General features: G+C 41.9%; 471 protein-coding genes, 1 tRNA gene, 1 other RNA gene, 4 pseudogenes, 3 riboswitches and 9 other annotated features (2 of these 489 running past the window's edge). Of the genes and pseudogenes, 372 read left to right on the top strand and 105 right to left on the bottom strand.

Features of this window, described 5'->3' with window-relative positions; translation table 11 throughout:
- The 3 genes from menB to menC all read left to right on the top strand — a co-directional run.
- Positions 1-356, top strand: partial view of a 1,4-dihydroxy-2-naphthoyl-CoA synthase gene (gene menB, locus C6Y01_RS09475; protein WP_034665273.1) — the 3' portion only. It extends 463 nt beyond the left edge of the window; 356 of the gene's 819 nt are visible here — the last part of the coding sequence; the start codon falls outside the window, past its left edge; the stop codon is at positions 354-356.
- Between the two features lie 71 nt (positions 357-427).
- Entirely contained in the window at positions 428-1,888 is a 1,461-nt protein-coding gene (locus C6Y01_RS09470; protein ID WP_034665278.1) for an o-succinylbenzoate--CoA ligase, read from the top strand.
- A complete protein-coding gene (gene menC / locus C6Y01_RS09465) occupies positions 1,875-2,999 on the top strand; it encodes an o-succinylbenzoate synthase (RefSeq protein ID WP_106038094.1) in 1,125 nt (374 codons plus the stop codon). The genes C6Y01_RS09470 and menC overlap by 14 nt, the downstream gene beginning before the upstream one ends.
- 106 nt (positions 3,000-3,105) lie before the next feature.
- Here menC and C6Y01_RS09460 read toward each other — a convergent pair whose 3' ends face one another.
- The 4 genes from C6Y01_RS09460 to C6Y01_RS09445 all read right to left on the bottom strand — a co-directional run bounded on the left by C6Y01_RS09460 (position 3,106) and on the right by C6Y01_RS09445 (position 5,949).
- A complete protein-coding gene (locus C6Y01_RS09460) occupies positions 3,106-3,297 on the bottom strand; it encodes a hypothetical protein (protein WP_034665287.1) in 192 nt (63 codons plus the stop codon).
- Positions 3,298-3,322: 25 nt separating this feature from the next.
- A complete protein-coding gene (locus C6Y01_RS09455; RefSeq protein WP_008360682.1) occupies positions 3,323-3,481 on the bottom strand; it encodes a DUF1540 domain-containing protein in 159 nt (52 codons plus the stop codon).
- A 68-nt stretch (positions 3,482-3,549) separates the two neighbouring features.
- Entirely contained in the window at positions 3,550-4,596 is a 1,047-nt protein-coding gene (locus tag C6Y01_RS09450; protein ID WP_181185487.1) for a cytochrome d ubiquinol oxidase subunit II, read from the bottom strand.
- Positions 4,597-4,617: 21 nt separating this feature from the next.
- Positions 4,618-5,949 carry a cytochrome ubiquinol oxidase subunit I gene (locus C6Y01_RS09445; RefSeq protein WP_034665295.1) on the bottom strand — a complete coding sequence of 444 codons (1,332 nt, stop codon included), beginning with the start codon at positions 5,947-5,949 and terminating at the stop codon, positions 4,618-4,620.
- Between the two features lie 175 nt (positions 5,950-6,124).
- Between C6Y01_RS09445 and C6Y01_RS09435 the strand changes: the two genes are divergently transcribed.
- A complete protein-coding gene (locus tag C6Y01_RS09435; protein ID WP_034665302.1) occupies positions 6,125-6,367 on the top strand; it encodes a type B 50S ribosomal protein L31 in 243 nt (80 codons plus the stop codon).
- Positions 6,368-6,440: 73 nt separating this feature from the next.
- Here C6Y01_RS09435 and C6Y01_RS09430 read toward each other — a convergent pair whose 3' ends face one another.
- Positions 6,441-7,430, bottom strand: a complete 990-nt coding sequence (locus tag C6Y01_RS09430; RefSeq protein ID WP_106038093.1) for a metal ABC transporter solute-binding protein, Zn/Mn family — start codon at positions 7,428-7,430, stop codon at positions 6,441-6,443.
- 212 nt (positions 7,431-7,642) lie between these two features.
- Between C6Y01_RS09430 and C6Y01_RS09425 the strand changes: the two genes are divergently transcribed.
- A complete protein-coding gene (locus C6Y01_RS09425) occupies positions 7,643-8,209 on the top strand; it encodes a beta-class carbonic anhydrase (protein ID WP_034665310.1) in 567 nt (188 codons plus the stop codon).
- 1 nt (position 8,210) lies between these two features.
- Here the strand turns inward: C6Y01_RS09425 and yidD are convergent, their stop codons facing one another.
- Positions 8,211-8,435 (bottom strand): membrane protein insertion efficiency factor YidD, encoded by a 225-nt coding sequence (gene yidD / locus C6Y01_RS09420; protein WP_003217666.1) that lies wholly within the window; start codon positions 8,433-8,435, stop codon positions 8,211-8,213.
- Positions 8,436-8,561: 126 nt separating this feature from the next.
- On the opposite strand from yidD, the gene C6Y01_RS09415 reads away from it, so the two are divergent.
- Positions 8,562-9,035, top strand: coding sequence for an S-ribosylhomocysteine lyase (locus C6Y01_RS09415; protein ID WP_003217624.1), 474 nt, complete (start codon positions 8,562-8,564; stop codon positions 9,033-9,035).
- A 114-nt stretch (positions 9,036-9,149) separates the two neighbouring features.
- Positions 9,150-9,584, top strand: a complete 435-nt coding sequence (locus C6Y01_RS09410; RefSeq protein WP_106038092.1) for a FixH family protein — start codon at positions 9,150-9,152, stop codon at positions 9,582-9,584.
- Between the two features lie 7 nt (positions 9,585-9,591).
- Here the strand turns inward: C6Y01_RS09410 and ytzI are convergent, their stop codons facing one another.
- Positions 9,592-9,738 carry a YtzI protein gene (gene ytzI, locus C6Y01_RS09405; RefSeq protein WP_034665318.1) on the bottom strand — a complete coding sequence of 49 codons (147 nt, stop codon included), beginning with the start codon at positions 9,736-9,738 and terminating at the stop codon, positions 9,592-9,594.
- 131 nt (positions 9,739-9,869) lie between these two features.
- Here ytzI and C6Y01_RS09400 point away from each other — a divergent pair, with 131 nt between their 5' ends.
- The 4 genes from C6Y01_RS09400 to C6Y01_RS09385 all read left to right on the top strand — a co-directional run bounded on the left by C6Y01_RS09400 (position 9,870) and on the right by C6Y01_RS09385 (position 11,533).
- The gene (locus tag C6Y01_RS09400) at positions 9,870-10,307 is read left to right on the top strand and encodes a Dps family protein (protein ID WP_003217576.1); all 438 of its coding nucleotides are present in this window, start codon (positions 9,870-9,872) and stop codon (positions 10,305-10,307) included.
- Between the two features lie 121 nt (positions 10,308-10,428).
- On the top strand, positions 10,429-10,620 hold the full coding sequence (locus C6Y01_RS09395; RefSeq protein ID WP_034665322.1) for a hypothetical protein: 192 nt from the start codon (positions 10,429-10,431) through the stop codon (positions 10,618-10,620).
- Positions 10,621-10,776: 156 nt separating this feature from the next.
- Positions 10,777-11,181, top strand: coding sequence for a phage holin family protein (locus C6Y01_RS09390; protein WP_034665325.1), 405 nt, complete (start codon positions 10,777-10,779; stop codon positions 11,179-11,181).
- A 43-nt stretch (positions 11,182-11,224) separates the two neighbouring features.
- A complete protein-coding gene (locus C6Y01_RS09385; RefSeq protein ID WP_034665329.1) occupies positions 11,225-11,533 on the top strand; it encodes a hypothetical protein in 309 nt (102 codons plus the stop codon).
- A gap of 29 nt (positions 11,534-11,562) precedes the next feature.
- Here the strand turns inward: C6Y01_RS09385 and C6Y01_RS09380 are convergent, their stop codons facing one another.
- Positions 11,563-12,354: an AIM24 family protein gene (locus C6Y01_RS09380; protein WP_106038091.1), complete on the bottom strand. Its 792-nt coding sequence runs from the start codon at positions 12,352-12,354 to the stop codon at positions 11,563-11,565.
- 22 nt (positions 12,355-12,376) lie between these two features.
- Positions 12,377-13,030 (bottom strand): TerD family protein, encoded by a 654-nt coding sequence (locus C6Y01_RS09375; RefSeq protein WP_106038090.1) that lies wholly within the window; start codon positions 13,028-13,030, stop codon positions 12,377-12,379.
- A gap of 249 nt (positions 13,031-13,279) precedes the next feature.
- On the opposite strand from C6Y01_RS09375, the gene ytkD reads away from it, so the two are divergent.
- Positions 13,280-13,756, top strand: a complete 477-nt coding sequence (ytkD, locus tag C6Y01_RS09370; RefSeq protein WP_034665337.1) for an RNA deprotection pyrophosphohydrolase — start codon at positions 13,280-13,282, stop codon at positions 13,754-13,756.
- A 33-nt stretch (positions 13,757-13,789) separates the two neighbouring features.
- On the opposite strand, the gene C6Y01_RS09365 is transcribed toward ytkD, so the two are convergent.
- From C6Y01_RS09365 to C6Y01_RS09355, 3 genes are read right to left on the bottom strand one after another with little or no spacing between them, the layout of a single operon-like run.
- Positions 13,790-14,536 carry an ABC transporter permease gene (locus tag C6Y01_RS09365; protein WP_370876318.1) on the bottom strand — a complete coding sequence of 249 codons (747 nt, stop codon included), beginning with the start codon at positions 14,534-14,536 and terminating at the stop codon, positions 13,790-13,792.
- 34 nt (positions 14,537-14,570) lie between these two features.
- The gene (locus C6Y01_RS09360) at positions 14,571-15,341 is read right to left on the bottom strand and encodes an ABC transporter ATP-binding protein (RefSeq protein ID WP_034665342.1); all 771 of its coding nucleotides are present in this window, start codon (positions 15,339-15,341) and stop codon (positions 14,571-14,573) included.
- A gap of 15 nt (positions 15,342-15,356) precedes the next feature.
- Complete coding sequence (locus tag C6Y01_RS09355; RefSeq protein WP_106038089.1) at positions 15,357-16,358, bottom strand: ABC transporter substrate-binding protein; 1,002 nt, start codon at positions 16,356-16,358, stop codon at positions 15,357-15,359.
- A 173-nt stretch (positions 16,359-16,531) separates the two neighbouring features.
- Between C6Y01_RS09355 and C6Y01_RS09350 the strand changes: the two genes are divergently transcribed.
- Genes C6Y01_RS09350 through C6Y01_RS09325 form a run of 6 tightly spaced genes read left to right on the top strand, consistent with a single transcriptional unit; the run spans position 16,532 to position 21,668 of the window.
- Complete coding sequence (locus C6Y01_RS09350; protein WP_106038088.1) at positions 16,532-17,260, top strand: carotenoid biosynthesis protein; 729 nt, start codon at positions 16,532-16,534, stop codon at positions 17,258-17,260.
- A complete protein-coding gene (locus tag C6Y01_RS09345) occupies positions 17,229-17,975 on the top strand; it encodes a lysophospholipid acyltransferase family protein (RefSeq protein ID WP_106038087.1) in 747 nt (248 codons plus the stop codon). Before C6Y01_RS09350 ends, C6Y01_RS09345 begins: the two co-directional genes overlap by 32 nt.
- Entirely contained in the window at positions 17,960-19,087 is a 1,128-nt protein-coding gene (locus tag C6Y01_RS09340; RefSeq protein ID WP_034665351.1) for a glycosyltransferase family 2 protein, read from the top strand. The genes C6Y01_RS09345 and C6Y01_RS09340 overlap by 16 nt, the downstream gene beginning before the upstream one ends.
- Positions 19,084-20,565, top strand: a complete 1,482-nt coding sequence (locus C6Y01_RS09335) for a phytoene desaturase family protein (RefSeq protein ID WP_095286125.1) — start codon at positions 19,084-19,086, stop codon at positions 20,563-20,565. The genes C6Y01_RS09340 and C6Y01_RS09335 overlap by 4 nt, the downstream gene beginning before the upstream one ends.
- 26 nt (positions 20,566-20,591) lie before the next feature.
- On the top strand, positions 20,592-21,386 hold the full coding sequence (locus C6Y01_RS09330; RefSeq protein ID WP_034665354.1) for an alpha/beta hydrolase family protein: 795 nt from the start codon (positions 20,592-20,594) through the stop codon (positions 21,384-21,386).
- Positions 21,387-21,425: 39 nt separating this feature from the next.
- Positions 21,426-21,668, top strand: coding sequence for a DUF2584 domain-containing protein (locus tag C6Y01_RS09325; RefSeq protein WP_003217584.1), 243 nt, complete (start codon positions 21,426-21,428; stop codon positions 21,666-21,668).
- 45 nt (positions 21,669-21,713) lie between these two features.
- Here C6Y01_RS09325 and pckA read toward each other — a convergent pair whose 3' ends face one another.
- A complete protein-coding gene (pckA, locus tag C6Y01_RS09320) occupies positions 21,714-23,300 on the bottom strand; it encodes a phosphoenolpyruvate carboxykinase (ATP) (RefSeq protein ID WP_012010978.1) in 1,587 nt (528 codons plus the stop codon).
- 228 nt (positions 23,301-23,528) lie between these two features.
- Positions 23,529-23,663: riboswitch (SAM riboswitch) on the top strand.
- Positions 23,664-23,858: 195 nt separating this feature from the next.
- Here pckA and metK point away from each other — a divergent pair.
- Both metK and asnB read left to right on the top strand, forming a co-directional pair.
- On the top strand, positions 23,859-25,061 hold the full coding sequence (gene metK / locus C6Y01_RS09315; RefSeq protein WP_034665356.1) for a methionine adenosyltransferase: 1,203 nt from the start codon (positions 23,859-23,861) through the stop codon (positions 25,059-25,061).
- Positions 25,062-25,209: 148 nt separating this feature from the next.
- Positions 25,210-27,108 carry an asparagine synthase (glutamine-hydrolyzing) gene (gene asnB, locus C6Y01_RS09310; protein ID WP_066030514.1) on the top strand — a complete coding sequence of 633 codons (1,899 nt, stop codon included), beginning with the start codon at positions 25,210-25,212 and terminating at the stop codon, positions 27,106-27,108.
- A 142-nt stretch (positions 27,109-27,250) separates the two neighbouring features.
- Here asnB and C6Y01_RS09305 read toward each other — a convergent pair whose 3' ends face one another.
- A complete protein-coding gene (locus C6Y01_RS09305) occupies positions 27,251-27,766 on the bottom strand; it encodes a gamma carbonic anhydrase (RefSeq protein WP_034665361.1) in 516 nt (171 codons plus the stop codon).
- Between the two features lie 45 nt (positions 27,767-27,811).
- Here C6Y01_RS09305 and C6Y01_RS09300 point away from each other — a divergent pair, with 45 nt between their 5' ends.
- Both C6Y01_RS09300 and C6Y01_RS09295 read left to right on the top strand, forming a co-directional pair.
- Positions 27,812-28,591 carry an alpha/beta hydrolase gene (locus tag C6Y01_RS09300; protein ID WP_106038086.1) on the top strand — a complete coding sequence of 260 codons (780 nt, stop codon included), beginning with the start codon at positions 27,812-27,814 and terminating at the stop codon, positions 28,589-28,591.
- Positions 28,592-28,621: 30 nt separating this feature from the next.
- Positions 28,622-29,701 carry a tetraprenyl-beta-curcumene synthase family protein gene (locus C6Y01_RS09295; RefSeq protein ID WP_034665369.1) on the top strand — a complete coding sequence of 360 codons (1,080 nt, stop codon included), beginning with the start codon at positions 28,622-28,624 and terminating at the stop codon, positions 29,699-29,701.
- A 215-nt stretch (positions 29,702-29,916) separates the two neighbouring features.
- Here C6Y01_RS09295 and mnmM read toward each other — a convergent pair whose 3' ends face one another.
- The gene (gene mnmM / locus C6Y01_RS09290; protein WP_106038085.1) at positions 29,917-30,492 is read right to left on the bottom strand and encodes a tRNA 5-(aminomethyl)-2-thiouridylate-methyltransferase MnmM; all 576 of its coding nucleotides are present in this window, start codon (positions 30,490-30,492) and stop codon (positions 29,917-29,919) included.
- The gene (mnmL, locus tag C6Y01_RS09285; protein WP_003217704.1) at positions 30,489-31,454 is read right to left on the bottom strand and encodes a tRNA modification radical SAM protein MnmL/YtqA; all 966 of its coding nucleotides are present in this window, start codon (positions 31,452-31,454) and stop codon (positions 30,489-30,491) included. Before mnmL ends, mnmM begins: the two co-directional genes overlap by 4 nt.
- Before the next feature lie 152 nt (positions 31,455-31,606).
- Between mnmL and C6Y01_RS09280 the strand changes: the two genes are divergently transcribed.
- From C6Y01_RS09280 to C6Y01_RS09250, 7 genes are all read left to right on the top strand, one after another.
- Entirely contained in the window at positions 31,607-31,882 is a 276-nt protein-coding gene (locus C6Y01_RS09280; protein ID WP_106038084.1) for a YtzC family protein, read from the top strand.
- 142 nt (positions 31,883-32,024) lie between these two features.
- Positions 32,025-32,204, top strand: coding sequence for a hypothetical protein (locus tag C6Y01_RS09275; protein WP_034665379.1), 180 nt, complete (start codon positions 32,025-32,027; stop codon positions 32,202-32,204).
- A gap of 17 nt (positions 32,205-32,221) precedes the next feature.
- Positions 32,222-32,614 (top strand): GntR family transcriptional regulator, encoded by a 393-nt coding sequence (locus tag C6Y01_RS09270; protein WP_034665384.1) that lies wholly within the window; start codon positions 32,222-32,224, stop codon positions 32,612-32,614.
- Positions 32,607-33,485, top strand: coding sequence for an ATP-binding cassette domain-containing protein (locus tag C6Y01_RS09265; protein ID WP_003217564.1), 879 nt, complete (start codon positions 32,607-32,609; stop codon positions 33,483-33,485). The genes C6Y01_RS09270 and C6Y01_RS09265 overlap by 8 nt, the downstream gene beginning before the upstream one ends.
- Positions 33,479-34,462, top strand: coding sequence for an ABC-2 transporter permease (locus C6Y01_RS09260; protein ID WP_034665391.1), 984 nt, complete (start codon positions 33,479-33,481; stop codon positions 34,460-34,462). The genes C6Y01_RS09265 and C6Y01_RS09260 overlap by 7 nt, the downstream gene beginning before the upstream one ends.
- A 21-nt stretch (positions 34,463-34,483) precedes the next feature.
- Positions 34,484-35,182: an ABC transporter ATP-binding protein gene (locus C6Y01_RS09255; RefSeq protein ID WP_066030519.1), complete on the top strand. Its 699-nt coding sequence runs from the start codon at positions 34,484-34,486 to the stop codon at positions 35,180-35,182.
- A complete protein-coding gene (locus tag C6Y01_RS09250; protein ID WP_034665395.1) occupies positions 35,172-36,482 on the top strand; it encodes an ABC transporter permease in 1,311 nt (436 codons plus the stop codon). Before C6Y01_RS09255 ends, C6Y01_RS09250 begins: the two co-directional genes overlap by 11 nt.
- A 62-nt stretch (positions 36,483-36,544) precedes the next feature.
- On the opposite strand, the gene C6Y01_RS09245 is transcribed toward C6Y01_RS09250, so the two are convergent.
- Together C6Y01_RS09245 and ytvA are read right to left on the bottom strand one after the other, a co-directional pair.
- Entirely contained in the window at positions 36,545-37,246 is a 702-nt protein-coding gene (locus C6Y01_RS09245) for a coiled-coil domain-containing protein (protein ID WP_106038083.1), read from the bottom strand.
- A gap of 84 nt (positions 37,247-37,330) precedes the next feature.
- Positions 37,331-38,134: a YtvA family blue-light photoreceptor gene (gene ytvA, locus C6Y01_RS09240; RefSeq protein WP_034665400.1), complete on the bottom strand. Its 804-nt coding sequence runs from the start codon at positions 38,132-38,134 to the stop codon at positions 37,331-37,333.
- A gap of 426 nt (positions 38,135-38,560) precedes the next feature.
- Between ytvA and C6Y01_RS09235 the strand changes: the two genes are divergently transcribed.
- The 6 genes from C6Y01_RS09235 to C6Y01_RS09210 all read left to right on the top strand — a co-directional run bounded on the left by C6Y01_RS09235 (position 38,561) and on the right by C6Y01_RS09210 (position 46,164).
- A complete protein-coding gene (locus C6Y01_RS09235) occupies positions 38,561-38,890 on the top strand; it encodes a DUF4257 domain-containing protein (protein WP_223249904.1) in 330 nt (109 codons plus the stop codon).
- 103 nt (positions 38,891-38,993) lie between these two features.
- Positions 38,994-39,215 (top strand) — a binding site (T-box leader).
- Between the two features lie 97 nt (positions 39,216-39,312).
- On the top strand, positions 39,313-41,727 hold the full coding sequence (gene leuS / locus C6Y01_RS09230; protein WP_034665405.1) for a leucine--tRNA ligase: 2,415 nt from the start codon (positions 39,313-39,315) through the stop codon (positions 41,725-41,727).
- Between the two features lie 130 nt (positions 41,728-41,857).
- Positions 41,858-42,760 carry a dienelactone hydrolase family protein gene (locus C6Y01_RS09225; protein WP_034665408.1) on the top strand — a complete coding sequence of 301 codons (903 nt, stop codon included), beginning with the start codon at positions 41,858-41,860 and terminating at the stop codon, positions 42,758-42,760.
- 46 nt (positions 42,761-42,806) lie between these two features.
- A complete protein-coding gene (locus C6Y01_RS09220) occupies positions 42,807-43,559 on the top strand; it encodes an NAD-dependent epimerase/dehydratase family protein (RefSeq protein ID WP_034665411.1) in 753 nt (250 codons plus the stop codon).
- Between the two features lie 219 nt (positions 43,560-43,778).
- Positions 43,779-44,639 (top strand): carbohydrate ABC transporter permease, encoded by an 861-nt coding sequence (locus tag C6Y01_RS09215; RefSeq protein ID WP_087976618.1) that lies wholly within the window; start codon positions 43,779-43,781, stop codon positions 44,637-44,639.
- A 25-nt stretch (positions 44,640-44,664) separates the two neighbouring features.
- Positions 44,665-46,164 (top strand): extracellular solute-binding protein, encoded by a 1,500-nt coding sequence (locus C6Y01_RS09210; RefSeq protein ID WP_106031931.1) that lies wholly within the window; start codon positions 44,665-44,667, stop codon positions 46,162-46,164.
- A 45-nt stretch (positions 46,165-46,209) separates the two neighbouring features.
- Here the strand turns inward: C6Y01_RS09210 and C6Y01_RS09205 are convergent, their stop codons facing one another.
- A complete protein-coding gene (locus C6Y01_RS09205) occupies positions 46,210-47,049 on the bottom strand; it encodes an aldo/keto reductase (protein ID WP_106038082.1) in 840 nt (279 codons plus the stop codon).
- A gap of 13 nt (positions 47,050-47,062) precedes the next feature.
- Complete coding sequence (locus C6Y01_RS09200; RefSeq protein ID WP_034665544.1) at positions 47,063-48,250, bottom strand: MFS transporter; 1,188 nt, start codon at positions 48,248-48,250, stop codon at positions 47,063-47,065.
- A 157-nt stretch (positions 48,251-48,407) separates the two neighbouring features.
- On the opposite strand from C6Y01_RS09200, the gene C6Y01_RS09195 reads away from it, so the two are divergent.
- Positions 48,408-48,779, top strand: coding sequence for a winged helix-turn-helix transcriptional regulator (locus C6Y01_RS09195; protein ID WP_003217763.1), 372 nt, complete (start codon positions 48,408-48,410; stop codon positions 48,777-48,779).
- 37 nt (positions 48,780-48,816) lie between these two features.
- Here C6Y01_RS09195 and C6Y01_RS09190 read toward each other — a convergent pair whose 3' ends face one another.
- The gene (locus tag C6Y01_RS09190; RefSeq protein WP_106038081.1) at positions 48,817-51,117 is read right to left on the bottom strand and encodes a helix-turn-helix domain-containing protein; all 2,301 of its coding nucleotides are present in this window, start codon (positions 51,115-51,117) and stop codon (positions 48,817-48,819) included.
- A gap of 235 nt (positions 51,118-51,352) precedes the next feature.
- Here C6Y01_RS09190 and C6Y01_RS09185 point away from each other — a divergent pair, with 235 nt between their 5' ends.
- The 7 genes from C6Y01_RS09185 (at position 51,353) to C6Y01_RS09155 (ending at position 56,637) form a co-directional block, all read left to right on the top strand.
- Positions 51,353-52,318, top strand: a complete 966-nt coding sequence (locus C6Y01_RS09185) for an ABC transporter permease (protein WP_034665423.1) — start codon at positions 51,353-51,355, stop codon at positions 52,316-52,318.
- 18 nt (positions 52,319-52,336) lie between these two features.
- Entirely contained in the window at positions 52,337-53,449 is a 1,113-nt protein-coding gene (locus C6Y01_RS09180; RefSeq protein WP_106038080.1) for a glycoside hydrolase family 88/105 protein, read from the top strand.
- Positions 53,446-53,970 carry a hypothetical protein gene (locus C6Y01_RS09175; RefSeq protein WP_034665428.1) on the top strand — a complete coding sequence of 175 codons (525 nt, stop codon included), beginning with the start codon at positions 53,446-53,448 and terminating at the stop codon, positions 53,968-53,970. The genes C6Y01_RS09180 and C6Y01_RS09175 overlap by 4 nt, the downstream gene beginning before the upstream one ends.
- 17 nt (positions 53,971-53,987) lie before the next feature.
- The gene (locus tag C6Y01_RS09170) at positions 53,988-55,280 is read left to right on the top strand and encodes a Gfo/Idh/MocA family protein (protein WP_095286131.1); all 1,293 of its coding nucleotides are present in this window, start codon (positions 53,988-53,990) and stop codon (positions 55,278-55,280) included.
- Between the two features lie 21 nt (positions 55,281-55,301).
- Positions 55,302-55,985 (top strand): YesL family protein, encoded by a 684-nt coding sequence (locus tag C6Y01_RS09165; RefSeq protein ID WP_106038079.1) that lies wholly within the window; start codon positions 55,302-55,304, stop codon positions 55,983-55,985.
- 54 nt (positions 55,986-56,039) lie between these two features.
- Positions 56,040-56,351 (top strand): rhodanese-like domain-containing protein, encoded by a 312-nt coding sequence (locus C6Y01_RS09160; RefSeq protein ID WP_003217560.1) that lies wholly within the window; start codon positions 56,040-56,042, stop codon positions 56,349-56,351.
- A gap of 103 nt (positions 56,352-56,454) precedes the next feature.
- The gene (locus C6Y01_RS09155; RefSeq protein ID WP_034665546.1) at positions 56,455-56,637 is read left to right on the top strand and encodes a sporulation protein Cse60; all 183 of its coding nucleotides are present in this window, start codon (positions 56,455-56,457) and stop codon (positions 56,635-56,637) included.
- 44 nt (positions 56,638-56,681) lie between these two features.
- On the opposite strand, the gene C6Y01_RS09150 is transcribed toward C6Y01_RS09155, so the two are convergent.
- The 4 genes from C6Y01_RS09150 to C6Y01_RS09135 form a co-directional block, all read right to left on the bottom strand.
- Positions 56,682-57,206 (bottom strand): CbrC family protein, encoded by a 525-nt coding sequence (locus tag C6Y01_RS09150; protein WP_106038078.1) that lies wholly within the window; start codon positions 57,204-57,206, stop codon positions 56,682-56,684.
- A 124-nt stretch (positions 57,207-57,330) separates the two neighbouring features.
- The gene (gene opuD, locus C6Y01_RS09145; protein WP_106038077.1) at positions 57,331-58,863 is read right to left on the bottom strand and encodes a glycine betaine transporter OpuD; all 1,533 of its coding nucleotides are present in this window, start codon (positions 58,861-58,863) and stop codon (positions 57,331-57,333) included.
- Positions 58,864-59,003: 140 nt separating this feature from the next.
- Positions 59,004-59,201, bottom strand: a complete 198-nt coding sequence (locus C6Y01_RS09140; RefSeq protein WP_034665444.1) for a hypothetical protein — start codon at positions 59,199-59,201, stop codon at positions 59,004-59,006.
- Positions 59,198-60,469 carry a BaiN/RdsA family NAD(P)/FAD-dependent oxidoreductase gene (locus tag C6Y01_RS09135; protein WP_034665446.1) on the bottom strand — a complete coding sequence of 424 codons (1,272 nt, stop codon included), beginning with the start codon at positions 60,467-60,469 and terminating at the stop codon, positions 59,198-59,200. The genes C6Y01_RS09140 and C6Y01_RS09135 overlap by 4 nt, the downstream gene beginning before the upstream one ends.
- 175 nt (positions 60,470-60,644) lie before the next feature.
- On the opposite strand from C6Y01_RS09135, the gene C6Y01_RS09130 reads away from it, so the two are divergent.
- On the top strand, positions 60,645-62,267 hold the full coding sequence (locus C6Y01_RS09130; RefSeq protein ID WP_034665449.1) for a putative polysaccharide biosynthesis protein: 1,623 nt from the start codon (positions 60,645-60,647) through the stop codon (positions 62,265-62,267).
- Positions 62,268-62,283: 16 nt separating this feature from the next.
- Positions 62,284-63,000 (top strand): pseudouridine synthase, encoded by a 717-nt coding sequence (locus C6Y01_RS09125; RefSeq protein ID WP_034665452.1) that lies wholly within the window; start codon positions 62,284-62,286, stop codon positions 62,998-63,000.
- 270 nt (positions 63,001-63,270) lie between these two features.
- Here the strand turns inward: C6Y01_RS09125 and C6Y01_RS09120 are convergent, their stop codons facing one another.
- Entirely contained in the window at positions 63,271-63,492 is a 222-nt protein-coding gene (locus C6Y01_RS09120; protein WP_008356419.1) for a DeoR family transcriptional regulator, read from the bottom strand.
- Positions 63,493-63,863: 371 nt separating this feature from the next.
- Positions 63,864-65,162, bottom strand: a complete 1,299-nt coding sequence (locus C6Y01_RS09115) for an NCS2 family permease (protein ID WP_034665455.1) — start codon at positions 65,160-65,162, stop codon at positions 63,864-63,866.
- Between the two features lie 94 nt (positions 65,163-65,256).
- On the opposite strand from C6Y01_RS09115, the gene pepV reads away from it, so the two are divergent.
- Positions 65,257-66,657: a dipeptidase PepV gene (pepV, locus tag C6Y01_RS09110; protein WP_034665458.1), complete on the top strand. Its 1,401-nt coding sequence runs from the start codon at positions 65,257-65,259 to the stop codon at positions 66,655-66,657.
- Positions 66,658-66,680: 23 nt separating this feature from the next.
- Entirely contained in the window at positions 66,681-67,307 is a 627-nt protein-coding gene (locus C6Y01_RS09105; protein ID WP_034665461.1) for a Type 1 glutamine amidotransferase-like domain-containing protein, read from the top strand.
- Between the two features lie 48 nt (positions 67,308-67,355).
- Here the strand turns inward: C6Y01_RS09105 and cysK are convergent, their stop codons facing one another.
- Positions 67,356-68,285, bottom strand: a complete 930-nt coding sequence (cysK, locus tag C6Y01_RS09100; protein WP_034665463.1) for a cysteine synthase A — start codon at positions 68,283-68,285, stop codon at positions 67,356-67,358.
- Positions 68,286-68,379: 94 nt separating this feature from the next.
- On the opposite strand from cysK, the gene thpR reads away from it, so the two are divergent.
- The 4 genes from thpR (at position 68,380) to C6Y01_RS09080 (ending at position 71,955) form a co-directional block, all read left to right on the top strand.
- A complete protein-coding gene (thpR, locus tag C6Y01_RS09095) occupies positions 68,380-68,931 on the top strand; it encodes an RNA 2',3'-cyclic phosphodiesterase (protein WP_034665466.1) in 552 nt (183 codons plus the stop codon).
- A 25-nt stretch (positions 68,932-68,956) separates the two neighbouring features.
- Positions 68,957-69,892, top strand: coding sequence for a hypothetical protein (locus tag C6Y01_RS09090; RefSeq protein ID WP_106038076.1), 936 nt, complete (start codon positions 68,957-68,959; stop codon positions 69,890-69,892).
- A 48-nt stretch (positions 69,893-69,940) separates the two neighbouring features.
- Positions 69,941-70,870, top strand: coding sequence for a YegS/Rv2252/BmrU family lipid kinase (locus C6Y01_RS09085; protein WP_106038075.1), 930 nt, complete (start codon positions 69,941-69,943; stop codon positions 70,868-70,870).
- A gap of 284 nt (positions 70,871-71,154) precedes the next feature.
- Positions 71,155-71,955, top strand: a complete 801-nt coding sequence (locus C6Y01_RS09080; protein ID WP_189318689.1) for a phosphotransferase family protein — start codon at positions 71,155-71,157, stop codon at positions 71,953-71,955.
- Here the strand turns inward: C6Y01_RS09080 and C6Y01_RS09075 are convergent.
- Positions 71,952-72,227: a YtzH-like family protein gene (locus C6Y01_RS09075; RefSeq protein ID WP_034665477.1), complete on the bottom strand. Its 276-nt coding sequence runs from the start codon at positions 72,225-72,227 to the stop codon at positions 71,952-71,954. The genes C6Y01_RS09080 and C6Y01_RS09075 overlap by 4 nt on opposite strands.
- A gap of 188 nt (positions 72,228-72,415) precedes the next feature.
- Between C6Y01_RS09075 and trmB the strand changes: the two genes are divergently transcribed.
- The 3 genes from trmB to C6Y01_RS09060 all read left to right on the top strand — a co-directional run bounded on the left by trmB (position 72,416) and on the right by C6Y01_RS09060 (position 75,793).
- The gene (trmB, locus tag C6Y01_RS09070) at positions 72,416-73,057 is read left to right on the top strand and encodes a tRNA (guanosine(46)-N7)-methyltransferase TrmB (protein WP_060597029.1); all 642 of its coding nucleotides are present in this window, start codon (positions 72,416-72,418) and stop codon (positions 73,055-73,057) included.
- Positions 73,058-73,173: 116 nt separating this feature from the next.
- On the top strand, positions 73,174-74,022 hold the full coding sequence (locus tag C6Y01_RS09065; protein ID WP_034665483.1) for a YtnP family quorum-quenching lactonase: 849 nt from the start codon (positions 73,174-73,176) through the stop codon (positions 74,020-74,022).
- Between the two features lie 73 nt (positions 74,023-74,095).
- Positions 74,096-75,793, top strand: coding sequence for an NAD-dependent malic enzyme (locus C6Y01_RS09060; protein WP_106038073.1), 1,698 nt, complete (start codon positions 74,096-74,098; stop codon positions 75,791-75,793).
- 43 nt (positions 75,794-75,836) lie between these two features.
- Here C6Y01_RS09060 and C6Y01_RS09055 read toward each other — a convergent pair whose 3' ends face one another.
- On the bottom strand, positions 75,837-76,151 hold the full coding sequence (locus C6Y01_RS09055; protein WP_003217759.1) for a PepSY domain-containing protein: 315 nt from the start codon (positions 76,149-76,151) through the stop codon (positions 75,837-75,839).
- 199 nt (positions 76,152-76,350) lie between these two features.
- Between C6Y01_RS09055 and C6Y01_RS09050 the strand changes: the two genes are divergently transcribed.
- A complete protein-coding gene (locus tag C6Y01_RS09050) occupies positions 76,351-77,424 on the top strand; it encodes a M42 family metallopeptidase (protein ID WP_034665489.1) in 1,074 nt (357 codons plus the stop codon).
- A 129-nt stretch (positions 77,425-77,553) separates the two neighbouring features.
- Here C6Y01_RS09050 and C6Y01_RS09045 read toward each other — a convergent pair whose 3' ends face one another.
- Positions 77,554-78,000, bottom strand: a complete 447-nt coding sequence (locus tag C6Y01_RS09045; protein WP_034665492.1) for a YtoQ family protein — start codon at positions 77,998-78,000, stop codon at positions 77,554-77,556.
- A 200-nt stretch (positions 78,001-78,200) separates the two neighbouring features.
- On the opposite strand from C6Y01_RS09045, the gene C6Y01_RS09040 reads away from it, so the two are divergent.
- The 11 genes from C6Y01_RS09040 (at position 78,201) to ccpA (ending at position 89,782) form a co-directional block, all read left to right on the top strand.
- The gene (locus C6Y01_RS09040) at positions 78,201-79,229 is read left to right on the top strand and encodes a PTS sugar transporter subunit IIC (protein ID WP_034665493.1); all 1,029 of its coding nucleotides are present in this window, start codon (positions 78,201-78,203) and stop codon (positions 79,227-79,229) included.
- The gene (locus tag C6Y01_RS09035; RefSeq protein WP_034665496.1) at positions 79,216-79,536 is read left to right on the top strand and encodes a thioredoxin family protein; all 321 of its coding nucleotides are present in this window, start codon (positions 79,216-79,218) and stop codon (positions 79,534-79,536) included. The genes C6Y01_RS09040 and C6Y01_RS09035 overlap by 14 nt, the downstream gene beginning before the upstream one ends.
- A 19-nt stretch (positions 79,537-79,555) precedes the next feature.
- Positions 79,556-80,368: a DUF1444 domain-containing protein gene (locus tag C6Y01_RS09030; protein WP_080869489.1), complete on the top strand. Its 813-nt coding sequence runs from the start codon at positions 79,556-79,558 to the stop codon at positions 80,366-80,368.
- 16 nt (positions 80,369-80,384) lie between these two features.
- Complete coding sequence (ytpR, locus tag C6Y01_RS09025; protein WP_034665498.1) at positions 80,385-80,990, top strand: YtpR family tRNA-binding protein; 606 nt, start codon at positions 80,385-80,387, stop codon at positions 80,988-80,990.
- Positions 80,991-81,186: 196 nt separating this feature from the next.
- Positions 81,187-83,934 (top strand): DNA translocase FtsK, encoded by a 2,748-nt coding sequence (locus tag C6Y01_RS09020; protein ID WP_106038072.1) that lies wholly within the window; start codon positions 81,187-81,189, stop codon positions 83,932-83,934.
- A 303-nt stretch (positions 83,935-84,237) separates the two neighbouring features.
- Positions 84,238-85,536, top strand: a complete 1,299-nt coding sequence (gene murC, locus C6Y01_RS09015; RefSeq protein WP_034665503.1) for a UDP-N-acetylmuramate--L-alanine ligase — start codon at positions 84,238-84,240, stop codon at positions 85,534-85,536.
- 225 nt (positions 85,537-85,761) lie between these two features.
- Positions 85,762-86,181 carry a DUF948 domain-containing protein gene (locus C6Y01_RS09010; protein WP_003217556.1) on the top strand — a complete coding sequence of 140 codons (420 nt, stop codon included), beginning with the start codon at positions 85,762-85,764 and terminating at the stop codon, positions 86,179-86,181.
- Between the two features lie 26 nt (positions 86,182-86,207).
- Positions 86,208-86,678 (top strand): YtxH domain-containing protein, encoded by a 471-nt coding sequence (locus tag C6Y01_RS09005; RefSeq protein WP_106038071.1) that lies wholly within the window; start codon positions 86,208-86,210, stop codon positions 86,676-86,678.
- A gap of 33 nt (positions 86,679-86,711) precedes the next feature.
- The gene (gene ytxJ, locus C6Y01_RS09000) at positions 86,712-87,035 is read left to right on the top strand and encodes a bacillithiol system redox-active protein YtxJ (protein WP_034665511.1); all 324 of its coding nucleotides are present in this window, start codon (positions 86,712-86,714) and stop codon (positions 87,033-87,035) included.
- 217 nt (positions 87,036-87,252) lie between these two features.
- Entirely contained in the window at positions 87,253-88,329 is a 1,077-nt protein-coding gene (locus C6Y01_RS08995; RefSeq protein WP_003217626.1) for a bifunctional 3-deoxy-7-phosphoheptulonate synthase/chorismate mutase, read from the top strand.
- 451 nt (positions 88,330-88,780) lie between these two features.
- Positions 88,781-89,782 carry a catabolite control protein A gene (ccpA, locus tag C6Y01_RS08990; protein WP_034665514.1) on the top strand — a complete coding sequence of 334 codons (1,002 nt, stop codon included), beginning with the start codon at positions 88,781-88,783 and terminating at the stop codon, positions 89,780-89,782.
- A 42-nt stretch (positions 89,783-89,824) separates the two neighbouring features.
- On the opposite strand, the gene C6Y01_RS08985 is transcribed toward ccpA, so the two are convergent.
- Genes C6Y01_RS08985 through C6Y01_RS08975 form a run of 3 tightly spaced genes read right to left on the bottom strand, consistent with a single transcriptional unit; the run spans position 89,825 to position 92,295 of the window.
- The gene (locus tag C6Y01_RS08985) at positions 89,825-90,985 is read right to left on the bottom strand and encodes an acetoin utilization protein AcuC (protein ID WP_106038070.1); all 1,161 of its coding nucleotides are present in this window, start codon (positions 90,983-90,985) and stop codon (positions 89,825-89,827) included.
- Entirely contained in the window at positions 90,982-91,623 is a 642-nt protein-coding gene (locus C6Y01_RS08980) for a CBS and ACT domain-containing protein (RefSeq protein ID WP_034665520.1), read from the bottom strand. The genes C6Y01_RS08985 and C6Y01_RS08980 overlap by 4 nt, the downstream gene beginning before the upstream one ends.
- Positions 91,624-91,662: 39 nt before the next feature.
- A complete protein-coding gene (locus tag C6Y01_RS08975; RefSeq protein WP_095286141.1) occupies positions 91,663-92,295 on the bottom strand; it encodes a GNAT family N-acetyltransferase in 633 nt (210 codons plus the stop codon).
- A gap of 155 nt (positions 92,296-92,450) precedes the next feature.
- Between C6Y01_RS08975 and acsA the strand changes: the two genes are divergently transcribed.
- The 5 genes from acsA (at position 92,451) to C6Y01_RS08945 (ending at position 99,527) form a co-directional block, all read left to right on the top strand.
- Complete coding sequence (gene acsA, locus C6Y01_RS08970) at positions 92,451-94,175, top strand: acetate--CoA ligase (RefSeq protein WP_034665526.1); 1,725 nt, start codon at positions 92,451-92,453, stop codon at positions 94,173-94,175.
- A 59-nt stretch (positions 94,176-94,234) separates the two neighbouring features.
- Positions 94,235-94,473: a binding site (T-box leader), on the top strand.
- Positions 94,474-94,526: 53 nt separating this feature from the next.
- Positions 94,527-95,795 carry a tyrosine--tRNA ligase gene (gene tyrS, locus C6Y01_RS08965; RefSeq protein WP_034665529.1) on the top strand — a complete coding sequence of 423 codons (1,269 nt, stop codon included), beginning with the start codon at positions 94,527-94,529 and terminating at the stop codon, positions 95,793-95,795.
- A gap of 310 nt (positions 95,796-96,105) precedes the next feature.
- Positions 96,106-96,693: a lipase EstA gene (gene estA / locus C6Y01_RS08960; RefSeq protein ID WP_370876317.1), complete on the top strand. Its 588-nt coding sequence runs from the start codon at positions 96,106-96,108 to the stop codon at positions 96,691-96,693.
- A gap of 380 nt (positions 96,694-97,073) precedes the next feature.
- Positions 97,074-97,637, top strand: a complete 564-nt coding sequence (locus C6Y01_RS08950) for a cysteine hydrolase family protein (RefSeq protein ID WP_106038069.1) — start codon at positions 97,074-97,076, stop codon at positions 97,635-97,637.
- 300 nt (positions 97,638-97,937) lie between these two features.
- Positions 97,938-99,527, top strand: a complete 1,590-nt coding sequence (locus C6Y01_RS08945) for a BclA C-terminal domain-containing protein (RefSeq protein WP_106038068.1) — start codon at positions 97,938-97,940, stop codon at positions 99,525-99,527.
- 234 nt (positions 99,528-99,761) lie between these two features.
- On the opposite strand, the gene rpsD is transcribed toward C6Y01_RS08945, so the two are convergent.
- On the bottom strand, positions 99,762-100,364 hold the full coding sequence (rpsD, locus tag C6Y01_RS08940; RefSeq protein WP_034661940.1) for a 30S ribosomal protein S4: 603 nt from the start codon (positions 100,362-100,364) through the stop codon (positions 99,762-99,764).
- Between the two features lie 299 nt (positions 100,365-100,663).
- Positions 100,664-101,161 carry a GAF domain-containing protein gene (locus C6Y01_RS08935; RefSeq protein ID WP_095285580.1) on the bottom strand — a complete coding sequence of 166 codons (498 nt, stop codon included), beginning with the start codon at positions 101,159-101,161 and terminating at the stop codon, positions 100,664-100,666.
- A 126-nt stretch (positions 101,162-101,287) separates the two neighbouring features.
- Here C6Y01_RS08935 and refZ point away from each other — a divergent pair, with 126 nt between their 5' ends.
- Positions 101,288-101,953 (top strand): forespore capture DNA-binding protein RefZ, encoded by a 666-nt coding sequence (gene refZ, locus C6Y01_RS08930; protein ID WP_034661934.1) that lies wholly within the window; start codon positions 101,288-101,290, stop codon positions 101,951-101,953.
- On the opposite strand, the gene hisJ is transcribed toward refZ, so the two are convergent.
- Positions 101,923-102,738, bottom strand: a complete 816-nt coding sequence (hisJ, locus tag C6Y01_RS08925; protein ID WP_034661931.1) for a histidinol-phosphatase HisJ — start codon at positions 102,736-102,738, stop codon at positions 101,923-101,925. The genes refZ and hisJ overlap by 31 nt on opposite strands.
- A gap of 340 nt (positions 102,739-103,078) precedes the next feature.
- Here hisJ and ezrA point away from each other — a divergent pair, with 340 nt between their 5' ends.
- Positions 103,079-104,782, top strand: a complete 1,704-nt coding sequence (gene ezrA, locus C6Y01_RS08920; protein ID WP_034661928.1) for a septation ring formation regulator EzrA — start codon at positions 103,079-103,081, stop codon at positions 104,780-104,782.
- Between the two features lie 40 nt (positions 104,783-104,822).
- Here ezrA and brnQ (C6Y01_RS08915) read toward each other — a convergent pair whose 3' ends face one another.
- Entirely contained in the window at positions 104,823-106,166 is a 1,344-nt protein-coding gene (gene brnQ / locus C6Y01_RS08915; RefSeq protein WP_106038067.1) for a branched-chain amino acid transport system II carrier protein, read from the bottom strand.
- Positions 106,167-106,376: 210 nt separating this feature from the next.
- Positions 106,377-107,720: a branched-chain amino acid transport system II carrier protein gene (gene brnQ / locus C6Y01_RS08910; RefSeq protein WP_034661923.1), complete on the bottom strand. Its 1,344-nt coding sequence runs from the start codon at positions 107,718-107,720 to the stop codon at positions 106,377-106,379.
- Between the two features lie 200 nt (positions 107,721-107,920).
- On the opposite strand from brnQ (C6Y01_RS08910), the gene C6Y01_RS08905 reads away from it, so the two are divergent.
- From C6Y01_RS08905 to C6Y01_RS18920, 7 genes and pseudogenes are all read left to right on the top strand, one after another.
- The gene (locus tag C6Y01_RS08905; protein WP_106038066.1) at positions 107,921-109,063 is read left to right on the top strand and encodes a cysteine desulfurase family protein; all 1,143 of its coding nucleotides are present in this window, start codon (positions 107,921-107,923) and stop codon (positions 109,061-109,063) included.
- A gap of 4 nt (positions 109,064-109,067) precedes the next feature.
- A complete protein-coding gene (gene thiI / locus C6Y01_RS08900; protein WP_034661917.1) occupies positions 109,068-110,273 on the top strand; it encodes a tRNA uracil 4-sulfurtransferase ThiI in 1,206 nt (401 codons plus the stop codon).
- Between the two features lie 89 nt (positions 110,274-110,362).
- A complete protein-coding gene (locus C6Y01_RS08895; protein WP_024424829.1) occupies positions 110,363-110,575 on the top strand; it encodes an alpha/beta-type small acid-soluble spore protein in 213 nt (70 codons plus the stop codon).
- Between the two features lie 225 nt (positions 110,576-110,800).
- Positions 110,801-112,381, top strand: coding sequence for an acyl-CoA synthetase MbcS (gene mbcS / locus C6Y01_RS08890; RefSeq protein WP_034661915.1), 1,581 nt, complete (start codon positions 110,801-110,803; stop codon positions 112,379-112,381).
- Positions 112,382-112,512: 131 nt separating this feature from the next.
- Positions 112,513-113,134: pseudogene (locus tag C6Y01_RS08885) on the top strand (LysE/ArgO family amino acid transporter).
- A 253-nt stretch (positions 113,135-113,387) separates the two neighbouring features.
- Positions 113,388-114,140, top strand: coding sequence for a hypothetical protein (locus C6Y01_RS08880; protein WP_095285575.1), 753 nt, complete (start codon positions 113,388-113,390; stop codon positions 114,138-114,140).
- 16 nt (positions 114,141-114,156) lie between these two features.
- Positions 114,157-114,333, top strand: a complete 177-nt coding sequence (locus tag C6Y01_RS18920) for a hypothetical protein (RefSeq protein WP_162839365.1) — start codon at positions 114,157-114,159, stop codon at positions 114,331-114,333.
- Positions 114,334-114,366: 33 nt separating this feature from the next.
- On the opposite strand, the gene C6Y01_RS08875 is transcribed toward C6Y01_RS18920, so the two are convergent.
- On the bottom strand, positions 114,367-114,813 hold the full coding sequence (locus C6Y01_RS08875; RefSeq protein ID WP_034661910.1) for a MarR family winged helix-turn-helix transcriptional regulator: 447 nt from the start codon (positions 114,811-114,813) through the stop codon (positions 114,367-114,369).
- A gap of 117 nt (positions 114,814-114,930) precedes the next feature.
- Between C6Y01_RS08875 and C6Y01_RS08870 the strand changes: the two genes are divergently transcribed.
- Entirely contained in the window at positions 114,931-115,518 is a 588-nt protein-coding gene (locus C6Y01_RS08870) for an NAD(P)H-dependent oxidoreductase (RefSeq protein WP_034661908.1), read from the top strand.
- Between the two features lie 104 nt (positions 115,519-115,622).
- Positions 115,623-116,975: an amidohydrolase family protein gene (locus C6Y01_RS08865; RefSeq protein WP_106038065.1), complete on the top strand. Its 1,353-nt coding sequence runs from the start codon at positions 115,623-115,625 to the stop codon at positions 116,973-116,975.
- Positions 116,976-117,015: 40 nt separating this feature from the next.
- Here C6Y01_RS08865 and C6Y01_RS08860 read toward each other — a convergent pair whose 3' ends face one another.
- From C6Y01_RS08860 to C6Y01_RS08815, 10 genes are all read right to left on the bottom strand, one after another.
- Positions 117,016-118,953 carry an ABC transporter permease gene (locus C6Y01_RS08860; protein WP_034661903.1) on the bottom strand — a complete coding sequence of 646 codons (1,938 nt, stop codon included), beginning with the start codon at positions 118,951-118,953 and terminating at the stop codon, positions 117,016-117,018.
- Positions 118,943-119,704, bottom strand: coding sequence for an ABC transporter ATP-binding protein (locus C6Y01_RS08855; protein ID WP_012010889.1), 762 nt, complete (start codon positions 119,702-119,704; stop codon positions 118,943-118,945). The genes C6Y01_RS08860 and C6Y01_RS08855 overlap by 11 nt, the downstream gene beginning before the upstream one ends.
- 106 nt (positions 119,705-119,810) lie before the next feature.
- Positions 119,811-120,815 carry a sensor histidine kinase gene (locus C6Y01_RS08850; protein ID WP_095285573.1) on the bottom strand — a complete coding sequence of 335 codons (1,005 nt, stop codon included), beginning with the start codon at positions 120,813-120,815 and terminating at the stop codon, positions 119,811-119,813.
- Positions 120,815-121,504 carry a response regulator transcription factor gene (locus tag C6Y01_RS08845; RefSeq protein ID WP_148666395.1) on the bottom strand — a complete coding sequence of 230 codons (690 nt, stop codon included), beginning with the start codon at positions 121,502-121,504 and terminating at the stop codon, positions 120,815-120,817. The genes C6Y01_RS08850 and C6Y01_RS08845 overlap by 1 nt, the downstream gene beginning before the upstream one ends.
- 110 nt (positions 121,505-121,614) lie before the next feature.
- Positions 121,615-122,535, bottom strand: coding sequence for an iron-hydroxamate ABC transporter substrate-binding protein (locus C6Y01_RS08840; protein WP_034661895.1), 921 nt, complete (start codon positions 122,533-122,535; stop codon positions 121,615-121,617).
- Positions 122,536-122,732: 197 nt separating this feature from the next.
- Complete coding sequence (locus C6Y01_RS08835) at positions 122,733-123,332, bottom strand: response regulator transcription factor (protein ID WP_034661892.1); 600 nt, start codon at positions 123,330-123,332, stop codon at positions 122,733-122,735.
- Positions 123,329-124,465, bottom strand: a complete 1,137-nt coding sequence (locus C6Y01_RS08830) for a sensor histidine kinase (RefSeq protein WP_060762666.1) — start codon at positions 124,463-124,465, stop codon at positions 123,329-123,331. The genes C6Y01_RS08835 and C6Y01_RS08830 overlap by 4 nt, the downstream gene beginning before the upstream one ends.
- Positions 124,466-124,583: 118 nt before the next feature.
- Entirely contained in the window at positions 124,584-125,633 is a 1,050-nt protein-coding gene (gene desA, locus C6Y01_RS08825) for a Delta(5) desaturase DesA (RefSeq protein WP_034661887.1), read from the bottom strand.
- Positions 125,634-125,822: 189 nt separating this feature from the next.
- Positions 125,823-127,265, bottom strand: a complete 1,443-nt coding sequence (locus tag C6Y01_RS08820; RefSeq protein ID WP_034661884.1) for a DEAD/DEAH box helicase — start codon at positions 127,263-127,265, stop codon at positions 125,823-125,825.
- Positions 127,266-127,364: 99 nt separating this feature from the next.
- Entirely contained in the window at positions 127,365-128,168 is an 804-nt protein-coding gene (locus C6Y01_RS08815) for an NAD kinase (RefSeq protein WP_003216672.1), read from the bottom strand.
- A gap of 445 nt (positions 128,169-128,613) precedes the next feature.
- Between C6Y01_RS08815 and sppA the strand changes: the two genes are divergently transcribed.
- From sppA to C6Y01_RS08750, 13 genes are all read left to right on the top strand, one after another.
- Positions 128,614-129,615 (top strand): signal peptide peptidase SppA, encoded by a 1,002-nt coding sequence (sppA, locus tag C6Y01_RS08810; RefSeq protein ID WP_106038064.1) that lies wholly within the window; start codon positions 128,614-128,616, stop codon positions 129,613-129,615.
- A 14-nt stretch (positions 129,616-129,629) separates the two neighbouring features.
- Complete coding sequence (locus C6Y01_RS08805) at positions 129,630-130,151, top strand: RDD family protein (protein ID WP_095285568.1); 522 nt, start codon at positions 129,630-129,632, stop codon at positions 130,149-130,151.
- A 115-nt stretch (positions 130,152-130,266) separates the two neighbouring features.
- Positions 130,267-130,956 carry a DUF2953 domain-containing protein gene (locus C6Y01_RS08800; protein ID WP_223249898.1) on the top strand — a complete coding sequence of 230 codons (690 nt, stop codon included), beginning with the start codon at positions 130,267-130,269 and terminating at the stop codon, positions 130,954-130,956.
- Between the two features lie 14 nt (positions 130,957-130,970).
- On the top strand, positions 130,971-131,423 hold the full coding sequence (gene ytfJ / locus C6Y01_RS08795; RefSeq protein WP_003216488.1) for a GerW family sporulation protein: 453 nt from the start codon (positions 130,971-130,973) through the stop codon (positions 131,421-131,423).
- A 112-nt stretch (positions 131,424-131,535) separates the two neighbouring features.
- A complete protein-coding gene (tpx, locus tag C6Y01_RS08790) occupies positions 131,536-132,036 on the top strand; it encodes a thiol peroxidase (RefSeq protein WP_034321005.1) in 501 nt (166 codons plus the stop codon).
- A gap of 88 nt (positions 132,037-132,124) precedes the next feature.
- Positions 132,125-133,099 (top strand): class I SAM-dependent methyltransferase, encoded by a 975-nt coding sequence (locus tag C6Y01_RS08785; protein ID WP_034661875.1) that lies wholly within the window; start codon positions 132,125-132,127, stop codon positions 133,097-133,099.
- Positions 133,100-133,328: 229 nt separating this feature from the next.
- Entirely contained in the window at positions 133,329-134,513 is a 1,185-nt protein-coding gene (locus C6Y01_RS08780) for an acetate kinase (RefSeq protein WP_034661872.1), read from the top strand.
- A 106-nt stretch (positions 134,514-134,619) separates the two neighbouring features.
- On the top strand, positions 134,620-135,135 hold the full coding sequence (locus tag C6Y01_RS08775) for a MogA/MoaB family molybdenum cofactor biosynthesis protein (protein ID WP_034661870.1): 516 nt from the start codon (positions 134,620-134,622) through the stop codon (positions 135,133-135,135).
- 173 nt (positions 135,136-135,308) lie between these two features.
- Positions 135,309-136,520 (top strand): argininosuccinate synthase, encoded by a 1,212-nt coding sequence (locus C6Y01_RS08770; RefSeq protein ID WP_106038063.1) that lies wholly within the window; start codon positions 135,309-135,311, stop codon positions 136,518-136,520.
- Positions 136,517-137,890, top strand: a complete 1,374-nt coding sequence (gene argH / locus C6Y01_RS08765) for an argininosuccinate lyase (protein ID WP_106038062.1) — start codon at positions 136,517-136,519, stop codon at positions 137,888-137,890. The genes C6Y01_RS08770 and argH overlap by 4 nt, the downstream gene beginning before the upstream one ends.
- A 177-nt stretch (positions 137,891-138,067) precedes the next feature.
- A complete protein-coding gene (locus tag C6Y01_RS08760; protein ID WP_008343153.1) occupies positions 138,068-138,823 on the top strand; it encodes an SDR family oxidoreductase in 756 nt (251 codons plus the stop codon).
- A 66-nt stretch (positions 138,824-138,889) separates the two neighbouring features.
- Positions 138,890-139,573, top strand: a complete 684-nt coding sequence (locus C6Y01_RS08755; protein WP_095285565.1) for a metal-dependent hydrolase — start codon at positions 138,890-138,892, stop codon at positions 139,571-139,573.
- A gap of 145 nt (positions 139,574-139,718) precedes the next feature.
- Entirely contained in the window at positions 139,719-141,041 is a 1,323-nt protein-coding gene (locus C6Y01_RS08750; protein ID WP_034661859.1) for a CBS domain-containing protein, read from the top strand.
- A gap of 67 nt (positions 141,042-141,108) precedes the next feature.
- Here the strand turns inward: C6Y01_RS08750 and C6Y01_RS08745 are convergent, their stop codons facing one another.
- Positions 141,109-141,411 (bottom strand): YtpI family protein, encoded by a 303-nt coding sequence (locus tag C6Y01_RS08745; protein ID WP_003216665.1) that lies wholly within the window; start codon positions 141,409-141,411, stop codon positions 141,109-141,111.
- Between the two features lie 147 nt (positions 141,412-141,558).
- Between C6Y01_RS08745 and C6Y01_RS08740 the strand changes: the two genes are divergently transcribed.
- Positions 141,559-142,500: a DHH family phosphoesterase gene (locus C6Y01_RS08740; RefSeq protein WP_034661858.1), complete on the top strand. Its 942-nt coding sequence runs from the start codon at positions 141,559-141,561 to the stop codon at positions 142,498-142,500.
- 51 nt (positions 142,501-142,551) lie between these two features.
- On the opposite strand, the gene C6Y01_RS08735 is transcribed toward C6Y01_RS08740, so the two are convergent.
- From C6Y01_RS08735 to ytrH, 3 genes are all read right to left on the bottom strand, one after another.
- Positions 142,552-142,737 carry a YtzJ family protein gene (locus tag C6Y01_RS08735; protein ID WP_003216400.1) on the bottom strand — a complete coding sequence of 62 codons (186 nt, stop codon included), beginning with the start codon at positions 142,735-142,737 and terminating at the stop codon, positions 142,552-142,554.
- A gap of 109 nt (positions 142,738-142,846) precedes the next feature.
- Positions 142,847-143,350: a sporulation membrane protein YtrI gene (gene ytrI, locus C6Y01_RS08730; RefSeq protein ID WP_034661857.1), complete on the bottom strand. Its 504-nt coding sequence runs from the start codon at positions 143,348-143,350 to the stop codon at positions 142,847-142,849.
- On the bottom strand, positions 143,347-143,688 hold the full coding sequence (gene ytrH, locus C6Y01_RS08725; protein ID WP_034661856.1) for a sporulation membrane protein YtrH: 342 nt from the start codon (positions 143,686-143,688) through the stop codon (positions 143,347-143,349). Before ytrH ends, ytrI begins: the two co-directional genes overlap by 4 nt.
- Before the next feature lie 137 nt (positions 143,689-143,825).
- Here ytrH and dnaE point away from each other — a divergent pair, with 137 nt between their 5' ends.
- The 7 genes from dnaE to C6Y01_RS08690 all read left to right on the top strand — a co-directional run bounded on the left by dnaE (position 143,826) and on the right by C6Y01_RS08690 (position 154,258).
- A complete protein-coding gene (gene dnaE, locus C6Y01_RS08720; RefSeq protein WP_106038061.1) occupies positions 143,826-147,161 on the top strand; it encodes a DNA polymerase III subunit alpha in 3,336 nt (1,111 codons plus the stop codon).
- A 141-nt stretch (positions 147,162-147,302) separates the two neighbouring features.
- Positions 147,303-148,535, top strand: a complete 1,233-nt coding sequence (ystJ, locus tag C6Y01_RS08715) for an NADP-dependent malic enzyme (protein ID WP_034661854.1) — start codon at positions 147,303-147,305, stop codon at positions 148,533-148,535.
- 304 nt (positions 148,536-148,839) lie between these two features.
- A complete protein-coding gene (gene accD, locus C6Y01_RS08710) occupies positions 148,840-149,715 on the top strand; it encodes an acetyl-CoA carboxylase, carboxyltransferase subunit beta (RefSeq protein WP_034661853.1) in 876 nt (291 codons plus the stop codon).
- Positions 149,700-150,677, top strand: a complete 978-nt coding sequence (gene accA, locus C6Y01_RS08705) for an acetyl-CoA carboxylase carboxyl transferase subunit alpha (protein WP_034661852.1) — start codon at positions 149,700-149,702, stop codon at positions 150,675-150,677. The genes accD and accA overlap by 16 nt, the downstream gene beginning before the upstream one ends.
- A gap of 341 nt (positions 150,678-151,018) precedes the next feature.
- Positions 151,019-151,978: a 6-phosphofructokinase gene (gene pfkA / locus C6Y01_RS08700; RefSeq protein ID WP_012010865.1), complete on the top strand. Its 960-nt coding sequence runs from the start codon at positions 151,019-151,021 to the stop codon at positions 151,976-151,978.
- A gap of 27 nt (positions 151,979-152,005) precedes the next feature.
- Positions 152,006-153,766, top strand: coding sequence for a pyruvate kinase (gene pyk / locus C6Y01_RS08695; protein WP_034661851.1), 1,761 nt, complete (start codon positions 152,006-152,008; stop codon positions 153,764-153,766).
- Between the two features lie 102 nt (positions 153,767-153,868).
- Positions 153,869-154,258 (top strand): FxsA family protein, encoded by a 390-nt coding sequence (locus tag C6Y01_RS08690; RefSeq protein WP_034661850.1) that lies wholly within the window; start codon positions 153,869-153,871, stop codon positions 154,256-154,258.
- Between the two features lie 25 nt (positions 154,259-154,283).
- On the opposite strand, the gene ytvI is transcribed toward C6Y01_RS08690, so the two are convergent.
- On the bottom strand, positions 154,284-155,402 hold the full coding sequence (gene ytvI / locus C6Y01_RS08685) for a sporulation integral membrane protein YtvI (protein ID WP_034661849.1): 1,119 nt from the start codon (positions 155,400-155,402) through the stop codon (positions 154,284-154,286).
- Positions 155,403-155,502: 100 nt separating this feature from the next.
- Here ytvI and C6Y01_RS08680 point away from each other — a divergent pair, with 100 nt between their 5' ends.
- The 20 genes and pseudogenes from C6Y01_RS08680 to C6Y01_RS19300 all read left to right on the top strand — a co-directional run.
- Positions 155,503-155,967, top strand: coding sequence for a DUF441 domain-containing protein (locus C6Y01_RS08680; RefSeq protein ID WP_007501699.1), 465 nt, complete (start codon positions 155,503-155,505; stop codon positions 155,965-155,967).
- A 375-nt stretch (positions 155,968-156,342) separates the two neighbouring features.
- Complete coding sequence (gene citZ, locus C6Y01_RS08675; protein WP_034661848.1) at positions 156,343-157,461, top strand: citrate synthase; 1,119 nt, start codon at positions 156,343-156,345, stop codon at positions 157,459-157,461.
- Between the two features lie 149 nt (positions 157,462-157,610).
- Positions 157,611-158,882 (top strand): NADP-dependent isocitrate dehydrogenase, encoded by a 1,272-nt coding sequence (gene icd / locus C6Y01_RS08670; RefSeq protein WP_008346060.1) that lies wholly within the window; start codon positions 157,611-157,613, stop codon positions 158,880-158,882.
- Positions 158,883-158,916: 34 nt separating this feature from the next.
- The gene (mdh, locus tag C6Y01_RS08665; RefSeq protein ID WP_034661844.1) at positions 158,917-159,855 is read left to right on the top strand and encodes a malate dehydrogenase; all 939 of its coding nucleotides are present in this window, start codon (positions 158,917-158,919) and stop codon (positions 159,853-159,855) included.
- A 186-nt stretch (positions 159,856-160,041) separates the two neighbouring features.
- On the top strand, positions 160,042-160,770 hold the full coding sequence (locus tag C6Y01_RS08660) for a response regulator transcription factor (protein ID WP_066030564.1): 729 nt from the start codon (positions 160,042-160,044) through the stop codon (positions 160,768-160,770).
- Positions 160,763-162,505, top strand: a complete 1,743-nt coding sequence (gene pnpS, locus C6Y01_RS08655) for a two-component system histidine kinase PnpS (protein WP_106038060.1) — start codon at positions 160,763-160,765, stop codon at positions 162,503-162,505. The genes C6Y01_RS08660 and pnpS overlap by 8 nt, the downstream gene beginning before the upstream one ends.
- A gap of 255 nt (positions 162,506-162,760) precedes the next feature.
- Positions 162,761-165,400 carry a DNA polymerase I gene (polA, locus tag C6Y01_RS08650; RefSeq protein WP_095285560.1) on the top strand — a complete coding sequence of 880 codons (2,640 nt, stop codon included), beginning with the start codon at positions 162,761-162,763 and terminating at the stop codon, positions 165,398-165,400.
- A gap of 28 nt (positions 165,401-165,428) precedes the next feature.
- Positions 165,429-166,262, top strand: coding sequence for a DNA-formamidopyrimidine glycosylase (mutM, locus tag C6Y01_RS08645; RefSeq protein WP_034661834.1), 834 nt, complete (start codon positions 165,429-165,431; stop codon positions 166,260-166,262).
- Positions 166,263-166,436: 174 nt separating this feature from the next.
- Positions 166,437-167,069 (top strand): sporulation membrane protein YtaF, encoded by a 633-nt coding sequence (gene ytaF / locus C6Y01_RS08640; protein WP_106038059.1) that lies wholly within the window; start codon positions 166,437-166,439, stop codon positions 167,067-167,069.
- Positions 167,070-167,083: 14 nt separating this feature from the next.
- Positions 167,084-167,689: a dephospho-CoA kinase gene (gene coaE, locus C6Y01_RS08635; protein ID WP_106038058.1), complete on the top strand. Its 606-nt coding sequence runs from the start codon at positions 167,084-167,086 to the stop codon at positions 167,687-167,689.
- Between the two features lie 172 nt (positions 167,690-167,861).
- Positions 167,862-168,884: a glyceraldehyde-3-phosphate dehydrogenase gene (locus C6Y01_RS08630; RefSeq protein ID WP_106038057.1), complete on the top strand. Its 1,023-nt coding sequence runs from the start codon at positions 167,862-167,864 to the stop codon at positions 168,882-168,884.
- Positions 168,885-169,118: 234 nt separating this feature from the next.
- Positions 169,119-169,499, top strand: a complete 381-nt coding sequence (speD, locus tag C6Y01_RS08625) for an adenosylmethionine decarboxylase (RefSeq protein WP_003216492.1) — start codon at positions 169,119-169,121, stop codon at positions 169,497-169,499.
- A gap of 185 nt (positions 169,500-169,684) precedes the next feature.
- Positions 169,685-170,071 carry a hypothetical protein gene (locus C6Y01_RS08620; RefSeq protein WP_034661829.1) on the top strand — a complete coding sequence of 129 codons (387 nt, stop codon included), beginning with the start codon at positions 169,685-169,687 and terminating at the stop codon, positions 170,069-170,071.
- A 4-nt stretch (positions 170,072-170,075) separates the two neighbouring features.
- On the top strand, positions 170,076-170,534 hold the full coding sequence (gene nrdR / locus C6Y01_RS08615) for a transcriptional regulator NrdR (protein ID WP_003216720.1): 459 nt from the start codon (positions 170,076-170,078) through the stop codon (positions 170,532-170,534).
- 102 nt (positions 170,535-170,636) lie between these two features.
- Positions 170,637-172,061: a replicative helicase loading/DNA remodeling protein DnaB gene (gene dnaB / locus C6Y01_RS08610; RefSeq protein ID WP_106038056.1), complete on the top strand. Its 1,425-nt coding sequence runs from the start codon at positions 170,637-170,639 to the stop codon at positions 172,059-172,061.
- 17 nt (positions 172,062-172,078) lie between these two features.
- Positions 172,079-173,008 (top strand): primosomal protein DnaI, encoded by a 930-nt coding sequence (dnaI, locus tag C6Y01_RS08605; RefSeq protein ID WP_034662053.1) that lies wholly within the window; start codon positions 172,079-172,081, stop codon positions 173,006-173,008.
- 33 nt (positions 173,009-173,041) lie between these two features.
- Complete coding sequence (locus C6Y01_RS08600) at positions 173,042-173,680, top strand: TVP38/TMEM64 family protein (protein ID WP_034661822.1); 639 nt, start codon at positions 173,042-173,044, stop codon at positions 173,678-173,680.
- Between the two features lie 60 nt (positions 173,681-173,740).
- Positions 173,741-174,610 (top strand): putative sporulation protein YtxC, encoded by an 870-nt coding sequence (gene ytxC / locus C6Y01_RS08595; protein WP_034661819.1) that lies wholly within the window; start codon positions 173,741-173,743, stop codon positions 174,608-174,610.
- A gap of 43 nt (positions 174,611-174,653) precedes the next feature.
- Positions 174,654-174,901 (top strand) — a binding site (T-box leader).
- Between the two features lie 45 nt (positions 174,902-174,946).
- Positions 174,947-176,887: a threonine--tRNA ligase gene (gene thrS / locus C6Y01_RS08585; protein WP_106038055.1), complete on the top strand. Its 1,941-nt coding sequence runs from the start codon at positions 174,947-174,949 to the stop codon at positions 176,885-176,887.
- A gap of 121 nt (positions 176,888-177,008) precedes the next feature.
- A pseudogene (locus C6Y01_RS19300) lies at positions 177,009-177,156 on the top strand (methyl-accepting chemotaxis protein); the annotation flags it as partial.
- Positions 177,157-177,212: 56 nt separating this feature from the next.
- Here C6Y01_RS19300 and C6Y01_RS08575 read toward each other — a convergent pair.
- Positions 177,213-177,992, bottom strand: a complete 780-nt coding sequence (locus tag C6Y01_RS08575; protein ID WP_034661814.1) for an HAD family hydrolase — start codon at positions 177,990-177,992, stop codon at positions 177,213-177,215.
- Between the two features lie 175 nt (positions 177,993-178,167).
- Between C6Y01_RS08575 and C6Y01_RS08570 the strand changes: the two genes are divergently transcribed.
- From C6Y01_RS08570 to C6Y01_RS08535, 8 genes are all read left to right on the top strand, one after another.
- Positions 178,168-179,925: a sensor histidine kinase gene (locus tag C6Y01_RS08570; RefSeq protein WP_034661812.1), complete on the top strand. Its 1,758-nt coding sequence runs from the start codon at positions 178,168-178,170 to the stop codon at positions 179,923-179,925.
- Positions 179,922-180,659 (top strand): LytR/AlgR family response regulator transcription factor, encoded by a 738-nt coding sequence (locus C6Y01_RS08565; RefSeq protein ID WP_034661809.1) that lies wholly within the window; start codon positions 179,922-179,924, stop codon positions 180,657-180,659. The genes C6Y01_RS08570 and C6Y01_RS08565 overlap by 4 nt, the downstream gene beginning before the upstream one ends.
- Before the next feature lie 138 nt (positions 180,660-180,797).
- Entirely contained in the window at positions 180,798-181,241 is a 444-nt protein-coding gene (lrgA, locus tag C6Y01_RS08560) for an antiholin-like murein hydrolase modulator LrgA (protein ID WP_034661806.1), read from the top strand.
- A gap of 14 nt (positions 181,242-181,255) precedes the next feature.
- Positions 181,256-181,951 carry an antiholin-like protein LrgB gene (lrgB, locus tag C6Y01_RS08555; RefSeq protein WP_106038054.1) on the top strand — a complete coding sequence of 232 codons (696 nt, stop codon included), beginning with the start codon at positions 181,256-181,258 and terminating at the stop codon, positions 181,949-181,951.
- 128 nt (positions 181,952-182,079) lie between these two features.
- Positions 182,080-182,211 (top strand) — a sequence feature (ribosomal protein L20 leader region).
- A gap of 71 nt (positions 182,212-182,282) precedes the next feature.
- On the top strand, positions 182,283-182,798 hold the full coding sequence (gene infC, locus C6Y01_RS08550; RefSeq protein ID WP_024425720.1) for a translation initiation factor IF-3: 516 nt from the start codon (positions 182,283-182,285) through the stop codon (positions 182,796-182,798).
- 24 nt (positions 182,799-182,822) lie between these two features.
- The gene (gene rpmI / locus C6Y01_RS08545; RefSeq protein ID WP_003216324.1) at positions 182,823-183,023 is read left to right on the top strand and encodes a 50S ribosomal protein L35; all 201 of its coding nucleotides are present in this window, start codon (positions 182,823-182,825) and stop codon (positions 183,021-183,023) included.
- A 31-nt stretch (positions 183,024-183,054) separates the two neighbouring features.
- Positions 183,055-183,414: a 50S ribosomal protein L20 gene (gene rplT, locus C6Y01_RS08540; RefSeq protein WP_003216409.1), complete on the top strand. Its 360-nt coding sequence runs from the start codon at positions 183,055-183,057 to the stop codon at positions 183,412-183,414.
- A gap of 63 nt (positions 183,415-183,477) precedes the next feature.
- Positions 183,478-183,744: a DUF1294 domain-containing protein gene (locus tag C6Y01_RS08535; protein WP_034661803.1), complete on the top strand. Its 267-nt coding sequence runs from the start codon at positions 183,478-183,480 to the stop codon at positions 183,742-183,744.
- A gap of 17 nt (positions 183,745-183,761) precedes the next feature.
- Here C6Y01_RS08535 and C6Y01_RS08530 read toward each other — a convergent pair whose 3' ends face one another.
- The gene (locus C6Y01_RS08530; RefSeq protein ID WP_003216690.1) at positions 183,762-184,166 is read right to left on the bottom strand and encodes a hypothetical protein; all 405 of its coding nucleotides are present in this window, start codon (positions 184,164-184,166) and stop codon (positions 183,762-183,764) included.
- 181 nt (positions 184,167-184,347) lie between these two features.
- Between C6Y01_RS08530 and C6Y01_RS08525 the strand changes: the two genes are divergently transcribed.
- Together C6Y01_RS08525 and cstA are read left to right on the top strand one after the other, a co-directional pair.
- Complete coding sequence (locus tag C6Y01_RS08525; RefSeq protein ID WP_034661800.1) at positions 184,348-185,436, top strand: M42 family metallopeptidase; 1,089 nt, start codon at positions 184,348-184,350, stop codon at positions 185,434-185,436.
- A 350-nt stretch (positions 185,437-185,786) separates the two neighbouring features.
- Positions 185,787-187,583, top strand: a complete 1,797-nt coding sequence (cstA, locus tag C6Y01_RS08520) for a carbon starvation protein CstA (RefSeq protein ID WP_034661799.1) — start codon at positions 185,787-185,789, stop codon at positions 187,581-187,583.
- A gap of 41 nt (positions 187,584-187,624) precedes the next feature.
- On the opposite strand, the gene sspI is transcribed toward cstA, so the two are convergent.
- Positions 187,625-187,846: a small acid-soluble spore protein SspI gene (gene sspI, locus C6Y01_RS08515; protein WP_003216243.1), complete on the bottom strand. Its 222-nt coding sequence runs from the start codon at positions 187,844-187,846 to the stop codon at positions 187,625-187,627.
- Between the two features lie 113 nt (positions 187,847-187,959).
- Here sspI and C6Y01_RS08510 point away from each other — a divergent pair, with 113 nt between their 5' ends.
- From C6Y01_RS08510 to pheT, 3 genes are all read left to right on the top strand, one after another.
- A complete protein-coding gene (locus tag C6Y01_RS08510; protein ID WP_034661796.1) occupies positions 187,960-188,703 on the top strand; it encodes a TrmH family RNA methyltransferase in 744 nt (247 codons plus the stop codon).
- Between the two features lie 376 nt (positions 188,704-189,079).
- Complete coding sequence (pheS, locus tag C6Y01_RS08505; RefSeq protein ID WP_106038053.1) at positions 189,080-190,114, top strand: phenylalanine--tRNA ligase subunit alpha; 1,035 nt, start codon at positions 189,080-189,082, stop codon at positions 190,112-190,114.
- Positions 190,115-190,129: 15 nt separating this feature from the next.
- A complete protein-coding gene (gene pheT, locus C6Y01_RS08500; protein WP_106038052.1) occupies positions 190,130-192,544 on the top strand; it encodes a phenylalanine--tRNA ligase subunit beta in 2,415 nt (804 codons plus the stop codon).
- Positions 192,545-192,583: 39 nt separating this feature from the next.
- On the opposite strand, the gene rnhC is transcribed toward pheT, so the two are convergent.
- Positions 192,584-193,462: a ribonuclease HIII gene (gene rnhC, locus C6Y01_RS08495; protein WP_045210067.1), complete on the bottom strand. Its 879-nt coding sequence runs from the start codon at positions 193,460-193,462 to the stop codon at positions 192,584-192,586.
- 179 nt (positions 193,463-193,641) lie between these two features.
- On the opposite strand from rnhC, the gene zapA reads away from it, so the two are divergent.
- From zapA to C6Y01_RS08420, 15 genes are all read left to right on the top strand, one after another.
- The gene (gene zapA, locus C6Y01_RS08490; protein WP_012010831.1) at positions 193,642-193,899 is read left to right on the top strand and encodes a cell division protein ZapA; all 258 of its coding nucleotides are present in this window, start codon (positions 193,642-193,644) and stop codon (positions 193,897-193,899) included.
- A 7-nt stretch (positions 193,900-193,906) separates the two neighbouring features.
- Positions 193,907-194,440, top strand: a complete 534-nt coding sequence (locus C6Y01_RS08485; RefSeq protein ID WP_034661786.1) for a CvpA family protein — start codon at positions 193,907-193,909, stop codon at positions 194,438-194,440.
- Between the two features lie 114 nt (positions 194,441-194,554).
- Positions 194,555-196,267 carry a DNA polymerase/3'-5' exonuclease PolX gene (polX, locus tag C6Y01_RS08480; protein WP_066030574.1) on the top strand — a complete coding sequence of 571 codons (1,713 nt, stop codon included), beginning with the start codon at positions 194,555-194,557 and terminating at the stop codon, positions 196,265-196,267.
- Between the two features lie 21 nt (positions 196,268-196,288).
- Complete coding sequence (locus tag C6Y01_RS08475; protein WP_106038101.1) at positions 196,289-198,646, top strand: endonuclease MutS2; 2,358 nt, start codon at positions 196,289-196,291, stop codon at positions 198,644-198,646.
- Between the two features lie 14 nt (positions 198,647-198,660).
- The gene (locus tag C6Y01_RS08470; protein WP_007501637.1) at positions 198,661-199,065 is read left to right on the top strand and encodes a DUF350 domain-containing protein; all 405 of its coding nucleotides are present in this window, start codon (positions 198,661-198,663) and stop codon (positions 199,063-199,065) included.
- Positions 199,066-199,227: 162 nt separating this feature from the next.
- Complete coding sequence (locus C6Y01_RS08465) at positions 199,228-199,683, top strand: immunity 63 family protein (RefSeq protein ID WP_106038051.1); 456 nt, start codon at positions 199,228-199,230, stop codon at positions 199,681-199,683.
- Positions 199,684-199,784: 101 nt separating this feature from the next.
- The gene (locus tag C6Y01_RS08460; RefSeq protein WP_106038050.1) at positions 199,785-201,506 is read left to right on the top strand and encodes an AMP-binding protein; all 1,722 of its coding nucleotides are present in this window, start codon (positions 199,785-199,787) and stop codon (positions 201,504-201,506) included.
- 168 nt (positions 201,507-201,674) lie between these two features.
- Positions 201,675-202,259 (top strand): fatty acid metabolism transcriptional regulator FadR, encoded by a 585-nt coding sequence (gene fadR / locus C6Y01_RS08455; RefSeq protein ID WP_003216590.1) that lies wholly within the window; start codon positions 201,675-201,677, stop codon positions 202,257-202,259.
- Between the two features lie 26 nt (positions 202,260-202,285).
- Positions 202,286-203,065, top strand: a complete 780-nt coding sequence (locus C6Y01_RS08450) for an enoyl-CoA hydratase (RefSeq protein ID WP_106038049.1) — start codon at positions 202,286-202,288, stop codon at positions 203,063-203,065.
- Positions 203,066-203,096: 31 nt separating this feature from the next.
- Positions 203,097-203,870 (top strand): electron transfer flavoprotein subunit beta/FixA family protein, encoded by a 774-nt coding sequence (locus C6Y01_RS08445; RefSeq protein WP_060596961.1) that lies wholly within the window; start codon positions 203,097-203,099, stop codon positions 203,868-203,870.
- A gap of 44 nt (positions 203,871-203,914) precedes the next feature.
- Entirely contained in the window at positions 203,915-204,892 is a 978-nt protein-coding gene (locus tag C6Y01_RS08440; protein ID WP_106038048.1) for an electron transfer flavoprotein subunit alpha/FixB family protein, read from the top strand.
- A gap of 75 nt (positions 204,893-204,967) precedes the next feature.
- A complete protein-coding gene (locus tag C6Y01_RS08435; RefSeq protein WP_034661770.1) occupies positions 204,968-206,446 on the top strand; it encodes an alpha-N-arabinofuranosidase in 1,479 nt (492 codons plus the stop codon).
- 230 nt (positions 206,447-206,676) lie between these two features.
- Complete coding sequence (gene trxA, locus C6Y01_RS08430; RefSeq protein ID WP_007501629.1) at positions 206,677-206,991, top strand: thioredoxin; 315 nt, start codon at positions 206,677-206,679, stop codon at positions 206,989-206,991.
- Between the two features lie 139 nt (positions 206,992-207,130).
- Positions 207,131-208,903, top strand: coding sequence for an excinuclease ABC subunit UvrC (uvrC, locus tag C6Y01_RS08425; protein ID WP_106038047.1), 1,773 nt, complete (start codon positions 207,131-207,133; stop codon positions 208,901-208,903).
- A gap of 63 nt (positions 208,904-208,966) precedes the next feature.
- Positions 208,967-209,144, top strand: a riboswitch (Lysine riboswitch).
- A gap of 140 nt (positions 209,145-209,284) precedes the next feature.
- Positions 209,285-210,520, top strand: a complete 1,236-nt coding sequence (locus C6Y01_RS08420) for an aspartate kinase (protein ID WP_034661766.1) — start codon at positions 209,285-209,287, stop codon at positions 210,518-210,520.
- Positions 210,521-210,683: 163 nt separating this feature from the next.
- On the opposite strand, the gene C6Y01_RS08415 is transcribed toward C6Y01_RS08420, so the two are convergent.
- Positions 210,684-211,127, bottom strand: coding sequence for a YslB family protein (locus C6Y01_RS08415; RefSeq protein WP_034661763.1), 444 nt, complete (start codon positions 211,125-211,127; stop codon positions 210,684-210,686).
- Between the two features lie 280 nt (positions 211,128-211,407).
- On the opposite strand from C6Y01_RS08415, the gene C6Y01_RS08410 reads away from it, so the two are divergent.
- From C6Y01_RS08410 to C6Y01_RS08390, 5 genes are all read left to right on the top strand, one after another.
- On the top strand, positions 211,408-212,016 hold the full coding sequence (locus tag C6Y01_RS08410; protein WP_106038046.1) for a succinate dehydrogenase cytochrome b558 subunit: 609 nt from the start codon (positions 211,408-211,410) through the stop codon (positions 212,014-212,016).
- Between the two features lie 37 nt (positions 212,017-212,053).
- The gene (gene sdhA, locus C6Y01_RS08405) at positions 212,054-213,814 is read left to right on the top strand and encodes a succinate dehydrogenase flavoprotein subunit (RefSeq protein WP_012010817.1); all 1,761 of its coding nucleotides are present in this window, start codon (positions 212,054-212,056) and stop codon (positions 213,812-213,814) included.
- Between the two features lies 1 nt (position 213,815).
- Positions 213,816-214,580: a succinate dehydrogenase iron-sulfur subunit gene (sdhB, locus tag C6Y01_RS08400; protein WP_046311996.1), complete on the top strand. Its 765-nt coding sequence runs from the start codon at positions 213,816-213,818 to the stop codon at positions 214,578-214,580.
- Between the two features lie 121 nt (positions 214,581-214,701).
- Positions 214,702-215,163 carry an acyl-CoA thioesterase gene (locus tag C6Y01_RS08395; RefSeq protein ID WP_106038045.1) on the top strand — a complete coding sequence of 154 codons (462 nt, stop codon included), beginning with the start codon at positions 214,702-214,704 and terminating at the stop codon, positions 215,161-215,163.
- A gap of 78 nt (positions 215,164-215,241) precedes the next feature.
- Complete coding sequence (locus C6Y01_RS08390) at positions 215,242-215,961, top strand: biotin--[acetyl-CoA-carboxylase] ligase (protein WP_034661753.1); 720 nt, start codon at positions 215,242-215,244, stop codon at positions 215,959-215,961.
- A gap of 27 nt (positions 215,962-215,988) precedes the next feature.
- Here C6Y01_RS08390 and C6Y01_RS08385 read toward each other — a convergent pair whose 3' ends face one another.
- A complete protein-coding gene (locus tag C6Y01_RS08385) occupies positions 215,989-217,119 on the bottom strand; it encodes a 2-methylaconitate cis-trans isomerase PrpF family protein (protein ID WP_106038044.1) in 1,131 nt (376 codons plus the stop codon).
- 136 nt (positions 217,120-217,255) lie between these two features.
- Between C6Y01_RS08385 and C6Y01_RS08380 the strand changes: the two genes are divergently transcribed.
- From C6Y01_RS08380 to C6Y01_RS08315, 13 genes and pseudogenes are all read left to right on the top strand, one after another.
- On the top strand, positions 217,256-218,116 hold the full coding sequence (locus tag C6Y01_RS08380; protein ID WP_095285545.1) for a LysR family transcriptional regulator: 861 nt from the start codon (positions 217,256-217,258) through the stop codon (positions 218,114-218,116).
- Positions 218,117-218,267: 151 nt separating this feature from the next.
- The gene (locus tag C6Y01_RS08375; protein ID WP_034661743.1) at positions 218,268-219,584 is read left to right on the top strand and encodes a CitMHS family transporter; all 1,317 of its coding nucleotides are present in this window, start codon (positions 218,268-218,270) and stop codon (positions 219,582-219,584) included.
- A gap of 205 nt (positions 219,585-219,789) precedes the next feature.
- Complete coding sequence (gene gerE / locus C6Y01_RS08370; RefSeq protein ID WP_003184172.1) at positions 219,790-220,014, top strand: spore germination transcription factor GerE; 225 nt, start codon at positions 219,790-219,792, stop codon at positions 220,012-220,014.
- A gap of 149 nt (positions 220,015-220,163) precedes the next feature.
- Positions 220,164-220,604: a MarR family winged helix-turn-helix transcriptional regulator gene (locus tag C6Y01_RS08365; protein ID WP_003216546.1), complete on the top strand. Its 441-nt coding sequence runs from the start codon at positions 220,164-220,166 to the stop codon at positions 220,602-220,604.
- A gap of 7 nt (positions 220,605-220,611) precedes the next feature.
- Complete coding sequence (gene racE, locus C6Y01_RS08360) at positions 220,612-221,430, top strand: glutamate racemase (RefSeq protein WP_106038043.1); 819 nt, start codon at positions 220,612-220,614, stop codon at positions 221,428-221,430.
- A gap of 101 nt (positions 221,431-221,531) precedes the next feature.
- Entirely contained in the window at positions 221,532-222,593 is a 1,062-nt protein-coding gene (locus C6Y01_RS08355; RefSeq protein ID WP_034661739.1) for a GerMN domain-containing protein, read from the top strand.
- A 151-nt stretch (positions 222,594-222,744) separates the two neighbouring features.
- On the top strand, positions 222,745-223,473 hold the full coding sequence (gene rph, locus C6Y01_RS08350) for a ribonuclease PH (RefSeq protein ID WP_060596912.1): 729 nt from the start codon (positions 222,745-222,747) through the stop codon (positions 223,471-223,473).
- Between the two features lie 10 nt (positions 223,474-223,483).
- Entirely contained in the window at positions 223,484-224,086 is a 603-nt protein-coding gene (locus C6Y01_RS08345) for an XTP/dITP diphosphatase (RefSeq protein ID WP_162839366.1), read from the top strand.
- A 14-nt stretch (positions 224,087-224,100) separates the two neighbouring features.
- Positions 224,101-224,625 (top strand): YfcE family phosphodiesterase, encoded by a 525-nt coding sequence (locus tag C6Y01_RS08340; protein WP_106038042.1) that lies wholly within the window; start codon positions 224,101-224,103, stop codon positions 224,623-224,625.
- Positions 224,626-224,746: 121 nt separating this feature from the next.
- A tRNA-Arg gene (locus tag C6Y01_RS08335) sits at positions 224,747-224,820 on the top strand.
- A 159-nt stretch (positions 224,821-224,979) separates the two neighbouring features.
- Positions 224,980-225,387: a hypothetical protein gene (locus C6Y01_RS19080; protein WP_223249897.1), complete on the top strand. Its 408-nt coding sequence runs from the start codon at positions 224,980-224,982 to the stop codon at positions 225,385-225,387.
- A complete protein-coding gene (locus tag C6Y01_RS19075) occupies positions 225,356-226,660 on the top strand; it encodes a site-specific integrase (protein WP_223249896.1) in 1,305 nt (434 codons plus the stop codon). The genes C6Y01_RS19080 and C6Y01_RS19075 overlap by 32 nt, the downstream gene beginning before the upstream one ends.
- A gap of 175 nt (positions 226,661-226,835) precedes the next feature.
- A pseudogene (locus tag C6Y01_RS08315) lies at positions 226,836-228,125 on the top strand (PIN-like domain-containing protein).
- Between the two features lie 676 nt (positions 228,126-228,801).
- On the opposite strand, the gene C6Y01_RS08300 reads toward C6Y01_RS08315, so the two are convergent.
- The 3 genes from C6Y01_RS08300 to C6Y01_RS08290 all read right to left on the bottom strand — a co-directional run bounded on the left by C6Y01_RS08300 (position 228,802) and on the right by C6Y01_RS08290 (position 231,183).
- On the bottom strand, positions 228,802-229,146 hold the full coding sequence (locus C6Y01_RS08300; RefSeq protein ID WP_106038039.1) for a hypothetical protein: 345 nt from the start codon (positions 229,144-229,146) through the stop codon (positions 228,802-228,804).
- Positions 229,147-229,162: 16 nt separating this feature from the next.
- Entirely contained in the window at positions 229,163-230,719 is a 1,557-nt protein-coding gene (locus C6Y01_RS08295) for a T7SS effector LXG polymorphic toxin (protein ID WP_106038038.1), read from the bottom strand.
- A 275-nt stretch (positions 230,720-230,994) separates the two neighbouring features.
- Complete coding sequence (locus tag C6Y01_RS08290) at positions 230,995-231,183, bottom strand: hypothetical protein (protein ID WP_106038037.1); 189 nt, start codon at positions 231,181-231,183, stop codon at positions 230,995-230,997.
- Positions 231,184-231,371: 188 nt separating this feature from the next.
- Between C6Y01_RS08290 and C6Y01_RS08285 the strand changes: the two genes are divergently transcribed.
- The 11 genes from C6Y01_RS08285 (at position 231,372) to C6Y01_RS08235 (ending at position 238,594) form a co-directional block, all read left to right on the top strand.
- A complete protein-coding gene (locus C6Y01_RS08285) occupies positions 231,372-231,551 on the top strand; it encodes a hypothetical protein (protein ID WP_060596909.1) in 180 nt (59 codons plus the stop codon).
- Positions 231,552-231,887: 336 nt separating this feature from the next.
- A complete protein-coding gene (locus C6Y01_RS08280) occupies positions 231,888-232,340 on the top strand; it encodes a DUF4241 domain-containing protein (protein ID WP_060596908.1) in 453 nt (150 codons plus the stop codon).
- Positions 232,321-232,530 carry a DUF4241 domain-containing protein gene (locus C6Y01_RS19370; RefSeq protein ID WP_060596907.1) on the top strand — a complete coding sequence of 70 codons (210 nt, stop codon included), beginning with the start codon at positions 232,321-232,323 and terminating at the stop codon, positions 232,528-232,530. Before C6Y01_RS08280 ends, C6Y01_RS19370 begins: the two co-directional genes overlap by 20 nt.
- A gap of 173 nt (positions 232,531-232,703) precedes the next feature.
- The gene (locus tag C6Y01_RS08270; RefSeq protein ID WP_106038036.1) at positions 232,704-233,171 is read left to right on the top strand and encodes a hypothetical protein; all 468 of its coding nucleotides are present in this window, start codon (positions 232,704-232,706) and stop codon (positions 233,169-233,171) included.
- Between the two features lie 18 nt (positions 233,172-233,189).
- Complete coding sequence (locus C6Y01_RS08265) at positions 233,190-233,525, top strand: DUF4288 domain-containing protein (RefSeq protein ID WP_060596905.1); 336 nt, start codon at positions 233,190-233,192, stop codon at positions 233,523-233,525.
- Between the two features lie 276 nt (positions 233,526-233,801).
- Positions 233,802-233,951 (top strand): teichoic acid D-Ala incorporation-associated protein DltX, encoded by a 150-nt coding sequence (locus C6Y01_RS08260; RefSeq protein WP_024427820.1) that lies wholly within the window; start codon positions 233,802-233,804, stop codon positions 233,949-233,951.
- A gap of 14 nt (positions 233,952-233,965) precedes the next feature.
- Positions 233,966-235,471 carry a D-alanine--poly(phosphoribitol) ligase subunit DltA gene (dltA, locus tag C6Y01_RS08255; protein ID WP_106038035.1) on the top strand — a complete coding sequence of 502 codons (1,506 nt, stop codon included), beginning with the start codon at positions 233,966-233,968 and terminating at the stop codon, positions 235,469-235,471.
- Entirely contained in the window at positions 235,468-236,652 is a 1,185-nt protein-coding gene (gene dltB, locus C6Y01_RS08250; protein WP_106031219.1) for a D-alanyl-lipoteichoic acid biosynthesis protein DltB, read from the top strand. Before dltA ends, dltB begins: the two co-directional genes overlap by 4 nt.
- A gap of 21 nt (positions 236,653-236,673) precedes the next feature.
- Positions 236,674-236,910: a D-alanine--poly(phosphoribitol) ligase subunit 2 gene (gene dltC / locus C6Y01_RS08245; protein WP_024423191.1), complete on the top strand. Its 237-nt coding sequence runs from the start codon at positions 236,674-236,676 to the stop codon at positions 236,908-236,910.
- Positions 236,910-238,076 carry a D-alanyl-lipoteichoic acid biosynthesis protein DltD gene (gene dltD, locus C6Y01_RS08240; protein WP_034661713.1) on the top strand — a complete coding sequence of 389 codons (1,167 nt, stop codon included), beginning with the start codon at positions 236,910-236,912 and terminating at the stop codon, positions 238,074-238,076. The genes dltC and dltD overlap by 1 nt, the downstream gene beginning before the upstream one ends.
- A gap of 95 nt (positions 238,077-238,171) precedes the next feature.
- On the top strand, positions 238,172-238,594 hold the full coding sequence (locus C6Y01_RS08235) for a YkvA family protein (RefSeq protein WP_106038034.1): 423 nt from the start codon (positions 238,172-238,174) through the stop codon (positions 238,592-238,594).
- Between the two features lie 79 nt (positions 238,595-238,673).
- Here C6Y01_RS08235 and C6Y01_RS08230 read toward each other — a convergent pair whose 3' ends face one another.
- The gene (locus C6Y01_RS08230) at positions 238,674-239,717 is read right to left on the bottom strand and encodes a lactonase family protein (protein ID WP_106031222.1); all 1,044 of its coding nucleotides are present in this window, start codon (positions 239,715-239,717) and stop codon (positions 238,674-238,676) included.
- 432 nt (positions 239,718-240,149) lie between these two features.
- Here C6Y01_RS08230 and ilvE point away from each other — a divergent pair, with 432 nt between their 5' ends.
- From ilvE to yihA, 14 genes are all read left to right on the top strand, one after another.
- On the top strand, positions 240,150-241,064 hold the full coding sequence (ilvE, locus tag C6Y01_RS08225; RefSeq protein WP_003216381.1) for a branched-chain-amino-acid transaminase: 915 nt from the start codon (positions 240,150-240,152) through the stop codon (positions 241,062-241,064).
- Between the two features lie 8 nt (positions 241,065-241,072).
- Positions 241,073-241,319: a binding site (T-box leader), on the top strand.
- Positions 241,320-241,441: 122 nt separating this feature from the next.
- Positions 241,442-243,166, top strand: coding sequence for an acetolactate synthase large subunit (gene ilvB / locus C6Y01_RS08220; RefSeq protein WP_106038033.1), 1,725 nt, complete (start codon positions 241,442-241,444; stop codon positions 243,164-243,166).
- The gene (gene ilvN, locus C6Y01_RS08215) at positions 243,163-243,681 is read left to right on the top strand and encodes an acetolactate synthase small subunit (RefSeq protein WP_034661705.1); all 519 of its coding nucleotides are present in this window, start codon (positions 243,163-243,165) and stop codon (positions 243,679-243,681) included. Before ilvB ends, ilvN begins: the two co-directional genes overlap by 4 nt.
- 18 nt (positions 243,682-243,699) lie before the next feature.
- Complete coding sequence (gene ilvC / locus C6Y01_RS08210) at positions 243,700-244,728, top strand: ketol-acid reductoisomerase (RefSeq protein WP_034661704.1); 1,029 nt, start codon at positions 243,700-243,702, stop codon at positions 244,726-244,728.
- Complete coding sequence (locus C6Y01_RS08205) at positions 244,715-246,268, top strand: 2-isopropylmalate synthase (protein WP_034661703.1); 1,554 nt, start codon at positions 244,715-244,717, stop codon at positions 246,266-246,268. The genes ilvC and C6Y01_RS08205 overlap by 14 nt, the downstream gene beginning before the upstream one ends.
- An 18-nt stretch (positions 246,269-246,286) precedes the next feature.
- Positions 246,287-247,384, top strand: coding sequence for a 3-isopropylmalate dehydrogenase (gene leuB, locus C6Y01_RS08200; RefSeq protein WP_095285533.1), 1,098 nt, complete (start codon positions 246,287-246,289; stop codon positions 247,382-247,384).
- Between the two features lie 40 nt (positions 247,385-247,424).
- Positions 247,425-248,840 carry a 3-isopropylmalate dehydratase large subunit gene (leuC, locus tag C6Y01_RS08195; RefSeq protein ID WP_034661700.1) on the top strand — a complete coding sequence of 472 codons (1,416 nt, stop codon included), beginning with the start codon at positions 247,425-247,427 and terminating at the stop codon, positions 248,838-248,840.
- A 13-nt stretch (positions 248,841-248,853) separates the two neighbouring features.
- On the top strand, positions 248,854-249,453 hold the full coding sequence (gene leuD, locus C6Y01_RS08190) for a 3-isopropylmalate dehydratase small subunit (RefSeq protein WP_095285531.1): 600 nt from the start codon (positions 248,854-248,856) through the stop codon (positions 249,451-249,453).
- 125 nt (positions 249,454-249,578) lie between these two features.
- Positions 249,579-250,586: a DNA damage checkpoint antagonist DdcA gene (gene ddcA / locus C6Y01_RS08185; RefSeq protein ID WP_034661697.1), complete on the top strand. Its 1,008-nt coding sequence runs from the start codon at positions 249,579-249,581 to the stop codon at positions 250,584-250,586.
- Between the two features lie 239 nt (positions 250,587-250,825).
- Positions 250,826-252,100 carry a trigger factor gene (tig, locus tag C6Y01_RS08180; RefSeq protein ID WP_034661695.1) on the top strand — a complete coding sequence of 425 codons (1,275 nt, stop codon included), beginning with the start codon at positions 250,826-250,828 and terminating at the stop codon, positions 252,098-252,100.
- 251 nt (positions 252,101-252,351) lie between these two features.
- Positions 252,352-253,617: an ATP-dependent protease ATP-binding subunit ClpX gene (gene clpX / locus C6Y01_RS08175; RefSeq protein ID WP_012010785.1), complete on the top strand. Its 1,266-nt coding sequence runs from the start codon at positions 252,352-252,354 to the stop codon at positions 253,615-253,617.
- Between the two features lie 136 nt (positions 253,618-253,753).
- Positions 253,754-255,415 (top strand): ATP-dependent protease LonB, encoded by a 1,662-nt coding sequence (lonB, locus tag C6Y01_RS08170; protein ID WP_012010784.1) that lies wholly within the window; start codon positions 253,754-253,756, stop codon positions 255,413-255,415.
- A gap of 171 nt (positions 255,416-255,586) precedes the next feature.
- The gene (gene lon, locus C6Y01_RS08165) at positions 255,587-257,911 is read left to right on the top strand and encodes an endopeptidase La (protein WP_106038032.1); all 2,325 of its coding nucleotides are present in this window, start codon (positions 255,587-255,589) and stop codon (positions 257,909-257,911) included.
- Positions 257,908-258,495: a ribosome biogenesis GTP-binding protein YihA/YsxC gene (gene yihA / locus C6Y01_RS08160; RefSeq protein WP_034661689.1), complete on the top strand. Its 588-nt coding sequence runs from the start codon at positions 257,908-257,910 to the stop codon at positions 258,493-258,495. Before lon ends, yihA begins: the two co-directional genes overlap by 4 nt.
- A gap of 45 nt (positions 258,496-258,540) precedes the next feature.
- Here yihA and C6Y01_RS08155 read toward each other — a convergent pair whose 3' ends face one another.
- A complete protein-coding gene (locus tag C6Y01_RS08155) occupies positions 258,541-259,026 on the bottom strand; it encodes a hypothetical protein (protein WP_034661687.1) in 486 nt (161 codons plus the stop codon).
- A gap of 242 nt (positions 259,027-259,268) precedes the next feature.
- Between C6Y01_RS08155 and hemA the strand changes: the two genes are divergently transcribed.
- From hemA to ysxE, 8 genes are all read left to right on the top strand, one after another.
- Positions 259,269-260,636, top strand: a complete 1,368-nt coding sequence (gene hemA / locus C6Y01_RS08150; RefSeq protein ID WP_106038031.1) for a glutamyl-tRNA reductase — start codon at positions 259,269-259,271, stop codon at positions 260,634-260,636.
- Positions 260,637-260,643: 7 nt separating this feature from the next.
- Positions 260,644-261,474, top strand: coding sequence for a cytochrome c biogenesis protein (locus tag C6Y01_RS08145; RefSeq protein WP_034661681.1), 831 nt, complete (start codon positions 260,644-260,646; stop codon positions 261,472-261,474).
- Positions 261,475-261,515: 41 nt separating this feature from the next.
- Complete coding sequence (gene hemC, locus C6Y01_RS08140) at positions 261,516-262,451, top strand: hydroxymethylbilane synthase (protein ID WP_034661679.1); 936 nt, start codon at positions 261,516-261,518, stop codon at positions 262,449-262,451.
- Positions 262,448-263,239: a uroporphyrinogen-III synthase gene (locus tag C6Y01_RS08135; RefSeq protein ID WP_034661676.1), complete on the top strand. Its 792-nt coding sequence runs from the start codon at positions 262,448-262,450 to the stop codon at positions 263,237-263,239. Before hemC ends, C6Y01_RS08135 begins: the two co-directional genes overlap by 4 nt.
- Positions 263,236-264,207 carry a porphobilinogen synthase gene (hemB, locus tag C6Y01_RS08130; protein WP_034661673.1) on the top strand — a complete coding sequence of 324 codons (972 nt, stop codon included), beginning with the start codon at positions 263,236-263,238 and terminating at the stop codon, positions 264,205-264,207. Before C6Y01_RS08135 ends, hemB begins: the two co-directional genes overlap by 4 nt.
- Positions 264,208-264,234: 27 nt before the next feature.
- Positions 264,235-265,527: a glutamate-1-semialdehyde 2,1-aminomutase gene (gene hemL / locus C6Y01_RS08125; RefSeq protein ID WP_106038030.1), complete on the top strand. Its 1,293-nt coding sequence runs from the start codon at positions 264,235-264,237 to the stop codon at positions 265,525-265,527.
- A gap of 133 nt (positions 265,528-265,660) precedes the next feature.
- Entirely contained in the window at positions 265,661-267,118 is a 1,458-nt protein-coding gene (locus C6Y01_RS08120) for a LysM peptidoglycan-binding domain-containing protein (RefSeq protein ID WP_095285525.1), read from the top strand.
- Positions 267,119-267,155: 37 nt separating this feature from the next.
- Positions 267,156-268,187, top strand: coding sequence for a spore coat protein YsxE (gene ysxE / locus C6Y01_RS08115; protein ID WP_095285524.1), 1,032 nt, complete (start codon positions 267,156-267,158; stop codon positions 268,185-268,187).
- A gap of 44 nt (positions 268,188-268,231) precedes the next feature.
- Here ysxE and C6Y01_RS08110 read toward each other — a convergent pair whose 3' ends face one another.
- Positions 268,232-268,420, bottom strand: a complete 189-nt coding sequence (locus C6Y01_RS08110) for a hypothetical protein (RefSeq protein ID WP_003216497.1) — start codon at positions 268,418-268,420, stop codon at positions 268,232-268,234.
- 168 nt (positions 268,421-268,588) lie between these two features.
- Positions 268,589-268,818 (top strand) — a binding site (T-box leader).
- A 59-nt stretch (positions 268,819-268,877) separates the two neighbouring features.
- On the opposite strand from C6Y01_RS08110, the gene C6Y01_RS08105 reads away from it, so the two are divergent.
- From C6Y01_RS08105 to pheA, 20 genes are all read left to right on the top strand, one after another.
- Positions 268,878-271,520: a valine--tRNA ligase gene (locus C6Y01_RS08105; RefSeq protein WP_106038029.1), complete on the top strand. Its 2,643-nt coding sequence runs from the start codon at positions 268,878-268,880 to the stop codon at positions 271,518-271,520.
- 65 nt (positions 271,521-271,585) lie between these two features.
- Entirely contained in the window at positions 271,586-272,890 is a 1,305-nt protein-coding gene (locus tag C6Y01_RS08100; RefSeq protein WP_106038028.1) for a bifunctional folylpolyglutamate synthase/dihydrofolate synthase, read from the top strand.
- Between the two features lie 147 nt (positions 272,891-273,037).
- Positions 273,038-273,757: a prepilin peptidase gene (locus tag C6Y01_RS08095; RefSeq protein ID WP_034661658.1), complete on the top strand. Its 720-nt coding sequence runs from the start codon at positions 273,038-273,040 to the stop codon at positions 273,755-273,757.
- A gap of 168 nt (positions 273,758-273,925) precedes the next feature.
- The gene (locus tag C6Y01_RS08090; protein WP_034661655.1) at positions 273,926-274,945 is read left to right on the top strand and encodes an SPOR domain-containing protein; all 1,020 of its coding nucleotides are present in this window, start codon (positions 273,926-273,928) and stop codon (positions 274,943-274,945) included.
- 177 nt (positions 274,946-275,122) lie between these two features.
- Positions 275,123-275,692 carry a Maf family protein gene (locus tag C6Y01_RS08085; protein ID WP_034661651.1) on the top strand — a complete coding sequence of 190 codons (570 nt, stop codon included), beginning with the start codon at positions 275,123-275,125 and terminating at the stop codon, positions 275,690-275,692.
- Positions 275,693-275,740: 48 nt separating this feature from the next.
- Complete coding sequence (gene radC, locus C6Y01_RS08080) at positions 275,741-276,415, top strand: RadC family protein (RefSeq protein WP_034662037.1); 675 nt, start codon at positions 275,741-275,743, stop codon at positions 276,413-276,415.
- 90 nt (positions 276,416-276,505) lie between these two features.
- On the top strand, positions 276,506-277,525 hold the full coding sequence (locus tag C6Y01_RS08075; protein ID WP_012010766.1) for a rod shape-determining protein: 1,020 nt from the start codon (positions 276,506-276,508) through the stop codon (positions 277,523-277,525).
- A 27-nt stretch (positions 277,526-277,552) separates the two neighbouring features.
- A complete protein-coding gene (gene mreC / locus C6Y01_RS08070; protein WP_003216396.1) occupies positions 277,553-278,452 on the top strand; it encodes a rod shape-determining protein MreC in 900 nt (299 codons plus the stop codon).
- Positions 278,449-278,967, top strand: a complete 519-nt coding sequence (gene mreD, locus C6Y01_RS08065; protein WP_034661648.1) for a rod shape-determining protein MreD — start codon at positions 278,449-278,451, stop codon at positions 278,965-278,967. The genes mreC and mreD overlap by 4 nt, the downstream gene beginning before the upstream one ends.
- A 54-nt stretch (positions 278,968-279,021) precedes the next feature.
- A complete protein-coding gene (gene minC, locus C6Y01_RS08060) occupies positions 279,022-279,705 on the top strand; it encodes a septum site-determining protein MinC (protein WP_034661644.1) in 684 nt (227 codons plus the stop codon).
- Positions 279,706-279,707: 2 nt separating this feature from the next.
- The gene (gene minD, locus C6Y01_RS08055) at positions 279,708-280,511 is read left to right on the top strand and encodes a septum site-determining protein MinD (RefSeq protein ID WP_003216504.1); all 804 of its coding nucleotides are present in this window, start codon (positions 279,708-279,710) and stop codon (positions 280,509-280,511) included.
- Between the two features lie 109 nt (positions 280,512-280,620).
- Positions 280,621-281,412 carry a M23 family metallopeptidase gene (locus tag C6Y01_RS08050; RefSeq protein ID WP_034661641.1) on the top strand — a complete coding sequence of 264 codons (792 nt, stop codon included), beginning with the start codon at positions 280,621-280,623 and terminating at the stop codon, positions 281,410-281,412.
- Positions 281,405-282,274, top strand: a complete 870-nt coding sequence (locus tag C6Y01_RS08045; RefSeq protein ID WP_106038027.1) for a M50 family metallopeptidase — start codon at positions 281,405-281,407, stop codon at positions 282,272-282,274. Before C6Y01_RS08050 ends, C6Y01_RS08045 begins: the two co-directional genes overlap by 8 nt.
- A gap of 66 nt (positions 282,275-282,340) precedes the next feature.
- Positions 282,341-282,413 (top strand) — a sequence feature (ribosomal protein L21 leader region).
- A gap of 12 nt (positions 282,414-282,425) precedes the next feature.
- Positions 282,426-282,734, top strand: coding sequence for a 50S ribosomal protein L21 (gene rplU, locus C6Y01_RS08040; RefSeq protein ID WP_003216781.1), 309 nt, complete (start codon positions 282,426-282,428; stop codon positions 282,732-282,734).
- Positions 282,735-282,748: 14 nt separating this feature from the next.
- A complete protein-coding gene (locus tag C6Y01_RS08035; protein ID WP_034661634.1) occupies positions 282,749-283,087 on the top strand; it encodes a ribosomal-processing cysteine protease Prp in 339 nt (112 codons plus the stop codon).
- 12 nt (positions 283,088-283,099) lie between these two features.
- Positions 283,100-283,384 carry a 50S ribosomal protein L27 gene (gene rpmA / locus C6Y01_RS08030; protein WP_003216586.1) on the top strand — a complete coding sequence of 95 codons (285 nt, stop codon included), beginning with the start codon at positions 283,100-283,102 and terminating at the stop codon, positions 283,382-283,384.
- Between the two features lie 256 nt (positions 283,385-283,640).
- Positions 283,641-284,234, top strand: a complete 594-nt coding sequence (locus tag C6Y01_RS08025; protein WP_034661629.1) for a sporulation initiation phosphotransferase B — start codon at positions 283,641-283,643, stop codon at positions 284,232-284,234.
- Between the two features lie 21 nt (positions 284,235-284,255).
- Positions 284,256-285,542, top strand: a complete 1,287-nt coding sequence (gene obgE, locus C6Y01_RS08020; protein ID WP_034661626.1) for a GTPase ObgE — start codon at positions 284,256-284,258, stop codon at positions 285,540-285,542.
- Positions 285,543-285,597: 55 nt separating this feature from the next.
- Positions 285,598-286,041, top strand: a complete 444-nt coding sequence (locus C6Y01_RS08015; protein WP_003216269.1) for an ACT domain-containing protein — start codon at positions 285,598-285,600, stop codon at positions 286,039-286,041.
- 18 nt (positions 286,042-286,059) lie between these two features.
- Positions 286,060-286,938, top strand: a complete 879-nt coding sequence (gene pheA / locus C6Y01_RS08010; RefSeq protein ID WP_034661622.1) for a prephenate dehydratase — start codon at positions 286,060-286,062, stop codon at positions 286,936-286,938.
- Positions 286,939-286,960: 22 nt separating this feature from the next.
- Here pheA and C6Y01_RS08005 read toward each other — a convergent pair whose 3' ends face one another.
- Both C6Y01_RS08005 and C6Y01_RS08000 read right to left on the bottom strand, forming a co-directional pair.
- Positions 286,961-287,503 carry a transcription repressor NadR gene (locus C6Y01_RS08005; RefSeq protein WP_034661619.1) on the bottom strand — a complete coding sequence of 181 codons (543 nt, stop codon included), beginning with the start codon at positions 287,501-287,503 and terminating at the stop codon, positions 286,961-286,963.
- A gap of 3 nt (positions 287,504-287,506) precedes the next feature.
- Entirely contained in the window at positions 287,507-288,649 is a 1,143-nt protein-coding gene (locus C6Y01_RS08000; RefSeq protein WP_170938408.1) for an IscS subfamily cysteine desulfurase, read from the bottom strand.
- Between the two features lie 97 nt (positions 288,650-288,746).
- Between C6Y01_RS08000 and nadB the strand changes: the two genes are divergently transcribed.
- The 5 genes from nadB to C6Y01_RS07975 all read left to right on the top strand — a co-directional run bounded on the left by nadB (position 288,747) and on the right by C6Y01_RS07975 (position 294,649).
- Entirely contained in the window at positions 288,747-290,318 is a 1,572-nt protein-coding gene (gene nadB, locus C6Y01_RS07995) for an L-aspartate oxidase (RefSeq protein ID WP_106038026.1), read from the top strand.
- Positions 290,300-291,163 carry a carboxylating nicotinate-nucleotide diphosphorylase gene (nadC, locus tag C6Y01_RS07990; RefSeq protein ID WP_034661605.1) on the top strand — a complete coding sequence of 288 codons (864 nt, stop codon included), beginning with the start codon at positions 290,300-290,302 and terminating at the stop codon, positions 291,161-291,163. Before nadB ends, nadC begins: the two co-directional genes overlap by 19 nt.
- A complete protein-coding gene (gene nadA / locus C6Y01_RS07985) occupies positions 291,150-292,259 on the top strand; it encodes a quinolinate synthase NadA (RefSeq protein ID WP_034661601.1) in 1,110 nt (369 codons plus the stop codon). Before nadC ends, nadA begins: the two co-directional genes overlap by 14 nt.
- A gap of 131 nt (positions 292,260-292,390) precedes the next feature.
- Positions 292,391-293,707: a SafA/ExsA family spore coat assembly protein gene (safA, locus tag C6Y01_RS19295; RefSeq protein WP_106038025.1), complete on the top strand. Its 1,317-nt coding sequence runs from the start codon at positions 292,391-292,393 to the stop codon at positions 293,705-293,707.
- A 324-nt stretch (positions 293,708-294,031) separates the two neighbouring features.
- Complete coding sequence (locus C6Y01_RS07975) at positions 294,032-294,649, top strand: YhcN/YlaJ family sporulation lipoprotein (RefSeq protein ID WP_034661594.1); 618 nt, start codon at positions 294,032-294,034, stop codon at positions 294,647-294,649.
- A gap of 48 nt (positions 294,650-294,697) precedes the next feature.
- On the opposite strand, the pseudogene C6Y01_RS07970 reads toward C6Y01_RS07975, so the two are convergent.
- Positions 294,698-295,213: pseudogene (locus tag C6Y01_RS07970) on the bottom strand (lysine transporter LysE).
- A 240-nt stretch (positions 295,214-295,453) separates the two neighbouring features.
- A riboswitch (TPP riboswitch) is annotated at positions 295,454-295,562 on the top strand.
- 126 nt (positions 295,563-295,688) lie between these two features.
- Between C6Y01_RS07970 and thiC the strand changes: the two are divergent.
- Positions 295,689-297,449: a phosphomethylpyrimidine synthase ThiC gene (gene thiC, locus C6Y01_RS07965; protein WP_106038024.1), complete on the top strand. Its 1,761-nt coding sequence runs from the start codon at positions 295,689-295,691 to the stop codon at positions 297,447-297,449.
- Between the two features lie 36 nt (positions 297,450-297,485).
- Here the strand turns inward: thiC and C6Y01_RS18915 are convergent, their stop codons facing one another.
- Positions 297,486-297,632, bottom strand: coding sequence for a hypothetical protein (locus tag C6Y01_RS18915; RefSeq protein WP_162839368.1), 147 nt, complete (start codon positions 297,630-297,632; stop codon positions 297,486-297,488).
- A gap of 191 nt (positions 297,633-297,823) precedes the next feature.
- Between C6Y01_RS18915 and C6Y01_RS07960 the strand changes: the two genes are divergently transcribed.
- On the top strand, positions 297,824-298,006 hold the full coding sequence (locus tag C6Y01_RS07960; RefSeq protein ID WP_003216799.1) for a hypothetical protein: 183 nt from the start codon (positions 297,824-297,826) through the stop codon (positions 298,004-298,006).
- A gap of 32 nt (positions 298,007-298,038) precedes the next feature.
- Here C6Y01_RS07960 and C6Y01_RS07955 read toward each other — a convergent pair whose 3' ends face one another.
- Positions 298,039-298,683, bottom strand: a complete 645-nt coding sequence (locus C6Y01_RS07955; RefSeq protein ID WP_034661587.1) for a serine/threonine protein kinase — start codon at positions 298,681-298,683, stop codon at positions 298,039-298,041.
- A gap of 237 nt (positions 298,684-298,920) precedes the next feature.
- On the opposite strand from C6Y01_RS07955, the gene C6Y01_RS07950 reads away from it, so the two are divergent.
- The 7 genes from C6Y01_RS07950 to yajC all read left to right on the top strand — a co-directional run bounded on the left by C6Y01_RS07950 (position 298,921) and on the right by yajC (position 303,938).
- The gene (locus C6Y01_RS07950; protein ID WP_181185478.1) at positions 298,921-299,421 is read left to right on the top strand and encodes an intercompartmental signaling factor BofC; all 501 of its coding nucleotides are present in this window, start codon (positions 298,921-298,923) and stop codon (positions 299,419-299,421) included.
- Between the two features lie 148 nt (positions 299,422-299,569).
- Positions 299,570-300,175 (top strand): Holliday junction branch migration protein RuvA, encoded by a 606-nt coding sequence (gene ruvA, locus C6Y01_RS07945; RefSeq protein WP_034661580.1) that lies wholly within the window; start codon positions 299,570-299,572, stop codon positions 300,173-300,175.
- An 11-nt stretch (positions 300,176-300,186) separates the two neighbouring features.
- Positions 300,187-301,191: a Holliday junction branch migration DNA helicase RuvB gene (gene ruvB, locus C6Y01_RS07940; RefSeq protein ID WP_106038023.1), complete on the top strand. Its 1,005-nt coding sequence runs from the start codon at positions 300,187-300,189 to the stop codon at positions 301,189-301,191.
- The gene (locus C6Y01_RS07935; protein WP_106038022.1) at positions 301,184-301,384 is read left to right on the top strand and encodes a DUF2905 domain-containing protein; all 201 of its coding nucleotides are present in this window, start codon (positions 301,184-301,186) and stop codon (positions 301,382-301,384) included. Before ruvB ends, C6Y01_RS07935 begins: the two co-directional genes overlap by 8 nt.
- Before the next feature lie 34 nt (positions 301,385-301,418).
- A complete protein-coding gene (queA, locus tag C6Y01_RS07930) occupies positions 301,419-302,447 on the top strand; it encodes a tRNA preQ1(34) S-adenosylmethionine ribosyltransferase-isomerase QueA (RefSeq protein WP_106038021.1) in 1,029 nt (342 codons plus the stop codon).
- Positions 302,448-302,478: 31 nt separating this feature from the next.
- Positions 302,479-303,624, top strand: coding sequence for a tRNA guanosine(34) transglycosylase Tgt (tgt, locus tag C6Y01_RS07925; protein WP_034661568.1), 1,146 nt, complete (start codon positions 302,479-302,481; stop codon positions 303,622-303,624).
- A gap of 47 nt (positions 303,625-303,671) precedes the next feature.
- The gene (yajC, locus tag C6Y01_RS07920) at positions 303,672-303,938 is read left to right on the top strand and encodes a preprotein translocase subunit YajC (protein WP_003216659.1); all 267 of its coding nucleotides are present in this window, start codon (positions 303,672-303,674) and stop codon (positions 303,936-303,938) included.
- 49 nt (positions 303,939-303,987) lie between these two features.
- On the opposite strand, the gene C6Y01_RS07915 is transcribed toward yajC, so the two are convergent.
- Positions 303,988-304,365 (bottom strand): TIGR04086 family membrane protein, encoded by a 378-nt coding sequence (locus C6Y01_RS07915; RefSeq protein WP_034661565.1) that lies wholly within the window; start codon positions 304,363-304,365, stop codon positions 303,988-303,990.
- A gap of 165 nt (positions 304,366-304,530) precedes the next feature.
- Between C6Y01_RS07915 and C6Y01_RS07910 the strand changes: the two genes are divergently transcribed.
- The gene (locus tag C6Y01_RS07910; protein WP_034661562.1) at positions 304,531-305,193 is read left to right on the top strand and encodes a DUF421 domain-containing protein; all 663 of its coding nucleotides are present in this window, start codon (positions 304,531-304,533) and stop codon (positions 305,191-305,193) included.
- Position 305,194: 1 nt separating this feature from the next.
- Here C6Y01_RS07910 and spoVB read toward each other — a convergent pair whose 3' ends face one another.
- The gene (gene spoVB, locus C6Y01_RS07905; protein WP_034661559.1) at positions 305,195-306,745 is read right to left on the bottom strand and encodes a stage V sporulation protein B; all 1,551 of its coding nucleotides are present in this window, start codon (positions 306,743-306,745) and stop codon (positions 305,195-305,197) included.
- Positions 306,746-306,860: 115 nt separating this feature from the next.
- Here spoVB and C6Y01_RS07900 point away from each other — a divergent pair, with 115 nt between their 5' ends.
- The 8 genes from C6Y01_RS07900 to dtd all read left to right on the top strand — a co-directional run bounded on the left by C6Y01_RS07900 (position 306,861) and on the right by dtd (position 316,315).
- Positions 306,861-307,157, top strand: coding sequence for a post-transcriptional regulator (locus tag C6Y01_RS07900; RefSeq protein ID WP_003216788.1), 297 nt, complete (start codon positions 306,861-306,863; stop codon positions 307,155-307,157).
- Positions 307,158-307,198: 41 nt separating this feature from the next.
- Complete coding sequence (gene secDF / locus C6Y01_RS07895; protein WP_034661556.1) at positions 307,199-309,427, top strand: protein translocase subunit SecDF; 2,229 nt, start codon at positions 307,199-307,201, stop codon at positions 309,425-309,427.
- A gap of 187 nt (positions 309,428-309,614) precedes the next feature.
- Positions 309,615-310,103, top strand: coding sequence for a cation:proton antiporter regulatory subunit (locus C6Y01_RS07890; protein WP_034661552.1), 489 nt, complete (start codon positions 309,615-309,617; stop codon positions 310,101-310,103).
- 101 nt (positions 310,104-310,204) lie between these two features.
- Positions 310,205-310,558 (top strand): LapA family protein, encoded by a 354-nt coding sequence (locus tag C6Y01_RS07885; RefSeq protein ID WP_095285506.1) that lies wholly within the window; start codon positions 310,205-310,207, stop codon positions 310,556-310,558.
- 81 nt (positions 310,559-310,639) lie between these two features.
- On the top strand, positions 310,640-312,964 hold the full coding sequence (gene recJ, locus C6Y01_RS07880) for a single-stranded-DNA-specific exonuclease RecJ (protein ID WP_106038020.1): 2,325 nt from the start codon (positions 310,640-310,642) through the stop codon (positions 312,962-312,964).
- A 23-nt stretch (positions 312,965-312,987) separates the two neighbouring features.
- Positions 312,988-313,500 (top strand): adenine phosphoribosyltransferase, encoded by a 513-nt coding sequence (locus C6Y01_RS07875; RefSeq protein WP_034661543.1) that lies wholly within the window; start codon positions 312,988-312,990, stop codon positions 313,498-313,500.
- 142 nt (positions 313,501-313,642) lie between these two features.
- Positions 313,643-315,853, top strand: coding sequence for a RelA/SpoT family protein (locus C6Y01_RS07870; protein WP_034661540.1), 2,211 nt, complete (start codon positions 313,643-313,645; stop codon positions 315,851-315,853).
- An 18-nt stretch (positions 315,854-315,871) separates the two neighbouring features.
- A complete protein-coding gene (gene dtd, locus C6Y01_RS07865; protein WP_034661537.1) occupies positions 315,872-316,315 on the top strand; it encodes a D-aminoacyl-tRNA deacylase in 444 nt (147 codons plus the stop codon).
- A gap of 97 nt (positions 316,316-316,412) precedes the next feature.
- On the opposite strand, the gene C6Y01_RS07860 is transcribed toward dtd, so the two are convergent.
- Positions 316,413-317,969, bottom strand: coding sequence for an N-acetylmuramoyl-L-alanine amidase family protein (locus C6Y01_RS07860; protein WP_486187539.1), 1,557 nt, complete (start codon positions 317,967-317,969; stop codon positions 316,413-316,415).
- Positions 317,970-318,130: 161 nt separating this feature from the next.
- On the opposite strand from C6Y01_RS07860, the gene C6Y01_RS18910 reads away from it, so the two are divergent.
- The 5 genes from C6Y01_RS18910 (at position 318,131) to C6Y01_RS07840 (ending at position 322,859) form a co-directional block, all read left to right on the top strand.
- On the top strand, positions 318,131-318,301 hold the full coding sequence (locus tag C6Y01_RS18910; RefSeq protein ID WP_003216250.1) for a YrzK family protein: 171 nt from the start codon (positions 318,131-318,133) through the stop codon (positions 318,299-318,301).
- A gap of 58 nt (positions 318,302-318,359) precedes the next feature.
- Positions 318,360-318,599 (top strand) — a binding site (T-box leader).
- 73 nt (positions 318,600-318,672) lie between these two features.
- Positions 318,673-319,947 (top strand): histidine--tRNA ligase, encoded by a 1,275-nt coding sequence (gene hisS / locus C6Y01_RS07855; protein WP_034661532.1) that lies wholly within the window; start codon positions 318,673-318,675, stop codon positions 319,945-319,947.
- A gap of 18 nt (positions 319,948-319,965) precedes the next feature.
- Positions 319,966-321,744 carry an aspartate--tRNA ligase gene (gene aspS / locus C6Y01_RS07850; protein WP_106037007.1) on the top strand — a complete coding sequence of 593 codons (1,779 nt, stop codon included), beginning with the start codon at positions 319,966-319,968 and terminating at the stop codon, positions 321,742-321,744.
- Positions 321,745-321,821: 77 nt separating this feature from the next.
- Positions 321,822-322,002, top strand: a non-coding RNA gene (gene ssrS / locus C6Y01_RS07845) — 6S RNA.
- A gap of 92 nt (positions 322,003-322,094) precedes the next feature.
- On the top strand, positions 322,095-322,859 hold the full coding sequence (locus tag C6Y01_RS07840) for a tRNA threonylcarbamoyladenosine dehydratase (protein WP_034321354.1): 765 nt from the start codon (positions 322,095-322,097) through the stop codon (positions 322,857-322,859).
- Between the two features lie 33 nt (positions 322,860-322,892).
- Here the strand turns inward: C6Y01_RS07840 and C6Y01_RS07835 are convergent, their stop codons facing one another.
- A complete protein-coding gene (locus tag C6Y01_RS07835) occupies positions 322,893-324,158 on the bottom strand; it encodes a replication-associated recombination protein A (protein WP_034661526.1) in 1,266 nt (421 codons plus the stop codon).
- 208 nt (positions 324,159-324,366) lie between these two features.
- On the opposite strand from C6Y01_RS07835, the gene cymR reads away from it, so the two are divergent.
- The 8 genes from cymR to C6Y01_RS07795 all read left to right on the top strand — a co-directional run bounded on the left by cymR (position 324,367) and on the right by C6Y01_RS07795 (position 331,229).
- A complete protein-coding gene (gene cymR / locus C6Y01_RS07830) occupies positions 324,367-324,786 on the top strand; it encodes a cysteine metabolism transcriptional regulator CymR (RefSeq protein ID WP_012010726.1) in 420 nt (139 codons plus the stop codon).
- 18 nt (positions 324,787-324,804) lie between these two features.
- Positions 324,805-325,947, top strand: a complete 1,143-nt coding sequence (locus C6Y01_RS07825; RefSeq protein ID WP_034661522.1) for a cysteine desulfurase family protein — start codon at positions 324,805-324,807, stop codon at positions 325,945-325,947.
- A 95-nt stretch (positions 325,948-326,042) separates the two neighbouring features.
- Positions 326,043-327,161 (top strand): tRNA 2-thiouridine(34) synthase MnmA, encoded by a 1,119-nt coding sequence (gene mnmA, locus C6Y01_RS07820; protein WP_034661519.1) that lies wholly within the window; start codon positions 326,043-326,045, stop codon positions 327,159-327,161.
- A 60-nt stretch (positions 327,162-327,221) separates the two neighbouring features.
- Positions 327,222-327,875 carry a tetratricopeptide repeat protein gene (locus C6Y01_RS07815; RefSeq protein ID WP_034661516.1) on the top strand — a complete coding sequence of 218 codons (654 nt, stop codon included), beginning with the start codon at positions 327,222-327,224 and terminating at the stop codon, positions 327,873-327,875.
- 19 nt (positions 327,876-327,894) lie between these two features.
- Entirely contained in the window at positions 327,895-330,279 is a 2,385-nt protein-coding gene (recD2, locus tag C6Y01_RS07810) for an SF1B family DNA helicase RecD2 (protein WP_060596861.1), read from the top strand.
- Positions 330,280-330,353: 74 nt separating this feature from the next.
- Positions 330,354-330,872 carry a PRC-barrel domain-containing protein gene (locus C6Y01_RS07805; protein ID WP_045209900.1) on the top strand — a complete coding sequence of 173 codons (519 nt, stop codon included), beginning with the start codon at positions 330,354-330,356 and terminating at the stop codon, positions 330,870-330,872.
- 13 nt (positions 330,873-330,885) lie between these two features.
- Positions 330,886-331,077 carry a hypothetical protein gene (locus tag C6Y01_RS07800; RefSeq protein ID WP_003216308.1) on the top strand — a complete coding sequence of 64 codons (192 nt, stop codon included), beginning with the start codon at positions 330,886-330,888 and terminating at the stop codon, positions 331,075-331,077.
- Between the two features lie 20 nt (positions 331,078-331,097).
- A complete protein-coding gene (locus C6Y01_RS07795; RefSeq protein WP_003216198.1) occupies positions 331,098-331,229 on the top strand; it encodes a YrzQ family protein in 132 nt (43 codons plus the stop codon).
- Between the two features lie 35 nt (positions 331,230-331,264).
- Here C6Y01_RS07795 and C6Y01_RS07790 read toward each other — a convergent pair whose 3' ends face one another.
- The 4 genes from C6Y01_RS07790 to C6Y01_RS07775 all read right to left on the bottom strand — a co-directional run bounded on the left by C6Y01_RS07790 (position 331,265) and on the right by C6Y01_RS07775 (position 334,216).
- Entirely contained in the window at positions 331,265-331,915 is a 651-nt protein-coding gene (locus C6Y01_RS07790) for an amino acid ABC transporter permease (protein ID WP_034661511.1), read from the bottom strand.
- Positions 331,916-331,930: 15 nt separating this feature from the next.
- The gene (locus tag C6Y01_RS07785) at positions 331,931-332,584 is read right to left on the bottom strand and encodes an amino acid ABC transporter permease (RefSeq protein ID WP_034661510.1); all 654 of its coding nucleotides are present in this window, start codon (positions 332,582-332,584) and stop codon (positions 331,931-331,933) included.
- Between the two features lie 80 nt (positions 332,585-332,664).
- Entirely contained in the window at positions 332,665-333,474 is an 810-nt protein-coding gene (locus tag C6Y01_RS07780; RefSeq protein ID WP_106038018.1) for a transporter substrate-binding domain-containing protein, read from the bottom strand.
- A 13-nt stretch (positions 333,475-333,487) separates the two neighbouring features.
- Entirely contained in the window at positions 333,488-334,216 is a 729-nt protein-coding gene (locus C6Y01_RS07775) for an amino acid ABC transporter ATP-binding protein (RefSeq protein WP_034661507.1), read from the bottom strand.
- Positions 334,217-334,383: 167 nt separating this feature from the next.
- On the opposite strand from C6Y01_RS07775, the gene C6Y01_RS07770 reads away from it, so the two are divergent.
- The 16 genes from C6Y01_RS07770 (at position 334,384) to C6Y01_RS07695 (ending at position 351,289) form a co-directional block, all read left to right on the top strand.
- A complete protein-coding gene (locus C6Y01_RS07770; protein ID WP_034661506.1) occupies positions 334,384-335,448 on the top strand; it encodes an AI-2E family transporter in 1,065 nt (354 codons plus the stop codon).
- A 43-nt stretch (positions 335,449-335,491) separates the two neighbouring features.
- Positions 335,492-335,700 (top strand) — a binding site (T-box leader).
- A gap of 80 nt (positions 335,701-335,780) precedes the next feature.
- Complete coding sequence (gene alaS / locus C6Y01_RS07765) at positions 335,781-338,417, top strand: alanine--tRNA ligase (protein ID WP_106038017.1); 2,637 nt, start codon at positions 335,781-335,783, stop codon at positions 338,415-338,417.
- 89 nt (positions 338,418-338,506) lie between these two features.
- Positions 338,507-338,773: an IreB family regulatory phosphoprotein gene (locus tag C6Y01_RS07760; RefSeq protein ID WP_024718370.1), complete on the top strand. Its 267-nt coding sequence runs from the start codon at positions 338,507-338,509 to the stop codon at positions 338,771-338,773.
- A 3-nt stretch (positions 338,774-338,776) separates the two neighbouring features.
- Positions 338,777-339,193: a Holliday junction resolvase RuvX gene (ruvX, locus tag C6Y01_RS07755; protein ID WP_034661502.1), complete on the top strand. Its 417-nt coding sequence runs from the start codon at positions 338,777-338,779 to the stop codon at positions 339,191-339,193.
- A gap of 15 nt (positions 339,194-339,208) precedes the next feature.
- Positions 339,209-339,493: a DUF1292 domain-containing protein gene (locus C6Y01_RS07750; RefSeq protein ID WP_034321391.1), complete on the top strand. Its 285-nt coding sequence runs from the start codon at positions 339,209-339,211 to the stop codon at positions 339,491-339,493.
- A 154-nt stretch (positions 339,494-339,647) separates the two neighbouring features.
- Entirely contained in the window at positions 339,648-340,214 is a 567-nt protein-coding gene (locus tag C6Y01_RS07745; RefSeq protein WP_034661500.1) for a biotin transporter BioY, read from the top strand.
- A 35-nt stretch (positions 340,215-340,249) separates the two neighbouring features.
- Positions 340,250-341,674, top strand: a complete 1,425-nt coding sequence (locus C6Y01_RS07740; RefSeq protein ID WP_045210070.1) for an acyl-CoA synthetase — start codon at positions 340,250-340,252, stop codon at positions 341,672-341,674.
- The gene (locus C6Y01_RS07735; protein WP_034661496.1) at positions 341,662-342,750 is read left to right on the top strand and encodes an acetyl-CoA C-acyltransferase; all 1,089 of its coding nucleotides are present in this window, start codon (positions 341,662-341,664) and stop codon (positions 342,748-342,750) included. Before C6Y01_RS07740 ends, C6Y01_RS07735 begins: the two co-directional genes overlap by 13 nt.
- A gap of 73 nt (positions 342,751-342,823) precedes the next feature.
- A complete protein-coding gene (mltG, locus tag C6Y01_RS07730; protein ID WP_095285497.1) occupies positions 342,824-343,906 on the top strand; it encodes an endolytic transglycosylase MltG in 1,083 nt (360 codons plus the stop codon).
- 211 nt (positions 343,907-344,117) lie between these two features.
- Complete coding sequence (locus C6Y01_RS07725; protein ID WP_034661491.1) at positions 344,118-344,783, top strand: O-methyltransferase; 666 nt, start codon at positions 344,118-344,120, stop codon at positions 344,781-344,783.
- Positions 344,780-345,709, top strand: coding sequence for a peptidase U32 family protein (locus tag C6Y01_RS07720; RefSeq protein WP_106038016.1), 930 nt, complete (start codon positions 344,780-344,782; stop codon positions 345,707-345,709). The genes C6Y01_RS07725 and C6Y01_RS07720 overlap by 4 nt, the downstream gene beginning before the upstream one ends.
- Positions 345,710-345,729: 20 nt before the next feature.
- Positions 345,730-346,998, top strand: coding sequence for a peptidase U32 family protein (locus tag C6Y01_RS07715; protein WP_095285496.1), 1,269 nt, complete (start codon positions 345,730-345,732; stop codon positions 346,996-346,998).
- 7 nt (positions 346,999-347,005) lie between these two features.
- The gene (gene udk, locus C6Y01_RS07710; RefSeq protein ID WP_024423106.1) at positions 347,006-347,638 is read left to right on the top strand and encodes a uridine kinase; all 633 of its coding nucleotides are present in this window, start codon (positions 347,006-347,008) and stop codon (positions 347,636-347,638) included.
- Between the two features lie 652 nt (positions 347,639-348,290).
- Positions 348,291-348,764 (top strand): transcription elongation factor GreA, encoded by a 474-nt coding sequence (greA, locus tag C6Y01_RS07705; RefSeq protein ID WP_007501433.1) that lies wholly within the window; start codon positions 348,291-348,293, stop codon positions 348,762-348,764.
- Positions 348,765-348,814: 50 nt separating this feature from the next.
- On the top strand, positions 348,815-350,557 hold the full coding sequence (locus C6Y01_RS07700) for a peptidoglycan D,D-transpeptidase FtsI family protein (protein WP_095285495.1): 1,743 nt from the start codon (positions 348,815-348,817) through the stop codon (positions 350,555-350,557).
- A 66-nt stretch (positions 350,558-350,623) separates the two neighbouring features.
- Positions 350,624-351,289: a YrrS family protein gene (locus tag C6Y01_RS07695; RefSeq protein WP_106038015.1), complete on the top strand. Its 666-nt coding sequence runs from the start codon at positions 350,624-350,626 to the stop codon at positions 351,287-351,289.
- A gap of 38 nt (positions 351,290-351,327) precedes the next feature.
- Here the strand turns inward: C6Y01_RS07695 and C6Y01_RS07690 are convergent, their stop codons facing one another.
- Complete coding sequence (locus tag C6Y01_RS07690; protein WP_034620637.1) at positions 351,328-351,531, bottom strand: YrzA family protein; 204 nt, start codon at positions 351,529-351,531, stop codon at positions 351,328-351,330.
- Between the two features lie 186 nt (positions 351,532-351,717).
- Between C6Y01_RS07690 and C6Y01_RS07685 the strand changes: the two genes are divergently transcribed.
- The 7 genes from C6Y01_RS07685 (at position 351,718) to C6Y01_RS18905 (ending at position 356,401) form a co-directional block, all read left to right on the top strand.
- Positions 351,718-352,359 carry a class I SAM-dependent DNA methyltransferase gene (locus tag C6Y01_RS07685; protein ID WP_034661480.1) on the top strand — a complete coding sequence of 214 codons (642 nt, stop codon included), beginning with the start codon at positions 351,718-351,720 and terminating at the stop codon, positions 352,357-352,359.
- 15 nt (positions 352,360-352,374) lie between these two features.
- Positions 352,375-353,070, top strand: coding sequence for a 5'-methylthioadenosine/S-adenosylhomocysteine nucleosidase (gene mtnN, locus C6Y01_RS07680; RefSeq protein WP_034661478.1), 696 nt, complete (start codon positions 352,375-352,377; stop codon positions 353,068-353,070).
- A gap of 46 nt (positions 353,071-353,116) precedes the next feature.
- The gene (locus tag C6Y01_RS07675) at positions 353,117-354,040 is read left to right on the top strand and encodes a PLP-dependent cysteine synthase family protein (RefSeq protein WP_060596846.1); all 924 of its coding nucleotides are present in this window, start codon (positions 353,117-353,119) and stop codon (positions 354,038-354,040) included.
- 1 nt (position 354,041) lies between these two features.
- Positions 354,042-355,190, top strand: coding sequence for a bifunctional cystathionine gamma-lyase/homocysteine desulfhydrase (locus C6Y01_RS07670; protein WP_095285494.1), 1,149 nt, complete (start codon positions 354,042-354,044; stop codon positions 355,188-355,190).
- Positions 355,191-355,262: 72 nt separating this feature from the next.
- Positions 355,263-355,493 (top strand): YrhC family protein, encoded by a 231-nt coding sequence (locus C6Y01_RS07665; RefSeq protein ID WP_041815772.1) that lies wholly within the window; start codon positions 355,263-355,265, stop codon positions 355,491-355,493.
- Positions 355,494-355,938: 445 nt separating this feature from the next.
- The gene (locus C6Y01_RS07660) at positions 355,939-356,073 is read left to right on the top strand and encodes a YrzI family small protein (RefSeq protein ID WP_008342648.1); all 135 of its coding nucleotides are present in this window, start codon (positions 355,939-355,941) and stop codon (positions 356,071-356,073) included.
- Positions 356,074-356,239: 166 nt separating this feature from the next.
- On the top strand, positions 356,240-356,401 hold the full coding sequence (locus C6Y01_RS18905; RefSeq protein ID WP_212040727.1) for a hypothetical protein: 162 nt from the start codon (positions 356,240-356,242) through the stop codon (positions 356,399-356,401).
- Between the two features lie 42 nt (positions 356,402-356,443).
- On the opposite strand, the gene C6Y01_RS19365 is transcribed toward C6Y01_RS18905, so the two are convergent.
- Positions 356,444-356,569: a YjcZ family sporulation protein gene (locus C6Y01_RS19365; RefSeq protein WP_080869492.1), complete on the bottom strand. Its 126-nt coding sequence runs from the start codon at positions 356,567-356,569 to the stop codon at positions 356,444-356,446.
- A gap of 267 nt (positions 356,570-356,836) precedes the next feature.
- Between C6Y01_RS19365 and C6Y01_RS07650 the strand changes: the two genes are divergently transcribed.
- The 7 genes from C6Y01_RS07650 (at position 356,837) to C6Y01_RS07620 (ending at position 364,147) form a co-directional block, all read left to right on the top strand.
- Entirely contained in the window at positions 356,837-357,439 is a 603-nt protein-coding gene (locus C6Y01_RS07650; RefSeq protein ID WP_065098495.1) for a class I SAM-dependent methyltransferase, read from the top strand.
- Positions 357,440-357,865: 426 nt separating this feature from the next.
- Entirely contained in the window at positions 357,866-359,080 is a 1,215-nt protein-coding gene (gene fdhA / locus C6Y01_RS07645; RefSeq protein WP_095285493.1) for a formaldehyde dehydrogenase, glutathione-independent, read from the top strand.
- Between the two features lie 46 nt (positions 359,081-359,126).
- A complete protein-coding gene (locus C6Y01_RS07640; protein ID WP_095285492.1) occupies positions 359,127-359,693 on the top strand; it encodes a class I SAM-dependent methyltransferase in 567 nt (188 codons plus the stop codon).
- Between the two features lie 42 nt (positions 359,694-359,735).
- On the top strand, positions 359,736-360,485 hold the full coding sequence (locus C6Y01_RS07635) for a glucose 1-dehydrogenase (RefSeq protein WP_034662020.1): 750 nt from the start codon (positions 359,736-359,738) through the stop codon (positions 360,483-360,485).
- A 371-nt stretch (positions 360,486-360,856) separates the two neighbouring features.
- Positions 360,857-362,077, top strand: a complete 1,221-nt coding sequence (locus C6Y01_RS07630; protein WP_106038014.1) for an MFS transporter — start codon at positions 360,857-360,859, stop codon at positions 362,075-362,077.
- 70 nt (positions 362,078-362,147) lie between these two features.
- Complete coding sequence (locus tag C6Y01_RS07625) at positions 362,148-363,188, top strand: 2,3-butanediol dehydrogenase (RefSeq protein ID WP_034661461.1); 1,041 nt, start codon at positions 362,148-362,150, stop codon at positions 363,186-363,188.
- A 128-nt stretch (positions 363,189-363,316) separates the two neighbouring features.
- Entirely contained in the window at positions 363,317-364,147 is an 831-nt protein-coding gene (locus C6Y01_RS07620) for a manganese catalase (RefSeq protein ID WP_095285490.1), read from the top strand.
- A gap of 37 nt (positions 364,148-364,184) precedes the next feature.
- On the opposite strand, the gene C6Y01_RS07615 is transcribed toward C6Y01_RS07620, so the two are convergent.
- Genes C6Y01_RS07615 through C6Y01_RS07600 form a run of 4 tightly spaced genes read right to left on the bottom strand, consistent with a single transcriptional unit; the run spans position 364,185 to position 367,227 of the window.
- A complete protein-coding gene (locus C6Y01_RS07615; RefSeq protein ID WP_106038013.1) occupies positions 364,185-364,898 on the bottom strand; it encodes an amino acid ABC transporter permease in 714 nt (237 codons plus the stop codon).
- A gap of 12 nt (positions 364,899-364,910) precedes the next feature.
- Positions 364,911-365,609, bottom strand: coding sequence for an amino acid ABC transporter permease (locus C6Y01_RS07610; RefSeq protein ID WP_106038012.1), 699 nt, complete (start codon positions 365,607-365,609; stop codon positions 364,911-364,913).
- Positions 365,606-366,466, bottom strand: coding sequence for an amino acid ABC transporter substrate-binding protein (locus C6Y01_RS07605; RefSeq protein WP_095285487.1), 861 nt, complete (start codon positions 366,464-366,466; stop codon positions 365,606-365,608). Before C6Y01_RS07605 ends, C6Y01_RS07610 begins: the two co-directional genes overlap by 4 nt.
- Complete coding sequence (locus C6Y01_RS07600) at positions 366,463-367,227, bottom strand: amino acid ABC transporter ATP-binding protein (protein WP_170938403.1); 765 nt, start codon at positions 367,225-367,227, stop codon at positions 366,463-366,465. Before C6Y01_RS07600 ends, C6Y01_RS07605 begins: the two co-directional genes overlap by 4 nt.
- A gap of 144 nt (positions 367,228-367,371) precedes the next feature.
- Here C6Y01_RS07600 and C6Y01_RS07595 point away from each other — a divergent pair, with 144 nt between their 5' ends.
- The gene (locus tag C6Y01_RS07595) at positions 367,372-368,535 is read left to right on the top strand and encodes an acyl-CoA dehydrogenase family protein (RefSeq protein ID WP_106038011.1); all 1,164 of its coding nucleotides are present in this window, start codon (positions 367,372-367,374) and stop codon (positions 368,533-368,535) included.
- A 123-nt stretch (positions 368,536-368,658) separates the two neighbouring features.
- Positions 368,659-369,447: a BPU family class D beta-lactamase gene (gene blaBPU, locus C6Y01_RS07590; protein WP_095285514.1), complete on the top strand. Its 789-nt coding sequence runs from the start codon at positions 368,659-368,661 to the stop codon at positions 369,445-369,447.
- A gap of 55 nt (positions 369,448-369,502) precedes the next feature.
- On the opposite strand, the gene cyoE is transcribed toward blaBPU, so the two are convergent.
- Positions 369,503-370,399, bottom strand: a complete 897-nt coding sequence (cyoE, locus tag C6Y01_RS07585; RefSeq protein ID WP_370876314.1) for a heme o synthase — start codon at positions 370,397-370,399, stop codon at positions 369,503-369,505.
- Between the two features lie 108 nt (positions 370,400-370,507).
- Here cyoE and C6Y01_RS07580 point away from each other — a divergent pair, with 108 nt between their 5' ends.
- The 8 genes from C6Y01_RS07580 (at position 370,508) to C6Y01_RS07545 (ending at position 376,068) form a co-directional block, all read left to right on the top strand.
- Positions 370,508-371,110, top strand: coding sequence for a TetR/AcrR family transcriptional regulator (locus C6Y01_RS07580; RefSeq protein ID WP_034661446.1), 603 nt, complete (start codon positions 370,508-370,510; stop codon positions 371,108-371,110).
- A gap of 239 nt (positions 371,111-371,349) precedes the next feature.
- Positions 371,350-371,790 (top strand): hypothetical protein, encoded by a 441-nt coding sequence (locus tag C6Y01_RS07575; protein WP_223249894.1) that lies wholly within the window; start codon positions 371,350-371,352, stop codon positions 371,788-371,790.
- A gap of 304 nt (positions 371,791-372,094) precedes the next feature.
- Positions 372,095-372,472: a hypothetical protein gene (locus C6Y01_RS07570; RefSeq protein ID WP_106038010.1), complete on the top strand. Its 378-nt coding sequence runs from the start codon at positions 372,095-372,097 to the stop codon at positions 372,470-372,472.
- 53 nt (positions 372,473-372,525) lie between these two features.
- Positions 372,526-373,395, top strand: coding sequence for an alpha/beta hydrolase (locus C6Y01_RS07565; RefSeq protein WP_106038009.1), 870 nt, complete (start codon positions 372,526-372,528; stop codon positions 373,393-373,395).
- A 76-nt stretch (positions 373,396-373,471) separates the two neighbouring features.
- Positions 373,472-373,828 carry a transcriptional activator HxlR gene (gene hxlR, locus C6Y01_RS07560; RefSeq protein WP_012010675.1) on the top strand — a complete coding sequence of 119 codons (357 nt, stop codon included), beginning with the start codon at positions 373,472-373,474 and terminating at the stop codon, positions 373,826-373,828.
- A gap of 186 nt (positions 373,829-374,014) precedes the next feature.
- Positions 374,015-374,647, top strand: a complete 633-nt coding sequence (gene hxlA, locus C6Y01_RS07555; RefSeq protein ID WP_034661437.1) for a 3-hexulose-6-phosphate synthase — start codon at positions 374,015-374,017, stop codon at positions 374,645-374,647.
- Entirely contained in the window at positions 374,644-375,201 is a 558-nt protein-coding gene (gene hxlB, locus C6Y01_RS07550) for a 6-phospho-3-hexuloisomerase (protein ID WP_034661434.1), read from the top strand. Before hxlA ends, hxlB begins: the two co-directional genes overlap by 4 nt.
- 141 nt (positions 375,202-375,342) lie before the next feature.
- The gene (locus tag C6Y01_RS07545) at positions 375,343-376,068 is read left to right on the top strand and encodes a DsbA family oxidoreductase (RefSeq protein WP_106038008.1); all 726 of its coding nucleotides are present in this window, start codon (positions 375,343-375,345) and stop codon (positions 376,066-376,068) included.
- Between the two features lie 33 nt (positions 376,069-376,101).
- Here the strand turns inward: C6Y01_RS07545 and C6Y01_RS07540 are convergent, their stop codons facing one another.
- Positions 376,102-377,202 (bottom strand): GntR family transcriptional regulator, encoded by a 1,101-nt coding sequence (locus tag C6Y01_RS07540; RefSeq protein ID WP_106038007.1) that lies wholly within the window; start codon positions 377,200-377,202, stop codon positions 376,102-376,104.
- A 273-nt stretch (positions 377,203-377,475) separates the two neighbouring features.
- Here C6Y01_RS07540 and C6Y01_RS07535 point away from each other — a divergent pair, with 273 nt between their 5' ends.
- The 4 genes from C6Y01_RS07535 to C6Y01_RS07520 all read left to right on the top strand — a co-directional run bounded on the left by C6Y01_RS07535 (position 377,476) and on the right by C6Y01_RS07520 (position 382,660).
- On the top strand, positions 377,476-379,101 hold the full coding sequence (locus tag C6Y01_RS07535; protein WP_106038006.1) for a xylulokinase: 1,626 nt from the start codon (positions 377,476-377,478) through the stop codon (positions 379,099-379,101).
- The gene (locus C6Y01_RS07530) at positions 379,095-379,799 is read left to right on the top strand and encodes an L-ribulose-5-phosphate 4-epimerase (RefSeq protein WP_034661424.1); all 705 of its coding nucleotides are present in this window, start codon (positions 379,095-379,097) and stop codon (positions 379,797-379,799) included. Before C6Y01_RS07535 ends, C6Y01_RS07530 begins: the two co-directional genes overlap by 7 nt.
- A gap of 17 nt (positions 379,800-379,816) precedes the next feature.
- Positions 379,817-381,238 (top strand): L-arabinose isomerase, encoded by a 1,422-nt coding sequence (gene araA / locus C6Y01_RS07525; protein WP_106038005.1) that lies wholly within the window; start codon positions 379,817-379,819, stop codon positions 381,236-381,238.
- Positions 381,239-381,319: 81 nt separating this feature from the next.
- Positions 381,320-382,660, top strand: coding sequence for a sugar porter family MFS transporter (locus C6Y01_RS07520; RefSeq protein WP_034661417.1), 1,341 nt, complete (start codon positions 381,320-381,322; stop codon positions 382,658-382,660).
- 36 nt (positions 382,661-382,696) lie between these two features.
- On the opposite strand, the gene C6Y01_RS07515 is transcribed toward C6Y01_RS07520, so the two are convergent.
- Complete coding sequence (locus tag C6Y01_RS07515) at positions 382,697-382,909, bottom strand: hypothetical protein (protein WP_034661414.1); 213 nt, start codon at positions 382,907-382,909, stop codon at positions 382,697-382,699.
- A gap of 219 nt (positions 382,910-383,128) precedes the next feature.
- Between C6Y01_RS07515 and C6Y01_RS07510 the strand changes: the two genes are divergently transcribed.
- Positions 383,129-383,422, top strand: coding sequence for a spore coat protein (locus C6Y01_RS07510; RefSeq protein ID WP_034661411.1), 294 nt, complete (start codon positions 383,129-383,131; stop codon positions 383,420-383,422).
- Positions 383,423-383,475: 53 nt separating this feature from the next.
- On the opposite strand, the gene C6Y01_RS07505 is transcribed toward C6Y01_RS07510, so the two are convergent.
- The 5 genes from C6Y01_RS07505 to C6Y01_RS07485 form a co-directional block, all read right to left on the bottom strand.
- Entirely contained in the window at positions 383,476-384,144 is a 669-nt protein-coding gene (locus tag C6Y01_RS07505; RefSeq protein ID WP_034661409.1) for an ATP-binding cassette domain-containing protein, read from the bottom strand.
- Positions 384,137-384,682, bottom strand: coding sequence for a hypothetical protein (locus C6Y01_RS07500; RefSeq protein WP_034661406.1), 546 nt, complete (start codon positions 384,680-384,682; stop codon positions 384,137-384,139). The genes C6Y01_RS07505 and C6Y01_RS07500 overlap by 8 nt, the downstream gene beginning before the upstream one ends.
- A gap of 21 nt (positions 384,683-384,703) precedes the next feature.
- Positions 384,704-385,243 (bottom strand): stage II sporulation protein M, encoded by a 540-nt coding sequence (locus tag C6Y01_RS07495; RefSeq protein ID WP_223249893.1) that lies wholly within the window; start codon positions 385,241-385,243, stop codon positions 384,704-384,706.
- Positions 385,206-386,348 (bottom strand): hypothetical protein, encoded by a 1,143-nt coding sequence (locus C6Y01_RS19060; RefSeq protein WP_223249892.1) that lies wholly within the window; start codon positions 386,346-386,348, stop codon positions 385,206-385,208. Before C6Y01_RS19060 ends, C6Y01_RS07495 begins: the two co-directional genes overlap by 38 nt.
- Before the next feature lie 696 nt (positions 386,349-387,044).
- Positions 387,045-387,371 carry an uberolysin/carnocyclin family circular bacteriocin gene (locus C6Y01_RS07485; protein ID WP_106038004.1) on the bottom strand — a complete coding sequence of 109 codons (327 nt, stop codon included), beginning with the start codon at positions 387,369-387,371 and terminating at the stop codon, positions 387,045-387,047.
- 319 nt (positions 387,372-387,690) lie between these two features.
- Here C6Y01_RS07485 and C6Y01_RS19055 point away from each other — a divergent pair, with 319 nt between their 5' ends.
- From C6Y01_RS19055 to C6Y01_RS07465, 4 genes are all read left to right on the top strand, one after another.
- Positions 387,691-388,002 (top strand): GNAT family N-acetyltransferase, encoded by a 312-nt coding sequence (locus C6Y01_RS19055; protein WP_223249891.1) that lies wholly within the window; start codon positions 387,691-387,693, stop codon positions 388,000-388,002.
- 137 nt (positions 388,003-388,139) lie between these two features.
- Entirely contained in the window at positions 388,140-388,694 is a 555-nt protein-coding gene (locus tag C6Y01_RS07475) for a hypothetical protein (protein WP_034661402.1), read from the top strand.
- Positions 388,695-388,852: 158 nt separating this feature from the next.
- Positions 388,853-390,265: a polysaccharide deacetylase family protein gene (locus C6Y01_RS07470; protein ID WP_095285474.1), complete on the top strand. Its 1,413-nt coding sequence runs from the start codon at positions 388,853-388,855 to the stop codon at positions 390,263-390,265.
- Between the two features lie 101 nt (positions 390,266-390,366).
- On the top strand, positions 390,367-390,558 hold the full coding sequence (locus C6Y01_RS07465; protein ID WP_003217441.1) for a hypothetical protein: 192 nt from the start codon (positions 390,367-390,369) through the stop codon (positions 390,556-390,558).
- A 46-nt stretch (positions 390,559-390,604) separates the two neighbouring features.
- Here C6Y01_RS07465 and C6Y01_RS19260 read toward each other — a convergent pair whose 3' ends face one another.
- Positions 390,605-390,736, bottom strand: a complete 132-nt coding sequence (locus C6Y01_RS19260; RefSeq protein ID WP_003217310.1) for a hypothetical protein — start codon at positions 390,734-390,736, stop codon at positions 390,605-390,607.
- Positions 390,737-390,886: 150 nt separating this feature from the next.
- Here C6Y01_RS19260 and C6Y01_RS19050 point away from each other — a divergent pair, with 150 nt between their 5' ends.
- Positions 390,887-391,087 carry an NUDIX hydrolase gene (locus C6Y01_RS19050; RefSeq protein WP_003217377.1) on the top strand — a complete coding sequence of 67 codons (201 nt, stop codon included), beginning with the start codon at positions 390,887-390,889 and terminating at the stop codon, positions 391,085-391,087.
- Positions 391,088-391,260: 173 nt separating this feature from the next.
- Here the strand turns inward: C6Y01_RS19050 and fabF are convergent, their stop codons facing one another.
- On the bottom strand, positions 391,261-392,493 hold the full coding sequence (gene fabF / locus C6Y01_RS07455) for a beta-ketoacyl-ACP synthase II (RefSeq protein WP_003217365.1): 1,233 nt from the start codon (positions 392,491-392,493) through the stop codon (positions 391,261-391,263).
- A 104-nt stretch (positions 392,494-392,597) separates the two neighbouring features.
- Here fabF and C6Y01_RS07450 point away from each other — a divergent pair, with 104 nt between their 5' ends.
- The 7 genes from C6Y01_RS07450 to C6Y01_RS07415 all read left to right on the top strand — a co-directional run bounded on the left by C6Y01_RS07450 (position 392,598) and on the right by C6Y01_RS07415 (position 399,964).
- On the top strand, positions 392,598-393,434 hold the full coding sequence (locus C6Y01_RS07450) for a helix-turn-helix transcriptional regulator (protein ID WP_106038003.1): 837 nt from the start codon (positions 392,598-392,600) through the stop codon (positions 393,432-393,434).
- Between the two features lie 472 nt (positions 393,435-393,906).
- Positions 393,907-394,482 (top strand): TetR/AcrR family transcriptional regulator, encoded by a 576-nt coding sequence (locus C6Y01_RS07440; protein ID WP_003217451.1) that lies wholly within the window; start codon positions 393,907-393,909, stop codon positions 394,480-394,482.
- 109 nt (positions 394,483-394,591) lie between these two features.
- Positions 394,592-395,440 carry an alpha/beta fold hydrolase gene (locus C6Y01_RS07435; protein ID WP_106038002.1) on the top strand — a complete coding sequence of 283 codons (849 nt, stop codon included), beginning with the start codon at positions 394,592-394,594 and terminating at the stop codon, positions 395,438-395,440.
- Between the two features lie 16 nt (positions 395,441-395,456).
- Positions 395,457-396,515: an alkene reductase gene (locus C6Y01_RS07430; protein WP_106038001.1), complete on the top strand. Its 1,059-nt coding sequence runs from the start codon at positions 395,457-395,459 to the stop codon at positions 396,513-396,515.
- Positions 396,516-396,853: 338 nt separating this feature from the next.
- The gene (locus C6Y01_RS07425) at positions 396,854-397,639 is read left to right on the top strand and encodes an SDR family NAD(P)-dependent oxidoreductase (RefSeq protein WP_003217300.1); all 786 of its coding nucleotides are present in this window, start codon (positions 396,854-396,856) and stop codon (positions 397,637-397,639) included.
- A 185-nt stretch (positions 397,640-397,824) separates the two neighbouring features.
- Complete coding sequence (locus C6Y01_RS07420; protein WP_106031284.1) at positions 397,825-398,577, top strand: SDR family NAD(P)-dependent oxidoreductase; 753 nt, start codon at positions 397,825-397,827, stop codon at positions 398,575-398,577.
- 373 nt (positions 398,578-398,950) lie between these two features.
- A complete protein-coding gene (locus tag C6Y01_RS07415; RefSeq protein ID WP_003217281.1) occupies positions 398,951-399,964 on the top strand; it encodes an NADP-dependent oxidoreductase in 1,014 nt (337 codons plus the stop codon).
- Positions 399,965-400,414: 450 nt separating this feature from the next.
- Here C6Y01_RS07415 and sigK read toward each other — a convergent pair whose 3' ends face one another.
- Positions 400,415-401,140 (bottom strand): RNA polymerase sporulation sigma factor SigK, encoded by a 726-nt coding sequence (gene sigK / locus C6Y01_RS07410; protein ID WP_034620857.1) that lies wholly within the window; start codon positions 401,138-401,140, stop codon positions 400,415-400,417.
- Between the two features lie 234 nt (positions 401,141-401,374).
- On the opposite strand from sigK, the gene C6Y01_RS07405 reads away from it, so the two are divergent.
- The 4 genes from C6Y01_RS07405 (at position 401,375) to C6Y01_RS18900 (ending at position 404,455) form a co-directional block, all read left to right on the top strand.
- Complete coding sequence (locus C6Y01_RS07405) at positions 401,375-402,496, top strand: Rap family tetratricopeptide repeat protein (RefSeq protein ID WP_034661385.1); 1,122 nt, start codon at positions 401,375-401,377, stop codon at positions 402,494-402,496.
- A gap of 177 nt (positions 402,497-402,673) precedes the next feature.
- Positions 402,674-403,414 carry a polysaccharide deacetylase family protein gene (locus C6Y01_RS07400; protein ID WP_106038000.1) on the top strand — a complete coding sequence of 247 codons (741 nt, stop codon included), beginning with the start codon at positions 402,674-402,676 and terminating at the stop codon, positions 403,412-403,414.
- An 84-nt stretch (positions 403,415-403,498) separates the two neighbouring features.
- Positions 403,499-404,227, top strand: coding sequence for an SGNH/GDSL hydrolase family protein (locus tag C6Y01_RS07395; RefSeq protein WP_223249890.1), 729 nt, complete (start codon positions 403,499-403,501; stop codon positions 404,225-404,227).
- A 78-nt stretch (positions 404,228-404,305) separates the two neighbouring features.
- The gene (locus C6Y01_RS18900) at positions 404,306-404,455 is read left to right on the top strand and encodes a hypothetical protein (protein ID WP_003217499.1); all 150 of its coding nucleotides are present in this window, start codon (positions 404,306-404,308) and stop codon (positions 404,453-404,455) included.
- Positions 404,456-404,590: 135 nt separating this feature from the next.
- On the opposite strand, the gene C6Y01_RS07390 is transcribed toward C6Y01_RS18900, so the two are convergent.
- Positions 404,591-404,731 carry a sporulation histidine kinase inhibitor Sda gene (locus tag C6Y01_RS07390; RefSeq protein WP_003217327.1) on the bottom strand — a complete coding sequence of 47 codons (141 nt, stop codon included), beginning with the start codon at positions 404,729-404,731 and terminating at the stop codon, positions 404,591-404,593.
- Positions 404,732-405,093: 362 nt separating this feature from the next.
- On the opposite strand from C6Y01_RS07390, the gene C6Y01_RS07385 reads away from it, so the two are divergent.
- From C6Y01_RS07385 to C6Y01_RS07350, 8 genes are read left to right on the top strand one after another with little or no spacing between them, the layout of a single operon-like run.
- A complete protein-coding gene (locus C6Y01_RS07385; protein ID WP_034662006.1) occupies positions 405,094-405,615 on the top strand; it encodes a YqeG family HAD IIIA-type phosphatase in 522 nt (173 codons plus the stop codon).
- Positions 405,616-405,617: 2 nt separating this feature from the next.
- Positions 405,618-406,718: a ribosome biogenesis GTPase YqeH gene (yqeH, locus tag C6Y01_RS07380; protein WP_034661381.1), complete on the top strand. Its 1,101-nt coding sequence runs from the start codon at positions 405,618-405,620 to the stop codon at positions 406,716-406,718.
- Between the two features lie 21 nt (positions 406,719-406,739).
- Entirely contained in the window at positions 406,740-407,582 is an 843-nt protein-coding gene (gene aroE, locus C6Y01_RS07375) for a shikimate dehydrogenase (RefSeq protein WP_034661380.1), read from the top strand.
- A complete protein-coding gene (gene yhbY, locus C6Y01_RS07370) occupies positions 407,576-407,866 on the top strand; it encodes a ribosome assembly RNA-binding protein YhbY (protein WP_034661378.1) in 291 nt (96 codons plus the stop codon). The genes aroE and yhbY overlap by 7 nt, the downstream gene beginning before the upstream one ends.
- Positions 407,867-407,879: 13 nt before the next feature.
- The gene (locus C6Y01_RS07365) at positions 407,880-408,449 is read left to right on the top strand and encodes a nicotinate-nucleotide adenylyltransferase (protein ID WP_060596641.1); all 570 of its coding nucleotides are present in this window, start codon (positions 407,880-407,882) and stop codon (positions 408,447-408,449) included.
- Positions 408,439-409,002, top strand: a complete 564-nt coding sequence (yqeK, locus tag C6Y01_RS07360) for a bis(5'-nucleosyl)-tetraphosphatase (symmetrical) YqeK (protein ID WP_034661375.1) — start codon at positions 408,439-408,441, stop codon at positions 409,000-409,002. Before C6Y01_RS07365 ends, yqeK begins: the two co-directional genes overlap by 11 nt.
- Positions 409,003-409,014: 12 nt before the next feature.
- The gene (rsfS, locus tag C6Y01_RS07355; RefSeq protein ID WP_003217467.1) at positions 409,015-409,371 is read left to right on the top strand and encodes a ribosome silencing factor; all 357 of its coding nucleotides are present in this window, start codon (positions 409,015-409,017) and stop codon (positions 409,369-409,371) included.
- Entirely contained in the window at positions 409,368-410,111 is a 744-nt protein-coding gene (locus tag C6Y01_RS07350) for a class I SAM-dependent DNA methyltransferase (protein WP_034661374.1), read from the top strand. Before rsfS ends, C6Y01_RS07350 begins: the two co-directional genes overlap by 4 nt.
- 48 nt (positions 410,112-410,159) lie before the next feature.
- On the opposite strand, the gene comER is transcribed toward C6Y01_RS07350, so the two are convergent.
- On the bottom strand, positions 410,160-411,008 hold the full coding sequence (comER, locus tag C6Y01_RS07345) for a late competence protein ComER (RefSeq protein ID WP_034661373.1): 849 nt from the start codon (positions 411,006-411,008) through the stop codon (positions 410,160-410,162).
- A gap of 90 nt (positions 411,009-411,098) precedes the next feature.
- On the opposite strand from comER, the gene C6Y01_RS07340 reads away from it, so the two are divergent.
- The 3 genes from C6Y01_RS07340 (at position 411,099) to C6Y01_RS07330 (ending at position 414,683) form a co-directional block, all read left to right on the top strand.
- Positions 411,099-411,728 carry a helix-hairpin-helix domain-containing protein gene (locus tag C6Y01_RS07340; RefSeq protein WP_095285407.1) on the top strand — a complete coding sequence of 210 codons (630 nt, stop codon included), beginning with the start codon at positions 411,099-411,101 and terminating at the stop codon, positions 411,726-411,728.
- Positions 411,729-411,793: 65 nt separating this feature from the next.
- Entirely contained in the window at positions 411,794-412,363 is a 570-nt protein-coding gene (locus C6Y01_RS07335) for a ComE operon protein 2 (RefSeq protein WP_034661371.1), read from the top strand.
- Complete coding sequence (locus tag C6Y01_RS07330) at positions 412,356-414,683, top strand: DNA internalization-related competence protein ComEC/Rec2 (RefSeq protein ID WP_106037999.1); 2,328 nt, start codon at positions 412,356-412,358, stop codon at positions 414,681-414,683. Before C6Y01_RS07335 ends, C6Y01_RS07330 begins: the two co-directional genes overlap by 8 nt.
- A gap of 39 nt (positions 414,684-414,722) precedes the next feature.
- Here the strand turns inward: C6Y01_RS07330 and C6Y01_RS07325 are convergent, their stop codons facing one another.
- On the bottom strand, positions 414,723-414,857 hold the full coding sequence (locus C6Y01_RS07325; protein WP_012010638.1) for a YqzM family protein: 135 nt from the start codon (positions 414,855-414,857) through the stop codon (positions 414,723-414,725).
- 237 nt (positions 414,858-415,094) lie between these two features.
- Here C6Y01_RS07325 and holA point away from each other — a divergent pair, with 237 nt between their 5' ends.
- The gene (gene holA / locus C6Y01_RS07320; RefSeq protein ID WP_034661369.1) at positions 415,095-416,114 is read left to right on the top strand and encodes a DNA polymerase III subunit delta; all 1,020 of its coding nucleotides are present in this window, start codon (positions 415,095-415,097) and stop codon (positions 416,112-416,114) included.
- A gap of 134 nt (positions 416,115-416,248) precedes the next feature.
- Here the strand turns inward: holA and rpsT are convergent, their stop codons facing one another.
- A complete protein-coding gene (gene rpsT, locus C6Y01_RS07315; RefSeq protein ID WP_008342485.1) occupies positions 416,249-416,515 on the bottom strand; it encodes a 30S ribosomal protein S20 in 267 nt (88 codons plus the stop codon).
- A gap of 198 nt (positions 416,516-416,713) precedes the next feature.
- On the opposite strand from rpsT, the gene gpr reads away from it, so the two are divergent.
- The 12 genes from gpr (at position 416,714) to mtaB (ending at position 430,684) form a co-directional block, all read left to right on the top strand.
- Positions 416,714-417,829 (top strand): GPR endopeptidase, encoded by a 1,116-nt coding sequence (gpr, locus tag C6Y01_RS07310; RefSeq protein WP_106037998.1) that lies wholly within the window; start codon positions 416,714-416,716, stop codon positions 417,827-417,829.
- 66 nt (positions 417,830-417,895) lie between these two features.
- Positions 417,896-419,104 (top strand): stage II sporulation protein P, encoded by a 1,209-nt coding sequence (locus tag C6Y01_RS07305; RefSeq protein ID WP_034661367.1) that lies wholly within the window; start codon positions 417,896-417,898, stop codon positions 419,102-419,104.
- 14 nt (positions 419,105-419,118) lie between these two features.
- On the top strand, positions 419,119-419,451 hold the full coding sequence (locus C6Y01_RS07300) for a YqxA family protein (protein WP_034661365.1): 333 nt from the start codon (positions 419,119-419,121) through the stop codon (positions 419,449-419,451).
- Positions 419,452-419,582: 131 nt separating this feature from the next.
- On the top strand, positions 419,583-421,421 hold the full coding sequence (lepA, locus tag C6Y01_RS07295) for a translation elongation factor 4 (RefSeq protein ID WP_024423038.1): 1,839 nt from the start codon (positions 419,583-419,585) through the stop codon (positions 421,419-421,421).
- Positions 421,422-421,535: 114 nt separating this feature from the next.
- Positions 421,536-422,675: a radical SAM family heme chaperone HemW gene (hemW, locus tag C6Y01_RS07290; RefSeq protein WP_106037997.1), complete on the top strand. Its 1,140-nt coding sequence runs from the start codon at positions 421,536-421,538 to the stop codon at positions 422,673-422,675.
- A gap of 81 nt (positions 422,676-422,756) precedes the next feature.
- Entirely contained in the window at positions 422,757-423,788 is a 1,032-nt protein-coding gene (gene hrcA / locus C6Y01_RS07285; RefSeq protein WP_034661363.1) for a heat-inducible transcriptional repressor HrcA, read from the top strand.
- A gap of 63 nt (positions 423,789-423,851) precedes the next feature.
- Positions 423,852-424,409 carry a nucleotide exchange factor GrpE gene (gene grpE / locus C6Y01_RS07280; RefSeq protein WP_034661362.1) on the top strand — a complete coding sequence of 186 codons (558 nt, stop codon included), beginning with the start codon at positions 423,852-423,854 and terminating at the stop codon, positions 424,407-424,409.
- A gap of 24 nt (positions 424,410-424,433) precedes the next feature.
- Positions 424,434-426,275 carry a molecular chaperone DnaK gene (gene dnaK / locus C6Y01_RS07275; protein WP_034661361.1) on the top strand — a complete coding sequence of 614 codons (1,842 nt, stop codon included), beginning with the start codon at positions 424,434-424,436 and terminating at the stop codon, positions 426,273-426,275.
- Positions 426,276-426,440: 165 nt separating this feature from the next.
- Positions 426,441-427,574, top strand: coding sequence for a molecular chaperone DnaJ (gene dnaJ, locus C6Y01_RS07270; protein WP_003217525.1), 1,134 nt, complete (start codon positions 426,441-426,443; stop codon positions 427,572-427,574).
- A gap of 22 nt (positions 427,575-427,596) precedes the next feature.
- The gene (gene prmA, locus C6Y01_RS07265; protein ID WP_003217481.1) at positions 427,597-428,532 is read left to right on the top strand and encodes a 50S ribosomal protein L11 methyltransferase; all 936 of its coding nucleotides are present in this window, start codon (positions 427,597-427,599) and stop codon (positions 428,530-428,532) included.
- A gap of 23 nt (positions 428,533-428,555) precedes the next feature.
- A complete protein-coding gene (locus tag C6Y01_RS07260) occupies positions 428,556-429,326 on the top strand; it encodes a 16S rRNA (uracil(1498)-N(3))-methyltransferase (RefSeq protein ID WP_034661360.1) in 771 nt (256 codons plus the stop codon).
- Entirely contained in the window at positions 429,326-430,684 is a 1,359-nt protein-coding gene (gene mtaB, locus C6Y01_RS07255; RefSeq protein WP_106037996.1) for a tRNA (N(6)-L-threonylcarbamoyladenosine(37)-C(2))-methylthiotransferase MtaB, read from the top strand. The genes C6Y01_RS07260 and mtaB overlap by 1 nt, the downstream gene beginning before the upstream one ends.
- 41 nt (positions 430,685-430,725) lie before the next feature.
- Here mtaB and C6Y01_RS07250 read toward each other — a convergent pair whose 3' ends face one another.
- Positions 430,726-431,655: a Na/Pi symporter gene (locus tag C6Y01_RS07250; RefSeq protein ID WP_106037995.1), complete on the bottom strand. Its 930-nt coding sequence runs from the start codon at positions 431,653-431,655 to the stop codon at positions 430,726-430,728.
- 182 nt (positions 431,656-431,837) lie between these two features.
- Here C6Y01_RS07250 and rpsU point away from each other — a divergent pair, with 182 nt between their 5' ends.
- From rpsU to C6Y01_RS07125, 25 genes are all read left to right on the top strand, one after another.
- Entirely contained in the window at positions 431,838-432,011 is a 174-nt protein-coding gene (gene rpsU / locus C6Y01_RS07245) for a 30S ribosomal protein S21 (protein ID WP_003152957.1), read from the top strand.
- Between the two features lie 14 nt (positions 432,012-432,025).
- Positions 432,026-432,475 (top strand): GatB/YqeY domain-containing protein, encoded by a 450-nt coding sequence (locus tag C6Y01_RS07240; protein WP_003217508.1) that lies wholly within the window; start codon positions 432,026-432,028, stop codon positions 432,473-432,475.
- Positions 432,476-432,616: 141 nt separating this feature from the next.
- The gene (locus tag C6Y01_RS07235) at positions 432,617-433,930 is read left to right on the top strand and encodes an NfeD family protein (protein WP_044139420.1); all 1,314 of its coding nucleotides are present in this window, start codon (positions 432,617-432,619) and stop codon (positions 433,928-433,930) included.
- 26 nt (positions 433,931-433,956) lie between these two features.
- On the top strand, positions 433,957-434,949 hold the full coding sequence (floA, locus tag C6Y01_RS07230; protein ID WP_044139418.1) for a flotillin-like protein FloA: 993 nt from the start codon (positions 433,957-433,959) through the stop codon (positions 434,947-434,949).
- Positions 434,950-434,980: 31 nt separating this feature from the next.
- Complete coding sequence (locus C6Y01_RS07225) at positions 434,981-435,478, top strand: hypothetical protein (RefSeq protein ID WP_106032755.1); 498 nt, start codon at positions 434,981-434,983, stop codon at positions 435,476-435,478.
- A 206-nt stretch (positions 435,479-435,684) separates the two neighbouring features.
- Positions 435,685-435,966 (top strand): sporulation protein YqfC, encoded by a 282-nt coding sequence (gene yqfC, locus C6Y01_RS07220; RefSeq protein WP_012010618.1) that lies wholly within the window; start codon positions 435,685-435,687, stop codon positions 435,964-435,966.
- A gap of 18 nt (positions 435,967-435,984) precedes the next feature.
- The gene (yqfD, locus tag C6Y01_RS07215; RefSeq protein WP_106037994.1) at positions 435,985-437,175 is read left to right on the top strand and encodes a sporulation protein YqfD; all 1,191 of its coding nucleotides are present in this window, start codon (positions 435,985-435,987) and stop codon (positions 437,173-437,175) included.
- A gap of 3 nt (positions 437,176-437,178) precedes the next feature.
- A complete protein-coding gene (locus C6Y01_RS07210; protein WP_044139415.1) occupies positions 437,179-438,138 on the top strand; it encodes a PhoH family protein in 960 nt (319 codons plus the stop codon).
- 114 nt (positions 438,139-438,252) lie between these two features.
- Positions 438,253-440,364 carry an HD family phosphohydrolase gene (locus C6Y01_RS07205; protein WP_370876313.1) on the top strand — a complete coding sequence of 704 codons (2,112 nt, stop codon included), beginning with the start codon at positions 438,253-438,255 and terminating at the stop codon, positions 440,362-440,364.
- Positions 440,365-440,844, top strand: coding sequence for an rRNA maturation RNase YbeY (ybeY, locus tag C6Y01_RS07200; RefSeq protein WP_012010615.1), 480 nt, complete (start codon positions 440,365-440,367; stop codon positions 440,842-440,844).
- A complete protein-coding gene (locus tag C6Y01_RS07195; RefSeq protein ID WP_106037993.1) occupies positions 440,822-441,208 on the top strand; it encodes a diacylglycerol kinase family protein in 387 nt (128 codons plus the stop codon). Before ybeY ends, C6Y01_RS07195 begins: the two co-directional genes overlap by 23 nt.
- Positions 441,209-441,321: 113 nt before the next feature.
- Positions 441,322-441,720 (top strand): cytidine deaminase, encoded by a 399-nt coding sequence (locus C6Y01_RS07190; protein ID WP_034661347.1) that lies wholly within the window; start codon positions 441,322-441,324, stop codon positions 441,718-441,720.
- The gene (gene era / locus C6Y01_RS07185) at positions 441,713-442,618 is read left to right on the top strand and encodes a GTPase Era (RefSeq protein WP_099726610.1); all 906 of its coding nucleotides are present in this window, start codon (positions 441,713-441,715) and stop codon (positions 442,616-442,618) included. Before C6Y01_RS07190 ends, era begins: the two co-directional genes overlap by 8 nt.
- A gap of 148 nt (positions 442,619-442,766) precedes the next feature.
- On the top strand, positions 442,767-442,910 hold the full coding sequence (locus C6Y01_RS07180; protein WP_003217288.1) for a YqzL family protein: 144 nt from the start codon (positions 442,767-442,769) through the stop codon (positions 442,908-442,910).
- A 35-nt stretch (positions 442,911-442,945) separates the two neighbouring features.
- Positions 442,946-443,716: a DNA repair protein RecO gene (gene recO / locus C6Y01_RS07175; RefSeq protein ID WP_106037992.1), complete on the top strand. Its 771-nt coding sequence runs from the start codon at positions 442,946-442,948 to the stop codon at positions 443,714-443,716.
- A 332-nt stretch (positions 443,717-444,048) separates the two neighbouring features.
- On the top strand, positions 444,049-444,936 hold the full coding sequence (glyQ, locus tag C6Y01_RS07170) for a glycine--tRNA ligase subunit alpha (RefSeq protein WP_012010611.1): 888 nt from the start codon (positions 444,049-444,051) through the stop codon (positions 444,934-444,936).
- Entirely contained in the window at positions 444,929-446,974 is a 2,046-nt protein-coding gene (glyS, locus tag C6Y01_RS07165) for a glycine--tRNA ligase subunit beta (RefSeq protein WP_034661343.1), read from the top strand. Before glyQ ends, glyS begins: the two co-directional genes overlap by 8 nt.
- 166 nt (positions 446,975-447,140) lie before the next feature.
- The gene (ccpN, locus tag C6Y01_RS07160) at positions 447,141-447,779 is read left to right on the top strand and encodes a transcriptional regulator CcpN (RefSeq protein ID WP_024423017.1); all 639 of its coding nucleotides are present in this window, start codon (positions 447,141-447,143) and stop codon (positions 447,777-447,779) included.
- Between the two features lie 25 nt (positions 447,780-447,804).
- Complete coding sequence (locus tag C6Y01_RS07155; protein WP_008342399.1) at positions 447,805-448,626, top strand: pyruvate, water dikinase regulatory protein; 822 nt, start codon at positions 447,805-447,807, stop codon at positions 448,624-448,626.
- 261 nt (positions 448,627-448,887) lie between these two features.
- Positions 448,888-449,388, top strand: a complete 501-nt coding sequence (locus tag C6Y01_RS07150; RefSeq protein WP_034661340.1) for a YaiI/YqxD family protein — start codon at positions 448,888-448,890, stop codon at positions 449,386-449,388.
- A 32-nt stretch (positions 449,389-449,420) separates the two neighbouring features.
- Positions 449,421-451,250, top strand: coding sequence for a DNA primase (gene dnaG, locus C6Y01_RS07145; RefSeq protein ID WP_034661338.1), 1,830 nt, complete (start codon positions 449,421-449,423; stop codon positions 451,248-451,250).
- A 201-nt stretch (positions 451,251-451,451) separates the two neighbouring features.
- Positions 451,452-452,573: an RNA polymerase sigma factor RpoD gene (gene rpoD / locus C6Y01_RS07140; protein ID WP_008342392.1), complete on the top strand. Its 1,122-nt coding sequence runs from the start codon at positions 451,452-451,454 to the stop codon at positions 452,571-452,573.
- A 302-nt stretch (positions 452,574-452,875) separates the two neighbouring features.
- Positions 452,876-453,235 carry a cytochrome c550 gene (gene cccA / locus C6Y01_RS07135; protein ID WP_003217503.1) on the top strand — a complete coding sequence of 120 codons (360 nt, stop codon included), beginning with the start codon at positions 452,876-452,878 and terminating at the stop codon, positions 453,233-453,235.
- 120 nt (positions 453,236-453,355) lie between these two features.
- Entirely contained in the window at positions 453,356-454,072 is a 717-nt protein-coding gene (locus tag C6Y01_RS07130) for a tRNA (adenine(22)-N(1))-methyltransferase (protein ID WP_095285397.1), read from the top strand.
- Complete coding sequence (locus C6Y01_RS07125; protein WP_060596667.1) at positions 454,065-455,186, top strand: Nif3-like dinuclear metal center hexameric protein; 1,122 nt, start codon at positions 454,065-454,067, stop codon at positions 455,184-455,186. The genes C6Y01_RS07130 and C6Y01_RS07125 overlap by 8 nt, the downstream gene beginning before the upstream one ends.
- A gap of 39 nt (positions 455,187-455,225) precedes the next feature.
- Here C6Y01_RS07125 and C6Y01_RS07120 read toward each other — a convergent pair whose 3' ends face one another.
- Both C6Y01_RS07120 and vrrA read right to left on the bottom strand, forming a co-directional pair.
- Positions 455,226-456,170, bottom strand: coding sequence for a 4-hydroxy-3-methylbut-2-enyl diphosphate reductase (locus C6Y01_RS07120; RefSeq protein WP_034661333.1), 945 nt, complete (start codon positions 456,168-456,170; stop codon positions 455,226-455,228).
- A gap of 157 nt (positions 456,171-456,327) precedes the next feature.
- The gene (gene vrrA, locus C6Y01_RS07115) at positions 456,328-457,026 is read right to left on the bottom strand and encodes a VrrA/YqfQ family protein (protein WP_034661332.1); all 699 of its coding nucleotides are present in this window, start codon (positions 457,024-457,026) and stop codon (positions 456,328-456,330) included.
- A 155-nt stretch (positions 457,027-457,181) separates the two neighbouring features.
- On the opposite strand from vrrA, the gene C6Y01_RS07110 reads away from it, so the two are divergent.
- Together C6Y01_RS07110 and C6Y01_RS07105 are read left to right on the top strand one after the other, a co-directional pair.
- Positions 457,182-458,501 (top strand): DEAD/DEAH box helicase, encoded by a 1,320-nt coding sequence (locus C6Y01_RS07110; protein ID WP_034661331.1) that lies wholly within the window; start codon positions 457,182-457,184, stop codon positions 458,499-458,501.
- A 9-nt stretch (positions 458,502-458,510) separates the two neighbouring features.
- A complete protein-coding gene (locus tag C6Y01_RS07105; protein WP_034661328.1) occupies positions 458,511-459,404 on the top strand; it encodes a deoxyribonuclease IV in 894 nt (297 codons plus the stop codon).
- A gap of 48 nt (positions 459,405-459,452) precedes the next feature.
- On the opposite strand, the gene C6Y01_RS07100 is transcribed toward C6Y01_RS07105, so the two are convergent.
- Positions 459,453-459,707, bottom strand: coding sequence for a DUF2624 domain-containing protein (locus C6Y01_RS07100; protein WP_034661327.1), 255 nt, complete (start codon positions 459,705-459,707; stop codon positions 459,453-459,455).
- Between the two features lie 140 nt (positions 459,708-459,847).
- On the opposite strand from C6Y01_RS07100, the gene C6Y01_RS07095 reads away from it, so the two are divergent.
- Together C6Y01_RS07095 and C6Y01_RS07090 are read left to right on the top strand one after the other, a co-directional pair.
- On the top strand, positions 459,848-460,729 hold the full coding sequence (locus C6Y01_RS07095; RefSeq protein ID WP_034661326.1) for a YitT family protein: 882 nt from the start codon (positions 459,848-459,850) through the stop codon (positions 460,727-460,729).
- A gap of 135 nt (positions 460,730-460,864) precedes the next feature.
- Positions 460,865-461,373: the 5' portion of a metal ABC transporter ATP-binding protein gene (locus C6Y01_RS07090; RefSeq protein ID WP_034661324.1), read on the top strand. It continues 268 nt past the right edge of the window; the window shows 509 of its 777 coding nt (coding positions 1-509); its start codon is at positions 460,865-460,867; its stop codon lies beyond the right edge, outside the window.

Here is a 461,373-nt window from a genome sequence, read left to right as displayed (position 1 = left end):
CAGGCTACCTTGCACGTATTGTTGGTCATAAGAAAGCGAGAGAAATCTGGTACTTATGCCGTCAATACAATGCACAAGAAGCGCTTGATATGGGACTTGTCAATACAGTTGTACCATTAGAGCAGCTTGAAGAAGAAACTGTGAAGTGGTGTGAGGAAATGCTAGAAAAGAGCCCGACTGCTTTACGATTCTTGAAGGCTGCATTTAATGCAGATACGGATGGATTAGCTGGAATTCAACAATTTGCAGGAGATGCGACACTTCTTTATTACACAACAGATGAAGCAAAAGAAGGACGCGATTCCTTTAAGGAAAAACGCAAGCCGGACTTCGGTCAGTTCCCGCGTTTCCCTTGATTCAATCATATCGATGAAAAACAGCTTAGTGCATCAGACTAAGCTGTTTTCTTTTAAGAAGAGGAGGTGTCATGATGAAGCAACCTAATTGGCTGCTGTACCGTGCTTATTTAACGCCAGAAAGAATCGCGCTCATTTATCAGGATAAAAAGTGGACATTTCGCGATTTAGCTGATGAAGTAAATGAGCTTTCTAATAGACTTGCAGATGCATCATTGAAAAAAGGGGAAACGGTTGGGCTTTTGATGAACAATCAGCCTCAAATGGTGATGCTTGTTCATGCTTGTTTTTCATTAGGATTAAAAATCGTGCTATTGAACAATAAGTTAACAAAAGCTGAGAGGCGCTATCAGCTTGAAGATGCAAAAGCATCCGCTTTATTAACTGAACCTGTTTATGCCAGTGATCATAAAGGTGATCTCCCCGTTTATACAATGGAGACTTTACCTGAAGCAGGTCAAGATAATGAAAAGAAAATCGAGAGCGAATTTGATTTGAATGAAACAGCGACCATCATGTATACATCTGGCACAACAGGACGCCCAAAAGGCGTGGAGCAAACGTTTGGCAATCATTTTCATAGTGCTGTTTCCTCTGCACTAAATATGGGCATCAGAGAGGATGACCGCTGGCTTATTGCACTTCCTCTTTTTCATATTAGCGGGTTATCCGCTTTATTTAAGTCTGTGATCTATGGGATGACTGTCGTACTTCATGAGAAGTTTGATGTCGATGAAGTAAAGGATTCTATTGAACAGCATCGTGTGACGATGATATCTGTTGTTCAAACGATGTTATCCCGTTTATTAAGCAGACTGGAAGAATGCCCGTCTTCTTTGCGCTGTCTTTTATTAGGCGGAGGACCTGCGCCTTTTGCGATGCTTCAAGAAAGCAAAGAGAAAGGCTTCCCTGTGTTTCAATCGTACGGTATGACGGAAACCTGTTCACAAATTGTGACCCTTGCGCCTGAATTTAGTGTAGAGAAGCTTGGATCAGCGGGAAAACCCCTTTTTGGGTGTGAGCTGAAAATTCAAGATGGTACACGCACTTGTCGTCCTTTTGAGCATGGCGAAATTATGGTGAAAGGGGCAAATGTCATGAAAGGGTACCTTTACCGTGAAGAAGCAACCGCAGCTGCCTTTGATCAAGGCTGGCTGAAAACGGGTGATATTGGCTATGTGGATGAGGAAGGGTTCTTATTTGTGCTTGACCGCCGTTCAGATTTAATTATTTCTGGCGGTGAGAATATTTATCCTGCTGAAATTGAAGCGGTTCTGTTAACACATCCGCATGTAAAGGAAGCCGGAGTGGCGGGTATGTATGATGATAGATGGGGAGAGGTACCGGCTGCCTTTCTTGTCACAGACCATAAGATACCGGAGAATGAGCTCTATGCATTATGTGAGTCGCATTTAGCAAAATATAAATGGCCCGCCGCTTTTCACTTTGTGGACGAGCTGCCAAGAAATGCGTCGAATAAATTGCAGAGGCACAGACTCAAATCAAAGGGGTTTTTAGATGATTCAAATTGAACGAGTGATTTTATATCATGTCACGATGAAGCTCAAGCAGCCATTTACAACAAGTCTTGGAACCATCTCAGAGCGTGAGTTTATTATTGTCGAGGTAAAAGATCAAACAGGATTGACTGGATGGGGAGAGGTGTCAGCCTTTTCTTCTCCATGGTATACAGAAGAAACCATTGAGACTTGCTATCATATGCTGAGAGCTTTCTTTATACCGAATGTACTGACACGCACCTTTACACACCCTTCAGAAATACCAGACAGCCTGTACCAATTTAAAGGTAATAGGATGGCGAAAGCGGGAATCGAATCGGCTGTTTGGGATATTTATGCGAAGCGTGAGAATAAGTCATTACGTGATGTATTAGGCGGCACCAAAGAGAGAATACCTTCTGGTGTTGTGGCGGGGTTAGGACCCATTGACGACATGCTGAAGCAAATTCAGCAATATGTTGACCAAGGCTATCAGCGTGTGAAGGTGAAAATTAAGCCGGGACAGGATATTGGACTTCTTAAAAAAATTAGAGAGTCTTTCCCTAACCTTCCATTAATGGCGGATGCAAACTCTGCTTATGAATTAAAGGATATTAGCAAGCTCAAGCAGCTCGATGACATTCGTTTATTAATGATTGAACAGCCATTAGCTGCAGATGATATCGTGGATCATCGCCATTTGCAAAAGCATTTAAAAACACCGATATGTTTGGATGAAAGTATTTGTTCTTTAGATGATGCTAGAAAAGCTGTAGAGCTTGGCAGCTGTCAAATTATTAATGTGAAGCCTTCACGAGTTGGGGGGCTGACAGAAGCCCTTAAAATCCATACATTCAGTAAGGAGCATCAAATTCCATTATGGTGCGGAGGGATGATTGAAACAGGCATTTCCCGCGCGCAGAACGTGGCACTTGCTTCCCTTCCTCAATTTACAATCCCAGGTGATATTTCAGCTTCATCAAAATATTGGGAGCAAGATATCATTTTTCCTGAAATCAAGGTTGAGAATGGTTTTATTGAGGTACCTCGTTCCCCAGGAATGGGCGTAGAAGTGGACTATCAAGCGCTTCGTTCTTTTTCAGATAAAATTGACGTGTTTACAAAACATGATTTTGTGATGTGAAAACGAGTGAATCACCTTTTGCACATCCAATAAAATCTATGTATAGTGAGAGAAAGTTTTTCCTTCCTGTCTCATTAAGAAAGAAAGAGCGGTGATCCGCTCTTTCTTACTCTTCTACAAGCTCGCTGTCGTAAGCAAGCTGTCCGATATAGTGATTCATTTCATTGGGCATGTCTGCTGCATGGCCATATTCATAATCCCAAAGGTTTAAAAAGGAGTGAGCAGCCTGATAAAATGCGGCTTCGTCCGCGTCATGAATTTCGTCAAAAAACGTTTGAAGCAGCCGATCGTGTTTCAATGTGAAGCGCCTCCTTTAATGAGACTTAAAGATCTTGTGGTTTAAACGTTTTACAATCCGTTTCTTCACTTTTTTCAGCCGTATTTCCTGTGTGGCTGACGACATAGATTGCATCTGCCCCACAGCGGTTTCCAGCATTCCAATAGGAACAGTTATTGACTTCACAAAGGATTTTTTGACTCATACAGATGACCTCCTTTTGAGTATGTCTTTCTTCTATAATGTAACCGAAATGAACCTCGTCCATTCATGTTAATCTTCCTGACGAATATAGCGCTTATCCTTCATAAACAATTTCCAGAAGAAATAGAACCCAGGGAATAAGATGATAAAACCTACAATATAGGTGATAAACAATGCTCTAAATGTGACAGGGTCTGTAAATCCAGACATGATTGTAATATCTGGATAGGCCATATAAGGCAAATGGGCACGTCCGTACACGTAGCTTGCTAAAAAATATTGAATGGTGATCGCAATGACAGCTAAACGGGGCCGGCCTTTCCGCTGCTTAAACCGGCTGTTTGGTAAAAATAGAGCCAGTCCTGCTAGCAAAAACATCAGGAGTGATACAAGAAGAATAGGAATGTTCTGCATCATTTTTGTGAACAGCCAATTGGCCTCGCTTCTTAATGTCAGCATGATAAAAAAGGCCATCAAGAGTGAAAGCGGACCCGTAATGAGAGCCCCTCTTCTATAAATGCTGTAAGCTTCATCTTCATCAGCCACATTCGAGAAATCAGCTAAAAGCAAAGACGAAAGAAAAAGGGTGCTGAAAATGGCAAAGCCGACAAAAGAATAGACATTTGCACTCGTAAAGACCAGTCCAAGATCTAATGAGTAGACGTTGTTCTCCTGAAAGATAAATCCACCATGAGTAATCGGAAGAACCATGATCAGGATGGACGGAATGATAAAGCCGCTTATCCCTGAAATGTAAGTAACCGCTTTTCGGTATTTTTTAGGGAGTGAATGAGAAAACACGAGAAACCCGCTTCGCAGTGCAAGTAGTAACAATATGATGCTGCCGGGTATTAATAAAACGGTACCAAGTACAAAGGTCGCACCTGGAAACAAGCTAAACAATGCAACAACAATCGCCACAATGAAGACGTTTGTTACTTCCCATGTTGGAGAAAGATATTTATTTGCAATATTAGCGGCCTTTGTTTGTTCTCTATTCATATAAATCATCGACCAAAATCCTGCGCCGAAATCCATTGATGCCATCACTGCATAGATAAAAACGAATCCCCATAAGATGGTGATTGCAATGAGCGCATCAGTTGTAACATCCATTTGCATCTAGATCGCTCCTTTTTAAGATTCTGTTAACCGTAGGTCTTCTTCAATCGAATGTTTTCTAAAGTAGTACGTCAGTACAATAACGGTTGCTATGCCTAAGATGAGATAGACAATGGCAAAAAGGATAAAGAGCGTACCGATTGAACCGGATGATGTGACGACCTCTGAGGTTTTGAGCATTCGATAAATGACCCATGGCTGACGGCCTGTACATGCAAAGATCCAGCCGAACTCAATGGCCAAAAGACTAAGGGGCCCGCCGAATAAGTAAAGAAAAAGGAGCCACTTCGGATAATGTTCGCGTTTTAAAATTTTACGGTAAAGCAGTGCTAACACTGCAAACAAAATGAGGACTGAGCCAATGATAACCATGCCGTTAAATAATGTGTGAATAAATAAAGGCGGCCACTCGTCACGAGGGAAATCATTTAAGCCTTTGACCACCGTATCAAAGCTATTTCCTGCCAGAAAACTAAGCGCCCAAGGGATTTCAATTGCTCCTTTAATTTCCTGTGAATCGGCATCAGTAAAACCACCTATTGCAAGAGGCGCATGTGATTGTGTTTCAAATAAACCTTCAGCACCGGCTAACTTTTCAGGCTGATATTCATACAGAAGCTGAGCAGACTCATGACCATTTAAGGCCGTAAGAAATGAGAAAAGGCCTCCTACAATAAGTCCAAGAAAAAGGGCTTTTCGATGAAAAGTATAGAGTTTCTCATTCTTTCTTGTTTTGAGCATTTTAAAAGCGGCCACCGAAGCAATCACAAAAGCACCTGTTGTAAAAGCAGACAGCACGACATGTGTCGCAGTCACCACAAAGCTTGGATTGAAAAAGGCCTTCCAAGGCTCGATATTTGTAATCTCTCCATTGACCATTTGAAAGCCAGCAGGTGTTCCTTCAAACGCATGTACGTTTGTGATCAGAATCGCTGAAGCGGCTGCGCCAATCACGACAAAAATAACGGTAATGATGCGCATAGCAGGTGATAGGCGATCCGCTGCGTACACATAAATAGACATAAATAATGCTTCAATAAAGAACGCATAAATTTCAATCTGAAATGGCAGTGACATGACCTTTCCGATGACCTCCATAAAACCTGGCCATAGAAGAGCGAGCTGAGTACCAGCAATCGTGCCTGTTGGAATGGCGACACCTAACAAGACAGCCTGCGCTTTCGTCCACCGTTTGGCCATGACAGCATAGTGAGGGTCCTTCGTTTTTTGGAAGATGAGTTCAGCTAACAAAATCATTAGCGGGATGCCGACGCCAAGCGAGGCATAAATAATATGAAAGCCCATGGTTGTGCCGAACAGGCTTCTAGCTAAAACGAGATCAGTCAATTTTTTCTCCGCCTTTCTTATCGCTTCTCTTTTTCATGATGTTATTATTCTCCACCATTTTTAGATTATTCTTCCTGACTAAGAAAGCTTGATTTTTGACAAGTTGTAAAAGAGGGAGTAGAATATAAATATAAAGCGTAATCATTACGTTTTGATAACGAAAGGAGTTTTGACATTGAAAAGAGATATTCATCCAACCTCACATGAAGTTGTATTTATGGATGTAAACAGCGGTTACCGCTTCTTGAGTAAATCGACAAAGACATCCAATGAGACAGTAGAATGGGAAGATGGGAAAACGTATCCTGTGATTAAAGTAGAAACAAGCTCTGATACGCATCCTTTTTATACAGGACGACAAAAATTCGGAGAAAAAGGCGGAAGAGCCGAGTTGTTTAAGAAAAAATATCAAATGTAATAAAAAGCACACCCTGAATTGGTGTGCTTTTTTGCAGCAAAAAACCCCGGATGATCACCCGGGGTTCTAGTAATTAATCATTTAAAGCGGTTTTTAAGGTCTTTAGATTTTGTTTCATTAAGCTGATGTAGCTTTCGCCATTTTTGGCATCATCTTCAGTAATAGATTCTAGATTTTTAAGTGTGAGGCTTTTTGCCCCAATTTCACTGCGGATTGTATCTGATACTTTGCTGCTGACGTTGTTTTCAAAAATCACATATTGAATGTGATGCTTTTCAGCTTTTTGTACAATGCTTTCGAGCTGCTTTTGTGAAGGCTCTTCAGAAGCGGATAACCCTAATACACTGATTTGCTCAATACCGTAGCGCTTTTCCCAATAACCGTAGGCTGCGTGAGAAACAAGGATTTCTTTATGTTTTGCTTTAGATAACGTTGTGTTGAACTCTTGATCTAGCGATTGCAAATCCTTTTTTAGTTTTTCATAGTTTTTTGTGTATTCGTCTTTATGATCTGGATCTAATGAAACGAGCGTGTCCTTAATGTTTTTCGCCATTTGCTTTGCATAAACCGGGTCTAACCATGCGTGAGGATCTTTATCTCCATGGTCGTGTTTATCATGGTCATGAGCTTCACTTTCATGGTCGTGATCATGGTCTTCGCCTTCTTCATGTGAATGCTCTTCTTTTGTCGATAACAATTTGATGCCTTCGGCTGCTTTGACTGTTTTCACGCCTTGGTCTTTTAACGTAGAAGCGGTTTTGTCAGCGAATGCTTCAGCTCCTGTACCGCTGTAGATGAAGGCGTCACCTTCAGCCATTTCAACCATCGTTTTTGAACTTGGTTCAAAGCTGTGTGCATCTGCATTGGCCGGGTACACACTTTGCGCATGAACGTGAGAACCGCCAATTTTTTCAGTGAAATCTTGGATCGGGAAGATCGTGGTGTAAATGGTTAGTTTCCCGTCTGCCTTTCCTTTTGAAGCATTTGTCCCCGTACTGCTTGAGCAAGCGGCAAGACCGATCGCAAATAAAGCAGCTGTTAAAATATAAAAGATTTTTTTCATGTAGAAATGTCTCCTCTCAATCTATTAGATAGAAATGATTACGATTTAATGTCCTGAGTAATTGTATCGTAATAATTACGATTTGAAAAGAGGAAAATAAAAAAATTTCATCAGCAGATGTTTCCTTTAAAAAAATGCGCTGCAAAACGTGACGAAATTTCTCACATTGTGCTATATTTATTTTTAAAAAAGATAAAGGAATGGGCAAACGTATGAAACTTTTAGATGAAATCATCGAATATAATCAACAGTTTATTGAAGAGAAGAAATACGAAGAATTTACAACAACGAAGTTTCCACAGAAAAAAGCTGTCATTCTGTCATGTATGGATACAAGACTTGTCGAGCTGCTTCCGCGTGCAATGAACATGAAAAATGGAGATATCAAGATCGTTAAAAGTGCTGGTGCTCTTGTTTCTCATCCATTTGGAAGTATTATGCGAAGCATTTTAGTGGCTGTTTACGAATTAAATGCTGACGAGGTTTATGTCATTGGGCATCATGATTGTGGTATGAGCAAAATAGACAGTCAAACACTTTTAAACAAAGCCATTGAGCGTGGTATTCCAGAAAAGCGTATTGAAGTACTGGAATACTCAGGAATCGACTTTAAACAGTGGCTCAAAAGCTTTAGTTCTGTTGAAGAGAGCGTGAAGGACAGTGTGTCCGTTGTAAAAAATCACCCGCTTCTTCCATCAGATGTGCCTGTGCACGGTCTTGTCATTGATCCTGGAACAGGCAAGCTTGACTTAGTCGTCAACGGATATGAAGAAAAATAAGTTATTTTTCCTTTTTCGGCGGGACAGGATCGATGCCGCCAGGATGGAGTGGATGACATTTTAAAATCCGTTTGATGGTGAGCCAGCCGCCTTTTAAAGCGCCATGCGTTTTGATCGCCTCTAGCCCATAGTTTGAGCATGTTGGATAAAACCGGCAGCTAGGCGGTGTAAGAGGGGAAATACATTTTTGATAAAAGCGTATGATGCCGATAAAAATTTGTTTCATAGAGGTTCCTCCTTGTCTGTCTTTCACAGTATAAGAAAAAAGGACAAGGAAGGAAAGTTTTATAAACTAAGCTGGTCGGAGAAATATGTTATAATATAGGAAATTGCAATTATAGGAGTGGTGATTATGCCTTCAGTTGAAAGCTTTGAACTTGATCATAATGCTGTAAAAGCGCCATACGTTCGTCATTGCGGCGTTCATAAAGTGGGATCAGATGGGGAAGTAAATAAATTTGATATTCGTTTTTGTCAGCCTAACAAGCAGGCGATGAAACCTGATACGATTCATACATTAGAGCATTTACTTGCGTTTAACATTAGAACACACTCAGAGAAATACGATCATTTTGATATCATTGATATTTCTCCAATGGGCTGCCAGACAGGCTACTATTTAGTGGTCAGTGGTGCACCTACTCCAAAAGAGATCGTTGAACTTCTTGATGCAACATTCAAGGATGCAGTTGAGGTAACAGAGATTCCTGCTGCAAACGAAGAGCAATGCGGTCAAGCGAAGCTTCATGACCTTGAAGGGGCAAAACGTTTGATGCGTTTCTGGCTTTCTCAAGATCAAGAAGAGCTTCTAAAAGTATTTGGTTAATAGATCATAAACCGGACAAGTTGATGTCCGGTTTTTTGAATTCGATCATGAGATGTCAAAATAGGGGATATTTGTTAAAATGGACATGTCAGTAAAAGAAGGGGGAAACTCGGGATGCGAAAAATGTTAAGAATGATTTTGATGCTCATGTTACTAAGTGCATGTGGGAACTCTGCAGCAAATAGCGGCAAAGGGGAGGTGCCTGAGCTATTAGAAGTGAAGCTTACAGGACCTGAGCAAGTGGAGAAAAATGAAAGCGTTATAGTAAAAGCAGCTGTCACATATGGTGATACCCCTGTTGATGATGCAGACGATGTTCAATTTGAAGTGTGGAAAGATGGTGACAAAGATAACAGCAAGATGATTCAGCCAAAGAAAGAGAACAAAGGTGTATATGAATTGCATACAGCCTTTAAAAAAGATGGCCTTTATATCATACAAGTCCATGTGACAGCTAAACAGCAGCATAATATGCCGAAGACGAACATCCACGTAGGTGATGTGAAAAAAGAGAGTTCGTCTACTGAAGCAGAAACCTCACATCATTAAGTGCGATTTATTTTGGGTTAGGACGTTGGTTTGGTTCAGCATCCTGTGGTGAATCGATTTTATGCTTATATTCATAAGCCTTCGATGTTGTCCACAGTGATAAAAAGACAACGATTGAGATAATGATAAAGCTGATAATCCCAAGTAACAGCATCTAACTCCCTCCTTATTTCCATATTAACATATATTTCATGCAGTCAAAATAGAAGAAATTCATGGCAGGTTTCAGTATAATAGGAAAAGGGTATTCTCATACTAAACGCAATTACATAAGGAGGAATGAACATGTCTGAAAAATTATTAAACGTCGTCAATAAACAAGTAGCTGATTGGACTGTGCTTTACGTGAAATTACATAACTATCATTGGTACGTAAAGGGAAAAGACTTCTTTACACTCCATGAGAAATTTGAGGAACTTTATACAGAAACAGCGACATACATTGATGATTTGGCTGAGCGTATGCTTGCGTTAAATGGACAGCCTGTTGCGACAATGAAAGAATGCTTAGAAATTTCTAGCATTCAAGAAGCTGAAGGCAATGAATCAGCGGAGCAAATGGTGAAAAATCTATATGATGATTTCTCCAATATCGCAGAGGAATTAAAGCAAGGAATGGAGCTGGCTGGAGAAGTTGGCGATGAAACAACAGGTGATATGCTGCTTGCGATACATCAATCTATTGAGAAACACAACTGGATGCTTAAAGCATTTTTAGGATAATACGAATGTGAAAGGAATGTCGATCATAAGATCGGCATTCTTTTTTGATGGATTTGTGACAGACAGCCCATTGAAATCATAGGGCTTTCAGCCGAAGAGAAAAGAGAAGGGAGGGGAGAAGATGTCTTCCATTGCAGGAATGATGAGTCAGCAAGTCGCGAGCATTCAAAGAACACTCAATATTAGTTTGTTGAATTCACAGCTTGCTACGAATACAGCACAAGCCATGGTCATGCTGGATCAAGTTCAGCAGCAGCCTCAAGCTGTTCAGCCAAAGGATTCAGACGCTCGCTTTATTGATGTCAGAGTCTAAGAATGGAAGCCGCCGCACAAGGCGGCTTTTTTTCTTGTCATCACTCTGTCCGATTTAAAAGACGACGCCTTTATTTTTTGTCGTCCAAGCTATTGCGAGGATCCGGCATATACTATTGAGGTAAGGAGTTCCACTATGAAAGGATGTTGATGCCAAGTGAGCAAGGATTTAGGCATCTTTTCGTTGTTTACAGTCAGTTTGTCAGCGATGAGCTTTCTGTTTGGTGGAGCAGGATATTTACTGATGATATTAGTAACATTGATGGCCATTGAATTAATTTGTTCAAGCCTAAGAGAATCTTTGACTGGGCAGCTCACAATGAAACGTTTTTTTACACGGCTTGTTCGAAAGATTGTGACGGTCTCCTTAATATCGATGGCGCATTTCTTCGATGTCATGCTGAAGACAAATGGGATGATTAAGGATTTAGCGATCATCTTTTATATTATTTATGAATCTTACCAAATCGTCTCGACAGCCAATGCCCTCGGAATTCCCATTCCACAGTTGTTTATTGATGTGTTGGACATGTTGAAAAATAAATTGCGCAAAAAGCCGTAATTTTTTCATATCTGGTCATACTAAAGGAAAAAGGATGAATCAGATGGCGAGACACACATATTATGTATCTGTACAGGATGGGTCGATATCGCAGCATAGAGATGCGGCGGCTTGGCAATTTCAAATAGAAGCAGATGATGATCAAATTTTGCAGCTGAGAGACTATTTCGATGAACAGTATATGACAGATTGGAAAGGATTCTTTCGAGCGCATGTTCCGTTTCTTGAATATCATTATGACAGTCCGAATGATGAAATGGATCGAAAAAGACAAGAGATTTACTCAATGATTTATGAGCTCGGGAATGAAGAGACAAAGAACTTTATTGAAACAAATGGATTAATGAATTGAAAAAGCATGTAGAGATTTTCTACATGCTTTTATTTTCGCGGTTGTAAGATGCCTCCGATCAGATCACTAAGCCCGCCTTTATTCTCTTGCTGTGATGTCTGTGAATTAGTGAAATCATGAGAAGAGCTCTGGATTTGAGGCTTGTAGCGGTTATCATCTAAACCAACCCGTAAGCCAGATGTGCGCTCAGATGGCTGGATAATGACAATTTGGTCTTGTTCTTGAAACTCAAATAAGTAGGATTCACCAGATGTTTGTCCAATGAAGGTTTTCCAGTTCACATCTAATTTGACCTTCGGTGCTTTGCCTGTCCAAGCGACAATGGCGTCAGGATCTACACGGCAGGGGGCTTTTAAAATGAGCGGGTTTCCATTCGTTTTAATGGCGACCTGCGCTCCGTGGCCTTGATAGGAGAGCTTTGATGTAAACAGTCCTTTCTGTGATAAAATACCAACGCCTACTGGTGTCACGCCGTAATGACACTCCTCAGTAAAGGCAAGTAGATCTTCACTTTCTACACTTACATGCTGCCAAGGACCGCTCGGCTCAAGATTAATCACTGTCACGTGCTCGCTGGAATCAGCTAAATAACAAGTACCTTGTCCACTCACTTCCATCACCTCAAGGTTTTCACCTGTCAATTTTCTGCTGATGTGGTTAAATACTTGACTGACCATATTTCCTTTATTTGTCCCGAGTAGTCGTTTGCGGTATTGAAACGTTCCTTGATCGGCAATCATTGCGCCTTTTTTCGCAAAAAAGATTCCGCTGCCTTCTGCTTGTAAAGTGAGTTCTTCTATCGTGTTGAAATGAAATCCCATTGGTGCCGGCTCCTTTCCTGCGTCAAGCTGTGAATCCGTAGATGCGGCATAAGTCATTTAAATCTAGCGTAGTTCCTTGCCCAGTCGCGATAATTTCCCATTCGTCCTCATCTCTTATGAGTTCAGCGCAAATGATGGAGGTACAATACGAATAATCTTCTGTTAATTGAAAGGTACAAATCTCTTGTTGCGAGATTTGATCAGTAAGATGCACGTAGGCGTTGGTCACTTGTCCAAAATGATGCTTGCGCTCGTGTGCATCATGTATCGTGGCTGTTACGACGATTTTATGAATATCAGGTGAGACTCTGCTTAATTGCATAATGATCATTTCATTGTCTCGATACCCACCGCCAAATTGATGATCACCAAGATGACGAACAGCCCCGTCTAAGCTTTGCTGCTGATGATAATAGATCAGATGGCTTGGAGACAACAGCTTGTCCTCTTCATTTAAGAGAAACACTTGCGTATCTAAATCAATTGGCTGGCCAGCCAGATCCCAGCCAAGCCCGATATGAATTTGGTCGATATTTGGATTGTCTTTTGTTAAATCTAGCTTTTGTCCTTTGATGAGGTGTTTCTTGATCACCTCATGAGGTGCGTCTTCTTTCTCATTTTTCCTGAGCGGAAGCGCTTGATCTTTCTCTTGTTTTGACCCATTTGTTATACTCATGCTGTTTTCCTCCTCGTCGTGATAGGACAAACCCTTATTGATTTACGTCATCAAGGGATAAAAGGTTTCATGATTAAAATTGGATGAAGTTGGAGATGATAAAAAGGTTTTAGCAACAATAACCTCATTTTAAATACAGACGAGATGAAACCACTCGTTTGTTTCACTTTTGATAAAAATTCTTCAGAGAAATGTGATCTGTGGTATGATGTTTTACAAGAAGCAAGGACAGGATATGAGGGATTTCACATGCATGTATTTAAAGACTATTATCATAATACGGTCAAGCTCTCCTTTGAAGAGAAGCCTTTTTCAAGTCATCCAAAGCATGTTTGGGCCATCTGCCGCTACCAGGGAAAATGGCTGCTCACTGAACATGAGGATCGGGGCTATGAGTTTCCAGGAGGGAAAGTTGAGCCAAATGAAGAAGCAGACCAAGCCGCTATACGTGAGATTCAAGAAGAGACGGGTGCTGTTGTTCGTGAATTAACGTATATTGGCCAATATCAGGTGCTAGGCAGAGAAAAGGTCATCGTAAAGAATATTTATTTCGCTGATATTGAAAGGCTAGTGAAGCAGGACACGTATTTTGAAACGAAAGGACCTGTTCTTTTCGCAGACTTGCCAAGATCCATCGCAAAAAATAAGAATTTCAGTTTTATTATGAAAGATGATGTGCTAAGACAAAGTCTTGCTTATTTAGAAAAGAACGGTTTGATTCGTTAAAAAAAGCGCAGGGAGACCATCCCTGTGCTTTTTTTATTTTTGGAGAAAACGGCGCTCAAGCCATTCCACAAGCTGGTACATGATGGTAGCAAACACAGCAATAATGAAAAGACTTAAGAACACGAGTGTAAAGTTGAAGACTTGAAAGCCGTAAATGATCATGTAGCCGAGCCCTTTTGAGGATACAAGAAATTCCCCTACAATGACCCCAACCCAAGAAAGACCGACATTGACTTTGATGGCAGAAATCATCGTTGGAATACTGGCTGGCAACATGACCTCACGAAAGACGACGCCTTTTTTCGCGCCAAAGGTTTTCATCACCTTTAAATAATTCTCATCGACCTCTTGAAAGGCAGTGTAAATGACGATCGTTGTAATAATCACACTAATGATCGCACCCATCGCAACGATGCTGATCATACCAGGCCCAAGGGCAACAATTAAAATGGGGGCAAGGGCAACTTTCGGCATGGCATTTAAAATGACTAAATAAGGATCAAGAACGTTTGCTAATCGGGTGGACCACCATAAGGCGGCAGCGAGCAAAATGCCGCAAAAGGTACCAAGTAGAAAACCGAGCACCGTTTCAAATAACGTAATACTCATATGATTTACTAAAGAACCATCTGATATTTTTTGCACAAATAATTGGCAGACCGCAGATGGTGAACTGAAAATCAGCGGATCGATGAGCCTGAAATGACTGGCAAGCTCCCAAAGCGAAAAGAAGCTGGCGAATATGATGAACTGATAGATACGTGTGATACGTTTTTCCATTCGGTATTTTTTGCGATAGGCTTCATGTAAAAGGTCACTGTGTTTCAACTGTTTTCAGCTCCTTCCAAATCGTTTGAAAGAGCTCTTGGAAACGCGGGGTCTGTCTCGCTTCGAAAGGAGAGAGAGCCCTTATATCGTCTGGTACGGTAAAGATTCGCTGGATAGAGCCTGGATGCTTTGAGAATAAGAAAATGCGGTCACTCATCGCAATGGCTTCGCCGATGTCATGTGTCACAAGGACTGCTGTTTTTTGATAGTTTTTTAATGTGTGAAAGACGAGATCTTCTAATGTCAGTTTGGTTTGGTAGTCTAGCGCTGAAAATGGCTCATCTAGTAAAAGCAGACCGGGATCAACTGCAAGCGTTCGGGCGAGAGCAGCACGCTGCCTCATTCCGCCAGACAGCTCCTTCGGATATTTTTCCTCTACTTCATGCAGTCCAAACTTTGGCAGTAAGTCAAGGGCAGCTGAGGTGGCCTCATGTGAATCTTGTTTCGCAATTTTTAACCCGAGAATCACATTTTCCTTGATGGTTTTCCAAGGAAACAAATAATCTTGCTGGAGCATATAGCCGATTTGATGCTCCTTTTGATTTGGTTCTTTTCCTTCGATTAAAATTCGACCTTCAGAGGGCGGCGTAATGCCTGCGATGATAGACAGCAAGGTGGTTTTTCCGCAGCCGCTGGGACCAATAAATGAGATGAATTCACCTTGGTCTATCTCCATATTGATGTGCTGTATAGCCGTTGTTTTTTCTTTTAAAGAGAAGTACGTGTGGGTCACATGGTCAATTTGAAGGAAAGACATGTGCTACCTCCTATTCTATTTGTGATCTGTGACCTTCTTTGCAATGGATGAATCGACAAGTTGTTTGTACGGGATAAATTCCGGCAATTCACCGCTCTCCTTCATGATTTCCTGCAATTTGTTCCATTCCTCTTCATTCAGAAGGGGATCTGTTGCATAGGAATCTTGCTGTTTGTAGCGTTTGATGGCAGTTGATAAGACATCAAGATCTGTATCAGGAAAATGAGATTGAATGGCCTTTGCGATCTCCTCCGGCTGCTTGGCTTTTACCCATTTCTGCGCTTTGTAAATGGCACGGGTGAAGGCTTCAGCTGTCTCTTTGTTTTCCTCTAAGTAACTCTTCTTTGCCATGAAGGTAGTATATGGCACCTTGCCAGAAGCTTCTCCAAAGGAGGCGGTAATGTACCCTTTACCTTCTTTTTCAAGTAAGGAAGCGGTCGGTTCGAATAACTGCACAAAATCGCCAGTTCCAGAGGAGAACGCACCTGAAATGTTGGCAAAATCAATATTTTGAATCATGCGAAGATCCTTTTTTAAATCAATGCCTTCCTTTTTCAAGACATAATCACCGACCATTTGCGGCATGCCGCCTTTCCGCTGTCCTAAGAAGTCTTTCCCTTTTAATTGATCCCAAGAGAATTGGTTTATTTCCTCCCTTGAAACAAGAAATGTGCCGTCTGTTTGTGTCAGCTGTGCAAAGTTCATGACAGAGTCCTTTGTGTCTTGAGCCTCTACATAGATAGAGGATTCAGACCCGGTCAGGGCGATATCAGCACCGCCTGATAAGAGAGCTGTCATCGTTTTATCACCGCCCCAAGTGGTTTTCAGTTCAACCTCCAAGCCTTCTTCTTTGAAGAAATCCTCTGATAAGGCGACATATAGCGGAGCATAAAAGACCGAATGGGTCACCTCGGCTACTTGTACGGTCTGCTCTTGTTCTTTTTTACAGGCGACAAATGGAATAAAGAGCAGGACCACGACGATGAATGCCAGTCTGACTTTGATGGAACGATTCAAGAGTAATTCGCCTCCTTTGTTCTAGATCACTATTAAAGTATGTGAAAAGGGATTTTTGGTGAGTGCCTAGATGAAAATAAGAAGCGCATTGTTTATTTATAGAACGCGTCTTTTTTTCTATACTAGGGGAATGAATGCTTTCTTGAATTTGGCAGAAATAAAGGAGCGGTTTCGTGTATAAAGTGAGTTGGGTATTTGTTGGATGGTATTTAGTAGGTCTTATCTTAATGGTCTTTTTTGAAGTGCCAGCATGGCTTCAGTTTGCAAATGGAATCTTTCTTGTGCTGTATGCCTGCTGCGTCATAGAGATTGGGCGGCATATTTATGGCTCATGGGGGCTTGTGATCAAAAGGGCAGCCATTGTTGGGGTGCTTACATTTACGGTTGAGTGGGTAGGTATCGCAACGGGGTTTCCATTCGGGGCCTATGACTATTATCCGACATTAGGTTTTCTAGTGGCAGGGGTGCCCTTAACCATTGCGTTTGCATGGGTTGGCGTGTTTTTAAACAGCCTTTTTTTATCCAGTCAGCAGTCAAAGTGGAGACGAGCCGTCGAAACGGGGATATGGATTGTCTTGCTTGACCTCATATTAGATCCAGTATCAGCTGAGCGGAAGTTTTGGGTGTGGTATGACGGCGGTGGGTTTTTCGGTATTCCTTTTGAGAATTTTGTGAGCTGGGGTATGATTGGAGCAGGACTTTCATTTCTTTTCCCGCTTGTTTCAATTGATCAAAAGGCACTCAGCTGGACGAGCCGTATTTATCAGGCGATGGTGTTCTTTTTTGGTCTTTTGGCATTAAAGGGCGGACTCGATGTCATTTTTTATTTAGCACTGATCATTGTCATTTTGTGTGAAGGAAGGGTTCGATTTGAAAGAAAGCGACAAAAGCCGATCGTTTAGACGTATATTTTTACTTTATCTTGAGCGGTATTTACTCCATAAGCATTTCCGCTGTGTGATGATGAAAGGCTTGGTGGACCCGAAGGAGAAGCTGCCTGTTCTTTATCTCGCCAATCATAGCTCATGGTGGGATGGACTGATCATTTTTCTTTTAACAGAAAAAGCGTCTGAACTTGATCACTACATGATGATGGAAGAGAAGCAGCTGAAGCAATATGCTTTTTTCCGTAAGCTTGGAGCGTTTCCGGTTCATAAAGAGAACCTGAAAAGTGTCAAACAAGCATTGATGACAGCAAGAGAGAACATGCAGGCTGGCGGGGCTGTATGGCTTTTTCCACAGGGGGAAATTATGCATCAGGATATGCGGCCGCTTGAACTGGAAGGAGGAGCTTCTTTTTTAGTGAGGCAATTTGAGCAGGTCGTGGTGAAGCCTGTGACCTTGCAGTATACATTTAATCAATTTCAAAAGCCGACAGTTTCTGTTGTGTTCGGCGAAGATGCCTTAGTATCTGGCGGGGCACTACGAAGCAAGGACGTGACGCGTATGCTTGGAGATCTGCTTGAAACGCAGTTAAACCGACATCAAGCGCAGGTCATCGCTGATCCTGATTTTTCATTAAACGAAGAATTTAAACAGATGACAAGGACAAGTCAGTCAACAAGTGATGCGTTTGATTCTTTTAAAAAGTGGGTGAAAACATGGCGCTCTTCTTAACCGTGATCAGTGTGCTGCTGCTTTGTCAGTTTATGTTCACCATATGGAATATGAAGCAGTTTCCCGTGATAAAGTCCGCTTCTTTTTCGCCAGATGAACCCATTTCGTTATCGATACTGATTCCGGCTAGAAATGAGGAGAAGCGAATAGAAGCCTGTCTTCAGTCGATCGTTGATCAACGCCTTTATCCGAAAGAGCTTATTGTACTTGATGATCATTCGACAGATCAGACAAGAGCGATTGTGGAGCGCTTTGCAGAAGCGTATCCGTGGATTCGTGTCCAGTCAGGCCAGGCGTTAAAGCAAGGCTGGCTAGGTAAATCATTTGCCTGTTCTCAGCTCGCTGAGGCAGCAGCTTCTGATTGGCTGCTATTTTTAGATGCGGATGTCCGGTTAAAAAGAGGGGCAATTGAAGCAGTGTATCAGCAGGTATGCACGCAAAATACGGGCATGCTGTCAGGCTTCCCAGAACAAAAAACAGGTACATTCTTTGAGCATCTTGTGGTTCCCATGATGATGTTTACCATAGGCTGTCATCTGCCAGTGAAGTGGGTAAGGAATTCAAGGAACCCCGCTTTTGCCGCAGCACATGGAGGCTTTATTGCCATTGAAAAGAATTGCTACCACGACATTGGCGGGCATGAAGCGATTAAGGATTCGCTAGTGGATGATATGGCCTTGGCTAGACGGGTGAAGGAAAAAGGCTTTCCGTTCACACTTGCAAGCATTCATCCATTTGTGTATATGAGAATGTATGAGAGTGGACAAGAGGTTTGGAAAGGCTACCGGAAAAATTTATTCCCAGGTGTCAATCGAAGCATTGCTTTGTTAAGCAGTGTCTTTTGTTTATACACTCTGCTTTATTTGGCTCCTGTCATTTGTTTGATGATGGCTTTGCTGCAGCTGGATGTGCTCAGTATATGCTTAGCCATTCTTTGCTACGGGCTGGGTGTGTCGATCAAAGCGGCAATTGATATCGAGAACGGGAGAACATCTGCAATGGCCTTTTTATTGCCGGTCAGCATATTAAGTTTGATCGCCATTGGCTTTGCTTCTATGAAAATCGGGCTGAAAAAAGAAGGGTATGAATGGAAAGGGAGAAGGTACGAATGAAAAAAGTGATCATCATCGGAGGCGGGCTTGGCGGATTATCAGCAGCGATCCGCTTACAGTCACGCGGGGTTCAGGTCACCATATTAGAAAAAGAAGCGGCTTTAGGCGGGAAATTGCAGCGCCATCAGGGAGCTGGCTACTCTTTTGATCTAGGACCGAGTACCATTACAATGAAGTCATACTTCGAGGAAGTGTTTGCTTCCTGTCATAGACGGATGGAGGATTATGTCACATTTTATCCGATTTCTCCTCTGACCAAAAACGTTTTTTCAGATGGACATACGGTCGAATTTACGCCCAATTTTGAGCAAATGGAATCTCAAATTGCAGCATTCAGTCCTGAAGATGCGAAGCAATACCGTGCATTTTTACATGAATCAAAGATGTTTTTTCAAAAGGCTGAGGAGCAGTTTTTAAATCGTTTGTTATTGACGTGGAAGGATAAGGCGGATGTAAAGCTCATGAAAGCACTTCTCTCTGTCAAACCGTTTACAACCGTTCAACGCCTGCTGCGTCAATATTTCCGTCATCCGCATACATTGGCGATGTTTGGACGGTATGCTACATACATCGGCTCTTCTCCCTATGAGGCACCGGCTATATTTAATATGATGGCGTATTTAGAAGGGGAGAAAGGGATTTATGGAATAAAGGGCGGTACATATCGTTTAGTTGAAGCATTTGAGACTTTGGCAAAGGAATTAGGCGTACAGATTCACCTCAATGAACAAGTCAACAAGATTCATGTGAAGGACCGGCGAATCAAAGGAGTAGAGACGGCTCACCAGATGTATGAAGCAGATCAAGTCATTGCAGGGGCGGACGCGCTGACTGTCTACCGCCATCTCATAGATGAAAAAGACCGCCCAAGCTTTTTAAATCAAAAGCTGGCTAATATTGAACCGTCATTATCTGGCTTTGTTCTCTTATTAGGTGTACCTAAAGTCTATGAACAGCTGTCCCATCACAATGTGTTTTTCCCAGAGAATTATGAGCAAGAATTCAAAGATATTTTTCAGAAAAAACAACTGTCTCAGGATCCAACGCTTTACATATGTTATTCAGGTCATTCAGAACCAGCTTTAAGCGGAGGACCGGGAAGAAGCAACCTTTTTGTACTGGCGAATGCGCCTTATGTGACAAAAGAGCAAGATTGGGACATGCTAAAGGAGACGTATCGGCAGCATTTGAAAACAAAATTAAAGGAAAAGGGTCTCTTTGATATGGATGAGGTTGCCGAATATGAAGCGGTTCAAACTCCGCTTGATCTGCAGCAGAAAACAGGAGCATATCATGGCGCCATTTATGGCATGTCTTCCAACTCGTTCAAGCAGGCGTTCTTCCGAATCAATAATCAGTCAAAGGACATTGAAGGGCTTTGGTTTGTTGGAGGAACAAGTCATCCAGGCGGCGGCACGCCGATAGTGACAAAATCAGGCCAGCTCGTCGCAGAAGCGATCATGAAGCATTTGATGTAAGAACAGATGAAAAGGAGAGAAATCAAGTGATTGTGGAAAAAAGAAGGTTTCCGTCCCCCCATCCGCATATTCACTTATTTACAGTGACCTATGAGGCAGATGGGCTTCGGATCAAAGGACTGCTCGCTGAACCGGCCGGAGAAGGTCTCTATGACGGCTTTTTGTATTTACGAGGCGGCATTAAAAATGTGGGGATGGTGAGACCAGGCCGGATTGTGCAATTTGCAGCGCAGGGCTTTGTCGTATTTGCTCCCTTTTACCGAGGAAATCAGGGAGGCGAAGGGAACGAAGATTTTGCCGGAGAGGACCGGAAAGATGCTTTTGCTGCCTTTCAATTGTTAAAGCACCACAAAAAGGTGAAGCAGGATCGTATTCATATCTTTGGTTTTTCGCGCGGAGGGATTATGGGCATTTGGACCGCTGTTGAAATGAAACAAGAGGCGGCTTCCTTTGTGACATGGGGAGGCGTCAGTGATATGAAGCTCACCTACGAAGAGCGTGTGGATATGAGAAGAATGATGAAGCGTGTGATTGGCGGTCCCCCGCACAAGGTGCCAGAGGCCTATGAGGACAGAACGCCTTTAAATGATGTGGACAAAATTGAAGCGCCTGTTCTCATCATCCACGGAGAAGAGGATCAGAATGTATCGATTGAGCATGCGTATTTACTAGAAGATGCGCTGCGCCAGCACGGAAAGTCAGTGGAGACTTGGTATTTTCACGGATACAACCATTATTTCCCGCCGCAGCATAATCGGGAAATTGTCAGAAGGCTGACGACGTGGATGCACAGCCGGAAAAGCGGAAATGTGGTAAAATAAGCAGTATAACGAAATTTAGAAAGTAGGGGGATTTTCAATATGGGAATGCCTGTTGAATTTAATACAATGATTGTCACGAAGGGAAAAGAGACAAGAATTGAAGAGAATGTATTTGAGCTCATGAAGGAAGGGTACCGCATTTATCCATTAAATATTCCGCTTGAGGTACGTAAAACGAAAGACGGAGAAAAAACAGGGACAGCACACGTTGAAAAACTGGAGCTGACAGACAATGTGACAAAGGTAACTTACCGTCTCGTGTCATTACATTCAACGAACTAACAAAAAAAGCTGAGGGAATGATTCCCCTCAGCTTTTGTCATTTGATTATACGAGTGGTCCGCCTTTGGCTTCAATGTCACTTGCTGCGTGGCTGAATTTTTGGAAGTTCTTTTTAAATTCATTGGCAAGGAAGTGTGCTTTTTCTTGATAAGCCTCTTGGTCATCCCATGTTTTAGAAGGTTGAAGCACTTCATCTGGTACGCCAGGAATATGAAGCGGGATGTGTAATCCAAAGATGTCGTCAGTGATCATTTCGGCGTTGTCGAGATCGCCTTCGATCGCTGCTTGCACCATTGCTCTTGTATGCGCTAGGTTCATGCGTTTGCCTGTACCATAGCCTCCGCCAGTCCAGCCTGTATTCACAAGGAATACTTTTGCGCCGTGCTCATCAATTTTCTTGCCAAGCATTTCAGCATAGACGTGAGCTGGAAGCGGCAAGAACGGTGAACCGAAGCAAGTAGAGAATGTCGTTTCTGGTGATGTGACACCGCGTTCAGTTCCTGCTAATTTACTTGTGTAACCGCTCAAGAAATGGTACATCGCCTGTTCTTTTGTTAAACGGCTGATTGGAGGTAAAACGCCAAATGCATCAGCTGTTAAGAAGACAATGGCAGATGGGTGTCCTGCGATACTTGGCTTCACGATGTTATCAATCATTTCGATTGGGTAAGCAGCGCGTGTGTTTTCAGTGAAGAATGTGTCATCATAATCCGCTTCACGTGTTTCTTCATCAAGCACAACATTTTCAAGAACTGATCCGAAGCTGATGGCTTTGTAGATTTGCGGTTCTTTTTCTTCGCTTAAGTTCACACATTTCGCATAGCATCCGCCCTCAATATTGAAGACTCCTGAGCCAGACCAGCCGTGTTCATCGTCACCGATCAGCTTGCGGCTTGCACTTGCAGAAAGCGTCGTTTTCCCAGTACCTGAAAGGCCGAAGAATAATGCGACATCGCCTTCTTGACCGACGTTTGCTGAGCAGTGCATGGATAAAATATCTTGCTCAGGAAGCAGGTAATTCATGACAGAGAAAATGGACTTTTTCATCTCTCCTGCATATTCTGTACCACCGATCAGAATGGTGCGTTTTTCAAAAGAAACGATAATAAACGTTTCAGAGTTTGTGCCATCTGTTTCAGGATCTGCTTTAAAATGCGGTGCAGATAAGATGGTGAATGGTTTTTCGTTTGAAGAAGGTGTTGATCCGTCAGGTCTGATGAATAGCTGCTTTGCAAAGAGATTGTGCCATGCAAATTCGTTTACCACTGTAATTGGCATACGGTATCTTTCATCAGCGCCGGCAAATCCTTCAAAGACGAATAGTTCATCACGTTCTTTTAAGTATGACACAACCTTTGTATATAAACGGTCAAATGCTTCTTTAGAGATCGGCTGGTTGACTTGACCCCAATCAATTTTATGTTCAGAGCTTTCTTCTTTGACGATAAATTTATCTTTAGGTGAACGTCCTGTGTAGGCACCAGTTGTAGCGCGGACAGCTCCTGTTGATGTTAAAACGCCTTCATCACGTGCCAAAATCTTTTCAACAAGTTTCGGAACAGATAAATTTTGGTGCGTATTTTCTAATGAGAGCAATGACTGCAAATCTTCTTTTAAATCCACTGAGTTCATAAAAAAAACCCTTCCTTTACCGTTGAATTTGTTTGTTTTGATTAGTATAACACATTCATAATAATAGTCTATACTATTTAAATGTTTTTGTGTGTGTTTTTTCATTTCTGCTATGAAAATATGCTTTTTGGTGATGCTAAGTGTGAGGTGAAAAAAGAGGGGAGATAATTCTGATGAAGCATTGACATGATGCAAGGGTTTGAGATAAGATATCTTATTGAACGGATACTCTTATCCCGAGTTGGTGGAGGGACAGGCCCGATGAAGCCCAGCAACCGGTTTCTTGTGAAAAAGGCATGAATATGCTGAGAAACCAAGGTGCTAACCTGATGCAAGGTACAAGAACACCTTGAGCGATAAGAGTGAAAGGCATGCGATCTCAGACCCTTTCCTCGCAATGAAGGAAATGGTTTTTTTATTTTTGGGATATCATATGAACAAATTGCCAATAACATCTCTAATAGAAACGTTTTCAAATATAAGAGGGAACGAGTTCCGTATCATATTGGAGGCCTCATCTTGGGATGATGTGGTCTTGTACAGGAGGAAATAGCCATTATGAGTCAAAATCGTCGTTTATTTACTTCAGAATCAGTAACAGAAGGACATCCGGATAAAATCTGTGATCAAATTTCAGACAGCATTTTGGATGAAATTTTAAAGAAAGATCCAAATGCACGTGTTGCCTGTGAAACTTCTGTTACAACGGGTCTCGTATTAGTAAGCGGTGAAATTACAACGTCTACTTATGTCGATATTCCAAAGACGGTGCGTGACACGATTAAGGAAATTGGCTACACACGTGCGAAATATGGTTTTGATGCGGAAACATGTGCAGTGCTCACATCCATTGATGAACAGTCTGCTGATATTGCGCAAGGTGTAGACAAAGCGCTTGAAGCACGTGAAGGAACAATGACTGAAGAAGAAATTGATGCGATCGGTGCAGGTGACCAAGGATTGATGTTTGGTTTTGCCAACAACGAAACCGAAGAGCTCATGCCGCTGCCGATTTCACTAGCGCATAAATTATCTCTGCGTTTAACAGAAGTGCGCAAGGATCAAACACTTGCCTATCTTCGTCCAGACGGAAAAACACAAGTAACAGTAGAATATGATGAGCAAAATAAACCTGTTCGTATTGACACAGTGGTTATTTCTACGCAGCATGCACCAGAAGTGACGCTTGAACAAATTCAAAGCGACTTAAAAGAGCATGTCATCCGCCCTGTGGTTCCAAGCGAACTCATTGACGAAGAGACAAAATACTTTATTAACCCAACAGGCCGTTTCGTCATCGGCGGACCTCAAGGAGATGCTGGTTTAACTGGACGTAAAATCATCGTTGATACGTATGGCGGGTACGCTCGTCATGGCGGCGGTGCTTTCTCTGGGAAGGACGCAACAAAGGTTGACCGTTCTGCGGCATACGCTGCTCGTTACGTAGCGAAAAACATTGTAGCTGCCGGTCTTGCAGATTCTTGTGAAGTACAACTTGCTTATGCAATTGGTGTTGCGCAGCCTGTATCGATTTCAATTGATACATTCGGAACAGGAAAAGCTTCTGAAGAAAAATTAATTGAAGTGGTTCGTGCGAACTTTGATCTTCGTCCAGCTGGCATTATTAAAATGCTTGACCTGCGTCGTCCGATCTATAAACAAACAGCTGCATACGGACATTTCGGCCGTCATGATTTAGATCTTCCGTGGGAAAAAACGGATAAAGCCGATACACTTCGTAAAGAAGCATTAGGACAATAACAACATAGAAAACCGCTTATTTTAAGCGGTTTTCCTTTTGATTAAAAAAAATTCTACAAAAAGTGAAAAAATGTGAAACAAAATCGGACAAAATACTGTCTAATTATAGGTCTACTTTTAAGAAATAACATAACGTGGAGGCAATAATATGTGTGGGTTTGTTGGTGTATTTAATCACCGTCCATTGTCCGAAACTACTGAGCAGGAAGAGTTAATTAAACAAATGAATCGTCTCATCGTTCACCGTGGTCCCGATGATGAGGGTTACTTTCATGACGAGCATGTAGGATTTGGATTTAGACGTTTAAGTATTATAGATGTTGAGCACGGAAAGCAGCCGCTTTCTTATGAAGATGAAAAGTATTGGATTATTTTCAACGGAGAAATTTATAACTATGTGGAGCTGAAGGAAGAGCTTGTGAAAAAGGGCTATACGTTCAGCACAGATTCTGATACGGAAGTACTGCTTGCCACATACCGTCATTATAAAGAAGAGGCGGCTTCTAAACTTCGCGGCATGTTTGCATTTTTAATTTGGGATAAAGAAGCGCAGCAATTATATGGCGCGAGAGATCCTTTTGGCATCAAACCGCTTTATTTTACACAAATGGATGAGCAAGTGTACTTTGCGTCTGAACGCAAAAGCTTGATGGCTGTGAACGAGAACATTTTATTTGATGAGACTTCATTGCAGCAGTACATGTCGTTCCAGTTTGTTCCTGAGCCAAATACACTTGATCAAAAGGTGCACAAAGTTGAGCCTGGTCATCAGTTTATTTTACGCCCAGGACAGGAGATCGAATTTAAGACATACTGGAAGGTTCAATTCAAGCCTGAACAAACACAAGAACAGAAATTAATAGAAGAAGTACGCGATGCAATCTATGATTCTGTGAAAGTTCACATGAGAAGTGATGTACCTGTTGGTTCATTCCTATCAGGTGGTATTGATTCTTCCTTCATCGTGTCTGTCGCAAAGGAATTACACCCTGAGCTGAAGACATTCTCTGTTGGCTTCCAGCAGGATGGCTTTAGTGAAGTCGATGTCGCGAAGGAAACAGCTGATAAGCTAGGCTTACAAAACTTCAGTGCCGTCATTTCTCCAGAGGAATATATGAACGAGCTTCCGAAGATTGTCTGGCATTTAGACGATCCTTTAGCTGATCCGGCGGCGATTCCATTGTATTTTGTGGCAAAAGAAGCGAAGAAACAAGTGACGGTTGTTCTTTCAGGTGAGGGAGCGGACGAGCTGTTCGGCGGATATAATATTTACCGTGAGCCTCTTTCTCTTAAACCATTTGAATCTGTACCATCTATGCTGAAAAAGCTTCTTCTTCGTCTGGCGCGATTAATGCCAGAAGGAATGAAAGGGAAGAGCTTTATCGTTCGCGGCTGTACGCCATTAGAGGAACGTTATATCGGTAATGCGAAAATCTTTGAAGAGCCAGTGAAGAAAAACCTCTTAAAACATTATGATCCAAGCATCACGTATCGTGACGTAACGAAGACATACTTCGAGGAAAGCGCAGGCTATAGTGATATTAACAAAATGCAATATGTTGATATTCATACGTGGATGCGCGGAGACATCTTACTGAAAGCAGACAAGATGACGATGGCGAATTCTCTTGAGCTTCGTGTTCCATTCCTTGATAAGGTCGTTTTTGAAGCGGCTTCTAAAATTCCAGAAGAGTTGAAAACAAAAGATGGCACAACGAAATATTTATTGCGTAAAGCAGCAGAAGGCATTGTGCCTGACCATGTGTTAAACCGTAAAAAGCTTGGTTTCCCTGTGCCAATTCGTCATTGGCTGAAAAATGAGATGAATGCTTGGGCGAAAGACATCATCAAAAACAGTCAAACAGATGAATACATTAACAAAGAGTATGTGCTTGATTTATTAAATGAGCATTGTGCTGGCAAAGCAGATCATAGCCGTAAGATTTGGACCGTCCTCATCTTTATGATCTGGCACAGCATTTATGTGGAGCGCAGCATTGATCCAGAGCAGTTGAATCATCAACCGAAAGAAGTCATCTTTAGTTAATGAAAAAAGGTTTTCAGCTTTGTGCTGAAAACCTTTTTTGTCATGATAGAAAGCAGTGGAAAAGGGTAAAATAACAAGCGGTTCATAGTTATTGCTTAATATCCTGAAAAAAACATGATAAAGTGAAGATACACGTATGATGTTAACGGGATAAAAGGGAACGATAGTATTGTCCTTTTTCTACATATTCTCTACGGATTCTGTCCATGTCTTGGATATCTTCATCTGTTAACTGACGGACGACCTTGGCTGGACGGCCAAAAGCGAGTGATCCTTTTGGAATAACCTTTCCTTGAGGGACAAGACTACCTGCACCGATAAAGGCACCTTCGCCAATTTCTGCACCATCGAGAATGATGGACCCCATACCAATGAGGGCATTTTTTCGAATGATTGAGCTATGTAATGTGACTTGGTGTCCAATGGTAGCACCATCTTCTATAAGAAGTGTTTTTCCAGGACTTTGATGCAGACAGGATAAATCTTGAATATTGACGTTTTTTCCAATTCTCACAGGAGCGACATCGCCTCTGATGACGGTTTGAAACCACACGCTCGAATATTCTCCAATCGTGACATTACCAGTAATGGTGACGTTATCTGCGACAAAGACCGATTCATGAATCTCAGGTGTAAACTGATGATATGGATAAATCACTTTTTCGACTTCCTTTCTTAATACAACATTTGTGAGGTGTTTACTTTGTGGACTTGGCATGCTGAAAGACCAGTTGGTACAATTGTAATTGTACATGGTGCGAGTGAATATCACGGCCGATATAAATGGCTGATCGAAATGTGGCGAAATGCAGGCTATCACGTCGTTATGGGTGACCTCCCTGGGCAAGGGACATCGACACGTGCGCGCGGCCACATTCGCTCGTTTCAGGAATACATTGATACAATAGATGAATGGATCGAACATGCGAAATCATTCAGGCTTCCTACTTTTTTACTTGGACACAGTATGGGTGGACTCATTTCAATTGAGTGGATCAAGCAGTATACCCATACGAAGATTGATGGCCTTATTTTATCATCACCTTGTTTAGGTCTGCAATTTAAACCGAAGAAGATAATGGATTTTGCATCAAAAGGTCTAAATGTGCTGGCACCGTCCTTTAAAGTCGAGTCAGGGCTGTCGATTGAACTAGCCACACGGAATCAGGCTGTGATTGAGGCAGACTCAAATGATTCTCTTTACGTAACAAAGGTGTCGGTTCGCTGGTACCGAGAGCTGATCAAAAATATTGATGCGGCCATGCAGCCAACGAATGTCTTTAAATCGATTCCGCTCCTTTTAATGCAGGCGGGCGATGATAAGATCGTGGATAAAACGAGGGTGATCAAATGGTTCAATGGCATTGAATCAACCAATAAATCATACCGTGAATGGGAAGAACTGTATCACGAAATTTTTAATGAACCGGAAAGAGAAGATGTGTTTAAGGCAGCAAGAGCCTTTACAGATCAATATATTTGATGGTGAGCTTTAAGTTGGGGGTGGATTGATTTGTCAGTACCAGAGCGTCCTTTTGCACTGATGACAAAGGTGTATAAAGATATTTTTCCGCTTGTTCATCAGGAGCTGAAAAAGTGGCGGGCTCATGCAGAAATGATTGAAAATGAAGAACTGCGAACGCAGGCACTAGCGAGCATATCGAGTAAAACCTTTCACTGTGAAGGCGGAGGCATTTTATCTCTCCTAGCAGGTGAGGCGAAAGAAACGTGTATTGAATTCATTGTGGCGTATCAAACCATCAGTGATTACTTAGATAACCTATGTGACCGCAGCACGTCGCTGGATCCAAAAGATTTTCATATGCTGCATCAAGCGATGAGAGATGCGCTTGATATTCATGCTGAGCTCAAGCCTTACTATCAATTCCGTGATGATCAAGAGGATCATGGGTATTTACATGCGCTTGTCCGCACATGCCAAGACGTGCTTACGCGCCTTAAGCATTATCCGATCATTCAGCCATATTTACACACGCTGTGTGATTACTACAGTGATTTGCAAGTACATAAACATGTCGTTCCTCATGAACGGGTCCCGCGTCTAGAATCGTGGTTTCGCCAATATGAAAAGGATTTGCCTAAGATGGAATGGTATGAATTTTCAGCTTGTGCAGGATCAACGTTAGGGATTTTCTGTCTTGTGGCGTATGCGCTGCAGCCGGATTTTACAGAAAAGCAGGCGAAGCAAATTTACGAAAGCTATTTCCCTTATATCCAAGGTCTGCACATTTTACTTGATTATTTAATTGACCAAGAAGAAGACCGGCTTGGGGGAGATCTGAACTTTTGCTCCTACTATGCCTCTCATCATGAGATGATGGATAGACTTCAGCACTTTATTGAAAAAGCGGATGAGCAGCTGAAAGGCATTCCACACGAAAACTTTCACAAATTGATTAACAGAGGGTTACTGGCAGTCTATTTGTCCGATGAAAAAGTGACAGCCCAAAAAGAGATGAATAAGCTGGCAAAACGGCTGATCAAATCAAGCGGGAAAACATCATTCTTTTTCTATATCAACGGAAGAGCCTACCGGACCTATCAGAAAATGCCTTGGATGAAATCCTCATAAAAAAGCTCAAATCCATTAGGATTTGAGCTTCAGCGCGCAGACAAACCCTCGCATTCTTTGTCAGTCCTGCGTGCCGGTACTCACGAATGTCAAATTCGCTCCGTTCCGGTGCTCGTTCTTCCTAGACTGCAAAGGTTTTCTATCACGCTGAAAGAAGACAAAGGGCTAAAATAAAAATCATTTTAGCCCTTTGTCAATAATCTGAGCTCAGATCATTAGGATTTGAGCTTTTTTTCAATGGCGACCACAAAAGGCGGGTCGTTTTGAATATTCATGTATTGATATGATAAAACTTGTACCTCTTCATGAGGAAGTGATCTGCAATAGTCGAGAAGTACTTCTTTTTCTCTTTTTCCTTCGGAGTGTCCATGGTAAATCACAAGGACGATCAGACCGCCGGGTTTAAGCCAGTCGAGGAGCTGCTCGATGGCTTCGATGGTTGTATGAGACTGAGTGGTGACGGCTTTATCGCCTCCGGGCAGGTACCCAAGGTTAAACACCGCACCAGAAATATGTCCATAAACATCCTTTGGCAGGTGATGAGCCAGTTTTTCATGCCCATCGTGGATCAGATGAACGTAAGGATATCCCTCGCCAAGCCTTTTTCTCGTCTGCTGTAGGGCTTCCTCTTGTACGTCGAATGCGAAAACTTGTCCATCATTTCCTACAAGATCAGCTAAATAGCGTGTATCGTGGCCATTTCCCATCGTTGCATCAATGACGATGTCGCCTTTTTGACAAGCCCGTTCTAACAGCTCTTTACTAAAAGGGAGCATGCGTTTCAAAATCATTTGGCTGCTTCTTCCAATCTGACGAAACGTTTGCCTTGGTAGCTGTTACGTCTTTCGAGCTCAGCATTAATGGCATTTAGTACTTCCCACTTGTTTACACTCCACATCGGACCAACCATTAATTCAATTGGGCCATCCCCTGTAATGCGGTGAATAATCATTTCTGGCGGCAGGATCTCCAGTTGATCACAAACAAGCTGAACATATTCTTCCTGGCTTAGAAACTCCAATTTGCCTTTTTCGTATTGCTTGACCATTGGGGTTCCTTTTAAAAGGTGAAGTAAATGAATTTTAATTCCTTGCACATCTAAATCTGCGACAGCTTTTGCTGTTTCCATCATCATGTCCCGGTTTTCTAGAGGCAGTCCGTTGATGATATGCGAGCAGACACGAATTCCGTGTTTTCGCAGTTTTTCTACACCTTCTACGTAGCATTCATAATCATGGGCACGGTTAATGAGCATTGCTGTCCGTTCATGAACCGTTTGAAGACCAAGCTCTACCCAGAGATAAGTGCGCTCATTTAATTCGGCTAAATACTCCACCACGTCATCTGGCAGGCAGTCAGGTCTTGTCGCAATAGATAAACCAACCACACCATCCAAATTCATAACGGTTTCAAATTTTTCCTTTAAAACAGGAAGCGGGGCGTGTGTGTTTGTATACGCTTGAAAATACGCCATATATTTTCCGTCTTTCCATTTTGTGTGCATCCGGTCTTTGATTTCGTTAAATTGAGTGATGAGATCATCAGCCCGGTTTCCTGCAAAATCACCAGACCCAGCTGCACTGCAAAATGTACAGCCTCCGTGGGCTACAGTACCATCACGGTTTGGGCAGTCAAAGCCGCCGTCTAAGGCCACTTTAAATACTTTATGACCAAAGTGCTCTCGCAAATGATAGTTCCATGTGTGATAGCGTTTTTCGCTGTTTGAATATAAAAAAGGGTTATGCTGATCCAAGTCAGTAACCTCCTTGCGTAATAATAGGCATCCTTAAAGTTTAACAAAAATCATGAAGGAGGACAATTGAATCTGTCCAACATTTTCTTTAGTGAAAAAGCTTTACGTGGGCAAAATAGGCGGGAACAATGATGAAATGGAGGGAATGCAAGATGGCAACAAGGCAGTCGATCGATGAATTTATCCAAAAAAGTACTGAAACCCTTGAGTTTGCAAATGAGCAATTTGATTTGAACTTACGCCAAGAGCATTATAATGAGGACGAATTTTCTAAGGCGCAGCTTATGCTTGAAGATGCGGTGAACGAATTAGAAAAATTAAAAGATGTCGCCAATGACCAGCAAAGAGAGCAATTAGACAGGGCGCGTGTTCAAATTCAAAGCTTGCAAAATCAAATGATTTTAGGTATTTCTTACGACAACGAATGATGAACAGATCCTTTTTTTAAGGATCTGTTTTTTATTTTTTAAAAGGCTATTGACTTTTTGGCTGAGTGTATTTATTGTGTTAAGTGTACTACAACAACTAATACACTAAAGACACTTAAAAAGTGAAGAAAGGTGTTCAACCATGAAAAAAGAAAAAAAACCAATCAATTTGAAGTGGATGGTGCTGGCTGTTGCGTTAGCATGTACATTTTTTTTCGTTCTCGTTTTCATTGGTTTTGAAGTTCAAAAAGATTTGATACCTAATTCAATCCCTTTAATGCAAGGGCATGAACAAGCGATAGGACTGCAAAAGCATGAATGAGGAAAGAGGGAGCCATCATGATTCAAATAGATCCACGAAGCGCTGCGCCATTATATGAACAAATCATTGAGCAACTCAAAATTTTATGTCTAAAAGGTGTAATGAAACCTGGTGACAAACTGCCCTCTGTCAGAGAGCTCGCCACCATTATCATCGCCAACCCAAACACCGTCAGTAAAGCATATAAAGAGCTTGAGCGGGAAGGGATTATTGAAACACTAAGAGGCCGCGGTACGTATGTAACAGAAGGGGCTCAGTTAAAGCTGAATGAAGGGAAGGTGTTGGAGATGAAGGAGCAATTAAAACAACTCATCATAGAAGCTCATTATGCCGGTATTGATATTCAACAACTGAAGGAATGGATAGAAGAGATCGGCTCAAGTCTTGAGGGAGGAAAACAAGTTGATTGAGGTTAGAAATGTATCAAAGACATTAAATGGACGTGAAGTACTCAGTAACGTTTCCTTCAAAATAGGCGAAGGTGAGATCTTCGGTCTGCTTGGCAGGAATGGCTCAGGAAAAACAACACTTCTCCGCTTGATTCAGCAAATTCTTCTTCCAGATGAAGGAGAGATTTATTTTAAAGACGTGCTTGTGAAAGACCACCCGTTAGTGAAGCAAAATATTGTGTATATGCCAGTCGTAAATCCCTACTTTGACAGATACAATTACGGACAGCTTGTCCAGCTGTTAAAGCATATTTATCCGAAGTTTGACGTGACATATGCCAATGAGCTTGTGAACCGCTATGAAATTCCGGAAAAAGTGAAATATCGTGAACTATCGACAGGGTTAAAAAAACAGCTGTCATTAATTCTAAGCTTTGCGATCAAGCCAGCGGTGATTTTGTTAGATGAACCGACAGATGGAATTGATGCCGTCACAAGAAATGATGTTCTTCAGCTCATGATCGACGAGGTAGCGGAACGTGAAACATCGATTCTCATTACATCGCACCGATTAGAGGATATTGAGCGTATGTGTAACCGAATCGGGTTTTTAGAAGGAAATCAGCTTACAAGTGTCATGGATCTAGATGAGTTAAAGAATGATTATGTCAAAATACAGATGGCTTTTGAAGAAGATATGAACTTGAGTATACGGAAAAATGGCGTTGCTATATTAGATCAAGCGGGCATTTTTTATACAGCGCTTGTTCTTAAAACCGATGTAGAGGCTAAAGAGTACTTGAAGTCGCTGCAGCCAAAAGTATGGCATGAACTGCCTGTGAATTTAGAAGAAGTATTCATTGCAAAGTTTGGAGGGAAACGGAGATGGTAAAGCGGCAATTATTATATAAGGAGTGGAAGCAATCAGAGCTGACATTTATTTTAGTGATGCTGGTTGCGGCGCTTGCGACGCCCTTATCCCTCCTAATGGGATATTCATCCTTTCAAACATGTTTAAAGGATCCCACATGTATTTTGGATACATCACATTTTTCCTATAGTTTTAAGAAAGATGCTTTTCTCGCTCTTTCATGGTTAATGGGAATCCTTTTTGCCATAATTCAGCTTGGCTTTGAGAGAAATAAAGGGCAAATGGATTTCACCTTAGCCTTGCCTTTTAGTAGAAGTACCATCTATCAGACAAAATTTTTCTTGGGTGCCGGGATCATTGCACTCATTCATGCATTCTCATATGCCTTAACTTACTTACTTATATTAGGCATCAAACCTGTTGAGACACCTGGATTTAACAGTATGTATTTATATGCTTTGGTGTCATCCTTGATGATATATGCCCTGTTTTTTGCAGCAGGCACTTTAACAGGAAGTGCAATTGCCCAAGCAATCGTTGCATTCAGTACAGCCATTTTACCTTTTTTACTAATTGGTCTACCATTGGTTCATTTAGAATTTATATTGAGAACAAATGGGGAGTGGGTTGATCAGTGGCTTAATCATATTATCTTGGCAATTTCTCCAATCACTTATATAGCTGAATTTAATCAGTATGAATATACGATTTGGTTCAGCGGTGAAGAATTCATCGTACCAATTGTCATGATGATTTTATTTTATTTCATTGGTTTGTTTAGCTTCATCAAACATCCAATTGAACGAAGTGGCCGTTTTTTCCTTTACCCAAAAATGGATCGGCCTATTCAAATTATGGTCATTGCTTTTGGTGTTTTAGGTTTTGGCTGGGGTGGATTCTCCTCAGACAATTCCATGTTTGGTTATATCGCTGGCATGATAATCGGCGGTGCTGTAGGCGCACTAACGAGTTATTTCTTAATATATCGAAAAAGATAAACAGAGAGTAGGGGAGTAGAGATGATTCAGGTTCAAGCGTTAGATCATGTGTTTAAAATTGGTAAAAAGGGCAGAGAGAATGAAATTCCTGTGCTGAAAGGGATTGACCTATCCATCAAAAGAGGCGACATTGCTTGTATTGTGGGACGAAGTGGTTCGGGGAAATCTACCTTATTGAACTTAATTTCAGGATATATTACGCCAACGAGCGGACAAATTGTCATTGATGGTACCGATGTGACCGGCTTTAATGAAAAAGAATGGGCGGACTTCCGCTTAGATCACTTTGGCTTTATCTTTCAAAGCTTTCAATTGATCGGGAGCTTAACGACGTATGAAAATGTTGAACTTCCGCTCACTTTAAAAGGTGTAAAGCCGTCTGAACGAAAGACGAAAGTAAAAGAAATGCTGAAACGAGTAGGTCTAGAACATCATGCAGGGCATTACCCGAATGAGTTGTCCGGCGGGCAGCAGCAGCGTGTGAGTATTGCAAGAGCCTTGATTTTAAATCCATCTATTATTTTAGCGGATGAACCAACAGGCAGTCTAGATTCAGAAACCGAAGGAGAAATCTTAGCATTTATCCAGCAGCTCAATCGTGAAAAAGGAATCACGTTTGTCATCATTACACATGACGATGAAGTCGCTTCAATCGCAGATACAACGTTCCAGCTTCATGATGGTGTATTAAAGAAAGGGGAACAGACCATTGAAATTTAGAGATCAGGTCAAATTCATTAGAAGAAACATGAAGAAAAATAGATTGCGTGTGTTTATGACCATTCTTGCGACGACAATGGCATGCTCTTTCTTAATCGTTCTAGCATCTGTCGGTTTTGGTTTGCAAAAATCGGCGCAAGATGAAATCATGAAACAGCAAATCATCACAGAAGTGAAAGTGTTAGGCAAGGAAAAAGGTGCCGTCAAGGTAGATGATTTAAAGAAATATGATCATGTGAAATCTGTCGTCTCAAGAACGTCTCTCGTTCCATCGGTAAACGTCGAGCTCGATGACCGCTCAAGTGAAACGCAGGCTGCTCTGACCGATATGAAAGAGGAAAAAGAAGCAGGGCTTGAACTAGACAGAGGGAAAGTCCCAACATCAGCAAACGAAATTGTGGTTGGGTACCATATGGCAGAACAACTGTGGACAAAAAAAGAGCGCAAAGCCTATGAAAAAGAATTAAATCAAACGTCAAACGGTGAAGAAGAACCAAAAGAGCCAAAAGGCTACACGAAAGATATTTTAAATAAAGTGATTCAAATCAAGGTACCAAAACTCAACGAAGAAAATGAAGTCGTCAAAGAAAAAACATTTGATTTCCGTGTAGTAGGAGTCATGAAAAAGCCAAATTTGGAGTGGCAGCAGGATCATAAAATTCTCATTCCGAATGCGTATGAAAAGGAATTTGGTCAAATACTTGATCTATCTCCTGAAGCAGGAAATGTCGAGAAAATGACCTCTGTCTATGCAGATAAATTCGACAATGTCGGTGCACTCACGAATAAGCTGACAGATGAGGGCTACCAAGTCATCTCTGTGACGAATCAGCTCGAAGGTATGGATATGTTCTTTACTGTCTTCAAAATTGGACTCATTTTTGTCGGCTGTATCGCAGTCATTATTTCTGCAATTGGTATTTTTAATACGATGACAATGGCAGTAACAGAGCGAACACAAGAGATTGGGATTATGAAAGCCATTGGTGCTAATCCATCGATTATCAAGCGAATGTTCCTCATGGAAAGTGCTTATATTGGGGTGATTGGGTCGATCATCGGTATTATCATCTCATATATCATTAGTTTCGCCGTCAATTTAATCATTCCAGCCATTTTGTCGTCCATGTCAGAGGGAGGGTCAAGCGATCAATTCTCGATCACCTTCTCCTATATTCCGCTCAGCCTTGTGATCACAGCAACAGTGATTAGCGCAGGGGTAGCGATCCTTTCAGGGCTTAACCCAGCACGTAAAGCAACAAAAACGAATGTATTAGCAGCATTAAGAAGAGAAATCTAAAAAAAGAACCTCCTAAGACACCCGATTGGGCTGACAGGAGGTTCTTTTTTTGTGACACATGGCTATTGCTTAGGTGCCCGGTACCCTGCACGTTCTGCCTCTTCTACGGAGCAAAACAATTTGGTTACATTTTTGGTTCTAGAGTAGTATCTGCTGCTCGGTGTGTGATAAATACCGTTGACACTTCCTTTGATGTTACAGGCAGCTGATTCTTTTTTTGTTTCCTTCTGCGATTCATGACCGCCTGTACTTTTTCCTTCATCTTTAGGAGCGGAGCGCTGAACAGTGGAAGACTTCGTATCGCTGCTGCTTTTCTTGTTCTCTTTTTTGAGTGTTTCGTTGCTCGAGGCAAGCTTGTCTATTTTCTCTTCAAGCGCTTGAATGGTCTTTTCTTGCTTTTTGACTGTTTCTTTTTCTGAGGTGATGGTTTCTAGCTTTTTAGTTAGTTTTTCTCTATCCTTTGTTGCGTCCTCTAAAGAGGCGGTAAGCTCCTCTTTATCAGCTTTTAAGCGCGTTATGTCAGATGTGAGCTGCTTTTGATCCTTTAACAGCTGTTCTGAAGATGGATCTGCTTGTGCCTTCGGTGCATCTGTGGCAGCAAACGGTAATGACATAATGGAAAAGACGAGACCGAAGATCAAAAAAGGATAAAATAGTTTCTTTGAAAAGATATGCTCGTTCTGGTGTTTGAGTAATAAGAAATTGACGGCATATCCTATGGCGAAACAAACACATAAAAGACCTATGATGAGTAACATCATCATCTAGAAGCCCCCCTAAATCTTTATTTACTCCTATCATACCTCATTTTTCCATTTTTAGGGTCGGTTTAACTAAAAAAACCCTGTTTACACAGGGTTTTCAGCTAATGTTAATCCTTTGATTGCTTCCTTAACCGTCAAATATGTGATCGTATCCTGGAAATCTGTATCCAAGTCTTTCATTTTCATCGCAAGCTGCGGTTTGATCCCTGTGATGATCAGTTCGGTTCCAGTTAAACTGAGAAGATGATGCAGCTTGAAAATGCGTCCTGCAACGGAATCATCGACATCGATTAAGCCAGAAAGATCGACAATTAAATAATCATCCTTTGAATCATCTAATATACAAGTTAACTTCGCAACAATGGCATCAAAGCGTTCTTCAGATAGTTTTCCAATGAGTGGTAGAGCAGATACACCATTTTTGATTGGGACGATTGGCGTCGAAAGAGAGGTGACTTCCTGTAAGGAATCTTCTAGGAGTTGTTCATATTCTTTCTGTTTCGTAATATCCTTTTGAAAGCCAATGAAAAATGTTTTATCATCTTGTTCAATGTATAGAGGATCTATATTGAGTTCATTCCAAAAAAAAGTACCGTCTTTTTTATAATTTTTTAGCTGTGTGGTAATAGGTATTTTATTCTGTATTCCATGACGTATTAAATCAAGCTGCTCTTGATCTGTGTCTTTTCCTTGAAGGAATCGACAATTACGCCCAAGAATCTCATCTGGTTTGTATCCAGTCATGTGTGTAAAGCCATGGTTCACATAAATGATAGGGTTATCCTCTAAAGAAGGGTCTGTAATGACAACTCCGATCCGCGCATGATCTAGCGCTTTTTTTATGAGTTCAAGCTGTTTTTGCAAGCCGAAGATGTTCGAGCTGACCATATTACCCTCCTTTGCTGCTACTAGCAGACATATCAAATGGCTGTTTTTTCAACCAAAGGTATTCCTTACTAAAGTAACATAACATATGTTCTGTTTCAATGATTGCAATGGCTTTGTTAAATTTGTCATCATAGTTTGTCCTCCATTAGAATATAGTAAGTAAGGAGACTTTTCTTTAGAAAAAGAAGGAATCAATTGCTCATAATTCATAAAATGACAAAAATAGTTAATATGGATTAGGCAAAAATGATTCCAATGCATCAAGATTGTTTTTGGGTCATTCACATATAATGGAAGAAACAAGCTTTTTTTCTTCGTTAGAGAGAATAGACCTTTTACATGGATTATGACGGAACAGCAGAATGGCATTACAGGGGGCTGGACAGCCTGAAGTCGCTTTACTATTCTAAGGGCTTTAGGAAGGTGATGAAAATGCTGCAACAAGTCATTATTGCTTGCGCCATTGGAGGGGTCATGGGCATTCTCGGTCACGTAAAGAAAAAAGGCAGGCTAGAGAAGCCCAGAATGACAAAAAAGTTTATTTATTTAGGGTTTATTGAAGATTGGCTCGTTGGGATGATTGCCGCTACACTGCTTGTCTTATCCTCAAATCCCGATTCTAGTCTGCACTTGGTCATCTTATCAATTATTTCAGGTTACGGAGGAGAAGCAGTTCTGCGAAGCTTTGATTTTGTAAGAGAACAGCGTTCACAGGATGCAGACTCCAACCGTCATAACCGATCTCCACACGAATAATATCCTCTACTTTACCCTGATCTAGGGTACATTCCCATTGTATACAAACCTGCTTGCACTTATGATCATAATTCTATAAAATACTACTTAGATGACGGTTACGATAAGAACAGTGAAGAGGAGTAGTAGGAAAGCAGTATTTGTCTTTAGAGAATTGACGGCTGGTGAAAGTCAATCAAATCTGCTTCTGAACTCGCCTCAGAGTTGCAGTTGCGTTAAAGCTTCTGTCGCATGTCTGCGTTAAAGATATTAAGTGAGCGTACAAACAGAAAGTGACGCTAACAAGGGTGGTACCGCGGGAACCAAAAAATCTCTCGTCCCTTTCCAGGGATGAGGGTTTTTTGTTGATTTTAGAAAAATCTGAATTCTTGCAGTGGTCATCTGAGCAGATACAGCCGTACATATTAAAGGAGGTTTTCACATTGAGTTTTCAGCATCGGGAAATTGAAAAGAAGTGGCAGGATTATTGGCTGACACATAAAACATTCGCCACATCTGACTCGGAAGATAAACCAAAGTTCTATGCGCTTGATATGTTTCCATACCCATCAGGAGCAGGGCTTCATGTCGGGCACCCTGAGGGCTACACAGCAACGGATATTTTATCACGCATGAAACGTATGCAGGGATATGATGTTCTTCATCCAATGGGATGGGACGCATTTGGTCTTCCAGCAGAACAGTATGCACTAGATACAGGGAATGATCCAGCGGTCTTTACAGAAGAGAACATCAATAACTTCCGCCGCCAAATTCAATCACTAGGATTCTCATATGATTGGGATCGAGAAATCAACACGACTGATCCGAATTATTATAAATGGACACAATGGATTTTCTTGAAATTGTACGAAAAGGGATTGGCGTATATCGATGAAGTACCAGTGAACTGGTGCCCGGCGCTCGGTACAGTTCTTGCAAATGAAGAAGTCATTGATGGAAAAAGTGAACGCGGAGGGCATCCAGTTGAAAGACGTCCGATGAAGCAATGGATGCTGAAGATTACGGCATATGCGGACAGGCTGTTAGAAGATTTAGAAGACATTGATTGGCCTGAAAGCATCAAAGATATGCAGCGTAACTGGATCGGACGTTCAGAAGGTGCACACGTTCATTTCGAAGTAGAAGGACATGACGAACAGTTTACTGTTTTCACAACGCGTCCGGATACATTATTTGGTGCAACATATGCGGTACTTGCACCAGAACATGCACTTGTTGAAAAAATTACAACAGCTGCTCAAAAAGAAGCGGTCGAAGCATATATCAAAGAAATTCAATCAAAGAGCGACTTAGAGCGGACAGATCTTGCAAAAACGAAGACGGGTATTTTCACAGGCGCTTATGCCATCAATCCATTAAATGGTGAAAAGATGCCGATCTGGATTGCAGATTACGTGCTGGCTACTTATGGAACAGGCGCGATTATGGCGGTACCTGCCCATGATGAGCGTGACTATGAATTCGCCAAAACATTTGATCTTCCAATCAAGGAAGTTGTAGAAGGCGGAGACATTGAAAAAGAAGCTTACACAGGTGATGGAAAACACATTAACTCTGATTTCCTCAATGGATTAGGAAAAGAAGAAGCGATTGAAAAAGCCATTGCATGGCTTGAAGAACATCAAAAAGGCGAAAAGAAAGTCACCTATCGTTTAAGAGACTGGCTATTTAGCCGCCAGCGTTACTGGGGTGAGCCAATTCCAATTATTCATTGGGAGGACGGAACTTCTTCAGCCGTTTCAGAGGAAGAGCTTCCACTGATTTTGCCTAAAACCACTGAGATTAAGCCAAGTGGTACAGGTGAATCACCTTTAGCCAATATCAAAGAGTGGGTTGAGGTTGTAGATCCTGTAACAGGTAAAAAAGGACGCCGTGAAACCAATACAATGCCGCAATGGGCAGGCAGCTGCTGGTATTTCTTACGTTATATTGACCCGCATAACTCAGAAAAGCTTGCATCTCCTGAGAAGCTAAAGAAATGGCTTCCTGTTGATGTATATATCGGCGGAGCAGAACATGCTGTACTGCATCTTCTATATGCGCGCTTCTGGCATAAGTTCTTGTATGATATTGGTGTTGTTCCTACAAAAGAACCTTTCATGAAATTGTTCAACCAAGGAATGATTCTTGGAGAAAATAATGAAAAAATGAGTAAATCAAAAGGGAACGTTGTCAATCCAGATGATATCGTAGAATCTCATGGTGCGGATACATTACGACTTTATGAAATGTTCATGGGACCTTTAGATGCATCAATCGCTTGGTCTGAAACAGGACTTGATGGTGCTCGCCGTTTCCTTGATCGTGTATGGCGTCTATTCACAAATGAAGATGGCACAATCAGTGATAAAGTGACGGAGCAAACTGGAGGCGCATTAGAACGCAGCTATCATGAAACCGTGATGAAGGTAACGGACCATTATGAAGGCCTGCGCTTCAATACAGGGATCTCACAATTAATGGTGTTTATCAATGATGCCTACAAGGCTGATACACTGCCGAAAGAATATGCAGAAGGCTTTGTGAAACTTCTTTCTCCAATTGCACCGCATTTAGCGGAAGAGCTTTGGAATAAACTTGGTCATGAAGGGTCTATTTCTTATGAAGCATGGCCGCAATATGACGAGTCAAAGCTTGTCGACGATGAAGTAGAAATTGTCGTACAGTTGAATGGAAAAGTGAAAGCAAAATTAACCGTTCCTGCTGATGCAACAAAAGAACAGTTAGAAGAGCTTGCGAAAAATGATGCACGCGTAAAAGAACAGCTTGAAGGGAAAACCATTCGCAAAGTGATTGCGGTTCCTGGGAAGCTTGTCAATATTGTTGCGAACTAATGATGACACCCATCGGTATGAACCGGTGGGTGTTCTTTATTTCCCGGGACATAATTTTGTCGAAAACAAGGTGATTACTTCATCGACCTCGTATTTTAACAGGTGATCAAGAAAATGAGGAGTGACGTCAATGGAAAAGGAAAGCAAACGTGAACAACTGCTCAGTCTGTTAGGAGAAATGCCAGAACGCCATCGCGTGGAGGCATATACGTTAAAGATCGAGGAACGTGAATCGTATGTAGTCGAAACACTCATTCTTTCGATTCATGGTGTAGAGGAAGTGCCCGCTTATTTTGTAAAGCCAAAGGATACGGTGAAAAAAAGACCTGTTGTGCTGTTCCAGCACTCTCATGGCGGGAACTACGTGGATGGGAAGGAAGAGCTGATCAAAGGTGCTCATTATTTGCAAGCGCCTTCATATGCGAAAGAGTTCACATCAAAAGGCTATAGTGTCCTGGCTATCGATCATGCAGGGTTTGGTGAGAGAAGAGGAAGAACAGAAAGTGAAATTTTTAAGGAGATGCTTTTAACAGGAAAAGTGATGTGGGGCATGATGCTGTATGAAAGCATGTGTGCGATTGATTATGTGCTGTCTCGATCTGATGTGCTGCCGGACCGGTTAGCTGTTTTTGGAATGTCAATGGGAGGGCTTCTTTCCTGGTGGACTGCTGCGCTTGATGAGAGGGTCAGTGTGTGTATTGATCTTTGCGCACAGGTCGATCACCACACATTAATTGAAACGAACAATTTAGACAGGCATGGCTATTATTACTATGTACCAAGCTTAGCAAAGCACTTTACAGCAGCTGAAATTCAGGAAATGATTTTTCCAAGGCCGCATTTAAGCTTAGTGGGAAAACTTGATCCACTCACGCCTGCTGAAGGCGTCGCACGCATTCAAAAGGGATTGAGCCAAACCTATCAAACTGCTTCATTGAAAGAACGGTATCAGCTTGTTGGTCTTCATGCAGGTCATTTTGAAACAGCCGCTATGCGTCACGAGGCCACTCGATTTTTGAAAAAATGGCTGTAACCCATAAAGGCTTGGACATACTACGTCAATAGAAAGGAGGAAACAGATGAAAAAGATCACGATCATTGGCGGATGCGGTGTGATAGGCCGTATATTAACAAAAGCGCTCTCTTCTGAGTACGAGATCACCATCATTGATCAAACGAGTTGTGTAAAAGGAGCCATTTTAGCAGATGCAGCGAATGAACAGGAATTATATGAGGCGATTCCGAGAGATACAGATGTCATCATGCACCTTTTAAACATGGATATGACGCATGATGTGATGAATCTTGAGGAGTTTGAAAAAATGAATGATATTTTTTGGAGGAGCTCCTATTATATGTTTCGGTCAGCTGCACGTCTCGGCATACGAAAAGTCATTTTTGCAAGCAGCAATCATGTGACCGATCGTTATGAAGAGGATGGCCGCTCCTTACTAGGGCGAAATATTACAACAGACGATGTGCCAGCGACTAAAAATGTCTATGGTATTTTAAAATTTGCTTCAGAACAGCTAGGCCGTTTGTTCCACGATCAAACGGGGATGTCTGTTATCAATTTACGGATTGGAACGGTTGTAACGGATGAGATGGAGGCATTACACAAGAAACGAAGAACGAAACGAACACTTCTGTCACATGAAGATCTTATAGGGATGACAAAGGCAGCGATTGAAACGACCGTCCCCTTTGGGACATATTATGCCGTATCAGAAAACGAAGAAAAGCCCTGGTCTACGGAAAAAATAAAGCAGGAGTTAGGCTACAGACCTGATGTGAATACGACGGAAATCCTAGAAGAAAATGATCAGGCATAGGGCATAATCATGTCATTAGCTGATGATCTTATTCTTTTGTTTCATGAGCATAAAAGCACGATTGACATGATCCATCCAGTTGGTCTGTCAAGATGATTATAGACGCTTTCTTCCCCCGTTTGTTACATTTTAATCACGATATCGTCACAGGCTGCAGCTTATTTTCGGACGAAATGATAACGCTTTCAAAGAAAGGGCGTGATGAACATAGATCGTTCTATTAAAGGCCGATTGTTCAACTTATTTAATTACTCTTTTCTACTCATGTTCGCATTAATATGTGTGCTTCCGTTCATCCATGTCATTGCAGCCTCTTTTGCTACAGTAGAAGAGGTCATCACGAAGAAGTTTATCTTGTTCCCGACCACGTTTTCTTTAGAGGCCTATCGATATATTTTCTCTACGGATATTGTGTATCGTAGCCTCATTGTGTCCATTCTTGTGACGCTCGTTGGAACAGCTGTCAGCATGTTTTTGTCCTCACTCATGGCATATGGGCTGTCTCGTCAGGAGCTAAAAGGCCGGAGAACATTGATGTTTCTCGTTGTCTTCACGATGTTGTTTAGTGGAGGTATGATTCCGACGTTTATTGTGGTGAAAACACTTGGTCTGCTTGATACCTATTGGTCACTTATTCTACCGGTTGCGATCAATGCGTTCAATTTGATCATTTTGAAAAACTTCTTTCAAAACATCCCGGCAAGCCTTGAGGAATCAGCGAAGATGGATGGCTGTAACGATTTAGGGATTTTCTTTAAAATTGTGCTGCCACTTTCTTTGCCAGCTATTGCGACCATTTCACTTTTTTATGCCGTGACGTATTGGAATACGTACATGACCGCCATCCTGTATTTAAATGATTCAGTGAAATGGCCGATTCAGGTGCTGCTAAGGCAGATTGTCATTGTCTCAAGCGGAATGCAGGGAGATATGTCGGATATGGGATCATCCACACCACCGCCAGACCAAACGATTAAAATGGCTGTCATTGTGGTAGCGACCATTCCAGTTCTGCTTGTCTATCCATTTATTCAAAAGCATTTTAACAAAGGGGCATTACTAGGTTCTGTAAAAGGTTAAAAAGATGGAACAACGGAGGGATCTTATGGGGAGAAAGAAATTATGGTTGATTGCGTTTGTCCTGTTATTTGCAGCAAGCGGTATTCTATCCGCATGTTCAAGCAAAGGCACAAGTTCATCAGATGAAAAGGTTGATTTAGATAAAAAGGTAAAGCTGACCTGGATGGCTATTTTGTATCATCAGCAGCCGCCGAAGGATTCCGTCATAAAAGAGATTGAGAAGCTCACAAATACAGAGCTTGATATTACATGGGTGCCTGATGCCGTGAAGGAAGACCGTTTAAATTCCGCACTTGCCGCAGGGAATCTGCCGCAGATTGTCACGATTCAAGACATTAAGAATTCGTCTGCTATTAATGCGTTCAGATCAGGCATGTTCTGGGAAGTCGGTCCGTATTTAAAGGATTATCCAAATTTAAGTAAGATGAACGAACTGATTAATAAAAACGCCTCTATAGACGGTAAGCTTTATGGCATTTATAGAGAGAGACCACTTTCAAGACAAGGAATTGTCATTCGAAAGGATTGGCTTGAAAATTTAAATTTGGATACACCAAAAACATTGGATGATCTTTATGAGGTAGCTAAAGCTTTTACTGAAAAAGATCCGAATCAAAACGGAAAAGCGGATACAATTGGCTTTACGGATCGGAACGATTTGATTTATGGGGCATTTAAAACACTCGGTTCATATGAGGGAATGCCGACAGACTGGAAAGAAGAAAACGGCAAATTCACGCCAGACTTCATGACAGATGAGTACATGAATACAATGAAATACATGAAGAAACTGCGTGACAATGGCTATATCAACAAAGACTTCCCTGTTACAAGCAAAACACAGCAGCAGGAATTATTCTCACAAGGAAAAGCAGGGATCTATGTTGGGAATATGGTAGACGCAGTGAACTTGAGAGATGACGCGACAGATAAAAACATGGAAGTAGATATCATCAACCGAATCAAAGGCCCAGATGGTAAAGAACGTGTGTGGGCATCAGGTGGTCATAATGGCATCTTTGCATTCCCTAAAACAAGCGTGAAATCAGAGGCAGAATTAAAACGGATTTTGGCCTTCTTTGACCGCATTGCAGAAGAAGATGTATATGGTCTCATGACGTACGGTATTGATGGCGAGCATTATAAGAAAGAAGAAGGGAATACATTTGTCAGAGAAGAAAGCCAAGTGAAAAGCTGGCAGACAGACGTACAGCCGCTTGTCAGTCTAGTAGGAATTGATAAACGTTACTTGAAAAATAAAGGAGATGCGGTTCGTACAAAATATGAAGAGCTAGAAGAAGACAATCAAAACATCATCGTCGCCAATCCTGCTGAAAGCCTGTATTCAGAAACAGCCTCAGAGCGAGGAAACGAATTGAAAAAAATCATCGATGATGCGACCTATAAGTTCATTCTTGGAGACATCAGTGAAGATCAATTTAAGAAAGATGTAGAGAAGTGGAAATCAAACGGTGGTCATAAAATCATAGAAGAATATGAAGCTTCCTTTAAAAAATCAAAATGATCAACATAAACACCCCCGCACAGTTAAAAAGCGGGGGTGTTTTTATTAAAAGTCAAAGTTGTCTGGGTCTGGACCGATACGTTTGTTTTCATTTAAGTCAGAAAGGCGCTTCATATCCTCATCAGATAAGGCAAAATCAAATATGTCTGCATTTTCTTTTAAACGATGGGCTTTCGTTGATTTTGGAATGGTGATGACGCCTTTTTGCACATCCCAGCGCAAAATAATTTGAGCAGGTGTTTTGCCGTATGTGTCCGAGAGCTCTTTGATCACCGGATGATGAAGCAGTTCCCCCTGCATTAGCGGTGACCAAGCTTCCATTTGAATGCCATGTGTGTTCAAATACGTAAAGAGTGTTTCCTGCGTCAGTTTTGGGTGAAACTCCACTTGATTAATAGCTGGTATGATGTCTGCATCTTTTAATAGTTCGTCTAGATGATGCGGCTGGAAGTTGCTCACACCAATGGCTCTGACCTTTCCTTCACGATACAAGGTTTCAAGCGCACGCCAAGCGTCTTTATATTTTCCTTCAACCGGCCAATGGATTAAATATAGATCAAGGTAGTCAAGCTGAAGTTTTTTCAAGCTTTCCTCATATGCTTGTAGGGTGGATTCATATCCTAAATCGGCATTCCACACTTTTGATGTCACAAAGAGGTCTTCGCGGCGAAGTCCTGTTTCTGCTAGACTAATTTGTATGCCTCGTCCAACCTCTTCCTCATTGCCATAAATAGCCGCTGTATCAATACTGCGATAGCCTAATTGAATGGCTGTTTTGACGGCGTCTATTAATTCTGCGCCATCTTCAACCTTGAATACACCAAGACCAAATCCTGGCATGTGGATCCCATTGTTTAATGTTTTTGTACTTTGTAAATGGTTCATATTGAAAACTCCTTTAGATGGTTTGATTTTGTTCTTGTTGTTCCATTCGAAAACTAATCATCGTGAGAATTGCTGCGATAAGGACCATGATGCCGCCGACCCAGCCTGTATGCACAAGCCCAAGAGTATCTGTCACGATGCCGCCTAAAAATGAGCCGATGGCGATACCGGCATTAAAGGCAGCGATATTCATAGCGGAAGCGACGTCGACTGCTCCTGGTGTGTATCTTTCTGCAAAGTCAACGACAGCTACTTGCAATCCAGGAACATTCATGAAAGCAAACAGTCCCATCAGCATGACGGTTCCAATGCCTAGCACCGTGAATCCAGCAGTCAAGCTAAGGGTAAACAAAATGATGCTTTGGATGATAAACATGTAAATCAGTGCTTTCATTGGCTGCTCATTAGCAGCCTTTCCGCCAATGACATTTCCGGCTGCGATCGTGATCCCGTATAAAAGCAGGATCAAGGCCACCGCCCCAGGCGCAAGACCTGTCACATGCTGTAAGAGAGGGGATAAATACGTAAAGACGACAAAGGTTCCTCCGTATCCTGTTGCTGTAATGACAAATAGAAGCAAGATTCTTTTTGTTTTTAATAAGACAGCTTGATCCTTAAATGATGTTTTCACGCCTTGCTTTAATTGAGATGGAACAAGAAAATAGTTGGATATCAGTGCGATCAGACCAATGATGACAATCACACCAAATGACGTCCGCCAGCCGAGCTCATGGCCAAGAAATGTCCCAAATGGCACGCCCGTCACAGTAGCAACTGTTAATCCAGTGAACATAAAGGCAATCGCACTTGCCCGTTTTTCTTTCACTACAAGGCTTGCAGCAATCGTAGAGCCGATGGACATAAAGATTCCATGGGATAAGGCTGAAATGACCCGTCCGATTAATAGCACTGAAAAAGTCGGAGCAATCGTGGCTAGTGTATTTCCAATCAAAAAGACGAGCATAATGAGCAATAGCAATGTCTTTCTTTTCATCGTTGAAGTCAGAGAAGTCAAAATAGGCGCGCCGAATGTCACACCAAGTGCATATAAAGAGACGGTCCAGCCCGCCTGGCTGACGCTCACTCCAAAGTCCTCTGAAATCATCGGCAAAAGACCGACACTAATGAACTCAGTGGTTCCTATAGCAAAAGCACTAATGGCTAGTGCGAGAAGGGCAAAGTGGTTTTGCTTTTTCTTCATGAATAAGTGTTCACATCCTTCTATGATGACATTTTGATAGACGAAGCCGATCGGCAAGAGTTATTATCTAACATAGATGACGAAAAAAAAAGTACGTACTTTTTTGTAATATAGGTACTAAAAAGTGCCTGTTCGCACAAAGAGGAGTGAGGATTTGATGGAAAAGAAAAAATATAATATCTCAGTGGAAGCGACCCTTGAGGTCATTGGCGGGAAGTGGAAGTGCGTGATTTTATGTCATTTAACACATGGAAAAAAACGCACGAGTGAATTGAAGCGGCTCATGCCAAACATCACACAAAAAATGCTTACACAACAGCTGAGAGAGCTTGAAAGTGATGGGGTGATTAACCGAATTGTGTATGAGCAAGTACCGCCTAAAGTGGAATATGAATTAAGTGAATACGGACAGTCGCTCGAAAGAATTCTGAATGCGCTTTGTGATTGGGGAGCAGCTCATATTGAACGTGTGTACGGAGAGCCGCTTTCAGTGCTGGAAGACAGCATTTTAAATGAACAATTTAAATAAAAAAGTCCCGCTTCCTGTGCGAGCGGGACTTTTTGTCTTATGTGCCTTTTTTGTGGTCGCGGTATTTGCCAGGGGTCGTGCCTTCTAGTTTTTTGAAGGAACGGATGAAGTTTTGCGGATTTTTATATTTCAGTTTTTCCGAAATTTCTTTGACGGACATATCGGTTTCCACGAGCCAGTTTTTGGCGACATGGTGTCTGTAGGACGAGAGATATTCACTAAAGGAGATATCCATTTCCTTTCTAAAAATACTGCTTAAATAATTGGGGTTGTAATGCAGGCGTGTGGCGATTTCATCCAATGTAAGATCTGAGTCGAATTCTTGATGAATGATATGAATGATTTTCTCTGAGATGTTTTTGTATTGTGAGTCCTCACGTGCACCTAGCTGGTCAATAATCGGCCGAATGATCTCATGTTTCAGCCATGCTTCGGTATCTTCAAAGGTTTTAAATTCAAAAATCGTATCATACAGCATTTTGTTGTCTTCGACCTCAAATAATTCAATGCCAAGCAAATGCATCAGCTCAATCAAATTGTTTAAAAAACGGGCGAGAGCGATATGGTATTCATGCGGTCCTGCATTTTTAGAGAAAATGGATTGCAGGAGCACATGTAAATAATGATCCGCCTTGCCTTGATCACCTGCTTTCATCGCATCGAATAAATCATGCTGCAGCTGTTTTGGAAAATGGGTTTTAAACGTTTTTCCTTGCTGAATATGTTCATATAAGATAATGGATTTTTTCTCTGCTTTGAGCCTGTATTTTAAGGCTTCTTTTCCTTCAATGTAAGCCTGTTTCGCCATCGTGAGCTCCTTAAACTGGCGGCTGATCCCGATGCTGATCGATAAACCAAGCTCTTCCTCGATGCGCTGCTGAATAGTTTCCGCTAATTGATTTAAATATTCAGTAAACTCTTCATCTGACTTTGAGTGATTCAGGATAATCGTCGTTTGATGCTGATTGACAACCGTTGGCTGAAGGTGCTCATCTTGCGGAATCATCTGCTCGATCAGTCCATTGATGGCAAATAACAGCAAGTCAGCATCCTTTTTTTCATAAGGTGTTCCTTTTAACGTATCGATTTGGGCCACAAGCATGGATAAATGAGACCAGCCCTGAGGGAATCCCAAACTTTGGAACCGGTTGTTAATCTCTTCTTCTGTCAGCTTACCGAGCAATAGCCGCACCATAAAGTATTGCTGAAGGTGCGTGACTTGCTGCTCAATACGTTCCTCTAAATCATTGTTTTGATCCTTCATTTGTTTAATACTCGACTCAATCAACTCAAATTCATTTTGAAAAGGCTGTTTTTGCAAAAAGGATTCATTGCGTGCAAAGGACTCATATAACAAGCGGATTGGTTTATAAAAATGTCTGGACCCAAACCATGAAAATAGTAATGAAAGCGCTAACAAAATAAAGCAGATAATAAAAGTGATCCACCCAATTGATTTCGTTTGTGCCTTGAGTTCTGGAATGGAAACAAAGGATAGGTACGTCCATTCGTTATAGTCTGATTTTTGAAACGTAATTTGATAGTCTAGTTCCTCGATCTTCATGTTAAATTGACCTGATCGTTCTTCACGTGATAGGACATGCTTGACGAGCTCTTGATTCTTCAAGGATTCACCAATTTGTTCTTTGCGGTTATGTAGTAGCACTTTTCCGTTTGTATCAATGACAAACATACTGTCAGATTGAGAGAAGTCAGGCATATTGTCAGCAATCGTGCAGCTCGGAATGCTGGCGACAGCGATCCCTTTTTTCTGGACACTGTTCATAGGGAGTTGTTTGATTAAGTTCACATTGTATTTGCAAAAGGAGGCCTTTCCTTCTTTTGTCGCAACAAGTGGATTATTCTCTTCAAGTGCCCAGCTGGAATGACTCGGTATATTGAGGTAAGAGGTGAGCGCTTTCTCTTGGTCTCCGCTTGTGACATGATAAAGTCCCGAATTGTTCATGTACCAGTCTTCCATTTTACTCACGAGTGTAATATTGGAAAGAGCGGTGTCAAAGGTTTGCAGGTAGTTTAGTTCCTGCTGTACTTGATTATAAAGCTGGAATTGGTCTGGATTTAAAGGTTCTGCCAGTGTTTGAAGGAGAGGCGGCGAACTGACATAGTGAGTGAGAGAATGATCCACTGTTTTTAAAATATGCTCAATATTGGATTGCGTTTGTTTGACGCTGTCCAGCTTTTCATTTGAGATATTTTCGAGTGCGGTTTTTTGCGAATGCTGATAAGAAAAAATACCGACAATGATGACAGGAATTGTACTAAGCATGAAAAAAAACGTCACAAGCTTGTAATAAAATTTATACTGCCTTCTTTTCATAAAACCCCCCATTTCAAACGGAACAATCTTTTCCCCTTAATTTATTAATCCAAAAATTTGGTAGGTTTGTCAATAATCATTTTCTGAGATTAGGATCATTTTCTTATGTTTTATGTAACGTTTTGAGTAGCTTCCCCTAAGTAAATATGATCTGATGATATGATTGTAGACGGATTTTTCATCCTTAAGATACAGTTAACACATGCATCAATCAGCATGAGGGGAGGCTTTATCTATGAAAACAGAGGATGTCACTGCCAAGGGTATGCCTGCGGCAGCTTTGAAAAAAGAAAAGAGAAAGCGCTTACTTAATCAATTGCTTAGTCAAAAGTTTTTGTATGTAATGATTTTGCCAGGGCTCATTTATTTTCTTGTCTTTAAATATGTGCCGATGTGGGGGCTTATCATTGCCTTTCAAGATTACCAGCCGTTTCTCGGTATTCTTGGGAGTGAGTGGGTTGGCTTCAAACACTTTATTCGATTGTTTACAGAACCAACATTTTTCATCTTATTAAAAAATACACTGATTTTATTTGCCATGAATGTCGTGATTTTCTTTCCGATTCCGATCTTATTGGCCCTGCTTTTAAACGAGGTCAGATTGGCATTGTTTAAGAAATTTGTCCAGACGATGATATACATTCCTCACTTCATGTCATGGGTGATTGTCGTGTCCTTATCTTTTGTTTTGTTAACAGTAGATGGCGGGTTAATCAATGAATTGATTGCTTTCTTTGGAGGGGAAAAGATTAACTTCCTCCTTAGTCAGGAATGGTTCAGACCCATGTACATTTTACAGGTGATCTGGCGGGAAGCAGGCTGGTCGACGATCATTTACCTTGCGGCGATTACAGCGGTAGATCCGCAGCTATATGAAGCAGCAAAAATGGATGGAGCCGGCAGACTGAGACAAATGTGGCACATCACTCTTCCTGCCATTAAAAGTGTGATTGTCGTTCTGCTTATTTTGAAAATTGGTGACACATTAGAGCTTGGCTTTGAGCATGTCTACTTATTACTCAATGCAACGAACCGGGAAGTAGCAGAAATCTTTGATACGTACGTCTATACAGCTGGTCTTAAGCAAGGACAATTCAGCTATAGTACCGCTGTTGGTCTATTTAAAGCAGCCGTTGGACTCATTTTGGTCATGCTGGCGAACCGTTTAGCGAAGAAATTCGGGGAAGAAGGTATTTACTAAAAAGGGAGATGAAGAAGAATGACATTATCGACTGAAAAGGGATCACCACTTGAGCATGCAGAGAAATTAGCACAAACAATTATGAAAGCGCATACACCAATTGAGCTGCCTCCAGCTGGAAGATGGCATTATCATCAAGGCGTTTTTCTTTGCGGTGTGATGAAGCTATATGAGGCAACGAAGAACGAGACGTATTTCAATTATGTGAAAAGCTACGCAGATTCGCTCATTGATGAGTATGGAAACCTGTTATTTCGCAGAGATGAGCTTGATGCGATCCAAGCAGGGCTCATTTTATTCCCTCTTTACGAACGGACGGGAGAGAAGCGGTATGTGCTGGCAGCGGAGAAGCTTCGGGGACTTTACCGTACATTGAATCGCACATCTGAGGGCGGGTTTTGGCATAAAGACAATTATGCCTATCAAATGTGGTTGGATGGTCTCTACATGGGAGGACCTTTTGCCTTAAAGTATGCAAAGCTGAGAGGTGAAGAGGAACTGGTGGATATGGTGATCCATCAAGAGCATCTCATGAGAAAGCATACAAAAGATGAAAAAACAGGTCTGTACTATCACGCGTGGGACGAACGAAAAGTGATGCCATGGGCTGATCAAAAGACTGGCTGTTCCCCTGAGTTTTGGGCAAGATCGTTTGGCTGGTATGTCCTTGCATTAGCAGATATGATCGAGGATCTGCCAGAAGAGCATGAGGGACGAAAGGTTTGGAAGGAAACGCTGACAGACATGCTGGAAAGTGTATCCAAGTACCAGGATCAAGACACAGGTCTCTGGCATCAAATCATTGATAAAGGTACTCATAGCGACAATTGGCTTGAAAGCTCAGGATCGTGTTTATTCATGTATGCCATGTCAAAAGCCATGAATGAAGGGTATGTCAGCCTCCGTTATGTCGATCATGTGGTGAAAGCATACCGAGGCTTAATTCATCATAAGACGGCTGAGACAGAAAACGGTGATTTTACCATCAATGATATTTGTATCGGAACATCTGCTGGATTTTATGATTACTACGTTGAAAGAGAGCGAAGCACAAATGACTTGCACGGGGCAGGCGCTTTTATTATGGCGTTAACTGAGCTAGAGAAGCTGTCTGTTTTTCAGAAGGCATGAAGAGGCGAAAAAGTGGTGCGGTATGGCTCCTCAGCTTCATCGCTGCCCTTTGTTTGTCAGCCTGCCAAGGGAAAACAAACGGTATTGATGTTCTGATTTTTTCTGACATGTCAAAGGGGATGAAGGATCAATTAGTCGAGAAGGCTTTTCAGACGGAACATGAAACTTATAGCGTCCACATCTTTCCGGCGATTCCTGAAAAGCTTCTTGTTGAAATTACCGCAAAAGAGGGGGACATCATGCTTGTCCCAGAAGAAATGTTTAGAACATATGATGATCCTGAAAGCTTTCAGCTGCTTGAAGAAATGGGCATAGATGATCAAGCGGCAGGGCCATATACGGTCGAGGACAAAAAGACAGGGAAAACGGTCGATTATGCGGTTCAAGTCAATAAAGGCACGAAAAAGCTAAATGGCTATACCTTTCAATTACACCGAGATATGGTCGCTTTTATTCCCGTGTATGCTGACAAGTCCAATGAGGCGCTGTCTCTCATGAAACAACTTCGTGAAAATCGATAGAAAAAGGGGTGGAGCCTGTGAAACGGGTCGTGGTTTGCGGACTCAGTCATCGTGCGTTCAATATGTTTATTAAACCGCTCACAGAGGATTTCAATGAGCATTACAAGATTACAGGGCTTCTAGATATAGATCATCATCGGTATACACTTTGTCAGGAGCGTTTTCCATCACTGCGAGGCGTCTCGTTTTTTCATGAAGAGGCATTTGATCAAATGGTGAAGGAAGCAAAGCCAGATATCGTCATTGTGGCAGGCCGGGATGACACACATGTCACATATATTTTGCAAGCACTTGACCATGATCTCGATGTCATCACTGAAAAGCCAATGGTCACAACAGCAAAAGACGCCAAAAAAGTGATGGAAAAAGAAAAGAAAAGTAAAGGGAAGGTCACAGTCACTTTTAATTATCGCTACAATCCATTTCATCGAAAGGTCAAAGAACTCATTTTAGAAGGAAAGATTGGAAGGGTCACATCTGTTGAACTGAGCTGGCTCATTGATACGTATCATGGTGCTAGTTACTTCAAAAGGTGGAACCGAACGAGGCAATTCTCTGGCGGACTATCCATTCATAAATCGACGCATCATTTTGATTTGGTCAATTGGTGGATCAATCAAAAGCCGAAGCAAGTATTTGCCTATGGGGCACTGAACTATTACGGAGATAAAAGTCCTTGGAATCCCTTGCAGGGGGGGAGAAACAGATATTGCGGAACATGTCATGTGAAGGATACATGTCATTATGAAGCAAGGTGGAATCCGCGGGTAGAACGCTCAAAGGTCGAGGACGACCATATCGAATCCAGTAAGGAGCAGTCTCAGCAGTACTCAAATTATCGCCCAGACGCCTGTATTTTTGATCAGGAAATTGACATTGAGGATACATATGTGGCATCAGTGGCATATGACCAAGGGGCTCTGCTCAGCTATTCAATTCAATTCTCAGCACCATATGAAGGATACCGGCTTGCCATTAATGGGACAAAGGGACGTATTGAAACAAATGAGTTTCATGTGCCATCAAGAATTCCTTTTCAATTCCCAGAACAGACGATTTCTTATTATCCGATGTTTGGGGCAAAAGAGACAATTGAAGTCGTGAAACAGCCAGGGGGACATGGCGGCGGAGACCCTCTGCTTCTGGCCGATTTATTTATAGGAAAAGATCCTTTAATTCACTATGACATATCAGCAGGAGCAGAGGCTGGTGCTTATTCGATTGCACTTGGGGAAGGCATGTGGCGGTCTGTTTCAGAGAAACGTCCAATTGACATAGAAGAGTTGCTTCATAAAGAGACGGTGTTATAAGAAAGAGAGGAGGGGAAAGAGATGGATCATGATGGTTCAATGAGCAGAATGCTTCGAATGTGTGAGTGGGTGATGAGACTTGCCTATACGAATTTGCTGTGGCTGCTGTTCACCATGCTGGGGCTTGGGATCTTTGGATTGATGCCTGCGACCACTGCGTTATTTTCGGTGATGAGAAAGTGGATACAAGGGCATGAGCAAGTCAGCGTTTTCCGCACTTTTTGGAAGGTGTACCGTGAGGAGTTTGTACGCTCTAACTTGATTGGAGTGACGTTATTTATCATAGGGACGATTATATATGTAGACCTTGCGTATATTTATCCAACGAGCTGGTTTTTGCATGTGCTTCGTTTTGCCATTTATATCTTTGGTTTTCTATTTGTTGTAAGCTTGTTTTATATTTTTCCGCTGCTGGCTCATTATGATTGGAAAAAACGTCTCTATCTGAAATTCTCTCTATTGCTTGGTATCTCATATTTGCAATATACACTCTGTATGCTCGTTTTCTCGGCTGTGCTGTTTGTTCTCTTTGCTTATTTGCCGGGAATCGTGCCGTTCTTTAGTGTGAGCGTACTCGCCTATGGCCACATGTGGCTGGCCTATCAAGTATTCAAAAAGGTAGAGTTTGAAAGTGAGCAGCAGACAGCCGAAGTGAAGAAACAGCTGCCGTCTTTCCTTCAATCGAAGCGGTTGAATACACAGTGATGTGAATCATTTGCTATAATGGTGTCACCGTGATTAAAAGGAGAGATGAGCGTCGTGTCAGTAAAAGAAATCTCAATAGAAGAATTAAAACAAAAGCTAGAGCAAGAAGAAGCCATTCAGCTTGTTGATGTGCGTGAGGACGAGGAAGTTGCAGAAGGAATGATTCCAGAAGCTGTCCACATTCGAATGGGAGATATTCCTGAGAAACTGGATGCATTCGATCAAACGCAGGAATATTATATTATTTGCCGCTCCGGAAAACGTAGTGAAAATGTCTGCTATTTCCTAGAAGACCAAGGCTATCAAGCGACCAATGTCGTTGGCGGAATGCTTGCTTGGACAGGAGAAACAAAACCGAAGCTGTAAAAGAAGTCCGACCTTTCATCTTTGAGATGAAAGGCTTTTTTGTTCATATGCCCGCCCTTATATGCATAAAGATAGAGTAGCGAGAGAAGGGAGAGTGGCATATGTGCTAAAGGTAGCTGTATTTGATGAAGAACACGAAAAAGATTTGCAGAGCGAAATCAATCTTTTTTTAAAAGGAATGGATGACGACCAAATTATTGATATCAAGTACGATGTAGCGGTGATCTGTGAGCAGGGAGGAGAACAGCTCTACTGTTTTTCTGCACTCATTTTATATAAAAAATAGACGGCATCAAAAAAGGACCTGTTTGAAGGGCCCTTTTTGTTTGATTAGCTAGCGTCAATATATAAACGATGCTTTTTGCAGTGAACACATTGAAAGAGGTAGCCCTGCAAGTCTCCTCCGTTGACGAGCCATTGTTTTAGGTTCTCTTTCGTTAATCCCCCGCCGCTGCAAATGTCTTCGATATCTTCTGTGAGTTCTTCCTCTAAATGTTCTATCTCTTTCCATCCGACATACTGGACGATTGCGCAAAAATCTCCGCAATGGCTTAACCAATATTCCTGCTGCCAGCCGCGATAGCCTGGTGTTCTATAGATCAGTTCATCTATAAATTCCTCTTGATCGACGTCATCACAGCTTACATCGTCTTGAAAGATGCCATCGTATTTTTTAGCGGCTGATCCATCTTTAATGCACCAAGGGCAAATTCCTTTCACATCTTCAACAGTATAAAATGGACCATGATACACGTAATCTCTTTCTTTCTCACAAACAGGACATGTCGTATGCTCTTTTTTGATCACGTTTAACGAAACTGGATCTGGGTTGTACTTGAATGTAGGCAGCGTCATATAAAACTCCATTATGTAGAAATGATTTCATCATTATTTTACAGGAATCCTCATGCTTGCAACAATCTTAAATTGTATATAGAAAAAAGCCGTTCTTATGAGGAACGGCTTTTTTCGCTTGAGATTATGCTTTTTTTACTCTTGGACTTCGTGGTTTACTGACTTTATTGGCTTGCTTGATGGCTCTTCGTTCATCATTCAGTGACTTGTACAGTGAGACAATCATCAAAATAATGACAACGGAAAACGGCAAGGCTGCGAGCTTGGCTGTATTTTGCAGGGCTTCAAGTCCCCCTGAAAATAAAAGCACGGCAGCAACAGAAGATTGGATGATACCCCAGCTAACTTTGACACCGCCAGAAGGGTTCAATGATCCGTAGGTTGTCTGCATTCCAAGCACAAATGTAGCTGAATCAGCCGATGTAATAAAGAATATAGCGATTAAAATAAGTGCTAGAATCGATGTGATCATCGCCAGCGGATATTCATTTAGTACACCGAAAAGCATTGTTTCTGTTGAAAGACCTGCAACATCGACAATATTCTTTTGCTGTAAATCCATCGCAGATACACCGAAAATCGAGAACCATAGGAATACCAGGATAGAAGGAGCCACTAAGACACCTACTAAAAATTCTCGAATCGTTCGTCCGCGTGACACCCTTGCAATAAAGATTCCGACAAATGGTGCCCAAGATATCCACCATGCCCAATAAAAGATTGTCCATCCATTAATCCATTCTCTCTTCTCAGGATCATTTGGAGATAGACGGAAGCTCATTTGAACGATGTTAGATAAGTATTGCCCAATCGAGTCAGTAAATGAATTTAAGATAAAAACAGTTGGACCTACCAAAAGTAAGAAAAACATCAGAACAGCTGCCAATACCATGTTGATATTACTTAAATATTTAATGCCTTTTCCAATCCCGCTTAGAGCAGATGCAAGGAAAAGCACTGTCACAATCATGATAATGATCAATTGTGTGCTAAAAGCATTCGGAATTTGAAACAGGTAATTCAATCCACCGTTTATTTGTGCCGCACCTAATCCTAGGCTTGTCGCAACACCAACTACAGTTGCAAATACCGCAATACAATCGATGGTTTTTCCGATCCATCCATTCGTTTTATTTCCTAAAACTGGATGCAACGTTGCACTGATTAAGCCAGGTGCATCTTTTCTAAATTTAAAGTAAGCAATACAAAGTGCAACAATGGCATAAATAGCCCATGCATGAAGCCCCCAATGGAAAAATGTATATCGAAGGGAATCTCGGAAGGCCTGCGCCGTTTCAGTCTCACCTGTTGGTGACTGTATGGCATAGTGGCTGATCGGTTCAGCTGCTCCGTAAAAAACAAGACCAATTCCCATACCGGCACTAAATAGCATCGCAAACCAAGAAAATAGGCCGAATTCAGGCTCTTCCCCTGGTTTTCCTAGTGTAATCTTACCGATTGGGCTAAAGATAAAGAATAGACAAAAGCCGACGAGCAGTGACACCACTAACAAGTAATACCAGCCAAAGTCATTTGTAATGTATGTTTGAATTTGATCAGTGACATTTTGCAGTGTTTCTGGAGAAAAAGCTCCCCATATAACGGCAACAAATGTGATCGCAATCACAATCCAAAATACACTTGATACGTTTTTCACACCATCTCACTCTCCTGTTGTTCTACACGTTTAAGCAGAGGATTTTGCTTAATATCCCCTAACTCAACTAATTTCAAACAAAAAGAGGCGAGCTTCTCACTCGACCTCTACTTTACCGTAACATGTTTTGCTTCCATTAATCAACTATCGATATGTGAAGATGATTTTTCTTCAATTCGTTTACGAAGACGGTAGACGTATTCTTTTAAACAAACAGCGAAGATGGTAAACGCCAAAACAATGGCGACTTTTAACGGGGTAATTGATAGCTTCAAGAAAACAGCGGCTGTCAAACTAATCACAACCGCTAGGATAATTGGAAGTGCACGTCTCATCATGAAAATCTCTCCTTTGCTTCGAGTGCAGCATTCATACCGGCAAGCCTGCCTGTCACAAGTGCTGACGTGATATTGTATCCGCCTGTATAACCGTGAATGTCTAAAATTTCTCCGCAGAAATAAAGACCGGGCATTTTTTTAGACGCCATTTTCTTCGGTTCAATTTCTTTCACAGAAACGCCGCCTCCTGTGACAAACGCTTTGTCTAAGGAAAGAGTGCCGTTCGCATGAACGATAAAGTGTTTGCAATCATTTACGAATGCGCGCAGTTTGTCCTTAGCAAGACCAGAAAATGTTTCTTGCGGATCTATGCCGTTCCGTTCTAACAGAAACAATAAATAGCGTTCTTGCATCCAAGACTTCAGGACATTTTTTATGGCTTTTTTGGGTTCATCTTTTAGGTCTCGATGAAGCTTTTGAAACAGCTCCTCGTCATTAAGCTTCGGATATAAGTCTATTTGCAGACGAACAGTCGGCTGTTTTTTCAATTCTTTCACAACAAATCCGCTGCATCTAAGAACAGCTGGGCCGGATAAGCCAAAGTGAGTAAAAATCATATCCATGACATGTGTGACGACGGGTTTCCCCTTTTTATTTAAAACACTGACAGCCACACTTCTTAAAGAAAGACCTTGTAGCACTTTTTCTTTAATAAAGCGCTCATCTGATGTGACCGGTACTTCTGTTGGGAAGAGCTCTGTAATCGTATGACCAGCGGCTTCTGCCCATGCATAGCCGTCACCAGTAGAACCAGTATGCGGCACACTTTTTCCGCCAACAGCAATGACAACGGCGTTACTTGAAATTTTTTCATCATTATTTGTAACAATTCCAGCTGCTTGTCCGTCTTGATACAGAACTGTTTTAATCTTTTCATTCGTTCGAATGGTGACATTGAGGTTGCGGAGCCTGTCTAAAAGGGCATCCACAACAGATTGTGCTTTGTTTGAGACAGGGAACATACGTCCATGGTCTTCTTCTTTAAGTTCAATGCCGAGGTTTTCAAAAAACGAAATAATATCCTCGTTATTGAACTCAGAAAATGCACTATATAAAAAACGGCCGTTTCCGGGAATATGCTTGATGATTTCTTCTACTGGAAGGCGGTTGGTGACGTTACAGCGTCCACCGCCAGAAATGGCGAGCTTCCTGCCAAGTTTATTTCCTTTGTCAATTAACAGAACAGTCGCTCCGTGCTCTGCTGATGCAATCGCGGCCATCAGTCCAGAAGGTCCACCGCCAATGACAATGACATCATAATGTTTCATGTTACATTCCTCTTTCTACTTTCAGTCATTCATCTATTATAACGAAAATTGGGGAAGGCTGAAATATGAATTGATTGGTTTTGTGCCTTCTGTATTGGATTTGTTACCTGTGCGTCGAAATGATGTGGTAAAATAGTTAAGTTGAATATTCATTAGAAAAATGGTGGTTAAGCGCATGTCTAATAAACTGCTTCGTGGTACGTTGGTTTTAACGATAGGGACTTATCTCTCTCGTATTCTTGGTATGATTTACTTAATTCCATTTAGCGCAATGGTTGGAGCTACTGGTGGAGCGCTATTTCAATATGGATACAATCAGTATACGATCTTTTTAAGTATTGCTACGCTTGGTTTTCCAACAGCGGTATCAAAATTTGTTTCTAAATATAATGCAATCGGCGATTATGAGACAACAAGGAAAATGTTCAGGGCGGGTATGTCGGTCATGCTTGTCACCGGGATTATCGCCTTTTCTATTTTATATTTGACCGCACCGATTTTTGCCAAGATTCAGCTTGGCGGATCGAATGAAACAGGCGGTTTGACTGTCGATCAAGTGGTATATGTGATTCGGATGGTCAGTTTAGGTCTTTTGGTTGTACCTATTATGAGTCTTGTGCGGGGGTTCTTCCAAGGACATTCCATGATGGGACCGACAGCTGTTTCCCAAGTGATTGAGCAGCTTGTCAGAATCATCTTCCTATTAACTGCAACGTTTATTATTTTAAAAGTGCTTGACGGCGGGCTTGTCATCGCTGTCGGATATGCCACATTTGCAGCACTTATCGGCGCATTTGGGGGTTTATTCACGCTTTATTTATATTGGCTGAAGCGCAAGGACCGGCTCTTATCCATGCAGCCGAATACAGGTGCTTCCTCTGACTTATCTTATAAACAAATGTTTACAGAGCTGTTTAGCTATGCGGCACCGTATGTGTTTGTTGGACTTGCGATTCCAATTTATTCTTATATTGATACAAACACCATTAACAGAGCTATGATTGCATCAGGACATCAGGATATTAGTACAGCGGTATTGTCTATCGTGACGTTATATTTACCGAAGCTCGTGATGATTCCTGTGTCGCTTGCAACAGCGTTTGGCTTAACCTTAATCCCGACGATTACGGAATCATTTACAGCTCGTAACTACAAGCTTCTCAATAGACAAATTGATCAGACGATGCAGGTCATTTTATTTTTCGTACTGCCTGCTTCATTTGGTATCTCGGCATTGGCTGGACCGGTTTATTGGTTTTTCTATCCGTCCGTTCATCCTGAGATTGGGATGTCAATTTTGTTCTGGTATGCACCTGTTGCGTTATTGTTTTCCTTATTCACCATTAATGCAGCAATTTTGCAGGGAATTAACAAACAAAAATTCGCCATTGTCAGTCTGTTGTTAGGGATCATTATTAAAACGGTTCTGAACATTCCGCTAATCAGCTGGCTGCAAGGAAATGGTTCTGTGCTTGCGACTGCGTTAGGCTATAGCGCGTCCATCTTGTATATGTTTATCATGATTAAGCGCCATGCCGGCTACTCGTTCCGCAGGATTTTCAAACGATTTATTCTCATTGGTATTTTAACGGCGATTATGGCTGTTGTGGCGTATGTGACTTGTCAGCTTGTGAGCCAAGTGATTTCGTATGAGGGTGGAATTGTACAAGCGGGTATCGTCATTTTGATTTCAATGATCACTGGCGGCGGTGTGTATCTGTTCTTGTCTTATAAGGTAGGATTACTTGAGCGTGTACTCGGCAGCCGTATGCCGAAATTTTTAAGAAAAAAGAGTTAAGAAGAGGTGGATATTCATGAGGCTTGATAAATTGCTTGCTAGCAGCGGCTTTGGTTCAAGAAAAGATGTGAAGAAGCTGGTCAAGGCACGGGCGGTCACAGTGAATGGAGAAGTGGCGAAGCAGGTGAAAGATCATGTTGATCCATCGAATGATGAAGTGCTCGTACACGGAGAGCGTGTAGAGTATAAAGAATTCATTTACTTAATGATGAACAAACCGGACGGGGTCATCTCAGCAACTGAAGATCTGCGGGATGAAACGGTCGTCGATTTACTAGAGCCGGAGGATATCGCAAGGGAGCCATTTCCTGTGGGGAGACTGGATAAGGATACAGTCGGTCTTCTCCTCCTCACAAATGATGGACAGCTTGCTCATCAATTACTTTCTCCAAAAAAGCATGTGCCAAAAACGTACGAAGTTCATTTGAAATACCCATTAGGAGATCAAGACATCAAGCGTCTTGAAGAGGGCGTTGTCATTTTAGATGATTACCGCACGAAGCCGGCGAAGGTTGAAGTAGATGCGAATGAAAACGAAGATACACGCATCCGTTTAACGATTACTGAAGGAAAGTACCATCAAGTGAAGCTGATGGCGCAAGCAGTGGGAAATGAAGTCATTTTTTTAAAAAGACTCTCGATGGGGGCTGTCTCTTTAGATGAAGATCTAGCGCCTGGGGAGTACCGTGAATTGACGGATGAAGAATTAGACAGCTTAATCAATCGACCATAAATGTAGAATAAAAGAAAAGAACCGGCATATCGCCGGTTCTTTCAGCGTGTAGACAAACCCTCGCATTCGGTGTCAGGTCTGCGCTCCGGTGCTCAAGAATGTCAAATTCGCTCCGCTCCGGTACTCGTCCTTCCTAGACTGCAAAGGTTTTCTATCACGCTGAAAAGAAGACAAAAGGCTAAAATGAAGATCATTTTAGCCCTTTGTCAACAATCTGAAGAACCGGCATATCGCCGGTTCTTTTTGTTATATGGACAGTTCATTATAAGCTTAAGATGATATTTTCACTTTTTTTCTCGTTGTTTCCCATTTGCCTCTGCTTGGACTATGAACAAGATCGTTATAGGCAAGCACGTTTAAGTCTCTTTGAATGGTTCTAGGTGTGATCCCGAATTCATCAACCAGCTCTTGTGTCGTCACAAGACCTTTCTCTTGAATGAACATATAAACTGATTTAATTCGAGTCATCATACGGTTTGTTGAAGGTTTCAAAAAACCACTCCCTATCAATAAGATCGGATGGACTTGACTAACCACAACTTACTACACTAAAACTGCAAAATAAGGACATGCAACAATGGTAAATGTTCGTGTTTCTTAATGTTTTATTCTATTATACACGTTATTATGCATCTAGTTCCACCAAAAAGTCAACTTTACGTGTTTTTTAACTTGTCTTCATGAATCGAAACATGGTATATACCATGTTTTGAATTCGGTTACAACCCAATAGGCGTAAGGGGTATGGAGCATACCGTCACATTCAAACATCCAAAAAATAAACACAGAAAATTTACAAAATAAAAAATTCACTCATCTCAAAAAGACACATCCCTTGTTAGAATGTGCCTTTTTTGTTTCTGTTATCCTTCTAAGAAAAAGAGCTGAATGAAAAATAAAATGGCAAAGATGAGAACAAGTACATGTACTTCTCTCCATTTCCCTTTTGCCAGTTTTACAAGGGGATATGAGATAAATCCAAGTGAAATTCCTGTAGAAATACTAGATGTCAGCGGCATGGAAAGGATCACAAGAAAAGCAGGGAATGCTTCGTCTAGCTCGTTCCAGCGAATGCGTGACACTGAGTTCATCATCAAGCACCCGACAATGATGAGAACAGGTGATGTGATGGATGGTAAAGAAGAAATGGCTTGAACGAGCGGGCCGAAAAACAATGCCACAATAAACAGTGCAGCGACCGTTAAAGACGTTAGTCCAGTTCTTCCGCCAGCAGCAACCCCAGATGATGATTCAATATAAGCTGTTGTTGGGCTTGTCCCAAACATAGAACCTATCGTCGTTGCAGCAGAGTCAGCGAGCAGGGCTCTGCGTACCTTTGGCAGCTGGCCTTTTTTCATGAGTCCTGCTTGTTCAGCCACTCCGATCATTGTGCCCGTTGTATCAAAAATCGTCACTAGTAAGAAGGAGAAGACGACAGCATATAAATGATGAGAGAATACATCGCCAAAAGCAGCGAATGGATTTGTAATCAGCATGCCTTCGGGTAGTGCAGGGATGTCCATCAGCATTTTAGGGAAATGAAGCTGGCCTGTTACGAGCGCAATCAGTGTCGTCGCTAACATGCCGATAAACAGAGCGCCATTTATTTGAAGAACCATTAAAATAACAGAGATCATTAAGCCGACAAGCGTTAATATGACAACAGGCGAGTTTAAGTTGCCAAGCTTCACTAGATTTTCAGGGTCAGCTGCGATAATCCCAGACTGACGGAGGCCGATAAATGCAATGAAAAGCCCGATTCCTGCTGTAATGCCGTACTTTAAATTATCTGGAATGGCTTGAATCAGTTGTTTTCTAAGGGATGTTAACGATAAAATAATAAAGAGTATACCAGCAACAAATACCGCACTGAACGCTGTTTGATAGCTGATGCCGCCACCACCGACAACTGTAAAGGTGAAATAGACATTCAGCCCCATGCCTGGTGCAATAGCAATCGGATAGTTTGCAAATAGTGCCATCCAGAGCGTACCGACGACAGCAGCGATAATTGTTGCAGTAAAGACTTGGTCAAAAGGAATGCCTGCTTTTGAAAGAATTCCTGGGTTAACGGCAACAATATATACCATGGTAAAGAATGTCGTCATACCAGCGATTAATTCTCTCTTTATGTTGGTTTGGTTTTCTTTTAACTGAAACATAAAATCCTCCATTTACGAACATTATTACAAAACAATTAATATAATATTCGTTTTAAGGATGGATTGCAACCTTTTTTCAAGGAGGAATGGAAAAATGAATTGGGAAGCTGAAGTGATACGAAAAAAAGACGACTTAATTAAGGACACACAATCTTTTTTGCAAATTGAAAGCGTCCTTGATGAAGAAGGTGGAAAAAAAGGAAAGCCATTTGGTGAAAAAGTCGATCAGGCCCTTCAGTATATGCTGAAAAAAGGGGAAGACGAAGGATTCACAGTCAAGAATGTCGATGGCTATGCAGGTCATATTGAATATGGAGAAGGCGAAGACATTGTAGGTGTGCTATGCCATGTGGACGTTGTGCCTGCTGGTGACGGCTGGACAACCCCGCCATTTTCAGCGGACATAAGAGAAAATAAAATATTTGCACGAGGGGCCATTGATGATAAAGGTCCAACCATGGCGGCTTTCTACGCGCTAAAGATGATAAAAGATACAGGGATGAAGCTGTCAAAAAAGATTCGAATGATCATTGGAACGGATGAAGAAAGTGATTGGCGCTGTGTGGACCATTATTTCAAGCATGAGGCGATGCCGCAAATTGGATTTGCGCCAGATGCCGATTTTCCGATTATTCATGCTGAAAAAGGGATCATTGATGCCATCGTGTCATTTACATATCAACATACAGAAAATCATCAGCGCTATACGCTCAAGCAATTCACATCGGGTATGCGGCTGAATATGGTGCCGGATGAGGCAGCTGCCACTGTGACAGCTGCACAAGATCACGATGATGAATCATTAAAAACAGCTTTTGAAGCTTATCTTGCTCACAATCATTTATCAGGTGAGGTAAAGAATGCAGCGGACGGACTGCATCTCACATTAAAAGGTGAATCAGTTCATGCCATGGAGCCGGCGCATGGCATCAATGCGGGCATTCATATGGCCAATTTCCTATGTGGACAAGAGTTAGATGAAGACGGGCTTGCTTTTACCTCCCAAATCAACGCTTTATTTGATCAGGATACAAGAGGGAAAAAGCTGGGGATTGCTTGTAAAGATGAGATTAGCGGAGATTTGACTTTAAATGTTGGAACGATCCGCTATAAACAAAACGAGGAAGCGAAGCTAGGATTAAATGTCCGCTATCCAGTGACAGCAGACGGCAAGGACGTTAAAAAAGGGATCGAAGGCATCAAAGGGGCCACCCTTCTGAAATTTGACGACAGTCCTCCGCATCACGTCTCAAAAGATCATCCGCTTGTGAAAACATTGCAGCGGGTATATGAGGAACAAACGGGAGATCCAGCTAATCTGATTGCGATTGGTGGAGGAACGTATGCGAGATCTTTAGAAGCGGGCGTTGCCTTTGGTCCTCTATTCCCTGGCAGACCAGATTGCGCACACCAGAAGGATGAATATATCGAAATCGATGATCTACTAAGAGCAACCGCTCTATATGCACAAGCCATGTATGAATTGGCAAAATAGAAAAAGAGAAGAGGGGATTCACAGTGAAAAAAATGTTCTTATGCTCTTCATTCAAAGACAGCTATTCTCTCTTATCTGACTTTGCGGGTGAATCATTAAAAGGAAAACGCGTGACATTTTTTCCAACAGCCAGTGCTGTGGAAGAAGTCACGCACTATGTGGAGGCAGCGAAAGAAGCCTTTCATCAACTAGGTATGCATCTAGAGACCGTTCAGATAGCTGAGCAGTCTACTGAAGAAATTACAAAGATGATTGAACAAAATGATGTGATGTACGTATCAGGAGGCAACACCTTCTATTTGCTGCAGGAATTAAGAAAGCATCGTCTTGATGACGTGCTGAAAGAAGAAATCAATAAAGGCAAGCTGTACATCGGAGAGTCCGCAGGGAGTATCATCATGGCACCAAGCATTGAATATATCTCCGTGATGGATGATCGGCAGAAGGCAGCAGAACTTTCATCATGTCAAGGATTCAATGAGATAAGCTACTATCCGGTACCGCATATGTACAATACCTATTTAGGCGAGGCTGCGCAGCAAATCATGGAACAGTTTGAGCAGACGCTTGATTTATGCCCGCTTACTGATGAGCAGGCTTTACTCATTACAGGGGAGCAGGCTGAGGTGAAGTCCGACAAATCGTCCTAACCTTGAAACGAAGAAAAAGGAACAGGGATTCATGACCCTGTTCCTTTTTTAATCTTGAAAAACATCACTTGATAAGTATCGTTCGCCTGTATCTGCTGTCATACAGATCACGATTTGTTCTGCCGGCAGTTGCTTGGCTGTTTCAATCGCAGCATAGCAGGCTGCACCAGATGATGGACCAACTAAAATTCCTTCAAGCCGGGCAAGCTGACGTGTGAGGGTGTACGCATCCTCATCGCTTACTTGCACGATCTCATCATAGACATGCTCGTTTAAAATATGGGGAATAAATCCTGGGCTTGTGCCAACAAGTTTATGTTTGCCAGGTTTCCCGCCAGATAAGACTGGAGATCCCTTTGGCTCTGCCACACGTATGGTCAAATGAGGGAATGCCTTCTTTAATTCCTCTCCGGTGCCTGTAATGGTTCCGCCAGTTCCTGCTGTTGCGACAAAGGCTCCAAGGGGCTTTCCAAGTTGTTTTACAGCTTCCATGATTTCAACAGCCGTTGTGCCTCTATGTGCATCTGGGTTCGCCCCATTATCAAATTGCATCGGGATAAAGCTATGAGGAATTTGAGACGCCAGTTCCTCTGCCTTGCGAATACAGCCTGGCATTTTTTCTTCTCCTGGGGTTAAAACGACCTGCGCCCCATAAGCCTTCAAAATATTGATTCTTTCCTTTGTCATCGTATCTGGCATGACAAGGATGGCTTTATAGCCTCTTGCTGCTGCGTTCATGGCTAAACCAATCCCTGTATTCCCACTCGTTGGTTCAATAATGGTCGCTCCTTTTGTAAGCTTTCCTTGCCTTTCAGCCTCGACGATCATATTGTAAGCAGCGCGGTCCTTCACACTGCCGCTAGGATTAAATGATTCCAGCTTTAAATAAACAGCTGCCGCATTGCCTGGCTGAAGCCGCTGTAATTTAACAAGTGGTGTATCGCCAATCAGCTCAGCTATATTTTGTGCAACCTTCATCATGTGACACCCTTTCTTCTCATTCTGCATTTCTTTAGTTATACTATCATCAATGGGGATTCGTAAAGTTTGTTAAAAAAGGACAGGTGATATTGTGGCAGAAAACCGTCATTATTTTATAGGGATTCACATCCCTGAACAACTTGCGCATCAAATCAAAAAAGACATGGATCTAAGGAGCGGACTATCCTTTCAAAAGTGGACAGCACCAGATGATTATCATGTGACCCTGATCTTTTTAGGTGCCATTCCAGATGAGCGTTTAAAAAAGATCATCGAGCTGCTTGATATCCTTTCAAATGAAGCCGCTGCATTTTCACTAGAGCTGAATGAGGTAGGACAGTTTGGCATGAAGGAGCGCCCGAGAGTCTTTTTTGCAAAACCTAATGAAAGTGAACCGCTCATGCAATTAAGAGAAAAGGTGAAAGAAGCCGTATTGTCAGCAGGACATCCTGTTGAAAAGAGACCGTTTCATCCGCATATGACGATTGCGCGAAAATGGAACGCGGATCACTCTTTTGCAGAACAAGCGCCTTTACGCAAAGAGCCATACGTGATAGAGGTTTCTTGTATGACTCTATTTGAAATACGTCCGAAAGAAACCCCGCGTTATCACGCAATCAAACAATTTGCACTACATAAATGATTCTAAAAGTTGGAGTGAGCAGCAGATGGCGCAAATTATCAAAATTCAAGATTATATATCACGATATGAACAAGACCCGCATCACTACATCAATCAATTCATTCGATTGAAAAAGCAAAGGTGGGACGAGTTAAAAAAGGCTTCAAAACAGGAGGCGCAGCATTCATTTGACCAAATCTCTGAACAAGTGCCTGAACAAGAGGAAGAAAAGAGAAAGAAATTCTCCTTAAAAAGAAAGCAAAAAGAAGCCGATATGAAAAAGGAACGGGACCTGAGTCTTTTTAACGAGCCGACAGATATAGAGCAAGGTGTCTTTACAAACGTTCCTACCGATGAAACGAAGCTCATTCATTTTTTTAAGGATCATCTATACGATGTTCAATTAAAATGGGCGAGCTCGACGATTTCCCACATTTCAACCGTCTCCCATCATATTCGGTATGATGAAAAGCTGCGTATGCTTGCTAGGCAGCTTCCGGATTCATATTTTGTGATGTTTAAGCCGGTGCTGCTCATTCAAAAAGCAGAGATGGAATTATGTTCAGTACTTATTACGCCGCTGGAAGTGATTTGTTTATTCTTCTTAGAGGCAGAGCCTGACAGCGTATATATCGGAACGAAGGAACGTTTTTGGGAAAAGCGGGCGAATGGGAAAGCTGTTCAGTCCGTTTTGAATCCTTGCTCAAGCCTTCTGCGCTCTGGCACCGTCGTGTCAAAGATCTTACAGCAAAGCGGTGTCGATCTTCCTGTGAAAAAAATCCTGATCAGCAGAACCTCTTATATTGACTTACTGGAAGTTCCATACGGGATGGAGGTTGTCGATAAGAAGAAGGCGGAAGATTGGTTTGAAAAGCAGCGGAAAAATACCGCGCCGACAAAGCATCAGCAATTTAAGGCGACAAAGGCATTGCTTGCTTATGGTGAATCAGACAGCAAAAGAAGGCAGGAATGGCTCGATTAAAGGCATAATGGAAGGTCACGAAAAATGAGACCTGAGTGGAGCTAATATATGAATGAATGGTACTTTATCGTTAATCCAGCAGCAGGACATGGAAAAGGACTTCGTACATGGAGGAGCATAGAGAAAGAATTACAAAAGGTGGAGATCTCTTATCGATCGTTTCTCACCCAGCATGAAGGTCATGCAGAAGTATTGGCAAGACAAATTAGCGCCATGCAAGATGACAGGCTGAAGCGCCTGATTGTCATTGGCGGTGACGGCACCATTCATGAAGTCCTGAATGGCTTAAAGGAAATGGATCATGTGCAGTTAAGCTTTGTTCCCGCCGGTCATTGGAATGATGCGGCGAAGGGCCTCGGCATCCATCGTCAAGATGTCCTAAAAGAAGTGAGAAAGCAAAAGAGAATGCTCACCAAAACATTTTCTCTCGGCTCCTTTCAAGATCATGCAGAAAGCCCGCAATCCGTTCTCTTTCTCAATCATATCGGTGCTGGGTTTGATGCGCATGTGCTAAGGAAAACAGTGCATTTCAGAGGAAAAAAGTGGCTGAAACGGCTGAGGCTTGGGTTTATCATCTACCCGCTGTCATTTCTCCATTCTTTATGGTCCTTTAAGCCGTTTGACCTTGCGCTGTTTATTGAAAATGAGAAGAAGGTCTTTCGCCAAGTGTGGTTTGTGATTGTATGCAATCACCCCTATTACGGAGGCGGGCTGGAAGCAGCGCCGGAAGTGAGCGCGAGGCAGCCAGGCTTTCAAACGATCGTTGTCACAGATTTGAATCCATTCAAAGTGCTCTTGTTTTTAAGTGCGATGGTGTTTCGAAAGCATCTTGGAATGAAGGGCGTTACCCTGTATCAGCACGAGGAAGCGTACTTGGAGGCAGATGCAAAAATCTTATTTCATGCAGATGGAGAAGTGATCGGTGCAACGCCTGTCTTTGTGAAGGCGAGTGAGCGCTCCTTAAAATTACGTGCTTAAATGGCTTCTCGTGAATGCCCTAGTCAAAGAACCATGAAAAAAGCCTTCCTTTTCATAAGGTTCTTGTCCTGATTTTCTAGTTTTGCTTGACGAGTATAAGAAGGTAACGATAAAATCTATAGGACGGCTATTGTTTAGCATCTCATTCTCAATAGCTGTCCTTTTTGTTTTTATGATCATATAAATAAAAAAGAAACAGCCAATTGATCTTCAATCGGCTGAATTTTGTCGACTAAAAAAGCAAGATTTAAAATATTTTAAGAAATGATGGGTTGAAAATTGATATGAACTGGTTGGGACAAATATTAGGTAGCGAATGGCACATCTCTCCTGCTGGAGGCGCTACGGGAGATGCGTACTTCGCAACACACAATGACCAAAAGCTATTTTTAAAACGCAATACGTCACCGTTTCTTGCGGTTTTGTCAGCTGAAGGCATTGTGCCGAAGCTTGTCTGGACAAAACGAATGGAAAATGGGGATGTCATCACTGCGCAGCACTGGCTGAGCGGCAGAGAGCTGAAGCCAAAGGACATGAATGACCGTCCTGTAGCAGAGCAGCTAAGAAAAATTCATACATCTAAAGAATTGCTTGATATGCTGAAAAGATTAGAGAAGCACGCTCTACACCCAGAATCCATTCTGAAGCATTTAAAACAGTCCATATTAAAAGAGCAAATCGATTCACAAGACATTACACGTGCCATCCAGTACTTAGAGAAGCATGTAGAGGCAGTCCAATTTGAGGACAAGGTTGTGTGTCATTGTGACCTCAATCATAATAATTGGCTGCTGACAGATGAAAATCAGCTTTACTTGATCGATTGGGATGGGGCGATGATTGCTGACCCAGCCATTGATCTTGGACCACTTTTATACCATTATATTGAAGAAGAGAACTGGGAAAGCTGGCTCTCGATGTACGGTGCCCCGCTGACGGACAATTTGCGAAAACGCATGGATTGGTACGTCCTCGCTGAAACCGTATCGTTTGTCGTGTGGCATAAAAGAAAAGGAAATGAAAAAGCGCAGCAAGAAGTGCAAGCGGAGCTGAGCGCACTCTTAAAGCAGTTAAACATCCATTAAGACATAGGAATATTCTCGACCCACTCTGACAAATGCGATTGATGCTCCTCGATATGTGCATCAATTGAATGGACAGAAGTGCCCTTTTGGCTGTAATCATAAATATCTGTTAATAATTGACGAATGTCGGCATCAAGGTCTTCTTTTGCCAGCATTAATTGAATCACACGTCCCACCTGTTCATATTCTGCAACAGTCCCGCAGCAATCCAACTGGTGATCGGTTAAAATATCTTTGATTAATTGAAGCTGATGTTGACGGTTTAATCCCATACGTATGCTCCTTTTCTGCGTGTCATTTATGTGGTTAAACTGTGCATTCAGCGCCCAATTTATACATGCGGCAGACCAGCTCAAGCGAAGGGCTGGTCTTTTTCATATGCGCATAAAGATGCTGTCTTGCGGGTCTTTATGTTTCATGGTATCTTGATAAAATGTAAAGAAAATAGAGGTGTATCAAATTGAGAATGCGACATAAACCATGGGCTGATGATTACTTAGCTGAAAATGCTCATATTGCCTTAGCTAGCCCCGAGCAATATAAAGGGAAATGGCATGAGCTGTTTGGAAATGATCATCCAATCCATATCGAAGTTGGGACAGGAAAAGGGAGCTTTATCGCTGGAATGGGCAAGCTTCATCCTGATATCAACTATATTGGCATTGAATTATTTAAAAGTGTCATTGTGACAGCAGTAGATAAAATCAAAGAGACAGATGTTGAAAATGTAAAGCTTTTGAACATTAATGCTGAAACGCTGACAGATGTGTTTGCGGAAAATGAAATTGACCGGGTGTATTTGAATTTCTCTGATCCGTGGCCAAAAGCAAGGCATGAAAAGCGCAGATTAACGTTTAAGGCCTTTTTAGAGCGATATGAACATATTCTCCGTCCAGGTGGTGAATTGCATTTCAAAACAGATAACCGCGGATTATTTGAATATTCCTTAAAGAGTTTTTCTGCATATGGCCTTCTTTTAACGTATGTAAGCTTAGATTTACATAAGGACGGATTAGAAGGAAATGTGATGACTGAATACGAAGAAAAATTCTCGTCTATGGGACAACCCATCTATCGATCAGAAGTAAAATTTCCAGATTAACAAGTGACATCAAGCTGGCTGCAAAGAAAAATTGCAGTCAGCTTTTTTCATGAAAAGATTGATGCATGCGATTTTCAGCTGTATTTGCTACGATAGAAAAAGGAGGGATGACAGCAATGGAGACAATGAAAATAGGTGACATGGAACTGTTCTGGTTAAATGGGGGAGATACACACATGGACGGCGGTGCGATGTTCGGTGTAGTGCCAAAGCCGTTATGGTCAAAAAAATACCCGGTGAACGATCGCAATCAAATTGAACTGCGGTGTGATCCGATCCTCATTCGGTGGAATGGTCTTCATTTATTAGTGGATTCCGGCATCGGATCAGGGAAGCTGACAGATAAACAAAAACGCAATTACGGCGTAACAGAAGAGACGAAATTGGAACAATCGCTAGCGGCACTCGGCCTGCAACCAGCTGATATTGATTACGTTTTAATGACACACCTTCACTTCGATCATGCAAGCGGGCTGACAAAACGTGAGGGAGAAGAGCTCGTGTCTGTTTTTCCGCAGGCAAAAATCATCACATCCAAAATCGAATGGGATGAAATGAGGGCGCCTAACATCCGCTCAAGAAATACATATTGGAAAGAAAACTGGGAGCCTATAGCAAATCAAGTGGTGCCATTTGAAGAAAGCATCGAAGTAACAAAAGGCATTGGGCTGCATCATACAGGCGGTCATAGCAATGGCCATAGCATCTTAACGCTCACAAGTCAGGGCGAAACAGCGATTCATTTGGCTGATATCATGCCAACACACGCTCATAAAAATCCATTATGGGTCTTGGCTTATGATGATTACCCAATGACTTCGATTCCAGCTAAGCAAAAATGGCAGGCATTTGCAGAAGAAAAAAATGCGTGGTACTTGTTTTATCATGATGCGATTTACCGCGCTGTAAAGTGGGATGAAGACGGGCAAATCACACATGAAGTTAAAAGAGAAACAGGAAGATAAAAGATCATCTGCATGTTTTTTCGCCTTTCACACAAAATAACGACAAAATGAACTTGTGAAAGGAAGAGTGCAGGTGAACCAATTTTATCGTGTACATGGTGATGTCATTGAAACACCATTAAGAGGGATGGAAGTCATGTCCGTCCCTTATTTAAACAAAGGGGTTGCATTTACTAAGGAAGAGCGGGAAGAGCTTGGTTTAAAGGGATTTCTACCGCCTAAGGTTTTAACATTAGAGGATCAGGCAAAGCGTGCATATGAGCAGTTCAAGGCACAGCCGGATGAACTGGGGAAAAATGTGTATTTAACATCACTTCATGACAGAAACGAAGTGCTTTTTTACAAATTACTAAATGAGCACTTGGCGGAGATGCTGCCGATTGTCTACACGCCGACTGTTGGAACAGCCATTCAGCGTTATAGCCACGAGTATCGAAAGCCAAGGGGGCTTTATTTATCGATTGATGATTTGGAAGGCATGGAAGAGATTTTTGCCTCTTACGGTGTTGATGAATCAATTGACTTAATCGTTGCGACAGATGCAGAAGGCATTTTAGGTATTGGAGACTGGGGTGTTGGCGGTATTGCCATTTCAGTCGGGAAACTTGCTGTTTATACAGCCGCAGCAGGCATTGATCCTAGCCGCGTGCTGGCCGTTGTGCTTGATGCCGGGACGAACCAGGAAAGTCTCTTGAATGATCCGCTTTATGTTGGAAATCAGCATTCTCGCGTTCGAGGAGAACGTTATGATCAGTTCATTGATCAATATGTAGAGCTTGCCCGCGCAACCTTTCCAAATGCACTCCTTCACTGGGAAGACTTTGGGACAAAAAATGCCCGAGCCATATTGGAAAAATATAAGGAACGTATTTGTACATTTAATGATGACATTCAAGGTACTGGAGCTGTTTCACTTGCTGCGGTTCTGGCATGTGCAAAAGCTTCGAAGGTTCCGCTGAAAGATCACCGAATCGTCATTTTCGGAGCGGGTACGGCAGGGATTGGCATAGCGGAGCAGATCCGTGATGCTCTCGTAAGAGACGGTGTCAAAGAAGAGGATTCATATGATCATTTCTGGTGTATTGATAAAAGAGGATTGCTTACAGATGATTCGCCTGACATTCAGCCATTTCAAAAGCCATATGCAAGACGTTCTGACGAAGTAAAGGATTATGCTCGTAACGGTCCTAAGCATTCCATTGATTTATTAGAGGTCGTCAAACAGGCGAAACCAACCATCTTAATTGGCACCTCGACGGTAGGAGGAGCATTTACAGAGGAAATTGTGAAAGAAATGGCGTCACACGTGGAGCGCCCAGCCATTTTACCGATGTCGAACCCAACACCTCTTTCAGAAGCAAAGCCTGAAGATCTCATCGAGTGGACAGAAGGACGCGCCCTTGTGACAACGGGAAGCCCATTTGATCCTGTCGAATATGGCGGCGTGACATATGAAATTGGTCAGGCGAATAATGCACTTGTGTTCCCAGGGCTTGGTCTTGGAACGATTGTGTCTAAAGCCCGCCTTATAACAGACAGCATGTTTGTTGCGAGTGCTGAAGCGATTGCCAGCATGGTCAATGTCGGAAAGCCGGGTGCAGCGATGCTGCCAAGTGTGGATCAGCTTCGAACTGTTTCAGCGACAGTGGCTGTCCGTGTGGCGCAAGCAGCGATCGATGAAGGAATTGCAGAGGAAACGCCTGAGGATCTCATTCAGGCTGTACAGGACGCCATGTGGCATCCTGTGTACAAAAAAATCAAAGCCATATAAAAAAGAAGCTTCGCAAGGACACGCCTTTGCGAAGCTTTCTTTATCAAGCCACAGAATCAATGACATCAACGATCATGCCTGTTTTGGCATCAATCATGACTTCGTACTGTTCAAGCTCGCCAAAGGCTGAGCGAGTAATGCCAGATTTGTACACATCAATCGTTTCACCATTTACGGTATACGGTTCTGGTACAGTATAAATCCAAGAGCCATCAATCGGGCCGCGCTGTTTAAAAGCAGATTTCACAATTTTTAATGCTTTTTCAGACGAGATATACGTAGGGAAAAATACTTTCTTTGCAACAATTGCAGCGGCTACGCCAATACTCGCACCAATCAGAACATGTTTTAACTTCAACGTGCTGCACCTCCGTATTGCTGTTTTTTCCATTATACAAAACTTGTCCATTGATGTTAAGGAATCCGAATACTTGAAAGCATATTCAAAATTTCTGGAGAGATACTTGGAAAACCGAAAGAATTCTTATAGTATAAAGTGAGTGTTATTTTTATAGGAATATATATGGTCATTACATAGAAACGAGGTAAACCGTAGAATGAATGAAGAAACATTGTCGCTTTTCCGAAATTTAACAGAATTACAGGGAACTCCAGGTAATGAGCACCATGTGCGTGCTTTTATGAAAAAGGAACTTGAGAAATATTCTGATGAACTCATTCAGGATCGTCTTGGCGGTGTGTTTGGCGTACGCAAGGGGCCGGAGAACGCACCTAAAATTATGGTGGCTGGTCATATGGATGAAGTGGGATTCATGGTTTCATCCATCACGAAAAATGGGATGATTCGTTTCCAAACACTCGGCGGCTGGTGGAGTCAAGTCATGCTGGCGCAGCGTGTGGACGTTCATACCGATCACGGGCCAATTCCTGGTGTCGTCTCTAGTACACCACCTCATCTTCTCACGCCAGAACAAAAAAGCAAACCTGTGAAACCATCAGACATGCTGATTGATATTGGTGCAGACAGTGAAGAAGAGGCAAAAGAGCTTGGCGTTCGCCCAGGACAGCAAATCGTGCCTGCAACAGTCTTTACCCCAATGGCGAATCCCAAAAAGATTTTAGCGAAGGCTTGGGATAACCGCTATGGCTGCGGACTTGCGATTGAGTTATTAAAAGAAATAAAAGACGAACCCCTTTCATGTCACCTGTATTCAGGTGCAACGGTTCAAGAAGAAGTAGGGCTTAGAGGGGCAGAGGTAGCTGCCAATATGATTCAGCCGGATCTGTTCTTTGCTTTAGATGCAAGTCCTGCAAACGATGTGACAGGTGACAAAACCCAATTCGGCCAGCTTGGGAAAGGTGCACTTCTGCGTATTTTTGATCGAACAATGATTACGCACCGCGGGATGAGAGAATTTGTGCTCGATACTGCTGAGTCAAACAGCATTCCATACCAATACTTCGTATCACCGGGTGGTACGGACGCTGGGCGTGTGCATGTGTCAAACCAAGGCGTGCCTTCTGCTGTCATTGGGGTTTGCGCTCGCTACATTCATACAAGTCATTCAGTATTGCATGTGGATGATTACGCAGCGGCAAAAGAATTAATTGTCCGCCTTGTGAAAAACTGTGATCAAAGTACAGTGGATTCTATTTATCAACAGGTGTAAATGTAATAGAAAAGGCTGCCTCTTTCATGAGAGCAGCCTTTAGTGTGTATATGTAGACAAAACCTCGCATTCATTGCCAGGTCTGCAAAGGTTTCGAAAAGAGGAAAAAAGGTTGCAGTTTCACCTTTTTTATTGCTGTTCAAACACGTAAGATAACGACTTGATCGCTTGGTTCACGGTTTCTACAGTGATATTCGCTTTGTTTGATAGTTCCTTTAACGGATGGTGCAGTTCTTTTGGGCGGATCAAAATGAGAGGTTTTCCTTTTGCGATGGCAGCAGATGCATCCATTGCCGTGTTCCACTGTTTATATTTCTCACCAAAGCGGGCAATGACGACGTCTGCCTTGTTTAATAAGATCTCAGTACGGAAATTGTTCAAATCAGAAGCCGCATCATCTTTGAAAATGGCATTCGGCTGCTCACCTAAAATGTCCTCACCAATGTGATCTGAGCGGTCATGATTCTCCATTGGACCAACAAACGTCACCGGCAGTTTCAACGATTGGCTTTTCTCCTTGATTTCATCACGCCACTGGCTATGAATTTCTCCTGCTAAATAGACGGTTAATTGCATAACGATCTCCTCCTTTTGTACAAACTTAGTAAAGGTTTGCCCTGTTTCTTTTCATGTTACACAAGAAGTGCTTGATAAAGCAAAAAAAATATGATTATGATATTCATGGTAGAGACTATTTTTCATCGTAAGAATACTACATATAATGGGAAGGACAGGCCTCTTCGTCTTTCCTATGAGAAAGCAGGAAGACGACGTTGATGACTTATTTGAAAAGAAAGGGGATCTCCCTTTCGCCAAAAGTGTATTTCATTGATGCACTCTCTTATATGGCTTTAGGTCTATTTGCTACATTAGTGGTAGGGCTGATTTTAAAAACAGCAGGCGGTCTGTTATCACTTCCGCTCATCATCAAAATGGGAACACTTGCGATGGGGCTCATGGGACCAGCAATCGGTGTAGCCGTTGCGTATCGCTTACATGCATCTCCTTTGATCATTTTTGCAAGTGTTGTCTCAGGTGCTGCAGGAGCAGAGCTTGGTGGACCTGCTGGAAGCTTTGTCACAGCATTAATTGGTGTGGAACTCGGCAAGCTGGTCAGTGGTGAGACAAGAATTGATATTATTTTAACGCCGCTTGTCACCATTATTACTGGCTTTTTCACCGCCGCTTTGATCGGTCCTGGGATTGAAGCCATGATGACAGGGCTTGGCAGACTCATCATGTGGGGGACTGACCAAAGTCCGCTCATCATGGGCATGCTAGTAGCGACCATTGTTGGACTTGCCCTCAGCTCACCGATTTCAAGTGCGGCGCTTGCGCTCATGCTTGACTTAAGCGGAACAGCGGCTGGTGCTGCAACGATTGGCTGCTGCGCTCAAATGGTCGGCTTTGCCGCTGCAGGCTTTAGAGAAAATCGTTTTGGCGGTCTTGCTGCTGTCGGCATTGGCACGTCAAAATTGCAGCTGCCGAACATTGTGAAAAATCCCCTTATCCTTATTCCGCCGACGATTGCGGGCCTCATTCTCGCGCCAATTGGTATTATTGGCTTTGGGATGGTCAATAATGCGGCAGGGGCAGGTATGGGAACGAGCGGCCTCGTTGGACAGCTCATGACACTGACCGTTATGGGATTTCATCCATCCGTTTTTCTGGCGATCGCTCTTTTGCATATCGTTGGCCCGGCAGTGATTAGTTTGGTAGTATCAGAATGGATGAGAAAGAAAGGCTATATACAATTCGGAGATTTAACCATACAAACTGGAGGAATGAAACATGAAAAAAATTGAATCAAACGAAGAATTACAAAAAGTGATTCAAGAAGACTTAACAGTATTGCTATTTTCAGCTGACTGGTGCCCGGACTGCACCTTTATCGAACCATTCTTGCCAGAGCTTGAAGCAAACTACCCAGAATTTGAGTACTTCTATGTGGATAGAGATCAGTTCATTGACACTTGCGCAGAGTGGGAAATTTACGGCATTCCAAGCTTTTTAGTTTTTAAAAATGGACAAGAGGTTAACCGCTTTGTCAGCAAGGATCGTAAGACGAAGGAAGAGATTGAAGCATTTTTAACAGATTCTCTTTCTAAATAATGAAAGGAGAGTCTAAATCATGACAAAAATGACATCAAGACAGCTTGCGAACGAACTCAAAAGCCGTCTGACAAATGACAGCTGGTCACACCAGTTTGACCGAGAAAAAGATACGCTTCGTATTGAAGATAAACAAACAAGTAAAGGTATTACACTAGAGCTCCCGCCAATCATTGCAAAGTGGGAAGTAAAGCCTGATGAAACATTAGATGAGATCGTTTACTATGTGAAAGAGGCGCTAAGTGCCATGAAAGGCGAAGCGCAGCACATCTCAGGAAAAGAAAAGCAGATCTATCCTGTCATTCGTTCCACTTCCTTTCCTGAGGCATCAAGTGATGGCATTCCCCTCGTTTTTGATGAGCATACAGCTGAAACGAGAATCTTCTACGCACTTGACCTTGGAAGCACCTACAGATTAATTGATGAGAAAATGCTTCAAAAGGAAAACTGGACAAAAGAGCGAATTAGGGAAACTGCAAGCTTCAATGTCCGCTCACTTGAAACTGTGGTGAAAATGGATGAAGTTGCAGGCAATCGGTTTTATTTCTTCCGTGCGAATGACGGATATGATGCCAGCAGACTTTTAAATGAATCGATTTTACAAGAATACGCGCAAAAAATAGAAGGACAGATGGCCATTTCTGTTCCCCATCAAGATGTATTCATCATTGCAGATGTTCGCAATGAATCAGGCTATGATATTTTAGGACAGATGTCGATGAGTTTCTTCGCCAGCGGCACGGTTCCGATTACCGCATTGTCATTTTTATATGACGAGGGCAAGCTTGAACCGATCTTTATTCTTGCTAAAAGCAGACCAAAACAGCAGTAGAAGGGAATTTTGAAGAATGAACGTTTTTTATAATGCAGAAGGTGTAGGCGACACACTCCTTATTTCATTGAAAGATGTGACGAGAGAAGAAGTAGGTCATGAGACGTTTGGAGATGTCGTAAGAATCTTCAATCAAGAAACAAAAGAAACAACAGGTTTTAATATCTTCAACGCATCCACTTACATGAAAATTGAAGAAAACGGATCTGTACCGCTATCTGAAACACTTGTTCAAGATATCAACGAAATTTTAAACCGCAACGGTGTAAGTGAAACGTTGACTGTAGATCTATCACCAAAATTTGTTGTCGGTTATGTGAAGGAAAAAGAAAAGCATCCGAATGCAGATAAATTAAACATTTGCCAAGTAGATGTTGGCGATGAAACATTACAAATCGTGTGTGGTGCACCAAATGTTGATCAAGGGCAATATGTCGTGGTTGCGAAGGTTGGTGCGGTGATGCCAAGCGGTTTGGTCATTAAAGATGCTGAGCTAAGAGGTGTTCCATCAAGCGGAATGATTTGTTCAGCAAAAGAACTAGATCTTCCAGACGCGCCTGCTGAAAAAGGGATTCTTGTTCTAGAGGGAAGCCACCAAGCTGGCGAACCCTTTAAAGCGTAACCTCCCATAAACGGGCATATAGGAGCGAAGAATGTGTTATACCAAAAGTCACTAAGTACGTACTTAGTGACTTTTTTTCATCTACAGACAGCACAAATAGCAAAGAGCAGCACTTTTCTCGCTTTTCTGCATGAAAAAGCAATGGTATACTAAAAATCGCCCAAGAAAACGTAAGGGGAGTTAAAGTGAGTGATAAATGATGAGTTGGTTAGATAAATTTTTTAGTGTATTTTTAGGAGAAGAAAAGAAAGAAGAAAAAGCTGTGAGACCTGAGGAAGGTCCAGCTGCACGAGCGCAGCCAGTTTTTGAACAGCATAAAGAATATAAGAAAATTGAAGATACAAAAGTCTATTATGAATATCCGAAAGGCAACTTCCGCTTTCCGCTCGTTCCAGATGAACCTCTGCGTGACGGAGTGAAGCAGGAAAGAAGACGCGCAAAGCCAAGCAAGCCAAAGGCTAAGCAGAAGACCTATGAGCCAAAACAAACGGTGCAGCCTGACATCAATAAAAAGCCATTCAAAACAGAGCAAATTCCATCACCGATCTATGGCTATCATCAGGATATGCGTCCAAAACGAACAGAAGCGAAAGAAGAATCATCTCCTGTTCAAATGAAAGCAGCAGAAACAGCGCAGCGTGTCACCCTGTTATCAGAAGAGGCAGAGCGTGTACGAAATGTCAGACAGCAAATGAACATTCCGTCAATACGGAAAGAAAATCGTATGGAAGAAACGGTTTCAACCCCAGCAGAAGAAAAAGTGGACATGCAAACAGACGTGACCCCGCTCACTTTGCAAGAGGAACTCGCTTATCAGGATCACGTTCAATCGACGATGGAGCGTTTAAATGACGAGCCTTTCATTCAAACAGAGGAAAAAGAGCCAGCCTTTTCTGAGCCTCAAGACCATATTGAAGCTGACTTACATAATCAGGAGGCCGAAGCTTATCAAGAACAGCCGGTAGAGGCTGAGCCGGAACAGGATGTCTCAAGCGATGACGAAGAAATAAAAGGCGAGCCGGTACATCAGTTTGTAGATCATACGGAGGAAATAGAACCGTTGACATTCGAAACAGCAGAAGACACACATCCCGCAATTGAAATGGAAGTAGATATGCCGGCAGAAGAAGTTGAGGTAACAGAAGACATCACAGCAGAACCGGTCGCGGAAATAGAAGCTGATTCCATAGAAGATCATCAAGAAGAAGTGCCAGCGGCAGCATTGGAAGAAGCTGAGCCAGTCGCCAAGCATGATCTGCAAGAAGACCAATTGTTGGAAGAAGCTGAAATAGTAGAAGATCAAATGATGCCAATAGAACAAGTAGCAGACGATGAGACCGCTACTGAACCAGCAGAACCTGTCATAGAGCAGCAAGAAAAGCAAGAACAAGTGCATGAAGTGATGGAAGAAAAACCGAAACAAGCAGCTCCGCAGACGCAACGTACAAGCGGACAAACCTCAACGGTACCTTTTAACGTCATGATGTTAAAAAGTGATCAGCGTGTGCAAGGGCAAAAGAAAGCAGCAGATGCCCAAGGGTATGTTTTTCCAAGTCTCGCCCTTTTAGACGTACCTCCAGCTCAAAAAGAAGAGGACGGGACATGGGTGAAAGAGCGGGCAGAGCTGCTCAATGCCACGCTGAAAAATTTCAATGTCAGAGCAAGTGTGGTTCATGTCACGCAAGGCCCTTCTGTGACAAGGTTTGAAGTACATCCAGAACCAGGTGTCAAAGTGAACAAAATCACGAACCTATCAGATGATATTAAACTCAGTTTGTCCGCAAAAGATATTCGAATCGAAGCACCGATTCCAGGTAAGAACACGATCGGGATCGAAGTGCCGAACCTTCACAGTAAAATGGTTTTCTTACGAGAGATGATCAGAAGCAGTGCATTTAGAGAAAATCCATCACCTTTAACAGCAGCACTCGGATTAGATATATCTGGCCAGCCTGTTGTGGTTGATCTGCAAAAAATGCCGCATGGCTTAATTGCTGGAGCAACAGGGTCAGGAAAAAGTGTCTGTATCAATACCATTTTAGTGAGCTTAATGTTTAAAGCGTCACCAGATGAAGTAAAAATGCTCTTAATCGACCCTAAAATGGTTGAATTAGCGCCATATAATCACATTCCGCATCTCGTGAGTCCTGTCATCACCGATGCCAAGACAGCGACAGCCGCTCTGAAATGGGTAGTGGATGAAATGGAAAGGCGCTACGAACTGTTTGCGCACTCTGGCGTGAGAGAAATTAAACGATTCAATGAGCTTGTCAAAGAAAAACAAATGGGTGAAAAACTGCCTTATCTTGTCGTTGTGATCGATGAGCTCGCTGATTTAATGATGGTCGCACCAAATGAAGTCGAAGAAAGCATTTGCCGAATCGCACAAAAAGCAAGAGCATGCGGCATTCATTTATTGATTGCGACACAAAGACCTTCTGTTGATGTCATCACAGGTCTCATTAAAGCCAATATCCCAACAAGAATTGCTTTCTCTGTCTCAAGTCAGGTAGATTCTAGAACGATCATTGACATGGCAGGTGCAGAAAAGCTTCTCGGAAAAGGAGACATGCTTTTCTTAGAAAATGGCTCCGGCAAGCCGACGAGGCTGCAAGGGAACTTTGTATCAGACCGTGAGATTGATCAAGTAGTGGCACATGTAAGAAAACAGCGTAAGCCAGTGTTCCTTTTCGAACAGGAGGAATTAATGCTCCAAGGCTCTGCGATTACAGATGAAGACGAATTGTTTATGGATGCCTGCCGTTTTGCGATTGAGCAGAATAGCGCTAGTACATCGAGTTTGCAGCGAAGATTTAGAATTGGCTACAATCGTGCAGCCAGATTGATCGACATGATGGAACGCGAGGGCATGATCTCTGGTGCAAAAGGCAGTAAGCCAAGGGAAGTCCTCATGACACTGAGTGACTTAGAACAGCTGATCTAAACAAACCACTTCATTTTTTTTATAAACATGGTATGATAGCACATAGGTGCAATTTTGTAATTGGACGCTTTTCGTATGCCTGTCAGAACGCTTTTTTATGTAAAATGAGCGAAAGCAGGTGTTAGAAATAGGAAAGTTGTCGGATACTAATCATAGTTAATATTGATTAGAATAGGAAGATCGGAAAAAAATCTTTATTTGGAGCTGCGATCTGTGAGCCGCTAGAGGCGAAAATCACAAGTTGCAAATTGAAATGAGCGTCATATACTGTAAGTCAGATAGACGTTTGTTGGAGGTACAATTATGACTGTTTATCATTTTGTTGGAATAAAAGGGACAGGTATGAGTCCACTGGCCCAAATTCTTCATGATACTGGGTATACTGTCCAAGGATCGGATATCGAAAAACATATCTTTACACAAAAAGCATTAGAAGAACGAAATATTAAAATTCTTCCATTTGACCCAGATAATATTCAGCCAGGGATGACCGTGATTGCAGGTAATGCATTTCCTGATACGCACCCTGAGATTGAACGTGCCCTTTCTGAAGGGATTCCTGTCATTCGTTACCATAAATTCCTTGGAGAATACATGGATTCATTCACAAACGTTGCGATTACTGGTGCTCATGGTAAAACGTCGACAACAGGACTGCTTGCCCATGTGATGCAATCAGCGAAACCAACTTCATACTTAATCGGTGATGGATCTGGTATGGGGAAAGAAAACAGCGAGTATTTTGTATTTGAAGCATGCGAATACCGCAGACACTTCCTCAGCTATCATCCAGACTATGCGATCATGACCAATATTGATTTTGATCATCCTGATTATTTCTCGGACATTGACGACGTGTTTGATGCATTTCAAAACATGGCGCTTCAAGTGAAAAAAGCCATTATCGCTTGCGGTGATGATGAGCATCTGCCCAAGATTCAAGCGAAGGTACCTGTTGTGTACTACGGTTTCAATGAAGAAAATGATTTCCAAGCACGCAATGTTGTGAAAAACACGGAAGGCACTACATTTGATGTATTTGTACGCAATACGTTTTATGATACCTTCTACATTCCTGCCTACGGAAATCATAATGTCCTCAATTCATTAGCTGTGATTGCATTATGTCACTATGAAGCCATTGATGTAGAGCTCATCAAAGGGGCACTAATGACATTTGGCGGGGTGAAACGCCGCTTTAATGAAAAAGTGGTCGGTGAGCAGGTTTTAATTGACGACTATGCCCATCACCCAACGGAGATTGAAGTCACCATTGAAGCAGCACGTCAAAAATATCCAGACCGTGATATTGTCGCTGTCTTCCAGCCGCATACCTTCACACGTACACAGCAATTCTTAAGTGAATTTGCTGACAGTCTGAAAAAAGCGGACTATGTATACCTATGCGATATTTTCGGTTCAGCCCGTGAAAACATTGGGAAGCTGAGTATCGAAGATTTACGAGAAAAAATCCCGCAGGCCCAATTGATTGCGGAAGAAGATACATCTGTGCTGAAAGCGCACGAAGATGGGATTCTGATCTTTATGGGAGCAGGAGACATTCAAAAATATCTGCGTGCTTATGAGAAAGTCGCTGTATAAATGCTTAAAGGAAAAGTGCCGTTTTGATCGGCACTTTTTTTATTTTGAATAAAATGTGACAAAGGGGCTAAATGTGTCAACATCTGCCGCTTTTTTTCGTTCGCTGTGGACAGGAATCAGCGAATAAGTGTAGAATTATTATTCAATCGGTCATTCTAGGCGATGTTTGAATGATACAACGAGAGGGTAATGAATTGCATATGCCCGCAGCAAAGGAGGTATCAGATGATTATTATTCTATATCTAAGCGTTGCACTGATCGCAATTGCTTTCCTCATTCTTGTCATCTATTTGTCCAAAACATTAAAATCCTTACAGCTGACATTAAAGAATGTTGCATCAACTTTAGAAGGTCTTGAAGGTCAGATGCAAGGGATCACCACAGAGACGACACAGTTGCTACATAAGACGAATCAGCTTGCTGAAGATATTCAAGACAAATCGGCAAAACTCAACACAGTTGTGGATGCGGTGCAGGGAATTGGCGGCTCGATCAACCAATTTAATACAAGCATAAAGCAGGCAGCTGGTGCGGTTTCTTCATCCGTTGAACGAAATCAAGAAAAAGTCACGGATGTGGTAAGCTGGAGTAACGCAGCACTTGAAATTTATAAAAAATGGAAACAACGAAAACACCAAAAATAAACCATTTTCGCATAGGAGGAATAATCATGAGCAAAGACGGAATCAATAGCAAAGACTTTTTGATCGGAACACTTATTGGTGGCATAGTTGGTGCAACAACAGCATTATTCTTAGCGCCGAAGTCAGGGAAAGAGCTTCGCGATGATTTGAACAACCAAGCGAATGCTTTAAAAGACAAAACAGATCAACTCACAACAGATGCAAAGGAAAAAGGCACTGAATATGTGACGATTGCGAAAGATAAAACGTCTGAATTATCTCAGCTGGTGGCAGAGCAGTCAAACCAAATTTTAGACAAAGTGAAAGACATAAAAGAACGTGCAGCTGGAAAAGCTAATCATGTGAAAAGTGAAGCAGAAGATGCGGCAGCTGATCTTGCGAGCGAAGCGTCAGATGTAGCAAATGAAGCCAAAGTAAGAGCACAAGAAGCGAAATCAGAAATTGAAGATGGCATCAAAGATGTCAAAGAAAAAGTAGAACAATCGACTAAAGGCTAACTCTCACTGCTCGGAGTGAAGAAGGAGAACATCATGTCAAAACAACTCATTGAAACAGAAGAACAGTTTGATCAACTAACGAATCAAGATGGGACGTTTGTCTTTTTTAAGCACAGTTTGACATGTCCGATCAGTCAAGCGGCTTTTCAAGAGTTTGAAGCATTTGCGTCTGCACATGAAGACGTGCCTACTTATTTCTTGCAAATCCAAAACACAAGAGAGCTTTCATCCTATGTGACTGAAAAGTCGGGGGTAAAGCATGAAAGTCCCCAGGCACTCGTCTTTAGCGGTGGAAAAGTGAAGTGGCATGCATCTCACTCAAGCATTACAAAAGAAGCGCTTGAACATAATCTGTAGAAGAAACGTCAGCAATTGCTGACGTTTTTTTATAAAAAAAGGTTTACTTCAACCAAAAGTATGCTATAATCTTACACATAATACTTTATCGCTTAAAAGCGTTTGGGTAATAAAGAAAATTTTCGTGACAATTCCGAAATCTTTGTTTATAATAAACCCTATCATGAGAGAATGAAAAAATAAAAAGCGAGAACAGGCAGAGGAAAGGATGACAAAAATGAGCAACAATGAACTAGAACAATTGAGACAGCAGGCAGATGAACTAAATCTTCAAATCTTAAAACTGATCAATGAAAGAGGAAGCATTGTAAAAGAAATTGGAAAGGCGAAAGAAGCGCAAGGTGTCAACCGTTATGATCCTGTCAGAGAGCGCACAATGCTGAACCAAATTCTTGAAGCAAATGATGGACCGTTCGAAAACTCAACGATTCAGCATATTTTCAAAGAGATTTTCAAAGCAGGTCTAGAGCTTCAAGAAGATGACCACAGCAAAGCACTTCTTGTTTCTCGTAAGAAAAAATCGGAAAATACAATCGTGAACATCAATGGAGAAGCGATCGGTGATGGGAAACAGCGCTTCATCGTTGGACCATGTGCTGTTGAAAGCTACGAGCAAGTCGCAGAAGTTGCGGCAGCAGCGAAACAGCAAGGACTAAAACTACTTCGCGGAGGTGCATTTAAACCTCGCACAAGTCCATACGATTTCCAAGGACTTGGTGTAGACGGTCTAAAAATTCTAAAGCGTGTAGCGGATGAATACGGTCTTGCTGTCATTAGTGAAATCGTCAATCCTGCTCATATTGAAGAAGCGATTGAGCATATCGATGTCATCCAAATTGGTGCACGAAACATGCAAAACTTTGAGCTATTAAAAGCAGCCGGATCTGTGAAGAAACCAGTTCTTTTAAAGCGTGGTCTTGCAGCGACAATTTCAGAATTCATCAATGCAGCTGAATACATCATCGCCCAAGGAAATGACCAAATCATCCTTTGCGAGCGCGGTATCCGCACATACGAAACAGCGACAAGAAATACACTAGATATCTCTGCTGTGCCAATCTTGAAACAAGAGACACATTTACCAGTCTTCGTTGATGTGACGCACTCAACTGGACGTAGAGATCTTCTCCTTCCAACAGCGAAAGCAGCTCTTGCGATTGGAGCAGACGGTGTTATGGCAGAAGTGCACCCAGATCCATCTGTTGCTCTATCTGACTCAGCGCAGCAAATGGACATTCCTCAATTCGAAAAATGGTTAGATGCGTTAAGACCACTTGTTAACATTCACGCGTAATCATAGATAGAAAAGCCGCCGGATAACTGCCCGGCGGTTTTTCTATGGATAAAATATGATGGAGATTGGGAATGAAAGGAAAAGAGCACATTACAAGCCTCAAAAGTGCTTGTTCACAATGTTTTCATTTTTAAAATTCGATAGAATCTGCTAAGATCATTGTCATAGCTGACGTTCTCGACGATTTTTCATGAAATATGATTCAATTTACAGGTAACAAGCTCATTAAAGTTTGTTTAATTTAGTTATAAAAAGAAAGGGAACGTTTTCATATGGTGAAAAAACGTGTATAATTTCATAAAAGAATGTCATTTTGATGTAGATTGAAAAATTATGTGTCTCTTTTCATCGTTTTAATGACAAATAGGATATTATTTTCCTCGTATCTGACATGTCTCTATCCAATTGGTGAATGCTATAGATATGAAGTGTATTTGAAGGAGTGATTTATGTGAATAATGTTACAATATATGATGTAGCAAGAGAAGCAAATGTAAGTATGGCAACGGTATCACGCGTAGTGAATGGTAATCCGAATGTAAAACCAACAACAAGAAAAAAGGTACTTGAAGCGATTGATCGTCTTGGCTACCGTCCGAATGCTGTGGCACGAGGCCTTGCAAGTAAAAAAACTACAACAGTTGGGGTGATCATCCCTGATATTTCTAGTATCTTCTATTCGGAGCTTGCTCGCGGAATTGAAGATATCGCCACGATGTATAAGTACAACATCATTTTAAGCAACTCAGATCAAAATACCGATAAAGAGCTTCATCTATTAAATACAATGCTAGGTAAACAAGTAGATGGGATTGTCTTTATGGGCGGAAACATCACAGATGTGCTTGTTGAAGAATTTAAGCGCTCTCCTGTGCCAATTGTTCTTGCAGCATCTGTTGAAGAGCAGGCTCAAACACCATCTGTCAATATCAACTACGAGCAAGCGATTTATGATTCAGTTCAGCTTTTAGTTGAGAAAGGACATAAGCGAATTGCCTTCGTATCTGGCCCAATGTCAGAACCGATTAACTCTATGAGAAAGCTTGCAGGCTATAAGCGTGCGCTTGAAGAAGCGGGCATCGCATTTGACGATGCGCTCGTCGCTGAAGGCGATTATTCGTATGATTCTGGAATTGAATCACTTGCTCACTTGCTTGAGCAGTCTGACAAGCCGACAGCTGTTATTGCGGCTACGGATGAAATGGCGCTAGGTGTCATTCATGGAGCACAAGATAGAGGCGTATCCATTCCTGAGGATTTAGAAGTGATTGGTTTTGATAACACGAGACTTTCTCTCATGGTGCGTCCTCAGCTGACAACTGTTGTTCAGCCGACGTATGATATTGGTGCTGTCGCAATGAGACTGCTGACAAAGCTGATGAACAAAGAGCAAGTGGATGACCAAATTGTGGAACTTCCACACAGAATTGAAGAAAGACAATCAACAAAATAAAACGAAAAAGCAGGCTTACACATCAGTGAATGCCTGCTTTTCTTATGCATTTTTCTTTTCTCGTCTAACGGGCATCAGTGCTTTTTCTACAGTTTGAGCATTTTTTTCTGTGATTTCTGCTTTTCTTGGGATCGGTGGATATAAATCGTCAGGATCTCCCCATGTCGATGGCAGGGTGACAGGCGATTGTTTATGCCAAGCCTGAACCCAGTCCTGAGGCAGTTCAGCCGGCGGTGTGATGCCTTTCATCTCAAGCCAAATCCGGCTCCATGCCCTTGGAACGACACGCCAAATATCATATCCCCCTCCGCCAACAGCAATCCATTTGCCATCACAATATTGATGCGCTAACTCATGGGCAAGTCTAGGAATTTCCTCATATATTTTCATGGTGGCAGATAAATGGGTTAACGGATCATAGTAGTGTGCATCCGCGCCGTTTTGCGTCAAAATCACATCTGGTTTAAAAAAAGCAGCAATTTCAGTCACTGCTGTTCGGTATGCTTCGAGGAACGATTCGTCTTCTGTAAATGCATCAAGCGGAATATTATAGGCGTAGCCATAGCCTTTATCGTGACCTCTTTCCTGTACTTGTCCAGTTCCAGGGAACAAGTAGCGCCCCGTTTCATGAATAGAGACCGTACAGACCTCTGGGTCGTCATAGAAGCTGAATTGTACACCATCTCCATGATGGGCATCTGTATCAATATATAAAATTCTTGCACCATATGTCTTTTGAATATATTGAATGGCCACGGAGCTGTCATTATATACACAAAAGCCAGATGCACGTCCTTTAAACCCGTGGTGAAGTCCGCCGCCAAGATTGAGTGCATGCTGCGAGTGTCCCATCATTACTTGGTCAACGGCTGTTAATGTCCCGCCAACAAGGAGAGAAGCTGCCTCATGCATACCTGCAAACATCGGTGTATCCTCCGTGCCAAGGCCGTAGCGTTCACCTTCTGCTGTAGAGAGCTTTCCTTCACTAGCCCGCTGCACAGCTTGAATATAATCGGCTGTATGGACGAGCTTTAATTCCTCCAGTGTCGCCATACGCGGTGCGACGATCTCATCATCTGTTAACGCCTTCATTTTTTGAAGAAGATCATATGTTAAGTAGACACGAAGCTGATTGAAGGGATGGTCTTGGTGAAATTGGTACGTTTGAAAAGAGGGTGAAAAAACAAAGGTCGCTTCCTTCATTTGATCGTCTGCTCCATTGGCCACAGCACCTTATAGCCTTTTGCACGAATCAGCTTCGTCACATGATCTGCATGAATGGTTTGAAGGCGGAATACGAGCACTTTAGAGGCTTCATTTGCATGCGGATACACGAGCACACTCAGCATTTGAATATGCTGCTCCTTTAAAATGGCCGTAATGTCTGCGAGGCCTTCTGTCATCTGGTCCACTTCAACCTCTAAGTGTGACCCAGGCTGATCTGCACCTGTCAGTCTGACAAACGTACGAAGCAAATCAGTCTTTGTGATAATGCCTACGAGCTTGCCTCGTCTCACCACTGGAAGGCAGCCAATTCCGTGTTCAAAAAAGACACTTGAAATCTCTTCAACGAAATCAAGCGGATGAGCAGTGATCGTCTCTAATACCATGATCTCTTCAACAGGACGCTGAATAAAGAGCTGCCTTTTTTCTGTTTCAAATATACTTGGACTGGCATTTTTAATATCCCGGTCTGTCACCATCCCAATGACAGAACCTTGATCAGATACGATCGGAATATGCCGAATGTGATGTGCACTCATTTTTTGAATGGCTTCTTCAATCGTATCGGTTTTTCGCAGCGTGATCACATCACGCTCCATAATTTGTTCAATCATCATTGTTTACCAATCCCCTTTGCCAAAAAAACGAATTGAACGTTAATACATAAAGCGTTGATGGAAGCGAAGACGATCGAAACGCTCAATCGAATCAGGATTCACATTTTTCCCGATTCTGGCCATTAAACAATTGGCTGGATGTGAGCTGATCTCTGGCTCGTCTGTTGCAAACCAGACAAGACCGCCTGCGTTCATCATTTTCTCCATCATTTTGCGGTACTCCCACACGTTTTTCTTTGTCCCCTTTAAATCCCAATGCCAGTAATATTCAGTTGTAATGATGATATAATTCTCCATTTGCTCATCCATCATGCTCACATCAAGTAAATGCTTGCCAAGTGAGCAGCCTCTAAATGGAGGAGCGACCTCAATCGCGCCAAGCTCGATTAAATTGTCCATGTTACCCTCTGACCAGCGCTCAAGCGGATCAGGATACAAATACGTGACATAGCCTACGACAAGCTCATCCATTCTTGCAATGATAATACGTCCTTCTGGAAGGTCTGCTATTTCAACAAGTGCTTGTTTCTGTTCCTCAGGCGTGCGAAATGCCGTCAGTCCTTCATGAAAGGTATAGTTCGCAAGCTCTGGTGCAGGTACCGGACCTTCAATAAGGATGGAACCTGTTTCTTGCTCAATGGTTTTTGAATAATAAGTTTTAGGATGCTCCACGTATCCACCGCCTCAAATTCTAGTGAGTCGTCTCTATTTTATCTTAAAACTTGCAAGAATTAAAACGGTTTCACCATAAGTTTTTTAAAAATTGAGAAAAAAAGTCATCTATACTATAATGGTCATTGTAAACGTATGCAAAGGGGGACTGTTTGATGAAATTGGAAACGCTGCCATCAGTAAAAGGGGACTATCATTTAAATGATTATGAGCAGGCATACAAAGAATTTTCATGGGAGGAAGCAAGAAAAAACTTCTCGTGGTATGAAACAGGAAACATAAATGCAGCCTATGAAGCGATTGACAGACATGCGGACTCGTTTCGTAAGAACAAGGTGGCGCTTCACTACAAAGATTCACAGCGTGATGAAAAGTATACGTTCAGGGATATGAAAATCAACACAAATAAAGCGGGAAATCTATTCAGAGAAAAGGCGCATGTGCAAAAAGGGGATCGCGTATTTATCTTTATGCCAAGATCACCTGAGCTCTATTTTCTTCTGCTTGGCGCAGTCAAAATTGGTGCGATCGTTGGTCCGTTATTTGAGGCATTTATGGAAGGAGCGGTCAAAGACCGTTTAGAAAATAGTGAGGCGAAGGTCATTGTGACAACGCCGGATCTGCTTGAACGCATTCCGTTTGCAGAGCTTCCGAAGCTTGAATCCGTCATCATTGTCGGCGGTGAAAAGGAAGACGTCGATGGCGTTCGGACAATCCATTACGAAGAGGCGTTTGAGCAGGCAGCAAAGGACCTTGAGATTGAATGGATGGATGAAAAAGACGGCTTTCTGCTTCATTACACGTCAGGGTCCACAGGTACGCCAAAAGGTGTGCTGCATGTCCATGGCGCAATGGTGCAGCAAGACCAGACCGGTAAATGGGTGCTTGATCTGAAAGAAGACGACGTCTACTGGTGTACAGCTGACCCAGGCTGGGTAACAGGCACAGTGTACGGCATTTTTTCACCGTGGTTAAATGGGGCGACGAATGTCATTTTAGGCGGCAGGTTTAACCCTGATACGTGGTATGAAACCATTGAATCACTAGGTGTGACCGTTTGGTACAGTGCTCCGACTGCCTTTAGAATGCTGATGGGAGCAGGAGATGACCTCATTCAAAAATATGATCTCAGCTCGCTCCGTCATGTGTTAAGTGTAGGTGAGCCTCTAAATCCAGAAGTCATCCGATGGGGAGACGCTGTATTTGGCAAACGAATTCATGACACTTGGTGGATGACTGAAACCGGTGCACAGCTGATTTGTAATTATCCATGCATGGACATCAAACCAGGTTCAATGGGGAAACCGATTCCAGGCGTAGAAGCTGCGATTGTCGATAATGCCGGAAATGAACTCCCGCCATACCGGATGGGCAACCTCGCCATCAAAAAAGGCTGGCCGTCTATGATGCATACGATCTGGAACAATCCTGAAAAATATGAATCTTACTTTATGCCGGGAGATTGGTATGTTTCAGGAGATTCAGCTTATATGGACGAAGACGGATACTTTTGGTTCCAGGGACGTGTCGATGATGTGATCATGACATCAGGAGAGCGGGTTGGTCCTTTTGAGGTGGAAAGTAAGCTGGTCGAACATCCGGCCATTGCAGAGGCTGGTGTCATTGGAAAACCAGATCCAGTCCGCGGTGAAATTATTAAAGCATTCATTGCGCTCAGAAGCGGTTATGAGCCGACAGATGAGCTGAAAGAAGAAATTCGTACGTTTGTGAAAAAAGGACTCGCTGCACATGCGGCACCGAGAGAAATCGAGTTTAAAGACAAACTACCTAAAACGCGAAGCGGAAAAATTATGAGACGTGTGCTAAAGGCGTGGGAACTGAATTTACCGGCTGGCGACCTATCGACAATGGAAGATTAATTTTTTTCATCAGTTGACTTGATACCAAAAGTATGTTTAAAATGACATTAGTTGAATATGTAAAGGTTTTGACTGAGATTCAGTAGAATTATCTTTCCCTGTCCAAGAGAGCTGACGGCTGGTGCGAGTCAGTACAAAGAGATATTCGAATTACCCTCACGAACCGCTTTTACGAAAAGGAGCATGCATGCTGTCCTGATTAGTGAAAGAACGGATCTGTCCGTTATCAGTGTAAGTGAAAAGACGTGATTTGTTGTCTTTTAAGCAGGGTGGTACCGCGATATATATCGTCCCTTCGTTCATTCGAAGGGGCGTTTTTTATGTTGAATTGTAAAAAAAGGAGAATTGGATATGAGTCAATTGATGGAAGAGTTATCGTTCAGAGGATTAATTCAGCAGCAAACAGATGAAGAAGGTTTAACAAAATTATTAGCAGAAGAAAAAATCAAGCTTTACTCCGGCTTTGATCCGACAGCTGACAGCTTGCACATTGGTCATCTATTGCCAATTTTAACATTACGCAGATTCCAGGAAGCGGGCCATCACCCGATTGCTCTTGTTGGCGGCGCGACTGGACTGATCGGCGATCCTAGCTTCAAAAAAGCAGAACGTTCACTAAACCCAGCAGAAATCGTAGAGCAGTGGTCAGATAAAATCAAAGGACAGCTGTCGCAATTTCTTGATTTTGAAGCAGACGAGAACCCAGCCGTAATCGTGAATAACTACGACTGGATCAGCCAGATGAATGTCATTACGTTCCTTCGTGATATTGGAAAGAACTTCGGTGTGAACTTCATGCTGGCAAAAGATATCGTCAGCTCGCGTATCGAGACAGGAATTTCGTACACAGAGTTCAGCTACGTCATCCTGCAATCTTTAGACTTCTTAAACCTTTACAGAAATGAAAACTGTAAGCTGCAAATTGGCGGAAGTGACCAGTGGGGAAATATCACATCTGGACTTGAGCTGATTCGTAAGTCTGAAGCAGAAGGGGCAAAAGCATTCGGTCTAACGATGCCGCTTGTCACTAAAGCAGATGGCACGAAGTTCGGTAAAACAGAAGGCGGCGCCATCTGGTTAGATAAAGAAAAAACGTCTCCATATGAGTTCTACCAATTCTGGATCAACACAGATGACCGTGACGTCGTGAAATACTTAAAATACTTTACGTTCTTATCGAAAGAAGAGATCGCATCGTACGAAGAAAAAGTACAAACAGCACCTGAAAAGCGTGAAGCACAGCGCCGTCTAGCAGAGGAAGTCACAACACTTGTACATGGACGTGAATCACTAGAACAGGCTGTCAACATCTCAAATGCGCTATTCAAAGGCGAGATCAAATCTCTTTCAGCCGAAGAAGTCAAAGTAGGCTTTAAAGATGTTCCATCAATGGAGAAAAGCAGCACAGAAGAATTAACACTTGTCGATGTCCTTGTTGAATCAAAGCTGTCTCCATCAAAACGTCAAGCACGTGAAGACATCACAAATGGTGCAGTTTCCATCAACGGAGAGAGACAAACCGATAAAGACTACGTCCTTTCAGCTGAAGATCGAATTGAAAACCAATTTACCGTCTTAAGAAGAGGGAAAAAGAAATACTTCCTTGTGAATTACAAATAAGAACGATGTGCAGCCGGCTGCGATAACCGGCTGCTTTTTTTATGCAAAATGAGAGATGAGTTCTCTTTGAAGAGTCTAATAGACTGTTCAAAGAGACTTTGTCTAGTCTTTTAGCATTGGCGTTGAGAGAGTCAAAGGTGCTTTTTCATTATTTATTTTCTATAAATTGATTGAACAAACAGTGCCTTGTTCACTTTTTTTACATATTTTTCTTGTATAAAATAGAGTCGAATAAGATGAATAAGGGGGAATGAAAGTGATTCGTTTTAAGAAAAGGAGTTTGCAAATTCTTGTTGTGCTTGCATTGGTGATGGGTTCAATGGCCTTCATCCAGCCAAAAGAGATCAGAGCGGCTGAGCATAATCCGGTTGTGATGGTACATGGCATGGGCGGTGCGTCTTATAACTTTGCTTCGATTAAAAGTTACTTGGTATCACAAGGATGGGATCGAAACCAATTATTTGCTATCGATTTCATAGACAAAACAGGTAATAACCGCAACAATGGTCCGCGTCTATCCAGATTCGTCAAAGATGTGCTAGCCAAAACAGGTGCCAAAAAAGTTGATATTGTGGCTCATAGTATGGGCGGAGCGAACACGTTATACTATATTAAGAATCTAGACGGCGGCGATAAAATAGAAAACGTCGTTACACTTGGTGGAGCGAACGGACTCGTTTCACTCAGAGCATTACCAGGCACCGATCCAAATCAAAAAATCCTTTACACCTCTGTCTATAGCTCAGCCGATCTTATCGTCGTCAACAGCCTCTCGCGTTTAATTGGCGCAAGAAACGTCCTCATTCACGGCGTTGGTCACATCGGTCTATTAGCTTCAAGCCAAGTCAAAGGCTATATCAAAGAAGGACTGAATGGCGGGGGACAGAATACGAATTAAAAAATGAAAAAAGACAGCGACTTGTGCTGTCTTTTTTTGATGTCATCGGACATATGACAGCTGCTAGATGATGAAAGAAGGTTATAATGGAGGTAAAATGATGACACAAAAACTCAAGCAATATTTTTTAGGATATTTCCTCTATTATCCGTGCTCATTTCTCCTCATCTATTTCATCTGGATGAAGTTTGTTAAATCAGTTCAAATAGGCGAGGTGATGTCCAACTGTACATCAATCATTGGTATCTATTACATCGTTGCTAGTGTGTGGTTTTTTTTTTGATGCAAAAACAGGCAAAACATCATTAAAAGCATGTACAAATGGATCACCATTCCTTACACTACATGTAGTAAATGAGAATCTACGGAGGTGGGCGTTTGTGCAAAAGAATCAAAAGGCTTTGCTCATTGTGGATATACAGAAGGCGTTCGAGCATGAAAAATGGGGAGAACGAAATAATCTAGATGCAGAGAAAAATATCAGTCGTTTATTGACGTTTTGGAGAGAGAAAGGCTGGACAGTGATTCATATTCAGCATACATCTGACAAGCCGGACTCCTTATTTCATCCGGCAAATGAAGGGCATCTCTTCAAAGATATCGCCAAACCGCTAGAGGAAGAAACGGTGATACGAAAGAAAGTCAACAGCAGCTTTATTGGCACAAATTTGGAGGAACAACTAAGATCAAACGAGATCGACACTGTTGTAATCGCAGGATTAACAACACCGCACTGCGTATCTACAACAACAAGAATGAGCGGCAATCTAGGCTTTGATACATATCTCATTTCTGATGCATCTGCTGCCTTTGGACTAACAGATCAAAACGGTACATATTATGATCCCGAAATGATTCATCGGCTATCACTTGCTACATTGCATGATGAATTTGCTACTGTCATGACAACAGATCAATTGATTAGTAATTGGATGGTAAAATAAAAGATATCGCTATACGCTTAATAATACTTGAGTGAACCATGGAACAAAAAAATCCTCTGGAATTCTAGGGGATTTTTTTCATGATAGATTATATAGTTTTGGATAGCTTCTTGAGACAGGCTAGTCATCATGAAAAAGTTTAGCGCAAAATACAATCAAATTTTCACAACCAAAAGACTTTTGGAATACTATAGAAATTTATATTTATTCTACGCTTATCTTTATTCTTTGTACGTTTTACTTATCTGCACCTATTTACAGATGTAACATATGAATAATGATAAAGGAGATGAACAACTGATGGGTTGTGATAAGTATAAAAAATGCCCTTATTGTAAACAGAAACTATCAAAATCAAACTGTTGCATCATTTGTGAAACAAAAGTAATTGTAGGGCGACGAGGATTACGGGGATTACGAGGGATTCGAGGAGCTACAGGAGCTACAGGAGTTACAGGAGCCACTGGACCTACAGGGGCCGCAGAAGCCACCGGAGCTACAGGAGCCACTGGAGCCACTGGTCCAACAGGAGCCACAGGAGATACCGGAGCAATCGGTCCAACAGGGGCTACAGGAGATACCGGAGCGATTGGTCCAACAGGAGCCACGGGAGATATCGGAGCCACTGGTCCAACAGGAGCCACGGGAGATATCGGAGCCACGGGAGCAACGGGAGCCACGGGAGATATCGGAGCCACGGGAGCAACGGGTGCCACGGGAGATATCGGAGCCACTGGTCCAACAGGAGCCACAGGAGATACCGGAGCAATCGGTCCAACAGGTGCTACAGGAGATACCGGAGCGATTGGTCCAACAGGAGCCACGGGAGATATCGGAGCCACTGGTCCAACAGGAGCCACGGGAGATATCGGAGCCACTGGAGCAACGGGTGCCACGGGAGATATCGGAGCCACTGGTCCAACAGGAGCCACAGGAAATACCGGAGCAATCGGTCCAACAGGGGCTACAGGAGATATCGGAGCGACGGGAGCGATCGGTCCAACGGGTGCCACGGGAGATATCGGAGCCACTGGTCCGACAGGAGCCACGGGAGATATCGGAGCCACTGGTCCAACGGGTGTCACCGGAGATATCGGAGCCACTGGTCCAACAGGAGCCACCGGAGATACCGGAGCGACGGGAGCGATCGGTCCAACAGGAGCCACCGGAGCCACTGGTCCAACAGGAGCCACGGGAGATATCGGAGCCACTGGTCCGACAGGGGCTACAGGAGATACGGGAGCGATCGGTCCAACAGGAGCAACGGGAGCCACGGGAGATATCGGAGCCACTGGTCCGACAGGGGCTACAGGAGATACGGGAGCAATCGGTCCAACAGGAGCAACGGGAGCCACGGGAGATATCGGAGCCACTGGTCCAACGGGAGCCACGGGAGATATCGGAGCCACTGGTCCGACAGGGGCTACAGGAGATACCGGAGCGACCGGTCCAACAGGAGCCACGGGAGTCACAGGTGCAGGGCTAGCTGAATTTGCATATGTATACAATCTAAGTGCTCAAACAGTAGCTTTAGAAGCCCCGGTGATTTTTGACTCAACTGGAATTACTACTCCTGGTATTACACATGCCCCTGGAACTTCTCAAATTATAGTGACCAATCCAGGAAACTATGAGGTTACTTTTTCAGTTTCTGGCGTAGAGCCAAATCAATTCACCCTATTTGTAAATGGAGCTCCTGTGACGAACACAGTTTATGGGTCAGGAGCTGGTACTCAACAGAATAACGGCCAGGCAATCCTCGCTCTAGCAGCGGGTGACACGCTTACTCTTGTAAACCATACTTCCGCAGCAGCAGTTACTCTTCAAACCCTAGCAGGAGGGACTCAAACAAACGTGAACGCTTCTATTGTTATTAAAAAATTAGACTAACTTAAATGTTTAGAGATGCTTATAGAAGCACTCAAAAGGACCTTTTCATTTGAATATCTTTTTCAGCCGTTTCTTGGAAGTCTTGCCCGGTGCTCGTCTTGTGCATAGTCTGTTTCCCATTATATGTTTTAAATTCATTTGTTCATACGAGAATACAAACAAAAAACCCTAGACCACCTTGAACAATCAAGGTCTCTAGGGTTTGTTTGATTTCTCTTTAAGAGAGTAATGAAATTAACGAGAGTAGAACTCAACGATTAGTTGTTCGCTGATTTCAGGCGCTAATTCAGAACGCTCTGGAAGACGAGTGAAAGTTCCTTCAAGCTTTTCAGCATCGAAAGAAAGATATTCAGGAACGAAGTTGTTTACTTCAACTGATTCTTTCACAACTGCAAGGTTTTGAGATTTCTCACGAAGAGCAATCGTTTGACCTGGTTTCACAGAGAAAGATGGGATGTCTACACGGCTTCCATCAACAAGGATGTGACCATGGTTGACTAGCTGACGAGCTTGGCGGCGAGTACGAGCAAGGCCAAGACGGTATACTAGGTTGTCAAGGCGAGTTTCAAGAAGAATCATGAAGTTTTCACCTTGTTTACCAGGAAGTTTAGCAGCTTTGTCAAATAGTGTACGGAATTGACGTTCATTGACACCGTACATGTGACGAAGCTTTTGCTTCTCTTGTAATTGTAAACCGTATTCAGATAGTTTTTTGCGTTGTCCTGGACCATGTGGGCCTGGAGCGTAAGGGCGTTTTTCAAGTTCCTTACCTGTTCCGCTTAATGAAATGCCTAAACGGCGGGAAATCTTCCAACTTGGACCTGTATAGCGAGCCATAATGTGACTCCTCCTTATTTGTTTTTATTTGTGAAAAATAAAAACCGTCTGTTCTTTGTCTTTTCCGTCATTATGTTTTCATGCATCCTCGCTCCAGCAGCAGGGAGTTACAAGATGCACCTTCAAATAGAAGGAACAAAATGATACAAAAAAGCCGAACAAAAAGGCTGCCATATTTCACACAAATTCTATTATATGACGCTGGATAGGAGAAGTCAACCTATTTAGAGGCAGACGTGACGCTTCACGTCATGCGAAGAAAATAAAAAAGCAGACAATGTGCCTGCTTTTTTGCAAGATTACGCATCTGTAGAGATGGATAACGCCTTTTGGAGCACCTCGGTAAATTGAATTAAGTAGGTTTCATCTATTTCACTGAAACGGTCTTTCACGGGGCTGTCAATGTCGAGTACCCCAATGATCTGTCCATTTACCTTGAGCGGAACGACAATTTCAGATTGCGATGCTGCATCACATGCGATATGTCCAGGGAATGCATGCACATCAGCGATACGCTGGACTTCACCTGTTGCAAACGCAGTACCGCAAACGCCTTTTCCAGACGGGATTCGCACACATGCAGGCAGTCCGTTAAACGGTCCGAGCACAAGCTCGCCCCCTTTAGCCAAATAAAATCCAGCCCAATTGACCTCTGGGAGTGAATGGTACAATAGCGCCGCAGCATTTGCCAAATTGGCAATCAGATCAGGCTCACCATCTGTAATGGCTTCAACCTGTTTAACAAGCAATTGATAGTCTTTTGATGGATCGCCAGACTGTTTTTCGACATGAAACATGAAAATCTCCTACTTTCTATCTCAAAAATACATAACTTGCGTCTCGCATGTGGGATTTGTCGAGCAATTGTAAAAGGAACTTCCGCCTTCATCTTGAAGTATGTACACATGAAGAGGGGTGAGCGGATGAAAACATCAACAACCGTGCAAACAAAAGACCGTATTATTGAAGCTTCCATCAGACTTTTTAACCAAAAAGGATTTTCTGGAACCTCTGTCCGTGAGATTGCGAAGGAAGCAAACGTCAACGTTGCCCACATATCTTATTACTTTCAAGGAAAAGGAGGGCTGCTTGAGCAGCTTGTATCCGATTTTTATGAAGGCTATATTCACATGATTGAATCACATATCCATCACATGGAAACTCGTCACGCAAAAGAATGTTTACTTCATGTGGTTTTTGATATTTTATCTTATCAGCACGAACACCGTCAATTAACCCGTTTTGTTTATCGAGAGGTGACGATTGATTCGACGCTCATTAGAGAAATTATGTCGACCTATTTAACAAAAGAAAAATATTTGTTTCAGCTCATCATTGAAAAAGGGAAAAACACCCATGTGATTTGTGAGCAGCTCTCACTCTCATCGTTTATGATTCAACTGAAATCACTACTCATGATGCCCTATTTACAGCCGCAATATTTAACAGAGGTGCTTTATTTGAATCCAAATGAGCCATATTTCTATCAAATGTATTTTAAGGAACTAAGCCGCTCGCTTCATCATTTACTAGAACCAAAAAAGCCGGCATTAGATTCTCACTTAAAACTCATGATGTCTTCGAATTGATCATAAGCATATCCGAGATCTTCCGCTTGATGGGCATCAGACCCGAATATGAGCGGAATTTTTTTCTGTTTTGCAAGATCAATCATCCATTGATCTAAATAGATACTTCTGGCATATGTTTTACGAAGACCTGATGTATTAAAATCTAAGGACATGCCTTTTTTTGCCGTTTCTTCAAGACAAAGGGTGACCTTTTGACAAAGTTCAGGTGTCATCTCAAATGGGAAAAGCTGTTTGAATTTCTGCACAAGGGTGATATGACCGATTCTCTTTGGCTTATAGCGACCTAAAGATGATAGAATAGAAGAATGAATTTGGTCATAGTAGCTTTGATAGACCTGTTCGATGCTGCCATAGGCGCTTATTAGCTGCTTGAAGGCATGCTCGTCAAAATCAAGGCAAATATAATCATCGCCAGCAGGAAGAAAGTGAACAGATAAAATGCTATCGTCTAGTTCTGGACCGTAGCAGTCTAAAAAGGCACTTGTTTCCTCTTCATACTCTTTGATATAGTCAACCTCAAGCCCAGTTTTTACTATTAATTGGCCTTTGTATTCCTGTTTCAGCTGATCCAATTTCGTTATATACGAGTCAAGTTCTTGGAGCTTCATGGCACTATCCTGCTCTGGTGTTGGATCTCGAAACGATGGAGGCAGAGGGGCATGCTCGGTAAAGGTTATGGAATCAAATCCCTTTTTGATGGCTTTTTCAATATAAGAATGAAATGAATCAAGCGAGCCGTGCGGGCAAAACGGTGTATGTAGATGTGCATCCTGCTTCAGCATGTCGTCACCTCTTGTCGATATTTTGAAAAACGTGATGTTTATCAGCGAAAATAATGAAAAATCATGACCAAAAATGCTGGTTACATGGTATCATAATAACAATGAAAACGACAGCTTCCGCATACATAAAAGCAGGTCACATGGATACGTGTGATCAAATGATAGAAAGCGCTCAAATACTTTCTTGAAAAACATACATAAAACCGTGAATGGATGGTATTGGAAAACATACGATCCTGTTTATAAAAAGACAAATGCAAAGCGGACACGAAAGGGTTCTCAGGTCTACTCGGGACACTTTTACCCTGACATCACTTAGATCACAACAAGGGGGCTCATTATGGAGTTTATCATCGGTTTAATTGTCATTTTGCTTGCTTTGTTTTCAGTCGGTTATTTCCTGCGAAAAAATATATATAAAGAGATTGACCGATTGGAAGCATGGAAAATTGAAATTTTAAACAGATCAATTGTAGAAGAAATTTCAAAAATCAAACATTTAAAAATGACCGGAGAAACAGAGCAATTTTTTGAAAGATGGCGTGCAGAGTGGGACGATATCGTCACAGCCCATCTTCCAAAGGTAGAGGAGCTATTATATGATGCAGAAGAGTATTCTGATAAATATCGATTCTCCAAAGCCAAGCAGGTTCTTACGCATATTGAGGACTTGCTGAGTGCTGCTGATTCGAACATTGAAGACATTTTAAAAGAAATTGCAGACCTTGTCACAAGCGAGGAGCAAAATCGCAAGGACATTGAAAAGGTCAAAGAGCAATATCAAACGGTTCGAAAAAATCTGCTTGCGTACAGCCATTTATATGGCACCCTATATGACAAAATGGAGCAGGACTTAGATGAGGCCTGGGAAGGGATCAAGCAGTACGAGGAAGAAACAGAAAACGGAAACTACATGAAAGCAAGAAAGATTTTGCTTGAGCAAGACCGCAGACTCGACCAGCTTCAGCTATATATCAATGATGTACCAAAGCTTATTGCAGACTGCAAACAGACCGTACCAGGTCAGCTGACGAAGCTGAAAGACGGATATCAAGAAATGACAGAAAAAGGCTACAAGCTGGAGCATATCCAGATCACGAAAGAGCTGGAGACTTTAAACAAACAGCTTGCGAGAGCGGAAAAATTGCTCATTGATGAACTCAATTTAGAAGAGGCATCAAGCATTCTGCAAATGATCAATGATGCGATTGAGACGCTGTATGATCAGCTGGAGGCGGAAGTAGAAGCAGGTCAGGAAATCAAAAGCAAAATGCCTGAGCTCACAGAAGCATTCGAGAAGATCGAACAAGATCACACACAAACAAAGGCAGAAACGGCTCTTGTGAAAGAAAGCTACAAGCTGACAGCAGGAGAGCTCGATCAACAGAAAGCATTCGAAAAACGTTTAGAAGAAATTGAAAAGCTGATGAAACAAATCCGCGAGAAGCTTGATCGTGACCACGTGGCATATTCATTATTAATGGATGAAATCAATCAGCTGGAGACGTTTATCGATGATGCAAAAGCATTGCATGACACATTTAAAGGTCATCTACAATCATTAAGAAAAGAAGAATTACAAGCGAGAGAAACACTGGCTGAGCTCAAAACCATGCTGACAGATACAGTCCGCCAGCTGCATAAAAGCAATATCCCAGGTGTACCTGCTGAGATGAAAGAGCGGGCTGAAAAAGCGCAGGAGATGATCCAGCAAGTGCATGAGCAGCTGGAAAACCTGCCGCTCAACATGCCGGCAGTGAATCAACAATTAAAAGAAGCCTCTGACACAGTCAGAAATGTTGTGGATGAGACAGAAGAAATGCTCAGTAAAGTGGATCAAATTGAACGAATCATTCAATACGGCAATCGTTTTAGAAGCCAAAACCACATTCTTTCAGAACAACTAAAAGAGGCGGAACGAAGATTTTACGCTTACGATTACAACGGATCATTTGATATAGCAGCTGCGGCTGTTGAAAAAACATCACCCGGAGCTGTCCAAAAGCTGTTAGCTCAGCAAGAAAAAGAGTATCAGCACCAATAAAAAAGCTGAAGTCCATTTACAGGACTTCAGCTTTTTTCTGTTAAGATGCTTGTTTCTCCCGCTTTTGGGAAGCAGAAGAAGTGAAAAGAGAAAGAACGAACCCAATGACCACTCCGAAAATAGCAGGAACAACCCAGCCAATACCAAGGTCATATAAAGGTAATATCGTTTGAAAGAGTTCCTCCACTGGTCCAATCGGGAGTTTCGCTGCTACTAAGCCGTCAAACAAACTGACGCAGCCAGTTAAAATCAGAGTAAGGACATAAACAGGTCTTCTTTGACCAAGCCATTTATCTGCCAGCGATAACACAATGATGACAATCGCTAGCGGGTAAATGGCAGTTAAAACTGGTACAGAGAAAGCGATAATATGAGCAAGTCCAAAATTTGAAATGATAAAACTGAATAATGTCACTAGTGTAACGACCATTTTATAAGAAAGTTTAGGTAATAAATTTGAGAAATACTCTCCGCATGATGTAACGAGACCGATACTTGTTGTTAAACAAGCAACCGTAATCGCGGCACCCAACACAATATTTCCTAAACTGCCAAATAGGAATTGAGAAGACTGAGCCAAGATTTTACTGCCATCTCCAACAAAACCAATGGCGTGTGTACTTGAAGCGCCTAAATAAGCAAGAGATAGATAAACAAATGTTAATCCGCAAGCTGCAATCAGACCCGCTTTGATACAAGCAGAAGTCAGTGCCTTTTTACTTGTCACACCGCGTCCTTTAATGGCGTTGATGACAACAACCCCAAACACAATAGAAGCAAGAGCATCCATTGTTTTATAGCCCTCTAGAAATCCTTTGAAAAATGATCCGCTGCTATAGGATACATCAGGTGTGCCAACGGCGCCCATCGGCGTTAAAATGGCTTTGACAATAATAATAAAAATAATCGTAAATTTAATTGGTGTTAACACTTTTCCTACACGATCCACAATCTTCGTTGGATTTAGAGCAAGATAATATGTAATACCAAAAAAGACAAGTGTGAATAAAAGAAGTGAGAGCCAAGCTGGTACACCTGCTAAAAAGGGTAATGCACCAATTTCATATGAAACCGTTCCTGTACGAGGAATAGCGAAAAGCGGCCCAATAGATAAATATAAAATGACGGTAAACGCTGTTCCAAAAGCTGGGTGAGCTTTATCAGCTAATCCTTTCGCATCTCGACCTGTTAAAGCGATCGCAATAATCCCTAGAAGAGGTAAACCGACACCTGTTAATAAAAATCCGCCCATTGCTTTCCACACATTTTGCCCAGCATATTGCCCAAGCTCTGGTGGATAAATCATATTTCCGGCGCCGAAGAATAGAGCAAATAACATAAAACCGATAATAACTGTATCTTTCGTCGACAAAGTTGCTTTCATTGCATTTAAAGCCTCCATTGTTATGTTGAAATATTCTGTTAATTAGTTGCTAAGTAACCGTTCATCATTAACATTCACTAATTATAAAGGATGTACGCCTGATGTCAACATGTGTTTTCGTACAAAAGTCATGAATTTTTCTATTTTAGTATATGGAGAACAATAAAAAACATCCCCTTCCAATGAAGAAGGGGATGTTTCGGTTTATGTCTATGAGGCGAGCTGTTTGGGCGGGCTGGTAAACATCGAAATAAGTAAACCAACCACAGCACCGATAATGGCTGGTACGATCCAGCCAATGCCTAAATTGTAAAACGGTACGATTGAACCCAAGATGTCAGGCAAGTCACCGAGATTCATTTTGGCAGCTAATAATCCATCAATGATGGCAAAGAAACCAGTAAAGATGAGGGATACGATATAAATGACTCGTCTGCCGTTAATCCAGCGATCAAGGAATGACAATAAAATAATAACAATTGCCAGTGGATAGATTGTCACAAGAACTGGAACAGATAGAGAGATAATTTGTGCCAAACCAAGGTTTGCAACCAGTGTACTAAATAAAGAAACAATTAGAACGACTGTGCGATAAGAAAGGCTAGGGAAGAGCTTTGAAAAATATTCCCCACAGGATGAAATAAGTCCAACACTTGTCGTTAAACAAGCGAATAAAATGGCTGCGCCAAGTACAATGTTTCCAGCAGAACCGAATAAAAAGTTGGCAGAAAGTGAAAGCAGTTTGCCGCCGTCATTTGCTCCAACCATTCCCGTCGCATCGGGGCTTGAAGCACCCACATAAGCAAGTGAAATGTACACCAATGCCAGCCCAACAGCTGCCACGAGTCCTGCTTTAATACAAGCCGCTGCAAGAGATTTACGCTCCGTGATGCCTCTTTCCTTAACAGCTGTCACCACGACGATCCCAAATACGATAGAAGCAAGAGCATCCATTGTTTTATAGCCTTCTAAAAATCCAGTGAAGAGCGGGTTTGCTTCATATGTTGCATCAGGAGCACCGATCATTCCCATTGGCGTAGCAATGGCTTTAATGACAATAATGGCAATAACAGTTAATAAGATCGGTGTCAAAATTTTACCAATTCGATCAACCAGCTTTGAAGGATTTAAAGCAAGCAGGTATGAAATAGTGAAAAACATAACGGTAAAGATGAATAGTGGTACCCATGAAGTGGACTGTGCCCCTGACAGAAATGGAGCTAATCCTATCTCGTATGAAACCGTACCAGTTCGCGGAATAGCGAAAAATGGTCCGATGGATAAATACAGAATAACGGTGAAGATGGTCCCGAATTTTGGGTGCGCTTTATCCGCAAGGCCTTTTGCACCGGTACCTGTAAGGGCGACTGCAATCACCCCTAGAAGTGGAAGACCTACTCCTGTGAGTAAAAATCCACCGATGGCAAGCCATACATTCTCACCCGCATATTGTCCAAGAACAGGTGGGAAAATCATATTTCCTGCGCCAAAGAATAATGCAAAAAGCATTAGACCAATGGCTAGCGTCTCTTTTATACTTAAACTATTTTTCAAAATAGTTCCTCCTTAATCAGTGTAGTGTGTCAAATTAAAATATTCTGACAATTCGGATGGTCGTGTGACAATTGCACTATGGATGATATAGTGAAAATGAAAAGTTGTCAACTGCCATTTTCAGAAAATTCTCTGTCTGACTTCATTATGGTAACATATAAATGCATTTATTTTTTAAGCTTTTTGTAAGGAGTTACAATATGATCTATCTTGATAATAGTGCAACAACCAAGCCTTATCCAGAGGTTTTACAAGTATATCAGCAAGTGAGTGAGCGTTTTTTTGGTAATCCGTCTTCGCTTCATCAGCTCGGAATTGATGCCAGCCGGCTGCTAAGTGAAACGAGAAAACAAATGCTTCACTATACAGGATTGAAACAATATGAGATTATTTTCACTTCTGGCGCAACAGAAGCAAATAACATTGCCATTAAAGGAGCAGCTCTAGCCAAAATGAACCGGGGGAAACATATTGTGGCAACAGCAATTGAACACCCCTCTGTCATCGAATCGTTTGAACAGCTGAAGGCTTTATTTGGTTTTGATATCTCCTATATTCAAGTAAATGAGCATGGCCATGCTGATATGAATCATTTAAAAGAAGTGCTACGCCCTGATACGGTACTGGTCAGCATGATGCATGTCAATAACGAAACGGGTGCCATCCAGCCGATTGAAGAAGCTGCTGGCATCATTCGTGAGCATGCCGAAAATGCCCTTTTTCATGTCGACGGGGTCCAGGGAATGTGCAGAGTAGCACTTAATAAACAGCTGGATGTGGATCTTTTGACGATATCTGGCCACAAAATTCATGGCTTAAAAGGGACAGGAGCGCTCTTTTTAAAAAAAGATGTTGTGCTTGCCCCTTTCATCACAGGAGGAGAGCAGGAATTAGGACTACGGTCAGGTACTGAAGACCCTGCTGGTGCTGTCAGCTTAGCAAAAGCCATGAAACAATCATTTGAACAGCTTGAAAAGCACCATGATGAAATGCTGAATTTAAAAACGCAGCTGCAAAAACAGCTTGGAGAAATAGAAGGTATTGTCATCAACACACCGCTGACACAAAGTGCGCCGCACATTGTGAATTTTTCAGTGCCAGGTATTCAAATCGAGGTTCTTCTCCATATGCTTGAAAAAGAAGGCATGTATGTCTCGACAACCTCTGCCTGCTCAGCCAAGAAAAAAGAGCCAAGCCGTGTTCTGCTAGCGATGGGGAAACCGGAAGAAGCGGCCAAAAGCAGTATGAGAATCAGTTTGACATATGGCCAAGGACCAGAGCTAGCGCCGCATATCATCACAACGATCGCACAAAGTGTGAAAAAATTAAAAGGAATGAGATAACAACATGAAATATGATCATATTTTAGTCCGTTTTGGTGAGATCTCAACAAAAGGGAAGAATAGAAAGAAATTTATTGAAAAACTAAGACAGCATATCCGATTTGTATTAAAAGATTTTGATGCATTAAAGTACGCATCTGACAGAGACCGCATCACGATCATGCTGAACGGAGAAGACCCTGAACCGATTTCAGAACAGCTTAAAGGTGTATTTGGCATTCAAAGCTTTAGTCTTGCGGTGAAATGTGAGACAAATCTCGATGCCATCAAAGAAGCGTCACTCACAGCGGTACAGGAAGTATATGAACAAGGAAATACATTTAAGGTCTCAACGAAACGCTCTTATAAACAGTTTGAACTTGATTCAAATGAAATGAACCGCGAAATTGGCGGGCATGTGCTGAAGAATACGGAAAACTTAACGGTCAATGTCAAACAGCCGGATGTACATTTGCGCATTGAAATAAGAGAACATGCGACGTATATTACATTTAAAGATGTCAAGGGTGCAGGCGGCCTGCCGGTTGGTTCAAGCGGAAGAGCGATGCTCATGCTTTCAGGCGGCTTTGACAGCCCAGTTGCCGGCTATCAAGCGATGAAACGCGGGATTCAAATTGAGGCTGTACATTTCTTTAGTCCCCCATATACAAGTGAACGTGCCAAGCAAAAGGTCATTGATCTTACAGAATGCTTAGCAGCATACGGAGGCGAAGTGAAGCTTCACATCGTTCCTTTTACAAAAATTCAAGAGCTGATTCACAAACAAGTACCTGAAAACTATACGATGACATCAACAAGAAGAATGATGCTGAAAATAGCTGATAAAATAAGAGCGAAGCGTGATGCTCTTGCGATTATTACGGGTGAAAGCCTTGGACAAGTCGCAAGTCAGACACTGGAAAGCATGTATGCGATTAACCATGTGACCAATACACCAATCATTCGACCGCTCATTGCTGTTGATAAAAATGACATTATTGATGAAGCGAGACGAATTGGCACTTACGAGACAAGTATTCAGCCTTTCGAGGATTGCTGCACGATCTTTACGCCGCCATCTCCTAAAACAAAACCAAAGCTTGAGAAAGTAGAACGCTACGAAAGCTTTGCTGATTTCGAGCCGATGCTCGACGAGGCAGTGGATCAAATGGAAACGATCATCGTCACAAATGAGAAGAAAGCGGCAGACGAATTCGCTGATTTATTCTAAAACAAAAATTTCATAATAATTACCATAAAATCAACCGCATGAAGTCATGTGTTTCTACACATTCTATATTCACAAGGAGGTGAGAACACATGGCTCAACAAAACAGACAAAGCAGTTCTAACCAATTACTAGTACCAGGCGCTGCACAAGCAATCGACCAAATGAAGTACGAAATCGCTTCTGAATTCGGTGTAAACCTTGGTGCAGAAACAACATCTCGCGCTAACGGATCAGTTGGTGGAGAAATCACTAAGCGTCTTGTATCTTACGCTCAACAACATATGGGTGGCGGATCTTTCTAAGACACACAATTAAAAAGTTATGGCTTAGGAGCGGGATCATTCCCGCTCTTTTCTTTTTGTACATAAAAATAGTTTGAATATTTCTAAAAAAGAAGACGAATGAAAAAAATTATGGCATAATACTAGGAGTAGGTCCTAATTCAAGCATTTTTCAGTTATGAGTGTTAGAATAGGTAAATTGAAACATGTTTCGTTTCATAGAAAGAGGCTAAAAGGAGCTGTACCATGAAAAGAGAAGACTTAATTGCACCAGAACAATATAACTTAGTCAGTGAGATTGAAGCGTTCAGTCATGACAAGGAGAAAATGGCCCTGCACTGGCAGGATGGAAATGGCCACGAAGCGCATGTGACGTATGCAGCTTTAGTGGAAGAAGCAAATAAAATTGGTCATGTATTATTAAATGCAGGCTTTAAAAAAGGCGATAAAATCATTGTGATGGTGCCGCGCATGCTAGAGGCATACAGCATTTATTTAGCAATTTTGAAAACAGGAATGGTCGTCATTCCTTGTTCAGAAATGCTGCGTGCAAAAGATTTAGATTACCGAATTGAACATGCAGAAGCAAAGGGAGCGATTGTTTACTCTTCATTCATTCAATCGTTCGACGGAACCAATCAGCCAAACGAATTTAAAACATTCTCAATCGGTGAAAACGATTATGGCTGGACAAATATTCTAGCGCAAAAGGATCAACAATCAAGTGAGCTGCAAATGGCTCCAACAACACGTACAGACATGGCGTTCTTATCCTATACATCTGGTACGACAGGTCATCCAAAAGGGGTTGTTCATACACACGGATGGGCGTATGCACATTTACGCACAGCTGCCAAAGCATGGCTCTCTATTAATGAGGGAGATAAAGTATGGGCGACAGCAGGACCAGGCTGGCAAAAATGGGTGTGGAGCCCTCTCTTATCAGTGTTAGGAAGTGGAGCAGAAGGCTTTGTATACGGAGGGAAATTCAATCCAAATACGTATTTAGAGCTGCTTCAAAAAAATGAAATCAATGTCCTATGCTGTACCCCGACAGAATATCGTTTTATGGCGAAAGTAGATGACTTGAGTCAGTACGAGCTGCCAAAGCTGCATAGTGCCGTTTCTGCGGGAGAGCCGTTGAACCGTGAAGTCATTGATACATTCAAAAAGCATTTCGATATAGAAGTACGAGATGGCTATGGCCAAACAGAAAGCACACTGCTCGTAGGGGTGCTAAAAGGAATGGACATCAAGCCAGGCAGTATGGGAAAACCAACACCTGGCAACGAAGTCGAGATCATTGATGAGGACGGCAGCGTATGCGCTCCTGGAGAAGTTGGTGACATTGCGGTCCATCTCGAAACGCCGGCGCTATTTAAGGAATACTACAAAGATGAAGAGCGTACAAAAGCGCAGCGCCGCGGAAATTACTTTATTACCGGTGACCGCGCGAAAAAAGACGAAGATGGGTACTTCTGGTTTGAAAGCCGCAGAGATGATATCATCGTCAGCTCAGGCTATACCATTGGGCCGTTTGAAGTAGAAGATGCACTGATTAAACACCCAGCAGTCAAAGAATGTGCGGTTGTGGCTAGTCCAGATGAAATCAGAGGATCAATTGTGAAGGCATATGTCGTCCTGCGTGATGGATCAGCACAAAGTGATGAGCTGATCAAAGAGCTGCAGACACATGTGAAAAACACAACAGCACCTTACAAATACCCAAGAGAAATTGAATTCATTGACGAACTGCCAAAAACACCGTCAGCGAAAATCCGCCGTGTCGAGCTGAGAGAAAGAGAGCTTGCACGAAAAGGATCATGATGAATAAACGAAAAGCGTTTGGATGGAAGCATCCAGCGCTTTTTTTTACGGAAAATCAAATCCGCTGGAAGCGGTCATGATGTTCTATGATAAAATGTGTAAGAATTGCTGGAAAAGGAGAATGTTAGAAGATGTTCATTGCCATCATTCATGGAATTGTGCTTGCCTTTGGTCTCATTTTACCATTGGGCGCACAAAATGTATTTGTGTTTCAGCAAGGAGCGCTTCAGCCGCGATTATATCCTATATCAGGCCTTACCTGTCGTTATCACTGCTGCTCTTTGTGACACACTATTAATTGCATTAGCTGTCATTGGGGTTTCTGTTGTGGTGTTCACCATTCCTGTACTGCAAATCGGTCTTTATATCATTGGATTTTGTTTTTTAGTTTATATGGGATGGTCCGTGTGGAACACAAGCTCATCAACAGATGCTAAAGAGAAGCAGGAATTTATGCCTGCGAGAAAACAAATTCTCTTTGCCTGTTCAGTTTCACTTTTAAATCCCCACGCCATTCTTGATACAATTGGTGTGATTGGAACAAATTCGCTTCAATATAGCGGGGCAGAAAAACTGGCATTTACACTCGCCTGTATCATCGTGTCCTGGTTATGGTTTATTGGGCTCGCTTTTTTAGGGAAGATGCTAGGGAAGTTAGATACAAACGGCGAGTGGATGAACCGTATCAATAAAGCTTCAGCGGTCATGATCTGGCTTGTCGCGTTATACATTGCGTATCAATTGATTGTATAAAATACATAGAGGATAAAGCAAAGAAGCGCTTGGAAGGTAAGGTCCGGCGCTTTTTTTGTGTATTGGAAAGGCTCCTCAGCCAGTGTCACTATCATCGCAAGAGGAAGATCACATTCAATTGCCTATAGGAAATGATAAGAAATAGGATATATGATACATTACCACTAGTGGGTTTTATTGGCAAAAATGTTTATTACATTATTTTCCTTTAGAGGTTATAATTTTTATGAAATTTGCTAAAGGAGGATATATGATGAAGTTAAGAAAAATGTTTTGTGTGCTATTGTTTATAGCACTTTTATTCGGACAATTTCCTGTAGGAAAAGCTATTACCATAAAGGAGGAGGAGCCTTTTAAAAAGATACAAAATGTTAAAACAGAAGAAAAACTCATAAAAAAGGCAAAAAAAAGCTCTCAATTTTTAAAGGCAAAAGAATTAGCCCAAAAGAAAGGTTATCTATTAAATGGAGAAAGTGCAGCGGTTCATCTGAACGCTGCTGAAACGGATGTTGTTTACTTTTATCTTAAAAAGAAGAAGTCAGATAATCAGCTGTTAGACAATGTTTCCTTCATTTCAGTTTCATTGAGCCAAATAAAAGCTTACTATATTCAACTTGCAGAATACGATGAGAAAGGAAATTTGCACTCATATTTCTTCCAAAATGGAAAATTGAAAAATAAGTTCCATATCAACCAAAAAGGGGAGTTTTTAAAAGGATCTTTTACCTATGGTGAAAATGGTGCAAAGCAAGATATGATGGAATTAAATAAAAAAATTTTCCAGGCAGATGATTCAGAAATTCAAACGAGTTTTAGTTGGAACAAGTTTTGGAACTGCTTAAAAAAGCAAAGCGGCCCGAATGAATCTCTTCCGCTACGTTCAATGGTTTTAGGAGCGTGTTATTATATTTGTTTAACGGGACCTGCTAGCTGTATAGCATGCGCAGTGATTAATGGAGGAATATCTGCAGGATTAGCCGGTTATTGTGTGAAAAAAGTTTGGTAAATGGGGGGTTTTTAGAATGGCTCATAAAGAACAGCGCAAGGGAATAGTTCTTGCTGTTTTTGATACGTTGACATTTGGTATACCAGTGTTGCTATGGAATTTATATAAGAATACCAGTACCACATTGAAATTCATGATCCCGATCATTCCCATTGTCGGTCTCATTACGTATTTTTTAGCATCTCTTGATTAATAAAATAAAAAATCCTTTGCATGAGCGATACGCTCATGCTTTTTTAGGTCCTTTTTTGAAAATCGTTTGATTTAATAGGCGGAGAGCTTGTACGATGTCATCCATTTGTTCTGTATCTGTGGAAGATAGGCTGTCTAATAGCATCCCTTCGATATGCTGGAAGACTTCGTTCATACAAGCACGGCCTTTGTCAGACAGCTTAATGACATGTTTTCGTTTGTCATCACGGTCTTCTTCTCTAGCAATGAATTGTTTCTCGTGCAGTTTTTTTAGTTCTCTGCTGACATTTGGAAGAGACATGTGCTGACAGTCGGCAATTTCACTAGGCGTAAGCGGTTCGCTGACAGCTAGCTGCTCTAGAATTAAGTATTGTAAGGTCGTTAGGTCAACTGGTTTGACTTTGCTCATCAGGGCGTGCTTCAGCTCTGAAAAAGTAGAAGCAAATGCTACGAATTCCTTGAAGAAATGGGGATGCTTCATGTTTATCACCTCCTATGTAACATACCAAAATTATTATCAAAAAACAATTATCATTTGACAACTAATTAAGAGGGGTATATCATTTAGTTATCAAATGATAACAAAAGGAGGCAACACATGAATCTACTCATTATTTATACTCACCCTCATCACAATAGTTTAAATGGTGCTTTTTTAAAAGAAATAATGAAAGGCAGTGAAGAAAATTCACTTGTTCATGAAGTGGAAATCATCGATTTATACAAAGAAGAATTTGATCCTGTGCTGATTTTTAATGAAGAGAAAAAAAGGCGTGATATGCATAAGGACCCTGACATTCGGGTGTATCAGGAAAAGATCAAATGGGCAGATAAAATCGTGTTCGTTTATCCCATTTGGTGGGGGCGGCCGCCAGCCATGCTGCTTGGCTTTATTGACCGCATGTTTGCTGCGAATTTTGCTTACCGTCAAACAGGCGGGCTGCTTCCAGAAGGACTGTTAAAAGGAAAAAGTGCTGTTTGTGTATCGACAATGCAAGGGCCAACCAACTACCCTTTATTCTTTTTGCAAAATGCACACAAGATGTTAATGAAAAGAGCCCTCTTACAATATGTCGGAATCAAACCTGTGAAGTTTTTTGAGTTCGGCATGATGGAAAGCCCAAAAGGGAAACATGAGGCCAAATTAAAACGTATCTACAACTATTTCAAAAAAATCAGCTCATAAAACAGTTGGTGAAGTCACTTTTCTTCTAATTGGATCCTTTTATGTTTTAAAATGACAGTGAGGGTGGGGGAACTCTTCCTCGTCATTTGAAAAGGGGGATATGGATGAAGAAAACATTGTTTAAAGATGCAGCGATTTTAACACTTGATCCAACTTTAGGTTTTTTAGAAAAGGGAGATTTATTAATTGAAGGGACACACATTTTAGAGGTCGGACCTTTAATTGAAGCAAATGATGCTGACATTGTCGATGCGTCCGATATGGTGATCATGCCAGGGCTTGTGGATACACATCGTCATGTGTGGCAGTCTGTCATCAGAGGCATAGGCACAGATTGGTCTTTGCAGACATATTTGAGCAAAATCTATTATGGTAACTATGGTGCGATGAGACGCCCATCCGATGATCGAATCGCAAATTATTTAGGGGCATTAGAGGCGTTAGATGCAGGAGTGACCACATTTTTAGACTGGACGATGATCAATTCAATGGATCATACAGAAGAGCTGATCGGAGGATTAAAAGATGCGGGCATTCGAGCTGTTTTTGCTTTTGGCTCTTCTGGAGATGCTGAGTATTGGGATAGGGAGAGCACGCTCACCAATATGGAGGACGCAGCACGCGTGAAAAAAGCGCATTTTCAATCATCAGATCAGCTCTTGACGATGGGGCTTGCGATTCGTGGACCAGAGTTTTCCTCATGGGAGACTTCAGTATTTGAAATTGAAACAGCCCGGTCTCTAGATGCTTTATGCAGTATGCACATTGGCTTTGGGAATTGGGGAGCGGAGGATCGTTCGATTGAGCGGCTTCACAAAGCAGGGTTACTCGGACCTGACCTCAACATGGTGCATATCAATGCAATCGATGCGGATCAAATGAAGATGCTGGCAGACAGCGGAAGCTCCATATCTATTACACCTGAAATTGAGATGATGATGGGTCACGGTTATCCTGTAACAGGACTTGCGATTGAACAAGGTGTTCTTCCAACGCTCGGTGTAGATGTGGTAACAGCGACAGGCGGAGATTTGTTTGCTCAAATGAAATTCGGACTTCAGGCAGAGCGCGCGCTTCAAAATCAATCATTGCTGATGGAGGGAATCATGCCAGGACCTGAACTTGGGATTTCTGCTCATCAAATGCTTGAAGCTGCAACGATCAATGGGGCTCGTGCATTACAGCTTGATCATAAAATTGGCTCACTCACACCTGGAAAAGAAGCTGATTTCATCCTGATCGACTGGACAAGCATGAATCTTCTGCCGATGACAGATCCGGCTGGAGCGGTTGTCCAAACGGCACATCCTTCAAATGTTGATTCTGTCTATGTGGCTGGAAAAGCAGTGAAACGAAGCGGAAAGCTTGTTGGTGTGAACCTAGAAGAGGTCAAACGCAAAGCTTATGCGGCAAGAGATCATATTCTATCGCACAAGTTTGAATCAACTCCATCATAAACAAACATATCCCCATAGGCAGCGGCCTATGGGGAATTCATTACAAGGATTCTTTAATGACCTTTTTGTAATACTGGACAGATAGGAATCCGAAGACAGAATATAAAACCGTATAAATCGACATGACGATGAGCATTGGTGTCCACAGTTCACCGCCGAATAAAAACCAGCCAGACTGAACTGCAAAGTAGCTGTGCAGCAATCCGATGATGAGCGGAATCCCAAAGTTAAATAGCTGTTTGAGTCGAATGCCTTTTAATAGATCTTTCTCTGTAAAGCCAAGCTTACGTAAGATCGTGTACGAGCTTTGTTCTTCTTCACTTTCATTCATCTGTTTGAAGTATAAAATACAGCCTGATGTCACAAGGAAGCTTAGACCTAAAAATCCAACCACAAACATCATCAGTCCCATTGTTTGCTTTTGCTGCTGAGCTGAAGCTAATTGAGACATGCTGTCGTCACCTAGTTTTAAAGATGTAAACACATCATTGGCTTGTTCAAGGTTTTTATCATCTTTTATATTGACCGCGTTATATTGATTATTCTCAAGCTGCAGTTTAGGATCTTTCTGCTGGTCAAGCTTCTCAAAGACATTTTGACTGACGACGGCAACAGGCAGACCGCCAAAAGTGAATTTGTAAGAGATGATGTAATCTTTCTTCATATCAATGACTTTTAAATCAAGCGGCTTCTTGATGAGAAGTTTTACATCACCTGAGCTTTGAATCGGCATGAATTTCTTCAATAAATCACTGTAGCCGCTTAAGATGACTTCGTTGTTTTCTACATGAATATTAGGTGCATTTTTCTCACTGATCACAGGCAGTGTCAAGACTCTTGGATTCTTATTCAAACTTTCTAATTCCGAATCCATGATCTTATGTGCATCAAAATCCGCTTGAATGACCTTGAACTGCTTTTTTTCATACGCAATATGTTTGTCAGAAAGTGCACGAGTGAAGGTATCGGCTTCTTTCTCTGAGCCCATGACAAAATGTGAGGGAATCTGTTGTTCAGCCGTTTTTTCTGCTGAGTAATAGGAAATGTAGCTTAAAGATAACAACCCGATGGCAAGTGCAGATACGGTTGTAATAATCGTTAAAAGCAGTGCATTTGATTTTAATCGAAACATAATAGATGACAAAGACAGGACTTCATGAATGGCGAGATAGCCATTTTTTCTTTTACGTACAATATTGGCAATGAAAGAAACAGAGCCTTTATAAAAGAGAAAGGTACCGATAATGACAGAGGCTAGAATATAAATCATGGCTGAAAATAACTCAAGCATGGACGTATATGAGCCGCTAAAAAGCTGAGAAGAAATATAATAGCCTGAGCTGATCAAGACAATACCGAAAACCCCAACGATGATTTCAAACACAGAGATCTTTTTCACACGCTGCTCTGTAGAAGACGTGGTTCTAAACAAAGATAAAATTGTCTGTTTACTAATAAACCGTCTATTTCTTAGCATAATTAATCCATAGATGATGAAAAAGACAATGAGCGTTTGCAGAAGGGCCATGCCTGAAAAATGCAGATGGGCGATGGCATTAACGCCTGTTACTTTAAATAGCACCATCAGCATGAGCTTTGAACCGATAAATCCAGCTATGATACCAACAGCCATTGAGAACACATATAGGATGAAATTTTCTGCATTGAGCAGTTTGGCAATTTTTTGTTTCGTCATGCCAATGAGCTGCAGGAGACCTATTTCTTTCCCTCGGCGTTTAATAAAAATGCTGTTCGCATATAACAGGAAGATCCCAACAATGGCAATGAGCAGTACCGAAGCGGCTTTAATCGACGCACCGCCTTTAATGGACCCTTTTACATCATCAAGTGCTGGTGAGTACTGCAAGGTGACAAAAGAAAAGTAGAGCGCCACACTAAACACGAGAGCAAACACATATAAATAGTAATTCTTCAAATTTTTCTTCAGGTTACGGAAGACGAGCTGATTAATGTTCATGCTTCACACCGCCTAAGACACCTTGCGTTTTCATAATATCCTCGAAAAACATCTTTCTCTCTAAAGCACCTTTATTCAACTGAGTATAGATCTGTCCGTCCTTGATAAAAATGACACGTCTTGAATAGCTGGCTGCGACAGGATCATGTGTCACCATGACTATGGTCGCTTTTCGTTTGCGATTGAAATCTTGCAGCTTATTGAGTAGATCAGATGCAGATTTGGAATCAAGCGCTCCGGTAGGTTCATCCGCGAAAATAAGACTCGGCTCATGAATGAAGGCGCGAACCGCTGATGTCCGCTGCTTTTGCCCACCAGAGAGTTCATTCGGATATTTGTCTCTTAGTTCATAGATGCCCATGTCCTCCGCGAGCTGTTGAAAACGTTCAAAAGCTTCTTTTTTCGGCGTTTTGGAGATGGATAATGGCAAGAGGATGTTCTCTTTGACCGTGAGTGTATCAAGTAAGTTATAATCCTGAAAAACAAAGCCAAGCTGCTTTTTTCTGAATTCTGCGAGCTGCTGATCCTTCATCTGTGTCATCTCAGCATCTGCGATACGAATCGATCCGCTGGATACATGATCGATAGAGGACAATACGTTTAGAAGGGTTGTTTTCCCCGAGCCTGATGGCCCCATAATGCTGACAAATTCTCCGGCTTCAATGGTCAAATCAATGCCGCTCAGCACCTCTTGTTTGTTGAATTTATTTCCGTAGCTTTTATATATTTTGCGAGCTTCTAAAATGTTCATTTGTCGATCCCCTTTTTCTATTTAATTGATACCTCTAGTATAAAAAGAAGCCCGCCGGATTTCCTTCGATTTGGCGAACAAAACAGACGAGCATGTGACATTGTTGTCACATGCTCGCAATATGCACAAAATCATTCTTTTTCGGAAAAATAAAGGTGAAGGTTGTGCCTTGATCTATCGTGGAGTTGACCTCGATCTTGATATGAAGAGCGTCTGCTCCTTTTTTCGTTAAATAAAGCCCCATTCCTGTTGAGGCGGTGTCATTGTGATGTCTTGTTGAGGTAAAACCCTTTTCAAAAATACGCGGCAGGTCTCTTGGGTCTATCCCTCTGCCTTGATCTGAGATCGTCAGCATCACTTGGTCATTCATTCGCTTGCTTTCAATGGCAATATCGGACGAATGACTGTACTTAACTGCATTTGTGAGCACCTGTCTGATCATAAAGGATAACCATTTTGTATCACTTAATACGTGACGTTCTTCTAGCGTGAGTTCAAAGCCGATTCCTTTTTGCATGCACCATGATTGGAGCGCTTTGATTTCCTTCGCTAAGATGCTTTGCAGGTCAAGCTGTTCAATAAATAAATCATTTTCGATATGACGTATTCTGCTTTGGTGCAGCTGGGCATCGAGTAATAAATGAATTCTGAGCCATTCATACGTCATATTCGATTTCAGCGGCTGCTCTGTTAAGCGGTCAATCATTAAGTGCATCGCTGTGAGAGGTGTTTTCACTTCATGTATCCATGAGAGCAATTCATCCTTCTCTTCTTCAAGGGCGATTTGCTGTTCTGCTGCCATTTGCCGATAGCGGGCAATTTGCTCTGACGTCGCATCATGTACAAGCTGTTCAAATGGGGAAGATGGAGTGAGCCGCATTTGATGATCAATATGATCATCCCATTCTTTCAGCCGCTCATAATACGCCGTTTCTTTACGATATCGGAAAAAGAGAAAGACGATCATGAAAAACGTAGATAATAACACAATATAAAAAAGAGACGCCATTGGAATGGTCGTATCCAAATAAGCAACAAACAGAATGAGGAGCTGCAAACTAAGAAAGAACAGGATCCAGCTTCTTCGTTCTTTTAAAAATGCTTGCAGCATCAGTGATCATCCTTTTCCTTTGCAAGATAGCCTTGACCCACTTTTGTCTCAATGTAGGTGCCAAGGGAGATCTCATCTAGTTTTTTTCTTAGGCGATTGACGTTTACGGTCAGTGTGTTGTCACTGACAAACCGTTCATCCTCCCACAATGCTTGAATGAGTGATTCACGGCTGACAATATGATTTTTATGCTGAATCAATTCCTTAAGAATAAATAGTTCATTTTTCGTTAATTCCACTTCACCATGGTCATTTGTGACGGTGTTTTTTTCTAGATCAATCGTAGCGCCACACCATACCTTTAGGCTGGCAGGTTCTGCATTATAATCATGCACTCTGCGAAGAACGGCACTGACTTTGGCAATGAGCACGTCAAAGTGAAAGGGCTTTTGTACAAAATCATCGGCACCGAGCTGCATCGACATGACCATATCAGCAGGGTGGTCACGAGAGGAGAGGAAGATAATAGGTACATTTGAATGATGCCGAATCATCCGGCACCAATGAAAGCCATCGTATTTTGGGAGCTGTATATCAATAATGACGAGATCAGGCTGAACAGAAGTGAATTCCTGCATGACCTGTTGAAAATCGTGAATCCCATAAACATCATAGGACCAGTTAACTAGACGTTCTTTGATTTCTTGGAAGAGGGTTGTATCGTCCTCAATCAGTAAAATTTTAAACAAAACCAGCACCACACTTTTTGTATTCGCTTGTATGTAATTGTAGCGGAAAAAAAGCGCTGCCGCTAGAAGCAGACAAGAAAAAAGCAAGGGAAGGGTTCCCTTGCTTCAGTTTATTTACCTAAAAAGTGCTTTTTAAAGAATGATAGTTGATAGTCGAGCGTGAGCGGATCATTAAAATAGAATTCTTCTGCATTTGCCTCATACACACGATGTTTTTTCACAGCAGGGATGGACTTGTAGATTTCACTGTTTTGATAGGAATTGTCCATTTCGCTGTTTTTACTTATGATCATATAGTCTCCAGCAAATTCAGGAATCACTTCTTGTGAAACCGCATAGTAGCCAGCTTTTAATGCTTTTTCTTTCACTTTTTCAGGCATTTTTAGTTTCATTTCTTGGTAGAGGATTTCTGTGCCGCGGCCCCATGCATCTCCAAACACGTAAAGATCTTTTGTGCCGCTTTCAAACACAGAAACCGTCGCATCCTCACCGATTTTCGCTTTGATTTCTTTCCCAGCTTCAGCTGCGCGTTCTTTAAAATCTTTTACCCATGCTTTGGCTTCTTTTTCTTTGTTTAATACTTTTCCAATTTCAATATGCTGCTGAAGGTAATCGACTTTGTTATACGTAAACAAGACTGTTGGCGCGATTTTTTTTAGTTTTTCTACATTTTTTGTATTGCTTAAGCCAATGATGACATCGGGCTTTAGCTTCATGATTTTTTCGACATTGGCATCCGACACTTCTTCCACATCTTTCAATTCCTTTTGGAAGCGAGGGTTCTTTTTTGACCAAGAGTCGACGCCGACTAGGTTCACACCTAGTGACATGACATTACCCGTGTAAGAACCGAGTACAACGACACGTTTTGGATGCGCTGGCAGTTTCACAGGGCCATTTTCAGATTGATATGTAATCTTGTCTGATGATGTTGATTGATTTCCTTTATTTGAGGAAGAGCTGCTGCTATTGCCACATGCGCTCAACGCAAGTACAAAGATGAGCATCAGAGGGAACAATATTTTCTTCATGAATGTAGACTCCTTTGAAATCGGCACATAAGCCGGGTATTTGATTGTACGAGTGATAATGATAATTATTATCACTCGGATATCATATCATAGGAGTGCGGTCTGTTGTCAATTGCATTTTGATAGTTGGTGATAAAAATAGAGGGGGATTTTTGGTAGAAAAAAAGATCAAGGCACATGTGTCCTGATCTTTTTTCTTATTTAAACCAGCCTTTTTCTTTTGAGCGTGTAATGGCTTCAATGCGGTTTTTCACTTCTAGCTTATCTAAAATAATGGAAATGTAGTTCCGGACAGTGCCGCTTTTAATGCTGAGTTCCTTAGCAATTTCTTTTGTGTTTTTGCCGTCTGCGACGAGTTCTAGGACCGATTTCTCTCGTTCTGTTAAAGGATTTTCGTCACTATATAAGTCTTCCATTAATTCAGGGGCGTACACCTTTTTCCCTTTCATCACGCTCCGAATGGCACTTGCCAGATCTTCGCTTGGGCTGTCTTTAAGCATATAGCCGCTGACGCCAGCTTTGAGCGCTCTTTGGAAATAACCAGAGCGGGCAAAGGTCGTTAAAATGATGATTTTCACATCTGTCCCTTTGAGCTCTTCTGCTGCATCAAGTCCGGATTTCCCTGGCATTTCAATATCCATTAAGCAAATATCAACAGGGTGCTTTTGGGCAAAATCGATGGCATCCTGGCCATTCGTTCCTTTCCCAACTACCTTCATATCGTCTTCTAAATCAAGAAGTGAACCGAGCGCACCAAGCAGCATTTGCTGATCCTCTGCGATAAAGATATTGATCATTTCATTCCCTCCTTTTCTTTTGCTGCTGAATCATTTGGAATGCTCATGATCAGCTTCGTCCCATCTTTTGTCTCAAGGTGAAGGCGTCCATTTGCAAATTCCAATCGTTCTCTAATCCCTAAAAGGCCATGTCCCTTCGTTTGAGAGGAGGGATGATCTCCTTTAAATGTCCCATCATCTTCAACCGTGATGACCGCTTCTTTTGACTTTTGATGAATGGTTATTTTACAGACTGTGGCATCACTATGTTTGACGATATTGGTGACCGCTTCTTTTATACACATGCTCACAATGTTTTCGTTGAGAAGAGAGATGTGTTTCGGTGCTTCCTTTTCATCATAGATCAATTCTATCCCGGCCGCTTCGAGAATTTGCTCTATGTTCACCATTTCATCCTTGATCCGAATACCTTTCATGGAGGAAACAATTTTCCGAACTTCATTGAGAGACGTTCTGGCTGTTTGCTGGACACTTTTCAGTTCGGCACGTGCCTGCTCTGGGTCTTTATAAACCAGTTTTCGGGCAAGATCACTCTTTAAACCGATGAGGGAAAGCTTTTGTCCAAGGGTATCATGCAGATCACGTGCAATTCGCTGCCTTTCTTCAATTTTTACAAGGTCAGCGATACGTTCATTGGCATCTTCTAATTTCTCTTCGAGCCGTTCACGTTCCTTCCTGCTTCGAATGCTAAGGGGGAGGAGAATGGCACTAATGAGTGTAATGAGAACCAAGGGAATTTGCGTGAGAAACCAGCCCTTTTTTAAGATCAGACTGAAATTCACCGCAATGGCGGCGCTTCCGACATGAATATAGTATAAGATATAGAAAGGTACTTTTCTTTTAATATGCCCATTGAAATAGGCAATGCAAAAAGCGAAATAAATGTAGCTGTAGAGCATGACATAGCCAGTAGAAATCGCAATCAAGAGAAGGCCTAATACATATAAAGACCAGCCTTTTGCGATAAAGGCAAAACGATAGACAGCGAAAAAGACAACGTTCAAAATAATGCCTATCACAATGCCTAAAGTCGAAGGAGCCTTAATGATAAAATAAAAGGGAAGGATGAAAAAAATGGCCCATATATAGGGAGAAATCCCATGCAATTTTTGAATTTTAAGTTGTTTTTTCATCCGTGAATCACCTTTTCCATTTTTTCATTCTTTTTCACTACTTTATCAAATTGAACACGTTATCGCATCCTGCAAATACCAACAAGCTCCTTCTATTGTAAGAAAGAGCTTGCGTCGTTTACGCATTCTTCTTGAGAATGTCTCCTTTGATGACAGGTGTGCTTCTAGTCTGACGTGCTTCTTTAAAGGTAACAAATGCTTTGGTTTCTTCATCCCAAAGTCTAAATTTCATTGACTCGATACTTGTTTTTAAAGTGATGGTTGGAACATTTTGAAGCGGCTCACTATGCTCATGTGCATGCTCCAAATGATAATTCGGTACCCTCGGGCTTAAATGATGGACATGGTGATAACCGATATTGCCTGTTAACCACTGAAGGAGTTTTGGCAATTTGTAAAAAGAACTGCCTTCTACTGCTGCCTGCACATAATTCCAATGTTCATCTGCTTCAAAGTAAGAATCCTCAAACGTATGCTGCACATAAAACAGCCATACACCGATTGATCCAGAAATCAGGAAGATTGGACCTTGGACAAGTAACAAACCTTGCCAGCCAAAAAGGAGATAGGTCGCTCCTGCCAATAAAACAATTGATATGTTTGTGAAATACGTATTCCAGCGCTCTTTTTTACGAGCATTTTTGACGTTGAAACGGTTTTTAAACAGGAAAACAAAGATCGGTCCCAAAATAAACATCACAAAAGGATTACGATAAAATCTGTAGCGAAATTTCGTCCATACTGATGCTTCTTGATATTCTTTGACTGTCAGGAGCCAAATATCACCAGTACCTCGTTTGTCTAAATTACTGCTTGTGGCATGGTGAATCGAATGATCTCTTTGCCATTGAAGATAAGGGAAAAGGGTGAGTACACCTGTTAAGAAACCGAACAAGTGATTCATCTGCTTCTGTTTGAAAAAGGATTGGTGGCAGCAGTCGTGAAAAATAATAAAGACACGTACTAAAAAACCAGCTGCAATAACCGCAAAGAAGAGGGTTAAAAGGTAGGAGATGTTCAGGCTATAATAGGCAAGAAACCAAAGCCCCAAAAATGGAATAAATGTATTAAAGAGCTGCATGATACTTTTTTTAGAATTAGCACCAGAGAATTGGCCAACTTGTTTTCTTAAAGTGGCTTGCTGCTGTGTGTTTGTTGAAGTCGTCATGAACGTTCAAGTCCTTTCCGTTTCTTTCTACTTCAAAGTATAGAAGGAAAGGTGTCATGCTCATAGTAGCACCCATCATGTATTCGATATGACATTTGTCATGTTGGACGCCGGAAAGGCTGACGGTATCAGGGTTTGTAAGCTTATTTTATTTTAAATAAAAAAGTAAAGGCGCTTAGCCTTCACTTTTTATGAACGTGCTTCATGAACTTTTAACTGCTTACCTTTAATGGTTGTATGGCGCATGGCATTCAGCACAAGAGGGCCTTTGCCGTTTAAAATATCGACATATGTTTTCGTGTCTTGAATGGTAATAATCCCAATGTCATCGAAGGCAACGCCTTCTATTTTGGCAATGGTCCCAACGAAATCAACAGCCCGCAGTTTCTTTTTCTTCCCGCCGTTAAAATAAAGCTTCATAATATCCTTCTCAACGCCTGCCTGTTTATTTTCCTTTTGAATCGGTGTTTCAATCTTTTCTTCAAAGCTTTCTACATGCTGCTCTGCGTCTTCCTTTGTTGGATAAGGCTGCGTCTGGAAATCAATACCTGCTTCCTGCTTTAATTCATCAATCAGAGGCTTTGCGTTTTTGGTCATAAACGCAATGGTTTTCCCGCTTTTCCCCGCTCTGCCAGTTCTTCCTGTTCGGTGAATATAGCGCTCTTTTTCATAGGGCAGATCGTAATGAATCACATGTGTCATATCACTGACATCAATGCCCCGGGCTGCTATATCGGTTGCGATCAAATAACGGAACTCACCGTTTTTGAATTCATCCATGACAGCGAAGCGGTCTTCCTGTCTCATGCCTCCATGAATTTTGTCACAAGGCACATCCCATTCGTCCAGCTTCATTGTGAGTTCATTCACTCGGTCCTGTGTATTACAGAAAATAATGCAGCTATCTGGATTTTCAATGACGATCGTACGCTGAAGAAGGGAGAATTTTGCTTCTTCTTCCGTTTCAATCACGGTGTGGGTGATTTGTTGTACAGACGTTTCCGCACGTGCGATTTCAATCACTTTTGGTGATTGTAAAAACTGATCGCTCAATTTCTTCATCTCATCAGACATGGTCGCTGAAAACAGCATTGACATGCGCTTTGGCGGCAGATACTGAATAATAGAAGAGACTTGATCAATAAATCCCATGTTCAGCATTTCATCCGCTTCATCTAACACGAAAAATTTGAGGTTTTCTAATGAAAGAGTACCTTTCTCAAGGTGATCCAAGACTCGTCCTGGTGTTCCGCACACAATATGGTTTTTTTGTGCAAGCTCTACTTTTTGGGCTTGAAAAGGGGCTTTTCCATAAATGGCTGCGGCTTTGATTCGTTTCAATCGTCCAAGGCTTGTGAGATCCTGTTTGACCTGCATGGCGAGTTCTCGTGTTGGAACGAGGATGAGGGCTTGAGGTTTATTTTCAGCCCAATCGACCATTTCACAAATCGGCAAACCATAGGCTGCGGTCTTGCCGCTGCCAGTTTGAGATTTGACGATCAGATCCTGCTTTGAAAAAGCAACGGATAATGTCTCGTGCTGAACAGGTGTAGGTGTATGGAAGTGAAGTGCTTTTAGCGCTTGTTTTAATTCATTGCTTAATGGATATTGATCAAATTGTTGTAATGTCATCGTGTTCTCCTTTTCGTACATTCATACTTGTGACATCATACCATAACCATGACCGTGAATGAAAAGACATGAAAAAAAGCCCCATAAAGGAGCTTTTGATTAAAGGAATCTGCGTTTTACTTTTTCCCAGTAGGAGTTGTCTTTTAATTTCACTGTTTTAATGACTTTTCCTGAAAGGCCGATGTCAATTTGTTTGACGTGTTTCGTGCCAAGCGCTTCGTTATCAAGCCCGATAATTGGATGGTCGTTTCCGTCCTGCACAACCTTCAGCGTTAGCTTGCGGTCACTGCTTAAGATGAAAGGAGCACCCAGTGTACGGTACGAGTTGTTGTTTAGCGATGCAAGCTCTGTGACTTGCATACAAGGGAGCATCGGATCAACCACGGCGCCGTTTACCGATTTATTGTAGGCTGTTGAGCCGGTCGGAGTAGAAATAATCATTCCGTCTCCTCTAAATGTTTCAAAGTGGAAATCATCTATATACACATCGATCACAAATGTTTTAATAATGCTTGAGCGGATCGACAGTTCATTTAAGCAATGGAACTGATTGGTACTGTCAACGCTTACATCGATGATCGGATATTTTCTCACTTCAATCTGTTCAGTGTTCATGGCATCAATCATTTTATCAAAATGCTCTAATGAAAAATCGCAGTATAGATGCGAATTCTCTGTTTTTGATACCCCTACATACAAGCAGTCATCCCGGAAATTCGTTTTGCGGACTGCTTGAAGAAATGTGCCATCCCCGCCAATTGAAGCAATAATATGGGCATCCTCTGCACGCTTGACGACTTGAAAGCCTTGATCGGTAGCGAGCTTCTCCAGAGAAGAAATGTGTCCATCCAATTCATGATCTTTTTTGTAAAAGAAAAATACATTGCGACGATTGTCTGTCATTGACGTTCTCCCCTTTGTTGTCAAAAATAGTTTTCCAATAATAAAGGGCTTACATGTGAACCCTTGCTCACATTTTACACTTTTTTCATATGAAAGTAAAAACATTAGAAAAACCTGCATGATGATGGCATTCGTTTTTAGAAATGAGCCAATGTAAGGGATTCGAAAAGGGCAGGATTTGAGCATAATTGAATAGCTTCTTTCTCATGAAAGAGTGGTTTAGGTGTTTCGTTGTGGTGTAGAACTAGCCTATTAGGTGCAGAGGGAGGATAAAAAAGCCAATTTTTCGTCATGCGCATCTCAAAGGAGACGATGTAAAGTTGATCGTGAATGAAAAGAGGTGCTATCATATGATGAAATGAAATGTAAAAAAACCACAATTCCTGTGAAACATTTCATGTGAATATTCGTATCAATGAAGAGAGACAAAAAGGAGGAGAAAAAGATGAATGCGAAAAGATGGGTAGCGTTAATCATTGCACTAGGTGTTTTCGGATTTTCAATTGTGATAAGTGTCACGATGGCCTTGTTCGAAAACTTCAATGACAATAAAATGAGCTATCAATTTGGGGATGAAATAGAAGAAAAGGTACTAGAGGATGGAAGCGGTGCTGAAAAAATTGCGGTTCTTGAGATTAATGGAACCATTCAAGATAATGGCGGCGCATCAAGTCTGTTAGGCGGAGAAGGTTATGATCATCGTGCATTCCTCAAGGAACTAGAAAAAGCGAAAGATGATGCTTCAGTAAAAGGTGTACTGCTGCGCGTCAACTCTCCTGGCGGCGGTGTCTATGAAAGTGCGGAAATACATAAAAAATTAGAAGAAGTGAAAAAAGCGAAGAAGCCGATTTACGTCTCCATGGGCTCAATGGCAGCTTCTGGCGGTTACTACGTATCAACTCCAGCCAAGAAAATCTTTGCTTCACCTGAAACATTAACAGGATCGTTAGGTGTGATCATGCAAAGCTTGAACTATTCAAAGCTGGCAGATAATTTAGGTATTAAATACGAAACAATTAAGAGCGGAAAATTTAAAGACATCATGTCACCAAATCGTGATATGACAAAAGATGAGCGCGACATCATGCAAAGCATGGTTGATAACTCGTATGAAGGGTTTGTCAAAGTCATCTCTGAAGGACGCGGCATGTCAAAACAGGACGTCAAGAAAATTGCTGACGGCCGGGTCTATGACGGAACGCAGGCGAAATCGAACGGATTAGTCGATGAGCTAGGATATTATGAAGATGCAATCAAAGCAATGAAGAAAAATGAAAAAGGGTTAAAAGGAGCGACAGTGATCAGCTATTCTCAAAGCTTTGGCTGGAACTCTCTCTTCAATATGAGCGCAAGCAAACTCTTTAAAAGTGAAATTGATTTTCTCAATCTAAAAGAAACACTGGCTGGCTCAAACGGGTCTAAACCGATGTATCTCTATTCAAAATAAAGGAGGGATCATAGATGGATTCTACATTCGATGAAGTAACCGAAAGCCGCAGCCAAGAAGAATCGAATCCGGCTCTTGCGAAACGTGCAGTGATTGAAGCACAGGCGTTTGCAGGCTTTTGGATTAGGTTTTGGGCGTTTATTCTTGATTGGCTCGTCGTCTGGGGTGTCAACCATTTGACGGTTTCTCCAATCTTTAGTCTGTTTGGCTGGTCCAAAGGAGGAGGATGGTTTTCTCCATTCTCCGTCACAACGACGATTGTATTTCTGCTTTATTTCGCCATCATGACGAAAATCTTTCAACAAACGCTTGGGAAAATGGTGTTTGGGATAAAAGTGGTCTCACTTCAGCCTGAGAAGAAACTGGCATGGGATGTCATTTTCTTTAGAGAGATTGTGGGACGCTATATTAATACGCTTTTTGTTCTCTATGCTATTGTTGGGTTCACACCGAAAAAGCAAGGGGTTCATGATTACTTTGCCGATACGGTGGTCGTCCATGAACACCTATATGAAAAAACAGAAGCAAACGTATAATCAGAGGAGTTTGGCCGGGTACCGGTCAAACTCTTTTTTCATGATTGGGTATAAAATCCAGATTGAGAGCCATAATCGTAGAGAAGCATCATTTGTTATGGAGGAAGTGAGCACAGTGCTTTACGTTTGGATCGCAGCTTTTTTGTTCCTTGGGATCTTATTGATCTTCATGAAAGTGACCATTTCACTGGATTATTCACATGCAAATGACAATGACCACCTTGCACTGAAGATCATCACCTTATATGGAATCATCAGACTCAAAAAAGACATTCCGATGGTGAGGGTCAATCCAGAAGATCAAACGATTGATATACGTGAAAAGAAGATGGCGAGCGCCAAAACCCCTAGTCACGAAAAAGAATCCATACATCAAAAAGTGGGAAAACGTGATATGAAGCAAATCCTTCATCAAATGGAGCGCATCACAAAAGAGATCGTCGATTTAAACCGGATCATGCGTAAATTCTTCATTCACATCAGAATTGTATCGTTTCACTGGTCAACATGGATCGGCTTTCATGACGCCGCTTTAACAGGTGTAGCAGCCGGCGGTGTGTGGTCAGTCAAAGGAGCACTGCTTGCCTTTATGCAGGAGCATCTCACCTTTAAGCATAAACCGGTATATGAAGTCATTCCTGCCTTTCAGCATAATGTGTCACAGACCCAGTTTACATGTATAGCTTATTTTCGTATTGGACATGCTATGCTTGCAGCCATTCGTTTACTTGTCCATTGGTTAAAAGGAAGAAAGGCGAGAAAAAATGCCTCTCTTCAAGCAACGAAGAATGAATCATCTGTTTAAGGAGGAACCCGAAAATGGCAGATCATCCAATCCAAGGTCTTATGAAGACAGCGATGGAAAACTTAAAAGAAATGATAGACGTGAATACGATCATCGGCGATCCAGTCGAAACCCCTGACGGCAGTGTCATTCTTACTGTGTCGAAGGTTGGTTTTGGATTTGCAGCCGGCGGCAGTGAATTTAACGGGAACCAAAAGAAAGAAAAACGTTCTGATGATCAAGAACGAAAAGAACCGAGACTCCCATTTGGCGGAGGAAGCGGCGGAGGTGTGTCTATTACACCAATCGCCTTCTTAATTGTCGGAACAAACGGCGTTCGAATGCTTCATTTGGATGAACATACACATCTGCTTGATAAAATATTGGATTCTGCTCCTCAAGCAATTGAACGTCTTCAGCACATGTTTAAGAAGGATGAACGGGAAAACCGTCATAAAGAACGAAAACTAGATGACATAGACCTTTAAAAAGTTAGCTGCGCTGCAGTTAACTTTTTTTTCAAAAGTGACGATTAGGCTTTGCAGTTTTTTGCTTTCTCTACTATGATAGAACCATACATTTGATAAGGGAGGAATTGTTTTGGCATCGATCACATTTAAAGGGAGTTCTGTCACGCTTGTAGGAAATGAAGTGAAAGTAGGCGAGCAGGCTCCAGATTTCACGGTATTAACGAACTCACTAGGGGAAGTTTCACTTTCAGATTTAACAGGAAAAGTGACGATCATCTCAGTGATTCCTTCTATTGATACAGGTGTGTGTGACGCACAAACAAGACGTTTCAATGAAGAGGCAGCCGGTTTAGGTCCGGTCAATATCTATACAATTAGTGCAGACCTTCCATTTGCACAAGCACGCTGGTGCGGAGCAAACGGAATTGAAAATGTCGAAACATTATCTGATCATAGAGATATGTCATTTGGTGAAGCATTCGGAGTATATATGAAAGAATTGCGTTTATTGGCGCGCGCAGTCTTCGTATTAGACCCGAGCGGAAAAGTGGTTTACACTGAATACGTAAGTGAAGCAACGAATCACCCAAATTATGAAAAAGCCATTGAAGCTGCAAAATCACTGTTATAAAAGCAGCATCGACAAGAGCTCCGGCTTCATCCTGGGGCTCTTTTCAATGAGGAGATATAGCTTTTAACAAAGCGAGGAGAGAAAAGCATTGCAGAAAGATCAAGTAAGTACGATTTTCGAGCTGCTCGATACAGCTTCTATTCGATTAAAAAAGGACCAAAGCATTTCCTATATTGAAGCATTGGCAGAAGCAGGAGAAGCCTTTTTCCAAGCAAATGATCGAGACGGTTTACTAAAGGATTTAATAGAGAAAGCAGATTTTGCTTCTTATGATCATGAGCAGATTCGTAAAGCGTTTCAGCTCGCCGTATTGAAAGGACAAAAGGATATTTCCCATCCAAATCGTCAGATGACCCCAGATACGATCGGGCTGTTTGTCAGCTATTTGGTGAATAAATTTTTAGAAGGACAAAAAGAGCTTGTTGTCTTTGATCCAGCAGCGGGAACAGGGAACTTACTGCTTGCTGTCTTAAACAATCTCACTGCAGAAACAAAGCGCGGCTTTGCGTCTGAAATTGATGATGTACTCATTAAAATTGCATGGGCACAGGCAAACTTGGAAGAGAAGGAAGTCGAGCTTTTCCATCAAGACAGCCTTGAGCCGCTTTTGATCTCACCAGTAGATGTCACTGTATGCAGTCTGCCAGTCGGTTATTACCCAAATGATGAGCGTGCAGCAGACTATGATTTGAAGGCAAAAGAAGGACATGCCTTTGCCCATTATTTATTCATTGAACAAAGCCTTCGTTATACGAAAGAAGGCGGCTTCTTATTCTTCATCATTCCAAACGATTTGTTTGAAGGAAAAGAAAGCGTGCAATTAAAGGATTTTATCAAAGATCATGCATATATGAATGCGTTAATTCAGCTCCCGGTCTCCATGTTCAAGGACAAAAAGCACGCCAAAAGCTTGTTTGTGATGCAAAAGAAAAAGGAAGGCTTGGAAGCACCAAAACGGATGCTCTTTGCCAATCTGCCGTCTTTTTCACAGAAGGAAGCCATGGTGGGTGTGATGAGAAAATTAGATCAATGGTTTATTGAAGAAAAAGAAACGAAAGAATAGCCAGAGTGATGTCTGGCTATTTTATTATTCAGAAAATAACGACTTATCGATGTAAGCGGTAACAGTTTGAAGGTGCACTTGAAATGCAAAGTTTTCAATGTTTAAATGAAAAAGTCAGATATTTTTCGGACTTATCGTTAAACTATAAAAGACCCGTCAAACAGGTTGAATATAGCACCGGAAAAAACGTGAAACCTTATATAACAACTGAGTAAAAGGAGCGACAGGAATGTCTAAAATTATTGCAATCAACGCAGGAAGCTCATCTCTTAAATTCCAATTGTTCGACATGCCAGAAGAAACCGTTTTAACAAAAGGCCTTGTTGAAAGAATCGGAATGGACAACAGTATCTTCACGATTTCTGTAGATGGAGAAAAGAAAACAGAAATCACAGATATTCCAGATCATGCAGTAGCGGTCAAAATGCTGCTTGAAAAACTAATTGAATTTAACATCATCAAAGACTTTAATGAAATTGATGGCGTAGGACACCGCGTTGTTCACGGCGGAGAGAAATTCAGCGACTCTGTTCTTTTAACTGATGAAGTCATCAATGACATTGATCAGCTTTCAGAGCTAGCACCACTGCACAACCCTGCAAACGTTGTAGGAATCAAAGCATTCAAACAAATTCTGCCTGACGTACCAGCGATTGCTGTGTTCGATACAGCCTTCCACCAAACAATGCCAGAGCAGTCTTACCTATACAGCCTTCCATACGACTACTACAAAAACTTTGGTATTCGTAAATACGGATTCCACGGGACAAGCCATAAGTTCGTAACAGAGCGTGCAGCAGAGCTATTAGGCCGTCCTCTTGAAGAGCTTCGTTTGATCTCTTGCCACCTTGGAAATGGTGCAAGTATCGCAGCAGTTGAAGGCGGAAAATCAATCGATACTTCAATGGGCTTCACACCGCTTGCGGGTGTTGCAATGGGTACACGTTCAGGTAACATTGACCCTGCCCTTATTCCATTTATTATGGAGAAAACAGGACATACAGCTGAAGAAGTACTTTCTACTTTGAATAAGAAGAGTGGTCTTTTAGGTGTGTCTGGTCTATCAAGTGACCTTCGTGATATCGAAGAAGCAACAGAAGAAGGAAACGACCGTGCAGAAGTAGCTCTTGATATTTTTGCAAGCCGTATTCATAAATATATCGGTTCTTATGCAGCGAGAATGAATGGTGTAGATGCGATCATCTTCACAGCTGGAATCGGTGAAAACAGTTCAGAAGTAAGAGCTCGTGTACTTCGTGGTCTAGAATTCATGGGCGTTTACTGGGATCCTTCTCTTAACAACATGAGAGGCGAAGAAGCATTCATCAGCTACCCGCACTCTCCTGTAAAAGTGATCGTCATCCCAACGAACGAAGAAGTAATGATTGCAAGAGACGTTATGCGCTTAGCGTAATCAAAAATGAAGAAGCTCTTTTCCAATAAGGAAAAGAGCTTCTTTCTGTTAAAAGCAGCATGCTATAATGTTGTCCAATACGAAGCAAAAGGGAGCGGTGTGAAAAATGAGCGTGACAGAACATAAACGTGAGGCGAAAGAGAGGCTTTATGTAAAAGTCATTACAGTCAGTGATACAAGAACGAAAGAAACAGATAAAAGCGGCCGCCTGATGATTGATTTGCTTAGAGAACAGGGACATCTCATTCTTGCATACGATATTGTAAAAGATGACATTGGAGCGATCCAAGACGCTGTGCTAGAGGGAACAAGCGAACCGAAAATAGATGCCGTCTTATTAAACGGGGGGACAGGGATTGCCGCAAGGGATGTCACCATTGAAGCGATCACCCCACTTTTCTCCAAGGAGCTGCCTGGCTTTGGCGAAATCTTCCGCATGCTGAGCTATACAGAAGACATCGGTTCAGCCGCTATCTTGTCCCGGGCAACGGCAGGGGTCGTCAACCAGAAAGCCGTCTTTGCCACACCAGGCTCTACTGGAGCTGTTCGTTTAGCCATGACAAAACTCATGATTCCAGAGCTTCCTCACGTCTTACGAGAGCTTGAAAAGGATCAAAAATAGCCCAAAATGACTCGGCCAAGAAAATTTGGCGGAGTTTTTTTCATAAAGGGGTTGAAAAAACAATTTTTCCTTGTTACAGTGTATACATACTAAATGCATTTTTATAAATAAAAACTTATTTTTATGCAAAAAACATTCACAGAATCAAAACAAGCGAGAGGAGCTTTTCAATCATGTCACAAAATAAAAAAGTCGTATTAGCATATTCCGGAGGTCTTGATACCTCTGTTGCAGTTAAATGGTTACAAGAGCAAGGGTACGAAGTCGTTGCTTGCTGCCTGGATGTAGGTGAAGGAAAAGACTTAGTATTCGTTCAACAAAAAGCACTTCAAGTCGGAGCGGTTCAATCTTACATGATTGACGCAAAAGAAGAATTCGCAGAGGAATTTGCACTGACTGCATTACAAGCACACACCATGTATGAGGGAAAATATCCGCTTGTATCTGCACTATCTCGTCCACTTATTGCAAAAAAATTGGTGGAAGTCGCAGAGAAAGAAAATGCAGTAGCGGTTGCTCACGGATGTACTGGAAAAGGAAACGACCAAGTCCGTTTTGAAGTATCCATTAAAGCGTTGAATCCAGACCTAGAAGTTCTTGCACCAGTGCGTGAGTGGAAATGGTCCCGTGATGAAGAAATCGATTATGCACAAAAGCACGGTATTCCAATTCCGATTAACTTAGACAGCCCATATTCAATCGACCAAAACCTTTGGGGCAGAAGTAACGAGTGCGGCATTTTAGAAGATCCTTGGGCTGCACCGCCAGAAGGAGCATATGATCTAACGACTCCACTTGAAAAAACACCTGACACACCTAAGACCATCGAAATCACGTTTGAAAAAGGAAAACCAACAGCCATTGATGGTATTCAGTATTCATTATCTGATCTCATCCTTCATTTAAATGAAATCGCTGGTCAGCATGGGGTTGGCAGAATCGATCACGTTGAAAACCGTCTTGTTGGCATCAAATCTCGTGAAGTGTACGAGTGCCCAGGTGCTGTCACACTTCTAAAAGCGCATAAAGAGCTTGAAGATTTAACACTAGTGAAAGAAGTCGCACACTTTAAGCCAATCATTGAACAAAAAATGGCTGAATTAATATACAACGGATTATGGTTCTCACCGCTTAAAGAAGCATTAGATGCTTTCTTACAAGAAACACAACAGAACGTAACAGGTGTTGTACGTGTGAAACTATTTAAAGGCCATGCCATTGTAGAAGGACGTAAATCACCATATTCACTTTATGATGAAAATCTAGCAACATACACAAAAGCAGATGAATTCGATCATGATGCTGCGGTAGGATTTATTAATCTTTGGGGCTTACCAACAAAAGTAAACAGCATCGTGAATAAAAAGGAGCAGGTTAAAGCATGAAAAAGCTTTGGGGAGGCCGATTTCAAAAAACACCAGAAAAATGGGTCGATGAGTTTGGCGCGTCCATTCATTTCGACAAACAATTAGTCAAAGAAGATCTGACCGGCTCCCTTGCTCATGCAAGTATGCTGAATACATGCGGTATCCTGGGCGATGACGAGGCCGCTGCCATCAAAGATGGACTGAATACGCTCATGAAAAAGGCAGAGGCAGATGAATTGGAATTCTCAGTAGATTATGAGGACATCCATTTAAACCTTGAAAAAATGCTCATTGATGAGATTGGTCCGCTTGGCGGCAAATTGCACACAGCGAGAAGCCGGAATGATCAGGTCGCAACCGATATGCATTTATATTTGAATAACCAAGTAGAGCATATCATTGAACTGATCTCTTCCTTTCAAACAGTGCTTGTGGAAAAAGCAGAACAGCACGTTGAAACGATTTTTCCAGGATATACGCACTTGCAGCGTGCACAGCCTATTTCCTTTGCTCATCATATGCTCGCCTATTTCTGGATGCTTGAGCGTGACAAAGCGCGTTTTCAAGATTCGTTGAAGCGAATTAACGTGTCTCCACTTGGATGCGGAGCGCTAGCAGGAACGACATTTCCGATTGATCGTGAATATACAGCAGAGCTGCTTGGCTTTGATCATATTTACGAAAACAGCCTTGATGGCGTGAGTGATCGGGATTTCATTTTAGAGTTTTTGTCAAACAGCAGCCTTGTGATGATGCATCTCTCACGTCTTTGTGAGGAAATCATTTTATGGTGCTCTCAAGAATTCAAATTCATTGAACTTGATGACACATATGCAACAGGCAGCAGCATGATGCCGCAAAAGAAAAACCCGGATATGGCAGAATTGATCCGCGGGAAAACAGGCCGTGTGTATGGCAATCTGATGGGACTTCTCACCATTATGAAAGGTTTGCCGCTTACGTATAACAAAGACCTGCAAGAAGATAAAGAAGGCATGTTTGATACAGTAAAAACCATTGCTGGCAGCCTGCAAATCTTCACAGGCATGATTCAAACCATGACGGTGAACGAGGATGTCATGAAAAAGGCAACAAAAGAAGATTTCTCAAATGCGACCGAAGTGGCAGACTACCTAGCGAAAAAAGGCATGCCATTCCGTGAAGCACACGAAATCGTTGGCAAGCTTGTGTATACGTGCATTCAAAAAGGCATCTACTTAAGTGATCTTCCGTTTGAAACATTTACAGAAGCAAGCGATCTCTTTGAACAAGACATTTACACCGTTCTTGATCCGTATGTTGCTGTTGAAAAAAGAACAAGTGCAGGTGGAACTGGATTTAAACAAATTCAGCTCGCTTTAGAAAAAGCAAAAGCCTGCCTAGCGTAACAAGTCAAAAAACCATTCGTATGATGCGGATGGTTTTTTTGCTGTCAGAAAGGAGAATCCTCTTCCTTGGAGAACCTGATAGCAGAAAGGGTTCATAAGTGCGCCAGATGCTGGTTTGTAGTAAAGTAAAGATAAGAAACATGTGAACTTGCAACCTTTGCTTTAGGAGGAGATTGTGTGCGACACGCATTAATAACAGCGGGTTCTAAAGGACTTGGCAGGAAAGTCACCGAGTCTTTACTGAATATGGGGTATTCTGTGACAGTGAATTATCGAAGTGATGATGAAGCTGTCCGGCAGATGAAAGAAGAATTGCAGGAATACGAAGAAAAGCTTCAATTTGTCCAAGGAGATGTGACAAACAAAGAAGATTTAAAAAACATGGTAGAGCTGGCAGCAGAGCGATTTGGGCGGATCGATGCCTTGATTAACAATGCTGGACCTTATATTTTTGAACGTAAGAAACTAGCGGATTACTCTGAAGATGAATGGTATCAAATGATGGAAGGCAACCTATCCGCAGTGTTCCATTTGTTCCGAATGGTCATCCCCATGATGAGAAAACAAGGCTTTGGCCGCATTATCACGTATGGCTTCCAAGGAGCAGACCATGCACCAGGCTGGATGCACAGATCAGCCTTCGGAGCGGCAAAAGTGGGGCTTGCGTCATTGACGAAAACCATTGCGATTGAAGAAGCCGAAAACGGCATCACAGCCAATATGGTTTGCCCAGGCAAAATCGTTGGAGACATGAAAGAATCCACAATAGAAGAAGCACGCCAGATCAAAGACGATGAAACGCCTATTGGCAGGTCTGGTACTGGAGAGGATATAGGGCGCATCATTTCATTTTTATGCGATGACCGCTCAGACCTGATTACAGGGACCGTTATTGAAGCAACAGGTGGTCTTAACGTCATTCACAGACATTAAGTTTTCCAGCTTTTTATACAGGGAATAGATGAAGTGAGATCAAATTCGAAAGGTGGATATACTCACATGAAAGCTACATATCACGGACATTCAGTCGTACACATTGAAACAAACGGATACCATATTTGGATTGATCCATTTTTAAATGGAAATAAGCACACAGATATCAAGCCGCAAGATGTCAAAGCGGATGTTATTTTACTGACACATGGGCATGGAGATCACCTCGGTGACACCATTGAAATCGCTAAAAACAATGACGCGCTCGTTGTCGCGCCAAACGAACTTGCCGTTTATTTAAGCTGGCAAGGGGTGAAAACGCACCCGCTTCATATCGGCGGCGGACGTGAGTTTGAATTTGGTAAAGTCAAGCTCACGCAAGCGTTCCATGGTTCAGCTGTCATTGATGAAGATGCAAAAACGATTACGTATACAGGCATGCCATCAGGTATTTTATTTACCGCAGAGGGCAAAACGATTTATCATGCTGGAGACACTGCGCTCTTTTCAGATATGAAGCTGATCGGTGAGCTGAATCATATTGAGCTTGCATTCCTTCCGATCGGTGATAACTTCACGATGGGGCCGGACGATGCAAGAATCGCAGCCGAATGGCTTCGGGCGAAGCAGGTCGTGCCGATTCACTACAGCACATTCCCGCCGATTGAACAGGACCCGCATGCATTTGCAGACAGCCTGCATGGCGGCGTTGGTCATGTGTTAAACAGCGGAGAATCAATTGAGATTTAAGCATCATATCAAAAAGCCGGCATTCCAATGCCGGCTTTTTTTGTTTACGTGTATCGTGCTGAAAAAGACAAATTGCTATTAAAAGCCTCCTGCCCTTATAATGAAACATAGATGAAAACGCTGAAAACAAAAAGGGTGAACGGGATTGGCGACAAAGCATGAACAAATTTTATCGTATATTGATTCATTAGATGTTGGAGAGAAAATTTCTGTCCGGCGTATTGCGAAAGAAATGAAAGTGAGTGAAGGGACCGCTTACCGGGCCATCAAGGATGCTGAAAATAAAGGATTCGTCAGTACCATTGAACGAGTTGGTACCATTCGGATTGAACAGAAGAAAAAAGAAAATATTGAAAAACTGACATATGCGGAAGTGGTCAATGTCATTGACGGACAGGTGCTTGGAGGACGAACGGGCTTACATAAAACATTAAACAAATTTGTCATCGGAGCGATGGAGCTTGATGCGATGATGCGCTACACGGCAGCTGGAAACCTGCTGATTGTCGGAAACCGGATCAATGCACACAGACAAGCATTAGAGGCAGGAGCAGCTGTGCTGGTCACGGGCGGCTTCTCAACAGATGATGAAATCATTCAGCTCGCAGATGAGCTTGAGCTGCCGATCTTATCGACAAGCTACGATACATTTACCGTAGCAGCTCTCATAAACCGAGCCATTTATGACCAACTAATAAAAAAAGAGATTGTGCTTGTGGAAGATATTTTAACGCCGATCGAACGAACGGTGTATTTATCACCAGAGGATAAGCTTGAAAAATGGTATGAAAAGAATTATGAAACTGGCCATGGCCGTTTTCCGGTCGCAGACGACCAAATGAAAATTCACGGAATCCTCACCTCAAAGGATATCGCGGGGCATGACCGCTCTACACCGATTGAAAAGGTGATGACGAAAAATCCACTGACAGTCATTGGAAAAACCTCTGTCGCCTCTGCTGCTCAAATGATGGTATGGGAAGGCATTGAGGTGCTGCCAGTCGTAGATGATTATGCGAAACTAATTGGGATGATCAGTCGTCAGGATGTGCTGAAGGCGCTTCAAATGATTCAAAAGCAGCCGCAGGTCGGCGAAAAACTGGATGATGTTGTCTCAAGAGGGTTTAAAGATACCGATACAGATAAGCCAAAGGCAAATGCGGTGTATCAATATGAGGTCACACCCCAAATGACAAACCAGCTCGGAAACATTTCATATGGAGTGTTCACGCAAATTTTAATTGAATCCGCCAACCGCTTCTTAAAGTCTCATAAAAAAGGGGAGCTGATTGTCGAAAGTCTCTCTGTCTACTTCTTAAAACCGGTTCAAATGGAATCCACGATACAGATCAAGCCGAATATTTTAGAAGTAGGCCGCAAGTTTGGAAAGCTGGAAGTGGAGGTATATCATCAATCGAATATCGTAGGGAAAGCGATGCTGATGGTGCAGCTGATGGAGAGAGGATAATCGTAAAAGGGCGATGACGAAAATGACAAAGGGCTAAAATAAACATCATTTTAGCCCTTCTCTCTTATTATGCGTGATCTTTTTCGCCTTCCTTTAAAAAGAGCGGAAGGTAATGCTTGTAGGCTTTATATCCAGCCCACGTACTGCCGATACCGACAGCAACAAAAATAAATCCAATGACAAATGCGAGTGACGAGCGGTTTAAAAATAATTGATTCACACCGAAGAGCAGGACAAAGCAGCCAAGTGCCATACTGGATTTAGCCGACCAGAATTTCTTTTCGACTGGGCGGTTCGTACGGACATTCTTTGCTTTGTAGTATAAATAAAACATGGCAGAACAAATAATAAACACAATCAAAACAAGCATGTGCCAAGCCTCCATTGTAAGTGGTTACAACCCTATTTTAAACGTAAATAGGCTTGCTTACTAGAATAAATTGTCTATTCCTCACTTTTCCGTCAGGATAGATTATGATTTAATAATAAAAAGAGTATCGGATAAGAAGGAGTTTTTATGAAAAAAGAACTGATTAGAACCATATCATTATATGACACCATCATCATTCATAGACATGTAAGACCAGATCCTGATGCGTATGGATCGCAGTGCGGCCTTACGGAAATCTTGCGTGCCACCTATCCAGAAAAAAATATTTATGCGACAGGAACCCCGGAGCCATCCCTTTCATTTTTGTATGAACTTGATGAGGTTCCGGATGACGTGTACAAAGATGCCCTTGTCATTGTCTGTGATACAGCCAATCAAGCAAGAATTGACGATCAGCGCTATTCAATGGGCGATAAGCTGATGAAAATTGACCATCATCCAAATGAAGATCCGTATGGTGATTTGCTTTGGGTGGATACAGAGGCAAGCTCTGTGAGCGAAATGATTTATGAATTGTATTTAGAGGGGAAAGAAGAAGGATATCAGCTGAATACAAAGGCGGCTGAACTCATTTATGCCGGCATTGTAGGAGACACAGGCCGCTTCCTTTTCCCAAACACGACGAAAAAGACGCTCAAATATGCTGGAGAGCTTATTGAATATCCATTTTCATCTTCAGACCTTTTCAATCAATTGTATGAGACGGACTTGAATGTCGTGAAATTAAATGGCTATATTTTTCAACATATTTCTTTGTCAGAGAATGGGGTCGCCTCTGTTTTCATTAAGCGCGATATTTTGGAATCGTTCCAAACAACAGCGCAGCAAGCCTCACAGCTTGTTGGGACACTAGGCAATATTGCAGGGATTAAGGCATGGGTCTTTTTTGTGGAAGAAAACGATCAGATTCGTGTCAGATTCCGTTCTAAAGGGGTCGTCATTAATACCATTGCGAAAAAATATCATGGCGGCGGCCACCCGCTTGCAGCTGGTGCGTCTATTTATGATTGGGCCGTGGCAGATGAGATTTTGCGTGATTTAGAAGAAGTATGTAAATCATCATCATGAGAGAGGGGGGCTTCAAGTCCCCTCTCTCTTTTTTTGTCAGGGAGAAAAGGGTTACTTGCATACAGGGATAAACCAGCAGCCGATGTCAGTTGAATCTTCATAGGCTTGGAGATTTTGATGCTTTAATTCTTTTTTAATTAAATGAGCCATCATTTCTGTCTCAGCATAAGCGCACATACCGTCCTTGATCCGGCTTGCTTTGTCTCGTGCCATTTGACGATAGCTGTAAACCTCCATTGTCCTCACCTCTTTCTGTTTTAGATCTCGTTCTACTTTTAGTGTATAAAAATAATGAGGGAAAAGCGATCATTGAGGGCAGAAATTCATAAAAATTCCACATGATCATTTATTCAGCAAATGAAATGCGCACTTCAAGTGAAAGCTTCGTATAAATCGTCAGCTCTGTCACTTTGGCGCGGTATGCCTTTTCCCGAATGGTATATTCTTTGTTTTCCACTGTCCGTTTTAATAATTCCTTTGTTTTATAGACACTTTCAATATCCTTTGTAATGACCTCTGAGATATCCTCTTTGACCTGATCTTCAAATTTCAGCGTATCTGGCTCTGGGATTTTATATTGCTCACGATTGACGAGATGGACATCTACGCTTTGGATCAGCAGCCGCTGTTTATTATCCTCATTTAACTTATGCAAATCTTCCCGATAGAGTGTGATTTGTTCTTTCAGACTGTCCATATGGTGCTGCTGGCTTCTAAGCTGTGTCACCTGCTTTTCCTGAAAGGTTCCGTATGTAAAGAGGAAAATGAGCCAGCTCACAATCGCGCCAAACATCATCCCTGCAAAAAAACGCTGCCAGCCTGGACGTTTGTACAGCTCCGGCACCCTCATGATGACACATGCTCCTGTGTGAGCCACGTAATAATGAGATAACCTGTTTGCGCACCGCCCATGGCAGAGACAATTAATAAAATCTGCTTGAAAATATCACGCGTGTTCCCTTCGAAAATGCCTCTTTCAAAGCTATAAACGGCATCAAAAGTTCCACCGATAGCTGCGACAAGCGCCCAAATCTTTAAACGGTTGGCAAGACTCGTAATAATGGATAAAGGCGGCTGACCAGATAAATAAGCACCAACACCACCTATGATGGCACCGCCCAAAATGACCCCAAGAGCAATAAAATAACAGCTAATAAAATTCGGAATAAAAGCTTCCTTCACATCCATTGTGTCCACCTCACTCTATTCAATATATGGTGTGTGCGGGACAAGTATGAACGGACAGAAAAGAAAGAACATTTGTTTCTCACCGCATCGCGTTTTATAATGAAAGAATGACTTTAGACGAAAGGAGTGGATTAAGCATGTCTTATGTTCATCTTCAGGTCCACAGTGGATACAGCTTATTAAGCAGTGCGGCAAAAGTAAAGGAGCTCGTGCTGAAAGCGAAAGAACTTGGCTGCAAGGCGCTCGCTCTTACCGATGACCATGTGATGTATGGAACGGTTGAATTTTATAAGGAATGTAAAAAACATGGCATCAAGCCGGTCATCGGTTTAACAGCTTCTGTCTTCATAGATGAACAAGAGACAGAGGCTTATCCCTTGGTACTCCTTGCCAAAAACAATGAAGGCTATCAAAACTTGATCAAAATCAGCAGTGTGCTGAAATCAAAATCAAAAGCTGGACTGAAAGAAAAATGGCTGAAAAGCTATCACCGCGGGCTCATTGCCATTACGCCAGGCGCTTCCGGCTACATTGAAACGCTGCTTCAGCATGATCAGATAGAAGAAGCGCATGATGCGGCGAAACAATTGAAAGATATTTTCGGTGAGGGACATGTGTACATCGCACTTCAGCCATTTCAGCAAGACGAATCGCTTGCCGGTAAACTCAGGGACGTCTCAAAAAGTGCGGAGATTCCTCTTGTTGCGACGGGAGATGTCCACTATATCAATCGAGAAGACAAAACCGCCTATACGTGTTTAAAAGCCATTAAAGCAGGGCAGCAGCTGTCAGAGATTGAGGAAGACCGAGGAGAAAAGCATTTCAGAACCCTTGAAGAAATGAAGGAATGGTATGCGCAAGATGAGGAGCTGCTGACAAGAACGGTGGAGATCGCAGACCGCTGTGAAGTCGATTTAAATCTTGGGCAGACAAAACTCCCTTCCTATCCGACTCCTGATCAATCAACAGCAGATCAGTTTTTACGCAGAGTGTGCGCAGAAGGGATGAAGCAAAGAAAGATTGCTTCAAATGATACGTATGTGAAAAGACTTGAGTACGAACTGAGCATTATCCAAAAAATGAATTTCAGTGATTATTTTCTCATCGTGTGGGATTTTATGAAGTATGCCCATGATCAAGGCATTGTCACAGGGCCAGGACGTGGATCGGCAGCAGGGTCACTTGTTGCGTATGTATTGTTTATTACAGATGTTGATCCGCTCCGTCACGGTCTGTTGTTTGAGCGTTTCTTAAATCCTGAGCGAATCAGTATGCCAGATATTGATATTGATTTCCCCGATACGAGAAGAGATGAAATCATTTCTTATGTAAAAGACAAATACGGAGACATGCATGTGGCACAAATTGTCACGTTTGGAACACTTGCAGCAAAGGCGGCCTTAAGAGATGTTGGACGTGTAATGGGGATTGATTCAAAGGCAGCGGACCGTCTTGCAAAGCTGATTCCGTCAAAGCCAGGAACGACGCTGAAAGAAGCGGTGACTGCATCCCCTGAATTAAAAACGATGCTCCAGCAATCCGAGGAGCTTCGAAAGGTCTTTCAAACCGCTTTAAAGGTTGAAGGCTTGCCAAGACATACCTCGACACATGCAGCCGGCGTTGTGCTGAGCGAGGAGCCGCTGACAGAGGTCGTTCCAATTCAAGACGGCCATGATGGTGTGTATTTAACGCAGTATGCGATGAATTATTTAGAAGATCTCGGACTTTTAAAGATGGATTTCTTAGGACTAAGAAACTTAACCTTAATTGAATCCATTAAAAACCAGATTGAAAGACAGGAAAACGTCCACATTAACTTTAGTGACATTTCATATGAAGATCAGAAAACATTTGAATTGTTATCAGCGGGAGATACAACTGGGATTTTCCAGCTTGAATCACAAGGAATGCGTCAGGTGCTGAGACGCCTGAAGCCCTCTAGTTTAGAAGACATCGTGGCGGTCAATGCCCTCTACCGTCCAGGTCCAATGGAGAATATCCCGCTCTTTATCGACCGAAAGCACGGCAGAGTCAAGGTCTCTTATCCGCATCCTGATTTGTATGACATTTTAAAGGACACATATGGGGTCATCGTCTATCAGGAGCAAATTATGCTGATTGCGGCGAAGATGGCAGGCTTTCAGCTGGGCGAGGCAGATCTATTAAGAAGAGCAGTTTCGAAGAAGGATAAAAAGGTCCTTGATGAAGAGCGAAGCCATTTTGTTGAAGGATGCCTAAAAAAGGAGTATCCTGTTAACATTGCAAATGACGTTTATGACTTAATCGTCAAATTTGCAAACTATGGTTTTAATAGAAGCCATGCTGTTGCATATAGCATGATTGGCTTTCAGCTTGCTTACTTAAAAGCGCATTATCCGTTATATTTTATGTGCGGACTTTTAACGAGTGTGATTGGAAATGAAGACAAAGTCGCTCAATATTTCTATGAGGCAAAGGAAAAAGGGATATCTGTGTTGAAGCCTTCTATTAATAAGAGTGAATTTCCATTTACGGTTGAAAAAGGGGAGATCCGCTACAGCTTAAGAGCGATCAAAAATGTCGGAGTGTCAGCTGTAAAGGATATATACAGGGCAAGACAGGAAAAGCCGTTTGAAGATTTATTTGATTTTTGCGCAAGAGTATCAGCAAAGAGTGTCAACCGAAAAACGATTGAAGCGCTCATTTTTTCAGGGGCGATGGATGAGCTTTATCCAAATCGTGCTTCGTTATTGGCATCAATAGATATTGCATTAGACCACGTGTCATTTTTAAATCCAGATGATCAACTGGACTTTCTGGGGGATACAACCTTCTCCATTAAGCCAAAATATGCGGAGATAGAAGAACTGCCGCTTGTCGATCTCCTGCAATTTGAAAAGGAGGCACTTGGGTTATATTTATCAAATCATCCTGTACAAACGTACCGAGATCGCTTAAGAGAGAATGGTGCAGTGGAAATCATCAGACTTTCTTCCTATATAAAGCGAAAGGTCTCAATGGGTGGTCTTTTGACAAAAGTGAAATCGATTCGGACAAAAAATGGACAATCGATGGCATTTGTCACATTTGGGGATGAAACGGGAGAAATGGAAGGCGTCGTCTTTCCAGAGCAATTTAGAAAGCTGTCCCCCTTACTTGAGGAGGGCGCCATGCTTTATGTTGAAGGCAGAATAGATGTCAGAAATGACAGCAGCCAAATCATCGTGCAAGAAGCCGTTCTGCTTGAAGAGATGGGCACACAAAGAAAAGAGTCTGTCTACATTCGGGTGAAAGAAGAAAACCATACGCAGGAACTGCTAGAGCAAGTAAAGCGGGTGATCTCGATGCACAGCGGAGAAGCAGATGTCTATTTGTATTATGAGAAGCAAAAAAAGACAGTGAGACTTCCAGATGCATACAAGGTTCATGCAGATCATGCTGTGATTTTCCAGTTAAAAGAGCTGCTTGGTGAACAAAACGTTGTGATTAAATGATGACAAATCACCTGAATATGTTTTACAAATTCACCTATTGTGTTATCATTTTAAAGATTCTGTGTATTTAAAACTGCCAGTATGTGCTTATCAACTTAGCAATTCATTAAATCATTTTCCACTTGAAGGAGTGTTCATCACATGTCATTAAGAGAAGAAGCATTACATATGCACAAAGAGAATCAAGGCAAACTCGAATCAAAATCAAAAGTACAAGTGAAAAATGCAAAAGACTTGAGCTTGGCTTACTCACCTGGTGTTGCAGAACCATGTAAAGATATTTATGACGACACAAGCAAAGTGTATGATTATACAATGAAAGGCAATATGGTCGCTGTTGTCACAGACGGAAGCGCTGTTTTAGGGCTTGGTAATATTGGGGCAGAAGCATCTCTACCAGTAATGGAAGGAAAAGCTGTATTATTCAAAAGCTTCGCGGGCGTTGATGCCTTCCCAATCGCGCTTGCGACAAACGATGTAGACAAAATCGTTGAAACAGTAAAGCTTCTTGAGCCAACGTTTGGCGGTGTCAACCTTGAAGATATTGCAGCTCCAAACTGCTTCATTATCGAAGAGCGCTTGAAAAAAGAGACAAACATTCCAGTGTTCCACGATGATCAGCACGGAACAGCGATTGTCACAGTAGCAGGACTTGTAAATGCCCTGAAACTGTCTGGAAAATCAATGTCCTCCATCAAAGTGGTGGCAAACGGCGCTGGAGCAGCGGGAATTGCGATTATCAAGCTTCTATATCATTTCGGTGTACGTGATATCATCATGTGCGATACAAAAGGCGCAATTTACGAAGGCCGCCCGAACGGTATGAATACAGTGAAAAATGAAGTCGCTAAATTCACGAACCAAGACCGTAAAGAAGGTTCATTAGAAGAAGTCATTGAAGGCGCAGACGTCTTTATCGGGGTTTCAGTGGCAGGCGCTTTAACAAAAGAAATGGTTGGAAAAATGGCAAAAGATCCTGTCATCTTCGCTATGGCGAATCCAAATCCAGAGATCATGCCAGAAGATGCACATGCAGCAGGTGCAAGTGTTGTAGGAACTGGCCGTTCTGACTTCCCGAACCAAGTGAACAACGTACTGGCATTCCCAGGAATTTTCCGCGGAGCATTAGATGTACGTGCAACTCACATTAACGAAGAAATGAAAATTGCAGCCGTTGAAGCGATTGCTTCTCTTGTTTCAGATGAGAAATTGTCAGCTGAATACGTCATCCCTGAACCATTTGATGCACGTGTAGCACCAGCGGTAGCAAAAGCGGTAGCAAAAGCAGCAATGGAAACTGGCGTTGCAAGAATCAAAGTCGATCCAGAAGCAGTCGCTGAAAAAACAAGAAAATTAACGATTATCGGCGAATAATCAATTGGAAAAGTGTGCACGTTCTTTCTGAAATTGGAGGAAAGACGTGCACCATTTCCTCTCTTACGCGAAAATTTTTTCATCCGGAATGATATTTTTTTGTAGACGTTCACAATTCACATATATCAACTGCTCAGCGCCCCAAACACATACTCATTTCTCATCAATTCCCCATTGAAAAAATTGAATGAAGGATGACAGCGTTTGACAAAAAAAGTACAATAGTTTCGGTACAGTTATGACATGTCCTATAATAGTGGATGTGCGTGTAAAGAAAAAACCCTTCAAAAAGGGAGGTAGTCATTTGTCAATCAAAAATATTTTCAGTAAAAAGAAAAAATATGCATCTGTACCCTCTGAACAGGCAAGCCAAGATGTGCCTGAAGGCATCATGACCAAATGTCCGCAATGTAAAAAAATAATGCTCACCAAAGAATTAGATAAAAATTTACGTGTTTGCATGAATTGCGGCAGACATTTGCAAATGAATGCAAAGCAGCGTATTGATAGCCTTGTAGACGAAGGCACATTTGAAGAATTTAACGGGCATCTGATCTCAGAAAACCCGCTCGGATTCCCAGGCTACGAAGAAAAGCTTGAGAAAGACAGAGAAAAAACGTCTTTGAATGAAGCCATTGTCACAGGTCAAGGTGAAATTGAAGGCCAGCGTGCTGTGATCGCTGTCATGGATGCCACGTTCCGTATGGGCAGCATGGGCTCGGTTGTTGGTGAGAAGATCACACTGGCGATTGAGAAAGCAAAAGCGGACAAGGTGCCATTTATCATCTTTACTGCATCGGGCGGAGCGAGAATGCAAGAGGGGATCCTCAGTCTCATGCAGATGGCAAAAACAAGCTCAGCATTAAAACTGTTCAGCGAGGACCAAGGTTTGATTATCTCTGTGATGACCAACCCGACAACTGGCGGTGTATCAGCTAGTTTCGCGTCTCTTGGTGATTACAACTTTGCAGAACCTGGTGCTTTAATTGGATTTGCAGGCCGTAGAATCATTGAACAAACAATCCGTGAAGACCTGCCAGAGGACTTCCAAACGGCTGAATTTTTAATGAAGCATGGACAGCTGGATGCTGTCATTCATCGTGCAGAGATGAAAGAAACACTAGGCCGAATCTTAGCATTACACAGCACAGGAGGTGAACGAGAGTGGCTGGAGAACTAGAATTTGAAAAACCTGTCATTGAACTTCGAGCGAAAATTGATGAACTGAAAAAGTTCACACAAAACTCAGAAATGGATTTAAGTGCAGAAATTGAGCGCCTTGAAACACGTCTGAGCAAGCTTGAAGCAGACATTTATACAAATTTAAAGCCGTGGGACAGAGTGCAAATTGCTCGTCATGCGATGCGTCCAACAACTCTCGATTACATTCAAGAGCTGTTTGACAACTTTTTCGAATGTCATGGTGACCGTTTCTATGGTGATGATGAAGCCATTGTTGGAGGAATCGCCACGTTTAAAGGGCTTCCTGTCACAGTCATTGGCCATCAGCGCGGAAAAGACACAAAAGAAAACTTGCGCCGTAATTTCGGAATGCCTCATCCAGAAGGCTACCGTAAAGCGCTGCGCTTGATGAAACAAGCAGATAAATTTAATCGCCCGATCATTTGCTTTATTGATACAAAAGGAGCTTATCCTGGGAAAGCAGCTGAAGAACGCGGACAAAGTGAAGCAATTGCGAAAAACCTATTCGAAATGGCAGGACTTCGTGTACCGGTTGTCTGTATTGTCATCGGAGAAGGCGGAAGTGGCGGCGCACTAGGCTTAGGCGTAGGAAACCACCTATACATGCTAGAGAATTCAACGTATTCAGTGATTTCACCTGAAGGTGCAGCAGCACTGCTCTGGAAGGACTCATCACTTGCGAAAAAAGCTGCAGAGACAATGAAAATTACCGCTCCAGACCTAAAAGAATTAGATATTATAGATGATGTTATTAAAGAAGTGCAAGGTGGAGCACATCGAGACGTGAAACAACAAGCAGCCTACATTAAAAAAACATTAAAACAGTCACTTACATCTTTGCTCAAACTAACACCTGAAGAACTAGTCGAACAAAGATATCAAAAATACAAAGCAATCGGGAAAGTATCGGTTGAAAATCAATATATTGGGGTAAACTAAATAAACGTACAGCCTTTTTGGCTGGCGTTTATTTTTTTCATCCTTTTTCATGAAAACCGTCCTCATGTAAGCGCTATTTGAAAATAATTTTCTTTTGTTTTCATAAAATTTGAAACGTCTGAAAACCTTGATATGATAAGCTTTAGAAGGATCGATCTTCCTCGTTTTTGAAAGAATTGCTTTCATGACTTTCTTAACTTTTGTTTAAAAACGGTTTATTTAATTGTATAATAAGTACGGTTTTAGAAATACGTATTGAAAACATCCGGTTTTGCTCATGATTGTTTTCAAGCAGTGGAAATGGTATGTTTAATTCATATATGGTCTCTGAGGTGAAAAAGATGAAGCGTATAGGAGTTTTAACGAGCGGTGGGGATTCCCCAGGAATGAATGCAGCTGTGCGCGCAGTTGTAAGGAAAGCGATTTACCATAATGTTGAAGTTTACGGTATTTATAATGGATATTCAGGTCTAATTAACGGTAAAATTGAGAAACTTGAAATAGGTTCAGTTGGCGATATCATTCATCGTGGAGGAACAAAACTTTACACGGCAAGATGCCCTGAATTCAAGACAGTTGAAGGTCGTGAAAAAGGCATTGAGAACTTAAAAAAATTCGGTATTGAAGGACTTGTTGTGATCGGCGGAGACGGTTCATTCATGGGAGCGAAGAAATTAACTGAGCTCGGTTTTCCATGTGTAGGTGTCCCGGGTACAATCGACAACGATATCCCAGGTACTGATTTCACTATTGGCTTTGATACAGCACTGAATACAGTCATTGACGCCATTGATAAAATTCGTGATACAGCCACATCTCATGAACGTACATACGTAGTGGAAGTAATGGGAAGACATGCTGGTGATATTGCTCTTTGGTCAGGTCTTGCAGGCGGAGCCGAATCTATTTTGATTCCTGAAGCAGACTATGACATGGATGAAATTATTGCGAGGTTAAGAAGAGGGCACGAGCGCGGCAAGAAGCACAGTATCATTATCGTCGCAGAAGGCGTAGGCAGCGGTGTTGAATTTGGTAAGCGGATTGAAGAGGAGACAAGCCTTGAAACCCGTGTATCTGTCTTAGGACATATTCAGCGCGGAGGTTCTCCAAGCGCATTTGACCGAGTACTGGCAAGCCGTTTAGGAGCATACGCAGTAGAACTTCTTCTTGAAGGAAAAGGCGGTCGCTGTGTGGGCATTCAAAGCAACGAACTCGTTCATCACGATATTTTAGATATCTTAGATAAAAAACATACAGTCGATCAAAATATGTACCGACTTTCACAAGAGCTCTCTATATAAAACGAGAAGACCTTAGGAGGAACAGTAATGAGAAAGACAAAAATCGTTTGTACAATCGGTCCAGCAAGTGAAACCATTGAAAAGCTGACTGAATTGATTGAAGCAGGAATGAATGTAGCCAGACTAAACTTCTCTCATGGAGATTTTGAAGAGCATGGTGCACGCATTGAAAACATTCGTAAAGCAGGTAAAACATTAGGCAAGGACATTGCGATCCTTCTTGATACAAAAGGTCCAGAGATCCGTACACGTACAGTTGAAAACGGCTCAATTGAGCTAGTCGCTGGTGCAGATCTTATCGTGAGTATGGAAGACATTGTTGGAAATACGGAAAAAATTAGTGTGACGTATGAAGATTTAATTGATGATGTAGAAGTGGGCTCAACGATTCTATTAGATGATGGTCTTATTGGTTTAGAAGTGAAAGAAATTAACATGGACCGCAAAGAAATCGTCACAAAGGTCATGAATACAGGCACGCTCAAAAACAAAAAAGGTGTAAACGTACCAGGTGTAAGTGTGAACCTGCCAGGTATTACAGAAAAGGATGCCAATGATATTCTGTTCGGAATTGAACAAGGCGTCGATTTCATCGCTGCTTCTTTTGTTAGACGAGCTTCTGATGTGCTTGAAATTCGTGAGCTTCTTGAAAAGAATAATGCGGCTGACATTCAAATCATTCCTAAGATTGAAAACCAAGAGGGTGTTGATAACATCGATGAAATCCTTGAGGTATCAGATGGTTTGATGGTTGCGCGTGGAGATCTTGGTGTAGAGATCCCGGCAGAAGAAGTACCGCTTGTTCAAAAAATGCTGATCAAAAAATGCAATCGTTTAGGCAAACCTGTCATCACAGCTACCCAAATGCTTGATAGCATGCAGCGTAATCCTCGTCCAACTCGTGCGGAAGCAAGTGACGTGGCAAATGCCATTTTTGATGGCACAGATGCGATTATGCTTTCTGGTGAAACAGCAGCAGGAACATATCCAGTGGAAGCTGTACAAACGATGCATAACATTGCATCACGTTCAGAAGATGCACTCAACTATAAAGCAATTCTTTCTCGCAGAAGCGAAGAAGTAGAAGTCAGCATTACAGATGCCATCGGTCAATCTGTTGCACATACAGCGATGAAGCTTGACGTGGCAGCGATTGTGACACCTACGGAAAGCGGTCATACTGCGAGAATGATTTCAAAATATAGACCAAAAGCACCAATCGTAGCGGTCACAGCAAACGAATCAGTAGCAAGAAAGCTGTCTCTCGTATTCGGTGTATTTGCAAAGAGCGGATCAAAAACGACGTCTACTGATGAAATGCTTGAGAATGCAGTCGAGAAGTCGATTGAAACGGGCTATGTGAGACATGGCGATTTAATCGTCATTACAGCTGGTGTGCCAGTTGGTGAAACAGGTACAACGAACTTAATGAAAGTATATGTTGTTGGTGACATCATTGCGAAAGGTCAAGGAATTGGCCGTAAATCTGCATTTGGACCGGTTGTCATTGCACAAAGCGGAAAAGAAGCAGACGAAAAAATGTACGATGGGGCGATTCTTGTCGCAAACTGTACAGACCGTGATATGATGGGTGCTTTAGAAAAAGCATCTGCCTTGATCACTGAAGAAGGCGGCTTAACAAGCCATGCAGCAGTCGTTGGACTCAGCCTTGGTATTCCAGTGATTGTGGGTCTTGACAGCGCAACAACACTGCTAAAAGAAGGCGAAGAGATCACAGTAGATCCGGCACGCGGAGCGATCTACAAAGGCCGTGCAAGCGTCCTTTAAATCATACACACGAGGGGAGTTATCTGACTCCTCTCTTTTTTTATGTTACACTAAAAAAAGTAAAACAGCTTTCGATGAAAGATACCCCATGAGGTGATATGGTTGAAAAAATATTTGCTACTATTATTGATTCTGTTCCCTGCATTGGAAATCAGTTTATTTTTAATATCAAGTAAAATCATTGGCATTTTGCCAACGATGCTGATGATCGTACTCACGAGTGCACTAGGTGCTTATTTTGCAAGAAAGCAAGGAATCGAAGCTTTTCAAAAAGTGCAGAGAGATTTACAATATGGCAAAATGCCAGGGGTAACGATTGTCGATGGTTTTTGCATTCTGATTGGCGGTCTGCTGCTGCTCATTCCCGGCTTCTTATCGGATATCATTGGTGCGCTGCTACTCATTCCGATGACGAGAAAGCAAATCAAGCCGCTCTTTGAACGCTGGCTTAGAAACATGTCTAATCGCAATCGCTATACGATTATTCGCTAAAGAGACCTTGAGCTCAAGGTCTCTTTTACTTTTGCATGCCGTACCGAATGTATTGATAGATATCTCTAAAAACACCTGCATTACGAAATGCCTGCCACACGACAAGGGAAGCAGGACCAATGACAAGTCCAAGAAAACCAAAGCATTTTAACCCGACAAATAATGCCACAAGCGTTGCTAAAGGATTAAGCCCAATGGACTTGCTTAAGACTTTTGGCTCTGAAATTTGTCTTTGAATGAGCACGACAATATACAAAATGCCGAGCCCGATAGCGAGTGAAAGGTTTCCTGTCATAGCGGAGTAAATGATCCAAGGCAGAAAAACAGTACCGCTCCCGATATAAGGAAGTAAATCGACAAACCCAATACATAAAGCAATGACAAAGGCATGCTCGACTTTTAAGATGATCAGCCCAATGACGACGAGGCCGATGGTCATAGCAACAAGCAGAAGCTGCGCCTTCATAAAACCGGTAATGGCTTTTTTGATTTCAGATAAAATGGCGCGTGTATGCTGCCTCCATTTTGCGGGAAAGATACGAGAGCCATATTTTTTTAACGTAAACCAATCTTTCGTGATAAAAAAAGTCGCCAGTGCAGAAAACAAAAGGGTTGCGGCTGCATCAGGCAAAAGACCTAAAAAAGCCGGGATAAGCTCGAGCGTTTTTGAAAGAAAAGTCCCTATTTTTGCGGCAGCTTCATCGCCTAGCGCTTGGATTTGTCCTAAAATCGATTCCTTTTGACCTGCTTGAAGCGTATTAAATTGGGCGGTGACATCATGGTACAAAGGCAGAATCTTATCTGTAAAAAACCGTTCGACAATACCAATCATTTGATCAAGGTGTCCAGGCAGAACCTTTGCTAAATAAGCACTTCCTGAAATAATTTCTGCTACTAAGAGTGTGATGAAACCGGCTGCTGCCACTAAAAAGAGCAATAGTACAATGACTACTACAATTCCTCTCGGCATTCCGGTGATCTCTTCTATTTTGCATACGGCAGGATGAATCAGGCAGGATACAATAAGTGCAATCCAAAAAGGATATAAAAAAGGAAAAGACTGATATAAAAAGACAACCGCAAATACAGCAATGCTGATCATCATCAAACTTCGCAGAAAAATGGCCATATAGGTGTGATTCACACAATCCCCTCCAAAAAACAAGCATGTCCGATACTTCATTTTATTCAAAAAGATTAGTAATATGAAAAGGTCGCAATAAAAAGAAAGGAAGGGGCGGCGTATGTTTACTCAAGCAAATTTATTTTTGGTTCTTTTACTCGTTATTGCACTTATTGCAAAGAACAATTCATTAATTTTAGCGGTTTCTGTGCTGATTGCGATTAAGCTGATTGGTTTGGATCAAAAAATTTTCCCGGTTCTCCAATCAAAAGGCATCAATTGGGGTGTCACCGTCATTACAATTGCTGTGCTTGTTCCTATTGCAACAGGTGACATTGGATTTAAGCAGCTTGGAGAAGCCATGAAATCTTCTTATGCTTGGATTGCACTTGGGGCGGGTATATTAGTAGCATTAATCGCAAAAAACGGTATTGTGCTACTCGAAAATGATCCGCATATCACGGCAGCGCTTGTGTTCGGGACAATTTTGGCAGTCAGCTTATTTAAAGGTGTAGCTGTCGGTCCGCTGATCGGAGCAGGAATTGCTTATTTGGCGATGCAGGCTGTGAAATTTTTCAGCGGTTGAAAAGAGAGTGGTTCATGCCACTTTCTTTTTTATTTTTTTCTTGCGTGAGCTTTTGCAAAAAAACATAATTAAATATAATAAAAGAAGCAAAATCCCTTTATTCCATGCCTTATATGGAAGACTGGAAAAAAAAATATCAAAAAAAATTATAGTTAAACATTTAACAAATGTCTGATTATTGTTTATAATGGGAATAGGCTTAATTTTGAACTCATTGATCACACAAGAGATATGAGGCTAAAAGCGCTCTAACCGTATAGGTAAATGTAAGCATTTTCTTTTCTGAACCTGCCGTCTTATTCGGATTGGATAGCGCTTTCAAAAAGCGAGAATTCTGCAACGAAGGGGAATCTTTTTAAAAAGGGGAGATTGAACATGACAGCAACAAGAGGTCTTGAAGGTATTGTGGCAACAACTTCATCCGTAAGCTCAATTATTGATGATACTCTTACTTATGTAGGGTACAATATCGATGATTTAACTGAAAAAGCTACATTCGAAGAAATTGTCTACCTGTTATGGCACTTAAAGCTGCCGAATGAGCAAGAGCTGAGTGAGTTAAAACAGCAGCTCAATGAAAATGCTCACATTCCGCAAGAAATCATTGAGCACTTTAAATCGTATTCGCTGGACGGGGTTCATCCAATGTCTGCGATTCGTACAGCGGTATCCTTACTAGGTTTACTCGATGACGAATCAGAGATTATGGACAAAGAAGCGAATTACAGAAAAGCCATTCGTTTACAGGCGAAAATTTCTGGACTAGTCGCTACGTTTTCACGCATTCGAAAGGGACTTGAGCCTGTACAGCCAAAAGAAGAATACAGCTATGCTGCGAACTTCTTGTATATGCTAAATGGCGAAGAGCCGTCACCAGTAGAAATTGAGGCAATTGATAAGGCACTCATTCTACATGCGGATCATGAATTAAACGCATCGACATTTACAGCACGTGTATGTGTTGCTACACTATCAGATATCTACTCTGGTGTAACAGCGGCTATCGGTGCGCTGAAAGGGCCACTTCATGGCGGAGCCAACGAAGGCGTGATGAAGATGCTTTCAGAAATTGGCGAAGTTGAAAACGTAGATTCCTATATTCATGGTAAGCTAGAGAAGAAAGAAAAAATTATGGGCTTTGGCCACCGCGTATACCGTCAAGGTGACCCGCGTGCAAAGCATCTAAAAGAAATGAGCCAGCGTTTAACAAACCTCACTGGCGAGCCGAAATGGTATGAAATGTCTGTTCGCGCAGAGGAAATCGTGACATCAGAGAAAAATCTTCCACCAAATGTTGATTTTTATTCTGCATCTGTATATCACAGTCTTGGGATTGATCATGACTTATTTACACCAATTTTCGTGATCAGCCGATTCTCTGGATGGATTGCTCACATTCTAGAGCAGTATGACAACAACCGTCTCATCCGTCCAAGAGCTGACTACATTGGACCTGATCTTCAAACCTTTGTTCCGATCAGTGAAAGAGACTAATGTTTATAGAATAAGCGGGGGCTGATCCTCAGGAAGGCCAATCAGCCTCTATATCAACAAAAAACGAATCACGTGAAAAACTTCTTCGCTTGCAGACATCAAGCCAAGAAGTTTCAAATATTCACTACATAACCTGGGAGGTAATATCATTGTCACAAGGCGAAAAAATTACAGTTACTGGCGGCGTATTGAATGTACCAAATAATCCAATTATCCCGTTTATCGAAGGGGACGGAATCGGTCCTGACATTTGGAAAGCAGCATCAAGAGTACTTGAAGCAGCTGTAGAAAAAGCATATAAAGGTGAAAAGCAAATCACTTGGAAAGAAGTATATGCAGGTGAGAAAGCTTACAATAAAACTGGAGAATGGCTTCCTGAGCAAACACTTGAAGACATTCGTGAATACTTAATCGCGATCAAAGGACCACTGACAACACCAATCGGCGGAGGAATCCGTTCATTAAACGTGGCACTTAGACAAGAGCTTGATCTATTCACATGCTTACGTCCAGTTCGCTGGTTCCAAGGCGTACCGTCTCCTGTGAAACGTCCAGAAGACACAGATATGGTCATCTTCCGTGAGAACACAGAAGATATCTATGCTGGCATCGAGTATGCAAAAGGATCAGACGAAGTGAAGAAGTTAATTGACTTCTTGAAAAATGAATTAGGTGTAAACAAAATCCGTTTCCCAGAAACGTCAGGTATCGGAATCAAGCCAGTTTCTGAAGAAGGAACTTCTCGCCTTGTCAGAGCGGCTATCCAATATGCAATCGACCAAGGCCGTAAGTCTGTGACGCTTGTTCACAAAGGAAACATCATGAAATTTACAGAAGGTGCCTTCAAAAACTGGGGCTACGAAGTGGCTGAAAAAGAGTTTGGCGACAAGGTCTTTACATGGGCACAATATGATCGTATTGTAGAACAAGATGGAAAAGATGCGGCAAACAAAGCGCAAAGTGAAGCAGAAGCTGCTGGCAAAATTATTGTCAAAGACAGCATTGCAGATATTTTCCTTCAACAAATCCTAACTCGTCCAGCTGAGTTCGATGTTGTGGCAACAATGAACTTAAACGGAGATTACATCTCTGATGCTCTTGCAGCACAAGTTGGTGGAATTGGTATCGCACCAGGTGCGAACATCAACTACGAAACAGGACACGCTATTTTTGAAGCGACTCACGGAACAGCACCTAAATATGCTGGTCTTGATAAAGTGAATCCATCTTCTGTTCTTCTATCAGGCGTGCTTTTACTTGAGCACCTTGGCTGGCAGGAAGCAGCTGATCTAGTGATTCAATCTGTTGAAAAAACAATTGCATCAAAAGTCGTCACTTACGATTTTGCTAGATTAATGGATGGCGCAACAGAAGTGAAATGTTCTGAGTTTGCTGACGAGCTCATCAAAAACTTGTCTTGATTCTTAAACTTTAAAGTTAAAGGGGAAAAAGGAAATGGCAAACAAGCGTAAAAAAGTATCTGTCATCGGAGCAGGCTTTACTGGAGCAACTACAGCATTTCTAACGGCTCAAAAAGAATTAGCGGACGTCGTATTAGTCGATATCCCGCAGCTTGAGAACCCAACAAAAGGGAAAGCACTTGATATGCTGGAAGCAAGTCCTGTTCAAGGCTTCGATGCAAACATTACAGGAACTTCTAACTACGAAGATACAGCCGGTTCTGATGTCGTGGTCATTACGGCGGGAATTGCAAGAAAGCCGGGAATGAGCCGTGACGATCTCGTGTCAACAAATGAAAAAATCATGCGCAGTGTGACACGCGAAATCGTTAAATATTCTCCAGAAGCCATCATTGTTGTGTTAACAAACCCTGTTGATGCAATGACGTATGCAGTTTATAAAGAATCAGGATTACCAAAAGAAAAAGTCATTGGACAATCGGGCATTCTTGATACAGCACGTTTCCGTACGTTTGTTGCTCAAGAATTAAACCTATCTGTTAAAGATGTGACGGGCTTTGTACTTGGTGGACATGGCGATGACATGGTTCCTCTTGTTCGTTACTCTTATGCAGGCGGTATCCCGCTTGAAACATTGATTCCAAAAGATCGAATTGATGCAATTGTTGAAAGAACAAGAAAAGGCGGCGGCGAAATCGTGAACCTATTAGGTAACGGTAGTGCATATTATGCTCCTGCTGCTTCACTAGTCGAAATGGTTGAGGCGATCCTTAAAGATCAGCGCCGCGTCATGCCGACGATTGCTTACCTTGAAGGTGAATATGGCTACGAAGGCATTTACCTAGGTGTACCAACAATCGTAGGTGGCAACGGTCTTGAGAAGATCATCGAGCTTGAGCTGACAGAAGAAGAAAGAAGTCAGCTTGACCGTTCTGTTGAATCTGTTAAGAATGTCATGAAAGTATTGTCTTAATATGAATAAAAAAGAAGGCTTCTCTCATGAGGAGTCTTCTTTTTGTTTACAAAACAAATCTTGTCGAAATTTTAAATTGTCCTCTTGTTAAGCTTTCGTTAAAATGAAAGAGAAAGCATGACTTCTCGCTTTTCACATAAGATACAAAAAACGGATGCAGGGGAAATCACTAATTGGAGGCACAACATGAATAAAAAAATATTAGTTGTGGATGATGAAGAATCGATTGTAACACTTCTAAGCTATAACCTTGAAAGAGCGGGCTATGATGTCGTCACAGCAAGAGACGGGGAAGAAGCGCTTGAAAAAGCAGCAAGTGAACAGCCTGATCTCATTGTATTAGATTTAATGCTTCCGAAGATGGACGGCATTGAAGTGTGCAAACAACTGAGAATTCAAAAAATGATGTTCCCTATTTTAATGCTGACAGCAAAGGACGATGAATTTGATAAGGTGCTAGGCCTTGAGCTTGGAGCCGATGATTACATGACAAAGCCATTCAGTCCTAGAGAAGTGGGTGCTCGGGTAAAAGCCATCTTGAGAAGAGCACAGCAATCTCAGCCTGCCCCCACGCAAGAGGAGAAGGAAGAGATCATTGCAGACCAAATCAAAATTGGTGAACTGCGCATTTTACCAGAACACTACGAAGTCTATTTCCAGGAAGAACGTCTAGAGCTCACACCAAAAGAGTTTGAACTGCTGCTTTATTTGGCGAAGCATAAAGGACGTGTCCTCACGCGTGATTTATTGTTAAGTGCCGTTTGGAATTATGACTTTGCAGGTGACACTCGTATTGTGGATGTCCATATTAGCCACTTGCGGGACAAAATTGAAAAGAACACGAAAAAACCAACATACATTAAAACGATTCGCGGCTTAGGCTACAAATTGGAGGAGCCAAAGTCAAATGAGTAAAATTAGAACCCGTCTGTTTTCGGGACTCATTTTTCTCCTTTTTATTGTGTTTGTGGCACTTGGTCTTTTCTTGGACCACATGTTCCATGTTTTCTATGAAACCAAATTAACGGAACGAATGGAAAAGGAATCGAGCTTCCTAATGTCTTCCATGAATGGTGACGATCTGAAGGCGAAGCAAAACAAGGAGGTCCTCCATCAGGCAAAGCAGCATTTTGATATGAATGCGTCGATTGTGGACCTGAAGGGGAATATCATACATACAACGGGTCAAGCAGAACAAAGGGCCATCATTCGAAACACGCTGAACAATGAACGTCTCCAAACAAAAGGGGTCGTCATTGACGATGAGAAGGATGCGCTGTTTCATTATGCTGTCCCGATCCTGAAACAAAACGAACCAGCGGGTTATTTATTTCTCCATGCGTCATACGAGCCTTTAAATGAAATTGACGGCCAGCTCTGGCTTGCATTAGCCTTTTGTCTTGGCTCGGCGATTATCATCATCGTTTTCTTTGGGTACCGCATGTCGATGAAATATGTGAAACCAATTGATTATGCTACAAAGGTAGCCAAACAGCTGGAACGCGGGAACTATGATACGAATAACTATGAAGAGTTGATGATTGAAACAAGTGAACTGAATACTTCCATGAAGCGTTTGGCAGGAAGTCTTCAAGAAATGACAAGTGCCGGTGAAATGCAGAGAGACCGGCTGCAAACGGTCATTGAAAATATTGGAGCGGGGATTATTTTGATTGATAAGATGGGTTATATCCACCTAGTCAATCGAACCTTCCGCAAGCAGTTTAAGGTACAAAAGCACATTTACATGCACAAGCTGTATCACGAAGCGTTTACACATGAAGAGATTATCGAATTAATTGACGAAATTTTCATGACAGAAACGAAGGTGCGGAAGTTTTTACGTCTAGCCGTTGACATTGAACGCCGCTACTTCCAAGTGGATGGTGTACCCATTTTAAGTACAGACGATGAATGGAAAGGAATTGTCCTCGTGTTTCATGACGTGACAGAAACGAAGCAGCTGGAGCAGATGCGAAAAGACTTTGTTGCCAATGTGTCTCATGAGTTAAAAACACCGATTACATCGATTAAAGGATTTTCTGAAACCCTTCTTGATGGCGCAATTGATGACAAAGAAGCACTGACAGAATTCCTTTCTATCATTTTAAAAGAGAGTGTCCGTCTAGAAACATTGATTCAAGACTTACTTGATCTTTCTAAAATTGAGCAGCAGCAATTCAAGCTGAATATTCAAGAAGCCAATGCGACAGAAATCATCCAAGAGATTCAAGTGCTGTTAAGTCAAAAGGCTACAGAAAAAGGCATTCAACTACATGTGCGTGTCCCAAAAGAACCGGTCTATGTCATGGCAGACCCGCTAAGGTTAAAGCAAATCTTCCTCAATCTCGTCAATAATGCCCTGACCTATACACCAGAGGGAGGAAGTGTTACCATCTCAGCAAGACCGCGGAAAGGTGCCTATGAATTTGATGTAGCAGATACAGGAATCGGCATGAAGAAAAGCGAGATTCCAAGAATATTTGAGAGATTTTATCGAATTGATAAAGATAGAAGCAGGAATTCAGGCGGTACAGGTCTTGGTCTTGCCATTGTCAAACACCTTGTGGAAGCGCATGAAGGAACGATTTCTGTCCACAGCAAACAAGGTAAAGGGACGACTTTTACAGTGAGTCTGAAATCGACTTAGAGAAAAAAAGGAAAGTCACGTTAAAATTTACATGATCTTTACAATGAATTCATGTTTTGTTAAACATTCATTGATAGGATGAATAGGAACCCCTTCATCCAAGGAGCCAATTTTGGAAGGACGAAAACACTTGTTGTTTTCGTCCCTTTTTTATGCAGGCTCGACTATTTTCTTTTCAAAATAAACTTTGATAAAATGAAGATACAATGTGTGAAAGAGACGGCTGAGATGGCTCAGCCGATGGAGGATTAAAACATGACAGACAAAAAGAAATTAGTGTTAGTGGATGGAAACAGCCTCGCATATCGAGCCTTCTTTGCTTTGCCGCTATTATCAAATGATAAAGGCGTACATACAAATGCTATTTATGGCTTTGCGATGATCTTAATGAAGATGCTGGAGGACGAGAAGCCTACCCATATGCTCGTCGCATTTGATGCGGGAAAAACAACATTCCGCCACGAGACATTTAAAGAATATAAAGGCGGAAGACAAAAAACTCCGCCAGAGCTATCAGAACAAATGCCGTTCATCCGTGAACTATTAGATGCCTATCAGGTGAAAAGGTACGAGCTTCCTCAATATGAAGCAGATGATATTATCGGTACATTGGCTGTCGAGGCAGAAAAAGACGGCTTTGAAGTCAAAATCTTCTCAGGAGATAAGGACTTAACACAGCTCTCAACAGATCATACGACAGTGGCTATTACGAAAAAAGGCATCACAGAAGTAGAATATTACACACCTGCTCATATTGAAGAAAAATATGGCCTGCGACCAGATCAAATCATTGATATGAAAGGGCTGATGGGAGATTCATCAGATAATATCCCAGGCGTCCCAGGTGTAGGTGAAAAAACAGCCATTAAATTGTTAAAGCAGTTTGAAACAGTTGAAAATCTGCTTGAACATATTGATGAAGTGAGCGGGAAAAAGCTAAAAGAAAAACTTGAAGAATATAAAGAACAAGCAGTCATGAGTAAAGAGCTGGCGACGATTCTTGTAGAAGCACCTATTGATGTGTCAAGCAAAGATTTGGCATATGAAGGCCCTCACATGGATCAAGTGATCTCTCTTTATAAAGAACTAGGCTTTCAAACGCTGCTAGAGCGTCTAGGAGAAGCACCAGAAACAGATGAACAGGTCGAAGTAGATGCATTAGAAGTGAAAAAAATGACAGCTGCAGGGGACGACATGCTGACAGATCATGCAGCCCTTGTGGTAGAACAGCTTGGAGATAATTATCACGAAGCGGATTTGATCGGTTTTGCGATCCATAATGAAAATGGTGCGTTTTTTATCACGAAAGAAGATGCGCTTCAATCAGAAGCATTTAAAGAATGGGTACAGGATGAAACAAAGAAAAAATGGGTCTTTGATTCAAAAAGAGCAGTTGTCGCCCTGAGATGGCATGATGTCGATCTAAAAGGTGTCGATAATGATGTTCTGCTCGCTTCCTATGTCGTCAACCCGCAGAAATCATATGAGGACGTCGCGAGTGTAGCGAAGGAATATGGTCTGAATATCGCTCTTTCTGATGAAAAAGTATACGGAAAAGGAGCAAAGCAGGCGATTCCACCTGAAGATGAACTGAAAGAACATCTTGGACGAAAAGCAGCGGCGATCTCAGCCTTGCATGATTTAACACTTGAAGCATTAGAAAAAAATGATCAGCACGAACTGTATGAAGATTTAGAGCTGCCACTTGCTCTCATCTTAGGTGAAATGGAATCTCTTGGAGTAAAGGTAGATATAGAGCGCCTAGAGAAAATGGGTGAAGAATTAACGAAAAAACTCAAAGAATATGAAGAAACCATTCACCGCTTAGCAGGAGAAACGTTTAACATCAATTCTCCTAAACAGCTTGGCGTCATCCTATTTGAAAAATTAGGTCTGCCGATTATCAAGAAGACAAAAACAGGCTACTCGACGTCTGCAGATGTGCTTGAAAAGCTTGAAGATAAGCATGAAATCATTCGGTCCATTCTGCACTACAGACAAATTGGAAAGCTGCAATCGACCTATGTAGAAGGGTTAATGAAAGTTACGCGCAAGGATACACATAAAGTGCATACAAGATTTAATCAAGCACTCACGCAAACAGGAAGATTAAGCTCAACAGATCCGAATCTTCAAAACATCCCGATTCGTTTAGAAGAAGGACGGAAAATTCGTCAAGCATTCGTTCCTTCAAAAGAAGGCTGGCTCATGTTTGCAGCAGACTATTCACAAATCGAGCTGCGTGTGCTCGCTCATATTTCACAAGATGAGAATTTGATCGAAGCGTTTACGCAAGACATGGACATTCACACGAAAACAGCGATGGACGTGTTCCATGTCTCAGAAGAAGAAGTGACTTCCGCTATGAGAAGACAAGCCAAGGCTGTAAACTTCGGTATTGTATATGGAATCAGCGATTATGGACTTTCTCAAAACCTTGGGATCACAAGAAAAGAAGCAGCCGCTTTTATCGAACGCTATTTAACAAGCTTTAAAGGCGTGAAAACCTATATGGAAGAAATCGTCCAAGAAGCGAAACAAAAAGGCTACGTCACGACACTTCTCAAACGCAGACGGTATATCCCGGATATCACAAGCCGTAATTTTAATATCAAAAGCTTTGCAGAACGAACAGCCATGAACACACCGATCCAAGGCAGTGCAGCTGATATTATTAAAAAAGCGATGATTGATATGGCGCGAAGGCTCAAAGAAGAAAACCTGCAGGCAAATCTTTTATTACAGGTGCACGATGAATTGATCTTCGAAGCGCCGAAAGAAGAAATCGCCATCCTTGAAAAGATTGTTCCTGAAGTCATGGAAAACGCACTTCAGCTTGATGTGCCGCTAAAAGTTGATTTTGCTTCAGGTCCATCTTGGTACGATGCGAAATAAATAATAGAGAGAAAAAGGAGCGAGGAGCATGCCGGAATTACCAGAAGTTGAAACCGTCCGGCGCACTCTCAAGCGGTTAGTCGAAGGAAAAACGATTGAAACGGTCGATATCAAATGGCCAAACATCATCAAACGTCCTGGGGAGCCGGAAGAGTTCGCAAGAAGAATGGTAGGAGAAACCATACAAACCATTGAAAGAAGAGGAAAGTTCCTCCTCTTTCATTTAGACCATTATGTGATGGTCTCCCATTTAAGGATGGAAGGGAAATACCGTGTACATGAAGCGCATGAGCCTTATGATAAACACGTACACGTCGTCTTTACGTTTACAGATGGTACTGAGCTTCGGTACCATGATGTGCGTAAATTTGGCACGATGCATTTATTTCAGCCGGGTGAAGAGGAAAAGGAACTCCCGCTTTCTCAGCTGGGATATGAACCATTTGATGAACAGTTCACTCCTGAGTATTTATGGGAGCAATTGAAAAAAACAACTCGCGTGGTTAAAACAGCACTGCTTGATCAAAAGATTGTCGTAGGACTTGGTAACATTTACGTAGATGAGGTCCTGTTTAAATCAGGTATTCATCCAGAAACGAAAGCGAATCAGCTCAGCCTGAAATCCTGCAAAGTGCTTCACAAACAGATCATCGATACGCTTCAAGTAGCGGTAGATGCGGGAGGAAGCACGATTCGTTCTTATATCAACTCACAAGGAGATATTGGAACATTTCAGCTGCAGCTTCTTGTATATGACCGGCGGGGAGAGCCTTGCCAAACATGCGGAAGCATCATCGAGAAAACAGTGGTCGGAGGGCGCGGCACGCACTTTTGTGTGACCTGCCAAAAACGTCCTCAATAAAGTTTAGCCATGAGCATGCTTCCTTTTTGCTATGCATACGATAAAAAACATTCATTTTTCAGCAAGGTGTAGACTGACACACAGCCCACCTGCTCTTCATATAGTGAAGAAGAGTCTAAGGACGCCTAGAGACTCTTGATCATCGTTGCATGAACAGAAAGGAAGAGTTCAGGTATGATTTCGATTTCGCTCCTGTTTTTAGCTATTGCAGTCAGCATCGACAGCTTTTCTGTAGGCTTTACGTATGGGCTTCGCAAAATGAGGATCCCATTTAAAGCCATCGTCATTATTGCATGCTGCTCAGGGATTGTGCTGCTCATTTCTATGCTGGTTGGCAGCCTGCTGACGACATTTCTCCCTGTCTCAGTGACCGATAAACTGGGGGGAGGCATTTTAATTGCCATTGGCCTTTGGGTCCTGTATCAATTTTACAAACCAGCGAAAGAGCGTGATTTACTTCTTCATGAAAAGACATTGCTCAATGTGGAAGTACAATCGCTTGGGCTTGTCATTCACATTTTAAGAAAGCCGACAAGTGCAGATATTGACCGATCTGGGACGATTAATGGAATGGAAGCGGTACTTCTTGGAATTGCTTTATCCATTGATGCATTTGGCGCAGGGATTGGCGCAGCGATTCTTGGCTTTTCTCCAATTGTTATGAGTATCACGGTGGCAGTGATGAGCTCACTTTTTGTGTGTATCGGGCTGCGTGCCGGTCATTACTTGGCAAATTGGCGCTGGATCAATAAACTCGCATGCTTACCAGGGCTTCTGCTCATATTAATTGGGGTTTGGAAGCTGTAAAAGGAGGAAATCAATTGACGCTTGTCATTGGATTAACAGGCGGGATTGCTAGCGGAAAAAGCACAGTCTCGCAGATGATAAAAGAGCAGGGCATTCGGGTTGTGGACGCAGATGTGATTGCAAAAGAAGCGGTCTCCAAAGGAACATCCGCCCTTCATCATATCGTTCAAACCTTTGGTGAGGGTGTCCTCCTGCCAAATGGAGAGCTGAACCGGCAGGAGCTGGGAGCCATTATTTTTTCTAATGAAGAGAAACGAAAGCAGCTGAATGCGATCGTTCATCCAGAAGTGCGAAAGGAAATGCTCAGGCAGCGAGATGAAGGGATCAACAGCCAAGAAACATTCGTTGTCCTTGATATCCCGCTTTTATTTGAAAGTCAGCTGGAAAGTCTTGTCGACCGGATCATTGTGGTGTATACAACACCTGAATTGCAGCTATCACGACTCATGAATCGAAACGACCTCAGTGAGGAAGAAGCGCTGAATCGGATTCACTCTCAGCAGCCCCTTGGAGAGAAATGTAAAAAAGCAGACCGCGTGATAGAAAACACACAAGATCTCGCTTTTATCAGAAAGCAATTGCAGAACATATTAAATGAATGGGAACATACAGATAAGTAAGAGTACATACACGTACTCTTCTTTTTTTATGCTTTATTCTTATTTCCTTTGAAAAGAACAGCCCTTTTTAGAAAATATACGTTTATATACTGGCAATTACATTCTAATGTGATATACTAATTTCATAAATAAATTTATTGAGTATAACACATAATAGAGGAGTGACCTGTTCATGAAGGTAAAAGCAGCGATCAATGGGTTTGGCAGAATTGGACGCATGGTCTTCAGAAAAGCAATGCTTGATGATCAAATTCAAATTGTAGCGGTGAACGCAAGCTATCCTGCCGAAACGCTAGCACATTTAATTAAATATGACACAAATCATGGACGTTACGAATGCGATGTGACAGCAGAAGATGACGCACTGATTGTAAATGGGAAAAGAGTGCTTTTGCTCAATGACAGAGACCCAAAGCAGCTTCCATGGGGAGAGCTTGGGATTGATATCGTCATAGAAGCAACAGGGAAATTTAATTCAAAAGAACAAGCGATGGGCCATATAGATGCCGGAGCGAAAAAGGTCATACTCACAGCTCCAGGTAAAAATGAAGACATTACAATTGTGATGGGTGTCAATGAAGATGATCTTGATCCTGAAAAGCACGTCATTATTTCAAACGCATCTTGTACAACAAACTGTTTAGCACCAGTTGTTAAATTGTTAGATGATGAATTCGGCATCGACAACGGCTTAATGACAACGGTTCATGCGTATACAAATGATCAAAAAAATATCGACAACCCGCATAAGGATTTGCGCCGGGCAAGAGCGTGTGCCCAGTCCATCATTCCAACTACGACGGGTGCCGCTAAAGCGCTTTCTTTAGTGCTGCCGCACATGAAAGGGAAATTGCATGGACTTGCACTGCGCGTGCCAGTTTCCAATGTATCGATGGTTGATCTTGTCGTCGACTTGAAAAAAGATGTCACAGCAGAAGAAGTAAATGCAGCCTTCTCAAATGCATCAAAAACTTCTCTAACCGGTATTTTAGATTACACGGATGAGCCGCTTGTTTCTACAGACTTTAACACGAACCCTTATTCAGCTGTCGTGGATGGACTGACAACGATGGTGATGGAGGATAGAAAAGTAAAAGTTCTTGCATGGTATGACAATGAATGGGGTTATTCATGCAGAGTGGTGGATCTTGTGAAGTTTGTCGGTTCGCAGATGAAAGAGCTTTCTGCTGTTTGAAATGAAGAAGACGAACGTCCCTTTTCAAGAAATGAGAGAAAATCCCACTAAAAACACAGCTTGCAAAATGGGTTTAAACAAAGTATACTATTTTTCGTGAACTTCTTGTTCGCAGACTCATTCGGGTATACTTAAAGGGTTAGGACCTCTTTGGACTAACTTTCCCCCGTGGTATATGTCCGGTCCGGCTGCTTAGAACTTCACTCTTTCATTCTTGTTTAAGGGGGGTCCATGATGGAAACAATCGGACGTCACGTTATCTCCGAGCTATGGGGATGCGACTGTGATAAACTGAACGACATGGATTTTATTGAAAAAACGTTTGTAAACGCAGCTTTGAAATCAGGAGCTGAAGTAAGAGAGGTTGCTTTTCACAAATTTGCACCTCAAGGAGTAAGTGGAGTTGTCATTATTTCTGAATCTCATCTGACAATTCACAGCTTTCCTGAACATGGTTATGCGAGCATAGATGTTTATACTTGCGGCGACCTAGATCCGAATATCGCAGCAGATCATATCGGAGATGAATTAGGTGCCGAAACAAGAGAAAACATCGAAATTCCTCGAGGCATGGGACCTGTACAAGTGAAACAGGCACAAGCCAAAGCACTGTAAACATAAAAAAGATTGCAATGGGAGCTGGCCAAAAGCATTGAAATGCCTTTGTGTTATGCTCCTTTTTATATTTGTTTGATATACAAAATCCAACATTCCCCAACTTGTCTATACTTTTGTTCTAGGAAAACAAAGGTTTTTTTTATAAAATAAAGAAGAGGCATTATGGCAAAGGGGATACGTATATGACTTTAGGACAAAAGTTCAAACGGTTCATGTCAAACCATACAGAAACATCTGACGAGCATCCAGTGTCAGAACTGAAAAGCCATTACTACAAAACGACGAATGCACAAGTTTTTCAAGCGGTGGAAGCCATGCTTTCCCGAAACGATTCCTATCAAGTGACATCTGTTTCAGCAGAACGAGGTGAAATCAGCGCAAACATCAGAATGCCGAAAAAAGCCTTTCTCGTAGCGACTGTCATTTCAATTCGTCCTTTTGAAACAGCTGTCGATTTTAATGTGACAACAGAAACGGTCCTGCCAACAGATTTTGGTTATAGTCAGAAGGCCGTTTTGTCTCTTTATGATGAACTAGACAAACAACTTCCAAGAATAGATCGGAGCTGATGAAATGAAATGTCCCACATGTCAGCACCTTGGCACAAGGGTGCTTGATTCAAGACCAGTAGATGAAGGGAAATCCATCCGTCGTAGAAGAGAGTGCGAAAGCTGCCAGTATCGCTTTACGACGTTTGAGAAATTAGAAGAATTACCGCTGATTGTGGTGAAAAAAGAAGGGATTCGAGAAGAATTCAGCCGCGAAAAGATGCTGAGAGGACTCATTAAAGCGTGTGAAAAGCGTCCTGTTGCTTTAAAGCAGCTGGAGGATGTCTGCTTTAATATCGAAAAAGAACTGCGTAATCAAGGCATGTCAGAAGTGAAAAGCGAGCTTGTAGGTGAAATGGTGATGGACGAGCTGGCAAAAATTGATGAAGTGTCTTACGTCAGGTTTGCCTCAGTTTACCGGCAGTTTAAAGATATCAACGTCTTTATTGATGAATTAAAAGATTTATTAAAGAAAGAACGCTAAAAAAGAGCTGAAGATTCTTCACGCTCTTTTTCCTGCGTAAAGCGTAAAACGCAAAAAGGGTGTACAATAGAAACAATTGCAATTCATGGGGAGGATCAGCATATGACAGAGCATTGGAAGGAAGTGCTAGCCGTCGATCCGTATGTCGTCAAAAGCGCTTCATTGCTCGGTGACATCGATAGACAGCTCATTACTCTTTTATATCAGCCGCTTATAGGCATGTCCGCTTTCAGCTTATATATGACGCTGTGGGGAGAGCTGGAACAAAATCGGATGTGGGGGAAACCCGCACCTCATCGGCAGCTCATGGTCATGCTGCAAACGAATTTAAATGATATTTTTGAGGAACGTTTAAAGCTTGAAGCGATTGGTTTACTCCGCACATATGAACAGGAAACGGAAGAAGGCAGACTGTTTACATATGAGCTTGTGCCGCCGCTAAGACCAGATGAGTTTTTCCAGGATGGTATGCTGAATGTCCTGCTGTACCATCGTGTAGAGAAAGCAAAATATAAGCAGCTTCGTGATTATTTTTCTTATCCAGGTGTTCCTGCAGAGGCAAAGAACATCTCGCGGTCGTTTGAAGAAGTCTTTCACGTATTGCAGCCAGGTGAACGAAGGATGACAGAAGAAATCAATCAGGCGTCGTCACTTGATCAGGGCTATGAATATGTGACCGTTGGATCGAGTCAGCCGGCTCCGCTCTCAGACGATTCCTTTGATTTCGATCTATTGCTAGCGGGCATGTCTGATATGATGATTCCAAGAAAGGCTTTGACAAAGCAGGTGAAAGAAACCATTAAGAAGTTAGCCGTTGTATACGGCATCACCCCGCTTCAAATGCAAAATATTGTAGCAGGTGCCTGCGGTTCGGATCAAATGATCTCAACAGAAGAGCTGAGAAAAGCCGCAAGAGACTGGTACCAAATTGAATACAGAGGCGAGCAGCCAAAACTCATTGATCAAAAACAGCCGAGACACTTGCGTCAAGATGCTTCAAAGGCGCCGGCGGCAGATACGCCAGATGCGAAATTGATTGAAAAGCTCGATCATATTTCGCCTAGGGAGCTGCTAAAAGATATGGCTGACGGCATTGAGCCAACGTATGCCGACTTAAGAATTGTCGAAGATATTATGCTCGAGCAGCAGCTAGAGCCAGGTGTCATGAACGTTTTGATCTACTATACATTACTGAAAACAGATATGAAGCTGTCGAAAACATATATGCAAAAAATCGCCGCTCATTGGGTGAGAAAGAAAATTAAAACCGTAGCGGCAGCCATGAAAATTGCCAAAGAAGAGAACAAGCAAATGACAGAGTGGGCGCAGCAGAAAAAGCAGCGCAGCACATATGGATCAGGGAAAGTTGTCCGAGAAGAGAAGCTTCCTGACTGGATGAAAGAAACTGAAACGAAAGAACAGCCGGCAAAAGAACAATTAGACAGTCTGTCGACAGAAGATCTCGAACGAGAAAAAGAAAAACTGTTAGATCAGTTTAAAAATATGAAAAAGTACAATGCACATTAAGGTGAGGTGAGATGGGGATGAAACCGATCGGTCGTTCATTTGAACAGTTAAAAGGACGAGTAGATTTTCGTGTGAGATACAATCAGATTAAAGAGAGTGTGTTATCTGATGAAGATGTAAGGGCCTTTTTACAGGAGCATCAAGAAGAAATACACGAAGACATGATCAATCGTAGTTTGAACCGGCTTTTTGAATATGTGCAGCAGTCGAAGGGCTGTTCATATTGCTTAGATGAAGAGAACGTCAATGCGATTTTAGACGGGTATCACCCGAAGCTTGTGATCAAAGGTCAGAGTATTGATATTGAATATTCCCCCTGCCCAGTCAAGCTGCGGCTCGATAGACAGAAAAAACAGCAAGAGCTTATGAAAAGCATGTACATTCCGCAAAATGTTCTTCAAGCGACGTTCACTGATCTGAACGTTGTGGGAAGACAGGAAGTCATTCAAAAAGTAGGTCAATTCCTGCAAAGCTATGATGAGACGGGCAAAGGGAAGGGTTTATATTTACACGGAAAGTTTGGAGTAGGAAAAACGTATATTCTGGCAGCCATTGCGCAGCAGCTAGCGGAGAAGGAATACCCATCTCTCCTAGTGTACGTGCCTGAATTTGTGAGAGAGTTAAAAAATTCGTTAGCCGATCATACACTGGAAGCAAAGCTGAACATGGTCAAATCCACCCCTATTTTAATGCTTGATGATATTGGGGCAGAGTCGATGACAAGCTGGGTTCGAGATGAACTGCTCGGAACGATCTTACAGTACCGTATGGCAGAGCAGCTGCCGACTTTCTTCTCTTCTAATTTCTCACCAAGTGAACTGAAACATCACTTTACGTACTCACAGCGCGGGGAAAAAGAAGAGGTCAAAGCCGCTCGTTTAATGGAACGGATTCTTTATTTAGCAGAGGCAGTCTTGCTCGAAGGAGAAAACCGCCGTCATTTATAAAAGCGTCTATCACCTGAAGGAGGAGCAAATGAAATGAACAAAAGGAAATGGCTGCTTTTTCTCGTGATTGCAGGTCTCGCTGCTTTACTTTGGTGGCTGAACAAACAGCACCTTCAGCTGGCGCCGAAAGATGTGAAGAATTGGGTGCTTCAATTTGGGCTGCTGGCTCCCTTTGTTTTTCTGTTCTTATCTCTTTTTCGCCCGTTTGTTCTCGTCCCACTTACGGTCTTTTCGCTGGCAGCAGGTTTAGCATTCGGCAGTGTTCTTGGGACGATTTATGCCCTCGTTGGTGCTACCGCCGGAGCAACAGGCTCCTTCCTGCTTGCCACAACCTTTCGTGCAAAAAAGAAAGGCAGAGAATCAAGCAGCCGGAAGCTGAGAGCGGTGACATCCCGCATTCAGGAGCATGGGTTTCTTTATATTTTGTTATTGCGTATTGCCCCGATCCATTTTGACTTTGTCAGCTATGCGGCAGCAGTTTCACGTGCGAATTATCGTGCATTCACGGCAGCTACTTTTTTAGGCTTAATACCGGGTACAGTTGCATTAAATGTCCTTGGCTCAAGCTTTGTCAGCGGCAATTATGCCGCCTTAGTGATCGTTTGTTTGATTTATCTGATCTTTATCTCCGTTCCGCTCATTTTAAAAAGAAAGATGCCTGATTTATTTTAGGCGTCTATTTTTTATGTTTTCCCCATATATATGTAACAGATGTCGTTAGGGGGGACAAACATGCTTGAAATAATCTTTGAAGATGAATATGATACCGCCGCTTTTTTACATCTTGCTGAACACTTGGACAGTCGGCATCACATGTCAATTCAACAAGGGAAAGACCGGCTTCTCATAGAGGCGAAGGAATCAGAAGAAGGACTTGAGCCCATTGTGCGGCCATTACTGGTTCACTTTTTTTTGGAATGCAAAGAAAATGAGCGCATGCGCAGCATCCTTGAAAACACCTATTTATTTAAAGATCCTGAAGAGCAGCACCAAATTCTTTCAATCGCCCACAGTATTATGAACGGGGATTTAGATGATATTCCCGGCATTCATCAAGAACCGTCAAGAGAAGCCCTGTTAACAAAGGAGCTTGAGACCATTTCTTTACAGCAAGGTATTTTTTCAATTGGTTCATTTATGACATTTAGACTGTCAGAGTATGACAGGAGGCTGAAGAACTATGTTGAAGTCTCCATTGAAGAATACAAAATGGAACAAGAATATCAAAACTTCATTCAATCCCTTCGAGACTATGTGATGGCAAGAGAACCTAAGCTCGAAAAAGTACATGTTGTGCATCAGGACCGCCTGATGATTTGGGAATTTCGGTACGCTTCTGAGCGTGATCAAAAACAATACATAGACAGACAGTTTGTAAGAGAGCATCCAATGTATATTGATTCGCAGCTGATTGCACCACTCGTATCCATAGCGCCGCAAAAGATTGACCTATTTACAAATGATACGGGTCACTCGATGGTGCAGACCATTCAAAATATTTTTCAAGAAAGGGTCGAGGTATTCCCGGCTCATTCATTTCAAGAACAGAATGTTCAATTTGTACATGACCATTTGGAACAGAAAAGTGAAAAGCTTTCTTGATTTTCACGAAAAAACGTTTTATAATACGGTGTAACTTCATACAGAGACCGTATTGATAAGGACATGAACAAATGAACACCCGCTTAAAGAGAGGGAAGCCGCGGCTGAAAGCTTCCTAGCAGAGGACCATTTGCTTTACCACCTTTGAACATCAGCTGTGAACTTTTTAGTAATGGCTGACGGGAATTCCCGTTATCGAACCACAAGCCGTGTTTGCTTATGAAAACGTAAGCTGCAAATACGGGAAAAAGGGTGGAACCACGATTCCGTTTATTCAACCTCGTCCCTTTCCAGGGGGCGGGGTTTTTATATTGCCAAAAAAAGGAGTGACCAGAGATGTCAGAACAAATTCAACTTACATTTCCAGATGGAGCAGTCAAGGAGTTTGACAAAACAGCTACAACAGAAGACATCGCGGCATCAATTAGCCCGGGCCTAAAGAAAAAAGCGCTTGCCGGTAAATTGAACGGCAAAGAAATAGATCTGCGTACGCCGCTATTAGAAAGTGGAACAATCGAGATCATCACAGATAAAAGTGAAGAAGCACTCGACATTATGCGCCACAGCACAGCACATTTGCTAGCACAGGCGATCAAACGTCTTTATGGAAAAGAGCATCATGTCCAGTTTGGCGTAGGTCCTGTGATCGAAAATGGTTTCTACTATGATGTCGACATCGATGTTGCCATCACACCTGAAGACTTACCTAAGATTGAAAAAGAAATGAAAAAAATCATTAACAGCAATTTGCCAATTGAGCGAATTGAAGTAACAAGAGAAGAAGCGAAAAAACGCTTTGAAGCGATTGGTGATCAATTGAAGCTTGAGCTGTTAGAGGCGATTCCAGAAGGTGAAGCCGTGACGATTTATGAGCAGGGTGAATTCTTTGACCTCTGCCGCGGCATTCACTTGCCATCAACAGGGAAAATCAAAGAGTTTAAGCTGTTAAGCCTTGCAGGTGCATACTGGAGAGGTGACAGCAACAATCAAATGCTTCAGCGTATTTACGGTACAGCTTTCTTCAGCAAAGAAGATTTAAATGAGCACTTACGCCTGCTTGAAGAAGCGAAAGAACGCGATCACCGTAAACTAGGAAAAGAGCTGAAACTGTTTGCGAACTCTCAAAAGGTAGGTCAAGGTCTACCGCTTTGGCTGCCAAAAGGCGCAACGATCCGCCGTGTTATTGAGCGTTACATTGTCGATAAAGAAGTACGTCTTGGTTATGAGCATGTGTATACACCAGTTCTTGCGAATGTCGAATTGTATAAAACTTCAGGGCACTGGGCGCATTATCAAGAAGACATGTTCCCTGTGATGGAAATGGACAACGAAGATCTTGTTCTTCGTCCAATGAACTGTCCGCACCATATGATGATTTACAAAAACGAGCCGCATAGCTATCGCGAATTGCCAATTCGTATTGCAGAGCTTGGTACAATGCACCGTTATGAAATGTCAGGTGCTTTATCCGGTCTTCAGCGTGTTCGCGGGATGACATTAAACGATGCCCATATCTTTGTTCGTCCAGATCAAATCAAAGACGAATTCATTCGTACAGTTCGCTTAATTGAAGAAGTGTATCAAGACTTTGGCTTGAATGACTACACATTCCGCTTATCTTACCGTGATCCAGAAGATACTGAGAAGTATTTCGACGATGATGCAATGTGGAATAAAGCACAATCGATGCTAAAGGATGCAATGGACGATCTTGGTCATGATTATTATGAAGCAGAAGGAGAAGCGGCATTTTATGGTCCGAAGCTTGATGTACAGGTCAAGACAGCTCTTGGAAAAGAAGAGACATTGTCTACTGTACAGCTTGACTTCTTACTACCAGAGCGTTTCGATCTCACCTATATCGGAGAAGATGGCAAGCATCATCGTCCGGTCGTGATTCATAGAGGTGTTGTCTCTACAATGGAGCGCTTTGTTGCCTTCTTAATTGAAGAATACAAAGGAGCCCTTCCAACATGGCTGGCACCTGTACAATTCCAAGTCATCCCGGTTTCACCGTCTGTCCATTTAGACTACGCGAAAAAAGTGCAAGAACGTTTGCAGCTTGAAGGCCTTCGTGTAGAGCTTGACAGCCGTGATGAAAAGATTGGATACAAAATTAGAGAAGCGCAAATGCAAAAGATCCCGTACATGCTAGTCGTCGGAGATCAAGAAGCAGAAAATGGCGCTGTCAATGTAAGAAAATACGGAGAGCAAGATTCAGAAACAATGGATCTTGAAGCCTTTGTGAAACATGCAGTAGCAGAAGCAAAAAAATAATACTTCCAATGAAGCAGTCAGTGATCTTTCTCTTGAGATCACTGGCTTTTTCTTATGGGGAAAAATTTCCCACTGGTGATCCAGTTTCTTGAATGATACGTTTGGAAAGTACGAAAGTATGGTCAGCAGCGGAACGAGCCGGGCCAAGACAACGGTGTTTACAAATCGCGATCTTGTAAAGCAGGCAAGCGAGGAATTTATGAATGTAGTTAGGAGAAGCAGCCCGCAGCTTAGACAAGCAAGCGCAAAGTCTAGCCGCCATTGTGTAGTTTGAAAACACAAAAACACCCAAACTCGTCAGGAGAAGGGTGTTTTCTCTTTTGTTCTATTTTAATATATCAAACAATTCATGTAAGTCTTTGATTTCATAATCTGGCGTTACATCTGTTTCATTTTTCTTGCCATGTCGATTGATCCAAACGGTTTGAATACCAACGCGAGATGCCCCAAGAATATCTGTTTTTGGATTGTCTCCAACCATGATCACATCGTCTTTTGTTAGATTTAACAGCTGAAGGCAGTGCTCAAAGATGCCAGGGTCAGGTTTGCCTTTCCCGTAATCTCCTGAAATCACAATTTCATTAAAATAAGGTGCAAGCTCAGGAACACCTGCCAGTTTTTCCTTTTGAAGACTAGGATCTCCGTTTGTTAAAAGGAGCAATTCATAGCTGCCTTTCAGGCGGTCTAAAACAGGGTACGTTTCTTCATAGACAAATGGACGTTTTCTCCGCTCGGCTGCAAAGAAATCAGCCAAATATTGTCCAAATGCCTCATCGTCAATTCCTGCTTCTTTTAAGCCATTTGTCCAAGCGTTCTTGCGATACTCTGGTGCAAGGGCATTCAGCTTTTGAAAGCCTTCGCTAATCGGTTCACTAAAATTTGACCACAGTCCTTCGAAAGGATTAATTCCGATCATGACAGTATAATCATATGTTTCATAGGAAGAGTACAGCTTTCTTGCTTCTTCACGTACAATCTGTTCAAATGTTGCTGGATTCAGTCCATATTTCTTTTCCGCTTCGCGGCATGTTTCCTGAAAAGTTGTGTGAATGCTTTTTTCATCCCAAAGCAAAGTATCATCTAAATCGAAAAATACGGCTTTCATGATCTTCTCCCTTGTTATGTATGTGTTACCTTCAATTGCAAGTGACGGCTCATGTTCATTTTACAATAGAAGATGAGGGCAATAAAGAAAAGATTTGAGAGATCTTGGATCATTGACCGCACATGATAGAATAGAAAGACAGTAGATATAACATACATCAATTGAGGTGGCCGGTTTGCTTCATTTAATTATTATGATGATCGAGCGTGTGGGGATCATCGTTATTTTAGGGTTTGTGCTTGCCCATGTGAAGGGCTTTCGCAATCTATTGCTTCATAATGAAGGGTTTCGAAAAAAGGCAGTCCTTGTCTTTATTTTTGCTTCTTTTAGTATTATCAGCAATTACACAGGAATTGAAATCCAGCAGCAGATGGTCATGAATCATGAGTTTTCCTATCATCTTGGCTCATCAAGCTCGATCGCCAATACGAGAATCATGGGGATCGAAATGGGCGGATTGATAGGAGGGCCGTTTGTTGGCATTGGTGCAGGGCTTTTAGCTGGAATTCATCGCTATTCACTCGGAGGGAGCACGGCACTCAGCTGTGCGATTTCTTCGATTTTAGCCGGTGTGATTGCAGGCTATGTCGGCAGCAGATTTAAACGGAAGAATCGAATGGTGACACCTCGCCAAGCAGCACTTTTTGGTGTGGCGATGGAATCATTACAGATGATCATTATTCTTCTGTTTGCAAGGCCATTGGCTGATGCTTGGGGGCTTGTGAGTATCATTGCCTTGCCGATGATTTTTGTGAATGGAATTGGCAGCTTTATCTTTTTATCGATTTTACAGTCAGTCATTCGGCAAGAAGAGCAGGCAAAGGCGATGCAGACACACCGTGTATTTTCGATCGCCGATCAAACGCTGCCTTTTTTCCGGCAAGGCTTAAATGAACAGTCCTGTAAAAGTGTGGCGGAGATCATTCATCGACTAACAGAAACAGATGCGGTTTCCTTAACAGATACAGAAAAGATTTTAGCTCATGTCGGAGACGGGACGGATCATCATATTCCATCGAAAAGCCTGATTACAGGACTGTCGAAACAAGTATTGTTGAGCGGCAAAATTATGAAGGCGCATTCGAAAGACGAAATCAATTGTTCAGTCACTCATTGCCCGCTTCAAGCAGCGATTGTGCTGCCCCTCACCTCCAATGGTCAAACGATCGGAACGTTAAAAATGTATTTCAATTCTCCGGTCGGATTAAGCAGGGTGGAAGAGGAGCTTGCAGAAGGCTTGGCGATGCTGTTTTCCACACAGCTTGAACTTGGAGAGGCAGAAACCCAAAGCCGCCTGCTAAAAGATGCAGAGATCAAAGCGCTTCAAGCGCAAGTGAACCCGCACTTTTTATTTAACGCCATTAATACCATCTCTGTTTTGTGCAGAACGAATGTAGAGATGGCAAGGAAGCTGCTGCTGCAGCTGAGTATTTATTTCCGGTCTAATTTGCAAGGCGCCCGCCAGCTGCTGATTCCGCTGCATAAAGAAATTCAGCATGTAGAAGCATATTTGTCGCTTGAACAAGCGAGGTTTCCAAATAAATACCATGTGGCCTTTCAAATTGAAAAGGAGCTGGAGCAGGTGATGATTCCTCCATTTGTGCTTCAGGTGCTTGTTGAAAACGCAGTGAGACACGCTTTTCCTAAACATCAAACGAGTTGTGAAGTCGTCGTTTCTGCTTTGATGAAAGATGGGCATGTTTATATGAAAGTGACGGATAATGGACAGGGAATCGAGAATGACAAGATGGCTCAGTTATTAAAAGCGCCTGTTGAATCCAAAGAAGGAACAGGTACGGCTCTTTTTAATTTAGATCAGCGGTTAAGAGGGATTTTTGGCAGACAAGCCGCTTTATCCATTCATAGCGGCCAAGGCACTGACATCTCATTTCGCATTCCAATGGACTATGTAAAAAAGGATGATTTTCGTTGATAAACGTATTAATCGTAGATGATGAAGTGTTAGCAAGAGACGAATTAAAATATTTATTACGCAGAACGAAAGAGGATGTTCAAATAGAGGAAGCAGAAAATATAGAATCTGCTTTTGACCGGATGGTGGATCATAAGCCGGACCTGCTCTTTTTAGACATTGATTTATCTGGTGAGAATGGATTTGATATTGCCAAAAGGCTCAACCGGATGTCTGATCCGCCAGCGATTGTATTTGCGACAGCCTTTGATCAATATGCGCTGAAGGCGTTTGAGGTAAGTGCGCTTGATTACTTAACGAAACCATTTGATGAAGAGCGGCTTTTGCAAACGATCCAAAAGTTTAAAAAGTGGAAATCTGTTGAGACGCAAGAGCACCAGCTGTCAGATGAGAAAATACCCCATCAGCAAAAATTAGCCATCTCAGTCGATGACTCAATTGTCATCCTGCAAGTTGAAGAGATCATGTATGTAGGGCTCAGTGAGGGGAAAAAGGTCGTGAAAACAAAGGATCACATGTATGAGGTCACAGAACCGCTTGTGGTCATTGAAAAGAAACTGCCTGAGGCTTACTTTATGAGGGTTCATCGAAGCTATATCGTGAACACCTCTCATATGAAAGAAGTACAGCCATGGTTTAATTCGACGTATAACCTGCATATGACAGACGGGTCGATCATTCCTGTCAGCCGTACATATGCCAAAGAACTTAAAAAGTCGCTCCTGCTAGAGTAGGACGGCTTTTTTTGTTTGTATTTCAATACTCGTTTTCTGCATTTCATTCATTGAATCCGGCGAGTTTGATTGTAAACGCTTCATTCGTTTATTTTCATGCCGTATACTGAGGGCAGTCGAAGAAAGAGGTGAAGGGGCATGAGTGCCACTAAAGTATATGGATTTCTATCTCAAGCATTTATCTTTGCAACCGTAATGTTCGTTTCTAATCTCATTTCAATGTATTTACCAATTCCGATGCCCGCATCTGTGATTGGTCTGGTTCTATTATTTGTTTTGCTGACAACGAAAATCGTCAAACTGGAGCAGGTGGAGCAATTAGGTACATCATTGACAGGGCTCATTAGCTTTCTATTTGTTCCCTCTGGTATCTCGGTTATTCAATCACTAGGTGTCATGCAAGAAGTAGGTGTGCAAGTTGTCGGTGTCATTATCATTGCAACCATTATGTTACTTGCAGCGACAGGGCTATTCACGCAGCTTCTCATGCAATTATCAGAAAAACCACAGAAACGTAAAGAGACAAAGGAGAGCAAATCGACTCCTTCTCATTCAAATAAACCAGCTTCAAGTACGCATTAAAGGAGGTATGCAGGATGGGTACAAGTACGATGAGTCCTTATTTTGGTATAGTCGTCTCATTAGTCGCCTTTGGAATCGGTACATTCTTATTTAAAAAATCAAAAGGCTTCTTCTTATTCACACCACTTTTTGTGGCGATGGTGTTAGGCATTTTATTTTTAAAAATTGGCGGTTTTTCCTATGCAGATTATAATGAGGGCGGCAAGATTATCAAGTTTTTCTTAGAGCCTGCGACCATTGCTTTCGCCATTCCGCTTTATAAGCAGCGCGCATTGCTTAAAAAATATTGGTGGCAGATTTTATCCGCTATTTTTGTAGGGTCACTTTGTTCCATTACGATCGTGTATGTCGTAGCAAAAGGGATTCATCTTGATACGGCTGTGATGAAAAGTATGCTTCCGCAAGCAGCGACGACAGCGATTGCTCTTCCGATTGCAAAGGATATTGGCGGAATCGCAGATATCACAGCCTTTGCGGTCATATTTAATGCAGTCATTGTGTATGCACTAGGTGCTTTCTTCTTAAAATGGTTTCGAATTAAAAATCCAGTGGCAAAAGGGCTTGCACTCGGTACATCAGGACATGCGCTTGGCGTCTCTGTTGGGATTGAGATGGGAGAAGTGGAAGCGGCCATGGCAAGTATCGCCGTTGTGGTCGTAGGAGTTGTGACCGTCATTGTCATCCCAATCTTTATGCAATTCATACTTTGATGGTGTCATTGTTTGAAAAAGCCTTGCCCAATTCGTTTTATCGTGCTAAAATGAAAAAGTTGTTTCAAGAGTTCGGTTACTTGACGGACAAATGAAAATTGTGTAGAATAATTAACGAATTGAATAGATATCACAAGCAGAAGCACCCGCTTCTCACCTGATTGACACGTGTTTGTAGTTGACAGGTTGACCGTACATTTATTTTTTCATGCAAATGTTCGCAGTGTGGGTGTTTTATATGCCCACACTTTTTGTTTGCCTGTAAAACATACAACGAAATGGTCAAAATGAATTGTGAACTCAATTCAAAATCTCATGGAGGTGGCTCACTATTAGCAAAGATCAATTAGTTAATGAAGGTATTCGTGCGCGTGAAGTTCGTTTGATCGGACAAAATGGCGATCAGCTGGGGATTAAAACCCGCCAGGAAGCTCTGGAAATTGCTGCGAAAGCCAATCTTGACCTTGTGTTAGTTGCTGCAAATGCAAAACCACCTGTTTGCCGAATCATGGACTACGGTAAGTTCCGATTCGAACAGCAGAAGAAGGAAAAAGAGGCACGTAAGAATCAAAAAATCATTAGCTTAAAAGAAGTTCGGTTGAGCCCGACAATCGATGAACATGATTTTAACACGAAGCTCCGTAATGCAATCAAATTCCTTGAAAAGGGCGATAAAGTGAAAGCTTCTATCCGCTTTAAAGGCCGTGCGATTACGCATAAAGAAATCGGACAGCGCGTGTTAGACCGTTTCTCTGAAGCTTGCGCTGAAGTAGCAACAGTAGAAACAAAACCTAAGATGGACGGACGCAGCATGTTCCTCATGCTTGCACCAAAAGTCGAAAAGTAAAGTAACAGAGGGAGGAAACATCCAATGCCAAAAATGAAAACTCACCGCGGATCTGCTAAACGTTTCAAAAAAACAGGTTCTGGTAAACTTAAACGTTCTCATGCGTACACAAGTCACTTGTTCGCTAACAAATCTACAAAGCAAAAACGTAAATTGCGTAAGAGCGCAATCGTAAGTGCTGGAGATTTCAAACGTATCAAACAACAACTTGCAAACATCAAGTAATTTGGAATAGGAATCATAGGAGGGAATTACAATGCCAAGAGTAAAAGGCGGAACTGTGTCGCGTCAGCGTCGTAAAAAGGTTCTTAAATTAGCAAAAGGTTATTTCGGTTCAAAACATAGATTATACAAAGTAGCAAACCAACAGGTGATGAAATCTGGAAACTACGCTTTCCGTGACCGTCGTCAGAAAAAACGTGACTTCCGTAAACTATGGATCACTCGTATCAATGCTGCAGCTCGTATGAACGGTCTTTCTTACAGCCGTTTAATGCATGGCCTAAAGCTTTCTGGTATCGAAGTAAACCGCAAAATGCTTGCTGACCTTGCTGTGAATGACCTAAGTGCATTCAATCAGCTTGCTGATGCTGCAAAAGCACAACTAGACAAGTAAGTCATATAAAAGATCATTCCGTCGAGGGGTGATCTTTTTTGCTCATCATGTGAGGTGAAATGAATGAATATCGCGCTGATTCTACTGCTGATCTTGGTAAATGGCTATGGTTTTTTTCTCATGGGAGAGGACAAGCGCCGGGCAAAAGCGCATAAATGGAGAATTTCAGAGGCGCACTTATGGAGTGCTGCCGTGCTTTTTGGGGCTGCTGGATCGTATCTAGGGATGCAGTATTTCCGTCATAAAACAAAGCATCCTGCCTTTCAAATGGGCATGCCGGTGTTAATCATGGTGCAGTTGATCATATTAGGATATATAAAGTTCATCTGAAAAAGGAGCAGACGCCATCAAGACGGCGTGTCTGCTCCTTTTTTTTGTTTGATTTTTTTAATGGGCTGATCCCAATCAATTTTTGTTTGAGGATAACGTTCGATAATGTTTTCCTCCAATTTTTCAAAGTCTTCTAATGTAAATTCACTTAGCTTCTCGGGTGACTCCGTCCAAACGTAAATGGAGTGGACAAACAGAGGATGATCCTTAGAAGGAACATGCTTCTCCCCTTCAAACAAGACACCTTTATAGACGAAATTAAAATTTTTGCGCGCATTTTGCTGTTCGTCCATAAAATAAAAGCCTTCTTTTAATTGTGCTTGTTTCAGCTTTCTTCTCGGATTTGAGAAGAATTTTACCGCCATGTAGAAGATGTAGACAAGCAGTGCAACAAGAGCAAGTCTAATGAGGATTACAAACATGACAGGATGCACCTCCAATATACCGTTATCTGATGTACTACGAATGAAAAGCCCAAAAGGTTTCAACTTTTTTTAAAAAAATATTTCGTTAAACGAAAAAATATTCATAAAAAGATCGTATTGAACGAAAGAGGTTTTGTATAATAAGAATGCACCATGAAGATAAAGGAGGATAAATGGAATGACAAAGCTAGATCAAACATTAACTATGCTGAAAGACCTAACGGATGCAAAAGGGATTCCAGGAAATGAACGTGATGTCAAAAAAGTCATGCAGACATACATAGAATCATATGCAGATGAAGTCTCTAGTGACCGCCTTGGCAGCTTAATCGCTAAGAAGGAAGGAAACGCAAACGGACCTAAAATTATGCTCGCTGGTCACTTAGATGAAGTAGGATTCATGGTGACAAAAATTGATGACAAAGGCTACATTCGCTTCCAAACAGTCGGCGGCTGGTGGTCACAGGTCATGCTCGCGCAGCGTGTCACCATTGTAACGAAAAAGGGAGACATCACAGGTGTGATTGGCTCAAAGCCGCCGCACGTCTTGTCACCTGAAGCTCGAAAAAAATCGATTGAGATTACAGATATGTTTATTGATATTGGTGCATCAAGCAAAGAACAGGCAATGGAATGGGGCGTGCTGCCTGGAGATCAAATCGTTCCTTATTTTGAGTTTACAGTGATGAATGATGAAAAAATGCTCCTTGCAAAAGCATGGGACAACCGTATCGGCTGTGCAGTAGCGATTGATGTCATGAAGAACTTACACAATGCTCAGCATGAGAATATTGCTTACAGTGTTGCAACTGTACAAGAGGAGGTTGGCCTGCGTGGTGCCAAAACAGCAGCGGCTACGATCCAGCCTGATATTGGATTTGCCATTGATGTTGGTGTAGCAGGAGACACGCCAGGCATCACTGAAAAAGAAGCAACAAGCAAGCTTGGCAAAGGACCAACGATTGTTGTATTTGATGCTTCGATGGTATCCCATAAAGGGCTTCGGGATTTTGTTGTCCAAACAGCGGATGAATTGAACATTCCTTATCAATATGACTCAATGCCTGGCGGTGGGACAGATGCTGGCGGTATCCATTTAACAGGTCATGGCGTGCCATCACTATCTATCGGTATACCAAGCAGATATATTCATACCCATGCAGCGATGATTCACCGGGATGATTATGAAAATGCAGTGAAGCTTTTAACAGAAGTGATCAAAAGACTTGATCAAAAAACGGTTGAGCAGATCACGTACGGTTCTTAATAGGTAAGCCTTTCCTCAGTATAGGGGAAAGGCTTTTTTATTCCATTGAATTTCCCAGGAAATGAACGTTGTTTTTTGATTACGTCAAAAGAACTGTTTTTAACAGAAGAAGAAAAAATATTCTAGTGAATAAGGCACATGTGATCTGGCTTTTATTTTTGTAAGATGAAAGCAATAAAAAGGACAGAGCCTAAAGAACGCCCTGTCAAAAGAGAGTTTATGGAAGTAGGTGAAGCTAACTTAAGAATAAACATATTATTCTTATTTGTCAACTTGGTTTTAAAAGAAAGAAAAATCAATCAATTTATGTTATATTTGTAACAAATTGTTTGTGCGAAGGGGATGGTTAAATGAATGCGGTTACAATTGTCATAGGATCTATGTGTATTTTAGCGATTGCCTATCGTCTTTATGGCACATTTATGATGGTCAAGGTATTAAAGGTGACAGACGATCATCCTACACCGGCTCACACATTAGAGGACGGGAAAGATTATGTGCCAACCAATAAATGGGTCACATTTGGGCATCACTTTGCTGCGATTGCAGCGGCCGGTCCGTTAGTGGGTCCGATTTTAGCCGCACAATTTGGGTATTTACCGGGTCTCCTTTGGCTGTTAATTGGCGCAGTGATTGGCGGAGCTGTACATGATCTTGTCGTCTTATTTGCGTCGATGCGAAAAAAGGGGAAATCATTATCAGAGGTAGCAAAGGAAGAGCTAGGACCTGTAGCAGGATTTTGTACAGGGCTTGCGATGCTGTTTATCATTACGATCACAATGGCAGGGCTGTCTATGGTTGTGCTTCATGCATTAGAACGTAACCCTTGGGGAACATTTGCAGTCGGAATCACGATTCCAATTGCGATGGGGGTTGGTCTTTATTATAAAAAGACAGGCAATTTAAAACTTGCCACAACTGCGGGATTTATTTTGCTGATGGTTGGTGTATTCCTTGGGCCGAATATTCAAGGAACGGCACTTGGTGATCTTTTAACACTTGATACAAAAACGCTTGCTCTTGCCCTGCCGATCTATGCTTTTTTTGCTGCGGCATTGCCGGTTTGGCTGCTGCTCGCACCGAGGGACTATTTAAGCAGCTTTATGAAAATAGGTGTTTTTATCGCATTGATTGCCGGAATCTTTGTCGTCAATCCAACGATTCAATTCCCAGCCTTTACGGAGTTTGTGAATGGAGGAGGCCCGGTTTTAGCTGGTCCTGTCTGGCCTTTTATTTCGATTACCATTGCTTGCGGGGCCATTTCTGGTTTCCACGCATTTGTTGGGTCAGGGACTACGCCTAAGATGCTTGACCGCTGGAGCGATATGAAGCCTGTCGCGTTTGGCGCAATGCTAGTAGAATGTCTAGTTGGCATTATGGCGTTAATTGCCGCTACGGCTCTTCATCCAGGAGATTATTTTGCGATTAACAGTACGCCAGAAGTGTTCCGAACGCTCGGGGTGAGTGTCGAGAACCTTCCGCAGCTGAGTAAGGAAATTGGTCTTGATTTAGAAGGAAGAACGGGTGGAGCTGTGACATTAGCTGTAGGGATGGCGTATATCTTTACGGGAATTCCGTTCTTTAGTCATTTAGCGTCTTATTTTTTCCAATTCGTCATTATGTTTGAAGCTGTCTTTATTTTAACCGCTATTGATGCTGGAACGCGTGTGGCGCGATATTTGATTCAAGACTTCTTTGGCGAAGCATATAAACCGCTTAAACGAAATGACTGGGTACCTGGGTCGGTGTTTGCAAGTGCGCTTGCTTGTTTTATGTGGGGATACTTGCTTTACTCTGGAGACATCGGGTCTATTTGGGCATTGTTTGGTGTATCGAACCAGTTAATGGCATCAGTCGGCTTAATCATCGGAGCAACCGTTGTATTAAAAATTGCAGATAAAAGGCGGTATATGCTGACTTGTTTAATTCCACTTGCTTACTTATATGTGACAGTGAATTATGCAGGCTATTGGATGGTAGCAAATGTATATCTTAATCCTGAGGCATCAGGTTACAGCGTGCTGAATGCGGTGCTGTCAATTATCATGCTGATCTTAGGATTTGTGATCATTGTGTTTGCGATTAAAAAATGGGTCGAAATTTGGCGTGATCCAGCGCTTCGGATGGAAACACCGATCACTGGCTAAATGAAAAAGCCGGTTTGCTATGATAAGCAAACCGGCTTCTTTTATTGCTGCTGATGAGGCTTTAAGCCTTGCTCTAGTGTCTCGAGGATCTCGTTCTTCTCGTTTTCTGATGCTTCTTGCCATAGCACCTCGAACAACACGCCAAGGCCTGGCAGCATTTTTTCCTCGCCGCTTTGAATGGCATCTAAAATCGTATGTTCAAGCTGCTCTTGATTATGGCCAGTGATGTTTTGAATGACTGCGCCTCTTAAATTAAAATCCATTGCCCACACTCCTTTTTTGATGGTAATAGCTCTATTCTGTCTCAAAGACAGGTTTATTATGTAGTGTGCATGAGATATAATAAATTCATGATATTTAAAGGAGTTAAAATCGCTTGAAATATATAGAATCAGCTAAAAACACAAACATTAAACAGTGGAAAAAGCTCCATGCGAAAAAAGAACGTACGAAAACGGGGCTGTTTCTCGTTGAGGGAATACACTTAGTCGAAGAAGCATTGAAGAGCGGTGTTGTGAAAGAATTAATGGTCACATCGCCTGATAAGCTTCCTTCTCATATCGATCCTGACATTGAACTTTATGAACTGAGCGAGGAAGCCTTTTCTGCCATGACCGAAACGGAAACGCCTCAGCACATCGCGGCGGTTTGTACAGTTCCTGTATTTGAAGAAAAGAAGTATGAACGACTTCTTCTGTTAGATGCAGTGCAGGACCCAGGAAATCTAGGCACACTCATTCGGACAGCAGATGCCGCTGGTCTTGATGCTGTGATCTTAGGTAATGGAACAGTCGATGCGTTTAACGGAAAAACGCTCCGTTCAGCACAAGGATCGCATTTCCACCTGCCAATTTTAAAGCAAACCCTTCAGCAGGCAATACAAGCATGTAAGGAGCAAGGCATACCTGTATACGGAAGCGCCTTGAAAAATGCGAAAGCGTATAGAAGCGTAACGGCAGAAGGTCCTTTTGCATTAATTGTTGGCAATGAAGGTGCAGGTATTGACCAAGAGATTCTGCAAATGACAGACCAGAATTTATATGTGCCGATGTATGGTCAGGCAGAATCATTAAATGTGGCTGTTGCGGCGGCAGTTCTCGTCTATCATTTGCGTGGATAGTGTTGCAACATGCGCTTATTTTCACTATAATGAAAATAATATTTTAAAAACCATGATAGAGGAAGATTGTTTCAAGAAGCGGCCTTAAAGGGAGAATGCATCGTAGACTGAAAGTGCATTTAAGGAATGCTGAAACAGGAATTCACCTCTGGAGTTGTCACCGGGACCGCAAGCTTTGCGTAAAGGTGAACCGGATTCGTTTGATTCCGTTATGTCAATGAAGCTTATTCGCACATGCATTTGTGCTCAACAAGGGTGGTACCGCGACCACAACTCGTCCCTTCTTTTTTAGAGGGACGGGTTTTTTTATTGTCTTCAAACGATCAAACAGCCGTTTATCCAGGCGGTTTTGTATATCAAAAGGAGGATTACACTCATGCAAGAAACGTTAAAACAGCTTGAAACAGAGGCGATAGCGAAGGTTGAAGCAGCTAGCTCGCTCAAAGAAGTTAATGATATTCGTGTTCAATATTTAGGGAAAAAAGGCCCGATCACAGAGGTGCTTCGTGGAATGGGCAAGCTCTCCGCAGAAGAAAGACCGAAAATGGGCGCACTCGCAAACGAAGTAAGAGAGCAGATTGCAAATGCTATTGCTGAAAAAAATGAGCAGCTGGAAAAAGAAGAAGTGAAGAAAAAACTTGCATCTCAAACGATCGATGTCACATTGCCAGCAAGTCCAATCAAAATGGGGGCAAGACATCCATTAACGATTGTTGTCGAAGATATTGAAGATTTATTTATTGGTATGGGCTATACCGTTGAGGAAGGTCCTGAGGTGGAAACGGATTATTATAACTTTGAAGCGCTGAATCTTCCAAAGGAGCATCCAGCACGTGATATGCAGGACAGCTTCTATATTACCGAGGATACACTGATGAGAACACAAACGTCACCAGTTCAAGCACGTACACTCGAAAAATATAAAGGACAAGGTCCTGTGAAGATCATCTGCCCTGGGAAAGTATATAGACGAGACAGTGATGACGCGACTCATTCACATCAATTCATGCAGATTGAAGGCCTTGTTGTCGATCACAATATTAGCATGAGTGATCTAAAAGGAACGCTTGAGACAGTCGCAAGAAAAATGTTTGGTGAAGATCGTGAAATTAGACTGCGTCCAAGCTTTTTCCCATTCACAGAACCATCTGTCGAAGTGGATGTGTCTTGCTTTAAATGCGGCGGAAAGGGCTGTTCAGTATGTAAAGGAACAGGCTGGATTGAGATTTTAGGAGCAGGGATGGTTCATCCAAATGTCCTGAGAATGAGCGGATTTGATCCAGAAACTTACCAAGGCTTTGCTTTTGGAATGGGTGTTGAACGTATTGCGATGCTAAAATACGGCATTGATGATATTCGCCATTTCTACACAAATGATATTAGATTCACAAAGCAATTCAAGCAGGACTAAGAGGAGGAAATCAACATGTTTGTTTCATATAAATGGTTAGAAGACTATGTCGATTTAGAAGGCATTCAGCCGGATGAATTAGCAGAAAAGATCACAAGAAGCGGAATTGAAGTGGAAGCCGTTGAATATAAAGGAGAAGGCATCAAAGGGGTTGTCGTTGGACATGTCATTGAGCGTGAACAGCACCCAAATGCGGATAAATTAAACAAATGTCTTGTTGATATCGGCGAAGACGCTCCAGTGCAAATTATTTGCGGGGCTCCGAATGTGGATAAAGGACAATATGTGGCCGTCGCAACGGTTGGCGCAGTCCTTCCAGGGAACTTTAAAATTAAAAAAGCAAAGCTGCGTGGCGAAGAGTCTCATGGCATGATTTGTTCTCTGCAAGAATTAGGCGTAGAAAGCAAACTCGTACCAAAGGAATATGCAGAAGGCATTTTTGTTTTCCCAAATGACGTCAAACCCGGAGATGATGCTCTTCAGGCACTTCAATTAGACGATGCGGTACTTGAGCTTGGTTTAACACCAAACCGTGCGGATGCCCTGAATATGCTCGGTGTGGCCTATGAGGTTGCAGCCATTTTAGGGAGAGACATCAAACTTCCTGATACAGCACATGACACCTCTTCAGAAAAAGCAGCAGACTATATCTCTGTGAAAATTGAGGATCAAGAAGCAAATCCACTTTATGCAGCGAAGATCATTAAAAATGTAAAGGTTGGACCAGCACCGCTTTGGATTCAAACAAGATTGATGAATGCAGGCATTCGACCAATTAACAACGTCGTCGATATTACAAACTTTGTACTGCTTGAATACGGTCAGCCGCTTCATGCATTTGATTATGACCGCTTTGGTTCAAAGCAGGTGGTCGTACGTAAAGCGTCTGATAGCGAAATCATTCAAACACTGGATGAACAAGAACGTACATTGTCATCAAAGCATCTAGTGATCACTAATGGGACGAAAGCGCACGCTGTAGCAGGCGTCATGGGCGGTCTTGAATCTGAGGTGCGTGATGAGACGACAACGATTCTTTTAGAAGCGGCATATTTCAACGGTCAAACGGTCCGTCAAGCATCTAGAGACTTAGGGCTTCGCAGTGAATCAAGCACACGATTTGAAAAAGGACTTGACCCGCAGCGTACAAAACCTGCAGCCGAAAGAGCAGCGCAATTGATCAGTCTCTATGCAGGTGGTGAAGTGCTAAGCGGGACTGTGGAGGAAAACCACCTTGAAGCAAGTATGAATGTCATCCACGTATCAACTGAGCGTGTGAATAAGGTGCTTGGCATGAGCATTTCAAAAGAAGATATGATGCAAATTTTCAACAAACTTGGTTTTACAGTGGGCGAATCAAATGACGTTCTTGTCGTAACGGTTCCTTCTCGTAGAATGGATATCACGATTGAAGAAGACCTCATTGAAGAAGTTGCCAGATTATACGGCTATGATAATATTCCGTCTACACTGCCTGCGACAGCTGGTACAGTTGGCGGTCTCACGCCGTACCAAGTGAAGCGCAGGAAGGTCAGACGTTTCTTAGAAGGCGCAGGTCTTTCTCAAGCGATCACGTATTCATTGACAAATCAGCATAAGTCTACAGCTTTTGCACTGAATCCAGCTTATAAAACGAGACTTTCCCTGCCAATGAGTGAAGAACGAAGTGTGCTCAGACAAAGTCTTCTGCCAAACTTACTTGATTCTGTTGCATATAACTTGGCAAGACAAGCTGATTCCTTTGGCTTTTATGAAACGGGTTCTGTGTTCTTAGCAGAAGCTGAAGGAGAAAAACCAGTGGAAAAAGAGCATGTCGCTGGTGCGCTGACAGGCTTATGGCATAAAAATCTTTGGCAGGGCGAGAAAAAAGCCGTCGATTTTTATGTAGCGAAAGGAATTGCAGAAGGTCTATTTGAAAAGCTTGGTGTATCAGACCAAATCACATATGTTCAAGCAGAGCGTGAGGGTCTTCACCCAGGTCGTACAGCAGATGTTCATTTAAATGGAAAAGTCATTGGGTTTGTTGCTGCACTGCATCCAGTCATTGAAAAGGAATTAGATTTAAAAGAAACATATGTTTTCGAGTTTGATTTAACAGATGTGATGACGTCTGAATCGAAGGATATGAAATATACAGCGATTCCGAGATTCCCTGCTGTGACAAGAGATATTGCACTTGTTGTAGATCAGCATATCTCAAGCGGACAGCTGGAGCGGGTCATCTATGAGGCAGGCGGGGATTTATTGACAGACCTATCCGTCTTTGATGTGTATGAGGGTGAACATATGGAAGAAGGCAAAAAATCCGTTGCATTCTCTCTCCAATATTTAAATCCGGAGCAAACATTGACAGAGGAAGAAGTGACGGCTGTTCATACAAAAGTATTGAAAGCATTAGAAGATACGTATCAAGCCGTCTTGCGCGGTTAAAGAAAAAAGAGCTATGGCCTTATGGGCATTAGCTCTTTTTTATAACCATTTTTTCGCTTTTTGTGTGTTGGCAAAATGCAGCTTTGTAAATTGACGTAAAGCATCTTCGCCGTGCAGCTTGATGAGCTTCGCTGCCGCCTTGTCCACATGAGGACCGGCTCCTTTTGGAATGTCAAAGCCTGCTGCTTTTGACAACTTATCCATTTCAATTAAAAAGGCGTACCTTGCAATAATGGAAGCCGCAGCAACTGACAAATGAATGCCTTCTGCTTTCGTGCTAAAGTACGTCCGCTCCCGAATGATTTTTTTCCCTGCAAGATGCTTGAAATAAATGCCCGGTTCTGCAAATTGGTCAATCAAAATGGCTTCGGGCTGCTTCCCGTCTAGTTTTTCTAGCACAGAGGTAATGACTTGGTTATGAAGGAGCGCCTTCATTTTTCCTTGACTCATGCCCTTTTCCTGCATCGCATTGTACTTTTCATTTCGGAGCACGAGAAGGCTGAACGGAATGGTTTTGATGAGATCTTTGGCAATATTGATAATCTGCGGGTCCTTTAGACCTTTTGAGTCTTTTACGCCAAGCTCTTTCATGAGAGCAAGCTGGCTGGCATCAACATAGGCGGCACAGACCGTCATCGGTCCAAAATAATCACCTGTTCCTACTTCATCTGAACCGATGACGGACATAGAAGCAATTCCTGACGGCGGACTGTATTTTGTGACAGCAGGTGCTTTTTGACTTTTCGTATCAGCTGCTTTTAAATGGCTGAATTGACTGGCTTCAGCTTCTGCCTTTTGTCCTTGAAACAGCACTTTTCCAGATCGATAGGCTGTAATCGTACAGCCAGGAACCTTTGCTTGAAAAAGGGCGCCTGGTGGTAAAGTATCAGTTAAGTGGTGCGCATACGCGCTCTTCATCTTTTTAAGGTCTTCTGATGTTGCTTTTAAGACGGATTGGGGCACAGTGGATAACTCCTTTTTACCTTGATATCATTGATTTCTAAAGTGTACCATAACAGGGAAGGGCTCGTCTTTCCATTCAATGTCTAAACATGTTATGATAGAGACTAGGATTCTCGTGGAATGGAGGAGAAACGTTGTCTGACGGCGGTAAAACGAAAACAACAGTTGAGATTTACGGACAGTCCTATACGATCATCGGTCAAGAAACGAAGATGCATATGCGACACGTTGCTTCAATTGTTGATGATAAAATGAGAGAAATAAATGAAAAAAATCCATACCTTGATATAAACAAATTAGCTGTACTGACAGCAGTCAATGTCGTCCACGACTACTTGAAATTAAAAGAGCAATACGAAAAACTAGAGATTCAGCTTAAAGAAAAGGAATGAAATTACCGTGATCGATATCATCATTTTGTTTTTGCTTCTTATGGGAACGCTTGTCGGTCTAAAACGTGGGTTTATTCTTCAATTGATTAAATTGATCAGCTTTGTTGTTTCTATCTTAGTGGCTTCCATGTTTTATCAGTCACTTGCACCACAGCTTACGTGGATTCCAGCGCCTAATTTTAGCGGCGGTCAAGCGCAGCTCGCTTTCTTTAGTGGGAATCTAGAAACAGCTTATTATAATACCATTGCGTTTATCATTCTGTTTATCTTGACCAAAATCCTGCTCGCCATCATTGGCGGATTGCTCACAACCATTGCAAGTATACCTGTGATTAAGCAGGTCAACAAACTGCTTGGCGGTGTTTTAGGATTTCTTGAAACCTATCTATTTGTGTTTATTCTCTTGTTTGTCGCTGCATTACTTCCAGTCGATGCACTGCAAACAATGATGAGCAAATCCATATTAGCAGATGTGATCGTAGGCAACACCCCTTATCTGTCCAGTCTTGTCAAAGACTTATGGACGACGTATGGAGTTTAAAAACTTCTCCTTTCTTGGAGAAGTTTTTTCTCATTCCATGACAGAAAGTTGTAGGATGAAGGAAAAGTTTGTATATTTATAAAGGAAGATGCCAAAGCGGCTGGAGGATGAGAGATGAATAAAAAAGATATTATCAAACTTCTTGAAACAATTGCAGTATATATGGAGCTGAAAGGAGATAATCCTTTTAAGATTTCTGCCTTTCGTAAAGCAGCAGCGGCACTGGAACAAGATGACCGCAGCCTTTCTCAAATAGATGATCTATTAGCATTACCCGGCATTGGTAAAGGAACCTTTGCTGTGATCACTGAGTATATCGAAAAAGGACAATCAGAAACACTGGAACAATTAAAAAAGGAAGTGCCTGAAGGACTTGTCCCGCTCTTAAAATTACCAGGACTTGGCGGGAAGAAGATCGCTAAGCTTTACCAAGAGCTTGGCGTCCACGATGCACAGTCGCTAAGAGAAGCATGCGAAGCGGAAAAGGTACAAGCACTTGCTGGCTTTGGCAAAAAAACAGAAGAAAAGATTCTCGCGGCTCTTGAGGAAGCGGGAAAGCAGCCGGAACGACTGCCAATTGGCTTTGCATTAGATGTGGCAGAGCGGATTGATCATGCGCTTGAAGAGACGAAAGGTATCATCCGTTTTTCAAGAGCTGGCAGTTTAAGACGTGCACGTGAAACTGTGAAAGATTTAGATTATATCATTGCGACAGATGATCCTGAGCAAGTAAGAGAGCAGCTCGTTGCACTTGATGATGTGAAAGATGTCATCGCAAGCGGTGATACGAAGGTATCTGTCATTCTTGCCCTTGATTTTGAGATCAGTGTGGACTTCCGGCTTGTGACATCAGACCAATTCGCGACTACGCTGCACCATTTCACTGGCTCAAAAGATCACAATATTCGAATGCGTCAGCTTGCGAAGGAACGCGGAGAGCGCATTAGCGAATATGGTGTGGAAACGATTGAAACTGGAGAAGTGAAAACGTTTGAAGACGAGAGCGCTTTTTATGCGCATTTTCAACTTCCGCTCATTCCGCCAGAAATTCGTGAAACCGGAGCGGAGATTGATACGTATAAAGAAAGTATGCAGTTTGTAGAACTGAAAGATATCAAAGGCGACCTTCATATGCACTCGACATGGAGTGACGGAGCATTCTCTATTCGTGAAATGGCGGAAGCATGTATCGCAAAAGGCTATGAATACATGGCCATTACAGACCACTCGCAATATTTAAAAGTAGCCAACGGTTTAACAAAAGAACGTTTGCGTCTGCAAGCTAAAGAAATTGACAAGCTTAATCAGGAATTCGAGCATTTTCACATTTTCAAAGGGGTCGAAATGGATATCCTGCCGGATGGATCGTTAGATTATGATGATGACTTTTTAAAAGACATGGATTTTGTCATTGCGTCTATTCATTCTAGCTTCTCTCAGCCGGAGGAAGTCATTATGGAACGCCTTGAAAATGCCTTGCGAAATCAGCATGTCGATTTAATTGCACATCCAACAGGCCGTTTGATCGGCAGACGGGATGGCTATGCCCTAAATATAGATCAGCTCATAGAGCTTGCGAAGAAAACGGGCACTGCACTTGAGCTCAACAGTAATCCGTCAAGACTTGATTTGAAAACAGAGCATTTAATGAAAGCAAATGAAGCGGGTGTGAACATCATGATCAATACAGATGCGCACAACATCGCCATGCTGGAACATATGGAAGTCGGTGTAACAGCTGCAAGAAAAGGCTGGACACCAAAAGCAAATGTCGTGAATACTTTTACTCTAAACGAGATCAAAAAGTTTTTAACGCGTGACAGGTAGTCGTTAGGAGGCTGGACCATGCTGCAACAAAAAGTGTTAGCATCATTAGAATTTCATAAAGTAAAAGAAAAAGTGATGTCCTATACCGCATCCACATTAGGAAAAGAAAGAGCGCAGGATTTAACACCTCTGACGGATATAGAAACCATTCAGCATTTGCTGGAAGAGGTAGCAGAAGCACAAGATGTGATTCGCTTAAAGGGGTCTGCGCCATTTGGCGGGTTAACGGATATTAGACGCGCAGTGAAACGGGCAGAAATCGGCAGTACATTAAGCCCACCTGAGCTGATGGAAATCGCAGGACTATTATATGCGGTGAAAAATATGAAGCACTTTCTCACGTCCATGTATGAAGATGGAGTAGACATACCGCGCCTTCATACATATGCTGAGACGCTGATATTACTGCCTGAAATCAGAAAAGAAATCGAAAGCTGTATTGGTGATAATGGAGAAGTGCTTGATCATGCAACCCCTGCACTTCGTTCATTGCGCATTCAATTACGCTCACTAGAATCAAAGGTTCGTGATAAATTAGAATCGATGATTCGTTCACAATCGGCTTCGAAAATGCTGTCAGACACAATTGTCACCATTCGTAATGATCGGTTTGTTATTCCGGTGAAACAAGAGTACCGCTCGAATTACGGCGGAATTGTTCATGACCAATCATCATCTGGGGCAACACTTTTTATTGAGCCGCAAGTGGTCGTGGATGTAAATAACACCTTGCAGCAAACCCGTTTAAAAGAGAAGCAAGAGGTTGAAAAGATCCTCCAAATGCTGACAGAGAGCGTGTCAGAGCACATTGGGGAACTGCTTCACAATGTAAAGGAGCTGCAGACGCTAGATTTTATTTTTGCTAAAGCTAAATATGCAAAGGCAGAAAAAGCCACAAAGCCTGCTGTGAATGATCAAGGAGAGATCTATTTAAAACGAGCAAGACATCCTCTATTGCCTCGGGATCAAGTTGTCGCAAATGATATTGAGCTCGGCAAAGATTTTTCAACGATCGTGATCACTGGACCAAATACAGGGGGGAAGACAGTTACCTTAAAAACGCTGGGTCTTCTGACGCTGATGACACAGGCGGGCCTCCATATTCCAGTTGAAGAAGGCTCTGAAGTGGCTGTGTTCGACCAAGTCTTTGCTGATATTGGAGATGAACAGTCCATTGAACAAAGCTTGAGTACGTTCTCATCTCATATGGTCAATATTGTAGATATCTTAAAGCATTTGACATCTAACTCACTCGTGTTATTTGATGAATTAGGGGCAGGAACAGACCCAGCTGAAGGTGCGGCACTTGCGATGAGCATTTTAGATGAAGTGCATCAAACTAATGCACGCGTCATCGCAACGACTCATTATCCCGAGCTGAAGGCATATGGGTATAACCGGGAAGGCGTCACGAATGCAAGCGTGGAGTTTGACATTGAAACTTTATCACCAACGTACCGCCTGCTCATCGGTGTGCCTGGACGAAGTAACGCATTTGAAATTTCCAAACGTCTTGGTTTGCCTGACCACCTCATAGACCGGGCAAAAGCAGATATGCATGCAGAGCATAATGAAGTAGACCAAATGATTGCGTCATTAGAAGATAGCAAGAAACAAGCAGAAGAAGAACTGCATGAGACAGAAGTCTATAGAAAAGAAGCAGAAAAGCTTCATAAAGAATTGCAAAGACAAATTCTTGAATGGAATGAGCAAAAGGATAAACTGCTTGAAGAAGCTGAACATAAAGCGAAAGAGAAAATTGAACAAGCATCAAAAGAAGCAGAAGATATCATTCAAGAGCTCCGTTCGATAAAAAGTGAACACCGCTCATTCAAAGAGCATGAACTCATCGATGCGAGAAAGCGTCTTGAAGAAGCGGTACCTGAGTTTGACCGGAAGAAAAAGCCAGAGCCAGCGAAAAAAGCAGTAAGACAGCTGAAGTCAGGCGACGAAGTCAAAGTGCTCACCTTCGGGCAAAAAGGAACGCTGCTTGAACAAACAGGTGACAAAGAATGGAGTGTCCAAATGGGCATTCTGAAAATGAAAATAAAAGAAAAAGACATGGAATTTATCAAATCAGCACCTGAATTTAAGCAAGAAAAAGCCATCACGGCAGTCAAAGGGAAAGACTATCATGTCTCGCTTGAGCTCGATTTAAGAGGAGAGCGTTATGAAAATGCCTTAAGCAGAGTCGAAAAATATTTAGATGATGCTGTATTAGCTGGTTATCCGCGCGTGTCGATTATTCATGGAAAAGGAACTGGCGCCCTCAGAAAAGGGGTTCAGGAATTACTGAAACAGCACCGAAGTGTGAAAAATGCTCGTTTTGGCGAACAAGGTGAGGGAGGATCAGGCGTCACCATCGTCGAATTAAAGTAAAAAGGAGAAAACGCATGAAAGCCTTTTGGGAAAATGAACTTGTGGAAATTGCCGCCTATTACAGCGTGGCCGTCCTATGTCTCGTCTTATTTCTAACCATTTTTGAACTCGTCACCTCTTATAAAAACTGGGAAGAGATCCAGCGGGGGAACTTAGCTGTTGCTATGGCAACAGGCGGGAAGATCTTTGGGATTGCGAATGTGTTTCAGCATTCCATCGCACAGCACAATTCCCTTCTTCAAATGGTTGGATGGGGCGTATACGGCTTTGTGATGCTGCTTGTCAGCTATTTCATTTTTGAATTTTTAACACCGCGATTTAAAGTAGACAAAGAGATTGAAAATGATAATAGAGCGGTCGGGTTTATTTCACTCATCATTTCAGTTGGGCTGTCTTACGTAGTAGCAGCCGGCATTTAAGGAGACGACATGGAAAAGCTAGCAAAAGTATTAATCGTAGTTGCCTGCACTTTTGCGGTCATTGGTGCCGTTTATCTGTTCCTGTGAAATGAAGAAAACAACGTTAGAGAGCTGTCAGGGAACCCCTTGGCAGCTTTTATCTCATCAAAGGCGGCGAATGACATGAAGCACATTCTGCAAAAAGGCGAACTAATCAAGCGCATTGATACTTGTCTTCAAATGACATCCCTTCCAAGAGACATATACGAACCGTATATTGCACGTCCATTTCAAACGTCAGGATTTTTTGATGATTTGAGTCCCTATATTCAGATCGATTCGAGTGGTTATATCCTCATTCAATATGAACGAGGGATGAAAATGCTGCATAAAAGAACAAAAGTGGCGGATGAAGTTATTTACTGGATTTTAGAAGACACCATTTTTCTCACGGTTTACATTGACATGATGAGGAAGCATCAAGTCGACAACATCCAGACGCATTTACCGAATGACCCTAGTATCCATCAACAGATCGTGGAAAGAGTCAACAAGTCATTTCGTGCAATCGGCGGTTTATATGAACAGTGGCATCATGAAGGAAAAAGAGCCTCTATAGAAACACCGGCGAAAAAGTAAAAGTGTGCAATTGAACCAAGCTCTATTAGAAAAAAGCAAACTGTCCTAAGGAAAAGTTTGCTATAATAAAATAGTACGAAAGTTCAGGAAGGAGGGTTTTTATGCAGTCAGATAAACGTTGGCTTCTGCATTACCCGAATCAAATTCCCCACGAACTCACCATCCCAAATGAAACATTACAATCTTACTTATTCAGTTCCGCAGAGGCTGCACCTGAGCATACAGCCATTCATTTTCTAGGAAAGAACATCACCTATGAACAGCTGCAAAAAGACGTATTGAAACTAGCCAGTCATCTGATGAAAATTGGCGTAAAAAAAGGCGACAGAGTAGCGATCATGCTGCCGAACTGCCCTCAATCGGTCATTTCTTATTATGCTGTTTTAATAGCAGGCGGCATCGTTGTTCAAACAAACCCGCTTTATACAGAGAAAGAACTGGAATATCAAATGGAGGACAGCGGCGCCAAAGTGCTGATCACGCTAGATCTGTTGTATCCAAAGGCTTATAAAATGAAAGCGCTGACAAGTATAGAACACTTAATCATTACCAAACTACAAGATTATTTACCATTCCCGAAAAACATACTGTTTCCTATTGTGCAAAGAAGAAAAAATAAAATGGTCATCCAAGTGGAGAAAAATGACACCATTCATCACTTCTCGCAGATCACGAAAGAATCGGCAGGTGAACAGCAAATTCCCGCACTTGCCTTTGAGCCGAAAGAGGATGTCGCTGTTTTGCAATATACAGGCGGAACGACCGGTTTACCAAAAGGGGTCATGCTCACACATGAAAATATTTTAGCGAATACTGAAATGTGCGCTTCCTGGATGTACAAAACGACCAGGGGGAAAGAACGCATCCTTGGCATCATTCCGTTTTTTCATGTATACGGAATGACGACCGTCTTAAACCTTGCTGTCAAAGAAGGGCATCAATTGATTCTTCTTCCACGCTTTGATGTCGCAGATACCCTCAAAACCATTGAAAAACAGAAACCGACGCTATTTCCAGGCGCACCAACAATGTATATCGCCTTGCTGCATCATCCGAACATTGAAAAGTATGACCTGTCGTCCATCACTGCATGTCTAAGCGGCTCAGCGGCACTTCCTGTAGAAGTCAAACAAAGCTTTGAAAAATTAACAGGAGGACGCTTAGTGGAAGGGTATGGTCTTTCAGAAACTTCACCCGTCACCCATGCTAACTTTTTATGGGGAGCGAACAAAACAGGCAGCATTGGGTGTCCGTGGCCTAATACAGATGCCGGTATTTATTGCGAGGAAACTGGAGGCCTCAAAGAACCATATGAGCATGGAGAAATCATTGTCAAAGGGCCGCAGATCATGAAGGGATACTGGAATCAGCCAGACGAGACAGCGGCTGTATTACGAGATGGCTGGTTTTTCACCGGAGATATAGGGTATATGGATGAGGACGGTTTTTTCTATATCGTCGACCGGAAAAAAGATGTCATCATAGCGAGCGGCTATAATATTTACCCAAGAGAGGTCGAAGAAGCCCTTTATGAGCATGAGCTTGTACAAGAAGTCGTCGTCGCAGGTATTCCAGATCCGTACAGAGGAGAAACAGTGAAAGCATTTGTTGTGCCGAAAAAGGGTGCCTACTTAACAGAGGATGAACTTGATCGCTTTGTTAGAACGAGAATTGCCTCATTTAAAGTACCGCGCGTGTATGAATTTAAAGATTCACTGCCTAAAACAGCCGTCGGGAAGATTTTGCGCAGAGTATTAATTGAAGAAGAAAAAAGAAAGCACGCTTCTTCATCTGAAACGCCTGCCGATCAACCGAAAACATAACGGTCTGCATCATCCGGTCCACCGGCCGGATGATTTGAATGATGACCGCCTGCTCTGTTATGCTAAAGGTGGAAAAGAAAGAAGAAGATCACTTGACAAATCGCCCGTTTCTTTTTAACATAAAGTTATGAATGAATACTCATTCAATTTAGAAAGGGACGAAGCACATTGAAGCAGAAAAGACCGAAGTACATGCAAATTATTGATGCAGCAGTTGTGGTGATTGCAGAGAACGGCTATCATCAATCACAAGTTTCAAAGATTGCGAAACAAGCAGGGGTAGCAGACGGAACCATTTATCTTTATTTCAAAAATAAAGAGGATATTTTGATCTCATTGTTCAAAGAAAAAATGGGACAATTCATCGAACGAATGGAAACAGATATTCAAAAGAAACCGTCGGCGAAAGAAAAGCTTTTACTGCTGATTGAGGAGCATTTTCGTATGCTTGCGCAAAATCATCATTTGGCTCTTGTGACACAGCTTGAACTTAGGCAGTCAAACCTTGAGCTGCGGCAAAAAATCAATGAGGTGCTGAAAGGGTATTTAAATATGCTCGAGTCGATTTTAGCAGAAGGAAAGAAAACAGGAGAATTCAGACAAAATCTAGATGTCCGCTTAGCGAGACAAATGGTATTTGGGACGATTGATGAAACCGCGACAACATGGGTCATGAATGATCAAAAGTATGATCTTCCTGCACTCGCAGAAAACGTACGTGATCTACTCTTAAACGGAATTCATCAATCTTAAAGACAATGTGAAAAAGGATGATTGACATGGAAAAGATACTTAGCTTACATCATGAAAGGCAAACAGCGCTCATCACGATTCAGCATCCACCAGCAAACGCCTTATCTTCTCAACTTCTCACCGAGCTTAATGACAAGTTTGATCAGCTCGAACAGAATGAAGAAGTAAGAGCCATTGTGATCCACGGGGAAGGAAGATTTTTCTCAGCAGGTGCTGATATTAAGGAATTTACGACGTTACAGGAAGAGTCTGACTATTCAAGCCTTGCAGACAGAGGGCAGCAGGTCTTTGAACGGATTGAGCAATGTCCAAAACCAGTCATTGCCTCGATTCACGGAGCTGCATTAGGCGGGGGCCTTGAGCTTGCAATGTCTTGTGATATCCGAATCGCAACAAAAGATGCGAAGCTTGGACTGCCGGAACTAAACCTCGGCATCATTCCAGGATTCGGCGGCACGCAGCGCCTGCCGCGCTATGTTGGTTCGGCTAAAGCTCTGGAAATGATGGGTACAGCTGAACCGATTACAGGTGAAGAAGCATTCGCCTGCGGACTTGTTTCAAAGCTGGCAGAAACAGAGGAAGAGGCGCTTGAAGAAGCCAAAACACTTGCGGCAAAATTTGCAACGAAAAGCCCAAAATCACTCGAGTATGTGCTGGATTTATTGAACGCAACAAAATTGTATTCATATGATGGCGGAATGAAGCTGGAAGCCAAAAAGTTCGGTGAAATTTTCCAATCGAATGACGCCAAAGAAGGCATCCAAGCCTTTATCGAAAAGCGCAAACCGAACTTTAAAGGGGAATAAGGGATTAGAACGACACAAGGGGGAGAAATGGATGAATATATTTGTTTTGATGAAGCGTACGTTTGACACGGAAGAGAAGATTTCCATTCAGTCTGGTGCAATTCAAGAAGATGGAGCAGAGTTCATTATTAATCCTTATGACGAGTACGCCATAGAAGAAGCCATCCAGCTTCGTGACGAGCACGGGGGAGAAGTGACCGTTGTGACAGTTGGCAGTGAGGATGCGGAGAAGCAGCTGAGAACAGCGCTCGCTATGGGCTGCGATCAAGCCGTTTTATTAAATGTGGAAGACGACTTAGAAGAGTGGGATCAATATTCAGCTTCTACGATTCTTTACCACTATTTAAAAGACAAAGAGGCTTCTTTAATCTTAGCAGGGAATGTGGCAATTGACGGGGGCTCTGGACAGGTTGCCCCGCGTCTTGCTGAATTACTTGGTTTTTCATATGTCACAACGATTACAAGTATTCAAATTGACGGCGGCTCTGCTTCGATTGAACGAGATGCAGAAGGTGATGTGGAAGTGATTTCTGCCGAGCTCCCGCTTGTCGTCACTGCCCAGCAAGGTCTCAATGAGCCTCGCTATCCATCATTACCAGGCATTATGAAGGCAAAGAAAAAGCCTTTAGAAGAAGTGGAACTTGATGATTTAGATCTTGATGAAGACGATGTGCCATATAAAATCAAAACAATTGAACGTTTCTTACCGGAGAAAAAAGAGGGTGGCAAGGTGCTCAGCGGTGAGCTTCAGGATCAAGTCAAAGAACTGACAGATCTACTAAGAAACGAAGCAAAGGTCATCTAACTATCCACTTTACGATATCACGAGAACAAGGGGGAACTTGAAAGATGAGTAAAAAAGTTGTTGTACTTGGAGAAAGTCGTGACGGTAAATTAAGAAATGTGACATTTGAAGCCATTGCTGCCGCTCATCAAGTGGCAGATGGCGGTGAAGTCATTGGCGTGTTAATAGGGGATGACGTCAAAGACCAAGCGGATGAACTGCTTTACTATGGAACGGATCATGTCATGATTGTGGAGCATCCGCACCTTTCATACTATACGTCAGATGGTTTTGCGCAGGCGCTTCAAGCGATATTAGATCAGGTTGACCCAGATGCCGTACTCTTTGGCCATACGTCTATCGGAAAAGACTTGTCGCCGAAAATAGCTGCACGCTTGCAGACTGGCCTAATTTCAGATGCGATTGATGTAAGCGTTACCGGAGAACACCTCGTTTTCACTAGACCGATTTACTCTGGTAAAGCCTTCGAAAAAGTGATTTCAACAGATCGTCTGCTTTTGGCGACCATACGGCCAAACAACGTGGCACCTCTTGAGCGGGATGCCTCACGAAGCGGAGAAATAACACCGGTTTCTGTCGATATTCAGAACCTGCGAACGATTGTGAAGGAAGTCATTAAAAAAACGTCAGAAGGTGTAGATTTATCTGAAGCAAAGGTCATCATCGCCGGGGGACGCGGGGTCAAGAGCAAGGAAGGGTTTGAACCACTGAATGAACTCGCCGAAACGCTGGGCGCAGCAGTCGGTGCTTCGCGTGGCGCCTGTGATGCAGACTACTGTGATTATGCCCTGCAAATTGGGCAAACAGGCAAGGTCGTCACACCTGATCTCTATATTGCGTGCGGGATATCAGGGGCGATTCAGCATTTAGCCGGAATGTCTAACAGTAAAGTCATTGTTGCGATTAACAAAGACCCAGAAGCCGAGATCTTCAAAATTGCCGATTATGGAATCGTCGGTGATTTGTTTGAAGTGGTACCGCTTTTGAATGAAGAGTTAAAAAAGATGAATATCCACTCGTAACGCTCATACACTCAGAATGCCTAGGTATTCTGGGTTTTTTTGTATGTAATCAATAAACAAAGGAGCGGTTGACAAGTGAAGGGGACAGTAAAAGTCAATGACGTGATCGGACGTATTTCTAAACACATCTATGGACACTTTCAAGAGCATTTAGGAAGAGGGATTTATGACGGGATTTGGGTAGGAAAAGATTCATCGATTGATCATATTGAGGGAATTCGTACCGATGTGCTAAAGGCCCTTCAAGCATTACATATTCCGGTGCTTAGGTGGCCAGGCGGCTGCTTCGCAGACGAGTATCATTGGGCAAATGGTGTAGGTGATCTCAGTGAACGAAAGCCGATGGTGAACACTCATTGGGGCGGCACGGTTGAATCCAATGCATTTGGTACGCATGAATTTATGAAGCTGTGTGAGCTGCTTGAATGTGAGCCTTATATTTGCGGGAATGTGGGAAGCGGGTCTGTTCAAGAATTAGCAGAATGGGTCGAGTACATCACATTTCCAAAGGGAACACCTATGTCTGATTGGCGTATTCAAAATGGAAAACAAGAACCTTGGAAGCTGACCTATGTTGGTGTAGGCAACGAAAGCTGGGGCTGCGGCGGAAATATGACGCCTGAATACTATGCAGATTTATATAAACGTTATCAAACGTATGTGAGAGAGTTTGCGGGTCAGACGATATACAAAATCGCGTGCGGCGCAAATTCAAATGACGTGAATTGGACAAAAATATTAATGGAGCGGGCCGCACCTTGGATGGATGGACTCAGTTTGCATTACTACACTGTACCTGGTACGTGGGAGAAAAAAGGGTCAGCGACTGAATTTGATGAGGATGAATGGTTTATCACGTTGAAAAAAGCCTATGAGATGGAACGGCTTGTCGTGGATCATGGAGAGATCATGGATCGTTATGACCCAGACAAGCGAATCGGGATGATTATTGATGAATGGGGAACATGGTATGACCCAGAGCCAGGGACAAATCCTGGGTTTTTGTATCAGCAAAACACACTAAGAGACGCCCTTGTTTGTGCCCTTCATTTTCATATATTTCATCGTCATTGCCAGCGGATTCATATGGCGAATATTGCCCAGACGGTCAATGTTCTGCAAGCAATGGTGTTAACGGAAGACGAAAAGATGCTCCTGACGCCAACATATCATGTGTTTCACATGTTTCAAGTGCATCAAGAGGAAGAAGCACTTGAAGTGGAGTTTGTGTCAACGCCTTATGAACGCAGAGGAGAAAAAATACCTCAGGTTAGTGTGTCAGCTTCGCGTTCGTCAGATAAGATGCATATTAGCTTCTGTCACCTGAATCCGCATGAACAAAACGAAGTATCCCTTGCCATTGAAGGTTTGGATGCTCAAACGAAAGTCACGGGCCGCGTGCTGACAGCGGACCGCATGAATGCGCACAACACATTTGATGATCCTCATGCTGTCCAGCCAGCAGAGTTTCAGCAATTTGCTGTAAAACCCGGTGAATTAACCATAGATCTGCCGCCAATGTCGGTGGTGATGATCACGGTCGATCTGGCTTGATCGCATATTTAGATGTTTGATGAGCAGGATGTTGGGGCATAAGCGGAAAGGGAGTTATTTATATGCTTAGAACGATTCTCATGATTATCGGTGCAATTGTTGTCATTGGTGCGATTGTACGGTTTGTTTTTTAATTCATTTCATAAAAAATGATTCGTAAGCATTTCATTCGCAAGTCACATTGGTAGATGCTATACTAAAAAGCATAATTTACATTGGAGGAATGAATAATGGCAATCGTAAAAGCGACTGACGCAACATTTTCACAAGAAACTGCAGAAGGTGTTGTTCTTGCGGACTTTTGGGCACCATGGTGCGGACCATGTAAAATGATTGCTCCAGTTCTTGAAGAACTTGATCAAGAAATGGGCGACAAAATGAAAATTGTAAAAATTGATGTAGACGATAACCAAGAAACTGCTGGTAAATACGGCGTGATGAGTATCCCAACACTTCTTGTTTTAAAAGACGGTGAAGTGGTAGAAACATCTGTTGGTTTCAAACCAAAAGAAGCACTTGCTGAACTTGTCAACAAACATCTATAAACCTGTCTATGCCTGAGCGGCATACTCAATGAAGCGGTTCTCGTAAAGACGAGAGCCGCTTTTCTTTCAACATGGTATAAAACAAATGTTCGTGATACACTAGAAGGAGTGAAAGAGGAAAACAAGGACGGATGAAAATATGAACAAACTGATCAAAGAAAAGCTATCGGTCTTGCCAGATCAACCAGGCTGCTACTTAATGAAAGATCGACAAAATACAATCATTTATGTGGGAAAGGCAAAGGTCTTAAAAAATAGAGTGCGCTCTTATTTCACGGGATCTCATGACGCCAAAACGCAGCGGCTTGTCAGTGAAATTGAGGACTTTGAATACATTGTCACCTCTTCTAATATCGAGGCACTCATTTTAGAGCTGAACTTAATCAAAAAATACGACCCAAAATACAACGTCATGCTTAAGGATGACAAAACGTATCCTTTTATTAAAATTACGAATGAACGGCATCCTAAGCTGATCGTCACCCGCAATGTGAAAAAGGACAAAGGGAAATATTTCGGACCATACCCGAACGTACAAGCAGCCAGAGAAACGAAGAAGCTGCTCGACCGTTTATATCCACTGAGAAAATGTGCAACCCTTCCTGATCGCGTCTGTCTATATTATCATCTTGGACAATGTCTCGCGCCGTGTGTGTATGACATTTCTGAAGAAACGAATAAGCAGCTCGTGGACGAAATCACAAGGTTTCTAAACGGAGGGCATCAGCAAATCAAAAAAGAACTAAACGAAAAGATGCAGGAAGCCGCCGAACAATTAGAGTTTGAACGGGCAAAAGAACTGAGAGACCAAATCGCTTACATCGACTCAACGATGGAAAAACAGAAAATGACGATGAGTGATTTATCAGATCGAGATGTCTTTGCATATGCCTATGACAAGGGCTGGATGTGTGTCCAGGTCTTCTTCATCAGGCAGGGGAAATTGATTGAACGCGATGTCAGCCTATTTCCTATGTATCAAGATCCTGAGGAAGAGTTCCTCACGTTTATGGGGCAATTTTATGCAAAGAACAATCACTTTCTGCCGAAGGAAATTTTGGTGCCAGACAGCGTAGATCAAGAGATGATTGAACAATTGCTCGAGACGAACGTTCATCAGCCGAAAAAAGGAAAGAAAAAGGATTTGCTTTTACTTGCCCATCAAAATGCCAAAATCGCCTTAAAAGAAAAATTTTCACTCATTGAGCGTGATGAAGAGCGGTCCATTGGTGCGGTGAAGCAGCTTGGGGATGCACTAAATATTTATATGCCGTACCGGATTGAAGCATTTGATAACTCGAATATTCAAGGTGCAGACCCGGTTTCTGCCATGGTCGTCTTTCAGGACGGGAAGCCGTATAAAAAGGAATACCGAAAATACAAAATTAAAACCGTCACAGGGCCAGATGATTATGCATCTATGCGTGAAGTCATTAGAAGGCGATATACCCGCGTGTTAAAGGATGAGCTGCCGCTGCCAGATTTAATTTTAATTGACGGAGGAAAGGGACAGATCAATGCAGCGATAGATGTGCTTGAAAATGAATTGAATCTGTCTGTCCCAGTGGCAGGTCTTGTGAAAGATGAAAAACACAGAACTTCGAATCTCATGATGGGAGATACACTTGAAATTGTTGCGCTGGAGCGGAATAGCCAGGCCTTCTATTTATTGCAGCGCATTCAAGATGAAGTGCACCGGTTCGCTATTAGCTTTCACCGGCAGCTGCGCGGAAAAAATGCATTTCAATCTATTTTAGACGATGTACCAGGTATCGGAGAAAAGCGTAAAAAACAGCTTCTTAAACATTTTGGCTCTGTGAAAAAGATGAAAGAAGCCTCTATCCAAGACTTTCAGGAGGCTGGCATCCCGAAACAGACGGCCGAACTTTTAATGGAAGCATTAAAAAAATAGATTGTACTTTTTCCAAAAGTCTGTTAAGATTGTGACTAAATTTAATAAATGAACGTGTTGTTTGTTGAAGATAGAGGTGCGAACTTCAAGAGTAAGCCTTCAGAGATCGATGGGATCTAGGAAGAGGGCTGAAAGGGGAGCGTCGCCGAAGTGAATAAAATCCACTCATTTTATTCGCTGGCTGTACATTGAAGAAATGTAGGGCTGTCAAGAATATATTTCTTGGAGGGCTATCTCATTGTTTGCATCGTTTAATGATGATTTTAAAGCAATGGGAGATCTGTTCTCTCATTGCTTTTTTATTTGCAGTGAGCAGGCAGTCTCCAAAGCCGCTTCTTGCCTCTTCTCTCACACGTGATCTTTTGAAAAAGGGTGGTAGACATGGGACTAATTGTACAAAAATTTGGCGGAACGTCCGTTGGATCAACAGAAAAAATTCGCAATGCCGCAGAGAGAGTCATCGCTGAACGCGAGGCCGGACATGATGTGGTTGTGGTTGTGTCGGCAATGGGTAAATCTACGGATGTTCTAGTAGACCTAGCGAAAGAACTCACAGATCATCCAAGCAAAAGAGAAATGGATATGCTGCTCGCAACTGGAGAGCAAGTGACCATTTCCTTATTAACGATGGCGCTGCAAGCAAAAGGCTATGATGCCATTTCCTTTACAGGCTGGCAGGCTGGTATGAAAACAGAGCAAGTACATGGTAACGCAAGAATCGTGGATATTGATGAATCAAGAATAAAAGAGGAATTAAGTGCGGGGAAAGTCGTTGTTGTAGCTGGCTTCCAAGGAATTGCAGATGACTTACATATCACAACACTTGGACGCGGTGGATCAGATACAACGGCTGTGGCACTTGCTGCCGCATTAAAGGCTGATAAATGTGATATTTACACAGATGTACCAGGAGTGTTTACGACAGATCCGCGTTATGTACCATCCGCGCGGAAACTTGCAGGTATTTCATACGATGAGATGCTCGAACTGGCTAATTTAGGAGCTGGCGTCTTGCATCCGAGAGCTGTTGAATTTGCAAAAAATTATCAAGTCCCACTAGAAGTCCGTTCTAGTATTGAAAATGAATCGGGTACGTTAATTGAGGAGGAATCATCCATGGAACAAAATTTAGTCGTCAGAGGCATTGCATTTGAGGATCAGATTACACGCGTGACGGTGTGCGGTCTTTCAAGCGGTCTCACCACATTGTCGACCATCTTTACGACGCTTGCGAAGCAAAATATCAATGTCGATATCATCATTCAGTCCGTCACAAGCACCAATCAGACGGCGATCTCTTTCTCTGTGAAAACGGATGATTTGTCCAAAACAGTTGAAGTATTAGAAGAATATAAAGGAGCGCTTGGCTACGAGCAGATCGAGACAGAAAGCAAATTAGCCAAAGTATCTATCGTTGGATCTGGTATGGTCTCAAATCCAGGCGTAGCCGCTGAAATGTTCGCTGTGTTAGCGGAAAAAGACATACAAGTGAAAATGGTCAGTACGTCTGAAATCAAAGTCTCAACAGTGGTTGGCCGAGATGATATGGTCAAAGCAGTTGAAGCGCTGCATGATGCGTTTGATTTATCAAAGGTGAGTGCAGCTGCTCACTCTTAAAAAGGCAGGGAGGTGTATCTCATGAAAGAGTGCACCTCTTTTTTAATGGAAAGCGCCGCATACCAGAAAGGAAAACGTGCGTAAACCCATTCACTAAGTATGCTATGATAGAAGAAGACTACAAAAAGGCGTGACCTGAAGTCCGCGCCTTTCATAAAGAGTGTTAGCTAGGGTCTCTTAAATCCCATTTAACGGTTAAAATGACTTTATCAGCACGCTTTTTCACTTGTTCATAAGATTCAGCCACGTGCTCGTTGAGAAGCTGAATTTGTTCAGCAATAAAACCCGCTTCCATCTGAAAGCATGGCTCCTTTTGATAGGTGATTCGATTTGATACAAGTGGACCTTCGAGCTCAAACTCAATTTCCTGTTTTTTCGAATGGACCATCGTGAGCGTTCCCCATCCGGCATCATGGAAAAATTCGGGGATCTTCTCCCATGACTCTTGAGGAAATTTACGAGCAAGCAGTTTACCCGCAAAATACATCATAGATGAATGATCCTGACCCAAAATATCAGGCAGCAGAACTTCGCGTATCAGCTCGTAGGCAAATCCATTGACTTCAATTTCTTTTAGCTGTTCTAAGTTAGATTCGAATTTATTCATTGTACGGCTCCCCTCTTTCAACAATTTATTATAGCTTATGTAAGCATATGATGACAGAGTTTTCCCTGAAGTCTAAGAAATTCTTATTGTAGTAAAACGAATTTTGATTTAAAACTTTTAAATTTCGGAAAATTTTAATTTATGTACGCGGTTTCTTGACGCTTTTTTGACATAGGAGTAAAATGAAATTGTCAATAAATTTGAATAAAGTGCTTACAATTGAAAGAAGCGGGGGTAAGACAATTTTCAGCAATTGCACTTTTTACTAGGGGGTAAAGTAATGTCGGGGAACAAAGAATTTTTTTATCGGAGATTGCATTCTTTGCTTGGCGTCATTCCGGTCGGTCTATTTTTAATTCAGCATTTAGTGGTGAACCACTTTGCGACGAGTGGACCAGAGGCGTTTAACAAAGCTGCACACTTTATGGAACAGCTTCCATTCAGATATGCACTTGAGCTGTTCGTGATTTTCTTACCACTGATCTATCATGCTGTTTATGGGGTGTACATAGCCTTTACGGCACAAAACAACACGTCTCGCTTCAGTTACTTAAGAAACTGGTTGTTCAGACTGCAAAGGATTTCAGGTATCATCACATTAATTTTTGTCACTTGGCACGTATGGGAAACACGAATTCAAGCTCAGCTTGGAGCTGAAGTGAACTATGACATGATGGCGAATATTTTAAGCTCTCCATTTATGCTAGGCTTCTATATTGTCGGCGTTTTATCTACTATTTTCCACTTTGCTAATGGCTTGTGGTCATTTGCTGTCAGCTGGGGAATTACTGTTTCACCACGCTCACAAAGAATCTCCACATATGTGACATTAGGTATATTTATAGCGCTTTCATATGTAGGGCTAAGAGCAATTTTCGCTTTTGTTTAAGAGGAAATAGATTAGTAGAAGAGGGAGAGGGGCTACAATGAGTAATTCTAGCATCATCGTTGTCGGAGGCGGCTTAGCTGGTCTCATGGCAACTATCAAAGCAGCAGAAGCGGGAACAGCTGTTAAACTATTTTCAATCGTACCTGTGAAACGTTCGCATTCTGTCTGTGCACAGGGCGGAATCAACGGAGCGGTCAATACAAAAGGTGAAGGGGATTCACCTTATGAGCATTTTGATGACACGGTGTATGGCGGAGATTTCTTAGCCAACCAGCCGCCAGTAAAGGCAATGTGTGAAGCAGCGCCGTCCATTATCCACTTACTTGATCGGATGGGTGTCATGTTTAACAGAACACCAGAGGGATTACTGGACTTCCGCCGCTTCGGGGGAACACAGCACCACCGTACAGCATTTGCTGGAGCTACAACAGGTCAGCAGCTATTATATGCACTAGATGAGCAGGTTCGCCGCTATGAAGTAGCAGGGCTTGTCACGAAATATGAAGGCTGGGAATTCCTTGGCGCTGTGTTAGATGACGAGGAAGTATGCCGAGGCATTGTCGCGCAGAACTTGACGACAATGGAAATTGAATCCTTCCGTTCAGATGCAGTGATCATGGCAACTGGTGGTCCTGGAATTGTGTTCGGTAAATCAACGAACTCGATGATCAACACTGGATCTGCTGCATCCATCGTCTATCAGCAAGGTGCTCATTACGCAAATGGAGAATTCATTCAAATTCACCCAACAGCGATCCCTGGAGATGACAAGCTTCGTCTCATGAGTGAATCGGCTCGTGGTGAAGGCGGACGTGTTTGGACATATAAAGACGGGAAACCTTGGTACTTCCTTGAAGAAAAATACCCAGCATATGGGAACCTTGTACCGCGTGATATCGCAACGCGTGAAATCTTCGACGTATGTGTCGAGCAAAAGCTTGGCATCAACGGAGAGAACATGGTATACCTCGATCTTTCTCATAAAGATCCAAAAGAACTTGATATTAAACTTGGCGGCATCATTGAAATCTATGAAAAATTCATGGGTGATGACCCGCGTAAGCTCCCAATGAAAATTTTCCCTGCTGTTCATTATTCAATGGGCGGATTATGGGTTGATTATGATCAAATGACGAATATCAAAGGTCTATTCGCTGCCGGAGAATGTGATTACTCTATGCACGGCGGAAACAGACTTGGTGCAAACTCACTGCTTTCTGCGATTTACGGCGGGATGGTCGCTGGACCAAATGCGGTCAAGTACATTAGCGGCCTTGAAAAATCTGCGGAAGACCTATCTTCTGCAACATTTGACAGCGCTGTGAAGAAAGAGCAGGAGAAATGGGACAACATCCTCAGCATGGACGGAACAGAAAATGCATACGTGCTTCATAAAGAGCTTGGAGAATGGATGACGGATAACGTCACAGTGGTTCGTTACAATGACAAACTCTTAAAAACAGATCAGAAGATCGAAGAATTAATGGAGCGCTACAAGCAGATTAACATCAACGATACAGCTTCATGGAGCAACCAAGGCGCTGCCTTCACACGTCAGCTTGACAACATGCTTCAGCTGGCAAGAGTCATTACGATCGGGGCATACAACCGGAATGAAAGCCGAGGCGCACACTACAAACCGGATTTCCCAGAGAGAAACGATGAAGAATTCCTAAAAACAACGATGGCTACGTTCAAAGGGAAAAATCAAAAGCCTGCATTCCACTATGAGGACGTCGATGTATCGTTAATTGCACCTCGTAAACGAGATTACTCGAAGAAAAAGGTGGAGAAATAAGATGAGTGAAAAAAACACGATTCAATTCATTATCACACGTCAAGATACAGCAGATGGAAAGCCTTATGATGAAGAATTCGAAATCCCTTACCGCCCAAATATGAACGTCATTTCCGCCCTTATGGAAATAAGACGGAACCCGGTCAATAAACAAGGGGAAAAAACAACAGCGATCAACTGGGATATGAACTGTCTTGAAGAGGTGTGCGGAGCTTGTTCTATGGTCATTAATGGAAAACCGCGCCAGTCATGTACAGCACTCATCGATCAGTTAGATCAGCCGATTCGTCTTCAGCCGATGAAGACATTCCCGGTTGTGAGAGACTTGCAGGTTGATAGAAGCCGGATGTTCAATTCCTTGAAAAAGGTGAAAGCATGGGTACCGATCGATGGCACATATGATCTCGGTCCTGGACCAAGAATGCCTGAGAAAAAACGTCAATGGGCGTATGAGCTTTCTAAATGTATGACATGTGGTGTCTGCCTTGAAGCTTGTCCAAACGTGAATGATAAGTCTTCCTTTATGGGCCCTGCGCCGCTTTCACAAGTCCGTTTATTTAACGCACATCCGACAGGTGCGATGAATAAGTCTGACCGTCTAGAAGAAATTATGGGGGACGGCGGTCTTGCGAACTGCGGGAACTCCCAAAACTGTGTGCAGGCTTGTCCGAAAGGAATCCCGCTGACAACGTCAATTGCAGCACTTAACCGAGATACAACTTTACAAGCATTCCGTAACTTCTTCGGAAGCGATCACGCAGAATAACATCACATTCAGTCCTCTTTGTCAATTATGATGAGTGTTTAAGGGGCTGGATGCAACATATAAACAAACGCCTCTTCCAATACGGGAGAGGCATTTTGTTTCCAAATAAGGAGATGATCAAGTGAGACTGCCGTCATATATTGAAGAACCGTTTGAAGAGTGGAGGGCATCCTTTCGATTTTATGTCGAAACCACCGTTCGTTTTTCAGAAACGGATATGTTTGGCCATATGAACAATGTCACCCCTTTTGTGTATTTTGAAGAGGCACGAATTGCCTTTTTTCAAAAGACGGGAATTGTTGATAAACGGATGAAACGTGTGAGGGAGACCATGACAGTCGTCGCAAACCTGCAATGTGATTACATCAAGCAGGTAGAGATTGGGGAGAGGCTTCGTGTGTATGTCAAGCCGGAAAAGGTCGGATCAAGCTCACTCATCCTTCATTATTTAGGAGAAAATGAGCAGCAGGAACCTTGCTTTACAGGCTCAGTCACCATGGTGCAAATTAGTAAAGACACAGGCGCATCTGTACCGTTTACAGAGGAAGAAAAAGAGACGTTTCAGGTGCAGCGAAATGAGTAACATGCTGCCTCATCAACATGCACGCTTCATTTTGTTATAATAAAAGCATCATATCAAGAAGAAACAAGAGGAGAACACATGAAGATTTTTCAATATGATACCATTGATAGTACAAATAATGAAGCGAAAAGGCTCATGCAGCAAGGAGAAAAGCCCTCATTTGCTGTCTATGCACGCCAGCAGACAGCAGGAAGAGGCAGACTCGGCAGGCCGTGGGAAACACCTTTAGGGAATGTGGCGGTCACCATGACAGTCTTACCGCCAGCAGAACTCTCCACCCAGTCAACGATCGCCCCGCTGACAGCACTAGCAATCTATGATGTTCTGAAACCACTCATGAGAGCAGAGGATCAGCTGGCGATCAAATGGCCTAATGATATTCTCATTAATGAAGCAAAGGTATCCGGCACATTAATTGAAGCAGACCGCAGTTCCATTTATATCGGTGTTGGCATCAATGTAGAGACAAAGCCGGAGCATGTCCCGTACAAAACCATTTGCTTATCAGAGCTGACAGAGGTGAAAGCCGATCAGCTAGTGAAAGAACTGGCAGCGGCTTTTGAAAAATACCATTCACGCTGGCAGAATGAAGGGTTTGAAGCACTCACTGCCCTCTATAACAAACGGTTATATCGTCTCAACAAGCCCCTTCGCATTTCGTTAGATCGTGAAAAACAAACTTGGGAAGAAGGCATTTGCTGCGGGGTCAACCGCTACGGTCATCTCCAGTTAAAAGATGAGAAAGGGCAGATAAAAGCTCATTCTGCTGGAGATATTGATGCCCCGCTTCAACATTAAAAAAAGCAGACGATGTTCTCGTCTGCTTTAGGCTTCTCTTTTAATATGAGGCTGCACGATATAGTCTTGTTTCGTAAAGACAACCCCGTCTAGAATTTCTCTCGCGGTTCGAATGACTTTGACTCTATTTTGAGACACGTCAATGTCCGTTTGCATAATCCCAGCAGGATGCCCAATTCGAAGCGTATCATGTTGTCCATGATAAAGCTGTGCAGGAAGCGTTTGTTCCATAAAACAGCTGGCTGATACGCAGACAGAGCCGGTAATGGCAAGTGCTTGGTGCGGTCTTTGCATCGATAGCATACGAACGATGATGTCCATATCGGCTGCTCTTCTCAAGATTCCATTTGTATCTACATAATCAGCAGGCTCGCTAATGAGCGCAAGCTTTGGAACGGCTGGAGACTGTAATGTCGCCATGTCTTTTGGCGCAAAGTGACACATTTCAGCAGCGATGGAACGAATCTCTTCTAAATCATCCAGTAATTCGTCTGTAAACTCCTCAGGCAATTCAGTTCCTTTTAATTGAATATCTTTGGCACGAATAAAGGCAATTGGATTTGCAATGTCAACGATCGAGATGGGAATCTCACCAAACTTTGTTTGAATCGTATCAATTTTGTTTCCAGTCGGAAAAGTTTTACCTGTGACTGCGCCTTCAGGATTTTCAAAAGATAAATAAATGGGAGAACCTGTCCCTTTTACTCCTGGAATTTCTGCCTGTCCTTCAAATTTTACTTCTCCATTTTCGACTTCGACCTCTGCTGTAATCACTTTATTTGTGTTGGTATTGAGGATACGTACAGTCGTAATGGGCTCAACCGCTTGAACAAGTCCTTTAATGATGGCGTATGGTCCAACCGCTGATGAGATATTCCCGCAGTTTCCTTTAAAGTCGACATATCTCTCATTGATGCTGACTTGTGCAAACGTATAGTTCACATCCACATCTGGGCGTGTGGCTTTATCAATAATGGCCACTTTGCTTGTTAAAGAATTACCGCCGCCGATCCCATCGACCTGCAGCCGGTCAGGACTGCCCATAATGTCTAATAGAAATGCCTCGAGCTCATCGTGTTCATAGGGTGCGTCATTTGCTTGAATGAATACCCCTTTGCTTGTACCGCCTCGCATGATTGTGATTGGAACTTTTCTCATTACTCTCACCCTCAATTTTTTAATGAACTGTTTATCTAACCAAAATGGTAAAGTATAATAAGAAATAAGTTAAATACATTATTTTGAGAATAATCAATAAAAATATTTTATAATTAGTAAAAAAGGAGGGCATATAATGGATGAAAAAGATTGGCGGTTTCTAAAGGTGCTCTATGAAGAAAAGAACATCACAAAAGCGGCAGAAAAATTATTTGTCTCTCAGCCTGCCTTAAGCTATCGATTGAAGCAGCTTGAAGAGGAGTTTGATATGAAGCTTTTCTTTAAAAGAAAACGAGGAATTGAATTTACATCAGAGGGCGAGTACTTGGCTAAATACGCAAATGACATGCTCAAACAGCTCCAGCAAACGAAAGATGGCATGCTCAATATGCAAAAAAAGGTCAAAGGAACAATTCGGTTAGGGGTCTCAAGTAACTTTGCCCAGTATAAACTGCCAGAAATTTTAAAAGAATTTTCTAAGCAGTATCCACATGTTCAATTTATGGTGAATACAGGCTGGAGCACAAAAGTCATGGACTTATTAGGCACATCAAGTGTCCATTTAGGGATTTTAAGAGGGGATTACGACTGGAATGGAGAGCGGTTTTTGCTCGATAAAGAGCGGCTTTGTATCATTTCAAAATCAGAAATCCAGCTGAAAGACCTCCCAAAGCTGCCGCTCATTGACTATCATACAGATAGTTCATTAAAACGATTGATTAACAGATGGTGGCAGGAAACGTTCACCATGCCTCCACTTGTGACGATGGAGACAGACCGCCAGGATACATCAAAAGAGATGGTCAAGCATGGTTTAGGTTATGCCATTGTCCCAGAAATTTGCCTCAGACCAAGTGATGAGTTATTTGTAAAAGGTCTTTCGTATAAAGATGGACAGCCTGTTTTAAGAGATACATGGCTTATGTACCAGCCAGACTCCCTTCATTTATCTGTTGTGAAAGCGTTCATTGAGTTTTTAAGAAATCAGCAAGGTTGATTATAAAAGAATTTTATAGAATATACGAAAAAATCAATATTTTCATTATAAAAAGAGCTATTATATCCTTGAAATAGAAAGCGCTAACATTCATCGCAAGTGCAAAGGGGCGCTTGCTGATCGCGTAAAGAAGAGGATGGAGGGATATAAAGTGCTAGCTATTTTAGGGATCTTGATGGTCTTGACATTTACATTTCTCATTATGACAAAACGTATGCATCCGGTGGTGGCTTTAACCGTTGTACCTATCATATTTGCATTGATCGGTGGTTTTAACCGCGGATTAGGGGACATGATGCTTGATGGACTTAAAACTGTTGCACCATCAGCTGCTTTATTGTTATTTGCGATTTTATTCTTTGGTGTCATGCTGGATGCTGGGCTGTTTGATCCACTGATTAAACTCATTTTACGTATTGTGAAAGGTGATCCTGTCAAAATTGCTTTTGGGGTAGCAATTTTGTCTATGCTTGTTGCATTAGATGGTGATGGAACAACAACTTACATGATTACCGTATCAGCTATGCTGCCACTTTTCTTAAGAATTGGGATGAACCCGTTAATTTTAGGAACGATTTCATTATTGTCTTTAGGAATTATGAGCGGAATGACGCCTTGGGGCGGTCCAGCTACTCGTGCAATTGCTGCGCTTGGCTTGGATGCAGGCGAATTTTTCATTCCATTACTCCCAACGATGGTTGGAGGCGGTCTTTTTATACTTTTTACTGCTTATGTACTTGGGAAAAAAGAAAGAAAACGGATTGGGATCGCAGAGATTCAGCACAAAGAAGAGGTGTCCATTTCTCCTGAATTGGCTGCGTCAATTGAGGATGGCGTAGAAGACATGAAGAGACCAAACCTCATTTGGATCAACTTCTTCCTCACAATTGCTGTCATGGCCACACTAGTCCTAGATATTATACCAATACCTGTACTCTTCTTAATTGGATTTGTCATCGCTCTCATGATCAACTATCCAAAGGTTGAAGATCAGCGCGAGAGAATTTTATCGCATGCAGGAAATGCTTTAACGGTCATTACCCTTGTGTTTGCAGCAGGAATTTTCACAGGAATTTTTTCGGGGACAAAAATGGTGGAGTCGATTGCCAACTTGGTGATTTACTTAATTCCGGATTCTTACAGTTCATTTTTTCCGCTCATTGTGGCTTTAACGAGTATGCCATTTACATTTGTTCTTTCTAATGATGCTTATTATTTCGGGGTGCTGCCAATCTTGGCAGAAGCAGGTGCAGCTTACGGAATTGATCCGGTGGAAATTGCGCGCGCTTCTATCATAGGACAGCCTGTTCACCTGCTGAGCCCTCTTGTGGCTTCAACGCTGCTTCTTGTCAGTATGCTGAACAAAGATATTGGCGATTTGCAAAAATACGCACTGCTGTGGACTGTGTTAACAGCCCTTTTTACAACATTGATCGCTTTGTTAACAGGAGCCATTTCTATCTTTTAAATACGTGTATGAAAAGGACGATGTCTCGGGTAGGAGACTCGTCCTTTTTTGTGCTGATAAAAGCGCACAAATTGGACGCTCATATGCGGGAATTCTCGATTTTAACGTCACCTACCTCGGGCACCCGGCATATGATATCTCGACTATACAGAATCCCATTCTATAGAGACTAGAGCTCTCACCTTAGCAAGGAGGGTTACAATACTTGAAGGAGAAAGAGTTTCAATCCAAGCCGCTATTAACCAAAAGAGAAAGAGAAGTATTCGAATTGCTCGTCCAAGATAAAACAACTAAAGAAATTGCAAGCGAGCTTTTTATTAGCGAAAAGACTGTTCGAAATCATATTTCGAATGCCATGCAAAAGCTAGGAGTCAAAGGTCGTTCACAGGCCGTCGTCGAGCTTCTGCGTATGGGTGAGCTAGAGCTCTAAAGTCAGCCGGTTTTCCTTCCGCACCAGGGAGGAACCGGTTATTTCTATATGGTTTCCATGAGTCTCTTCTTGCATTTTCTTTGAAAAACGAGGAAAATAGGAATGTACGTTTTAATCAAAGTGAGATGCTATAGTGAGGTATCAATGAAATGGAAACGAATGAGTTCGACCATGTAGCAGAAATTGAAAAATCATTGCGCCATATTGCTGCAATTATTAAGCAAAAAGGCAGAGAAATCCTGAATCAATATACGATTACACCTCCTCAATTTGTAGGGCTTCAGTGGCTTTATGAATTCGGAGATATGACAATAGGTGAGCTATCACAAAAGATGTACTTGGCTTGCAGCACAACCACCGACTTAATTGATCGAATGGAAAAAAGTGAACTTGTCGAACGAGTAAAAGACCCATCTGACCGCCGCGTGGTTCGCATTCATTTATTGCCAGAAGGCGAGCGGATCATTCAAGAAGTGATTGTCAAACGCCAAGAATACGTCAGTGAACTTCTAGGGGCTTTCTCAGAAGAAGAAGCCATCGTTTTCAACCAATCCTTAACGAAACTACAGCAGCAAATGAAAAGAAAATGAGGCGATTTTGTTGGATCAACCAATCGGCGTGATTGATTCCGGCGTCGGCGGTTTAACCGTTGCAAAGGAAATCATGAGACAACTGCCAAAAGAAAAGATCATTTACGTAGGCGATACAAAACGGTGTCCGTATGGCCCGCGGAAAGAAGAAGAGGTTCTTCAATATACTTGGGAAATGGCACACTACTTATTAAGACATCATCATATTAAAATGCTCGTCATCGCATGCAACACAGCGACGGCAATTGCCCTTGATGAAATCAAAGCAACGCTTGATATTCCGGTCATTGGCGTGATTCAGCCCGGCGCCCGTACAGCCATCAAGGTGACAAACAATCAGCAGATTGGTGTCATTGGTACAGCCAATACGATCAAAAGCGAGGCATACAAAGAAGCACTGCTATCCCTAAAAGCAGGACTAGCGGTTCAAAGTCTGGCATGTCCGCTGCTTGTCCCATTTGTGGAAAGCGGTACGTTTTTAGATCAGACAGCAGATGAAGTGGTGAAAGATTCCCTTGAACCGATGAAAGAAACAGGAATTGATACGCTCATTCTTGGCTGCACGCACTATCCGATTTTAAAAGAGCCGATTCAGCGCTTTATGGGCAGTGATGTGAGCATTATTTCATCAGGGGATGAGACAGCTAGAGAAGCCAGTACGATTCTTTCGTATAAAGGGCTGCTAAACACTTCTCAAGAAGCACCTGTTCATACATTTTATACAACAGGGCAGCAGCAAAATTTTGAAAACATCGCTCGTGACTGGTTTGGCTACCTCCCAGGGAAGGTCGAAACCGTATCACTTGAACAGGTCTATCAGCAATAACCCGCTTCTTCTTGAGGTGGGTTATTTTTTTATGAAAAGGGTCTAATCCACATGAGGAGCTCGTATACATAGTAGTACAAACTACTAGAGGAGGGTGAAGTATGCTGAAAAAAGGATCTACAGCAGCTGTGACGTGTATCGCGTCAGCCATGCTTTTGTCAGGATGCGGATTGTTTCAAACAGACCAAGCGAAAACAGAGATTGACCCGCCACAAAACGTCACATATGTGAAAGAAAATAAAGAAGATAAACAAACAGCCAAAGAAGGAAAAGAAGAGAAGAAGGCAGATACAGTCATGAGAGAATTATATTTAATTGATAAAAACGGGTATGTCGTCTCTCAATCCATTCCGCTGCCGAAAAACGAAGGAAGTGCCAAACAAACCCTTGAATATCTCGTGGACGGAGGACCGATTTCTAACCTCATGCCAAATGGGTTCCGAGCTGTTTTGCCGGCCGACACGAGCGTATCTGTCGACATTAAAGACGGAACGGCCGTAGTGGATTTTTCAAATGAATTCAAAAACTATAAAAAAGAAGACGAACAGCGCATCCTGCAATCTGTCACTTGGACGTTAACGCAGTTTGATTCTGTCGCCAAAGTCAAATTGAAAATGAATGGACATGAACTAAAAGAAATGCCTGTGAACGGTACACCGATCTCCGATGATTTAAGCAGAGAAGACGGTATAAATATTCAGCACGAGGCTGCCGCTGATATGACATCGACAAAGCCAGTGACGGTTTACTACTTAGCTGAATCTGATGAACAGACGTACTATGTTCCTGTGACCAAAAGAGCGCCAAAAGACGAGGATGATCCGATTACAGCAGCCATTGATGAGCTCGTCTCTGGACCAAGCAAAAAAAGCCATTTGCTCACAGACTTTGATCAAGATGTAAAGCTGAATGATGTCCCGAAAGTAAAAGACGGACATGTGACACTTGATTTCAACGAATCCATTTTTGGCAGTGCAGATGAAAAGAAAAAGGTCATTTCACAAAAAGTTCTTGATAGCATTGTGCTCACATTAACAGAGCTGCCGGACGTCAAAAGCGTATCGGTTAAGGTAAACGGCAAGGCTGAGCTTGTGAACGAAAAAGGAGCAGAGCTGACAAAGCCGGTTTCAAGACCAGAACAAGTGAATACAGGTAGTTTTTAACGGCACACATTGATATAATGGAGAAAAAGAGGCATGCATATTCGCTGCCTCTTTTTTATTCCAAGCGATTAGAACGAGCCGAGGTTGTCAAAGTTAGTAGGAGAACCCCGCTGGCACCCGCGCGGAATGTATATCGTAATGGAGGTAAATCATGAGATTAGATGAAAGACAATATGACGAATTAAGAAAAGTTGAAATAGAGGCAGGCTACATTAAGCATCCAGAAGGCTCTGTCTTAATCTCATCGGGAAATACGAAGGTGATTTGTAACGCATCCATCGAAGACCGTGTACCTCCTTTTTTAAGAGGAGAAGGAAAAGGCTGGATTACAGCAGAATATAGCATGCTTCCAAGAGCAACCGCACAAAGAACGATGAGAGAATCTTCTAAAGGAAAAGTTACAGGACGTACAATGGAGATTCAGCGCTTAATTGGACGAGCACTCCGCGCAGTCGTTGACTTAGAAAAGCTTGGCGAACGCACGATTTGGATTGACTGTGATGTCATTCAAGCAGACGGCGGAACACGCACAGCATCCATTACAGGTGCTTTTGTCGCCATGACACTTGCGATTCAGAAGCTTCGAGCAGAAGGAGTTATCAAAGAAAACCCGATCACTGATTATTTAGCGGCGATATCCGTCGGAATTGATTCTCAGCAAGGTCTTCTGTTAGATTTAAATTATGAAGAAGATTCTTCAGCTGAAGTAGATATGAATGTCATCATGACAGGTGCTGGACGCTTTGTTGAACTTCAAGGGACAGGCGAAGAAGCGACATTCTCAAGAGAACAGCTAAACGGACTGCTTGATTTAGCCGAAAAGGGCATCAAAGAATTAATCGAAAAGCAAAAAGCGGTTACAGGAGAAGTCATCGAATAAAAAGAAGGGTTTGATCAGGATGAAAACAGCCATCATTGCAACGCACAATGCGGGCAAAGCGAAAGAATTCAAAGCCATTCTTGAGCCAAAAGGATTCACGGTCAAAACACTAGCAGACATTGGCTTTACTGAAGAGATTGAAGAAACAGGACAAACCTTCGAAGAAAATGCCATTATCAAAGCAGAGGCGATTCAAGCCAAAGCAGGTGAAATGGTCATTGCAGACGATTCCGGTTTGTCGATTGACTATCTTGGCGGAAAACCTGGCGTATATTCAGCGAGATACGCTGGTGAGCATAAAGACGATGCTGAGAATGTGGAAAAAGTGCTGAGCGAACTTCAAGGCATTGAAAAAGAAGACCGCACAGCTAGATTCAGATGTGCCCTTGCTGTCAGCATACCGGGCAAAGAAACAAAGACGGTAGAAGGATCAGTAGAAGGCTTCATCGCAAAGGAACCAATCGGCGAAAACGGCTTCGGATATGACCCAATTTTCATCGTCAAAGACAAAGATCAGACGATGGCCGAATTATCACCAGAGGAGAAAAACAAAATCAGCCATCGAGCGGTCGCGCTTCAAAAGCTTTCATCACTGCTAGACGCAAATGAATAAGGGGGAATGAAGCCATGAAGATACTCATCATGAGTGACAGTCATGGACTCACAGACGAACTTCAAACCATTGCCAAACGGCATGCGGCTGAAGTCGACATGATGATTCACTGCGGAGATTCAGAACTCGAAACGAACCACCCAGCACTCGAAGGATACAAAGTCGTCAAAGGAAATTGTGACTTTTTGGGCGATTTTGAAGAAGAGCTCCTGCTCCCACTTGATGGAGGCGGAAAACTATTTCTCACTCACGGACATCTGCATGGCATCAAACAATCCTTGCTTCAAGTCTACTACCGTGCAGAAGAGCTAGGCGCAGACATTATCTGCTTTGGCCACTCGCACATCCCAGGCAGTGAGCTGCTAAGAGGAAAACTGCTTATTAACCCGGGCAGCGTGCACCTGCCAAGAATGCGTAAAGAGCGCAGCTATGCGATACTGACACTAGATGGAAGCGAAGCAAACGTACAGTTTTTCACAGAAGAAGGTCTGGTCATACAAGACCTCGAAAACACTGTCACATTGGAAGGTATTTCATAAGGGTGCAGCATTTGCCCCTTATGAAAAAAACTTTCGAAAAACCGTTGACTTTAAAGAACAATAGTAATATAATAAATCTTGTCGGTGAGGTACTCACCAACAGAACACTACATAACAACATGTCCCAGTAGCTCAGCTGGATAGAGCAACGCCCTTCTAAGGCGTCGGTCGGGAGTTCGAATCTCTCCTGGGACGTACAGTTTTACAATCTCAAGCCTTGATATGTCAGGGTTTTGGGCAGAGAAGGGATGCTAACACAGATTAGAACACTGTGGGAGCATCTCTTTTTTTATCCCCTACAATATTTCTGAAAGGTTCTACTACCTCTAATTTATATTTAATGGAGGAGACAGGATGACTAAGAAGAAGGATATCTTTAATGTAGTTGCATACATTAACCTTTTTAATCAAGGAAAGGGAGCATCTGTACCAGAAAAGTCTTTAGGTGGTTCAGAAAAAGGAACAGCATCAAACAAGAAAAATGGCAGAGACTTAGATAATGTATTGGATATTATAATTCAGCAGATGAAGGTAAGTGGATATAGAGGAAGAACTATTACTGACTATATCAGGTATATGACTCAATTTAGGAAAATCACAAATGTAGAATACCTTGAGGAAATTACAACAGACACTATTTATTTATGGCTTGATTCAATGCAAGTATCCAATCAGACTAAATTGACAAGGTTAAAATGTCTAATGGCAATTCTAGGAAAGTGTTTCAATAATGGATGGCTCAAGGTTTTGGCATGGCATTAATATTAAAGTTGATAAACAGGTCAAGAAAGATGCTAAGAAAAATGATGTAATGGTTTTACTCGCTTTGTTAGACTTAAATAGCTTTATAGGCTTGAGGGATGCTGTGGCAGTTTTGACTCTGTATAGAACAGGAGTTAGGATAAATACATTAGGACAGCTCCAAGAAAAGCATATTGATTTTGAAAAAAAGCTATTATGTATGAACGGCACAATACTAAAAAACCACAAATTATTAAAGTTACCTCTTGATGATGAGCTATTGCATCTGATGGAAATTCTAATTATGCAGAATAACAAGATAAGAGAGTATTATGGACAGACAAACTCTTATCTTCTTATAAGCTACAAAGGGACATCATTAGATACAAAGTCAACTAATAATGCCATATCTAAGCAGCTCCATAAATATTCTAATAAGTATCTACAAATGGAACAAGAGTTAAATCCTTTATATCATTATACTAGTGTGTACGGGTTAGAAGGAATTATAAAAAATAAAGAACTTTGGGTTTCGCATTCAGATTTTTTAAACGACAAGACAGAGCGACAATATACATTTAATTTATTTTATAAGATATTAGTAGAGAGAGCTAAAAAAGCTTCGTTAAATTTCCGATATGTGGAAGGGGTATTGAAAATTATTAAGGATTTTGAATATCCAGCATATGTTTTGTCTTTATCAAAAAATAAGGATTCAAATTTACTCTGGTCAAATTATTCACAAAATGATGGTTATAACATAAAGTTTGATTTTTCCTCTTATAGATCAGACTTATCCATAGATCAAGAAAAAGCTGCTGCCATTTGTTTATTTAAATCTAAAGTTATATATGATGAAAAAACACATCACCAAGCTATAAATGAACTAGTTGATGATTATATAGAATTATTTAAAAAGCACGATGAGCACTTTATTCATGATAGAGAGTGGGTTAAGAATAATCCGTATATTACTCAAACAGTAACTAATTTACATATAACTTTTCTGTTATTTTCAGCATTTTTTAAAGATGCGTGTTTTAAACAAGAGGAAGAGCATAGAGTTGCCCTTGTTCCAACAAGATCAAAATTTATAAATTATGATTGTCGAATCTTAAACGGTGCATTTATCCCTTATATAAAAATTAAACTTAAAGACAGTCAAATTAAAGGAGTTACAATTGGACCAAAAAATAAAATGGATATATCCGAGGAAGGTTTAAGATACTTTCTGGAGTTAAATAATTTGAGTGAAATAGATATTAAACAATCAAAAATTCCTTATAGATATTGATGGTTTGACCAAAATTGGCACACTTTTGGCACGATCTTGGCAAAGCATTTTGTCTGAGAGCGGTTATGATGGTATTAGGTGATAAATTGAGAGCGGCTTCCATTGCGGAGGTCTCTTTTTCGTTCGACAAAGTTTGCATTTCCTTCAAACTATTCCTTTTTGTTCGATAAATTATATGAAATATTCTATTGGAGGAATTGACTTGAGAGAACAATTTCGTGAGTTTTATTTTGATAAGGATGATAAGGAGATTTGGAAAGATTCCATTATTGTCTTAGACACAAATGTTTTATTAAATTTATATAGGTATACTCAAGAAACGTCAGAACAGATACTGAATTTATTGCAAAAATATAAAGAAAACCTGTGGATGCCTCATCAAGTGGCATAGGAATATCATTATAATAGAAAATCTGTAATTGTAGAGCAGAGTGGTTCGTATGAAAAAGTATGTGACGCTTTTGATGATGTGCCGCATAAAGTAAGAAACATGCTTAATCAAGATCTAAGTAATTTTAAAAAGAGGCATAAAGAAGATGTAGAAAGTTTCTTTGAAATTATTAAAAAAGTAACTGATGAACAAATAAAGAAATTAAGAAATAAAAATGAAATAGAATTAGATTTAACCAAGGAAGATACAATTAAAAACAAAATTACAGAGCTTTATGAAAATAAAGTAGGTAAACCTTACGAATACTCTAAAATGAAGGAATTAGAAAAAGAAGCAGAAGAACGTTTTAAAAAGTCTATACCTCCTGGATATAAAGATTTGAATAAGAAAACGGGAACTAAATTTTATAACGGAGTTGTCATACAAAATAAACTTGGTGATATAATCCTTTGGAAACAGATTTTAAATTTCGCCCTAGAGAGAGAGGTTAATATAATATTCTTAACGGATGAACAGAAGGAAGACTGGTGGTACGACATAAACAACAAGATAATTGGTCCTAGAATTGAACTGTTAAATGAATTCACCTATGTCACTAACAAAGAATTTCATATGTTTAGCTCAATCGGGTTTGTAGAAAGACATGAGGAAGATTTAAATCAAAATACTGTTTCAGAAGTACGAGAAGTAAGTGAAGTTTATGAAAAAGATAAAATCAAAAAATTAAAGACCAAGCATAAACTGAATATATACAAAGACGGACTAAAAAATCTAAGTCTGAATAGAGCCGGTTTTTCATATGAAAATATAGACTTTAACTTTAAAAACCTTATGCTATTTTGTGGATGGTTTCAAGAAAATGAGTCGTTTTTTCCAGAAAGATACGAAGCGAAAGAGTTCTTTAAATTACTTGCAAATGAGTTTAGTTTAGAGTTTGCTGAAGAAATATATAAATTCTTATTGAAAGAAAATGTAACAGTTTGGAATAAGGATAAAAATTCAAATTGTATAAAAATAGATATTCTGAAAAGTAAGGTTCATTTAGCTTTATTAGATGTTCATTCTAGTAATTGAGATTTTAAGCACCCTCTTGGGTGCTTTTTATTTTGGGGAGGGAATTAATTGAAGAGACCAATAAAACCATGCAATGAACCTGGATGTCCTCAACTAACGAGCGAAGGATATTGCCAGTAGCATAAGACATCGAAGCCTTCATACGATCTGCACCGTGAATCATCAGCACGTCGCGGATATAATAGCCGATGGCGTAAAGCTGAGTACATACACATCTTACTATACAAACGCGGAAATCAGAAAGCAGCAAAGTAAAATCAGTAAGCTATATAATGCGATTCGGATGACAAGGAACAAAAGCCTACTTGATCAACATTATAAGAAAATAGATTCGATACGAGCAGATTTAGAAAAAGACATGAAATAGCCTCGCATTGAAGTTGAAGGCCCCCTTAAATCCCTAGAAACGATTTGCCGTAGACCGCTTCTTCCTCAACATTTTGAAAAATTCCCTAAGCCTGAATAGCGATGAATGGTTATGTATCTACGATAAGCCGAATTGGTCAGCAAAGCACAAAAAAGTAAAGTCGGGTGGAGCATTCACGATTGATAGATCGTTACAGTCAATGAAGCAAAAATGTACAAGCTGAAATCAGGCTATTACATTACAGCTGCTTCAAAATATGTTGAAGTAAAGCAGAAGTAAAAGAAAGCCCTTCCGACACGGAGGGGCTTTTCATTGGTATTCATCGCTGTCAAATTCCCATAATTTTTGACCGTCTACTAAATATACAGACTTAGGTGGATCATCATAAAGGGAAATTTCCACATAAGAATTTCCTTCTTGTATTACCCAATCACATACTCTTCCTTCATTATGAGTAGGGTGGGCAATGATGTTCTTGACAATAAAGGCAACTGCGTAATATTCTGTATAATTTATATCATCGTCTTCTAGCCCATTATCTGTTTCATAGAGTGCATCTGGTTTTCCGATAATCTGTAATCCGTTTTTCCACTCTAATCGCAATTCGTTGGCACCATATTTATTTAATATTTTGATTAAAGAGTTATATCCCAAGAGTATCAATCCTTTTTTATGGTATTGGTTTTGTTGGAACTATGTGAGCACCATCTTTTGAGTAATGTATTGTTCCTCTATTGGTTTCTATATATTTTTCAGTTTCAAAGTCATATGCTTTACCTATTTTGTGATCAAACTTAACAACTTCTCTTCCTTTTGATGGGATGTGTCCTGTACCTGCATATTTATCAAGCAATTCTTGAGCTTTTTTATTGTCCCCGTAAAAGATGCTTTTTTTCTTTCCATTAGCTATCTCCTGTTTATAGTTAGGTGCATCAGGAATATGTTTTTCTTGAGCCCCTGGTTTTACTTTTACAGGGAAACCATTTACTTCACGGTAAGGACCTTTTGGTACGGAATATTTGCCGAAGGAAGGAGTTTTAACAATCTTCTTGGCTACTTTCTCTCCTTTCATGATTTTAAATACGTATTTTCCTACTTTAGCGATTTTAGCTCCGGGTATCATGTACAAGCTTGATACTAGACGGTCCATGTCAGCGACTTTGTCACCTGTGACAGGGTCTCTCCCTGTGATGGCTCGAACGGCATCATTTATTCCTGTAAATTCAACCGCTGTATTTAAGATGTTTGAGGTTTGTTCACCCGTTTTCAAGTCGGAAATCTTTGTGATGCTTTCAATATTCACTTTGTTTTGGTCCGTTAATCGTAACCGATAGAGCATTCCATCTCGAATAACGTCAACTGTTTTGGCATTTGCGAAGTCAATCTTTTCATTTGTATTATATACTTTTCCATTTACGAACACGGCGTTTTGATTGATTTTATTAGACGGTTTCCTATTTAAAATCGTATCCACATTTGATCGCTCTTTATCATTCAGCTTCTTCAGCATGATTGTCATTGGATTTTCTTTAGAGGAGTCTATATTTTTATTCATTCCACTGATGGTACTGTTGATTTTTTCTTCTTTTCCAGCTTTGAAGATAGAGCCTTTTTGATAACTGGTAATTTCAATTTTTGGGCCAGTGAACATCTTGCTTAAAGTATCTATGTATTGCTTCATTGTGTGAAGGGAACTTTTTGTTTCATTTAGAGCACTTGTTTGTTCTCTGTCAAATGCATGAAGTAGTCCAATGGTTTTAGACGTCTCGAGCCATGCTTTTTGATAGCTTTGTTGGAAAGCAGATTCGTCTACATGAGGCAAATGTACAATATTGCTGACCCTGCTGAGGGCTTGATTCACATCGGATACAATATCAGAAATAGTCCGTTCGGCTTTTTTTAACCCTTGGTCAAGCTCGTGTTCAATGAATGATTGAGAGATAAAACCATTCGGGTTTGATTCAAAAGCATGAAGTGCCTGTTTTGTCTTTTTTAGCGCACCGCTGTATTCTTCAATGACGATCTGAAAGAATTGCAAAAAGGGAATGTGACACTCCATATAAAAATCTTTTATTGCTTGTCCAGCTTCTCCCTTTAATGCGCTATCTAAGGAGATGATTTGATTGATTTGTTTTTCTAGGGACTTAAAATTCTGTGATTGCTGCTTCAACTTGTTCAGCGTTTGGTCAATTCCATTCTTCAACTCAAAGACATCAAGGGTTTTCATTCCGTTCTCCTTTACTTTCTGTTAGTACTCGTAGCAATTGCTTTGTCTGTTTCCATCATGGTGTTAACGGCTTCTTCTGTTTGTGCAAGTTGTTTAAGGTTTTTGGAAGTGCTAAATGAATGTGCGTATTTTTTAATGTTTTCTCACTTCACTGGCATCTATTTTGATTTCTCTAATTCTTTTTAATTCCAAATGTTTTTGCTTTCATTTCGAACTTTGAGAGCGTCCACATAAAGAAAGGGAGCTGCATAAACGACAGCTCCCAAGATGAGGAGTTAATTTTTCTTTTTTCTGTAGTCTTTTACTAAGCTTGAAACAACTAAACCCATCACACTAAAAGCCACAAGATAAAATAAAACATTTGTTACAGGTGTATCAATTTTCCCTAAGATCATCACAAGGGCAATAATAGCGCCGGGTAAAGTAATTAATAACATTTTGGATGGCGTGCTTTGCTGTGTCACTTAATGACCTCCTGATTGATCCATTAAATAGATATTTTAGTTGATTTTAACATATGGAGATTGTGCGAACAACATAAGGGATATAGCAATCTACTTTAAGAGCGGACAAACGAAACTTGCGATTTTATGGAAATCATTTCAATTAAACCTTTTGTGTAATAAAATGTATATGATTACAAAGGGGTGAGATGGCGGTGAAGCATTTTTTAACGGCAATCGTAGTGGCTGTGATTGTGGGGATCATTGTTTATGTTGCAGATGATCGGTTAAGCATGTTTCCGTTGATGCTGATTTTAGCGGTTGCGATCTATATCGTAAGCAGGATTAGCGAAACATTGATAAAAAAATATTCCAAAGAAAATAGTTAATAACACAGCCCCTCCATTGGAAGGGTGTTTTTTAATTAACCTTCCATTTATTTTTAACTAATGAAAAAGACATTGCAAAGCGGTAAATATTCAAAAGAGAGAATATTCTTTCTCCAACTAAAAAAATTAAGGTGTATAGTAGAAGGAGAAGATGAAGCGAGTGTTAAGTGAGAGCTTGCATTATCAAATGGACAGATAGAAAGCGATTTACAGGGGAAATTCTTTTCAGGGTATGGAGTTGATACTGGAAATGGATGTTCTATGGATGATCATGCTTTGAAATTGAAAAATACATAATCTCAAACGTCTCAGAAAAATAATGAAAGGAATGATCCCTTGTACAACATCGATCCAACAAACTTAATTTTTGAAAATGGAGAGAACAAAAGCAGCTCAGAAGGTGATCAATTATTTGTCAAACAGTTAGGACATATCGAGATCACAAGCGGTCATATCGTTGTCTGTGATCCTTTTGTTTCAGAGGGAGACCAATCTTTTTCTAAGAAGGTTCATCCGGGAAAATATCCTATTCTACTTATGGTTAAGCGATTAGAAAGCGGTGACGAACGCGTCGCCTATGCAATAATCAAGTTCACAAACGAGCAAGCAATAGAATGGGAGCTTGCCACAAGAGCAGGTCAGGAACCCGTTCAATTAACAAAAGATGAGTTCTTCGGCTACGGTGTGAATACGGGTATGGGCTGTTTCATGGATGCGGAAGCAGCACTATATTTACAAGCCTATGAGGATAAGCGATATAAAGAGGACAATGATTTTTTATCTTTATGAGGAATTTGCAGAAGCTCTTGCGCAAAACTACAAGCACACATGGGACTGGCTCGTCACCCGTTTTCATGACAAAGTGGACATTGCCATGTTTACAACAGGCTTCGGTGACGGGATGTATCCAAGCTTTTGGGGGATAGATCAAAACGGAGAACCCACTTGTCTTGTGACGGATTTTTTTATAATGGATTGATGAGATACCCATGAAACTATGGGTTTTATCAAGATATAATGGAGGAAATATTTACATAGACGTTAATATAAAACAAATTTTCTTAAATTTACCTTAAAATTGTTGAAAATCTAATTAATATAATATCTTTATTCAAGTAAATTTCTAATAAACTATAAGGAGTATTTAACTTGATGAAAAAAATAATTTCCACACTATTAGCTCTATCCGTATTTACCTTTGTTTTACAAGCACCAGCAAAGGCATCAGAAAATGAAACTGTTGTAATTAACACAAATGATTTTGTATCATCTGAAGGAGAATTAAATCCTGATCAACTTGCAGAAACTAAATTTGCCATCCCACTTCCTTTCTTCTTTATTCCAGGGTTAGGACAAGCTGCAGTATTAGCAACTGGTGCTGTCATTGTAGGTGATATGATATTTTCTTCAAACTCTTGGGAGGCTCAAGTTGTCAAACATCATAAAATGACAGCAGACCAATTCATCTCTAAGAATAGAAAAGGGTCAATCAGAAAAGAGTTTCCAAGTGAATACTTAAATAAAACGATAGAACAAATCAACAAAGACGCAAAAAAGGGAAAAAAGAATGCTAAAAAAGCTAAAAAACTGTTAACAGACAACAGATTTAAGAAAAAATGAAATGAAAGGTGATAATTTATGTACGATATTTATTCTGTAAAAGTTTTATTTGAATCAACAACTTCGCCACGATTAAGCCCTGAAAAAATATTTGAAGAGAGAATTTTTCTAATAAAAACAAAAAAACCAGATGAAATTGAAAGTATCATACACGAAAACTTTCCAGAAGAAACTTATGAAAATTCAGAGGGTGGAATGACTACTAACAAAGTAGTTGCAATTTTAGATACCTTTGAATTAGTAGATAATTTAGAAGAATCAGTACATCTAAAAGAAGTTTATAGTCGTTATCTTGTGTTTGATAAAGAAACGTCTCCAGAAGAAGCTATTGAAAGATATTCTCTAGATAAATAAAATTCGCACAAATTCAATGTAATTGAAATCAAAGCCATCTAGGCAAACTAGGTGGCTTTTACGTTTATTCGACAGCTTTCAACAATTTTAAGGCAAATTTAAGCTTGAATTTCATTTCAAATACATTAAATCTTTGTTACAATAAGACAGCTTTGCCTAAAGACACGTTTATCGATTCGACATCTTTTTTTCATGATTTCTTAAAATTTTTATGTTTTGGTATGAAACTCTTTTAATGATTCATGCGTCTCTATAAGTGTCAAAAGAAAAGAGGTTATCAATATGCTATTCAAAAAGCTATCAGAAAATAAGTCTGTAAAATGGATAGGATATACAAGCTTTTACTTACTTATTTTGCTATTATTGTTCTTTATTTACGGATTCCATACAGCAAATACGGGATCATTCATTTACAACGATTTTTAATTGGAGATTAGACTATGAAACTATTACACACGATTCATGAATATCAACAAACGAAACCGACACAGCCAGCATTTGTTTCTCAACATGCTTCGATCACATATGATGAGCTTTGGCATTTATCAGACCAAATGGCTGGTGCGATCGATTCTGTCGCAAATGGCGGTGCACCTGTCATTGTATACGGTCATATGGAGCCAGAGATGCTGATTTCTTTCTTAGGCAGTGTGAAATCAGGCAGACCTTATATTCCGGTCGACATCTCAATCCCTGCCGAGCGTATCGTCTCAATTATTGAAAGCTCAAAAGCCAGTCTGTTGATTTGTGCAAATGAGCAAAATGTATTAGATGTAGAAGAACACATTGAAGTGAAAAGTGCGGCATCTCTTTTAGCTCTTGAAAAAGAAGCACCGCCATCCTCGCAGTGGGTTCAACAGGATGATGTCTTTTACATCATTTATACGTCTGGCAGTACCGGAAAACCGAAAGGCGTTCAGGTAACAGCCAATAATTTAGAAAGCTTTACAGAGTGGATGTGCCGAGACTTCCCAATTGGCGGGGGGCGCACGTTCTTAAATCAAGCACCATTTTCTTTTGACTTATCAGTGATGGATTTGTATCCAGCGCTTCAATCAGGCGGCACGCTTTACTGTTTAGTGAAAGATCTAGTGAATAAGCCGAAGGATATGTTTGCAGCACTTGGTCAATCTGACGTTGAAGTGTGGACATCAACACCTTCCTTTGTGCAAATGTGCTTAATGGACCCTTCCTTTACAGGGGAGCTTTTACCAGAGCTGAAAGTCTTCTTGTTCTGCGGAGAGGCACTTCCTGTATCTGTAGCAAGTGCGCTCCTTGAGCGTTTTCCAAAGGCGCAGGTCTTTAATACGTATGGTCCGACTGAAGCAACTGTTGCGATCACATCGATTGAAGTCACGCAGGCGATTCTTGATCAGCACGATTCTTTACCAGTCGGCTACGCCAAACCGGATACAGATATCGTCATTTTAGATGAAGAAGGCAAGACCCTTCCTGATGGTGAAAAAGGGGAAATTGTCATCGTAGGGCCAAGCGTCACGAGAGGCTACTTAGGTGAACAAGCCTTAACAGATAAAGTGTTCTTTGAATACGAAGGACGCCCTGCTTACCGTACAGGTGATGCAGGTGTGGCGCAGGATGGTTTGATTACGTGCCACGGCCGTCTGGACTATCAAATTAAGCTGCATGGATACCGGATGGAGCTTGAAGAAATTGAATATCATGTGAGCGAGACAACGTATGTCAATGCTTGTGTGATTGTGCCGTTCCAGCCAAACGGTCATGTGGAGTACTTAATTGCAGCCATTGTTCCAGCAGCGCATTCTTTTGAAAAAGAATATCAGCTGACAAGTGCAATTAAGAAAGAAATGGCGGATTCACTGCCTGCGTACATGATTCCAAGAAAGTTTGTCTATCTTGAGCAGCTGTACATGACACCAAACGGGAAGGTTGACCGTAAAAGAATCGCGAAAGAGGTTCTTCTATGATTCCGTTTAGTTCATTCTTTTTCTTCATTCTAATTGGTGTTCTTCTTTTGCCGACGATCATTCTTGGTCTTCGCGGCAAAAGAATGCAGGGCTACAACATGTTTGCAACGGTTGTGGCGCTCGCGCTTATTTTCTCAAAGGATGCACATGGCGCATTGCTGCTCTTCTTGTTTACAGTGTGGCAAATCTTGATCATCCGCTTGTACCTTTCGTACCGGCTGAAGGCGAATCAAGCGTCTGTCTTCTATATGGCAGTGGTGGCATCTATTTTGCCGCTTGTACTCTCAAAGGTTTTACCGTTCTTTTTAACTCATCAGCCGCATCAACCGCCGCCAATGAACTGGCTGAGCTTTTTAGGAATCTCGTACCTAACATTTAAAGGTGTCCAGTTAATTATCGAGACAAGAGACGGCTTGATTAAGAAGAAAATTCCGATTCATCGTTTGGTCTATTTCATTGTCTTTTTCCCGACGATTTCATCAGGTCCGATTGATCGTTACCGCCGGTTTGAAAAGGATATGGATACGCCGCCTGAAAAGGAAGCGTACAGTGATCTTCTATACGCCGGTATTCATAAAATTTTTATCGGCTTCTTATATAAGTTCATTATTGGTTATCTGATTCACACGTATATTCTCATGAATATTCATCACATTAGCAGCAGTCACTTTGTTCAACAGTTAACGTATATGTATGCGTACAGTATGTATTTGTTCTTTGACTTCGCTGGATATACAGCATTTGCTGTTGGTGTGAGTTATATGATGGGCATTAAATCACCAGAAAACTTTAACAAACCGTTTATCAGCCGGAACATTAAAGACTTCTGGAATCGCTGGCACATGTCCCTCTCCTTCTGGTTCAGAGACTACGTGTTTATGAGATTTGTGTTCTTTATGACAAAAAAGAAGTGGATCAAGAACCGTATGGCTGTATCAAATATTGGGTACTTTGTCCTCTTTCTATTGATGGGTGCTTGGCATGGTCTAGCACTTCAATATATTATTTATGGACTATATCACGCAGTTGTGATGTCCGGTTACAATTTATTTGAGAAATGGAATAAAAAGCACAAGTGGTGGCCGGATAATAAGGTCACAATGGTTGTGTCGATCATTATTACATTCCATGTGATTTGTTTCGGGTTTTATATTTTTTCAGGAAAACCATTTCATCATTAATCATTAAGGGAGTAGAAAATTATGGAATTTAAAAATCAAGTATACGGTATTATTGCAGAGGTTTGTCAGGACGACGTTGTGAAAGAAAATCCAGAGATTGCAATTTTTGAAGAAGGTCTTCTAGATTCATTTGGTACAGTAGAACTGCTTATGGCAATTGAAAGTCAGCTCGGAATTACTGTTCCGATTACAGAGTTCGATCGTGATGTGTGGGATACACCGAATCACATTGCTGAGCAGCTGGCAGAGATGAAGTAATGAAAAAGCGTTTTTTTGGGCCGCTTATTTTAGCGGCTGTTCTATTCATTGGTGTTCTTCTTGTACCAAATGCATGGCTCTCACATCTGATCCCAAAAGACAAATTACAAAAGTCAGCCACAGAATTAGATCCAGGGATGTTCCAGGGGCTTTATTTACAAGATGAAATGCTAAAAGATCCAACTTATTTGCCGATCTATGGATCTTCTGAACTATCACGTTTTGATCCATATCACCCTTCGAATTTCTTTCATGAGAATCCTCAAGGGTTTACACCTTATCTTATTGGAAAAGGTGGGTCACAATCATTAATTCATGCGATGAACTTCGCAGCGCATATGGATGAATTAAAAGGGAAGAAGCTTGTGTTTATCGTGTCCCCGCAGTGGTTTGTGAAATGGGGATCAGACGAGAATCACTTTGCACCGAACTATTCAGCGCTTCAAGCGCTTAATCTCGCTTATAATAAAGAAATTGATCCAGCTGTGAAAAAAGAGCTGATCAAGAGAATCATGACGTTTAAAGCTGTAAAGAACGACATGGTCATCACAGAACTTTTTAAAGCAGAGCTTTCTGGGAACAAATTCGCTTATGGCGCGATTTCTCCTATTGCAAAAATGTATTATGGCATGCTTCAAAAGAAAGACATGTACTATACAATTGGATCGGGGAAAGAGCGTAAGCTTCATCCGTCTCCTTCTGTCAAAGGAAAAACATGGACTGAGCTTGAAAAAGAAGCAAGTGTCTTAGGTGCGGAAAAAGCAGGGAACAACCCGTTTTATATTAATCAAAAACTATTTGACCGCAAGCTGAAACCGATCATGAAAAAGATGAAAGATTCTCGTGAAGACCACTCTTATGCGGAATCACCAGAATACAAAGATTTTCAAATCATGCTGGATATTTTAAAACAGGCAGGGGCGAAGCCTTTGTTTGTGACGATTCCTGTCAATGGAAAATGGTATGATTATACCGGTTTCCCGAAAGAGGGGCGTACAGAGTATTATGAGAAAATCAATCGTCAAATTCGAGATAACGGGTATGAAGTCGCAGATTTGACTAAACATGAATACGATCCTTACTTCTTTAAAGATACAATTCATGTGTCTTATAAAGGATGGGTCTACATCGATAAGGCGATCGAAAAGTTTTACAAAGAGCAGTAGAATGCAGCAGCTTTCTGCTGCTTTTTGTTTGTCGAATCGGCGGATATCTTGTATAACGAAGGGAAAAGGGCTATGCTGTAGATGGAGGCGATATGATGAACCGTTCTGAGAAAAAAGAACTATTAAAGCGTTCGAAGAAGCATTTTAATGATCATGCCTTTTGGGAAAAGTTAAAAAAGACGGCACAAAAGGCTGGTGTCTCTCTTGTCTATGCTGTGCTATTACTTTACTATACATTGCAAAAACCCGAAGTGCCTGTCAAAGCAAAAACCCTTATTATTGGGGCACTCGGATACTTTATCCTTCCTATTGACCTCATCCCTGATACATTGATTGGTGTCGGCTACACAGATGATTTAGGAGCGATCACATTTGCTCTGCTCCAAGTAGCGATGTACATTGATGATGATGTGAAAGGAAAAGCGAAGGACAGGCTGTCAAAATGGTTCGGTGAAAAAACCGATACGTCTCTTATTGATCAAAAGCTTGAAGATGGCTGGACGCCGTCTGCACGCTGAAAAGAAGACAAAGGGCTAAAAAAGTTCATTTTAGCCCTTTGTCAACAAGCTGAAGCCTCCAAAACGGAGGCTTTTTTCATTATCCTAAAAATTTCACGCAAACTGGATGAGGAACGGCGATGTCTGATTGTAAGACAGTGAGTCGTCCTGTTTCTTTGTCGCGTTTGTATAACACTAGGTTGCTAGATTCTTGGTTTGAACCGACGAGGAATTCTTCAGTTGGATCAAGCACAAAGTCCCTAGGCCAGTTTCCTTCAGATGAAGCAATCTCGACAAGACTTAATTGGCCGTCGGCGTCTGCTTTAAAAATCGCAATGCTGTCATGACCGCGATTTCCTGCATAAACAAATTGGCCGTCTGAAGACACGTGAATGGCACTGCCTTGATTGTTCTCTGTAAAGTCGCTTGGAATGGTTGCGATCGTTTGGATCTCTTCGAAATGACCATCTTCAAAGTAACGAAGCACAATCACCTCTGAGCTTAGCTCTGTCATCACATATGCCACAGGTTTCGTTGGATGGAATGTGATATGGCGAGGACCGGTGCCTGGTTTTGTTTCAAATGTATGAGCGAGCTCGAGTTTGCCGCCCTCTTTCTTATACGTATAAATGCCATCTGTCCCAAGGTCAACAGCCACTGCAAATTGTTCATCTGGTGTCAGACCCATAAAGTGAGTGTGCGGTTTTTCCTGACGGTCTTCGTTTGGTCCAGTTCCTTCATGCTGCGCCTGTGACAGCGTGCGGATGACTGAGCCATTTTCAGCATCGATTTCATACATCTCTGCTGTTCCTTTATGATAGTTTGCTGTAAAAGCTGTTTTTGTTTGACTGTCCACGCTGACGTGGCAAGGAGAAGCGCCATCGGCAAGCTCTTGGTTGATGAAACGAAGTGTGCCGGTTTCTGCATCAATTTGATACGCAGCCACGCCGCCCTGTGATCCTTCTTTCACAACAGAATACACAAATTTTTGAGAATCTGAGACGGTTAAATATGTAGGATTTTCAAGTTCAGCAGCTACTTTTACTTGTTCGATCTGCTGCTTGTCCGTATTTAATGTAAAAGTATAAATGCCTTTACTGTCTCCCTTTGTATATGTTCCGATATAACCTCTGATGTTAGCCATGTATTGCCCTCCTTCTATAAGATGCTCTCATTCTATCATAAATTCATAGGAAAACGCTTTAGAAAGGCATGCCGAAAGAAAATCAAAAGCGTTGAAATCTACCAGTATTCATTAAAAACGATGTGAAAAAATATGACAAACGTTTTCTCAAAAGAAAAGCGTTCAGGTAAAGTAAATCAATTGAAGAAAAAATACAAAAAATTTTAAGTTTTTTCATTCCTTGTCTAGCAAAGGTGTAAGCGTATACATTTAATTTTGATTAGTCTAAATTGTCTAATAATTTTAAAAATGCTGTTGACACTGTATGGAAAGCGGCGTAAGATGGGTTCAACAAAAGCTAAACAAACACGCAGAGCAAGCGTGAGAGGCTTCAATAAAAAGTGTCTGAAAATTCAACTACTTTTTGTTTGAAAGAGAGGGTGCGCACTGATAATGGAAGACCAAAAGGAACAGTGGATCTTTTTAAACGATGAACTCGTGAAAAAAGAGGATGCGAAAATTTCAGTTTATGATCATGGCTTCTTATATGGTGACGGTGTGTTCGAAGGGATACGCGTGTATAACGGAAATATCTTTCGAATGAAAGAACATTTAGACCGCCTGTATGATTCCGCCAGATCCATTATGCTGAACATTCCATATTCACTTGAGGAACTCACGGAAAAAATGATTCATACAGTTGAAAGGAACGGCCTAAAGGATGCCTATATTCGTCTTGTTGTCTCAAGAGGAGCTGGTGATCTTGGTTTAGATCCAAACAACTGCGGGAGAGCCAACACAGTGATCATTGTAGAGCCGCTGGCCATCTTTCCAAAGCACCTATATGAAACGGGTATTGATATTGTAACAGTACCGACGAGACGAAATCGTCCCGATGTACTGAGCCCAAAAGTGAAATCATTAAATTATTTGAATAACATCCTTGTCCGAATCGAAGCCCATATGGCCGGTGTGAGTGAAGCGCTGATGCTGAACGATCAAGGGTACGTGGCAGAAGGTTCTGCAGACAATGTGTTTATTTATAAAAAAGGTAAGCTTTATACACCGCCAGGTTATATCGGCGCTCTTGAAGGCATCACAAGAAATGCCATCATGGAGATTGCAGAAGACTTAGGCTACGAAGTGAAAGAAGAACCATTCACAAGGCACGATGTGTATACAGCAGAAGAAGTTTTTCTGACAGGAACCGCAGCCGAAGTGATCGCTGTTGTAAAGGTTGACGGCCGTACAATCGGTGAAGGGAAACCTGGGGTCCACACAAACAAACTTCTTGAACAATTCCGCAAGCGAGTGGTTGAAGAAGGAGAAAAAGTCGTATTTACAGATGAAAACATTCACGCAAGCTAAATAGATATCGATAAACGTTGAAGAGGACTAGTAGCTTTAGAGTCAGTATCTACAGAGAGCCGGTGGTAGCTGGAAACCGGTGTTACTTTCTAAAGTGAACTCACCTCTGAGTGTCTGCTTGAAATGATAGTAGGGCAGACCGAGTGACATTGCTCACTCGTTACCAAAATGGATGAAAGATGTCCATGAGACGGCAGCAGATTTTGCCGTGAACAAGGGTGGTACCGCGAAAAACAAAGCTTTTTCGCCCCTTTGACCTAGTGAAAAGTAGTGTCATTGTGGGGTGAGAAGGCTTTTTTATATGGTCTAAAATCTCGATCTTGAATAGAAAAGGGTGAAAAGACTTGACTGAAGCAAGACAAAGAGGAGGAAATCAAATGGGGACAAATGTACAAGTGGAGACGGAAACATCTAAAGCACCACAAACGATGAACGGTGCACTCATGTTAATTGAAGCACTCAAAAGAGAAAAAGTAGAAGTCATTTTCGGATATCCAGGCGGAGCGGTTTTACCGATCTACGATAAAATTTATGATTCTGGTTTATTTCATGTCCTGCCAAGGCATGAGCAGGGAGCGATTCACGCAGCAGAAGGATACGCAAGAGTATCTGGCAAACCGGGTGTTGTCATTGCAACATCAGGACCTGGAGCGACAAACCTTGTCACAGGAATTGCAGATGCAATGATTGATTCACTTCCTCTTGTTGTCTTCACAGGACAGGTGGCAACCTCAGTCATTGGATCAGACGCTTTCCAGGAAGCAGACGTGCTCGGCATCACAATGCCCATCACAAAGCACAGCTACCAAGTAAGAAATCCAGAGGAATTACCGGGTGTCATTAAAGAGGCGTTCCACATCGCAACAACAGGCAGACCTGGTCCAGTCTTGATTGATATTCCAAAAGATGTGGCAGGCATTGAAGGAACGTTTGAATACGATCAGCCAATTGATTTACCTGGTTATCAGCCAAAAGTCGAGCCGAACTATTTGCAAATTCGCAAATTAGTAGAAGCTGTAAGCAGAGCGAAGAAACCAGTCATTCTAGCAGGAGCTGGCGTTCTTCATGGCAAAGCATCTGAAGAATTAAGGCAGTATGTAGAGCAGCAGCAAATCCCAGTCGCTCATACACTGCTTGGACTTGGCGGATTCCCAGCAAAGCATCCTCTATTTCTAGGGATGGCTGGTATGCATGGCACATATGCGGCGAATATGGCCCTTCACCAATGTGATCTGCTCATTTCAATCGGTGCAAGATTTGATGACAGGGTAACTGGCAACCTCAATCACTTTGCGAAACATGCGAAGGTAGCACATATTGATATCGATCCAGCGGAAATTGGCAAGAACATTCATACCCATATCCCGGTTGTTGGAGACAGTAAGCTAGTCCTTGAAGAGCTGATCAAGCAAGACGGGAAGCAAGGGGAATCAAATGAATGGAAAAACCAATTAGATGAGTGGAAGGCAGAATATCCACTCTGGTACGTTGAAAACGAAGCAGAGGGCTTTAAGCCTCAAAAGCTGATTGAATACATTCATCAATTCACAAAAGGTGAAGCCATTGTGGCAACTGATGTCGGACAGCATCAAATGTGGGCAGCGCAGTTCTATCCATTTGAAAATGCAGATAAGTGGGTCACATCTGGCGGCCTTGGTACGATGGGCTTCGGTTTACCGGCAGCCATTGGCGCTCAGCTGGCTGATCAAGAGGCAACGGTTGTGGCGATTTTAGGAGACGGAGGTTTCCAAATGACCTTGCAAGAACTTGCCGTTATCCGTGAGCTGAACCTTCCAGTGAAAGTGATTGTTCTGAATAATCACAGCCTTGGAATGGTAAGACAATGGCAAGAAATTTTCTACGAAGAACGCTACTCATATTCTAAATTTTCAGAGCAGCCAGACTTCGTTAAATTATCTGAAGCTTATGGCATTAAAGGAATCAGAATCTCATCAGACGAAGAGGCGAAAGAAAAGCTTGAAGAAGCGTTAACCTCTAGAGAGCCTGTTTTCATCGATGTCAATGTAGCGAGAGATGAAAAAGTATTCCCGATGGTCGCACCGGGGAAAGGACTTCATGAGATGGTGGGGGTGAAACCTTGAAAAGAATTATTGTGTTGACTGTATTAAATCGATCAGGCGTACTGAACCGAATCACTGGCCTTTTTACCAAAAGACACTACAACATTGAAAGCATTACGGTCGGCCATTCTGAGATTCAAGATGTATCACGCATCACGTTCGTCGTCCATGTAGACCAAGAGAAAGACATCGAACAGCTGACAAAACAGCTGAACAAGCAAATTGATGTTCTCAAAGTAACAGACATTACAAACCAATCAATCGTTCAGCGAGAGCTGGCTTTGATAAAAGTCGTTTCTGCACCGGCATCTAGAATGGAGATCACAGGGGTCATTGAACCGTTTAGAGCTTCTATTGTAGATGTAAGCAGAGAGAGTGTCGTCATTCAGGTGACAGGTGAGTCTTCAAAAATTGAAGCACTCATTGAATTACTTAAGCCATACGGCATTAAAGAAGTCGCCAGAACTGGCACCACGGCCTTTGCGAGAGATAATCAGCAAAAGCCGCAATCAAATAAAACAATTTCAATTGTCTAAACAAAAGGAGAGAGTCAAATGGTAAAAGTATATTATAACGGTGATATTCAAGAAAACGTATTAAATGGTCAAAAGGTTGCTATCATTGGGTATGGATCACAAGGTCATGCACATGCATTGAACTTAAAAGAAAGCGGCGTAGATGTGATCGTCGGCGTGAGAAAAGGCGGATCTTATACAAAAGCACAAGAAGACGGCCATCAAGTATTCACAGTAAAAGAAGCGGCAGCACAAGCAGATGTCGTCATGGTACTACTACCAGATGAGCAGCAAAAGAAAGTATATGACGAAGAAATCAAAGATCAATTAGAAGCAGGCAACTCACTTGTTTTCGCACACGGATTCAACGTTCACTTTCATCAAATTGTTCCTCCAAGTGACGTAGATGTGTATCTTGTGGCTCCAAAAGGTCCAGGACATCTTGTGAGAAGAACATATGAGCAAGGCGCTGGTGTACCTGCCCTATTTGCCATCTATCAAGATGTATCTGGCCAAGCGAAAGACAAAGCACTTGCTTATGCAAAAGCAATCGGCGGAGCAAGAGCAGGCGTCCTTGAAACAACATTTAAAGAAGAAACGGAAACGGATCTATTCGGTGAGCAAGCGGTCCTTTGCGGAGGTCTTACTTCACTAGTGAAAGCAGGTTTCGAAACGTTAACAGAAGCTGGTTATCAGCCAGAGCTTGCATACTTCGAGTGTCTGCATGAACTGAAATTAATTGTTGACCTTATGTATGAAGAAGGATTAGAAGGCATGAGATATTCAATCTCTGATACAGCACAATGGGGTGACTTCGTATCAGGACCGCGTGTTGTGGATGCAAACGTAAAAGAATCTATGAAAGCCGTCTTGACTGATATCCAAAACGGAACATTTGCAAAAGAATGGATTGTTGAAAACCAAGTGAATCGTCCACGTTTCAATGCGATCAATGCAAATGAAAATGAGCACCAAATTGAAATCGTCGGAAGAAAGCTTCGTGAAATGATGCCTTTCGTCAAACAAGGAAAGAAAAAGGAAGCGGTGAGCGTCGGTGCGGAAAATTAATTTTTTTGACACAACACTTCGAGATGGAGAGCAATCACCAGGAGTGAACTTAAATGCACAAGAAAAGCTAATCATTGCAAAGCAGCTTGAGCGCCTTGGGGTTAATATCATTGAAGCGGGTTTTCCCGCTTCATCCCGAGGGGATTTCTTAGGCGTACAAGAAATTGCTAGAACGATCAAAAACTGTTCAGTTGCTGGTCTTGCACGATGTGTGAAAGGTGACATCGATGCTGCATGGGAAGCGTTAAAAGATGGAGTGGAACCAAGAATTCATATCTTTATCGCTACTTCTGATATTCATCTGAAGCATAAACTAAAGAAAACACGTGAAGAAGTCGTAGAACAGGCTGTCTCAATGGTGAAATACGCGAAAGAACGTTTTCCGGTTGTCCAGTGGTCCGCAGAAGATGCGTGTCGTACAGATCTAGCTTTCTTAGCAGAAATTGTAGAGAAGGTCATTGACGCTGGGGCAAGTGTCATTAACTTGCCAGATACAGTTGGATACTTAGCGCCAAAAGAGTACGGCAATATCTTTAAATATATGAAGGAACACGTTCCAAATATCGACCGCGTCAACTTGTCTGCTCACTGTCATGATGATCTAGGAATGGCTGTAGCAAACTCACTTGCTGCCATTGAAAATGGAGCAAATCAAATTGAAACGGCTGTTAATGGAATTGGAGAACGTGCAGGAAATGCCGCTTTAGAAGAAATTGCAGTCGCTCTTCATATTCGAAAAGACTTCTACCAGGTCGAATCAACGATTCAATTGAATGAAATTAAGCGTACAAGTGATGTAGTGAGCAAATACTCAGGAATGATTGTACCGCGCAATAAAGCAGTCGTTGGCAACAACGCTTTTGCACATGAATCAGGTATTCACCAAGATGGTTTCCTCAAAGAAAAAACAACCTATGAAATCATTTCTCCAGAGCTTGTCGGTGTGACAACAGATGTACTAGTCCTTGGGAAACACTCCGGAAGACATGCGTTTAAAGATCGTATGAAAACGCTAGGATTTAAACTAACGGAAGAAGAAATCAATAAGTTCTTCGAAACCTTCAAGAACTTGACGGAGAAGAAAAAAGAAATCACTGATGATGATTTAATTTCTATTATATTAGAAGAAAAAGTAGCAGATCGAAAAATTGGCTACGAATTTGAAAGTCTTCAAGTGCACTATGGGACAGAACAAATGCCAACAGCAACGGTCTCTCTGAAAAATCAAGAAACGCAGGAAGTCATTCAAGAAGCAGCTACAGGCGCAGGCAGTGTAGAAGCTGTGTACAACACGCTGGAGCGCTGTATGGAGGAAAGAATTCATTTGCTAGACTACCGTATTCAATCGAATGGAAAAGGCAGAGATGCACTAGCGGAAGTATATGTCACTGTTTCAATAGAAGGAAAAGAAACCGCTGGACGCGGTGTGGCGCAAGATGTGCTGGAAGCATCGGCGAAAGCCTACGTCAATGCAGTAAACAGGCATTTAATCTTTAAATCAAATCTCATTGAAATTGAGAAACATCACGCGATTTCATAGGAAAGGAGGTAGGTTCTCATGAAAAAGAAAATTGCACTTTTGCCCGGCGATGGAATCGGACCGGAAGTTGTGACATCAGCGGTCGCTGTCCTCAAAGAGACAGCGGCTCAATTTCAACACGAATTCGAATTCGAAACGGCGCTCATTGGCGGTATCGCAATAGATGAAAAAAACAATCCGCTCCCAAAAGAAACGGTTGATGTATGCAAGAGCGCTGATGCGATTTTATTAGGAGCAGTCGGCGGACCAAAATGGGATCAAAACCCGCCAGAGCTTCGTCCGGAAAAAGGCTTGCTCGCTATTCGTAAACAACTGGACTTATTTGCAAACATCCGTCCTGTCAAAGTGTTCGATAGCTTAAGCGAGGCGTCACCGTTAAAACAGGATCACATTAGCGGAGTCGATTTTGTCATCGTTCGTGAATTAACAGGCGGTCTCTATTTTGGTGAACCAAGCGAGCGTTACACGGATGAAGAAGGAAAAGAAGCTGCGGTTGATACGCTTCTTTATACAAAGGAAGAGATTGTCCGTGTATTAAAAGAAGCATTCGACATGGCCTTAACGAGACGGAAAAAAGTAACGTCTGTGGATAAAGCGAATGTTCTTGCTTCTAGTAAACTATGGCGGGATGCGGTAGAAGAAGTGGCTTCTCAATATCCAGACGTCGAATATGAGCACATGCTCGTTGATAATGCCGCCATGCAGCTGATTTATAAGCCTGCTCAATTTGATGTCATTGTGACAGAGAATATGTTTGGTGACATTTTAAGTGACGAGGCTTCAATGATTACTGGGTCACTCGGTATGCTGCCATCTGCCAGTCTATCAAGCACTGGCCTCCATTTATATGAGCCGATTCATGGTTCAGCACCCGATATTGCGGGGCAAAACGTCGCAAACCCTCTAGCAACCATTTTGTCGGCAGCTAGCTTGCTTAGAACATCCTTTGCATTAGAAGAAGAAGGGGCTGCAATAGAAGAAGCTGTGGAAGCTGTTCTTGCCTCTGGCAAACGAACAAAGGACTTATCGGCAAAAGAGGGAACGTATCAAACAACTGAAGAAATCACTCATGCAGTTGTAGACGCACTCAAGCAGCGCGTGAAAACAATTGTATAAATAGAATCTTGTGGAATTAGGTAGAGGGAGGAAAAGGGTTATGCCTCGAACAATCATCGAAAAAATATGGGATCAGCACGTTGTCAAAAGCGGCGAGGGGAAACCAGACCTTTTATATATTGATCTGCATTTGGTGCATGAAGTGACATCACCTCAAGCATTTGAAGGATTAAGACAAAAAGGGCGCAAGGTGAGAAGACCTCAAAACACGTTTGCGACCATGGATCACAACATCCCGACTGTGAATCGATTTGTGATCAAAGATGAGATTGCTAAAAAACAAGTGAGTGCTCTAGAGCGCAACTGTGCTGAATTTGGCGTCCGTCTAGCTGACCTTCACAGTGTAGACCAAGGGATCGTCCATGTTGTTGGACCGGAGCTTGGGTTGACACTTCCAGGGAAAACAATCGTTTGCGGAGATAGTCATACATCAACTCATGGCGCGTTTGGTGCACTTGCTTTTGGAATCGGTACAAGTGAGGTTGAACATGTACTTTCCACACAAACGCTTTGGCAGCAGCGTCCGAAAACATTAGAAATTAGAGTAGACGGAAAGCTGCAAAAAGGGGTAACGGCCAAAGATGTCATTTTAGCAGTCATTGGTGCGCATGGCGTGAAGTTCGGATCAGGTTATGTGATTGAATACACTGGGGAAGTATTCAGAAACATGACGATGGATGAACGCATGACGGTTTGTAATATGTCGATTGAAGCAGGTGCAAGAGCAGGATTGATTGCACCTGATGAAGTCACCTTTGAATATTGCCGCGGCCGCAAATATGCACCGCAGGGAGAAGACTTCGAAGCAGCGATTAAAGAATGGGAAGAACTTAAAACAGATCCAGGTGCAACCTATGATAAAACGATTGTTTTAGATGGGAATGAGATTTCACCAATGGTCACATGGGGAATTAACCCAGGAATGGTGCTGCCTGTAGATGCGTCGATCCCAGGGCCTGAGGATTTTGCACAAGAGGATGATCAAAAAGAAGCGATTCGTGCGTACGAATACATGGGTGTTCATCCGCATCAGCGTATTGAAGATATTACGATTGAGCATGTGTTTATCGGCTCATGTACAAACTCAAGAATGACTGATTTACGCCAAGCAGCTTCTATGATAGAAGGACAAAAGGTAGCTGATCATGTCAGAGCGATTGTCGTGCCTGGCTCTCAAAGCGTCAAATTGCAAGCAGAAGAAGAAGGTCTTCATGAAATCTTCCTTGAAGCAGGATTTGAATGGAGAGAATCTGGCTGCAGTATGTGTCTTAGCATGAATAACGATGTGGTACCAGAAGGCGAACGCTGCGCATCCACATCAAACCGTAACTTTGAGGGACGTCAAGGAAAAGGTGCGAGAACGCATCTTGTCAGCCCGGCAATGGCTGCAATGGCTGCAATACATGGCCGATTTGTCGATGTCAGGAAGTTTAATCAAGAGAAAACAGTCGTGTAAGGAGTTGTCATAGATGGAGCCTTTAGTCACACACAAAGGGAAAGCCGCTGTGCTTAACCGTATCAACGTAGATACAGATCAAATTATTCCGAAGCAATTTTTGAAAAGAATTGAACGAACAGGATATGGCCGGTTTGCCTTTTTCGACTGGCGGTATTTAGCCGATGGCAGCCCAAACCCTGATTTCGAACTGAATCAGCCGATTTATGAAGGAGCATCCATTTTGATCGCAGGAGAAAACTTTGGCTGCGGATCATCAAGGGAACATGCCCCTTGGGCACTTGATGATTATGGTTTCAAAATTGTCATCGCACCATCATTCGCAGATATTTTTCACCAAAACTGCTTTAAAAATGGGATGCTTCCGATTCGTCTTGATTATGATGTGTGGAAAACATTCGCTGCGTCATATGAGAACAAAGGGTATGAGATGACGGTTGATCTTGAAAAACAGCAAATAGAAGATCACGAAGGGAATATCACTCCTTTTGATGTGGATCCTCACTGGAGAGAAATGCTCCTGAATGGCTATGATGAGATTTCATTAACTTTACTACTAGAAGATGACATTCAAGCATTTGAAGAAAAGCGCAGCAGCTGGCTGCGTGCGTAAACTACAAGAAGCCGTCCGCCCGAGGTGTGACGGCTTCTTTTTTGCATGAAAACCTCTCGTTACTTGTGTTTACTAACCTTCGTTGGTAAACTGATAAAAAATATGCGCCCGAAAGGAACGTAAGCATGAAACATGACAAGAAGAAAGATAATGTCATTTTGTTTCCTGGTCTGAAAGAAAGACTGATTGAAAAAGGAATGGCAGCATTAAAAGATAAACAGTATCAAGAGGCGCTTCACTTGTTTTCAGAAGCAAAATCTTATGATGACGATGAAGAATCCGATATTCACCTCGGCATGGCGATTTGTTTTCTGGAGCTGGGCGAGCTGCAGGATGCAAAGCGTGTTTGTGAAAAGATGCTGCATGAGGGATATGGTCATTACTTCACCGTGCTTCAAGTGTATATGACGATCTTAATTCAGCTGAAAGAATATGAAGAAGTGAAGCAGACAATTGAGGCAGTACTTGAGGAAAATCACCTTCCAGCAGAAAGCGCGGAGCATTTTTACAAGCTGCTCGAATTTAGCAGAAAAATGATCGAATCACCTGAAAAGATTTTAGATGAAGATGAGGATGGCGCCGGTGAAATCAATATAGATGATATGCTTGAGCGGCCAGAAGAGCAGGTGCAGTTCATCCATTCGTTGAAAGACCGGAACATCACACCACACATGGGTCTATTAAATACGATCTTACAAAAGCCTGATGGAAACCCTTTGGTCAAATCATTAATCCTGCAGCTTCTGTCAGATCATGATGTGGCAAAGCCGGTTCATGTGACGAAATTCGGTGATTCTTTAACGCTTGTTCCTTCTGAGGCTGTTAAGCCAGAGCAGATGCCGCTGCTTCAGCAAGTCCTTCGTAAGCTCGATGACACACTCGGCAATGAGAACCCAACCCTTTACCAAGGCGTGGAAGAGTTATGGCGCCGGCACTTATTTGTGCTTTATCCATTTCTTCCTAAATACACAGATCCGAATCTTTGGGCAGCAGCACTTCATAAAGTCGGCTATGAAATGCACGGGATTGAGATTGACCTCGAAGAATTGCATCTATTGTATGAATTTAATGAACGAGAGCTGAGAGAAGCTTGCACAATGCTGAAAGATATTGAAGAAATTTCTTATTTGTAATTTGTCGATTTAGTTGAAAGACGGACTTGTTATGTTATAATATAATGGTTGTATTTGTGCATATATCGTGCAGTTGTAGATTCCAACGGTTGAAAGACGATATGTATAATCAAGTCAAATGTTGTATACATAATACCGCTTCTTGAGCGGCGTGCGTGGTTTTTGATTGGACGAAGTCTTTATGATGCTTTAGAATGTAACAACGCACAATCTGAATAGATTTTTGGAGGGAAACACACATGTCAGTAAAATGGGAAAAACAAGAAGGTAACGAAGGCGTCCTAACTGTAGAAGTTGATGCTGAAACATTTAACAAAGCACTTGATGATGCGTTTAAGAAGGTTGTCAAGCAAGTATCGATCCCTGGATTCCGTAAAGGGAAAGTACCACGTGGTCTTTTCGAACAGCGTTTTGGTGTAGAATCTCTTTATCAAGATGCATTAGATATTCTTCTTCCAGTTGAATATCCAAAAGCAATCGATGAAGCTGGTATCGAGCCAGTTGACCGCCCTGAAATCGATGTTGAGAAAATCGAAAAAGGCGAAAGCTTAATCTTCACTGCAAAAGTAACAGTGAAGCCTGAAGTGAAACTTGGTGACTACAAAGGTCTTAACGTAGAAAAAGACGACGCAACTGTCACTGATGAAGATGTACAAGAAGAGTTAAAAGGCATGCAAAACCGTCAAGCTGAGCTTGTTGTCAAAGAAGAAGGCGCAATCGAAAACGGCGATACAGTTGTTCTTGATTTCGAAGGATTCGTTGATGGAGAAGCATTCGAAGGCGGAAAAGCTGAGAACTACTCTCTTGAAGTAGGTTCAGGTTCATTCATCCCTGGTTTCGAAGAGCAGTTAGTTGGTCTTGAAGCAGGCGCTGAAAAAGACGTAGAAGTCACTTTCCCAGAAGAATATCATGCTGAAGACCTTGCAGGTAAACCAGCTGTATTCAAAGTGAAAATTCACGAAATCAAAGCAAAAGAACTTCCAGCACTTGACGATGAGTTCGCGAAAGATGTTGATGAAGAAGTAGAAACTCTTGCTGAACTAACTGAAAAAACAAAGAAACGTCTTGAAGAAGCGAAAGAAAACGAAGCAGAAGGTAAACTTCGTGAAGAGCTAGTGGAGAAAGCTTCTGAAAATGCGGAAGTTGACATCCCACAAGCGATGGTTGACACAGAGCTAGACCGTATGATGAAAGAATTCGAACAACGCCTTCAAATGCAAGGAATGAACCTTGAGCTTTACTTCCAATTCTCAGGACAAGATGAAAATGCGCTGAAAGAGCAAATGAAAGAAGATGCTGCTAAACGCGTGAAATCTAACCTAACACTTGAAGCAATTGCTGCTGCAGAAAACTTACAAGTGTCTGATGAAGAAGTAGAAGAAGAACTTTCAAAAATGGCTGAAGCATACAACATGCCAATTGAAAATATCAAACAAGCGATCGGATCTACTGACGCAATGAAAGAAGATCTAAAAGTTCGCAAAGCAATTGATTTTCTTGTAGAAAACCGTTAATATGGTGCATAATAATAAAACAGGGCGCGAGTGACTCGTGCCTTGTTTTGTACAATTTTTGACTTATCATCGCTTCTTTTGGAAACGATAGTGTAAGTCGCATCTTTCTGTTATACATATCTCAATGTGCAGTGTTAGAAACACATCATTACCGTCTTTTAGGAAAGTATGGTAAAATGCATACATACTGGACCCAGAAAGGTAGCTGACTGTTAGCTACAGGCAAGTGAAGAAGAATAAGGGGTGAAAGAATGTTTAAATTCAACGAGGAAAAAGGTCAATTAAAATGCTCGTTTTGCGGAAAAACGCAAGATCAAGTGCGTAAACTGGTCGCAGGACCTGGCGTATATATATGTGATGAATGTATCGAGCTTTGCACGGAAATAGTTGAAGAAGAGCTCGGCACTGAGGAAGAAGTTGAATTCAAGGATGTTCCGAAGCCTCATGAAATTCGGGAGATTCTTGATGAATATGTCATCGGACAAGAAAATGCGAAGAAATCCTTAGCTGTAGCGGTGTATAACCACTACAAACGGATCAATTCCAACAGCAAGATTGATGATGTTGAGCTTTCGAAAAGTAATATCTCTATGATTGGGCCAACAGGAAGCGGTAAAACTTTACTTGCTCAAACGCTTGCTCGTATTTTAAATGTGCCATTTGCGATTGCAGATGCAACATCTTTAACTGAAGCAGGTTATGTTGGTGAAGACGTAGAGAATATTTTACTAAAGCTGATCCAAGCAGCCGATTATGATGTAGAAAAAGCGGAAAAAGGCATTATCTACATCGATGAAATCGATAAAGTAGCAAGAAAATCAGAAAACCCTTCTATCACTCGTGATGTATCTGGGGAAGGTGTTCAGCAAGCACTATTGAAAATTCTTGAAGGAACTGTCGCTAGTGTACCGCCTCAAGGTGGACGTAAGCATCCTCATCAAGAATTCATTCAAATTGATACAACAAATATCCTCTTTATTTGTGGTGGAGCCTTTGACGGCATTGAGCAAATCATCAAACGCCGCTTAGGTCAAAAAGTCATTGGATTCGGTGCGGAAAATAAAATCGAAGATCTTGAAAAAGAAGTTCTTCTATCAAAAGTACTCCCAGAAGACTTGCTTCGCTTCGGTTTAATCCCGGAATTCATCGGCCGTCTACCGGTTATTGCAAGCCTAGAGCCGTTAGATGAAAAAGCACTTGTAGAGATCTTGACGAAGCCTAAAAATGCGCTCGTTAAGCAGTATACAAAAATGCTTGAGCTTGATGATGTAGAGCTTGAGTTTGAAGAAGATGCTCTTAGCGAAATTGCGAAAAAAGCAATTGAGCGTAAAACAGGGGCTCGTGGTCTACGTTCAATCATTGAAGGCATCATGCTTGATGTGATGTTTGACCTTCCATCACGTGATGATATTGAAAAATGTGTGATCACTGGTGCAACGGTTGCTGATGGCGAGTCGCCGCGTCTTGTGTTAAAGGACGGCACAGTCGTCAATAAAGATACGAAAACATCTGCATAAGAGTAGTCTCACTCCTGAATCTTTTTGATTCAGGAGTTTTTTATTTATCGTGGAAGTTGTGTTTATTCCGTCCAGCTCTAGGAAATACTAGCAGACAGAAACCAATACATACGATAGATGAAGGAGGGAGCACCGATTGAGCTGGACAGGAATCGTATTATTCATACAGCTGTTCTTTGGTATCGTCATCGGGCTGTACTTTTGGAACTTACTGCGAAATCAGCGAACACAAAAGGTGACGATAGACAAAGAGTCAAAGAAAGAAATGGAAGCACTCAGAAAGATGCGGTCAATCAAGCTGAGTGAACCTTTATCAGAGAGAGTCCGGCCAAAGGGGTTTCAAGATATTGTAGGGCAGGAAGACGGCATTCGTGCACTAAAAGCGGCACTATGCGGGCCGAACCCTCAGCATGTCATTGTCTACGGACCACCGGGAGTCGGTAAAACAGCCGCTGCCCGTCTTGTGATGGAAGAAGCGAAGCGTCACGCTGATTCTCCGTTTAAAAAAGATGCGGTCTTTGTAGAGCTCGATGCGACAACCGCGAGATTCGATGAACGAGGCATCGCAGACCCGCTCATTGGTTCTGTGCATGACCCGATTTACCAAGGGGCTGGAGCAATGGGACAGGCAGGCATTCCGCAGCCAAAACAAGGAGCCGTCACACATGCGCATGGCGGGGTTCTGTTTATCGATGAAATTGGCGAGCTGCATCCGATCCAAATGAACAAAATGCTCAAAGTGCTTGAAGATCGGAAAGTCTTTTTAGACAGTGCCTACTACAGTGAAGAAAATACCCAAATCCCAAATCACATTCATGATATTTTCCAAAATGGGCTTCCGGCTGATTTTCGATTGATTGGTGCCACGACTAGAACACCTGACGAAATTCCACCAGCGATCCGGTCAAGGTGTCTCGAAATTTTCTTTAAGGACCTTGACCAGCATGAACTGAAAATCGTCGCTGCCAAGGCTGTCCAAAAAATTCAAAAGGAATTAAGTGATGAAGGGCTGAACCTTTTAACATCCTATGTGAAAAATGGACGTGAAGCGGTCAACATGGTGCAGATTGCCGCTGGTATGGCTGTCACGGAAAACCGAAAAGACATCACGATCGAAGATGTAGAATGGGTCATTCATTCAAGCCAGCTGACACCAAGATATGAACAAAAAGTACCAGAAAAGCCAAAAGTGGGGGTAGTCAATGGACTGGCCGTTTATGGACCAAACAGCGGCGCCCTGCTTGAGATTGAAGTGAACATTTGTAAGGCGCTTGAAAAAGGCAGTATCAACATTACAGGCATTGCAGAAGAAGAAAGCATTGGCAATCAGTCGAAATCCATTAGACGAAAAAGTATGGCCAAAGGGTCAGTTGAAAATGTATTAACGGTGCTTCGAAATTTAGGCATTCGGACAAATGAATATGACATCCATATTAATTTTCCAGGCGGTGCCCCTATTGATGGACCGTCTGCTGGGATTGCCATGGCGACCGCGATCTTCTCAGCCATACATCAAATCCCGATCGATCATCTAACAGCCATGACGGGTGAAATCGGATTGCAGGGTCAGGTGAAGCCGATCGGCGGTGTGATACCGAAGATTAAGGCAGCGAAACAAGCTGGTGCCACAACTGTCATTATTCCTTATGACAACCAGCAGTCGATCTTAAAAGAGATTGAAGGGGTCACCATTGTGCCTGTGAAGCACTTCCAAGAAGTGCTGGATCAGTGTTTGGTCAACCCGCCAGACGAGAAGAAAGATGGACTAGAAGACGAAATGAAAAGAAAATCTGTTTAATCCCCATCACATATGGGGATTTTTTAGTGAAATAGATCTTTTTTTCTTTTTCATGATAAAAAGAAAGGGTATACTACGGTAAGATCAACATTTCTCAAGTCTTTTACATTGTACAAGACTGAAACAGGTATATTATAATGATTCATACTAGTGACGGAGGTGTCAATCAACATGGCAGATGAAATCAAAAAGAATGTTCCGCTCCTTCCATTGCGAGGTTTACTTGTTTATCCAACAATGGTCTTGCATTTGGACGTTGGACGCGAGAAGTCTGTTCAAGCATTAGAACAGGCGATGATGAACGATCATATGATTTTTCTAGCAACACAGCGGGAAATTTCAATAGATGAACCAGGTGAAGAGGAAATTTTCAAAGTCGGCACCTACACAAAAATTAAACAAATGCTGAAGCTGCCAAATGGAACGATTCGTGTACTCGTTGAAGGCTTGAATCGAGCGCAGATCGAATCATACGTAGAGTTGGAGGACTATACGTCCGTCGACATAAAAGAATTGGCAGAAGAAGAATTAAAGGACGCAGAAGCAGAAGCACTCATGCGCACATTGTTAGATCACTTTGATCAATACATAAAAATTTCAAAAAAAATCTCAGCTGAAACATATGCAACAGTGACGGATATTGAGGAACCAGGGAGAATGGCAGATATCGTCGCTTCTCACCTGCCGCTCAAATTAAAGGACAAACAAGAAGTACTGGAAACAGTGGATGTCAAAAAACGGCTGAACCGGGTCATCAGCTTAATACACAATGAAAAAGAGGTACTGGAGATTGAAAAGAAAATCGGGCAGCGCGTGAAACGTTCAATGGAACGTACGCAAAAAGAATATTATTTGCGTGAACAAATGAAAGCCATTCAAAAGGAGCTTGGAGACAAGGAAGGGAAAACTGGCGAAGTCAGTTCTTTAATGTCTAAAATCGAAGAGTCGAGCATGCCGGATTCTGTTCGTGAAACAGCGCTCAAAGAATTGAACCGTTATGAAAAAATTCCTTCAAGCTCTGCTGAGAGCTCTGTGATTCGAAATTATATTGATTGGCTGATCAATCTTCCATGGGGCATTTATACAGAAGATCGTCTAGATTTAAAGCTTGCAAGTGAAATTTTAGATGATGAGCATCACGGGCTGGAAAAGGTCAAAGAACGGGTGCTTGAATATCTTGCTGTACAGAAGCTGACCAATTCATTAAAAGGACCGATTCTTTGCTTAGCAGGGCCTCCTGGGGTAGGGAAAACGTCACTTGCCAAATCTATTGCCAAATCACTTGACCGAAAGTTTATCCGTATCTCCCTTGGCGGTGTGCGTGATGAGTCTGAGATTCGTGGACATAGAAGAACGTATGTAGGTGCGATGCCTGGCCGTATCATTCGCGGGATGAGCAAGGCAGGAACGATGAATCCGGTGTTCCTTTTAGATGAAATCGATAAGATGTCCTCTGATTTTAGAGGCGATCCATCTTCTGCGATGCTCGAAGTCTTAGACCCAGAGCAAAATCATAACTTTAGCGATCACTATATTGAAGAAACATTTGATTTGTCTCAGGTGCTATTTATTGCCACTGCCAACAATTTAGCAACCATTCCAGGTCCACTTCGTGATAGAATGGAGATTATCACGATTGCAGGGTATACAGAGGTTGAAAAAGCAGAAATTGTGAAAGATCACCTTCTGCCGAAGCAGCTAAAGGAGCACGGATTAAAGAAAGGGAACTTGCAGCTTCGTGAAGCAGCGATTTTTGATACGATTCGCTATTACACAAGAGAAGCGGGTGTTCGTGGATTAGAGCGTCAGCTTGCGGCAATATGCCGTAAAGCGGCAAGAGCGATTGTGGCTGAAGACCGCAAACGCATCACGGTGACGGAAAAGAACTTATCTGAATTTCTCGGAAAAAGACTTTACCGTTATGGCCAGGCTGAAACGACAGACCAAGTGGGGGTTGTCACAGGACTTGCGTATACCACTGTTGGCGGAGACACCTTGTCGATTGAGGTATCACTCTCACCGGGTAAAGGCAAGCTCTTGTTAACAGGGAAGCTTGGTGATGTCATGAGAGAATCTGCACAGGCGGCATTCAGTTATATTCGTTCGAAAGCAGATGAACTGAACATTGATCCTAATTTTAATGAAAAGCATGATATTCATATCCATGTTCCAGAGGGTGCGGTTCCAAAGGACGGGCCATCAGCTGGTATCACCATTGCGACGGCTCTTGTATCAGCACTCACAGGACGACCTGTATCAAAAGAGGTTGGTATGACAGGAGAGATTACGTTAAGAGGAAGAGTGCTTCCAATTGGCGGACTAAAAGAAAAAGCATTAGGCGCACATCGCGCAGGACTGAAAACCATTATTCTTCCAAAGGACAACGAGAAGGATATTGATGATATTCCTGAAAGTGTGAGAGAAGGACTAACCTTTATTCCGGTCTCACATTTAGATGAGGTGCTTGAGAAAGCGTTGGTAGGAGAGGGAAGATGAAAGTAACAAAATCAGATATCGTCATTAGTGCGGTAAAACCAGAGCAGTATCCGAGCGGGGGACTGCCTGAAATCGCTCTTGCTGGACGATCAAATGTTGGGAAGTCCTCGTTCATCAACTCATTGATTAATCGTAAAAATTTAGCGCGTACGTCTTCTAAACCAGGTAAGACTCAAACGCTTAATTTCTACATCATCAATGATATGCTCCATTTTGTGGACGTTCCAGGCTACGGCTTTGCTAAAGTATCAAAGACAGAGCGCGAAGCCTGGGGTAGAATGATCGAAACGTATATTACAATGCGTGAAGAATTAAAAGCAGTCGTCCAAATTGTGGACCTGCGTCATAAGCCATCAGTAGATGATGTGAACATGTATGAATTCCTGAAATATTACGGAGTTCCCGTAATCGTCATCGCAACAAAGGCGGACAAAATTCCAAAAGGCAAATGGGAAAAACATGCGAAAGTCGTCAAACAGACACTCGACATTGACCCATCAGATGAACTAGTCCTGTTCTCTTCTGAAACGAAAAAGGGAAAAGACGAAGCCTGGAATGCCATCCTTGCGAAGATTAACAGCTAAAAGAAAAGGCATCTGTCATGGACAGATGCCTTTTTATTGTATAAGTTATTTCCTTTTTAAAAATAATAAGAGGAGACTGACAGCAATCAGTACATAAGGCCAGTACAATTCAAAACCGGAAGTAGGGATCGAAAGGGAACTTAGCTGTTTTGTAATTTGCTGAAAGAAATAAAGGAACAGACCGAGTGCAATGAGAACAACACTTTCAATACGATATTCTTTTTTCTGAGATGATTTCACAAAGAGTGCAAGTCCAACGATGAATACGATCATCGTAAATGTGTCTGGCCAGTGGTCTAATTTTGGCTGAAGAATAAAGTGTAGCGAAAGGCCCGTCATAAGCATACCGATAAACACATGAGCGCTTTCTTGCTCCTTCTTTCCTTGATATAAGAAAGCAAGGCCAAAAAGCAGTATGAGTGTATACCATTTCTCTTGATCCTTCCAAATGTCAAATTGACCTCCTGAGAGAATGGCATATAGCGCTACAGCCAGCAAAGTGAGCGGCAGCAAAATGGATTTCTTCTTCAAAGATGTCACCTTCTTTTAAGCAGATCATTTGTCCGCACGCGCCAAATCTGGTAAATTGCTTGAAGTGATGATATGGCATAATTAGTGTCGAACATTTTTCTACTATATCACAACATTTTTGAAATCTGTTCACAATTTTCATCCAGTTAAAAATGAATATATGTTATAATCATTATAAATAATAAATTCTATATTGTAATTATTATAAATTAGACAGGGCGTTGGGGGTGCAAGCTGAAGTTATGCATATTCTTGTTGTGGGTTTAGATTATAAAACAGCCCCTGTTGAGATACGGGAACAGCTGAGCTTTGAACCGAGCGAGCTCGGAACAGCGATGTCCAAGCTTAAAGAAGAAAAAAGCATTCTAGAGAATATCGTCATCTCAACATGTAATCGAACAGAGATCTACGCAGTGGTAGATCAGCTTCATACTGGACGGTTTTATATAAAAAGATTTTTAGCCGATTGGTTCGGTTTAGAAAAAGAAGATGTCTCTCCATATTTGAAGTTCTATGAAAATGATGGAGCGGTTGAGCATTTATTCCGTGTGGCCTGTGGACTTGATTCCATGGTGATTGGCGAAACACAAATACTTGGTCAAGTGCGCTCTAGCTTTAAAGTAGCTCAAGAGGAGAAGACCATTGGTACCGTTTTCAATTATTTATTCAAACAGGCGGTCACCGTTGCAAAACGCTCTCATGCGGAAACAGACATTGCGTCTAATGCCGTGTCTGTCAGCTATGCAGCTGTCGAGCTTGCAAAAAAAATCTTTGGACGTCTTTCTGATAAACATGTCCTGATTCTTGGTGCGGGTAAAATGGGCGAACTAGCGGCTCAAAACCTTCAAGGTCAAGGGATTGGTCAAGTAACGGTTATCAATCGAACGTATGAGAAAGCAAAAGAATTGGCGGGTCGTTTTTCAGGAGAGCCTAAAAGCTTAAACCAATTGGAAAAAACATTATCCGAAGCGGACATTTTAATTAGCTCCACTGGTGCGAAACAATTTGTCATTACAAAGGAAATGGTCGAAAGTGCGAATAAAAAGCGGAAGGGCAGACCTCTATTTATGGTGGATATTGCTGTGCCCCGTGATTTAGAACCAGCCATTTCTGAAGTAGAAGGTGCTTTTTTGTATGACATTGATGACCTTGAGGGCATCGTGGCAGCCAACTTAAAAGAACGCCGTGCGGTGGCTGAGCAGGTTGAGATCCTCATTGAAGCAGAAATTGTGGAATTTAAGCAATGGCTGAATACGCTTGGTGTGGTTCCTGTCATTTCTGCACTTAGAGAAAAGGCGCTGACGATTCAAGCGGATACGATGCAGAGTATTGAACGAAAGCTTCCGAACCTCACACACCGTGAAATGAAGCTATTAAATAAACATACGAAAAGCATTATTAATCAAATGCTGAAAGATCCTATCTTAAAGGCAAAAGAAATTGCCGCGGAGCCGAATGCAGAGGAAAAACTTTTACTCTTCAAAGAAATCTTTGATTTACAGGTTGAAGATGAAGAGCAAAAGGTGGAGCCTGTACAGGTGGAGCAAGGGTCATTTCAGCTGTTCAAACCAAATATGGCACAAGGCTTTGCTACAGTTGCCAGTGAGTGATTAAGCGATGATGGAATCCATTGTAGCGAGACTAGGCGAAGCGACGACCTTGATCTATGCTCTAAGTGTCTTGTTCTATTTCATAGATTTTCTTCAACACAACCGGAAGGCTGGAAAAATGGCTTTCTGGTTGCTTTCTATTGTCTGGCTGCTGCAAACAGTCTACATGTTCTATATTATGATGGAAACAGACCGATTCCCTGTGTTGAATGTAGCAGAGGGTTTATATTTTTATACGTGGGTGCTTGTGACACTTTCACTTGTTCTCACAAAAGTATTGCGTGTTGAATTTATTGTCTTTTTTACAAATGTCATCGGTTTTTCCATGATGGCGATTCACACCTTTACACCATCTGATCTCCACTCAGCAGAACTAACGGGGAAGCTGACGAGTGAACTGCTTGTGATTCATATTACGATGGCGATTTTATCATACGGTGCTTTTTCACTTTCATTTGCTTTCTCCCTTCTCTATCTCTTTCAATATCGTTTGCTGAAAAAGAAAAAATGGGGAAAATGGCTTCTGAGAATTGAAGATTTATCGAAGCTTGATCATATGGCGTACGTATTAAACATTATTGGTGTGCCAATGCTCTTGCTTAGTTTGATTCTTGGCATCATTTGGGCATATATTTCGTATGATACGTTGTACTGGACAGATGCAAAGGTGCTTGGTTCGTTTATTATGCTGTTTTTATACGGCTTTTACTTATATATCAGATTGGTGAGAAATATGCAGGGCAAAATCGTGGCACTGTGGAATGTCGGTTCATTCATTGTGCTGATGATCAATTATTTTCTGCTTGGTAGCTTATCAACCTTTCATTGGTTTCAATAAATAATGATGAGTCTTAAGGGCATTGTCGGGAGGAAGACGTATTGCGTACAATTAAAGTAGGTTCTAGAAGAAGTAAGCTTGCAATTACACAAACAAAATGGGTTATTCAAAAGCTGTCTGAACTAAACCCTTCTTATTCTTTTGAAATAAAAGAGATTGTGACAAAGGGTGATCAAATTTTAGATGTGACCTTATCAAAGGTTGGCGGAAAAGGACTGTTTGTCAAAGAAATTGAACAGGCGATGCTGAATCATGACATCGATATGGCGGTTCACAGTATGAAGGATATGCCGGCTGCTCTTCCTGAAGGTTTAGTCATTGGCTGTATTCCTGAGCGTGAAGATGTAAGGGACGCTCTTATTTCGAAGGATCATCTGCGTCTTCATGAACTGCCGAAGGGTGCTGTTGTGGGAACAAGCAGCTTACGGCGCAGTGCCCAGCTTCTTCAGGAAAGACCAGACCTTGAAATTAAATGGATTCGAGGAAACATTGATACAAGATTGGAAAAGCTGAAAAATGAAGAATATGATGCCATTATTCTAGCGGCTGCTGGGCTGTCCAGAATGGGATGGAGCAAAGAGGTTGTGTCGGAATTTTTATCTCCTGAGACTTGCCTGCCCGCCGTTGGCCAAGGCGCTTTGTCGATTGAGTGCCGCGGGGATGATGAAGAGCTATTGCAGCTCCTCGCTCAATTTACGAATGAATATACGAAGAAAACGGTTCTCGCTGAAAGAGCCTTCCTCAAACAAATGGATGGCAGCTGTCAGGTGCCGATCGCTGGCTATGCAACGATGAATGAGCGTGATGAAATTGAACTGACGGGTCTTGTGGCATCTGCTGACGGACACACGATTATTCGAGAAACTGTATCAGGCACTGACCCTGAGGCAATTGGGACAGCATGTGCGAAGCAGATGGCTGATAAGGGAGCAAAGGATTTAATCGACAAGGTGAAAAAGGATCTGTCCTCCCAATGACCATAGGCAAATCGCTTCACGGACAGACGGTGCTTGTCACTCGAAATGAACGTCAAGCGGGTGTGTTTCAGCAAAAGATTGAAGAGCTGAACGGCCATGCTGTTTTAACCTCTCTTATTAGGTTTGAGCCTACGCTCACAAAAGAAAAAGCGCAGGCCTTTTTAAAGGACTTAGAAAATAGCCAATGGCTTGTTTTCACGAGTGTGAATGGTGCGTCTTTTTTTCTGAGCTACATAAAGGACCATCATTTACATAAGAGTTTATCGCATTTGAAAGTGGCTGCTGTAGGTGAGAAAACCTCTGCCTATCTTGAGCAGCACGGCTTGAAGGTGGATGTGGTACCAGAACGATTCATAGCGGAAGAGCTCGCAGATGCGTTACTTGACCATGTGCGTCCAGGAGAGCGTGTGTTTGTAGCAAAAGGACACCTGTCTCGAGATGTCGTGAAGAAAACCCTCATTCCGCTTGGCATAGAAGTAAAGGAATGGATTTTATATGAAACCGTCAAGGATGAGGAAGGTATTGCCGCACTCAAAACGGCGATGACGAAGCAATCATTTGATTTTATTACATTTACGAGCTCATCCACTGTCCATTCATTTATGCATGCCATGGAGGCAGATGCAGCGAAGCTGGCTGCTTCTGGCACCTGTTTTGTGACGATCGGTCCTCTGACAAAAGAGGCACTGCTTCAATACGGGATTTCTTCTGAAACCCCAGATACTTATACGATAGACGGAATGCTTGAATTGATGTGCCGTTTATCTGAAAGGAAGTTGAACCAATGATGAAATTTAACAGACACCGCAGACTGCGGACAAGCGCAGGAATGAGAGAATTAGTCAGAGAAACCTTTTTAAGACCATCTGATTTCATTTATCCGATCTTTTTTGTAGAGGGAGAAAATGTCCGAAAAGAAGTCCCTTCAATGCCGGGTGTTTATCACATTTCAGTGGACCTTGTAAAAGAAGAAGTCCAAGAACTTGTCGACCTAGGCATCAAATCAATTATTGTATTTGGTGTTCCAGATCATAAAGACCATGTGGGCAGTGAGGCGTATCACGACCATGGCATTGTTCAAAGAGCGACGCTTGAGATCAAAAAGCATTTCCCAGAACTTGTGGTCATTGCAGACACTTGCTTATGCCAATATACAGATCATGGACATTGCGGCATCGTTGAAGATGGTGAAATTTTAAATGATGAATCTCTTCAGCTTTTAGCGAAAACAGCTGTTAGCCAAGCGCGCGCAGGTGCAGATATCATTGCTCCTTCCAATATGATGGATGGATTTGTTGTGGCCATTCGTGAGGCACTTGATGAAGCTGGCTTTATTCATGTACCTGTCATGTCATATGCTGTGAAATATGCAAGTGCTTTTTACGGCCCGTTTCGTGACGCGGCGCATAGCACACCGCAGTTTGGAGATCGTAAAACATACCAAATGGACCCTGCAAACCGTTTAGAGGCACTCAGAGAAGCGCAGTCTGATGTAGAAGAGGGGGCTGATTTCCTCATTGTCAAACCATCCCTTTCTTATTTAGATATTATGCGTGATGTCAAAAATGAATTTACACTCCCTGTTGTTGCTTACAATGTGAGCGGAGAATATGCAATGGTCAAAGCCGCTGCTCAAAATGGCTGGATTTCTGAAAAAGAGCTTGTTCTTGAAATGCTGACAAGCATGAAACGTGCAGGAGCAGAGCTCATCATTACGTATCATGCAAAAGATGCAGCCAAATGGCTCTCAGAATAAAGAACGGATAGACAGGAGGACGTTGAAATGGGACGTAGCTATGAAAAATCAAAGCAAGCATTTGAAGAAGCACAGCATTTAATGCCTGGTGGTGTCAACAGCCCTGTGCGTGCATTTAAATCAGTTAACACAGACCCGATTTTTATGGAACGAGGCAAAGGCGCCAAGATATATGATATTGATGGAAATGAATACATCGATTATGTCTTATCATGGGGACCGCTAATTTTAGGGCATACGAATGACCGTGTGGTTGAAAGTATTCAACGAGTTGCGGAACAGGGGACAAGCTTTGGTGCTTCCACGTTAGTTGAAAATGAATTAGCTAAGCTTGTATCAGAGCGAGTTCCTTCCATCGAAGTCATTCGTATGGTCAGCTCTGGTACAGAGGCGACCATGAGTGCACTTCGTCTAGCTCGCGGCTTTACAGGCAGAAATAAAATTGTGAAATTTGAAGGCTGCTATCATGGCCACGGCGATTCTTTGCTCATTAAAGCGGGTTCAGGTGTCGCAACGCTAGGGCTTCCAGATAGCCCAGGTGTACCTGAAGGGACTGCAAGCAACACGATCACAGTGCCGTACAATGATTTAGAGAGCATTCAAGTTGCTTTTCAGGAGTTTGGAGACGATATTGCAGGTGTCATTGTCGAGCCGGTTGCAGGAAATATGGGGGTTGTTCCTCCGCAAGAAGGTTTCTTACAAGGGCTGAGAGACATCACGGAGCAATACGGAGCTTTACTCATTTTTGATGAGGTCATGACTGGCTTCCGTGTGGATTATCACTGCGCGCAAGGCTATTTTGGCATCACACCTGATCTGACGTGCCTTGGTAAAGTGATCGGAGGCGGTCTCCCGGTCGGTGCTTATGGCGGAAGAGCGGATATCATGAGACAAATTGCACCAAGCGGTCCAATTTATCAAGCAGGAACGTTATCTGGTAACCCTCTTGCGATGACAGCAGGCTTAGAAACCTTAAAACAGCTGACACCTGAGTCTTATGAAGAGTTTAGACGAAAAGGAGACCGGCTGGAAGAAGGCATTTCAAAAGCGGCGAAAGTACACGGAATTCCATTAACGTTTAACCGTGCGGGTTCGATGATTGGATTCTTCTTTACAAATGAAGAAGTGGTCAATTATGACAAAGCAAAAACCGCTGATCTCGCTTTATTCGCTGAATTTTACAAGGAAATGGCGGATCACGGCATCTTCCTTCCTCCTTCTCAATTCGAAGGACTGTTCCTGTCAACAGCTCATACAGATGAAGACATCGAATATACGATTGAGACAGTGGAAAAGGTATTTCAAAAACTGCGTCGATAAACGAAAGCCGGTATGGGGACATATCGGCTTTTTTGTGTTGCTGAAAACCAATCATATTTTCACTGCCTCTCACATACATCTGTATTGACATCTAATTTTATTTTGAAGGATTAGATGAAAGGAGGACACCGACTTGTCTCAAAACAATCGATTACAGTTTTCGGTAGAAGAATCCATTTATTTCAAAAGCGGACAGGAAGTCAGTGAGCTGCTGTCAATTTCTCTCGATCCTGACATTCTCGTTCAAGAAGTGAATGATTATGTTTCGATTAGAGGTTCACTCGAGCTAACAGGAGAATACAACATAAATCAAGAGGAGCTATTGGGTGAATTGAGTTCCTATGCATCATACAGGGAAGCTGATGAGGTGAAGGTAAGAGTAGACGGAACGGCGGAGCTTCTGCATCAATTCCCGGTCGATATCACCATCCCTAAGAATAAAATCAGTCATTTAAATGATGTGTTTGTGTTTATTGATGCGTTTGATTACCAGCTGACAGAAAATCGTTTGCTCACCATTCAAGCTGATCTGGCGATTGAGGGTCTATTAGACGAGAAAATGCCTCAAGCGCCTGTAGAGGAGCCGTATGAATTTGTCCATCGTCCTCAAGAAGAATATGGCGATGTGACCTACGATTATCAGCTGCAGCCAGAGCATGAGGAACAAGAAGAGCTGCAAGGCAATGAACGTGAGGTCTATGAGGAACAGGCTGTATTACAGCATGATACACGCGCCGAGCAAGAAGAACAGGAAGAAGAACGGGAAGAAGAAATTGAGATAGAGCTGGTGAGTAGGGAAGAAGAGGGAGAAACCGAAGAACTTGAAGAATCGGAAGAACTGGAGGAAACGGAGAGCCAAGAATATGAGGAACAGGCTGTATTACAGCATGACACACGCGCCGAGAAAGAAGAACAGCAAGAAGAACAGGAAGAAGAAATTGAGATAGAGCTGGTGAGTAGGGAAGAAGAGGGAGAAACCGAAGAACCGGAAGAATCGGAAGAACTGGAGGAAACGGAGAGCCAAGAAGAAGTGGCGCTTGGTTATCGCTCCTTACCTGAAGATCAGGTGCAAGAACCACCATTTTTTGAACCGCCTAAGCTCTTAGAAGAAGAGAAGCGGGAAGATACGTTCTTTGAGGTGGAAGTGAGAAAAGATCCGGAAGCAGCCGAAGAGCTGGAAGAAACGGTTCAGCCGTATCCAATATTTGAATCACCCACTTACCACGTAGAAGAGGAGCAAGAGGAACAGGAACAGGATGATACAAACCAGCTCGGACGGTTATATGAACGAGAAGCACCAAAAGTATATGAGTCAGCTCAAGAAGAAGAGGAGCCTGAATATGACGAGAGAGAAACGTCTGGCAGTGAGAACTCTCTTTATTTAACAAAGCTATTTGCTAAGCAGGAGGAGGAAGATTTTTCTCGCATGAAAATATGTATAGTTCAGCAAGAAGATACGGTCGATCTTATTTGTGAGCGATATCAGTTGAATGTGCAGCAGCTCCTTCGCACAAACTCATTATCGGTTGATGCGGAGCTTGAAGAAGGGCAGATTCTTTATATTCCTGAATATCAAAAAAGCAATGCATAACAAGCGATGACCGACCGAGAAAATGTGGTGAGTGAACGTGGATGAAATCCAGTCTATCCTATACGAATACGGGCTTGAGGCGGAATACATTGAACCTGTCAGTCCTGCTGTCGTCAAAGTATATACAAAGCAGGGCGTATTTGCCCTAAAGCGAGTAAAAGCCAGTCGACATATGCAGTTTACAGAGCAAATGCTTGAACTAGAATCAAAGGGCTATCGCTCTTTTGTGCCGATTTATCGGACGAAGAGCGGTTCTTTTTTCTCAAGTCATCGAGAAAGCCAGTACGCATACTATCTCATGCCGTGGCTGACGAATGAAAAGAGAGAAGAGCAGGACGATAAACATGAATATTTATTTCAAGAGATTGCAAGACTTCATAAGCGGACTGAAGTGATGATGGATATCACAGAGCAAGAGATAGAAGCGCACTACACACAAATTAAGACCAAATGGGAAACAGAGAAAGACATGTATGAACGATTCATAGAGCGGGCAGAGCAGACTTGGTATATGTCACCATTTGAGCTGGCTGCTGCGATGTATTTTTCAGAGGCGATGTCTGCCAGCGAATTTGCGCTTGAACGATTAGAAGATTGGCATGAAGAAATGAAAGATCAAGAGACAACACGTGTTGTGTTAAATCATGGGCAGCTGTCGATTCATCACTTTTTGTATAATGATGTGGGCACAGGACATTTCACCAATTTTGAGCGGTCTAAAAAAGCCGCCCCCATTTATGACCTTCTGACCTTTTACTTTCGGACATTCAAAACTTATCCCACGTCTTGTCCTGAATGCACTTCCTTGTTTTATACGTACCAAAAAGGAAATCCTCTTCGGGAGGAAGAGCTGCATTTGTTTCTTAGTTACCTTGCTTATCCGCAAGGTCTGTTTGATACAGTAAAAGCCTATGAAGCAGGCGGACAGGATGAAATGGAAAGCTGTCAGCGGCTGTTAAGAGCGTATTGGCAGATGAAAAATTCAGAGCCGATCGTCATGAAGATTCATGAGATTGAGCAGGCTAGACGGCTTGAAGAAGAACAAAGTGCCTCGTCATCAGCGGAATGACGAGGTTATTTTGTGTTCATATTGGCCGTTACATAAGCGCGAGTTTAAAACCAATCAAGGTGAAAGGCGCAGGCGAGAAAAATCAGAATACCTAGGATGAGGACGTCAAATGTCGTGGGGAAAATGATCGTACGAAATCCTTGAAATATCGCAATCGGGAGAACGACTTGGGAGGCCACTGCCCGAATTTGTCTCAGCCAGGGGGGAAGTGTGTAAGGATTGATCTTCTTCAAAGCAAACGCCCTCCTTCTTCATTTTGTTATTATCATATGGGTAATAGGGCAAAGGGTGCCTGCTCAATTTGTATAAAGAAGAAGAAAAGCGGAAAAGATGATTGACGAAAACAAAAGGCATTTAGTAATATAAATAAAAGATGAGTATGTGCTGATGAACGTGATATATCGTAAGCGTGGATCAGGAAGAGTACGAGCAAGACCCTAAAGAGAGGGGGACCATGAGCTGAAAGGTTTCCTAGGATGTACTTGTTTGGAAGGTCGCCTGTGAGCTTAATTTCTTGAATGAACAAGTAGAGAAATTCGGGAGAACCCCGTTATCCTTTAGAGTGTATGGGACACGTCTATGTGTTCCATGAAAAAAGGTGGTACCGCGAAAAAGCTTTTTCGTCCTTTTATAAGGATGGAAAGGCTTTTTTTATGTTTCATCAGCCGAAAAAATGTGGAGGTTACACAAATGGGAACAAATAATCAAGAAATGCCAACAAAGTACGATCCAAATGCGATTGAAAAAGACCGCTATACGTACTGGCTTGAAGGGAAATTCTTCGAAGCACAAAATGACAAAACGAAAGATCCATATACAGTCGTCATTCCTCCACCAAACGTGACAGGAAAACTGCACCTTGGGCATGCATGGGATTCTACACTTCAAGACATCGTAACACGTATGAAACGGATGCAGGGCTATGATGTTCTATGGCTTCCAGGAATGGACCATGCTGGTATTGCTACTCAAGCAAAGGTAGAGGCGAAGCTTCGCGAAGAAGGCGTGAGCCGTTATGACCTTGGCCGGGAGAAATTTGTGGAAGAAACGTGGAAATGGAAAGAAGAATATGCGGACTTTATTCGCAGCCAGTGGGCGAAAATGGGACTTGGTCTTGATTATTCACGTGAACGTTTTACATTAGATGAAGGTCTGAATAAAGCGGTACGCCAAGTGTTTGTCCAATTGTATGAAAAAGGACTTATCTATCGCGGAGAGTACATCATTAACTGGGATCCAGCGACGAAAACGGCACTTTCTGATATTGAAGTCATTTATAAAGATGTTCAAGGTGCGTTTTATCACTTGAGATACCCGCTTTCAGATGGCACGGGTTCAATTGAAATTGCGACGACAAGACCTGAAACCATGCTTGGGGATACAGCCGTTGCCGTGCACCCTGATGACGAACGCTATCAGCATTTGATTGGAAAAACAGTGGTCTTACCAATTACAGGCCGAGAGATTCCAATCGTTGGTGATGACTATGTCGATATGGAGTTTGGTTCAGGAGCTGTGAAAATTACACCTGCCCATGACCCGAATGACTTTGAGCTTGGAAACCGCCATGAGCTAGAGCGTATTCTTGTCATGAATGAAGATGGCACAATGAATGCAAATGCATTGCAATACAAAGGAATGGACCGCTTCGAATGCCGTAAACAGCTTGTGAAAGATTTACAAGAAGAGGGTATTTTGTTCAAAATTGAGGACCACATGCATTCAGTTGGTCATAGTGAGCGAAGCGGAGCTGTCGTTGAGCCTTATTTATCTACTCAATGGTTTGTAAAAATGCAGCCGCTGGCAGACGAAGCCATCAACCTTCAAAATGGGAACGACCAAGTTCAATTTGTTCCAGACCGCTTTGAAAAGACGTATTTACACTGGATGGAAAATATCCGTGACTGGTGTATTTCTCGTCAGCTATGGTGGGGACACCGCATTCCGGCTTGGTATCATAAAGAAACGAAAGAAGTATATGTTGGACTGGAAGCGCCAGAAGATCTGGAGAACTGGGAACAGGATAACGATGTGCTTGATACATGGTTTAGTTCAGCGCTTTGGCCTTTCTCTACAATGGGCTGGCCGGATGCAGACAGTGAAGACTTCAAGCGCTACTATCCAACAAACCTGCTGGTCACAGGCTATGACATCATTTTCTTCTGGGTCTCTCGCATGATCTTCCAGGGTCTTGAATTCACAGGAGAAAAACCGTTCAAAGACGTTCTGATTCATGGGCTCATCCGCGACGAACAAGGACGTAAAATGAGTAAGTCGCTCGGCAACGGAATTGATCCAATGGAGGTCATTGATCAATACGGTGCAGATTCATTAAGATATTTCTTAGCGACTGGAAGCTCACCAGGTCAGGATCTTCGCTTTAGCTTTGAAAAGGTTGAATCTACTTGGAACTTTGCGAACAAAATTTGGAACGCATCGCGTTTTGCTTTAATGAACATGGATGGCTTAACGTATGATGAACTTGATTTGACTGGAGAAAAATCAGTCGCTGACCAATGGATTTTAACCCGCTTAAATGAAACGATTGAAAGTGTCACACAGCTAGCTGACAAGTATGAATTCGGTGAAGTGGGCAGACATTTATACAACTTCATTTGGGATGATTTCTGTGATTGGTACATTGAGATGGCGAAGCTTCCACTTTATGGTGAAGATGAAGCAGCGAAGAAAACGACTCGTTCGATCCTTGCGTACGTATTAGATCAAACGATGAGACTTCTTCATCCGTTTATGCCGTTCTTAACAGAAGAAATCTGGCAGCATCTTCCGCATGAAGGTGAGTCCATTACTGTAGCAGCTTGGCCTGAGGTGAAGCCGGAGCTTTCAAATGATCAAGCTTCTGCTGACATGAAACTGCTTGTTGAACTCATTCGCTCTGTTCGTAACATCCGCAGTGAAGTAAACACACCAATGAGCAAACAAGTCGAACTTTACATCAAAGCATCCACATCTGATGTACAAGAACGTTTAGAGAAGAATCGTTCATATATTGAGCGCTTCACGAACCCAAGTGTTCTTGAAATTGGCACAGATGTCCCAGCTAGTGATAAAGCGATGACGGCTGTTATTTCTGGAGCAGAGCTCATTCTGCCGCTTGAAGGCTTAATTAACTTAGATGAGGAAATTGCTCGTCTGCAAAAAGAGCTTGATAAGCTGACAAAAGAAGTAGAACGCGTCCAGAAAAAGCTTGGCAACGAAGGCTTTATGAAAAAAGCACCTGAAAGTGTCGTAGAAGAAGAGCGTGCGAAAGAACGTGACTATGTCGCAAAACGCGAAGCTGTTCAAAAGCGCATTGAAGAGCTGAAAGCATAAGGTTGAAAAGACGGCTCCTAACAAAATGGAGTCGTCTTTTTTGAAAATTTCGGATGAAATGAGAGATGACATTGTTTACAACCTATCATGAAGCCATTGGGTGGATTCACAGTAGACTGGCCTTTGGTGTAAAACCGGGTCTTGAAAGAATGAAATGGCTGATGAACAGACTAGGCCATCCGGAACAACGCATAAAAGCGGTGCATGTTGCAGGTACAAATGGAAAAGGTTCAACGATTGCGTTTACTCGTTCCGTTTTACAGGCTGCAGGCTATTCGGTCGGAACCTTCACCTCTCCGTTTATTTTAACGTTCAATGAACGAATCAGCGTGAACGGAGCGCCTATACAGGATGAAGAATGGCTGAGTTTGGTGAATAAGGTCAAGCCTTTTGTTGATGAATTAGATCAAACAGAGCTTGGAGCAGCAACAGAATTTGAAATCATTACCGCATGTGCATTTGCTTATTTTGCCGATGTGCACCAAGTAGACTTTGTTCTATTAGAGACAGGGCTTGGTGGAAGACTTGATTCAACAAATGTTGCCGTACCTATTTTAACAGCGATTACGTCAATTGGTCATGATCATATGGCAATTTTAGGTGACAAACTTGAACAGATTGCATCTGAAAAAGCGGGCATTATCAAAGAGGGTATCCCGATGATCACTGCTGTTCATCAACCGGAAGCACTTGCGGTCATTCAAAACATCGCAAAAGAAAAGAATGCGGAATGCATCTCATTACAGGATACTTGTACCTTCAGTCATCAGCAGCCAACTGAAACAGGCGAACGGTTTACGTTACACACATCAAAAAGGCAGTATCCGCAGCTTGAAACAGGGTTGATCGGAACGCATCAACGGCAAAATGCTTCTCTTGCCGTTCTACTCATTGAATGGCTGGAGCAAGAAGGCTATATCAGCGTGACAGAAGAGCAGATGTATGAAGGCATTCGGCAGGCAGTGTGGGCTGGAAGATTTGAAAAGGTCAAAGATCATCCACCAGTTTATTTAGACGGCGCTCATAATGAAGAAGGAATCGACCGTTTAATTGAAACCGTACAAGCCCATTTTTCTAGTAAACAAGTGCATGTCTGTTTTAGTGCTTTAAAAGATAAGCCGTACAAGCAAATGATTCAAAAGCTTGAAGCTGTTAGTTCATCTATTCATTTTGTTTCGTTTGACTTTCCAAGAGCTGAATCAGCTGAGAAACTTTATGCGTGCAGTCAGTTAGAGGCAAAATCATATGATGATGACCCTCGTGCAGCGCTTGAATGGATTCAGAAAAAGAGTGATGATCCTTCAGCGGTGATCCTTGTGACAGGCTCTCTTTATTTTATTTCAGATATACGAAATCGTATGATCGGGTAACGAAAAGACGCAAATGGCTTTGATGCCTCCTGCGTCTTTTTCTTTTTATATGTAGTAAAGGGGGAAAATCATATTTTCACTAGATGCTTTAGTGGATAGGGTCATGGTAAAATCCGGTCTATCTTATTCCCGGAAGGAGCACCATATATGATTGAGATTTTTCTGTTTATTGCAGGCATCACGATGGGTTCGTTCTTTCATCTCGTTGGCGAAAGGCTGCCGGTGAAGCGGTCTATTCTCTTCCCTCGCTCTCACTGCATAGCCTGTAAACAGCCGCTTTCTCTATACGAGATGATCCCGATAGTTTCGTATGCTTTCTTGAGGGGGGCCTGTAAACATTGCGGCACTCGGTTGTCTAGGTTATATCCAATGGTTGAGCTGCTGTCAGGCGGTCTTTTTTTGTTCATTTATAGAATCGCTGGTTTTTCGTTTGAAGGTCTTTTCCTTGTGATTCTTTGTAGTTTATTCGTGATTGCTGTCGTGAGTGATCTTCTCTATATGAAGGTGCCAAACGAGCTGTTTCTCTTCTTTTTCCCTCTTTTCGTCATATACCGCACGCTGGAACCGCTTCTTATCTGGTGGGAAGGAGCGGCTTCTCTGATTTTTTGCATTCTTTTGTTTTCTAGTCTAGATTATTTTAAGCCAAATAGCATGGGCGGAGCTGATATGAAGCTGTTCAGTTTGCTTGCGTTTTGCTTTGGCTTCAAGCCGTTCCTCCTCATGCTTTTTCTCTCATGTATCGCTGGAATGGTCTATGCGAAGGTCTTTTCCTTTCAATTAGACGAGCCATTCCCCTTTGTTCCTGCGATCGCTTTTTCTTTTTGGCTGTATCTCTTTGAGGCTCATGTCTTGTTTCTATTTGACTAGTCGAAGGGATGAAAAAATTGGCGAACACTTTTTTGCCCTGCCGACAAAAGTCTTGTTCTTTTTTTTTACTGCTATGTTAAAGTGTGAAACAGAAAGAAGGACGGGTTAAATTCGCGCTGATTCATTGGACAGAAAGGTCTTTCTTACAAACATGTCAGAAAGCGGGGAATGACAGTGAAAAAGAGGCAGGCAAAAAAACAAGGGCTCAAGGTCAATATTAATGGCAAGGAAGAAATGCTGCATGAAGATGATCATCAGCCGCCAAAACAGCAGGAAGATCAAGTGACGTTTTCGAATTGGGAGGAAAAGAGGCAGTCGGAACAGGAGACAGCGGCTTCTCAGGAAGATTCGTCTAAACCGAAAGAAGAAGATTTCCAGTGGGATGATGCAGCTGATCATATTTATCATTCTGATCCAAAGGTCGTCACGCCTTATCAAAAGAAAAAAGGCTCCTTTGATCAGAAGTTTGGTAAAAACCGCGGCCCCTTCAAGAGAGTGATGACAACGATTGTGTTTGCGGTGGTTCTTGGGACAGGCCTTGGGGTGTTTGCGCTTAGTTTAAGTCAAGATGGTACACCAAGTCCATCAGGTGGAGATATCAGTGTCTCGGCATCTGGATCTGGAAATCAATCATCGATGAAAGCCGGCGGGGATGCGCCGAAAGCAGATACTACGGATGAATCAAAAGAGAACAACGATGAAAAAAGTGCCTCTGGCAGTTTGTCAACCTTTGTTGTACAGGCTGGGAAATTTTCCTCTGAAAAAGGAGCAGATGACTTAGTTGGAAACTTAAAAGATGCAGGATATGCGGGGAAAAAGGTCTCAATGGATGATGGATATTATGTCATTGCTGGGCTTGCGACAGAGCAGGGAATGACAAGCGCTGTAGGGAAGAAGCTGATCGATCAGCACTTTGAGGCGTGGGGAGGAAAGGAGCTCTCATTTCAAGTACCGGATGAGCTGACTAGTTTAATAGAAAAGGCATCTGTATTATCCTCTAAAGTGATTGCCGGCGATGAAGTGGATCAAAAGGAAGTCACGCAGCTGATTTCTGAGCTTGAAAGTGCCAAAACAGCGGACGCATCGGCTAAAAGCAGTTTGCTAAAAGCTGTGCAGCTATTAAATGACCCAACTGCTGAAAACGGCTGGAAATCTCAGCAGGCACTGCTTGATCAATTAAATACGTAAAATCATTTTTTTAGAAACGAAACTAGTCAAAAAATGACTAGTTTTTTTCTTTTACATCCAACATAATGATGAAGGTACATGAAAAATGAATTTTCGTAGATTGTCGGTAAGATGTACATTTGCTAGGATGAATGGGTATCTTACTTCTTAGGCTAAACCCTGAAAGGATGAACAAACATGAACCAATTGATTCTCGCATCTCAATCACCTAGAAGAAAAGAATTGCTTGATCTAGCAGGGTTTTCTTATGATATTCAAGCAAGTCATTTAAAAGAAGAAATAAATCGAAACCTTTCTCCTGCTGAGAACGTCCAATGGTTGGCAGAACAAAAAGCAAATGATATTCAAAGATTAAATCCTAAAGCTGTGATCATTGGTGCAGATACAATTGTTGCAATTGACGGCAAATGTCTTGGGAAACCAAAAGATAAGAAAGAAGCGGCTTTCATGCTTCAATTATTATCAGGAAAGACACATCAAGTCTTGACGGGTGTCACGGTTCAGTCAGAGAATAGAAAAGAAACATTTTATGAACAGACAGAAGTGACATTTTGGACGCTGACTCAAAATGAAATAGATCGCTATATCAATACGGGCGAGCCCCTTGATAAAGCGGGAAGTTATGGCATTCAAGGGAAAGGCGCACTGTTTGTTCAAAAAATAGATGGTGATTATTTTTCCGTTGTAGGTCTACCTATTGCGAAAACAGTCAGAGTGCTTGAAACCTTTGGAATCACCCCTTTTTGAAGACAGGAAGGAATTCTAAAAGGAGTGGTCATCCTGAACGATTTCCCTATGCTGCTAAAGCATTTCCCTCATGATGAAAAACCGAGAGAACGATTTATCAAATACGGGCCCAGCAGTTTGTCAAATCATGAACTTGTTGCGATCCTTCTAAGAACAGGCACAAAAAAAGAATCAGTTCTCCAAATTTCTGCAAGACTTCTGCAAACATTTGGCGGTCTTCGCTCTGTAAAAGAAGCCTCAATTGAAGAAATGTCGAAGATCCGAGGAGTTGGAAAGGCGAAGGCGATTTCTCTTTTAGCTGCTTTAGAACTCGGCACTAGATTACACCATCAAACGACGGATAACCGCTATGTGATCCGCACACCAGAAGACGGAGCGAACTTTGTGATGGAAGATATGAGATTTTTGACACAGGAAAATTTCGTTTGTCTTTATCTCAATACCAAAAATCAAGTTCTTCATAAACATACCGTGTTTATTGGAAGCCTGAATTCATCGATCGTTCACCCGCGTGAAATTTTCAAAGAGGCCTTTAAACGTTCGGCGGCCTCATTTATATGTGTGCACAACCATCCATCTGGAGATCCGACGCCCAGCAGGGAAGATATTGAAGTTACACAGCGACTTTTTGAATGTGGAAAGCTGATTGGAATCCAGCTGCTTGATCATCTTGTCATAGGTGATCAAAAATTTGTGAGTTTGAAGGAAAAAGGGTATTTGTAACACTTTTTTTTTCAATGTTTTACGATATAATAGAGTTTATGAGTTTTTCCCTAAAGGGAATTTTGGTTTAAGAAAGGAAGATACATACATATGTTTGGAATTGGTACAAAAGACCTTGGAATAGATCTTGGAACAGCGAATACGCTTGTTTTTATTAAAGGAAAAGGCATTGTTGTAAGAGAACCTTCGGTCGTAGCTTTGGAAACTGATACGAAGTCTATAGTGGCGGTCGGAAATGACGCTAGAAACATGATTGGCCGTACACCTGGTAATGTTGTGGCACTACGCCCGATGAAAGACGGAGTCATTGCAGATTACGAGACGACAGCAACAATGATGAAATATTACATTAATCAAGCATTAAAAGGCAAAGGGCTTTTTGCTCGTAAACCTTACGTGATGGTATGTGTACCATCTGGTATTACAGCTGTAGAAGAGCGTGCAGTCATTGATGCAACAAGACAAGCTGGTGCACGTGACGCATACCCGATTGAAGAGCCATTTGCTGCGGCGATCGGTGCTAACCTGCCTGTATGGGAGCCAACAGGAAGTATGGTTGTAGACATTGGCGGCGGTACAACAGAGGTAGCTATTATTTCTCTTGGCGGCATTGTGACCTCACAGTCGATCCGCGTGGCAGGAGATGAAATGGATGATGCGATCAGCAGCTACATCCGTAAAACGTATAACCTGATGATCGGTGACCGTACGTCAGAAGCCATTAAAATGGAAATCGGTTCTGCACAGCCTGATGTACATGATGAGATGGATATTCGCGGCCGTGACCTTTTAACAGGTCTCCCAAAAACGATCTCTATTACGGCAGATGAGATTGCAAAAGCGCTTCGCGATACGGTGGAAACAATTGTCGATGCGGTGAAAATGACACTTGAAAAAACCCCGCCTGAGCTGGCAGCAGATATTATGGACCGCGGAATCGTTTTAACAGGCGGCGGTGCATTGCTGCGTAATCTTGACAAAGTCATTAGTGATGAAACGAAGATGCCAGTCATTATTGCTGAAGACCCGCTTGACTGTGTGGCAATCGGTACAGGAAAAGCACTAGAGCACATTCATTTGTTCAAAGGAAAATCTAAAGATAATCGATAATCGGGCGTAAATAAAGAGGTGTAAGACATGCCGCAGTTTTTTATGAATAAAAGATTAATGTTGCTCCTTGTCTGTGTCATCGTACTGGTGGCCATGATTGGTTTTTCAGTGAAAAGCGGCAGAGGTGCTTCATGGCCGGAAAAATTAGTGGGGGATACGACAGGCTTTTTTCAAGGTGTCTTTCATAAACCATCACAATTTATTGCCGGTATTTATGGGAACGTACAAGATTTAAAGAACACATATGATGAAAACGAGCGTCTTCGAAAAAAACTTGATGGACAAACTCAATATGAGGCGAAACTTCAAGAACTAGAAGATGAGAACAAAAAGCTTCGCAAGCAGCTCGGATATGTGAACTCTATTCGTGATTATACGCCAATTCTATCAACGGTTATCGCGAGAAACCCGTCCCTTTGGGATAGCTTTGTGATGATTGATAAAGGGAAAAAACAAGGCGTTGACAAAGATATGGCGGTCACAAATGAGAGTGGTGCGTTAATTGGGAAAATTGAAAGTGATAAGCTCAACAATTTTACTTCAACTGTAAGGTTGCTAAGCTCTACGGACCAAAATAATAGAATTTCAACGAAAATTTTTGCGAAAAAGGGCAAAGAAGAACTCAACGGAATTATTAACGGTTATGACAGTAAGAAAAAAATGCTGACAATGAATATTCTGAAATCTGATGCAGATGGAGATGTCAAAAAAGGAGATCTTGTTGAAACATCTGGAGCAGGGGGCGTATTCCCGCAAGGCTTGACGATTGGTAAGGTGAGTGAAATCGAGCCAGATCATTACGGCCTGACAAAAATCATTTATGTAGAACCAGCGGCTGAACTCAACAATTTAGACCGCGTGATTGTGGTGAATCGCAGCTCAAGTACGGCAGATGCATCTGAATTGACGAAGGAGGAAGGCTCGTGAGACGTGTCCTTCTTGCTTTCGTCATGTTGTTTATCTTCGTATTTGACAGTATTTTTGTCGATCTAGTGAAGCTCCCATTTGTTTCAGACAATCAAATTTTAGCTCCTCATTTCATCTTACTCGCACTTGTATTTATGACTGCTTTTGTGAATCAAAAATATGGTGTGATTTTCGGTTTTATCTTTGGACTTTTATATGATATTTCGTATACAGGCATACTTGGTGTTCATATGTTTGGCTTTGGAGCGCTCTGCTATTTGCTAGCGAAAGCCTTTAAAGTTCTGCAAACGAATATGCTAGTGGTCGTCTTTCTGTCAATTATTGCTGTTTCCGTGATGGAGTTTTATGTATACGGCGTTCAAGCGACAATTCAACCAGGGATTATGCCGTTTAATACGTATGTCATCGAACGCTTTATTCCAACGATTCTTTTAAATACTGCTGCGTCTCTCATACTTGTTGTGCCGCTTAGGCTCTTTTTCATCAATATGAAACAAGGACTGATCGACGAATAAAAGCAGGAGTTTGTCCAATTACGGCGAAATGAGTATGTTGTTGAGGTGAGCATCTTGAAAACTCAAAAACAGCAATATGTGACGATAAAAGGTACAAAAAACGGATTAACATTACAGTTAAATGATGACTGTTCGTTTGATGACCTTCTTTCTGGCTTGCGAGAGGTTCTTTTACTTGAGCAATATACAGATGGTAGAGAAGGGCATAAGGTTAATGTGCATATTAAGCTTGGTTTTCGGTATTTAACAGAGGATCAGGAAATGCGTTTGACTGAAGCGGTCTCTGAAAATGAACATCTCGTCATTCACTCCATTGAAAGTGACGTCATGTCAACTGAAGAGGCGAGACGATTAAAAGCAGAGGCCGAAATTACCTCTGTAGCCAAAATTGTGCGCTCTGGACAGGTGCTGTATGTCGAAGGAGATCTCTTATTAATAGGAGATGTCAATCCTGGCGGAACGATTCGTGCAGGGGGAAATATTTTTGTGCTCGGCGCTTTAAAAGGCGTGGCACATGCTGGATGTAATGGGAATAAACAAGCTGTCATTGCGGCATCTCGTATGATTCCAACACAGCTTCGCATCGCACAAGTGTTTAACCGTGCACCAGATCAAAAAGAAGATGGAAACGAAATGGAATGTGCTTATTTAGATATAGATGGCAACATGATCATTGAACGCCTGCAGCAATTGGCTCATATAAGACCTAATCTGACAAGGCTTGAGGGAGGAATGTGAAATTGGGCGAGGCTATTGTGATTACCTCAGGAAAAGGCGGCGTTGGCAAAACAACAACATCTGCAAACTTAGGCACAGCACTAGCAATTCAAGGGAAAAAAGTGTGTCTAGTGGATACCGATATTGGCCTTCGGAATCTAGATGTCGTGATGGGGCTTGAGAACCGCATTATTTATGATCTAGTCGATGTAGTAGAAGGAAGATGTAAAATTCACCAAGCGCTTGTAAAAGATAAGCGTTTCGAGGATCTTTTGTATCTTTTACCCGCTGCTCAAACAAGCGATAAAACGGCTGTAGAGCCGGAGCAGATCAAAGAATTAATTCAATCATTGAAACAAGACTTTGATTATGTCGTTATTGATTGCCCTGCTGGAATTGAGCAAGGCTTTAAAAATGCTGTATCAGGTGCAGATAAGGCAATTGTCGTGACGACGCCTGAGATCTCAGCTGTGAGAGATGCTGACCGTATCATCGGCTTGTTAGAACAAGAAGATATCGAACCACCTCGTTTGATTGTCAACCGTATTCGTACACACATGGCGAAAAGTGGCGATTCAATGGATGTGGATGAAGTTGTACATCACTTATCGATTGATCTTCTTGGCATTGTCGCAGATGATGATGACGTGATTAAGGCTTCAAACAATGGTGAACCGATTGTCATGGATGCTAAAAACAAAGTATCGATTGCGTATCGTAATATCGCCCGCCGTGTACTAGGCGAATCTGTTCCGCTTCAATCATTTGAAGATGAAAACAAAGGAATGTTTGCGAAGCTGAAAGCATTTTTTGGTGTAAGAGCATAAGCATTCAAGTAAGATGAGACCGATTCAATGAGAATCGGTCTTTTTGTTGCATATCAGATGAGGTCGTCACATAAAATGTACAAACTGTTTGTATGTAAAGGGTGATCTCATGAAAAGAGTGGACGAGTACCGAAAGAAAATTGCGCAGCGCCGCAAAACGAAGCAGCCAGCTGCTCCACCTAAGAAGACGACTTTCAAGAAAAAAGAAGATATCCCTCCATGGGTCATGCTGACAGAGGAAGAAAAGCATTCAGGGTCGTCTTCCTTTGAGTCGTCGTCTCACCAGCCGAAGAAATATCGGCATCCGTTATTTAACCCCAATGCTTTTGTGCTTAAATGTTTATTATCTGCGTCCCTTGTGTTGATTGCAGCCATTTCATTTAAAGGTCAGGCAGGGCCGTTTCAGCAGCTGAAGCCGATCATTACGCAGACCTTTGAGCAAGATTTTCAATTTGCTGCTGCCAATCACTGGTTTGAGAAAACAGTTGGAAACCCCCTTGCCTTTTTAACCGACAAAAAGGCAGACCAAAAAGATGTACAAGCGAACCAAGAACTGGCTGTACCTGCTTCTGGAAAAGTGCAGGAATCCTTTACGCAAAATGGAGCAGGTGTCAAAGTCGAAACATCGGCTGAAGCGATTGATAGTATGAAGGAAGGCTATGTAGTAGAAGTGAAAAAGAAAAGTGACACAGGGCTTACAGTGGTCGTGCAGCATGCGGATAACAGCTATAGCTGGTACGGTCAATTAAAGGAAGCCGATGTGGCCTTATACGATTTTGTCGATAAGGGTGAGAAAATTGGCCAGATCTCACTTGATGATCAAGGAAAGGGCACATATTACTTTGCCATTAAGCAAAATGAACAGTTTATCGATCCTATTCAGGTGATGACCTTTGAATAGATGGCTGGTCATGCTGACGAAAATTCACATTCATCCGCTGCTGTGGATTGTGATGGCGTTTGCGATTCTCTCTGGTCAAATCAAGCCGCTGCTTTGTCTGCTCATCATCGTCTTTGTCCATGAGCTTGGACATGCAGCGGCTGCTTGCTATTATCATTGGCGCATTCGGCGGATTTTTTTACTGCCATTTGGCGGAGCGGTAGAAGTAGAAGAGCATGGGAATCGTCCGCTAAAGGAAGAGCTGGCGGTCATTTTATGCGGGCCGCTCCAGCATGTACCGCTCCAGCTTATGGCATGGCTTTTCATGGAAACTTCTCTTATTTCGCACGACATTTTTACGATGTTCACTTTTTATAATATGGCGATTTTTCTTGTGAATCTTTTGCCTATTTGGCCGCTTGATGGCGGGAAATTATTCTTTTTGCTCTTATCAGCATATTACCCTTTCCAACGTGCACATGCCCTTGCCATAAAAGGCTCCCTTGTCTTTTTCGGTCTATTGACAGGCGGATTACTTTTGTTTGCGCCTCTGCAATTCAACGGCTGGGTGCTGCTCACTTTTTTAGCCTATTCACTCGTAATGGAGCACCGGCAGCGGCATTACGTCAGGGTCCGCTTTTTACTAGAACGCTATTACGGTAAAAAAGAGCAAAAGGTAGAAAAGCTTATTCCGCTGAGAGCGAGCGCTGAGGAAAAAGTATATGAAGTCATGGCGCGATTCCAAAGAGGCTGTAAGCATCCGATTATTATTGAAAGAGATGGCGTGAAAATGAGCCAGCTTGACGAAAATGAACTGCTCCATGCGTATTTTTCAGATCGAAGAACCAACTCCTCAATGGAAGAGCTCCTTTTGCCGTACTAGTGATGAAAATACGTTGACATTCTGCTTCTAATTTGATATATTTTTTAATGTTATGGATATGTAGCACCCGTGCTACAACCGCGCGAAGCAGGTGTAAAGAGCCTAAGGCCCCCTGTATTCGGCGAGTCTGAGTTTATTAGGAGGTGCAGAGATGTACGCAATTATCGAAACTGGTGGTAAACAAGTAAAAGTTGAAGAAGGTCAAACTGTTTATGTTGAAAAACTAGCTGCTGAAGCAGGTGAAACAGTAACTTTCGAAAACGTATTGTTTGTCGGCGGAGACACTGTCAAAGTGGGTAACCCTTCAGTTGCTGGAGCAACAGTAACGGCTAAAGTTGAAAAACAAGGTCGCGGTAAGAAAATTACTGTGTTCAAGTACAAACCGAAGAAAAACAACCACAAGAAACAAGGTCATCGTCAACCTTACACTAAAGTTGTTATCGAAAAAATCAACGCTTAAGGCGTGTGAGTGATATGATCAAAGCAACCATTACTCGGTCGGCAGCAGATGAAAGCATTACGTCTTTTCAGATGACTGGACATGCCGAGTTTGCTGAAAAAGGTCAGGATCTCGTTTGTGCAGGTGTATCTGCTGTTGTTTTCGGCTCAGTCAATTCAATTATTGCACTGACAGGAATGGATCCACTGCTCGATATTGGTGAAGAAGGCGGCTATTTCTCTTTTGAATTGCCAGCTGATACAGATCCAGTATCCTTTGAAAAAGCCCAGCTGCTTTTAGAAGGCATGGTCGTTTCCTTAGAGACAATCGAACGAGATTATCACGATTATGTGAGAATATCTACAAAAAAATAGGAGGTGAACTTCATGCTTAGATTAGATCTTCAATTTTTCGCATCTAAAAAAGGGGTAGGTTCTACAAAGAACGGACGTGACTCTGAGTCTAAACGTTTAGGCGCTAAACGTGCTGATGGTCAATTCGTAACTGGTGGTTCTATCCTTTATCGTCAACGTGGAACGAAAATCTATCCAGGTGAAAACGTTGGACGCGGAGGCGACGACACTCTTTTCGCTAAAATCGACGGAACAGTTAAATTCGAACGTTTCGGTCGTGACCGTAAAAAAGTGAGCGTATATCCTGCGGCACAATAATTGCTAAAAACTCCGGTCATTGACTGGAGTTTTTTTCACTTTTTACACGTAGTATCGAAGATGATAAAAGAAGATGCACTCCATAAATATCAAAGAACTTTTGCTGACTTTGCCTCATTTTCTCCTATAGATCAGAAAAAACAACCTTTCCTCACATAACTAGTGTTTTTCTATGCTGTCTTCTCTGTTATAATTCAGGGAGACATAGTGATGATAAGACTCCTAAAAGAGAGACCAAACGATTGGGAGTGCGATAATGGAAGAGATACCAAGTAAACAAAACGAAAAATTAACTCACGTTGCATTAACAAATGAATTGATCTATCTGCTCAGTCGTTCAAGACACGACTGGATGAATAAATTGCAGCTGATCAAGGGCAACTTGACATTAGAAAAATATGACCGGGTGTTTGAAATTATAGAAGAAATGGTCATTGAAGCACAGCATGAATCCAAACTCTCAAATTTAAAAATTCCCCAATTGGCCTATTACTTTCTAACATTTAATTGGGAGTCGCATTTTATCACCCTAGAATATGAAGTGCTTGGTGAAACCCGAGACTTATCAGCATATGAATCGCAGCTGCTAACGGTATCACAGGAGTTGTTTTCGATATTCGATCAATCAGTTTGCCAAAAAACTGAAAATCATTTAACGGTCACGTTCCAAACAGATCAAGAAGAGAATGATGTGGTCTTATATTTTGATTTCAAAGGAAAATTAACAAGTTTGGATGCGTTAAATGCGTTTCATGACGCAAACTATCCATGTATGAGTGTAGCTCAATTTCATGTGACAAGTCATGAGTCCATGATTGAGCTTTGTTTGAGGCAAGAACGAGATATGTGATGCAGAGAAACGGAGGAAGTTATGTTTGTAGATCAGGTTAAAGTGTATGTTAAAGGCGGTGACGGCGGAAACGGTATGGTGGCGTTCCGTCGTGAAAAATATGTGCCAAAAGGCGGACCAGCTGGCGGCGACGGCGGAAATGGTGCAGATGTTGTATTTGAAGTAGACGAAGGACTCAGAACGTTGATGGACTTTCGTTATAAGCGCCATTTTAAGGCGGATCGCGGCGAGCATGGAATGAGTAAAAACCAGCATGGCCGAAATGCGGAAGAAATGATTGTCAAAGTTCCGCCCGGTACGGTCGTGACAGATGCAGAGACGGAACAAGTACTCGCTGACTTAACAGAGCATGGACAGCGGGCAGTCATTGCAAAAGGCGGACGAGGCGGACGTGGAAATTCACGTTTCGCAACACCGGCAAACCCTGCACCGCAGCTTTCTGAAAACGGTGAGCCGGGAAAAGAACGTGACGTCATCTTAGAACTAAAAGTACTTGCAGATGTTGGACTTGTTGGTTTCCCAAGTGTCGGGAAGTCGACACTGCTTTCAATTGTCTCTTCTGCGAAACCGAAAATTGCGGATTATCATTTCACAACGCTTGTGCCGAACCTAGGAGTTGTCGAAACAGATGATAACCGAAGCTTCGTCATGGCGGATCTGCCAGGACTGATCGAAGGAGCGCACGAAGGCGTTGGCTTAGGTCATCAATTTTTACGCCACATTGAGCGGACACGGGTTATTGTCCATGTCATTGATATGTCAGCACTTGAAGGGCGTGACCCGTACGAAGATTATGTGACGATTAATGAAGAGCTTGAGCAATACAATATGAGATTGACTGAGCGTCCACAAATCATTGTAGCGAACAAAATGGACATGCCAGAAGCAGCTGACAATCTAGCGGCATTTAAAGAAAAATTAACGGATGACTATAAAGTGTTCCCAATTAGTGCGATCACAAGAGAAGGGCTTCGTGAGCTTTTATTTGAAATCGCCAATCAGCTTGAAACAACACCGGAATTCCCGCTCTATAATGAAGAGGAACTGTCTGATAACCGCGTGATGTACAGGTTTGATGAGGGAGACGCGCCATTTGAGATCACAAGAGATCCTGACGGTACGTTTGTCATAACGGGTAAAGCACTTGAGCGACTGTTTAAGATGACAGATTTCTCAAGAGACGAGTCCGTGAAACGATTCTCTAGACAACTGCGCGGAATGGGTGTCGATGATGCCTTGCGTGAGCGTGGTGCAAAAGACGGCGACATCATTCGTCTGCTTGAATTTGAATTTGAATTTATTGATTGATCAAAAGGAGGGTCCAGTCCATGGGCTCTCCCGTTTTTAAAAGGGGAGAAAACAGGTGAAAGAAGAAACGTTCTATTTAGTAAGAGAGGATGTCCTTCCAGATGCGATGCGAAAAACGCTTGAAGTCAAAAAGCTTCTCGATCGCAAAAAAGCGGATTCAGTTGCCGATGCTGTTCAACAAGCGGATTTAAGCCGCAGTGCTTTTTATAAATACAGAGATGCTGTTTTTCCATTTTATACGATGGTGAAAGAGCAGATCATCACATTGTTTTTCCACCTTGAGGATCGGTCTGGGGCTCTGTCAAGGCTGCTTCAAATTGTGGCGGACTCTGGCTGTAATGTGTTATCCATTCACCAAACGATTCCGCTGCAGGGAAGAGCGAATGTCACCCTATCCATTAGCACGGCTGGTATGGCAGATGATATCAATACAGTCATGAATCAATTAAGAAAACTTGAATTTGTCGAAAAAGTTGAAATTCTAGGTTCTGGGGCGTAAAAGGAGAGATCATAGCAGATGAAGCAATTAACTGTAGGTTATTTTGGACCAGAGGCAACATTTACTCATTTGGCCGTATGCTCTTGCTTTCCAGCAGATGCAGTGCAGCGTGCCTATGCAACGATTCCGCAATGTATGGATGCTGTGTCAAAAGGCGAAGTCGATTTGGCGGTCGTTCCACTTGAAAATGCACTCGAAGGATCTGTGAACTTAACGATTGATTATTTAATTCATGAGGAAGCGCTGTCCATTGTTGGTGAAATGACAGCACCGATTCGGCAGCATTTGCTTGTCCACCCATCAAGAGCGGAAAGCTGGGAGACATTAGATGTGATCCAATCACATCCGCACGCGATTGCCCAGTGCCATCAATTTCTGAAAAAACAGTACCCAGATATTCCGCACCGTCCGGTAGAATCAACAGGCTATGCAGCCAAATATATCAGTGAGCATCCGGATGAGGCTGCTGGGGCCATTGCCAATGAAATTGCCGCGCAAACATATGGTTTAACGATTGCAAAAAAAGACATTCATGATTATCCGCACAATCATACACGCTTTGTTATTTTACATAAAGATCCTAAGGCGTCGTTCCCAATGAATGCTGGGTTCTCATCGAAGCCAAAAACGACCATTGTCGTCAGTCTGCCAAAGGATGACCAATCAGGTGCATTGCATCGCGTGTTATCTGCTTTTTCTTGGCGGAATCTCAACTTGTCAAAAATTGAATCTCGTCCGACAAAAACGGGTCTTGGACACTATTTATTTATAATAGATATTGAAAAAGAAATGGATGATGTCCTTGTCCCTGGCGCGATTCAGGAATTAGAAGCGATTGGCTGTGAGGTCAAACTGCTCGGCAGCTACCAAACATATGAACTAACGAATGAAAAATAGTGTCCCTTGCAGGACACTTTTTTTAGTCTTTAATTAAAAAACCAGCGTCATCGAGTGCTTGAATGGCTTGGTTAAGCTGCTTTTGACTGTAAGAAGTGAGTGTATGTAAATGCACGCCGTCTGTTAGTTCTGACAAGTAGGAGGCGCCCGTGTTAGAAATGTGATGGACGAAATCAGCTACTTGCTTGCGAGTGCTGACGCGAATAGAGGCCGTTAGTTCACCGTAAACGGGGTGCTCTATGATCACATCTTTCACCGTCACACCAAAGTCTACAATCAAGGTTAGTTCCTCTTCTGTACGAACAGGATTATGCTTGCAGGCGATGATTTGTTCAATTTCTCTTTCTGGCGCATGCTGCGGTGCCATATATACATAGCCTTGACTTGTAGCAATAATGGGTTCGTTTTTTGCTTTCAATAGTGACATATCTTGTACAATGACTTGTCGAGAGACAGCCGCCTTTTTAGCCAAAAAGCTTCCGGTGAGCGGTGAATCTGTTTCTTTCAGCCACTCTAAAATGGCGTTTCTTCTCTCTTCGCCAATGAGTTTCCTCTCTTGCTCCACGTCTTATGCTCCTTTCTTCTCCTTTTGCAATTGTTCAAATGTATGCAAAAGCTGATCGATGTCCTCTTTTGATGACTTCGATCCAAATGATACTCGAATGAATTGAAGAGCATCACGATCTGATACGTGCAATGCCTTCACAGCCGGGGAAGGATGGTGATAACCAGAAGCACATGCGCTTCCAGTCGATATACAAACCCCATGCCGGTTACATGCTAACATTACATATTGTCCTTCAAACCCTTCAAAAAAACAACCAATAATATGAGGCAGCATGCGGCGATTGCCATTGTTTTGAAGTGTACGAACAGGAAGCTGTCTCATTTTCAGCTGCTGAAGAAAATAATCACGAAGCTGCTCATTCTGTCGTTGCTGCTCATCCAGCTTAAGCATCAATTGTTCACTCGCAGCAGCAAAAGCACCGATGCATGGAACGTTCACTGTTCCAAGGCGGAAGCCACCTTCCTGAACTGCACCTGAATATAAAGGCTTCCAAGGAACATGAGCGCTCATATAGACAGCACCAGCTCCTTTAGGTGCATACACTTTATGGCTAGAGATGGACACGGCATCAACCCCAAGCTCCTTGATGGACACACGAATCTTTCCGAATGTTTGCACGGCATCTGTATGAAAAAGAATGTGTCTTTCTTTTAAAAGGGGTGCTAATTCAGCGAGCGGCTGGATAATCCCTGTTTCTGAATTAGCATGCTGAATAGATACTAGTCCTGTTTCAGGCAATAATGCTTCTTTGAGAATGTCCTGAGTGATGATCCCATCTTGATTCGGTTCAATGATTGTGACCTTCACGCCAAGACGCTCTAAGCTACTAACCGCGTGATGAACAGAAGGGTGCTCTACAGAAGTTGTGATGACATGCTGCCTGTGTGCTGGCAGACCATTTGCGATCGATTGAATCGCCAGAAGATTGGATTCTGTTCCGCCGCTTGTAAAGTAGATGCCGTCTGGTTCGCCCTCAAGAATGGCAGCGAATGATTGTCTGCTGTAAGTCAGTATGTCATTTGCTCTTCCACCTGCATCATGAAGACTGCTTGCATTCCCGTAGCAATCTTGACTTAGCTGCTGAAAAACATGCAGTGCTTCCTCTGAAACAGGTGTAGAAGCTGCGTAATCTAAATAAACCAATCCATCCATCTCCTATGAGAAAATTTTTTCTTGTATTTATTGTAGTGTTGTGTAATGATATGTGTCAAGACAGGTGTAAATGACAGGAGGGGCGAAGGTGTCATCAATCAAAAAAGTCATTGTGGTGGGATCAGGCATTGCAGCGCTTTCCTTTGCAAAAACCATTTCAGAAAGCTGCCAAGTTATCATGATGACAAAAAAACAATTTTCCTCTAGTAATTCCATGCTTGCACAAGGAGGAATCGCTGCTGCCTTTTCAGCACAGGATTCAGTTCATCAGCATGTACAAGACACATTAGCTGCCGGCTGTGATCACAATGATGAGAGGGCGGTACAAGAGATCGTAAGTCTTGGAAAGCAATTGGTGGAGCAGCTCGTAGAAGAAGGCTGTCCATTTGATCAAACGGAGACGGGCGAGCCGCAATTAGGTAAAGAGGGGGCACATACGACTCATCGCATTTTGCATGCAGGAGGAGACCAAACAGGCAAAACACTCGTGCAGTATTTAAAAAGTCAGCTTGGCTCACATATTCATTTATACGAATATCACCATGTCATTGATCTATTGGTCCATGAAGGAACCTGCATGGGTGTGGTGTGGAAAGACGAGAAAGGACACGTCCATACCATGACCGCAGATGCAGTTGTTTTATCCACGGGCGGCTGCGGCTCCCTATATGAAACAAACACAAATGACCCTTCTGTAACAGGAGACGGACTGATGATGGCCTATCGAGCCGGGGCACAATTAGCAGATCTTGAATTTGTTCAATTCCATCCCACCCTCTTGACGATCGCTGGAAAAGCAGTCGGTCTCGTTTCAGAGGCAGTCCGGGGAGAGGGAGCCTATTTAGAAGATGAAACAGGCAGGAGGATGATGAAAGGCATTCACCCACAAGCTGATTTAGCGCCTAGAGATGTGGTCGCTAGAGCTATTTTTCATGAGCAGCAATTAGGTCATGATCTGTATCTCAATATCAGCGAAATTCCACATTTCTCAGTTCGTTTTCCAGCCATTGCTGAAATGTGTGAACGGGCAGGTATCGATTTGGCAAGCGGCAGGCTCCCAGTTTCCCCTGGTATGCATTTTTTAATGGGCGGAATCTGCGTGAATGAATATGGAGAAACCACTGTTCCATCTCTTTTTGCTATCGGAGAAGCGGCCTGTACAGGATTACACGGAGCGAACCGATTAGCGAGTAATTCTCTCTTGGAAGGTCTCGTTTTAGGAAACAAAGCGGCACGGAGAATTGAACAGGTACCTAAACAGAAAAAAACAGTCCCATCTTTTTCTATTCAAGAAGTATGGTCCGTCCCAGCGATTTCAGAGGATCAGTTGAGACAATGGATGATGACATATGTCGCAATTGTAAGAGACGAAAAAGGGCTAAAGACCTTGCTTCAAGTATTACAGCAAGTCCCTTATCAGCAAACAAATGTGAAGAATATCACAAGTGAACAGATCGAATTAAGCAATCAATGGGCATTAGCGATTTGCCTTGTGAAGTCTGCATTACTTCGTACAGAAAGCAGAGGTGGCCATTTTCGAATGGATTATCCAAATCGGAATGATGCTTTGTGGCGGGGCATGCAGATTGTCCATGAAAAAGGCCACATTCATATGATGAAAAATGAAAGGATCGGTGCCAAATGGAACGTTTACAGTTAAAACAAATGATGACTCATTTTTTCACAGAAGATATTGGCTTTGGAGATGTATCAGCTGATGCCATTTTTGGAGAAAAGAAAGGAACAGCATACATCATCGCAAAACAATCGGGTGTATTGGCAGGTTCTCAAGTCATTGACATAGGGTACCGCCTGCTGAATGAACAGATTCAAGCTGAGTTGTTTTTTGAGGAAGGTGATTGGATTCATTCAGGCGCTGTGCTGGCGAAAATAAAGGGGCCGGTCAGCGACTTATTAAAAGGAGAAAGGGTCATTTTGAATGTCTTGCAGCGCATGACAGGTATCGCCACATTAACACATGAAGCGGTGCAGCGATTAGCGGATCCGTCGATTACGATTTGTGATACGAGAAAAACGACTCCCGGCTTGCGTATGTTAGAGAAATATGCTGTGAAGACAGGGGGCGGAAAGAATCATCGCTTCGGCTTATCAGATGGGGTGATGATTAAAGATAATCATATTGCCGCATGCGGCTCTATTCGTGAAGCTGTAGAGAAAGCAAGAGCATATGCGGGTCATATGGTGAAAATTGAAGTAGAAATTGAATCAGAAACGCAGCTAAAGGAAGCCATTGATGCAAAAGCCGATGTCATCATGTTTGACAACTGCTCTCCGGACGAGGTAAAACGTTTTAAACAAATGACACCGGAGACAATTCTGACTGAGGCTTCAGGAGGCATCACGCTTGAGACATTGCCAAGTTACAGAGGGACAGGTGTCGACCTTATTTCACTTGGTTTTCTGACACATTCTGTTCCAGCATTTGATTTTAGTATGAATATGGAATTCAGTCATAAAGGGGGAACAACTCATGTCACTGCTTGATGTACTTGCGAAACAACATGCAGCCATGATGCCAGAAGAATATAAACACCGATCTGTTGAAGAGATGAAGCAGCGTGTGTTAGACATTAAACGATCCTTTGGATCAAAACTCTTTATACCAGGGCATCATTATCAAAAGGATGAAGTCATCCAATTCGCAGATGCAACAGGAGATTCATTGCAGCTCGCACAAATAGCCGCGGACAACAAGGAAGCGGAGTACATTGTTTTCTGCGGTGTTCACTTCATGGCTGAAACGGCAGACATGCTGTCAAACAAGAATCAAAAGGTCCTATTGCCAGATATGAGAGCAGGCTGTTCAATGGCAGATATGGCGAACATGAAACAAACGGATAGAGCATGGGAGCAGCTCACTGATCTGTTTGGGGAGACAATTCTTCCACTTACGTATGTCAACTCAACAGCTGATATTAAAGCATTTGTCGGAAAGCATGGCGGGGCCACTGTGACATCATCAAACGCTAAAAAAGTGCTGGAGTGGGCGCTCACACAAAATGAGCGCATTCTGTTTCTCCCTGATCAGCATTTAGGGCGTAATACGGCATTCGATTTAGGCATTTCACTAGAAGAAATGGCTGTCTGGGATCAAATAGAAGAAAAGCTCATCACCGATCAGCCGCTTTCCCGCATCAAGATGATTTTATGGAAAGGCCATTGCTCTGTCCATGAGAAATTTACGGTGCGGAATATTGAAGAAACGAGAAAAAGAGACCGTGACATTCAAATCCTTGTCCATCCAGAATGCACGCATGAAGTCGTCAGGGCTTCTGATCTTGCCGGTTCAACGAAATTTATTATTGATACGATTAAGGAAGCGCCAGCAGGAAGCAAGTGGGCGATTGGAACAGAGATGAATTTAGTCAAGCGGATAATAGATCAGCATCCAGATAAACAAATTGAATCCCTCAATCCGGATATGTGTCCATGTTTGACCATGAATCGGATCGATCTTCCTCATTTGTTATGGTCACTAGAAAGCATTGAGAAAGGTGATCCGGTCGGTTTGATTCAGGTCAATGAAGACATTACCAAAGAGGCTTTACTTGCACTGAATAAAATGCTCGCCATTAAATAATAAATCAGCCCCTCCTATCAGAAAACAAGTTTTTATCATATCGGCTTGTAAATAGGCATAAATTTATGGTGAAACATATTGTACTTCTGACATAACCGTTACGTTCACGTTTTGCATAGGAGGGGAAAACGTTGAAAATTCATATTGTGCAAAAAGGAGACTCCCTTTGGAAAATTTCAAAGAAATACGGAGTCGACTTTCAAGAATTGAAAAAACTAAATTCACAACTCAGTAACCCAGATTTGATCATGCCGGGTATGAAGATCAAGATTCCATCTAGTGGTGTTCCTGTAAAAACAGATCATCACAAAGCAAAAGAAATGCCAAAGCCGAAAGAACATCCGTATGTGAAAGAAAAGCCAAAAGATGTCGTGCAAGTGCAAGATACGAAGCCGAAAGAAAAGCCAAATGAACCGGTACCTTATGTACCGCCAGTGCCAAAGATCGAGCATCCAGTTTTTCCACAAGTCGATGTGAACTATTATCAGACCAATCTCTACCAGCCATTCACGCCTCCTCCCAAAAAAGAACATCATGAGAAAAAAGATTACGTTCATGAAAAGAAAGATCATGTTCATGACAAAAAGGATCACAAAGATCATGTTCATCATGAAAATAAGGACTATAAAGATAACAAAGAACATTTTTATGATGAAAATAAGGACCATAAAGATAATAAGGAACATTTTCTTCATGAAAATAAGGACTATAAAGATAACAAAGAACATTTTTATGATGAAAATAAAGGCCATCTAAAAGATGAAGTGGCAAAGGGGTATGATCCGTTTATTCATATTCCGCATCAAAAGGAGGAGGGAAAAGATATGGAGCAAAGCAATTACCCAAACCTTCCTAATTTCCCGCAAATGCCGAATGTTGGAGGCGCAGCGGTAGGAGGAATGGCTGAGAATAAAGAGCATCATCACCATCACCAGCATCATGACTCATATGATCCTTATTATGGTTTTGGTCATGGACATTACATGCCGGCAATGTATCCATACCCGCAACAAATGGTGCCAGCATCGCCAATTTTACCAGGTTCAGGTCTTTGTTATCCTGTCCAGCCATATTATCACCATCACATGATGCCATATCCATACCCAGCTCAGCCGTATTATCCTGCGTATCAAGCGCCAGCTTATTACGGGGAACATTATGAACATCATGCACATCATGCAAACGATGGGCATCACTGGCACCACCATATGCACCCAAATGACAATGCGAACGTGAATCAAGGCTTTTATCCAAACGTTTCAAATGAAGCTTATGGCAAGGAAGACTGCGGATGTGATGATGGCATGAAGCAGCATCAGCCGTGGCCAGGACATTATCCGAATCCTGTTCCTTATGGCCAAATGGGGGGGTATCCAGCTCAGCCTTATATGCAGCCATATCCAGGTCAATCTGTTTTTGCAAGGCCAGAAGAAGACGAAGAAGAGTAATGACAGAAGGAACGATCTCAATCGTTCCTTTCAGCGTGTAGACAAACCCTCGCATTCGGTGTCAGGTCTGCGCTCCGGTGCTCACGAATGTCAAATTCGCTCCGCTCCGGTACTCGTCCTTCCTAGACTGCAAAGGTTTTCAAGTCACGCTGAAAAAGAGACAAAGGGCTAAAATAAAGATCATTTTAACAATCTGGAAGGAACGATCTCAATCGTTCCTTTTTTTGTTTATAACTGACAGCTTGATTTTTCCCCAAACTGTACATGCTAAAACAGAGCCTGTTTCGCGCTCATGAGATTGAATTTGTACAGGGGGTTTTTCGTTTGAGACAAAAATGGCAAAAAACGATCGCATTAGTGCTTCTTCCTATTGGGTTAACGGCATGTGGTACAAATGATAATGCAGGTGTAGATACACGTCATAATCAATCAGGTCAGCCAGTCGGATATCATTCGAATAACCGTGCGGCTGACAATAATCAAGATCATCAAGGGCCAGTTTCTGAACTCATGGAGGGGATGAACGGTGGGAACACAACGAATGTTGATTATCGCACCCGTCCTCAAACCGATGATCGAATGCCTCTCGCAGGTGGAGATGGACGCTACAGTCATGGAGATATGAACTATCATAACCAAATGTCGTTCTCTGGCTACGATAAACAAGAGAACGTCCAGCGTTCAAGAAAAATTGCCAACCGGGTCAATAAAATGAACCACGTTGCAGACTCACAGGTGATGGTGACAGATGAAAATGTGTATATTGCCATTAAATCAGATGGACGTCTGACGTCAGAGGGCGTATCACAAGTTGAAGAAGCAGCGACTCGTTATGCGGATGGAAGAGCTGTCCAAGTCATTAAAGACGAGGGTGCTTTCACACGCTTTAGAGATATGAGAAGAACACAATTTGAAACAGGCCAAACAGGCATGACTCGATAGGTTGGAGAATAAGAAAGGCTAAAGTTCCTCAAGAACTTTAGCCTTTTCTTAAAAATAACCCTTGATGCCTGTATAAAATTCGTAAAAGAAATAACAGCCAAATCCAAGTAATAAAATACCAGCAATAATGAAGGTCCCTTTGATCATCGTTCGATTCATCACTTTTCTTGTTAAGGATACAAGGGGGAGAAGACAGATGTCATGAAGGAGAATCCCTGCCAAAATACCGCCTGAAGCCAGCATAAATTCAGATGAATCTGTTTTTGGATATGCATCTGCCAGTACAGGGGATACCGCGACAAGCAAGCCGTTTCTGTACGTTTTTGCGAATGATTTATTGACTTTTTCGCCAGCTAAATGGATGTCTTGATCCGAATTATTAAGAATACTGCTCCGATCAGCCAGAGCGGGATTTGGACAAATGGCAGTGATAAAAACTGAGCAAATTCAGCATCCATCAAAGAATCCGTTTTTTAATCCCTGTTTTGTCATTTCAACCGTGATCGCTCCAACTGGCAGAGCAATTGACAATCCTACGACGATAAATGCGAGAAATATTTGCAATCGACTAGAACTTCCTTTGGAAAAGTTTGTATAAAAATTCTCAGTTTAGATTAACTATACATATTAGGAGAAAAGGATCAATGATTATTTCATATTTTATCGAAATGATTGGGAGAGATGATGTATATAAAGGTGCATATCAAGCTTGCTGTATCTCTTTTGTAGTGGAAAGGAACTATTTTCCTAAAACTTCTTTTTTTCATGGCATCTCTATGCTACACTGTTGTGGAAATCAATAAATAATGTGACTAGGGGTGCCCGCAGTTGGGCTGAGAGAGAAGTGTATGCTTCTTAACCCTTTGGACCTGATCTGGCTCGTACCAGCGTGGGGAAGTTGAAGATGATACATGGGTCATATGGATGACATTCATGTTTATTTCTGTCGACGAAACCAGGTTCTGTTCATAGAGCCTGGTTTTTTGCTGGTGCTGATTCCATCCTGTCCGGTGACAAGAAGAGAAGGAGAGAACAGCAAATGAAAGAAAAGAAAAATACCCCAACAACTCAATCCTTATTATCAAGCTTTGACGGCAGCCGAAAGGTGTATGAGAAAGGATCAAGACCTGACATTTTAGTGCCAAAAAGGGAGATTGCTCTCTCAAAAACTGTGACACAGGCGGGGAACATTCAAAATGAACCGATTCGTGTGTACGATACGAGTGGACCGTACACCGATGAGAGAGCCCATATTGATGTCACTAAGGGATTAAAACGCCTTAGGGTAGCATGGATCGAAGAAAGAGGGGATACAGAAAGCTATGAAGGGCGCCATGTGAAACCAGAAGATAACGGATATCGTTCTAAGGAAAAAGAGTCCTTTCATCATGTTCATACTGATTTTCATCATGAGCCGCTCCGCGCAAAACAAGGTGCCTGTGTGACGCAAATGCATTATGCAAAAAAAGGTATTGTGACGCCTGAAATGGAGTTTATCGCGTTAAGAGAAGAGCTAAGCCCTGAGTTTGTGAGAGAGGAAGTAGCCAGCGGAAGAGCAGTCATTCCAGCGAATATTAACCATCCTGAAAGTGAACCGATGATTATTGGAAGGCATTTTCACGTCAAAATCAATGCGAATATTGGCAATTCAGCTGTGACATCATCCATTGATGAAGAGGTAGAAAAGATGACATGGGCGATCAGATGGGGTGCAGACACCATGATGGACCTGTCTACAGGAAAGGACATTCATACAACGAGAGAATGGATCATACGGAATTGCCCAGTCCCAGTAGGAACCGTTCCCATTTATCAGGCGCTTGAAAAAGTAAATGGAGTGGCAGAAGATTTGACGTGGGACGTGTACAGAGACACATTAATTGAACAAGCAGAGCAAGGAGTAGACTACTTCACGATTCATGCGGGCGTGAGGTTAAGGTATATTCCGCTGACAGTCGATCGGATGACCGGAATTGTTTCAAGAGGCGGTGCCATTATGGCAAGGTGGTGTCTTGCCCATCATCAAGAGAATTTCCTCTATACCCACTTCGAAGACATTTGTGAGATTATGAAAACGTATGATATTGCTTTTTCACTTGGAGACGGTCTGAGACCAGGCTCGATTGCTGATGCCAATGATGAGGCGCAGTTTGCAGAGCTTGAAACGTTAGGTGAATTGACAGAGATCGCTTGGAAACATGATGTACAGGTGATGATTGAAGGGCCTGGACATGTTCCGATGGATAAAATCAAAGAGAATGTGGACAAGCAAATGGAGATTTGCAAAGAGGCACCATTTTATACGTTAGGGCCTCTTACAACAGATATTGCCCCGGGATATGATCACATTACATCCGCCATCGGTGCGGCCATGATCGGCTGGTATGGAACAGCGATGCTATGTTATGTGACGCCAAAAGAGCATTTAGGTCTGCCGAACAAAGAAGATGTAAGAGAAGGTGTGATTGCCTATAAAATTGCCGCACATGCCGCTGATCTAGCAAAAGGACATCCTGCTGCTCAAAAGCGCGATGATGCTTTATCGAAAGCGAGGTTTGAATTTAGGTGGCGTGACCAATTCCACCTGTCACTTGATCCAGAAAGAGCTATGGCGTTCCATGATGAAACATTGCCTGCGGAAGGCGCTAAGACTGCCCATTTTTGCTCGATGTGCGGACCGAAGTTTTGCAGTATGAAAATTTCACATGATATTCGCAATCAATCAGAAGAAGTGAAAAGAGAGATGGAGAAGAAGGCGAAGGAGTTTATCAGCCAAGGAAGTCAAATTTATTCATCCTAAAAAAAGAACCTCGCACATATGTTGTGCGGGGTTCTATCAGATCGCGGAAAAGGCTTTTCTTAAGATGTGGAAAAATGTCTTTAATGCAATCCCTATCATGTCCAGACTCGGAATGAGGGCATCTGTTAAATGAAAAAAGACGGTTTGTCTTTCGGGAGATGTTCGTTTCTTTTTCCGTTTCATGAAGAGAGCCTCCTTTTTAAATAATATACTTCTTTGCAAAGCAGAGGGATAGAGATGTTGTTTGAATTTAAACAAAATTTAAACTTCTTGTGTTTGAAAGGAAAGAAGGAGGGGAAACGAGTTGAATAGAGAATGAATGAAAAGAGCCGATCTATTTGGCCAGCTAACAAGAAAGAGTGGAAGGTGATCTTATGATGAAAGTATTTAAGGTAACATTTCATATGAACAATGGGGAAGTGCTTGATTTCGAGCTAAAACGCCCAGCTACCTATGATGTGTATAAGAAAATTGAAGAAGCCAATCATTGGTTTAAGCTGAATAATGAAATCATTAACTTATTAAATGTGAATAGCATCCACGTAGAAACAGATTAAAACAGAAAGCCGCTCTCTCTGAGCGGCTTTCATTATGCAGAAAAATCATTTCGATTATTAAGCTGACCGCGGGACAGCCAGTTCTTTTTATACAAATAAGCAATCACTTCAAGCCATAGACGCGGTGCTTTTTTAGGGAAAAAAGGTTTTTGATAATAAGCGTAAGCGGCTTTTAAATCATTCCATTGATGGCATGCTTTTGTTTGTGTGAAACGGGCTACGTCGATGACCCTGACCTGGCCTTCCTTTGTTAAGATCAGATTCCGCAGATGGATATCAGAAGGATTCAATCCTTTCTCGCGTGCTTCTTCTAGCGCATCATCGACTTGTTCAATCATTTGTTTTTTAATAGGTATCCCCTTTGTGAGGCATTCATAGAATGTGTAGCCTTTAATATATTCCATTAAAATATACTGATCCCCAGATTCATAAATCTCAGGGTAGTAAGACGAACCAGAAAGTTTTTCATAAATGGCGGCTTCTTTGCGGGCAATATGTTGATAAGAAGGGAAAAAGACTTTTAGTGCCATTTTCTTGCCGTCTTTTTTGTATGAAAAGACATAGGCACTTCTTCCTTTGCCGCACAGTTCAAGCTCTGCCGGTTTAAAGGCAAGCTTATGAAGACGTTTATCTTCATGATACTGAATCGATTCGGCTAATCTTTTAACATCTGACATTGACTTCACCTTCTTTGGTTTCAGTTTATGCGGCTGAAAAACGAATGATGAAAAAACCGAGTCATTCGATAAGCAATGGATTGTATAAAACATACCATTTACGAATGAAGGATACAACGAAAGACTCTTCCCATATATTCATTCATCGATTTGGTTAATGTTTAGAAAAATGGGTCAAACTACATATGTCATGCATCGATCTCATGTTCTAAAGAGGTGTAAATAGTGAAAGTGAAGATGAAATGTTTCGTTACAGGACTTATCATGACAAGTGTGCTATTTTTCGCTGCGGATATGGAAGGAAAAGAACACTTGCAAAAGCAGTCAAACTCTATCACCGTGCAGCTTGAAAAAGTCTATCTAGACGGAGATGTGAGTATTGAAAGACACCGGGCATCATTAGAAGACAAAGACACATTCTGGGCACAGTATAAAGGCTGGACGCTAGTAGAACAGAGAGAGGATTTTGCGCTTTTTAGAAAGCAAATTGATGATATCTCTCCATTAAGTAAAGCAAATGGATATATCGGGTTATCAGAGGACGGTGTGATTTCTACGTTTCATGGAAGGCCTGACGGCTGGGCGGAGCCTATTCATCTCTTTTTTCAAATTGATACGTCCCGTTTAGAAAGTCATGTGGAGGAGCAGCTTGAGCAAGGCATTCCTTTTCGAACAAAGGATGAATTTGAGCATGTGCTTGAAGTCATGAAGCCTTACCGAAATGAAATATCGTTTTAAAGCGTGTAACAGCTTGCTGGTGTGAAGGCCGCAAGCTGTTTTTCGTGGTTTCATCGTAAAAATGCATTGAGCGAACGTATGTTAACTTTTATTGCGGTTTTCTTCTCGATTTATGTTACAATGAAGAACAGTCAAAGAGGTGAAAACGGTGATAGAGTTTGTAAAAGGGACCATTGATTATGTGTGCCCGCAATATGTTGTCATTGAAAACGGCGGAGTGGGATATCAAGTCTATACCCCAAACCCGTTTATCTATCAAGTAAACAAACAAGAAACGATTTATACGTATCATTACATAAAGGAAGACGCTTTTTCGTTATATGGATTTCAAACGCGAGAAGAAAAAGCGCTGTTCACAAAACTGTTAAATGTCACGGGGATTGGGCCGAAGGGGGCTCTAGCGATTCTTGCTTCCGGTGATCCTGGCGCTGTCATTTCAGCGATAGAACGTGAAGATGAAGCGTTCCTGATTAAGTTCCCTGGTGTTGGCAAAAAGACAGCTCGCCAAATCATTCTCGATCTAAAAGGAAAGCTAGCCGATGTCGTACCGGAAATGATTGGCAACCTATTTAATCACGAGGACCATATTCAGGTCGAAACGCAGCAAACGGCATTAGACGAAGCGCTTGAAGCCTTACATGTTCTTGGATACGGTGATCGTGAAATTAAAAAGGTTCTTCCATTATTAAAAGAAGAAAAGAATCTCACAACCGATCAATATGTGAAAAAAGCTTTACAAAAAATGTTGAAATAGGGTGATGTCTCATGGATGAACGGCTCGTCTCAACTGAAGCAGACAACCATGAATCAGCCATTGAGCAAAGTCTGCGGCCACAGACACTTAGCCAATATATCGGTCAGCAAAAAGTAAAAGATAACCTCAGTGTGTTTATTGAAGCTGCCCGCATGAGGCAGGAAACACTCGATCACGTCCTTTTATATGGACCGCCTGGACTCGGGAAAACAACGCTTGCGTCGATTATCGCCAATGAAATGAATGTTCAGCTGCGTACAACATCTGGACCAGCGATTGAACGTCCTGGCGATTTGGCGGCAATCTTAACTTCTCTTGAGCCAGGTGATGTGTTGTTTATAGATGAAATTCATCGCTTGCAGCGCTCAATTGAGGAAGTGCTTTATCCGGCAATGGAGGATTTTTGTTTAGATATCGTCATTGGCAAAGGAGATACAGCGCGCTCTGTACGGCTTGATTTACCGCCATTTACACTTGTAGGTGCCACGACCCGTGTAGGGCTTTTAACAGCACCGCTTCGTGACAGGTTTGGGGTACATGCAAGATTGGAATACTATGAGCAAAGAGATTTGGCTCACATTGTGGCAAGAACAGCCGAGCTGTTTGAGATTGGGATCGACCTTCGCTCAGCCGAAGAGATCGCAAGACGTTCCCGGGGCACGCCAAGGGTTGCCAATCGTCTGCTCAGAAGAGTAAGAGATTTTGCGCAGGTGCTTGGGAATCATGCGATTACCGAGGACATTGCGGAAGATGCCCTTGAGCGCCTTCAAGTCGACAGGCTTGGCCTGGATCATATAGACCATAAGCTGCTTTTAAGTATGATCGAAAAATTTAGAGGCGGTCCTGTTGGGCTTGATACAATCTCAGCGACAATTGGAGAAGAATCACATACGATTGAAGATGTGTACGAACCGTATTTACTGCAAATTGGTTTCCTGCAAAGAACACCAAGAGGACGGGTCGTCACAAGAGAAGCGTATGAACATTTTCAAATGGAGGTTCCGATTCGTGAATGAATTCCCTAAAATATTGATGATTTTAGGTGGTGTCCTTTTTGCCGCAGGATTAGTATTTCAATTGGTTGGTAAGCTTCCAGGTGATATTTTTGTGAAAAAAGGAAATGTGACGTTCTTTTTTCCTGTGATCACATGCATTGCCATTAGCATTGTGCTAACCATATTACTTAATATCTTTGGACGGATGAAATAACGTTAACTAGTTAACTACAGAATAGGTGAAGGAAATGAAGCTAGAACTATTTGATTTTGATTTACCAGAAAGATTGATTGCACAAGTGCCGCTTGAAAAACGAGATGCATCAAGACTGATGGTCTTAAACAAACAAACGGGTGCGATGACACATGATACATTCTCACAAATCACCGATTATTTTCAAACGGGTGATTGTCTCGTTTTAAACAATACACGCGTTCTGCCTGCACGTTTGTTTGGAATGAAAGAGGATACAGGTGCAAAAGTTGAACTTCTTCTATTAAAACAAGAAGAGGGAGACAACTGGGAAACACTTGTAAAACCAGCCAAACGGGTGAAAAAAGGAACGGTTATCACATTTGGTGATGGACGGCTTCAAGCGGTATGTACAGAAGAGATGGAACATGGCGGAAGAAAAGTTAAGTTTCAGTATACCGGCATTTTTTATGAAGTGCTTGAATCCCTCGGTGAGATGCCGCTGCCTCCTTATATTAAAGAGCAGCTTGAGGATCGTGAACGCTATCAAACGGTGTATTCAAAAGAGGTTGGCTCCGCTGCTGCTCCAACTGCTGGTCTTCACTTTACAAACGAGCTGCTGGATGCGCTGAAAGCAAAAGGTGTGCATATAGCTTTCATTACACTGCACGTGGGGCTTGGTACTTTTCGTCCGGTCAGTGCAGAACGTATTGAAGAACACGAAATGCACGCAGAGTTTTACGAAATGAATGAAGAAACAGCTGAAGAGCTCAATCGCGTTCGCAAGGAAGGCGGACGGATTATTTCAGTTGGGACAACGTCAACGAGAACGCTCGAAACCATTGCAAGTGCGCATGACGGCGAATTCAAAGCGTCAAGCGGCTGGACGTCAATCTTTATTTACCCAGGCTATACATTCAAGGCCATTGATGGCATGATCACGAATTTCCATCTGCCAAAATCCTCGTTAATCATGCTTGTCAGCGCATTAGCTGAACGAGAGCATGTACTAAAAGCGTACAATGAGGCTGTAAAAGAGGAATACCGATTCTTCAGCTTTGGCGATGCCATGCTGATTCAATAACATCATACAACAAAGACAGGAGGGCTCATTTTTGTCGCAATTACCGATACGTTATGAGTTCATTAAAACATGCAAACAAACAGGTGCACGACTAGGACGCGTTCATACACCGCACGGCTCCTTTGAAACACCTGTATTTATGCCGGTAGGTACACTGGCTACAGTCAAAACGATGGCACCTGAAGAACTAAAGGCAATGGATGCAGGCATCATCTTAAGCAATACGTACCACCTATGGCTCCGTCCGGGTCATGACATTGTGAAAGAAGCAGGCGGGCTGCACAAATTTATGAACTGGGATCGAGCGATTCTGACCGATTCAGGCGGATTCCAAGTATTCTCTTTGAGTGAATTTAGAAAAATTGAAGAAGAAGGCGTCCACTTCCGTAATCACTTAAACGGAGACAAGCTGTTCCTTTCTCCTGAAAAGGCCATGGACATCCAAAATGCGCTTGGCTCTGATATTATGATGGCATTTGATGAATGTCCGCCATATCCAGCAGAGTACGACTACATGAAACGTTCTGTGGAGCGGACAAGCAGATGGGCAGAGCGCTGTCTAGAAGCGCACCAGCGTCCAGAGGATCAAGGGCTGTTTGGAATTGTCCAAGGCGGAGAATACGAAGAGCTTCGTAAACAAAGTGCAAAAGATCTGGTTTCACTTGATTTCCCAGGCTACGCCATCGGAGGCTTATCTGTTGGTGAACCAAAAGATGTGATGAACCGTGTACTGGAGTTCACAACGCCATTGTTACCGGCAGACAAACCAAGGTACTTAATGGGTGTCGGCTCACCAGATTCCTTAATTGACGGTGCCATTCGCGGTGTAGATATGTTTGACTGCGTGCTGCCAACGCGAATTGCAAGAAACGGCACCTTGATGACAAGCGAAGGACGTCTTGTTGTGAAAAATGCAAAATATGAGCGTGATTTCAGACCAATCGATGAAAATTGTGACTGCTACACATGTAAAAACTACACACGCGCCTATATTAGACATTTAATCCGAACAAATGAAACGTTCGGAATTCGATTAACAACTTATCATAATCTTCATTTTCTGTTAAAATTAATGGAGCAAGTGAGAGAAGCTATCCGTGAGGATCGTTTAGGTGATTTTAAAGAAGAGTTTTTTGAGCGTTATGGCTTTAACAAACCGAATGCGAAAAACTTTTAACGCATAAACGAAAGGCTTTATAATGCTTTAGAAAGGGGTGAAATAGAATGGATGGTGGTATGGGTTCAATCATTATGATTGTTGTCATGTTTGCTGTGCTTTACTTCTTGTTAATCCGTCCACAGCAAAAGCAACAAAAAGCTGTGCGTCAGATGCAGCAATCTTTATCAAAAGGCGATAAAATCGTCACAATCGGTGGTTTACACGGTGAAATCGACTACATTGATGAATCAAAAGTGGTCATCAAAACTAGCGAGAACAACCGTTTAACTTTCGATCGACGTGCTATTAGAGAATTAGCTGACAAAGGTTAATCCTCCGATACATAGCCATAAAAAAAGAGCGATATGATCCGCTCTTTTTTTATTTGCCTCGAAGATTGACGCCAATCATTCCGCCCAGCATACAAATCCCTAGAAATGCCCCATGATAGATAAACTGCTCTGGTGAAAAGGTTTCTCCAAACCCTAAATATTGAAATAAGAATACAGTGAGAGAAAAGATCATAGAAGTGATCGCGCCAATGAGCCAGCCGCGCTCCTTTGCTTTTCCTCCAGAAATGATCCCTCCTAATAAAAGTGCCACAAAGGACAAAATCATAATCATCCATTTAAACGATGATTCCTGCATACTTGTGAAGGTAAGCATGAGCGATACAAGTAAGCTTGTGACAATCATCACGATAAAAATGGCCATTAAGCCGGATAAAATCCCTTTTCCGATTTGTTTCGTTTCCTGCATGTGATTCGTCTCCTCTCCAATTGACCGAAGCTTGTCTTTTACTAAAATGTATTCACCGTGAAGAAAAAATAGACATGTTTCTCACGATAAAAACAGAGGCTTTCTTTTCTACATAAATAAAGTGTTTTGACACAAGCTATGGTGGAGAAGGAGGGTTTACATCACATGCAGGACATCTTGATTATCTCCATGAGAACAATCATTTTATATTTTCTTGTTTGGTTTATTTTTCGGTTAATGGGCAAGAGAGAAATTGGCGAATTGAGTATTTTAGATCTTGTCATTTTTATGATGATCGCAGAAATTGCAGTTCTCGCCATAGAAGAAGTCGAAGATCACATGTTACATACGGTATGGCCGATCCTGCTGTTAACCTTCATTCAAATCACACTCGCCTACCTTTCATTGAAATTCCAAGGTGTCCGGCGCTTTCTAGACGGCAAACCGACCCTGCTCATCATCAATGGGAAAATCGACGAGGGTGCGATGAGAAAACAGCGATACAATTTTGATGACCTGCTTATTCAATTAAGAGAAAACAACATCGATAGCATTCAGGACGTCTCTTACGCCATTTTAGAGCCATCCGGAAAGCTTGCGGTCGTTGAAAAAGAAAACAAGCACACACACGGAGCGCTTGAGCTGCCACTTATTGCAGATGGTGTTGTACAGCACGATCATCTGAAGCAAATTAATCAAAATGAACAGTGGCTGAAAGATGAGCTTGCCAAAAGGGGCTATCATGAAATTGATCAGATTTCCTACTGCAGCTTTAATCAAAAGACATTTTATATTGATTTGAAAGATGAAGTGATCAAGAAGAGATGAGCTAAAGCAGTTTCCCAATGAATGGGATGCGGCGAAGCTCTTCACGCTTCACTAGCCCTAGACAGATTAATAGAATGACATATAGCATACACGTAACAAAGATCAGCATCACAAGCTCAATAGGGGCAGAAAAGAGCCCGTTTACTTGAGACTTCAGCCAAAGGCTGACAGCCCCGGTGCCGATGATCACAAGAACGCATATCCCATATTCCTTCATTGGTAAATGGATAGGCAGTACTTTACCGACAGTTGCCGCATGAAGCAGCGTGACGAGGACGATGCCGATTAATATCGCGAGTGCTGCCCCCATAATGCCAAAGCCCGGCTGTGAAGCAAGGACAAAAATCATCCCTGTTTTCACAACAGCACCTATCAGACTATTCGTCATCGCCGCACCAGCTAAATTGAGTGCTTGCAGGACAGCTTGAAGCGGCCCTTGAAAATAATATAATAGAAAAAATGGGGCCATGAATTTCACATAGATAGCCGCATGCGATGAACCATACATAAAGAGCGTTAAATCTTCTGCATAAACGAAAAGAATAATACAGGAAATGCCTCCGCTGAGTAGACAAAGACGCATCGCCTGCTTCAGGCGGTATTCGACCGTTTTGCGTTTGTTCTGCTCCATTCCTTCACTGATCGCCGGGACCAATGCAGTGGATAGAGAGTACGTAATAAAGCTAGGCAGTGTCAAAAGGGTCAGCGCAAGACCAGTCAACTCCCCATACTGCCTTGTCGCTTCTACAGCCGCATATCCAGCAATAGCAAGACTTTGCGCGACAACTATCGGCTCTAAAAACCACGAAATATTCCCGATGAAACGGCTGCCTGTTGTTGGCAGGGCAATACTCATCAGCTGCTTAAACGTGTCCTTACCGTCATGAATCGCCTTAAAAAATCGTTTTCGAATACGAATGGTCTTTTTATAACGAAAGGCAATCAGTAAATATGCAAGTGAAATCATCTCTCCAATGACAGATGAAATCATCGCACCAGCTGCCGCGTATTCAATCCCATAAGGAAGGAAAGCTGTTGTACATACTGCCACTAGAGAAATTCTTGCGACCTGTTCCAGTACTTGAGATATGGCAAGCGGGCTCATTTGCTGTCTGCCTTGAAAATATCCTCTCAGCACACTGGAAATGGCGATGACTGGGACAACGGGAGTAATGGCAAGCAGTGGATAGACCGTTCTAGGATCTGTCAGCATATTTTCTGCCATGATGGGTGCAAACCATAAAAAGAGCGGCGTGAATATCAGGCTGAGTGTCCCTGTTATCGCAAGGGACATGACTAGAATACGTTTAGTTTTCTGTTTGTCACCCCGGGCTTCTGCTTCTGCGACAAGCTTGCTAATAGCGACAGGCAGTCCAAATTGTGTCAGCGTCACAGCGAGAAAAAAGGTAGGGGCAGCCATCATATAAAGCCCGACTCCTTCTTCGCCAATGAACCTTGCAATCACAATCCGATTGACAAAACCCAATATTCTCGTGATAAAACCTGCTAAAATTAAAATAATCGTGCCCTTTAAAAACGTTTGCTTCGTCAAATCAAAGATCACCTGCCTTCTCAAACGACATAGAATCATATACAATAAGATATGCGTGTATATCGTCCAAGCATGACAAGTCTCTCGATAAAAACTGAAAAGGGGGAGCATCCCATTGACACAACATCCGGCTGCAATTTACAAAGACCATTTAAAGCCTTTTCTGTTCAGTAAGCTTGAAGAATTCATCGTTTTGGGCTATAAAGATGTAGATTTAGAGGAATTATGGTCATACTTAGAGAATAAGAAGTGGAAGAAAAAACAAGAGTATCCGATTCATGAAATGGTTGCAGATATTTTATCTGTGAAAATTGGCGAATTTATGAACTATGCAACCGTTCAGTCGTTTAAAACGTCTGCTTTTTTGGACAGTGAAGATGGCAAGAATATGCTAGATGAACTGTTGAAATAAGCCATCTTAATGGATTCAGGTGTTTAAGGAGGAAATACATAATGAAAAAAGGGCGCATTCTTGCGTTTTTCTTAGTGGTTCTGTTAATCGGAACTGGCGTAGGCTTACTAACAAAGCCTGTTGCGAAAGATATGACGCTAGGGCTGGATTTGCAGGGTGGATTTGAAGTCCTGTATGATGTACATCCAGTGAAAAAAGAGGACAAGATTACAAATAGTGTCCTCGTCAGTACAGTGGAGGCTTTAAACCGAAGAGCCAATGTGCTAGGTGTAAGTGAACCGAACATCTCGATTGAAGGCAACAATCGTATCCGCGTGCAACTTGCGGGAGTAAAAGATCAAAACAGAGCTAGGGAGATTCTTTCCACTGAAGCACAGCTATCCTTCAGAGATACGAATGATAAAGAACTCCTAAACGGGGCTGACTTGGTCGAAAACAGTGCAAAACAAACATTCAGTCAAACGAATGAGCCAATTGTGACGGTTAAACTAAAGGATGCGAAAAAATTTGGTGACGTCACAAGAAAAGTAGCGGCGATGGCGCCGAATAACCAGCTTGTCATTTGGCTTGATTACCACAAAGGAGATTCCTTCAAAAAAGAAGTCTCAAAATCAAACCACAAGTATGTCTCTGCGCCGAATGTGAACCAAGAAATTAACAGCAGTGACGTGCAAATTGAAGGGAAATTTACTGTCCAAGAGGCAAAGGACCTTGCAAGTATTTTAAATGCTGGGGCATTGCCAGTGAAATTAACAGAAAAATATTCAACATCTGTGAGTGCACAGTTTGGTGAACAAGCACTGAACGAAACGGTGTTCGCAGGAATTGTAGGAATCGCATTTATCTTCTTATTCATGCTGCTTTATTACCGATTACCTGGTCTTATTGCTGTCATCACACTTTCAGCTTATATTTACATTACGCTTCAAGTGTTTGACTGGATGGGTGCAGTCATGACTCTGCCTGGAATTGCGGCACTGATTCTAGGGGTAGGGATGGCTGTTGATGCCAACATTATTACTTATGAGCGGATCAAAGAAGAACTCAAGCTCGGCAAATCTGTCCGTTCTGCTTTTAGATCAGGGAACCGCCGATCATTTGCGACCATCTTTGATGCAAACTTAACAAGTATCATTGCCGGCGGCGTGCTGTTCTTCTTCGGGACAAGCTCTGTAAAAGGATTTGCAACGATGCTCATCCTCTCGATTTTAACAAGCTTTATCACAGCTGTCTTCCTATCAAGATTCCTTCTTGGTCTTCTTGTTGAAAGCCGCTATCTTGACCGGAGAAAAAGCTGGTTTGGTGTTCGTCAAAAAGACATTATGAACATTCACGAAACAACAGAAAATACCGAGCCGAAAACGCCATTTGATAAGTGGGATTTCGTCAGCAAACGTAAAGGATTTATGATTTTCTCAGCTACTATCACCATTGCGGGAATCATCGTTCTTTCCATCTTCAAGCTGAATGCCGGAATTGACTTTACAAGTGGAACTAGAATTGATATCCAAAGTGATCACAAGCTGTCAACTGAACAAATCGAGCAAGACTTTAAAAAACTGGACCTTGAGACAGACAGTGTCGTGTTATCGGGTCAAAAAGAAAATCAGGCAGCAGCGAGATTTGTCGGTGTGCCGAACAAAGAAAAGATTGCTGAAGTGAAAGATTACTTCAAAGATAAATACGGAACGGAGCCGAACGTAAGTACAGTGTCTCCGACTGTTGGAAAAGAACTTGCCCGAAATGCATTATATGCTGTCATCATTGCTTCAATCGGGATCATTTTATATGTATCCATTCGTTTTGAATATAAAATGGCAATTGCAGCGATTATCTCACTACTATATGATGCGTTCTTTATCGTGGCCTTCTTTAGTATTACGCGTTTAGAGGTGGACGTCACCTTCATTGCGGCGATTCTCACAGTCATCGGATATTCGATCAACGACACGATCGTCACCTTTGACAGGGTTCGTGAACAAATGAAGAAACGCAAACCAAAAACCATTGAAGATCTTTCGTACATTGTGAACTTGAGTTTACAGCAAACCTTTACGCGATCTGTCAACACGGTATTAACCGTACTTGTCGTTGTGATCGCACTGCTTATCTTTGGATCAGCATCTATTACAAACTTCTCCATCGCCTTACTTGTCGGTCTGTTAACAGGGGTGTACTCATCTCTATATATCGCAGCGCAAATTTGGCTCATGTGGAAAGGCCGTGAGATGAAAAAACCGGCGAAGATTGATACTGAGCAAGATATTTAATGTAGCGAGACTGCCTAATTGGCAGTCTTTTTCTGTAGTTTCTCCGGATCAGCAGTCGATTCGAAAAAAACATTTCGGGTTTCATTGATCTTGAAATGGTCTTTTGCTATAATGACATACGTTTAGATCAGTATAGAAAGCAAGTGTCCGTTTGAGGCATTTGGCTTTATTCATTGGAGGGGCTGTTATGAAGGTTCGGGAAACTGAACTGCCAGGTATCGGTCACAAAGCCGAAATGATCACAAGAAATAATGAGAAGCTTGCCATCATTACACACGATGACGGCAGAAGAGAAATGTATCATTTTCAAGAGGACGACCATGAAGAATCTATTTCTGGTATTTTGCTAAACGATGAAGAAGCAAGACAAATTGCAGCTATTTTAGGCGGCATGGTATATAAGCCGAAAGCGCTTGAAACTGTAGAGGTAGCCATTGATGAACTGATGATTGAATGGTTTAAGATTGAAAAGAATGCACCAGCTGTTCAGCAGACAATCGGAGACCTCAATGTCCGCCAAAATGATCAAGTAACAGTCATCGCTATCGTGAGAAAATCACATGAGAAGATTTTAAATCCAGGACCTGATACGGTCATTGAAGAAGGGGATACCCTTGTTATTTCTGGAGAAAGACAAGAAATAAAGAACCTCATTAAAGAAAAACTCAGCAGCTAATCATGCCCATGCTGATAGATTTTCTTCCGCTCTTTTCTTTCTGTGTTTAAAAAGGACAAGGAAAAGGGAAGAATAAAAGAAAAAGCTTGGGGGATATGTAGATGAACAAACAACAATGGACCATCATATTCGCATTTATTTTCGTATTAATTGTCTCAGTATTTGCCGTGATCAATGTGCGGCCAGTGCAAGTTGACTACTTATTTGGAACGGCTGAATGGCCGCTGATTCTTGTCATTATTGGTTCTGTGCTCATGGGCGGACTCATTGTGGCTTTCGCAGGGATTTTCCAAATTGTGAAACTAAAACGTGAACTAAAGGCTTTAAAAGCTGAGCGTGCAGCCGCACCTGCATCTGCTGTTTCGAATAAAAAGATCGACAAAGACGTTCAAAAGAAACCGAATGTGACGCCTTTAAAAGAACAGCCAGCATCATTTGACCGGAAGGAAAAATAATCTTCCAGCACAATTTCATAAAATAAAAATTGAAACCCCTCAGGCCACTCTAGTATAATAGTGTGGTTGAGGGGTGAATTTATGTTATTATCCAAAATGCGCTGGGAATATGAACATCCAAGCGAAGAAAAAGTGAAATCACTCTCTGAAAATCTGAATATTTCAGCGCTGACTGCATCGCTTCTTGTAAAAAGAGGACTCGAAGAAGTAGAAGAAGCGAGGTCTTTTTTATTTGATCAAAAAGCCGAATTTCATGATCCATTTCTATTAAAAGGAATGAAAGAAGCAGTAGAGCGCATCAATAAAGCGATCGAAGAGCAGGAATCGATTGTGATCTTCGGAGACTATGATGCGGATGGTGTGACAAGTACGTCTGTGCTTTTACATACATTAAAAGAGCGGTCTGCGAAAGTAGACTTTTATATTCCAGATCGATTTAAAGAAGGCTACGGGCCTAATGAACAGGCTTTCCGATATATCAAAGAGCAAGGCGCATCGCTTGTCATCACGGTCGATACAGGCATTGCAGCTGTAAATGAAGCACGTATTGCAAAAGAAATAGGGTTAGACCTGATCATTACAGATCACCATGAACCAAGTGAGGAGCTGCCTGAGGCACTTGCGATTGTCCATCCTAAGCAGCCGGGCTGTGAGTATCCCTTTAAAGAACTTGCCGGTGTAGGCGTAGCGTTTAAAGTGGCGCATGCACTCCTTGGAAAGCTGCCAGCTCAGCTGTTAGATCTTGCGGCAATTGGGACAATAGCGGATCTTGTGCCGCTTCATGATGAGAATAGATGGCTCGCCAAAAAAGGGCTTGTGCAGCTTAGGCAGTCGAATAGACCGGGGCTGAAAGCGTTATTGAAAGAAGCGGGAGCTACTCTTGAAGAAGCAAATGAAGAAACGGTCGGCTTTCAAATTGCGCCAAGGCTGAATGCTGTAGGGCGAATTGAGCAGGCAGATCCAGCTGTTCATCTTCTCATGACAGAGGATAAGGATGAAGCAGAAGAGCTCGCTCGTTTTGTACAAGAACTCAATAAAGAACGTCAAAAAATTGTGAGTACGATCACAGAAGAAGCCATTCAAATGGTGGAAGAGACAGGTGATGACCAGTCTGCGATCGTTGTAGCGAAAGCTGGCTGGAATCCGGGTGTTGTCGGAATTGTTGCCTCTAAATTGACGGATAGATTTTCACGTCCGGCGATTGTGCTTGGAATAGATGAAGAGACGCAAATGGCAAAAGGATCAGCGCGGAGTATTCCTGGCTTCGATCTATTTTTCCATTTAAGCAAATGCCGCGACATTCTGCCGCATTTCGGCGGGCACCCGATGGCTGCGGGTATGACACTTCGAGCGGATGATGTTCCTTTACTAAGAGAAAGATTAAATCAATATGCGAATGAAACGTTGACAGAAGAAGATTTTATTCCGATTCAGCGGGTCGATGCCGTATGCAAGGTAGACGAATTGACGGTTGAAGCGATTGAAGAAGTGGGGATGCTGTCACCATTTGGCATGCAGAATCCAAAGCCGTTCATCATGATTGAAGATGCGAGGCTTGAAGAGATCCGAACGATTGGGGCAAATCAGAATCATATTAAAATGTCTCTGAAAGACGAAGACAAGCTGCTTGACTGTGTCGGTTTTCATCAAGGTCAATTAAAAGAAGAAATTGTCACAGGTAGCCGCATTTCCGTCATTGGTGAAATGTCCATCAATGAATGGAATAACCGGAAGAAACCTCAGCTTATGCTAAAAGATGCCCGAGTAGATGAATGGCAGCTGTTTGATTTGCGCGGCAAAAAGGATTGGGAAAAGACAATCTCCACGCTTGATCCAGAAAAATATGTGGTGGTCTGTTTTGACGAAGAAACAAAACAGGAAGTCAATATCCCAATTTATCATGTCCATGCAGAAAATGTTTCAACGTTCGATGTAGAGAGCAAGTATATCGTCTTTGCGGATGTTCCTGCAGATGAGCATTTGCTAAGGCAGCTTTTAGAAAACCAAAAGCCAGCTAGAGTTTATACGGTTTTTCAAAGAAAAGAAGATCATTTTATGTCTTCTTTCCCTAGCCGTGATCAATTCAAATGGTTTTATGGATTCTTGTTAAAACGAGGAAGTTTCCCCCTCAAAGAACAAGGAATGGAGCTTGCCAAACATAGAGGCTGGACAAAAGATACAATCATTTTTATGACAAAGGTGTTTTTTGAACTCGGTTTTGTTAAAATAGAGAATGGTGTGCTGTCAATAGTACGTGATGCCCCTAAAAAAGATTTAACGGCATCAGCATCCTATACAGCAAAACAACGATTGATGGAACTCGATCAAACACTAACATATTCCTCAGCCAAAGAGCTGAAGGAATGGCTGAATAGCATGATGAGCGAAGTCTCACCTGTGCTTTGACGTACGAGGAGGAAAAGGAAAAGATGGATTTAAAACAATATGTGACAGTTGTACCTGACTACCCAAAGGAAGGTGTACAATTTAAAGATATTACAACGTTAATGGATAAAGGCGAAGTGTACCGTTATGCAACGGATCAAATCGTTGAATACGCGAAGGAAAGAGACATTGATCTCATTGTTGGACCTGAAGCGCGTGGATTCATTATTGGCTGCCCTGTAGCATACGCACTAGGTGTAGGTTTTGCACCAGTTCGTAAAGAAGGAAAGCTTCCTCGTGAAGTCGTTAAAGTCGATTACGGCTTAGAATATGGTAAAGATGTATTAACGATTCATAAAGATGCGATTCGTCCTGGTCAGCGTGTCCTGATTACAGATGACTTACTTGCGACTGGTGGAACAATTGAAGCATCCATCAAGCTTGTAGAGGAATTAGGCGGCGTTGTGGCAGGAATTGCATTCTTGATTGAGTTGACGTATCTGGACGGCAGAAAGAAGCTTGACGGTTACGACATCTTGACGTTAATGCAATACTAATGGAGTTTTACGCAAAAAGCACTCGGTAAGAAGGGTGCTTTTTTCCTATCAAAAATCTTTTAGCGGACTTCTTCTCTTTACATCTATCGAATTTTTCTTGATAATAAACTACAATACAGTTTTCATTTAAAAAGGTGATTCCATGGCGAACGAACAAGTTTTAACGGCGCAGCAGGTCATTGACAAGGCAAGAGAATACCTGTCCGCTGAACATATTCAATTTATAGAGCAAGCATATGAATATGCTGAAAATGCACACAAGGAGCAATACCGGAAATCTGGTGAGCCTTATATTATCCATCCAATTCAAGTGGCGGGGATTCTTGTTGACCTTGAAATGGACCCATCGACCATTGCAGGCGGTTTCCTGCACGATGTTGTCGAGGATACGGATGTGACATTACAGGATTTAAAAGAGCATTTTAACGAAGAAGTTGCGATGCTTGTTGATGGTGTGACAAAGCTCGGGAAGATTAAATATAAATCACAAGAAGAACAGCAGGCCGAAAACCATCGAAAAATGTTTGTGGCAATGGCGCAGGATATACGCGTCATCTTAATTAAACTGGCAGACCGTCTGCACAATATGAGAACGCTCAAACACCTTCCTCAGGAGAAGCAGCGAAGAATTTCAAATGAAACACTTGAAATCTTTGCACCGCTTGCGCACAGATTAGGGATTTCAAAGATTAAGTGGGAGCTTGAAGATACAGCGCTCCGTTACTTAAATCCGCAACAATATTACCGGATCGTGAATCTCATGAAGCGCAAACGAGCGGAACGTGAGGAATACTTGGACGAGGTTGTTAATGAAGTGAAAGACCGTGTGTCAGAGGTGAACATCAAGGCTGAATTTTCCGGCAGACCAAAGCATATTTATAGTATTTATCGCAAAATGGTCCTGCAAAATAAGCAGTTTAATGAAATTTATGATCTGCTGGCCGTTCGTATTTTGGTTGACAGCATTAAAGACTGCTATGCCGTGCTCGGGATTATCCATACATGCTGGAAGCCGATGCCAGGCAGGTTTAAGGATTATATTGCGATGCCAAAGCCGAACATGTACCAATCCCTTCATACAACAGTGATTGGGCCAAAAGGTGACCCGCTTGAAGTTCAGATCCGTACAGTGGAAATGCACGAAATTGCAGAGTACGGAATTGCAGCGCACTGGGCATACAAAGAAGGAAAAGAGTCAGCAGAATCAACGGAGGAAGCTGTCTTCCAGAAGAAGCTCTCTTGGTTTAGAGAAATCCTTGAATTCCAAAATGAATCGACAGATGCAGAAGAATTTATGGAATCATTAAAGATCGATCTCTTCTCTGATATGGTGTTTGTGTTTACACCAAAAGGAGATGTCATTGAACTGCCGTCGGGTTCCGTTCCGATTGACTTCTCTTACCGGATTCACTCGGAAATTGGGAATAAAACGATTGGTGCTAAAGTCAACGGAAAGATGGTCACGCTCGATCATAAATTGAAAACAGGTGACATTATTGAAATTCTGACATCTAAGCACAGCTATGGACCAAGTCAGGATTGGGTCAAACTTGCCCAAACCTCCCAAGCGAAGCACAAGATCAGACAGTTTTTCAAAAAACAGCGCCGTGAAGAAAATGTCGAAAAAGGCCGAGAACTCGTGGAGAAAGAAATCAAAAACCTTGAGTTTGATGTCAAAGACATTCTGACAGCTGAAAACCTGCAAAAAGTGGCTGACAAATTTAATTTTTCAAATGAAGAGGACATGTATGCAGCGGTTGGTTATAACGGAATTACTGCACTCCAAGTCGCCAATCGTTTAACAGAAAAAGAAAGAAAACAAAGAGATCAAGAAGAACAAGAGAAAACTGTTCAAGAAGTGACAGTAGAGTCAAAGACGTATCATGGGAAAAAACGAGAAGCAGGCGTAAGAGTCAAAGGGATAGATAACCTGCTTGTCCGCTTATCTAAGTGCTGTAATCCTGTTCCAGGTGATAGCATTGTTGGTTTTATTACGAAAGGCAGGGGCGTATCTGTTCACCGTGATGACTGTCCGAACGTGAAGACAGGAGAAGCGCAGGAACGGTTAATCCCGGTAGAGTGGGAGCATGAACAGCCTGCTCGAAACCGTAAAGAATACAATGTGGAAATTGAAATATTAGGATATGATAGACGCGGCTTACTCAATGAGGTGCTTCAAGCAGTCAATGAAACCAAAACGAACATCTCTTCAGTTTCTGGGAAGTCTGACCGTAACAAAGTGGCGACGATCCATATGGCGATCTTTATCCAAAACATTAACCATTTGCACAAAGTAGTAGAGCGCATTAAACAAATCAAAGACATTTACTCTGTTCGCCGATTCATGAATTAGAAAGGAAGTATATCGTCTATGAGGCTTGTAGTGCAGCGTGTGACAAGTGCATCTGTGAAGGTAGAAGAAGAGATCACAGGTGCCATCAATGAAGGGTATATGGTGCTCGTTGGTGTCACACATGAAGATACAGAAGAAGATGTGCTTTATTTAGCAGAAAAGCTTGCACATTTACGTATTTTTGAAGATGAAAACGGGAAAATGAATCATTCGTTATTGGATGTAAAAGGAAGCGTCCTGTCTGTGTCTCAATTTACCCTTTATGGTGATACGAGAAAGGGCAGACGACCGAATTTTATGAAAGCAGCCAAGCCAGATGCCGCGAACTCCCTTTACGAATGTTTCAATAAAGCCCTTAAAGAAAAAGGCATTCATGTAGAAACTGGCCGCTTTGGCGCGATGATGGATGTGTCATTGACCAATTCAGGGCCCGTCACCATCTGGATGGATAGCAAAGAATAGATTCGCTTTAGACTGTAGATAAACTCATGCAGGAGTTTGTTTAGAGTCTTTTTCTTTTGCGATCAAACAAAAAAGAGGCGCAGAGGCCTCTTTCTTTTTAACGGAAATATTGTTTTAATCCTTCCGTCATTCCTTCTGTGACTCGTTCTTGGTAAGAAGCGCTATAAATGATCGCTTCCTCCTGAGGATTGCTTAAATAGCCGAGTTCATATAAAAGAGAAGGGCGTTTGTTCTCTCTTAAAACAAAATAATCTCCGAATTTGACACCCTTATCAGGGATTTGAGAGCGTTTAGCGACTTCTGTATGGACGTTTGTCGCTAATTGCTGGTCTTTTGCTGCTTGATAATAATACGCTGTACTTCCTCTGATACTTGGGTCCATAAAACTATCATAATGAAGACTAATAAATGCATCTGCATTTCTGTAATGAGATGTCGCGACCCTCGATTGAAGGCTGATAAAAGTATCATCACTTCTTGTTAAATAGACACTTGCACCAGAAGCCCTTAATTTGCCTGCAAGTAAATTGGCGGTTTTGATGGTAATGTTCTTTTCAAATGCACCATCTGCGCCAATCGTGCCGCTGTCTTTTCCGCCATGACCAGGATCAAGAACAATCGTTTTTCCTTTTAAAGACCCAGTTCCAGACGATGAATCCTGCTGTGGTCTTGGTGCTTCGCTGCTATTTTTATTCGTTTGAACGACCCAGCTTGCCACATAACCAGTTCCGCCGTTTGATAGTGTCACCTCGTACCAGTCACCTTGCGTGCGAACAATTTGATAGGCAGCGCCTTTTGTGGCTCTTTCTGCAATCCCAGCAGAGGTAGAAGCGCTTTTTCGGATGTTGGTGCCATCGTAGACAATGTACGCTTTCTTTTGGGAAGACGAAGAAGATGAATTCTGTTCACCCGCCGAACTCGCTCCATTGCTTGTGACGATGTAATAGCTTGCAGCCCATCCTTTTACGCCTTTTGCCTCAATTTCATACCAGCCGTTCTGCTCGCGCAAAATGGTGATCTGTGTGTTGCGGGCAAGTGAAGCGACGACTTGTGCATTCGGTGCCGCCGATTGCCTTACATTCAAGCTCGATACGCCAACTGTGCCTGTCTGTTTAGAGCGAGAGGACTCGCCAGAGCTTGATTGAGAAGCTTTTTTGCCGCCTGAAACATAATCAGAGTGAACCCAGCCTACTGCTTGTTTATACGAAATTTTTGTCCATTCGCCGCTTGTTTTCAGCTTTTTAGCGGAAACGCCTTGCGGGAAAGTTCCGATGACTTGATAGGAAGTTCCAGGGCCTGTCCGTATGCGAAGATCCGAGGCTGTCGATGTAATGGAACTGCTGCCTGATGCGCTCTGATTTTGCGCGTTTGGCTTAGCAGACTTTTGGCTGCCAGATGATGTGGTAATCAGCCATGAGACGACCCAGCCTTTTTGACCGTTCGACAATTGGATCTGCACCCATTCTCCTTGTTTAGTGAGAATGGGATAGCTTTCTCCGCGCTTCACAACAGCTGCGATTCCATAGCTTAAACCAGGGCCCGTTCTCACATTGATTTCATCTGTTGCGACCACAGCTTGATCTGTTTGTGCTGTAGCATGTGTCATAGGCAAAGTACTTGCGATGAGAACAAAACAGGTAAGAAGCATCATCATTTGATTGTGTTTTTTTAGATTCAAAACGGTGTTTTCCCCTCCCTTGTAAAACCGATGAATGTAAATTCGTTATGTAATGGACTAATTCCTTGCAGTTTCCCTAATAAAAATGAATCAATCTGTTTATACTAAATAAAAACGTGATAAAAGGATGTACAAACATGAGATTAAGCAGAAAATTAGGACGAGTGCAATATAATGGACACCGTGATATCGATCGCTGGCAGCACGACGAAATGGATCAACCAGGCTTCCTTGAAGAAACCGCATCTGAATACGGATGTACGTCAAAAGAAGAGCTGGAAAAGAAAAAGAGACACGGCAAGGGTTGACAGAGTGGCAGCACCGACCTTATTATAATATAAATCAACACACTTGAAAATTTAAAATGTGGAACTGATGATAGAGAATAGTAGGGTAAATTGCGTGAGCAGAGAGGAATCGCCTTAGGCTGAAAGCGAATCCGCATGGCATTTATCACGAAAGAACACTCTGTAGGTTTCCTGCTGAACGCTCTAAAAATGAGTCAATAGGCGGAGAACGTGAATCTGCGTTAAGGATTTGAGCGGGAACATGGCTGGATCATGTTCCAACTAGGGTGGCACCACGGGTATAACTCTCGTCCCTACTATACACATAGTAGAGGCGGGGGTTTTTTATATGTCCACATAAAAAATGAATGATGGTCGTAGGAGGACGAAAAATGAGTTTTAATATTCCAAGAGGCACACAGGATATTTTACCTGGAGAGTCAGAACGCTGGCAGTATGTTGAACAAATTGCAAGAGATACATGTGCAGCCTTTCAATACAAAGAAATCCGTACACCGATTTTTGAGCATACAGAGCTGTTTGCACGGGGAGTAGGCGAATCAACCGATATCGTTCAAAAAGAGATGTATACATTTGAAGATAAAAAGGGACGCAGCATCACCCTTCGTCCAGAGGGAACGGCTTCAACTGTACGTTCTTATGTTGAAAATAAATTATTTGCACAGCCCGCGCAGCCAACAAAGCTGTATTACATTGGACCGATGTTCCGTTATGAACGTCCGCAAACAGGGAGATATCGTCAATTTTATCAATTTGGGATTGAAGCGATCGGTTCAAAGGATCCTGCCATTGATGCAGAAGTCATTTCACTTGCGATGAGTGTTTATGAGAAAGCAGGCCTTTCTAACTTAAAGCTCGTCATTAACAGCCTTGGTGACAAAGAGAGCCGTGCAGACTACCGCAAAGCACTTGTCGAGCACTTTGAACCAAGAATTGATGAATTCTGTCATGACTGTCAAACCCGTTTACATCAAAATCCGCTGCGAATTCTTGATTGTAAAAAGGATCGTGACCACGAATTGATGGCAACGGCTCCATCCATTCAAGATTACTTAAATGAAGAATCACGGACTTATTTTGAAAAGGTCAAACAATACTTAACAGATATAGGCATTGAATATGTCGTCGATCCGAACTTAGTGCGCGGTCTTGATTACTACAATCACACGGCATTTGAGATCATGAGTAATGCTGAAGGCTTTGGCGCGATTACCACATTAGCCGGCGGAGGCCGTTATGATGGACTTGTTGAAGGAATTGGCGGTCCTGAATCACCAGGAATCGGTTTTGCTATGAGTATTGAGCGTTTCCTAGCAGCAATCGATGCTGAAGGGATTGATCTTCCACTGCAAGATGGCATTGATCTATACATTGCTGCACTCGGTGATGAAGCGAAAGATTACTCTGTTTCATTATTAAACCGTCTGAGAAAAGAAGGCATTTCAAGTGAAATGGACTATACAGGGAAGAAATTAAAAGGGCAATTTAAAGCGGCTGATCGATTAAAAGCCAAGTTTATTGCAGTCCTTGGTGAAGATGAGCTGGCGCAGCGCATTGTGAATGTAAAAGATACGACAACGGGTGAACAAATTGAAGTGAAGCTTGATGAGCTGATTCAAATGATGAAGGCCCACAAGAAGGCGTAAAGAAGGAGTGGAATGTTTGTGTTTGGTAGAACTTTTTATTGTGGAGAAGTAACAGAAGACCAAATCGGTCAAACCGTTGTATTAAAAGGATGGGTTCAAAAAAGACGTGACCTTGGCGGATTAATCTTTATTGATCTGCGCGACCGTACAGGAATTGTACAAGCTGTCTTCAATCCAGACCTATCAAAAGAGGCGCTTGAGACAGCAGAATCGATTCGTAATGAATATGTCCTTGATATTAAAGGAACGGTTGTCGCAAGAGAAGACGCAACGATCAACCCAAATTTAAAAACAGGGAAAATTGAAATTCAAGTCGAAACGGTCAGTGTGTTAAATGAAGCGAAGACCCCTCCTTTTGTGATTTCAGATCAAGCAGACGAGGTATCAGAAGATGTGCGCTTAAAATACCGTTACTTAGACCTTCGCCGTCCTGCTATGTTTGAAACGATGAAAATGCGACATGAAGTCACAAAAGCATTCCGCCATTTCTTAGATGACAACGGCTTTCTAGATATTGAAACACCGATTTTAACAAAAAGTACGCCAGAGGGAGCACGTGACTATCTTGTTCCAAGCCGTGTACATGAGGGAGAATTCTATGCCTTGCCTCAGTCTCCGCAATTATTTAAACAATTGCTGATGGTCTCAGGGATGGATCGTTACTATCAAATTGCCCGCTGCTTTAGAGATGAAGACTTGCGTGCTGACCGTCAGCCGGAATTCACACAAGTCGATATTGAAATGTCCTTTATGAGTCAAGAGGACATTATGACGCTTGCCGAAGAGATGATGGCAAAGGTGATGAAAGATGTCAAAGGCGTAGACCTGACATTGCCATTACCCCGTATGACATATGATGAAGCGATGAATTCTTATGGATCTGATAAGCCAGATACACGTTTTGAGATGAAGCTTGTCAACATTTCAGATACGGTAAAAGATTCCGATTTCAAAGTCTTTAGCGGAGCTGTGAAAAATGGTGGAGCTGTGAAAGCCATCAATGTAAAAGGTGCTGCAGCGAACTACTCAAGAAAAGACATTGATGCCCTTGGTGCATTTGCAGCGAACTACGGTGCAAAAGGTCTAGCTTGGCTAAAAGCAGAAGGGGCAGAATTAAAAGGACCGATTGCTAAATTCTTTGATGAAGCAAAGCAGGCAGAATTAAAGGAGCAGCTGCAAGTCGAAGAAGGTGACCTGTTACTTTTTGTTGCAGATAAGACGTCTGTTGTCCATGATGCACTTGGTGCCCTTCGCCTAAAACTCGGCAAAGAGCTTGAACTCATTGATGAGTCTCTATTCAACTTCTTATGGGTTGTTGATTGGCCGCTGCTTGAAAAAGATGAAGAAGAAGGCCGCTTCTATGCTGCCCATCATCCTTTCACAATGCCAGTACGCGACGATCTTGAATTAATTGAGACAAGCCCAGAAGACATGAAGGCACAGGCTTACGATCTTGTACTGAATGGCTATGAGCTTGGCGGAGGTTCGATTCGTATTTTCGAAAAGGATATTCAAGAAAAAATGTTTAGCTTACTTGGGTTTTCAAAAGAAGAGGCATATGAACAATTCGGCTTCCTTCTAGATGCTTTTGAGCATGGAGTTCCTCCGCATGGCGGAATCGCGCTTGGTCTTGACCGCTTAGTGATGCTGCTTGCCGGCCGCTCTAACTTAAGAGATACCATTGCGTTCCCGAAAACGGCAAGTGCGAGCTGTGTGCTTACAGATGCTCCTGGCACTGTAAGCGAAGCGCAGCTTGATGAGCTAAGTTTAGCCATTAAAACAAAAGTAAAACAGTAAAATAGACGCATGGATATGGGCATGTAAACGCTTGAAAAAGCGGCATGCCTATGATATGCTTTCTTCAATCAATAAATAAAGTCCTGATACGTACGGTGGTTACCTAGTTTTGACCGAACATTTTTTTATACGGGAGCTTGCCTTTCCTTTCTGCATAAATGCCTCTTTAGAGGACTTATAAAGTCAGGAAGAAAGCACCCACCTGCATGGTGCGGGGTTCAAAACGAAGGAAAAGCTGGCGGCGTTGTCGGGACTTTTTTGTGTTTTTTTCTTTTTCAGAAGGATGACGAAGAAGTTTGAATATGATATGATTCTTTCGATTCATTTTAAATAAAGGTGGAGTGAGGCACTTGTTACATCAGTTTTCAAGAAACGAGCTTGCTATAGGCAAGGAAGGCTTAGATATATTAAAAAACAGTACAGTTGCAGTGCTTGGTGTGGGCGGCGTTGGCTCATTTGCAGTTGAGGCACTCGCTCGTTCAGGCGTTGGCCGTATTGTTCTTGTTGATAAAGATGATATTGATATTACAAATGTGAACCGTCAGCTTCCAGCATTGCTTTCAACAGTTGGTCAGCCAAAGGTTGACTTAATGCAGGCGAGAATCGCTGATATTAATCCAGAATGTGAAGTTGTTGCGCTTAAGATGTTTTATACAGAGGAAACATATGAGCAATTTTTTGAGTATCCGCTTGATTATGTCATCGATGCGTCAGATACGATTCACTATAAAATTCATTTAATGAAAGAGTGCCTGAAACGCAATGTGAACATTATTTCGAGTATGGGTGCTGCAAACAAAACAGATCCGACCCGCTTCAAAATTGATGACATTTCAAAAACACATACCGATCCAATTGCAAAAGTCGTGAGAACGCGTCTGCGCAAAGAAGGGATTCGTAAAGGAATTGAAGTCATTTTCTCTGATGAAAGTCCGATTGTGATTCGCGAAGATGTCAGAAAAGAAGTTGGAAATGATGAAGCGAAGATTCGCAAGGCACAAATGCCGCCATCATCCAATGCGTTCGTCCCGTCTGTTGCAGGGCTGATCATGGGTGGTCATGTCATTATGAAGCTTTTAAAAGATATTCCAATTACACGTGTGAAGGATAAATAAACAGCCCGCCTGCTAACATGCAGGGGGCTTTTTTTATTTTTGGCGTTTTAAATTCTCATATACCTGTTTCAGTGCGCCTTCAAATTTGCCTGTTTGCTTCGGTTCATAGTATTGCTTGTTTTTCAGCGGATCAGGTAAGTATTGCTGCTTCACCCAGCCGTTTTCATAATCGTGTGGGTATAAGTAATCGACACCTCTGCCGAGTGCTGTAGCTCCTTTGTAGTGAGCATCCTTTAAATGAACAGGGATTTCACCAATTTTCCCTGAGCGAATGTCACCCAGCGCCGCATCAACCGCCTTATATGCCGAGTTGGATTTAGGAGAAAGACACAGTTCAATGACTGCGTTAGCCAGCGGAATTCGTGCTTCCGGGAAGCCGACTCTTTCTGCTGTTTGAACAGCGCTTAACACACGAGGACCTGCCTGCGGACTAGCTAAACCAATATCTTCGTAAGCCATCACGAGTAATCTCCTTGAAATGCTTTCAAGGTCTCCTGCTTCAATCAGTCTGGCAAGGTAATGCAGCGCCGCATCTGCGTCAGATCCTCTAATGGATTTTTGAAAAGCCGAGAGGACATCATAATGAGCATCACCATTCTTATCATGTGAGAAGCTCTTTTTTTGTAAACATTCTTCTGCTGCGGCAAGAGTGATCATAATATGCCCAGCCTCATCTGCTTTTGTCGATAAGACAGCTAATTCTAACGCATTTAAAGCAGAGCGTACGTCTCCACCGCATCCATTGGCAAAATGATTCATCGCTTCATCGTTCACTGTCACCTCATAACCGCCAAGCCCGCGATGTTCATCCTGTAACGCTCTTGTTAACGCAGCTTTGATTTGCTCTGTTTCAAGCGGTTTTAGCTCAAATATTTGTGTCCGGCTTCGGATGGCAGGGTTGATCGCATGATAGGGGTTAGCGGTCGTTGCGCCAATTAAAATGATCATGCCATTTTCTAAATAAGGAAGAAGGAAATCCTGCTTTCCTTTATCAAGCCTGTGAACCTCGTCTAAAATAAGGATGACCTGGCCGCTCATTTTCGCTTCAGCGGCGACAGCTTCCATATCCTTTTTGTTATGAATGACTGCATTCAACGTCCGAAACGCAATGCTTGTACTGCCAGCGATCGCGGTCGCAATCGATGTTTTGCCGATGCCCGGCGGTCCGTATAAAATCATCGAGGATAAATGTTTTGCCTCGACCATTCGTCTAATAATTTGACCTTCTCCAACGAGATGCTCCTGCCCAATGATGTCTTCAATATGACTTGGGCGCATCCGGTACGCTAAAGGTTTCATGATTATCTCTCCTAAAGCAATGTCTTGTTTGTATAGAGTACCGAAATTTCTTCAAATAGAAAAGGGATGCGTCCTCCTAAAGCGCTCAGAACCGGCAAATGAAAGTTGGCTGAAAGTATGATATAATTGCTTTTGGTCTATATATCAGCGTATATGAAATCAGAAAAATAATTGATGACATAGAATAGAAAACGCAGAGGTGTTTAACTTGAAAATTTCAACTAAAGGCAGATATGGTCTGACGATCATGATCGAATTAGCCAAAAAACATGGCGAAGGCCCCACATCATTAAAATCAATCGCTCAAAACAATAATTTGTCTGAGCATTATTTAGAGCAGCTTGTCTCACCACTTCGGAATGCCCGTCTTGTGAAAAGTATTCGCGGTGCATATGGCGGCTATGTTCTTGCACATGAACCAAACGAGATCACAGCCGGTGATATTATTCGTGTTTTAGAAGGACCGATTAGTCCTGTCGAAGTCATCGAAAACGAAGAACCAGCAAAGCGTGAACTGTGGATTCGGATTCGTGATGCAGTAAAAGACGTACTAGACAATACAACTCTTGAAGACTTGGCAAGCTACACAGATGACGGAAATCAAGACGCGTATATGTTCTATATTTAGATCAGAGGTGTACCGGAAATGGAACGAATCTATTTAGATCATGCGGCCACAACGCCAATGGATCAGCGTATTGTGGACAAGATGATGCCTTACTTTACAGAGATATTTGGCAATCCCTCTAGTATTCATTCATATGGGCGCGAGGCAAGAAAGTGGCTCGATGAAGCAAGAGAAGTGATTGCAGGAGAATTACACTGTAAACCACAGGAGATCATCCTCACAAGCGGAGGAACAGAGGCGGACAACCTGGCGATTACAGGTGTGGCCATGGCAAGACAGCATAAAGGAAAACATATCATCACAGCAAAAACAGAGCATCATGCGGTGCTGCACACATGTGAACGCCTAGAGAAGCTAGGATTTGACGTGACATATTTAGATGTGGATGAAACTGGATTGATTCATCTTGAACAACTAAAACAAGCACTGAGAGATGATACGATTCTTGTGACCATCATGTACGGCAATAATGAAACAGGTGTGATTCAGCCAATCAAAGACATTGGCGAGCTTTTACACAATCACACTGCTCATTTTCATACAGACGCCGTGCAGGCGTTTGGAACAATGCCTATTGATGTAGCAGACCTTCATATTGATCTCTTATCTGCTTCTGGCCATAAGCTAAATGGTCCAATGGGAACAGGCTTTTTATATGTAAACGAAGGCGTGAAACTTTCTCCGCAAATATTCGGAGGAGAACAAGAAAGAAAACGCCGTGCTGGCACTGAAAATGTGGCAGGGATCGTTGGACTTGCAGAAGCTGTTCAATTAACGAAGCAAAATAGAAGAGAAAAAGCCATGCATTATGGTAAGCTCAAAGAAATCATGCTGCAAGTATTCGAAGAGGAATCACTCAATTTCTCTGTCAATGGGCACCCGAAAGAGACATTGCCTCACATTTTAAATGTTCATTTCCCGGGCGTTTCCATCGAATCGTTACTTGTGAATTTAGATATGGAAGGAATTGCTGTTTCAAGTGGATCTGCATGTACGGCTGGATCCGTCCTTCCTTCGCACGTGTTAAGCGCCATGTATGGCGAAGAAGCAGGCAAGCTGACGTCCTCAGTCAGAATAAGCTTCGGTCTTGGGAATGAAGAGGATCATGTGAAGCAGGCGGCGCGCAAGATAGCAGCTGTTGTCAAACGCTTAGCCAAATAAACGTTCCTCTTTTGTTCGTGTGTGAAAAATGAAACAGCCAGGCACCTGAAGAACGAAACGCACATGCTGTTTCATTGAAAATGGAGTTGATGAAGATGACAAAAAGACCAGAAGACACAAGAGTTGTGGTCGGTATGTCCGGAGGAGTCGATTCATCAGTTGCTGCTCTTATGTTAAAGGAGCAAGGCTATGATGTAATCGGCATATTTATGAAAAACTGGGATGACACAGATGAAAATGGTGTATGTACAGCAACGGAGGACTATGAGGATGTCATCCGCGTGTGTAACCAAATTGGAATCCCTTATTATGCGGTGAATTTCGAGAAGCAATATTGGGACAAAGTGTTTCAATATTTCCTTGATGAATATAAAGCGGGCAGAACGCCAAACCCAGATGTCATGTGTAACAAAGAAATTAAGTTCAAAGCGTTCCTCGAGCATGCATTGTCACTCGGTGCAGATTATTTAGCAACAGGCCACTATGCGCGCGTCGACAGAACTGGTGATGAAGTCAAAATGCTAAGGGGTCTTGATGCCAACAAAGACCAAACGTATTTCTTAAATCAGCTGACTCAGGAACAGCTTGATAAAGTCATGTTCCCAATCGGAGATTTAGAGAAGAAAAGGGTTCGTGAATTGGCAAAAGAAGCAGAGCTCGCAACAGCAACGAAAAAAGATTCAACGGGTATTTGCTTTATTGGGGAAAGAAACTTTAAAACATTCCTCAGTCAATATTTGCCTGCGCAGCCTGGCGTGATGCAGACAATGGACGGAGAAGTCAAAGGTGAACATGATGGACTGATGTATTACACGATCGGTCAACGCCAAGGTCTTGGCATTGGCGGCAGCGGTGATCCTTGGTTTGTCGTTGGAAAAGACTTGAAACAAAATATCTTGTTTGTTGAACAAGGTTTCCACAATCCACTTTTATATTCTGAAAGCATTTCAGCCGTCAATATCAGCTGGACTCGTCCTCATATTGTCGACGAAAATGGTGAATTAACATGCACAGCCAAATTCAGATACCGTCAAGAAGATCACCATGTGAAGGTCAAAATGACAGGTGAGCAAGAAGCGATGGTCATCTTTGATGAACCCGTTCGTGCTGTGACTCCAGGACAAGCGGTTGTCTTTTATGATGGCGACGAATGTCTTGGCGGCGGAACAATTGACGATGTTTTTAAGGACGGTCAAAAGCTGTCGTATGTGTAACATGTTTTCAAAACCTCAACGTCGCTGTTGAGGTTTTTTAATGAAAGGATGAGAGAGCGAATGAATCATAACGAAATTGGCATAGAAGCCTTAAATCAAGGCAACATCGAAAAAGCAGCTGAAGCTTTTACGAAAGCCATTGAAGAAAGCCCAAAAGACCCGGTTCCATATATTAATTTTGCGAACTTGCTTTCAAGCATCAATGAATTTGAACGTGCGTTAAACTTCTTTCAAAAAGCCATTGAACTTGATCACGCCGCAGCTGCAGCCTATTACGGGGCAGGAAATGTATACACATTAAAAGAAGACTTTATGAAAGCAAAAGACTATTTTGAACAAGCACTACAAGCTGGCATGGAAAATAGTGATTTATTTTATATGCTGGGGCAGACGCTCATCAAATTAGAGCAGCCGAAGCTTGCGATGCCCTATCTTCAGCGTGCCATCGAACTGAATGAAGAAGATAATGAAGCAAGATTCCAATTTGGCATGTGCTTAGCAAATGAACAATTGCTGGAAGAAGCGGTGACAACCTTTACCGAGGTGGTCGCGCGTGATCCGCAGCATGCAGATGCCTTTTATAATTTAGGGGTTGCGTATGCATACTTAGAGAAAAAAGACGAAGCACTTGAGATGCTAGGAAAAGCCATTGACGTGCAGCCTGACCATATGCTGGCACTACATGCGCAAAAGCTGATTCAAGAGGCAGAATAGACGGAAGGAGGGAAGACCTGTGCAGGAACATCCAGATCAAATGAAGCTTGAGGACGAACCGTTTTTAAAGGGGACAGTTCAAGCCGTTATTTTCCATAATGAAAGTAATTTATACTCGGTGTTAAAGGTGAAAGTCATTGAAACATCGGAAAACTTAGAGGAAAAAACAGCATCTGTCACAGGCTACTTCCCAGCACTTCATGAGGAAGAAACTTACACCTTCTATGGCAAAGTCACAAGCCATCCGAAATTTGGTGAACAGTTTCAGGCCACTCATTTTCAAAAGGAAGTACCGACAACGAAGCAAGGAATCATTCATTATCTCTCAAGTGATTTATTTGAGGGGATAGGGAAAAAGACGGCGGAAGAAATTGTGGGGCAGCTTGGCAACCAGACGCTTCATAAAATTATGCGTGACCCAGCTGTTTTGTATGATGTTCCGCGCTTATCAAAAAAGAAGGCAGATAAGCTGGCCGCAGCGCTTCAGGAACATCAAGGATTGGAACAAATCATGATCAGCCTGAATCAATATGGCTTTGGTCCTCAGCTCAGCATGAAGATATACCAAGTGTACGAGAGTGAAACGCTGCAAAAGATTGAGGAAAACCCGTATCAGCTCGTCAAGGATGTCGAAGGGATCGGATTTATTAAGGCGGATGAGCTTGGCGCTAGAACCGGCATCTCAGGAAATGACCCAGAGCGAATCCGTGCAGCCCTGCTTTATACAGTCGAAACAGCAAGTCTTCAGGACGGTCATACGTACATACAAACGAAAGATTTGATCGTTGAAACCCGCAAGCTGCTCAATCAGACAGGCAATGAGTACAAAGTGACGGAAATGGATGTCGCCAATCAGATCATTGCACTTGGCGAAGGGAAAGAGATGATCATTGAAGATGAGCGCTGCTATCACCCGTCCTTATTTTATGCGGAGCAAAGTGTCGCCAAACGGATACAAAAAATCGTCTCCCAAACGGAATATGCAGATCAATTCCCTGAATCGGAATTCCTGCTCGCACTTGGCGAGCTCGAGGAACGGCTGGGCGTCCAGTATGCGCCGACACAAAAGGAAGCGATTCAAAAGGCACTCATGTCCCCAATGCTGCTTTTAACAGGCGGACCTGGGACTGGGAAGACAACGGTCATTAAAGGGATTGTTGAGCTTTACAGCGATCTTCACGGTGTATCTCTTGATCCGAGTGATTACAAAAAAGATGAATCCTTTCCATTTGTGCTTGCGGCGCCAACTGGACGAGCAGCTAAACGGATGACAGAATCAACAGGGCTTCCAGCTGTAACCATTCACCGTTTGCTCGGCTGGAACGGATCAGAGGGCTTTTCGCATGATGAGGAACAGCCGATTGAAGGAAAGCTTGTCATCATTGATGAATCAAGTATGCTGGATATTTGGCTTGCGAATCACTTGTTTAAAGCGATTCCTGATCATATCCAAGTGATCATGGTAGGAGATGAACATCAGCTTCCATCTGTCGGACCAGGCCAAGTGTTAAGGGATTTACTTGCCTCACAAGCCGTACCAGCTGTTACACTGACAGATATTTACCGGCAGGCAGACGGCTCCAGCATTGTTGAACTTGCACATGATATGAAAAATGGCGTACTGCCAAAAGATATTACCGCACGTTCAAAGGACCGATCCTTCATAAAATGCTCAGCTGATCAAATGAAAGAAGTGATTGAGAAAGTCGTCAGCAATGCTGCTCAAAAAGGCTATTCAGCAAAAGACATTCAAGTGCTTGCGCCAATGTATAAAGGGAAAGCAGGCATTAATGAGCTCAATAAAATGCTGCAGCACATTTTGAATCCTAAAAAACCAAAGGGCAGAGAAATCCCGTTTGGTGATGTGGTGTACCGGACCGGTGATAAAGTGCTTCAGCTTGTGAATCAGCCGGAAAATAATATTTTTAACGGTGATATCGGCGAAATTGTCTCGATTTTTTATGCGAAAGAAAACACGGAAAAAGAAGACATGGCTGTGATCTCCTTTGATGGGAATGAAATCACCTTTACAAAAAAGGATTTTCATCAATTTACACATGCCTATTGCTGCTCCATCCACAAATCACAAGGCAGTGAATTCCCAATCGTTGTGCTGCCAGTCGTGAGAAGCTACTACAGAATGCTAAGGCGAAATCTGCTGTACACAGCCATTACACGAAGTAAAAAGTTTTTAATCCTGTGCGGCGAGGAATCAGCGCTGGAGTGGGGCGTGAAAAACAATGAGGATTCGCTCAGACAAACGTCCTTAACGATGCGGCTGATGCAAACTGATGAAGTTATGGATGCGGAGCTTGCAGCGCTCCAAAAAGAGCTTCCGTTTAGCGTACATGACGCAAATATTGGCATGGAGGGAATCACTCCATTTGATTTTATGCATGAATAAAAGGCTTCCAGATGGGAGCCTTTTTAGCGTGAAAAGAAATCCTCATATTCCGTTCATGGAAGCCATTTCTTCGTATGAGTATCGAAGCAAACGCACACGATAAGACTGTTCCGCAAAAGGTGGTTGAGCACATTTTGAGAACATGTCGAGAGCTTGAAGGAATGTCAATCTATACAGGTGAGCTGTCTCATTCACTTGGTTCCATTAAAGATATTTGCTTATTAGCCGGAGGCAGCTGCGGAGGATATGTGTTAGATGGGAAAAAGAAAGACTGTGCACTCATTCCATTCTCTGCTGGTGATCAGCTGACAGACAAAGGCTTATATGTGAGCTGCCAGGAGGGAGTAGGCATGGATTCCTCTGCCCCATCCTTCTTATTTTCGAAATTGAAAAAGAAAATGATGCAGTCACCTGAGGGTGAAAATTTAGGCATTTTGGAAGATGTATACTTTTGCACAAATTCGGGCACAATCGTAGCATATGAACTCTCGGACGGCTTCTTTACAGAGCTATCAGGGATTCGAAAACAGCTGCAGGCTGCCGGAACCTTGATCAACGTTCAAAAGGAAGCACTTGTTCTAAACCGAACGTAAAGAGGTGCTGATTATGCTCATTTGCCCAAATTGCAAATGTAAAGACATCGGAAAAATTGGGGTCAATCAATATTATTGCTGGGGCTGTTTTATTGAATTGACGCTGTCAAAAGGCAAAATATCTACACACCAAGTGGAAGAAGACGGGACACTAAGCAGCTTAGATGATCTGTTTAGTGATGATGAACGTTCAATTCAACTATAAGTGTTAAGGGGGAATTTCGAATGGGCAAAATGACTTCTTCACTATTAACGCTTGGTGCAGGTGCACTCGCATATCACTTTGCAAGTCGATATGATATGCCATCAAAGCGGGATATGAAAAAGCTAAGAAAACGTGTTATGAGAATGATGTAAACAAAAAGGCATCCGCCAAGAGCGGATGTCCTTTTTTATGCCTGCCTGTATTCTAATCGGCGTGCAAGTAGTGATAAGCTGAAATTGACGACAAAATACATCATCGCCGCTAATAGGAAGATGGGCAGTAAGTAAGATTGGCTCTGACCGTTTAATATTTGAGCGTGATGCAATAGTTCTGGAAGTGCAATGACAACAGCAAGCGACGTATCTTTTAAAAGAGAGATGAATTGACTGACAATTGGCGGCACCATTCGGCGTAAAGCCTGCGGCATAATAATCATTTTTAACGTTTGAATATAGGTTAAACCAGAAGACCTGGCTGCTTCGATCTGCCCCTTATCAATTGATTTTAAACCGCTTCGAATAATTTCTGACAGCATCGCTGATTCAAATACGGTTAAAGCTGCAATAGCCGAGGCTGTAATGCTCAGCTTAATGCCGATTTCTGGCAGTGCAAAATACGTAAAAAAGATGATCAATAAGAGCGGCAGGTTTCGAATGGTTTCTACGACGACTGCAAGTATCTTTGATAAAACCGGAATTTGAGCGAACCGCAATGTGCCAATGAGTAATCCAATGAGAAAGCTCAAAATGATGGAGATAAAAGCCACTTTTAAGGTGACAGCAAATCCTTCAAGTAAAAAGGCGAGATGATCAGGCTGGTAGGCACCTATAAAATCCATGGTGTTTCCTCCTTTCTAGTGGCTTCTTGCTAATCTTTTTTCTAAATAACCAACGCCTATACTGAGCGGAATCGTTAATAGCAGATAGAACATGGCAACAAAGATGTAGACATCAAATGTCACAAATGTTCTAGAAGCGATGAGGTCTCCTTGATACATGAGATCAAACCCTGCAATGACACCTAAAATAGAGGAGTTTTTGACAAGGTTAATAAATTGATTCCCAAGAGGGGGAATGACAATTTTAATCGCCTGCGGCAGAATGATATACCGCATCGTCCCGCCATAGGACAGACCTGAAGCGCGGGCGGCTTCCATTTGTCCAAGCGGTACAGCTTGTATCCCTGCGCGAATGGCTTCAGCAATAAAGGCAGAGGTATAAATGGCAAGGGCAATGGTGCCAGCGGTGAAGCCATCTGCTACAATACCTAGCACGGGTAAACCAAAGAAGAAAACGAATGTAATCAATAATAACGGAATATTCCGAATAAATTCCACATAAGCCGTTCCTATCCAGTTGAGCGGCCTGAGTGGCGCAATTCTCATAATGGCAATGAGTGTACCGATCAAAAAGCTTCCAATCAAAGCAATGACACTTGCACCAATGGTATATTTAAAGCCTTCTACATAAAGATTGAAGTTTTCAGTGAGAATGGAAAACCGCAGCAATCAGTTCACTTCCTTCCTGATCAACAGGGGAGCCAATGAGCGGCTCACCCTAAGATAATAGGTCTTAACAAGTCAAACGGTTATTCTTTGATCCATTTTTGATGAATCTTGTCATACTCTCCATTGTCTTTTAAGGTTTTTAGGGCTTTATTGATCGCAGTTGTTAATTCCTGATCCCCTTTCTTTACAGCAATGCCATAAGGCTCATCTGTAAAGGTGCCGCCGACGACTTCGTAATTTGAATCCTCATCTGCCATACCAAATAAGATCGCATTATCAGTTGTCAGCACTTGCCCTTGGTTTGATTTTAAAGCTGTAAAAGCTTCCTGATAGTTCTCAAATTCTAATACAGACGCTTCAGGTGCTTTTTCGCGGATATTTTGAGAAGAAGTAGATCCTTTCACTGCAAGCACTTTCGTCCCTTTTTTAAGATCATCAATCGATTGAATGTCGCTTCCTTTTTTCACAAGCAGTGATTGTCCTGCTTCAAAGTAAACATCTGAGAAATTGACTTCTTTTTTACGCTCTTCGGTAATCGTCATGGTTGCGACGATCGCATGAATATCTCCTTTTTGCAGTAAAGGAATTCTCGTTTTCGATGTCACTTCTTTGAATTCTGCTTTTCCTTCATCACCGAGCATTTCCTTTGCGATGGCTTTTGCTATATCGATATCAAATCCTTCGATATCTCCGCTGCTAGGATTTTTTAGACCGAAGAGACGTGTATCATTCTTGACCCCGAATATGATTTTTTTGTCTTTCTGAATGGCTTCTAAAGAGCTTCCTTGCTTTGCATTCGTCGAGCCTTTTTCAGCAGAGCCGCAAGCAGCTAAAGCGGCAATACAGCAAGTCATAAAGAGTAGTAGGCTAAAGCGTTTCATTTTTTTCATCAAATCTTTCCCCCTAGTGATTTAAAATACGGCTTAAAAAGAGCTGAGCGCGTTTCTCACGCGGTTTCTCATAAAATGCAGCCGGTGTTGACTCTTCAAGAACTCTGCCTTCATCAATAAAGACAATGCGGTCTGCCACTTCCCTGGCAAAGCCCATCTCATGTGTGACGACAACCATGGTCATTCCTTCTCGGGCGAGCTGCTTCATCACATCTAGTACCTCTCCAATCATCTCTGGGTCGAGTGCCGATGTCGGTTCGTCGAACAGCATGACCTCTGGCTTCATCGCAAGCCCTCTTGCAATGGCAACACGCTGCTGCTGTCCGCCTGAGAGTCTTGAAGGGTAGGCGTCAGCCTTATCAGGAATGCCGACTTTATTTAAATAAAATTCGGCTGTTTCCCTCGCTTCTTCCTTGCTCACCTTTTTCACCTTCATTGGCGCAAGCATAATGTTTTCAAGCACCGTTTTATGAGGATAGAGATGAAAATGCTGAAACACCATCCCGATATTTTGCCTGACAAGATTAATGTTGGTCTTCGGATGCTGAACAGGCACTTGGTTGACGAGTACCTTTCCCTCATCAATGCTTTCAAGACGATTGATGCATCTGAGCATCGTGCTTTTACCTGATCCTGAAGGACCGATGATCACGACCACCTCACCTTTTTGAATATGTAGGTTAATGTCCTTAAGTACATGGAACTGGCCATAATGCTTGTTGACTTCTTCGAATGTGATCATAAAAAACCTCCTCTTGTACATGATGGAATATTCAGTGGAGATATTTTAGTGACTTTTGATGGAGCTGTATGTTTCATGTGTATTCATTTTTAACAAAGTTAGGACAAATTTTATTTACATGGATAATTGCAGAAGAAGGTTAAACAATAAGAAAAGAGGTGAAAAAGGTGAAGAAACGTCCGATCCAATTTCTGATATATGCTGCAGGGGTCCTGCTTGTCCTTGCATCCTTGCTCATTTTACTGCAGCTCGACGAGTTATGGATGCCTATTTTTTTGTTGTTAAAGGCGGTTCTGATTCCGCTTCTCATTGCTATTTTTATTTCTTATCTGCTTTATCCGATAGTGGAAAGATTGCACGCGGGGGGCTTACCAAGGACTGTTAGTCTCCTATTGATTTATGTACTGTTTTTTGGCGGGATTGGGCTTGCGGTTTATAAAGGGGCACCTGTCATGATTAAGCAGTTAAATGAGCTGTCAGAACAAATTCCTGTGCTTGCTGAAACGTATAATGGCGCCTTATCTCATATTCATCGTCATACTAGCCATTGGCCCGACGGACTTCACGACAGGCTGGACCGTTTGATTGTCCAATCGGAGACATATGCAGCTAACGGAGCTGAGCGGATGATTCTTAGCTGTAAAGTATTACTTGATTACGCATTAGTTGCAGCGCTCATTCCTTTTCTTGTTTTTTATATGGTGAAGGACATGAATACGATGAAGCGGGCTGCATGGTATTTAACGCCGCCCTCATTTCGGAAGAGGGGACATGCGTTTGTGAAAGCAGTTGATGAATCGCTTGGTAATTATATTAGAGGGCAGCTGCTTGTCTGTTCCTTAATCGGCGGTGCAGCAGCCATTGTGCTCTGGCTGTTTCATATCCCGTATCCGCTTGTCCTTGGTATGCTGATTGGCGCAACGAATGTCATTCCGTATTTTGGACCGATTATTGGCGCGATTCCCGCTGTCTTTATCGCGTTTACCATCTCGATCAAATCGGTTATTATTGTGCTGATTACAGTAGCAGTGCTGCAATTTTTAGAAAGCAACGTCCTCAGCCCGATCATCGTAGGGAGAAGCCTTCATATGCATCCGGTCGTCATTATGCTTGTCTTGCTAGCAGGAGGAGAGTTATTTGGCTTAATTGGGATGATTTTAGCGGTACCTACAGCTGCTATAATTAGGGTGATCATTGTGCAATATATCCTCATGAGACGAAGCGTTCATTGACAAGAGGAGCCGAGTTGTCTATAATAATTTCGATTCATACATACTGAATTCAATGACGGACCCGAGTACGTTAAAAAGCTGTTGCAGAGAGAGGCTTTATTTTGCTGAGAAAAGCCTTATCAGACCTTTAACGGAAGCTAGTCCCGAGTGCAGATAAACACTGCCGCTCTCTTCCGGCGTTATCGGATGTGAAGGTGATAGACGAATAGGTCTATAATCAGGGTGGTACCGCGAGAGCATCTCGTCCCTGTGTAAGTCGTTTTGTGCTTGCATAGGGCGGGATGTTTTTTCGTTTGTGTGGAGATTGATGAATGATAAGGGAGGATTTTTGAATGAAAACTTTAACTTCAGCTCAAGTACGCCAAATGTTTTTAGACTTTTTTAAAGAAAAAGGACATGCTGTAGAACCGAGTGCGTCACTCGTACCGCATGATGATCCGACACTTTTGTGGATCAACAGCGGCGTGGCAACATTAAAGAAATACTTTGATGGCCGCGTCGTACCTGACAATCCGCGTATTTGCAACGCGCAAAAATCAATTCGTACAAATGATATTGAAAATGTAGGAAAGACAGCACGCCATCATACGTTCTTTGAAATGCTCGGCAACTTCTCTATTGGTGATTATTTTAAAGAAGAAGCGATTGAATGGGCGTGGGAATTCCTCACAAGTGACGAGTGGATTGGCTTTGATCCGAATTTGTTATCTGTAACTGTCCATCCAGAGGACGATGAGGCGTATGTTCTATGGAGAGATAAAATCGGTGTTCCTGAAGAACGTATTATTCGTCTTGAAGGAAACTTCTGGGATATTGGCGAGGGCCCAAGTGGACCGAATACGGAAATTTTCTATGACCGCGGCGAATCATACGGTGACGACATGAACGATCCAGAATTATATCCTGGCGGAGAAAATGAGCGTTATCTAGAAGTGTGGAACCTAGTGTTCTCTGAATTTAACCATAATCCAGATGGGTCATACACGCCGCTGCCGAAGAAAAACATTGATACAGGGATGGGTCTTGAACGAATGGTATCTGTCATTCAAAACGTGCCAACGAACTTTGATACAGATCTATTCATGCCAATTATTCGTGCAGTTGAAACCATCTCTGGAGAAAGCTATGGCGAGACAAAGGAAAAGGATACAGCATTTAAAGTAATTGCTGACCATATCCGGACGGTTGCCTTTGCTGTAAGTGATGGAGCGCTTCCTTCCAATGAAGGCCGCGGGTATGTGTTAAGACGTTTACTTCGCCGTGCAGTGCGTTATGCAAAAACCATTCACATTCACCGCCCGTTTATGTATGACCTAGTTCCAGTTGTGGCGGAAATCATGAAGGATTTCTACCCAGATGTACAAGCAAAAGAAGAATTTATTGCGAAAGTCATCAAAAATGAAGAAGAACGTTTCCATGAAACACTGAACGAAGGGTTAGCTATTTTGTCAGAAGTCATCAAAAAAGAAAGAGACAAAGGCAACACGCAGATTTCAGGTGAAGATGTCTTTAAACTGTATGACACGTATGGATTCCCTGTCGAGCTGACAGAAGAATACGCAGAAGATGAGAACATGACAGTGGATCGAGAAGGCTTCCAGGCTGAGATGGAGAAGCAGCGTGAACGTGCAAGAAATGCGAGACAAGATGTCGGCAGTATGCAGGTTCAAGGCGGCGCTCTAGGAGATATTAAAGTAGAAAGCACATTCGTTGGCTACGAAAATCTAACGGCAGATGCCCATATTGTCGAATTGCTTCAAAATGGTGAAATTGTCACAGAAGCACATGAAGGCGACACGGTACAAATCTTGTTAGATGAAACACCTTTCTATGCGGAAAGCGGCGGACAAGTGGCTGATAAAGGGACATTAAAAAGCGCTGAAGTCATCATCGACATTAAAGATGTGAAAAAGGCGCCAAACGGTCAGCATGTCCATGAGGGAGTGGTTGTAAGCGGTACAGCCAAAAAAGGACTTGAAGTCACTGCAGAAGTGGAATCAGCTCTTCGAAAAGGCATTGTGAAAAACCATACAGCGACACATCTTTTGCATCAGGCGCTAAAAGATGTATTGGGCAGCCACGTGAACCAAGCGGGATCATTGGTGAATGAAAACAGACTTCGCTTTGACTTCTCTCACTTTGGACAAGTGACAAAAGAAGAATTGTCTCAGATTGAAAAAATCGTGAACGAAAAAATCTGGGAAGGCATCTCTGTTGCGATTGACCTGAAGCCGATTGCTGAAGCAAAAGAAATGGGTGCAATGGCGCTCTTTGGCGAGAAGTATGGCGATATTGTCCGCGTGGTCCAGGTAGGCGATTACAGCATCGAGCTATGCGGCGGCTGTCACGTGCAAAACACGGCGGAAATCGGGTTGTTTAAAATTGCGTCTGAATCGGGTATTGGTGCTGGAACACGCCGGATTGAGGCTGTGACTGGTAAAGGTGCATACGAAGAATTAAATGACCAGCTGGCCATTTTAGAACAGGCAGCGAGTGAGCTGAAGTCAAATACGAAAGACGTACCAAAACGTATCGCCGCATTGCAGGCAGATTTAAAAGAGGCTCAAAGAGAAAACGAATCTCTTCTTGCAAAATTAAGCCAGGCTGAAGCAGGCTCTATTTTAGAGAAAGTGACAGAAATCGGCGGAGTGAAAGTGTTAACTGAAAAAGTAAACGCGAAAGACATGAACCATTTAAGAACAATGGTTGATGACTTAAAAGCCAAATTAGGATCAGCTGTCATTGTGCTCGGAGCCGTTCAAAACGGAAAAGTAAACATTTCAGCAGGAGTAACAAAAGACGTCATCGAAAAAGGTCTGCATGCAGGGGAACTTGTGAAGCAGGCAGCTGAAATCTGCGGCGGAGGCGGAGGCGGACGTCCAGACATGGCACAAGCAGGCGGTAAACAACCGGAAAAGCTAGAAGAAGCACTGGCAACTGTCGAAGAATCTGTCAAATCCGTTTTATAATCAGGCGATGTAGTGTAGAATAATGGTATTAGATGAGCGGTTAGAAAAAAGCTTGCTAGTAGAATGTTGGAAGAGAGGTGCAAGAAGCAGTGAGTTCATTTGATAAGACAATGAAGTTTAACTTCTCTGATGATTCAGCTGAAACCAATGTGAATGAAGTGCTCATTACAGTATATGACGCACTCCAAGAAAAAGGATACAACCCGATCAATCAAATTGTCGGATACTTGCTGTCAGGCGACCCTGCTTATATTCCAAGACATCAGGATGCACGCAACCTAATTCGTAAACTAGAACGAGACGAATTAATTGAGGAATTGGTTAAATCGTACTTAGAGACACATAAAGAGGCGTAAAACATGAGAATTTTAGGCTTGGATTTAGGCACGAAAACCCTTGGTGTTGCGATCAGTGATGAAATGGGATGGACAGCGCAAGGGATAGAAACAATTAAAATTGATGAAGCAGGCGGAGACTTCGGTCTCAGCCGCCTGTCTGAGATCGTCGCGCAATACGGAACGGATAAAATCGTACTTGGCTTTCCAAAAAATATGAACGGTACGGTCGGTCCTAGAGGCGAAGCCAGCCAATTATTTGCGAAAGTGTTAGAAAACACGTACAATGTTCCTGTTGTGCTTTGGGACGAGCGTCTGTCGACAATGGCAGCGGAAAAAATGCTCATCTCTGCAGATGTGAGCAGACAAAAGCGTAAAAAAGTCATTGATAAAATGGCGGCTGTTATGATCCTGCAAGGGTATTTAGACAGCTTAAATTAAAATGAGGTGAATCAAATGGAACACGGAGAAAAGCAAATTACAATCGTTGATGATAATGGAAATGAACAGCTTTGCGAAGTACTATTTACTTTTGAAAGCGACCATTTTAACAAATCATATGTTCTTTACTACCCAATTTCTGAGCAAGACAATGAAGAAATTGAAATTCATGCATCAAGCTTCACGCCGAACGAAGACGGTGAAGATGGCGAGCTAGAGCCTATTGAAACGGATGAAGAGTGGGACATGATTGAAGAAACGTTAAATACGTTCTTAGATCAAGAAGAAGACGAAGAATAGAACGAATAAAAGGCCTGTGAACGGATCTTGGTGATCTTTCTTCACAGGTCTTTTTTTACGATCAATATGTTAACTTTATTTTATTTTATGTTGACATAATAAACTGTACCTTTTACTCTATTTTTAACAATGAATTGAGTGAGGGGTATGAATATTGAAAATTCAAGACATGATGCAAATGGCGTTAATGACAGCGGTTATCGGAATGTTAGGGTTGATCCCGCCGATTTTACTTACGTTTACACCTGTACCAATCACATTGCAAACGGCAGGTCTTTTGCTTGCTGGGGGGCTGTTAAAGCCAAAACAGGCACTGATCAGTTTACTTCTGTTCCTCTTGGTTGTGGCAGCAGGCGCACCTCTTTTGTCTGGTGGGAGAGGCGGAATAGGGGTCTTTTTTGGACCAAGCGGTGGTTTTTTACTAGCTTATCCAGTGGCTGCCCTTATGATCAGTTTGTGGCTGAACCGTCTGAAAAAAGTAACCGCTCTGCGTCTTTTTATGATCTATGCGGTATGCAGTATCGGGATTTTATATCTATGCGGTATTCCTTTTCAAGCCATGATGATGGATATAAAGGTCACTCAGGCAGCTCTTCTTAGTCTGATTTATATTCCAGGTGATCTCATCAAAGCGGGCATGTGTGCCGTTCTCACGGTGAAAATCATTGAGGCCATGTCATATCGAAAAAGGGATGTGCATAAAGGGAGGCGTGCGGTTTGAACAGAATAACGGATAGCTATGCATTACTTGCAGAAATGAACCCAGATCATATCGCTATCATTGATGGAAAAGAAAGGATCACTTATCAAGATTGGTATGATCGTGTCCAGATATCGGCACAATGGCTGCAACGAACGGCTCATGAGCAAAAAAGAGTCGCTTTTTTATTATCAAATGGTGCTTCTTTCTTGCAAATATTTGCTGGCGCTGCTTGTGCAGGGTGGACAGCTATCCCGCTTGATCCGAGATGGGGCCATGAGGAATGTGTAGAAAAGCTCTTGTTAAGTGAGGCAGCTCTCGTCATTATAGAGGATCGATATATGAAAAGATTTGAAAAACACAGCGTAGACATGCCGGTTTTTTCTTTATCTGAATGGAAGGAAAGAATGAGCCTGATCACACAAGGTCCATATAACAAAAGCGACAGCGAGAACGACCCTGTCTTTTATATGGGATTTACGTCAGGATCAACGGGTTCACCTAAAGCCTTTATCAGGCGTCAGCAGTCATGGATCGAAAGCTTTCGAACGACAGCGGATACATTTGGAATCACTCATCAAGATCATGTTCTTATAGCAGGCACACTCTTATCCTCTCACTTTTTATATGGTGCCATTAGTACCCTATACTTTGGCGGCACAGTGACGCTTTTAGAAAAATTCACGCCAGTGAAAGCAAAGAAAGCTTTAGAGACAGGAGACATCACTGTTATGTATACTGTCCCGACAATGACAGAATCGTTACTGCAAATTAATGCTTTTGAGGGAGACAATCCGTTTCTTGTCATATCATCCGGAGCAGATTGGGGCATCTCTTCAAAAAAACAACTCGTCACCAACTATCCGCATGTCACTTTTTTTGATTTTTACGGCACATCAGAGTTAAGCTTTGTTTCCTACTTATCTTCAAATGACTTTCTGCAAAAACCTTCTTCTGTCGGACGACCCTTTTCTTCCATTCAAGTCGAAGTGAGGCGGGCCGATCAATCTGTCTGCCAGCCAAATGAGACAGGAAGAATTTATGTGAAGAGCCCAATGTCTTTTTCAGGCTACTTACATGAGGTGAAACCGCCGGAGGAGTGGCTGACAGTTTATGATATGGGCTGGATGGATGAAGACGGCTATTTGTATATGAGCGGCCGTGAGAATGGCATGATCGTCTATGGGGGGCTGAATATTTTTCCGGAGGAAATTGAACGCGTGCTAAATGAACAGCCCGAGGTGAAGCGGTCGATTGTGGTTGGCGTTCCTGACCCATATTGGGGTGAAATTCCTGTTGCCATTATTGAAGAAGGACAGCAGACAAAGACGGTTCGGCAAGCTGTCAAAGAAAAATTGGCTGCCTACAAGATGCCTAAAAAATGGCTTGTCATTGATCAAATGATTGAAACATCTGGGGGAAAAATAGCACGTGCCAGCATGAAAAAGTGGGCGGAGGAGCAGTTGTCATGCAAGCAGTAATCGTACAAGCAAAACGGACACCCTTCGGTGATAAAAACGGGATGCTGAAGGATTATCGTCCAGAGCAATTAGCCGCGCCCCTTATTCAGCATTTGTCTCAAGGGATGACGCCGGACGACGTCATATTAGGCAATGTTGTAGGAGGCGGCGGAAATATGGCCCGTCTGTCCTCATTAGAAGCAGGGCTTTCTTTGCACGTTCCTGGTATGACGATTGATAGGCAGTGTGCCTCTGGTCTTGAAGCAATCCGAACAGCTTGCGTCATGGTTCAATCAGGGGAAGGCTCAATGTATATCGCTGGCGGGACTGAGAGCATTTCCAGATCACCAATGAAAGAAAGAGCCCGCTTTTCACCTGAATGGATAGGAGATCCGGCTATGGGCGAAGCAGCAGAGCTGACCGCCTCGAGATTTTCTGTTACAAGAAAAGAACAAGATGATTATGCGCAATTAAGCTGGGAAAGAAGTATAGACGCAATCAAACGTGGTACATATTCAGAGGAAATTGTTTCGATTAGCGGACTGAGCATTGATGAAGCGGCCGCTAAAATAAGACCGATGAAGAAGCTGATCCAGCGGGCAAAGCCTGTATTTTCACCGGGAAAAGGATCTGTGACTGCCGCCAATAGCTGCAAAGAAGCAGACGGGGCAGCAGCGGTCGTTGTGATGGAAAGAGCGCTAGCGGAGGCAAATGGGTTTCAGCCAATGCTGCGATATGCCGGAAGTGCTGTTGCGGCAATGCATCCCAATTTTCCAGCTGCTGCGCCGATTGATGCGATGAAGAAACTTCTAGATCAAGAGAAAATCAAGGCAGAGGATGTTGCACTGTTTGAAATCAATGAAGCTTTTGCTCTGAAAATAGCGCTGATTGCTCGTACGCTGGATATTCCTTATGACCGAATCAATAAAAGAGGCGGTGCACTTTGTCTTGGGCATCCATACAGCGCATCGGGCGCTGCGATGATGGTGAGACTATTTTATGAAGCGCGTACCTTACCGAATGGAAGCTATGTCATGGCTGCTATTGGGAGCGGTGGCGGCATTGGTTTAGCCGTATTATGTCAAGTTCTGTCATGACATGCATGAGCAAGTAATTGCCGAACTCCGTCGAATCATGTACTATAAAAGCTAGATGTGAGGAGGGCCATGCATGTTTTCAGAACAAAAGAAACGACCATTTTTTAAAAGAAAAATGGGGATCGTCCTGTTATCTGTTCTTGCTGTCATCATCATTGCAGCATTATCAGGCTTTTTATATGTTAAATCAGCACTTGGACCGGTCGATCAAAAAAGCAAACAAACGATTAATATTCATATTCCTAATGGGACATCTGTCCGTGAGATTGCGGGCATTTTAAAAGAAAATGGGCTCATTTCGAATGACTCGATTTTCACTTATTATGCAAAATACAAAAATGCGTCCGGCTTTAAAGCAGGATACTTTCATTTGAAACAAACGATGGACGCAGACACGCTGATTCAAAAGCTGACATCTGGAGGGACAGACTACGCCTTTCAGCTTGTGATTCCAGAAGGAAAACAGCTGTCTGATATTGCGTCAGTTATTGCAAACCAGACGAATTTTTCAGCGAAAGAAGTGGAAGCGAAGCTGGATGATCCTGCGTTTATTCAAACGTTAATGAAAAAATATCCGAAAACGGTGACATCACAGGTAAATGGAAAACAGGTGAAACATCCGTTAGAAGGTTATTTATTCCCTGCGACGTATCCATTTTATCGTGAGGATGAATCACTCGAAACGATCATTGAAACAATGATTAAACAAACAGATCAATACGTGAAAACGTATGAAAAAGACATGAAAAAGACAAACATGTCCATACATGATGTGTTAACGATGGCATCACTGATTGAAATGGAAGCGACGGAAAAGACGGATCGAGCAAAAATCTCTAGTGTATTTTATAACCGGTTGAAAAAGGACATGCCGCTTCAAACCGACCCAACCGTTCTTTATGCACTGGGAGAGCATAAATCCCGCGTTTATTACAAAGACCTTAAGGTGAAATCTCCTTATAATACGTATAATAACAAGGGGCTGCCGCCTGGACCTATTGCAAATGCTGGTGAATCTTCCTGGAAAGCCGCACTGCATCCAGAGAAAACGGATTATGTGTACTTCCTTGCGAAGAAAAATGGAGAAGTCGTCTTTACGAAAACGTTAAATGAGCACAACAAAGCGAAAGCAAAATACATCACAGGCAGCAATTAATGTACATGTGAATCGAAAAAGACTGTAGACAATACAAGATTGCCTGCAGTTTTTTTCGTTGGAATATCCATTTTATAGGTTCGCAATTACCACTTCTTTGTGGTAAAATATATCGGGTTGTTTTTACTTAGATGAACGAAAGATTGACGAGAAAGAGAGCTGCAATAGGCAGGACTCTTCTTTTTCAGGTCATGAAGGAGCTAGACAAATAATGACTATCGAAGATGATCAAATCAATGATTATATTGAACATTTAATTCACCCAAGTCCTGATGCAATCGCTCAATTAGAGGTATACGCAAAAGAGCACCATGTGCCAATTATGGAAAAGGTGAGCATCGAACTTTTACTGCAGTTGCTGTCGATGAAAAAGCCGAAGAAAATTCTTGAGGTTGGGACAGCGATTGGCTACTCCGCCATTCGAATGGCGACAGCTCTGCCAGATGCTGAGATTTATACGATTGAGCGAAATGCAAAACGCTATGAAGAGGCGACACGGAACATTGAGGAATTAAAGTTAAAAGAAAGAATACACGTGTTCTTTGGTGATGCCATGGAATCGGCTAAAACAGTCCAAACGATGGCGCCCTATGATGTGATCTTTATTGATGCCGCAAAAGGGCAGTACAAACGTTTTTTTGAGCTGTTTGAACCGATGCTTGCTCATGACGGAATGATTATTACAGACAACGTATTATTCAAAGGCTTAGTGGCAACGAACTATGAAGAAGAAATAGAAGATAAAAGAAAAAAACAATTAATTGGAAAAATTGATCGATACAATCAATGGCTTATGTCAAACCCCGATTTCCAAACGTGTATTATTCCAGTTGGAGACGGGATCGCCATTAGTACTAAAAGAGGTGACCAATCATGAAAAAACCAGAATTGCTTGTGACGCCAAGCAAGGTGTCAGATGTACTGCCATTAATTGAGGCGGGAGCTGATGCATTCTTAATAGGCGAACAAACATACGGTATTCGTCTTGCAGGCGAGTTTTCAAGAGAAGATGTGAAACAGGCGGTTGAGCTGGCACATGCGCATCACAAAAAAGTGTATGTGGCGATGAACGCGATTTTTCATAATGACCGTGTGCAGCTGCTTGGAGATTATTTAACCTTTCTCGATGCATTAAACGTAGATGGCGTCGTCTTTGGAGACCCAGCAGTGATCATGGCCGCAAAGGAAACTGGGGTGAGCCTGAATCTCCACTGGAGTACAGAAACGACTGGGACAAACTATTACACTTGTAACTACTGGGGCAGAAAAGGCGCAACGCGTGCTGTTCTTGCTAAAGAGCTGAACATGGACAGTGTAATCGACATTAAAGAAAATGCTGAGGTGGAAATCGAAATTCAAGTTCATGGCATGACATGTATGTTTCAATCGAAACGTACGCTCATTGGCAACTACTTTGAATACCAAGGCAAACAAATGGACGTTGAAGGCAGAAATATGGAGGAAGGACTATTCCTTCATGACCAGGAACGTCAAAACAAATACCCTATTTTCGAGGATGCAAACGGCACACATATTATGAGTCCTAATGATGTGTGTATGATTGACGAATTAGAAGAATTTGTTGACGCAGGCATTGACTCTTTTAAAATTGACGGAATTTTAAAGTCACTTTCTTATATGACAGAGGTGACGTCACTATATAGAAAAGCAATTGATTTATTAGTGGCTGACAAAGACGCCTATGAAGATCAGAAAGAGGACTGGGTGAAGCGGATTGAAGAGATTCAGCCAGTGAATCGTTCAATTGATACAGGGTTCTTCTTTAAAGAAACGGTTTATTAATATAAGAGGAGGCAGAGGAAATGGCACTATTGAAAGATGGTATTTCTGAAATGATTGACGGGAAACGCGTCATTACAAAAAAACCAGAACTGCTTGCACCAGCAGGAAACTTGGAAAAGCTGAAAATTGCTGTACATTACGGAGCAGACGCGGTCTTTATTGGCGGGAAAGAATTTGGACTTCGCTCAAATGCCGATAACTTTTCAATTGAAGAAATGGCTGAAGGCGTCGCATTTGCAAACAAATACGGTGCACGAATTTATGTGACAACGAATATCTTTGCCCACAACGAAAACATGGACGGACTTGAGGAATACCTTCAAGGGATTGAAGGCGCTGGAGTAGCGGGCATTATTGTGGCTGACCCGCTGATCATTGAAACGTGTAAACGTGTCGCACCGAAGCTTGAAGTCCATTTAAGCACACAGCAATCTCTTTCGAATTGGAAAGCTGTTCAGTTTTGGAAGGAAGAAGGTCTTGAGCGTGTGGTGCTTGCTCGCGAGACAAGTGCGCTGGAAATTAGAGAAATGAAAGAAAAGGTCGATATTGAAATTGAAACGTTCATTCACGGTGCAATGTGTATTGCTTACTCTGGCCGCTGCGTGCTCAGTAACCACATGACGGCAAGAGATTCTAACCGCGGAGGCTGCTGCCAGTCCTGCCGCTGGGATTATGATCTTTATAAACTAGAAGGTTCTGAGGAAGCGCCATTGTTTGGAGAGGAAGACGCACCATTTGCGATGAGTCCAAAAGACTTAAAGCTTGTCGAATCCATTCCTCAAATGATCGAAATGGGAATTGACAGCTTGAAAATCGAAGGGCGAATGAAATCAATTCATTATGTGGCAACTGTCGTGAGTGTATATCGCAAAGTCATTGACGCCTATTGTGCTGACCCGGACAATTTTGTCATTCAGCAGGAATGGTTAGATGAACTAGATAAATGCGCAAACCGTGACACAGCGCCAGCCTTTTTCGAAGGTGTACCAGGAACGGATGAACAAATGTTTGGCATTCATGGAAAGAAAACGACATTTGATTTCGCAGGTCTCGTTCTTCATTATGATGAAAAAGAACAAATCGTCACATTGCAGCAGCGCAACTTCTTTAAAGCTGGCGATGAAGTCGAATTTTTCGGACCAGAAATTGAGAATTTCACATGCAATATTGAGACGATTTGGGATGAAAAAGGAAATGAACTAGATGCCGCTCGTCATCCGCTGCAAATCGTAAAATTCAAGCTCGATCAAAAAGTATACCCTAGCAACATGATGAGAAAGGGGAAATAACAGGCACATGAGGAGTAAACCAGTTGTCATTGGAATTGCTGGCGGCTCGGGTTCAGGTAAAACGAGCGTCACCAATTCGATCTATGAAAAATTTAAAGGACATTCCATCCTCATGCTTCAGCAAGATTTATATTACAAAAATCAAAGTCATATGCCATTTGAAGAGCGCTTGCTTACGAATTATGATCATCCGCTTGCATTCGACAATGACCTGATGTTTGAGCATTTGGAACAGCTCCTAAGGTACGAATCCATTGAAAAACCAATATATGATTTCAAGCTAAACACACGTTCAGAAGAGACTGTCCATGTTGAACCAAAGGATGTCATCATCGTTGAAGGCATCTTTGCACTAGAAGATGAACGTCTAAGAGACTTAATGGATATTAAACTGTATGTCGATACAGATGCAGACCTTCGCATCATTCGCCGCATTTTACGCGATACAAAAGAAAGAGGCCGTTCAATCGATTCTGTGATTGAACAGTATGTATCTGTTGTCAGACCAATGCATAATCAATTCATTGAACCGACAAAGCGATACGCCGATATCATCATCCCAGAAGGCGGCCAAAACCATGTCGCGATTGACTTAATGGTAACAAAAATTCAAACGATTCTTCAAAACCGAGCAGAGTAAATGGTGGAGAAGAAAAAGACCTTTACATTGTAAAGGTCTTTTCAACATCATGATAAAGAGAATAAATACCAATATTTCACTTGTTTCTATAAGTAGAAGCTGCTTAAATATTTTTAGAAGGAACACCTTGAATGAAAGATTTGGTATGATAGGAAAACAATGATGTGAAATAGATGTAGAAAAATGCCGTTTTCAAGCTGAATATTGAAGTTGTTTCGATTTTGTAATAGTATATTAAAAAAACGACAAACAAATCATCACAAATTTTCAAACAATTCTTGATCAAAAAGCAATTTTGTAATAATATAGCATAGACATATCGTACACTGACCATATTATGTATTGGAAGATGGAGAATGGATAAGCTATTCTTCTACATATGATCGAAATGGCGAACGAGGTACAGGAGCTTCCTGTGCCTTTCCACAGTTTGTGCGATGAAGATAGATCATCTTTAGACCACTGAGAGTGGTTCTGTCTGAAAAAAGGCCTAATAGTTGCATCTAAAAGGGACGCCATGTAAGATGGACTTTTACAAATATGGGACAGAAGGAATGAGGGCCTGAAGAAGTCCTCATTCTTGTATATTTCAGTCGTCACTCACGTGCAGAAAGTTTGTATGATGAGGATTAATAGAAGGAGTGAATGATTCATGGCACAAGAGAAAGTATTTCCAATGACAGAAGAAGGAAAACGTAAATTAGAAGAAGAGCTTGAATATTTGAAAACGGTTAAACGTAAAGAGGTTGTAGAGCGTATTAAAATTGCTAGAAGCTTTGGAGACCTCTCTGAGAACTCGGAATATGATTCTGCTAAAGAAGAGCAAGCGTTTGTAGAAGGCCGTATCACAACGCTTGATAATATGATTCGCAATGCCAAAATTATCGAAGATGAAGGAAACTCAAATATTGTCTCACTTGGTAAAACAGTCACATTCGTTGAATTACCAGATGGAGAAGAAGAGTCTTACACAATCGTTGGAAGTGCAGAAGCTGATCCGTTCGAAGGAAAAATTTCAAACGATTCACCAATCGCAAAAAGTCTGTTAGGCAAACAAGTAGACGACAAAGTAACCGTTCAAACACCTGGCGGAGAAATGTTCGTCCAAATTGTAAAAATTTCATAATCACGTTTATACGATAAACACCTCGTCCACAATAGGGACGAGGTGTTTTTATGCGCAAAAAACGTAGAATTCAATGGACAGGTGCTATTATTTTTATGCTGCTGCTCGGTCTTCTCATGAGACTGGCAGAAATTCAACTGTTTTTCACAGAATCTTTTTCAAAGCTTGATATCAATTTAATACAAGAAAGTGTCAAACAGCGTACAGAAGAAGTGGTCATTTCAGATGGCCGCGGTGAATTTTTAGATCGAAACGGCGAAGCGCTTCTCACAAAAGAACAGCCCGCGGTTATCTTATTTCCTTTTCTGCAATATGATCTTCCTCATTTAAAACAAACCGCCTCTATTCTCGAGATGGAAGAAGATGAACTCAAAAAACAGCTGACAGAAACCAAAAAACCTCTGATTCTCAAAGATGACATCACGAAAAAAAAGCTGAAAGACATCAATGATATGAAATATTCAGGTGTTTACGGCGTATATATGAAAGAGAAGGACAAAAAAAGACTTGCCCTTCACACATTAGGCTTCACGAGTGAAAATCCAGAATTGCTCAGAAAGCGTTATCCTGACAAAAAAGAGCTTTCCATCCGTACAGAAATCGGTACTTTTGGGCTGGAAAGTACCTTTGACGAATTTCTATTACCCGAGCAAGACACAAAATTGTTATATCATGTGGACGGAAGGGGAAACCCTTTGTTTGGAATGGACGTCAAATATACAGCAGAGGCTCATTCATTTTATCCTCTTCAGGTTCAAACAACAATTGATGAAAACATGCAAGCTGAAATGGAGAAAGTTCTGAAAGAACAAGGAGTCGAAAAAGGCGGGGCCGTTCTGCTCGACATTGAAAGCAGCAGCGTGCTGGCGATGGCGAGTACGCCAAATGTCACAAGCAAAAACCGGCATGAGGCAAGAAATTATATGCTGACTGCCATGGCACCAGGCTCTGTCTTTAAAACCGCTGTACTTGCCGCAGCAATCGAAAAAAACCTCGACCAGCCACAAACGATGTATGACTGTCGAAAGAATTTATATGGAGAGCCAGAAGGAACGCAGGAAGTGCTGAATCTGTCTGAGAGCTTTTCGCAGAGCTGTAATTATACCTTTGCGACACTTGCTGGCAAGCTTATCCAAACAGATGATCAAATCATCGAAAAGACGGCTGCAAAGCTTGGACTCATTGATCGAGCTGGCTGGGAAGGGGATGTCTATCATAAGCAGCATTTCAAACAGTTTGATCGTGAAGAAACCGGCAGTGTGTGGGGAGATAAAAGAGACAAGCATGTCAAAAAAGCCATTGCCCAAACCGCAATAGGACAAAAAAATGTCAAAACGACTCCTTTGCAAATCGCCAATATGATGGCATCGATTGCGAGAGGAGGAGAACGAAAAGAAGTGAAAATCGCTGAAAAAGTGCTGTATCAAAACGGAACAACGATGCTAACCTTTCAAAACAAACGACCGGAAGGAGACAGTATTGACCGCTATACAGCTCAAAAGCTGCAAAAGTACTTAAGGCAGGTGGTGACGTCTGACAAAGGAACAGGAAGAAGGTTTCAAGATCTTCCATTTGATGTAGCGGGGAAATCAGGCACTGCCCAAACCGGCAGTAAAGATAAAAAGGGGAATCCGCTTTATCATAAGTGGTTTGCTGGGTACTTTCCGGTGGAAAAACCAAAATATGCTCTTGTCGTTGTTCACCTTGATGAGGCAAGTGGCCGGGCTAAGACAAATGATGCGTTTTATGATATTGTAAAAAAGGTCAATGAAATTGAAAAGAAACAGACATAGAACATCCCTTCATGTCATGTTAGAATAGTAACGACTTAGGGAACGAGGCAAAGGAGTGCAGAGATTTTGAGTAGAAATTCTCGATTTGAACATCGTGATAAGCGCAGAAAGGCGAATATGGTGCTTAACATATTAATTGGTATCGTTGTGGTGCTTATTTTGGTTGTCGCATCGAGTTTGTTAATTTTTAATAAACCGAAAGATACAGATGTAGCGAAAGAACCATCAAAAACGGCGCCTGCAACAAGTGAAAATAAACAAAACTCAGAAGAAGATGTGAAAGATCAAAAGAAAGACACATCCGATGATTCAGATGCAAAAAAAGAGGACTCATCTGATCAAGACGACGATACGAAGAAGACAGATGATGAAGAAGAGCCTAATAAAGATGCGTTAAAAGACGCCAAAGAAACAGACGGCGGCAAAACGAGTGACGTAGACAAAACATATGAAAGCGATGACTGGGAGCCTGTAGGAACAGAGCAATCCGGTTCACATACAGCAACCTATGATTCTAACTCAAAAGACTGGAAAGAAATGATCAAAGCCATGTCCTATGCGACGGGGATTTCAGAAGATCAAATGACGGTTCTTTGGTTAGGAAATAACGGAGGTCCTCAAGATGCAAAGGGAACCATCCGTGACAAATCATCAGGTAAACGCTACCGCGTGGAAATCACATGGGTAGATGAAAAAGGCTGGAAACCTGTAAAGGTTGAAAAATTAAAATAAACATGAAAAAAAGATAGCAGATATGCTATCTTTTTTATTTAGATATTCGCCTTAAAATGAACAACCGCTGTATACAAAATCCGGTCATCAATCACAGTCGTTTGATGACTGACAGAATGAACAGTCAGCAAGATTGCCTGATTATGTTCAATTTGTTTTTGGATCTTTTGTTCAAGTTCTTTTAAAGACGATGCTTCAAAGAATTCAATTTTATCCTTTAGAAAATCCAACTGAAAATCCATTTGATTCACCCCTCCATACTCTCCATTCATCTTAATCTCTCGCCTCTAAAAGGGCAAATATTTTTCTACCCCTCCCAGTATTTTTTAGTAGGAAAGAAACAGAAGATGTGGTAGGATAAGAACTGTTCGACGAATTAAAGCATACTATACGCATAGGAATAAATAGATAAAGTGGAGGGAAAGAAAATGGGACGTGAGTTTCTTTCTTTATTTGATCATTGGGCTGAGTCTTATGACGACACGGTAAGTGGTCATGACGAGCAGTATGAAGAAGTGTTTCGCCGGTATCCGGCCATTTTAAAAGAGATTGTAGAACGTTCAGGTCAATATGTCCTTGAGTTTGGAAGCGGCACGGGGAATCTAACAGTGGCACTGCTTGCAGCTGATAAGAACGTGTTTGGTGTTGAACCATCAGACGCCATGAAGAAAGCGGCTCTTCAAAAGGGAGTACCCGATGTGTTTCATGATGGGGATTTTTTATCATTTCCAGCACTGCCATTTGAGCCGGATACGATTGTCAGTTCATATGCTTTCCACCATTTAACGGACGAAGAAAAAAAACAAGCCATTCACACCTATAGCAACATCCTTCACTCAGATGGTAAAATAGTCTTTGCTGATACAATGTTTCAAAATCAAGCTGCACATCAAGCGGAAATCGACAAAGCGAAAGCCGCAGGATTCGATCAGCTTGCTGAGGATTTAGAAACGGAATATTATCCATCCATTGATGTGCTAAAACAAATCTTTGAAGAAGAAGGTTTTAGCACGTCCTTTCATCAAATGAATGATTTTGTTTGGATCGTAGAAGCGAAGAAAAGGGAATGAAAGGATGTTTTTGATTTGAAAATCGCAGTCATAGGTGCAATGGAAGAAGAAGTGACAATATTAAGAGATCAACTAAAGAATGCTACACAAGAAAACATCGCTGGGTGTGAATTCACAACAGGTGTTTATGAAGATAAAGAAGTGATTTTATTAAAATCAGGGATTGGAAAAGTAAATGCAGCGGTCAGCACAACACTTCTGCTTGACCGCTTTCAGCCGGATTATGTGATCAATACAGGATCTGCTGGCGGTTTCCATCACACATTAAATGTAGGGGATATTGTCATTTCTACTGATGTTCGACATCATGATGTGGATGTGACAATCTTTGATTACGAATACGGACAAGTACCAGGGTTGCCAGCTGCTTTCGCTGCAGACGAAAAGCTTGTGAAGCTGGCAGAGGAATCGGCTTTAGAGATCGATCATATTCAAGTGGCAAAAGGAACAATTGCAACAGGAGATTCGTTTATGAATGATCCGGATCGTGTAGCGTTTGTGAGAGAGAAGTTTCCAGAACTATATGCGGTGGAAATGGAAGCCGCAGCTGTTGCACAAGTTTGCCAGCTCTTTGGAACGCCATTTGTTGTCGTTCGAGCGTTATCTGATATTGCAGGGAAAGAATCCAATGTCTCCTTTGATCAATTTCTTGAGCAAGCAGCGATTCACTCAACCGACCTTGTCTTGCGTATGATAAAGCAAACTCAATAAAAGAAGGGGTTCCCCCTTCTTTTCCATACAAAGGAAGGGAAATCATATGGCTGTCATAAAGGATATTACAGAATTAATTGGCCGCACACCGCTTTTAAAGCTGTCAGGGATTGGCATCCCAGATGGTGTAGAGGTGTATGCAAAGCTTGAAATGATGAATCCGGGTGGAAGTATTAAAGATCGTTTAGGTGATATGCTCATAAGAGAAGCATTGGCATCTGGCAAATTGCGTCCAGGCGGAACCATCATTGAAGCAACTGCTGGAAACACAGGAATTGGGCTTGCCCTCAGTGCAAGAAAGCATCAATTGCGGACCATTTTTTGCGTACCAGAACATTTTAGTCAAGAAAAACAACAGCTAATGAAGGCGCTCGGTGCAGAGATTATTCATACACCAAGAAAAGAGGGCATGAAAGGTGCGATTGATCGAGCCCTTGAACTAGAGGCAAGCCTTGACAATGCCTATTGCGTTTTACAATTTAAAAACCAAGTAAATCCATTGACTTACTATAAAACGCTTGGCCCAGAGTTATGGTCCGACCTACAAGGAAACATTGATGTATTCGTAGCAGGAGCGGGATCTGGAGGAACTTTTCAAGGGTGTGCTGCCTATTTAAAAGAGCAGCATCCGGCGTTAAAAACAATTGTTGTCGAACCTGAAGGATCGATTTTAAATGGAGGAGATCCGGGCCCGCATAGAACGGAAGGAATCGGCCTTGAATTTATCCCAGATTATATGGAATCTGCTTTATTCGATGAGATTTATACGGTCAGTGATGATGATGCTTTCCAAATGGTGAAAGAAGCTGCTGAAAAAGAAGGCGTTCTCATTGGAAGCTCTTCAGGTGCCGCATTATATGCCGCTTTAGAGGAAGCAAAGAAGGCAGCACCTGGGACAGTCATTGTCACCATTTTTCCTGACAGCAGTGAACGCTATTTAAGTAAAGGAATTTATGAGGGAGGAAAATAGAATGAAACCAAAAACAATGATGATACACAGCGGAACAACTGGTGATGAAAAAACGGGAGCTGTGTCTGTGCCTATATATCAAGTGAGCACATATAAGCAGCCGAAAGCAGGCGAACATACAGGATATGAATATTCTAGAACAGCGAATCCAACAAGAACGGCACTTGAAACCGTCATTCGTGATCTTGAAGGGGGAGCAAACGGCTACGCATTCGGTTCAGGGATGGCTGCCATTACGGCAGTCATGATGCTGTTTAACAGCGGAGATCATATTGTCCTGACAGATGACGTGTACGGCGGAACTTACCGCGTCATTACAAAGGTACTAAACCGTATTGGCATTCATGCGACCTTCGTGGACACAAGTGATCCTGAAGCGGTGAAAAAAGCAATTTTACCCGAAACAAAAGCGGTTTACATTGAATCACCAACCAATCCTTTACTGAAAATGACTGATCTCAAAGCGATCGGCCAATTGACAAAAGAAGCCAACATCTTAATGATTGTTGATAATACATTTTTTACACCTTATTTCCAAAAACCGATTGAATATGGGGCGGACATTGTCCTCCATAGTGCCACTAAATATTTAGGCGGCCACAGTGATGTCGTAGGCGGGCTTGTTGTAACAGCGACGAAAGAGCTTGGAGAAGAACTTCATTTTGTTCAAAATTCTACAGGTGGAATTCTTGGACCGCAGGATTCATGGCTTCTCATGAGAGGGATCAAAACGCTTGGACTAAGAATGGAAGCACATCAACAAAATGCGCAGAAAATCGCTGAATTTTTAGAACAACATCCAGCGGTCACACGTGTTTATTACCCAGGTCTCGGTGCTCACCCTGGACATGAACTTGCGAAAACGCAAGCATCCGGCTTCGGCGGAATGATCTCTTTTGATATTGGAAAAGAAGAACATGTCGATGTGTTTTTAAGCCAGCTTAAGCTGTTTACAATCGCAGAAAGCCTTGGAGCGGTTGAAAGCTTAATCTCTGTTCCTGCTCGAATGACTCATGTGTCCATTCCGAAAGACCGCCGGGAGGAGCTTGGCATCACTGATGGTTTAATTCGTATATCCGTTGGGATTGAAGATGTGGATGATTTACTGAATGATATGAAGCAAGGACTAAACGCACTAGTGAATGGATAGATTTACATGCCACTACCTTTCTTTTACTATGTTAAGCTATCAATAGACATGTTAAACAGGAAGGTGATTCAAGTGAAGAAAAAGTGGAGTGGTTTAGTGACAGATTACAAGCAGTACGCTTTTATTTTGCTTGCTGTCAGCACCTTTTTATATATTGGTACGATCATACCAAACCAGCACATCGAAGCATCTCCAAAAATGCTGATGATGGGAATTGATTGTGTTTTCTTATTAGCAGCTTTTCTTTGTGTCAGACGCGCGATCTTTTTTCAAAAGAAACTGCAAGAACTAGATGAAGATTAATTCGAAAAGTCTCCTCATATACGTGAGGGGGCTTTTTTGATTGTATTGGACAAACGGACAAGAATAACTGTAGAAATTTAGTCAAAAACACAAAAATCATCTATATTACTAAAAACAGGTTTACAAAATGGTGCTTGCTGGATATACTTACAAAGTAATTAAAAACGTAAAGGAGGCTGAAGAATATGTTATTCGTATCTACTTGTGATCAATTCAACCAACAATTTCATCATGTCATCAGCCTGTGGAAGAGCTCGTGTCCTTCCTTTACCTTATACGGTGCACGCTTCAAAACTGTTTAAGTAAACGAGGATTTCACGCATCATCCATTGCGGGTTGGAAGACATTGTCTTTTGATCTGCATTTTTGTGTGCCCGCAGGTCAACTGATAAAGAAGATCTGCGGGCTATTTCGCATGCTGCGAACTGAAGGGAGGTGAGCGTATATGACAATCCATTTATTCTTTATTACATTGACGATTCAGCGTAAATACAAAGACATTGAGACCGTTCTTTATGAACAACAAGTCGAAACATTTTATGAAGAAATGAAGCAGAAACAACTAAAGTATATGAACTAAAACAGGAAAAGAAAAATTGGAAAAGGAGGAGATTGACATGTTTATGATGCTTGCAATGCTTGATTGTTATACTAGGGAGAAGGACCAGGTTTAGACACGCTCCACATTGATCACCTGCACATATGATATCCGTAAAAGGAGATTGTGAGGTGATCAATGAATGTCGATGTCACCATATATGAGGTTTCCGTCAGTGGGGCACGGGTATACGTCCATTCCGCATTCCTTAAAGCACGGATACGGCAATCCATACCGGATGCAAAGAGAGCAACAAGAAATGCTTAGACGCTATATGTACAATTACAATTATCCAACTTATTGGTATTAAAGAAAAGGAGCAGGAAACGTATTGTTTCCTGCTCCTTTTACATTAGTAAATCCAGCTTGCACCGATGATGATCAACAAAATGAACAGTACAACAAGCAATGCGAATCCGCCTGCAAAACCGCCACCGTAACCACCGCAGTCTCCAGAATAACCGCCACCAAAGCCCATAATCTAGCACCACCTTTATCTAATCAAGATACATTCATAAAATATGCAGCTCATGCAGAAAACGAAATCAATCTGAGCACAATTAATGAAAACGCCTATTCAGATCAAAATTTTTTAAAGTTCTGCGAAACATTTTCTGAAAAGGTGCCGTCTAATCAATGACAACTAATTAGGACTAGGTCTTAAACTTTGTTAGGCGAGAGCCGATATGAAAAGTAAGAAAATTCGTAAATAGTTTTATTTACTGGTGCAAAGCAGGTGTTAACATTGATTCAAAGCTGGATTGGAAAACAAATGAGGGAACCAAAAGGCTTGTTCTCAAAATGGGTTGCCCGCTATATGGAAAAAAATCATCATAATATCAATGAATGGACGATTCAACTCTTAAATATACAAGAAAACGACCGAATTTTAGAAATCGGAACTGGAAGAGGCATGACATTATCGAAGGTAGCAGAAAAACTTGATCGCGGTAAAGTATATGGAGTGGATGCCTCTCGTCATATGATCAAATATGCAAAAAGAAAACATAAGAAGCTTGTAGAACAGGATAAAGCCGTCGTGACTCTTGGTAAAGCTGAGCATTTACCTTTTGAAGACAGATCATTCAATAAATTATTTACGGTACAGACCATCTATTACTTGAAGGATATTGAACAGGTCATGAAGGAAGTGTACCGCGTCCTTCAAGTGGATGGAGAAGTATTCTTATCTTTCCAACAGCAGGAACTGATGAAGGAACAAAAACGGTCACAATCTTTTTCATCGTATAGTGAACAAGAGATCAGCCGCCTATTTTCAGCGTATCACTTTAGAGAAGTTTCGGTTTATCACTATGATACATACATCTGTATCAAAGCGTTAAAATGATGAAAATATTTCCCAGGTAATGAACAAGCATTCAAAAAGAGGCTCTTCGTCAGAGGAGCCTCTTTGCTTACAATTGTACCCGTGATTGATGGGACGCAAAGTTAAAAAAGACTCTTCATCAGAAGAGTCTTTTCAATGTTATGTAGGCGCCAGCCAGGTGTGTAAGGAATGATAGTATATATAAGGAATTTGTTTGTCGATTAAGGATACCTGTCTGGCTTATTTCTTATATCGACACCGTTCTTCAAAAGTTTAGCTTTTTTTTCAATATTTTCTTTTTTATTTGACTGGAAGATACATTTTTCTCTCCCTGATAGACATTTTTCGCTTTTTTTATCTATTGTGCCATTTGAAGCAGGGAATTGCTTCATAAATAGAGAAAATTGTAGAGACTTCATTTTTAAACAAAAAGGGAGGAATGAAAACATGTCGGGAAACAAAGGTGTCGTTTATAAAGGAGCAGGAAATGTAGCAGTTGAGGATATTGGATACCCTGATTTGATTTTAAGAGATGGCCCGGGTGTACCGAAAGCCAATGTGGGGCGCAAATGTGAGCATGGCGTCATTTTAAAAGTAGTGACGACGAATATTTGCGGAAGTGACCAGCACATGGTGAGAGGGCGTACCACTGCGCCTGCAGGACTAGTCCTTGGTCATGAAATTACAGGTGAAGTCGTTGAGGTTGGACGAGATGTGGAGTTTATTCAAAAAGGAGACTTCGTGTCCGTTCCATTTAATATTGCTTGTGGACGCTGCGTCATGTGCAAGGAACAAAAAACTCATGTGTGCTTAAATGTAAACCCGGACCGTCCAGGCTCTGCCTATGGATACGTCGATATGGGCGGATGGGTTGGCGGTCAATCCGAGTACGTCATGGTCCCATATGCAGATTTTCAGCTGCTCAAATTTCCAGACAAAGATCAAGCGATGGAGAAAATACTTGATCTGACGATGCTTTCCGATATTTTCCCGACAGGTTTTCACGGTGCTTATACGGCTGGAGTAAAGCCTGGTTCGACTGTATATATTGCTGGTGCCGGGCCAGTAGGTCTTGCCGCAGCACATTCCGCTCAGCTCCTTGGCGCCTCTGCTGTAATTGTCGGTGATTTGAATGAACAAAGGCTGGAGCAGGCCAGAAGCTTTGGCTGTGAGACGATCAATTTAAGAAAACATGATCGAATCGGTGAACAAATCACGAATATCTTAGGAGAGCCAGAAGTTGACTGTGCCGTCGATTGTGTCGGCTTTGAAGCGTCAGGTCATGGAGATCAAGGAGAAGCACCTGCAACCGTTTTAAATACAATTATGGATATTACCAAAGTTGGCGGTAAGCTCGGAATCCCAGGGCTCTACGTCACAGAAGACCCAGGTGCAGTGGATGCCGATGCAAAAGTTGGATCTCTGAAAGTGCGAATTGGACTTGGCTGGGCAAAAGCCCATACCTTTGTGACAGGTCAAACCCCTGTCATGCAATATCACCGCAGTCTAATGAAATCCATTTTAAGCGGAAGAGCACAAATCGCCAAAGCGGTGAATGCGACCGTCATTAACCTTGATCAAGCTCCTCAAGGATACAGCGACTTTGATTCGGGTGTGGCGAAGAAATTTGTCATTGACCCGCACGGAATGCTTTCTCGATAATTTTTAACATGGAAGGGGCCGCTCAATAAAATGGGACGGCTCTTTATTGTGGAAAATCACAACGAAAGAGATGCTTTCTAATACATCACTTCATTTAAAAGCGTATCCACAAATTTTTTATGTAGTAGCGGATGCAGAAAGCCTTCCTTTTTTAGATGGAACATTTGATATGGTCACATGCCGAATTGCAGCACACCATTTCCCGCACCCTGAACAGTTCGCCAAAGAGGCGTCTCGCGTATTAAAGTCAAATGGTCTGTTTTTCTTTATTGATAATGTTTCGCCAAATGATGAAGAGCTTGCACTATTTATCAATCAGCTAGAACGATTGAGAGACCCAAGTCATGTGTCCTGTCTATCTACAGAACAATGGAGGAAATTGTTTTTAGAAGAGGGAATAAAAGAAGTAAGATCAATGGAACGAAAAAAACGTTATCCTTTTCAAGAATGGGTCAAGCGCACAACGAAAACTTTAAAGGAAGAAGAGATTGTTACAGAATACTTGTTAGATGCTAACGAGAAAATAAAGCAATATTATAGATTAAAAATGACAGAGGAAAAAATAGAATCAATAGAGGTGGATGACTGGATCGCTCTTTTCAGGAAAGGATAAAAGTATTTCATTCATACCAGTTAGAAAGGAATCAATCATATGCTGAATTTTAAAGAAAAAACCGTTATCATCACAGGCGCAGCCAATGGAATTGGTGAATCGATCGCCTGGGGCTATGCAAAAGAAGGAGCGCGTGTGGTGATTGCAGATATAGATGAAGAGAAGGGCAAGCGTTTGGAGGAAGAGCTGAAAAAAGAATCTTTAGAAGCTTATTTTAAAAAAACGGACGTGACACAAGAGAAGGATATTCAACACTTAATGTCGTTTGCAGCGGAGCGCTGCAAAACGATTGATATTCTCATCAATAATGCCGGCGTCATGTGCACAGTATCGCCTTATGAATTAACGGTCGATGAGTGGGATCGTGTGTTACATACGAACCTAAGAGGGACTTTTCTATGTGCAAGAGAAGCAGCACGTTATATAAAAGAGAATCCAAAAGGCGGTTCTATTGTGAACATTTCATCCACCCGCGCGACAATGTCAGAGCCTCATACGGAAGCATATGCTGCATCAAAAGGCGGAATATCAGCACTGACTCATGCCTTGGCTGCTTCTTTTAGCCCGGATCACATCACGGTGAATAGCATTTCCCCTGGATGGATTGAAACGAAGGATGAGGAGAATCTTCGAGAGGTCGACCACAAGCAGCATCTTTCCAATCGAGTCGGGGCGCCAAAGGATATTGTGAAGGCTTGCTTTTATTTAACAGATGAAGACAATCAATTTGTGACGGGTACAGATTTAGTCGTTGATGGTGGCATGACCAGAAAGATGATCTATGCTGATTAACTTGAAAAAAACATTGACGCTTTGATCGAGGCGCAGTACAATATGTAACAATTCAGCTGAAGATCGTGATGAAATAAAGACACAGCGCAAATAGAGAAGAGTACATCATAGCTGTCCCGCACAGAGAACTCCGTTAAGCTGAGAAGGAGCTGGGAAGCATGATGGAACCAAGCCTCTTAGCTCTGCACCGGATTCCTTCGGATGGTGGTGCAGCGAAATTCTCCCGTTACAGAGATGGGTTCATGATGACCTGCTAAGGTTCATCTGGCAACAGATGAATAAACTGAGGTGGCAACGCGGAGTAAATCCCGTCCTCAAGACAGAAATGTCTTGGGGGCGGGATTTTTTTATGACAAATAGGGGGAACAGCTATGAAAAAACATTGGCGGGATATGAGTTTGCTGCTTGGAGCCATCGGAATTGCGAACATAGGAGAATGGATTTATATGATTGCTCTCCATCTGCTCATTTTTCAAGAAACGGGCTCTGTGCTGGCTGTAACAGCCGTCTATATGCTGAGACCGGCTGCAGCTTTTTTGACAAACAGCTGGTCTGGCAGTTTGGTTGACAGGCTGAATCAGCGGAATGTGATGATCAGCTTAGATATCACCCGGGCTATCCTGATCGCATGTGTACCCTTTGCGTTATTTTCAGGACATCTGCTGATCCTGTATGTGATGGTGTTTCTCATTCAAATGGCACAAGCGATGTTTCATCCAGCTTCGATGGTATATATGACAGGATTGATCCCGGCGGATAATCGAAAACGGTTTAATGCCATTCGCTCATTATTACAATCGGGTGGATTTTTACTTGGACCCGCAGCAGCAGGTCTGCTTTTTTTAATCGGTACACCTGTTTTTTCAATTTATATAAATGCGATCTGCTTGTTGATATCTGCTCTGTTAACGATGTGTTTACCGAATTTGCTAAAACAAGATGCTGGCCAAAATGGCTTTTCCCTTTCAATGTTAAAAGAGGATGCGAAGCTTGTTCTTCGGTTTAGTTTGACATCACGCCAGATTATGACGGTGTATTTATTGTTTAGTGCCGCCATCACGGTGCTTCCTACTGCCATTGACTCTCTTGAAACAGCCTTTGCAAAAGAAGTGCTGCTGCTGACTGATACAGAATATGGTCTTCTTGTCAGTATAGCTGGGGCAGGCATCATCACAGGCGCAGGTCTCAATTCGGTGATTGTGGAGAGGCTGCCTGTTTCGATCATGCTTGAGATTGGCAGTTTGTTTGTTGCATGTGGCTATCTCATTTATGCTTTTTCCAGCACATTGTTTGTAGCCGCTGTTGGTTTTTTTATACTAGCATTCTTTTTAGCATTTGCGAACACAGGTTTTATGACTTTCTATCAAACGAATATCCCGGTAGAGGTCATGGGGAGGGTAGCCAGTTTTTATGCTTTGGTTGAAGCCATTCTGACGATGATGATGACAGGGGTCTCTGGTGGACTAGCACATGTTTTATCAATCCGAACCTCCGTTGTCATCGGGTGTGTATGTATGCTTCTTGTCTGTTTATTGCTATGTTTTGTCATCTTTCGTCCATTGAATGTCAAAAAAATAGTGCATCCTACTTAGAAAATTAAAAAAATTATGTTATAATTATTTAAGTAAGTTAATCAAATTGATGAGAAAAGGAGTCTTACACATGAAAGCACTACGCTGGCACGATCAAAAGGACATTCGACTAGAGGAAATTGACGAACCAACAGTTGCTCCAGGAAAAGTGAAACTAAAAGTAAAATGGTGCGGCATTTGTGGTAGTGATTTACATGAATATTTAGGAGGACCGATTTTCATTCCAGTGAATGAACCTCATCCACTTACAAAAGAAAAAGCACCCGTTACGTTGGGACACGAGTTCTCTGGTGAGGTTGTTGAAGTAGGAGAAGGCGTGAGCAATTACAAAGTAGGCGACCGAGTGGTTGTTGAGCCTATTTTTGCGACTCACGGACACCAAGGTGCTTACAACTTAGATGAAAACATGGGCTTTTTAGGACTTGCCGGAGGCGGCGGTGGATTCTCTGAATATGTATCTGTCGATGAAGAATTACTTCATTTATTACCAGACGAAATCTCATATGAGCAAGGTGCGCTTGTAGAGCCTTCTGCAGTTGCTTTATATGCGGTTCGTTCTAGTAAAGTACAAGCTGGGGATACAGCGGCTGTGTTTGGCTGCGGACCAATTGGCTTACTTGTCATTGAAGCATTAAAAGCAGCTGGTGCTACTGATATTTACGCAGTAGAATTATCTAAAGAACGCCAAGAAAAAGCTAAAGAGCTTGGAGCGATCATTGTTGATCCTTCTCAATATGAAGATGTTGTTCAAGAAATCGCAAGCCGTACAAACGGTGGCGTCGATGTTTCTTTTGAAGTGACAGGTGTACCTGTTGTATTGAAGCAAGCCATCCAATCAACAAGAATTTCAGGTGAAACAGTCATTGTGAGCATTTGGGAAAAAGGCGCAGAAATTCTGCCAAATGACATTGTCATTAAAGAACGTACAGTCAAAGGAATTATCGGCTACAGAGACGTATTCCCATCTGTATTAAACTTAATGAGAAAAGGCTATTTCTCTGCAGATACGCTCGTCACGAAAAAAATCAAGCTGGACGATGTGATCGAAGATGGTTTCCATGCATTAATCAATGAAAAAGATCAAGTGAAAATTTTAGTTAGTGCTGAATAAGTAGGATGACAAAGGGAATGGCAGAGGCCATTCTCTTTTTTTGTGCACATATTCTGCTCATTTTCATAAAGAGGCATGCGGTTGAATAGTGATAAGTGAAAAGATGTTTTGATAAGGGAGATGACATCATGTTTTATCACATCAAAGAACTGCAATATGAAGCAAAGCCCTCAAAGCCTGATCCGCTTTACGCGAAAAAGCTGCAAGAAGTATTAGGCGGACAGTATGGAGAAATTAGTGTCATGATGCAATATTTATTTCAAGGCTTTAATTGCCGGGCAGATCAAAAATACAGAGATTTATTGTTTGACATAGGGACAGAGGAAATTGGTCATGTCGAAATGCTGGCGACGATGATCGCGCGTTTACTAGATAAAGCACCAGTTAAGGAACAAGAAGAGGCGTATCAAAGTGACCCCGCACTAGCAGCTGTTATGGGCGGAATGAATCCTCAGCATGCAATTGTTGCCGGTTTAGGAGCAATGGCAGCGGATAGTCAAGGGTATCCGTGGAATGCCAAGTATATCATTGCAAGCGGAAATTTAATGGCTGATTTTAGGGCCAACTTAAATGCAGAATCACAAGGGAGGCTTCAGGTCACAAGGCTCTATGAAATGACCGATGATCGCGGCGTGAAGGATATGCTTTCTTTTCTTATTGCCCGTGATACATATCATCAAAATATGTGGCTTGCGGCCATTAAAGAATTAGAAGAACGAGAAGGGGACGTCGTCGTACCAACCACCTTCCCGCGCTCACTAGAAAAACAGCAAGTATCCTACGATTTGTTTAACTTCTCAAGAGGAGAAGCAAGCAAGGAAGGCAGATGGGCACATGGTCGAAGCATGGATGGAAAAGGGGAATTCAGATATATTTCTGCACCAGTCGTGTTCGGTTCCGCACCAAAACTAAAACCCGCACCAAAGGAACTGTTTAACACACCGAAAAAAGGCGAATAAAAAAAGCCGGTCAGGTATTTGAGCCTGATCGGCTTTTTTAACGTCCGAGAGATCTTCCGTACACGCTGACACGTTTCTCTAACAAGGCAAAAACGAGTTCAAAGAAAATGCTCAGCAGCCAATAGATCAAAGCAGAGACGAGGTACGTTTCTAAAAACTGATAGCCGTCATTCGCAATGATCCGGGAAATCCCCATGATTTGAATTACTCCAATCGTAAACGAAAGAGAGGTGGCTTTTAATAGCTGAATGAGCTGATTGCCTAGGTTCGGTAAGGCGACCACAAAGGCCTGCGGCAAAATAATGCGCATCATCGCCTGGCGCGTCGTCATACCCACAATTTTTGCCGCTTCAAGCTGCCCTTTGTCTACCGCAAGGAGTGCACTCCGAACCACCTCTGTTAAATGGGCGGCTGAATGGAGGCTGAAGGTAATGAGGGCAACAGCTAATGGGGAGACCATATCTGGATGAAAGGTCAGCCCGAATGTACCGCTCACTTTGGTTAGAACAAAAGGGAGTCCATAAAAGAAAGCGAACAGCTGAACAATAAGAGGCGTTCCTCTAAAAAAGGAGACATAGAGTGTCACAAGCTGCCTGAGTACAGGAATGCGAAAGAGACGAATGAAAGCAAAAACAGATCCGATCAAAAGGCTCACAGCCATGGAAACGAGTGCAATCAATAAAGTAAAAGGAACGCCTTTTAGAATATGAGGTACTTGGTCAATCGCAAATTGAATATCAATGGTTTGCATCAAATCGCCTCCTTAACGTGACAGGCTGGTGCGGCCTTTTACAAATTTCCTTTCAAGCAGCATGGTGATCAGTTCAATGCTCATGCAAATGAGCCAATACACAATCGCAATGATCGCGTACACTTCAAACATGCCGATCCCGTAGTTATTTCCTAAAATGATCTTCACCTGTCCCATGATATCAATGAGTCCGATTGTAAAGGCAATCGCTGTGTCTTTCACGAGATCAATGGTGTAATTTCCGAGGTTTGGCAGTGCAATGAGAAAGGCCTGCGGGATAATAATCCTGATCAAGGCCTGTGTATCTGTCATCCCAACAATGTAGGCGGCCTCCAGCTGGTCCTTCCCAACAGATGAATACGCACTGCGAAAGACTTCAGATAAATAAGCGCCAGTATGTAAAGAAAACGTCATCATCACAAATAACACACGATCCCAATGATTGATTTGCATCCCTGCGACAAGTAAAAGCTGAGGCAGTCCAAAATAAATCAAAAACAACTGAACAATTAAAGGCGTACTTCGTGTAAAAGATAAATAGATAACAGCCAATTGCTTCAGCACTGGGATTTGCTTGATACGAATGAAAGTAAATAGCAACCCGATGATGATAGCAAAAAACAATGACACCGTAATAATGAGAAAAGTGAGTGGCAGGCGTTCAAGCACCTGTAAAAAGATGCGCAGCCAATCTCCAGCTGTAAACGTCATGACGCTTCCTTCCTTTCTTCATTTTGATCCCCTTGCTCTGAGATGTCATCAATATTTTGAAAGAAATCAACACCAAACCACTTTTTCGCAAGCTGAGGCAGTGTTCCATCATCAATCATTTCTTGTGTGATCCGGTCCAAATCTGCTGCAAGCTGCTTCTCGCTTGGCTGTAAGACAAGATAGATAGGCTCCTTTGACACAATGCCGCCAACTTTGACCTTTAGGTTCAAATGCTTTTGAATGGTATCAAAGGTTGAAATGTTCATAAATGCTGCATCGGACCGTCCGCTTTCAACACGTTTTAAGTTGAGTTCATTTGAAGGACTTTCAATGGTCGTCAGTGGAATATCCGGATCATGCTCTTTATTATATTGATTTAATATCGAACGCAAGCCTCCGCTAGGACTGACAGGAGCCAGTTTTTTAGATGTCATATCATCAAGCGATCGAATCTCCTTGTCTGATTCATTCACAATTAAACCTGTCATCGAATAGCCATACGGGACCTTAGGGTAAAGGAACCGCTTTTCACGTTCAGGGTTACTAAAAAACCAATTAGCCGCCATTTCAAACTTCCCTGCGCCTACACCGATTAAATTGGATTCTTCCTCGCCAAAAATGTAATCAAAATGTACGTGGGGAAGCCTCTTTTCCACTTCATTTAAATAATCAATGTTATAGCCAATCGGTTCGTTTCGGTCATTTGTTGCTAAAAAGGGTGGATTGACCTCTGCACTCAGTGCGACTTTCACAATTTGTCTGCCGTCATCTGTCGTGGTTTTCACACTGCTGCAGCCAATCAGAGAAAGGAGAAACAGAAGGACACCGGACATCATGAATGCTGTCTTTTGCTTCATTTGTCTTTCTCCGATCCTTGCCACATTCCGCGATGAATCCTTGATAAAAATTGTTTCGTTCGTTCATGCTGTGGTTTCAACAGGACGTCTTCTGGTGAGCCTTTTTCAACGATTTCGCCATCTGCCATAAAGATCACCGTATCCGCCACGTCCTTTGCAAAAGAAATTTCATGTGTCACAATGACCATCGTCATTCCTTGGCTCGCAATATCTTTGATCATTTCAAGAATTTCTCCTACCATCTCTGGGTCCAGTGCCGACGTAGGTTCATCAAACAAAAGCACCGAAGGGTTCATCGCAAGAGCGCGGGCTATGCCAATTCGCTGCTGCTGACCGCCAGATAATTCACTCGGAAATGCATCTTTTTTATGAAGCAGTCCAATCCGCGTTAAAAATTGCTCTCCGACCTTTTCTGCTTCTTTCTTAGACATGTTTTGAGACACAATCAATCCTTCTGTAATATTTTCAAGTGCTCGTTTATTTTGAAACAAGTGATAATGCTGAAACACCATGGAAGATTGCTGCCTGAGTTTTAGAAGATCTTTTTTTTGATATCGTTCAAATTGAATCGTGGCTTCACCAACCGTCAGCTCTCCTTTATCTGGAATGTCGAGGCTGTTTAAACTGCGAAGAAGTGTTGTTTTTCCTGATCCGCTCGGTCCAATAATTGCGACCACTTCACCTTCCTGTACGGTGAAATCAATGCCTTTTAACACATGGGTCTGCCCATAAGATTTATGTAGATTAGTAGCTGAGATCATAAAAGCATCACGTTCCTTTGACATATGTACTTAATATTGATAAAATTTAACACATTAAATCCTATAAGTAAAGTGTGTTTTATTTATTCCGATTGGAAAAATCAGATATGATAGATTGTGAGAAACAGAGGAGTTGGATACGTTTTGTCTAAAGCATTATTTGTCGATACCGATTTTCAAAAAACATGGCTCAATCAACTAGAATCTCTTCGTGAAACGATCGAACAAACGGCAAAAGAACATGATGAAGGCGCTTATTTTCCTGAAAAAAATATTGAATCATTAGTAGAAATGGGCTATACGACGTTGTCTCTTCCTACTGAATACGGAGGCGGAGGTCAATCTGTCACGGATATGGTTCTGTTTCAAGAAACGCTTGGCAGCATGGACGGAGCGACTGCCTTATCGATCGGCTGGCACCAAGGGGTTGTAGGCGAAATCTACGAAAAGAAACAATGGAATGAGAAGCAGCTGCAATTCTTCGCGAAAGAAGTGCAGAAGGGCGCCCTTGTCAACCGTGCCGTGAGCGAGGCGCAGACAGGCAGTCCAACAAGAGGGGGCAAGCCTGGGACAACAGCCACTAGATCAGGTAATGAGTGGATCATCAATGGACGTAAAATTTTTACAACGATGTCACCAGCGCTTACATACTTTTTAGTCGGCGTATGGATCGAAGAAAAAGAGGCGATGGGTTTCTTCTTAATTCATCGTGAGACAGAAGGTGTTTCAATAGAAGAAACGTGGAATGTTGTGGGCATGAGAGGAACAGAAAGCCATGATTTAATCTTAGATCAGGTTAAGGTCTCAGATGACATGCTTGTTGAGGTGCAAAAAGGGCCGCGGGGGGGTACGCTAAATCCTTGGATTGCACACATTCCTTCCTGCTATTTAGGGATTGCGCAAGCGGCGAGAGACTATGCTGTTCAGTATGCCATCACCCATTCACCGAACAGTATCAGCGGAACGATTAGTGATCTGCCAAATGTCCAAACACTTATTGGTGAAATTGACTTACTATTAAAGCAAGCACGCCACGTCATCTACTCAACGACCACATTGTATGAAAAGCCGGAGAAAAGAGAGCTGTTAATCAATGAATTCGGCGCTGTGAAACATACAGTCGTCAATCACAGTCTGCAAGTTGTTGATAAAGCCATGCGTTTAGTCGGTGCAAAAAGCTTAAGCCTTGACTGTCCACTGCAGCGTTACTATCGAGATATTCGTGCCGGGCTCCATAACCCGCCAATGGACGATATGACGATTTCAAAAATCGCGAAGCAAGCCATTGAAGAGAAAAAAGAAAGCTAATATACAGCAAAAAGCCGAATGAACCGGCTTTTTTTGTTTGAAAGAAAAGAGGACAAGCGTACCTTATATCTCATCGCTCAACATGCTACAATCAATGGAATCATGGGAAAAGGAGCGATTGTTTTGAAGAAAAAGTATATAAAATGGCTGTTTACTGGCATGATGCTGATGGCACTTTGTATAAGCCAGCCTTCATCAACTGAAGGAGCATCACCAGCATGGTCAGTAGATGAATTCTTGAAAGACCGAGAAGGCACATTTGTGATTCAAGAAGTAAAAGAAAAGTCGCCCTGGGTGTATAACAAAAAAAGAGCGAAAGAGCGCTTTGCACCTCAATCGACATTTAAGGTAGCAAATGCCTTAATCGGACTCCAAACAGGCGCAGTGAGAGATGAATATGACATCAAATATTGGGACGGAGTGAAAAGAGAGATTGACCGCTGGAATAGGGATCATACACTAGGATCTGGCATGAGAGATTCAGTCGTCTGGTACTATCAAGCCATGGCCCGTGACATCGGTGAAGAACGCATGAGTCAGTGGGTGAAAGCCATTCATTATGGGAACGAAGACATATCTGGCGGAATCGATCAATTTTGGTTAAGCAGTACTTTACGTATTTCTCCAGTTGAACAAGTTCGTTTCCTCAAACAGCTATATGAAGAGACTCTCCCATTTGACCTAAACGCCATGAGAACGGTCAAACGAATGATGATTCAAGAAGAAGAGAAACACACCACCCTATACGGAAAAACAGGCTCCGGCTCAGGCATCGGCTGGTACGTAGGCTTCATCAAACATGAAAACAAAACCTACATCTTCGCCACAAATATCGAAGGCACCGGAATAGAAGCAAAAGAAATCACCTATCGCATTTTGAAAAAATATCATTTGATTGAAGCATCCGTTTAGGGTGCTTTTTTATATGAACTTATTATGGTTATCTACAAAACTAATGTTTTATTAATCAAAAAATTTGACGAGTAAGAGAATAGATAATGACCGTTGAATAAAGAGTTGTCATATAAATTAGTGAATAGACAAACATAATTGATGCCCACTTCTCGGAATGCATTCGCTTGTAACCCAAAATACTTAAGCAAATCCATATAAGGCCTAAAAAAAAGGATACAAGCACAAGCCCTATGCTTAAAGAATGGAAAAGAAAACTGCTTAAGGTAATTGCTAAGATATAAAGATTCGTTTGTAAGTATGTTCTTTTCATTCCTTTTACAACCGGTAACATGGGAATGTTTGCTGCCTTGTATTCATTTTGTTTTCTAATAGCTATCGAATAAAAATGCGGCATCTGCCAAATAATTGTAATGAAAAACAACCCCATAATAGCTGGGTGTGATATATCTGGTGAAATAGCTGCCCAACCAATGAGAGGAGGCATTGCTCCAGAAATACTACCAATTTCTGTGTTGTATACGGTTTTTCTTTTACTCCATATTGTATAAGGAAAAATATAAAAAAATAAACCAATCAATCCTATAATAGCTGCTAGATAGGTTGTAAATGCTAAAAAGCCTAGTCCTAAAACAGACATTAAAATACTAAGCCATAGAACTTTTTTAGGATTGACTTCTCCTGTTACAGTAGGTCTGTTTTTTGTTCTATTCATCACTGAATCTATGTCCCTATCATACAAATTGTTTAAAGCTCCAGCAGCACCAATTAATAAAATTGAACCTGCAAAAGCCAATAGTATCTCAATAGATTTATGAAGGATGTCAATTTGATATGTGTATAATGCCAAGGTTAAGCCAGCACACATTGGGATCAAATTTGATTTAATAATCCCTGATTTAACTGTTTGAGCGATTATTTCCATTTTCGTTTTGTGAATTTTTTTCCCCATCTGTCGCATTGTTTTTCTCCTTTTCACATTATATACCCTTTTGAATTTATATACTAATTGGTATATTAATTCTATATGGTATGATTGTCAAGAAAAGGAGGTAAAGGAATGATTAGACAAAGAAAGACGCAAAATGAAAGGAAAGAAGAAACAAGAAAATTACTCTTAAATTCTGCAGTTGAGAATTTCGCCAAGTATGGTTTTCATGGGGTCTCCATTGATAAATTGACAGAACATGCGGGATTTAGCAAAGGGGCCTTTTATGCGCATTTTCATTCAAAGGAAGAGATCTTTTTGGCACTATTGAAACAACAAATGCAATTACATGTAGAAAAAATCAATGCTTTAATAGCAGAACAACCTTCTCTTTTACACTTTTCAGAAAAAATGAATCAACAGTCTATTCAAAGTCGTGAAGAAAATCGGACGTGGAGTCTGCTAAACATGGAATTTCTTCTGTATTCAATGAGAAATGAAGAAGTAAGGTGTCAGTGGTCAAATATGATCCTACAATCGGTAAAACAAATATCGCAATCCCTTGAGAATTTGATGAAAAAAGAGAACCTTACATGTGCCCTTTCTTCTGAAGAAATGGCATGGGCAATTCTTTCACTGGAAAATGGTGTAGCAATATTCCACTATATTAGTCAAGACCATATACCAATTGATTTATTAGAAAAATCCCTAAAAAGAATAATTTCATATAAATAAAAATTATGGTCTATCAGTTGAATATGGAAGGTGTTTTAGTCAAGATATGAAAAGTAAAAAAATAGCTCAAACTCAACATGAAATACGATTTATGAATGTGGCGTGCCTTTACCCTAATGGGGAGATGGTGATTCTAGAAAGGAGGTATAAGGAGTGTACTTGAAATACATCCAATTAATGTCAGATGATGACCGTGGGAACTTAGCCAGCCAATCCCTTTGTGTGACAGAAATGTTTTTATGGGAATTAGGGAAAAAATTCAAACGAAAGATTGTGAGGCTATTATTTTTATATGTGGCTCTTTTAAAGATTACAAATTACTGAGTACTTCTAAAAAAGAACCTGACATCTTATTTTTAAAAAATACGTACGAGTTAGAATTATCCTTTAGTTACAGTGAATTTGAAAATGCAACAAATAAGAAAAAGATCTTAGCTGATACTTTGGAAAAAGCGATGCTCTATCTGTGTGAATTAAAAAACTGGGACAGTCAGCTAGTCAAAGCGACAATTCAAAAAATGAAAGAAAAGGAATATAAAGCGGAGATGAAAGGAAAACAAACAAAATTAAGTCCCGATAAAAAAAAGAAAGCATATCCTTTGATCGAATTGGATCTAAAGCAGTTTACTCTCTATCTTGTTATAGAAGATAATAAAGGAAAGATTTATCAAAAAAATTAATTGCTGAAACCGATACCTATTTAGAAGTAATTTCTTATCATATGCGAGAGATTAAATGGCTAACTGATCATGAAGTAGCATTATTCAAACATACAAATAAACCTGTTTATACAAGTGTATGGTTATCGTGATAAAGCAAAATGAGAATAGCATAACACTTGTGGAAATCAAGAACGCAACTTACAAAGGAGTGTATGTTTTTAATGTGTTTTTGGGAAGAAGAACAACGCTATGTATTCAATACCATGAAGAAACAAGAAAACGAATCATTGCACTTATACAATAACCTCTTGGGGGACAAACGATGACATGGTTTTTAGATGAAAAAATCCAGAAACAAATCCCTGATTTCGATATCAACCATCTAAAGCAAATCAATGAATTTCACTACTTTAAAGAGTATAATGAACATTACGACTTGATCAACTGTATTGTCCTGCAAATCTCATACGAATCTGCGACCCAACAAGCAGAAATCCATCTAAAATTCACCAATGTATCTTCTGTTCAAATCAAAGATTTGGACTTAACAAACGATTCTAGTCTATATTTAAATATTGAGCCTTTGAATAGAGGCTGGGAAAACATCAATTATTTCGTAGAAGACTATGAAGAAGATTATTTTTCATTTTATTGTCAAACGGTTCAAGTCAAACAAGTCGTATCAAATGAATCGTGCTAGTCTATCAACATATGTGCTAATCATGCTTCTCTATCCCAACACAGAAAGGTGCAATGACATTGAATCGAATGATGAAATGGCTTTTATTTGCGGCAGTCATCGCGGGCTTATTGGTATGCGCATTCTTTGTGTTCCGTTTAAACCAGCCTAAGCCGACGACGAATATCCATTACGCAGACACACAAAACAAACAGCAAACACTCGATATGTATATGCCAAAGGGAAAAGATGAAGACAATAAGAAGAAGCATCCAGTCATGATCTATCTCCATGGCGGCGGCTGGACAGGCGGCGATAAGAATAGAGTCGCTTCAAAGGCTGATTATTTTACGGATCAAGGGTATGTGTTTGTTTCGATGAATTACAGGCTTCACCCTGATGCCAACTATGAGCAGATGGCAGATGATACGGCAAACGCCATTAATTGGGTCAAGGATCATGCAGGTGAATATCAAATCGATTCATCAAAAATCAACATGATGGGACATTCGGCAGGCGGTCATTTAACGGCATTGGTGGCCACAGATTCAACTTATTTAAAACGTGTTGGATTGTCGCCAAAAACGATCAATTCCATCGTGATTTTAGATGGACCGTTAAACATCAATCAATTTATACAAGCCATACCATCGTACAAAAAGGTGTTTGGCAAACAGGAGAAGAACTGGACAAAGGCATCACCTGTCACTTATATGAATCAAGCGAATGTACCGCCTGTTTATTTGGTCACGGGCTGGGAAAATCCAGAGGTGTACCGATTTGCAGAAAAACTGAATCATGATAAAGGCTCGCGGTTTGTTTTTCGGGTTCATTCGCTGAGCCACAGTAACTTGAATAAATGGTTTGGATCAGACAGGGCGCCAAAAGAAGCGCAAGAAATGACAAAGGCTGTCATGTCTTTTGTGAATAAACAGAATCAATAACGAAGACCGTATGCTCGACAATCTAATTTGCCGCAGTATATGATAAAGCGTAAAATGGTTTGTACCAAAGGAGTGTATGTCGTTGTCATCACGTATGGAAAATAAAGTGTTCAATTGCGAAAAAGAGCTGACGCTGAATATTATCGGCGGTAAGTGGAAAATGCTGATTTTATGGCACCTTGGCAGAGAAGGGACAAAACGATTTGGTGAGCTAAAGTCGTTAATGCCTGGGATTACGCAAAGAATGCTTGTCAATCAGCTAAGAGAATTAGAGGAAGATCACATTGTGCATCGGGAGGTTTATCCTGTCGTTCCGCCAAAAGTTGAATATTCCCTCACAGAACTAGGAGAAAGCTTAATGCCGATTTTAGAGGCGATGTATGATTGGGGAAAACAATATCTCGACAGCAATTTTTTAAAGGATGATAAATAGAAAGTGCAAAAGATACTGGTCGAAAGACAGTATCTTTTTTGTGACCATATGCGAAAAAGTATAGTATGTAAAAAAAAAGTGCGTACTTGGATTGCTGCCATCCTGTTGTTATACTCATTTCATCGTTCAAGAAGCACCATCCGCGAAGCTCTTGAAGATGAGATGAAAAAACGGGAGTGAAAGTGAATGAAATTACAATTAGCATTAGATTTAGTGAATATACCAGAAGCGATTGAGCTGATCAAAGAAGTAGAAGCATTTATTGATGTGGTCGAAATTGGGACACCTGTTGTGATCAATGAAGGCTTGCGTGCTGTAAAAGAAGTCAAACAGGCATTTCCGAATTTACGTGTACTCGCTGATCTGAAAATTATGGATGCGGCCGGTTATGAAGTGCAGCAGGCATCTGAAGCTGGAGCGGATATCGTCACCATTCTTGCAGCGGCAGAAGATATGTCCATTCAAGGAGCGGTGAAAGAAGCGAAAGCAAGAGGGAAACAAATTTTAGTTGATATGATTGGTATCAAAGATATCGCTGGCCGGGCAAAAGAGCTGGATGAGCTTGGAGTCGATTATATTTGTGTGCACACAGGCTATGACCTGCAAGCGGTTGGTCAAAACTCATTTGCTGACCTTATGACCATTAAACAAGTCGTCAAACAAGCGAAAACAGCCATTGCAGGCGGAATTAAGCTTGATACGTTACCTGAAGTCGTGAAGTTAAATCCTGATTTGATCATTGTCGGCGGCGGTATCGCAAGCCAGGACAATAAAGCAGAAGTGGCTGCACAAATGAAGCAGCTGATCGCACAATCATGAAGACCAGTGACTATGTGAAAGCCATTTTGAATGAGCTTTCTGAGCATTCCCCCGCTATTCAAGACGAACAAGCGGAGCGGCTTGTCTCAAGTATTTTAGCTGCAAGAAAGGTCTTTGTGGCAGGGGCTGGCAGATCTGGTTTGATGGGGAAATCATTTGCCATGAGACTCACACATATTGGCGTCAAGGCTTATGTGATCGGTGAGACCAATACTCCTTCCTTTACAGAAGAAGATCTCTTGATTGTTGGGAGCGGCTCTGGTCGAACAGAGACCTTGCTAGTCCTTGCAAAAAAGGCAAAAGCAATTGGCGGAAAAGTGGCAGCATTCACGCTTTCAGTTGACTCACCTCTAGCTGATCTATCGGATGAAGTCATTTTACTGTCAGGTGCGCCGAAGGATCAAAAGGAAGGAAGCCATTATACCATTCAGCCAATGGGCTCGCTATTTGAGCAATCGCTTCTTCTGACATACGATGCGGTCATTTTGCGTTTAATGGAAATAAAAGAGCTCGACACACATACAATGTACGGTCACCATGCAAATTTAGAATAGATATTTTCAAAGCCTTTCCTTTCTTAGAAGGAGAGGCTTTTTTTATCTAAATCAAGAGCAGAACCTTGACATCATCGATTGGATGTAACTATAATTGTTACATCGTTAAAGAAAAAGCGTAAGCTCGGAAGGAAGATGAAGATGAAAGTACAAATCTGGTCAGATATCGCCTGTCCTTTTTGTTATATAGGAAAAAAACAACTAGAAACAGCGCTTGAACAATTCCCTCAAAAGGAACAGGTAGAAATCGAGTTTAAAAGCTTTGAGCTTGATCCACATGCACCCGTTGATGTCGATTATGATGTCCATGATATGCTCGTCAAAAAATATGGGATGAGCCGCAGCCAGGCCATGGCGATGAATGAGCAGGTGAAGCAGGCCGGCAAAGAGAAGGGAATCGATTTTCAATTTGATCCACTCGTGTTGACAAACACCTTTGATGCCCATCGATTGGCGCAATATGCTGGTCAAATGGGCAAAGGCGATTTCGTCATGGGAGAGCTGTTTCAAGCATATTTTACAGATGGAAAGCATGTTGGTGATCGTCAAACCCTTTTAGATATTGCAGAAAAAGCAGGTCTTGATTTGAAGGAAGTGCAGCAAGTTCTAGGCGGCGAAGAGTTTGCAGATCATGTACGAAAAGACGAAAAAGAGGCGAGACAGCTTGGTATTTCTGCTGTTCCTTTCTTCTTATTGAATGGCAAATATTCAGTGGCAGGTGCACAGCCACCCGATACCTTCCTTCGTGCACTTGAAACGGCTTGGACAGAAGAAGCAGTTCAAGCTGAGAAAGCGGCTGCCAATTCATTTGAAGCAGCATGTGCAGACGGCGTATGCGCAGTGCCTGCCCCTAAAGAAGAGATCTAATCATATAAAAAATGAGCCTCCTCCAAAAAGGGCTCATTTTTTTCTTGCATTCATATGTTTGATCGTTTCACCTGGAACCAATTCAGGTTCGTAAAAGGTTTGATGAGGGAGATTCTTTTTTCCTTGAACTTTTTTAATCATCCAGTCTGCCGCATCCCGGCCCATTTGCTCCTGAGGGTGGGTCAATGTTGTCAGCTTCACATGGGCATTTTTCTGGGCAATATACGAATTATCCTGTCCAATAATGGAGAGATCCTCTGGAATGGACAGCCCGATGTCACTGCATACATTGGCAACTTCTAATCCAACCTCGTCGTTATAGCAAACAAGGGCAGTCAGCTCATGCTGATGCTCTAATAAGAAAGTTTTGATATCATCTCCCAAATGCTGCTTCGATTCTGTATCGAAAAAGAGGACGTGCTCAGGCAGAAAGTTAAGCTTGGCTTCACCGAGCGCTTGAATATATCCCTTCATTCGGTACTTTCCCTGTAAGTCATCTGTTTTTGAGATCAGGCCGATTTGCTGATGTCCAGAGGTGATCAGCTCTTTTGTGGCTAAATAACTGGATTTCACATCATCTAAACAGAGAAAAGGAACCTCTAACTGTTCATAATAGGCATTGATCATAATGAGCGGTACATCCTGTTCTTTAAAAGATAGGTAGTACGAGATGTTCGGATTATATAAATTGCTTTTCGTCGGCTCGACAATGAGTCCGTCCACACCAAAGGACAGCATCATTTCCAGCGCTTTTTTCTCCTGTTCCACATCATTATTCGTACTTGCCAGTAACAAAGAATAGTTCTCTTCGTTTAATCGGCTTTCAATGCCTCGAATGATGGAAGGGAAAATGTAATCGGATATGTATGTCGTCATGACGCCAATCGTTTTCATATGCGTATGTCCAGCAGGCTTTGTTTGATATTGATTGGTCACAAATGTGCCTGAACCTTTTTCACTTCGTAAAAACCCTTCGCTCGACAATTCTAAGATGGCCTTTCGAACCGTATGCCTGCTCACTTGATACATCTCCTGCAGGCTTGATTCGGTTGGAATACGTTCCCCGATCCGGTAATCCCCTGTGAGTATTTTGCTTTTTATATCATCGATAATGATCTGGTACTTCTTTTTCATCGTTTCACTTCTTTCTCAGTTGATCATCTACTCGGATTGAGAAGAAATTGTATGGACATATTTTAACATGGTTGTCGAATCAAAAACAGGCGCTTTCCCTTTCTGTCGTCTCAGCTTTAGAAAAGTGAAGGTTTTTGTCATATTGTGTATGTACAACTACATTTAATATTGACATATGTACGTACAAATATTATATTGTGAATGTGCACAGAGAATCAATGAATCTAGAAAATTAAAATTGAAACCGCTATCAATTATGGAGGTGAACGCAAAATGGATCATGAAGAGACGACCAAAGCCTTAAAAGAAGGACGGACATCTTTAGGGATTGAATTTGGTTCAACACGAATTAAAGCCCTTTTAATAGATGAAGTGTTTCAGCCAATTGCTCAAGGTACATTTGAATGGGAAAGTTCTCTCCAGAAAGGAATTTGGACGTACAACTTAATTGATATCATTACAGGTCTTCAAGTGGCGTACCGGGAGATGAAAGAGCAAGTCGAGCAAAGGTATGGCGTGACCATTCAAACCATTGGCTCAATTGGAGTATCAGCTATGATGCATGGCTATGTGGCATGTGATCATACAGGAGAGGTCCTCGTTCCGTTCCGCACATGGCGGAATGCAACAACCATTGAGGCGAGTCAAAAACTGACGGATGTCTTCCAATTTCATATTCCAGAAAGATGGAGCATTGCCCATTTGTATCAAGCCATATTAGAAGAGGAAAAACATCTTTCCCGTTTAGAATATATGACCACCCTATCAGGGTACATTCACTGGCTGTTAACCGGAAAGCAGGCTATTGGCATTGGTGATGCGTCAGGCATGTTTCCAATTGATGAACAAACGAAGGATTACAATGAAGTAATGCTCCATCAATTTGAAGACTTGATCGTAGAAAAAGGCTACCCGTGGAAGCTGCGTCACCTTCTGCCGCGTGTTTATTTAGCAGGCGAGGAGGCTGGCGTGTTAACGGCAGCAGGAGCAGCCATTTTAGATCAAGGCAAACACTTGAAGCCAGGCATTCCATTTTGCCCCCCGGAAGGTGACGCCGGAACGGGAATGGTGGCAACAAACAGTGTAGAAAAACGGACAGGGAACATTTCAGTTGGGACATCTGTTTTTGCCATGATTGTGCTAGAGCAGGAGCTAAAGGGTGTGTATCCAGAAGTGGATATGGTCACAACGCCAGACGGACTGCCAGTCGCAATGGTTCATGCGAACAACTGTACAAGTGACTTAAATGCTTGGATGAATATATTCAGAGAGGCATTTGAAGCATTGGGTATGCAAGTGGCGTCAGAAAAGGTATACGAAGCCTTATTGAAGCAGGCGTTAGAAGCAGATCGAGATGGCGGCGGACTCTTAAGCTATGGCTATTATTCTGGAGAAAATATTACAAGATTGCCAGAAGGAAGACCTCTTTTTGTCAGATCAGCTGAAAGCCGCTTTAATCTGGCTAATTTCATGCGTACCCATCTTTTTTCTGCTTTTGGTGCAATGAAAATAGGGATGGATCGTTTAAAAGAACATGAACAGGTTGTGATTGATCGGTTACTAGGGCATGGGGGATTATTTAAAACCCCGCTCGTTGGTCAAAAAATGGTGGCCGCAGCGCTTGATACACCTGTATCAGTCGTTTCCACTGCGGGAGAAGGCGGTGCGTTTGGGATGGCTGTCCTTGCTTCCTATATGGTCCATCATCAAAAGCAAACATTGGCTGAATTTCTCACGCATCAAGTGTTTGCCCATACATCAGAAGAGCTCATGGAACCCGACCCGCTTGATGTCAAAGGCTTTGACGAATTTTTAAAGCGCTATCAAGAGGGCCTTGCGATTGAAGAAGCGGCAGTAGCACATCTGATGCCAAAGAAAGGAGTGACAACTGTATGCTAGAGCGCTTAAAAGAAGAAGTATTTGAAGCGAATTTAGATTTGCCGAAATATGGACTTGTGAAATTTACATGGGGCAATGTCAGTGCGTGTGATCGTGACAGCGGTCTATTTGTTATTAAGCCGAGCGGTATAGCGTATGACCAATTATCAGCAAAAGACATGGTTGTGGTCGACTTTGACGGTGAAGTAGTGGAAGGGGAATTCAGTCCTTCATCAGATACAGCAACACATGCTGTTCTTTACAAACACTTTGAGGAAATTGGCGGTATATCACATAGCCATTCCATGTGGGCAACCGTTTGGGCGCAGGCAGGTCTTGATTTACAGGCAATGGGCACAACACATGCCGATACATTTTACGGCGCTGTTCCGTGTGCTCGATTTCTGACAGAAGAAGAAGTCAACCGCGGTTATGAGGTAGAAACGGGCCGGCTGATCATCGAAACGTTTGAGGAAAGAAACCTAGATGTGATGGCGGTGCCGGGTGTATTGCTTCAAGGTCACGGCCCATTCACGTGGGGAAAAGATGCAAAAAGTGCGGTCACAAACAGTGTGATTTTAGATGAAGTCGCCAAAATGAATCTGTTCGCAAAGCAATTAAACGAATACGCGGAGCCTCTCCCGCAACGAATTTTAGATAAACATTACTTAAGAAAACACGGAGAACATGCGTATTACGGACAAAAACCTTCAAGATAAAGAAAAGAGGGATTTCTATGTTAACAAGTCAACATAAAGAATGCTGGTTTATTGTTGGATCGCAGCATTTATATGGAGATGAAGCACTGCAGAAAGTAAAAGCAGATGCTCTTAAGATGACGGATGCCTTAAATGAGAGTGGTTTACTTCCTTACCCAGTGATCTTGCAGGAGCTGGCTGTCAGCGCGGATCAAATCACAAAGCTCATGAAAGAAGTCAATTATCGCGATGAGGTTGTCGGCGTGATGACGTGGATGCATACATTTTCACCGGCAAAAATGTGGATACGCGGAACCGATCTCTTGCAGAAGCCTCTTTTGCATCTTGTCACACAGTATTATGAGAAGATTCCGTGGGACACGATCGACATGGACTATATGAATCTTCATCAATCTGCCCATGGAGATAGAGAATATGGCTATATCAATGCGCGCTTAAATAAACAAAATCAAATTGTCGCCGGTCATTGGTCTAAGCCGGATGTGCAGCAGCAAATCGCTGATTGGATGGACGTGGCGGCTGCTTATCATGAGAGCTTTCAGATTAAAGTAGCTAGGTTTGGTGACAACATGCGCCACGTGGCTGTAACAGAAGGCGATAAAATTGAAGCCCAGATTCAATTAGGGTGGACTGTTGATTACTTTGGAATAGGCGATCTCGTTGAATATGTCAATGCAGTAGAAGAAGCAGAGGTAGATGCATTATTTGCGGAGTATTTAACGCAATATGATGTGGATTATGGAACGTATTCAGTTGAAGAATGGGAAAAAAGTGTCAAGGTGCAAGCGCGTTATGAAATTGCCATCAAACGCTTCTTAGATGAAGGCGGCTACAATGCCTTTACGACAAACTTTGAAGATTTACATGGAATGAAACAGCTGCCAGGACTTGCGGTACAGCGGCTGATGGCAAAGGGATATGGCTTTGCTGGGGAAGGCGATTGGAAAACTGCTGCACTGGACCGATTATTAAAGGTGATGAGTCATCATCAATCCACTGGTTTTATGGAGGACTACACGTATGAAATGACCTCTGGACAGGAAGCGGTGCTGCAATCTCATATGTTAGAAGTAGATCCAGCGCTCGCCCATACGAAACCAGTGATTGTCGTATCTCCACTTGGTATCGGAAACAGGGAAGATCCAGCGCGTCTTGTGTTTGATGGAAAAGCAGGCGAAGGTGTTGTTGTTTCCATTGCTGACTTTGGAACCCATTTCAAATGGCTCATACAAGAAGTCGAAGCCTTTGAGCCGGAGGAAGCAGCACCTCATTTACCGGTTGCACGTGTGCTCTGGAAAATCAAGCCGAATTTTCAGGACGGAGTCAAAGCATGGATTAAGCAAGGCGGGGGTCATCATACAGTCGTATCCCTTAATTTAACGGTTGATCAAATTGTTCATTTTACAAAGCTTGTTCATGCAGAATATGTGGTTTTATAGAAGGGTGAAACGTCTTCTACTGTTTACAGTAGAAGCACCGGGAGAAATGAAAGCGGTTAATTAAGTGAGGGGGTCATCCACTTGGAGAAAAAAGTGTCAAGCAAATTTATCTTCTTTTTCGGGTCCTTTGCAGGCATCTTATTCGGATATGATATTGGAATTATTGCAGGGGCAGAAGGACATATTCAGGAAGAATTTCAGCTCAGCCCATTATGGCTTGGAATTGTCGTCTCTTCATTAATGGGCGGAGCAATCATTGGTTCGATTTTAAGCGGCCTCATGGGGGATAAGTTCGGCCGCAGAAAGCTCATTTTGGTCTCATCGATCATCTTTTTTGTCGGAGCTATAGGGTCAGCCATCGCACCAGAAGAGATTTCATTAACCATTGCTCGTATCTTTTTAGGGACAGCAGTAGGAACAGCCTCATCTTTGGTGCCGGCTTACATGTCTGAAATCGCTCCTGCTAAAATCCGCGGGAAATTGTCTGGGCTCAATCAGCTTATGATTGTGAGCGGACTATTGCTGAGCTATATTGTCGCGTTTGTATTTGAACCTATTCCAGACAGCTGGCGCTGGATGCTGGGAAGTGCCGCTTTATTTGCTATCGTGCTTTATATTGGTATGCTGAGGCTCCCTGAATCTCCGAGATATTTAATTAAACACGGAATGGCTCATAAAGCACGGGAGGTATTAGGATCACTGCGTTCTTCCCGTGAAGAAATCGAAGCAGAAATGCAGGAAATTTTAGAAGTCGCGAAAGAAGAACGCTCTGGTATTCGTGAATTGTTCCAAAAGAAATTCAGAATGGCTCTTTTCATCGGGGTTGGGATGGCGACCCTTCAGCAAATTCAAGGCGCGAACTCCATTGTGTATTATGCAACGAGTATTGCTCGGAATGTAGGCCTTGCGCCGCAGGTCGCAGCAGGCTTTACAGTCATTGTCGGTGTCATTTTTGTCGTGACAACCGTTATCTTTTTACAATTTGTCGACCGGTTCGACCGCCGAACGATTCTCACCGTAGGAGGCACAGGTATGGCACTTTCCTTCTTTGCACCAGCGGCATTAGGTGCACTTGGCGTTAGTGAAGGGATTTTAAACTGGGTGACATTGATTTCCCTTTGCTGCTTTATCTTGTGCTATGCCTTCTCATGGGCACCGATCACGTGGATCATCATCGGCGAAATCTTCCCACTCTCTGTCAGGGGCATTGGAGCAGGCATTTCATCTGCCTTTAACTGGACGGGATCGTTAGCAGTTGGACTCGTTTTCCCTATCTTAGCTGATAAGTTCAGCTTTGGGGTCATTTTCTCCTCATTTGGTGTCATCTGCTTAATCGGACTATTGTTCACCCGCTTTGTTTTAGTCGAAACAAAAGGAAGAAGCTTAGAGCAAATCGAAACCGATATGGCAGCACGTGTATAAAGAAAACCCTCTATCCCATGTGGATAGAGGGATTTTTTACTCAAGCGTCTGTTTTAGCTCAGCGGGCAATAAATCAATCAATTGATTATAAGAAGATAAATCCAGCACTTCAAGCAGCGCATAATATTTCGCATAAACCTCACTCAACTGATCAGGATGACTCGTTTCATATTGATTCAAATGCAATTGAGTCAGTTCAAGTGCAATGTCTAGCTTGTTTCGTTCGATTGGTTGTGTCGTATTGATCATATCGTTCACCTCGTATTTGATAAGTGGGAAGGTTATGGGCCACAATTTCTTCTACCACAATATATCATTTGTATAATATGTTAAAATTGTCCTTTTGTAAAGGAAGAGAAAACGAGATAAATAGTGGATTTTTTTAAAAATAGACAAGCATCTAGTCACGAAAGGCGCTTCTTACATACGATAGAGTGTAAGTGAAAGACAACTTGAAGGGGTGTTGAGATGAGCCGGAATCGATTAGATGACTTTTTCTTTGGTCCTCGCAGAGGAAACCAAGGAGGAGATGAAACGGTTGTTTTCCCCACACGTCAAATTGTCAACACGACAACGAATGAACAAACCATCAGAAAAATTCATCCAACGCATATCACAAACGTCAATAAAAACATCAAAAGAATTGAAAACTACTACCCTGTCACTCAATCTACTCATAACGAGTACATTGTGGAAGAATACGATTGCGGCAGGGATATCAAAAAACCTTGCTGCCGTCCAGTGAAACGCTGTAAGTGGTAATGTGATCGAGAAAAAGAAGAGAGGCATCCTTTTATGGGATGCCTTTTGTATGTCTAACGTTCCACTTCGTTTAATTGTCCTTGATCCAGCTGGAAGAAACGATTTCCTAATTCTGAATAAAGGTAGCGCTGATGGCTGGTAAATAAAACACATCGATGTGAGAATTCTTTTTTTAATAAAGAAATCGATTGTATCTGTGAGGCCTCATCAAGAGAGGTAAAAGGCTCATCAAGAATGATCAGCTCTGGAGATCTTGCCACCATACAATTAAAGAAAAGTTTATATCTCATGCCCAATGAATACTGTTTGACAGGCATCTTTAGGGCATGCGTTAAATCAAATGCTTCACAAAGCGATAGAAAGGTCTCTTTGTATAACTCTTTTTCTGACTTGTTCATTTTCCATAAAGACTGGACAAGCTCCATGTGCTCAAGACCAGTGAGCGCATCATAGACTAAAGGCTTATCAGGGATGTACGCCACCAGACTTTTATATTGAGTGGTCCCGGGGTGAAGCTGTTTGTTGAGTAAAATCGTTTCTGATACAGAAGGAAGCAGACCAGCGATGATCTTTAAAAGAGTCGATTTACCACTGCCGTTCTTTCCAATGATACAAGCTCGATCGCTTCCTTTCAGATCAAACGAAACTTGATCGAGGAGGAGAGAGCTTTCTTCTGTTGTTTCATAGCGAAAAGATAGCTGAGACACTTGAAGACTAGCCATTGATGAATCCTCCAATAACAAACACAGTGGTCACCAGCATATACAAGATCACTGTCGCAAGGGCAGCTTTTTTCGACCCTTCTGCATAGTAAATGATGCCATCATAAAGGATGCGCAAAAGATATAAGTTGATGAAGAAGGAAATTGCTTGTATCAAGATAAAATAGTGATCTAATTGTAACACCATCACACAATAGATCGCTGCACTATTCACTAATAAAAGAAATGCATTATAAACCAAAATGACAAGATACATTTTGCGTAAAATAAAAGCTTTATGAAAAAAATACATATAAATAGAAGTGAGAACGGTACTGAGAAAATTTAAAATGAAATACAGCGGGATCGTCAGCAAAAAAATAAAAACAATGCTGGCTACTTGTTTTCCAGCTGATAACGGTTCATCTACTAACAAATCAATAATAAAAAATGTTAAAAAGACAGTCGAAACAAATAATGATAGTAAGACAAGGCCTACAATGGTTTTAATCGATTGATTCTGATTGAAAAATTCCTTAGGTCGTAGAAGTAGCTCCATGGAACCACATTCCCCTTTCTTCTATGGTAGATGTACATGGCTAACGTATTCCTCTAAAAGAGATGCTGCGAATAAGAGAACAATTGCTGCAAAAATCAATTGAAGCACAGTCACAGTCAGCTTTTTTAAATCAATTGTTTCTCCTTTTATAAATCGATAAAGATAAATAAAAGGAAAAGAGCTGACAATTGAAAACAGGATGAAACCAAGAATCTCTACGAAAGCATGAGGCAGTAATCCTGTGAATATCTGCTGCACTTCTTGATTGACAATCAAATACTGAACTAGTTTGCCAATAATGTATCCGTTGTAAAAAAGAATGCCAGCAGCCATGATGCCGCCTGTAAAAGCTCCGATCCCTAATATCGCCATCCCAACTTGCAAATTGTTTAAGAAAATAGATAGAAAAAACATCTCTTCATCCTTTTTTAAATAAGGAATCTGATCATAAGGAAGAAGGCTACCAATCAGCACTGCTGCAATAAAGATAGCAGCATAAATGTAGCCGAGTCGTAAAATCAGTCTATTCTCCGATAGAAAATATCTTATTTTTTTCAACATACTCAATCCCTTTATAGATGGTCTTGCGGCATAACACCCAGCAGATCAATGAAACGATCACAAAATATAAAGCAAACAGAAAGTTTATGAGACCTGAGGATTGCTGCAAAATAGGTAGAAAAGAGGTCAAGATCATGTAGTACATAAAAGGTAATACAAGAAAGTTTCTTGCAAAAGCCTGCCCTTTATCGATAACTTCTATTTCCTCATTGGTTGTCCCTATTTCATGCTCATGAATAAAATTGAATTTCGTTGTAAATGGAAACAAGTAAAGCTGAATCAAAGGGAAAATGAAAAAACCAATCCCTAATGCCACAAATTGAATGAGCATCTGAATATCAAAAAGCTGATATACACCCATGATTGATAGATTAATGAATAGCAGAAAGAGAGCTGGTATGGAAAATAAACAATAAAATAACTGGATTTTTGATAAGAAAAACTGAATAAGAGATGTTTGAGAAAGCTCAAAAAGCCAAATATTCTTTTTTTCAGCACTTAAAGAAAAAATAGAAGGGGTCAGCATTCTCATCTCATACGTTTGATTTGCTAAAATCATCACATTTAATGTAAAAAGCAGCTGAATCTGCAAAGCCGGATGATCAATAATGGAGATCAAACTAGTCATAACCCCGATATAAAAGAAGGCTTCATATGACATAAACATATAATTAAAAAACTCTTTAGACAGCAGCCATCTTTTTTCTTTTAACACCTTGAGGTCTTTTTGGATCAACATATTCTTTTGAAACAGCGAGCCTTGAATTTTATTAAGTACTTGAAAGTACCAATAAAATAAATCTCGAAAATGTGTTGAGTTTTGATCATGATCTTTCCCAGTTGGAATCCAGCGTACAGGACTCTTCATGACGAGTATAGCTGCTAATATCACCACGAAAAATGTGACAGGTGAAGTGAAAAGCGCTTGAAATTGTAGAAATACAGAATCCTTTGAGAATAAAGCATGATGGATATGCTGAAGATCATTTTGATATAAAGCCACCAAATTGTTGGAAAGTGTAATCCAAAACGAATCCTCTGCAAGCGATGAAATCGACTGAAAAAGTTGTTGGAAGGTGTGATAAAAAGGGAAAATAATGTTCAATATCAGGACTCTTCCAAATAAGAAAAAAAGTAAAGAGATGCTTGCGAAAAAAAGAACACGAATGATCCCGATTTTTTTCACGACAATATTATAGATGTAAGCACCAAATATCTTATTGCTGACGATAAAAAGGAAGAAACCTGTCAACATGACATTGAGATGCTTTAACCAGAATATCCAGTCATGTGTTTGTGCAATGGAATATTGAAACAGAAAATAGATTAAATAAGTACTCAAACTGGTCAACATCAACCAGATCAGTTCTGAAAACAAAAGCGTTTGGAAAAGGTGTCTTGAGGAAACAGGTGCAAGCTGTATCAATTCTTCAAAAGGAAGAATATGAGTTCTTCTATAAGATTCAATCCCTTTGACGATAGAGAAAAGAAACAAAAATATCACAAAAGCACTTTCCCATTCTATTTGATAGATCGGAGAGTAAAGAAATGAAGAAATAACGAATACGATCATACATCCGAATAAAGTATCAAGGATACAAGAAAATAATATGTACTGTTTAGAAGAAAACGATGTGAAAAATGGAACCTTACGTATTATAAACTGAGCTAGATTTGAATATTGTTGTTGAATTCTAATTGATAGAAGTAGTGATAATAATGGATATAACATCTTCTCACCTGCATCAAAATTTAAATAGAAGGAGAACAAAGTCTCCTTCTATTGAGTCATAAAAATGAATTACCAAGCAATAACGGCTTTACGGCCTTTTTTCTTAATTTGGGCTTTAAGGTACTGACGAATGGTCTCTTTACCAGCCGCTGCAATAAGAGAAAGACCACCTGATCCTACAGCAGTTAAAATGGAGACGATTGTTGTAACAGCTCCGCCCGCTTCAACAACGTTCAAAACAACAGCTGCAATACTGCCTGGAATACCAAATTCTTTTGCTAGATCAGCAACTGGCAGCATCTGTAGCGAGAAGGAAAAAAGAGCTAGCATAAGGAAACCTACTGCTAAAGCACCAAAAAGAACATGTAGTTTGATTTCGTTTCTTGTTTCTGTCATATCAAATTCCTCCCTTTTTTGACTTTTTATTACTATTTTATCTTATGATATCTTTTCATTCATAGCAATCCTTTTTTTTCTTTTTTTTCATGAATTAGTTATAGATTAATATAAAAAAGGTGAAAAGATAAGTGAGAAAAGAATCGTTTTTGCTAGGATAAAACGAGTAAACATGATCGGAAATACCTTGTTTTCGCAGATGGATAAGCATGTCTAATTGCATGTAGGAAAAGAGATTGGTGCTAAGGGATCAATATCCTTTGATCAAAACCTCCTTTCAAGATAAAATTGGAAGTATCAATCATTCTGTTGGAGGTGGTTGTCTGAATATTCAATTGTTAACGCAGGTGATGCTGAAGAATTTACAGCATTAAGACTAGAAGCACTGCGATTACATCCAGAGGGCTTTGCGATGAGCTATGAAGAAGAACAAATAGATACAAAAGACAAATATGCGGCTCGTTTTACTTCGGCACAATCTATGTGGACCTTTGGCACCTTTTATCAAGGGCAGCTTGTGGGGACGGTCACGCTCATCCAAGAAACCTTACAGAAATTAAAGCACCGAGCGAATGTAGCAGTGATGTATGTAACGGCTGGTGCCCGCGGAAAGGGAGTAGGCAAGTCTTGATGACGGAAGCTCTTTCCTTCGCACGAGAACGACAGGACATCGAGCAAATGTATTGATCAGTGCACTAAAATGGACGGATACATATGCAGATGAAGAAAAAATGGGTTTATTTTTATCATCGTTTGGAGGAGATACAAGTGGAACAACAGACCATGCGCATTACATTAGCAACAGGACCAAATAGTGAGCTAGAATCTTTTGCCCTGCGTGCAGCATTTGAGAACTTTGGTGCAAAAGTCGATATGCATTGGATAGGCAGACCCAATGATCTGATTGATGTGTTATCTGGGAGAAATAGAAGGGAGACGGACTACTTTCTTTTATCTTTTCATGGGGAAGAAGGAGCGTTTCTCATGCCGGAGTTAGGGGAAGATGTATACGAAGATGGGGAGCCTAGAGGTGTAACTTTTGGAGCGGATGAAATCAAGCGGTATGCTTCGTTAAAAGGGGTTCACGTCATATCAACCGGCTGCACACTAGGTGAGAAAAAACTTGCAGAAGCCTTTTTAGAAGCAGGTGCTTTGTCCTATACAGCGCCTGATGATTACATTGATGGAGATGCGGCATTTATCTTTGTCCTGACAATGCTGTATGAGCTCATGAACAATACGAAGACGGTTAGAGCGGCTTTTGATCGAGCGAGTTCTATTGATGAAGAAACGAAATTATTTCAACTATATATGCAAAAATAATCAAAGGGCTGAGAGATCAAGCCCTTTTTTTCAACCTCTCTTAATTGTGACGAAAATGTGACAAATGTGTTTTTTGAAAACTAAATCGGGTTGGCGCAAAGTCTATCCTACAAACACACGTCATCAAGACATGACGCCATCACGAGAGGGGAATCATTGTGTCAATGAAATGGAAAATCAGTCTCGTCCTATGCGGACTTGCAATCATCATCGGAATCGCTGCGTTTTATCATAATCAGCAGGCAAGCGGGACAGAGAAGAAGAAGGTAGAACCAGATGCGAGCTATAAAGAAGTTGAAATTGTCACTCTCGTGAATGACGGGAGATACTTGAGATATGCTGTGAACTATCCAGTGTTTCATCAAAAAAAGCTAGATCAAGAGATGAAAAGATTTGCAGAAACAGCGCTCGACAAATTCAAAACATCATTTAGTGAAGCAAGCGATGTCGATGAAGATCATCGATACGAATTAAACATAGATTACGAGATTACTCATTATGCCAAACAAACCGCTGCGATCAAATTCAATACATATGAATTGAAAGGCGGAGTAAAAGGCGCACATCAAACGAAGTTGTTCAATTTTGATTTCAAGAAACAGCATTTTTTATCAATAGATGATTTATTTTTATCAAAGAAAGAAGATCTGCAAAAACTGTCTCATATGACATTTGATGAATTAAAAAAAGATCGCTCTCTTGCTGAAAATGAGCATTTGCTCAAGCAAGGAACGTCTCCTGCGGCAGAGCATTATCAGTATTTTGCCATCAAGGATCGTTTTATTGAATTTTACTTTCCAGCAGGGCAAATCGCACCAGACAAAAAAGGCCCTCAAGTGCTGGCGATTAAAAAAACAGTGCTTAAAGGAATGTTAAAGCCTGAATATATTCATAAAGAAAAGAACAAAAATGAGAAAAAAGAACCGATCCCAAAAAGAAAGCTCGTAAAACTGCCAAAACAGGCAACATTCAACCCAAATCAAAAAGCCATTGCCCTGACATTTGACGATGGACCAAATCCATCCACGACCTCAAAAATTTTAAAAGCCTTAAAAGAAAACAAAGGACATGCGACATTTTTTGTATTAGGCAGCAGGGTTCAATATTACCCCGATATGCTGGGTGAGATCAGAAAGGGTGGGAATGAAATCGGAAATCATTCCTATAGCCATCCTTTACTCACAAGACTGCCGTTAAAACAAGCTATCAAACAAGTAGAAGATACGCAGCAAATTATTGAAAAAGCAGGCGGATTCACACCGACTCACTTTAGACCGCCATATGGTGGAACAAATGGGCAGATCAACGAAGCTGTCAACATGAAAGTCACGCTTTGGGACGTAGATCCTGAGGACTGGAAATATCGCAACAGCCAATACGTCGCCAACTACATTCTCACACATGCGTCTAGCGGAGAAACTGTCTTAATGCACGACATCTATGACACCTCGGCAAACGCAGCTGTCACGATTATCAAGGAATTGACCAAACAAGGATATCAATTATTAACAGTTTCAGAGCTTGAGCAGTGGAAGGAAGCGCGCGCGAAGAAAGGTGAATTGAATACGTAATGATCATGCGAATCTTAGTGGATTCGCATCTTTTTTTAAAAGCCAATCATGAAAATAAAGGGGAAATATGTTAAAGTGAATATAGAAAGGGAGGGCTTCGGATGGTATTGATGAGGTTGATCAGTCTATATATGCTGACAGCGTTTTGTTTGGGTTTTATCGTCAACTATGTACCTGGTTTGATGCTGCCCATCTATATTCTTGCGATGATCGGGCTCATTTTATGTCTCGTTCATATTGCACTGCATTATATTCGTCGAATCAGATATATGTTGCTTCATGAGAAACGATAAGAATAATTGCTTACTCTAAAAACCTCTCTCTAAAAGGGTGAGGTTTTTATTTTTTCGGTTTTTGATGTTCTAACAGTTGTATGATTTTCTCGTTTGACTCTTTCATTTGTCTTAATAAAGAAACGATATTCCCTGTAAATCCAATGAGGACAATAAGTAAAATGATGATGATCCACATGCTGTGGCCTCCAATCTGCCCACGAATGCTGTTTTGCCCCTTATCCATTATCTTATATCAAGGATACATTATAATGAATGTATTGAAATGAACAGTTCGTGCTATTTATTCGACAATTGATGTAAACAGAGAATGATTGGGGAGATTTCTTTGAAACGAGTAGACGTAGTATCAGCTATTATTTATGATGAGGAAGAAAATATGTTAATGGTCAAAAATGTAAAGGGATATTGGGAACTTCCAGGCGGTACTGTAGAAAAAGGTGAACACCTGCAGCAGGCCGTGGTCCGTGAGGTGAAAGAAGAGACAGGGTATGTTTGCAAAGTAAATGAACTTCATTCGGTTCGATAAGTATTCTTTCACGATAAAATGCATCATGCACTCATCGTGACCTTCTTTGCGGAAATCATCGGCGGGCAGATGAACATTCTAGATCCGGATCATGATATTCTAAATTTGAAACCAAGGGTGATCAACCCTTGGTAGATGTATTTATTTCACCTCTGAATTATAAAGGTGGATCTTCAATCATAATTCTTTAACACGATTGCTGAATTATGTCCGCCAAAGCCAAAAGAATTTGATAGTCCATATTTCATTGGAAGATTTCGCGTTTTTGAGACAACATCTAAGTCGCAATCTGGATCTAAATTCTCTACATTAATAGTTGGAGGAATAATTCCTTGTCTCAAACTTTCCACTAAAGCAATTGCTTCTACTCCACCAGCAGCACCAAGCATGTGACCAGTCATTGATTTGTTTGCAGTTGTTGGAATTTTGCGGGAATGTTCACCAAACAATTTCTTAATAGCTAGAATTTCTGAACGATCACCTATTTGTGTACTTGTTGCATGAGCACTAATAACATCAATTTCACCTGTTGATATATTTGCACTTCTCAATGCTTTTTTCATTGCTAAGTAGGCACCCTTACCTTCTGGGTGTGATGCTACCATATGATGAGCATCTGAACTAGCTCCGTATCCCACTACTTCACATAATATCGGCGCATCTCTAAGAATAGCGTTTTCTAATGATTCTAATACTAAAATACCTGCGCCTTCACTCATAACAAAGCCATCTCTATCTGTATCGAACGGACGGCTGGCTCGACTTGGATCTTGGTTTTTTGTAGATAGTGCATGGGCGTTTCCAAAACTAGCCAAAGATAACTGTGTGATTGCAGCTTCTGCTCCACCGGCAAATATAATATCTGCCTCATCATTTCGGATAGCATTGAAAGCTTCACCAATAGAGGTGTTCCCGATTGAACAGGCCGTTACTGGTGATAATGACGGGCCTTGTGCCCCTAATCTAATACTTATTTGAGCCGCAGCTGCATTTGAAATCATCATTGGTACAAGGCTAGGGCTTACTCTTGCGGGACCTCGTTTATTTAATACATTCACATTATCAACAAGTGATTGTATACCTCCGATCCCTGAACCAACGTATACCCCTAAACGTTCAAGATCAACCTTATCTAACTGTAATTGTGATTTTTCTAATGCTTGTTCGGCTGCTGCTAAAGCAAACTGACTAAATCGATCTAATCGTTTGGCTTCTTTCCTCCCAAATATTCCATCTACATCGAAATCACGAACCATTCCAGCTATCTTTGTTTTATAATCAATAGTATCAAAAGAATCAATTAGAGATATTCCCGATTGACCTTTAACTAGTTGATTCCAAAAGCTATTTACATCATTTCCTAGAGGCGAAATAATTCCCATTCCAGTAATGACAACTCTTTTCATAATAATTCCCTCCTTATTTTTTATTAACTTTAACTTTTGTGTTATCCTATTACAAGTTGTTGTTTATCCTAGTATAATTAGCACTATTTAAAAAGGAGATTTTAATGAAACCTGAAACAAGACTTCAAGCTTTATCAGAATTTCTAAAGAATCAACGTTCGAAAATTACTCCTCAAATGGTTGGTTTACCTGTAGGAACCCGCAGAAGAACACCAGGACTAAGAAGAGAGGAAGTGGCTCAACTAGCCGGTGTAAGTCTTACATGGTATACATGGTTAGAACAAGGTAGAGATATAAAAGTGTCTACTTCGGTATTAGATGCTATTTCTCGAGCATTACAATTAAATAACGATGAAAGGAGATATTTGTATGCTCTAGCGTTAGAGGAAGGAGTGAAACAACCCTTTATAAATGAGAAGGAGAAGGAAATCAGTCCGGCTTTAGTGAAAATTTTGCAGGAACTTCGTTATTGTCCAACAATTATATCAGATAGAAGAAGTCAGATTGTTGGGTGGAATCAAGCAGCAGCTAATGTATTTTTGGATTTTGACCAAATCACCCCAGCAGAAAGGAATATCATACGCTTACTATTCGCAAGAAAGGAATTTAAAAGTTTAGCAGTGAATTGGGAGCATTTTGTTAGAGGATATATCGCAATATTTAGAACGTATTATGGACAGTATGTGGCTGATGACTGGTATGAGCAATTTATACAAGAAATGGAACAGGCATATCCTGAGTTTCATAAAATTTGGAATGAAAATGAGATAAGCTCTGCTCCTGAAGTATTAATTGAGTTTCGTCATGCTAAGGTAGGTAAAATGTTGTTTAATCTTACTTCGTTACAAGTGCATGGAGATACTGATTTAAGATGCAGCGTCTATACTCCAGTTGAGAATACTGAAACTGAGCTTAAGTTAAAACGTTTAATTGAAAGCTAACCATATAAAACATATGATGAATTCTAAATTCTTTACCGATCGTTCTTGAATTTGCTATGCTTGAAACACGTTAGATCTAACTGTTTTGCTACTCAAACGAGAGTGATCATTCTTTATTATTTTAGAATGAGGGAGGGATGAATGCATCAATGATTCTTAGTCCTTTCTCAGAATTAAGAGGTAATACGTTCTAAGGTGGGATTATGTCTAGAAATAAATTTGATAAAAAAGAGCATTAAGAAAACAATGGGGCTTTTCTGGGAACAGGGTTATGAAAAAACATTCATGCAAGACTTGGTGACATATGGGTGTTCATCGCAGAAGTATAATTCTTTACTTATCGTTCTAAAAAGGGTATTATGTAATCATGGTTTGTAATTCATGTGTTTATTTTAGAATGTTCATTCTATAATGGATGATGACTTTTGTTTTTGTTAGTATTGGTTCATGGATTTTTTTAAGGAGAATTAAAATGGCTAGAAGTAAAGAGTTTGACGAAAAAGAAGTATTAAGAAAAGCAATGGAGTTATTTTGGGAACAGGGCTATGAAAAAACATCCATGCAAGATTTGGTGGATCATATGGGGATACACCGTAGGAGTATATATGACACATTTGGCGACAAGCGTTCATTGTTTTTAGCTTCCCTTCATCATTATGAAGAGCTCATCGTTAATGAGATGGAAAGCATAATCAGCAGCACTTCATCCATTAAACAGACGATACGTGATGTTTTTATTTTCGTACTGAATTCCATTAAACAATACCCAAAAGGATGTCTATCAGTAAATGCAGCCATTGAATTATCTTTGTTGGACAAAGAAATTGGGCGCATCGTTACAAAAATGTTTAATCGTACTGAAGATATGTTTAATTCCCTTATAAAACAGGGTCAAACTAATGGAGAGCTATCAAAAGAAATCGATTCTGATAACATATCTCGTTTCTTACACAACAATTTGGTAGGTATAAGAGTACTAATAAAAACTGATTACAGTAAAAAAGAATTAGAAGGCATCATTTCTTTAGCACTTTCAGTGTTGGACTAGCTTTCTTTTTTTACCCTTTTTAGAATGTTCATTCTAAAATAAGCATGAAACAAACCAGCATAATGCATAGTTATAAATCGTTTTTTAATTTCTAAGGAGGAACACAAAAATGAGAAATTTTAAAATACCAACAGAATCAGAATTTATTGAAGCAGAAGGAACTCGTTACGCATATAGGAGATTTGGTACAAAAGATGGTATACCAGTAGTATTTCTTGTTCACTTTAGAGGAACGTTGGAAAACTGGGATCCAGACATGCTTGAACCTATTGCAAATAAACGCCCAGTAATCTTATTTGACAATAAAGGGGTTGGTGAGACCGATGGACTAACGCCTACTACAATTGCTGATATGGCAAAAGATACAGCAACATTTATAAAAGCACTTGGATTAGAACAAGTCGACATTCTTGGTTTTTCCATTGGTGGCATGGTTGCACAAGAGCTAGCTTTACAAGAAGGAGATTTAGTAAGAAAAATGATTTTGGCAGGTACTTCACCTGAATCTGGTATTAATCCAAATCCAGAGATTCTTGAAAGAATGAATCGTCACGGCGGAACGGAAGAAGATGGAATAAATGATTTTATGTTCTTTTTCTACGAACAAACCGAAACAAGTAAATCAGCAGGAATAGCTTCACTACAAAGAATTTTTAATCAGAAAAAAGTAAATAGTTCGGAACAAGTAAAAGAGGCACAATTACAAGCTATTGCAAAATGGGCTAAACAAAAATCTAATCATGATTATGAATGGTTACAAAACATCAAACACCCTGTACTTGTCACTAATGGTGTTAATGATGTGATGGTACCGACTAAAAACAGTTATATCTTAGCAGAGAAATTACCCAAAGCACAGCTGATTATATATCCTGATTCTGGTCACGGGCATCTGTTTCAATATCCAGAACTATTTGCAGAACACGTAAATTTATTTCTTGATTCTAATTCTTATTAAAAAGGAGAGTATTCATATGAGCAAATTATTTGAAAAAGTTCGTATTGGAAACATTGAATTAAAAAATCGTATAGGTATGGCTCCGATGACTAGAAATAGAGCTTTACCAGATGGTACGCCGAGCGATTTAGTAGCTGAGTACTATGGTCAGCGTGCTTCAGTCGGTTTAATTATAAGCGAAGGAACCCAACCTTCAGATGATGGGCAAGGTTACACGAATACACCTGGTATTTATACAGAAAATCATATTAGAGGGTGGAAAAAAGTAACTTCTAAAGTTCATAGTGAAGGCGGTCATATTTTTATTCAGCTTATGCATGTAGGACGTGTATCACACCCTGATAACACACCTCACCACCGCCAAGCAGTTGCACCGTCAGCTATTGCACCTGGTGTAGAAATTTTCACGGCAGAAGGAATGAAAGAAATTCCAACACCAAGAGAACTGAGTGAGCTTGAGATAAAAGATGTTATCAATGAGTTTCGTTTAGCAGCACGTTCAGCAATTGAAGCTGGTGCAGACGGAGTTGAAATTCACGGAGCGAATGGTTATCTGATCCAACAATTCCTTAGTGAAAACTCCAATCATCGTCAAGATGCATACGGTGGTACGATTGAGGGGCGTTCTCGATTCGCAATTGAAGTAGCTAAAGCAGTTGTTGATGAAATAGGAGCAGATAGAACAGGCATCCGTTTTTCTCCTCAAGGAACACTGCAAGGCATTGATGAGGGGGAGAATAGCCTTGAGATGTATCGCTATTTAATAAGTGAATTAAATAAGCTTAACCTTGCTTATCTGCATTTAATGCACTTTGGAAACGAGCAATTCCTAAAAGATGTGCGTCAACTTTGGGACCAAGCACTTCTTGTTAACCGTCCAGGTCGTCCTCTAGATCAACTTTCGTCTGATGTAGATAATAATATTGCAGATGTTGTCACAGTAGGCACTTGGGTACTAGCTAATCCAGACTTTGTAGAACGGATTCATTCAGGTGCTCCTCTAAACGAACCTGATAAAAACACGCTCTATACAGGAGGAAAAGAAGGCTATACAGATTATCCTTTCTTAAAATAATTTAATTAATTATGAATATCCCATCTAGGGATATTCATATCTTTTTTTCTTAGATTCTTTATAAATAGATACATGTGCGTTAAGTAAAAATGTGAAGGATTGTCATGAAAGTTTTAGCGATTGAAAACTACGGTGAAAAACCAAATTTTTTTAGACTTCCCTAAGCCCAAAATAAATAATGGCGAGGTCTCAGTTGAGATATATGCGGCAAGTATAAATCCTCTTATACAAAAATTACAATTATCGATAACCTACATCCATAGTAACAACTCGCAGTAAGAAACGCTGTAAAACGTTTTAAAGGTTTAATTAAACTAAAAATGGAGGTGTGCTGTAAAATGAAAAAAACTGTTCTTATCACCGGGGTATCGGGTGGAATTGGCAAAGAGTTGGCGGATCGTTTCGCCAAGGGAGGATATAATTTGGTGCTGGTGGCGCGTAGCGAGGGTAAGCTTTTGGAGCTCGCAAAGGAATATAGGAAAAGATATGGCAGTCAAGCGACGGTCATCGCAAAGGATGTGGCTTCACCCGGTGTGCCGAAAGAGATTTTTGCGGAGCTCAAGGAGAAGGGGATCGTCGTCGACTATCTTGTCAATAATGCCGGCTTCGGTTTGTACGGGACGTTCTTGGAGACGCAGTTAGAACAAGAGACGAATATGATTGACGTCAATATCAAGGCTCTGACTGTTATGACGAAACTGTTCTTGCCGGATATGGTCAAACGAGGCCAAGGAGGCGTGATGAATGTGGCTTCGTTGGTGGCTTTCTTCCCGGGACCTATGATGTCGGTTTACTACGCAACGAAGGCGTACGTGCTGTCGTTCACTGAGGCTTTGGAGAACGAACTGAGCGGTACAGGGGTGACTGTGACGGCACTATGTCCGGGACTGACGTCAACCGGCTTTGTTGAACGTTCGGGTATTGGGGAATCGAAGTTGTTCCAGAGTGGTGCTATCATGGAGGCCGGGCAGGTGGCTGAGGAAGGGTACCGAGGCTTCTTACGCGGCAAGACGTTCATAATGCCAGGGGCTCGAAACCGGTTCATGGCATTCCTTCCACGACTGATGCCGCGCAAAATGGTGACCCGTATGGTCAGATCCACACAGCAAAGAACAGGGCATTGACCTAATTGAGGGTGACCAGGTGGGAGTGGCAGTTGATTATGATCTGCATCTAGCCAAGATCTCGTATTGGAATAAATCGTTCACTAAAAAAGTTACAGAGATTTTTATAAAGACGGAAACCTTCTTATTTGATCTACTGAAACATGGTCAAGAACAAGGAGAAATATTTTTAAGGAGAGAATAATATGAAGTACACAGTTATTACAGGAGCAAGCTCAGGTATCGGATATGAGACAGCATTAGCATTTGCTGCTCGTGGCAAAAACTTAATTATTGCAGCTAGAAGATTAGATAAATTAGAAGAACTTAAATCAACCATTCAGAATCTAAATCCTAGTTTAGATGTTATTATTCGGACAAGTGACCTATCTGTCAAAGATCAGGCATATACACTGTATAACAGTTTAAAGGAGTATCAAATTGAGACTTGGATTAATAATGCTGGTCTTGGTGAAACCTCTTCTGTCATAGATCAGAATTTAGATAAAGTAGAAACCATGTTACGCGTGAACATAGAATCCTTGACAATCCTTTCTACACTATTTGTAAGAGAATATGCTGATGTAGAGGGAACTCAATTAATTAACGTATCCTCAGCACTTGGATATGTAATTGCTGTTGGCAGTGTTGCTTACTCTGCTTCTAAATATTATGTTAGTGCCTTCACCGAAGGGCTTGCAAAAGAACTTGAACTGAAAGGTGCGAAAATGAAGGCAAAAGTTTTAGCACCAGCAATGACGGAAACAGAATTCGCAAAACATGCAAATGATATAAAAGAGTTTGATTACAAAGCAAATCTCCCTATGTACCACACAGCTAAGCAAATGGCAGGTTTTATGATGGAGGTTTATGACAAAGATGAAGTGGTTGGGGTTGTAGATGAAAACTATGAATTTAAGTTGAGAAAGCCGATCTTTCCAATACTAGAAAGCCTTTAAATCTAATTTTTATATATATGGTAACATAATCGTTTAGCGATGGCACCAATGACACGTAGCAGAGCGCAATAGATAAGTATAACTTATGGCAAATATCAAGGTTCCACAAACAGTTTGGGACTGGGAAGTGACTCTCTATTTTTGTAACAAAAAAAAGGGAATGAAAAGTAGTTTTTAAATTGAACCTGCAAAATGGACAGTAATGCTTAAAAAAGGCATACAACTGAAAAATGCTTGACGCATGAATTGCGCTACACTGGCTGACGTGTACTGCATTCGAACGCTATGGGCTGATGAACTCTAACATCTGTTCTACTGATTGAGTGTGGGAACACCAGCTGTAATAATCTCAAGGAAGGATGCTAATGAAAAAATGAAAACACTCATGAAAGCAGCTCAGATCACCAAGTATTCAAAAAATATCCATGCCAAAGTCAATGACATTCCAATTCCAGAAATCGATGAAAACGAAGTCTTGGTAAAGGTCAAAGCTGCGGCAGTCAATCCACTCGAAATGTTAATTATTACAGGCAGCGTGAAACTGATTCAAGATTATGAATTCCCATTAACGCTTGGTAATGAATTGACAGGAGTTATCGAAAAAATCGGAAAAAATGTGACAGAATTTCACGTAGGAGATGCCATCTATACACGTCTTCCCCTTAAAAAAATTGGTGCTTTTGCGGAATATGCCGCAATTGATGCTGCCGCAATTGCACCCATGCCAAAAAATTTGTCTTACGTGGAAGCCGCTGCTGTACCACTGGCTGGACTCACAGCGTATCAAGGTCTACATGAAGAACTTGAGGCACAGTCAGGTAAATCTGTCTTCATTCCAGGTGGATCAGGCAGCTTTGGTCAAATGGCTGTACCAATAGCAAAGGAAATGGGCCTAAATGTCATTGTTAGTGGCAACTCAGAAGCGCGCGAACGCACTTTGGAAATGGGTGCAGACCAATATTTGGATTATGCAATAGAAAACTATGTTGACTTGTTGTCGAATGTGGATTACGTGATTGATACACTGGGACCTAAAGAATTTGACAGTGAATTGAGTATCATCAAACCGGGCGGAAGATTGCTCTCTCTCCGTACAGGACCAAATAAACGTTTCGGGAAATACCTAAATTCCCCATTGTGGAAACGAATATTATTTTCCCTTGCTGGCGCAAATTATGACCGCAAAGCTAAGAAACAAAACGTGGAATATCATTTTATTTTCGTTCGTTCTGACGGCGCACAACTTAAAGAGATTACCAAAATCATTGAAGAAAACAACATTGTTCCAGCAATTCATCCAATACTATTTACTATAGACAACGTAAATGAAGCGCTAGAACTAGTCGCAAATGGACGACCAAAAGGGAAAGTGATTATTAATTTTTAAGGGGAATATGAAGAAAGCAGTCAAAAAATTGAGATCATTTATGTAAAGGATTTTGAAAGGATAGAAAAACTTCAGCAAGCCGGAGTTCTGTATCAGTAATTATAAAACATGGAGAACTAGCCATCCAATTTTCCCTATAAAAAAGTTGGATTTAAGACAGGTGGTTACTTTAACAGACATGCCACGACATGGTAATTACTGTCTGTTTATAAAAAACACTATATATAGACTAGAGATTAAAATTCTTAATCAATAAGATGAAAAAGTAAAGAACAATCCTTGTTTTGACTTATCATTTTTAACCATAATTCACATAAACGTATAGATACGATGGCAAATGAATATAAGGAGTGTAATGGAAATAAGCTCCATAACCAATGATATGGTTTTATTATGTTGAGTGCTTAGTGGAATGAAAAGAAGCCGGAATTTAGACCGGCTTCTTTGATATTATTTCCCCTTCTCCCGCTTCCGTTTCTCCTTCTCCGCCCGGTAAAACTCATGAAACATCTTCATCAGCGCCCGCTTCTCAATACGGGATACATAGCTCCGCGAAATCCCGAGCTCCTTTGCTATTTCCCGCTGCGTTTTTTCTTTCTTTAAATCAAGACCGAACCGGCCGACGATGACTTCTTTTTCTCGGCCGTCGAGAATGTCGATATACTCCTTTACTTTTTCAAGCTCCATGTTGAGCTGAATGGTATCGATCACATCTTCACTTTCTGATTTTAAGACATCAATTAAAGAAATTTCGTTGCCTTCTTTATCCTGACCGATGGGGTCATGTAAGGAGACATCCTTTTTAGTTTTTTTGAGTGCGCGTAAATGCATCAGAATTTCGTTTTCAATACACCTTGCCGCATACGTTGCCAGCTTTGTTCCTTTTCCAGAGGAATAGCTTTCGATGGCTTTAATGAGTCCGATCGTCCCGATGGAGATGAGGTCTTCAGCGTCTTCCCCGGTATTTTCAAATTTCTTGACAATATGGGCGACGAGCCGAAGGTTATGTTCAATCAGCATATTTCTCGCGTGTTCATCGCCCTGTGCCATAAGGGCTAAGTATTTTTTTTCATCATCTCCTGAAAGGGGCTGTGGAAAGGCATTGTTTTTGACATAGGACACTAAGAACACCAATTCTTTGACCATCAATCCCATCGCTGTAAATACTCCTGCCACGATTTTCACCTCCACCATGTTTAGGCCACTGCCTATATCCTCAAATGTATGTGAAGGGGGGATTGTCTGTGTCTGTACGATGAAAAAATCATCTTTTTCGAAAAAAACGGGCTTCTGTTCGTCTGTTTTTGCTGCCCTTCTCATATGTTTGCGGTTTCTTTGCGGTGCTTGGCGGTCAAGAAGCGTGCTAAAATATGTAATATTAGACCGAAAAGGAAGGGGTTTTTTCGGAACATGGGGAAGGTTCTTTCTTCACATGTAGGTATGAAAATTAATGAATGGTATCGAATGATACGGCAGTTCAGTGTTCCAGATGCGGAAATCCTGAAAGCAGAAGTAGAAGCGGAAATTGAACGGATGGAAGAGGACCAGCATTTACTGATTTATTATCAGCTCATGTGTTTTCGGCACCAAATCATGCTTGACTATATACACCCTTCAAAATATCAACCTTTCTCAGTATCTAATCTTGTCGATAAAATCGAAAATTCCAATCATGAGTTATCTGATATGCTGCATTATTACCATGCATTTTTTCGTGGCATGCATGAGTTTAGTCAAAAAGAATATTTAGAAGCCGTCAAATATTATCGAGTGGCAGAAAAACAGCTGTCCATGGTATTTGATGATATTGAGCAGGCTGAGTTTCATTTTAAAGTAGCAGAAGCCTACTATATAATGAAGCAAACGCATGTCTCGATGCATCATATTTTAAAGGCGCTGGAAATATACGATCAGCATGATGCCTACTCTATTCGCATCATTCAGTGTCTTTTTGTTATCTCAGGAAACTATCAAGATCTAAAACGAAAAGACCGGGCACTGCCTCATTTAAAAAAGGCAAAACAGCTCGCATCACAGATTGATCATCCGCGGATATACAGTTCAGCGCTTTATAATTTAGGAAAATGTTATGGGGAGCTGGGCTATAGAGAGGAAGCAGAACGCTATTTAACGGAATCGGCTGATATTGCCTGTAAAGAGCAGCTTCCCACGCTTCCGCATACGCTCTATACGCTGGCAAAACTGCTTTTTAGACAAAATGAACAAGTGGAAGCACGCCGCATATTAGAAGATGGAAAATTAGCTGCAAAGAAGCATGAAGACCAGCTGTTTTGTCATATGTTTGAGTATCTGGATGCTTTATATGTTCAAGGAATGAATGAAGAACAACTGCAAAAAACCATTGATTATTTGGAAAAACTTAGCCTATACTCTTATATAGAGGATATCTCACTAGAAATTGCGACAGCCTTAGAAGCCTCTCAACAATACCAGAAGTCCAACCAGTATTATCAGAAATTATTATGGGCTCAAAATCAAATCCAAGAAGGAGAGTGTCTGTATGAATTCTAAGCAACGTTCGACAGTTGAAGAGAGAAACCAAACGTGAAACAAAAAGCGGGCCTGATGGGCCGGCTTTTTTTTATGTCAAAAAAGAAGTCAGAGATGCGGACCGTGACTATGAATGCTGAATGATTCATCAAAAAGCGGGCAATTTAATCTGTAAGAATGTTCTGTGGAGGCGGTCAAATGAGAGGGTTGCATGTCTTGATGTGTATATTGCTGCTATGTGCTTTTGTTCCTAATGAAGTAGAGGCATATACATTAAAACGAGTCGATCTTGAAAAAACGGGACATGCCTTTTGGGACATGAGAGCGGAACGGAAAAAGATTGCGATCACCTTTGATGATGGACCTCATCCAGTTTACACGAATCAAATATTGGATGTGCTGAAGCAGCATCAAGTAAATGCCAGCTTTTTTGTCGTAGGAAGCCGGATTCACGCATATCCAAAGATCGCAGAACGGATTGTGGACGAAGGAAATGAGCTTGGCAATCACACGATGAATCATACGTATTTTGACCTGTTATCCTCAAAAGAAATCAAGCAGGAGTTAAAAGAATCAGCGGCTCATATCGCTTCACTTCAGCCTGGCGGACCCTTATTATTTCGCCCCCCTGGCGGCCGCTTGACGATGACATCATTCCGCATTTTGTCAAAGCAAGGATATGATGTGGTCATGTGGTCCTTTACGCAAGATCCGAAGGACTGGTCAAGACCAGGCTCACGCAAAATTGCGAGCCGGATTATTGATCATATTCAAGGCGGCGATATCATTCTTTTGCATGATGGCGGGGGCAATCGGAAGCAGACGGTAGAAGCACTGAAACAAGTGATTCCTGAATTAAAGGATCGAGGCTATGAATTTGTCAAAGTGAGCGAACTGCTGCATCATGACAAAGCGTATGTACCTGTTCAACTGCAATAGGAAGCATTCGTCAAAAACAGTCATTCATTGAAACCAAAAGTCTTGTCGTTTACTATATGAAGAGGGCTTTTGGAGGTGAATGTTGTGAAGAAATGTGTTGTCCTTTTTATCCTGCTTTGTGTCGCTGCTGGGTGCTCAAAGCCAGAACAAGAAAGTGTCATTGCATTTGGCGACAGCAATACAAGGGGATCAAACTGGGACTTTCGAGATTATCCAACATCTGAAAAATGGGTGAATCTCATGAAAAACGTCGAGCGCGGCCAAATTCAAGTGAAGAATGCAGGCATTGGCGGGCAGACAACTGAAGACGCGAAGCTTCGCTTTGAGCAGGATATTTTAAAGCAGAAACCAACTTACGTCCTCATCATGTTCGGTACGAATGATGCGGCGATTTTAGATGGGAAACATCCCCGCGTGACGAAAAAACGATTTAAAGAAAATGTATCCTACTTCATTTCTGAAAGTAGAAAAGAAGGCATTACCCCGATTCTCATGACCTGTGTACCTGTTGTAGAAGGCGGAAAAAAGGGCTTGTATTACTACTCTAGGTATAAGTCATCTTATTTTGCTGAGAGAGGCGGGGCAAGAGCTTGGCAAAATTCCTATAATGACATTACGAGAGAAATAGCCAAGGATCAGCAAGTACCGCTTGTCGACAATTGGAAAGCGTTCATCCGAGAAGCTGGTGAAGATAGTGACAATGCGCTGATTCAATCAGGTTTGATCGACCCTTCTGGCAATCATATGACGCCAAAAGGGGCAAGAATTATTTATAACGAAATCAAAGAGCGTGATGTCATCAAACATTTTTAAATGATGGCCATCTGCCTAAACAAGACCATCCATCCAGCATAGTCTAACAGTATATCTTCCTAGAAGGAGGTAACTGATATGTGGGGATGCCCTTATCCTTACCCTGCGTGTTCACCTTATCCAGCTCAAGGAGCAGGAATCGGTTACGCTTTTCTTGTTGTGTTCCTTGTGGTCATTTTGGTCGTAGGCGGAGGGTTATGGTTTTGGAATGAACAGCCTTGCAAATAAGACACCTCTTCTTTGATGAGAAGGGGTGTTTTTTACGGAAAATAGTAGTAAGCCTATAGCGCAAGTGATATAATATCAGTCACCTGAGTTTAAAAAAGGAGAGTGCTCGGGAGGCATGGTTCCTGCGAAATGGAATTAAGAGGAAACAGAGAGCATATGCCCGAGCGAACGTCTTTTCATTTCTGTCTCAATTAATTCAATGAAGTCGCGATTTAAGTTCATTTCATTTGCTTTATAATACGATTCTATAAGTAAATCATCTGACAGCTTTTTCATACTAGAAACCCATATGATGGGAAAAACACCTCCCCTGAAAAAGTTGGCATAAAACTTAAGGAAAAGACATATCATCATAGGTTGATCGAATGTCTCTGAAGTACCTTTAATCTACCATGAATGGGAAACAAGAACAATCGTTCTGTTATCCACATGGTGAAGTGGATAACTTGTGGGTAGAGTGTTTATAATTGAATGAAAGCGTGATGAAATATAGGTGGATAATGTGTGTAAAATTATCCACACCTGTTGAAGGTCCTCGTCATATGTCGAAAACTTTTTCATTGTATTCGATAGACAGACAAATTGTGATTTGATTCGACACAATCGCTGAAAAACCAATGGAAGAAAGGGTGCAAATTGTGCTAAAGAAGTATTTCTTACCGGATGAATTTGTGAAAAGCATTTTCCACATTTCACCGCAAAAACTAAAAGAACGAAATGTAAAAGGAATTATTACCGATTTAGATAACACACTAGTAGAATGGGACCGTCCAAGTGCGACGCCCCGCTTAATTGAATGGTTTCAAGAAATGAAGGATCACGGGATACAAGTGACGATTGTATCGAACAATAATGAAAAAAGGGTCAAGCTTTTTTCTGAACCAGTTCATATCCCGTTTATTTATAAAGCGAAAAAGCCTATGGGAAGAGCCTTTAATAAGGCAGTCTCTGATATGCAATTGAAAAAAGAAGATGTGGTGGTCATTGGGGATCAGCTCATGACCGATGTACTAGGCGGGAATCGTCATGGCTTCCATACGATTTTGGTCGTCCCTGTCGCTGCCTCGGACGGATTTTTCACCAAGTTTAACAGGCAGATTGAACGCAGAATTTTAGGAGCCTTAAAGCGTAAGGGCCACATTCAGTGGGAGGAAGAGTAATAATGGAAAAGGTTGTTTGTATTGGCTGCGGTGTAGCCATTCAGACGGAAGATAAAGATCAATTAGGATATGCGCCGGCAGCATCTCTATTGAAAGAAGATGTGATCTGTCAGCGCTGTTTTAGGTTAAAGAACTACAATGAAATACAAGATGTTTCTTTAACAGAAGACGACTTTTTAAATATATTGCACAGCATTGGAGAGACAGATTCTCTGATTGTAAAGGTCGTTGATATTTTTGACTTTAACGGAAGCTGGATCAATGGGCTGAGTCGTATTGTCGGTGGTAATCCGATTTTACTCGTCGGCAACAAAGTAGATATTTTACCGAAATCCGTGAAAAAAGATCGTCTGATTCATTGGATGAAACGGGAAGCGAAAGAAAACGGATTGAACCCGATCGATGTTTTCTTAATCAGTGCAAGCAGAGGTCAGGGCGTACCTGAGGTGATGGAAGCGATCGATCATTACCGTGAGGGAAGAAATGTCTATGTCGTCGGCTGTACGAATGTTGGAAAATCAACATTTATCAATCGAATCATCAAAGAAGTATCTGGCGAAGAGAACGTGATCACCACATCCCAATATCCAGGTACAACACTTGATGCCATTGAGATCCCGCTTGATGACGGATCTGCTCTATTTGATACGCCGGGCATTATCAACCGTCATCAGATGGCGCACTATGTCAGCAAAAATGACTTGAAGATCTTAACGCCGAAAAAAGAATTGAAACCGAGAACGTTCCAATTAAATGAAGCACAAACGCTTTATTTTGGCGGCCTTGCTCGATTTGATTATGTAAAAGGCGGCAGAACGTCATTTGTCTGCTATATGCCAAATGAGCTGAACATACACAGAACAAAGTTAGAGAACGCAGATGATTTATATGAAAAACATGCCGGGGAACTGCTATCACCGCCATCAAAAGAGGGGATGGAAGATTTCCCTCCGCTCGTTCCGCATACCTTTACGATTGATCAGCCGAAAATGGACATCGTCTTTTCAGGCTTAGGATGGGTAACGGCAAATGATGCAGGGAAGCAAATCAAAGTCTATGCGCCAAAAGGCGTTCATGTGTTTATGAGACGTTCGTTAATTTAAATGTTCAAAGGGGGAGAGACCTTGAAACCTTTATACGGATTAATCGGTAACCCTGTTGGTCATTCAATGTCTCCGGATATTCATAATGCAGCATTGAAGGATGCTGGGATTGATGGACATTATCATGGCTTTCAAGTAGAAGACGAAGACCTTAAAGATGCCATTCGCGGTATGAAAGCCTTAGGAATAAGCGGCTTTAACGTCACTGTTCCGCACAAGGTAGACATTATGCAGTACCTTGATAAAATTGATGTGACAGCTGAACGCCTGCGTGCAGTCAATACGGTGCGGCTTGAAGGAGGTCAGCTCGTCGGGTACAACACAGATGGAGAGGGCTTTCTTCATTCATTGCTTGAAGCCTTGGATCAGCCTTTAACAGAGCTGTCATTTCTAATGATTGGTGCTGGCGGAGCAGCAAGAGCGATTTATACGACAATCGCTGACTATGCACCGAAAAGCTTTGATATCACCAACCGCACCATTGAAAAAGCTGAGGCTTTAATTGAAAGTGCAGATGGGAACATCACATCTAGTGCCATTACTTTAAAGACAGCAGAAGAACGACTTGGGGAATATGATGTCATCATCCATACGACCTCAATCGGTATGTACCCGAATGTTGAAGAAACCCCGATTTCTTTAGCAAACGCAAAAAAAACAGCGGTCGTTTGTGATATTGTGTATAATCCAATAGAAACAAAGCTGCTCAAAGAAGCAGCCGGGTTAGGTTTGAAAACAGTAGATGGTGTCGGCATGTTTGTTGGACAAGCAGCAAGAGCCTTTGAACTGTGGACAGGCATCACGCCTGACGCCAGAAAAATGAAGTCAATTGTAATAGAGAAATTAGGAGGAACACCATGTTAAAAGGGAAACAAAAACGTTTTTTACGTGCAAAAGCACATCATTTATCACCTATTTTTCAAGTAGGAAAAGGCGGGGTAAATGACAATATGATCAAGCAAATTTCCGAGGCGCTTGAAGTAAGAGAACTGTTAAAGGTCAGCGTATTACAAAACTGCGACGAGGACAAAACGGAAGTTGCGAAAGCACTTGTAAAAGGTGCAAAAGCTGAACTTGTTCAAACGATCGGAAATGTGATTGTCCTTTATAAAGAATCGAAGGAAAATAAACAAATTAAGCTGCCGTAAAGGTGGATGTGATATGAAAAAAATAGGGTTGTTTGGCGGTACGTTTGATCCTCCTCATAATGGGCATTTGCTGATGGCGAATGAGGTGCGTTTTCAAGTAGGGCTTGATGAAATGTGGTTTATCCCAAATCACAAGCCCCCTCATAAAACAGACCGGAAACGAGCAGATAGTCGTCACCGGGTGAAAATGGTGGAAGCGGCGATCCAGTCAAATCCACATTTTCGGCTGGAGCTCATTGAAATGGAGCGAGAGGGTCCATCTTATACAGTGGATACGGTGGAGCTTTTAAAGAAGCGTCATCCTGAAGATGAGTTCTTTTTTATGATTGGAGCGGACATGGTCGAGTATTTGCCAAAATGGCATCGGATTGATGATTTGCTTCAGATGATCACCTTTATTGGGATGAAAAGACCGGGTTATGCCGGAAGTACGGCATATCCTCTTTTATTTGCAGATGTTCCAGCTTTTGATGTATCATCGACATTGATTAGGCAGCGAATAAAGCAGGAAAAACCTGTCGATTATTTGATACCGAAAGCTGTTGAGCGTTATATAAAGGAGCATCATTTATATGAATCGTGAAGAAGCATTGAACTGTGTCAAAGAGCAGTTAACAGAGCATAGATATACACATACACTCGGGGTCATGAGTGCAGCCATTTCATTAGCGGAACGGTTCGGTGCAGATGTGAAAAAAGCAGAGATCGCCGCTATTTTTCATGATTATGCGAAATTTAGACCAAAGGAAGAAATGAAGGGAATTATCCAGAAGGAACAGATGAACCCTCTATTGCTTGAATATTCGCCTGAGCTTTGGCATGCCCCGGTTGGTGCTTATCTGGTTAAAAAGGAAGCGGGCATTGACGATCAAGACATTTTAACTGCCATTGAATTTCATACATCAGGCAGGCCAAACATGACATTACTTGAAAAGGTCATTTATGTCGCTGATTATATCGAACCAGGACGTCATTTCCCTGGTGTTGAAGAAGTAAGAGAGTTAGCAGAGCATGATTTGGATAGCGCGCTGGTTCAGTCACTAAAAAACACCATCAGCTTCTTATTGAAAAAGAATCAGCCAGTCTTTCCAGATACATTGGCTACTTACAACTCGCTTGTGCATAAGAACAATTAAGGAGGAATTTGGATGGATTCATCATCAATTTTAAACGTCGCGGCAGGAGCATGCGATGATAAACGGGCTGAGGATATTATTGCCCTTAATATGCAAGGAATCTCACTTGTTGCCGATTATTTTCTCATTTGTCACGGGAACTCTGATAAGCAAGTGCAGGCCATTGCAAGAGAAGTAAAACATCTTGCAGAGGAAAGTGGAATCGAAGTGAAGAAGATGGAAGGCTTTGATGAAGCAAGATGGGTATTGATTGATCTTGGTGATGTCATTGCTCATGTGTTCCACAAAGAAGAAAGAGGATACTACAACCTAGAGAAGCTATGGGGAGATGCGCCGAGAGAAACGCTTTCACTTGGCATTAACTCATGATTTATCAAGGGTTTGCAGGTGTGTATGACGAGCTCATGACACATGCACCTTATGATGAATGGGTTCAGTGGATCCAGCAGAATATCAAACCGAATGCTGCCATTATTGATGTTGGCTGTGGGACTGGAGAAATTTCTCTTCGGTTAGCTGAAAAGGGCCACACAGTCACAGGAATTGACCTCAGTGAAGAAATGCTGGTCTTCGCGCAGCAAAAAGCACAGGCGAAAAAGCAGTCCATTCAATTTTTACATCAAGATATGAGAGAGCTTACGGGTTTTGAGCAAGTCTTTCAAGCAGCGGTTATTTGCTGTGATTCCTTGAATTACTTAAAAAACGAAAATGACGTCAAAAAAACCTTTAAAAACATGTTTCAGCTTTTAGAGGCAGATGGGGTTTTACTCTTTGATGTTCATACACCTTATAAAATGGAAGAGGTATTCCCAGGTTCGACTTATGCCGATCAAGATGAAGAGATCAGCTATATTTGGCAGAGTGATAAAGGGGATGACATGTATTCGGTCATTCACGATTTAAGCTTTTTTGTAAAGGACGGAGACGTGTATCAGCGTTATGATGAGACACATGAACAGCGTACATTTCCATTTGAGACATATGCGGCGTTCCTTGAGTCCGCTGGCTTTGAACAGATAGAAGTGACCGCTGATTTTACAAATGAAGTCCCTGGGGAATTCGCCGAAAGATATTTCATTTCAGCTAAGAAACCAAAAACCATCGTTTAATGGAACGATGGTTTTTTAAAACCCTTTTTTCGCTTGTTGCAGAGATGATTAATTTCTGCGATCATCAGTAAACACACTTGGCGGGTATTGATGCGCAACCGCTTCAAGGTCTTCATCGAATTTTTCATGGGTGTTTTGAAAGAGGCGGTGAAACATATCTTGAACACCTGCTTCAAGTGCTTTAATCCCTTCACCAGTGACGCCGCCTTTAACACACACTTTGTCTTGCAGTGTCGGAAGGGTATAGACTCTTTTTTCAATCAAACGGCCAAGTCCTACAAGCATATCTTCTGATAAGGTGGTGGCTTCTTCTTTAGAAATATCTGTTTCTTCGACAGCTGCTTCAATCATTTTCTGAACGAGAAAGCTGATAAAGGCAGGACCGCAGCTGACGATATCTGACGCCGCTCTTGTAATCGAATGATGAATCTCAATGGGTGTTGAAATGCAGGAAGCTAACTGTCTTAACGCTGTTTTCGTCGCGACACTGCATGACGATCCAAATGTTAAAAGTGACGCTCCTGATAAAGCACGGTTCGTAATGCTTGGAATCAGCCTGGCTGTTTGACAAGGAACGATATCCTGAAGCTGTTCAGGGTGAACCGGACTTGTAATGATGACAATGGTTTGCTGCTCTGTTAAAAGAGGGCTCAGTTCTTTTAAAAGTGGATAAATATCAAGCGGCTTGACACAAACAAAGATAAAATCTTTATTCATGACAGCTCCTGTAAGCTGTTTCGTTACTTCAAGCTCTGGGTGGTTCTTTTTTATATTGAACGCTTTTTCTATGGTCCGGTTTGTGATGGTGATGGATGAGGGATTGACTGCCTTTGATTCAATAAATGCCTCAGTAAGTATGGTACCCATGTTTCCTGTACCGATTATCCCGATATTCAAACGTTCTCCCTCCTTAGGCGCATAGGATCTGTTATCTTCTAAACAGTATGTTGAGCAATAGAAAAATATGATTGAAAGAAGCGTGAGCACGTGAAGCGACTCATTCCATTGAAAAAATACAGTCTTTATATCGGAGCTGGGCTCATGGTCGTGATCATCATCACTTTCTTCCTTTTCGCAGGAAATAGGGAGAGCAGCAGAGAGCCAAGTGTATTGAAGGAAGATAAAGACATACAAGTCACATTAGAAGACAAACAAGAAAAGACCGATAATGAATCATCTCCCATTTTTGTAGAGGTCAAAGGAGCTGTGAAAAAGCCAGGGGTTTATACGTTTCAATTTGATGCACGGGTAGAAGAAGCGATTCGGAGAGCAGGGGGCTTTACTAGTAAAGCAGACACGATTGAAATCAATCAAGCAGCAAAATTAGAGGACAGTATGATGATTTATGTCCGGAAGCAGGGAGAAGCGGAGAGGCAGACGCAAATAGCAGCTGCTGACGCTCCATCGGGTAATGAAAAGAGTCAAGGTGTCAATGTCAATCAGGCTGATGCGGCGGAATTGCAAACCATTAACGGAATAGGGCCAGCTAAAGCAGAAGCCATCATTACGTACAGAGAGGAACACGGGGAATTTCAACAAATTGAAGATTTGCGGAACATTTCAGGTTTTGGGGAGAAGACCATTGAACGGCTGAAAAGTGAATTGACCGTGAAGTAGAATTGACGGTATAGAAGGAAGGCATGTACACTTAATACCAACCATCATTCTGGAGGGATCAGCTCGTGGAAAGAATTTCATGGAATCAATATTTTATGGCACAAAGCCATTTGCTTGCTTTACGAAGCACCTGTGAGCGGTTAGCTGTTGGGGCGACCATCGTCAGAGACAAGCGTATCATTGCAGGGGGATATAATGGCTCAATTGCTGGTGATGTCCATTGTGCAGATGTGGGATGCTATGTCATTGATCATCACTGCGTTCGCACCATCCATGCGGAAATGAACGCTATTTTACAATGTGCCAAATTTGGTGCACCTACAGCGGATGCTGAAATATATGTCACGCATTTTCCTTGTTTGCAGTGCTGTAAAGCCATTATTCAAGCAGGTATTCGAACCGTGTACTATGCAAAGGATTATAAAAATCACCCATATGCCGTTGATTTATTTGAGCAGGCAGGTGTTCAAACGGAACAAGTTGAACTGGATGAAATGATCATCGACTTAAAAAATCAAGAAAAATTGGCCTTTGTTGCAGATTTAATTGGCAAGCTAAGTGAATCAGGACTTAGTGAAACAGAAATTCGCGTTATGCATGAGAAGGCGAATCAATTATTTACTTCCTATGTTTAATTATTTGCCGTTTGGGGCAATTTCAGCAGCTGTTGGAATTGCTCTGGCTGCATATCATCTTCATGTGTATTTCCTTCTCTTTCTTCTCATCATATTACTTCTCAGCCTACTGAAAAAAATTCCCAAGCTCTTTCTCATGATCAGCCTATGTGGAGCTGTTTATACTCTTATTTTTATGGTTCATGAGTTTTTTGAAACGGATCAACCTGTACAAGAAAAATTTCTTTCCGGCTCCGTTGTGATTGAAAGTATTCCGAAGACAGATGGCAATCGTTTTTCAGCAACTGTGTCAACAGAACATGAACGGCTAGCTGCTTTCTATACCATTCAAACAGAGCGTGAAAAAGAGGCGCTAAAAGATGTAGAGCCAGGTATGAGCTGTCATATGACAGGTGATGTTCGGCCGCCTAAACACGCAACCATTCCTAACGGGTTTCAATATGATCAATTTCTAAAATCAAAAGGCATTAGCGCCATTTTCTTACCGCAGTCAATCAAAGGCTGTACAAAAAAAGACAGACCTTCCTATTATCTTCAAGCGATGAGGCAAAAGGGCTTAAAATTCTTAGAAGATCATGTGCCGAAAAACTCTGTAGGCATTGTACAGGCCCTTATTTTTGGTGATCGTGAGTTGATTGATCCTGACACATTAAGAGACTATCAAATGCTCGGCATTATTCATCTGTTAGCGATCTCAGGACTGCATGTGCAAACGCTTCTTGCCTGTTTATTTTGGTGTCTGCTTCGTGCCGGTGTGACAAGAGAGACAGCACGTATTCTTCTATTATGCTTTCTTCCTGTTTATGCTTGTTTGACAGGTGCTGCACCATCGGTTTTAAGAGCTTGTCTCATGGCAGGAATCCATTTAGTGATGACGAGCCTGCCGAAAGAAATGAAACAGCCTTCTGCTGTCGTATTAAGCGCAACGTTTTTACTCTTATTAGCGTTTCATCCTCTATATCTATTTGATATCGGATTTCAGCTTTCATTCGTGGTAACGTTCTTTATTTTGTTATCGACCAGAATCTTATCACAAGCGAAAAGTGCAGTGATGCAGTTATTCCTTATATCCTTTGTTGCGCAGCTTGCCTCGCTTCCTGTTCTTTTATATCATTTTCAGCAATTTTCTTTGCTGAGCATCCCATTGAATATGATGTTTGTCCCTTTTTATACGACGGTTGTCCTGCCTCTGTCCTTACTCTTTTTTCTTTTGTCCATCATTTATCTCCCTCTTGGACAAGTATTGTTCCAGCTGCTTGATTCGGTCATCCAGCTAAGTCATCAGTTGTCAGCACATATGGCAGTTTTTGATGGGTTTAACTTGATTTTTATGAAATCTACTTGGTGGCATATTCTTCTGGAAGTGAGTGCCATTGTTTTTCTGCTGTTTGTGATGGAGTGCAAAGCTTCTGTGAAATCCTATTCTGTGCCAATTCTTTTTTTCATTGGTGTTTTGAGTGTACACTTTTTTACTCCGAACTTTCTCCAAAAAGGGGAGGTCACGATGCTGGATGTAGGGCAGGGGGATAGTTTGTTTATTCAACTGCCCTATCGAAAGGGGCATCTGCTTGTGGATACAGGGGGCAGACTTTCTTTTGAAGAGGAACCGTGGAAAAAAAGACGTAAAGTATCTACGATCGGTGATCAAACGCTGATCCCGTTTCTGCATTCTAAAGGTATAGCAAAACTTGATGTGCTGATTCTCACGCATGCGGATCAAGATCACATGGGAGAAGCGGTTCGTTTAATCAACCGAAATAAAGTAAAGCGGCTGGCCATACCAAAAGGCTTTGCCCGAAGTCCAGAGGACGCAAAGCTGCTAAGAGAAGCAGCTAAAAAAGGGATATTTATTGATGAATTAGAAAGAGGAGATCAGCTCCGAGTTGGAGAGCACATATTTGAGGTTCTGCACCCTTCGCAAGACCGGGTGACAAGTAAGAACAATGATTCACTCGTTCTGGCTTTTACTCTTGGTGGGAAACGTTTTCTGTTCACTGGAGACCTTGAACAAGAAGGGGAACGAGACATCATAGAAGCCTATCCCCACCTGCGAGCGGATGTCTTAAAGGTTGGGCATCATGGCAGTAAAGGGTCAACAAGTGAGGAGTGGCTTCGACATCTGGAGCCGTCCTATGCACTCATTTCGGCTGGTGAACGCAATCGTTATCAGCATCCTCATCAGGAAGTTTTGAAAAAACTAAAGGATCATCAAATGGAGGTGTACCGCACAGATCGAGACGGAAGTGTGACCTATGAATTTCTTGAGAAGAAAGGAACGTTTTACACGCAACCTCCATATGATATCTTACAAAATCAATAAAAAAACTGCCAAAACGGCAGTCATTTAGCAATCATGAAGTTAAGATCCAACGAGGTGTATAATTGTTGCCAAAATAAACATTGAGGCGAAAAATCCGAATGTGACGATAAAACCAACGGCTGAGTCGGTCACATCATTCCGCTTGCTTTGAACATTTTTTTCAAATTCATTCATTTTCATCCCTCCTGGCTAATTTTAGTATACTTGAACTCATTTGGAATTGCTAGAAGGTAAAGTAACCGTTTTCCATTTTCATGATCATTTTATGAATATCGTCTGACAGCGAGCTGACCCGGGAGCTTGCACCAGACGTTTACTATAAATGAGGAGGCGGCACTTTCAGCTTCCTCTTTACTAATGTCTTCACACACTTTAGGATAGAGGAGGAAGTGAAAGAGAGGGATTCAATTTATGGTCTTTGAAGTTTGGAACAATTTAAAAAGAGGGGATATCCATCCCGTTTATTGCTTATATGGAAAAGAAACGTATTTACTGCAAGAAACAGCAGCAAAATTAAGACAAGCTGTAGTAGACGAGGAGACGAAGGATTTTAATTACTCCGTCTTTGATATGGAAGAGGTGCCGCTTGAACAGGCTGTGACGGATGCAGAAACCTTTCCGTTTATGGGAGAAAGGCGTCTCGTTGTGATCAAGAATCCTTATTTTCTTACAGCGGAAAAGAAAAAGGAGAAGATTGAGCATGAGCTTTCTGTGTTAGAAGCTTATTTAGAAAAGCCGGCGCCTTATACCATTCTCGTGTTATTAGCACCATATGAAAAGCTGGATGAACGGAAGAAAATCACCAAATTGCTAAAAAAGAAAGCGGCTATGGTTGAGGCAAAAGAGTTAAACCCAAAAGAAACAACGGATTTCACCATTACACTGGTGAAAACAGAAGGAAAGGCGATGACATCTGAAGCGGCTGAGCAGCTTGTGATGCTATGCGGTGGGAGTCTATCCACATTGTTTCAAGAGGTCAGGAAGCTGAGTACATATATTGGAGAACGAGAAGAAATTGAATTAGCGGATGTCAATCAGCTCGTTGCAAGAAGCTTAGAGCAGAATATTTTCGAATTAATTAACCAAATTGTCAACAGACGCCGCTCTGAGGCCATGCAGATGTTTTATGATTTGCTGAAACAAAATGAGGAACCCATTAAAATATTAGCACTCATATCAACTCAATTTCGATTGATTTTGCAGACGAAGTATTTCGCTCAGCAAGGATATGGGCAAAAACAAATTGCTTCAAATCTAAAAGTCCACCCATTCCGCGTCAAACTTGCTATGGATCAGGCAAGGCTGTTTTCAGAAGAAGAGCTCAAGCAGATTGTCAAAGAGCTATCAACGATCGATTATGAAATGAAAACCGGTAAAAAGGACAAGCAGCTATTGTTAGAATTGTTCCTGCTTCGACTATTGGGCGCTTGAACATAAAAAAACGACCTTCTAAAAAGAGGGTCGTTTTTGTTTAGATGTATAATTGCCAGTCTGTCCTAATGGCTGAGCCGGTCAGGACGGACGTACAGTTAAACAGTTGCCTCATCACTGAGGCGTTGCAAGCATTATGCAGAAAGTCCGTTTACTTGTTTAGCAAGTCTTGACTTGTAACGCGCAGCTGCGTTTTTGTGTACAAGACCAGTTTTAACGGCTTTGTCAATGCGTTTTGCAGCAGAAGAAAGAGCAGCTTTTGCTTGCTCAGCATCGTTGTTAGCTACAGAAACTTCAACTTGTTTAATCGCAGTACGCATCGCAGACTTGATTGTTGCGTTATGTGCACGGCGTTCGTTATTCGTTTTTGTACGTTTGATCGCTGATTTAATATTTGGCATGTGTTTCACCTCCTAAGATACAACCTAAACACAATTGTCTTAAGGTTAAATCTTCACAATAGAACAAGTTGTATTCTATCAAACACACCTTTAGAATGCAATATAAATGTAAAGTATTTTTCATTGATGAAGCGCTCGAATGTTTCTTTAAAGAGATGGAAAGACTACTGTTAATTACTTGGTGGAAGGAGTCTTTTTATGGAGAAACAGAAACTTGATTTAAGTGCTTATCAAATCCGGACAGACTTGGCTGTTGAAACAAAAGAGATACTAGAACAAGAGAACGATCCGAATGTCGTCAAAAAGGACGGAATTCAAGGGATTGTCGAAAAGGAAAAAGAGGAGCATGGCATCCGTATACGCACAGTGGAGATCACGAAAGAAGGGGAGGAGCTGACCAGCAAAAAGACAGGAACATACTTGACGCTTGAGGCGCAGGGCATTCGGGAGAAAGATTCTGAGATGCAGGAAAAAGTCGTCGAAGTATTTGCGCGTCATTTTGCTCAGTTTTTAAAAGACCGAGGCATTCAGGCTGATGCGAGCTGTCTTGTAGTAGGACTAGGAAACTGGAATGTCACGCCAGATGCGCTAGGCCCGCTCACGGTTGAAAGCCTGCTTGTGACCCGGCATCTCTTTGAATTGCAGCCGGAAAATGTACAGGAAGGGTATCGCCCAGTGTCCTCTTTATCACCGGGAGTGATGGGACTGACCGGTATTGAAACAAGCGACATTATACAAGGTGTAATCGAGCGGTCCAAACCTGATTTTGTCATTGCAATCGATGCTCTTGCTGCTCGTGCAGTGGAACGGGTGAATACCACGATTCAAATCTCTGATACAGGCATCCATCCCGGTTCAGGTGTAGGGAATAAGCGGAAAGAATTAAGCAAAGAAACGTTGGGGATTCCAGTGATTGCGATTGGCGTTCCAACAGTGGTAGATGCAGTAACCATTGCAAGTGACACAATTGATTATGTCTTAAAGCATTTTGGTAGAGAACTGAAAGATGACCGGCCGTCCCGCTCTCTTGTGCCGGCTGGTTTGACTTTTGGGAAGAAAAAAGTGCTAAATGAAGAAGACTTACCAGATGAGGAAACGCGTCAATCATTTTTAGGTATCGTAGGGACTCTTCCGGAAGAAGAGAAACGGCAGCTGATCCATGAAGTACTTGCGCCGCTAGGGCAAAATTTAATGGTCACGCCTAAGGAAGTGGATACATTCATTGATGATATGGCAAACGTACTCGCCAATGGATTAAATACAGCACTCCATCAAAAAATCTCTCAAGATAACATGGGTTCTTATAATCATTAATCGGTTCTACTTTCTCTAGCTCGCTCATAGTGTAATTACTAGAAAGCGTGCTGGAGGGAGTAAATCATGAAAAAAAGACCCCGCCGTCCTCGACAGTTGGTCGTTGCGATTAATGGAACAAAAGTAGTGAAAAGCATTTTCTTATTTATAGCCTCGCTTGTTGTGGTGTTTGTGATGTCAGGGGCGTTGACATCTTTAAAGCCAGAGCTGAGGCCGCAAGCCTCGCTATATGGTGTAGCAGATGAGCTTTCCGGAGCGTTCTTCGCTACATTAATGGGTATGGAAAATCAATATTTCGCCTCAGCAGTCCCGAAAGATCAAAAAGGGTTTCATTTCTCTGGACTGTCACTCAAGCTTGCGACTAGTATCAATTTAGAAGACCCGCGTAGTTTTCTAGGGAGAGAACTCCCAGGTTTTGAACATTTTGATACAAAAATCATCTTAGCGGGTGAAGGAACAGACTATACCAACATGCCAATGGAATCGCCGCCGCCAAGTGAAGTCATCCAAGATGAAAAAGAAGCAAATTTGGCAGAGCTGGACAAGCTCGACAAAGATGTGCCGAAAAAGCCTGCGAAAGAGCCGGACCGGTCGACAGGAAAACGAAAAGCCGTGTACATTTACCACACGCATAATACGGAATCATATTTACCATTTTTAAAAGGAGAAACGAATCCAAACAATGCACGGCACTCAAAAGTGAATGTCACCCTTGTCGGCGACATGTTCGGAAAGGCGCTTGATCAGCAAGGAATCGGGAATACGGTCGACAAAACGGAAGTTGAAAAAAGGCTCCTGCAAAAAGGATTAAAGTATCCTCAATCTTATAATGAATCAAGATTGGTCGTAAAAGAAGCCTTAGCGAAAAATGATGACCTCGAATACTTAATTGATATCCACCGTGACTCAAGAAGAAAGAAAGACACCACTGTCGAGATCAAAGGAAAAAAATATGCGAGAATTGCGTTTGTTGTAGGGAAGAAGAATCAAAGCTATGAGAAAAATCTCAAGCTTGCGACGGAGTTCCACCATTTGATGGAGAAAAAATATAAAGGTCTCAGTGTCGGTGTGTTTGCCAAAGGAGAAATTGGCGATAATGGAATTTATAATCAAGATTTATCCGACAAAGCCCTACTTTTAGAATTTGGCGGAGTGGATAATAATATGGAAGAGTTGAAAAATGCATCCAATGCAGCAGCTGATGTCTTCAGCGACATTTTCTGGGACGCGGAAAAGGTGAACGGCAAAGCAAAGGATGAGAAAAAACGCTCTTAAGGTGGTGACGGTGCATGGGATCATTTATTGGAAAAACCATTATTTTAGGACTAGTCTTGCTATTTGGCGTCTTTTTAGGAATGCAGCAGGCGAATAATGGCATGCTGCAAATGAAGGGTTACCATGACCCACAATTAAAAGGCGCGTTCTCCATCCAAATGAACGACGATGAAGAACGAGAAGCCTCTATCTTAGGAACGGCTGTTACAGAAAAGGATCTTGCCGAAAAACAAAAGCAGCTTGAGGAAATAGAGAGCTTTAATGCCTTCTCCAAGGCAGGAAAAGCGCTGTCTGATGGCATGACACATGCAGCCCGTTCTCTTTATGATTGGATGAATGGGAAATAAACAAATCAATACCATATGACTAAAGCCGCTGACCGATGAGCGGCTTTTCTTGATTTCGATTGAATCTTTACAGCCCTATTGATATAATCTAAGCTAGCGCAACCCGCGTTTTATAGTAGGAGTGATAGATTGTGACAGATAAAGAAAAACGATTAGAACGGCAATCAAGAATTCGAAATTTCTCCATTATCGCCCATATTGACCATGGGAAATCCACATTGGCGGACCGTATTTTGGAAAAAACAGCGGCGATTACTCAGCGAGAAATGAAAGAACAATTACTTGATTCCATGGACTTAGAGCGTGAACGCGGCATAACGATTAAATTAAACTCTGTCCAGCTGAAATATAAGGCGAAGGATGGAGAAGAATATATTATGCACCTGATTGATACACCAGGGCATGTCGACTTCACCTATGAGGTATCTCGAAGCCTTGCTGCCTGTGAAGGTGCGATTCTTGTAGTAGATGCAGCACAAGGAATTGAAGCACAGACACTTGCGAACGTTTATTTAGCTCTTGATAACAACTTAGAGATTCTTCCGATTATCAATAAAATCGATCTGCCAAGTGCAGAGCCTGAGCGTGTAAGAGAAGAAATTGAAGATGTCATCGGGTTGGATGCGTCTGAAGCTGTTCTCACCTCTGCTAAGGCGGGTATTGGGATCGAAGATATTTTAGAACAAATCGTCGAAAAGGTGCCGGCACCTGCTGGAGACCCAGAAGCACCGCTTCAAGCTCTTATTTTTGATTCTCTCTACGATGCGTATCGCGGCGTTATTGCGTACATACGAATTGTTGAAGGAACCGTCAGACCAGGTCAGAAAATCAAAATGATGGCGACGGGCAAAGAATTTGAAGTGCTTGAAGTCGGCGTATTCACACCAAAAGCCATGCCGACAGATGAACTCACTGTTGGAGATGTTGGCTACTTAACAGCAGCGATTAAAAATGTCGGTGATACACGTGTGGGGGATACGATCACAAGTGCGGAGAACCCAGCGAAAGAAGCGCTGCCAGGATACAGAAAGCTGAACCCAATGGTGTACTGCGGACTTTATCCGATTGACACAGCGAAATATAATGACTTACGTGAAGCCCTAGAAAAGCTTGAATTAAATGATTCTTCCCTTCAATATGAGGCAGAGACATCCCAAGCACTTGGCTTCGGTTTCCGCTGCGGCTTTCTTGGAATGCTTCATATGGAAATCATCCAAGAACGGATTGAACGTGAATTCAAAATCGATCTTATTACGACAGCACCAAGTGTTATTTACGATGTGTATATGACAGACGGAGAAAAAATCGTCGTAGATAACCCGTCCAATCTGCCTGATCCGCAAAAGATTGAGCGAATTGAAGAACCATACGTAAAAGCAACAATGATGGTGCCGAATGACTATGTAGGCTCTGTCATGGAGCTTTGCCAAGGAAAGCGCGGCAATTTCATTGATATGCAATACCTTGATGCAAACCGAGTGAGCATTGTGTACGAAATTCCTTTGGCGGAGATCGTGTACGAATTCTTTGATCAGCTCAAGTCCAACACAAAAGGCTATGCGTCCTTTGACTATGAGCTGATTGGCTATCGCCCATCTACTCTAGTGAAAATGGATATCATGCTGAATGGCGAAAAAATCGATGCCCTTTCCTTTATTGTTCACCGTGATTACGCATATGAACGAGGCAAGATCATCGTAGAAAAGCTGAAAGAACTCATTCCACGCCAGCATTTTGAAGTACCAGTTCAAGCAGCGATTGGACAAAAAATCGTGGCTCGTTCTACCATTAAAGCGATGCGTAAAAACGTACTTGCTAAATGTTATGGTGGAGACATTTCCCGGAAAAGGAAGCTTCTTGAGAAGCAAAAAGAAGGGAAAAAGCGCATGAAGCAAGTGGGCTCTGTTGAAGTCCCGCAAGAAGCATTTATGGCTGTGCTGAAGATGGACGACAGCACACCAAAAAAATAACACCCTCAAGGCAACCTGCTTTACAATGTCAGCCTTGGCGTTTATAGTCGAAAACAAACAAAGGTGCCGCAGCGATAAACTGCGGCTCTTTACCTGTAAAGAAGGTGTCATCAAATGAAAGCAGCATACATTCATATTCCATTTTGTGAGCACATTTGCCACTATTGTGATTTCAATAAATTTTTCATTAAAACGCAGCCAGTCGATGAATACTTAGCGGCTCTTGAAAAAGAGATGCAGCACACGATCGAGCAAAAGGGCGAGCAAGAACTAAAGACGATCTTTATTGGCGGGGGAACGCCGACATCACTGACCGTCAGCCAGCTAGACCAGCTCATGAACAGCATTCACCGAGTGTTAAAACCGGCAAAACATCTGGTTGAATTTGCAGTGGAAGCAAACCCAGATGAATTATCACTCGAGAAGCTGCATGTGTTAAAAGCAGCCGGCGTCAATCGGCTAAGCTTTGGGGTGCAAACCTTTGAAGACGATTTACTCAAAAAAATCGGACGAGTTCATCAAAAGAAAGATGTCCTCACGTCTTTCCAGCGAGCAAGAGCCGTTGGATTTGACAACATTAGCCTCGACCTCATGTTTGGATTGCCGCATCAAGAAAAGCATCATGTGATGAATTCACTTGAGACAGCTTTCTCATTAGGGGCAGAGCATTATTCTGTCTACTCACTGATAGTGGAGCCGAAAACAGTTTTTTACAACTTAATGCAAAAAGGCAAACTGCATTTACCGCCGCAAGAACGTGAGGCTGAAATGTATGAGCTTGTGATGGATGAAATGGAGCGACATGGATTAAAGCAATACGAAATTAGCAATTACGCAAAACCTGGCTTTGAAAGCCAGCATAACCTGACCTATTGGAGCAATGAAGACTACTTCGGTTTCGGTGCAGGAGCACACGGGTATGTAGATGGCATCCGAAATGTGAACGCAGGGCCTGTGAAGCATTACTTGGAACTGATTGAGCAAACTGGGTTCCCGTATAAGGAAACTCATCAGATCACAAAAGCAGAGCAGATAGAAGAAGAAATGTTCTTAGGCCTTCGAAAGATCGAAGGGGTGAAAAGTGCCGACTTCCAAGCCAAATATGGTGCTGCACCAGAAGCTCTTTTTTCCACTGTTCTTGAAGAATTAGAAGAAAAAGGTCTCATTGTAAAAGATGACATCGGCATTCGTTTAACAAGAAAAGGGAAATTGTTAGGAAATGAAGTATTTCAAGCGTTTCTCGGTGAGTTATAATTGACATTTTAATTTGAGTTTGGTAATTTTGTTTATACAATTAGCACTCGTTGAAAGAGAGTGCTAACAGGGGTGATGATGATGTTAACAAATCGTCAGCTTTTGATTCTGCAAGTCATCATTAATGACTTTATTCGTTCGGCGCAGCCAGTTGGGTCAAGGACTCTTTCTAAAAAAGAGGACATCACATTCAGCTCTGCGACGATTAGAAACGAAATGGCTGATTTGGAGGAACTTGGTTTTATTGAAAAGACCCATTCTTCATCTGGAAGAATTCCTTCAGAAAAAGGATATCGTTATTATGTAGATCATTTGCTCTCTCCGCGAAAACTGTCGTCTAAAGAACTTGTGCTCATCCAGTCGGCTTTTCAGGAGAAAATTTTTGAGCTGGAAAAAACAGTTCAAAAATCGGCGGAAATTTTATCAGATCTCACAAACTATACATCGATTGTGCTTGGTCCAAAGCTGAGTGAAAATCGATTAAAGCAAATTCAACTTGTCCCCGTTCAGCCAAACAAAGCAGTAGCGATCATGATTACAGATAGCGGGCATGTTGAAAACAAAACCATTACCTTCTCTGAGCATCTCGATGTCTCCGATATTGAGAAGCTGATGAATATTTTGAATAGCCGATTAGCTGGCGTTCCAATGGACCAGCTGAAGGACAGGATGTATAAAGAAGTGGTCATGCTTCTGCGCACACATTTAAAAGATTATGATCACATTTTAGATGCGCTGGGCAGCACATTTACATCGACACAAAATGAATCAAAACTTTTCTTTGGCGGGAAGATTAATATGTTGAATCAGCCAGAGTTTCATGACATCGACCGCATTCGCTCACTCATGATGCTGATTGAGCAAAAGAATGATGTCATGCAGCTGTTTCATCCAAATCAGCAAGGAATCACCATTAAAATCGGTTCAGAAAACAATTTGGAAGCAATGGAGAACTGCAGTTTGATCACAGCCACTTATTCGATTGATCAAAAATCACTTGGCTCCATTGCCATCATCGGTCCAACCCGCATGGATTACGGGCGAGTCGTTAGTCTTTTGCATCATGTATCAAAAGACTTGTCAAACGCACTTTCCAATTTGTATGATGAGTAGGGTGATAAAAGATAGGGGCATTGCCCCTTCGTATTCTTGAATCTTTTGAGGGAGGTGAACACAATGTCAGAAGAAAAACAGACACCTGAGCAAGAAGCAGAGGTTGAAGCACAAGAAGAAGCAGTTCAAGCAGATACTGAGGAAGTAACACATGATGAACAGTCTGCCTTCCAAGAGAAAATCGATGAATTGCAGCAGCTTCTAGATGAAAAAGAAAACAAAATTCTGCGTGTTCAAGCAGATTTTGAAAACTATAAACGCCGTGCTCGAACTGAAGTGGAGACCGTGCAAAAATATCGTTCTCAACATGTTGTCAGCGATCTTCTCCCAGCTCTTGACAACTTTGAAAGAGCGCTTGGAATTGATCCAGACAATGAGCAGACGAAAAGTTTGTTAGAAGGAATGCAAATGGTTTACCGCCAGCTGGTAGAAGCGTTGAAAAATGAAGGCGTTGAACCGATTGAAGCTGTCGGCAAAGAGTTCGATCCAAACCTTCATCAAGCCGTCATGCAAGTTGAAGATGAAAACGTCGATTCAAATATCGTAGTAGAAGAATTGCAAAAGGGCTATAAACTCAAAGACCGAGTTATTCGTCCATCAATGGTAAAAGTAAATCAATAACTACATAATGGGAGGTCATCGATTATGAGTAAAATCATTGGGATTGACTTAGGAACAACAAACTCATGTGTTGCAGTACTTGAAGGCGGAGAGCCAAAAGTTATTGCAAACGCTGAAGGAGCACGTACAACACCATCTGTTGTCGCTTTTAAAAACGGAGAGCGCCAAGTTGGTGAAGTAGCGAAACGTCAATCAATTACAAACCCGAACACGATCATGTCTGTTAAAAGACATATGGGTACAGATTATAAAGTAGAAGTTGAAGGCAAGAACTATACACCGCAGGAAATCTCTGCAATCATTCTTCAACACCTTAAATCTTATGCTGAAGGCTATCTTGGCGAAGAAGTAACAAAAGCTGTTATCACAGTTCCTGCTTACTTCAACGATGCAGAACGCCAAGCAACAAAAGATGCTGGTAAAATTGCTGGTCTTGAAGTAGAACGTATCATCAACGAACCAACAGCAGCTGCACTTGCGTATGGTTTAGATAAAACAGAAGAAGATCAAACGATTCTTGTATACGACCTTGGCGGCGGTACATTTGACGTATCAATCCTTGAGCTTGGAGACGGGGTCTTTGAAGTACGCTCAACTGCTGGTGACAACCGTCTTGGTGGAGACGATTTTGACCAAGTTATCATTGATCACCTAGTAGCTGAATTCAAAAAAGAAAATGGTATTGACCTTTCTAAAGATAAAATGGCGCTTCAGCGTTTAAAAGATGCTGCTGAAAAAGCGAAAAAAGATCTTTCTGGTGTATCTTCTACACAAATCTCATTGCCATTTATCACAGCTGGAGAAGCAGGTCCTCTTCACCTTGAATTAACGCTGACGCGTGCTAAATTCGAAGAGCTATCTGCAGATCTTGTAGAGCGTACAATGACACCTGTACGTCAATCATTGAAAGATGCTGGTTTATCTGCTAGCGAGATTGATAAAGTCATCCTTGTTGGTGGATCAACTCGTATTCCTGCAGTACAAGAAGCAATCAAAAAAGAAACAGGCAAAGAGCCTCATAAAGGTGTAAACCCTGATGAAGTGGTTGCTCTTGGTGCGGCGATCCAAGGGGGAGTCATCACAGGAGATGTCAAAGACGTTGTTCTTCTTGACGTAACACCACTTTCTTTAGGAATTGAAACAATGGGCGGCGTATTCACGAAGCTGATTGAACGTAATACAACCATTCCAACAAGTAAATCTCAAGTATTCTCAACGGCTGCTGACAACCAAACAGCGGTAGACATCCATGTCCTGCAAGGTGAGCGCCCAATGGCTGCAGACAACAAAACATTAGGCCGTTTCCAATTGACTGACATCCCGCCAGCACCACGCGGCGTACCGCAAATCGAAGTATCTTTTGATATCGATAAAAACGGTATTGTCAACGTACGTGCGAAAGATATGGGTACAGGCAAAGAGCAAAACATCACAATCAAATCTTCTTCAGGTCTTTCTGATGATGAGATCGAAAAAATGGTGAAAGAAGCAGAAGAAAATGCTGAAGCAGATGCGAAGAAAAAAGAAGAAATCGAAGTGCGCAATGAAGCAGATCAATTAGTGTTTACAACTGAAAAAACATTAAAAGATCTAGAAGGCAAAATCGATGAAGAGCAAGTGAAAAAAGCAAACGACGCGAAAGATGCACTGAAAGCTGCGATCGAAAAAGGCGAGCTTGAAGACATCAAAGCGAAAAAAGATGAGCTGCAAACAATCGTTCAAGAACTAACGACAAAGCTCTATGAAGAAGCTGCAAAACAAGCACAAGCTCAGCAAGAAGGCGGCGCTGAAGGTGCTCAAAAAGCAGATGACAATGTAGTGGATGCAGAATACGAAGAAGTAAACGACGATCAAGAGAAAAAATAATCACCTTTACTTTTGAAAAAGACTGCTGAAACGTACTCGTCAGAAAGTCAAAGTCAGGATCTCTTGGCTTTGACTTTTTTTCTTTCCAATGATGAAAGCAATTGAAAAAGGTCAAATCAAAATGATACAATCGTATTTATGTGAGAAAATCGGGAGTGTGAAGAGATGAGTAAGCGTGATTACTATGAAGTGCTTGGCGTGAGTAAGAGCGCCTCAAAAGACGAGATCAAAAAAGCATACCGCAAGCTTTCAAAAAAGTATCACCCTGATATTAATAAAGAAGCTGGCTCAGATGAGAAATTCAAAGAAGTAAAAGAAGCCTATGAAACCCTTTCTGACGATCAAAAACGTTCGCAATATGACCAGTTCGGTCATACCGATCCAAACCAAGGCTTTGGCGGCGGCGGTTTTGGCGGAGGAGGAGACTTTGGCGGCTTCGGCGGCTTTGATGACATTTTCTCTAGTATTTTTGGCGGCGGAGCCAGAAGAAGAGATCCAAATGCACCGCGTCAAGGAGCAGACCTGCAATATACAATGACGCTTTCATTTGAAGAAGCAGCATTTGGGAAAGAAGCAACGATTGAAATCCCTCGCGAGGAATCATGTGAAACATGTCATGGATCAGGGGCAAAGCCTGGGACAGAAGCAAAGACTTGTTCACATTGCGGCGGCTCTGGTCAATTAAATGTTGAGCAGTCAACTCCGTTTGGTAAAGTGGTCAACCGCAGAGTATGTAACTACTGCAGCGGAACAGGAAAACAAATCGATCACAAATGTTCTACATGTGGCGGCTCTGGTAAAGTGCGTAAGCGTAAGAAAATCAATGTAACGATCCCAGCAGGTGTTGACGATGGTCAGCAGCTCAGAGTGTCTGGTCAAGGGGAACCAGGTGTAAATGGAGGACCTCCAGGCGATCTATTTGTTGTGTTCCATGTGCGTTCGCATGAATTCTTCGAACGTGATGGAGATGACATTTACTGCGAAATGCCGCTAACTTTTGCACAGGCTGCATTAGGTGACGAAATTGAAGTGCCGACATTACACGGTAAAGTGAAATTGAAAGTCCCTGCTGGCACGCAAACTGGCACGAAGTTTAGACTCAAAGGAAAAGGTGTGAAGAATGTACGCGGCTATGGCCAAGGCGATCAGCATATCGTTGTACGAGTCGTCACACCGACAAATTTAACGGACAATCAAAAAGATATCATTAGAAAATTTGCTGAAGTGAGCGGAAATAAACCGGACGAACAAGAAATGAGCTTCTTCGATAAGGTGAAACGTGCATTTAAAGGCGAGTAAGACGGATAAGGAGTTGGTAGTATTGAAGTGGTCAGAAATTAGCGTCCATACAACAAATGAAGCGGTGGAACCGATCACCAATATTTTGCATGAAGCAGGTGCTAGTGGTGTCGTGATTGAGGACCCGCTTGATTTAGTCAAGGAACGTGAAAATGTATACGGTGAGATCTACCAGCTCGATCCGAATGACTATCCTGAAGAAGGGGTCATCGTCAAAGCCTATCTTCCAATGAACAGCTTTTTAATGGAAACGGTAGATGAGATCAAAGAAGCCATCAATAATCTTCTTCTATACGATATTGATCTTGGACGAAATACGCTGTCCATTTGTGAAGTAAATGAAGAAGAATGGGCCACGGCATGGAAAAAATACTATCATCCTGTGAAAATCTCTGAAAAATTCACCATCGTTCCAACATGGGAAGAATATACTCCGGTTCATTCTGATGAACTGATTATTGAAATGGACCCAGGAATGGCCTTTGGAACAGGGACACATCCAACAACCGTTCTTTGTATTCAGGCGCTTGAGCGCTATGTGAAGGAAAACGATACGGTGATTGATGTTGGAACAGGCTCCGGGATTTTAAGTGTGGCAGCAGCGATGGTTGGTGCAAAGGACATTCAAGCCTTTGATCTCGACACCGTTGCGGTTGAAAGTGCGAAGCAAAACATCGAGCTAAATGGTGTAAGCGAACAAGTGACGGTCAAGCAAAACAACTTACTTGATGGGATTTCAGGTGAACGTGATGTGATCGTCGCCAACATTCTCGCAGAAGTGATTTTGCGCTTTACAGATCAAGCCTATGACTTATTGAAGAAAGATGGCTATTTCATTACATCAGGCATCATTGGACAAAAGAAATTACAAGTCAAAACAGCACTAGAAGAAGCAGGTTTTGACATTGTTGAAGTGCTGTCAATGGAAGATTGGGTCAGCATTATAGCGAAAAAATAAAGCGAGTAGGTGTCAGGACACGTATGCAACGATATTTTATCGACCTCACGAAAGAAGAAGTGATCGCAAAGGGATCTATCGTCATCAATGGTGAAGATGTACATCACCTTTCCAACGTCATGCGCATGAAAGCAGGGCAGGAAATCCTTTGCTTAACGACAGACGGCTTTGAAGCGCTCAGTAAAATTGATACAATAACAAAGGAAGAAGTCATTTGTCACGTTGAAGGCTGGACAAATCAGGACAGAGAGCTTCCGGTAAAAGTAACAATTGCGAGCGGTCTTCCAAAAGGAGATAAGCTTGAGCTGATTATCCAAAAAGGCACAGAGCTTGGCGCAAGTGCATTTATCCCATTTCAAGCGGCTCGTTCTATTACAAAACTTGACCAAAAGAAGTCACATAAAAAACGAGAGCGCTGGGAGAAAATCGCGAAAGAAGCAGCTGAACAGTCCTACCGGAATATCATTCCTCGTGTTGATCCAGTATCAACATTTAAAGAGCTGACTCAATTAGCTGGTGAATTCGATAAATGTGTCGTTGCATACGAAGAATCATCGAAAGAAGGAGAGCAAAGCCGCTTTCAAACTGTGCTTCAACAGATGAAAGGCGGACAAACCTTGCTAGTGGTTTTTGGCCCTGAAGGCGGTTTGGCAGAAAAGGAGATTGACGAGCTTGAAACGCTTGGTGCAGTCATTTGCGGGCTCGGACCACGCATTTTAAGAACGGAAACAGCTCCTCTTTACGCGCTTTCTGCTATATCTTATCAAACAGAGTTATTAAGAGGTGAATCATGATGGGAACAGTAGCGTTCCATACACTTGGCTGTAAGGTCAATCACTATGAAACAGAAGCGATCTGGCAGCTGTTTAAAGAAGCAGGCTATGAAAGAAAAGAGTATGAATCAAAAGCAGACGTATATGTCATTAATACATGTACGGTCACGAATACAGGCGATAAGAAAAGCCGCCAAGTTATTAGAAGAGCCATTCGTCATAACCCGGATGGTGTCATTTGTGTAACAGGCTGTTATGCGCAAACATCTCCAGCAGAAATTATGGCGATTCCTGGCGTTGATATTGTCGTTGGAACACAAGACAGACATAAATTACTCGATTACATTGAAGAATATCGCAGAGAAAGACAGCCGATTAATGGGGTTGGCAATATCATGAAAGCACGTGTGTTTGAAGAACTCGATGTTCCTGCATTTACAGACAGAACACGCGCTTCATTAAAAATCCAAGAAGGCTGTAACAATTTCTGTACATTCTGCATTATTCCTTGGGCTCGCGGACTTCTTCGTTCTCGTAATCCAGAAGAGGTCATCAACCAAGCGCAGCAGCTTGTGGATGCCGGCTATAAAGAAATTGTATTAACAGGTATTCACACAGGCGGATACGGAGAAGACTTAAAGGATTATAACTTTGCAAAGCTTCTGAAAGAATTAGATGAACGTGTCATCGGTTTAAAACGAATCCGTATTTCATCTATCGAAGCAAGCCAAATTACAGATGAAGTGATTGAAGTGCTTGATCAGTCAGATAAGATTGTCAGACACTTGCACATCCCGCTTCAATCTGGCTCGAATACAGTCCTGAAAAGAATGCGCCGTAAATATACGATGGAATTCTTTGCAGAGCGTTTAACAAAGCTGAAAAAAGCATTGCCAGGCCTTGCTGTCACCTCTGATGTGATTGTTGGATTCCCTGGGGAAACAGAGGAAGAGTTTTTGGAAACGTACAATTTTGTCAAAGACCATCAATTCTCTGAACTACACGTATTCCCTTACAGCAAACGTACAGGTACGCCAGCTGCAAGAATGGAAGATCAAGTGGATGAAAATGTGAAAAACGAACGCGTCCACCGCTTGATTGCTCTTTCTGACCAGCTTGCGAAAGAATATGCATCAGCTTATGAAGGAGATGTCCTAGAGATTATTCCGGAAGAATCCTTCAAAGAACAAGAAGGAAAGCACAATCTTTATGTGGGATATACAGATAACTATATGAAGGTTGTTTTTGAAGGAACAGAGGACATGATCGGCCGTTTGGTCAAAGTGAAAATCATGAAAGCGGGTTATCCTTATAACGAAGGACAATTCGTTCGTATCAGTGATGATGTGCAAACAGACAAAGTGAGAATGACCTCATAATAGATAAAAAAACCGGCTGCCAAAAGGGCAAGCTGGTTTTTTTATTTTGACTGATTTGGTAAAAGACATAAGATCAATGTGTGAAATGGATGAATGAACGGGAAGAAAAGCAAAGAGCTTGCCACATTAAACAGCAGGCTGAAGTGCGCAATTTGCTGGGCTGGAGCGTTTGCAAGAAGGGCGACGAATTCCGTCATCATGGCGAGAAATGGGAGACATAAAAGCACGCCGAGCACATTAAACAAAACGTGTGCATAAGCCGTTTGACGTGCTGCATAGCCGCCAGATATGGCAGCCATTACGGCTGTAATACATGTCCCGATATTTGACCCTAACACAAAGCTGATGCCTTCCTGAAGTCCAACAGTTCCTTCATTCATAAACCCCATTAAAATGCCGATACAGACGGAGCTCGAATGAACAATCGCTGTGAAAATGGTACCCGAAAGCAGCGCCGTCCAGTCAGAATGCTGCATCATTTCAAGAAAGCGCAATGTCTCAGGCTGACTTGTCATCATACCTGCAATTTTAGAAAAGCCTTGAATACAAAAAAAGATCATCCCGAGCCCAAATATACTTTTTCCTGCATGCCTAAAAGATTTTCTGCCAAACATGATGCATATCAGACCAGCTAGGATCAAGACCCACATGAAAACATCCATTTTAATGGCGATAAATTCTGTTGTAAACGTAGAGCCAATATTGGTACCAAGAATCATTGGAATGGATTTTTTAAAAGAGAGAATACCTGTACTGACAAAGCCAATCACGATGACCATAAACGCTGAACTGCTTTGAAGAATCCCTGTAAATACGATGCTGACTAAGAATGCTTTTACCGGATGATCTGTAAAGAGAAGAAGTGATTTCTCAATACGAGACGACGCAAGCGCCATTAATCCTTTTCTCAGCAAACCCATTGACCATAAAAAAATGAAAATAAGTGCACAAAAATAAATGATCGCCATCATAGAAAAGTCCTCCTCTTACCAATGAATATATGGACTTGTCTACCTGCTCATGACGAAAATATATTTCCAAATCACTTAGTTGACCTCACACTAGGCTTATATTATAATATCTAGGTACATGTTTTGCATGTATATCTTTTTTTAATGCAGTCGATTGGTGTATTCGGAGGGAGGGAAAGAGAATGTCAAAAACGGTCGTTAGAAAAAACGAATCGCTTGAAGATGCTCTTCGTCGCTTTAAACGCAGTGTATCCAAAACTGGAACATTGCAAGAAGCAAGAAAGCGTGAATTTTATGAAAAGCCTAGCGTAAAGCGCAAGAAAAAGTCTGAAGCTGCTAGAAAACGTAAATTCTAAAGAGGGTGGATTTTATGAGTCTTCTTGAGCAATTAAATTCTGATATGAAGCTTTTTATGAAAAACCGTGAGAAAGACAAGCTTGTTGTCATTCGGATGGTTAAGGCTTCGCTCCAAAATGAAGCAATTAAGCTTAAGAAAGACAGTTTGACCGGCGATGAGGAACTAACCGTCCTTTCCCGCGAGATTAAGCAACGTAAAGACTCCCTCCATGAATTTTCGAAAGCTAATCGCTTAGATTTAGTAGATAAAGTTCAAAAAGAGATTGACATCTTAGACGTTTATTTACCTGAACAGCTTTCTGAAGAAGAACTGCAAACGATCGTGAAAGAAACGATCGCTGAAACAGGTGCTTCATCGAAGACTGATATGGGTAAAGTCATGAGCGCTATTATGCCAAAAGTAAAAGGTAAAGCTGATGGAGCTGTCATTAACAGACTTGTCAGCGAACAGCTGTCTCAATAAAAAAGTATCCTTCTATTGTTAGAAGGGTACTTTTTTTATACCTTCATCATTCTGTCATATAAAAATGAAACCTATGATACATTTGTAACGTATGTAAAGGAACGGTAAAATGGAAGATAGAGAGGAGGGATCACCAAATAGATGAAAAAAATAAAAATTTCTATTGCTCTCTTCAGTTGTTTTATAATATGCTTATTATTAGGGGTTCAATTGACCGCGAAATCAGTAGATCAAAAAGTTCATGTTATCCCAATTGAAGATACAGTAGAAAAAGGACTTTCTCAATTTATTGAACGATCATTTGAGCAGGCAAAGTCCGAACGAGCGAAACATATCATTCTAGACATCAATACACCAGGTGGTGCAGTCGATGCGGCGCTTGAGATCGCAGATACCATTCGTGCGTCTGATATTCCTGTGACAGCGTTTGTGAATCATAGAGCGCTTTCTGCTGGGGCATTCCTTGCACTAAATGCCGACGATATTTATATGACCCCAAATGGAAAGATGGGGGCTGCTGCGATCATTGATGGAGAAGGCAATGCTGCCGACCAAAAATCTGAATCGCTATGGCTTGCTGAAATGAGTGACGCTGCCGAAAAGCAGGGGCGTGATCCAAAGTATGCACTTGCAATGGCAGATGTAGATATAGACGCAAAAGAAGCTGGTGCACCAAAAGGAGAATTGCTCACCTTCAACACAGACCGTGCGCTTCAATTCGGTTATGCAGAAGGGGAAGCGAAAAATATGGATGACTTGCTTCAGAAGCTGAAGTTAGCCGACGCTTCTGTTCAATACGATGAAGTGAGCTTTGCTGAAAAGGTTGCGCGCTTTCTCACGCACCCGATCGTCATTCCAATCCTTTTATCCATCGCAAGCTTAGGGTTAATTGTTGAGCTCTATTCTCCTGGCTTTGGGATTCCAGGCACGATGGGAGTGACAGCGCTTCTTTTATTCTTTTATGGTCATCTCGTGGCTGGTTTTGCAGGATATGAGACGTTGTTCCTGTTTTTAGCAGGGATATTGCTCATGATTCTGGAATTGTTTTTGCCGGGGGGAATCGTAGGTGTCATTGGACTGATCTGTGTGGTTGTCAGCTTATTTTTAGCAGCTGGAAGCTTTACAGAAATGGCGATTTCCATCTTGATTGCCACTGCTGTTTCAATCATAGCAGTTATTATATTGACAAAGGTGTTGGGGAAACGTATGAAATTTTTCAAAAAGTTCATTTTAACCGATTCAACCAATAAGGAAAGCGGTTATGTCTCAAATGAAACAAGAGAAGATCTTGTTGGGCAAATCGCGGTGACAGCAACCGCACTTCGTCCGTCAGGTACAATAGTATTTGGAGATGAGCGCATTGATGTTGTATCAGAAGGTGCATTCATCGATAAGGATGAACAAGTAAAAATTGTGAAAGCGGAAGGCTCACGCATTGTCGTGAGGAAAGTATAGATAACTGATTTTATAGGAGGAATAAAATGGATCCATCTACTTTACTATTATTTGTGATTATCGCAGCAGGTCTGATCGTTCTATCGATCTTCTTCACCTTTGTACCGGTGATGCTGTGGATTTCTGCCCTAGCGGCTGGCGTAAAGGTAAGCATTTTTACACTTGTAGGAATGAGACTTCGCCGCGTCATTCCAAACCGAGTGGTCAACCCGCTCATCAAAGCACATAAAGCAGGTCTTGATGTGACGATTAACCAATTAGAAAGTCACTACCTTGCAGGTGGTAACGTTGACCGTGTTGTAAATGCATTGATCGCGGCTCAACGTGCGAATATCGAATTGAACTTTGCACGCTGTGCAGCGATCGACCTAGCAGGCCGTGACGTACTTGAAGCTGTACAAATGAGTGTAAACCCTAAAGTCATTGAAACACCATTTATCTCTGGTGTGGCAATGGACGGGATTGAAGTAAAAGCAAAAGCACGTATTACAGTTCGTGCAAACATCGAACGACTTGTCGGTGGTGCAGGGGAAGAAACAATCATTGCTCGTGTAGGTGAAGGGATTGTCTCTACAATCGGTTCATCAAATAATCATAAAAAGGTTCTAGAAAATCCAGATATGATTTCTCAAACGGTTCTTGGTAAAGGATTAGATTCAGGTACTGCGTTTGAAATTCTCTCGATTGATATTGCAGATGTGGATATCGGTAAGAACATCGGGGCAATTTTGCAAACAGACCAAGCAGAAGCAGATAAAAACATTGCACAGGCAAAAGCGGAAGAACGCCGCGCAATGGCTGTTGCCCAGGAGCAAGAAATGCGTGCAAGAGTTGAAGAAATGCGCGCGAAAGTTGTAGAAGCAGAGGCTGAAGTACCACTTGCCATGGCTGAAGCATTACGTGAAGGGAATATTGGAGTCATGGACTACATGAATATTAAGAATATCGATGCTGATACGGACATGAGAGATTCATTTGGTAAAATGACAAAAGGTCCATCTGATAATGAAAACAAATAAGCATCCTCTCACGCTTTAAGGAGGGAGCCCAATGGACATTCTATTTGAAAATCCGTTACTAATTGCGATTATCATCGGTATCATCTCTGCTGTCTTTGGGAAAATCGGCAAACAAGAGGAGAACGAACAAAAGAATCAGCAAAACAAGCCAGCTCCTCAGCGTAAGCAGATGCCCCAAAAGCAAACAAAACAAACAAGTCCAGATCCAGTCGTGACGGATCAGATGGACGATTTCGGCGATGTACATGATCATGGCGGGATGAAGAAAAAAACATCTCAATCCTTACAGGACCGCTATACCGATACACTTGCCGAAATGGAAGAAAGAAAAAGCGAGCTGAATAGAGAATTCCAATCGCTTGAAAGAGAACTGACAAGGCCAAAGGCTGCTTCTGCCGAAGTGAAGCCAAAGATCATTGAGAAGCTCAACCAAGATACAATTGTTCAGGGGATGATCCTTGGAGAAGTATTTGGAGAGCCGCGCGCGAAAAAGCCGCACAGAACGATGAAACGGCCATATAACAGATAAACAAGAAAGTCCCATATAAAGGGGCTTTTTTTTTGTTTGACCTGATGGAGATTTCTCGCAGTAAAAATGATGAAACGGCTGTTTTGCGGGATTCATTAGCATGATCTGAACCGCTGAGGAATAGGATGATATAGAGACTTTCTCATCAGTCTCACCATCTTTCAGTTTGATCTCATACACATGGGGCGGGAAGGGGTTCTAATTGAATGGGAAAAAGAAAAAATCGACTTAAAGCATGGCTGACAAGAACACTTGAAATCCCTCCAGACGTCATGATGGATCTTCCCCGTATTACGATGGTTGGCAGACTCCACATTTACATAGAGAATCATAAAGGGCTGTTACTTTTCAGTGATCAAGAGGTAAGGCTGATGCTCAAACAAGGACAATGCATTATTTCAGGGAAAGATTTTGTGATTAAAACGATTTTGCCAGAAGAGATCTTATTAGAAGGGAAAATCGATGAGGTCCGTTATATTGATTCTTAACTGACGGAGGGGAGAAGTGTGAAGAATAAATGGTTCGCCTATTTTATTGGCAGAGTGGAAGTGGAAATCAAGGGAGACGGCATTGAGCGGCTCATCAATGAGTGCACGAGACAGGGGATCACAATGTTTCAAGTGAGCCGCCGTCAAGACAGCGTGCGCTTATTTATTCGCTTATCAGATGTACATGCCTTCAGAAAAGTACAAAGACATCATGAGGTAACATGTTCATTTCATCAAAAGAAGGGATTTCCGTTTCTTCTCCTATGGTCAAGGAAGAATATTGGGTTTACCCTTGGGATTGTGTTCTTTCTAGTGACGATATTGGCACTTTCAAACATGGTGTGGAAAATTGATATTAAAGGAGCCAATCCAGAAACTGAACATCAGATGAGAAAGCATTTAGACGAGATTGGTGTGCAAAAAGGCCGTTTTCAGTTTCTAATGGGAACACCTGAAAAAATTCAAAAATCACTGACCGCCAATATTCAAAGCATTACATGGGTTGGCGTTGAACTAAACGGTACAACATTTCAAATGAAAGTTGTGGAAAAAAATGAGCCGGAAAAAGAGAAATATACGAGTCCACAGCATATTGTGGCCAAGAAGAAGGCGGTCATCACGAGAATGTATGTGGAAAAAGGGGAGCCGCTTGCCGCAGTTGATGAACATGTGAAGAAAGGACAAATGCTCGTCTCTGGCCTCATCGGCAGCGAAGACCAGCAAAAAACGGTTGGTGCTAAAGCGAAAATTTATGGTGAAACGTGGTATCGTTCTGAAGTTTCTGTCCCTCTTCGAACATCTTTTGATGTCTTTACGGGTAAAATGAAGACAAAGCACAAGCTCTCCGCATTTGGAGGTTCAATGCCATTTTGGGGCTTTTCCTTTAAAAAAGATGATTTTAAGCAGCCAAAAACAGAAACTGAAGTTCACCCACTCCATTTCTTAAACTTCCAGCTCCCATTTTCCTATGAAAAAGAAACGACACGCGAAAGCGAAAAAATAAACCGGAAATACACAAATAAAGAAGCGGTTCAAGCAGGGATTAAAATGGGTAAAAAAGAATTAGAAGAGAAGCTAGGTCAAACAGGAGAGGTGAAAAGTGAAAAAGTTTTGCACGAGGCAACAGGGAATGGTAAAGTTAAGTTAATCATCCTTTACCAAGTAATAGAAGATATTGTTCAACCAACACCTATTGTTCAGGGAGACTAGAGAATGACAGAACATTTACTTGAAATTCAACAAAAATTAGATAGCCCAAACGAAGCGATTGCTTTATTTGGAAATCAAGATGCTTATCTGAAACTGATGGAAAACGAGCTGAATGTCTCCATTATTACGCGCGGAGAAAAGGTGTATGTTTCTGGTCAGGAAGCATCAAGAGAAACAGCGAGCCGTCTGATTACATCTCTCTTACATCTCATCCAAAAAGGAATTGAGATTTCTGAACGGGATGTCGTCTATGCCATTAAAATGGCGCAAAAAGACAAGCTCAATTATTTTGAAAATATGTATGAAGATGAAATTACGAAAAATGCAAAAGGAAAGTCAATCAGAGTAAAAACCATTGGCCAGCGGGAATATGCTGCGGCAATGAAAAAAGATGACTTGGTCTTTGGAATTGGACCAGCTGGAACAGGGAAGACGTATTTGGCAGTCGTCAACGCGGTACATGCACTGAAAAATGGACATGTGAAACGGATTATCCTGACAAGACCAGCTGTTGAAGCAGGAGAAAGTCTTGGCTTTTTACCAGGTGATCTAAAGGAAAAAGTAGATCCTTATTTAAGACCACTATATGATGCCTTGCATGATGTGCTTGGCAGTGATCATACGGAACGTTTAATCGAGCGCGGCGTGATTGAAATAGCGCCTCTTGCCTACATGAGAGGGCGGACACTCGATGATGCATTTGTTATTTTAGATGAAGCGCAGAATACGACGCCTGCCCAAATGAAAATGTTTTTGACGAGACTTGGGTTTGGCTCTAAAATGGTCATTACAGGAGATATTACACAGATTGATCTGCCGAAGGGCATGCAGTCTGGCCTTGCAGCTGCAAAGGACATGCTTGCAGAGATCAAGGGCATTTCATTTATTGAGCTAGACCAGACAGATGTGGTCAGACACCCGCTTGTGGCGAAGATCATCGGAGCATACGAAAAGCAAAAATGAACTTAGTGACCCGATCGTCTTCATCGGGTCATTTTGTTTCGATCGTGGTTTAAAGTAAAAAAGGAGGTACTTTCCTTGAGAAAGAATCAGAAAGACAGTAAGCGCAAAAGACTGCTGTCTAAAAAAGAACCTCAGAAAATGGAGCGCTCACGTTATTTAAATGTTTTGCTATACGCTGGTTTAGCAGCCATTCTATTCGTGGTGCTCTTCTTCCATGTAAAGCCTGAATCGCTCGACTTAGATTTATTTTCAGTGAGCGAACAGACCATCTATTCTCCATCAACCGTCGATGATCAAGAAGCGACAGAAGAAAAGAAGCAAGAAGCAACAGATCAAGTAGAGGATCAATATACACTCAAAAAAGCGTATTCTGACAATCGTGTTGACCTCATCTCCTCCCTTTTTGAAGCCATTAAAGAAGAGAAGAAAGCAGCTGATGAAAAAGAGAATCCGCCATCAGATAAAGAAATGGTCAAGCGTGTCAAAGAAAAACTCACATCAGATATGCAGGAGGCTGTTTCAGACCAATCCATCAAAGCACTGCTTCAGGCAAGTGACGAAAATCTCTCTTTTACTAAGGATTCCATCATCACAGTGGTGAATTCACTGATGAGTAAAGAAATCACAGCAGCGAAATTACAAGATGAGAAAAAACAAGTGAAAACAGAGCTTGAAAATAATTCAATTCCATCAAAATACTTAAATGCAGCAAAAGAAATCGGTGAATTTGCGATCATTCCAAACTATGTATTTGATCCAGTGGCTACAGAGAAGAAAAGACAAGAAGCAGCTGATAATATTCAGCCGGTTCAGATTAAGCAAGGGCAAATTTTAGTCGAAGAAGGAGAACTTATCGACCGGGAAGTGTATCGTAAATTAGAACTGACAGGCCTCTTAAACAGCTCCAATTTGATTAAGCCTGTAAGCGGTCTTATGATATTGATTGGTCTGTTTTTAGCAGCGATTATTCATTCACTTGAAACGAGGAAAAAATCGCTTGTTCATAAGAATAAGTCGTTGCTGCTCTACTCGCTTATTTTCACCATTATTTTAGTCATCATGGAAGTATTCAGTCTCTTCCAGGAAACGAAGTATACGACAATAGGTTATGTGGTCCCAGTGGCACTTGGCACGATGCTGATCAAGCTGCTTATCAATGAGCGGCTAGCGATCTTCTCTGGCCTTGTATTTGCTCTTTGCGGCAGTATGATGTTTAATCAAGGGGTAACCGGCGTCTTTAACTATGTGATCTGTGCTTATTACCTTGTGAACGGGATGGCGGGCATTTTATTTTTGAGAAAGCATAATGCACGTTCAAAAATATTGCAGGCAGGGCTTTGGGTCGCTTTGGTGAATGTCCTTGTGGTTCTATCCATTACGCTGATCCAAAACTCCTCACCATCAGGGCTTGAAATCGGTGTGAACCTCATGATGGCGTTTGTGTCAGGGTTTGCATCATCTATTTTGGTCATCGGGTTAATGCCTGTGTTTGAGAGTATGTTCGGCATCCTTTCAACAATGAAGCTGATTGAATTATCAAACCCAAATCATCCGCTGCTCAAAAAGATTTTAACAGAGACACCAGGTACATATCATCATAGTGTCATGGTGGCAAATTTAGCGGATGCTGCATGTGAAGCAGTTGGCGCAAACGGTCTTTTAGCAAGGGTCGGCGCTTATTATCATGACATTGGGAAAACGAAAAGACCGCAATACTTTATCGAAAACCAAATGAACATTGATAATCCGCATGACAAGCTTTCTCCTCAGCTAAGTAAAAATATCATTATTGCCCATACGACAGATGGAGCTGATATGCTGAGAGAAAAGAAGTTTCCTGAAGAGCTTGTCGATATTGCAGAACAGCATCACGGGAAGTCACTGTTAAAGTTCTTTTACTATAAGGCAAAAGAGCGTGATGATCAGGTGACAGAGGAAGAATTCCGTTATCCTGGTCCAAAACCGCAATCAAAAGAAGCGGCAATTATTTCTGTAGCGGACAGCGTTGAAGCGGCAGTACGATCGATGCATAATCCAAATCCAGAGCGAATCGAAAAGCTCGTCAAAGGCATTATTTCAGATAAAATGCAGGATGGGCAATTTAGTGAATGTGATCTGACATTTAAAGAATTAAATATTATTGGTCAAACGATTTGTACAACATTAAAGGGGATTTTTCATTCTCGGATTGAATATCCAGATGCCCCGAAGCAGAAGGTGAAGTAAATGACATTGTTAATCGATTTAATAGATGAAACAGGACAAGTATCAAAAGAGCAGCTTGAAGAAGTGGAAAAGCTTCTTCAGTTCGCTGCAGATGCCCTTGAGGTCAAAGATCAAGCGGAGGTATCAGTGACGATCGTCTCGAATGAAGAGATTCATCAAATCAATAAAGAATACCGCGGGAAAGACGCACCAACGGATGTCATCTCCTTTGCACTTGAGGAAGAAGGAGAAGGGGAAATTGAAATCATTGGTGCTGATGATATTCCGCCTGTACTCGGCGACATCATCATTAGTGTGGACCGTACGAAAGAGCAGGCAGAGGAATATGGACATTCCTTTATGAGAGAGCTTGGATTTCTCACCATTCATGGGTTCCTTCATTTGCTCGGGTTTGATCATATGACAGAAGAAGATGAAAAAGAAATGTTCGCCAAACAGACAAAGATCTTGGATGATTATGGCCTTTCAAGATCTTCGTAAGAAGAGAAGGCCGCTTGCCCGTTTTTTTCGGAGTTTTTATTATGCATTTAGAGGAATATGGCGAACTTTCTTGAATGAACGGAATTTTCGATTTCACACAGTCGCAGCCATCATCGTGGTGATCTGCGGCTTTTGGTTTCACATTGAACCATTCGAATGGACGATCGTTTTGCTTTTATGCGGGGGGATGTTTGCGCTTGAACTTGTCAATACAGCCATTGAACATACAGTGGACCTGATGACAGAAGATAAGCACCCTCTTGCAGAGAGAGCGAAGGACGCTGCAGCAGGCGCTGTTTGCGTTTACGCCGCGGTTTCGGTTATGATTGGGGTAATCATCTTCTTACCGAAGATCATGCAATAGAACAATATTACTATTTATTAACATTTTTAGAAATGGGCGTGAAAATGTCACGTGAATTATGTAAAATATAAATGTGACAGTGGGTCCATTTCTTCTGAAAGTGGGAACTAGGAATGAACAAACAAGAGTTGATTTCAGAAGCAGTTAAAGCAAGAGATTTTGCATATGTACCCTATTCAAAATTCAAAGTCGGTGCAGCATTATTGTCGAATGATGGAAAAGTGTATGGCGGCTGCAACATTGAAAATGCAGCATATGGTATGTGTAATTGTGCGGAAAGAACAGCACTTTTTAAAGCCTATTCAGAAGGCATCACATCGTTTCAAATGCTAGCGGTAGTGGCTGATACAGACCGGCCTGTTTCGCCGTGCGGCGCATGCAGACAGGTCATTTCAGAGCTATGTGCACCTGATATGCCAGTGATTCTAACGAACTTAAAAGGACATATATACGAAACAACAGTAAACGAACTATTGCCAGGCGCATTTTCACCGGAGGATTTAAATGACTAACGAAAGCTTCAAATCAGGATTTGTATCAATTATTGGAAGACCAAATGTAGGAAAATCAACCTTTCTTAATCGTGTGATTGGACAAAAGATCGCGATCATGAGTGATAAGCCCCAAACGACACGAAACAAAGTGCAAGGTGTCTTAACAACAAACACGTCACAAACGATCTTTATCGATACACCAGGGATTCATAAACCTAAGCATAAGCTTGGTGATTTTATGATGAGAGTGGCTCAAAATACACTGAAGGAAGTCGACCTGATCTTGTTTATGATCAATGCAAAGGAAGGCTATGGCAAGGGTGATGAATTCATCATTGAACGACTCAAGCAAACATCTACACCGGTATTCCTAGTCGTCAATAAAATCGACCAAATTCACCCAGATGAGCTGTTCCTTTTAATTGATGAATACCGCACACGTTATCCATTTAAGGAAATTGTGCCAATTTCAGCTCTTGAAGGAAACAACATTGACACGCTTCTTCAGCAGATTGAAGGTTATCTTCCTGAGGGCCCTCAATTTTATCCGGCAGATCAAGTAACAGATCATCCAGAACGGTTTATTATTTCTGAATTAATTCGTGAAAAAGTGCTGCATTTAACGAGAGAAGAGATCCCGCACAGTATTGCAGTTGCGATCGAATCCATTAAGCCAGATGAAAATGGCAAGATCCATGTTGCGGCGACCATTGTCGTAGAACGTGATTCACAAAAAGGGATCGTCATTGGTAAACGAGGCAGCTTATTAAAAGAAGTGGGACAAAAAGCACGCAGAGATATTGAAGCACTTCTCGGTTCAAAAGTGTATCTGGAGCTTTGGGTAAAGGTTCAGAAGGACTGGCGTAATAAATCCACTCACCTTCGTGACTTCGGATTTAGAGAAGACGAATATTAAAAAATCTCTGCTGTTGTCATAAAATCTGACAATGGTGCGGTTCGATTAGTAAAAATTGTTTATCATGAAATGGAGGTAGCTTGGTCAAGATAAAATTAATATGTTGGATGTAGCGTTGCTGCTTCTAATAAAGAAAGGTGGGGTTTTTATGTTGAATTTTACATGGAACGTATTTTCACAAACAGGAAGCGTTGACACGTATCTGCTTTTCAAAGAGTTAGAAAAGGAGAACCTGGAAAGACCCGATGTACTTGAAGAAGAGATAGCACGATTTGATTTTCCAATCTTATAATTCTTGACCCCCTCCAATGCTCGGAGTGTAGACAAATGCTCATTAAAAGTGAAGGAATCGTCCTTAGAACAACAGATTATGGCGAAACAAACAAAATTGTCACGCTGCTCACTAGAGAACATGGGAAAATTGGCGTGATGGCAAGAGGTGCAAAAAAATCAAACAGCCGCCTGTCAGCCATAAGCCAGCCGTTTTTATACGGAACCTTCCTGATCCAATCATCAACAGGACTTGGAACGCTCCAGCAAGGCGAAATGTTTGAAAGTATGCGAACCATTCGGGAGGATTTATTTTTGACCGCATATGCCGCATATATGACAGAGTTACTCGATAAAGGCACAGAAAAAAAAAAGCCAAACCCTTATTTGTTTGAGCTCCTGCATCAATCTCTGCGTCATCTGAATGAAGGCACAGATGCTGATATTATCTTATTTATCGTAGAGGTCAAAATGTTATCAGTAATGGGAATGAAGCCTGAACTTGATCAATGTGTCCATTGTGGTCAAAAAGAAGGGCAGTTTCATTTCTCTATTAGAGATAACGGCTTCATTTGCCAAAATTGCTTTTCTAAAGATCCGTATAAACTGCCCTTATCCCCAGCAGCTGCAAGGCTGCTCCGTTTATTTCATTATTTTGATTTATCAAGGCTCGGTCAGGTTGATGTGAAACCGCAGACGAAACAAGAAATTCGTCAAGTGCTCGATCACTACTATGAAGAGTATTCAGGCCTTTATTTGAAATCAAAAAAATTCATGAATCAGATGGAATCCATGAAAAAGCTAATGGGCGGGGAAAACAAAAGTTGACATCTCCCTTGACTTTTTGTAAGATCATCTAAGATAAAATATGTTGCATTGACAGAAAGAAGTACTTACGCAGAATTCATTAAAAGCGACCTTAGGGCGGTGTGAGCTAAGGATGGAGGCGTAACGAAAGGCATTCTTGAGCAACGTAAAACAAAGCGGCTGGATGCTACGACACCAGCAAATAGGGTGGAACCGCGGGAAAAACTCTCGTCCCTATGTTTGCAAGGAGCCTTGCGAGCATAGAGACGGGAGTTTTTGTGTTCTCTTACGAGGTTCTCATCCCCACCCGCCATATCATAGCGGATGGTGTAGAAAAGATGGAGGTGCGATCATTGAATATTCAAGACATGATTTTGACGCTGCAAAAGCATTGGTCAAATGAAGGCTGCGTATTAATGCAGGCGTATGACACAGAAAAAGGTGCCGGAACGATGAGTCCATACACGTTCCTGCGAAGCATTGGCCCAGAGCCATGGAAGGTAGCATATGTAGAGCCTTCAAGACGCCCGGCTGATGGCAGATATGGAGAAAACCCAAATAGATTGTATCAGCATCATCAATTTCAAGTGATCATTAAGCCGTCACCTGACAATATTCAAGAACTGTATCTTGAATCATTGAAAGCACTTGGTATTGACCCGCTGAAACATGATATTCGTTTTGTGGAAGACAACTGGGAAAACCCATCTCTTGGCTGTGCAGGACTTGGCTGGGAAGTATGGCTTGATGGGATGGAAATTACACAATTCACGTATTTCCAGCAAGTCGGCGGCTTAGAATGTAAGCCTGTTTCCGTTGAAATCACATACGGTATTGAACGTCTTGCTTCCTACATCCAGGACAAAGAAAATGTCTTCGATCTTGAATGGACAGACGGATTTACGGTCAGAGATTTATTCTTAATGGCTGAATATGAGCACTCTGTTTATACATTTGAAACATCTAATACTGACATGCTGTTTGAGTTATTTACGACCTATGAGAAGGAAGCGCATAGCCAAATGGACAAAGGGCTTGTTCACCCAGCATACGATTATGTGCTCAAATGCTCTCATACGTTTAACCTGCTCGATGCAAAGGGCGCGATTTCTGTTACCGAGCGAACTGGCTATATCGGAAGAGTGCGCCAGTTAGCCAGAAAAGTAGCCAAAACATATTATGAAGAACGAGAAAAATTGGGATTCCCTATGCTAAAAGAGGAGGCGGCTTCTCATGAATAAACAAGATGTATTACTCGAAATTGGCTTAGAAGAGATGCCGGCTCGTTTCATGCCGGAAAGCACAAAGCAGCTAGGTGAGAAAGTAAAAGCATGGTTTGAAACGCAAAATATTTCATTTGAAGATGTTGCTTTATTCAACTCACCAAGACGTCTTGCTGTACTCGTGAAAGGTGTCGCAGAAAAACAAGAAGACATCAAAGAAGAAGCAAAAGGCCCAGCTAAAAAGATTGCGAAAGATGCTGAAGGCAATTGGACAAAAGCAGCAGAAGGCTTTGCCCGCGGACAAGGTGCCTCAACAGCTGATCTCTATTTTAAAGAGATCAAAGGAGTGGACTACGTTCATGTCCAAAAGTTTCAAGAAGGAAAGCAAGTCAAAGACCTTCTGCCAGCGTTAGGTGAGATCGCCGCCTCATTAAGTTTTCCAAAGAACATGAGATGGGGAAGTAAAGATTTACGCTATATCCGTCCGATTAAATGGATTGTTTGTTTATTTGGAGAGGAGATTGTACCTGTTGAAATTGCTGGGGTGAAAAGCGGCCGTGAGACAAGAGGACACCGTTTCCTTGGTAGGGCAGCCACCATCGACTCGCCTGCTTCTTATGAGCAAACATTGCGCGATCAATTTGTCATTGCAGATTCAGATAAAAGAAAACAATCCATTACTAAGCAGCTAAATGCCCTATCTTCAGAAAAAGGCTGGGTCATTCCTGTTGATCCTGAGCTTCTAGAAGAAGTCAACGATCTTGTAGAATATCCAACGGTGCTTTCTGGTTCCTTTGAAGAAGAATTCCTTGCATTGCCGGAAGAAGTATTAGTGACCACAATGAAAGAGCATCAGCGCTACTTCCCTGTGAAAAATGAGCAAGGGGAATTATTGCCGCACTTTATTACGGTCAGAAATGGAAACAGTGAGGCGCTTGAAAATGTCGCAAGAGGGAACGAAAAAGTACTTCGTGCACGTTTATCAGATGCTGCATTCTTCTATAAAGAAGACGAAAAACTAGTCATTGATGACAATATTAAGAAGCTTGATAAAGTTGTATTCCATGAGAAACTTGGCACAATTGGCGACAAGCTAAAGAGAGTGGCAGACATTGCGACCCGTCTAGCAGCGCATGTCGGTGCAGATGACGAAACGACAAAACGAGTGGCAAGAGCAGCAAGTATTTCGAAGTTTGATCTTGTGACTCAAATGGTCTATGAATTCCCAGAATTACAAGGAATCATGGGCGAGAAATATGCAAAAGCACTTGGCGAACATGAAGAAGTGGCAAAGAGCATCAACGAGCACTATATGCCGCGCTTTGCCGGTGATGAGGCGCCCTCCACTTTGATTGGTGCGATTGTGGCAGTAGCAGATAAGCTGGATTCTATTTGTTCCTTCTTCTCAATTGATGTCATTCCAACAGGCTCTCAAGACCCTTATGGACTGAGAAGACAAGCGAGCGGTATCGTTCAAATCCTGCTCGATCGTCATTGGAATATTTCATTTAAAGAGCTTTTGGCACTTGCTCAAGTAGAAGCAGAACATGAAGCTGCTCTGATTGAATTTTTGACACACCGTTTAAAATATGTCCTCCAAGCAGAGCATATCCGTCATGATGTTGTGGATGCAGTGCTGGATGTTGAAAATATTGAACCTTATGCAGTCGTGAAAAAAGCAGCTGTTCTTGAAGAGAGCGTGAAACAAGAAAGCTTCAAAGAAACGGCAGAAGCATTAGGACGCGTCATTTCAATCAGTAAAAAAGGGGAAGATGCAGAGATTCAGCCTGAGCTGTTTGAAAATGAGCATGAGCAAAAGCTATATGAGGCGTATCAACAAGTAGAGACAGCTGTCAAGGAACATGTAGCAGCAGGGCAATACAGCGCAGCACTTGAGGCGCTAGATACGTTAAAAACACCGATTGTTCATTATTTCGATCACACAATGGTACATGCGGATGATGAAAAGCTGAAGCGAAATCGTTTGGCGCAAATGGTCAAACTAGCCAAAGTCATTCAATCATTTGCGAATATGAACAATTTAATTGTAAAATAAATACCTAAGAACGGTTGCCTTTTTCGAAGGGCAATCGTTTTTTACTCATTTAATTCACGGTTTTTGAGTGGATTTTTGTTTCATTCGGACAAAGATGCGCTATAATATGATGAGTTATGAAAATGATATACATAAAGTAAAGATTCGCTCTCTCTATTTAAAGGTGGTGAGTACAATCGAGTTAAATAAACGGCAAGAGCAGATTTTACAGATTGTCAAAGAGAATGGTCCGATCACTGGAGAGCATATCGCCGATCGGCTGAACTTAACTAGGGCGACCCTCAGACCGGATTTAGCCATATTAACGATGTCAGGCTTTTTAGAAGCAAGACCAAGGGTCGGCTACTTTTTCACAGGAAAAACAGGCACGCAGCTTCTAGCAGATAAGCTGAAAAAACTTCAAGTAAAAGATTTTCAATCCATTCCAGTGGTGATACATGAGAATGTTTCAGTTTATGATGCGATTTGTACGATGTTTTTAGAGGATGTGGGCACATTATTCGTTGTGGATGATCACTCTATTTTAACAGGCGTGTTGTCAAGGAAAGACCTCCTTCGCGCAAGTATTGGAAAACAGGAGCTTCCATCTATCCCTGTCCATATTATTATGACAAGAATGCCGAACATCACCGTTTGCCGCAAGGAAGATTTTATTATGGATGTGGCGAAGCACTTGATTGAAAAGCAGATAGATGCACTTCCTGTTATAAAAGATACGGATAAAGGCTTTGAAGTGGTCGGCAGAATTACGAAAACAAACATGACGAAAATACTTGTTAGCTTATCGGAGAATGAAATAATCTAATTACAGAAGACTGCGAGGGGATGTTATGAGTAATCGCGTAATTTTTGTGGTATCAGATTCAGTAGGAGAAACGGCAGAGCTCGTGGTCAAAGCGGCACTTAGCCAATTTGATGGCGGTTCATCAGACCATTCAAATATTAGAAGAATTCCGTATGTAGAGGATGTCGGTACGATTAAAGAAGTCATTTCACTGGCGAAAGCAGATAACGGAATCGTCTGCTTTACTCTTGTTGTGCCAGAAATGCGCCAATTCTTAATTGAAGAGGCAGAAGCAAACGGAGTCGTTTATTATGACATCATCGGACCACTCATCGATAAAATGGAGACTGCTTATGGAAATGAAGCGAAACATGAGCCGGGGCGTGTACGTCAATTAGATGAGGACTATTTTAAAAAGGTTGAAGCCATTGAGTTCGCAGTGAAGTATGATGACGGCAGAGACCCAAGAGGCATTCTAAAGGCTGATATTGTGCTCATCGGTGTATCACGCACATCTAAGACACCATTATCTCAATACTTGGCGCATAAACGGCTGAAGGTAGCGAACGTTCCAATTGTTCCTGAAGTAGATCCGCCAGAGGAGTTATTTTCAGTTGATCCAAAAAAATGCATCGGTCTAAAAATCAGTCCAGACAAACTAAATCATATTCGTAAAGAGCGTTTGAAATCTCTAGGTTTAAATGATCGCGCAATTTATGCGAACATTGAGCGGATTAAAGAAGAACTAGAGTATTTTGAAAAAGTGGTGGACCGCATTAACTGTCAAGTCGTTGATGTATCGAATAAAGCAGTTGAGGAAACGGCAAATGTCATTCATCAAATGCTGACCAAAAGAGGTTCCGAATAAACTCAGGATGCTCCTCCTGGGTTTTTCCTATGGTGGGAAACGGGTAAACAAAAACAATGGCATATTTGCTGCATTTGTATTATAATAAAAAATTGTGATAAAATGATTGATTTTAGGTTTAAGTTAAGTCAAGAACGAATAAACTAATATTGGCAGAAGTCAAGTGATTCTGAACATAACTTTTCGACAAAATGAGTTTTACTGTTGTTTGCTATATGGGGGGAAAGTATGGTCTTTTTGCTTCTCTAAAGCAGGAATAAGGTGGAGGGATGGAGAATTAGTCACCTGAATGAACATAAACAAGAGAGGGCGATTTATGTCGATGCAGATGCTTGTCCTGTAAAAGACGAAATCCTTTCTGTCGCATCTCAATTTCAAGTACCTGTGATGTTCATTGCTTCATATGAGCATTTTCAAACCAAAAGATCTCCACTTGAAGATTGGCGCTTTGTAGATACACATAAGGAAGCAGCGGATTTAGTCATTGCGAACTCAGCTGCCGCGCATGATATTGTCGTCACCCAAGACATTGGTCTTGCCTCCTTACTGCTTCCAAGACAGGTCATTGTACTGTCTGAAAGAGGACGGATGTACACAAACGAAACAATTGATTTTGATTTGGAACGCAGACATGTTTCCAGTAAACAGCGAAGAAAAGGTGTATATGGAAAAGGTCCCAAAAAGCTTTTAGAAGAGGATAAAAAGCGATTTATTGCGCAGCTACAAAAAATCCTGTCGAATCATGAAGGATTTTTGAATTAAAAGGCGAATAATGTACGACGGAGTGTTATAGGATGAGCAAACGTATACCAGATGAACTTTTGGAGCAAATCCAAAAAAACGCAGACATTGTCGAAGTGATTGGAGAATACGTACAGCTTAGAAAGCAAGGTCGAAATTACTTCGGTCTTTGTCCATTCCATGGTGAAAATACTCCTTCATTCTCTGTTTCAGCAGATAAGCAAATCTTCCATTGTTTTGGCTGTGGTGCAGGAGGTAATGTATTTTCGTTCCTCAGACAAATGGAAGGCTACTCATTTATTGAAGCCGTTTCACATGTTGCTGATAAGTACCATATTGATTTGCCTGATCATGTAGCAAATGCTCAGGTCAGCTCCTCACAGCAAGAGGACACTGCAGATCATAAAATGATTGAAGCGCATGAGCTTCTTAAGAAATTTTACCACCATTTGCTGGTAAATACAAAGGAAGGTCAAAACGCACTCGATTATTTACGGGCGAGAGGCTTTACGGATGAAACAATTGCCAAGTTTGAGATCGGATATGCTCTTGACTCTTGGGATTTCGTGACCAAGTTTTTAGAAAAACGAGGGTTTGATCCTGTGATGATGGAGAAGGCTGGTCTTTTGATTCAACGTGAAAACGGAACAGGCTTTTTTGACCGCTTTAGGGATCGTGTGATGTTTCCCATTCATGATCATCATGGGACAGTTGTCGCTTTTTCCGGAAGATCGCTTGGTGATCAGCAGCCTAAGTATATGAATAGTCCTGAAACGCCACTTTTTCATAAAAGTAAGCTGCTTTATCACTTTCATGACGCGCGTATGCATATACGAAAACGCGAACGGGCGGTTCTTTTCGAAGGATTTGCTGACGTCATTTCAGCTGTCACATCAGGTGTCGGCGAAAGTGTTGCAACAATGGGTACGTCTCTAACAGAAGAGCACGTAAAACTTCTCAGACGTAACGTAGAAGAGATCATTCTTTGCTATGACTCTGACACGGCCGGTTATGAAGCCACCATGAAAGCATCAGATTTGCTTGGAAAAAGAGGATGTAAAGTTCGCGTTGCCATGATACCAGATGGACTTGATCCAGATGATTACATTCGTAAATATGGCGGCGAGAAATTTAGGAATGACATCATAGATGCAAGTGTGACATTAATGACTTTTAAGATGAACTTTTTCCGTAGGGGAAAGAATTTATCTGACGAAGGAGACCGGCTTACTTATATGAAGCAGGTACTCCGAGAAATTAGCCGGTTAAACGGTTCCTTGGAACAAGAGATTTACATGAAACAGCTTGCTGGAGAGTTCTCGATCTCACTTGATTCATTAAAAGAACAACTGGAGCTGTTTGAAAAACAGCAGCGGCAAGAAGCCAAAAGCACACAGGAAGAAAGCGGGCTTGAAAAACGGCGTGCACATCTGTCAACACAGGTAAGAAGAAAGCGTCTGCGGCCAGCATATGAAAATGCAGAGCGAATGCTGCTTGCTCATATGTTAAAAAGTGATGACGTGATCCGAAAAGTACTTGACAGAGTAGGGATTGAATTTAATATAGATTCTCACAGGGCGCTGGCCACGTACATTTATGCTTTGTATGAAGAAGGCAAAGAACCAACGCCGCAGCATCTGATGAACCGTATAGAAGATGATGTCATCAATCAGCTTCTGACGGATATATTCATGATTCAAGTTGGAGACGAACTAAGTGAAGCTGAATTAAGTGATTATGTAAAAAAAGTGTTGAATCATCGGAATTTGTCAATGATAAAGGAAAAAGAACTAGAACGTGCAGAAGCGGAGAGGCAAAAAGATTTCTTCAAAGCGGCAACACTTGCAAAAGAAATTATTCAGTTGAACCGTTCGCTGAAGTAATACGTCTAATATTTATGACAAGACTTACGGCTGGCAATGAATCCTTTACGGGAGGAGCATAAGACCGCAAGCATCTTGCCTTCATCATTATTTATTTTATTCCTATTTGCTCATCTGTTTGATAAAGAGAGAAAAGCAGAGCGAAAGCAAATCGCAAGTTACTTTAGAATTCGTTGCAAGCTTTGGAAGGAGGGATCCATAATGGCTGATAAACAAGCCCACGAAACCGAAACTGAATTAACCTTTGAACAGGTGAGAGATAAGCTCACTGAAACGGGTAAAAAACGGGGCGTTTTAACATACGAAGAAATTGCAGAGCGTATGTCTAGCTTTGAAATTGAATCAGACCAAATGGATGAATACTATGAATACTTAGGCGAACAGGGTGTAGAGCTCATCAGTGAAAACGAAGAGACAGAAGACCCAAATGTTCAGCAGCTGGCTAAAGCAGAAGAGGAATTTGACCTGAATGATTTAAGCGTACCACCAGGTGTCAAAATTAATGATCCTGTTCGTATGTACTTAAAAGAAATCGGACGCGTCAATTTGTTATCTGCTAAAGAAGAAATTACGTATGCTCAAAAGATCGAAGAAGGCGATGAGGAATCAAAAAGAAGATTAGCGGAAGCAAACCTTCGTCTCGTTGTCAGCATCGCGAAACGCTACGTCGGTCGTGGTATGCTGTTCCTTGACTTGATTCAAGAAGGAAACATGGGTCTTATGAAGGCAGTTGAGAAGTTTGATTACCGCAAAGGATACAAATTCTCAACATATGCAACCTGGTGGATTAGACAGGCGATCACGCGTGCGATTGCCGATCAGGCCAGAACAATCAGGATCCCGGTTCATATGGTGGAAACCATTAATAAATTGATCCGTGTTCAAAGACAGCTTCTGCAAGACCTAGGCAGAGAACCAACGCCAGAGGAAATTGCTGAAGACATGGATTTAACTCCAGAAAAGGTAAGAGAAATTCTTAAAATTGCGCAAGAGCCTGTATCTTTAGAAACACCTATTGGTGAAGAAGATGACTCGCATCTTGGTGATTTTATTGAAGACCAAGAGGCGACATCTCCATCTGACCATGCTGCATACGAATTGTTAAAAGAGCAGCTTGAAGATGTATTAGACACGCTAACGGACCGTGAAGAAAATGTACTGAGACTACGCTTCGGACTAGATGACGGAAGAACACGTACGTTAGAAGAGGTTGGAAAGGTGTTCGGCGTCACAAGAGAGCGTATCCGCCAAATTGAAGCGAAAGCTCTGCGTAAATTAAGACACCCAAGCAGAAGTAAACGATTAAAAGACTTCTTAGAGTAGAAACTGGACGGATCTTGAAAGAGATCCGTTCTTTCTTCATCAAAAATGAAAACGCTTTTTTCAATCTGATTATATTTTACTGAATAACAAATGAATTTGCAACGTTCTTAGAGAAAAGATGTATAAAAAATACATCAAAATGTGCTGAAGGCTTCATTTCTCATCTTGTATCATTTTTGTCTAATCTGTGAACTTGACCAAAGTTTTGTATCATAATTCGTTTACTTTTTGTAAAATTAAAGTAGAATTAGAATTGTTTGCATAGTCTCAAAGGGGTTTTCACAAAGGGGAGGATGAAAGAAATGAAACGGAATCCACTTATACCATTCTTATTGATTGCCATTTTAGGTATTGGACTCACTTTTTTCTTATCAATGAAGGGGTTGAAAGATGAAGACAAAATCGCCTCTGGAGGCGAGGAGCAAAAACAAGAAGAGACAGCGAATGCGACGCCGGAAGAATTGTATAAGCAAAACTGTTTGAGCTGTCACGGGGAAAACTATGAAGGCGGCGCAGGTCCTGCATTAAAAGGCGTTGGAGACAAGCTTGAAGTGGCAGACATCAAGAAGAAAATTCAAGAAGGCGGCAACGGGATGCCAGGCGGGCTGATCCCAAATGAAAAGCTCGATGAAATGTCGGAATGGGTATCCAAAATTAAATAATGTTACGCAAAAAGCTCTTTTTCATCAGAAGAGCTTTTTTCATTTGAAAACGACTTTTAAAAAGTCCATAATTTATATAAGATAGACAAGTATGAACATTAAAGAAAAGTAGTGATACGTATGAATGAAATGAATTTATCAAAACGATTAAAAAGAGTCGCAGACTTTTTACCACATGAGGCCGTCTTTGCTGATATCGGCTCAGATCATGCCTATTTGCCATGCTATGCGATCCTGCATCAAAAAGCAGTAAAAGCCATTGCTGGTGAAATTACAGAGGGACCGCTTCAATCGGCGAAGCAGCAAGTACATAGACTTGAATTAGATGACCAGATCTCGGTCAGAAAAGGTAATGGCCTTGAAGTTATTGAAAAGGGCGAAGTGAATGCTATCACGATTGCAGGTATGGGCGGAGCACTCATCGCAAGCATTTTAAATGATGGCAAGCATAAGCTCGCAGGCCATGAGAGGCTCATTCTTCAGCCAAATATCCATGCTCACCACATTCGTTTATGGCTCTATCAAGAGGGGTATGAATTGATGGATGAAGTCATTTTAGAAGAGGATGGCAAAATATACGAAATCATGATCGCAGAAAAAGGCGACAAAGATAAAGCCTATGAAGGGATGTCGATTGAAACAGGCATGCTAGTTGGTCCGTTTCTTGCGAAAGAGCAAAACGACGTCTTCCGGCGCAAGTGGATGCAAGAGCTTCAGCATATGGAGAAAATAGAAAGTCAAATTCAGCAGGCAGCGCGGGCAGAAGAGAATGAGGAGCGCCTTGAAGAGCTGCATGTAAAAATAAAGATTCTAAAGGAGGTTTTGACTGTTGGCTAAAACAGTAAACGGACATGAAATCATCCAATTATTTGAACAATTTTCACCAAAGGCATATGCCGTAGAAGGTGACAAAATCGGTCTCCAGATTGGGACGTTAAATAAAAAGGTAAACAATGTCATGATCACCTTGGATGTATTAGAGAATGTGGTAGATGAGGCGATCGAAAGAAATGTGGATCTCATTATTGCTCACCATCCACCGATCTTCCGTCCGTTAAAACATGTAGCGACAGATCAGCCAGCTGGACGGATCATTGAGAAATGCATCAAACATGATATTGCGGTATATGTGGCACATACGAATTTAGATGTGGCTGATGGAGGAGTCAATGACTTGCTTGCGGAGGCTTTAGAGCTTGAAGAAACAAGTGTGTTAGTCCCGACATATGAAGATCAAATCAAACAGCTTGCCCTGTATGTTCCGCAGGAATTTGAAGAAGCCATCCGTACAGCGTTAGGAAATGCGGGCGCAGGCCATATTGGCAACTACAGCCATTGTGCGTTTTCAAATGAGGGGACAGGCAGCTTTTTGCCATCAGAAGATGCGGATCCGTTCATTGGTGAGAGCGGTCAATTGGAATTTGTCAAAGAAGTGCGGATTGAAACCATTTTCCCGGCAAGTATAGAAAAACAAGTGATTCGTGAAATGATCAAAGCACACCCGTATGAAGAAGTCGCTTATAGTGTACACACGACAGATCTTCCTCCAATTCAAAAAGGCCTTGGCCGTATAGGGGAGCTAAGAGAGCCTATGACCCTTGGAGATTTTACACGATTTGTGAAGACAAAGCTGGATGTAAATGGTGCTCGCTTTGTAGGTGATCAGGACGCTGTTGTGAAAAAAGTGGCTGTGCTTGGCGGAGACGGAAATAAATACATTCATCAAGCGAAAAGAATGGGTGCTGATGTGTATGTGACAGGGGATCTTTATTTCCATGTCGCCCATGATGCCATGATGCTCGGGCTGAACGTAGTGGACCCAGGGCATTATGCAGAAAAGATTATGAAAGAGGGCGTAAAGGCGAAGCTTCAATCGCTATGTTCAGATAAAAAGTATGATGTACAGCTCTTTGTTTCTGAATCGAACACAAACCCATTTCAATTTATGTAAACAAAAAAACGTCAGAGCTGCTATGCTCTGACGTTTTCTTTATTTCTTTGTTTTCACGCGCGGTAGTATTTTCGAAAGAGGAACCGACCGTTCAATCTTCCAAGTTGCTTCATCATCCGGCTCGTAGTTTTCTAAGAAACGTATGACTTCCTTTGTAATAGGTGTTGGTGTTGAAGCACCAGCCGTAACGGCAACGGTATTTACGCCTTGCAGCCACTCCAGCTTGAGCTCACTTAGGTCACCAATACGGTAAGCCTGCGTTCCAGCAATCTCCATGGACACTTGTGCCAGACGGTTGGAGTTATTACTTTTTGGATCGCCGACAACAATGGTAAGATCAGCTTGGCCAGCTTGCTCGGAAACAGCTTCCTGACGTACCTGTGTCGCAAGACAAATTTCTTGATGGTACTCGACGTGAGGGTATTTCTCTTTAATCAGCTCCATTAGATCGTGAACATCCCACTGAGACATCGTCGTCTGATTGGTGATGAGCAGTTTATCTGATGTTAAATCGAGCGCCTCAATGTCGGCTTCTGTTTCGACAAGATGCACCTTGTCAGGAGCTACTCCGACAGCTCCCTCTGGCTCAGGATGACCCTTTTTCCCAATATAAATAATGTCATATCCATCGGCTGTTTTCTCTGAAATGAGTTCATGTGTTTTCGTTACATCGGGACAGGTTGCATCAATGGTGATAAGGCCTTTTTCTTCTGCAATTTGACGAACCTCAGGTGAAACGCCGTGAGCGGTGAAAATGACTGTTCCGCTTTCAACCTGCTTTAAAATGTCCATGCGGTTTGGTCCGTCCAGTGTGTAGATCCCATCTTCTTCGAAGGCATCTGTCACGTGCTTGTTGTGCACAATCATACCTAATATATAAATAGGGCGTGGCAAGTTTTTATCAAGTGCGGCATTTTTAGCAATGACCATTGCATCCACAACGCCATAGCAATAGCCACGCGGCGAAATTTTAATTACATTCATTTATTCGTCCTCCTGTAGGGAAGTGCTGCTAGAGAAGAACAATATAAAAAGCCGTAAAAAACGGCTTTTTATCATTCTCTAGCTTCCATTATAGCCAAAGTAAGCGCATATATCAAAGATTGTTATACGCAGTGAACACTTCGCCGTTAAAAGATCACTAGACATATAGTTTTGGAACAGAGCTGCCAGGTCTTTTTTTCGGTTTTGCTTCAGGAGCAGGTGATGTGTGAGGAGCTGCTTTTTTGACGAGGATGTCCTCTGGTTCTTTGTTTTCTTCTATTTCATCATCTCGTGCTGCTTCTTCTTGCGGCACTTCTGTTTCCTTGCCGATCTCTTTAGGATCTTCATCTGCGCTTGTTTCATCATCATCCGCACTGCCGAGCTGGCTGTACAGCTTAATCATGGCAGGCAGATTTCTTACTAAAGGACCGTATTGCTGAATCATTGGTGTAAATTGCTGCGCCATACCGAGCACTTTTTGTACATTTCCTAACATGCTTGAGAGGGTCGCAGGATTTGTGAAGCTCTGGATTCCTTGTAATCCCGCACCACCTCCAGAGATCCCTGCTCCCCCTGCGCCAGGAAGAAATTTAGCGAGCATGCCTTTCATTCCTGCTCCGCCGCCTAGTGCACGGCTCTCGCCTCCTGGAATTCCGTCCATCCCGCGTATACCGCCTCCTTGTACAGACGGGGAGCGAGGCATCATTTGCTGAAATTGATTGCCTTGCCCTTGAAAAGGCTGTTCGATAGGAGGCTGCTGCCCTCTTTGAAAAATCCCGGGTTGTCCGCCATTTCCAAGATGCCGGCGTGAGGGACGGTGCGGCTGAAAATCGCCCATAGGCCTTTGCCCTAACATACTTGTACCTCCCTTACTGCATTCTCTTTCTCTTCATAGGTTATGCAAGGAAGCATCAATTGGTTTCCTGTAAGAAAAGCGGACATGGTTTTTTTGCTGAAAATCAGCTATAATGAGGAGATGAGCAAAAAGGCATTGCCTTAAGGAGTGAAAACATGAACGAAACAAAATTTACGACATATGAATTAAAGCCTTTTATTATAGATGCTATTCATGAACTGGGCTTTTATGAGCCAACTGATATTCAAAAAAGAATCATCCCTGCTGTGTTAAAAGGAGAAAGCGTGATTGGTCAATCACAAACAGGAACAGGAAAAACTCACGCGTACTTATTGCCGCTTATTCATTCAATTGATCCAAGCAAAGAGCAAGTACAAGTTGTGATTACTGCACCTACAAGAGAATTAGCCAATCAAATTTTCAAAGAAGCCCAAACGATTTTAAAGAATGCCTCTCCAGAAGAAGAGATGAAAGCAAAGCTTTACATTGGCGGAACGGACAAGCAGAAATCCATTCAAAAGCTAAAAAACCAGCCGCATTTGGTTGTCGGTACACCTGGACGTATTGCTGACCTCATTCATGAGCAGGCGCTGAACGTTTACAAAGCGACATCTCTTGTCATTGATGAAGCGGATTTAATGCTGGATATGGGATTTTTAGAAGATGTGGACCGTATTGGTTCACAAATGCCAGAACAGCTGCAAATGCTTGTGTTCTCAGCAACTATTCCAGAAAAACTAAAGCCGTTCCTGAAAAAATATATGGACAATCCAAAATATGCCCATGTTGAACCAAAACGAATTACAGCTGAAAACATTCAGCATATTTTAGTCCCATCTAAACAGCGTGACAAGCTAAAACTGCTTCATGAAATGGTGACGAATGTACAGCCTTATTTAGGCATCATTTTTGCCAATACAAAAACAACCGTTGATGAAATCGCATCATTCCTACAAGAAAAAGGAATGAAAGTTGGAGTGCTTCATGGCGGATTAACGCCGCGCGAACGTAAAAAAGTGATGAAACAAATTGATGATTTAGAGTTCACTTATATTGTGGCATCTGATCTTGCAGCCCGCGGAATTGATATTAAAGGCGTCAGCCACGTGATCAACTATGAACTTCCATCTGATCTTGATTTTTATGTTCACCGTGTTGGTAGAACAGCTCGAGCTGGTTCATCTGGAATTGCAATGACTATTTATGAGCTTGCTGATGAGGATGCACTCATTCAAATCGAGAAAATGGGCGTTGTGTTTGAAAACAAAACCATTGTTCATGGCGAATGGCGAGATGCAGATGACCGCTTGAAGCGTCAAAGACGTAAAAAAGCACCTAATGAAATTGAAGAAAAAGCAAAGCGTCTTGTGAGAAAACCGAAAGCCGTCAAACCTGGATATAAAAAGAAAATGACACGTGAGATGGACAAAATCAAGAGACAGGAACGTAGAAAGTCAAAGCGTAATGGAAAGTAGGGGGAAACATTGTTGAAGATTGGTTCACATGTATCCATGAGCGGAAAACATATGCTTCTTGCAGCGAGTCAAGAAGCTGCCTCTTATGGTTCGAATACGTTTATGATTTATACAGGTGCACCGCAAAATACGCGCCGCAAAAAAATTGAAGACCTCAATATTGAAGCTGGACAAGCGCATATGAAAGAGCATGGTATGACAGATATCGTCGTACATGCACCGTATATTATTAATATTGGGAACACCGTAAATCCAGCGACATTTGAGCTTGGCGTGGACTTCCTTCGCTCTGAGATTGAACGTACAGAAGCGCTAGGTGCAGGGCAGATTGTTCTCCACCCAGGTGCACATGTCGGAGCAGGATCAGAAGCAGGAATCCAAAAAATCATTGAAGGTTTAAACGAAGTCATCGTAAAAGGGCAAGAGGTTCAAATTGCACTTGAAACAATGGCAGGCAAAGGATCAGAGTGCGGAAGAAGCTTTGAAGAGCTTGCCCAAATTATCGACGGAGTGACACATAACGAAGCACTTTCAGTCTGCTTTGATACATGTCACACACACGATGCTGGTTATCCGATTGTAACTGACTTTGATGGGGTGTTAGAAGAATTTGATCGAATCGTCGGTATTGACCGAATCAAGGTTCTTCATATTAATGACAGTAAAAACGTACAAGGCGCAAGAAAAGACCGACATGAAAATATCGGCTTTGGTGAAATTGGCTTCGATGCACTGAACTATATTGTGCATCACCCGCAGCTTCAAGATGTGCCCAAAATCTTAGAAACGCCTTATGTAGGTGAAGATAAAAAGAACAAAAAACCACCTTACAAATTCGAAATTGCGATGCTGAAAGAAAAGCAATTTGACGAAGGCTTACTAGATAAAATTAAGGGTCAGTAAAAAAGCATACAACATCATGAGGTGCCGCTAAATGCGGCCCTTTTTTGCTTAACTTGTAAACTGATTAAACAGATCATTGACAGTCTGAGCTGTCTGTTTAGAAGTAATCGCTTCCACTTGCTTAAGAAGCCGGTTACGCTCTGCATCATTAAAAATATTGACGTTTTTCCCATTCATGAGTTTGGCCACCTCGACAGCTTGGTTTGACGTTAAACTGACACCATACTGTTTCGCATACCTTAACAGATCATTTGCTGTGATCTGATTGAGCCGCTGCAGGACAATTTTTTGAATTAAAATCAATTCCATTCCTCCCCTCTGTAACAATGTATGGGCGAAAACGGAAAATGTGCAAAAAATTTTATTTTATCCTGTGAAATGATAAAATAGTAAAGTGAATAAAATGTTCATTGAAAATTTAACATGTGTAGAAGGGAGAACGTATGGCAAATAGTAAACAGCATAGAAAGGAATCAGTGCCTCATTTTATTTTGAGAATTTTCCTGATTCTAGTAGGAGCTGCATGCGCAGCAGTCAGCATTGAATTATTTTTAGTGCCAAACAATATTATTGATGGAGGCATCATCGGTATTTCGCTTATTTTGGATTATCTCTTTACAGATAACCCATTCATCAATTTTGCGACGATTGTTGTCATTTTAAATATTCCATTTATGATATCAGGATACAAACATATTGGGAAAACCTTTCTGGTTTCCACAATGATTGGGATTGTCAGCTTAGCCGTGATTGAATCTTCACTCCATCATGTAGAGGCATTTACAAATCAGCCGATCTTAGCTACTGTATTTGGCGGGCTATTACTTGGTTTTGGTGTTGGACTTGTCATCCGTAATGGAGGCTCAATGGATGGAACAGAGATCTTAGGAATTCTTCTGACGAAAAAAATTCCTTTCTCCGTCGGTGAGTTTGTCATGATCGTCAATGTGTTCATTTTTATTTGGGCAGGCTTTGTCTTCGGACCAGAGCAGGCTATGTATTCTGTCATGACATATTATTTGGCAATGAAAACAATTGATGCTGTCATTCAAGGGCTTGATGAAACAAAAGCTGTCATTATCGTGTCAGATTATTATGATGAAATTTCAGATGCGATTCTTCATCGACTTGGCAGGGGAACGACAAAGCTGAGAGGGAAAGGCGGCTATACAGATGAAGAAAAGGATGTCATCTACGCCGTTGTCACAAGACTTGAAATTACAAAGCTAAAATCCATTGTATTTGAAATTGATGGTCAAGCATTTATTACGATTATGGATACGCATGAAACAAAAGGCGGTAAGTTCAAAACAGCCATTCATTAGCTTTTATTTTACTTTTTAATCTTTCTTTTATATAATGAAATGTATGTATGGACAGAGAAAATGGCAAAAGCCATTTTCTTTTTGTTGTATAAATCGTAATCATTCTTTTTATATTGATTAAAGGTGGAAAGATTCATGGCAAAGCCAATTATTGAAATGAAGGACATTTCGTACTCGTATGGACAGCGAAATGTCATTGATCACATTCATTTAACAGTAGAGGAAGGGAACTTTCTAGCACTTGTTGGACCGAATGGATCTGGTAAAACAACCTTATTAAAATGCCTGCTTGGGCTCATTAAACCACAGCAAGGTGAATTAAAGCTATTTGGCACGCCTGCGTCAAAATTTAGAGACTGGGATCAAATTGGATTTGTTTCTCAAAAGGCGAATAGTTTTAATACGGGTTTCCCTGCTTCTGTTTACGAGGTCGTTGCAAGTGGATTGACGGCGAAAATTGGTTTATTCAAACGAATGAGCAAGCAGGACAAATGGCAAGTTGAGGATGCCATTCGCTCAGTTGGCATACAAGATTTAAAGCACCAAAACATCGGTGAACTTTCAGGCGGTCAGCAGCAACGTGCTTTTATTGCCCGTGCGCTCGTCAGTCAGCCAAAGCTGCTCATTTTAGATGAACCGACGGT

Origin of the sequence: Bacillus sp. NMCC46, assembly GCF_002998465.1 — a bacterium.
In the GTDB taxonomy this organism is placed as follows: Bacteria; Bacillota; Bacilli; order Bacillales; family Bacillaceae; genus Bacillus.
Note: the sequence above shows the minus strand (reverse complement) of the source record. Positions and strands in the feature narration are given on the sequence as shown.

Bases quoted from the DNA above. Each gene is read 5' to 3' on its own strand.
- C6Y01_RS09470 (WP_034665278.1), top strand. From the start codon at position 428: ATGATGAAGCAACCTAATTGGCTGCTGTACCGTGCTTATTTAACGCCA.
- menC (WP_106038094.1), top strand. From the start codon at position 1,875: ATGATTCAAATTGAACGAGTGATTTTATATCATGTCACGATGAAGCTC.
- C6Y01_RS09455 (WP_008360682.1), bottom strand. From the start codon at position 3,481: ATGAGTCAAAAAATCCTTTGTGAAGTCAATAACTGTTCCTATTGGAAT.
- C6Y01_RS09450 (WP_181185487.1), bottom strand. From the start codon at position 4,596: ATGGATGTTACAACTGATGCGCTCATTGCAATCACCATCTTATGGGGA.
- C6Y01_RS09430 (WP_106038093.1), bottom strand. From the start codon at position 7,430: ATGAAAAAAATCTTTTATATTTTAACAGCTGCTTTATTTGCGATCGGT.
- C6Y01_RS09425 (WP_034665310.1), top strand. From the start codon at position 7,643: ATGAAACTTTTAGATGAAATCATCGAATATAATCAACAGTTTATTGAA.
- yidD (WP_003217666.1), bottom strand. From the start codon at position 8,435: ATGAAACAAATTTTTATCGGCATCATACGCTTTTATCAAAAATGTATT.
- C6Y01_RS09415 (WP_003217624.1), top strand. From the start codon at position 8,562: ATGCCTTCAGTTGAAAGCTTTGAACTTGATCATAATGCTGTAAAAGCG.
- C6Y01_RS09410 (WP_106038092.1), top strand. From the start codon at position 9,150: ATGCGAAAAATGTTAAGAATGATTTTGATGCTCATGTTACTAAGTGCA.
- ytzI (WP_034665318.1), bottom strand. From the start codon at position 9,738: ATGCTGTTACTTGGGATTATCAGCTTTATCATTATCTCAATCGTTGTC.
- C6Y01_RS09400 (WP_003217576.1), top strand. From the start codon at position 9,870: ATGTCTGAAAAATTATTAAACGTCGTCAATAAACAAGTAGCTGATTGG.
- C6Y01_RS09395 (WP_034665322.1), top strand. From the start codon at position 10,429: ATGTCTTCCATTGCAGGAATGATGAGTCAGCAAGTCGCGAGCATTCAA.
- C6Y01_RS09385 (WP_034665329.1), top strand. From the start codon at position 11,225: ATGGCGAGACACACATATTATGTATCTGTACAGGATGGGTCGATATCG.
- C6Y01_RS09380 (WP_106038091.1), bottom strand. From the start codon at position 12,354: ATGGGATTTCATTTCAACACGATAGAAGAACTCACTTTACAAGCAGAA.
- C6Y01_RS09375 (WP_106038090.1), bottom strand. From the start codon at position 13,030: ATGAGTATAACAAATGGGTCAAAACAAGAGAAAGATCAAGCGCTTCCG.
- ytkD (WP_034665337.1), top strand. From the start codon at position 13,280: ATGCATGTATTTAAAGACTATTATCATAATACGGTCAAGCTCTCCTTT.
- C6Y01_RS09365 (WP_370876318.1), bottom strand. From the start codon at position 14,536: ATGGAAAAACGTATCACACGTATCTATCAGTTCATCATATTCGCCAGC.
- C6Y01_RS09360 (WP_034665342.1), bottom strand. From the start codon at position 15,341: ATGTCTTTCCTTCAAATTGACCATGTGACCCACACGTACTTCTCTTTA.
- C6Y01_RS09340 (WP_034665351.1), top strand. From the start codon at position 17,960: ATGGCGCTCTTCTTAACCGTGATCAGTGTGCTGCTGCTTTGTCAGTTT.
- C6Y01_RS09335 (WP_095286125.1), top strand. From the start codon at position 19,084: ATGAAAAAAGTGATCATCATCGGAGGCGGGCTTGGCGGATTATCAGCA.
- C6Y01_RS09325 (WP_003217584.1), top strand. From the start codon at position 21,426: ATGGGAATGCCTGTTGAATTTAATACAATGATTGTCACGAAGGGAAAA.
- pckA (WP_012010978.1), bottom strand. From the start codon at position 23,300: ATGAACTCAGTGGATTTAAAAGAAGATTTGCAGTCATTGCTCTCATTA.
- metK (WP_034665356.1), top strand. From the start codon at position 23,859: ATGAGTCAAAATCGTCGTTTATTTACTTCAGAATCAGTAACAGAAGGA.
- asnB (WP_066030514.1), top strand. From the start codon at position 25,210: ATGTGTGGGTTTGTTGGTGTATTTAATCACCGTCCATTGTCCGAAACT.
- mnmM (WP_106038085.1), bottom strand. From the start codon at position 30,492: ATGATTTTGAAACGCATGCTCCCTTTTAGTAAAGAGCTGTTAGAACGG.
- C6Y01_RS09280 (WP_106038084.1), top strand. From the start codon at position 31,607: ATGGCAACAAGGCAGTCGATCGATGAATTTATCCAAAAAAGTACTGAA.
- C6Y01_RS09275 (WP_034665379.1), top strand. From the start codon at position 32,025: ATGAAAAAAGAAAAAAAACCAATCAATTTGAAGTGGATGGTGCTGGCT.
- C6Y01_RS09270 (WP_034665384.1), top strand. From the start codon at position 32,222: ATGATTCAAATAGATCCACGAAGCGCTGCGCCATTATATGAACAAATC.
- C6Y01_RS09260 (WP_034665391.1), top strand. From the start codon at position 33,479: ATGGTAAAGCGGCAATTATTATATAAGGAGTGGAAGCAATCAGAGCTG.
- C6Y01_RS09255 (WP_066030519.1), top strand. From the start codon at position 34,484: ATGATTCAGGTTCAAGCGTTAGATCATGTGTTTAAAATTGGTAAAAAG.
- C6Y01_RS09245 (WP_106038083.1), bottom strand. From the start codon at position 37,246: ATGATGATGTTACTCATCATAGGTCTTTTATGTGTTTGTTTCGCCATA.
- ytvA (WP_034665400.1), bottom strand. From the start codon at position 38,134: ATGGTCAGCTCGAACATCTTCGGCTTGCAAAAACAGCTTGAACTCATA.
- C6Y01_RS09235 (WP_223249904.1), top strand. From the start codon at position 38,561: ATGAAAATGCTGCAACAAGTCATTATTGCTTGCGCCATTGGAGGGGTC.
- C6Y01_RS09225 (WP_034665408.1), top strand. From the start codon at position 41,858: ATGGAAAAGGAAAGCAAACGTGAACAACTGCTCAGTCTGTTAGGAGAA.
- C6Y01_RS09220 (WP_034665411.1), top strand. From the start codon at position 42,807: ATGAAAAAGATCACGATCATTGGCGGATGCGGTGTGATAGGCCGTATA.
- C6Y01_RS09210 (WP_106031931.1), top strand. From the start codon at position 44,665: ATGGGGAGAAAGAAATTATGGTTGATTGCGTTTGTCCTGTTATTTGCA.
- C6Y01_RS09205 (WP_106038082.1), bottom strand. From the start codon at position 47,049: ATGAACCATTTACAAAGTACAAAAACATTAAACAATGGGATCCACATG.
- C6Y01_RS09200 (WP_034665544.1), bottom strand. From the start codon at position 48,250: ATGAAGAAAAAGCAAAACCACTTTGCCCTTCTCGCACTAGCCATTAGT.
- C6Y01_RS09195 (WP_003217763.1), top strand. From the start codon at position 48,408: ATGGAAAAGAAAAAATATAATATCTCAGTGGAAGCGACCCTTGAGGTC.
- C6Y01_RS09190 (WP_106038081.1), bottom strand. From the start codon at position 51,117: ATGAAAAGAAGGCAGTATAAATTTTATTACAAGCTTGTGACGTTTTTT.
- C6Y01_RS09185 (WP_034665423.1), top strand. From the start codon at position 51,353: ATGAAAACAGAGGATGTCACTGCCAAGGGTATGCCTGCGGCAGCTTTG.
- C6Y01_RS09180 (WP_106038080.1), top strand. From the start codon at position 52,337: ATGACATTATCGACTGAAAAGGGATCACCACTTGAGCATGCAGAGAAA.
- C6Y01_RS09175 (WP_034665428.1), top strand. From the start codon at position 53,446: ATGAAGAGGCGAAAAAGTGGTGCGGTATGGCTCCTCAGCTTCATCGCT.
- C6Y01_RS09165 (WP_106038079.1), top strand. From the start codon at position 55,302: ATGGATCATGATGGTTCAATGAGCAGAATGCTTCGAATGTGTGAGTGG.
- C6Y01_RS09150 (WP_106038078.1), bottom strand. From the start codon at position 57,206: ATGACGCTGCCTACATTCAAGTACAACCCAGATCCAGTTTCGTTAAAC.
- C6Y01_RS09140 (WP_034665444.1), bottom strand. From the start codon at position 59,201: ATGATGAGACGTGCACTTCCAATTATCCTAGCGGTTGTGATTAGTTTG.
- C6Y01_RS09135 (WP_034665446.1), bottom strand. From the start codon at position 60,469: ATGAAACATTATGATGTCATTGTCATTGGCGGTGGACCTTCTGGACTG.
- C6Y01_RS09130 (WP_034665449.1), top strand. From the start codon at position 60,645: ATGTCTAATAAACTGCTTCGTGGTACGTTGGTTTTAACGATAGGGACT.
- C6Y01_RS09125 (WP_034665452.1), top strand. From the start codon at position 62,284: ATGAGGCTTGATAAATTGCTTGCTAGCAGCGGCTTTGGTTCAAGAAAA.
- C6Y01_RS09115 (WP_034665455.1), bottom strand. From the start codon at position 65,162: ATGTTTCAGTTAAAAGAAAACCAAACCAACATAAAGAGAGAATTAATC.
- pepV (WP_034665458.1), top strand. From the start codon at position 65,257: ATGAATTGGGAAGCTGAAGTGATACGAAAAAAAGACGACTTAATTAAG.
- cysK (WP_034665463.1), bottom strand. From the start codon at position 68,285: ATGAAGGTTGCACAAAATATAGCTGAGCTGATTGGCGATACACCACTT.
- C6Y01_RS09090 (WP_106038076.1), top strand. From the start codon at position 68,957: ATGGCGCAAATTATCAAAATTCAAGATTATATATCACGATATGAACAA.
- C6Y01_RS09085 (WP_106038075.1), top strand. From the start codon at position 69,941: ATGAATGAATGGTACTTTATCGTTAATCCAGCAGCAGGACATGGAAAA.
- C6Y01_RS09080 (WP_189318689.1), top strand. From the start codon at position 71,155: ATGAACTGGTTGGGACAAATATTAGGTAGCGAATGGCACATCTCTCCT.
- C6Y01_RS09075 (WP_034665477.1), bottom strand. From the start codon at position 72,227: ATGGGATTAAACCGTCAACATCAGCTTCAATTAATCAAAGATATTTTA.
- C6Y01_RS09065 (WP_034665483.1), top strand. From the start codon at position 73,174: ATGGAGACAATGAAAATAGGTGACATGGAACTGTTCTGGTTAAATGGG.
- C6Y01_RS09050 (WP_034665489.1), top strand. From the start codon at position 76,351: ATGAATGAAGAAACATTGTCGCTTTTCCGAAATTTAACAGAATTACAG.
- C6Y01_RS09045 (WP_034665492.1), bottom strand. From the start codon at position 78,000: ATGCAATTAACCGTCTATTTAGCAGGAGAAATTCATAGCCAGTGGCGT.
- C6Y01_RS09040 (WP_034665493.1), top strand. From the start codon at position 78,201: ATGACTTATTTGAAAAGAAAGGGGATCTCCCTTTCGCCAAAAGTGTAT.
- C6Y01_RS09035 (WP_034665496.1), top strand. From the start codon at position 79,216: ATGAAAAAAATTGAATCAAACGAAGAATTACAAAAAGTGATTCAAGAA.
- C6Y01_RS09030 (WP_080869489.1), top strand. From the start codon at position 79,556: ATGACAAAAATGACATCAAGACAGCTTGCGAACGAACTCAAAAGCCGT.
- ytpR (WP_034665498.1), top strand. From the start codon at position 80,385: ATGAACGTTTTTTATAATGCAGAAGGTGTAGGCGACACACTCCTTATT.
- C6Y01_RS09020 (WP_106038072.1), top strand. From the start codon at position 81,187: ATGATGAGTTGGTTAGATAAATTTTTTAGTGTATTTTTAGGAGAAGAA.
- murC (WP_034665503.1), top strand. From the start codon at position 84,238: ATGACTGTTTATCATTTTGTTGGAATAAAAGGGACAGGTATGAGTCCA.
- C6Y01_RS09010 (WP_003217556.1), top strand. From the start codon at position 85,762: ATGATTATTATTCTATATCTAAGCGTTGCACTGATCGCAATTGCTTTC.
- C6Y01_RS09005 (WP_106038071.1), top strand. From the start codon at position 86,208: ATGAGCAAAGACGGAATCAATAGCAAAGACTTTTTGATCGGAACACTT.
- ytxJ (WP_034665511.1), top strand. From the start codon at position 86,712: ATGTCAAAACAACTCATTGAAACAGAAGAACAGTTTGATCAACTAACG.
- C6Y01_RS08995 (WP_003217626.1), top strand. From the start codon at position 87,253: ATGAGCAACAATGAACTAGAACAATTGAGACAGCAGGCAGATGAACTA.
- C6Y01_RS08985 (WP_106038070.1), bottom strand. From the start codon at position 90,985: ATGAAGGAAGCGACCTTTGTTTTTTCACCCTCTTTTCAAACGTACCAA.
- C6Y01_RS08980 (WP_034665520.1), bottom strand. From the start codon at position 91,623: ATGATGATTGAACAAATTATGGAGCGTGATGTGATCACGCTGCGAAAA.
- acsA (WP_034665526.1), top strand. From the start codon at position 92,451: ATGAAATTGGAAACGCTGCCATCAGTAAAAGGGGACTATCATTTAAAT.
- tyrS (WP_034665529.1), top strand. From the start codon at position 94,527: ATGAGTCAATTGATGGAAGAGTTATCGTTCAGAGGATTAATTCAGCAG.
- estA (WP_370876317.1), top strand. From the start codon at position 96,106: ATGGGTTCAATGGCCTTCATCCAGCCAAAAGAGATCAGAGCGGCTGAG.
- C6Y01_RS08945 (WP_106038068.1), top strand. From the start codon at position 97,938: ATGGGTTGTGATAAGTATAAAAAATGCCCTTATTGTAAACAGAAACTA.
- rpsD (WP_034661940.1), bottom strand. From the start codon at position 100,364: ATGGCTCGCTATACAGGTCCAAGTTGGAAGATTTCCCGCCGTTTAGGC.
- C6Y01_RS08935 (WP_095285580.1), bottom strand. From the start codon at position 101,161: ATGTTTCATGTCGAAAAACAGTCTGGCGATCCATCAAAAGACTATCAA.
- refZ (WP_034661934.1), top strand. From the start codon at position 101,288: ATGAAAACATCAACAACCGTGCAAACAAAAGACCGTATTATTGAAGCT.
- hisJ (WP_034661931.1), bottom strand. From the start codon at position 102,738: ATGCTGAAGCAGGATGCACATCTACATACACCGTTTTGCCCGCACGGC.
- ezrA (WP_034661928.1), top strand. From the start codon at position 103,079: ATGGAGTTTATCATCGGTTTAATTGTCATTTTGCTTGCTTTGTTTTCA.
- brnQ (WP_106038067.1), bottom strand. From the start codon at position 106,166: ATGAAAGCAACTTTGTCGACGAAAGATACAGTTATTATCGGTTTTATG.
- C6Y01_RS08905 (WP_106038066.1), top strand. From the start codon at position 107,921: ATGATCTATCTTGATAATAGTGCAACAACCAAGCCTTATCCAGAGGTT.
- thiI (WP_034661917.1), top strand. From the start codon at position 109,068: ATGAAATATGATCATATTTTAGTCCGTTTTGGTGAGATCTCAACAAAA.
- C6Y01_RS08895 (WP_024424829.1), top strand. From the start codon at position 110,363: ATGGCTCAACAAAACAGACAAAGCAGTTCTAACCAATTACTAGTACCA.
- mbcS (WP_034661915.1), top strand. From the start codon at position 110,801: ATGAAAAGAGAAGACTTAATTGCACCAGAACAATATAACTTAGTCAGT.
- C6Y01_RS08880 (WP_095285575.1), top strand. From the start codon at position 113,388: ATGAAGTTAAGAAAAATGTTTTGTGTGCTATTGTTTATAGCACTTTTA.
- C6Y01_RS18920 (WP_162839365.1), top strand. From the start codon at position 114,157: ATGGCTCATAAAGAACAGCGCAAGGGAATAGTTCTTGCTGTTTTTGAT.
- C6Y01_RS08875 (WP_034661910.1), bottom strand. From the start codon at position 114,813: ATGAAGCATCCCCATTTCTTCAAGGAATTCGTAGCATTTGCTTCTACT.
- C6Y01_RS08870 (WP_034661908.1), top strand. From the start codon at position 114,931: ATGAATCTACTCATTATTTATACTCACCCTCATCACAATAGTTTAAAT.
- C6Y01_RS08865 (WP_106038065.1), top strand. From the start codon at position 115,623: ATGAAGAAAACATTGTTTAAAGATGCAGCGATTTTAACACTTGATCCA.
- C6Y01_RS08860 (WP_034661903.1), bottom strand. From the start codon at position 118,953: ATGAACATTAATCAGCTCGTCTTCCGTAACCTGAAGAAAAATTTGAAG.
- C6Y01_RS08855 (WP_012010889.1), bottom strand. From the start codon at position 119,704: ATGAACATTTTAGAAGCTCGCAAAATATATAAAAGCTACGGAAATAAA.
- C6Y01_RS08850 (WP_095285573.1), bottom strand. From the start codon at position 120,815: ATGCTGCAAGCATTTTTAAAAGAACGAAGAAGCTGGATCCTGTTCTTT.
- C6Y01_RS08840 (WP_034661895.1), bottom strand. From the start codon at position 122,535: ATGAAGAAAATATTGTTCCCTCTGATGCTCATCTTTGTACTTGCGTTG.
- C6Y01_RS08835 (WP_034661892.1), bottom strand. From the start codon at position 123,332: ATGATCAATATCTTTATCGCAGAGGATCAGCAAATGCTGCTTGGTGCG.
- C6Y01_RS08830 (WP_060762666.1), bottom strand. From the start codon at position 124,465: ATGAAAAAACAACTTAAAATTCAAAAATTGCATGGGATTTCTCCCTAT.
- desA (WP_034661887.1), bottom strand. From the start codon at position 125,633: ATGACGACTTCAACAAACACACAGCAGCAAGCCACTTTAAGAAAACAA.
- C6Y01_RS08820 (WP_034661884.1), bottom strand. From the start codon at position 127,265: ATGACATTACAACAATTTGATCAATATCCATTAAGCAATGAATTAAAA.
- C6Y01_RS08815 (WP_003216672.1), bottom strand. From the start codon at position 128,168: ATGACAGACAATCGTCGCAATGTATTTTTCTTTTACAAAAAAGATCAT.
- sppA (WP_106038064.1), top strand. From the start codon at position 128,614: ATGAATGCGAAAAGATGGGTAGCGTTAATCATTGCACTAGGTGTTTTC.
- C6Y01_RS08805 (WP_095285568.1), top strand. From the start codon at position 129,630: ATGGATTCTACATTCGATGAAGTAACCGAAAGCCGCAGCCAAGAAGAA.
- ytfJ (WP_003216488.1), top strand. From the start codon at position 130,971: ATGGCAGATCATCCAATCCAAGGTCTTATGAAGACAGCGATGGAAAAC.
- C6Y01_RS08780 (WP_034661872.1), top strand. From the start codon at position 133,329: ATGTCTAAAATTATTGCAATCAACGCAGGAAGCTCATCTCTTAAATTC.
- C6Y01_RS08775 (WP_034661870.1), top strand. From the start codon at position 134,620: ATGAGCGTGACAGAACATAAACGTGAGGCGAAAGAGAGGCTTTATGTA.
- C6Y01_RS08770 (WP_106038063.1), top strand. From the start codon at position 135,309: ATGTCACAAAATAAAAAAGTCGTATTAGCATATTCCGGAGGTCTTGAT.
- argH (WP_106038062.1), top strand. From the start codon at position 136,517: ATGAAAAAGCTTTGGGGAGGCCGATTTCAAAAAACACCAGAAAAATGG.
- C6Y01_RS08755 (WP_095285565.1), top strand. From the start codon at position 138,890: ATGAAAGCTACATATCACGGACATTCAGTCGTACACATTGAAACAAAC.
- C6Y01_RS08745 (WP_003216665.1), bottom strand. From the start codon at position 141,411: ATGCTTGTTTTGATTGTGTTTATTATTTGTTCTGCCATGTTTTATTTA.
- C6Y01_RS08740 (WP_034661858.1), top strand. From the start codon at position 141,559: ATGAAAAAAGAACTGATTAGAACCATATCATTATATGACACCATCATC.
- C6Y01_RS08735 (WP_003216400.1), bottom strand. From the start codon at position 142,737: ATGGAGGTTTACAGCTATCGTCAAATGGCACGAGACAAAGCAAGCCGG.
- ytrI (WP_034661857.1), bottom strand. From the start codon at position 143,350: ATGAGGGTGCCGGAGCTGTACAAACGTCCAGGCTGGCAGCGTTTTTTT.
- ytrH (WP_034661856.1), bottom strand. From the start codon at position 143,688: ATGGATGTGAAGGAAGCTTTTATTCCGAATTTTATTAGCTGTTATTTT.
- dnaE (WP_106038061.1), top strand. From the start codon at position 143,826: ATGTCTTATGTTCATCTTCAGGTCCACAGTGGATACAGCTTATTAAGC.
- ystJ (WP_034661854.1), top strand. From the start codon at position 147,303: ATGTCATTAAGAGAAGAAGCATTACATATGCACAAAGAGAATCAAGGC.
- pfkA (WP_012010865.1), top strand. From the start codon at position 151,019: ATGAAGCGTATAGGAGTTTTAACGAGCGGTGGGGATTCCCCAGGAATG.
- pyk (WP_034661851.1), top strand. From the start codon at position 152,006: ATGAGAAAGACAAAAATCGTTTGTACAATCGGTCCAGCAAGTGAAACC.
- C6Y01_RS08680 (WP_007501699.1), top strand. From the start codon at position 155,503: ATGTTTACTCAAGCAAATTTATTTTTGGTTCTTTTACTCGTTATTGCA.
- citZ (WP_034661848.1), top strand. From the start codon at position 156,343: ATGACAGCAACAAGAGGTCTTGAAGGTATTGTGGCAACAACTTCATCC.
- mdh (WP_034661844.1), top strand. From the start codon at position 158,917: ATGGCAAACAAGCGTAAAAAAGTATCTGTCATCGGAGCAGGCTTTACT.
- C6Y01_RS08660 (WP_066030564.1), top strand. From the start codon at position 160,042: ATGAATAAAAAAATATTAGTTGTGGATGATGAAGAATCGATTGTAACA.
- pnpS (WP_106038060.1), top strand. From the start codon at position 160,763: ATGAGTAAAATTAGAACCCGTCTGTTTTCGGGACTCATTTTTCTCCTT.
- polA (WP_095285560.1), top strand. From the start codon at position 162,761: ATGACAGACAAAAAGAAATTAGTGTTAGTGGATGGAAACAGCCTCGCA.
- mutM (WP_034661834.1), top strand. From the start codon at position 165,429: ATGCCGGAATTACCAGAAGTTGAAACCGTCCGGCGCACTCTCAAGCGG.
- ytaF (WP_106038059.1), top strand. From the start codon at position 166,437: ATGATTTCGATTTCGCTCCTGTTTTTAGCTATTGCAGTCAGCATCGAC.
- C6Y01_RS08630 (WP_106038057.1), top strand. From the start codon at position 167,862: ATGAAGGTAAAAGCAGCGATCAATGGGTTTGGCAGAATTGGACGCATG.
- speD (WP_003216492.1), top strand. From the start codon at position 169,119: ATGGAAACAATCGGACGTCACGTTATCTCCGAGCTATGGGGATGCGAC.
- C6Y01_RS08620 (WP_034661829.1), top strand. From the start codon at position 169,685: ATGACTTTAGGACAAAAGTTCAAACGGTTCATGTCAAACCATACAGAA.
- nrdR (WP_003216720.1), top strand. From the start codon at position 170,076: ATGAAATGTCCCACATGTCAGCACCTTGGCACAAGGGTGCTTGATTCA.
- dnaB (WP_106038056.1), top strand. From the start codon at position 170,637: ATGACAGAGCATTGGAAGGAAGTGCTAGCCGTCGATCCGTATGTCGTC.
- dnaI (WP_034662053.1), top strand. From the start codon at position 172,079: ATGAAACCGATCGGTCGTTCATTTGAACAGTTAAAAGGACGAGTAGAT.
- C6Y01_RS08600 (WP_034661822.1), top strand. From the start codon at position 173,042: ATGAACAAAAGGAAATGGCTGCTTTTTCTCGTGATTGCAGGTCTCGCT.
- ytxC (WP_034661819.1), top strand. From the start codon at position 173,741: ATGCTTGAAATAATCTTTGAAGATGAATATGATACCGCCGCTTTTTTA.
- thrS (WP_106038055.1), top strand. From the start codon at position 174,947: ATGTCAGAACAAATTCAACTTACATTTCCAGATGGAGCAGTCAAGGAG.
- C6Y01_RS08575 (WP_034661814.1), bottom strand. From the start codon at position 177,992: ATGAAAGCCGTATTTTTCGATTTAGATGATACTTTGCTTTGGGATGAA.
- lrgA (WP_034661806.1), top strand. From the start codon at position 180,798: ATGAGTGCCACTAAAGTATATGGATTTCTATCTCAAGCATTTATCTTT.
- lrgB (WP_106038054.1), top strand. From the start codon at position 181,256: ATGGGTACAAGTACGATGAGTCCTTATTTTGGTATAGTCGTCTCATTA.
- rpmI (WP_003216324.1), top strand. From the start codon at position 182,823: ATGCCAAAAATGAAAACTCACCGCGGATCTGCTAAACGTTTCAAAAAA.
- rplT (WP_003216409.1), top strand. From the start codon at position 183,055: ATGCCAAGAGTAAAAGGCGGAACTGTGTCGCGTCAGCGTCGTAAAAAG.
- C6Y01_RS08535 (WP_034661803.1), top strand. From the start codon at position 183,478: ATGAATATCGCGCTGATTCTACTGCTGATCTTGGTAAATGGCTATGGT.
- C6Y01_RS08530 (WP_003216690.1), bottom strand. From the start codon at position 184,166: ATGTTTGTAATCCTCATTAGACTTGCTCTTGTTGCACTGCTTGTCTAC.
- C6Y01_RS08525 (WP_034661800.1), top strand. From the start codon at position 184,348: ATGACAAAGCTAGATCAAACATTAACTATGCTGAAAGACCTAACGGAT.
- cstA (WP_034661799.1), top strand. From the start codon at position 185,787: ATGAATGCGGTTACAATTGTCATAGGATCTATGTGTATTTTAGCGATT.
- sspI (WP_003216243.1), bottom strand. From the start codon at position 187,846: ATGGATTTTAATTTAAGAGGCGCAGTCATTCAAAACATCACTGGCCAT.
- pheS (WP_106038053.1), top strand. From the start codon at position 189,080: ATGCAAGAAACGTTAAAACAGCTTGAAACAGAGGCGATAGCGAAGGTT.
- pheT (WP_106038052.1), top strand. From the start codon at position 190,130: ATGTTTGTTTCATATAAATGGTTAGAAGACTATGTCGATTTAGAAGGC.
- rnhC (WP_045210067.1), bottom strand. From the start codon at position 193,462: ATGAAGAGCGCGTATGCGCACCACTTAACTGATACTTTACCACCAGGC.
- polX (WP_066030574.1), top strand. From the start codon at position 194,555: ATGAATAAAAAAGATATTATCAAACTTCTTGAAACAATTGCAGTATAT.
- C6Y01_RS08470 (WP_007501637.1), top strand. From the start codon at position 198,661: ATGAAAGCCTTTTGGGAAAATGAACTTGTGGAAATTGCCGCCTATTAC.
- C6Y01_RS08465 (WP_106038051.1), top strand. From the start codon at position 199,228: ATGAAGCACATTCTGCAAAAAGGCGAACTAATCAAGCGCATTGATACT.
- C6Y01_RS08460 (WP_106038050.1), top strand. From the start codon at position 199,785: ATGCAGTCAGATAAACGTTGGCTTCTGCATTACCCGAATCAAATTCCC.
- C6Y01_RS08450 (WP_106038049.1), top strand. From the start codon at position 202,286: ATGGAAAAGATACTTAGCTTACATCATGAAAGGCAAACAGCGCTCATC.
- C6Y01_RS08445 (WP_060596961.1), top strand. From the start codon at position 203,097: ATGAATATATTTGTTTTGATGAAGCGTACGTTTGACACGGAAGAGAAG.
- C6Y01_RS08440 (WP_106038048.1), top strand. From the start codon at position 203,915: ATGAGTAAAAAAGTTGTTGTACTTGGAGAAAGTCGTGACGGTAAATTA.
- trxA (WP_007501629.1), top strand. From the start codon at position 206,677: ATGGCAATCGTAAAAGCGACTGACGCAACATTTTCACAAGAAACTGCA.
- uvrC (WP_106038047.1), top strand. From the start codon at position 207,131: ATGAACAAACTGATCAAAGAAAAGCTATCGGTCTTGCCAGATCAACCA.
- C6Y01_RS08420 (WP_034661766.1), top strand. From the start codon at position 209,285: ATGGGACTAATTGTACAAAAATTTGGCGGAACGTCCGTTGGATCAACA.
- C6Y01_RS08415 (WP_034661763.1), bottom strand. From the start codon at position 211,127: ATGAATAAATTCGAATCTAACTTAGAACAGCTAAAAGAAATTGAAGTC.
- C6Y01_RS08410 (WP_106038046.1), top strand. From the start codon at position 211,408: ATGTCGGGGAACAAAGAATTTTTTTATCGGAGATTGCATTCTTTGCTT.
- sdhA (WP_012010817.1), top strand. From the start codon at position 212,054: ATGAGTAATTCTAGCATCATCGTTGTCGGAGGCGGCTTAGCTGGTCTC.
- sdhB (WP_046311996.1), top strand. From the start codon at position 213,816: ATGAGTGAAAAAAACACGATTCAATTCATTATCACACGTCAAGATACA.
- C6Y01_RS08390 (WP_034661753.1), top strand. From the start codon at position 215,242: ATGAAGATTTTTCAATATGATACCATTGATAGTACAAATAATGAAGCG.
- C6Y01_RS08385 (WP_106038044.1), bottom strand. From the start codon at position 217,119: ATGAGAAAAGTTCCAATCACAATCATGCGAGGCGGTACAAGCAAAGGG.
- C6Y01_RS08380 (WP_095285545.1), top strand. From the start codon at position 217,256: ATGGATGAAAAAGATTGGCGGTTTCTAAAGGTGCTCTATGAAGAAAAG.
- C6Y01_RS08365 (WP_003216546.1), top strand. From the start codon at position 220,164: ATGGAAACGAATGAGTTCGACCATGTAGCAGAAATTGAAAAATCATTG.
- C6Y01_RS08355 (WP_034661739.1), top strand. From the start codon at position 221,532: ATGCTGAAAAAAGGATCTACAGCAGCTGTGACGTGTATCGCGTCAGCC.
- rph (WP_060596912.1), top strand. From the start codon at position 222,745: ATGAGATTAGATGAAAGACAATATGACGAATTAAGAAAAGTTGAAATA.
- C6Y01_RS08340 (WP_106038042.1), top strand. From the start codon at position 224,101: ATGAAGATACTCATCATGAGTGACAGTCATGGACTCACAGACGAACTT.
- C6Y01_RS19080 (WP_223249897.1), top strand. From the start codon at position 224,980: ATGACTAAGAAGAAGGATATCTTTAATGTAGTTGCATACATTAACCTT.
- C6Y01_RS19075 (WP_223249896.1), top strand. From the start codon at position 225,356: ATGGATGGCTCAAGGTTTTGGCATGGCATTAATATTAAAGTTGATAAA.
- C6Y01_RS08295 (WP_106038038.1), bottom strand. From the start codon at position 230,719: ATGAAAACCCTTGATGTCTTTGAGTTGAAGAATGGAATTGACCAAACG.
- C6Y01_RS08285 (WP_060596909.1), top strand. From the start codon at position 231,372: ATGGCGGTGAAGCATTTTTTAACGGCAATCGTAGTGGCTGTGATTGTG.
- C6Y01_RS19370 (WP_060596907.1), top strand. From the start codon at position 232,321: ATGATTTTTTATCTTTATGAGGAATTTGCAGAAGCTCTTGCGCAAAAC.
- C6Y01_RS08270 (WP_106038036.1), top strand. From the start codon at position 232,704: ATGAAAAAAATAATTTCCACACTATTAGCTCTATCCGTATTTACCTTT.
- C6Y01_RS08265 (WP_060596905.1), top strand. From the start codon at position 233,190: ATGTACGATATTTATTCTGTAAAAGTTTTATTTGAATCAACAACTTCG.
- dltA (WP_106038035.1), top strand. From the start codon at position 233,966: ATGAAACTATTACACACGATTCATGAATATCAACAAACGAAACCGACA.
- dltB (WP_106031219.1), top strand. From the start codon at position 235,468: ATGATTCCGTTTAGTTCATTCTTTTTCTTCATTCTAATTGGTGTTCTT.
- dltC (WP_024423191.1), top strand. From the start codon at position 236,674: ATGGAATTTAAAAATCAAGTATACGGTATTATTGCAGAGGTTTGTCAG.
- dltD (WP_034661713.1), top strand. From the start codon at position 236,910: ATGAAAAAGCGTTTTTTTGGGCCGCTTATTTTAGCGGCTGTTCTATTC.
- C6Y01_RS08235 (WP_106038034.1), top strand. From the start codon at position 238,172: ATGAACCGTTCTGAGAAAAAAGAACTATTAAAGCGTTCGAAGAAGCAT.
- C6Y01_RS08230 (WP_106031222.1), bottom strand. From the start codon at position 239,717: ATGGCTAACATCAGAGGTTATATCGGAACATATACAAAGGGAGACAGT.
- ilvE (WP_003216381.1), top strand. From the start codon at position 240,150: ATGGAAGACCAAAAGGAACAGTGGATCTTTTTAAACGATGAACTCGTG.
- ilvB (WP_106038033.1), top strand. From the start codon at position 241,442: ATGGGGACAAATGTACAAGTGGAGACGGAAACATCTAAAGCACCACAA.
- ilvC (WP_034661704.1), top strand. From the start codon at position 243,700: ATGGTAAAAGTATATTATAACGGTGATATTCAAGAAAACGTATTAAAT.
- leuB (WP_095285533.1), top strand. From the start codon at position 246,287: ATGAAAAAGAAAATTGCACTTTTGCCCGGCGATGGAATCGGACCGGAA.
- leuC (WP_034661700.1), top strand. From the start codon at position 247,425: ATGCCTCGAACAATCATCGAAAAAATATGGGATCAGCACGTTGTCAAA.
- leuD (WP_095285531.1), top strand. From the start codon at position 248,854: ATGGAGCCTTTAGTCACACACAAAGGGAAAGCCGCTGTGCTTAACCGT.
- ddcA (WP_034661697.1), top strand. From the start codon at position 249,579: ATGAAACATGACAAGAAGAAAGATAATGTCATTTTGTTTCCTGGTCTG.
- tig (WP_034661695.1), top strand. From the start codon at position 250,826: ATGTCAGTAAAATGGGAAAAACAAGAAGGTAACGAAGGCGTCCTAACT.
- clpX (WP_012010785.1), top strand. From the start codon at position 252,352: ATGTTTAAATTCAACGAGGAAAAAGGTCAATTAAAATGCTCGTTTTGC.
- lon (WP_106038032.1), top strand. From the start codon at position 255,587: ATGGCAGATGAAATCAAAAAGAATGTTCCGCTCCTTCCATTGCGAGGT.
- yihA (WP_034661689.1), top strand. From the start codon at position 257,908: ATGAAAGTAACAAAATCAGATATCGTCATTAGTGCGGTAAAACCAGAG.
- hemA (WP_106038031.1), top strand. From the start codon at position 259,269: ATGCATATTCTTGTTGTGGGTTTAGATTATAAAACAGCCCCTGTTGAG.
- C6Y01_RS08145 (WP_034661681.1), top strand. From the start codon at position 260,644: ATGATGGAATCCATTGTAGCGAGACTAGGCGAAGCGACGACCTTGATC.
- C6Y01_RS08135 (WP_034661676.1), top strand. From the start codon at position 262,448: ATGACCATAGGCAAATCGCTTCACGGACAGACGGTGCTTGTCACTCGA.
- hemB (WP_034661673.1), top strand. From the start codon at position 263,236: ATGATGAAATTTAACAGACACCGCAGACTGCGGACAAGCGCAGGAATG.
- hemL (WP_106038030.1), top strand. From the start codon at position 264,235: ATGGGACGTAGCTATGAAAAATCAAAGCAAGCATTTGAAGAAGCACAG.
- C6Y01_RS08105 (WP_106038029.1), top strand. From the start codon at position 268,878: ATGGGAACAAATAATCAAGAAATGCCAACAAAGTACGATCCAAATGCG.
- C6Y01_RS08100 (WP_106038028.1), top strand. From the start codon at position 271,586: ATGACATTGTTTACAACCTATCATGAAGCCATTGGGTGGATTCACAGT.
- C6Y01_RS08095 (WP_034661658.1), top strand. From the start codon at position 273,038: ATGATTGAGATTTTTCTGTTTATTGCAGGCATCACGATGGGTTCGTTC.
- C6Y01_RS08090 (WP_034661655.1), top strand. From the start codon at position 273,926: ATGACAGTGAAAAAGAGGCAGGCAAAAAAACAAGGGCTCAAGGTCAAT.
- C6Y01_RS08085 (WP_034661651.1), top strand. From the start codon at position 275,123: ATGAACCAATTGATTCTCGCATCTCAATCACCTAGAAGAAAAGAATTG.
- radC (WP_034662037.1), top strand. From the start codon at position 275,741: ATGCTGCTAAAGCATTTCCCTCATGATGAAAAACCGAGAGAACGATTT.
- C6Y01_RS08075 (WP_012010766.1), top strand. From the start codon at position 276,506: ATGTTTGGAATTGGTACAAAAGACCTTGGAATAGATCTTGGAACAGCG.
- mreC (WP_003216396.1), top strand. From the start codon at position 277,553: ATGCCGCAGTTTTTTATGAATAAAAGATTAATGTTGCTCCTTGTCTGT.
- C6Y01_RS08050 (WP_034661641.1), top strand. From the start codon at position 280,621: ATGAAAAGAGTGGACGAGTACCGAAAGAAAATTGCGCAGCGCCGCAAA.
- rplU (WP_003216781.1), top strand. From the start codon at position 282,426: ATGTACGCAATTATCGAAACTGGTGGTAAACAAGTAAAAGTTGAAGAA.
- C6Y01_RS08035 (WP_034661634.1), top strand. From the start codon at position 282,749: ATGATCAAAGCAACCATTACTCGGTCGGCAGCAGATGAAAGCATTACG.
- rpmA (WP_003216586.1), top strand. From the start codon at position 283,100: ATGCTTAGATTAGATCTTCAATTTTTCGCATCTAAAAAAGGGGTAGGT.
- C6Y01_RS08025 (WP_034661629.1), top strand. From the start codon at position 283,641: ATGGAAGAGATACCAAGTAAACAAAACGAAAAATTAACTCACGTTGCA.
- obgE (WP_034661626.1), top strand. From the start codon at position 284,256: ATGTTTGTAGATCAGGTTAAAGTGTATGTTAAAGGCGGTGACGGCGGA.
- pheA (WP_034661622.1), top strand. From the start codon at position 286,060: ATGAAGCAATTAACTGTAGGTTATTTTGGACCAGAGGCAACATTTACT.
- nadC (WP_034661605.1), top strand. From the start codon at position 290,300: ATGGAACGTTTACAGTTAAAACAAATGATGACTCATTTTTTCACAGAA.
- nadA (WP_034661601.1), top strand. From the start codon at position 291,150: ATGTCACTGCTTGATGTACTTGCGAAACAACATGCAGCCATGATGCCA.
- thiC (WP_106038024.1), top strand. From the start codon at position 295,689: ATGAAAGAAAAGAAAAATACCCCAACAACTCAATCCTTATTATCAAGC.
- C6Y01_RS18915 (WP_162839368.1), bottom strand. From the start codon at position 297,632: ATGAAACGGAAAAAGAAACGAACATCTCCCGAAAGACAAACCGTCTTT.
- C6Y01_RS07960 (WP_003216799.1), top strand. From the start codon at position 297,824: ATGATGAAAGTATTTAAGGTAACATTTCATATGAACAATGGGGAAGTG.
- C6Y01_RS07955 (WP_034661587.1), bottom strand. From the start codon at position 298,683: ATGTCAGATGTTAAAAGATTAGCCGAATCGATTCAGTATCATGAAGAT.
- C6Y01_RS07950 (WP_181185478.1), top strand. From the start codon at position 298,921: ATGAAATGTTTCGTTACAGGACTTATCATGACAAGTGTGCTATTTTTC.
- ruvB (WP_106038023.1), top strand. From the start codon at position 300,187: ATGGATGAACGGCTCGTCTCAACTGAAGCAGACAACCATGAATCAGCC.
- queA (WP_106038021.1), top strand. From the start codon at position 301,419: ATGAAGCTAGAACTATTTGATTTTGATTTACCAGAAAGATTGATTGCA.
- yajC (WP_003216659.1), top strand. From the start codon at position 303,672: ATGGATGGTGGTATGGGTTCAATCATTATGATTGTTGTCATGTTTGCT.
- C6Y01_RS07915 (WP_034661565.1), bottom strand. From the start codon at position 304,365: ATGCAGGAAACGAAACAAATCGGAAAAGGGATTTTATCCGGCTTAATG.
- C6Y01_RS07910 (WP_034661562.1), top strand. From the start codon at position 304,531: ATGCAGGACATCTTGATTATCTCCATGAGAACAATCATTTTATATTTT.
- secDF (WP_034661556.1), top strand. From the start codon at position 307,199: ATGAAAAAAGGGCGCATTCTTGCGTTTTTCTTAGTGGTTCTGTTAATC.
- C6Y01_RS07890 (WP_034661552.1), top strand. From the start codon at position 309,615: ATGAAGGTTCGGGAAACTGAACTGCCAGGTATCGGTCACAAAGCCGAA.
- C6Y01_RS07885 (WP_095285506.1), top strand. From the start codon at position 310,205: ATGAACAAACAACAATGGACCATCATATTCGCATTTATTTTCGTATTA.
- recJ (WP_106038020.1), top strand. From the start codon at position 310,640: ATGTTATTATCCAAAATGCGCTGGGAATATGAACATCCAAGCGAAGAA.
- C6Y01_RS07875 (WP_034661543.1), top strand. From the start codon at position 312,988: ATGGATTTAAAACAATATGTGACAGTTGTACCTGACTACCCAAAGGAA.
- C6Y01_RS07870 (WP_034661540.1), top strand. From the start codon at position 313,643: ATGGCGAACGAACAAGTTTTAACGGCGCAGCAGGTCATTGACAAGGCA.
- dtd (WP_034661537.1), top strand. From the start codon at position 315,872: ATGAGGCTTGTAGTGCAGCGTGTGACAAGTGCATCTGTGAAGGTAGAA.
- C6Y01_RS07860 (WP_486187539.1), bottom strand. From the start codon at position 317,969: ATGATGATGCTTCTTACCTGTTTTGTTCTCATCGCAAGTACTTTGCCT.
- C6Y01_RS18910 (WP_003216250.1), top strand. From the start codon at position 318,131: ATGAGATTAAGCAGAAAATTAGGACGAGTGCAATATAATGGACACCGT.
- hisS (WP_034661532.1), top strand. From the start codon at position 318,673: ATGAGTTTTAATATTCCAAGAGGCACACAGGATATTTTACCTGGAGAG.
- C6Y01_RS07835 (WP_034661526.1), bottom strand. From the start codon at position 324,158: ATGAAACCTTTAGCGTACCGGATGCGCCCAAGTCATATTGAAGACATC.
- C6Y01_RS07825 (WP_034661522.1), top strand. From the start codon at position 324,805: ATGGAACGAATCTATTTAGATCATGCGGCCACAACGCCAATGGATCAG.
- mnmA (WP_034661519.1), top strand. From the start codon at position 326,043: ATGACAAAAAGACCAGAAGACACAAGAGTTGTGGTCGGTATGTCCGGA.
- C6Y01_RS07815 (WP_034661516.1), top strand. From the start codon at position 327,222: ATGAATCATAACGAAATTGGCATAGAAGCCTTAAATCAAGGCAACATC.
- C6Y01_RS07805 (WP_045209900.1), top strand. From the start codon at position 330,354: ATGAGTATCGAAGCAAACGCACACGATAAGACTGTTCCGCAAAAGGTG.
- C6Y01_RS07800 (WP_003216308.1), top strand. From the start codon at position 330,886: ATGCTCATTTGCCCAAATTGCAAATGTAAAGACATCGGAAAAATTGGG.
- C6Y01_RS07795 (WP_003216198.1), top strand. From the start codon at position 331,098: ATGGGCAAAATGACTTCTTCACTATTAACGCTTGGTGCAGGTGCACTC.
- C6Y01_RS07790 (WP_034661511.1), bottom strand. From the start codon at position 331,915: ATGGATTTTATAGGTGCCTACCAGCCTGATCATCTCGCCTTTTTACTT.
- C6Y01_RS07780 (WP_106038018.1), bottom strand. From the start codon at position 333,474: ATGAAAAAAATGAAACGCTTTAGCCTACTACTCTTTATGACTTGCTGT.
- C6Y01_RS07775 (WP_034661507.1), bottom strand. From the start codon at position 334,216: ATGATCACATTCGAAGAAGTCAACAAGCATTATGGCCAGTTCCATGTA.
- alaS (WP_106038017.1), top strand. From the start codon at position 335,781: ATGAAAACTTTAACTTCAGCTCAAGTACGCCAAATGTTTTTAGACTTT.
- ruvX (WP_034661502.1), top strand. From the start codon at position 338,777: ATGAGAATTTTAGGCTTGGATTTAGGCACGAAAACCCTTGGTGTTGCG.
- C6Y01_RS07750 (WP_034321391.1), top strand. From the start codon at position 339,209: ATGGAACACGGAGAAAAGCAAATTACAATCGTTGATGATAATGGAAAT.
- C6Y01_RS07740 (WP_045210070.1), top strand. From the start codon at position 340,250: ATGAACCCAGATCATATCGCTATCATTGATGGAAAAGAAAGGATCACT.
- C6Y01_RS07735 (WP_034661496.1), top strand. From the start codon at position 341,662: ATGCAAGCAGTAATCGTACAAGCAAAACGGACACCCTTCGGTGATAAA.
- mltG (WP_095285497.1), top strand. From the start codon at position 342,824: ATGTTTTCAGAACAAAAGAAACGACCATTTTTTAAAAGAAAAATGGGG.
- C6Y01_RS07725 (WP_034661491.1), top strand. From the start codon at position 344,118: ATGACTATCGAAGATGATCAAATCAATGATTATATTGAACATTTAATT.
- C6Y01_RS07720 (WP_106038016.1), top strand. From the start codon at position 344,780: ATGAAAAAACCAGAATTGCTTGTGACGCCAAGCAAGGTGTCAGATGTA.
- C6Y01_RS07715 (WP_095285496.1), top strand. From the start codon at position 345,730: ATGGCACTATTGAAAGATGGTATTTCTGAAATGATTGACGGGAAACGC.
- udk (WP_024423106.1), top strand. From the start codon at position 347,006: ATGAGGAGTAAACCAGTTGTCATTGGAATTGCTGGCGGCTCGGGTTCA.
- greA (WP_007501433.1), top strand. From the start codon at position 348,291: ATGGCACAAGAGAAAGTATTTCCAATGACAGAAGAAGGAAAACGTAAA.
- C6Y01_RS07700 (WP_095285495.1), top strand. From the start codon at position 348,815: ATGCGCAAAAAACGTAGAATTCAATGGACAGGTGCTATTATTTTTATG.
- C6Y01_RS07690 (WP_034620637.1), bottom strand. From the start codon at position 351,531: ATGGATTTTCAGTTGGATTTTCTAAAGGATAAAATTGAATTCTTTGAA.
- C6Y01_RS07685 (WP_034661480.1), top strand. From the start codon at position 351,718: ATGGGACGTGAGTTTCTTTCTTTATTTGATCATTGGGCTGAGTCTTAT.
- C6Y01_RS07675 (WP_060596846.1), top strand. From the start codon at position 353,117: ATGGCTGTCATAAAGGATATTACAGAATTAATTGGCCGCACACCGCTT.
- C6Y01_RS07670 (WP_095285494.1), top strand. From the start codon at position 354,042: ATGAAACCAAAAACAATGATGATACACAGCGGAACAACTGGTGATGAA.
- C6Y01_RS07660 (WP_008342648.1), top strand. From the start codon at position 355,939: ATGACAATCCATTTATTCTTTATTACATTGACGATTCAGCGTAAATAC.
- C6Y01_RS18905 (WP_212040727.1), top strand. From the start codon at position 356,240: ATGTCACCATATATGAGGTTTCCGTCAGTGGGGCACGGGTATACGTCC.
- C6Y01_RS19365 (WP_080869492.1), bottom strand. From the start codon at position 356,569: ATGGGCTTTGGTGGCGGTTATTCTGGAGACTGCGGTGGTTACGGTGGC.
- fdhA (WP_095285493.1), top strand. From the start codon at position 357,866: ATGTCGGGAAACAAAGGTGTCGTTTATAAAGGAGCAGGAAATGTAGCA.
- C6Y01_RS07630 (WP_106038014.1), top strand. From the start codon at position 360,857: ATGAAAAAACATTGGCGGGATATGAGTTTGCTGCTTGGAGCCATCGGA.
- C6Y01_RS07625 (WP_034661461.1), top strand. From the start codon at position 362,148: ATGAAAGCACTACGCTGGCACGATCAAAAGGACATTCGACTAGAGGAA.
- C6Y01_RS07620 (WP_095285490.1), top strand. From the start codon at position 363,317: ATGTTTTATCACATCAAAGAACTGCAATATGAAGCAAAGCCCTCAAAG.
- C6Y01_RS07615 (WP_106038013.1), bottom strand. From the start codon at position 364,898: ATGCAAACCATTGATATTCAATTTGCGATTGACCAAGTACCTCATATT.
- C6Y01_RS07610 (WP_106038012.1), bottom strand. From the start codon at position 365,609: ATGACGTTTACAGCTGGAGATTGGCTGCGCATCTTTTTACAGGTGCTT.
- C6Y01_RS07605 (WP_095285487.1), bottom strand. From the start codon at position 366,466: ATGAAGCAAAAGACAGCATTCATGATGTCCGGTGTCCTTCTGTTTCTC.
- C6Y01_RS07600 (WP_170938403.1), bottom strand. From the start codon at position 367,227: ATGATCTCAGCTACTAATCTACATAAATCTTATGGGCAGACCCATGTG.
- cyoE (WP_370876314.1), bottom strand. From the start codon at position 370,399: ATGGGGAAAAAAATTCACAAAACGAAAATGGAAATAATCGCTCAAACA.
- C6Y01_RS07580 (WP_034661446.1), top strand. From the start codon at position 370,508: ATGATTAGACAAAGAAAGACGCAAAATGAAAGGAAAGAAGAAACAAGA.
- C6Y01_RS07575 (WP_223249894.1), top strand. From the start codon at position 371,350: ATGGGAATTAGGGAAAAAATTCAAACGAAAGATTGTGAGGCTATTATT.
- C6Y01_RS07570 (WP_106038010.1), top strand. From the start codon at position 372,095: ATGACATGGTTTTTAGATGAAAAAATCCAGAAACAAATCCCTGATTTC.
- C6Y01_RS07565 (WP_106038009.1), top strand. From the start codon at position 372,526: ATGACATTGAATCGAATGATGAAATGGCTTTTATTTGCGGCAGTCATC.
- hxlR (WP_012010675.1), top strand. From the start codon at position 373,472: ATGTCGTTGTCATCACGTATGGAAAATAAAGTGTTCAATTGCGAAAAA.
- hxlA (WP_034661437.1), top strand. From the start codon at position 374,015: ATGAAATTACAATTAGCATTAGATTTAGTGAATATACCAGAAGCGATT.
- hxlB (WP_034661434.1), top strand. From the start codon at position 374,644: ATGAAGACCAGTGACTATGTGAAAGCCATTTTGAATGAGCTTTCTGAG.
- C6Y01_RS07545 (WP_106038008.1), top strand. From the start codon at position 375,343: ATGAAAGTACAAATCTGGTCAGATATCGCCTGTCCTTTTTGTTATATA.
- C6Y01_RS07540 (WP_106038007.1), bottom strand. From the start codon at position 377,202: ATGAAAAAGAAGTACCAGATCATTATCGATGATATAAAAAGCAAAATA.
- C6Y01_RS07535 (WP_106038006.1), top strand. From the start codon at position 377,476: ATGGATCATGAAGAGACGACCAAAGCCTTAAAAGAAGGACGGACATCT.
- C6Y01_RS07530 (WP_034661424.1), top strand. From the start codon at position 379,095: ATGCTAGAGCGCTTAAAAGAAGAAGTATTTGAAGCGAATTTAGATTTG.
- araA (WP_106038005.1), top strand. From the start codon at position 379,817: ATGTTAACAAGTCAACATAAAGAATGCTGGTTTATTGTTGGATCGCAG.
- C6Y01_RS07515 (WP_034661414.1), bottom strand. From the start codon at position 382,909: ATGATCAATACGACACAACCAATCGAACGAAACAAGCTAGACATTGCA.
- C6Y01_RS07510 (WP_034661411.1), top strand. From the start codon at position 383,129: ATGAGCCGGAATCGATTAGATGACTTTTTCTTTGGTCCTCGCAGAGGA.
- C6Y01_RS07505 (WP_034661409.1), bottom strand. From the start codon at position 384,144: ATGGCTAGTCTTCAAGTGTCTCAGCTATCTTTTCGCTATGAAACAACA.
- C6Y01_RS07500 (WP_034661406.1), bottom strand. From the start codon at position 384,682: ATGGAGCTACTTCTACGACCTAAGGAATTTTTCAATCAGAATCAATCG.
- C6Y01_RS07495 (WP_223249893.1), bottom strand. From the start codon at position 385,243: ATGTTGAAAAAAATAAGATATTTTCTATCGGAGAATAGACTGATTTTA.
- C6Y01_RS07485 (WP_106038004.1), bottom strand. From the start codon at position 387,371: ATGACAGAAACAAGAAACGAAATCAAACTACATGTTCTTTTTGGTGCT.
- C6Y01_RS07465 (WP_003217441.1), top strand. From the start codon at position 390,367: ATGGTATTGATGAGGTTGATCAGTCTATATATGCTGACAGCGTTTTGT.
- C6Y01_RS19260 (WP_003217310.1), bottom strand. From the start codon at position 390,736: ATGTGGATCATCATCATTTTACTTATTGTCCTCATTGGATTTACAGGG.
- fabF (WP_003217365.1), bottom strand. From the start codon at position 392,493: ATGAAAAGAGTTGTCATTACTGGAATGGGAATTATTTCGCCTCTAGGA.
- C6Y01_RS07450 (WP_106038003.1), top strand. From the start codon at position 392,598: ATGAAACCTGAAACAAGACTTCAAGCTTTATCAGAATTTCTAAAGAAT.
- C6Y01_RS07440 (WP_003217451.1), top strand. From the start codon at position 393,907: ATGGCTAGAAGTAAAGAGTTTGACGAAAAAGAAGTATTAAGAAAAGCA.
- C6Y01_RS07435 (WP_106038002.1), top strand. From the start codon at position 394,592: ATGAGAAATTTTAAAATACCAACAGAATCAGAATTTATTGAAGCAGAA.
- C6Y01_RS07430 (WP_106038001.1), top strand. From the start codon at position 395,457: ATGAGCAAATTATTTGAAAAAGTTCGTATTGGAAACATTGAATTAAAA.
- C6Y01_RS07425 (WP_003217300.1), top strand. From the start codon at position 396,854: ATGAAAAAAACTGTTCTTATCACCGGGGTATCGGGTGGAATTGGCAAA.
- C6Y01_RS07420 (WP_106031284.1), top strand. From the start codon at position 397,825: ATGAAGTACACAGTTATTACAGGAGCAAGCTCAGGTATCGGATATGAG.
- C6Y01_RS07415 (WP_003217281.1), top strand. From the start codon at position 398,951: ATGAAAACACTCATGAAAGCAGCTCAGATCACCAAGTATTCAAAAAAT.
- C6Y01_RS07405 (WP_034661385.1), top strand. From the start codon at position 401,375: ATGGGGAAGGTTCTTTCTTCACATGTAGGTATGAAAATTAATGAATGG.
- C6Y01_RS07400 (WP_106038000.1), top strand. From the start codon at position 402,674: ATGAGAGGGTTGCATGTCTTGATGTGTATATTGCTGCTATGTGCTTTT.
- C6Y01_RS18900 (WP_003217499.1), top strand. From the start codon at position 404,306: ATGTGGGGATGCCCTTATCCTTACCCTGCGTGTTCACCTTATCCAGCT.
- C6Y01_RS07390 (WP_003217327.1), bottom strand. From the start codon at position 404,731: ATGAAAAAGCTGTCAGATGATTTACTTATAGAATCGTATTATAAAGCA.
- yqeH (WP_034661381.1), top strand. From the start codon at position 405,618: ATGGAAAAGGTTGTTTGTATTGGCTGCGGTGTAGCCATTCAGACGGAA.
- yhbY (WP_034661378.1), top strand. From the start codon at position 407,576: ATGTTAAAAGGGAAACAAAAACGTTTTTTACGTGCAAAAGCACATCAT.
- C6Y01_RS07365 (WP_060596641.1), top strand. From the start codon at position 407,880: ATGAAAAAAATAGGGTTGTTTGGCGGTACGTTTGATCCTCCTCATAAT.
- yqeK (WP_034661375.1), top strand. From the start codon at position 408,439: ATGAATCGTGAAGAAGCATTGAACTGTGTCAAAGAGCAGTTAACAGAG.
- rsfS (WP_003217467.1), top strand. From the start codon at position 409,015: ATGGATTCATCATCAATTTTAAACGTCGCGGCAGGAGCATGCGATGAT.
- C6Y01_RS07350 (WP_034661374.1), top strand. From the start codon at position 409,368: ATGATTTATCAAGGGTTTGCAGGTGTGTATGACGAGCTCATGACACAT.
- C6Y01_RS07330 (WP_106037999.1), top strand. From the start codon at position 412,356: ATGTTTAATTATTTGCCGTTTGGGGCAATTTCAGCAGCTGTTGGAATT.
- C6Y01_RS07325 (WP_012010638.1), bottom strand. From the start codon at position 414,857: ATGAATGAATTTGAAAAAAATGTTCAAAGCAAGCGGAATGATGTGACC.
- holA (WP_034661369.1), top strand. From the start codon at position 415,095: ATGGTCTTTGAAGTTTGGAACAATTTAAAAAGAGGGGATATCCATCCC.
- rpsT (WP_008342485.1), bottom strand. From the start codon at position 416,515: ATGCCAAATATTAAATCAGCGATCAAACGTACAAAAACGAATAACGAA.
- gpr (WP_106037998.1), top strand. From the start codon at position 416,714: ATGGAGAAACAGAAACTTGATTTAAGTGCTTATCAAATCCGGACAGAC.
- C6Y01_RS07305 (WP_034661367.1), top strand. From the start codon at position 417,896: ATGAAAAAAAGACCCCGCCGTCCTCGACAGTTGGTCGTTGCGATTAAT.
- C6Y01_RS07300 (WP_034661365.1), top strand. From the start codon at position 419,119: ATGGGATCATTTATTGGAAAAACCATTATTTTAGGACTAGTCTTGCTA.
- hemW (WP_106037997.1), top strand. From the start codon at position 421,536: ATGAAAGCAGCATACATTCATATTCCATTTTGTGAGCACATTTGCCAC.
- hrcA (WP_034661363.1), top strand. From the start codon at position 422,757: ATGTTAACAAATCGTCAGCTTTTGATTCTGCAAGTCATCATTAATGAC.
- grpE (WP_034661362.1), top strand. From the start codon at position 423,852: ATGTCAGAAGAAAAACAGACACCTGAGCAAGAAGCAGAGGTTGAAGCA.
- dnaK (WP_034661361.1), top strand. From the start codon at position 424,434: ATGAGTAAAATCATTGGGATTGACTTAGGAACAACAAACTCATGTGTT.
- dnaJ (WP_003217525.1), top strand. From the start codon at position 426,441: ATGAGTAAGCGTGATTACTATGAAGTGCTTGGCGTGAGTAAGAGCGCC.
- C6Y01_RS07260 (WP_034661360.1), top strand. From the start codon at position 428,556: ATGCAACGATATTTTATCGACCTCACGAAAGAAGAAGTGATCGCAAAG.
- mtaB (WP_106037996.1), top strand. From the start codon at position 429,326: ATGGGAACAGTAGCGTTCCATACACTTGGCTGTAAGGTCAATCACTAT.
- C6Y01_RS07250 (WP_106037995.1), bottom strand. From the start codon at position 431,655: ATGATGGCGATCATTTATTTTTGTGCACTTATTTTCATTTTTTTATGG.
- rpsU (WP_003152957.1), top strand. From the start codon at position 431,838: ATGTCAAAAACGGTCGTTAGAAAAAACGAATCGCTTGAAGATGCTCTT.
- C6Y01_RS07240 (WP_003217508.1), top strand. From the start codon at position 432,026: ATGAGTCTTCTTGAGCAATTAAATTCTGATATGAAGCTTTTTATGAAA.
- C6Y01_RS07235 (WP_044139420.1), top strand. From the start codon at position 432,617: ATGAAAAAAATAAAAATTTCTATTGCTCTCTTCAGTTGTTTTATAATA.
- floA (WP_044139418.1), top strand. From the start codon at position 433,957: ATGGATCCATCTACTTTACTATTATTTGTGATTATCGCAGCAGGTCTG.
- C6Y01_RS07225 (WP_106032755.1), top strand. From the start codon at position 434,981: ATGGACATTCTATTTGAAAATCCGTTACTAATTGCGATTATCATCGGT.
- yqfC (WP_012010618.1), top strand. From the start codon at position 435,685: ATGGGAAAAAGAAAAAATCGACTTAAAGCATGGCTGACAAGAACACTT.
- C6Y01_RS07210 (WP_044139415.1), top strand. From the start codon at position 437,179: ATGACAGAACATTTACTTGAAATTCAACAAAAATTAGATAGCCCAAAC.
- ybeY (WP_012010615.1), top strand. From the start codon at position 440,365: ATGACATTGTTAATCGATTTAATAGATGAAACAGGACAAGTATCAAAA.
- C6Y01_RS07195 (WP_106037993.1), top strand. From the start codon at position 440,822: ATGGCCTTTCAAGATCTTCGTAAGAAGAGAAGGCCGCTTGCCCGTTTT.
- C6Y01_RS07190 (WP_034661347.1), top strand. From the start codon at position 441,322: ATGAACAAACAAGAGTTGATTTCAGAAGCAGTTAAAGCAAGAGATTTT.
- era (WP_099726610.1), top strand. From the start codon at position 441,713: ATGACTAACGAAAGCTTCAAATCAGGATTTGTATCAATTATTGGAAGA.
- C6Y01_RS07180 (WP_003217288.1), top strand. From the start codon at position 442,767: ATGTTGAATTTTACATGGAACGTATTTTCACAAACAGGAAGCGTTGAC.
- recO (WP_106037992.1), top strand. From the start codon at position 442,946: ATGCTCATTAAAAGTGAAGGAATCGTCCTTAGAACAACAGATTATGGC.
- glyS (WP_034661343.1), top strand. From the start codon at position 444,929: ATGAATAAACAAGATGTATTACTCGAAATTGGCTTAGAAGAGATGCCG.
- C6Y01_RS07155 (WP_008342399.1), top strand. From the start codon at position 447,805: ATGAGTAATCGCGTAATTTTTGTGGTATCAGATTCAGTAGGAGAAACG.
- dnaG (WP_034661338.1), top strand. From the start codon at position 449,421: ATGAGCAAACGTATACCAGATGAACTTTTGGAGCAAATCCAAAAAAAC.
- rpoD (WP_008342392.1), top strand. From the start codon at position 451,452: ATGGCTGATAAACAAGCCCACGAAACCGAAACTGAATTAACCTTTGAA.
- cccA (WP_003217503.1), top strand. From the start codon at position 452,876: ATGAAACGGAATCCACTTATACCATTCTTATTGATTGCCATTTTAGGT.
- C6Y01_RS07130 (WP_095285397.1), top strand. From the start codon at position 453,356: ATGAATGAAATGAATTTATCAAAACGATTAAAAAGAGTCGCAGACTTT.
- C6Y01_RS07120 (WP_034661333.1), bottom strand. From the start codon at position 456,170: ATGAATGTAATTAAAATTTCGCCGCGTGGCTATTGCTATGGCGTTGTG.
- vrrA (WP_034661332.1), bottom strand. From the start codon at position 457,026: ATGTTAGGGCAAAGGCCTATGGGCGATTTTCAGCCGCACCGTCCCTCA.
- C6Y01_RS07110 (WP_034661331.1), top strand. From the start codon at position 457,182: ATGAACGAAACAAAATTTACGACATATGAATTAAAGCCTTTTATTATA.
- C6Y01_RS07095 (WP_034661326.1), top strand. From the start codon at position 459,848: ATGGCAAATAGTAAACAGCATAGAAAGGAATCAGTGCCTCATTTTATT.